This window comes from Sagittula marina, assembly GCF_014196795.1.
In the GTDB taxonomy this organism is placed as follows: domain Bacteria; phylum Pseudomonadota; class Alphaproteobacteria; order Rhodobacterales; family Rhodobacteraceae; genus Sagittula; species Sagittula marina.
Window position 1 is genome coordinate 229,653 of record NZ_JACIEJ010000002.1, and the last position, 354,607, is coordinate 584,259.

Consider the following 354,607-nt stretch of genomic DNA (forward strand, 5'->3'; position numbering starts at 1 on the left):
TCACCACGGATGACGGAGACGAATACATCTTCAGCTACATGGAACCGGATGTAGGCTTGGGCTGAGAGCGATAAAAAAAACCGGACTGCGCGCAGCAGCCCGGCTACGAATGCCACTCTTCGGCAGCGGACTGATGTCAGGCCTTGTCGAGCTCGAAAGCATCGTGAAGCGCCTGCACGGCCAGTTCCATATACTTGCGCTCCACCAGCACCGAGATCTTGATCTCCGACGTGGTGATGACCTTTATATTGATACCCTCATTGGCGAGCACCTTGAACATCTTGGCCGCCACGCCGGTCGCTGACCGCATCCCGATCCCCACCACTGAAATCTTACAGACGCCGGTGTCCGCCTTTACAGCGGCGAAGTTGATGGCTCCAGCGGCCTTCGCCTCCTCCATCGCCTTCTCGGCGCGCGACACCTGGTTCGTCGGACAGGAGAACGTCATATCCGTGCGCCCATCCTCGGAGATGTTCTGCACGATCATGTCAACGGTCACGCCAGCGTCGGCCAATGGTGAAAAGATCGCCGCAGCGATGCCAGGGCGGTCAGCGACGGACACGAGGGTCATCTTCGCCTCGTCACGCGAATGGGCCACACCGGCCACAACCTTGTCTTCCATGATGTCCTCCTCGTCGCAGACCAGCGTGCCCGCCGCGTCGTTCATTTCCTCAAAGCTGCTCAATACACGCAGCTTAACCTTATAGCGCATCGCCAACTCGACCGAGCGTGTCTGAAGCACTTTGGCACCCAGTGACGCCAGCTCCAGCATCTCTTCAAAGGCGATCTTGTCCAGTTTGCGCGCCTTTTCACAGATGCGCGGGTCGGTCGTATAAACACCGTCCACGTCGGTGTAGATGTCGCAACGCTCGGCTTCGAACGCGGCGGCAAAGGCCACGGCAGTCGTGTCGGACCCGCCACGACCCAAAGTCGTTATGCGCCCCTCAGGAGAGATCCCCTGAAAACCAGCAACAACAGCCACGCGCATGCCTTCGCCGAACTTGGCCGCAATATTATCCGTCGGGATCGACTCGATCCGCGCATTGGCGTGGGTTCCAGTGGTCTGCAAAGGCACTTGCCAGCCCTGCCAGCTGCGCGCGGGCACATCCATTTCCTGCAACGTCAGCGCCATCAAACCGGCGGTCACGTTCTCGCCCGAGGACACGACAGCGTCATATTCCCGCGCGTCGAACAACGGCGAGGTTTCCTCGACGTATTTCACCAGCTTGTTGGTTTCGCCGGACATGGCCGAGACGATGACGATGACGTCATATCCCTTGGCCACCTCTACGCCGACGCGCTTTGCGGCGCGCCGGATGCGGTCCAGCGTGGCGACGGACGTCCCGCCAAATTTCATCACGAGAACGGGCATGGTTTCCCTTTCCTTGGGTCGGGAGCGGCTTTACGCCGCTGTATGCCCTTGCGCAAGTGTCAACCGTTTGTCCACGACGGAATAAACGCCGCTGCGAACCTGCGTTCAATAAGGATGTGGCCGCCCGTCCCAAGTCTCAAAACAGCCGGTGGTCTCCACCGACAAAGCCTTGATTCGCTCAAGCAACCCCTCGCCCGCCTGCACCGGCGTGATTTCCGCCGTACTGCCCCCCATATCTGTCTGCACCCAACCGGGATGGTAGATGCCCACGGCCACACCGATCCCCTTCAGGTCCGCCGCGAGGTTCCGACCAAGGTTCAGCGCCGCCGCTTTCGAGGCGCGGTAGATGTAGCTGCCACCGGGCGCGCGCTCATGCGAAGCCATTTGCGAACTGATAATGGCAATTTTCGGGGCCTCGGACAGTTGCAAGTTGGGAAGCAGGCTTTGCACGGTCAGAAAAACGCCTGTCACGTTCACCGCAAAGGAGTCGGCCCACATTTCGGGCGGATAGCCATCGGCCAACCCTTCCTCCTTGTCCAGGAAAACCCCTGCATTACAGACCACAGCGTCGATGGCCTGCCCCTCCAACTGCCGGGCCAAATCACGCTGCGACGCGAGGTCGGTAACGTCCAAAGGCAAAAAGCCGGGATCATTACGCGCCGTGCCGAGCACTTCATGCCCCTCATTGCGAAAGGCGCGATCCATGGCGGCGCCGATTCCACGATTTGCCCCGGTGATCAGGATTCGCATCTGTGTCTCCTCACTTAGTGCGAGTGAGCATAAGCGATCCGGCGTCTTGGAAAAGGGTCAGTTACTCTTGCGGGTCGGGGTGAAGGGAAGCGGCGCTATCTTGATGCCCTCTTCCACCAGCGCGCGCGCTTCTTCAGGCTTGGCCTCGCCCCAGATTGCGCGCTCGGGCGCCTCACCTTCGTGAATTTTACGTGCCTCTTTGGCAAAAGACGGACCAACATAATCAGACGTCTTCTCAACATGGGCTTTGAGAGCGGCCAACGCCTGCTCCGCCGGAGAGGCCGGCGTTTCGGTCAAAGGCTTCTTTGGTACAGCGGTGTCGCCATGACTGACGCGTGGAGCCATCAAAGCTTTCTCCACGTCGGCACAGCCGCACACTGCACAGGTCACATGCCCTGCGGAACGCAGTTTTTCGTAGGCGGCCGCAGACTGGAACCAACTGTCAAAGCTGTGGCCTTCGGTGCATTTCAAGGCGTATTGGATCATTCCGAACCCTCAGAACATCACTATAAGGTAACTGTATTAACAAAGACTTCAAGGATCCGGAAGCGCGTCCAGCACCATGGCGCAAAGCGCCTCCGGCCCGACCTGTGGACGCAACAGAGCTTTTGCGCGACGCCCGGCACGCGCCTGAGTGGTGGTATCCCCCAGCTTTTCCAGAGCCTGCGCAAGGCTGGCCGCATCCGTTATCTTATGCGCGGCTCCCGCCTTGTCCAATCTCGCATAGGCAGTTGCAAAGTTCCGGACGTCCGGCCCATGGATCAATGACGCTTCGTAAGCGGCTGGCTCATAAGGCGTATGGCCGCCGCGATCCGTCAGCGTTCCGCCGACAAAGACCCGACCGCAGACCGCATACCAAAGCGCCATCTCGCCCATCGTATCCGCGAGATAGACCTCGCCAGTGGCAGGCGTATCCCCCCCGCTGCGTTGCCCGACAGTGAAACCTTCTGCTTCGATCATGGCTCTGATTTCACTGGCGCGACGAGGGTGGCGGGGCGCAAGGATCAGCCTCAATTCCGGCTCAAGAATCCGAGCCATCTTGTGCGCAGCCAGAACGACCGCTTCTTCTCCCGGGTGCGTCGAGGCCGCCAGCCACGTTCGCCCACGCTCAACGCCCACCAAAGGCGCCACCTCGGGTGCGGAGTAAAACGCTTTCAAATCCACAACCGGGCCCTCTGCCTCTGCGGGCAAGCCCAAGCCCTTCAGACGCTTGGCAGACCCGGAATCCTGCGCCGACGCAAAGGTCACGCCACCGAAAACCCGTTTCGCCAAATTGCCCAAACGCGCCCAACCGCGAGCCGTGCCGGGGGTCATCCGAGCGCCAAGGATTAAAACCGGACCGCCACAGGACAAGATCCGGTGCGGCCACACCTCTGATTCAAGTGTCAAATGAGCCGTGACAGTCCAGTCGCGCAGAACCCGTCGTGTCAGCCACCCCAGGTCGAGAGGCGCCAACCTCGCATGCACGCGGCGTAAACCCCAGCCAGCAACCATCTTCCGCCCGGTTTCTGTGTTCGCCGTGACGAGCCATTGGGTTTCGGGACGTTCCTCAACCAAGCGCTCCAACACCGGGCGCACCGAATTCAGTTCTCCATTCGACGCGCCGTGCAACCAGATATGCGCGCCCGGACGCCCCTTGGGCACGCTCAAGCGCGACATCCCATGGCGAAGCAAAACGACAATGGCAAACAGGCTGATGAGGCAGCGATACCGCAGCATGATCCCTCTCATGGAATTGATAGGTGACGAGTAGGCGGCTCCACGGCGACGCGCAAGACGCAGGCTGGGCCTGCGCACTGATGGTAAATTCAGCGAAGGCGGCGATTGAGACCCTCTTGACGAACAGAGTGTGGATAAACGGAAAGGCTCCAATCTTTCAGGCACCTCGCGGCCGTCCTCGATCACAGGTCGCCACACCCCCCCTGACTCCGGGTTCTCAGGATGCCACAAATACGATAAAAATATCAAATTTCGGGCCATAATTCCAAATTTCTTATACTTTCCAGATCTACCCCCATATTCACCCACATCTTTTCTCGAAAATCTCGAAAAAGCATCCATCCCAACTGTGGGTAAGTCGCAAAGCGTCGCAATTTCAAAAACTTGTGCGACGACTGTAATTCCTGCGTCAAAAGTATTCAATGCGCACGCAAATCGCCCCGATTTTCCCGCATAGCGGGAAAATTCCTACATGCATCCGGAAAAGCCATTTCCCAAACCGCTCGTGATGTTCTATCTCTTCACACCGCAGCTCAGGGGAGTTCGGCAAAACATGGCGCCCAATTCAGAATCGGAAAGCCGCAAGCTTCTAGGCCGGCTCAGGGATACGATGGCAGAGGATGCCGCCGGTCAGGCACGCCTCGATAAAATCACTTACCTGACAGCAGACAGCATGAAAACAGAGGTCTGCTCGATCTATTTGTTCCGCGATCCCGAGACATTGGAATTGTGCGCAACCCAAGGTCTGAAGGAAGAAGCCGTTCACCACACGCGCATGAAGATGGGCGAAGGTCTGGTTGGACGTGTGGCGCGCAGTGGCAAAATGATCAACACAGCCGACGCCCCGTCAGAGCGCGGCTTCCGCTACATGCCAGAAACGGGCGAAGAAATTTACTCCAGCTTCCTCGGTGTGCCGATCCAGCGACTGGGCGAGAAACTCGGCGTTCTGGTGGTGCAGTCCAAAACCCGCCGATTGTTTTCCGAGGATGAGGTCTACGCACTCGAAGTGGTCGCCATGGTCCTTGCCGAGATGGCAGAGCTGGGAGCGTTTGTCGGCGAAGGGGCCGCGCTGAAACAGCGGCACACGCAAGCGGTGCTGTTCCGGTGCGGCACCGGTCAGGAAGGCACCGCCATGGGTCAGGCTTGGCTGCACGAGCCGCGCGTCGTCGTGACCAACCTCGTTGGCGACGATCCCGACACCGAACGTACCCGCCTGCAGGAGTCCGTCGGCAAGCTGCGTATCTCCGTTGACGAAATGGTCTCGCGCGCTGTGGGAGATCAGGATCAGGTCGAGGTGCTGGAAGCCTACCGAATGTTCGCAAATTCCAAAGGCTGGCTAAAGCGGATGGAGGAGGACATCGATCGCGGCCTCTCTGCCGAGGCGGCCGTGGAAAAGGAGCAGTCCCAGGCACGTGCGCGCATGGCGCAGGTCACCGACGGGTATCTGCGTGAACGGCTGCACGACCTTGATGACCTGTCCAACCGGTTGCTTCGCATTCTGACCGGACAGGGCAACGAGACCGGGGCAAAACTGCCCGACAATCCTATCCTGATCGCGCGCAACATCGGTCCGGGCGAGCTGCTCGAATACGGGCGGAGTCTCAAGGGTGTCGTCCTCGAAGAGGGGTCCGTCGGCTCTCACGCGGCCATTGTCGCCCGCGCATTGGCGATCCCGCTGGTCATTAACGCAGAACGCATCACCAACGAGGCTTTGAACGGCGACCTCGTGTTGGTGGACGGCGATCAGGGCGTGGTCCACCTCCGTCCCGATGACACGGTGGTCAGCGCTTTCCGAGACAAGATGGCGATGCAAGCCAAAGCCCAGGAACGCTATTCCGTCCTTCGCGACAAGAAATGCGTGACTGCCGATGGCAGACATGTGCAGCTGTTGATGAACGCTGGCTTGATGGCGGATTTGCCTTCGCTGGAAAGTTCGGGCGCGGAGGGCGTCGGCCTGTTCCGTACCGAGTTGCAGTTCCTCGTGCGAAACAAGATGCCCCGCCGCATGGAGCTTGCCGCGCTTTATGCCCGCGTGCTGGACGCATCAAAGGACAAACGCGTCATCTTTCGCACGCTGGACATCGGGTCGGACAAGGTTCTGCCCTACATGAAGCCGCAGGAAGAGCCGAACCCCGCTCTGGGCTGGCGCGCGATCCGAGTGGCGTTGGACAGGCCCGGGGTGATGCGGATGCAACTTCAGGCGCTTCTGCGCGCCGCCGACGGTCGCCCCCTGACGATCATGTTCCCCTTCATCGCGCAGTACGAAGAATACGCGCGTGCGCGCGCCGAGGTGGATACCGTGCTCGTGCGCGAAAAGCGACTTGGCCATTCGGTTCCCGAAAAGCTGGAAATTGGCTGTATGCTGGAAACCCCCAGCCTCGCCTTCGCCTCTGAACGGTTTTTCCGCGAGGTGGAGTTCCTGTCAATCGGTGGCAACGATCTGAAGCAGTTCTTTTTTGCCGCCGACCGCGAAAACGAACGTGTGCGCCGCCGGTATGACTCTCTGAACGTCTCTTTCCTGACTTTTCTCGAAAGCATCGTGAAGCGGTGCGAAGCGACGCAAACCCCGCTCTCCTTTTGTGGCGAGGACGCCGGCCGCCCGATCGAGGCGCTCTGCCTCGCCGCCATCGGCATTCGCACACTGTCCATGCGTCCAGCCTCCATCGGACCGGTCAAATCGCTGCTTATGCGATATTCGCTGACAGAGATCCGTGATGTGATCGAAGAAGCAAAGCTGCGCGGCGAGCAATCGGTGCGCCAGGCCGTGATGGAATATCTCCGCGATTATTCCTGAGGTATTGGCCCCGCGCAACGAAAAAGCGCTCCGATCCGGGCGTTTTGCACCAGATCGGAGCGCAAAAGGTTCCGACGTCTTTCAATTGCCCTCTACCTTCTGGCCGAGAGCTCCGTGCACGCTTCTGCGCGACAGAAGCCCGTCTCCCCGCAGGTCCCGCGTTCATTCTCAGCGGCCTGTCATATTGCCTCTAGGGCCGGGCATTTATGCGAAGCGTTCTGCGCCCCGTATGCCTGATGTTCTACACTTGGACTGCTAAGAACAAGTTACCGAAAATACGATTTTCAATTAAAGCGACCTCGATTGTTTCCTCGATCAGCTTCTGTTGATCTGCGGTTGACCAAGTTCGGCGCGCAGCCCATCCAGCAGTTCCAGCCGCGTCTTTCCACTGTCTTCTGCAAGCCGCAGCAGACCGAAATGCACATGCGCCATTTCCTGATAGTAGGACGTGTAGGCGTAGTTCACGGCCGCTCCGGCTGCGGCGCCCAAGACCGGCACCGTCTGCGCGGCCAGCTTCTGACCAAGAACAGTTGCAACCTTCGGCGCGACTTTGGCAATCAGCGCATTCACGCTCGCGCCACTGATGGACACCCGCGCCGCAAGAAAGCCGATGTCGGCCCCGTCTTCCTCTGACAAAGGCCCTGCCGCAGCGAACACCGCAAGGCATTCCTTCATCACGTCCGGGCTATCCGGATCGAAACCGTGCTCGGCCGCGATGGCCAGCATCGCACGCATCAAAACTGTCACCGTGACGGGCATCTCTGCCATGGCCGAGGGCAGGCCACCGATGCCCCCCGCCGCGCCCATGGCGGTCGCCATTGCCGTGCTCAGCCACCCCTTTTGATCCGGCACAATGGTGCGCGACCGATTGGCCGTCGTCAGTGCCGAGGCCAGCGCACGCTCAGCCACGACCTCCAGCCGGTCCTTTACGCTGTCTGGCAGCTTTTCCAGCAGGTTCTCTGCCTGGCCACCGACTATATTGAGCAGCTGCATCCCTACGGAATTTGCGGACTTATAACGTTTCGCAAGAGTACGAATCTCGGTTTCGACGGGAACAACTTGCACGATTTCGGTCATCAGAGATCCTCCTGCGGTTAAAGATGGCCTTGATCTCGGACGGTTCAAGCCGCGCGCGTTACCTCGCCTGCGACGTTGTCCCATGCGCCCGGCACCAGCGCCAGACCCAGAACCCGTTCCGGGTTTGTCGGCGGCGGCATTTCGACGGCCTCCAGTCGCGTAAAACCGAAGCGCTGGTAGTAGGGAGGGTCGCCAACCAGCAACACCCGCTCGAACCCCATCTCTGCCGCTGCGTGCAACGTTTCCCGCATCAGCAGCCCGCCGAGTCCCGCACCTTGGGTCACAGGGTGCACCGCGATCGGTCCCAGCAGCAGAACGCGCTGGCCATTCACGCGCACCGGCCAATACCGGATCGCCGCCACCACCGCGCCAGAGCTGTCGCGCGCCACCCGGCACAGCGGCGCGACCGGGTCGACATCCTCGCGCAGTCGGTACGACGACAACGCCGACCGCCCTGGCGCAAAGGCGCTGTCATAGAGCGCCTCGACCTCCCACCAATCCTCGGGTCGTTCCACCGCAGTTGTGTACAAGGTCCCTGCCCCTCGTGCTGTCCCAGTGCTGTGCAGGTTCGGCGCATGTCTTTGCGTCCTTGCAAAGACAGGACGCGTGCACTTGCCCTGCAAACCGCCTATCACTCGGGAAAATCACCTGCAAACAGGAGGCTTCCTTGTTTTACCGCCCCGAAGACGGCCATGATCTGCCCCACAACCCGTTCAACGCCATTGTTTCGCCCCGACCGATCGGTTGGATTTCCACGCGCGGCAGCGACGGGGCGGACAACCTCGCCCCCTATTCCTTCTTCAACGCCGTGGCCTATGTCCCGCCTCAGGTTATGTTTTCCTCCACATCGGCCAAGCCCGACCGTGGCGACACCAAGGACAGCCTCGCCCAGATTCGCGACACCGGCGTATTCTGCGTCAACATCGTCGAATACGCCGCCCGCGATGCCATGAATGCCACGTCCGCCCCCTTCCCCGCCGGCACCGATGAATTCATCGAAGCGGGCATCGAAAAGATGCAATGCGAGACAATCGACTGCGCCCGCGTCGCGTCCGCTCCGGCAAACCTGGAATGCAAGCTGACGAAAATCGTTGAACTGCCCGGCGCCGCGAACTTTGCGGTTTTTGGCGAAGTCACCGGCGTGCACATTCGCGACAATTGTCTTGTGGACGGGATCTTTGACGTGCTGACGTTCAATCCGCTCTCGCGCATGGGCTACCGCGACTACACCGTGGTGCGCGAGAAATTCGCTTTGAACCGCCCCGGCGAATGATCCGCATAGGCGCCATGCAGCACTATATGGAAGATTGCATGGCGCCTCCTTTGAAGATTTGCTAAGCTTTTCGGGCATAATGGAGGCACCGATGGACCAGCACCTTTGACACCCTGACCAAATATCAGAACGCAAAGGAGGTCCTATGCCGGCCCAAATCCCCCCTGCGCATGTGGCGCATCCCATCACCTTGCCTGACGGCACGCCCCATGCGGGCACCGTCTACCTGAAGACTGTCATCGATCATCCCCGAATGGACATCGGCGATTTCACCTATGCCTCGGACTTTGATCCGCCTGAAGATTGGGCCGCGCGGCTCGCCCCCTATCTCTTCCCCTTCAGCCAGGAAAAACTGACCATCGGGAAGTTCTGCCAAATCGCACATGGTGTGCGCTTCATCGGCTCATCCGCCAATCACGCCACAGATGGGCTGACCACCTTTCCGTTTACCGTGTTCGATCCGGACACAATGATCGGCTATCAGCCCGACACCCGGGACACGGTTATCGGCAACGACGTCTGGCTGGGGTATGGTGCCACCGTCCTGCCCGGGGCGCGCATCGGCAATGGCGTCATTGTTGGCGCCGGTGCCGTGGTGCGCGGCACAGTGCCCGACTACGCCATCGTGACGGGCAACCCCGCGCAGGTGCACCGCATGCGCTTTTCGGACGAGGATATCGCAAGCCTCAACGCGCTTGCATGGTGGGATTGGCAGCCACAGGCCATCGCCGCGGCCCGCCCCCTGCTAGAGGCCGGGGATGTGTCTGCCCTCAGCCGTCATGCACAGAAACACGCCGCGACTGTGTCGAGCTCCCCGAGCTGACGCCCGCCGAAGCGCAGTTATGAGAAGGGCGGCCCATTGGACCGCCCTTTTTGCATTCATGTCCAACGCGCCTCAATGATCTCCAAGGATCCCTGTGCGCACATTGTAATCCACCGCCAACGCATAGTTCGGGTCATCCTCGGAATCCACCATCAGGTGGCCCGCCTTGGACAGCAACTTATGGCAATCACGCGACAGGTGGCGCAGCTGGATTTGCTTGCCGACGGCCTCATACTTGGCTGCGACCGCCTCGATTGCCTGTAAAGCGGACTGGTCCACCACGCGGCTGTCAGCGAAGTCCACGACCACCAGCGACGGATCACCGGGCACGTCAAACATTTCCGCAAACCCTTCGGAGGAGCCAAAGAACAGCGGCCCCTGCACCTGATACACCTTGGCACCTTCGGGCGTGATATAGGTCTTGGAGTGAATGCGCCGGGCGTTGTTCCACGCATAGGCCAGCGCGGACACGATCACACCGACCACAACCGCCACGGCGAGGTCTTCGTACACTGTCACCACGGTCACGAGGATAATGACGAACGCGTCCGTCAACGGCACCTTGAACAGGATCCGCAGGGAGTTCCACGCGAATGTCCCGATCACCACCATGAACATGACACCGACCAGCGCGGCAAGCGGGATCAGCTCAATCAAGGGCGATGCGATCAGAATGAAGCTCAACAAAAACAACGCCGCGGCAATGCCTGCGATCCGCGTACGGCCGCCGGATTTCACGTTGATCATCGACTGACCGATCATGGCGCAGCCGCCCATGCCGCCAAAGAACCCGGTAAGAACGTTCGCCGCGCCCTGCGCCATGCACTCCTGCGAGGCACCTCCACGCTGGCCGGTCATCTCGCCCACAAGGTTTAGCGTCAGCAGCGATTCAATCAGGCCAATCGCCGCCAGGATGACCGCATATGGCAGGATGATCTGCAACGTCTCCAGGGTGAGCGGCACCGAAGGAATGTGGAACGGAGGAAACCCGCCCTCGATGGACGACAGATCACCCACGCGCGGCGTATCAAGGCCAAAGAGGATCACCACACCGGCCGTGATCGCGATACCGGCCAACGGCGCAGGCACGATTTTCGTCAGGCGCGGCAGCAACCAGACGACAGCCATCGTCAAGGCAACCAGCCCCAGCATGACCACCATCGGCAGCCCGGACAGCCATTCGCCCCCCGACGCGCCGTGGCCAGAAACCTCCGCCGTGCCGGGCACCTTGAACTGCGACATTTGCGCAAGAAAGATCACGATGGCCAGGCCGTTGACAAAGCCCAGCATGACCGGGTGCGGCACCAGCCGGATGAACTTCCCCCAGTGCAACGCGCCGGCGATCAATTGCAAAACGCCCATCAGCACAACAGTGGCAAACAGATACTCGACCCCATGTTCCGCCACCAGCGCCACCATGACCACCGCCAACGCGCCCGTTGCGCCAGAAATCATGCCCGGGCGCCCGCCAAAGATCGCTGTCACGAGCCCGACCATAAACGCGGCGTAGAGCCCGACCAGAGGGTGCACGCCGGCAACAAAGGCAAAAGCGACCGCTTCAGGGACAAGCGCCAATGCAACGGTCAGTCCGGAGAGAACGTCAGTTTTGACTTGCCCCGGTGTCAGCGCAGTGGTGGGAGAGACCCTCAGATCGGGCATCGTAATGCTGTCGGCGTATCGCGCCAATAGGGCCTTGGCCATGTGGTATCCTGTTCATCATATCGCGGAGGTTTGGCCTGCCTCTACTGCACTGCAGCGCAAAATGCCACCCGTTAGCGCGAAACCGCCCGTTCCAAGACCTTATGAGGCCCATGGATGTGACAGCGCCCGCCTTGCACCCCTGAAAGGCCCATGGCTTAGTGGGCTCAACACTCTGCGAGGGAAACAGGTATGACCGACACCATGATCGCCGTCATTGGCGGCTCCGGCATTTATGACATCGACGGGCTGGAGGGCGCGACCTGGCAAGCGGTTGAAACCCCTTGGGGAACCCCCTCGGACGAGGTCCTGACCGGCCGCCTCGACGGGGTCAAGATGGCCTTCCTCCCGCGTCATGGGCGCGGTCATTACCATTCGCCGACGACTGTCCCCTATCGCGCCAACATCGACGCCCTGAAACGGCTGGGCGTGACCGATGTGATTTCGGTTTCCGCCTGCGGGTCATTCCGCGAAGAGATGGCTCCCGGTCACTTCGTGGTGGTGGACGACTTCATCGACCGCACCTTTGCCCGCGAAAAGTCGTTCTTCGGCGAGGGGTTGGTGGCGCATGTCTCCGTTGCACACCCGACCTGCCCGCGGTTGGGCGACGCCTGTTTCACAGCCGCCAAAGACGCTGGAATCACGGTCCACAAAGGCGGCACCTACCTCGCGATGGAGGGGCCACAGTTCTCCTCCACTGCGGAATCCAGGATGTACCGCAGCTGGGGCTGTGATGTGATCGGCATGACCAACATGCCGGAGGCCAAGCTCGCCCGCGAGGCGGAGCTCTGTTATGCGTCCATTGCTATGGTCACGGACTACGACAGCTGGCATCCGGATCACGGCGCCGTCGACATCAACGAGATCATCAAGGTGCTCACCGGCAATGCCGACAAGGGCCGCGAGATGATCCGCCGCCTGCCGGCGCTGCTCGGGTCTGATCGCGCGCCCTGCCCGCATCACTGCGACCGGGCGCTGGAATACGCGCTGATGACCGCGCCCGACAAACGCGACCCCGCCCTGCTGGCCAAGCTTGACGCCGTGGCCGGCCGCGTCCTCTGACGCGCCCGCAAAACGCGTCCTCTGACGGAGACACCATGCCAAACCGCCGCGCAGCGTTCCTGCTTGCCACACTTGCCAGCCTTCCGCTTAGCGCGGCGAGCGGCGCGCAGGACTTTGTGGAAAGCAGCGGCATACTGTCTGATGATGACTTTTATCGGCTGGTTGCCTGCGCTGCCCCGCCCGGTGCGCCTTGCGCTCGCCCTTTGCTGCATTGGCCAACCGTACAGCCCGTGACGGTGCGCATCCTCTCCATGGACCGCGCCTTCCTGGGCGGAAAACGCAAACGTGCGCAGGCTGCCCTCGTGAGGGCCATTCAGTATATCAACAACGCCAAAGCTGGGATTCGTGTCACGCAAACCACCAGTGCGCAAGCGGATGTAAACATCCATTTCATCGACACTGATGGCAATTCTCCCCTGAAAAACAGCGGGATAGACGGGGCAGATGGCCTGACCGTCACAGGTGCGCGTGTTATCGTCTGGTCGCGAACCGACACCCACAAGATTCAGCGTGCCACGATCCTTTTCGGCACGCGCCTGCACATCCGCCACTATGAATCCGCCATGCTCGAAGAACTGACCCAGGCGCTGGGACTGCTGACCGATATCCGTAATCCGGTGTACGAAGGGGTGTCCATCTTCAGCCAGGACAGCAACGACACAAAACAATTCTCGGACCAGGACCGCATGGCCCTGCGCCGCCACTATCCCACGGAGTGACCTCATGGACCTGACCACTTGGCTGACCTTTGTTGCCGCCTCTGGTGCGTTGCTGCTGATCCCCGGCCCCACGGTTTTGCTGGTGCTGTCCTATGCGCTTTCTCAAGGGCGGTCTGTTGCGCTGGCCTCCGCCCTCGGTGTGGCGACGGGCGACTTGTTGGCCATGAGCCTGTCGCTCGCCGGACTGGGGGCACTGGTGGCAACATCCGCCGCATTGTTCACCCTGCTGAAATGGATCGGCGCGATCTATCTGATCTGGCTGGGAATAAAGCTCATCCGCACCGCGCCGGCGGCTGGGCTACACCTGCCAGACAGCGTCCGCGTGTCCGCAAACGGGGTCTATTGGCATAACGCCGCCGTGACCGCGCTCAACCCCAAAAGCATCGCCTTCTTTATCGCCTTCGTGCCTCAGTTTGTTGACCCTCAGGCGGCGCTTCTGCCTCAGTTTGCGATCCTCGTGGGCACCTTCGTCAGCCTCGCCGCACTGAACGCCCTCGCCTATGCGCTCGCGGCGGACCGTCTGCGTCGCTGGATCTCCCGTCCTTCGGCGCTGACATGGATCACACGGGCTGGTGGTGCAACGCTCATCGGCATGGGCGTCTTGACCGCCAGTCTGCGCCGCGCGACATAGGCACCTGAGCTTTATTCTCCTTCAGGAAATGACGGTTGAACCGCCACACCTCCCGCGACGCTGAGGTGTCCCTATCCTTGCCCGGCGCTTCCGTTGCGCCCATCCGCTATTACAAACGATATCGTAACCAGCGCGAAGATGGCCTAGGGATATGCCCCCCCCTAATGACCCGGAAAACGCAAACGGCGCGCCCATTCAGAGCGCGCCGCCATCGTTTCACGTATCGGACTTATTCAGCGGGGCGATGTGCAGCTTGCGCCAGCATGGCCTCTTCCGCCGGCTCGATATGCAGATCGTCGTTCGCCACCACGCCGGCATTGGGATCATTAAAGACGTTCATATCCACCTGCCCTTCCGACTTCGCCACAATGGTTGAAACAACCGCGTCGCCAGTGATGTTCACCACTGTGCGGATCATGTCCATCAAACGATCGACGCCAAGGATCAGCGCGATGCCTTCGATCGGCAGACCAACCTGTCCCAGCACCATGGTCAGCATGACCAGTCCGACGCCCGGCACACCGGCCGTTCCGATGGAGGCCAGCACCGCCATCGCGATAACCGTCAGGTATCCGGTTATGCCCAGATCAATGCCATAGACGTTCGCCAGGAAAACAGTCGCCACGCCTTGCATGATCGCCGTGCCATCCATGTTGATCGTCGCACCAAACGGCACGGTGAAGGACGCCACCGAGTTCTTTACCCCGATCCGTTCTGTCACGCAGCGCAATGTAACCGGGATCGTTGCGTTCGACGATGCGGTGGAGAAGGCGAAAATCTGTGCCGGGCGAAGCTTTTTCATGAAAGTGAAGGGGTTGAGACCCGATAACACTTTCAGGAAAAGCATAAGCGTCCCGAACATGTGCAGCAGCAACGCCCCCACCAGCACAAGAACATAGGTCAGAACCGGCAGGAACAGCCCAAGCCCCTGCTCGGTAAAGGTCTTTGCGATCAAGCAGAAGACGCCATAGGGCGCGAACGCCATCACGATCTGCACGATCTTCATCATGACTTCGTTCATGTATTCGCAGGCTTCCACAAACGGGGTGGATCGCGCCCCCAGCATCAACACCGCGACGCCCAGAATAATGGTGTAAAATATGATCTGAAGCATCTCGCCGGAGGCGTAAGCCGCGACAGGGTTGCGTGGGACAATGCTTGCGAAGGTGTCCCAGACGGAGGGCGCCTCCTTTGCCGCGACGCCCGCCAGATCCGCGCCTTCGATCTGAAAGCCCTCTCCCGGCCCGACCACCAGCGCGATCAGGATCGCGACAGCGATGGCCGTCGCCGTGGTGGCGAGGTACAACGCAAAGCTCTTGCCCCCGACCCGCCCGAGAATACGAATATCGCCGATGCCTGCGACCCCACAAATCAGCGAGAAAAACACCAGCGGCACCACCAGCATCTGCAATGCGTTCACGAACATGCGCCCGATCATGTAGAACAGACCGCCTACGATGTGCGTGTTGATGAACTCATTTCCGATGGTGTTGAACAAAACACCCACCACGAGGCCCGCGCCCATGGCAATCATGATTTTTGTCGTTAACGACATCTTGCCGTCGCTCTGTGTCTGAGTGGCGCCCATGACGGTGTCTCCTTCTGTCAGGCCCCTATGTTGCGTTGCACCGGTAATGTCCCGCCATTGGCAACATCAGCAGGGCCGCCCGAAAAACGCGAATACAACGAAGTCTGCACAATCAAGAGGCGGAAACCAAAGCTTTTCGTAAACCTCCGCAGAGCTGCTCACGAAAAAAGCGCCGAGGTTTCCCTCGACGCCTGTCTCAATCGATGCGGCGGGACAGCGCCCGCCGTGTGTTCATGCGTTCATCGGGACCACATTGCCATCATCCGCCTGTGCGTCGCTCGCGTTGGCGTCAATGAATTCCAGAACCAACGGACGGATGTTGTTCCGCCAGCTCTTGCCCGCGAAGATCCCGTAGTGACCCGCGCCCGGTTCGACGTGGCTGGCCTTCTTCGACGCCGGCAGGCCGGTGCACAGGTCCAGAGCCGCGATACACTGGCCTGGGGCCGTGATGTCGTCTTTTGCGCCTTCGACTGTCTTGACCGCGACCTTGGTGATGGCGCCCATATCGACCTTGTGGCCCTTCACGACGAATTCGTTCTTGGCGATTTCGCAGTTTTTGAAGATCCGCTCAACGGTCGACAGGTAGAACTCTGCCGGCATGTCCATGACGGCGAGATACTCGTCGTAAAAGCGGTTGTGCGCGTCATGGTCCGATGCTTCGCCCCGCGACACGCGCAGGATCTGATCCTGGAACGCTTTGCCGTGGCGCTCCGCGTTCATCGACATGAATGACGCAAGCTGCAGCAGCCCCGGATAGACCATGCGGCCGACGCCTTTGCAGCTGAAGCCCACGCGTTGGATCATCGTCTCTTCGAGTTGTCCCATCGTGACGCGGGCGCCAAAGTCGGTGACGTCCGTCGGCACGGCATCGGGATTGATCGGACCACCGATCAGGGTCAGCGTGCGCGGCTGCGCGTCCGGTTCCAGCTCGGCCAGATAGGCCGTTGCTGCCAGCGTCAGCGGCGCGGGCTGACAGACTGCGATGACGTGGCTGTCAGGGCCGAGATGTTTCATGAAATCCATCAGGTAGAGGGTATAATCCTCCACGTCGAACGACCCGGCGGAGACGGGAATGTCACGCGCGTTGTGCCAATCGGTGATGTAGACCTCTGCGTCGGGGATCAGCGACAGAACCGTGGACCGCAACAGCGTCGCGTAGTGCCCGGACATCGGCGCGACAAGCAGGATCTTGCGCGGCATTTCCTCACGGCCCGTTACATCGAAGTGGATCAGGTTGCCGAAATCCTTTTCGACAACTGTATTTATGTCGATGAGATGATCCTGGCCGTCGGCGCAGGTGAACGTGCGGATGCCCCAATCAGGCTTGACCACCATGCGTTCGAACGTGCGCTCCGTGACGGTCCCCCATGCCGCAGCCCACTGCAGCGCCGGGTTCGGCACCAGCGCCAGGGCCGGGTAGGATGCCATGGTGCGTGCGGTCGCCCCGAGCCATTGGTTGGTATTCCGCATCGTTTCCATAAGATCGTACGTCGCCATGTAGCGCATAACAGCCACTCCTATTATCATGGGGTCGTTGCACCGTGATCGGCACCTCGGACCAAAGCCAATTCGTCGCTTTGCCTCCCGAACCCGGCGACGGTAATTCTGCAACTGCAAAGCATAAGGGGGGAATAGTTAAATGACAACAAATACGGTTGTCGCAGGTGAAAACCGCGAAAAGCTCGAAGCAAACCTGAAGAAGGTCGAGGAACTGTCCCAACGGCTTATCGGCGCTCTGACAAAGCGTCACTCGACGCCAACGGCGCTAAATGGCCCTGATACCTCGCTTTATGCCAAGGCGGCCCACGCCTACATGCAGGAATGGGTGACCAATCCCGCAAAGCTCATTGAACAGCAGGTTGGCTTTTGGGGCAAAACCGTCACGCATTTCGTTGAGGCACAGCAAGCGCTCGCCTCCGGAAAACTGGCTGCGCCAGAGCAGGAAAATGCTGCGCCGCGGCAGGACAAGCGGTTCAAGAATCCCCTTTGGGACACCCATCCATATTTCAACTACGTTAAGGAACAGTATCTCATCAATGCGGATGCCATGCGCGCCGCAGTTGAGGCGATCGACGAGCTGGACCCGATTGAAAAGCGGCGGCTGAGGTATTTCAGCCAGCAGATCATCGACATGTTCGCCCCCACCAACTTTCTCGCCACAAACCCCGACGCACTGATGCGCGCGGTGGAAACCGAAGGCGAAAGCCTCGTGCGGGGCCTTGAAAACCTCGTTGCCGATCTGGAGGCCAACAATGGCGAGATGATCGTGCGTCTGGTGGACGAAGGCGCCTTCGAAGTCGGCGGTAACATCGCCACCGCCGAGGGCGAGGTCATTTTTCGCAACCGCATGATGGAGATCATCCAGTACAGCCCCACCACGGAAAAGGTGCATGAGACCCCCATCGTGCTGTTCCCGCCGTGGATCAACAAATTCTACATTCTGGACCTGAAGCCCCAGAACTCGCTGATCCGCTGGATTGTCGAGCAGGGCTACACGCTGTTCGTCGTCAGTTGGGTGAACCCGGATCACGGCTACGCCGACACCGGGATGGAAGACTATATCGAAGACGGTTTTCTCAAGGCCATCGACGTGGTCAAGGATGTCTGCGATGTCCCGAAGGTCAACGCGGTGGGCTACTGCATCGCGGGCACCACGCTCGCCATCACCCTGGCCCTGATGAAGAAGCGCGGCGACAAGTCTATCAAATCCGCCACATTCTTCACCGCCCTCACCGATTTCAGCGATCAGGGCGAATTCACCCCCTTCCTGCAAGAGGACTTCGCCGCCGGCATCGAACAGGAGATCGACCAGGAAGGCATCCTGCCTCACTTTATAATGGCGCGGACGTTTTCCTTCCTTCGCTCGAACGACCTGATCTACGGGCCAGCGATCAAATCCTACATGATGGGGGAAACTCCGCCGGCCTTCGATCTGCTCTATTGGAACGGCGACGGCGCGAACCTGCCGGGCAAGATGTTCCGCGAATACCTGCGCGGTCTCTGCCAGCGCAACGAATTCGCTGAGGGTCGTTACGAGATACTGGGGGAAACCTTGTCGGTGAAGGACGTCGATGTCCCGCTCATGTCCATCGCGACGGAGACAGATCACATCGCCGCCGCCCGTGACGTCTATCGGGGTGTGCAGCTGATGGGCTCCCGGTCCAAGACGTTCGTTCTGGGCCAGTCCGGTCACATCGCGGGTATCGTGAACCCACCGGGCAAGGACAAGTACGGGCACTACCTGAATGACAACCTTGGGGAAGCGTTCGACGACTGGAAAGCCCAGGCCGAGCATCACAAGGGGTCGTGGTGGCCGGAATGGGAAGCCTGGCTTAAAAAGCGCTCGGGGAAGATGATACCGGCTCGCGCTCCGGGCGATTCGGGGATCAAACCGCTTGCCCCGGCCCCAGGGTCTTACGTTAAGCTAAAGGCCGCCAAACAATTCCAATGACTTATGCGACGCTCGCTGCGATGCAGAAATTTCCCTTGAAATGCTGCATCGCAGCATGCATATTGTTTGCAGCTGCAGTGAAACGGGGTGGGCCCGCTTAGCAGCGGAAAAATAGATTAAGAGGAATTTGGAAATGGCACAGACTCAAGACTTCACCGCGATGATGAAAGACATGATGGGTTCCTTCCCGGTCGACAACAAAGCGATGGAAGATGCTTTCAAAACCACCGCAAGCATGAACGAGAAGCTCTCGTCCGTCGCTCTGGAAGCAGCCGAGAAGTCGACCGAACTGTCCGCAGCTTGGACCAAGGACACACTGAGCAAGCTCTCAGCGATGACCTCCATGAAGTCCGAGCCCGCTGACTACGCCAAAGCGATGACCGATTTCGCATCTTCGCAAGCTGAAACAGCGGCCGAAAACATGGCTGCCTTCGCCGAAATCGCGAAAAAGGTTCAGATGGACACCGTCGAGCTGATGATGTCCGCAGGCAAGGACATCTCCGAGGACATGACCGCCGCCGCCAAGAAAGCGTCGGAAGACATGACATCTTCGGTCAAAAAAGCGTCCGACGCCGCGAAGTAAGTCGCTTTGACAGGTTTCCCGACGCCCACATGGCGTCTGGGTAAGGGTTTGCGCCCTCTCCTCCCATTTGGCGCAAAATCCTGGGGCGGGTACTTCGGTACTCGCCCCTTCCTTTTTGGGGGATGCGTGTTGCAGCCGTGCAACAAACAACCGTTGCGTAAACTCCCGACAGCACGAGCCTGCTCGCAGCCAAAGGCAAACGCGACAGGCTGCCGTCTCGCTCCACGATATATCGAAATGAGAAACCTGCGTGGCGGCCTGTTAAACGGTCAGCAAAATCCACGCGTTCCCTCACTTCGAGGGCAAGAACCTGCCACACAATCCAAGCCACCGCGCCTAAGGCGCGGTGGCTTGTTTCGTGTCAGCGGCCAGTATCGCCCGGAGGTTCGTCATCAGGCGAGGCGTCGACGCTGAGCTGATCGTCTGCCTGCTCCGCGGGTTTGGCTGTCGCTTCGACCATATTCTGCGGAGCCTTCTCGATCCGGATCGGCGCGGCGGGCGCGTTGCCCTCCTTGTCCTCACCAAAGTAGATCGTCTGGTGCGGGAACGGGATCTCGATGCCGCGCTCGTCAAAGATCCGCTTGAGGATCTCGTTGTACGCACGCCCGACGCCCCATTGCTGTCCCGGCACGGTCTTGATCCGCGCCCTGACAACCACATCGCTGGAGCCAAAGCTGTTCAGACCAAACCATTGCAGATCGTCGAGGATCAGCTTGCCGTAGTCTTCATTGGCCCGCAGTTCGTCGAAGCCGTCCATCATGGCCTGCTTCGCATCCTGTACATTCTCGCGGTAGGCAATGCCCATATCCGCGACATAGAAAGCGAATTCGCGCATGTAGTTGGACACCATGTCCACCGACGAGAACGGAATGATGTGGAAGGCACCGTGCAAGTCGCGCAGCGACACGGACCGAATGGTCAGACGCTCTACCGTGCCCGTGGTCCCGCCAACCGTTACCACATCCCCCACGTTCATTGCGTTCTCAAGCTGGATGAAGACACCCGTGATGATGTCCTGAACCATTTTCTGCGCGCCGAAACCGATGGCCAGACCCAGAACCCCGGCAGAGGCGATCAGCGGCGCAATGTCGATGCCCACTTCGGACAGCACGAACATCAGCGTGATCACCACCAAAACGATGGTCACCGCATTCCGCAGCAGCGACAGCAGAGTGCTTTCCCGCGATGTGGGAGCGGACCCAAAGTCCGGGTTCAGACGGAAATCCACCCACGAATTCACGGCCAGCCAGACAAGGAACGCGCCGACCAGAATGAAGAAGATCGAAATGATCCTCCCCGTCATGGTCATGCCGACCTGGCTTTCGAGCCAGCCCTGCATGTCCAATATGCCTATCACGCTTAGGGTAAAGAAGATCACGGCGGCAAGGATTGCGAGCCGCAGGAACTTCAGCACCTTGGGGATAAAGGCGTTCAGGCGACGCTCCAGCAACGGAAGACGCTGGGAAATCGTGGCAGGCACCTTGATGCCCTTCTTGACGACGCTGCCAACCAGGTTCGACAGGATGAAGGCGACGATGATTGCCGCCAGCACCTTGGCCGAGGCGCCCAGCATCGGGAACAGCACGCCGCCGGGACGCGCCAGAACCACTGCCAGCAGCGCCACCAGGTAGATCAGCGCGACAACGTACCAGTTGCGCGCCAGAAAGCGCAGCGCGTTGCCCGCATCCGCCAGGCGCGCGCCCAGCAGCCAATCGGACACAGCCCGACGAAAGCGCACCACCTGCACCATGACTATGACGATCGCGATGAAGGAGATCAGCGTCGACACGCCCCGACCGGTCAGGAAGTTCACGTTCTGATTGATGATCGGCACCACCAGAAGCTGGCCATAGCCCAGAATGCTGACGATGATCGCGGTCCACCTGTTGACGTATTTCGCGCCACGATCCGGGATCGGCATCAGCCGCAGATCCGGCGTCGTCGGCGACAGCAGCGCCCGCACGACCATCTTTGCCATCTCGATCATCAGGAAGGCGTTCAGATACAGAGTTTGCTGAATCCCCATCTGGCCGACAGACCCGAAGGCCATCAAAGCCAGTAGGTAGCCAGCCCCCCACGCCAGAACGACGACCACCGCATCGATCAAGACCGACGCCAGAATGATGAACCCGCTTTGCACCGGACCGCGAACATGCGCCGCAGACCCAAGCTTTCGGAACAGCCGTTTCGCGACCAGCCGCAGCACATTGTAGATCAGGACCGTCGCAACGATCACCAGCGCCAGTTCGCGCAGGGTATCCCAGATCACCGCCGGATCGATGGCCACGGCACTGCTCAGCACCTCTGGGGCGTTTGACAAATGGCCCCAGAACACCTTGGCCGTCGTGCCTACACGCTCTGCGGTGTCCTGTGTCGTCCGCGCAACGCGTCGGCTCAGAGAGACTTCCTCCGTTGCGGCCACTTCTGCCGCTTCCTCGGGGAGGTCCTTGGCCGTGCCTTCACTGACGCGGTTCAGCGCCTCCAACAGCGCTTCACGGGTGGCGTCGTCGCTCAGCAGGTCTGCCAGGGCGCCCGCCTGAGCCGCGCTGAGAGTGGCGGCCCCGCTGGTGTCGGAGGCGGTCGCGCCCGCCGGGCTTTGCGCCATTGCGCCGGTCCATCCGACCAAAAACAGCGTCAGTGCGAAAAAACAGGCCGTTGCGGCCTGTCGAAAAGAAAGGGTCATGAGAATGTCAGTCCGTCGTCTGTAACTTCAAATGCAGCAGCTAGCGCATCTGACGCAAGTTCAAGCACCCAGATGTATAGCCGCACATGACAAACGGCGACCCAAGGAAGGGCCGCCGTTCAAATTCTTCCGGTCCGGCACAGGATCAGACGATCGTGGCCTCGGTCGCCGCGCGCAGCTCTTCCTCGGTCACGCCTTCGGCGCATTCGACGATCTTCAGCCCGCCTTCGACCACGTCCAGAACGCCGAGGTTCGTGATGATGCGATCCACCACACCGGTGCCGGTCAGCGGCAGCGTGCAGCTTTTCAACAGCTTCGATTCACCGGCCTTGTTCTGGTGATCCATGACCACCACAACCTTTTCAACACCGGCAACGAGGTCCATCGCGCCGCCCATGCCCTTGACCAGCTTGCCTGGGATCATCCAGTTCGCCAGATCGCCGTTTTCGGCCACTTCCATCGCGCCAAGGATTGCCGCTGCAATCTTGCCGCCGCGGATCATGCCAAAGGACATGGCGCTGTCGAAATACGCGGTCTTGGGCAGCTCGGTGATGGTCTGCTTGCCCGCATTGATCAGGTCCGGGTCCTCTTCACCCTCGTAGGGGAACGGGCCCATGCCCAGCATGCCGTTCTCGGACTGCAGGGTGATGTCCTTGTCGCCGACATAGTTGGCCACCAGCGTCGGAATGCCGATGCCAAGGTTGACGTACATGCCGTCTTCGAGTTCCTGCGCGGCCCGCGCCGCCATCTGATTGCGATCCCAAGGCATTATGCGTTCTCCCGGCTGCGCGTGGTGACTTTCTCGATGCGCTTCTCGTGCTCGCCCTTGATGATGCGATGCACGTAGATGCCCGGCAGGTGGATGTTGTCCGGGTCCAGCTCGCCGGGTTCGACGATCTCCTCGACCTCCATCACGCAGATCTTGCCACACATGGCGGCCGGTGGATTGAAGTTGCGCGCGGTCTTGCGGAAAATGCAGTTGCCCGACGTGTCGGCCTTCCAGGCTTTGACGATGGCCAGATCGGCAAAGATACCCTCTTCGAGGATGTAATCCTGACCGCCGAACTGCTTCACTTCCTTGCCTTCGGCAATGACAGTGCCAACGCCGGTCTTGGTGTAAAAGCCCGGAATACCGGCCCCGGCGGCGCGCATACGCTCTGCCAGAGTGCCCTGAGGATTGAATTCCAGCTCAAGCTCACCGGACAGGTACTGGCGCATGAATTCCGCGTTTTCACCGACATAGGACGACATCATCTTTTTCACCTGACGCGTCGCCAACAGCTTGCCGAGGCCGAAATCATCGACGCCTGCATTGTTGGATGCAACGGTGAGATCCTTCACACCGCTTTCGACAATCGCGTCAATCAGCAGTTCCGGAATACCGCAGAGGCCGAAGCCACCCGCCGCGATCAGCATGCCGTCGTTCAGCAGGCCGTCGAGCGCCTCCTGCGCGGAGCCGTAGACTTTCTTCATGGGACACTCCCTTGGACTTTGGTCCCGAGAGTTCTCGCCCCTTCGCCGGACGAAGTCAACGCGACGCCGGCAGAAGCGACCGGTAACAGACCATACCCGTCATGGACCACGTAAAAAGGGCCACCCTGAAACAGGGTGGCCCGGTTCATCAGCCGCCAATCATGCCACAGGCGACGCGACCGCCTGCGCCACCGATGGGCTGGCTCACATGATCGTCGCCAGCCTCGTGGATGATAAAGGCGGAGCCGTCCTCATCCATCAGCCCCTCGACTGTTATCATCGTGGTATAAGCCTCCATCTCGCCCTCGCCATCTGAAGCCACGAACAGGTTCGGCAAGTCGCCGTCTTCCGGGCCGTCCATGTTCAGCAAACCGTGGCCGCCTTCGACCTTGCCAACGTGCCCACCGGAGGTGGTGAAACCTTCGCCCGGCTCGCAGGTCGCCATCTGGTGCAGGTGCAACCCGTGCTTGCCTGGCTCCAGCCCTTCGACGCGCACGTGGATCAACACGCCATCCGGCCCTTGGGTCAGCGTCGCCTCACCGATGGCCTCGCCTTCGAGACCGATGATTTCTGACGTGGCAGTCGGTTCAGGCGCCTCCATCGAATGGCTTTCCGCCAAGGCTGTTGTTGCGCAAAGCGCCGCTGTGGCGGACAGAATGAAACGGTTCATGAAAATCTCCCTGATATGTCTCGAGCACGCCCGCACTCGGGCGCGCCTCGCATATCAGGTTAACGCAGCCAACCCGCACACGTTGCAGGGCTGACCTCACGATCCCGTCAGATCAGGCGAACCTGCGTGCCGATCGGCGTGATTTCAAACAACTCGGCAATCTTTTCGTTGTAGGTGCCGATGCAGCCGTCCGACGACCGCCGCCCGATCTTGCGCGTGTCATGGGTGCCGTGGATCAGGTAGGCGGGCCAATCGAGGTACATGGCGTGGCTGCCAAGCGGATTGTCCGGCGCACCGCCCTTGACCGGTTTCCAGTCGGGGAACCGCTCCATCTGGCTGGAGGTCGGCGTCCAGGACGGTCCAACCTTCTTGCGCACGATCTCGGAATACCCGCGCCGCGTCAGCTCATCGGTCTTCGGCACGGATGTCGGATAAATCCTGTAGTCAGAACCATCGCCCGACCAGAAATGCATGGCGCGGCTTTCGGTGTCGCACACGATGCAACCTTTGCCCAACTGGCTGAAATGGTCGCGCCAATCCTGCGCCAGGAAGCTCGATGTATTGCGCCTCGGGTCTGCTGCGCGCGCCATTGCGGGCATGATCAACGACGCTGCGCCAGCGGCGATAAGAGCGCGACGGGACATGTGGTGCGATGCCATGTGGGGTCCTTCCTTTGATGTGTCTTGCGCCTTAAAATGCGGTCGACATGCTTCAAAGGAAAATCACACATTCTTGAGCGTGCATATGATGGCATATACGCAACACGAAAAACACATGAAAAGGGCACCGGGATGATCTCCCGATGCCCTGATCCTGTCAGTCTTCAGACTCTTCTGCCTTCTTGGCCGGGGCCTTTTTCTTGGCGGGCGCTTTTTTGGCCGTCGTCTTCTTGGCAGCTGTCTTTTTCGCGGTGGGCTTCTTGGCGGCGGCTTTCTTGCCGCCCTTCTGACCCGTCTTTTCCTCGATCAGCTTCAGCGCCTGCTCCATGGTCAGCGCGTCGGCCTCCACATCCTTGGGCAGGGTCGCGTTGACCTTCTCCCATTTGACGTAAGGGCCGTATTTGCCGTCATAGACCGCGATCTTGCCACCATCGGGGTGATCGCCCACTTCCTTGAGAACCTTGGCCGCACCGCGTCGGCCCCGTCCGGGATTGGCGCGTTTCTCGGCCAGCATTTCCACCGACAGGTTCATGCCAGTTTCGAAAACCTCCTGCAATTCCTTGAGGTTGACATAGACCGGCTTCTCCTCGTCAGGCAGCTGGTGCATGATGTATGGCCCCCACGGGCCCAGCGCCGCCTTGATGACGCCACCCTCGGGGTGCATCCCGATCTCGCGCGGTAAGGTCAGCAGCGTCACCGCCTTTTCCAGCGTCATCTCGTCGGGTGACCAACCGGGAAGCGGCTTTTTCGACCGATCCATCGGCAGGTTTGAACGCCGCGGCTTTTCTTTCGAGCCGGGAACCTGCTCCCCACGCTGAAGATACGGACCATACTGGCCGAACTTCAGCCAGATCTGATCGCCGTCGTCCTCGCCCAGCAGCAGATCATCGGCACCATCGCCGGTGATGGGACGTGTGTACGTACATTCGGGGTAATTGCCGCAGCCCACGAAACCGCCGCTGCGCGAGGTCTTCAGGTGCAACTGCCCTGCCCCGCAGCGCGGACAGACCCTTGGGTCCGTGCCGTCATCACGCGCCGGATAAAGCTGTGGGGCCAGCGCCTCGTCCAGCACATCCAGCACCTCGGTGATCCGCAAATCCGACGTCTCGCTGATCGCCGCCGAGAAATCCCGCCAGAACTGGTTCAGGACTTCCTTGTAGTCCATATCGCCCGCGCTCACATCGTCGAGCTGGTTCTCCAACGCCGCCGTGAAATCGTATTCCACATACCGCTTGAAGAAATTCTGCAGGAAGATCGTGACGATCCGGCCCTTGTCCTCAGGGATCAGACGGTTCTGGTCCTTGCGGACATAATCGCGGTCCTGAATCGTGCTGATGACGCTGGCGTAGGTCGACGGGCGACCAATGCCCAGTTCTTCCATGCGCTTGACCAGCGTCGCTTCGGTGTAGCGCGGCGGCGGCTGGGTAAAGCTCTGCTGCCCCACAACCGAACCGTCGGCGCCCTTGACCACCTTGGCATCGCCCTTGGGCAGGCTTGCGGCCCCGCTCAGCTTGGCCGGTTCGCCCTGCATGACCTGCGGCAGACGGCGATCATCTTCCGATCCCGCCTCGACGTCGTCCCGGCCTTCTTCGTAGACTTTCAGGAACCCGTCAAAGGTGATGACCTGCCCTGTGGCGCGCAGACCAACCTGCGCATCCTCAGATCCGATCTCCACCGTGGTGCGCTCCATCCGCGCGGATTCCATCTGGCAGGCCAAAGTCCGCTTCCAGATCAGATCATACAGCTTGCGCTGATCCGCATCGCGCAGTTGCAGCTTCTCTACGTCCGCCGTCATTTCGGTCGGGCGGATGCACTCGTGCGCTTCTTGGGCGTTCTTCGCCTTGTTCTTGTAAATGCGCGCCTTTTCAGGGACGTAGGCCTTGCCATACCGCGCCTCGATGGCGGCACGGGCGGCGGTCACCGCCTCTGGCGCCATGTCGATGCCGTCGGTCCGCATGTAGGTGATGTGCCCGGCCTCATAAAGCCGCTGCGCCGTGCTCATGCATTGCTTGGCGCCCATCCCGAACTTGCGGCTGGCCTCCTGCTGCATCGTCGACGTCATGAAAGGGGCCGACGGATTGCGCGTGGCGGGCTTTGCCTCGACACTGGTCACCGTCAGCGGGCGCGACGTCACGGCCTGCACCGCAAGCTCTGCAGCTTCCTGGGTTGGGATGTCGTAGCGATCCAGCTTCTTGCCGCCCAGAACCGTCAGCCGGGCCTCGTATTCCTGACCGCGCGGCGTCACCAATTGCGCCCGCACCTGCCAGTACTCACGGGCATCAAATGCCTCGATCTCCATCTCGCGTTCGACCACCAGACGCAGGCACACCGATTGCACCCGCCCCGCGGACCGCGCGCCGGGCAACTTGCGCCACAGCACCGGCGACAGGTTGAACCCGACGAGGTAATCCAGCGCGCGGCGGGCCAGGTAAGCCTCCACCAGCGGCGCGTCGATTTCGCGCGGGTTCTTCATCGCCTCGGTCACGGCGGCCTTGGTGATCGCGTTGAAGGTCACACGGCTGACGTGGGTGGTCTTCTTGATCGACCGGCGTTTGGTCAGCGCCTCCTTGAGGTGCCACGAAATCGCCTCCCCTTCGCGATCCGGGTCAGTCGCGAGGATCAGTTCGTCGTCGGTTTTCAGCGCCTCGGCGATGGCCGCAACGTGTTTCCGCGAATCGTTGGGAACCTCCCACAGCATGTCAAAGTCATGCTCGGGGTCGACGGAACCATCCTTGCGCGGCAGATCGCGAACATGCCCGTATGAGGCGAGAACGGTGTAGTCGGACCCCAGATACTTGTTGATTGTCTTGGCCTTGGCCGGAGATTCGACGACAACGACTGGCATCTGGTTATGCTACCTCTCTTGTACCTCTTGGCGGTTCGACTTGCGAAACCACCGCGGCGCTTGATGTGGGCTATTGGGGGTGTTTGTCAATGTTGAGCCTTTTCTACGGTTGACCCAGACACCCGGCCTGCACAAGGTTGACCCGACACACCACAGGACGTTTCATGCGCCGCATCACCAGCCTGGCCTTCGTTTTGACCTGTTTCGCTGCACCTCTGGCCGCATGGGAGACCCCCGCACGCGGCACCGAGACGCGCAGCGCCCTGATGGACGCCATGCGACCGCACGCGGAATGGCTGTTCAACGCGCCGTTGGTATTTCGCGTCAACGAGCTGCGCCAACAAGGCGACGTGGCATTCGCCATGCTGGAGCCGATCCGCCCGGACGGTCGGCCCATGGCGCCTTCCGATCTGGTGATCCGTGGCGCCGACACCGACGATATTTTCGATTACGACGGTGCGGCGATGCAGGCGCTCTACCAGCGGTCCGGTGACACATGGGTCGCGGTCCACTGGACCGTCGGGGCAACAGACGCGTGGTGGTATTGGACGGAATACTGCGCGACGTGGTCGAGTGTCCTTCCGGAGGTCTGCGACTAGGATCAGGATCGCGGCACCAGAGACAAAAATCCACCCGGCTGCCGTCGGATATGACCTTCCAGTTCCAATTCCGTCAGCGCAGGAGACAACTGATCCGCCCCGGCGCCGATATCGCGCACAAGCTGATCCTCGGCCGTGGGCGACGGCCCGAGCCGGTCAAGGATCTGACGGTGCAGCGTCGCAACCTGTTGCAAGCTGACGTTCGGGGCAGCTGCGCTCGGTTCCCGCATGCCACGCGGCTCGGGCGCGGGCAAATCCATTTCCTGCTGCGCAGACGGCTCCAAAGGCGGCAACACCTCAAGGATATCCTCCGTACTGCGCACCAGACGCGCGCCGTCGCGGATCAAGATATTGCAACCGGACGCCCGCGCGTCCAGCGGGTGGCCCGGTACGGCCAGCACGTCGCGTCCCTGGTCCAAAGCGCCCCGTGCGGTGATCAAAGAGCCGGACTTGGTCGCCGCCTCGACCACCACCACGGCCAGCGCCAGACCAGAAACGATGCGGTTGCGTGTGGGAAAATGTCGCGCCATGGGCTGCATTCCCATCGGCTGTTCGCTGAGGCGCGCCCCGCCCTTTTCCGCGATCTGCATGGCCAGCTCTGCATTCTCCGCAGGATAAAGCACGTCGACACCGCCCGCCAAAACAGCAACGGTGCCCCTATCCAGCGTCGCCTCATGCGCCGCAGCGTCGATCCCGCGCGCCAGGCCAGACACCACGCAATAGCCCGCCTCTGACAGCCCCGCCGCCAGATGTCGCGCCATCCGCAGCCCCAAGGAGGACGCATTGCGCGCGCCCACCAGCGCCACCATCGGACGGCGCAGGACATTGCTGTCGCCCACCAGCCACAAGACCGGCGGCGCATCTGCAATCTGCGCCAGAGCGCCGGGATATTCAGGCGCACCGCGACAAATCAGCCGCGCGCCACAGGTGCGCGCTGCTTTCATCTCCTTGAGCACCAAATGTTCAGGACAGACCTCGTACCGCGCAACCCCGGCAGCTCGGGCAACCTCTGGCAAAGCCTCCAGCGCGTTGCGCGCCGTGCCGTGTTCCGCCATCAATTTCCAGAAGGTCGTCGGCCCCACCCGACGAGAGCGCAAGAGACGGAGCCAGTCCACACGAGAATCTTCCGTGGTGGGTGGGAGTGGGGGGTGAGTGGAAGAGTAACTGTCGTTGCGCATCCTGGCCCCGCCGTCTTGCAAGAACATCTATAGCGAGTGGCCGGTTAATCAGAAGTAAACCCGAAAGCGAAAAGCTGCGCCTATCTCTTTAACCTTCTGAATTCGTGGAAAATTTGGTTCAAGAAAGCCGCTCATCTTGTCAATGCGCTTCCGCAACGCGCCAGATTTTCCGACCTGGACACAAGCCAGCGCAGAATAGCGCATTGAAAAAACACCATAAGCGGCCCGACGCGCTCTCCCACCCCGAGGTTTGGCCGCCTTGTGATCGTCAACCGCACATGTGGCCAACCCCACCAAAGCACCCGGCAGCGCGCTGGAGTTTTGCACCGCCCACCTGAACCTCGTCACGGCCAGCAGCGCCGCACCCAACCTCGCAGCGGCATCAAGCCATGGTAAAAGCAGGCACCGCCGACCAAGCTATTGCCACCGCCATCCTTCACCTGCTGGTCAGCCCCTGTTGTAAAACCGCTGGCGACGGTCTGCACCCAAAGCGCAGGATGCCAAACATCCATCATCAAGATACACCAAGGGCCGCGCGACGGATCACGCAGCCCTCATTCACGCGCTCTTTGACATCAGTTGCCAGCGCCACCCACGGTCAGGCCGCCGATCATCACCGTCGGCTGGCCCACCCCCACGGGCACCCACTGCCCCTGCTTGCCGCAGTTGCCCATGCCCGGATCAAGCGCCATATCGTTGCCGATTGCACGGATGCCATTCAACGCGGTCGCCCCGTCGCCGATCAGCGTCGCGCCCTTGACCGGCGCGCCGACCTTGCCATCCTTGACGCGATAGGCCTCAGTGCAGGAGAACACGAACTTGCCATTCGTTGTGTCCACCTGCCCGCCGCCAAAGCCCACGGCCCAGATGCCATCCTTCAGATCCGCAACGATATCGCCCGGATCGGTCTCTCCGCCCAGCATGTAGGTGTTGGTCATGCGCGGCATCGGAATATGCGCATAGCTCTCGCGCCGACCGTTGCCGGTGGGATTGACCCCCATCAATCGCGCATTCTGACGGTCCTGCATGAAGCCCACCAGCTTGCCGTCGTCGATCAGAACGTTCTTGCCCGAGGGCGTGCCCTCGTCGTCGATGGTGATTGACCCACGCCGGTCGGGGATCGTGCCGTCGTCCAACACGGTGACACCTTTCGCTGCGATCTGCTGCCCCATGAGACCCGCAAACACCGACGACCCCTTGCGGTTGGCATCGCCCTCCAGCCCGTGACCGATGGCTTCGTGCAACAGGATACCGGGCCAGCCGGGGCCAAGCACGATGTCCATCACCCCCGCCGGGGCTGGCTCCGCCTCCAGGTTCACCAGCGCAATTCGCAGCGCCTCGCGCGCCTTGGACTGCCAGTCGACGGGATCGAGCAGACCGTCCAGCGACACGCGCCCACCGCCGCCAGCGGTGCCCGCCTCGCGCCGTCCCTGATCCTCGACGATCACCGACACGTTCACCCGGGTCATGGGGCGCACATCCGTCACCAGGCCACCTTCGGGCCGCAGGATCGCCACTTCCTGCAAGGACGCGGCGATGGTCGCCGTGACCTGAACCACCCTCGGATCCAGCGCCCGTGCAAAGGCGTCGATCTCCCTGAGCGTGTCGACCTTCACCGGAAAGCTCGCGCCAGCGATGGGATCGGCGTCAGTATAGAGGTGGCGATTCGTGCCCAAAGGGGGAGGCGCCATGACGCCACCGCCCTCTCCGATCGCCAAACGGGCCGTTTCCGACATTCTTTTCAACGATTGTTCGGAAATTTCCGTGGCATGGGCGTAGCCTGCCACCTCGCCCCGAACGGCGCGCAAACCGAATCCCTCGGAGGCGTCGTAACTGGCCGTCTTGACCCTCCCATCGTCGAGAACCAGTGATTCAGAGCGTCGTCGCTCCAGGAAAAGCTCCCCATCCTCGGCGCCGGCCAGGGTGTTTCGAACCTGCGCAAGTGTGCGGTCAAGGTCCAAATGTGTTTCAAAAGGGCGAAATTCTGCGTCTGACATCTGGACCTCGGAGTTGATCTGGATCAAAAAAGCGGCGCTTTGCCGCGGACACCATGCTTCCACGGGTGGACAGAATATGGTTTCTAGTCCGGCAGAACGCAACGGTATGCCGTAGGGAGGGAGCAGGACCACAAGACCATGCTCCATCTTCGCGTTACCACTCAGAATTTTCGGGTCGGCGGGCCCGCGTGCAACTAGAATCGATCAGGGTAGATACATGACCTTCAAGACGATGATGACGGGCCTGATGGGTGCCCTTGTCGCCGCGCCGGCTTTGGCGCAGGACCTGCCAATCATTGGCAAGCCACATCAAGGCGGGATTGGCTTCCAGCCCGCGGCCACCGAACTGGCGACGGATCTGCATTGGCTTGATGGCATGATCCTGATCATCATCACCGCGATCTGTCTGCTTGTGACCGCGCTGCTGGCCTTCGTCGCGATCCGTTTCAATCGGCGGACGAACAAGACACCGGCGGGCTTCACCCACAACTCGCCGCTGGAAATCGCATGGACCCTCGGCCCCATCGTGATCCTGATCTTCATCGGTGCCTTCTCTCTGCCGGTTCTGTTCAAGCAGCAGGAAATCCCCGAGGCAGACCTGACCATCAAGGTCACCGGCTACCAGTGGTACTGGGGCTACGAATATGTCGGCACCGACCTGGCCTATGACAGCTACATGATCGGCTCGCCCGGCGCCGACCTCAGCTACCTCAGCGGCGATGCGCCGGAAGCTGATGCCGAATACCGCAAGAACGACAGCGTGATCGCGCAGCTCGAAGCCGTCGGCCTGTCCGAAGACGAATTCCTGCTTGCCTCCGACACCGCCGTGGTCGTGCCCGTTGGCAAAACCGTTGTGATGCAGGTGACCGGCGCGGACGTGATCCACTCCTGGACCATCCCTGCCTTCGGCGTGAAACAGGACGCCGTTCCGGGTCGCCTTGCGGAACTGTGGTTCGAGGCTGACCGCGAAGGTGTCTACTTCGGCCAGTGTTCCGAACTCTGCGGCATCTACCACGCCTACATGCCGATCACCGTCAAAGTGGTCAGCCAGGAAGCCTATGACGCATGGCTTGCCGCCTCCACCGAGGCAGGCTGGTACACCGACGTCCGCGAAGTTCTGACCAACTGATCTCGCAAGATCTCGTAGGTCGGGGACACCCCCGGCCTACCCTCCTTACCGAACCGTCAGCGAAAGCCCCCTTCATGAGCGACGCCAGCTTCGATCCCACTTTGACCGACACGCAAGAAGCCCAGTTCGGCGACTACTTCGCCCTGCTCAAGCCGCGCGTGATGACGCTTGTGGTGTTCACGGCCTTCGTCGGCCTGCTTGCTGCGCCTGTGTCGGTGCATCCCTTCCTCGGCTTCTGTGCCGTGCTCTTCATCGCCCTTGGCGGCGGCGCATCCGGCGCCCTGAACATGTGGTACGACAGCGATATCGACGCCGTCATGAAGCGCACCGCAAAGCGGCCCATTCCCGCAGGCAAAGTCACCCGCGAGGAAGCTCTGGCCTTCGGCCTGACACTGTCCGTATTTGCCGTGGTGTTCCTCGGCCTTGCCACCAATTGGCTGGCCGCTGGCCTGCTGGCCTTCACGATCTTCTTTTACGTCGTTGTCTATACCATGTGGCTGAAACGTCTGACGCCACAGAACATCGTCATCGGCGGTGCCGCAGGGGCTTTCCCTCCGATGATCGGCTGGGCGGCCGCTACCGGTGAAATCTCCACCGCCTCCGTGCTGATGTTCTGCCTGACCTTCCTGTGGACACCGCCGCACTTCTGGGCGCTCGCCCTGTTCGTCCGCATGGACTACGACAACGCCACCGTGCCGATGCTGACCGTGACACACGGACGCCGCGCGACCCGCAACCACATCCTGGTATACACCGTGCTTCTGGCGATCTTTGCCATTGGCCTCGGGTTCACCCAGGTCGGCGGCCCGGTCTACCTTGCCACGGCCGTGGTGCTGAACGCGCTCTTCCTCAAAGGCGCAGTCGACATCTGGCGCCGTGACGAGGCCGCATCGGAGGCAGACAACTTCAAGGTCGAGAAGAGCTTCTTCAAACTGTCCCTGCTCTACCTCTTCGCGCATTTCGGCGCGATCCTGGTGGACGCTGGTCTCACGCGCTTCGGGGTGCTCTGATATGGCTATCACCAAAGAACACGAACTGCACAAGCGCCGCCGCTCCCGCAATGTGGGGCTGGGCCTGACACTTGGCGCGTTCATCGCGATCGTTTTCGGCATGACCATGGTCAAGGTCAGCAGCGGTGATTTTGCCATGCGACCGACCGAGAATTCCACCGTGATCGACTCCGGAGGCTCCCCAGATGGCGATTGATCCCAAAACCAAAACCCTGGTCCAGACCCTTGGCGTGGTCGTCACGATGGGCGCGCTCGCCTGGGCATCCGTGCCGTTTTACAACTGGTTCTGCCGTGTGACCGGCTTTGGCGGCACCACGCAGGTCGCACTGGCCGATCAGGGGCGCGAGATCCTCGACCGCACCATCAAGGTCAAATTCGACGCCTCCAAGGAACGTAACATGCCATGGGAATTCAAACCCATGCAGACTGAGATGGAAGTGCGCCTCGGCGAAGAAGGCCTCGCCTTCTTCGAGGCGTACAATCCCACCGACCACCCCGTCGCCGGTCAGGCCGCCTACAACGTCGCGCCCTATCAGGCGGGTGGCTACTTCAACAAGATCGAGTGCTTCTGCTTTACCGAACAGGTTCTGCAGCCCGGTGAGCGTGTTCAGATGCCTGTCAGCTTCTTCGTCGATCCCGAGATCCTCGAAGACGGCGACGCAAAGTTTTATAAGCACATCACGCTTTCCTACACTTTCTACGAGATCGACCTGCCCGAAGACGTGCAGGCCGCGCTCGATATAGACAGCGGTGCCTCCGGTCTTCCGGGCGGTGCCGAAAACGAAAACGGTGCTCCGGCATCCGTGAACTAACGCCTAACGAGGGAACGCCATGGCGCATGCAAAAAATCACGACTACCACATCCTGAACCCCAGCATCTGGCCCCTCCTGGCCTCCGTGTTTGCGTTCATCATGCTGTTCGGGGCAGTCGGCTGGATGTCCGGCGGCATGACCGTCCTGTTCGGCGCGATTCAGATTTCCGGACCGTGGCTGTTTCTGATCGGCTTCGTCGGCACACTCTACGTGATGTTCGGCTGGTGGGCAGAAACCGTTGCAGAGAACAAGGTCGGCGACCACACACCTGTTGTGCTGATCGGCCTGCGGTACGGCTTCATCCTGTTCATCATGTCCGAAGTGATGTTCTTCTTCGCCTGGTTCTGGTCGTTCTTCAAACACGCCCTGTATCCGATGGGTCCGAACTCCCCCGCAGTGGATGGCCAGTGGCCGCCAGCGGGCATCGAGACATTTGACCCGTGGCACCTGCCCTTGATCAACACGCTGATCCTGCTGTGCTCCGGCGCGGCGGCCACCTGGGCACACCACGCCCTGGTGCACGGCAACAAGCGTGACGAGATCAAGCAAGGCCTCGCCATCGCGGTGATCCTCGGCCTGATCTTCACCGTGTTTCAGGCGTATGAGTATTCCCACGCGGCCTTCGGCTTCTCGGGCAATATCTACGGCGCGAACTTCTTCATGGCGACCGGCTTCCACGGCTTCCACGTGATCATCGGCACCATCTTCCTGTTCATCTGCCTGCTGCGCACGATGAAGGGTCACTTCACTCCCGAAAATCACCTCGGGTTCGAAGCGGCTGCCTGGTACTGGCACTTCGTTGACGTGGTTTGGCTGTTCCTGTTCGCGTCCATCTACATCTGGGGCGGTTGATCGCAGGTTGGGGCTGTCCCTGACAGCTGGACCAGATCACAGGGCCTTGCGTCCAGTGGCTCACAAGGTAAACCAAGGCGCGGCTGTCACGGCCGCGCCTTTTCCGTTCCGGGAGACGTCATGAAACGCTACCTCGCCCCCATCCTGATCGGCTTGATCGGCGTGGCCATTCTCCTGCGCCTCGGTTTTTGGCAGGTGGACCGGCTGGGCCAGAAGGAAGCGGAACTGGCCCTCATCGAAGCCACCATCTACGGCGAACCGCAGCCCCTTCCCAGGCTGATGGACCCGGAGACTCAGCGCTACCTGCCAACCGCGCTCGACGGCACGCTGGAAGACGGCGCGCTCTATGTTCTTGTCTCCGCCAAGATGCGCGGCGCTGGCTGGCGCGTGATCTCTCCGTTCCAGACGGAGGAGGGCCGCCGCGTGTTGGTCGACCGCGGGTTCCTCCCCGTCGACCAGAAGGACGCGCCGCTCTACACCGGGCCGGCACACATCTCGGCCAACTTGCACTGGCCTGACGACCGCAACTCCTCGACGCCGGACAACGACGAAGCCAAGAACATATGGTATGCGCGAGACCTGGGCCCCATGTCCGAGGCGCTGCAAACCGAACCCCTTCTGGTCGTGGCGCGCCAGATTGATCCGGCTCCGACCAGCGTGCAGCCCATGCCGGTTGACACCTCCGCCATCCCGAACGATCACCTGCAATACGCCATCACCTGGTTCTCCCTGGCCGCGGTATGGCTGATCATGACCGGCGTCTGGATACGCCGTATCGCGAAAGGCACTGACTGATGCGCTATATTTCCACACGGGGACAGGCCCCTGCCCTGACTTTCGAAGAGGCGATGCTCTCCGGCCTTGCCCGCGACGGTGGACTCTATGTCCCGGAGACCATCCCACAATTGTCAGCTGACAATATCCGTGCGCTCCAAGGGCTGACCTACGAAGAAACCGCCTTTCGCATCATGCGCCCCTTCGTGGGTGACGGCTTCACCGACGAGGTCTTTGCCGACCTGATCGCCAAGGCTTACGCTGGTTTCGGTCACAACGCCCGCGCGCCGCTGGTGCAGCTGGCCCCGAACCATTTCCTGCTGGAGCTGTTCCACGGTCCGACGCTGGCGTTCAAAGACTTCGCCATGCAGATCATCGGTCAGCTGTTCCAGGAGGCGCTGGAACGGCGCGGCGAGCGTGTGACCATTGTGGGTGCGACCTCCGGCGACACAGGGTCTGCGGCCATCGAAGCGTTCAAGGGCCTCGACAATGTCGACGTCTTTATCCTCTTTCCCCACGGCCGCGTCTCCGAGGTGCAGCGCCGTCAGATGACCACTCCGCCCGAGGCCAATGTGCATGCGCTGGCGCTCGACGGTCACTTCGACGACTGTCAGGCCCGCCTGAAGGACATGTTCAACCACTTCGAGTTCCGCGACAATGTCCGCCTCGCCGGGGTGAACTCCATCAACTGGGCGCGCGTTCTGGCGCAGGTGGTTTACTACTTCTCCTCCGCCGTGTCGCTCGGCGCGCCGGACCGCAAGGTCAGCTTCACCGTGCCCACCGGCAACTTCGGCGACATCTTTGCGGGCTATATCGCCAAGCGCATGGGCCTGCCCATCGACCGGCTGGTGGTCGCCACCAACCAGAACGACATCCTGCACCGCTGCCTGACCGGCGGCGCCTATCAGACCTCGCAGGTGCATCCGTCGATCTCGCCGTCGATGGACATTCAGGTCTCCAGCAACTTCGAGCGTGCCTTGTTCGACGCCTATGACCGCGACGGCGCGGCGGTGGCACAGCTGATGGACGAGCTGAAGGAGGGCGGCTTCAACGTGTCGCAAGGCGCGCTGCAAGCCCTGCGCGAACATTTCGACTCGGGCCGCGTGTCCGAGGAGGAAACCCTCGCCACCATCCAGTCGGCCCAGACAACCATGGGCGAATTGCTCTGCCCGCACAGCGCCATCGGCGTGCGCGTCGCGGAAACCCTGCGCGCCTCCGACACCCCGATGATCACGCTGGCCACAGCCCATCCGGCCAAATTCCCCGACGCGGTGGAGAAAGCCTCCGGCATGCGCCCGCCCCTTCCAAACCGGATGGCGGACCTGTATGAGCGTCCCGAACGTGTGACGCGGGTCGCCAATGACCTCGCCGCCCTCGAGTCTCTTATTCAGGAGCGCATCAACAAGTGACCGTCCAACTCACCACGCTTTCCAACGGCCTTCGGGTCGTCACCGAACATATGCCATCCATGGAATCCGCCGCTCTCGGGCTGTGGATCACTGCTGGAGGGCGCCACGAGCGTGAAGAGCAGAACGGCATCGCGCATTTTCTCGAACACATGGCGTTCAAGGGCACGGCCAAACGGTCTGCCCTGCAAATCGCCGAACAGATCGAGGATGTGGGTGGCTACATCAACGCCTATACCTCCCGCGAAGTGACTGCCTATTACGCCCGCGTGCTGAAGGCAGACACCGAACTGGCGGTGGACGTGTTGGCGGACATCCTGCTCAACCCGGTCTTTGATCAGAAGGAGATCGAGACCGAGCGTCATGTGATCCTTCAGGAAATCGGTCAGGCCGCCGACACGCCGGACGACGTGATCTTTGACTGGTTGCAGGAAAAAGCCTACCCGAACCAGCCCATCGGCCGCACCATTCTGGGCGAAGCCGAACGGGTGAACAGCTTTGGCCGCGCCGACCTGGAAACCTTTGTCGACGAACATTACGGTCCCAGCCAGATGATCCTGTCGGCCGCCGGTGCCGTGGACCACGACGCATTGGTCAAACAGGCAGAGCGCCTCTTTGGCGACCGCGCGCCCCGCGACGGGCTGATCGCCGACACGGCCACCTTCCACGGGGGCGAAACCCGCAAGGACAAGACACTGGAGCAGGCGCATATGGCGCTGGCCTTCGAGGCCCCCGGCTACCGCGATCCGATGTTCTACAACGCGCAGATCTACGCCACGGCGCTTGGCGGCGGCATGTCCTCCCGCCTGTTCCAGGAGATCCGCGAAAAGCGCGGCCTGTGCTACACCATCTTCGCGCAAAGCGGCGCTTATGCCGACACCGGCATGACGACGATCTACGCCGGCACATCGGGCGACGAGCTGTCCGACCTGATGACCCTGACCGTCGACGAGATGAAGCGCGCCGCCGAGGACATGTCCGATGCCGAAATCGAGCGTGCCCGCGCCCAGATGAAGGCCGGTCTGCTGATGGGGCTCGAAAGCCCGTCAAGCCGCGCCGAACGCATGGCCCGGATGATCCAGATCTGGGGCAAGGTCCCCCCGATCGAGGAAACCGTGGCCCGCATCGACGCCGTCACGCGCGAAGGTGTTCTGGCATTTGCCGAACAACAGGCGGCGCAGGCGGCGCTGTCGCTGGCTCTGTACGGGCCGGTCTCCGGCGCGCCCACGCTGGAGGCATTGCAGGCGCGGCGGGCAGCGTGATGCTGTCCTTCCGGCGCAAGTTCCGGATCGAAACGGAGCGGCTGACCCTGCGGCCGCCCTTGCACTCCGATTTCAACGCATGGTGCGCGGTGCGTCAGGAAAGCCGCGACTACCTGACCCCCTGGGAGCCCAGCTGGTCCGAGGATCACCTGTCGCGCAAGGCGTTCACCAATCGCGTCTACTGGGCACAACGCTCCGTCACCGGCGAAACGGCGATCCCGTTGTTCCTGATCCGGCGGGCAGACAATGCGCTGATCGGGGCGATCACGCTGGACAACATCCGGCGCGGTCCGGCGCAGGCGGGCACCTTGGGCTACTGGACCGGGCAACGCTATGCGCGGCAAGGGTACATGGCCGAAGCCATCACCGCTGTCACCCACCACGCCTTTGAAAGGCTGGGCCTTTCACGGATGGAAGCGGCCTGCCTGCCGGAGAACACCGCCTCACGGGGGTTGCTGGAACGCTCCGGCTTCAAATACGAGGGCGTGGCGCAAAGCTACCTCCAGATCAATGGCCGGTGGCGGACGCATGTTCTGTATTCCTGCCTTCGACTGGACCGACGCGGTCGCACCGACGCGGGCTAGGCGCCGGTCGGCAGGCCCCATTGGCCCTGCCGCGCATCTCATCGCTCACCCCAACGTGAACTGCGCCTGCGTCGGCATTGCTTTGGCAATCGACACGCCCTTGCTAGGCTTCCTCAACCATAAGGAGCCTGCCCATGTCCCGCCTCGCTCTCGTCTTCGCCCTTCTCGCCACGCAAATAGCGCCTGCGCAGGCGCAGACAGAGGCGCGCCGACCGTCGCATTGCATCGCCATCGCCGATGCTGCGCCGGGTCTGGAGTATCTGCAAAAGGCGTCCTGGCAGGACCCGATCCCCGAGTACACCGTGCGTCTGAGCTACATCGGCCATGCCAGCTTTCTGCTGCAAACGCCGGGAGGCCTGAACGCGGTCACCGACTTCACCGGGTTTATCGGCAATGTCGACATGATCCCTGACGTCGTGACCATGAACCACGCCCATGACACGCATTGGACCGCCTTCCCGGATCCCGCCATACCGCATGTCCTGCCCGGCTGGGGCGAACCCTTCGGCAGCGGCATTGACCATCACCTCGATCTTGGCGAAGTGCTGATCCGCAATGTGTCCACCAACATTCGCTCGCGGTTCGGCGGCACAGAGGAAAAGGGCAATTCCATCTTCGTCTTCGAGGTCGAAGGGCTGTGCATCGGGCACCTTGGCCACCTTCATCACATTCCGACGGATGAACAATTCGCAGCCCTCGGGCGGCTGGATGTTGTCATGGTTGCGGTGGATGGCGGCATGACCCTGCCGCTCAACAAGGTCGTGCCCATGCTGGAACGGCTACGCTCCTCCGTCGTGATCCCCATGCACTGGTTTTCCGGCTACGCGCTGGAACAGTTCCTGACCGAGATCGGCGAAAGCTTTGCCATCGACCGCCGCGATGCCTCGTCGATGGAGGTCAGCCTGCGCAGCTTGCCCTCCCGTCCGACCGTCGTGGTCCTGCGCCCTGCCTACCTGCGCTGACCCCTTGCATCCCGGTCCCACTGGCCTATCCCTTGGGGGAGTATAAAGGACCGACCATGACGCTGACCCCCGCTACCGATGCCTTTGCCGACACGCTGTCCCAGCAGTTGCCCGCCGACACCCTGCGCCGCGTCGAACCTCGGTTTCTCGAAGAACCGCGGGGCCGCTGGCAAGGATCGTCAGGCTGGGTCGCCCTGCCGCGCAGCACCCAAGACGTCGCCACCATCGTGCGCCATTGCGCGCAGTCCGGCACCGGGCTGGTGCCTTACGGTGGCGGCACCGGGCTGGTGGGTGGGCAGATCGCCCCTGACGGCGCGCCGCTGCTTCTGTCGCTGGAGCGCATGACCGCCGTCCGCGCCGTCTTTCCAGAGGAAAATGCCCTGACAGTCGAGGCAGGTGCCATTCTCGCCGACGTGCATGATGCCGCCGAGGCCGTGAACCGCCTCTTCCCGCTGTCGCTTGCCTCTCAGGGGTCTGCGCGCATCGGTGGCCTGCTGTCCACCAACGCCGGCGGCATCAACACCCTGCGCTACGGCAACGCCCGTGATCTGGTTCTGGGGCTGGAGGCCGTGCTGCCCGACGGTGAGATCTGGAACGGTCTGAAACGTCTGCGCAAGGACAACACCGGCTACGATTTGCGCCATCTCCTGATCGGGGCCGAAGGGACGCTGGGCGTCATCACCGCCGCCAGCCTGAAACTGTTCCCCCGTCCCAGCGCCACAGGCACCGCCTTGCTGGCAACCCCTTCCCCGGCCACGGCGCTGTCTTTGCTCGCCCGCGCCCGTGACCTTCTGGGGGACACCATCTCCGCCTTCGAGTTGATCCACCGTCAGGGCATCGACTTTCTGGCAGAGACACTGCCCGACATCCGCCGCCCCTGGCCCGCGCCACCGGAATGGTGCGTGCTGATCGAAATCGGCACCGGCCCTGCAACCGATCCGACCGAAGCCCTGGAGACCCTCTTTGCCAGCGCGCTGGAGGACGGGCTGTCCGAGGACGGCCTCATTGCGCAATCCAAACAGCAATCGCAGGACTTCTGGACGATCCGGGAACAGATCCCCGAGGCCAACCGCCGCATCGGCTCCATCTCCAGCCACGACATTGCGCTGCCGCTCTCTGTCATACCGGAATTCATCCCCGAAGCACACGCGCGCCTTGCCGAGATTGACAGCTACCGCATCAACTGCTTCGGCCACTTGGGGGATGGCAACCTGCACTTCAACGTCTTTCCCATGCCGGGCCGGACCCGCGCCGACCACGCCCACCAACGCGACGCGATCAAGACCTGCGTGCATGACCTGACCCACGCCATGGGCGGCTCCGTCAGCGCAGAGCACGGCATCGGGCGTCTGAAAACCGATGACATGCTGCGCTACGGCGACCCGACCAAGCTGGCCGCCATGCGGGCGATCAAATCAGCGCTCGACCCGGCGGGCATCATGAACCCCGGTGCGGTGCTGCCCGACTAGCGCGGCCCGGCACGTTTCTTTGCTTTCCAGATCCTCCGAGGATGCCGGGCTGTCCCCCGCGTCCTCATCGCTACTGCGAAACGCGGAACACGCAGCCATCGGACAACAGCTCCGGTGGCGTGAGGCACAGACCACGGGCGACCTCGAAAGCGGCGAGGACTTTCGGCACATAGTCCCGCGTTTCTGCAAAATCCGGCACGCCGCCGTGGGTGCCGATGGAATTTTCGCCCGCATTATAGCCCGCAAGCACCAGGATTGGGTCGCCATCGAATTTCTCGATAAGAAAGTCGAGGAACCGCACCCCACCGCGAATGTTCTGCACGGCGTCCAAGGAATCCTCGACGCCAAATCGGCTCGCGGTGGCGGGCATGAGCTGCATCAACCCCTGCGCGCCTGCGCTGCTGACGGCCGCCGGTCGCCCGCCGGATTCCACATAGATCACGGCCAGCGCCAGCGCAGGTGACACGCGGGTCCCGACGGTTTCCATCAACAGATCCCTGCCGTGCACCGCCGCGATATCCTGGATGTCCTGCAATCTCGGCGCGGCAACCCGTGCCCCACCCGGCCCTTTGCTCAAGGAGGCCAGGGCAGGCGCAAGACGGCCCGGCGCAGTTGCCTCGATCGTCGGGGACACCACGTCCCAGAACCAACTGTAGTGACCGGTCGCCGCACGCGGCGCGCTGGCCGCGGCACTGGCACGCTGAACAGGGGCGGGATCGGTTATGGTTGGCAACGGCGGCACCGCAGGATTGGCGCGTGGCGCGATCTGCACCGTGATACGCTTTTCTCCCGGCTTGGGCGGTTTCACCCGACGGGCAGAGAAGTCACCGGTGATCTGCTGCGCCTCAAGCGCAAGCGGCACAGACAGCAGAACGGTCAAAGCCGCAGCTTTTGCGATAGTGAGTCCCATGGGCTGCTCGATCCCTTGTCGGGTTTTCTTTGACCTAACTTCGCACAATTCGCCCCAAAACACCAATAGTGTTGCCATTCCAGGAACCGCCTTGCCTCACCACCCTGCCCGAAAGGATACAAATCCCCACCGAGGCGACGGCGATCAGCCTGTTTTACACAATGAAACCATAGCGTTGCATATTTTAATTACGAAATTAGCCTCGGCTTAAAAATCACTACAATCAGGTCAAAAAAACGCCCCAAAGCAGGTTCAAAACTAGGTCATACCAACGAGGGACAGGGAATGAGAGAGCCCGCTACGATCCCAAAGCTGGTCCACGTGAGCACAACATACCTACGGAGAGAGACCATGATGAACTTTATCAAAAACTTCCGCAAAGACGAAGCCGGCGCCGTGACAGTTGATTGGGTCGTCCTGACCGCAGCCGTCGTGGGCCTGGCCGTGGCCGCCTACACCCAGATCGAAACATCGACCACGACCCTGATCAACGCAGCCGCTGACCGCGTCGACACAGAAAACACTCTGGCAGCTGACTGATCGGCGCTCCGCAGTCCACGTGGACCGCGTGACCATCGCCTGATCGGCTGAGACTTGCGCGGGTTTCGCCCCTCGCGCGCCCCCACATTCCATAGCTCAGAAGGCCCGCGATGGGTCAGAGCTTCAGATCGAGAGACAAAACCATGTTCGCATTCATCAAGAACTTCCGCAAAGACGAAGCCGGCGCCGTGACAGTTGACTGGGTCGTTCTGACCGCAGCCGTCGTGGGCCTGGCCGTGGCCGCCTACACCCAGATCGAAACTTCGACCACGACCCTGATCAACGCAGCCGCTGACCGCGTCGACACAGAAAACACTCTGGCAGCTGACTAATAGCCACCGCGCCGCTCTTGTACGCGGCGTGACCACCTCTTGAGGGAGGCGTCCGCAAAACGCGCGCGCCTCCTTTTTCCATCTGGCTGGCCAGTCACTGGGTCCGCCCGTTTTTATATCAGTAGGAAACAGGCGCATGTTCCAGATTATCAAGCGTTTTACCCGCAATGAGTCCGGTGCTGTCACCGTGGATTGGGTCGTTTTGACCGCCGCCGTGGTCGGGCTCGCCGTTGCTGCATATTTGCAGATTGAAACAAGCACCCACACTCTGGCGAATGCTGCCGGCGCGCGCATCGGGGCAGAACCCCTTCCGACCGAAGAGTAAGGACACCGGCGGCCCTGCCCGCTGAGACGCCCGTCTTCCTCGAAAGGTCTGCTCAGGCGTGCCACGTGTGGCACGCTTCATTGCTCTGAGGCCCAAGCGCCTTGGAAAGGCCGCAAAGGCTCCACGCTCTCGCAACAATGCAGTGAGACTTTAGAAAACCGCCGTAGGACGCCATCCGTGCCCTGCGACTGACGCGTACCATGAGGTGATTTATGCGACTTGTATTCGGACTGGTTCTTCTCGTCGGAATCGGCCTCGCCGGTTTCGCCGTTTACATGGCTCAGAACTATATCGGAGCGTATGAGACCGCGCTGGACCAAGCTCAGCAAAACCAGGTGGCCTCCGTCCCGACAAAGATGGTGTATGTCTCGGTCAACGCCATTCCCTATGGCCACGAAGTCACCGAGGACGACGTGAAGCTGGCGCCCTGGCCCGTGGAAATCATGCCCGAGGGTGTCTTTACCGAGGACTCCCCGTTTCTGGGCCCCGGCATCGAGCGCCGCGTCGCTCTGCGCGCCATCGACCCGTTTGAGGCCCTTCTGCCCAGCAAGGTGTCCGAACCCGGCGGCTCCGCCGGGCTGACGTCCCATCTGCGGGCGGGAGAAAGTGCGTTTGCCCTGAAGGTGGACGTGGCCTCCGGCGTGTCCGGCTTCTTGCGCCCCGGCGACAGGGTGGACATTTACTGGACAGGTCGCGTGGAAACGCCGTCGCTTAACGGCGACGGGCGTGGTCAGACGAACGAAGTCACCCGGCTGATCCAAAGCGGCGTGCGCCTGATTGCCATTGACCAGAACGCCGAGGCGGACACATCCGCGACAAGCATCGCGCAAACCGTCACCGTTGCCGGCACCCGCGACGTGGTCAGTGTGCTGACCCACGCGCAGTCGACCGGCAAGCTGACCTTGTCGCTGATCGGCGTGACCGACACCACCCCCGTCACGGGTCCGATCGAAGTGGACCAAATGTCGATGCTCGGCATCGAGCGCGCGGCGCCGACGCCGCAGGCTGCTCCGAAGGCGAAGACCTGCTCTACCCGTGTACGGCGCGGGTCAGAGGTGATGGAGATCCCAATTCCCTGCACCAACTGACCCAGCCAACTGACCCGGCAGTCATCATGTCACGCAACACTCAGAGCGCGCGCATCCGCGCTCTGATTCCATTTACGGGCCTGGCCTCTGCTATACGAAAAACCGGATCTGTGACCGGTTATCCACATAAAGCGTGCAGCCGAATGCCTTGATTCTTGCATTAAAAGCAGTTGTGCCGCACAGTACCGGCAAATGTGGGCAGCAAGACCCGCGAACGAGGCGTGATCGAAAGGCAGGTCACATGCAAATTGACGGATTTATAAAGGCGGCCCTGCTTGGGCTGACCTTGGGCGCTGCGACACTGTCCGTGCCGGCCCATGCGGAATCCATCCGCGTGGTGCGCACAGGCACGGAGTCGGTTCTGAACGTGCCGATGAACCGCGCTGTGGTCGTCGAAAGTGATATCCCCTTCGCCGAACTCTCCATCGCCAACCCCGCCATCGCTGACATTTCCTCCCTTTCGGATCGCACCATCTACGTTCTGGGAAAATCGCCCGGCACGACGACGTTGACCATCCTCGACGCGGCGGGTCAGCTTGTGACGAACGTGGATGTGCGCGTGGCCGCGGACGTGACCGAGTTCAAGGAACGGCTGCGCCAGATCCTGCCAGAGGAAACAATTGAGGTGCGGACCGCAAACGATGGCATCGTGTTGTCTGGCACCGTCACGTCTATTGCGCGCATGGAACGCGCGCTGGATCTGGCCCAACGCTATGCACCGGAGCGGGTCTCCAACCTGATGGTGGTCGGCGGCATTCAGCAGGTGATGCTGAAGGTCCGCTTTGCAGAAATGCGCAGGTCGGTATCCAAGGCGCTGCGCGCGTCGATCGCAACCGGCGGTTCGGTGTTGAATGGCGATCTGGGCGTCGAGCTTGGCACCGGGAACGCCGCCGTTGCCGCGGATGTGGACGCTGTTGCCAACAAGCTTGGCCCCCGCCGCATTGGCACGGATGGCGCGGTGATATTCGGGTTCAACGCGGGCGGCCTCGAAGTGGGCATCCTCCTCGAAGCGCTTGAAAACAAGGGGATGGTCCGCACCTTGGCGGAGCCGAACCTGACCGCCTTGTCGGGCCAGGAGGCCACGTTTCTCGCTGGCGGCGAATATCCCGTTCCGGTGGCGCAGGGGGATGATTCCGTCACCATCGAATTCAAACCCTTCGGTGTGGAGCTGGCCTTCGTGCCGCGTGTCATTGATGGCGACCTCATCAACCTCGAAATCGAGGCTGCGGTGTCCTCTATCGACACCAGCAACGGCATCACCTTTTCGGACGTCACGGTCGCTGGCTTTGCGCGCCGCGAAACGTCGACCACGGTCGAGCTCCGTGACGGTGAAAGCTTCGCCGTCGCAGGCCTGCTGCAGGAAGATTTCTACAACCTGAACAGCCAGGTGCCCTGGCTCGGGGACGTGCCGATCCTTGGGGCGCTGTTTCGGTCCGCTGAATACGAACGGGAACAGTCGGAGCTTGTGATCATCGTGACACCGCATCTGGTGACGCCGGTGCGGGGCGAGGCGCTTGCGCTGCCAACCGACCGCGTGACCCTGCCCACCGAGCGCGAGTTGTTTCTGGGCGGCAAGGTCACCGGCGGCCGCACGCCCACAACAGGTGCCGCAGGCGAAATCGCCAAGCAGGATTTCAACGGCTCTTACGGCTACGTGATGGATTGATGACCATGGCAGACACCTCCCTTCCCCGGCCGACCTTCAGGCTTGCCCTGTCCGGGATGGCGATGGGGCTGCTCGTTTCGGGCTGTTCCTCCTCGACCCAAAGCTCCATGGTCGAAGGCTTTCGCAGCGATGTGGGCGCCTCCGTCGACACCGGTGCCTTTGGCAATGCGACGATGAACAACCATCAGTACATGACCGGCGAAAAGACCTACGTCTATGAACTGTCGCAGCGCTTTGCCTCCGAGGTGATGACAACGGTGAACTTTGCGTTCAACTCTTCGGTGCTGGACCAGGGCGGCGTAGACACCCTGCGGGAACAGGCGCGGTGGATACGCCAGTTCCCCGAGGCGACGTTCCGCGTTTATGGCCACACCGACAAGGTTGGCGGCAACGGGTACAACAAGGCGCTTGGCCTTGCCCGTGCAAATACAGTCGTGAACTTCCTCGTCAGCCAGGGCATCTCCCGCTCCCGTCTGGAGGCCGTCGTGTCCTTTGGCGAAACACAGCCCCTGATTGTGACCGAGGGACGCGAACGGCGTAACAGGCGTACCGTGACCGAAGTGTCTGGCTTTGTCGGGCGGCATCCCACCGTGCTCGAAGGCAAGTATGCCGAGATTATCTATCGCGAATACATCAACAGTGCGGAACCGTCCTCCTCGCTGAACGCACAAACCGGCAACGAACTGTCCATTGGTCAGTAACCCGGCCTGATCGGAAGAGTGTCTGAAATTTCATCGGGCTGCCAATGACTTGGCGGCCCGTTTTGCTGTCGGACACATGTGTTTGAACTGGTGCCGGTATCGGCAAAGAGCGCCTTGGTTTCCGGGCAGCGTACAGAAACACCGCACAATTATGAGGTTTTGGCCAAAATGTCGCCTCGTTTGCAGGAGAAGTTGTGCAGGAACCAGATTTGCGCCGAACCGAATCGGCGCCCGTGTCTGAGGGGGGCCGGCAGAATGCCGCGACCGTAGCCCGAAGCGCGAGGAATGAAGGACGAGAGGCATGACAGGTACACCCGCAGATCCCGCCCCCATCGTGGCCTGCACCATCAGCCGGGACGTACAGAACTTCGACCTGCTGATTGAGGACATGGAAACCCTCCTTGGTGAAGCCTGGGGAGATCTTGGCTTTGACGAGGCGTTGCCCTTCCTGCACCAGCCAGAGGCCGCAGAGATGGAATTCGTCGCGATTGCGATCGACGCCATCGACGAGGGCGAGCTGTCGTATATCACCGAAATCATCGCCGGCGCGAAGGCGCTGGGGATCAAGGTGATCCTGATTGCCGAGGATGTCACACCGGCTTCGCTGCACCAATTGCTGCGCGGTGGCGCAGATGAGTTCGTGCCCTACCCCCTGCCCGAAGGGGAATTGTCGGCAGCCGTCGAAAGGCTGCGCACACAGGACCCGGTGCCCGTGGCTCAGGCCCCCGAGGGGTCCAAGGTCAAACTGGCGGGCGACGGCGACGGTGTCCTTATCGGTGTCCAGGGGCTGTCCGGCGGCTGCGGCGCGACCACGCTGGCGGTCAACCTCGCCTATGAGCTGGCCACTGTGTCGGCAGGGAACAAGCCGCCAAAAGTCTGCCTGATCGACCTGGGCCTGCAGTTCGGCTCCGTCGCCACGTACCTCGACCTGCCCCGGCGCGAGGCGGTGTTCGAGACGCTCTCTGACATCGAATCGATGGACGGTGACAGCTTTGGTCAGGCGCTTGTGTCTTTCGAGGACAAGCTGCAGGTCTTTACCTCCCCTGCCGATATCCTGCCACTGGATCTGGTCGGTCCCGCCGAGATCGGCAAGCTGCTGGATGTGGCGCGGGAGCACTTCGACTATGTGGTGGTCGACATGCCCGGCAGCCTTGTCCAATGGACGGAGACCGTCCTGACAGAGGCGCAGATCTTTTTTGCCGTCATGGAGCTGGACATGCGTTCCGCCCAAAACACCCTGCGGCTGAAGCGCATGCTGCAATCCGAAGAACTGCCGTTCGACAAGATCCGCTTTGCGCTGAACCGTGCGCCGAAATTCACCGATCTTCAGGGCAAGAGCCGGGTGAAGCGCATGGCAGACAGCCTTGGGATTTCGCTGGAACTGCAACTGCCTGACGGCGGTCGCGCCGTGATGCAGGCCTGCGACCATGGCCAGCCGCTTGCAACGCACGCGACGAAAAACCCGTTGCGCAAGGAAATCGTGAAACTGGCTGAAATGCTCAATGCCATCGGCGCCGACAGCGCCGAGGCGGCATGATACGAGGGGTCTGCTGAATGTTCCAGCGCTACAAGAAAACCGGCACGTCAAAGCCTGCAGGAAAGCCTGTCCCGGCAGCGGGCTTGAAGCTGGATCCCGCGGGCGCCGCTCCCGTGGCGGAGAAGCCGTCGATCACCTCGTCGCGGGCACCATCAGCGGCGCGCAAGGTGGTGCCAAAATCAGCGATCTCCGCCCCTGCGGACAAGGAAAAGAAGCGCAAGGAACGTCTTGGCGAGGTCAAGCTGGAGCTGCACCGCGCCTTGTTGGAAAACCTCAACCTCGCGGCGCTGGATCAGGCCACCGAGGCGGAGCTGCGCGAAGAAATATCTGAAATCGCAACCGAATCCCTGCAGGAAAAGGGCCTGGTGCTGAACCGCGAAGAGCGGCGCACCATGATGACCGACCTCTACGACGAGGTGAAGGGACTTGGTCCGCTGGAAGCGCTGCTCAAGGATGAGACCGTCTCGGATATCCTGGTGAACGGTCCGCACCAGATCTTTGTGGAACGCGAAGGCAAGCTGCAGGTCAGTGACATCACCTTCAAGGATGAGAAGCACCTGATGCGGATCATCGACAAGATCGTCTCTGCCGTGGGACGTCGCGTCGATGAATCGAACCCTTACGTCGATGCGCGTTTGCAGGACGGCTCGCGTTTCAACGCCATGGTGCCGCCGATTGCCATCGACGGATCGCTGGTCTCGATTCGTAAGTTCAAGAAAGACAAGCTGGGCATCGACGACCTGGTGAACTTTGGCGCCTTCACCGAGGAGATGGCCGTCTACCTTCAGGCCGCCGTGGCCACCCGCCTGAACATCATCGTCTCCGGCGGTACCGGCTCCGGTAAAACCACCACGCTCAACGCCCTGTCGTCCTTTATCGACGACAGTGAACGCATCCTGACCATCGAGGATACGGCCGAACTTCAGCTGCAACAGTCCCACGTGGGCCGCATGGAATCCCGCCCCCCGAATGTGGAGGGCAAAGGCGCCGTCACGCCCCGAGATTGCCTCAAGAACGCCCTTCGGATGCGCCCTGACAGGATCATCGTGGGCGAAACGCGCGGCGAGGAGGTCATCGACATGTTGCAGGCCATGAACACGGGTCACGATGGATCGATGACCACGATCCACGCGAACTCCGCCCGCGACGGCGTGGCGCGTCTGGAAAACATGATCGCCATGGCGGGCATCGACATGCCGCTCAAGGCCATGCGCAGCCAGATTTCATCGGCCGTGAACCTGATCGTGCAGGCGTCGCGTCTGCAGGACGGGTCGCGCCGCATGACCTCCATCACGGAGATCACCGGCATGGAAGGGGATGTTATCTCCATGCAGGAGCTGTTCCGCTACCAGCGGGTCGGCCTGACCCCGGACAACAAGATCATCGGCCATTTCACCGCGACCGGCGTTCGGTCTGCCTTTTCCGAACGGTTCCGCATGTGGGGCTACGATGTCCCGGCCTCGATCTACGAACCGTTCCGACCCGATTGACCAGTTTTCCCGTTACCCTCAGTCTTCAAAGCGAGTAATCGATTATGCTCACTGCAGCACCCATCATTTACGGCATGATCTTCCTGGGAGTCGTCGCTTTGGTGAACGGCGTCTATCTGGTCGCCTTCGGCAAATCGATCTCCTTCTCGAACAAGGTCAACCGCCGCCTGGAAATGCTTGAAAAAGGCGAACGGCGCGAAGACGTGCTGGCAAAACTCCGCAAGGAGATGGACCAGCATATGGAAAGCCGCTCGCTGCCGATCTACTCGATGCTGGCGGACAAGGCCAACAAGGCCGCCATCGCGTTCACGCCACAGCAGCTGCTGATGATCATGGCAGGCGCCTCGGTTTTTGCCTTCGTCGGTCTGACCATTGGCACAGAGACCGGGCCGGCCGTACGCGCCGTTGTGGCCGTGGTCATGGGCGTGGGCGGCGTGTTCATGTGGGTCAGCCACAAGGCCAAGAAGCGCCTAGCGATGATCGAGGAACAGCTTCCCGACGCGGTGGAGCTGATGGTGCGCTCCTTGCGAGTCGGGCATCCGTTCAGCTCTGCGATCACCATCGTTTCCAAGGAGATCAAGGACCCGCTGGCCACGGAATTTGGCATCATCGCGGACGAATCCGCTTACGGACGCGATATAGGTGAGGCCCTGAAACACATGGCGGAACGCCTGGACATGCAGGACATGCGCTTCCTCGCAGTCGCCGTGGCGATCCAGCAGCAGGCGGGCGGCAACCTCGCGGAGATCCTCGAAGGTCTGGCCAAGGTGATCCGGGCACGGTTTCGCCTGTTCCGCCGCGTGAAGGCGATCACCGCCGAGGCGCAGTGGTCCGGCAAATTCCTGTCGAGCTTCCCGCTTCTGGCGCTGCTGTTCATTCAGGTGACGAAGCCGGACTACTACGACGGGGTCAAGGACCACGAATACTTCATCCCGGGCTGTCTTGTGGTGGCCGTCATGCTGGCGCTGAACATGCTTGTCATGCGCTGGCTCGTGGACATCAAGGTCTAAGGAACGCACACCATGTTCGATAAAATCAACACCATGATCCACGAGACACTGGGCCCTGCCGGTCCATTGATCCTGGTCGCCGGTCTTGCGGTTTTGCTGATCCTCTCGACCATCCCCATGATGCTCAGCCAAAAGCCTGATCCGCTGGACAAGCTGAACGAGGGCGCGCAGAAAAAGATGGATGCGCAGCAGCGCGCCGTCCTGCGCGACAAGAAGCGCAACGAGAAGCTGAACAAATACGCACAGTTCCTCGAACCACAGGACGCCAAGGAGCTGTCCGAGATCAAGATGAAGCTGCTTCAGGCGGGCTATCGGTCCAAGGACGCCGTGCAGATCTACTACTTCATGCAGTTTGTGCTGGGCATCGGTCTGCTCGCCGCCGGCACGTTGTACTATGTGCTCTTTATCGACCCGGAAACGGCGACCATGCAGACCAAGCTCTATTACATCCTGGGCCCCGGGATCGTCGGCTACATGGCACCGAAATACTGGGTCAACAAACGGGTGGAGAAGCGCAAGGATGAGATCCAGTCCGGTTTTCCGGACGCGCTCGACATGATGCTGGTCTGTGTCGAAGCCGGGCAATCCATGGAACAGTCCATTTTGCGTGTCGCGAAGGAACTGCGCGCATCCTACCCCGCCCTGGCGGATGAATACGAGATCATCAGCCACGAAATGAAAGCGGGCAAGGATCGCGGGCAGGTCTTGAACGACATGTCGGAACGCTGCGGCCTGCAGGATGTGACGAGCTTCGTGACCGTGTTGAACCAGGCCCAGACCTTCGGCACCTCGATTTCGGATGCGCTGCGGGTTTATGCGGCCGAAATGCGCGACAAACGCGTGATGCGCGCCGAAGAGGCCGCCAACAAGCTGCCCACGAAGATGACACTGACCACAATGATGCTGACCGTGCCGCCATTGCTGATCATCCTAGTGTCGCCCTCGATCGTCGGGATCGCAAACATGGGGAACATGTCGCCGTAGCCACAGATCACCTGCGTCACACCGGATGGCCCGTACAGTCAGACTGTGCGGGCCGTTCCATCCGGAGCGCCGACCAGCGTCGCGCAATCCCGGGCCACATTGCATTTCTCGCAAATTTGCGGCAGCCTTCGACACAGGTCGGCGCAGAACGACAGATCAGAACAAAAAGGCGGTTTCTTCCTATGCCTTTCAGAGGTCCTTTGATCCGCGCGGCCTGCGCGGTGTCTTGCGTTCTGGCCCTGACGGCCTGTGCGGAAAAGGACACGCGCCCGCCTGATAGCCCTTTCGCGCCGACGCTCGACCCCGATGGGGAGGCCGTCGACGGGCTGATCGTCGGGCACCGCCTGATGGAAGCCGGCGAATACAATATGGCGTTGGAATCCTTCATCCGCGCCGCCGCGAGCCACGGCTTGACCGCAGAAGTACTCGTGGCCCTGGGATCGGCCAATCTTTCGCTCGGGCGCCTGAACCAATCGGAAAAGCTGTTGCGCCGCGCGATCGAGCTGGAACCGGACTGGCCCGAAGCATGGAACAACCTTGGGGTTGTCGTGATGGAGCGGAATAAACCGTCCGAGGCCGTACAGATTTTTCGCCGCGCCTATGCGCTCGACAATGGCGAAAGTGACTCAATTCGCGACAATCTTCGCTTGGCGCTCGCAAAACTTGACAATAGAGTTTACGATAACGGTCAACAAGAAGATTTCAAACTCGTGCGCCGGGGCAGCGGAAGCTATCTGATCCGACGCAATACAGAGTGAACGAGGCCCCAGGCGGCCCCAGACAGATCCCGAGACTCGCCGCCAGATGCGGGCCGGACCAAAACAACCGTCACAAAGGCGGGACCGAGGCAGAGCAGTAAGAGGACGCAGGCAACATGCGCCATTCCATCGTTGTACTATTGGGCGCGGTCGCCGTGACCGCCTTGTCGGCCTGTGAAAGGAACATCGACAAGGCCGAGATGGATCGCAAGTTCCAGGGCGTGAATGTCATCGACGAAAGCAACCTCAACGAGGTGATGCTATCCGTGCGCGACCCGAACGAAGCGGTCGATTATTTCCAGCGCAGCTCCGCGGCGGCTCCCGACCGCATCGACCTGATGCGCGGCCTTGCCTCCTCTTTGATCCGCGCCAAACGCATCCCCGAAGGCCGTGCGGCCTGGGCCCAGGTGGTCGCGCACAAAGACGCCACGCACGAGGATTCCGTGCAGCTTGCCGACGCTCTGATCCGCGCCAACGACTGGGGACAGGCGGAAATCGTGCTGAACAGCGTGCCGCCCACCTACGAGACCTACAAACGCTATCGGCTGGAGGCGATGATCGCCGACGGCAACAAGAACTGGGCGAAGGCCGACAGCTTCTACGAGGTGGCCATGGGTCTCACCACGGAACCTGCGTCGGTCATGAACAACTGGGGTTATTCCAAGCTCAGCCGGGGCCAGTTCGCAGAGGCAGAGCGGCTGTTCACAGAGGCCATCCGCGCCGACGAAACCATGTTCACCGCCAAGAACAACATGGTCATGGCGCGTGGCGCCCAGGGAAATTACACCCTGCCCGTCATGCCCATGAGCCAGACGGAGCGTGCCGAACTGCTGTACACGCTGGGTCTGGCGGCGGTAAAGCGCGGCGATGTGCAAATCGGCAAGGGCCTGTTGCGGGATGCCGTGGAAACCCATCCGCAGCACTTTGACGCCGCAGCACGCGCCCTGACCGCGCTGGAAGAAGGTTCCTGACGCCGTGATGTCGATCACTGCCGCCTCCGCCACGTGGTTCCTGCCTTTCACGCTGCCCATCTGCCTCTATATCATGTTCACCGACATGAAGCAGATGCGCATTCCGAACCATGCCGTCGGCACGCTGTTCGTGGTCTTCGTGGTGATCGGTCTGATCGCCCTGCCCTTCTCTGAATATCTCTGGCGCTACGTCTATTTTCTTGTGGCGCTCGTGGCGGGCATGGCCCTGACCGCCGCGCGCGCCATGGGCGCGGGCGATGCCAAGTGGATTGCCGCCATGGCGCCGTTCATCCATCTGGGGGACCTGAGCTTTCTGATGATCCTTTTCGGCGTCACGTTGCTGGCGGCCTTCATCGGGCATCGCTTTGCCAAACTGACACCGATCCACAATCTGGCGCCCGCATGGGTCAGCTGGCAGGCGGGCAAGAAATTCCCCATGGGACTGGCGCTTGGCCCCACGCTGGCGATCTATCTGGCGCTTGGCGTCTTTTACGGCCAGCCCGCCCCCTGATCCGCCACTCGGGCGAGTGTGGACAAAGCCCTTCAACCTCCCAGATCCTGCCGCGACCACGCCACAATCCTGGATAATTTTGGCAACAATACTTCCGGGCAGGACATCCAAAATGAACATGCAGACCGGCACCGTAATGGCGCCCCCGACACCGCGCCAGATCGAAGACATCGGGCTGTCGAACGTCATGATGCGCGACATCATCCTGAAGACACTGTTCCGCAAGAACACCAACAAGGTCACGGACCTCGCCCGCACTGTCAGCCTGCCCGTTCCGATCTGTCAGGAACTCATCGACATGGCCCGCAGCCAGAACCTTGTCGAGGCGATGGGCACGCTCGGGGCTGCAGGCCAGGTGGCCAATGAAATGCCCTATCAGCTGACCGACAGTGGCAAGGCCCGTGCCCTCGACGCGCTGGCCCAGTCCGAATACTTTGGCCCCATGCCCGTGCCGCTCAAGGATTACCGCGCACAGGTTGAACGCCAATCCATCCGCAACATCCAGATTACGCGCGAACAGTTGACCGGGGCCATGGGCCACCTGGTCCTGCCACAAGATCTGATTTCCAACCTCGGCCCTGCGGTCAGCTCCGGCCGATCAATCCTGATGTACGGCCCGCCGGGCAACGGCAAATCCTCGATCTCCAACGGCATCCGCGACGCCATGGGCGATCACATCTACATCCCCCGCGCGCTGGAATATTCCGGCCAGATCATCTCCATGTTCGATCCCATCGTGCACACCATTGCCGACGGTGATTCCCAGGACACCTCCACCCTGCGACAACGCTCCCGCTTCGACCGCCGCTACGTGCTGTGTCAGCGCCCCACTGTCATCACCGGGGGCGAACTGTCGCTGAGCATGCTTGACCTCGTCTACAATCCCACGGCCCGCACCTATCAGGCCCCGCTTCAGCTGAAGTCCACCGGCGGGATTTTCATCGTCGACGACCTAGGCCGTCAGGCAGAGCCGCCGCAAAAGCTGGTGAACCGCTGGATTGTTCCGCTGGAGGAATCCAAGGACATCCTCGCCCTGCAATCGGGTGAAAAATTCGAGGTGCCTTTCGACACGCTGGTGATTTTCTCGACCAACTTCCACCCCAACGAGATCTTTGACCAGGCCGCGTTGCGCCGGATCTTTTTCAAGATCAAGATCGACGGACCCACTCAGGAGAACTTTCTGAAAATCTTCGCCCTCGTGGCGCGCAAGAAGAAGATGCAATTGGACGAGGCCAGCCTCGTGCACCTTCTGAAGCACAAGTACCCGACAATCCAAAACATATTCGCGAACTACCAGCCGGTTTTCCTGATCGACCAGATGATCGCGGTCTGCGATTTCGAGGGTATTCCCTACAAAATGACCCCGGAGCTGATCGACAGGGCGTGGAGCAACATGTTCGTAAAAGACGAGAAAATCGTCAAATAGGCCGGTTTTCTAGAAACCTCAGACCAAGCCGTAGCGGCGGGGCCGTACCTCTGGCTGAGCCATCCAGACCATGCCACACACACCGCAACTTCAGCACACCAGGGCGGCTGCGGGTGTCACGCCTCTCGCCTCTGCCAGTGCCCTCACAACGCGTGCCAAGCGCCTCTCTCGATACATGGGGGAGACCGAAATGCCCCCGGAGAAGCGGTTTTTCATCTGTCGCGGTTTTTCTTGGATTTCCCGCTTGACGCCAAGCGCGCCCCACCTTAGACCCCGCCCACGGTCCGGCGCGGTAGCTCAGTTGGTTAGAGCGAACGACTCATAATCGTTAGGTCGGGGGTTCGAGTCCCCCCCACGCCACCACCGTTCTCCTCCAGTATGAACAAGATTGCTTTGAAGCCTGTCCGGGCTCTCCAAGCGTACCATATCCTTTGCACCACGTTCTCGCCCCTCTTCGCTCGGACCGCGGCCTTGACCCGTCGCAGTGCGATCGGAGCGCCGCAACCTGCGGTCAGATCATGGCTGAGAGTTACGCCCCACCCATGAAAGGCCTGGCAAGGATCACAAGGCCACCGGCCCTCCGGCGCGGCCACAGCAAGCAGGCAGCCGTTCGATGACCGTGTAACGGCCGCATCCCACGCACCACACGACAGAGGGGCCCAAACCTGAGTTCGCGCCGGTCGGCACAGCGTGTCGCGGCGGCGCATTTCACTCTGATATGTAAGGGAGATAAGTGGCAGCCCGTAGGGGAATCGAACCCCTCTTTCCAGGTTGAAAACCTGGCGTCCTAACCGATAGACGAACGGGCCACTGATGTCGCTGTCTTCGCCTATTTGGCGCGGCACAACAACCGCTTTCCGCACTCTTTTCCGAAGAAAAGTGGCAGCCCGTAGGGGAATCGAACCCCTCTTTCCAGGTTGAAAACCTGGCGTCCTAACCGATAGACGAACGGGCCACTCTGTCGGTGTCGCGTCTAATATGAAAAGCCTCCCCTCCGTGCAAGGGCAAAAACACCAAAGTCCCCGACATTTTTTCACGCAGCTTTGCTGTGTATTTTGCGCAACGGGACCAAGGCGACTCCAAGTCGCGCAATCCCTGACGGTTTCAGCGAAATAAGGTCAGTCGTGGCACGGGCTGGCATCATCCAGACGCAATTGCACCGAATGGCGTCCCTGCCATGTGTTGATGTCCAGCTTGCCCGCCAGGTGAAACCGCTTGCCGCCGTGATTCATCAGCGCCGGACCCAACGGCCCGTCCATTGCGCCAAAGGCGATTCCCTCCAGGCGACCGCCCAGGCCATCGTCGGCACGGAACTTCAGATGGCCGCTGCCCACCACTTTGACAAAGCCGATGCGCACGTCCGGCACCACGTAGCGCGGTCCCGGCGCCCCCTGCCCGAACGGCCCTGCGCGCTCCAGATCCTGCACCAGCTCCACCTGTGCCGCACCGGGCATCAGCAGGCCGTCCACACGCAGGTCCGCCGCGCCGCCTTCTCCGGCCCCCTGCTTGGCCAAAAGCGCCCCGAGCCGCTCCATCGCGGCCTCCAGCTTGCCTTCGGCCACGGTCAGCCCGGCGGCCATGCGGTGCCCCCCGCCCTTGATCAGCAGCCCTTCGCTGGCCAGTCGCTGCACGCAGGCGCCGAGGTCGACCCCCGCGACCGACCGGCCCGATCCCTTGCCCTCGCCACCGTCCAGACCGATCACGATCGCGGGGCGGTTGGTCTGCTCTTTCAGGCGGGACGCGACGATGCCCACAACACCGGGATGCCAGCCCTCGCCCGCCGCCCAGACCAGCGGTCCGTCCAGCCCGCGCTCTTCGGCCTGCGCCAAAGCAGCCGCACGCACCGCAGCCTCGACCTCCCGCCGCTCTGCGTTCAGCTCCTCGAGCCGCGCCGCCAGGGCCTGCGCCTCCGCCGGGTCATCGGTGGACAGCAGACGCGCGCCCAGATCCGCCGCACCGATGCGGCCACCAGCGTTCACGCGCGGCCCCAGAACAAAGCCGAGGTGATAGGCCTCCGGCGCGCGTTCCAGCCGCGCGGCATCCGACAGCGCCACCAGACCGGGCCGCGCCCGCCCGGCCATGACCTTCAGCCCTTGTTGCACCAAAGCCCGGTTCACCCCCTTCAGGGGCGCCACATCCGCCACCGTCGCAAGCGCCACCAGATCCAGCATCGCCATCAGATCCGGACCACGCTCACCGGCCAGCCGCAATTGCCGCCCGGCCTCCACCAGCATCAAAAACACCACGGCAGCCGCACACAGATGCCCCAGCGCGCCATCCTCGTCCTGCCGGTTCGGGTTCACCACCGCGACGCAATCGGGCAAGGTCTCCCCCCCGAGGTGGTGGTCCAGCACCACCACATCCGCGCCCACGGCCGCTGCAATCGGATCATGCGACAAGGTCCCGCAATCGACGCAGACGATCAGATCATGGTCCTTGGCCAAAGCGGCCATCGCCGCATCGTTCGGCCCGTAGCCCTCGTCGATGCGATCCGGCACATAAAGCGTCGCGGGCCGCCCCATCTGCCGCAGCCAGTCGATCAGCAGCGCCGCAGAGGATCCGCCATCCACATCGTAATCGGCAAAGACAGCAATCCGCTCGCCGCGTTTCACCGCCGCCAGAAACCGCTCTGCCGCACGTTCCATATCCTTCAAGGATCGAGGGTCCGGCAGCAAATCCCGCAGCTTCGGCGAAAGATAGGAATCGCACTCCGCAAAGGGCACGCCCAGCCGCGCCAGCAACGCACACAAAGGCCGCGCCAACCCGCTTTGCTGCGCGATCAGTTCCGCCTGCCGCTCCACGTCCGCACCGGGGCCAACCCAGCGACGCCCCAAAAGGCTCTCTTCCACGTCCAGATAGGCCACGCGCATTCCCCTTCTGATCTCTCCGCAGGGCATATCCAAACCCCATCCAAAGCAAAAGGCCCCCGCGCTGCGCGGAGGCCTTTGTATCGGTGGACGGTCCCATCTGCCGGTCAGCACACGGGGCCAAAGCGGTCGTCAGATCTTGTGCTCGAACGGGTTGCGATACTGCATCCGCCGCACGGATCCGGTCTTGGAGCGCATCAGGATGGTTTCCGTCTCGATCCAGCCGGGGCTGCGCTTGATGCCTTCGACGACTGACCCGTTGGTCACGCCGGTCGCGGCAAAGATCACGTGGTCCGTCACCAGCTCGTCACGCGCGTAGATCTTGTTCAGGTCGGTGATCCCGGCCTTCGCCGCGCGGCCCCGTTCGTCATCGTTGCGGAACAGCAGACGGCCCCACATCTGGCCACCCATGCACTTGAGCGCCGCCGCCGCCAGAACGCCCTCAGGCGCGCCGCCAGAGCCCATGTACATGTCGATGCCGGTCTTCTCGGTCTCGGCGCAATGCATGACACCGGCCACGTCGCCGTCGGTGATCAGCCGGATGCCAGCGCCGGTCTTGCGCACTTCGGCGATCATCGACTCGTGGCGCGGACGGTCCAGAATGCAGCAGGTGATGTCCCGCGTGGTGCAGCCCTTGGCCGCGGCCAGCGCCTCGACCCGTTCGGCAGGCGACATGTCGAGCGATACCACATCCACCGCATAGCCCGGCCCGATGGCCAGCTTGTCCATGTAGACGTCCGGCGCGTGCAGCATCGAGCCGCGCGGGCCCATGGCGATCACGGTCAGCGCGTTGGGCATGTCCAGCGCCGTCAGCGTGGTGCCTTCGAGCGGGTCCAGCGCGATGTCCACGCCGGGGCCGCCGCGACCCACTTCCTCACCGATGTACAGCATTGGCGCTTCGTCGCGCTCACCCTCGCCGATCACCACCACGCCGGAAATGTCGAGCTTGTTGAGCTCTTCGCGCATGGCGTTGACCGCAGCCTGGTCAGCGGCCTTTTCATCCCCACGCCCGATCAGGTCGGCGCTGGCGATGGCCGCTTGCTCTGCCACGCGGGCAAGGCCCAGAGACAGCATGCGATCATTGAAATCCTTGGGCTCGGGCATTTGGTCGTCCTTTGCAATAACTTTGACGAAGGCTTAACCCAGCCCCGTGACAGGGGGAAGACTGCCAGCGCTAACAGTTCTCCCCTTGATGCAAGCCAGATCGAAAGATGCGTCTGTCCGGACGAAACGGCGCGTCGCCCAGGCGCAACTGGCCGCGCGCCCGCGCGACATACGCCCCCTAGAGCGCAGCCAGCGGGAAGGCGAGGTTGCTCCATGCGTTTAACGGCTCGCTCCACAGTCCGGTGCCGGCCCGCTCGCAATACAGATCAATGGGCGCGGACCAATCCATCGGGCCTCCTCAAGCGCACAACAGACTGCGCGACCAGACCATGAAAAAGGGCGGGGAAATCCCCGCCCTGCAAGCCCTCAGACCTGTTCGATCCGCAACGCCACAGGCGTATCGGATATGACACCGGTGGTCGACATCCGCGCCAATGCGTCGTCCAGCGCCGCCCGCGTCGTCTTGTGCGTGACGATCAGCACCGGGGCGCTCTCGTTGACGTGGTCGTACTGGCGCATCCGGTTGATCGAGATCCCGGCCTCGCCCAGCGCGGTGGCGACTTTGGCCAGTGCGCCGGGTTTGTCCACCAGACCCATGCGCAGGTAATAGGGCGCGGCCACCGCCGCCTGCGCGGCCACCGACTTTTCCAAGGTCGCGGCAGGCTGGCCAAAGGTGGTCATCCGCAGACCGCGCGCAATGTCCATCACGTCGCCCATCACCGCGCTGGCAGTGGGGCCTTCGCCCGCACCGGCGCCTCGCAGCACGACCTGGCCCACCTGATCGCCTTCGATCACCACCATGTTGGTGCCGCCCTCCAGCTGCCCGAGGGCCGAGTTCGCGGGCACAAGGCAGGGCGCCATGGATTGTTCCAGCCCCCGGCCGGTCATGCGCGCCACGCCCAGCAACTTGATCCGGTAGCCCATGTCGGCCGCCTGACGAATATCGTCGATGCTGACCCGCTGGATGCCTTCCAGCTCCACCGCGTCGAAATCCACCTGCGTGCCAAAGGCGATGGAGGACAGCAGCGCCAGCTTGTGCCCCGCGTCGATCCCGCCCACGTCCAGATTCGGATCTGCTTCGAGGAACCCCAGCTTGTCCGCCTCGTCAAACAACGCGTTGTAGCCCTGCCCCGTGGCCTCCATCCGCGTCAGGATATAGTTGCAGGTGCCGTTCATCACGCCCATCACACGGGTGATGTCATTGCCGGCCAGACCTTCGGTCAGCGCCTTGATGCACGGGATGCCGCCCGCGACGGCGGCCTCGAACCGCAGCACCGCGCCGTTGGCCTCTGCCAGTTCCGCCAGCGCCTGACCGTGATGCGCCAAAAGCGCCTTGTTCGCGGTCACCACGTCCTTGCCCGCCTTCAAAGCGGCCTCGACCGATGCCTTCGCCGGGCCGTCGCTGCCGCCCATCAGTTCGATATAGATGTCCACGTCATCGCGGGTTGCCAGCGTCACGGGATCGTCTTCCCATGCGTATTGCGTCAGCGACACGCCGCGATCCTTGTCCCGGTTGCGGGCAGAGACAGCGACCACTTCGATCCGGCGGCCAGAGCGCGTCTCCAGCATGGCCGCTTTCTGGCGAACGATTTTCACAACACCGGCACCGACGGTCCCCAGACCGGCAATTCCAAGGCGCAAGGGGTCTGACATGGGGCGTTCCTCCGGGACAATTGGCCTGATGCGCCCCCGTTACCGCCAAGTGCTGCGCCCTGCAACAGGGGGAAGCGCCAAGCCCCGCGCCCACGACGTCGCAGCCACGCTCAAAGCTGCTGTTGGCGCAACTCTTCAGCGCGTTCGCGCAGCAAACGCAGCCTGCGCGCGACCGCATCTTCCTGCGCCACATCCCGGCGCGACAACCGGTCTGCGCGGGACTGCAACCCGCCGACCCGGCCCTCGACCTGCTCAATGACCTCCACCGTGGCATTGGGCGCAGTCGGCTGTCCCACCACCCCCTCCAGCGGAATCAAATCCGGATAGGGGGCCTGTGCCACGCCCTCTGACTGCACCGTGTCCAGTTCCGGAAACTGTGTGCAGGCGGTCAAAGCCACCACGGGCAAGGCCCAAACGAGATCACGTATACGCATCATTCCCCCGTCATGCCGCATCCCGTGCGCTCGCACAATCCTATGATGAAGGCCACCTGCGACGGCGGGCGCGCCTTCCGCTTGATCTGAACACTCGTTCATATAATCTGCCTGCATGGCGCGCACCCAAGGTTCCCACGCAGAAATCACCGGCCCTCGCATTCAGGCTGCGGCGCAACGGCTGTTTGCCGATCACGGCTATGCCGCCGTGTCCATGCGCCAAATCGCCGGGGAAGTCGGGCTACAGGTGGGGGCGCTGTACAACTACACGCCCGACAAGCAGGCGCTGCTGGTCTCCCTGCTGGAGGGCCACATGCACGATCTGCTCGACACATGGGCCGCGCTGCCGCAGACCGTTGAGCCCATGCAGAACCTGGAATCCTTCGTCCGCTTTCACATCGCGTTTCATATGGCGCGCCCACAAGCCGTCTTCATCGCCTATATGGAGCTGCGCAATCTGACGCCGGACAATTTCACCCGGATCGAAAGCCTTCGCCGCCGCTACGAGGACGCGCTGACCACCATCCTCGACCGGGGCCGCGCCAGCGGGGACTTCCATATCGACGATGCCAAGCTCACGACCTTCGGCATCATCGCCATGCTGACCGGCGTCACCACGTGGTATCGTGACGGCGGGCGCCTGACGCCCACCGAAGTTCAGGACCACTACTGGAACATGGTCCGCCGCGCCGTCACAGCCTGACCCACAGGCCCTTCCGGCCCTGTCGCCTGCCAGTAAACGGCGCAGGGCGTGCTCCTTGGTGGCGGCGCGCCCCGCCCGCGCCACCCTCATCCCGCTCAGCGCTTTTGCTGAACCGTTTCAAGGTATTCGACCAAGGCCACCAGCTTGCGCGGCGTCGGTGTCTGAATGCCATCGCCGCTGTCGAACGGCACCAGATCGCCCTCAAGCAAGGCACCGAACTCCGGCATCCCCGGCCCCGTCATGTCAGAGCGCGCGTAACCGTCCACGATCGACATGATCTTTGCCCGGGGAAAGGTGTCCTTGTGGCGCAGCTCGATCAGGGTCAGATCCTTTGGCGCCTTCTCCAGACGGCGGGCCAACGGGCCGTTGCCCTTGGCATCCTCGCCGTGACAGACCGCGCAATTTTCCATGAACAGCGCCTGCCCGTCCTGCGGTCCGGGCATCTCGCCCGCGCCGTCTTCCATACATCCGCTCAGCGCCACTGCGCCCAATGCTGCCAGAATAAATGCCCGCATGCCTCGTCTCCTTCTTTTGCCACCTGTGATGCCTTCACGCGGCACGCGAAGCAAGGCCTTAGCCCTGCAACGCCTGAAGGTAGCTCAGCAAGTCCGCCATGCGCGATGTCGTCAGATGCCCCGCCGCGCCCGGTTCGGCCCACTCCACCAATGGCCCATCCATCGCCACGGCAAAGCTCGGCGCAATGCCGCGATGGTAGGGGCCGGGCGTCATGTTCATCCGTGTGCTCACATACCGGGCCGGAAACACCCCGCCGTTGCCGTGCGCCAGCCTCGTCAGATCTGCGGGCCGCTCCGCCGTCATCACCGCCAGAGGACCGTCGCCGCGCCCCTGTGCGCCGTGGCAATCAGAGCACCAATGCGCATAATTGCGCCCCCCGGCAAAATTCAGCCCTGTGGGCTCGATCGGATCGGGCACGACCGTCCTTTGCGGTGCGACCATCGTCAGCGCGGCCGGGGCTGGCCCCGTCCCGCTCAGCGTCACCGGTGCCTCAGGCTGGGCGCGAAACAGCCCACACCCCGCCAGCATCGCAACGCCCGCCAACAGCGCCCCGCGCTTCATCCAAATCGTCATCTGTCGCCCCTCCCTGCCCGGCCTTTGTTGGGCCGTCTGCCACAAGGCGCGTGACGCAGGCCGCCTGTACCGCCGCCCTGTCAGACACGGACGCCGAGGACACTCTTGCCTGATCCTGCCAAAACTCACACCCTGTTAGAAAGGAATTTCGCCCTCTGGCTGTTCGCTTTGCAACCCAGAGTGACAGAAATCACGCCATCCAAGCCCGTTCACGCCCCCCCTCGCGCACGGCATCGCCCGAGGCCCTGCACGGGCACCCCAGCCTGCAACCCCCCACCCATCTCCTGCGACACACGCAATCAACCGATGACGTGCGCCGGGCACATCCGGTGCCCCGCACGTCACCGCAGGCTTACGCACGCCTTGCTGTTTGTCCGGGCCAGCCTTACCACCTTCCCCGACGACACAGCGGTGGCGCAGCCCTCCACCACCTTTCACACATCCTGACCAGCAGGAGCATCCATGACCTCTGAAATGGCCCCCTACGCCCTGACCATGCTGCTTGCCGGGATCGGCATCCCTACGCTCGCCGCGCTGAACGCCGCCCTCGGGCAGCATCTTGGCAACCCGATTGCCGCCGCCGTGGTGCTGTTTTGCGTCGCGCTGGTGCTGTCGCTGATCGTCTGGGCCGTGACAGGCGCGGGCAGCATGGGCGCCGTGCTCAGCGCGCCGCGCCACCTGCTGGGCGGCGGCGCCTTTGTCGCGTTCTACGTGCTGACCGTGACCTTCATCGCACCGCGCTTCGGCGTCGGCAACGCGGTGTTTTTCGTGCTGATCGGACAGTTGATTTCCGCCGCCGCCATCGACCACTTCGGCCTCTTCGGCGCGCGGCTGTCACCGCTGACCTTCACCCGCGCCACGGGCATCACCGTCATGGCCGTGGGTGTCTGGATTACGCAGAGGGCCTGAGGCCCCGGTCCCGACAACGCCCCCGTCCCGAAAAGGCCTCAGCCCTGCGTCAGATAGCCGTTGCCCATCCGCACCTGCCGGTCCATGCGCGCCGCCAGTTCAAGGTTGTGCGTCGCGATCAGCGCCGACAGGCCCGTCTCGTGCACCAGGGTCATGAGCGCGCCGAACACCCGGTCAGAGGTCTCGGGATCGAGGTTCCCGGTCGGCTCATCCGCCAGCAGCAGCTTTGGCTCATTCGCCATGGCCCGACAAAAAGCGACGCGCTGTTGCTCGCCGCCGGACATGGCCGCCGGGCGGTGCGAAGCGCGATGCGCGATGCCTACGCTGTCCAAAAGCGCAAGCCCACGCGCCTCCGCCGCCTGCTTTGACACGCCGTTCGCCAGCTGCGGCAGGGCGATGTTTTCCAGCGCCGAGAACTCCGGCAGCAAGTGATGGAACTGGTAGACAAAGCCCACCTCCGCCCGCCGCACCTGTGTTCGCCGCCGGTCGGATTTGTCCTCCAACTGCTCGCCCGCGATCTCCACCGTGCCGCGATCGGGCGTGTCCAACAGCCCCGCGATGTGCAGCAATGTCGATTTGCCCGCCCCGGACGGCGCGACCAGGGCCACCACCTCGCCCCGCTGCACGGTCAGGTCACAGCCGCGCAGCACGTTGACCTCATTGGGTTTTCCATGGTTGTAGGCTTTTTCGATGCCGGTCAGGCGCAGAACGGTGTCACTCATAGCGCAGGGCCTCCACCGGGTTCAGCCGCGCCGCACGGCGGGCCGGAAAGATCGTCACCACAAAAGACAGGCCCAGCGACAGGATCACCGCCGACATGACATCGGCCAGTTGCAGCTTGGCAGGCAGGAAGTAGATCCCGCGGATCGACGCATCCCACGCCCCGCCGCCCGAAAGCCAGTTCACCAGCCCAAAGATCGGATCGATATAAAGCGCGAACAGACATCCCAGGATCACGCCCATCAGCGTGCCGATGATCCCGGTGAACGATCCGCAGATAAAGAAGACGCGCATCACCGCCCCTTCGGTCAGCCCCATAGTCCGCAGGATACCGATGTCGCGCCCCTTGTTCTTTACCAGCATGATAAGCCCGGACACGATGTTCATCGTGGCAATCAGCACCAGCACCGACAGGATGACGAACATCACGTTGTCCTCCATGTCCAGCGCCTTGAGAAACCCGCCCGAGGCATCCTGCCACGTCCACAGCAACGCGCCCGTGCCCGCCGCCTGCGCAATGTCAGAGACATAGGTTTCCACCTGTTCGGGATTTTCGACGATGACCTCCAGCTCATCGGCCACGCCCTCGCGGTCGAAATACAGCTGCGCCTCGTCGAAAGGCATGTAAACCCGTGTGCGATCAATGTCATAGCGCCCGGCGGTAAAGATATAGCGCACCTCGTAGCTCTTGACCCGAGGCGACACGCCAAACGCCGTCTTGACCCCGTTGGGGGAGATCAGCTTGACCATATCGCCAAGCCCCACCCCCAGCTCCATCGCCACGCCGGACCCGATGGCCAGGCCCTCGCCGAAACTCTCGATATCGCCGCGCCCGGTTTCCGGGTCGGCGATGCGCGGGATGGCCTTCAGGTCGTCCAGACCGATGCCGAATACCTCGACCCCGGCGTTGTTGCCCTCGGCGGAGGCCATGACCTGCCCCTTCACCAGCGGCGCCACGCGGGTGACGCCCTCGACCTGACGCACGGCCTCGGCCATGCCTTCGTAATCGGGCAAGGTGCGCGTGTCCTGCCCCGCCTCATCGGCGCGGGTCACATGGTACACCGTGACATGCGCATTTGCGCCCACGATGGTGTCGACGAATTCCGCCCGAAACCCGGAGCGCACGGCCAGCGTCGCAATCAAGGCAAAGACCGCCAGCGTGATGCCGATCAGGCTGATCCAGGTCATGACCGAAACCCCACCCTCGGCGCGTTTGGCGCGCAGGTAGCGCCAGGCGATCATCCATTCAAACGGCGCGAAGGGCGGCGGATTGCGCATGGGGGCGTGACTTTCTTTATGGCTGCTCGGCCGAGTTCTTTGGCCGGAAACTGGCCTTTTGCCCCCGGAGGGTCAAGTTGATCAAAAGCATATGGCGATAACCTGCAAGGAGATACCATGAAGCTCTTGGTCATTGGCGCCACCCGCGGCATCGGCGCCGCCGTGGTCGAGGACGCCCTCAAACGCGGCCACCAGGTCCGCGCGTTTGCCCGCAGCGCCGACAAAATCGACCCCGCCGAGGGGCTGGAGGCCGTCTCCGGCGACGCCACCGACCCGGAGGCGCTGAAACCCGCGCTCGACGGTGTGGACGCGGTGGTGCTGGCACTGGGGATCAAGGAAAGCCTCAGCATGTTGTGGCAGCGCGTCACGCTGTTTTCCACGGCAACTCAGGCACTTGTGCCCCTCATGCAGCGGCTTGGGCCAGACCGGCTGATCGCCGTGACCGGCATTGGCGCGGGCGACAGTGCCTCCGCGCTCTCCGCTCCCGAAAAGCTGGGGCATCAGTTTTTTCTGTCCGAGCCGTACAAGGACAAATCCCGTCAGGAAGAGATCATCAAGGCCTCGACCCTGCGCTGGACCATCGTGCGTCCGACCATCCTGACCCACAACAAGGCCTCGCAACACTATCGCGTGATGGAGGAGCCGGGCACCTGGCGGATGGGCATGATCAGTCGCGCGGATGTGGCGGATTACATCCTGAACGCGCTCGAGGACGACGGCACAATCGGCAAGGCCCCAGTCCTCGCCCGCTGACCCGTATGCACGAAATGCCACACCGCCACGTGGCAAACCGCTTGCGCTGCCCGGTGTGGCCCGCATAAATCGGGCCATGACCGGACCTCGTTACACAAAGCTCGCCGCAGCCCTGCCCGCCACCGTTCCCTTCGTCGGACCGGAAGAATTGCAACGCAAACGCGGCGCGCCCTTTCGCGCCCGCCTTGGCGCGAATGAAAGCGTCTTTGGCCCCTCGCCCTTTGCCGTGGCGGCCATGCAGGACGAGGCCGGCGAGATCTGGAAATACGCTGACGCCAGCCACGAAGAGCTGAAGGCCGCGCTGGCCCAACAGCTTGGCATGACGCCCGCCAACATCCTGATCGGTGAAGGCATCGACGGGCTGCTGGGCTACGCCGTGCGCCTGCTGGTCGAACCCGGCGATGCGGTCGTGACCTCCGAGGGGGCCTATCCCACCTTCAACTACCACGTGGCGGGCTTTGGCGGCACGTTGCACAAGGTGCCCTACGCCGATGATCGCGAGGACCTGCGCGCCTTGCTGGCCAAGGCGCATGAGACGGACGCAAAGATCGTCTACCTCGCCAATCCCGACAACCCGATGGGCACTTTCGTCAAAGGGTCAGATATCGCGCAGGCGCTGGACGATCTGCCCGAAGGCTGCACGCTGATGCTCGACGAGGCCTATGTTGAATTCGCGCCCGCCGAGGCGGTGCCGCAGATCGCCGCAGACGATGACCGCGTCATCCGTTTCCGCACGTTTTCAAAAGGCTACGGGATGGCAGGCGCGCGTGTCGGCTATGCCATGAGCCACCCGGATGTCATCAAATCCTTCGACAAGATCCGCAACCATTTCGGCATGAACCGCGCCGCGGTGGCCGGGGCGCTGGCCGCCCAACAGGATCAGGAATGGCTGCACGAGGTGATTGCCCTCGTCAAACACTCGAAGGCCGAGATCACCCGCATCGCCGCCGACAACGGGCTGACCTGCGTTCCCTCTGCCACCAATTTTGTCGCGGTGGATTGCGGCGCGGATGGTGACTTCGCGCGAAAGGTCCTGGCGGAATTGGCGGAGGACGGCGTTTTTGTCCGTATGCCATTCGTGGCGCCGCAGGATCGCTGCATCCGCATCAGCGCAGGCGCGGCAGACGATATGGCGGTGCTGGCAGAGGCGCTCCCCAAGGCGCTTGCCCGCGCCCGCGCAAAGGCGTGAGACCCCTGCAAGGCCGGGCGCACGCTGTCCGGCCAACGCCTGCGGACCGTCTGTTCCAGCAGCGCAGCACCTCGGTTAACCCACTGTTTATTATTTTTTGGCTATCGTGATCTGACAACGGCCGCTTTCGCTATACTGTTCTGGAGACACATCAGACCCAGGCATCAACACGCGGGAGCACGGCCATGCCACATCACCCCCAACCGGTCGAGGATTACATGACCGCAAATATGTTCCTGCTCGCCATCAACCTCACGTGGATCTTTATCGCCGTCTGGTCGGTGTGGGGTCTTGCCCCGATCCTGATCATTTCAGCTTTGCTGAACCATATGATCACGCGGCTCGACCATCACCGCCGCCAGCGGGACGCGACCCTGGGCACGCCCGCCGACACGATGTAAAACCAGTTGCGCGCAGCCTAGCGCCGCGCCAGTGCCTGTGCCGCCGCCGTGGCACCGCCCGCTTTGTGCGGAATGTCCAGCGCGGTCAGCCCGGCCTCGATCACCCCCAGAAGGCCAAGGATCATGTGCGCGTTCACGTGCCCCATATGCCCAATGCGGAAATAGCCCGAGGCGGTGGGATCATCGGGATCTTCGACCCCCAGACCGATCCCCAGGGTCACGCCCGCCACATCCCGGCACCATGCCCGCAGCCGATCGCCCTGCCCCTTGCCAAGGCTCAGCGCCGTCACCGCGTGGGACCGCAGCTCTGGGTCGGCGATATTCAACCGCATGGGACCGTCCTGCCCCCAATGTTCCACCGCGGTCCAGATAGCCCCGGCGAGCGTCGCGTGACGCGCCCAGATGGCATCCAGCCCCTCGGCCCGGATCATGTCCAACGCCGCCCGCAGGCCATAGATGTGATGCGTCGGCGCCGTGCCTCCGAAATACTGGTAGAACATCTCGGGATTGGCGCGCGGCTGCCAGTTCCAGTAATTCGACACGGCGGGCATGGCGCGCTGCACCTCGGCGGCGCGCTCGTTGAAGAACACAAGCCCCAGCCCCGGTGGCGTCATCAACCCCTTCTGGCAGGCACTGACGGTCACATCCGCCCCCCAGGCATCCATCCGGTAGACATCACAGCCCAGGGACGCCACGCAATCCGCCATCAGCAACGCCGGATGCCCGGTCTCCTCCAGAACGGTCCGGACCGCCATGATATCCGACCGGACCGAGGACGAGGTGTCCACATGCACCGCAAGGATCGCCTTGATCTTTTGACCCTTGTCCGCCAGCAGCGCGGCGCGCACCCGTTCGGCGTCGATGGGCGTCTGGCGGCCGTGTTCCAGAAGCTCCACGTTGATCCCCAGCCCCCGCGCCACCTCGGCCCAGCCGTGACCAAAGCGTCCGCAGGCAGGCACCAGCACGGTTTCCCCCGGCGCGACCGTGTTCGCCAACGAGGCCTCCCACGCGCCATGTCCGTTGCTGATGTAGATCGCCACGTCCTGATCGGTCTGCGCCACGTACTTCAGATCCGGCACGATGCCCTGCACCATGGCCAGCAACTCGGCGTCATAGATATCCGGCGCCGGGCGATGCATGGCCTGCAGCACCGCATCGGGAATGACCGAAGGTCCGGGAATGGCGATATGGGACCGACCGCTGGCAAGCGTCATCATGCGACCTTTCTTTTGTCGTTTTGGTCGGACGGAACACCCGCAGCACCGCCGCGTCAATCCCCCCAGCGATGTCGCGTTGCTGGACAGCGCCCCCCGACCCCGGTAGACGCGGCCCCATAGCACAGGATACCATGCATGCTGGCCAAACTCCTCGACAGACTCGACCACGCCGAACGCAGGGTGCGTCACTCTTTCGGCAAGGACATCACCGATCCGAAACAGCGGATGTTGTCGCGGCTGCATTATCATGTCTTCGACCATGCGTTTCTGCGCGTGCTCTGGACGAATTTCTTCCAGATCGCACCGGGTGTCTACCGCTCGAACCAGCCGACGCACGCGCGCTTTGCCCGCTATGCCGCCATGGGGATCAAGACGGTGGTCAACCTGCGCGGCGAGGACAAGCGCGCACATTATCTCTTCGAAAAGGAAAGCGTCGAGGCGCTCGGCATGACGCTTGTGGATGCCAAGCTCTGGGCCCGCACCGCTGCCCCCCGCCGCCGCCTGCTGGCGGTGATCGACGCGCTGCGCGAGGCAGAGCGCCCGATGATGTTCCACTGCAAATCCGGCGCCGACCGCGCGGGCATCGTCGCGGCCATCTACCTGATGGTGTTCGAAAACGTGCCCGTGTCAGAGGCCAAGAAACAGCTCGGCCTGAAATACATCCACCTCGACTTCACCAAGACCGGCGTTCAGGATTACATCCTGCGCCTGTTCGAAGCGCGTCAGGACATTGGCGAAATCGGCTTCGAGGACTGGTTGAAAACGGAATATGTTGCCGGCCCGATCCAGGAGGGCTGGGACGCGCGCACGCCAGAGGCCGAGATGGCCAGACGTCTTCATGAGGCGCGCGAGCAGTGACATCCTCCGACACAAACGCAAAATACTTGTTCATGTGGCTGTGGCGACGTTACCTGCGGCGCTACACCGGCCTGTTGCTGATTGCCCTGGCTTTCATGGCGCTGGAAAGCGGGATGACCGCCGGCTTCTCGGTGATGATGGAGCCGCTGTTCGACAAGGCCTTCACCTCTTCGAATCGCAGCATTCTGGTCACCGTGGGCGTGGTGGTTCTGGTGCTCTTTGTGGCCCGGGGACTGGCCAGCGCGGTGCACAAGGTGATCCTGACGCGCGCCGCCCAGCTGTCCATGGCCGATATCCGGCAGGACATGCTCAACCACCTGATGACGCTGGAAATCGGCTATCACGCGGACAAGGGGCCCGGCCAGCTGATCCAGCGGGTCGAGGGTGACGTCGGCGCCATCGCCAAGGTCTGGAGCACGCTTGTCACCGGCGCCGGTCGGGATGCGCTCACCTTCGTGGCGCTTCTGGGCGTGGCCTTCTGGACCGACTGGAAGTGGACGCTTGTGGCGCTGATCGGCCTGCCGCTGATGATCGCGCCGACCGCGATGCTGCAACGCTACGTGCGACAAAATGCGCGCAAGGTCCGCGACATCGCCGCCGACCAGTCCACGCGGCTGAACGAGGTCTTTCACGGCATCACCGCGATCAAGCTCAACCAGCTGGAACGCCACCAGTCCCGCAGGTATCGCGTCCTTGCACGCGACCGCGTGCGCGGCGAAACCCGCTCCGCCGCAGGCTCCGCGCTCCTGCCCTCGCTGGTGGACATCATGTCCGGCCTCGGGTTTTTCGGCATCCTCTATTTCGCCGGAACGGAAATTCAGGACGGCAGCAAGACGCTCGGCGAATTCATGACCTTCTTCACCGCCATCGGCATGATGTTCGAACCGCTCCGGCGGCTCGGCGCGGTCAGTGGCGCGTGGCAGGTGGCCGCCGCCAGCATCGAGCGCATCATCGAAATCATGCACACCGAACCGGTGCTGGTCAGCCCGTCCAACCCACAGCCGCGCCCGGACGGCGTGCCAAGCGTGGTGTTGGACAACGTGTGCCTGACCTACGGCGACACCCCCGTGCTGCGCGGCCTGAGCTTCACGGCAGAAGCGGGCAAGACGACGGCGCTGGTCGGGGCCTCCGGCGCGGGCAAGTCAACGGTGTTCCACCTGCTGTCACGTCTTGTGGACCCGCAGACCGGCTCCGTCACCATCGGCGGGACCGAGGTCTCCGCCATGGGCCTGAAGGACCTGCGCGGCATGATCTCCATCGTCAGCCAGGAGGCCCTGCTGTTCGACGAGCCGCTGCGCGACAACATCGTTTTGGACCGCACCGTCGATGAGCCCGCCTTGACCCGCGCGCTTGAAGCCGCCCATGTGCAGGACTTCGTGCCCCGGCTGGAACGTGGCCTCGACACACGCGTCGGCCCGCGAGGGTCGAACCTCTCCGGGGGCCAGCGTCAGCGCGTGGCCATCGCCCGCGCCGTGCTGCGCGACACGCCGGTCCTGTTGCTGGACGAGGCGACAAGCGCGCTCGACACCCAATCCGAAGCCGTCGTGCAAAAGGCGTTGGAGCAGTTGGCAGAGGGGCGCACCACGCTGGTCATCGCCCACCGCCTGTCCACCGTGCGCAACGCCGACAAGATCGTCGTGATGGACGCGGGCCAGGTGGTCGAACAAGGCACACATGATACGCTGTTGGCCAAGGGCGGCACCTATGCGGCGCTTTACAACATGCAGTTCGGCGCCGAAGCCGACTAACGCCGGTAGCTGCGCGCCAGCGCCTCGGGGTCGGCCCCGCTCAGGTAGCGCACCAACGTCATCAGGTTCCGCCCGCCACGCCGCAGCCAGCCCTGCCGGCGGTACTTCTCGGCGGAGGTCTCTGCCACGCCCTCGACCGGGTCGAGCCGCCCTTTCAAAGCACGCGCCAGGGCCACGTCCTCCATCAGCGGAATGTCCGGATAGCCGCCGACGGCGTCATACAGCGCGCGAGAGATCAGCAGCCCCTGATCGCCATAGGGCAAGCCAAAGACCCGCGACCGCAGGTTGGCCCAAGCCGCCACCAGCCGCGCGGGCGCCCCGCCACCCTCAAAGCTTAACAAAAAGTAACCCGCTGAGTCCGCTTGCAGATTCGCGTTGTCAGCTGACAATTTCCGCACCACCGCCTCGCTCCAGCCGGCCAACAGCACCGTGTCCGCATGGAGCACCAGCAGCCAGTCGCCCTGCGCCGCATCGCAGCCCCGCCTCAACTGTCCCCCACGGGAGGCCGGCCCGCTGACCACCTCGGCACCGGCCGCCTCGGCCACCCGCACCGTGGCGTCCGTCGATCCCCCGTCAGAGACCACCAGCTCCCGGATCAGCCCGGCGTTCAGCCCCTCTCCCAGGGCCATCAGGCAGCGCGGCAAACACGCCTGAGCATTCAGCGTCGGGATCACGACAGAGATAGGTGCGCGCATTCTGCCCTTCCTGTGCCACAGCGGGCATCACGGTCCCTGTCATCCAAGGGAGGTAAGGCCTATATGTCACCCGAAGGACAAAGGGGAAAGACATGGCAGATAGCGCGCGCAAGGTATTGAGGGTCAGCGGACCGGAGGCCCGTCCGTTCCTGCAAGGTCTGGTGACCAACGATGTGGACCGGCTGGACACCGGTGCGGTCTATGCGGCGATGCTGACGCCGCAGGGCAAACTGCGCTGCGACTTCTTCCTGCTGCCCGATGGCGACGACGTTCTGATCGACGTGGCGGCAGAGGCCGCGCCCGCCCTGCTCCAGATCCTGACCATGTACAAGCTGCGCTCCGACGTGACCGTCGCAGAGACGGACCTGACCGTCACCCGTGGCCTTGGTGAGCCTCCGGAGGGCGCCTTTGCCGATCCGCGCGACCCGTCGATGGGCTGGCGCGGCTATCACGGCCAACCCGGCGAAGACGTCGATTGGGACGCGCTGCGTGTCGCCGCGCTGGTCCCGGAGCAGGGCGTGGAACTGACACCGGACACCTTCATCCTCGAAGCCGGGTTCGAGCGTCTCAACGGCGTCGACTTCAAGAAGGGCTGCTATGTCGGTCAGGAGATCTGCGCCCGCATGAAGCACAAGACCGAGCTGCGCAAAGGCCTCGCCCGCGTGACGGTCGATGGCGCAGCCCCGGTCGGGACAGAGATCGTCGCAGGCGGCAAGGTCGTCGGCACCCTGTTCACCCAAGCTGGTGGCGAGGGCATTGCCTATCTGCGCTTTGACCGCGCCTCGGACGATATGCAGGCCGGGGAGGCCCGCGTCAGCTATCCTGCATGAAGGCCCGCATCGCCAGCGCGTTGGGCGCGGAGGTCACCGACCTCCGCCCGCTGCACGGTGGTGACCTGTCCGAGGTCGTGCAGGCCACGCTGTCGGATGGACGCCGCGTGGTTGCCAAGCTCGGCACACATGTTGCGGTCGAGGCGCGGATGCTACGGGCCATCGCCCGGACCGGGGCCAACACGCCGAAGGTCCTGCACAACTCCGACGATCTTCTGCTTCTCGAACACCTGCCAGAGGCGCGGCCCTCCCCCGCAGGATGGCAGGTCTTGGGCACCACCCTGCGACAGTTGCACAGCGCGCCTGCGCAGACCCCCGGCTGGATGGAGGACTATGCCTTTGGCGCGCTCACCATCGACAACCAGCCGCGCCGGGATTGGCCGACCTTCTGGGATCAGGCGCGGCTGAGACCGTTCCTCCCCAGCCTGCCAAAGCACACAGCCAACCGCCTGAGCGCGCTGCTGCCCACCCTGCCCGACCGCCTGAACAACGCCCCACTGGCGCTGCTGCATGGCGACCTCTGGACCGGCAACGCGCTGTTCACCGCAGACAGCGCCTACCTGATCGACCCAGCCAGCTATCACGGCGACCCCGAGGTCGACCTTGCCATGCTGCATGTCTTTGGCACGCCGCCTGACGCCTTCTGGCAGGGCTATGGGACCCCGCGTGAGGGATGGCGTGCGAGGCGCTCCATCTATCAGCTTTACCCCGCCCTCGTACATCACAGGCTGTTTGGCGCGGGCTACCTTGGGTTGGTGGAGCAACTGCTGGACGAGGCCTTCGCATAGGCCAGCACCGTGGCTTCTGCCCCGTGGCGCTGCATCAGCGCGCGGGAGGCCGTGTTGAAGGCATGGACCCTGACCGTCCAGCCATCGAAGTGGCCTGCGATTTCCGCCTCGAATCGGGCGATCAATCGCGATGCCAGCCCACGACGTCGCCAGATCGGCTCCACATAAATGTGGTCAAGCAGCGCCTGCCGCCGGGGATGCTCCATCACGGGGGCCCCCGCCGGGACAGGCTGCCATTTGAGGTAGCCCCGGGCCACGCCTTCGGTCCGGTAGATCAGGAAGCGCGCGCCGTCCGCCTGCGCGCTTTGCAAAAGCGCCAGCAGGTCCGCGTCACACGCCCTGTCGTGAAAGCGATCAGGTGCATGATCCGCGTGATACGCGTTCAGCGCGCGCATCAGCGACACAAGATCCGGCAGGTCCGAAGTCTCGGCAGTGGTGATCATGAAAAAGGCCTCCTGGCTGAGGTGCCGGAGGCCTTTTTGCTTCATGTATCGCCCCCGGCGGTTGCACGGGGAACGAAGTTGGCCGTACGCGTTATGCGCGCTCGGAATACTCCATGGTTTCGGTGTTCACGACGATCTTCTCGCCCTGTCCGACGAAGGGCGGCACAGTGACGCGCACACCGTTATCAAGTGTCGCAGGCTTGAAGCTGTTCGCGGCTGTCTGACCTTTGACGACCGGCTCGGTCTCGGCGATCTCGCAGATCACTTTTTGCGGCAGCGTGGCATTCAGCGCCTCTTCGTCGTGGAATTCCACGACGATGGTCATACCGTCCTGCAGGAACGGACGCCGATCCCCGAGGATCTCCGCGTCCAGTTCGACCTGGTTGTAGGTTTCGGTGTCCATGAAGGTCAGGCGACCGTCGGCTTCGAAAAGGAACTGCATGTCCTTTTGTTCAAGGCGCACACGCTCGACTTTGTCCGCTGAGCGAAACCGTTCGTTAAGCTTTGAGCCGTTACGAAGGTTTTTCATCTCGACCTGAGCAAAGGCGCCGCCCTTGCCGGGCTTCACGTGATCGACCTTGACCGCGGCCCAAAGATGGCCGTCGTGCTCCAGAACGTTTCCGGGACGGATCTCGTTTCCGTTGATCTTGGGCATTATGACGTTTCCGTGGCAAAAGGTTGATGGAACTTAGACCGGTCCTATATCTCGCGCATGTCCTACTGGCAAGACAACGATATCTCGTGTGCAGCTGTATGGAGGTATGCGCCAAACACAAGGGTGCTATGCTTTCGTGGGGTATCCGAATCGAATGAGAGGTGCCATAACGCGCTCTACGCCGGAAAAGACAAGAGCAATAATTAAAGGTCGCAACATGAAAGATTTCGTTGACGGTACCGCATTCAACGCTGAGCAAGGCAACCGCGCGCGCAAGCTTTTTGCCGCCGTGGTTTTGGCTGCTCTCGATGATGCGATCGCCGATGACAAGAAGTATGGGAACGGCCCTGAGCAGATCGCCCGCTGGGCGCGCTCTCGTGATGGCCGTGAAGTTCTGTCCTGTGCAGGCATTGACCCGAACGAACGTGTCGTTTCGGGCCTGATGGAGTTCGTCTCCAAGGGTGTCCGCACCTCCGTCGCGCTGTCGCGCGAAGAAAGCGAACGTCGCAACGCTGCGGCACAACAGGCGGAAGCCGCCTGATCCTACCGGCATACGGACCCAACTTGAGAAGACCCGCTCGTCAAGAGCGGGTTTTTCTTTGTCCGGCGATTGGCAAGGCAAGCGCTGGCCAGCAAAAAGCCCGCTCGAGAGCGGGCTTTTGCGATCTGTCAGCGGTGCATAGGTCAGTCGAAATCCTGCGTCATCATCACGCGGTGGATTTCGCGGCGCACCAGCTTGCGCACATTGCGTGTGATACGCTCCCCCAGAACGCCCTGAAGCTCTTGGCGTACAATGTCTGACACCATCTCTCGCAACATGGCCTCGTCCAGAATGGGGGCGTTCCGGTCCTGTTCATCCGACAGGTCCCGGCTGTAAGCCTGCTGGGTGGAGATATCAGCCTCAGGCTCCGACTGCGGCAATGCGCCTGTGGGACCGGCGGTGTGATCTTCCCATTCGATGACACGCGGCTCAGCGGTCGCACGACGTCGAAAGACAGGGCGTACTGTGTCACTGTCCTCTGGTTTGGACGCCTCCGCGGCAGGCTCTTGAGAGGCGGTCAACCGCTTTGCCAGATCGTTTTGCGGTTCGGGAGCAGTGGCGATTTCGTCGGCCAGACTTGGCGCGGAGGCGGTCAACGCGTCGTCCTCTTCGGGCATCTCAGACGCAGAATCGTGCGAGTTGTCGTCCATCAGGTCCGTTTCATGACCCTCTGCGGTGTCGGCGATGACCTCAGGCGTCTCAGAGGCTAGGCTATCGCTGCCCTGTGCGACAGGCTCTTCTGCATCGCCCCGACCGGTGTCGTCCATGATTTGGGCGAGCTGTTTGTCCCTGCCCCGGACCAGCGCCTCGAGCGCGGAAATCTTACGCTCCAGCTCAGTATCGGGTTCTGCGGTCTCTGGCCCGGCTGCGTCATCATCGAAGGCCGCGAGCGCGGCGGTCAGGTCAAGTTCGTCATCGGCAGAGGATTCGTCATCGAAGACGCCATCAGGCGCGCTCTCTTCTGACAACTCGGCGGAATGCTCATCGGTCTCCGCCTTGAGCTGCGAGAGCACTGACTGCAAATCGGTGACCTCGGCGCCATGCTCGGGAGGGTTTGCGTCGTGCCGCTTTGACGACACAGGGCTGGAGAGGTGCAGGATATCGTCGCCTGCTGGCGCATCATCCGCGCCGTCAGACCGGTCTTCCGCCTCATCATCCGTGGCCAGTGCACGCGTCACTTCCTCCTCCACAAGCTGCGTAAGCAGGGAGGGTTTCGGAGACGTCTCGGACGCCACGGATGGCTTCGGAGGGGCGGGATTCGTCAGCAGCACCGGCCCGGTTTTGGCGGCGGGTCGTGCCTCCGGGTCCGGGTCCTTCACTCGCAACGCGGGCGTCAGAACCAAGCGGTCAACCCGCTTGGCCTCTCGCCGTGCCACAGGCGCATTCGGGCGGGGCGGAGAATCTTCGGACACAAGCCTCCGGATCGAAGACAGAATATCCTCTATTTCCACATTCGTGACGGAGTTTGACATTGTTTTTCCACTCTGGCCTCGCCTCGAAGTTTACCCCCTCGATGAGAGTCGCACAACAGACACGAAAAAAGTTAGTCTTTTCCGAGAGCCCGGAGGACGCGGTCCAATTCCTTGCCCTGCTTGCTTTGCGAAACGGGTGCATTGCGCACCATGTTGTAATATTGCGACGGGTCGAACTGCGGGACCGCCAGTTGCAGCGCCTCCGGCGTCATCAGACCAATCGCCGACAAGACAGAGTATGCGGCCTGAAACTCAGAGATCTCCGCAGAGATCAAGCTGGCACGGGCATCGAGCAATTCCTGCTCGGCGTCCAGCACGTCCAGCGTCGTCCGAGCGCCAAGCGCGGCCTCTTCCCGAACCCCTTGGAACGCGACACGCGCGGCGCGCACCTGTTCCTGAAATGAGGTCTTGTTGGCTTGCGCCACACGCAGATCGGAATAGGCCTGACCGACGTTCTGTTCAATCGTCAGGTAGACGACATGCAGCTGCGCGCGTGACGCATCGCGATTGGCCATCGCCTGACGCACCAGGGAGCTCAGCTCACCGCCCTGGTAGATCGGACCGGAGGCGCCCAAGGACACGGACCCTCCCTGATTGAAGCTGCGGTTGTTGAAGGATTCGGTCAGCCCGTAGCTGCCGGTCACGGAGACCGTCGGCTTCATTGCGCCCTTTGCAATCAGGATGCGCAGCTCGGAGGCGGCAACTTGATGCTGTGCGGAAATGATTTCCGGGTGACGGCGCACGGCCTGGGACTTTGCCTCCGCGACGGAACCGGGGATCTTCGGCAGGCGTGTCGGCTGGACCAGCTGGCCCGGATCGCGTCCCACGAAACGGTGGAATTGTTCGCCCGCGGTGATCAGTGCCCCCTCTGCAGCGGCGAGCGCGGCGACGGCGGCCGCCAGGCGCGCCTCTGCCAGGGCCACGTCGGTGCGGGTCACTTCGCCGACCTCGAAACGGTCCCGGGCGGCGCGTACTTCCTGACGGATGACGCGCACGTTGTTCTGACGCAGGTTGAGCGACTCAGTCGCTTCGCGGATCGCGAGGAAGGAAAACGTCGCGTTCAACAGCAATGTCTGTTCGGCAGACAAAAGCGTGGCACGTGTGGCCAGAACGGATTCTTTCGCCAGATCCACGCCAAGCCGCAACTGACCGCCGGCGTAGAGCACCAGCTGAACAGACAATTCGATGGAAGATGTCAGAGTGCTCGTGCGCTCGATGGCGACATCCGGCACGCCGCTCACACCGTAATTGCGATTGATGCCGCCGGACCATTTCAGCGCCGGGCGCATCGCGGCCAGAGCTTGTGCCACACCTTCGTCTGCCGCCCGCAACAAGGCGCGGTTCTGCTCGATCGCGCCGCTGTTCACATATGCGTCGCTCAAGGTTTCGGCCAGCGTCTCACCCAACGCGGTGGTCGCCATGCTCATTGCGAGAACGGCGGCTGCAACCCGCCTGACGCCTCCCGTGCGAAGTCTACCCAGCATCACTGCCCCCTTGGTCCGGTCTGTGCCGGCCTTGCTATCAGAACGCGAATTCTTCGGCTTTTTCAAAGCCTGCCAGTAGCGGCGCCGTTCCGTTGAATGCGAAGCGCCAATTCATGTCGCCATCTATCTTGTGGCCCACGCGCACGGTGCCGAGCATCCCATCCATAAAGATGACGACCATGCGACCGCCCTCTTTGAGCTGGGAAATCAATGCGGTCGGCAATTGCTCCACAGCGCCTTCGATGATGATTGCATCGTAGGGGCCATGTTCCGCGGCGCCGTCTGTCAATGCGCCGTGGTGCAAGGCGACATTGTCGGCATGATGCTCAGACAGCAGCGACTGCGCCTCGTCTATACGTGTCTCGTCATCGTCGACGGCGACCACCGCTTCCGCAATGCGCGCGATCACAGCCGACGAGTAGCCAAACCCCGTGCCCAGATCGAGCACCAGATCGGAGTTGGAAAGATTCAACGCGTCCAGCATCTTGGCGAACAGACGCGGGTCCAGCAGGACACGGCCGTGGCCCAGGTCTACGTGTTCGCTGACATAGGCCGCCTCAATCTTGTCGCGGGGCACAAATGCCTCGCGCGGGACCGTCAGCATCGCATCGATGATCGGGAATTCGGTGACATCAGACGGACGCACTTGCGTGTCGACCATCATGCGGCGTCGTGTGGCAAAGTCGCTCATGCACTAAACTCTTTCGTTCAGAGACGTTGAATGCGTTCTGCCACAATCAAACGGATGCGGCAATGTCCCAGCCCATCAAACTTGCGACGAAGGTGACGAAGTCACGGAAATGTGGCGTGGCCTGTTGCGAAAAGGCCGCTGAACATTTGCGGTGCAAATCGTTAAGTCCACCGGCAGACCACGCCGGACCGCCCTGCTGGACGTGGTTCACATGCCCACTGCCGCCTGAGCAGCGTGGTGACGCGGCGCGCCGCACATCGGGAATACAACGCCGCTAAATCAATCATTTAGACTGCGACGCCCCCCCTGGGGGCTTTGATGCGCAAAGGCTAGACTGCGGGAGGCATCTCGTGGCTCCAACGTAGGCGTCGTTCTGCATGAGCAGGCCCATCGCGCCGGGATAGAACACCGAGACTTGGCCGGCCTGCAACGAAGCACTGAAGCAGCGTGGCCCCCTGACGATCCCCAGACCTACAGGGCATTTCGGCACGAAATGTGCCGAGAGGATGGTTGGCTCCGGACATGGTCTGGGTGCCGCCGCCAAACAACGAGAGCATTTGCGATGAATGTTACGCGTCTGCAAACCGCAGGACGGGGACACTGAAAGGGATGACGCAAGGGCTTGAAAATATTGGAGGCGAGTACCGGAATCGAACCGGTGTACACGGATTTGCAATCCGCTGCGTCACCACTCCGCCAACTCGCCTTTCAAAGCACTTAGTTTGCTGCCATGAGGTGGTGTCAAACGGCAGTGCGCACTCTCTATTTCTGTTCTGCTCTGTTCGCAAGTGTGATTTCGCGCAATTTTTGGGCCTGTCCCGCCCGCGCATTCTGCCGGACCTCCTCGGAGGAGCGCTGAACCATTGCGGCGCTTGGACCAATGGCGCAGCATTGGTCAACTGTCGGCAGCGTAATGCGCGTTTTGTAGCTCAAAGGTACCCGTTTGCTCATGCAAGCCGGAGACCACACCGGTTGTATGGCAAGAGGCCCGGTTGCAGCGGTACAGCGGGTCATCATGCAGGCGTTTCCGGGCGCATCTGTTCAGAGGCTAACTCCCAACCCTTTAAGCAGATGAAACCTGAGACCGCGTTACAGCCATGCGCACTGCATCCGCCGCAACCTGTCTGAAGATCTCGATGCGCGTCTTTGGCTCATTCATCGCAACCATTGCCCGAAAGAGACCGGGCTGAAATCAGGGTATGACCAAGGCCCCCCGATTGCCCGTTTCGGGGCCGCCCCATCGCGGACCTGCCTCTGGGAGGACCGGGACCGGGTGAGCCGTTGCGACAGTGGCCGCCGGGCTGTGTTCCGGCGCGGTCGGGTTGTCTTGTCCCGGGTCTCTCTTAGATCGCGGGCTCCCCCCTCAGATTTGGCGAACGATCGCTTTAAGCCGCGCCGCACCGACCCTGACCAAAGGGGCCCGCCGTGCACTGCGTCATGACCTGCTTGCCCCTCCATGAAACCTTGATGGTCAAGATCTGGCCAGCGGGCAGGCCCGGTGCCAGATTCCGGGTAAGACGTAGGCGCGCGCGGGATGCATCTGGAGGCTGTAGCAGCTCGGCAGCGTCGAAGCCGAACCGCCGACCGACCGTCGGGAACAGGGCCTTGTAAAGCGCCTCTTTGGCGGAAAAGGCGGTTGTCACCGCGGCGTCGCTTAATTGCATTGCGCGCTCTGCTTCGGTCAGGGCGACCTGCCTGATTGCATCGCCGCGCGCCCCGGTGGCCAGATGTTCAATATCCAGACCCAGATCGCAGGGCCTGCGCGTCACCCAAACACCGACGCTGCCTTGCGAATGGGTAATCGACCCTCGAAGCCCCTTGGCAAATACCGGCTCTCCCAACGCGCCGCGGGTGGGCGGCGCGCCAGAGGACCCAAGCAGCGTCATGGCGCGCTTCGCCAGAACGCGACCGGCCAGAAACTCTGCCTGACGCTTGGCAACCGCCTGCCCAAACTCTGGTGGAAGGACGACACCATGGCGGTCAAGATCGAAAGGGTCGTAACGGGCCACATCATATTTTGCCGTCAGCAAAACCTCGTCCGTTGTCCGGACAAGACACGTCTCGCCGGTCAGCCAGCTTGCTGTCGCAGTGTCTGTCAAAAGGACAGGTCCGCGCCCAATCCAGACCATGGCGTCACGTGCAACGCCTGCAACTCAGCCTTTACCGTAGTCCCTGCCTCGGCATCCCCGATCTTTTGATAGCCTTTTAAAAGATTGAACAGCACATAGCCGCGCTCCACCGGGGGCAAGGCAAAGCGATCCGACAACAAGGCGCTGAAATCCTCGACGAACACGCCGTCGCGGCCCAGAAAGGACGGCGCATAGAGTGCACTCAACCCGCGTTGCATCAGCACGCCGCCGTTGTCGGGATGTTCTTCGACCAGCTCGTCCAGCGCGGAAATGCCCTTTTTCGCCAGCAAGAGCGCATCCATGTTGCTGCGGGCCTCGCGCGCCTGAATACCGTAGAATGTGGCGCGGATGGCTTCTACCTCCGGATCCCCTCCGGACGCGTCGGCCAGCGCCTGCAGCTTGTTGGCATAGCGTTTGACGTCTTTCTTCGACAGCTCTGGGGCGTTTGCCGCCTCGATGAACGTCAATACGGCCAATTCGCGCAATTCCTCCGCGTTCGGGGCGGTTTTTTCCGACAGGCTTGCGAAAAGTGTGGGCACATCCTGGGCGTGGATCACGGTCGGGATGCTTTCGGCGTGGGCCGATATCGAGATGCTGACAAGCAACATGGCACCGGCAACAGCACGTTTGAATGGGATCTTCATGGGATTGCTCCGTCTCTCAAATGGGTCAGGCTGTCAGAACGGTTTCGTCTTTTTCGTCTTTCGCACGCGGTTCGGTGGCCGTCGCCTTGTCGAAATTGGCTTCGTATTCGGGATCGAGCGTGCCCATCAAACGATCCCAGAACAGGAAGTAGAGACCGAAGTTGCAGCCGGGTTTGGTGTGATGGGCTTCGTGCGCGGTGGCGGTGCCGATCCAGCGGCCCACCCGGTGACGCGCAAAGCCGCGTGGAAAGGTCTCATAGCCAAGGTGGGTGACGACCGCGACCGCCGCATCGGTCCAGACGAAGATCAGATAGGCGGTCGGATGTTTCGGCACCAAAAACAAGATCAGCGTGTATGGAATGACCGAGGCAACCAGGGCCTCCAGCGGGTGAATGGACAGGCCGCTGAGCGGCGTCACCTTGAACGACAGATGATGAACGTGATGCAGATGGGGATAGAGCTTTGGCGTATGCATCATCCGATGTTCCCAATAGAACATCGTGTCGCGCAAGAACATCATCAGCAGGATGCTGAAAATGAAGTAGACCCACCCGTAATCGCCGATCTCGCCGTAAAAGTTCAGGTTTGCCCCTAGTCCAAGAACGATGATCGCGGGGGCGATACAACCGCAGATCACGATGGTCGCCAGCGAGTAGGCGATCTCTCGTCGGATCTGCCGCGACTTGGGCAGCTTGGGCAGCGGACGCTTGCCCGCGATCCAACGCCGCCCCATCCACAACACGCCGAAGCCGACCAACGCACAGGCGAAATAGCGTATTCCCAGGTCCACGCTGTAGAACGCAAGGTTTTCCAACAAAAAGCTATAGTATTCCATGCGCGCTCTACGTCCTTGCCATTTTCCGGTTGGCTCAAACTATCCACTGCGGTCCAAGCGGGGAAAATCACACAATTGAGGGGGCGCTGGCGGGCGGTGCGGCCTCTATTTCGGATGCGTATGATGGCGGCGAACACATCCGGGCGATCCGCGCCTCGCAGCGCGGGGCACATCGCCTCCTGAACCGATCTTGTTTAACAAGGAACGTGACATGACACTGAACCGGAGCCTGAAGCGCGTGTTGATAGCCCTCTTGTCGACGATCGTGATCTTTTTCGTGCTTGCGTGCGGGCTGGTGCTGTCGCAGCCGGTGAAGGCATTGCCGACGGCCGAAACGCTGTCTTTCGAGAGCACCGGCACTGACGACGGCGCCTCTGCGCCGCTTTTGCCGTATGAGGCGCGGGATGGCACGATGCTTGCCACGCGCCACTATGCGGGCGCGACTCCGGCCTCGCCCCTGGTGGTTGTCGTGCACGGATCGGGATGGCACGGCGGTGCGTATACGAGCTTGGGCAAAGGTCTCGCGGAACGCCACGGGTTCGAGGTGCTCGTTCCCGATCTGCGCGGCCACGGTCCCACGCCAGACCGGCGCGGCGACGTGGATTACATAGGCCAGTTCGAGGATGATCTGGCCGATTTGATCGCCCTTTACCGAAAACCGGGACAACCTCTTTATATGGTTGGCCATTCCAGCGGCGGAGGCCTGACCATCCGATTTGCTGGCGGCGCCTATGGTGACATGCTGGACAAGGCGGTTCTGATCGCGCCATTCCTCAAATACGACGCGCCCACCGCGCGGTCCGATGCAGGCGGTTGGTCGCATGTTCTGACACGGCGTGTGATCGGGTTGAGCATGCTCAATTCCGTCGGGATCACCGCGCTGAACCGCTTGCACATGATCCAGTTCAACTTTCCGCCCGAGGTCCTGCAGGGACCACAAGGCCAGACGGCGACGCAAAGCTACAGCTACCGGCTCAACACATCGTTCGCGCCGCGCAGCGACTATCTTGACGACGTCGCCCGCCTGCCTGATTTCCTTTTGATCGCAGGGACCGAAGACGAAGCGTTTCGCGCCGAGGCCTATGAACCCACGATGTCGGCGGCCACGTCGAAGGGGACATACCGGCTGATTGATGGGGCCGACCACTTGGGCATCCTTGTGGAGCCAGAGGCGCTGGACACCATTGGTCGCTTCCTGCAGCGCTGAATGCGCCTGCGGCATCGTGCCTTTGAGCTCTTGAAAAACAACGCAAAAACGAGCGACCCTCGGATCGGGGCGCACAATTGAGGGCACTCAAAACGTAGCCTCCAACCGTGGGATACCGGAGTGCGGAGCCATCCTTAGTGTTTCCTTAACCAAGGAGACAAAACATGTTCACACTTCTTCAGAATTCGGATTTTGCAGCACATGCCCATCTTCTCGATGCAGCCTTCCGCCTGCGCAAAAAGGTGTTTGCCGACCAACTCGGGTGGGACGTTCCCGTGACAGGCGACCGCGAATTTGACCGCTATGATGACGACGCCGCGCAATACCTCGTCTGGTGCAGCGCCGACCGTCAAAGACTCTATGGCCTCGTGCGGTTGATCCCGACCAGCGCGCCGACGCTGCTTTTCGATGTGTTTGGTGCCACGCATGGCAACGATCCGGCGCTGGTGTCCGACACCACGTTCGAAGGCACGCGCATGTGTCTTGACGACGACCGGATCGCCGAAGATTTCCCAAATCTCGGCGCCGGTGCCGGGTTCGGGCTGTTGCTGCTGGCCCTGTGCGAAGCAGGTCTGGCGCTGGGGATCGACCGCCTGGTGTCGAACTTTGAACCGGCCATGGCCCGCATCTACAAAAGGGCTGGTCTGGGCTATCATCTGCATGGAAAAGCCGATGGATACGGCGCGCGCCCCGTGTGTTGCGCGTCGTTCGACGTCACCCGTTCGGTTTTGTCCGACATGCGCGCCAAGCTCGGCATTGACCTGCCGGTCTTCAAATCCATGCCCGGTTTCACCCCCCTGCCCCAGGCGCCTCGGACAATCGAAGCTGCGCTGTAGCGCCCCCCTTGAACCAGCGGGCGCAGCTTGGCGCGTCTGCCATATTCACGATCGGGACCTCCCTCGTTTGCCTCACACAGCCAATCCCTTTGATCTGTTCTGGTTCGCCAATCGCGGCAATTTTCATGAACAGGGCCGCGCCTTGGGTCTTTTGGAAAAAGACCTGTCGAAGAACGCCGACGACTTGATGACACAGGTTTGCAAAGCCTGCCTGCTGATCCAGACCTCTCAGGATTGGGAAGCCGTCGACCACCGTCAACGCGCGATTTCTGTTGCATTGGACATGATCCGCGAGACCCGGCCCGCTGTGTCACGCCAGACCCGGCGGCGGATCGAATTTGCGGTTGGGATTTCCCTGGCGCAATTGCCACCCACGGTCAGGCTCGACGACGTCAGTTCCGGCATACTGCGTCACCTTCTAAGTTCCGGCAACCTGGAGGCGGATTTCACTCCGTCGCAACGGCTTGAAACCCATGTCGCGTTCAGCGCCGTGTGCCTGGCGGAGGGCGAGGCCGAGGATGCAAGCGCTGCGTTCGTGGCGGCGAAAGAGCTGGGCCTGGAGCAAGCTGTCGCAGCTTTCGAAGACTACCAATTCCTGCGGTCCGCGCGTGACAGGCAAGAGGATTGACCGGGCACCGGTCGGACCAGAAACGGTTCGACAGGTGCCCGGCCTCTGGTTGGGCGGGTTTCAGTCAGCCAATGCAAGGTCGGGCATCGGGTCGAACCCCAGCGCCGCCAGGTCCTGTCCACATGCGGCGAACCGCGTCGCCGCGGCGTCCGCATTGTGCAAGGTCAGCACCAATTCGTTTTGCCCGGTTTCCATCGGGTGACGCACCAGCCCTTCCTGCATGACCAGAACGCGCGCCCCCCGTGACACTTGCCGCGCCGTTTCCATCGCCAGATCTGCCACCAGAAACAATCGGTCGTCATAGTAGCGTTTGGGAAAGCGCATCGCCCCGGGCACCCGCAAGGTCGTCAAGAGCACGTCGTAGTCGTCGTCAAGATGCGCTTCGATGGCCGCAAGCACGCGGTCCAGGATCTGGTACTTTTGCGAGAACGATACAAGGATCGGCGCCCATCTGGATTGCGCCATGGCCCGGTAGGCGGCGAAGTCGTCGGCGGTTTCCAATTGCAGCGAATTGAAGTCGCCCGAAATCACCTGATCCGGATAAGGACGGTGGCGCAGTTGAGAGTGGTAAGCCAAGGTCATGCCGCCTCCTCCACCGTTGGAACGGCCATATCGTGCAGCAGCGCAAACCGACCCTTTGGATTGAGTCGCAGCTTGGCATAGGTCCAATAGCCGTTCAGGGCGACAGACGTGGCGAAATAGGTCGTGTCCTGCCAGTTGCGCCCGCGCACCACCTCTTCGATAAGTCCGACCCAGGGGTCCGCACCAAAACAATGGCCCCAGTCATCTACCAGATTTTCAGTGCGTTGCGCCTCTGGCACGATCTTTGTGTACATCGCCGCAATGTCGCGCGGGAAATAGGGCGGCACCAGAATGACGTCCGGCTGCTGCTGGGACACTCTGCGCAGGTCGAGACAAAATTCGCCAAAGGCATTCACCGACTTGGCCATGTGGCATTCGACCTGGTTTTCGCGGCCCACAGTCAAGACGATGGTCGCCAGCCCAAACCCCGAGTTGCCCCAGTTCGGATTGCTTTGCCAGTAGCTGATGTTCATCACGTTGATATCGAGGACCGAAAGGGCGATCTGGTCCCCCGGTTCAAGCTCCTTCAACGCGTAACGCAGACAATAGCCCCAACTGGCGCATTCGTAGCCGGTGATCAGATTGTCGAAGGCCGGCAGCTCCGGCCCGTATCTGCGTGTCGCGGCAGCGATATCGGCCCAGTTGAGCCACCCGCTGGTGAACGGAAGATCCAGCATCGTCGACACGACGAAATTGCGTTTGATCCGCGATGTGTCCATCCCGGCGACAGCGCCGGCGAGCTGTTCCGCCAGCACCCGGCCGAGCAGATCTGCCGTGGCCGCGCCCCCCTGTCGCGCAACCGGCGCCCAATGGCCTGTCTTGCGGTAGAGCGCCGCTGTCAGTTCAAGCATCTGCCGCCTCCTCATCAAAAAACAGCAAGGCGGGCAGCTGCTTGCCTTCCAGTGCCACGACCGGATCAAAGCCACGGAAATAGGCGCCCAACCCGTCAAAGGCGATCTCGTCACCCACCTGCACCTCGCTCAGCGTGGTGCCCAGCGTCGCGCCGTCGCGGGCCGTGGTGCCCGTCAGCGTCGTGACCTGCTGCCCCAAGGTATCGCGCGAAAGGTTTCGTGGCCCGTCCAACGCCGGATTGGCGCGAAAATCGCCACGCACGACAGCGTCACAGGTGGCGCGCGGGCCATCGGTGCCCGGCTGCACGTCCACGACCCTTGTGACCAGCACCCCTGCCCGCTCGAAAATCGAGAGGCCGCCGACATGGGTCAGGATTTCATCGTGCGGGCCTGCCTCGACCACCGCGCGGTAGGGCGCGGTGTCCTGCGCGGTGTGCAAAATGTCGGTCCATTCGCCCATGATCAGCCGATGCGCCGCCCGGCCTGTCTGGCGTTCGACGTCTGTTGCCAGCGCGCGCATTCCATCCAGGGCTGCAATCGCTCGGTCGGAGTCGAAGGCCCCTTTGTGCGCCAGCGCCAAACCGTCAATGACAAGCCCGTACTCCACTGCGCGTGCCACTGCCTGCATCAGCGTTTCGCGCAACATGCCCAGATGCCCACCCGCCCCGGGCATGACCAAGGAGGGATGAACCGAAAGCATCAGAGGCATCACCTTGCGCTGTCCGCGCACCTTGACCAGCCCCTCGATCTGCGCCGGGCTTTCCACGATCAGCCTGTGGCCGACCCCCAACACCGCACGCGTCAGTTGAGGCGTAAGGCCCGCCAGGTACACGTAGGCATGGTCCGTGTCCCACCCGGCCACCATGTTCAGCTCTCCCCGCGAGGACGTGATGGCGCCGAACCGTTCCGGCTCTGGCAGGCGCGACAGCATTTCCTGCAACGGACAGGCGGCGACCTCCTGGAGAACGTTTCCTCCCAGAAGCGCGCGCACCCGCGCGATGTCGTCAACGATGGCTTGCAAATTGAAATAATAGGCCGGGGTGGCCAGCTCGCGCCTGGCCAGTGAATGCCCCACCCAGTCGCGCGCGTTCATTGCCTTGTTCATGACACGTCCTTTGCTAGTGCGGTCAGGGTTTTCTGGCAGACCTTGCCATTCGGTGTCGCCGGCCAGACGTCGACGATCGACACCACGCGCGGCATGAGAGAGGCCGGCAAATGTGCCTTGAGCCGCGCCTTGAGCGCGCGCGCATCCAGCCCCGCCCCTTCCGGGGACAGTTCGACGAACATCACGGCAGATTCGTCGCCGTTGTCTTCGGTCCGGCCAACGACAGTGGCCGCACAGACGACGTTCAATGCCTCGGCCATCTGTTCCAGATCGCGCGGCAGGAGGCAGTATCCCGCCTGCTTTATCAGTGTCTTGCTGCGGCCCCGAAAGAAATGCAGCCCGTCCGCATTGCGCGACATCAGATCACCCGTCGCCAACCAGACATCGTTGCGATACGCCCCCGTGATGAGACGCGCGCTGGCCGACGATGTGTCGCCACGGTAGCCCTGCATCACGTTGCTGCCACGCACGTAAAGTTCCCCCGTCTCGCCGGTTTTCGCGGCACGCAGCGTGCCTGCATCCTCCACCAGCACCGCGGCAAGAAGGCCGGGCATCGCCACCCCGCAGCTTTCGGCGGCATCGACGTACTGCGACCGGTCGCAGTACATTGCGCGTTTGCATTCCGTCAGCCCGTACATCGGCATTGCGGTGCTTGACGGAAATACCTGCCGCAGCACCGCGATGGAGGCCTCGGGCATATGTCCGCCCGTGTTGGTGATCAGGCGCACGCTTTCGACCTGCCGACCGGTGATGTCCAGCACGCGCGCGATGCCCGTGGCCAGGGCCGGCACCACCGGCAGAACGGTGGGTTCTTCGCGCACGATCATCGGGGCCAGTTTCGACACCGCCTTGACCGCACCCGACAGGATCAACTCGCAGCCCGTGAAGAGGCTCAAAAACAGCTGATACAATCCGTAGTCGAAAAAGAAGGGCGGGATCGCCATGATCCGGTCATCCGGCCCCAACCGCTGGTAGCTCGCAATGGCGCGCAGGGCGGACATCACGTTGGTGTGGCTCAACTCGACCCCTTTGGGCGTGCCGGAGCTGCCCGAGGTGAAGATCATCATCGCCACGTCCGACCCGGTCACGCGCAGAGGGCGGCGCATCCGGATCAGGGGCGCCGCAGGGGCGCATTCATACCGCGTGACCTTGCCCGCGACATCGACAAACGCCTGCGCCTCGGACACGCGTGCAATCATCGCGCGGGTGTCTTCAGGCAGTGCCGGATCAACCGGCACCACCACGACGCCGTGCAACCAGAGCGCCAGAAGCCGCGCGGTGGTGGCCAGCGTATTCTCGGCCGCCACGATGATAGTGTCACCCGGCGCCACGCCGCCCTCGGCCAGTTGCGTCCAGGCCAAGTCGATATCATCGCCGCTTAGTGTCGCCCCCCCGGCCTGTCGGATGGCCCCGAGGCCGCCCGATTGATACGCCGCCGCGACGACATCGGTCAGCGTTTGCGCCCAGATCCGGCCATCGCCACGCGGCAACCGACCCAGCACATCCACCGAGGCATGGACAAAGTGTCGCCCGGCCGCATCGTCCTGAAAATCCAGCATGATCGTTCCCCGGTTCAAAAGTTGATGGCATTGCGCAGCGCGGATTTGCGGAACATCGCCTGCGGCAGATTGCGCTGACGATAGTTGTCGAAGTGCATGACGGTGACGTTCGACTTCACGATCGGGTCGATCAGCGCGATCTTGGTCACGCGTTCATGACCAGCGAAATTCCGGAAGGCCGCGTATTGCGCGATTTTCAGCAGCTTGCCCGAGCGGCTGAAATGGTAGCTCCGAAACGGCTTGTTGCTGCCCTCGGCCAACAGGAAATCGACCCGCGAATACATTGCGGAGCCGCGGCTCAGCTTGGCCACGATGCGTTTGTAGGTTTTGCCATTCACGGTTTCCGTGCCGTTGTACGCATAGCTGTACTTTTCCACGGGGATATTCAGAATGTCGCCGTTCGAGGCCTGCCCCATCAGCCGATCATCCGCCGAGACTCGAATTGTCCGCGACGATGTGGGAAGCACCATCCACATGCTGTTGCCTTCGGTCAGGATACGCCGTCCGGCAAACGTGGCGGGCGACTTGAACGCCACCAGCGTCGCGTCGGCGCTGCGATAATAGACCGTCGCCACCTGTGAACTGCCTTTGGGCGTGTTGTTCACATAGGCCGTGATCTGGGTGTCAAAGGTGAACGCCGCCTGATCGAACCCGCGATACAAGCCCATCTCCAGGATGTCGTCCTTTGCTCCGGCGAATGACATTGCAGGCAAAAGGGCAAACGCGGCGGCGGTCAGGATACGGCGAAAAGTCTGTTTGTTAAACATGGCGCAGGGCCTCCGTGATGGGGGTGTTCGCGGCCTTCGCCGCTGGGGAAAGGCTCGCGAAAAAGGCCACGAGCATTGCAAGACAGCCGACAATCGCCAGATTGGCAGGCGTCAGGATGAACCGCAGCGGATAGTCGACGGACGATCCGGGCGGGGTGGGCATGTTCAAGCCCGAATTGTTCAGAACGCTGGCCAGAACCATGACCAGGGCGATGCCAAGCACGGTGCCGACGAGCCCGAGGATCAGGCCTTCGAGGGTGAAGCGTCGGGTGATTTCCAGCTTTTGATCGCCGATTGCGCGGATCATGCCGATCTCATGGGTGCGTTCGACAACGCAGATCGCGATGGTGTTGCCGATGGCCAAAGCCACGAAGATCAGGATTGCGATCTTGATGCCGAGGAAGATGGTCGAGAAAAGATCCACCACCTCGCCATAGTATGGCTCCAGCGTGCGCCAATCCTGAATGGTCACGCCCGCTGGCAACGATGGTTTCAGATCTGCCACCGCGGCGTTCACCGCGTCGACGCTGCGGAACATTGCAACCACGCGGGTGATCGTTTCGGTGAACAGATAGGCCTGACCGGTCTCCAGCGTGACATACATCATGCGCGCATCTGCGGCGCGGTTGCCGGTGCTGAAGATACCGATGATCTCCAGGTCCAGGGCGTTGAGGTTGCCGTCGATGGTATTGCCAAGAATGGTCAACTCATCACCGACCCCCAGACCCAGAGCGTCTGACATGCCTTCGCCAATCAGGATGTGGCGGGAGTCGTCGGCAAAAAGCTCGCGGCCTTCGATGACGCGCAGCCCGGAACTGATGACCGCCTCCTGATCGGGTTCGATCCCGATGACCGTGCCGACCTGGCTGACCTCGCCATTGGTGGCCATTGCCGAGGCTTCGATGCGGCGCGCGGCGGCCGCGAAATCGGGATGCTCTTGCAGTGCGGCAAGGATGGCATCGGTCTGTTCGGTATCCAGCGTGATGTTCACCGATTGCAGGTTGCCGCGTTCCTCCAGATCGGTGGCAAAGATCTGGGCATGGCCCAAACCCGACTGGATCAACCCGTCGCGCATGCCCTGGAACATCGACGTGGCATAGCCGTCGATCAGCGCCACGACCACAACGCCGAAGATGATGTTGGCGATGACGAAAAGCGCGCGTCGCGGGCTTTCGAGCAGGCCGCGCCAGACGATGATCAGGTCCTGTCTCATGCAGCGTCCTCCAAGGCGGTCAGGGCCTCGGCAATTCGGGGTCCGGCGTGAAAGAGACAGGTCAGATGGGCGTGCGGCACCGTATCGAAGCGGATCAGCGCGTTGCCAGACTCCAGCACCAGCCGACGCAGCCCTTCGACCGGGAACAGCTCGTCGCCCTTGGCCGCAAGGACCACTGTCGGCAAGGGCAGCGCGGCCAGCTGACGGTCTATGTCGCGCGGGCTGAGGGCGGCGGACATCTCGGCGGTGTAGCCCGGCACCAGATTGCACCACCGCGCAGCCTCTGGCGGAAAGTTGAAATTCACGACGCGCGGCTCCGGACAGTCGTCCGACCGTTCCACCACCCCACGCCGCACGGAAAATTGCGGCAGGTTGAATTCGTCCAGATCGCGCCCGCTTTGCGCCCGCAACCGCGCGGTGGAGGCAAAATAAGGCGCAAGCGCAATGAAGCGTTGCACCGATTTCGCCAGTGGCGCGCCATGCTCCGTCACCCGGTTGAGGATCTGCGCCGCCCCGGCCGAATGGCCAAGCAGGGTAATGTCCGCATCGGGCCACAGGGCGCCCGCACGGGCGATCCACAGATCCAGATCGTCCCAGACACAGGCGCGATCCGGCGCATAGCCGCGCGGCCCCTGGGACATGCCGTGTCCGCGCACATCCGGCACCAGGACAACCGCGCCGCTATGGGTATGGATGTCTCTGGCCAGATCCAGATAGCCCACATTCATGTTGGCCCCGGCCCCGTGCAAAAGGATCACCACCCGGTCCGCCGCCGCCCGCGCCTGCGTCTCGAACACGCCGGCGAAGAGCGTCAGGCCATCTTGTGCCTCCAGTCGAATTCGGCGCTCCGGCAGGCACCGGCCCCGGCGCATCGCCTCCTGGACGTAAGAGTCAAACATGGTGCAATCCTTGGATAAATCGCGGAAAGAAAGGGGGGATCAGGCGGGGACGGACAGGCTGTGCATCTGTTCATCGAGCTCGCGCAGGGTCGTAAGCTCGTTGATGTCGATGTCTTCGTAGTTCGTCACGCCGGTGTAGATCTGCTGACAGATGATCACCATTTCGACGATGTTCATGCTGTCCACGCCAAGCATCGAGAGCGGCGCGTCGACGTCCAGGTCGGTCTTGCCCAGCAGCTTTTCCATCTGGGCGGTGAAGTCCTGCAATGTGGTCATGGTCTTGTCCTTTTCAGGGATGAGGAGAGTAAGCGATTACGCGTGCCACTTTGCCCGCCGCCCGGCCCACAGCGTCAGAGCGACGCCCGACACCAGCATCACGACCATGGCGGGGAATGCGTCGGTCAGATGTGTTTGCCCGGCAAACAGCGACCGCACCTGATTGACGAACAGGTAAAACGGCCCGTGCGAGATGATGGTGAACAGCGGTACGGGAAAGAGGATCGCCGGCAGGAACAGGTCCGACAGGAAGATCGCCGGTATATTGATGATATTGGCCAGGGCCTGCGCCGTTGCCGTCTTGGTAATGAATGTGGTCAGCACCAGGCTGACCCCGATCAGGGCCATCGCGCCGCACATCAGGTATGCCAGAACCAGCACCATTCGCGCCGCTCCGATCGTTGTCGCATCGGGCGCCAGCGCGCCGAACCCGGTCATGAAGGCCGTCAGGAACACCGCCAGGATCAGCATCCGCGACCCAACGAAGCCGATGTAGAACCCGAATTTGCCGAAGGGCATAAAACCCAGGATGCGCAGGTTCTGCTGGGCTCGCATGTCCACAAGCACCGCCGCAAAGCCAAACAGCGCGGTGGACAGAATGGTCATCACCGCAAGCCCGGTGATCAGATAGTCGGTATAGGTCAGGCCCATCCCCGACGGGCTCTCACCGCCGCCAAAAATCGTGTTGAGGATGAAAAACAGCGCGATTGGATAGACGAATGTCCAGAAAACCGCTGCTGGCGCGCTGAGATAGCTCAGCGTTTCCATCTTCAGAAATCGCAAGGGGACAGCGCCCGGGCGCAGGGTGGCGTCAGCCATTGTTCAGATCCTCCAGAATATCGGCGGCGCAGGTTTTCCAGCTTGAAAACCGCGTCAGGGGGTGGGTTTGCGCCAGGCTCAGCGCGGCATCGGTCAGTGCGGCCTCGCCAAAGGCGCGCAGGCGTCCGGGTCCGCGCTGCAGGACACATCCCTGCGGCAAGCTTGCGGCAATGGACGACAAAACCTCGGGCGCGGCTTCAAACAGCGCGGCGCGGCTTCCGAAGGTCTGCCGCACCACATCTTGCAAGGCCGCATGGGTCTCCACCCGCCCGCGCGCCAGGATCAGAACCTGGTCACAGGTTTCGACCACCTTGGCGGCGTGGCTGATGTAGAGCGCGGTAAATCCCGACACCTCCTGCGACAGTCTGTTCAGCAGCTCGACAAACGCCGCCTCGTATGCCGGATCGAGGTTCGAGGTCGGTTCGTCGAAAACCGCGAATTCGGGATGATGCGCCAAGGCCAGTGCCAGCTGCACGCGCTGCTTTTGCCCCGAAGACAACGCGCCGAAACGCCGCCTGGAGATTTCGGGAATGCCCATGAGTTCGAGTATGACGGGATCGACGAAAGGCCGGCAGGCCGCATTGACCGCAAAGATATCGCGCACCCGGTAGACCGGATTGAACCCGGTGTCCTGCAATTGCACGCCCAGCGCCTGCCGCCCGGCGACATCGAACAGCCCCCGCGCAGCGCCTTGCAGGGCAATGGTTCCGCTGTCGGCAGTCAGGTCGCCCAGCAACAGCTTCAACAAGGTGGTCTTCCCCGAGCCGTTCCCGCCGACGAGGGCCGTCTTGCCCCCTGCCAGGAGCGCCAGATGCGGGATCACGAGATCGAAACCGTCGCCCGCGCGGTAACTCACGTCCTCGCAGGTGATCCAGCTTTGGTCACGAGACGCCCTGCCGGTATCGACCTCGGCGGCTTCGATGTCGGGTTGCGCAATCGCTATGTTCATTGGTCTGCTCCCTTGCTGGAGAAATAGAGGATCGCCTCGCGCACAAGGGTGCTGTGCGACTGGCGTGGTACGGATTTCAAAAGCTCGGTGTTTCGTCGGATCGTGGCATCGGAAAACGGCAACTGGCCGGTGCTGCCGAACCGCAGGGCACCGTTGAGGTCACGCAGCGGAAAGATGTCGCCGCGCGCCGCCTCGTTGGCCGGAAACGGAATGTCGAGCCGCCCGGCATGAAACGCCGCGATGGCCGCCTGCGCGATATCGGGTGCGCCGACGATGGGATCGAGAAGCTCATGGGTCTCCCGCAGGATCGCCGCACGTTCCTCGTCGATGGGGGCGCGATCAATCGGCAACGACACAGCGCGCCCCGACACGGCCGCGCGCGACAATGCCAGGCTGTCCAGAATGGCAGCCGTATCGGGAATACCCCTGGCCTCCTGATGGGTCTTGCAGACGATCTTTTGCGCGCCCCCCAAATGCCCGGTCAGCGCACCGGCAAAGATCAGGGCATCGGCGCGGGGGCGATCCTCGGGGAAGACGCCCATGAACTGATGCAAAACGGCATAGACCGAACAATCGGCGGGCAGATAGCGCCGCGCCAGATAGGGGATCGCCTCCAAGGCCGCGATATCCTGCACCATGTTGCCGCCTTGCGGGATGGCGATGGAGATCGCTTTCACCCCCTTTTGCGCGGCACAGATCGCTTCGACAAAGGTACAGGCCAGCGCAATCGAAGGCTGCACGGCAACCGCCGTCAAGGAGCCAAAGAACTCCCGTTCGACCACATGGCCCTGGTGGGTCAGAATGCCTGCAAGCTCGTCGACCTCGGCCCAGCTGGCAAAGCTGTCTTCGAGGCTCACATCAGCGCAATAGGGAAGATTGTAGCCGATGGGGCCGCCCTCGAAACTGGTGATCCCGCCAGCCACGGACTCTGCCATCAACCGCCGCCCATCGGGGGATCCATGACGGATCTGCAAGGGGTGCTTGCAAAGATCGTTCAACTGTCGCAGCGCCTGATAGCCGTGGCTGATAACGGGAAAACCGTTCAATCGCCCGGGGAAGTGCTCCAGGCATTTGCCAGCCACATCGAAGCGTCCCAGCCGGGTATGACTGTCGACGGTGATCGGCAGGATATCGGCTTCGCCGACGGCCTCGATATCCGTCAAGAGACCGAGCATCGCATCGAAGGCGCCGACGCCGCCACGCGGCTGCAACAACACCCTGCCCTCGCGTTTGGCGGCCGCCATCATCTCGGCCACGCTCGGCTTGGCCGAACTTGACAGGGTGGCGATCAGCTCTCCGAACGAGGGCAGCGTGTCAGCCAATCTCAGGCATGGGTATGGCAAGGCGTGTCCCTCTCGATGCCATCCAACACGCGCATCAGCGCGTCGAAGTCGGTGCAGATATGGGTGATGCCGTGTCCGTGAAGCGTGTCTTCCAATGCCTTGGAGAAATGCACCCAGGCCCGTCCGCCCAGGATCACCGGCACCCGCGCCTGTCCTTGCGCGAGCGCGTCGCTCAACCCTTCGAGATCTTCGCAGGCGGCGCCGTTGTTGTTGGAAATCACGATGGCGCGGATGTCGGCCTGCGCACCAGCCGCCGCGACGAAGGCCTCTGGCGTGTTCGAACACCGCAGGTTCACCACGCGATAGCCGTTCTCCTCCAGCAACAGTTTGACAAGGAACAGCGGCACGACATGCGGGTCACTGCTGGTGGACCCCAGTACGATTGTTCCCTTGGTGTTCGGTGCAGGCTGCATGTGCATCGTCAGAATCCCCAAACCAGTTTCATTTCGACCTCGGCAGATCGGCGCACGAACTCGCTGTCCCGCGATCCGCTGCCACCGCTCATCGACACCGAAAAGCGACCCGCCGTGCCAATGGGTCGGCTGGCCTCGGCAAACCCGAAGGCGCTGCCGTCATCCAGTCCGCCCACCGCGCCCGCTGTCGCCGACCATTGGCCGATCTCTTCCAGAGAGCTGAGCGCAAAGGTCACGTAGTTTCGGCGCAGGTATTGGTCGGCATGGGCCTCCTGCGCGTCGCCCAGAAAATCCGCGTACCGGAAATTGCCGACCCGCAGGCCGGCCAGAACCGCATCTTCGGCCGACCTGAAGTCGCGCCATTCCGCGTCGGAATAGCCGTGCCCGTTGTACAAATATGCCGCCTCGGCCTGCCATTTCGACGACACCGGAACCCGTGCGGCCAGCACCGTCTGATACGTCGGTGTGTCAGCCCCGGTGGCACGCAGCTCGCCGCCGCCGGGGCGCAGATCGGTCATCGGCAAGCGCCGCCGGTCGGAGACGGTCCCTTCGAAAGACAAAATCGCCACCCCGACCGGCGCGTTGATGCCGAAACCGAATTCCGTGTCCGCATCATCGCGATGGATCACTTGTGCCGAGAGGTTGGCTTCGCCCCGTTGGGTTTCGTAGCGCAGGGCATAGAGCCAGGGATCATCTTCCGCGTGGGTCAGATCGTGCCCCTGTGACATGGCGATCAGGCTCAGGTGATGTGCTCCGACGTCAAAGCCCAACCGGGCAAAGGGATAGGCGTAATCCTCCCGCGTGTCGTCGGTGTCGATCCGCGCGGCCTCTCGTGGTGACAGGTCCAGTACATGCGCCAATTCGGTAAAGCTGTGGGCAAAGTACTCCTTGCCCAGAGAGGCCCGCAGGCGGCTGCCCTGCGGCGCAAAGGACAGGACGGCACGTTGCAGGAGAAGATCGGTCTCGCCCTCTTCGAAATGTGCGACGCCCCGACCGAGGAAATCGAACCCGGCGCCCATCTGCGTGTCGATATCCACGGCGAGGCTGGCAAAGCTCAACGCGCCTGCATCGTCGACCAGGCTGTCGAGAGGCCCGCCCATGGTTTCGCGGCGCAGGCCAAGGCCAAATTCAAACCGGACCGGGCGTGTGTCGGTGACGTCGCTCCAATTCGTGTCGTCGCCGGTGCCTTCGGGAATGGCCTGCAAGTCCAGCGGGATGTCCACGTTGTCCTGCGCCAGGGTCGGGCTGGCACAGCCCAGCAGGACCGCACCCTGCAAGACCGTGCCAAGCAAGCGCTTATGCAGCCGGGCGCGCATCACGCGGCCTGCGTCTTGGCCAGTTGCGTGGCCACGACGTCTTGCATTTCGCCCGCGATGGCGCGCAGCGAGGCGGCAGACTGGGGCAGACGGCGCCGCAGGAAATGGCGCGCGATGTCGACCTTGTCGGCATAAAAAGCCGCGTCGGCGTCGCCGGATGCCAGGGCTTTCAGGGCAATCTCGGCCGCCTCCAGCAGATGCCAGGCAATCACGATGTCCCCCAGCGCCGCCTGCAATTCGACCGCGAATTGCGGCACGTCATTCATGCGTTGATACCGCACGCAGTCGCGGGCCGCGGCGGTGGCATCGCCCAGCGCGGCAAGCGCGTCGCGCAGGTTGTGCACGTCCTTGTCCAAAGCACCGGTCGCCTCTGCCCTGGCAAGAGTGTCTTCGATCGCGGCGCGCAGCGTGTTCAGCCGTTTTGGCTGCACGCACATGCCCAGCTTGTCACGGAACAAAAACAGCGCCTGAATGTGGTTGGTGCCTTCCCAGATCGACAGCACCTTGCAATCCCGCGCATTCTGTTGCGCCGGGTAATCGCGCGTGAAGCCGACGCCGCCGTGGGTCTGGATCGCCGTCTCGCAAACCACCCAGGCCTTGTCCGAGGTGTAGGCCTTGACGATGGGCAGGAGAACTTCGGAGATGTCATCGGCCGCGCGTCGCAGATCCTCGGGCTGGCTGGGGTCATCTTCGAAGGATTGATACAGCCCCAGTCGCGCAATCATCGCCCGGCAGCCAGAGGTGTAGGCAGCCATGTCCAGCCGCATCCGACGCACATCGGGATGTTCGGCAATGGGCAGGCTGGGCGCGCGGGCACTCATCGCCCGATCGAACCGCTTGCCCTGCACCCGTTGCTGCGAATAGGCGACCGAGGTTTCATGCGCCGAACTGGCCAGCCCCAGGGCAAAGATGCCGGTCGAAATCCGGGCCGGTTTCATCATCATCATCAACTGCTGAAGCCCGGTCCCCTCCATGCGACCCAGCAGGAACGCCTGGGTTTCGACGCCGTCTTCGCCAAACAGCAGATGCGTGTTTGCACAGCCCTTGAAGCCCATCTTGGTCACGACTTCGTTCACGCGGATGCCATTGTCGATGCGGTGCGCGCCGGCCTCGTCGATGCGGTAGCGCGGAACGAGGAAGCACGACAGACCGGCCATGCCCGTCTGCTTCGGGTCGGTGCGCGCCAGAACGAAATAATAGATATTGTCCGTCATTTCGTGGCTGCCTGCCGAAATCAGCCATTTGTGACCGGTCAGCAGATAGCGCCCGTCGTCCTGTTTGGTGGCAAGGGCCGAAAGCTTGCTCAGGTCCGAGCCAGCCCCTTTTTCGGTAATGCACAGGCAGGCGGTTGCGCGCATGTCCTGCAAGGCCGGCCCGTAGGTGGCGTTCAGGTCATCGGACCCATGTGCGCGCAGCAGTGATTTGGCCGGTTGGGAAAAGCCGACATAGGTCATGAAGGATGCATTGCCCGCCATGAACATCTCGATGATGAGGTTCTGAACGATGGGCGGCATGGCGGTGCCTTGCGCCGCGCCGTCCTGCCACTGGGTCCACATCTCGGAAAACCCCTGGTAGAGGCCGGGATAGCTGTCGGGCAGCACAACTTTGCCATCCGCCAGATAGGCTTCCTGTTCGTCCGTTTCCTTGTAGCTTTGCGCCAGCGGTCCCTCGGCCCATGCCCGGGCATTCGCCATGTTGGTCTGGATGATGTCGCGCTGCTCGGCGCTGTCGAGGCCCAGCGTTTCGTGGATGCGGAACTGTTCCCACAACAGAAAGTCCATGTCCCTCGCCGGGGCGGCATACGTCAATTTGTGCATAGGAAAGTCTCTCCGTTGATGCGCCACTCGAAATAGAAATTCTCGCGGCCGAAAAAGCTGCGGTTCATGTACCAAAGCTCGGCCGGGAGATCGGGACCGGCCCCTTCGGCAATCACCATGGCCTCCAGCGCAGGGCGCGCTTCGCTGATCGGTTCGGGCTGCGGCGCATGGACAGGCGACACCGCGAAAATCCCGATGCGTCCCCCCGCCCCAAGGCAGGTCACGATAAGCGGGCGGCCCGTGTCTTCGGCCATCTGGTGCTGCAAATCCAGCAACGGACGCACGGTCATGAAATGCCGTTCATCGCATTCGACCGTTTGCAGAAATTCTCGGCGTGCGGTGGGCCCAAGCTCGGCCAGCACCGCCTGCATCAGCCTGCGCGCATAGCCCGACACGTTCTCGAAGGTGACGACACGGGCATCGGGGCACATCGCCTCCAATGCGTCCAGCCGCGCCACAAAGCTGCGCGCCAATTTGGATGTTCCGGAAAAACAGCTGGGCCGGGACAGGATCTCGCAATGATCGACCCGTGCCAGCGCACCCTCTGGTGTCTTTTGCAGGTCCAGAACATGCGCCGCATCCTGCGCGACAAACCCGTCGCCACCGGCCCCAAGCCTGGCCGAGTCCAGCGTGTGCTGGACGTAATCGCTGGGCGTTTCCAGGGCCAGGATCCGCGCCGAGTGCGCCGGGCTGTCAGCAAAGCGCATGACCGCCGCGAACAGCCCCGCGCAGCCGATCGACACAAGCGGAATGTCACCGCCATAGCCAATCGGTGCGCAATCGCGGATCACCTGCCGGGCGCGCTCTGTCTGCACGATGCCGATCTCGGCCGAGGAGGTGACGATATAGTCCTCGATCCCCGGGACGGGCGCCATCGGGCCGGAATACGGCGTGATCGCAGTGATATAGCAGCCAGAGCGCATCATGCCGCCGCCTTTGCCGCGGGGGCAATTCCCAGACCGCGCAGCCGGGTGGCCAGCCGCTGCATCGCCTCCGTGCCGTCCTCGGGCGCGTTCCACCACAGCAGCGACAGTCCGTTGTCGGCCGCCTCGACGGTGTGGCGGACAAAGCGCTCCCGGATCACCAGAACCTGAACGCCGGTTTTGGCAAGGCGGACCGCCTCGTCCTCCGGATCGTTGAGAAACAGCACATTGGTGCCAAAGAAGTCCGCAGGGAGCCGCACGACCGACGGCATCCGGGAATTTATCAGGATCTCGTCAATCTCGGGGCCACATCCGGCGCGCACTTCGCCCAGAATGGCCGCCAACAAGGCATAGTGATCGGGGTAGGTCACAAAGGCCCGCGCTGTTCGCGCGCGGCCCATCAGTCTGTAACTGTCGAAATCGAGGGCGTCGTAGAAAGGCGGGACATAGCTTTGGGCACGGGTCGGTTTGCCCGCATTCCACGCCCGGCACAGCTGACCTTCAAATGTCACAGGCGACCGCGTCATGCTGCGTCCTCCCGCTCGGCGGCATCTAACGGCGCACGAAACCCGGACAGGATCGCCTGATCCAGCACGACATCCGACAGCGCCCAATACCCGCGCAATGATGCCGACGTGGCGCAATGGACAGAGCCCGGCACGATGTCACCCCGGTCGATCTCGTCGATGAAGCTGATCCAGGTGTCGGAGCCAAAACAATGGCCCCACGCGCCATGCAGGTCGCGCATCATCCGGTCTTTCGGCAGGAAATGGCTGTAAATTCCCGCCATCTCGGGCGGCAGGAACGGCACGTTTGCCCGCCCGCCCTCCGAGGTGCTCAACCATTTGCGCAGATCGGCGCAATACTCGCCCATGCCCTGCACGGATTTGGCCACATTGACCGACAGGGCCACCTGGTCTGCGGGTGGCAGGGTCAACAGCACTGTCGAAACCCCGAAGCCGGACGGTCCCCAGTTGTCGTTCTTGCGCCAGAAACTGATGTCCAGCACGTTGAGATCCGCGACCACGATCAGAACACGCCCCCCCTGCGGCAAGCGGCGTCGGGCATAATCCAGCGCAAAACCCCAGCCCGCGCACTCATACGACGCCGTAAACCCGCGCGGCACCAAGGGCGTGTGCCGGGCGATGGCCGCAGCAATCAGTGGCCAGCTCAGGTAGCCGGACACAAAGGGCATATCCATGATCGTGCTGACCGCCATGACGAAATCCACTTGCGGGCTGTCATGCGCGGTCATGGTCTGCGCGATCTCGGCACCGATCAGGTCGCCCACGATGCGACTCGCATTCTCGCCGCTGTCGCGTTCGGCCACCGGCAAATGCGGCACCGGGCGATAGTGGATGCCCTCAAGCCGCAACATCACGGAACCTCTTGTTGCGCTGGTAGATTTCAAAGAAACAGCGGTAGGAGCTGCCCTCCATCTTGGACAGCGAGATCAGGTCGCGCGCGTCGTTCTGGCCGGGCACCAGACCGTTCACCACCAGATGCAGCCAGGTTTCGTTGGCGATCCATTTCAGGGCCATCGCCTGATCTTCGGAATGCTTGTCGAAATGCGGTTTGGCGGATTGGTTGCGCGCTGCCTCGGACAGGTACGCGACCGCCGCCGATGCAACCGCGTCCAGTCGCAGACGACCGCGATCCTCAAGCCAGCGCACATGCGCGACCAGCGCCTGTATCAGGAACGGCCGCGCCAGTGACAAAAACACCTTGGAAGAAATCGGACCGCCGCTGCGCAGCACCCAGTCGGGGTCAGCCTGGTCCACCGCCATTTTTACATCGCCGAGCGGCAAATGCCCGTCAAAGAACGCAGGACCCGACAGGCAGGTTTCAGCGGTGGCATAGACCCCGGGTGGAACCAGAACCGGCGCCATCACCATGGATTTGCCCTGGCGCACGATAATGATGCCAAAGTCCGATCGGTTGGCATTCATCGACCAGACCTTGTCGACCGTCAGGCGCGGTGGCGTGTCGGTGCTGATCTCTGACAGCCACTGGGTGGCCAGCGGGCCGCCCCGGTCGGTCATCGCGAAACAGGCGGTCAACCCCGCATCGACCCATTCTTGCACCCTCGCTTTCTGCGTCTCGGTTCCCGACAGGTCGATCATCACCGACCCCAAAAGGCCAAAGAAGCGCGCGCTGTGCGGCCCGAAACCGGTCTCGCGCACCTCGTCGATCAGCGCCCGGATGGCGTGCAGCACATCGGGTTGCGGCAGTGGGGTTTTCACGCGGCTTTCGCCGACATCGCGGAAGGGGTGGAAATCCTCTTCGACCACCATTGCGCTATCGGTCAGTCGCGCCGCAGAGGCCGCCAGCAATTGGCGCACCGCGTCAGGGGCCTCGGTGTGGCGGCCGAGGGCCGCCAGCGCGGGTCCGGCCAGGCAGTCGCCAATCGGGTTCGTGACATCAAACGACATAGGTGTCGGCCCCTCCAAGCTGCAGAAAATTGTTCATCGAATAGGTGCGCGTGTAGGCCCCGCAATTGTCGAAGATCAGGACATCCCCTGCCTCGACAGCGCCTGCGACCTTGCCGATCACGTCGTCGCGGCTGCATGTGGATCCGCAGATGATGGTGCTGGCACCGTCCGGCAGCGGTGCGACATCGCGGTTCAGCACGCGCGGTACACGATACCTGCGCATCATGTTTTCCGTCTGCGCCAGCAAAAACGCCTGTGCCATGCCGCCGTCGCAAATGGCGTAGGGTTGACCCATGACGGTCTTGACCTGTTGCACCCGCACGGCGAAGACACCGCAATCGGCAAAGATCGCGCGCCCGAATTCGTGGATCAGGCGGCAGCGCCCCGGCAGCTCGGTCAGCAACGCGCGGTAGCTGTCGAAATCATGCCCCAGTTCGGGCCAGTTTTCCTCCAGACCGCCACCGAGATTCAGCACCTCAAGGTCATGGCCAAGGGCGTCCTCGATCTCGCGCACGGCATGCGTCATGGCAGCAACGACAAAGCGCGCGGCCTTGCGGAAGGTGTGCGGCCCCGCGTAAAGATGCAGGCCGTTGATTTTCAGGCCCAAACCCCGCGCCTTTTCGATGGCGGCGCGTGCCTGATCCAGATCCATGCCGAACTGATCGTCGCGCAGCGTTGGCGCATCCGGACAGATCTTGGCGATGATCTTGTTCGACAGGCGCAGGGTGACCGGATTGATCTCCCGCTTACCCTTTAGCCGCGCAATCATGTCCAGATGTTCGGGCGTATCGACAATGAACGTCGCGCCTGCGCTGATCCCGGCGCGAACCAGCGGATCATTCAAGGCGGGCGTATTGATAAAGACATTCGGCCCGGTCTTGCCGGCAATCATATGCAGTTCGCCGCGCGACGCGATCTCGATCCCGTCGTAATTGTCGGGCTCCAGCCGAAGCAGCAGATCCAACTGATTGGAGGCCTTGAACGAGATGATAACATCCGTTCCAAGCGCCGCCTTCAGGGCGGTGATCCGCGCGTTCACCGCATCGGCGTTGTAGACAAAGGCAGGGGTCTGGATGTCGGCGGGCGTCAACGCCGCCGCCCAATCCGTAGCGGCCTGTCTGGTTTGATCCAACATCAGTTCAAGTCCTTTGCGATGGTGTGAAGCGCGTTGAGGTCGATCTTGCCCACCGGGCTGGGCGGCCATTCGGGCAGGAAATGCACGAACCTGGGCTGCAACGTCACGGGCAACGCGTGGAGCACCGCAGCACGGACCCCGTCGGGATCGGCCGCCGTCTCGGGCACGATGAAAAGCACGGCGGATTCATCGCCATCGGGCTCGGTCCGGCCAATCATCACCGCGGAGCGAACCTGAGGATGCGCCTCGGCCACGGCTTCGATGTCGCGGGGATACAGGCAATAGCCGCGCTGTTTGACCAGCGCCTTGGAGCGGCCGCGGAAATACAGGCACCCGTCTGCGTCGCGCACGAAGAGATCGCCCGTCGCCAGCCAAACATCGTCGCGGTAACGCCCCTCGACGATCCGGGCCCCTGCCCCGGCATCCGCCGCGTGATAGCCTTGCATCACCGACGATCCGCGCAGGTACAATTCGCCTTCCTGGCCGTCTTCGGCCTCAAGCAGCGCGCCGTCTGCTGCGGTCACGACCACCCGCGCATCCAGCCCGGGCATCGGCCCGCCGACCGATCCTTCGTGGCTGTCGACCAGTTCTGCGGGCAAAAACAGCGCGCGCTTGGTTTCGGTCAGCCCGTACATCGGAACGACCGCGACGCCCGGAAAGGCCCGCCGCAGGCTCTGCACCGTTGCGGGGGCCAGATGCCCGCCAGTGTTGCACACCAGCCTGACGCCGCTCAATTGCTGCGAAAAGGTGTTGAGGATCCGCGTCAGACCGGAGGCCAGAGCAGGCACCACGGGGATGATCGTCGGCTGATAGGTCTTGATCAGTTCAAGAATGGTGATCGGGTTGCGGATCCCGGTGCCCAGCACCAGTCCCGACCGCGAAAAGAGCGTGAACAAGACCTGGTAAACTCCGTAGTCCAGAAACATCGGCGGAATGCACAGCACCCGGTCACGGGCCGACATATCAAGATAGGCCGCAATCGACCGCAAAGCCGTCATGATGTTGGTATTCGACAACATCACGCCCTTGGGCCGCCCGGAACTGCCCGAGGTAAAGATGACCATTCCCAGGTCGTCGCCTGTGGCGTAGCCATGGCGCTGCCATTCGGTGCCGTGTCGCGCGCTGGTGTCCAATGGCATGATGCGGCCGTCGGTCTCGATCAGCGCGCGTGCATGAATTTCGCGGCCAATCAAAGTTACGACCTCGGCGCTGGCGGCCGGGTCCACCGGGCAGACCGTTGCTCCGCGCAGCCAGACCGCCAGAATCGCGGCGACGCCCTGCAGCGTGTTCTCTGCCTTGACCAGAACCACATCGCCGGGCCCGATGTCATCCGTGCTCAGCGCCTTACACAGATCGCGGACCGCTTGGGGGGCCAGGGCGGCACCCTTTGCATCCACGATCAGGCCAGTCGCCGCATCACTCAAGAATGCCTCAACCAAGTGTTGCGGTGTATGGGCCCAGAGGCGCGGGTCCGTGCCGGGGGCGACCGCTCCGTTCAGATTGCCATCCTTCATGTGCCGCACGTCATGCTGATCAAACATTGCGCCAACCTTTCGCATTCAAAGAGGAAAGAAGATGAATTTGCGGCACGCTCAGCGCGATCCGCTGCATCGCCAGTGAGGGCGCAGCCGACCGCCTGACCTGCAAGCCGAAATGCCCCGGCGACAACCGCACCAATGGCTTGAAAAGAGAGGCTTTTGCGCCGTGAAACCCCAGCCGCATGGCCAGTGCAAAGACGTTGTCGGAGACCGGGTCATCGCCGCGCAGGGTCAATGGGGCGATCGCCTTGGGGCATTGCGTGTCGGGCACCTGAGCCGCGATCCGCACCTGTTTTTTGGGTCCCAGCGCCGCGCCGAGCGCGGCTTCGGCCACGGGTGCGAAGAACGCTGAATAAATGGCGTTGTCGATCTGTCCGGGATCCAGCCGCGCGGACAAACCCAGCAGCTGGCGGCGATGCTCCCGCAGCATCAGCGCACGGCTTGCCACCGCAGCGGCGCCACGGCGCGTCAAGTGTCTGCGCCCTCGGCCAGCCGTGTCAGGCAGCGGCAAGTGCAGCACGTGTGATCCGGTGGCGGCGCGCAAGGCCACCATCGCCCCCAGCAGACGCGCATCCGCAACCGGAGTGGTCAGCGACACCGCCACCTCCCGCAAGCGGGGCGATACCTGGTGGAATCCGGGACCGTCGGTGTTGGTCGCGACGCACCACCACGTTGCATCGGGCAGCGGGTCACGCGCCGCGCCGGGGGTGCTCAGACCGACCAGGCCATAGGTCAAGAGATCTGCCAGTGCCGATGGCAGATCGACACCAAGTGGTTCTGTGGCTTTGGAAAAGGTGGGCTGGGCGCTCATGCCACCTGCTCCCCCGCCCGGTCGGGGCATAGCCCCTGCACCCAGTCCAGAAACAGCGGAACCGCCATCAGAGTTGCCGTGAAATGATCGCCGCGCGGCAGGCTTTCGTGCCGCAGTGGCACATCCGCAGGCAGCGTCCATGGCAGCAACGTGGCAATCGCCTCGCCGTTGACGTAGGCATCCTGCTCGGATGTGGCCACAAACACTGGGCACCGCAGACGGGCGAGCTTGGCCTCCAGGTTGCGGGCAATGATATTGGTGGCGGCGCGCGCGGTGTACCGATAAGGGGCTTGCCCGGGTTTGGTTGCGCCAAAGCTCAGAACCCGCATCCAGCGATCCAGCCTGGCGGCGCGGGCAAACACAAATCGCGCAAAGTCGAACCTGTAGGCGAATTTGGTTTGCGCATCCGGGATTTGCCGTTCGGGCCGGAACCGCAGAAAACTACGCGACACCGCGCTATAGTCGGTTTGCGGTCGCGCCGTGCGGGTCAAACCGCTGTCCCCGGCCAGCGTCGGCGCCACCATGGCCAGTCCGGCCACATGCGGTGCATTCGGTGCTGACAACAGGTCGATCGCCGCAACCGCCGAGCCGGAATGCGCAAAGACAAACAGCGGCACGTCGTCAGGCACCGCCGCGATCACCTCGCCCAGATCGTCGCTGTAGACGCCCGGCCCCGCAGCATCGCCCACGGGTCCACCGCTTTGACCATGGCCGCGAAAATCCATCAGCAGAACCTCGATCCCGCGTCCGGCCAGAAGCCCCCCCAGCGTCAGGTAATACTCTGCATTCAGCCCCGATCCATGCAAGACCAGCACCCGCGCGCGGGCAACGCCCCGCGCCGCATAGCTGCGAAAGGCCAAGGGCGTGCCGTCGCGCAGGACCAACTGCGCTGGAAGCGGCCCCTTGGCCTGTGCAGGCCCGTATGTGATCGTGGCAGTCGGCATCCTACAGGCCCGCCAGAATGGACCTGGCCGCGTCAGACCACTGCGGAACGTCAGCTTCGGCCACGCTGGCAAGCAGCGGCTGCGCATCTTGCGTGCGTTCCGCCTTTATCAAAGATTGCGCCAGCAGGAGCTGGACCTGAGCGTTCAACTCGTCGGTCAGGTGGAATTCTCCGGTCGAGAGCGTCTCGAAATCGTCAATGGCGATCTGGATACGCCCTGCGATCTTTGGCGCATGCAACGCGTTCAGACCGCGCTGCATCAGGACGCCGCCGTTGTCAGGATTGTCCCGGACCAGTTTGTCCAACGCCCGGGACGACGCCTTGGCCAGCGTCAGAACGCGGATCAGATCCTGCTCTATGCCGGCCTCGATCCCGACAAGATTGGCGTGAACAGCCATGATCTCCGGATCGTTTCCGGTCTGCTTGGCCAAGTCCATGACCAGGGACTGATCCGCTTCTATCTGTTCCAATGTGCCGTCCGGACGGCGACTGGCATCGTCGACGATGACCAGCGCGATCTTGCGCGCATCCTCAACCGACACAGCCGTCGCCGCAACGGCCTGCGCCTGTTGCCGCAAAGCGGGGACGTTTTCCGGCGCAAAAATTGTGGGGGCTGTTCCCGCACTGCCCGCATTCGGCAGCGCGACCAAGGCCAGCGCCCCGACGGTGTTCAATATCCAGTTAGGCATGGGTTAGCCTTCCCTCTCGTAGCTCAAGGACCTGATCGGCGTATGCGGTGACTGACGGGTCGTGGCTGATGATGAAAACCGTGGTGCCGTCGTTGACGGCCATGTGGCGCAACGTGCGCATCACATGGACGGTGTTGTCGCTGTCCAGCGCGCCGGTGGGCTCATCTCCCAACAGGACCTTGGGTTTCAGCGCGAGGGCCCGCGCCACTGCGACCCGCTGTTGCTCCCCCCCGGACAGCAGGCCCGGGCGCAGGTCGGCGCGATGCTCCACTTCGAGATGTTTCAGAGCCGCCAAGGCCCGGGCGCCGGCATCTTTGACGCCTGCCCGACGCAACGGGTAGATGACGTTTTCGAACGCCGACAACGACGGCAGCAGGTTGTAAGCCTGAAAGATCAGCGCCAGATCCCCGCGCCGCATCGCCGTCTTTTCGCGTTCCGACATGCGGCTCAATTTCCGGCCACACATCTGCACATCGCCCAGATCCGGCAACGCGATCCCGGCAAGAACCGAGAACAGGGAGGATTTCCCGCTTCCGCTGGGACCGCGCAGGATCGTCAGGGTGCCAGGTTCGCAGGTCAGACTGACGTCTTTCACTGCGGGCACCGGGCCCCGACGGGTACGATGCGATACCGAAATGTGGTCCGCTGCCAACATCGCGTCAGGCCGGCACGTTCGACAGGGCCAGCATCTGATCGTCGACTTCACGCAGCGTGGTGTTTTCGTCGATGTCGATCTCGTCGAAATCTGTCACGTTCACATAGATCTGCTGGCAGATCAGGATCAGTTCGACCACGTTCAGGCTGTCGATGCCGATCTGCGCCAGCGATACGTCCACATCAACACTGTCCAGCGCCAGCATGTCCTGGATGCCCGACTGCAATTGCGCCAGTGTTTCGGTCGTGTTTTCGGATGCGTCTGTCATGCGATGGTCTTCCTTGGATTGAGGTGTTCCTTGGAAGCAGCGTCGCATCGCCAGTCGCCCCGGGGTATTCCCCAACCCGACAGACCCATCCCCGCCCCCGCAATTGAGGGGGCCGTGCGCGACCCCGGACATGCAAACGGCGGCCACAGGGACCGCCGCTGATGTGCCGGATTGTCAGAAAAGTCCGCTCAGAGGATACCGCTGCGCACGGCCTTGCCAACTGCCTGTGCCAAGGTGGTGCAGCCCAGTTTGGCGCGGGCCATCTTCAGATAACTGCGCGCGGTGTGTTCCGACAGGTTCAGCTCGGAGGCAATTGCCGAATAGGATTTACCTTCCGAAGACAGGCTCAGGCATTCATGTTCCCGCGAAGTCAGCGAAGGCACACCTTCGCGTTCGGCCAATGCCTCTGTCACGCCTTTGGTATGGATCAATGGCAGAATTGTTTCGAACTCATCGATAAGCGGGGTCATATAGGCCTGCCACGCGCGCATCGGTTTGGTTGAATTGACGCTAAGGACTGATCGCCGCCCCCTCAGGTCACTGTAGACAAAGCTGTGACCACTCGAGCCAAGACCGAATTCCAAAGACACTTTCAGCATCTTCTTATGGTGCGGCTTGATCCTGAGTTCGGACCAGCAAAACGATTCGCTTTCTTCGATGACCTGTTCGATAACGGGGTCCAGGCTAATGTAATTGTTCAATAAATACTGACGCACCCATGCGTCGGGATAGGTCGTTCGAACGAAGGGATTGGAAAATTCCTGCCCGTCATTTTTCAAAAGATGAAATGTCGTAAAATCTATGTCGTAGGCTTGTTGAACCAGACATATCGTGCTTTCGACTGAATTGGAGCGCAATATTGCGTCCTTCAGCCCCTCTAAATTTTTCGTCAAATGCCTTACCTTCCAAGTATTTTGCAAGATCGCGCCACGCACAACCTTTAGTATCGCTACTTCATTTTTTCAACGGTTTTAGTTGTATCCATAGGGAATGCGCCAGTGGTCGAGGAGTGCATCCCACGTCAATGCAGCGCCGCGAGCCGTTCAGTACCGGTCTTTGTTAAATCGAATTGACGATGTTTGTGCCCCGATTGGCGTCCCGTCTCTTTCGAGCAATGTTTGCGAAGAAGGACACGAGGAATGGCAACGAAAAAGACAGACGCGTTTCTGCATGATGTTGCGGGCACCGCCTTGAACACTGGCTGTCCGCGGGCGCAGGTTTCATCTGATTTAGCTGTTGGGATTTCGGCCCTGAACAAGCGGGGTCAGACACCAGCATGATGATGGGGAATGGGAGAACGAACGCCGTGGCAAGGGACCTCGTTTGTTTCGCAAGAAGAGGAAAGTATCGAAAACGCGGCAATCCACGTCTGCTTAACCTTTAAACGAAAAGGACGCCCGGCATTTACTGGATAAATCTTAAACTTAAACGGGCGAAGCCCCCGGCGGGTCGGTTTGATCGGCATCGAAGCGCCATAGGAGGGAGGACGGTGCCGGCGGTTTGTTGAAACCCTGCTACGACCCGTCGGGGTGTGCTAGATTTCAACGCTTAAATCCGTAGCGTGATAGCATGGGTCCGCTGAACCTCTTGACCCATCTAGAGACATCATTGCGTGATGATCTGCCGGACTGTGGATGTACTGTTAAAATTATTCAGCCAAACGCTCCCTTTCGTATGTGGGGTGCAATTCAAACGAGCAAAGCGCATGGCGCGGGACTTCGACCGAAAAGTCGCGGACATCCAAGTTCGTGTCGCCGCGCTCAACCGCCACACGTTCCTCCTAGACCTGTCCCATAGACCGCGGCACGATACTGTCTGGCAAACCATAACCAAGCTGAAACCCCGATGTGTGGAGGATGAATAGCCGCCCATTGTGCTAGTGGTTTCTTCGGAGTTGGTTTTGGCGCGTCATTGATTCAGACGTGTATCCGGCCCCTTATGCAGTGAAATATATGCCGCGTGTTCGATGGCAACGGGTTGCGCCAAACGTCTTCTTGCGCAATTATGCTTCGGCCTGCTCGCGACTTATAGCGGATTTATGCACCGGACGCCGGAGACTGGTGGACGCATGTCGGGCTATCCCTTGCCCTGCAGGCACATACAGCGCATCCCTCCCAGCGCTATCGGGCCTCAGCATGGGTCTGCCGCTGGAGCATGACTTTGTCGGCGCACATGATCAGCAAGCGCTGTAGGCACCGTTTGCCCTCCCTCTGCGCCTCAGCGGATTGCGTCACGCAATGCTTCGAAATCGCCGTGGCTCCGAGCTGCTGTCTGCCGCCAGTGGCATGTTGTCGTTGCGTGAACCCGAGTTTCACGCCAAGGGCGTGCTTTCAGAACGCCGCCACCGACCGAGCCTTGCAGAAAGCCTCTGGCGTCGGTGCAAAGATCACTATGACCGTCGCGATCAGCGATCCGACACCGGGCACTGACATTAGACGTAACGCCAGTTTGTTCTCTTTGGAGCTACAGACGATCTCGGTATTGAGCTTACCGGCTCTGCCTTCAACTGCATCAGTACCGGGACCCTAAACCGAGGGATTGCGTTTGCAGGCGGATCGCATTTTGGAACCGGATAATTGCAATCAGCGTCATCGCGTCGGATGCCCCTTGTGAAACAACGGTTCCGAAGTCGCTGAAATGCACTCGAAGTGAATTGACGGCTCGGGTCGGCTAGCGGATCAGAAGCTCGCGCACGCGAGACACCGCCGCCGCGCCCTGCGTCTCTTCGCACTTCACAGGTACGAACCGCATCTTAGAGCGCAGGTTCTTGGTCTTAAACGGATACCCGTGAACTTTTCATCGCTACGCAAGAGGCTTGATATCTCGCAAATCGCCGGTGCATCGGCCGCTTGGTTTTCAGGCGCTTCGCAAAGGGATTCACCTAGACAGGCGGGATGAGCCTCACCTCATGTCAACGCTTGTTGATTTTGCCCAAGAACTAGGTGCCACCACAGGCTTTCATCGTAAAGACGCAGAACCGTAGCCCTGCGCAAAACTCAAGCACCTGATCCCTTTGCGGATTTGTGCGAAGCATAGCTCTCCCGGAGTCATCTGCCCCGTGGGCTTTGCACACATTCTTGGCCAAGTCGAAGCCGGCCGTGAACGCCCCGCCATGACCGCCCCCTTTGTGGATCATCACAATCCCAGCTTGGCACATTGATGTCGTCGGTGGGCACACCATCTCAGCCCTCTGAACCAACTAAATCAAGGTACGCAACATAGCAGTGTTGCTTTGAATGACTGAATTTAGTTCCACAACACGCGCAAGCCGCTGTTCCAATTCGTCCTGACAGTCGTCAAGTTGTTCAACAATCCCTGACAAAGCCGTTCCGGAGTTGTTCAGCGCCGCGCTTTCAATTTTACACATCATCCGCGTGCTCGACAGGCCAGTGACATATCGTTTCATGTCAAGAACGCTGCGTGCAAAACGGCGCGCTTCGGTTTCGACCTCTCCCAAGACCGAGGCGGTCTCGCCAAGAAACTTTTGACGGACTTGGTCGCAGAAATCCGCTTCATTCGCCAAATCCACCCCATCGTAAGAGGCCTCTGCAGATTTGCCATCTTCTTGTTTAAACAAATCGCTCATCTCTTTTTCGAACTCTGTCGCGAAGCCGAGGAACTGTCCTTTCATGATCGCATCGCGGATCCGGGCAAAGACGCAAGTGTCGCCCTCAACAAAGGTATCGACCCAAGCCGACATATCCTCAAGCATCTGGCTATAATTCACGGAGATTGCGCTGATCGGGCCGCCAGCGCTTTCGAGCCGCGAAGCGATGATCCGCATGTTCATAGGCACTGTTCGGATGGCTTTGAAAGCTTCCGTCATCTCCGTAGTTTCCACGTGCACTTGCGTGATCGCTCGCGACATATCCAGAAACCGCCGCTGGAACGGATCCAGGTTTCGACCCAGTTGCGTGGTGCGTGCCTCAGCTTCCATCGCCAAGGCATGGCTCTGGAAAGCGTCATAACTAGCGTAGCCTGCTGCTCGGATCTCGGCAAGCAAGGCAGCAGCGCTCGCGGCCGGTTTGAGACCTTCCTCGTTCTCGCGCTTTAGCAGCCTTTTATAAATCTGCTCCACATTTTCACGCAGCGGCGAACTTGGCTTCAGACGGGTTGAAACGTATCCGCCGTCGACCGGGCACAGCAGCGCAAAAACCCAGTAATAGCGCCCGTTTTTACAACGGTTTTTCACGTAGCCGCCAGTGGGTATACCCTCCTTCAGACGTCCCCAGATCAGTTCATAGACGCCTTTTGGCATGTCCGGATGACGCACAAGTTTATGCGGCGCCTCCAACATTTCATCGCGCTCATAGCCCGACACACGTTGAAAGACGCTGTTGACTGCCTTGATAACTCCGCGATCATCGGTGCGAGAGTAAATCAATTCGGACAGGTGAAACTGCGCTTCAGAACCCGAGTACGAGCTGTCCGCAGCGAATAGGGGTGTATGTTCCGTCATAGTTTGTCCTCGGGCAGCATCGTTCTGTCCAGTCTGGCTCAGATCGTTTGAGAAATGATGAATCAGGTGCGTGGCTCAGGACATCGAGCGCAGCATAGCGCTGTGGCCCTGTATATTGGAGTTGAGCTCCACCACTCGGGCCAGACGACGCTCAATCTCGTTTTGTCGTTCGTCCAGCTGCTCAACGATGCCGTTGAGCGCTGTATCAGAACCGCCCAACGACGCGCTCTCGATCTTGCACATCATTCGCGTGCTCGAAAGACCGGTTACATAGCGCTTCATGTCCAGAACACTGCGGCTGAGGCGGCGTACTTCGGTTTCGATCCGCTTCAGGGATTCTTGTGCCTCGTTGTGAAAGACCTCAGCCTCCCGCTCCAACATTTGTTTGTCTTCAAGCAGAGTGGATTTGTCTTCTGCAACCTTGATATCCTCTGCAAAAAGCGTCGACATCCGGCTTTGCATATCGGCGGCACAGACAAGGAACTGTCCCTGCAAGATTGCCCCTTTTATTCGGGCAAAAGTACAGTTGGGGCCTTCGGAGAATTCCTTTATCCAAGTCGTCATTTCCTCGAGCATTTGACTGTAGTTTACGGAAATCGCACTGATTGGTCCGCCTACATTCTCTAGTCGAGAGGCAAGGATCCGCATGTTCATCGGCACTGTGCGGATCGCGCGAATGACCTCGACCAGTCCTTCAACCTCGGCGCCGAGATCGCGGATGGTGTCAGACATGGCAAAGTAGCGTTGTAGAACGGCGGTTGGCGCAGTCCCTGTTGCCCTGGCATTCTCCAACATCTCCAGCCGCAGGACGTGCCCCATGAAGGCGTCATAGTCATGAAAGCCCATGCCACGCACTGCATCCAGCAGGCGCTCGCTGCTTTGAGCCGCAGTCACGCCATCGTTTTGTTCCGCCGCGAGGAGAGATTTGTAGAGAACTTCCATCTTGTCACGCATGTCGGACAGCGGTTTTGCACGCACCGACAGGTAGCCCTCTTCGGTCGGCCAAGTGATCGCGATGACCCAATAGAAACGCCCGTCTTTGGAGCGGTTTTTCACATAGGCGACCATCTTCTTGTCTTGGCCCAAACGCTCCCACTTGAGATGGAATACTCCTTTGGGCATGTCGGGATGGCGCACCAACTTATGCGGTGCGCCTTTCAGCTCAGATAGTTCGTAGCCGGAAACGCGCTGGAACACCTGATTTCCCGAAATGATCACTCCGCGCTTGTCGGTGCGCGTGAAAAAGAGTTCGCCCGGTTCAAACGGCACTTCGCCCGCGTGGGTGGAACGGGGTGTGTATGTCAAAGTGCGGTCGTGCTGGCTCATGCCGGGATCCTTGAGTGAGTTTGGCAGAGTATCCACGGGATATCTTTTCAAGGTATGAAGAAGGCGGGAACGTTTCCGCTCCCGCCTGCATTTCTGGCTGTAAATTTAACGACTTTCTGATCGGTTGGTTAACCGGTCATCCCGGGCTCATGCCCCGCAGTCGTTCGGACCGACGGCGCAGCATCTCCACAGTGGTCAGCAACCCTATGGAAATGACCACAAGAATGGTGGCCGCCGCGAGGATCGTCGGGCTGATCTGTTCGCGCAGACCCGTGAACATCTGCCACGGCAAGGTCTGCAGCTCTGCCGAGCCAATGAACAGAACAACCACCACCTCGTCAAATGACGTGATAAAGGCGAACAAGGCGCCCGAAATCACACCAGGCAGGATCAGCGGCATCTGAACCTTGAAGAATGTGCGCACCGGGTCTGCGCCCATATTCGCCGCGGCGCGCGTGAGCGAATTGTCGAACCCCACCAGCGTCGCCGTCACCGTGATGATCACGAAGGGAATGCCCAGCACCGCGTGGGCCAGAACAACGCCCCAGTAGGTGCCCACAAGACCGATCTTCGAGTAGAAGAAATACATGCCGGTGGCCGAGATAATCAGCGGCACGATCATCGGCGAGATCAGCACAACCATGATGGCACGCTTGCCCGGCACGTGGCTTTGCGACAGGCCGATGGCCGCCAACGTGCCAAGCGTCACCGAGATGAACGTCGCCACCGGTGCAATTCGGACCGAGTTCCAAACCGCGCTTGTCCATTCCGAGTTGGTCAGGAAGTCGCGGTAGTGCTTCAGCGAATACCCTGCCGGATCAAGGCGCAGCATCTCCGGCGTGAAGGTAAAGAAGTTCTCGGCATTGAAGCTCAACGGCATGACCACGAGGATCGGTGTGATCAGGAAGACGAGGATCGCCCCGCACAGCGTGCGGAAGGAGTAATGCCACATCACCTGCCCTGCCGTCAGATAAGGCGGCAAGGGCACACGGTAGCGCCCCATGCCAACCCAGTAGATCAGCACCCCGAAAATATAGCCAAAGATCGCTCCGACCAGGGCGCCGGGAAGGCCGCTCAAGACAAAGCCGAAAATCGCCATGAGGACCACGAGGCCCCACTTCACGGGTTGCTCCAGCTTGGGGTCCAACAGCTCCATCGCAGCGAAGGCGATCGCTGCCAGCAGGACAAAGCCGATGACGACGCCCAGCGGCACCGATCCGTTCGCCGCGCCGACAAAGACCCCGGCAAAGGCCCCGAATGCCCCCATCACCAAAGCGGTAAAGAGTACGGGCTTTTTCACTGCTTGTGTTTCAACAGCCATGGATCAGCCCCCCAGCTTCACGTTGTCGATGCCGACGATCTTGTCGTAGGCCCAGTAAAGGATCAGCACCACCGCCAGCAGGATCGTCCCAAGCGCAGCCGCAAGGCCCCAGTTGAGCGACGAGGAGATGTGGTAGGCAATCCGGTTCGAGATGAAGGTACCCGTTGTGCCGCCGACGATTTCCGGCGTGATGTAGTAACCGATCGCCAGGATGAAGACGAGGATCGACCCCGCGCCGATGCCCGGCACCGATTGCGGGAAGTAGACCCGCCAGAAGGCCGTCCAGTTTGTCGCGCCCAGCGATTTCGCCGCACGGACGTAATAGGGCGGGATCGTGGACATCACCGAATACATCGGCAGGATCATGAACGGCAGAAGAATATGCGTCATGGCGATGATCGTACCAAGCTGGTTGTTGATCATGACCAATCGGTTGTCATCCGCGATCAGACCGATCCAGACCAGCACGTCGTTGATGACACCCTGCTGTTGCAGCATCACCTTCCAGGCAGAAGTACGCACCAGAAGCGATGTCCAGAACGGTAGCAAGACGAGGATCATCAACAGGTTGGCCGTGCGCGCCGGCAAGTTCGACAGCAGGAAGGCCACCGGATAGGACAGCGCGATGCAGCTGAACGTGATGACCAGCGACATGAACATCGTGCGTTTGAACAAAATACCGTAGATCCGCTCATCTTCATCCCGCAGGGCAGGACCGTCCGGCGTTTTCTGCATGTCGACGGAGTTCAGGAAGTACCCACTGGTGTAATCAGGCGAATACATCTTGATGGTTTGCCAGACGACCGGGTCCATCCAGTCCTTGTCGATATCCTCGAAAACGGCCTTGAGGTCCGCCGTCTCAAACTCCGGCGAGTCCACAAGAGCATCGGCGGCAATCAGCATATCGGCGCGCGGCCCAGTGTAGCCTGACACGTCGCCTGCTGCGAGGTCCTCGTAGAGCATGGTATGAACCAGCGTCCACGGCTCCTCGTTGAAGACGTTGTCTTCTTCCTCGACACGGGTGAACGCCGCGAATTGGCTGTAGGCGTCTGCGGTCCGTGGCAACACCTCGGCGATGCCTTCGCGCAATTCGAATTTCGGCAGCGGCTGGCCATCTTCCCAAGCGCGTGCCTCTGCCAACCAGGCGTCGGAGCCCATCAGCTCGGCCCAGGGTTCAGCTTCGTCCCAGTTCTCGTCGAGGTCTTCGAACTGGTCCTTGTACACCTCGCCTATGTCATCCAGCCCACGTCCGGATTTACGGAACAGAGAGGAGACACCGGTCAGTTCATAGTTCAGACGCGTGCCGAGACGCGTGTGCATCTTGTTCTCGGCGGCGTAGAAAATATCGATGTAGGCGGCCTCGAACACATCGTCGCCGGGCACTTGCCCGGAGGTGTCGTCCCAGTCCTTCAGCGCTTGGGTCGTGCGCGGCAGAGTGTCGGACACGATCTGGTTTTCGACCGAGCGAAAGAGCATGTCAAAGATCGGCGCGATGAAGGTCAGAACAACAAAGATCAGCAACGGCGCGATCATCGCCAGCGCCCGAAGTTTTTGCGCCCGCAGTGCGCGGCCCAGCGATTTCTTCAGCGGCGTGCCGTCGGCGGCCAACACCGGGCCATCCTTCTTGTCGCTCGCATCGGCGGCGCGCAAGGCGTTGTCCGGTGTGGGCCCGGTGATCTTGTCGGGATCGGTGGCTGTGTTCATTCTACGCCCTCCACGACGAGGATCACGCTGTCGGCCGTATTATGGCGAATCCGCGCAACCTCTTGATATTCTGGATCATTGTAGGCGGCGAGCGCCTCCGCATAGGTGGGGAACTCGATGACGACATGGCGGTCGTGAGCGGTGCCCTCGACCACTTGCGACTGGCCGCCGCGAACAACGAAACGGCCCCCAAGCTTGTCTAGGATCGGCGTGTCCCGTTCCACATACTCGCGGTACGCGTCCGGGTCCTTCACGGTGATATGGCCGATGATATAGCCCTTGGGCATCTGTCCCACCCTGTTTTTTTGTCGTTGCCCCGAGGCGGAAACGTGGCCCGCCTCGGGTGATGTCAGTGCGCAGGTCGAAGGTTATCCGACCCGCAGAAAGCGCCTTACTGCGCCAGCCACGCCTGGAATTTCGCGTCGATATCGTCGCGGTAGTCAGCCCAGAACTCGTAGTTGTACAGGAAGGTGTTGCCAGCGTTCGCCGGATCGGTCGGCATGTGCATCTTCATGTCTTCCGGCACCTTCGGTGCGGAGGACGAACGGGCCGGACCGTAAGAGATGTACTTTGCCTGATCGGCCAGACGCTGGGTGTCGGTTGCGAATTTCACAAAATCCATCACACGCGCCAGACGCTCCTCGGGCAGGTCCGCCGGGATGATCCAACCGTCAAGGTCGAACACCTGCGCGTCCCACATCATGCCGATGGGCTGGTCTTGTTCCACGATCGCGGAATACAGGCGACCGTTGTAGGTGGAGCCCATGAAGACTTCGCCATCTGCCAACAGCTGGGGCGTGTCCGCGCCCGCCGACCACCAGATCACATCGTCCTTGATGGTGTCGAGTTTGGCCAGCGCCTGGTCCTGACCTTCTTCGGTCTCCAGCACGTCGTAGACGTCGTCCTTGGCCACGCCATCACACAGCAGCGCCCATTCCATGTTGTTGATCGGACGCTTTTCCAGCGCGCGCTTGCCCGGATAGGTTTCCAGATCGAAGACCGAGCAGATGTCGGAGGGCGCTTCTGCGCCTTCGGGCACCAGATCGGTGCGGTAGCCGAAGGTGGTCGAATACACGATCTGCGGGATATAGCAGTCGGACACGATCAGGTCGCCAAAGTCGTCAGACGCGTCAGAGCCGTCGTCGCCCTGTGCCAGCACCTCGTCGTGGTCGATTTCCATCGCCAGACCTTCGTCGCACAGGCGGATTGCGTCAGATGCAACGACGTCCACGAGATCCCAGGTCACGTTGCCCGCTTCGTTCATGGCGCGCAGCTTTGCCACCGCCTCGTTGGAGGACTCATCCCAGGAGACCGAAACTTCCGGGTGCATCTCCAGGTAGGGGACGACGTAGGCTTCTTGCTGCGAATTCTGATAGGCACCGCCCCAGCTGACGAGTGTCATGCTGTCAGCCATGTCCTGCGCCATCGCGCCAGTGGCTGCGACTGTCAGAGCCGTGGAGGCCATGAGTGTTTTGGTGATTTTCATCTTCATTCTCCCATTGCGCAATCCGATCCGCGGGGGACCGTCTTGCTGTTCACGCGGCGCAGGCGTTGTCGCCGGTCCGCGTTTGGGGTGTCCGGGCCTATTGCCCGACCCCCATTTAACGGCGGGGCAGCGGTGGACCGCCCCGCCAGATCGCATCACAACGCCTGGCCCGACAGTGTGCCGTTCCGGGGTGTGTGCCGCGCGGTCCGTAGAACCGTGCGGTGTATGAAGTGGGCCGATCGGTGCGGCAGGTATGGCGCTAAACGCGTCATCAGCACCTTAGGGGGCGTCCAGCGCCCGGCAATCGCTCGGCAGCCAGCCGATCTCAATCATGCTGCCCGGTGTCATCCGGATCTGATCCGGGGCGTTGCGGGTCTTGATCACAAAGTCATCGCGTCCCGCGACGCGCAGCCGGGTGCGGAAGATGTCGCCCATGTAGACGAACTCCAGCACTTCGGCCTTCAAGGTGTGAGCCCCCTCTTGCAGGCGCTCCTTGTTCACTTCGACCCGCTCGGGCCGGATGGAGACCTGCGTGCGCTCTCCCACCTTGGTCACGTTGACAGGTGTCGCATCAATCGTCTCGCCGCCGTCCAGCTTGACCACGCAGTGATCGCCCCGGATCTCGGCAATGGTGCCTTCGAGCGTGTTGTTCTCGCCGATAAACTGCGCGACAAAACTGTTCTGCGGCTGTTCGTACAGCTCATCGGGCGGCGCAAGTTGCTGGATGCGGCCATCGTTGAACACGGCCACACGGTCGGACATGGTCAGCGCTTCGGTCTGGTCGTGCGTCACGTAAACGGTCGTGATCCCAAGGCTGTGCGCCAGATTGGTGATCTCGAACTGCATGTGTTCCCGCAGCTGTTTGTCCAGCGCGCCCAGCGGCTCGTCCATCAAGACCAGCTCAGGCTCGAACACCAGGGCGCGGGCCAGGGCGATCCGCTGTTGCTGACCGCCAGACATCTGCGCCGGACGACGGCCACCGAATGCGCCCATCTGGACCATGTCCAGCGCGCGCTTCACTTTGGCCTCGCGGTCGGACTTGCCCATCTTGCGGACTTCGAGCGGGAAGGAGAGGTTTTCCGCGACGGTCATGTGAGGGAAAAGCGCATAGTTCTGAAAAACCATGCCTATGCCGCGTTTATGCGGCGGAATGTTGTTGATGCTGACGCCGTCCAGCTTTATCTCGCCGTGGGTGGCTGTCTCGAACCCGGCCAGCATCATCAGACAGGTGGTTTTGCCGGACCCGGACGGGCCGAGCATGGTCAGGAACTCACCTTTCGGCAAAGAGAGATTGAGGTCCTTTACGACAAGCGTTTCGCCATCGTAACTTTTCTGAACGCGCTCAAAAGCGACGAACGCATCGCCGTTCGATCCATCAGCCAAAGGGTGGCTCCCTGTGTTGTGTCCCGCGGATTTTCCCGCTGTGCTTTGTCTCAGACTAAACCGCACCGAGACGCTAACTGCAAGCATCTCCGCGAAACTCGCCTAATCATACAGCATTTGCGGCGCATTCGGGCAGGAAAGCGGCGCGACACAAGACTTTTGACAGGTCAAATGGAGCTTTGCAGGACAATGTACTGCAACGGCCGTTTCGGGATGGCCGGCGACAGAGGACCATTCAAGGCCGATTTTCAGCGCAGCCGGCCGATTTCAGGGCGATCCGGCCTTCCCGAATTCAAAAGACGCCTGAAATACGGGCAGCTGGAAAGCCGCGGCGCCGAAAGTCATATCACTTGGATCAATGCCGCATTTCTTTCGGAAATCAGCCAAAATAGCTGCCGATTCGGGCCTCCGGTCAGCGTGTTGCCAGCGCGTCGGGCACAACCAGACGAGTCGCCAGCGTGACGTTCCTGGCAATCGTCAACAGGTGGTCCGGCCGAAACGCCACACAGCCCTCTGTCGGGTATCCCGGCCTGCGCCACCGATGAATGAAGATCGCGGAGCCCCTGCCCCTCTGTGCGAATGGCCAGTTCCAATCCGTCAGCAGCACCAGATCATAAAGCGGATCGGCGCGCCGCAGCCTTTCGTGGCTGTGCGGATACGGCGCGCGAACCATAAGATTGTAGTTTTTGTCCCGCAGGTCATCGGACCACAGATCACCAGGCCGGATTGGCACCGCCCAATCGGTGGGCGGGGCCATTCGGTCAGGGCGATAAAGCAGTCCGGTGATGCGGTGCACGCCAACGGGGGTCGCTCCGTCGCCCTCGCGCTTGTCGGCGCGGACACCGCCTTTGCCATATGTGCAGGGCCAGTGCTGGCCCATGAAGCGCAATCCACGCCGGGTCAGCACCATATCCTGCGTCTTGAGGCTCATGCCGCCTGCGCCAGATTGATACGCTGCATGGCCTCTGCCCCGATCTCAAAGGACCGCAAGCGGGCCGCATGGTCATAGATGTGGCCGGTGAGGATCACCTCGTCGGGGCGGTGCGTCGCGATCAAAGCGCGCAACTGCTGCTCCACCTGCGCCGCATCGCCGACGGCAGTCACACGCAAGGCTTCGTTCACCTGCGGAATCGCCCCCTCGGGCACGACCGAAGACAGATCATCCACAGGCGGGGGCAGCTTGCCCGGCGTCCCCGTGCGCAACCGGTAAAAGGACTGCTGCATGGAGGTTCGCAGCTTGCGCGCTTCCCCTTCCGTATCTGCGGCGAACAGGTTCACCGCCAGCATGGCGTGCGGCTTGGCCAGCGTCTCGGACGGCTTGAAGTAGCGCCGATAGACCTCGAAGGCCTGCTCCAGCGCCGCCGGGGCAAAGTGCGAGGCAAAGGCATAGGGCAGCCCAAGGGCGGCAGCCACCTGCGCCCCGTAAAGCGACGACCCAAGCACCCACAGCGGCACCTCGGTTCCCGCACCTGGGTGCGCCTGAACGGCGCGGTTCGGGTTTTCTGCGCCAAAGAGTTCTCGCAATTCAGCCACTTCATTGGGAAAATTCTCGGCACGGCCATGATGCACACCAAGCGCTTTCATCACCGCATGATCACCGCCCGGAGCACGCCCCAGCCCTAGGTCGATCCGTCCCGGATAGAGCGTTGCCAGGGTGCCGAACGCCTCGGCCACGGCGAGCGGAGCATGGTTGGGCAGCATGATGCCGCCCGCACCGACGCGCATTGTCTTGGTCAGCCCGGCCACGTGACCGATCAGCACCGCCGTCGCGGCCGACGCGATCCCGGCCATGTTGTGGTGCTCTGCCAGCCAATAGCGATGATAGCCCAAGCCTTCGGCGTGCTGCGCCAAGGCGCCGGTGTTGCGCAATGCGTCGGCAGTGGTGGACCCTTCGGGAACAGGCGCGAGGTCGAGCAAAGAATAATGCATATCAGACTCCTTTGAACCAAGAATGGGGATCTGAACCGCTCGGTTCAAGTCTGAATATATGTTTGTGGCATGTATCCTGCGCGCAAGACCGGAATAACGGGCGCCGGCGTCAGCACTTTCACGTGCTTTGGCAGAGCGTTGGCAGGGGCATACCCGTCAAACGACCAGCGCCAGATACCCTGCCGGATCAGGTAGGCGTCCGCGCCCACGGCGACCATGGTGCCATCTGGCAAATCCGCCGCCTGTGCCTCGAACGTTACTTTCCGGCGCCGTTGGATGCGCGCCCGGTGCAGTATCCGGTCGATGCTTTGCGGCAGAGATCTCCCCGCCTCTGGCCCTCCGTGAACGTCGCGCCAAATCCGCGTGAAGGCAGCGTATCGGTCACGCTGGCACTCGCCACAGGGGCGATGCCCCGCCGCCAGGGCCGTCGCCTCATCCAGAAAGAACAGCTCTGCATAGGTGCCCGGCGACATGACCTTTCGGTGCCGCCCCTTGAAGCTCAAGACACAGCACACCCAGTTCTGATGCACATGTGTACGGATCACGCTGTGCCCGTCGTGCACAATACCGCGGTTTCCCATGCGGGTGCCGCGGGCCTTTGTGACAGTGAACCGCCCGAAGGGATCGACACGATTTTGCAAGGGCATGGCGGCCTCTCCGCAGGCTCTCAGAGCAGATGGCCTGACTTCTCAGCCTTCACCGCGAGATACCGCTCGTTGTGTGCCGACAGCCCGACCTTCAGCGGCACGCGCTCTGTCACATCAATGCCGCTGGCCGTCATCATGGCAATCTTGGCAGGGTTGTTGGTCATCAAGCGGACCGCCGAAAAGCCAAGCTTTTCCAGGATCTGCGCGCCAAGCCGGAAGTCGCGTTCGTCATCCTCAAACCCCAGCCGATGGTTTGCCTCCACCGTGTCAAAGCCCTGATCCTGCAAGGCATATGCCCGCATCTTGTTGGCCAGACCGATCCCGCGCCCCTCCTGTTGGAGATAGAGCAAGACCCCCTCGCCCTGCTCACCCATCTGCGCCAGCGCCGCGTTCAGCTGCGGCCCGCAATCGCATTTCAAAGAGCCCAGAAGGTCGCCGGTAAAACACGCGGAATGCAGCCGCGCGAGCACAGGTTTGGAACGGTCCGGGCGGCCGATCTCGATGGCGTAATGCTCGTCCGACCCATCGTCGGGGCGGAATATATGCAGCCTCGCGTTCTCTGCCGCGCGCAGCGGCACGCGGGCGGACACCACATGACCCAAGGCGTGCAGCGATGCCATCAACGGCCCTGCGGCCACGGCATCGAGTTCAGTCAGCAGCTGCCCCGTGGCATAATCGGCCCGAACCGGCACCACCAGGGCGGCTGGCAAAAGGCGCGCCGCCTTGCACAGGGCGATGGCCACCCGGTGCATCACCGCCTCACCGTCGCGGCGGCTGGCCAAGGGGCCCTTCATCGGTTGCGCCAGATCCTCGGAGGGGTCGGCGATGCCCTGAACCCACTCCAGCCCCGCACGACCGGGCACGATCACCCGCGCCAGATCGCCGTCGTACGCCCGCGCCTTGAGCGTCTCCGCCCGCCGTCCGGTGATCGCCAGATCCACGGCACCAAGCGCCAGCACCTCGGCCAGGCGGACCTCGGAGACGGTTTCGGCAGCAGCCACCAGCACCGCGCCGTCCTTGCCATGCAGCACAACCGGAACGCCCATGCGCAGATCACCCCGCGCCCGCGCCAGTAATTCTGTCAGATCCGGTCCCATGGGCAGCCTCGCGTTACAAAACCCGGTTTTTCCTGTAACAATCCGTCCTCACAGACACGAGAGCGTGAGAAGACTGCCACAATTCTTGTCAGCACCCCTGCTTGCCGCCATCTGCCATGAAAGGCAACAGCCGGTCACAATTGCTGGAGGTAACCCATGGCACAACTGAGAAACATCCTATTGGTCGATGACGACGAGGACCTGCGCGAAGCGCTGGCTGAACAGCTGGTCATGACAGAGGACTTCGAGGTGTTCGAGGCCGACAGCGCCGCCACCGCCATGGCCCGTGCCAAGGAACAGATCTACGACCTGATCATCCTTGATGTGGGGCTGCCCGACACCGATGGGCGTGAGTTGTGCCGCCTGATGCGCAAGCAAGGCGTGAAATCACCGATCCTGATGTTGACCGGTCACGACAGCGATGCGGACACGATCCTTGGCCTTGATGCCGGGGCCAATGACTACGTGACCAAGCCATTCAAGTTTCCGGTCCTGCTCGCCCGCATCCGTGCGCAGCTGCGCCAGCATGAACAGTCCGAGGACGCCGTCTTCACCGTCGGGCCCTACACCTTCAAACCGGCGATGAAGACGCTGGAGACAGAGGACAGCCGCAAGATCCGCCTGACGGAGAAAGAGACGAACATCCTCAAGTTCCTCTACCGCTCCGCCGATGGTGTGGTCCCCCGCGACACGCTTTTGCACGAGGTCTGGGGCTACAACGCAGGCGTGACGACCCACACGCTGGAAACCCACATTTATCGCCTGCGTCAGAAAATCGAGCCCGACCCCTCGAACGCGCAGCTTTTGGTGACGGAGTCCGGCGGCTATCGACTGGTATCGTGACCCGGCGCGACCATACCTAGGTCGAACTTCTCGGGCTTGGGTTTGGGCAATACAGTATTGAGAGACGGCAAGCGGCGCGAGCCGCCTGACACAAGTTCCCGTCGCATATGCGGGTCATCATATGCACCTCCCTGTTGGACTTGGCCCGGGCATTGCCCGGGTCTTTTTTTTTGTCGCAACGCCGGTCTTCGCCGCCTCGGGAGGCGGATTTACCGCGCCTGTCCAAAGTCACGTGGGGCTAGGAATCCAAAGACCGAAGCGCATGGCCTTATCGCGCGTCAAGATATTGGCGCACAGCCTCCTGGACATGGCGAAAGCGATCCCCACCCAGATGCTTCCCACCGTACCAGCGCGTGACGACCACGATTTCGTTGCGCAGATCTTCGCGTTCCAGCATCCGCAGGATCACCATGCCTGCACCGCTTTCCCCATCGTCGTTCTTCAGCGGCGCGTCCTCGGTGAGGCAAGCCCATGTGTTATGCGTCGCCTTGGCGAATTTCTTGCGCCGCTTGAGCTCCTTGAGGAAGGCGGCGGCCTCATCCGAGCCAGAACAGGGACCGCCCGCTACGGCATAGCGCGATCCACGATCAGATATGATATTTTCCAGAACCAGCATGGCGCACAGTCTTAGCAGCGCTCCCACCCGCGCAAAACCGCAAACTGCCGCTTGATTGAGACAGGCTTCGGCGGTTTCGCCGAGACCCATTTTTCGCTCGTGACGTTTTGGATGGGTCAGCGTCTTTGATCCGCGTTTTGACAGGAGCGCCCTCAAAGACAGTCGGTATTTATCCGGGTTTATTCCCCGCAATATTCACCACATCATGCGGCATGTGGCACCGCAGATTGTAGCGGCGCGGCACAATCGCTAAGCTTGGAGAATGTCGGATTTGAAACCACCGCCCCGCCACCTGGAATACCCCGATCTCGCTGTGCCTGTTCGGGACTGGTGGGCGCGCGATTACGACCATGTTTTCGTGGTCTTCAATCCGTTCTTCACCGTTCCGGGGCACCATCCTGCAACCTCCGTCTTTGGACCGATCGAAATGGACGCCGCCAGCGCGCGGGACGCCATGGTGCAGGCGCAGGTTCTGCAGGCGCACCCGGATATGGCACCGCCGGATTTCCCCGACACCATCAAGACCACCGGGCAGCCCGTCCGCTGGGAGGCCGTGCGTCAGGCCATCGGCGCACCGGATCAGGAAACCTTCGAGCGCACTGTCTGGCTTTGGACGCTGGACGTGGACCGCGATGACCGCGATCCTCAGATCAGCGCCGCGCTTGACCGCCATTGCGAGAGCATGGGGCTGTATTCGCCGGAGGAAGACCTGCTGCCCGCCGTTATGGAGCCGCAACTGGGCCGCTACCTGCAAGCACTGGATCTGGACAAGGTCACGCTGTGGAGCGAATGGCGCGAGCGGGCCCGGTCGATCCCGACCGAAACCCTGTTGCCGCCACACCCCGCGCAGGACATTCCGGGGGAAAAGGTCTCGGCCGTGGCGGCGTCGGGCCTGATCCTGACCTGGGCGTTTGACGATGTGGTGGGCCTGCTTGCGGTGACCGACGCGCTGTATCAGCAGGCGCAGCCGCAGGACTTCCTCGAGTGTCGGCCGCTTCACCCTGACAGCTATGCGGATCTGTTCAATCCGCGCGATGCCTTTGACCGGACGCCAAAAGCCCGCTCGCAGTAACCCTCCCGGAAAAGCAAACGGGCGGTCCCGAAGGACCGCCCGCTGAATATGAGCAACGTGGACGCAGGTCGGGGTTGGACCCCGACCCAAGACCCAAAAGGTCTTATTCGGCCTGCTCGTCTTCTTTTGCCAGCTCGGTGCCGGTTTCCTGATCGACCATCTTCATGGCGAGGCGCACCTTGCCGCGGTCGTCAAAGCCCAGCAGCTTCACGTAGACTTCCTGGCCTTCCTTCAGCACATCCGACGGATGGTTCAGGCGACGGTTTTCGATCTGGCTGACGTGCACGAGACCGTCGCGCTTGCCAAAGAAGTTCACGAAGGCGCCGAAATCGACGATCTTCACGACCTTGCCTTTGTACACCTGACCTTCTTCCGGCTCTGCCACGATCGAATAGATCATGTCATAGGCCTTCTGGATGGCTTCACCGTTCGGCGAGGCGATCTTGATCACACCGTCGTCGTTGATGTCGACCTTCGCACCAGAGGTTTCCACGATTTCGCGGATGACCTTACCGCCCGAACCGATCACTTCACGGATCTTGTCGGTGGGGATGTTCATGGTCTCGATGCGCGGCGCGTGTTCGGAGAAGGTGCCCGCCTCGGTGATCGCCTTGGACATCTCTTCCAGGATGTGCAGGCGGCCTGCCTTGGCCTGACCCAGCGCGGTCTTCATGATCTCGGGCGTGATGCCAGCGACCTTGATGTCCATCTGCAGCGACGTGATGCCGTTTTCGGTGCCAGCGACTTTGAAGTCCATGTCGCCGAGGTGATCTTCGTCACCCAGGATGTCCGACAGGATGCCGTAGTTGCCGTCTTCTTCCAGCACCAGACCCATGGCCACACCGGCCACGGCAGCCTTCAGCGGCACACCGGCGTCCATCATGGACAGGGAGCCACCGCACACGGACGCCATGGAGGACGAGCCGTTGGATTCGGTGATCTCGGAGACCAGGCGGATGGTGTAGGGGAAGTCGGTCGCTGCTGGCAGAACCGCCTGCAACGCGCGCCATGCGAGCTTGCCGTGACCGATTTCACGACGGCCCGGACCGCTCACACGACCCACTTCGCCAACCGAATAGGGAGGGAAGTTGTAGTGCAGCAGGAAGTTGGATTTGAAGTTGCCGTGCAGCGCGTCGATGAACTGCTCATCGTCGCCGGTGCCCAGCGTGGTCACGACCAGCGCCTGAGTCTCACCACGGGTGAACAGGGCAGAACCGTGGGTCCGCGGCAGAATGCCGGTTTCGGACACGATGGAGCGCACCTGATCCAGAGCACGACCGTCGATGCGGCGCTTGTTCACCACAACGTCGGAGCGCAGAACCTGAGATTCCAGCTTTTTCAGCGCGGCGCCAAGGTTGGCATCGGCCAGCTGCTCTTCGTTCAGATCGGATTTGATCTCGTCCTTGACGGCGGCAACAGCGGCGGTGCGCTCCTGCTTGTCAGAGATCGCATAAGCGGCCTTCATCTTGTCTTCGCCAGCGGCTTTGACCACGGCGAACAGCTCGGAATAATCCGGAGGCGTGAAGTTGAACGGCTCTTTCGCGCATTCTTCGGCCAGCTCGATGATGAGGTCGTTGACCGGCTGGATCTGCTCGTGTGCGAACATCACCGCGCCAAGCATTTCCTCTTCGGTCAGCTCGTAGGCTTCGGATTCCACCATCATGACGGCATCTTTGGTGCCTGCCACAACCAGATCGAGGCGCTGCTCGGGGTTGTTGCGCAGATCGTGCATGTCGTCGACGGTCGGGTTCAGAACGTAGGAGCCGTCCTCGAAGCCGACGCGGCACCCTGCGATCGGACCCATGAAGGGCGCGCCGGAGATGGTCAGCGCCGCGGAGGCCGCGATCATCGCCACGATGTCAGGATCGTTGACGAGGTCGTGGGACAACACGGTGCACATCACCAGAACTTCGTTTTTGAAGCCGGGAACGAACAGCGGGCGGATCGGGCGGTCGATCAGGCGGGCGGTCAGCGTTTCCTTTTCGGTCGGCCGCGCCTCGCGCTTGAAGAAGCCGCCCGGGATCTTGCCGGCGGCGTAGTATTTCTCTTGGTAGTGAACCGTCAGCGGGAAGAAGTCCTGGCCTTCCTTCTGCTGCTTGGCAAAGGTCACGTTGGCCATGACGGAGGTCTCGCCCAGAGTGGCGATGACGGTGCCGTCGGCCTGGCGTGCAACCTTGCCGGTTTCCAGCGTGAGCGTTTCTTCGCCCCACTGGAGTGTCTTTTTCACTTCGTTAAACATCTAGCGTATCCTGTCTGGAGGCACTCCCGAGCCCTCTCGGGTCCCCCGTTTGCATAGCGGCCCCATTGCCGCCGATCCCTCGTATCGTGTCATGCGCCGGGATCAATGCGTCACGTCTCAGATTGTCGCGCCATACATGAAAATAAGGTCTTTGGGAAGCCGCTTCCGCATGACGGCGAGTCAAAAGCCGGGTCCGATTGACAGCGCGGTGATCCCGCCGGACCATGCAGCGGACCAAGGAGACGCCAATGTTTGCCAAATCCGACCTCCGCTATACGGCGCAGCCCCTGCCCTTGCGGCCTGCGCTAACCGATGCTCAGGTGCTGACCGCCGCGCGCACCTTCGAGGACGCCATGTCCACGCGCTGCACCACACGCGATTTCGACACCCGCCCGGTGGAGCGCGCCGTGATCGAAAGCGCCATCCGCACCGCAGGTGGTGCGCCGTCTGGCGCCAACCACCAGCCCTGGCATTTCGTGGCGATTGGCAATCCCGCGCTGAAGGCACAGGTGCGCGCCGCCGCCGAAGAAGAAGAGGCCAGGTTTTACGAGGGCGCCGCCGGCGACGAGTGGCTTTCGGCCCTCGAACCCATCGGCACCGGCCCATCCAAGCCGCACCTCGAAGACGCCCCCTGGCTGATCGTGATCTTTGCCCAACGCTACGGGGAATTCGACGATGGCACACGGTACAAGAATTACTACGTCAACGAATCCGTCGGCATCGCCACCGGCTTTCTGATCGCGGCGCTGCACCAGGCGGGCCTGTCGTCGCTGACACATACTCCCAATCCGATGAAATTTCTCAATGACCTGTGTCAGCGCCCCGCGTCCGAAAAGCCGGTCATGATCCTCGCGGTGGGACACGCCGCAGCAGACGCCACCACCCCCGCCGCCGCACGGATCAAAAAACCGCTGGACCAGATCATGACCACTCTGGATTGATTTGAAATGCCATGGGGCGCGCGTTTTTGGTCCCGCCTCGCGGAAAGCGTGATAGACGCGGCGAAAACCCGTATTTTCTCGCCAATGGAGTCATGTGACATACCATGAGCCTGCTTCAGATCACCTCGTTTCTTATTGTTCTCGCCGCTGCTTTCGGGGTGGTGAATTACTTTGTTTTCAAACTGCCTTCCGCCATCGGCATCCTTGTGGTCGCGCTGCTGACCTCCATGGCGGCACTTGCAGTAGACGCCCTGGTGCCGAGCATCACGCTGGGCGACGATCTGCGAATTCTTGTGACCGGTATCGACTTTTCCGATACCCTGCTCGAAGGGATGTTGGGGTTTCTGCTTTTTGCCGGTGCCCTTCATGTGAAGCTTTCGGATCTCAAGGCCGTCTGGCCCACGGTGCTGCTGATGGCGACCATCGGCGTCGCCCTGTCCACCGCGGTGATCGGCATTGGCTTTCACTGGCTCACAGGTGCGCCGCTGCTGGTGGCGCTGATATTCGGCGCTGTGGTCTCCCCAACTGACCCGGTCGCCGTCATGGGTGTTCTGAAAGAAGCCAATCTGGCCAAATCATTGGAAACACAGGTGGCGGGCGAAAGCCTGTTCAACGACGGCGTCGGGTATGTCGTTTTCCTGGTCCTCGTCGGCCTCGCCTATCCGGCCGCCTCTCACGGCGGGGACCACGACGCCGTCACCGGCGCGCTGCTGCTGTTTGTCCAGGAGGCCCTCGGCGGGGCGGCTCTTGGCTTGGTGCTCGGCTGGCTCACCTTCCGCGTCATGCGCCACATCGACGACTATTCGCTGGAAGTGCTGATGACCCTCGGACTGGCCTTTGGCGGTTACGAGCTGGCGATCACGCTGCATGTCTCGGCCCCCATCGCCGCGGTCTGCTCGGGCCTTCTGATCGGCGACATCGGTGCCGCGAAAGGCATGTCCGAACTGACCCGCGAATATGTCGAGAAATTCTGGGTTCTGGTGGACGAAATCCTGAACGCCGTGCTTTTCATGCTGATCGGCGTGGAAATCTTTGCCGTGCAACTGGAAATGGACATGCTGGTGACCGGCGTCATTTGCATCGCCTTGTCATTGATCGGGCGGCTCGTCGCGGTGGCGGTACCGCTGGCGCTGCTGAAGCCGTTCCAGACCTTCGCACCCGGCGTTTTGCCGATCATGACATGGGGCGGGCTGAAGGGCGGCATCTCCGTCGCGCTGGCCTTGTCGCTGCCTGACAGCGAATGGAAGCCGCTGATCCTGACCGTGACCTACGTGATCGTCGTCTTTTCGATCATCGTGCAAGGGCTGACGGTGGGAAAGCTCGCCAACAAGGTCGGGCGCGAACCGGATCTTGTCTGACCCGTGTCGGTGCTGCCAGAAATTGACAGCACCCACCGCTAGTCTGAGGGCATCACAAACAAAGGATGTTCTCCATGATGACCCTCTATCATTCGCCGATGTCACGCTCCTCGCGCCTCGTAACCCTGATCGATGACCTCGGCGCACAGGACCACGTTGACATCCATATGACCTCAATCAAGCGCAGCGATGGAAGCGGCGCGGCGGACCCGGCCAATCCGCACCCCGACAAGAAGGTTCCCGCGTTGGATCACGATGGCACAGTGATCGTCGAGAGCATCGCCATAGCGCAGCACCTGTGCGATGTTTTTCCGGACGCGGGCCTGATGCCCGCTATCGGCACGCCGGACCGCGCGAAATGTCTGGAATGGCTGGCGTGGAACGCCGGTGTCGTAGAGCCTGTCACTCTCGCCAAGATGGCCGGTATCGATAACCCTCTGTTCCAAAGCACGTTTCGCGGTTGGGACGATCTGGTCGAACGGCTGACCACGACGCTCGGGGGGCAGCCGTGGCTCTTGGGCGAGACTTATAGTGTCGCCGATCTGATGGTGCATTCGCTGTTCAACTGGATGCCAGACCTTTTGCCGGACCACGACGGTGTGCGTGACTGGCATGAACGGATGCAGGCACGCCCTTCGGCGCAGCGTACATGGCAGCGTGATCAGGCCGCGATGGCCGCCTGACCCTCGCAGCGGGGCATCCCCGCACGACCACGCACGACCACGCCAAAGAAAAACGCCCGCGCCGAAAATCGGAGCGGGCGTTTCCCTGTCCCTCGAACGCGTAACGTGCGTTCGGATAAATACGCTTAGCGGCGGATGCCGAGGCGCTGGATGAGGTCACGGTAGCGCGCCTCTTCCTTGCCCTTGAGGTAATCGAGCAGCTTACGGCGCTGCGCGACGAGCTTCAGAAGACCACGACGGGAGTGGTTGTCCTTCTTGTGGGTCTTGAAGTGCTCAGTCAGGGTGGTGATGCGCGACGTCAGGATTGCGACTTGTACTTCCGGGGAACCGGTGTCGCCTTCCTTGGTTGCGAATTCCTTCATCAGGCGGTTTTTTTCTTCGACCGTAATCGACATCGGGGTCTCCTTTAATCAAAGGGGTAATGGCGCGAGCCGGGATGTCGTCCAGCAAGGCCCGTGGAGATGCGGAACCGTAAGGCCCCGCGCGGATGGCTGCGCTTACGCGATTCCAACCACATTGGGAAGGGGTAATCGCGCCGCACCGCGGTGTCAGGCCAAGGCCACCTGCGCCGCCAGACTTTCGCCCACCAGAAAAAGCTGGTCGAGCGCCGGCGCATCCGCCGTCGGAAGCATGGTCAGAACCTGACCATTCAAGAGGATTTCCGTCACATCGGAATTTGTCTTGGAAACGCGCATCTCAACCTCGGGTGCGGTGTCTAATTCCGAATCGTCATAGACGATAACGATCTGATCCTCTGCCGCGTCGTAGTCCAGCATCATCGCGGCCTCGCCGGTGAGCCAATGGCCCGGCATCATCGCGTCCGCCCCCCCGCCCCCCTCAGGGCCAAGTGAAACGGTATCAACCGCACCGGAATATGGCGCGTTGCTGCCCTCCGCATTCAACCCGGTCTCGTCCGAGGCCACGCTGCTCTGAATGTCGTCCTCCGAGCCACCACTCGACGCATCGTTGCTGAAGTCGCCGGACAGCGTATCCGCCTCGGTGCTTGCGATATCATCGGCCTCAGGACCGCCAGCTGGCATGCCTGCCGTGCCGATCCCCGATCCATCATCAAGACCCGCCATGTTGATCAGACCCAGGCGTGCAAAGAGCGACCCGGTGGCCGCCTCTTCGTTGCTCATCGGGGACATCGGCGCTTTCAACGCAGACGCAGCGTTGGGCAGACTGGGCGGCGCACCCGAAACGCCGTCCGGTTCGGCTGCGTCGCCATCTTCGTCTTCGCCGCCGCTGTCGACGGCCGCTTCGGGTGAAATCAGAACAAGCGTTTCCCCTGTATCGACCACCCCCGCTCCGCCGGGCATATTGTCGATGACGCCGCTGTCGAACACGCCCTCGCCTGCCGCCATCCGGTCGGTGACACCGTTTTCGGCGACACCCGCATCCGCATCGTCGCCCCCCGTGCCGTCGTTCGTATCACTGTCGGGTGGATCACCCACGTCGTCGCCCCTCATGGAACCGGGGTCATCATCCAAAATCAGATCGTCGGTCAGTTGTGTTCCAGTATCGGGGACATCCCGTTCCGGCAGCTCATCATCGTCTTGCAGGCCGCCGGTGCTGGCGATCACCACGGACCCCAGCGCCATCATGCCAAGCACACCTGCGAGAAAAAACATACCTTTCGACCCTTCGAAGAAACCAGTCGGAGCATCACAAACAACCCGAGTCTCTCCAAAGAGTTTCCCGTAAAACGGTTAAGGAAACGCCTCCCGTCCCTCATATCGTCGTGCCACCGGCCAGGGCTGCGGCAAGACGTCATAGGAAACATAAAGTGGGTGGCGCGGGTGACCGTCCTTTGTCAGCCCGAGATGCCGCACGTCGCCCTGCAACAGACCGGCCACGTATTCGCATTGCCCGTTCAGGACGCCATGCACGCCCCAAGCCGCAAGCGTCACTTCGGCCTGCCCCGACCAGTCACGCAAAAGCCCTGCATTCTCAGGCCCTTCTGGATCGCGGGCCCGTTTCAAATCGCGCGGATGCGTGGCGCGAAAGGCAAAGAGATTGGCGATCCGCATGCCGCCGAAGCCCAATTTCACCGCGCGCCGCTGACACCGTTCAATCGTTGGATCGTTCGCCAGCTCTGTCGCCGTGGACGGGTTCAGCATGACGTACAGCAGTTCATTCCCCGGCCCCCAGACCCGGCGAAGGCCATAGCGATAGACCTCGCAGGGCGAATAATACCCCCAACTTTCGACATTTCCTTCGGTCGCACGCCGCTCGATCATACGCGCAGATTGCTTGGGTTTCGCCGTCCCTGCAACCTATTGACATAGCGCGTCCGGGTGCGTCCTGTGCGCGCGAAGCATCGCATTCCGGAGCCCGCCATGAATATCGAGATGATCACTGCCGCTGCCGCACGGCTGGACGGGATCGCCCGCCGCACGCCCCTCCTGCATGCACCCGCGCTGGATGCCTTGGCCGGGCGTCGGGTTCTGGTCAAACCGGAGTGCCTGCAGCACACCGGCAGCTTCAAGTTTCGCGGGGCCTACAGCGCCTTGTCCGCAATGACCCCGGAGATGCGCGGGCGCGGTGTTATCGCTTTCAGCTCTGGCAACCACGCCCAGGGCATCGCACGCGCAGCCCAGATTTTCGGCGCGCCGGCGGTGATCGTGATGCCCTCCGACGCGCCTGCGCTCAAGATCGAAGGCACGCGCAGCTACGGGGCTGAGGTCGTCCTCTACGATCGTGGGCGCGAAAAGCGCGAGGAGATCGGTGCGCGTCTGGCACAGGAACGCGGGCTGACGCTGGTCAAGCCTTACGACGAACCGCAGGTCATCGCCGGGCAAGGCACATGCGGCCTGGAAATCGCCGCGCAAGCCTTTGAGCTGGGGGTGTCGGAGGGCGACGTTCTGGTATGTTGCGGCGGCGGCGGCCTGACCGCAGGCATTGCGCTGGCGCTGGAGGCCGAGGCCCCGGGCCTGCGTCCCCGCCCAGTCGAACCGCAAGACTTTGATGACACGGCACGATCCCTGAAATCCGGCATCCGCGAGGTCAATCCGGTCGAGGCGGGCGGGCTGTGCGACGCCATCCTGACACCGCAACCGGGGGAGCTGACCTTTCCGATCACGCAAAAGCTGTGCGGTCCCGGCTTGGTGGTGAGCGACGAGGAGGTGCTGCGGGCCATGGCACTGGCGTTTCGGCATCTGAAAGTGGTGGCAGAACCCGGTGGCGCCGTCGCCTTGGCCGCCGCCCTGTTCAGCGCGGATATCACAGCCGATACGGTGATATGCACCATCTCTGGCGGCAACACGGATCCGGCAACTTTCGCCCGCGCGCTGACATACATTTGACGCTTATGGGGCAGGACACTTGATGACTTGGCCTGCCCCTTGATCTTCGTCAGGGGGCGAGGCGGCGCGCCTCGTCCACCAGCATCACCGGAATGCCATCCCGGATCGGAAAGGCCAGCCCGGCTTTTTCGCTGATCAATTCCTGGCGGTCGATGTCGTAGTCCAGGCGCGCTTGGCTTACGGGGCAGATCAGCGCTTCCAGCATACGCCGGTCAAATTCTGTAGCGGTCATTGCATCACATCCCCTTCGCCGCCCCGCAGGGCATATTCAATCAGCGTTATCAGCGTTTCACGACGTGTCTGCAACGAGGGCGCTTCCAACAGGGCCTGTTTATCTTCAGGGCCAAAGTCCAGCAACATGGCAAGCGAGTTTATCAAAAGCTCGTCATCCGCCTCGCGCAAGGTTTCCCAGTCTGCGGACAGATCCCGGGCTTCAAAGAACCGGTTGAGCAGAGCCATCATCCGGTCGCGGTCAAAGCCATCGTCATGCTCCGCCCCGCCTTGGTCCCGATCAAAGCCTGTCCAATCCACACGGAAGCGGCGGTACGGCTGAAAGCCTTCGACTTCCTCGACCGTGCGAAAGCGCGAGATGCCCGCGAGGGTCACCATGTAGCGTCCGTCTTCCGTTTCCGAAAACTGTGTCACGCGACCGGCGCAGCCGATGCGGTGCACCGCCGTGGACGCCCCTTTTGGCCCCGCGGATGGCTGGATCATACCGATCAGCCGCGTGTCTGTTTTCAGACAATCATCCAGCATTTGCAGATAGCGCGGCTCAAAGAGGTGCAGCGGCAGTCTTGACCGGGGCAGCAAAAGAGCCCCGGGCAAAGGGAAGACGGCGATGGTGTCTGGGAGGTCGGTGAGACGTATCATATTTGCCAACCTAGGCCGCTCCTTGGGTCAAGCAATCGTCCTCAAAGAAATATCATTGAGCTAAGCTTGCGGCGACCATTCAGAACAACCGGATCGTTGGGTTTGAGCGCATCGAAAACTGTGAAAAGCTGCGTCTTTGCCGCACCGTCGTTCCACTCGCGATCGCGCCGGAAAAGCTCCAGCAACTGCGCAACGGCACCCTCTGCATCGCCATTGGCGTGCAACGCCTGCGCCAGATCAAACCGCGCCTGATGGTCGTCGGGATTGGCCTCGACCTGCGCCTGCAGCTCACCGACCGGCCCGGCGCCTGCCGCCTGCTTGGCCAGTTCCAGTTGTGCGTGCGCGGCCTCAAGCTCGGGGGCCTTGGAAATTTCCACGGGTGCACCGTTCAGAATGGCCTCCGCCTGCTCCAGATCGCCAAGCGAAATCTGGCACCGGACCATCCCGGCAAAGGCGCGTGCGCTGGTCGCGTCCTCTTCCAGAACCGCAGCGTAGATCTCCAGCGCATCCGCGGCGGCGCCTTGCTCCAGCATCTCGTCCGCAGTGTCCAGCGCCTCGCTCAGGCCATCCTCCGGAGCTTCGCCGCCCCCGGCCTCGACGACGCGCGCGACGAAGGCCTTCAGCTCAGATTCCGGCAACGCGCCTTGGAAGCCATCCACAGGCTGCCCTTTGTAAAAGGCATAGACCGTCGGGATCGACTGGATCTGGAGCTGGCTGGCAATCATCTGCGCCTGGTCAACGTTGACCTTGACCATCTTCACCGCGCCTTTGGCTTCGGTGACGACTTTTTCCAAAGCCGGGCCAAGCTGCTTGCACGGGCCGCACCACGGCGCCCAGAAATCGACGATGATCGGCGTCTCTTGCGAGGCTTCGACCACCTCTGCCATGAAGTCGGCTTCGGTGATGTCCTTCACCAGATCGCCCGGCTGACCGCCCTGCGGCTGTAGATTGAGGTCCATGATCTTTCCCCTCTGGGCTGAATGCGCGTTTGATGGCTTAGATGGCGCACTGATGGCAGTGATGCAAGGGCAGCCTCCAAAGACGCTGTGCCTTGATCACCGCCCAGCAGCGTTTCCGTCAGGTCGGTTCAGTCCGATCTGCCAAAGGCGCTAAGGCTTCACACCCGGTCCAAAACCCACGTGCCTCACAGCACCTTGCGTTCAGACATCAAAGGTCGCGAACACCGGTGCATGGTCCGAGGGCTTTTCCCACCCGCGCGCATCGCGCAGTATGCGGGACCCATATGCCGACGACGAGATATCGGGCGTGGCCCATATATGGTCCAGACGGCGGCCCTTGTCCGCAGCCGACCAATCCTTTGCGCGATAGGACCACCACGAATAGAGCTTGCCCTCGGTGATGTCCTGACGCGTCACGTCGACCCAGGCCCCGGCCTCCATAACCGCGTTCAGCGCTTCAACCTCGACAGGCGTGTGCGACACGATCTTGAGCAGCTTCTTGTGATCCCAGACGTCGTCCTCGCGCGGTGCAATGTTCAGGTCGCCAACGAGGATTGCCTTTTCCGGGCGGCCCTCGTGGAACCAGTCGCGCATCTCCGAGAGATAATCCAGCTTCTGACCGAATTTCTCGTTCTTTTCGCGGTTCGGCTCGTCACCGCCCGCCGGAACGTAAAAGTTGTGCACGACAACACCGTTTTCCAGGCGCGCCGCCACATGGCGCGAATGTCCCAACCCGGCGAAATCGCGGTCGCCCACGTCCTCCAGCGGCAGTTTGGACAGGATCGCCACACCGTTATACCCCTTCTGGCCGCGCGCAACCATGTGTCCGTAGCCCAAGGCGGCAAACCGCTCCAGCGGGATCTGATCCACCGGCGATTTGCACTCCTGCAGGCACAGGACGTCCGGGGCCTCCTGGGTCAGGAGCGTTTCCACCAGCCCGGCCCGCAGCCGCACTGAGTTGATGTTCCAGGTCGCCAGCGTGAACGCCATCGGCTCTCCTTTCGGGGCGCTTGCCCCTTGATATGTCAGATGATTTCGTCTTCGTCGAAAAGGGGCTGGCCGTCGTGGTGGGCGTCAAAGCCCTCCTCTGCCGCCGCTTCGGCATGTTTCTTCAACGCCGGTTCCGCGATGTGGAACAGCGCGTCGCCCTCGTTCACCACCGGCAGGTTGGTCCGCCCGACGACAATGCCATCGAACTCGGCCAGCAGCTCCGATTCATTCTCGCCGAACGGGTCCGACACCAGGCCCAGAACGTTGCCTGCCTCTACCCAATCGCCACAGGCCTTGAGCGTGCGCAATAGGCCACCGGTGGGCGCGCGCACCCAGCCTGAATTGTCGCAGAACACCGACAGCCCGCGCGCTTTGGGCACGCCGCGCTGGCCGATCATCTCCAGCTTTTCCATCACCCGCAGGATGCCCGCCACCCCGGCGCGCGCAGCGAATTCGTCAAACCGCAGCCCTTCGCCGGCCTCGTACAGCAGAACATCCACCCCGGCCTCCCCCGCCGACAACCGCAGCGACCCTTCGCGCACCTTGGAAATCATGGTGACCGGCGCACCAAAGGCATCGCCCAGCTCTCGCAGCCGCTTTGATCCCGGTGTCAGACGGATCTGAGGCAGGTTGTCCCGCCCAACCGCAGCCGAATGCAGGTCAATACCCACATCGCAGCGTGCCACAACTTCGGACATGAAAAGCTGCGCCAGCCGCGCGGCGAGCGATCCGCGTTCGTGGCCGGGAAAGCAGCGGTTCAGGTCGCGCCGGTCCGGCAGGTATCGCGACTGGTTGAGAAACCCGAAGGAGTTCACGATCGGCACTGCAATCAGCGTGCCTGACAAACGGTTGATCGGCGCGGCGCGCAGCAGGCGGCGCACGATTTCCACCCCGATGACCTCGTCCCCGTGAATGGCCGCCGAAACGAACATCACCGGTCCGGGCTTGCGCCCGTGCACCACATGCGCCGACAGGTTGACCGGCGTGTGATCGGACAGAACAGACACGGGCAGATCCACCGTGCGGCGGGAGCCCGGCGCGATGGTCTCACCGCCCAGAGTGAAAGGGGCTAGCGTAGTTCGAGGGCTCAAGGGTTCAACATCTCCTGTACCGCCGCGGACAGAGGGTCATAACCCCCGGTGCCCGACCGGCATCTGAATTTCCGCGAGGTCCAGATCCGAGTCGATCAGCCCCTGTCGGGCGCCCTTGTAGATGGCCTTGGCCACATTCGCCATATCTACGCTCTTTTTACGATAATAGCCGGAGCTTTAAAGGCACAGCCGCACTGCTTCGAAAGGCGGAATGCCCCCCTGAGATGCCGTCGCGCTGAAGACCGCAACCGCCCCAATCATGTTCGCGCCGGCCTGCGCCAGCACTTTGGCAAAGGCCCCGTTCACGCCGCCAAGACCGACCTGCAAAGACGGCGTGTTGCCCGCATTCACCGACGCCAGCACAAGGTCGCCCTTTGAAGCCGCGCCTTGGTAGAGTGGCGCGTGGTCCTGCACGGTGTCGCCGTGCTCTTGATGAAAGCCGAGCGGATTAATGTCACGCGGGTGCGTGTTCCGGCAATGAGCGTCACGGGACCTCCTGAATGAAAACAGGGTAAACCTACGACCTCACCGCGCGCTGTGCCAAAAGGAAAATGGCAAACGCCCCGGCCTTTCGACCGGGGCGCGTCAAATTGCGTAAAGCCAGCGCTTACGCCGGGTTCTTGGCGAACCGCAGATAGGGAAGCTTGATGTCCAGCTCGCCGTATTTCTCGGTGGCGGCATCATTGTCCAGCGACAGGGCGACGATCACGTCCTGGCCGGTTTCCCAGTTGGCGGGCGTCGCCAGCGGCTGGCCCCAGGTGCGCTGCAACCCGTCCAGTGCGCGCAGGATTTCGGCAAAGTTGCGGCCCACGGACATCGGGTAGGTCATGGTCAGCTGGACCTTCTTGTCCGGCGACACGATGAAGACCGAGCGCACTGTTGCGCTGTCTGCCGGCGTGCGGCCATCGGGCAGGTAGGCTTCGGCGGGCAGCATGTCGAGCGCCTTGGCCACCTTCAGATCGTTGTCGGCGATGATCGGAAAGCCGGCCTCGGCCCCGCCAAAGGACTCGATGTCGCCCTTCCAGTTCTTGTGCTCCTCGGCGCCATCGACGGAGATGCCCATGACCTTGGTGCCGCGCTTGGCCCATTCCTCCGACAGCTGCGCCACGGCGCCGAATTCGGTGGTGCACACCGGGGTGAAATCCTTGGGATGCGAGAACAGGATCGCCCAGCTGTCGCCGATCCAGTCATGCAGGTCATACTCTCCCAGATCGGTGGTGACATGCAGGTTCGGAATCTCGTCGTTGATGCGCAGTGACATAGTGGTGTCCTCTCTCTGTGTGCCCGCTTTGGGCAATTGTCTATCTTAGATACGTTCGGCCTGACGCATGTAAACCCCTCCCTTGCACGCCTCAGCGCGCAGTGACAGAGTGCCGCCATAACCCGACCGTCCGGTCGGGAGAAAACACGCGCCCGTGTCCAGCCAGACGGCAGATGGGGTGCAGCGATCGGGAGAAACAGCAATGCTCGACAAGCGTCAGTTTTACATCAACGGTGTCTGGGTAGACCCGGCACACTCCAACGACCACGAGGTCATCGACCCCGCAACAGAGGACGCCTGCGCGGTGATCTCGCTGGGGGCACAGGCAGATACCGACGCCGCCGTGGCCGCCGCAAAAGCCGCCCTGCCCGGCTGGATGGCGACGTCGCCCGAGGACCGCATCGCCGCACTGGAACGCGTCTATGCGGCCTACAAGACACGCACCGAAGATCTGGCAAAGGCGATCTCCACCGAAATGGGCGCGCCCATTGCGCTGGCCAGCACCTCGCAGGTCGGGGCCGGCCTGTCGCATCTGAAGAACTTCATTGCCGCCGCCAAGGCCTTCGAGTGGGAAAAACCGCTCAATGACGACACGCCGGACACCCTCATCCGTCACGAGGCCGTGGGGGTCTGTGCGCTGATCACGCCGTGGAACTGGCCGATGAACCAGGTCACGCTGAAGGTCGGCGCGGCGCTGGTCGCGGGCAACACGATGGTGCTGAAACCGTCGGAAGAAAGCCCGCTCGATGCGATGATCTTTGCGGAGATCATGGACGCAGCCGACCTGCCGCCGGGGGTCTTCAACCTTGTGAACGGTGACGGCGCGGGCGTCGGCTCGCAACTGTCGTCGCACCCCGATGTGGACATGGTGAGCTTTACCGGCTCCACCCGCGCAGGCATCGCGATTTCCAAAGCCGCGGCCGAAAGCCTGAAGCGCGTGCACCTTGAGCTTGGCGGCAAAGGCGCGAACCTCGTGTTTGCCGACGCCGACGAAAAGGCCGTGAAGCGCGGCGTTCTTCACATGATGAACAACTCCGGCCAGTCCTGCAACGCACCGTCGCGCATGATGGTCGAAGCCTCGCGCTACGACGCCGCCGTCGAAGAAGCCGCCGCCACCGCCAACAAGGTGCAGGTGGGGCCGCCGTCCGAGGACGGACGCCACATCGGTCCGGTGGTCAACGCCACGCAATGGTCGAAGATTCAGGATCTGATCCAGAAGGGCATCGACGAGGGCGCGCGCCTTGTGGCGGGCGGCACGGGCCGTCCCGACGGTCTGAACAAGGGCTTTTACGTGCGGCCCACGGTGTTTGCCGATGTCACCAACGACATGACCATCGCCCGCGAAGAGATCTTTGGCCCGGTGCTGTCGATCATGAAGTTCGAGACCGAGGAAGAAGCCGTCGCGGTTGCCAACGACACGCCCTACGGTCTGACCAACTATGTGCAGTCCACCGACGTTGATCGTCGTCACCGCCTGGCGCGTCAGCTGCGGTCCGGCATGGTCGAGATGAACGGCCAGTCACGCGGCGCGGGCGCGCCCTTTGGCGGCATGAAGGCGTCCGGGAACGGGCGCGAAGGCGGCTCCTGGGGCATCCATGACTTCGTCGAGGTCAAGGCTGTTTCGGGCTGGGCCTCCGAATAAGCGAACGAGGGGGGGGAGGCGCTGCCGCCCCCTTACCCCTGCCAGGTGTTTGCGAAGCACACAGGCAGGCGCGTTCAAAGACCTGTGGGCGTTGCCTCAGTCTTGAGATGTGGCAAAGCGAGGCCGGGTTCGATTGGCATAAGCCACAAGCGACAGCATCACCGGGACTTCGACCAGCACCCCGACAACCGTTGCCAGCGCGGCACCGGAGTTCAGGCCGAAGAGCGAGATTGCCACCGCCACCGCCAGCTCAAAGAAGTTCGACGTGCCGATCAGGGCGCAGGGAGCGGCGATCCGGTGCGGCACCTTCAGTGCATAGGCCGCGCCATAGGCCAGCGCGAAAATGCCGTAGCTCTGAATCACAATGGGCACTGCGATCAGCAAGATCACCGTAGGTTTGGACAGAATCTGGTCAGCCTGCAGGCCGAACAGAATCGCGACGGTGACGATCAGGCCCAGGATCGACAGCGGTTTAACGCGGGCCGTGAACGCGTCGATCCGCGCCTGAGTGCCCAGCGCCCGCCGTGTTGCCAGGCCTGCCACCAGCGGCAACAGCACATATAGCAGCGTCGCAAGCACCAGCGTTTCCCAAGGCACAGCAATGTCCGTGACGCCAAGCAAGAAGCCCACGATGGGCGCGAAGGCAAAGACCATGATGACGTCGTTCACAGACACCTGCGCCAGTGTGTAGGTTGCGTCGCCACGGGTCAGTTGCGACCAGACGAAGACCATCGCGGTGCAGGGCGCGGCCCCAAGCAGGATCAACCCGGCGATGTATTGCGCTGCATCCTCGGGTGCGATCCAGCGGGCAAAGATCACCTCGAAGAAGAGCACCGCCAGCGCGGCCATGGTGAACGGTTTGATCAGCCAGTTCACCACCAATGTCACCAGCAGCCCGCGCGGTTGCCGGGCCACGCCTTTGAGAGCACCGAAATCCACGCCCACCATCATCGGAAAGACCATCGCCCAGATCAGCACCGCGACCACAAGATTGATTGACGCAACCTCTGCCGCCGCGATGGCCTGTACAAGGCCCGGCGCCAGCAAACCCATGGCGATGCCAGCCCCCATGGCCAGTGCCACCCAGACGGTCAGCAGCCTTTCAAACCTGCCCATCGGGGCCGTGTCAGGGACGGTTTTGGTCATGTCTTCCTTTTCAAGCTGGCCATCGGAAAACCGTGCCTAGCGACAACGTATGACAGCGCCATGACGCCCCTCAGAACGGTGCGTTGGCCCGAAATGTCATACCTTTGCCGTTTTCGGGATGGTTCACACGCAATTCCTCGGCGTGCAGCATCATGCGCGGGTACTGACTTGCCGTCTCCGGGTTGTACAGCTCATCGCCAAGGATCGGATGCCCCAAGGACAGCATATGCACGCGCAGCTGATGTGTCCGCCCGGAGTGCGGGAACAGGCGCACGCGGCTTTCTTCGTCCGACGCCTTCAACACGCGGTACCCGGTGAGGGCGGCCTTGCCCGTCTCGTGGCAGACCATCTGCCGCGGGCGATTTGGCCAATCCACGATCAGCGGCAGATCCACCTCCCCGGTCTTGGGCTCCAACCGTCCTGTGACCCGTGCGACATAGGTTTTCTTGGTCTTCCGCTGCTCGAACTGCAGGTTGAGGTGTTTTTGCGCATGGGCCGTCAGGGCAAACACCATCACGCCAGAGGTGTCACGGTCCAGCCGATGGATCAGACGCGCCGTGGGAAAGGCCGACTCCAGCCTTGTCAGCAGACAATCGGCCAGCTCCGGACCCTTGCCCGGCACGGACAAAAGACCCGCCGGTTTGTCGACGATCAGCAGATCGCTGTCTTCGTGCAACACGGGGATCTCACCAGAGGGGGGCATGTATTCACTCATGCCCCTTCCCTACTGATCGCCAGCCAGGGTGCAAGGGGCGCTGCGACGCAATTGCGTCTGTGGCCCGGTGGTGTCCGGATAAAAACGGACGCGCCGATGACGCCGCCCCCAATGATGACCACACGGGCCTGAGCGGGCAGCGTCATGGCGGCGTCTCATTTGATCGGTCAGACGATCTCGTGTCCGGCGGCTGTCAGACGTCTGGCGATCTCGGCGATATGCGCCGGTCCCGTCTCGCAGCAACCGCCAAGAATGGTGGCCCCATGATCGAGCCAGGACAAGGCATGATCCGCGTAGTCCATCGGACCCATATCGGACCGCGCGCTCAGTGCCTCAACCGTAGACGCATCGCGGCGAAAATCCTCGGTGATGTGCGTAAAGGCATTGGCGTAGGCCCCGCACGGCAGACCGCTGCGCGATACGATATCCAGCGCGGCAGGCATCACCTCCGGTACGGAGCAGTTGACCAAAACCGCCGCCGCGCCATCGCGCAGAACCGGCAGCACATCCGCCAATGGCTCGCCTGACCGCAGCCGGGTGCCATCGGCGTCGTCCACCGTCACCGCCAGCCAAAGCGGCCTGCCCGCGCTCAGCACCCCCTCCGACATGGCCTGCGCCATCTGCACGGAGGCCGCCGTCTCCGCGATCATCAAATCGGCAAACGGGGCCATCAAGCGGGCCTGTTCGGCATAAAGCGGCACAGCCTCGGCAGTCGCCGGATGATTGTCAGGGCGATAGCTGCCGCCGAGCGGCCCGGTGCAGCCCGCAATGCGCCCCGATCCATGCGCCGTGCGCGCGGCAACGGCCTCTCGCATCGCGGCGTCGATCAGTTCCTCGTAGCGGCCCTCGATGCCGGCGACCTTAAGACGGTCCCGCAAAAGCGCATAGGTGTTCGCGGTCGCAATCGTTGCCCCGGCGGCGAAATAGTCCGCATGGACCTGTTGCACCAGACCGGGGTGATCCATCATCACCTGCGTCGACCACAGCGGTGTGGGCGGGTCGCCCGCGCGATGGATCAGCTCCTGCCCCATCCCGCCGTCCAGAAGTGTCACTTGCATACGCGCGCCTTTCTCATGGCATGTCTCACAACAGCGTCGGAATCGCCGATGCTCCCAACGCCAGCCCGTAGAAGATAAAGCACCCCGCCAGCAAGCGTCGGATTGCGACGTTGGCAAGTGCCGACAGCGCCCGCCGTCCCAGCCACGCGCCAAGCCCGGTGTAGGTCGCGTAGCTGAGAAAGGTGATGGTCAGCGCCGTGGGCACGATGACGATCATCTGCTGCGCGATCGGCACGTCCTCCATGACGAATTGCGAGAATGCGGCGAGGTAGCCGGCCACGGACTTGGGATTGATCGTTGCCACAAGGAAGGCACGCAGCCAGATCGCCCTTGCGGCTTCGCCCTGCGCCACGTCGGCCTCCCCCAAGGGCCGCGCCGCTCGTCGCCAATTGCGCAAACCCAGCCAGACCAACAGCGCTGCGCCCGCAAGCTTACCCACAAGGAACGCCGTTGGAGAGGCCGCGATCAGCGCCGTCACCCCGGCCGCGGACAGCCCCAGAAACAGCGCCGCCTGTGACAGGATGCCCAACACCCCCCACAAAGCGCGACGAAAGCCATGTGTCATCCCGGTCAGAATGCAATTCGCAGCATTCGGCCCCGGTGAGGTGACAAACAGCACCCAGAACCCCGCGAAGACCAACCAAGCCTGCAGTGTCATTTAGCGCCTTCTTGCGGGAGACAGGGGCATCCGGCGCGGGTCAGGGCACCGCATCCGCGATACTCGTTCGTCCTCACACCGCGTTCCCGAATGCATCATCGAGGATCGCCTGAAGCGCGTCGGCATCGCCCTGGGTGAAGGCATTCGGGAAATCGCTGTCGAGGTCAAAGACCCCAAGCAGCCGTCCCGCGCCATCGCGCACTGGCAGGACCAATTCCGATCGGGTGGAGCTGGCGCAGGCGATATGGCCGGGAAACGCGTCCACATCCGCCACGATCTGCGCTTCGCCCGTGCGCGCGCAGGCTCCGCAGACGCCTCGCGCAAAGGGAATCACAAGGCACCCATGGCCGCCCTGGTACGGGCCGATCTTCAACAGCTCCGGCGCGGTGACGCGGTAAAAGCCCGTCCAGTGAAAGCGGTCATCGGCGTGATGCACCTCGCAGGCAACAGTGGCCATGAGGGCGACGGCATCCGTCTCGCCCTCGGTCAGGGCGGCGATGGATTTTCTGAGGTCTGAATAGTCAACGGTCATGGCGGTGTTTGTGGCACGCAGCGCGCCGGGGGGCCAGCCCTCGACCCCCGGAGTATCTTGGCGCAAAGAAACAGCGCGCTGCAACGCACCTGTCTTATGCTACATGCGTTCGATGGCGATGGCCGTGCCTTCGCCGCCGCCGATGCAGATGGCGGCCACCCCACGCTTCAGCCCGCGCTTTTCCAACGCGTTCAGCAAGGTGACGATGATCCGCGCGCCGGAGGCACCGATGGGATGGCCCAGCGCGCAGGCCCCGCCGTTCACGTTCACGATGTCGCGGGGCAGGCCCAGTTCACGCATGAACGCCATGGGCACCACGGCGAAGGCTTCGTTCACCTCCCACAGGTCGACGTCGGATACCTTCCACCCGATGCGGTCCAGCAGCTTGCGCGCCGCCGGGACAGGCGCCGTGGGGAAGTCCTTGGGCGCCTGCGCGTGGCTGGAATGGCCCAGAATCCGGGCGCGCGGCGTGGTGCCTTCGGCCTCTGCCGCCTCCAGCGTGGTAAACACCAGCGCCGCCGCCCCGTCGGAGATCGACGAGCTGTTGGCCGCCGTCACGGTGCCGTTTTTGCGGAACGCGGGTTTGAGCATCGGGATCTTCTCGGGGCGGGCCTTGCCGGGTTGTTCGTCGCGCGTGATGATCTCTTCGCCGTGGCGAAGGTGCAGCGTGACCGGCGTGATCTCCCGGTCAAATGCGTCGGTGCGCTCCGCCTCCAGCGCGTTGGACAGGGAGGCCAAGGCGTATTGGTCCTGCGCCTCGCGGGTGAATTGAAACGCCTCCGCACAGTCCTCGGCAAAGGTGCCCATGAGACGGCCCTTGTCGTAGGCATCCTCCAGCCCGTCGAGGAACATGTGATCGACGACCTGGCTGTGGCCGATGCGCGCGCCACCCCGCATCTTTGGCAAGATGTAGGGGGCTTCGGTCATGCTCTCCATGCCGCCGGCGACGATGGTCTGCGCATCGCCAAGCGCCAGCCGGTCCCAGGCCATCATCGCGGCTTTCATGCCGGAGCCGCACATCTTGTTCAGCGTGGTGGCGGGGACCTCGTCGCCCAGGCCAGCGGCAAAGCCTGCCTGCCGCGCCGGAGCCTGCCCCTGCCCGGCAGGCAAGACACAGCCCATCAGCAATTCATCCACCTGCGGCGCCCCGGCCTGGACCAAAGCGGCGCGAATCGCCGCGCCTCCCAATGTGGCGGCGGGCACCCCATCGAAAACGCCCTGAAATCCGCCCATCGGCGTGCGCGAGGCTCCGGTAATCACCACGTCTTTCATCGTCTCTCTCCCCTTCGTTCTCCAATGCATACCCAATGGTAAGGATTGGCGTCTAGGCTCTCTCCACGGCGCAACCACGAGGCAGCCCATGCAGCTTACCAGACAAACCCGATCCGGCCTTGAGATGATCACCGTCGATGCCGACCGCATCGATGCTGCGGTCGCGATCCAGTTCAAGGACCGTATGCGTGAACTGCTGGCCGACGCCAGCGGACGTTTCGTCCTGAACCTCGAACGGGTGGATTTCATCGATTCAAGCGGGCTGGGTGCCATTGTCGCGGCAATGAAGCTTATGCCGCCAGGGGCGAAGCTGGAACTCGCGGGTCTCTCTCCTGCCGTGGACAAGGTGTTCCGCATGACCCGGATGGATTCGATCTTTACCATTTATCCATCTGCCGACACGGCCCTGAGTGCGTGAACCTGAGTCTCCGTGGGAGGATCGCCATGAAAGCCCAGTGTTTGGACGGGGACAGGCTTTCCATTCGCACGAGTCTGCGCAGCACCCCCGATGCCGTCAGCGAAACACTGCGGGAGGTACGTGTCCGGCTGAATGACATGCCCCCCCTGGACTGTCTCGACAGCACTTGGGAAGTGATTGTCGCCGAAGTGCTCAACAACATTGTCGAACATGCCTACGACGATAGCCACACGGGCGAAATCGATCTGACACTTTTATTCGGCCCGACCACAATGAACGCTGAATTCATCGACTACGGCCGCGCCATGCCAAATGGCACTTTGCCGTGCCCGCGCGATGCGGATCTGGACGTGCCGCGTGCCGATCTGCCGGAAGGCGGATTTGGCTGGATGCTGATCCACACTTTGGCGAGCCACGTGGAATATCGCCACGATGGCGGAAGCAACCGTCTTGCCTTGGAACTAAGGCTAGATACCAAATCCTAAGCGCCCGCAAATGAACGCGTGGCCGTCCCATTCGCGCCCCAATCAAACGGCATTCTCAGGATTGTAGCTGCATAGGCTTCATCTCGGTGTCGGGTGTTATCAGCCCCCACCCAGTGCCCGGCACCGAGATCCTACACCGAACACGCCCAGCAGGCGTGTTTTTTTGTGCCCGTTGCACAGAACGGCGTTCGCCCAAAAATCACCATCTCAGCATCATGTTCCTGCCCTCATCGGAAACGATAAACGGTCTCGTAGCTGCATAGGCTTCAACCTCGGTTCCGGGTGTTATCAGCCCCCACCCAGTACCCGGTTCCGAGGTTTCAATATTACGGACGCCGGCAGTCGATCGCACGCCAAACCTGCCGAGAGTGGCGTGGCACCATTGCCAAAAATGCCTCGCGGACCTTGCGAATGGCACCGTGCAACATCATCGGCCTACGGAACTCCGCCCCAAGATCAAACGGCATTGTTGCTCATCGTCTTGCTCACCTGCGCGAGCGCAACTTGCTCCTGTCGAACTCATGCTTCGAACGGCGCTGCCAGGCCGTGGATCGGCTCGTATTGCAGGTCTGACGGCGGATAGACCTACTTCTGGTTTGCGATGCCCCCCTTGCCGCCTGACAATCATCGGCGCTTCCGTGACGACATTGCTCAATGATACGTCCTGCCAAGCCTGAGAAAGGACCGCCCAATCCCACTCAGGGCCAGACGTCAAAAGAGAAAGACTGCCCGCAAAAGGTCTCGAAGCCTCCCCAATGCAGCCTCAATCAGAAACCATACATGGTCTTGTAGCTGCATAGGCTTCCCCTCGACACCGGGTGTTATCAGCCCCCACCCAGTGCCCGGTGTCGAGGGACTTTGCCACATATGTTGACGCCCACGCGCTACACCGACATGTTGCCCTGCGACACGGGAGAACAGCATGCGCGATTTTCACACACCAGGCCGATCCGGCGTTTTGGCCGACAGCGGCATGTGCGCCACGTCCCACCCCCTCGCGGCCTCTGCCGCCATCGACATTCTCCGCCAAGGCGGTAACGCCATGGACGCAGCAATTGCTGGCGCGCTGATCCTCGGCTGTGCCGAGCCGGCGATGACAGGTATCGGCGGCGATTGCTTTGCCTTGGTGGCGAAACCAGGGGTAGATGTCATCGCCGTAAACGGTTCCGGTCGCGCGCCCGCAGCCCTGACCGCCGATCAGATGCGAGCTGCCGGTCACAGCATCATGCCGCTGAATGACGCCAACGCGGTTTCCATTCCCGGTGCGATCGACGGGTTTTGCGCCATGTCGGAGCGGTTCGGCTCGCTTGGGCTGGCGGACAGCTTCGCCCCCGCCATTCGCTACATGGAGGACGGCATCCCCATCGCTGCCCGCGCCGCCTTTGACTACGGACAGTCCAGCCACGTTCTGCAAGCAGGCGCGCGCGCCCATTTCCTGCCTTGGGGTCGCCTGCCGCACGTGGGCGACCGCCTCGCCCTGCCCGGCCAGGCAGACGTGCTGCGCCGCATTGCCCGCGACGGGCGGGACGCGTTCTACACCGGCGACGTGGCCGAAGACATGGTCACCAGCCTGCGCGCCCTCGGCGGCACGCACACGCTCGACGACTTTGCCGCGCAAAAAACCACCTTTCACGCGCCGCTCTCTGGCCTCTACAAAACGCGGGAGCTGTTGGAGCATCCACCAAACGGCCAAGGTGTCACGGCGCATCTTTTGCTCAACATCCTGTCCCGCTTCGACATTTCGGCCATGGATCCGTTCGGGGCCGACCGGGTCCATATCGAAGCAGAGGCCGCGCGCCTTGCCTATGACGCCCGCAATCGCTTTATCGCCGACGCGGACCACATGGACCGGCTCGACCACCTGCTCAGCCCGGACACCGCCGACCGTCTGGCGGCGCTGATCGACCCGAAACGCGCCAATGCCGCCCTGCTGCAAAGCGCCGACGCGGTGCATCGCGATACGATTTACATCACCGTGGTCGACCGAGACCGCATGGCCGTGTCGCTGATTTATTCAATCTTTCATGGGTTTGGTTCGGGTCTGGCCTCCGAGAAGCTTGGCATCCTTTTCCAAAATCGCGGCGCGGGTTTTTCGCTCGCCCCGGGACATCCCAACGAACTGGCGGGCGGCAAGCGTCCCATGCACACCATCATTCCCGGAATGGTCCGAGACGACGGGCGCATCACCATGCCCTTTGGCGTCATGGGCGGGCAGTATCAGCCCATGGGCCACGCGCGCCTTCTGAGCAACCTCACCGATTTTGGCATGGACCCGCAGACCGCCATTGACGCTCCGCGCAGCTTTGCTGACGGGCCGGTGCTAAAGCTGGAGCGCGGCTACAGCGCCGACGTCGCGGCGGAGCTGGCCGCGCGCGGCCACAAGATCGACATTCCCGAAGTGCCCATCGGCGGCGCCCAGGCCATCGTGATTCACCCGTCCGGCGTGCTCGAAGGGGCATCAGACCCGCGCAAGGATGGGTGTGCCATCGGGTATTGACGTCCAATCCGTCCGGAACCAACGCCTTGAACATCCTTAACGCGCCGCAACGGGGCCGCATTGCTGCCACGACACACAGAAAGGGTGATCCCGACACTCCCGGAGATTGCCATGGTCCCGCCCCACACCGCCTTTGCTCGTTTCTTTACCCGCGCGCTCGACTTTTCGGGGCGCAGTTCGCGTGCCGAATTCTGGTGGGCGCAAACGCTGTTTTTACTGATTTTGGTCAGTCTCGTGGCGGCCAACCTGGTTTCGGTGATGCATACGGGTGTGATGCTACCGGGCTTCCTCGCCGCGATGCCCATCATCAGCCCGCTGCTTATGATACCGCAATTGTCCTCACAGGCGCGCCGCCTGCATGACACCGGGCGCTCCGCGCTCTGGCTGCTGGTTGGCCTTGTCCCCTTGATTGGCGGAGCGATCCTGTTGGTGATGTTCGCGCTGCCCTCTGACCGGGACAACCGCTTCGGCCCCGCACCTGATGAAGATGCGGCGCGCACAATGCCAACCGGCCTATCAGACACAGCAGAGCCTGCCGCGAAACGGTCAAGGAAGCGGAACCGCAGGCCCACGGCTTGGGATGGATATGCCATGCTGACACAGCTGGATTTACCGCCCTCACCGCAGATGCAGGCAGCCCGCAAGGCGGAGGTCAGCGACTACTACCGCCGCAACATTCTCAAGAAATCGGAAATCCCTGCCGGGTGAGACCTGCGAAGGTCGGGGCTTGGCCCCGACACGCATTCAGTAGGAATAGGCCGCGTAGATCTTGCTCAGATCGCCGTTCCAGTCGCCATGGTAATGTTCCAGCAGTTCGTCTGCAGGCACCTGCCCGCTTTCGACGCTTTCCTTGAGCGCATTCAGGAAGTGCGTTTCATCCGGCACCAGGCCGCCTGACCCCGGCCGCGCCCGCGCCACCAGACCCGCTTCGGCAATGTTGAGCACTTCGCGCGCCAGATCGTGCATCTTCACGCCGCCCGCTTCTGCTTGCAGACCGTCGCGGGTTGCGGCACGGCGCAGACCTTCGCGCGTTTCCGCGTCCCAATCCTTGCACAGATCCCACGCCGCATCCAAAGCGCCCTGATCGTACATCAGGCCGACCCACAGCGCCGGCAAGGCACACAGCCGCCGCCACGGGCCACCATCAGCCCCGCGCATTTCGATGTATTTCTTCACGCGCGCGTCCGGGAAGGCCGTCGTCAGGTGATCCGCCCAATCTGACAGCGTCGGCTTTTCGCCCGGCAATGCGGGCAGTTCGCCCTTCAGGAAATCACGGAAGGACATGCCCAGCGCATCCACGTATTCGCCATCGCGGTAGACGAAATACATCGGCACATCCAAGGCGTATTCCACCCACGCGTCAAAGCCAAAGCCATCCTCGAACACAAACGGCAGCATACCGGTGCGCGAATCGTCCAGCGTTTCCCAGATCTGCATCCGCTTGGATTTCACGGCCAGCGGCTTGCCCTCGAAAAACGGCGAATTGGCAAACAGCGCCGTCGCCACGGGGGACAACGCCAGAGCCACGCGCATCTTCTGCACCATGTCCGCCTCGGACCCGAAGTCGAGGTTCACCTGCACGGTACAGGTGCGGCGCATCATCTCGCGTCCGGTGGTGCCCACCGTGGGCATATAGGCATCCATCAATTTGTAACGCCCCTTGGGCATCAGCGGCACGTCGTCGTGCATCCACTCGGGCGCAGCCCCCAGGCCGATAAAGCCGACGCCGATCTCATCGGCCACGCCCTTGACCTCGCGCAGGTGTTCGTTCACCTCGTCGCAGGTCTGGTGAATGGTCTCCAGCGGCGCGCCCGACAGTTCCAGTGCGCCGCCCGGCTCCAGCGACACATTGGCCCCGTCCTTGGACAACCCGATCAGCACACCCTTTTCGGTGACCTCGGCCCAGCCATGGCGGTCCCGCAACCCTTCAAGCACGGCGCGAATCGATCGCTCGCCCTCATAGGGCAGCGGTTTGTGGGTATCCTTACAGTAGCCGAATTTCTCGTGCTCGGTGCCAATCCGCCAGTCTTCTTTCGGCTTGATGCCGTCTTCCAGATACTCTGCGAGCTGGGCGTGGCTCTCGATGGGCCCGCCACCGGACTGAGGAATGGACATGTGGAGGCTCCTGAAAAATTCGTATCGGCTGCAAATAACCTCCTGTCGCCAATATTCCAGAGTGTCAATGCAACCGAATGGGTGCGTCCTGCGCAGCCGGTGTGCGCCAGATCACCACTGGCCCCACCGGGTCGCCGTGCATCTGCCGAAGCATGTGTTCCGTCTGGATACCGGGCAGGCTGGCAAAGGCGTCGAACAATTGGTCCGCGCCCTTTGCGGTCAATGGAATGTGCAACGGCTCCTGCCCCGGCACACGCATCACCCAGTGTGGTGGCTTTTCCGTCGGGTCGAGCAGCAGAGAGGTCATCGCCTCCAGATCAACAAGGCCGCCGTTCAGGGGGCCGAAATAGCTGACCCGCCGTTCGATCACCTGCACAACGCCCGGCCCGTCCGACCCTTGCCGAAACCGCGCGCGTTGCACGCCCGCGACACCCAGCCCGCAGCCCACGGCGCAGACCAGCCAGCCGATCCAATGCAACACGCCGCCGCCGGTGAACAACGCCCAGTACAGGCCCAGTGCCGCGACGGCCGCGCCCACCAGCACCTCTTGCCAGCGGCGCAGCCCCTGTTTCACCTCAGGTCGGATCATGCCGCCTCCCCCATCGTCAGCGGCGCCTTCAAAAAGGCCAGCCGATACGCGCCGCACCGCTCAAAGCCGATCCGTTCGTAGACCCTGGCCGCACTGGGCGATGCCGCGAACAGGATCGCCAGATCCGCCCCTGCCACCGCGGCCTGCGCAAGCAAAGCCGCTGTCACGCGCCCGCCACGCCCCATGCCGCGCAACTCGTCGGCAACGAATACACCGCCAACCTGCACCGCCCGCCCGGCCCGCGCATTTATCGCCGCCATGGCCGTCGGTTGACCGTCTTCAATCAGCAACCGGATATGCGCGGAGCCGACGGCGGCCTCGGCCCGTGCGCTGGCGTGCGACATGAGATCCCCAGCCGGACAGGTTTGGGTCTCCCTGAGATAGCTGGCAAACCAATCGGTCAGCATCGCGACGTCGCCCGCCTCTGCAGGCCGCGTATGATCGGCAGAGATCAGTCCCGCCAAGGCACGATGATACAGCGGTTGCACCTGATTGAGCTGCCACCCGTCCTGCGCCACCGGCAAGGCGTCGAGCATCACGGCCACCTGTCCCGCCTCCCCTGTCATGCCGACCAGGTCACGCCCTTTCAGAAGATGGACGCAGGCTTGCGCCTCGGCTTCGGTCAGACCGGGCAGCTGACACATCAGGTATCCGCTGTTAGTCGCGCCAAAGACGCCGGTGAGTTCCTCACCGGTCTCCCGCAGGAAAAACGCTGTGCCATTGGGGGCGTCATGATTGCCGATGCCATGCGCCTCGAGATTGCCGAGCAAGAACATGGAGGTTTCCACATGCCCCTCAAGGAAAGCCACGATGGCGCCGGCGTCCCTGATGTCTGCCTTCCGCATCATGCGCAGTCCTCGCGTTGGTCTACGATCACACCGACGCCTCCTGCCAGTCACCCGCCGCCATTTGCCACAGCGTCAGCGCGGCAACCGTCGCCGTCTCTGCCCGCAGGATCCGTGGGCCAAGGCTGATCGACGTTGCGCAGTCCATGCCGCGCAGCTTCGTGCGCTCAGCTTCAGAAAAGCCGCCTTCCGGCCCGATCAGGATGGCCCAGGGACCGGGGTCCAGCCCCTCTAGCGTCACCGCCGTCCCGACGCTGCTTTCATCGCAGAACAAAATGCGCCGCGTCGGGTCCCAGTCGGCCAGAACGCGGTCCAACCGTTGCAGCGCGCAGACCTCCGGTACAAAGGTGCCACCGCATTGCTCTGCGGCCTCCACCGCGTGCGCCTGCTGTTTGTCCACCCGCAGCCGTTCAGAGTTGGTAAACTGCGTCTGCACCGGCAAGATGCGCCGCGCCCCCATCTCCGTCGCCTTTTCCACGATGAAATCCGTGCGCGCCTTTTTGACCGGGGCAAACATCAGCCACAGGTCCGGCGGGTCCATCTGCGGCGCATCCAGCGCGCGACACACCAGGACGCCACCACGTTTCCCGGCCTCCACCACCTCGGCGGCCCAGGCGCCATCGCGCCCGTTGAACAGCGCGACGAACGCGCCGACCTCCTGTCGCATTACGCCAAACAGATAGTGCGCTTGCTCCTTCGTGAGGGGCACGGCCTGTTCCTCGGCCAGCGGGTGGTCTACAAACAGGCGAATTTTGGGCTTCTCTATATCCATGGGGCAAAACATATGACCGGTACGCAGCAGACGCCAGAGGCAGCGGGACAAGTCTCCGACGCGGTAAAGGGCAATTGGGTCGACCGCATCGCGCCCCCTGCCACGCGACCCTACCTGCGCCTCAGTCGCGCGGACCGTCCCATCGGCACATGGCTTCTGCTTCTGCCGTGCTGGTGGGGCCTGACGCTGGCCATGGTGGCGGACGGGCGCGCAAGCTGGTTCGACCTGTGGATCTTTGTCGGCTGCGGCATCGGCGCGGTGTTGATGCGCGGCGCGGGCTGCACGTGGAACGACATCACCGACCGGGACATCGACGGCTCCGTGGCGCGCACGGCCTCCCGCCCCATCCCGTCCGGCCAGGTCACCACGAAGCAAGCCCTCGCCTGGGCCATCGCACAATGCCTGATCGCCTTTGCAATCCTCGTGACCTTTCCGCCGATGGCCATTGCGCTCGGCATCCTCGCGCTGGGGCCGGTTGCGATCTACCCCTTTGCCAAGCGGTTCACATGGTGGCCGCAGATCTTCCTCGGCATCGCCTTCAACTGGGGCGCGCTACTGGCCTGGACGGCGCACAGCGGCAGCCTCGGGTGGCCCGCCGTTGCACTATATGTCGCGGGCATGGCGTGGACGCTGTTCTATGACACGATTTACGCTCACCAGGACAAAGAGGACGACGCGCTCATCGGCGTGAAATCCACCGCGCGCCTGTTCGGCGAGGCGACCCCGCGCTGGCTGGCCTGGTTCCTCGCGGCCACCGTTGCGCTCATGGGGCTGGCCATCGCGCTGGCCGCTCCCTCGGGCGAGCCGCTCAAGCTGATTGCCCTCATCATCGGCCCATGGGCCATGGGCTGGCACATGCTCTGGCAGATGCGCCGGTTGAAACTGGATGACAACGACCGGCTGCTACAGCTCTTCAGATCCAACCGCGACGCCGGATTGTTGCCCGTGCTGTTTTTCGCCGCCGCGATCATCGCTTGATTGCGCAGGCCCCCCGGCTTGCGTATCAGTCTCACACCCGGAATTTGGACCTCACGCTCACATGCGGCTTTCATCGCTTTTCACCGTAGTTGGAACCTTTGCCGTCGCCGGCAGTGCCAGCCTTCTCGCCGCGTACTTCTCCGCCCAGATGGTCGAAGCAGGATCGCAAGCCGAGGTGCTGAACCGCCTGGATGCCGAAGGGCTCACTTGGGCGGAGGTCGATACCAACGGTTTGCAGGTCTTTCTCATCGGCACCGCGCCGGACGAAGCAGCGCGCTTTCACGCCCTTTCTGCTGCGGGCCGCGTGGTCGATGCCTCCCGCGTCATCGACCAGATGCTGGTCGAAGAGGCTGCCGACATCGCCGCGCCGCGCTTCTCGATCGAGATTCTGCGCAATGATTCCGGCATTTCCGTCATTGGCCTCGTGCCGGCCTCCACCGACCGCGAAGACCTGATGGACCGCTTCCGCAGTATCGCAGACGGGGCCGAGGTGTCCGACCTGTTGGAATCGGCAGACTTTCCGGCTCCCGATGGTTGGGACGACGCCCTGCGGTTCGCCACGTCCTCCCTGCGCGACCTTCCCCGGTCCAAGATTTCCGTCGATTCCACGCTGGTCGAAATCAAGGCCATGACCGAAAGCGCCGAGGCCCGCACCCGGCTCGAAACAACCCTCGCCCGCCGCAAGCCCGACGACATTCGCCTGGCCCTGGACCTGTCCGCACCGCGCCCGGTGATCAGCCCCTTCACCCTGCGTTTCCTGATCGACGAGAACGGCACGCGCTTTGACGCCTGCTCCGCCGACACCGAGGAAGCCCGTGGCCGCATCCTGAGCGCCGCCGCTGCGGCCGGGTTGGAGGGCAAGGCAAGCTGCACACTCGGCCTTGGCGTTCCCTCCCGTCGCTGGGCCGACGCCACCGAACTGGGCATCACCAAGCTCAAGGAACTTGGCGGCGGCAGCATCACCTTTGCCAATGCGGATGTGACCCTCGTCGCACTTGAAGGGACCAATCAGGCGCTCTTCGACCGCGTCGTCGGAGAGCTGGAATCGGTACTGCCGGACGTCTTCGCCCTGCACGCCGTTCTGCCAAAGCCGCCTGAAGCCAGCGAAGAAGGCCCGGCCGAATTCACCGCCACCCTCTCCCCCGAGGGTCAGGTGCAGTTGCGCGGTCGCCTCAATTCCGAAGTGGCTCGCCAGACGGTCGACAGCTTCGCGCGCGCAGCCTTTGGCTCCGACTCGGTCTACACGGCGGCGCGCGTCGTCGAAGGGCTGCCCAACACATGGTCCGTGCGCACCCTCGCTGGGCTGGAGGCGCTGTCCATGCTGGCCAACGGCGCCGTCACCGTGACCGCGGATGACATGATCATCACCGGCAACACCGGCAACACCGAGGCCAGCGCCCAGATTGCGACCCTGCTGGCCAGCAAGCTTGGCGACCAGTCCACGTTCGACATCGACGTGACCTATGTGGAGCGCCTTGACGCCTCGCTTGGCATTCCGTCCCCTGAACAGTGTGAGGCGATGATCCTCACAACCGTCGGCAGCCGGAAATTGTCCTTTGAACCGGGGTCTGCCACGCTGGACGTGTCGGCCCGCGACATTCTCGATGATCTGGCAGACCTGCTGAAAACCTGCGGCGACATCCCCTTGGAAATCGGCGGCCACACCGACAGCCAGGGCCGCGAAACCATGAACCAGCAACTCAGCCAGAAGCGCGCGCAGGCCGTGCTCGACGCGCTGCGTCAACGGTTGGTTCCCGTCGCCAGCTACAAGGTGCGCGGCTATGGCGAAGCGCAGCCCATCGAAACAAATGAAACCGAGGCAGGCCGCGAAGCAAACCGCCGGATTGAATTCAACCTGCTTGGCGAAGACGGCGAAATTGCCGAAGTGGACACAGTCGCCGTCGCCGCAGAAATCGCGGCCATGGCCGCAGCCGCAGAGGCTGAGTCCGAAAGCGACACAGGTGACGATGCAGAGGCCGCCGAGACCGCAAACGGCGATGATGCAGACAGCTCCGGCGGCGAGGAAGAAGCAACCACCGATGGCGCTGAGGCCGAGACCCCGCTACAAGACCCTAAAGCGACGGAAGCCGCCGCTGGGATCGGTGCAGACAAGGCCGTGCCCGAAGGGGCCGTGCGCGATGCGGATTTTGAGCCGGAGACAACCGGCGACGATGGCTAATAGGCCTGAGGGACAGTAAGGACTTATGGACAGAACGCAGTTCATCATCACCACGGCGATCATTCTCTTCGTCGCCTTTTGCCTTGGCTGGTTTGCCCATTGGCTGATTCACCGCTTCAAACGTGTCAGCCAGGCCGACATGGATCAGCTGGAACGCATGAGCCAGGAGCTGCACGAGGCAGAGGAAACCCGCGATCAGGCGATCACCTACCTGCAACAGCGCGAAGCCGAGCTGACCAACCAGCTGGCCCAGACCGAGGCAGAGTTGCGCGCCGCCATGGATGGCCTGCGCGAAGCCCGTCAGGAAGCCGAAGAGATGCGCGTCTACGCCGAACGTCATTAAGGCTGAGGCTTGATCCTTAATATTCTGCACCGCAGCGCAACACCTGCAGTTTCAAAACATGAACAACCGACCGGTTTGCCCGCTCTATCCGGTCGGTTCGTGCGCTAAGATTTGGTAAATTCGCGCCGCCGGGTCGTTAAGCTCTGGCTGCTGCGGGCTCGTCACCACAACATGATGCGGCGCACGCGCGCTTAACCACAGCGCAGGCCTGCGGTTCGGCACAGCTTGCGGGTGCATTTACCTCAACTTCACACCCCTGTCCCTCGATCCTGTTTAGCGCTATCTACTTGGCCAGACATCCCTGATCCGAGGTATCCATGACCCAGCTCATCTCCGCCCTGTCCGAAGTTTCGGACCGTTACGACGCGCTCTTCGTCGACCTCTGGGGCTGCGTGCACAACGGCGTTCAGGCAATTCCTTCAGCCGTCGAAGCGTTGCAGCAATATCGCGCCAAGGGCGGCGCCGTAATCTTGGTGACGAATGCCCCGCGCGCCCACCGCGAAGTCGCCAAGCAGTTGAAAAGTTTCAACGTTCCGGATGACGCTTATGACGCCATTGCGACCTCTGGCGACTCTGCGCGCGCCGCCATGTTCACCGGCGCTGTAGGCTCGAAGGTGTGGTTCATGGGACAGTCCTTCGACCAGAGTTTCTTTGAGCCGATGAAGCTGATCGACAATCCCACAACCATCACAACCGTCGACCTCGAAGAGGCCGAAGGCATCGTCTGTTGCGGCCCCTTCGATCCGCACGCCGATCCCGACGTCAATCGCCCGCAGTTCCTGTATGCTAAGGAAAAAGGCCTGAAACTGCTCTGTGCCAACCCAGATATTGTGGTGGACCGTGGTGAAACGCGCGAGTTTTGTGCCGGTGCGCTGGCCCAGTTGTATACTGAAATGGGCGGCGACAGCCTCTATTTCGGCAAGCCACACCCGCCGATCTATGATCTTGCCCGCCGCCGTCTGAGCCAGATCCGCGCCGACATCCCCGACAGCGCAATTCTCGCTATTGGCGACGGTCCACATACCGACATCGACGGCGCCATGGGCGAAGCCATCGACTCCCTTTTCATCACCGGCGGGCTGGCGCGGGAGGATACCAAAACAACGCACCAACCAGATTTGGACGCTCTAACGAGCTATGTCGAAAAGGAAAAAATCAACCCGACATACAGCATAGGTCAGCTCAGGTGATAAAAATTCCGCTTGCTTTCGCTGCATTTGCAAAGTAATAAAATTACCAATACCGGCGCAAGTTCGGGCTTTTATTGCCGAGCGATAGACTGAGGCGCATCTGCCACGCTACGGTCACGCAGAGACGAAGGAGGGCAAGATGTTGGACAACATGCCGCGCGGAACGATCTGCATCGAGGACATCGAAATGGGTATGACCCGTCACCTGCGCAAGGTGGTGACGGATCAAGACATTGAAATGTTTGCCGAAGTCTCGACCGACCGGAATCCCGTGCACCTCGACGATGCCTACGCGCAGGACACCATCTTCGAGGGTCGCATCGCACACGGAATGTTAACCGCAGGTTTGATATCTGCTGTCATAGGCGAACAGCTTCCGGGGCACGGGACGGTGTACCTCGGCCAGTCGCTGAAGTTTCTCGCCCCCGTGCGCCCCGGCGACATGGTCTATGCAGAGGTCAAGGTCACCGACATCGACCCTGCCAAGCGTCGTGTGACCTTGGAAACCCATTGCTCCGTCGATGGCAAGAAAGTCGTCATCGGAGAAGCAAAGGTCCTGGCCCCCTCACGCAAGTTCGACTGACTGAGCCAAATCCAAATTGCAGCCAGGCGCCCACGCGGCGCCTTTTTTCTGCTGGGATCGCCCGGGTGGGCGGGCCGACTTTGCCTGAGGCAAAGAGGTCCGCGCCCCGGTCTCACATGATCCGAAACCCCTCCGGGATCCCCTCCCAAGCCCCCTCCAGCACCAGATCGGACATGACCTCCGCCACCTTCGGGGCCATGCCGAACCCGATCTTGAAGCCGCCATTTGCCACGAAATGGCCAGCCCGATCCGGCCAGACGCCCAACACAGGCGCCCGCGTCCGGGCTCTTGGGCGCACCCCAGCCCAACGAGCCACAACCGCAGCGCCTTCCAAGTCCGGCAAGGCTGCGCGGGCCCGGGAAATCAACGCGTCGCATTGGCTATCGCACGAGGAAGGCTCGGAAAACTCACGTTCCGAGGTGGATCCTACCGCCACAGTCCCGTCCGCATGTGGCACGATGTGCAACCCTTCGACGAACAGTTGCGGTGCCTCGCGGGCCTCATAGCGAAAGGCTGCGGACTGGCCTTTTACCCCATCGCCGATGTTGCGACCAAGCGCTTCGGACAGATCCATCAGACCACGCCATCCCGTCGTCCAAACCACCGCGCCCCGGTCTTCGGCATCGCGCTCGACTGACACCCCTTTCGCCGCCAAAGCTGCGACCAAGGCCTCACATGCCCGTCGAGGGTGCATTCGCGCCGTCAAAGTGTCGCGGATCAGCCAGCCGGTCGGCGAGGCCGGGGAAAACCCTTCTGTCGCCGGAACCACCTCCCATTCGGCACGCCCCTGCCAAAGCGTGGCTGCCCCTTCGGCACGCGCCCGCGCCAGCGCAAGCCCGTTGTCGTCCATGATCGGCTGCAGGCGCCCCGTCCGCCCATAGCCGGCAGAGACGCCGCCCGCAGCCTCCACCTGCTGCCAAAACCCTTCTGCCATCAGCAGGCTGTCCAGTTGAAACGCCTTCTTTTCGTTCCAGTTTTCCGGCACATGCGGGGCAAGCGCACCGACGATGCCGCCCGACGATCCAGCCCCTGCGCCAAACGGATCGACGATCTGCACCCGCGCGCCCCGCTGCACGAGGGCCCAGGCGATGGACAGGCCGAAAATGCCTGCGCCGCGCACCGTTACATCCACGCTTGTCATCGCCATCTCCTCGCGTCATCTCTGGGCCGTCTCTAAGGAAGTTCCCCATGCCAGACCAGAGCCCGATGCTCCAATGGCGCGACGAGATCCCGGTCTCGACCCGCTTTGACGATCCATATTACTCGCTGGACAACGGTCTTGCGGAAACGCGCCATACGTTTCTTGCGGGCAACCATCTGCCCGAACGCCTGAAAGATGGCTTTCATATCGCCGAGCTTGGCTTTGGAACGGGGCTGAACCTGCTCGCCGCTTTGCATCTATGGCGGGCCTCTGGCACGTCCGGTCAGCTGCGTTTCACAACCTTCGAGGCCTATCCGCTAGAGGGGTCCGAGATGGTGCGCGCCCAGGCCGCCTTTCCGGAACTGGCTGAGATCGCGGCAGAGTTTGCGCCCTTCTGGCATGACGACGCGCGCCAGATCGCGTTGCCCGATCTTCACTTTACACTGATCGAAGGCGATGCCCGAAACACCCTTCCCGCATGGGATCAGCAGGCAGATGCCTGGTTTCTAGACGGGTTTGCGCCAGCAAAGAACCCGCAGCTTTGGGCGCCGGAACTGATGGCCGAAGTCGCCCGCCACACGGGGCCGCAGGGCACGGCGGCCACTTACACCGCCGCAGGCCATGTGCGCCGGGCCTTGGCGGAGGCCGGATTTGCAGTGACCCGTCAGCCGGGATATGGCCGGAAGCGTCACATGACCACTGCCGTGAAAGATAGCCATGACTGAACAGAACACGCGCCTTGGCATCATGCTGATGGTCGCCACCACCTTTGTCTTTGCGATGCAGGACGGTCTCTCGCGGCATTTGGCGACCGAGTACAACACCATGATGGTCATCATGGTGCGCTACTGGTTCTTTGCCGCCTTCGTGATTGCCATCGCCGCCCGCGCCCCCGGCGGACTGAAGCGCGCCACGCGCAGCGGGCATCCGTTCGTGCAGATCTTTCGCGGCGCTCTTCTGGTGGTAGAAATCAACGTCATGGTGCTGGCGTTTGTCTACCTCGGTTTGGTGGAAAGCCACGCGGTGTTTGCCTGCTATCCGCTTCTGGTGGCCGCCCTGTCCGGCCCCGTTCTGGGCGAGCAGGTGGGCTGGCGTCGCTGGGCTGCCATCGGGGTTGGATTTGTCGGTGTCATGATCATCTTGCAACCGTCGGGTGGTGTCTTTTCGCCTTATGCGGCCATCCCCCTGGGTGCGGCGCTCATGTTCGCGCTCTACGCCCTGTTGACGCGTTTCGTTGCCCGTACTGACACGGCGGCGACCTCTTTTTTCTACACGGGAACCGCCGGATCAGTCGTCGCAACACTCATCGGAATGTGGTTCTGGGAAAGCATGACGCCGCCCGATTGGGCGTGGATGGGGCTGCTATGCCTCTCCGGCGCTTTCGGGCACTACCTGATGATACGCGCCTACGAGGTGGCTGAGGCCAGCGCCGTGCAGCCGTTTGCCTACCTCCAGTTGGTGTTTGCCAGCACGCTGGGTCTGGTGGTCTTCGACGAAACGCTGCGCACCAATGTCATCATTGGCGCGGGGCTCATCGTGACGGCCGGATTGTTCACGCTCTGGCGACAACACCAGAACGCAAAGGCCTGAGTTACTGGCTGGCCACCCGCAACGTGGTGCCAACCAATTCCTGCGAGAAGGGAACCGGGTGCGGATCTTTGCCCAGCCGCGCGCGATAAACAGGCAGGCTTTCGGTGACGCGCATCACGTAGTTGCGCGTCTCATCGAACGGAATCAGCTCGATCCAGTCGATCACATCCACCTCGCCTTTGCGCGGGTCGCCGAAAACCTCCATCCAGCGATCGGGGCGCGACGGTCCCGCGTTGTAGCCTGCGGCCATCATCACCGCATTGCCGTCATAGCGTTTCGCCAGCTTTGCCAGATAGTTCGACCCCAGCGTCGCATTGTATGACGGATCAGACAGCAAACGGCCCGCATCATAATCCAACGACAACTCCTGAGCCACCTCACGCGCGGTTCCGGGCATCAGCTGCATAAAGCCGCGCGCCCCCGCGCCGGAAATCACCCCCGGATCGAACTCGGACTCGCGCCGTGCGATGGCCAGCACCAATTCCTTCGGCACCGGGTAGTCGGTGGCGACCACATCCGGGTGCAGCGCATAATAGGGTCCCGGCAGCTCGATCCCGAACTGCGCCGCCCGTTTGCCCAGCATTACCTGAATATGCGGGCGCTTCATCTCGTCCAGCATGACACCCATCTGCCCCATGCCGGGCCGGTCGAGGCTTTCGGCCAAATGCGTCATAAACCGTTCGCCAAGGTCCACTTCCCCTGCCGCCAGCAACAGGATAGCCGCCTGAAAGACGCTCGACTTGGTGAATTCCGCCTGCCGCCAGTCGCCGAACTCTTCCGTCCCGGCAAGTGTCGGGCTCACCGGCAAACCGCCGCGTTCCGCAGCAAGCAGCCCGTAAAACGACGTCTGATATTCCGCGCCCTTCTGGTAGGCTTCCTTGGCGCCGATGGTATCACCCGTCGCCTCCAAAGCACGGCCCAGCCAGTAGCCGCCACGCCCGGCGGAAATCGGCGTCCAGACCGCGCCCGAGAAATTCTCGAAATGCGCCACGGCAAGGTCTGGCTTGTCGAGGAACCGCAGCGCGAGAAAGCCTGACAGCCACTCCAGCGCCGCGAAATCCGACCCGTCCACTAGGTAGTGCTTCGACGCGATCTCGTAGGCCTCGGCATAGGCCCCCGCCTGCATTTGACGCCGCGCCAGATCATGCCGCTCGCGGGCCCAGGCCCACGGCTCCCCCAGCGACGCGAGGCTGATGGAGCGCTCCTTCAGCAGTTCAATCGCCTCGTCACGACGCCCCTTTCGGACACGCCAAAGGAACCGCTCAAAAGCCAGACCGGGATCGTCTTGCAGCTCTTCGGGCACACGGCCAATCAACCCGTCGACATTGCCAACGCTTTTGCGCAATCCAAGCCGCGCCTGCGCCAAAGCCTGCCAGCCCTCGTCCACGTAGGGCAACATGGCTGTGGCGTTCTGGCTCCAGTTGTTCCAAAGCGCCATGTCCAGCCGCGCCACGTGGTGCGGCTTCAGGATCTCACCCCATTGGTCCATAAAGGCGCGGCGCTCGTCACCCGACAGCGACAGGGTCCGCCAGCCCAGCACGATATCCGCCTGCGCCAGCCCCTCCTGCCCCTCGGAGGCATGCACGCGCGCAAGGGCAAGCGACCCCGCCCCGCTTTGCGGCAACTCTTCGCTGAAGAACGTCTTGATCTGTTCCGGCGACGCCTCGTCTGCCACGATGGGTTCGGATTTCTCGCGCAGATAGGCCATACCCGGCCAATCGGGCCGCCTTTCGATGAAATCGAGCACTTCGCGCGCATCGCCGCGCCCGGAGCGCAACGCGTGCCACAGAATCACATCGACGGCGATCTGACCGTCTCCGCGCGCTTCGATCTGGGCAGCCGCCCAGTTTTGCTCGCGCATGTAGCCCATGGCCTTGGCAAGTGACTGGCCCGCCTCCCCCACCTGCGCATGAAGTTGCGAGGCCAGAGACGTGCCCAGAAGCAGTAAAACGGCAAGTAGGCGCGACATCGGCTTGCAATTCCCGTGTGAAAAGTGAAAAGACCCTCTCCGGAGGATATCGCCCGCACCCTTGGCTTCAACACACAATCCCGTCGGGTCGGCGGAATTCCTCCCAGAAGCACAATGACCTGATATTACAGCTAAGGAGCGTGAAGATGTTCAAGGGATCAATGCCTGCCCTGGTCACGCCGTTCAAGGACGGCGCGGTGGATTTCGCCACGCTCAAACAGCTGGTGGATTGGCATGTGGACCAAGGGTCACATGGCTTGGTGCCCGTCGGCACCACCGGCGAAAGCCCGACACTGACCCACAAAGAGCACGAAGCCGTGATCGAAGCGACGGTCGAGGCTGCTGCTGGCCGCATCCCCGTGATTGCCGGTGCAGGGTCCAACAACACCGACGAAGCCATCCGATTTGCGATGCATGCCAAGAATGTCGGCGCGGACGGCGTTCTGCTGGTAACGCCATATTACAACAAGCCCACCCAGGCGGGCATGATTGCGCATTTCAAGGCTGTGCATGACGCGGCGCAACTGCCGATCATCATCTACAACATCCCCGGCCGTTCCGCCGTCGACATGTTGCCTGCAACGATGGGTGAACTGGCCAAGCTGGAATATATCGTCGGTGTGAAGGATGCCACCGGCGACCTCGCCCGCGTCTGCCAGCAGCGCATCACCTGCGGCAAGGACTTCATCCAGGTGTCTGGTGAGGACGCCACAGCGCACGGTTTCAACGCCCAGGGCGGTCGCGGCATGATCTCGGTCACCGCCAACGTCGCCCCTGCCCTGTGTTCCCAGATGCAAGAAGCCTGCCTGAATGGCGATTACGCCACCGCGCTGGACATCCAGGACCGCTTGATGCCGTTGCATCAGGCAATCTTCCTTGAACCGGGGCTGTGCGGCGTCAAATACGCCATGGGCCGTCTGGACCTGTGTGAAGAGAGCGTCCGGCTACCACTGATGCCCGTGACCGAACCGGTGCGAGAGCGCATCGACGCCGGTCTGCGACACGCGGGCCTGATGAACTGAACAAAGACAGGGCCGGTCACGTGACCGGCCCTTTTTTTTGCTTCAGCGGTAGGCCTTCATCGGATTGACGAAAGCCCCCAGTTTCACATCGCGCTTATACGCGGCGTGGTCGCGGTTCAGTCGATGAACCGCTTCTCTCGCGAAACACAGCATGTCGTCGATGAACAGCTCCAGCGGGTCCATCGCCTCAAGGATGCGCGGCTCGATTCGGTAATCGAGCTGCCCGGCATCGTCAGAGCGCGCATGCGCCTGCGCCAAGGCCTGCCCACAGGCATGCGCGTAGCGTTTCCACGACTTCTTGGACAGATCATCCAGATCGATATCGTCCCGAAACGGCGCGCGCTCGCGGGACATGAACGACACGCCGTCAATTTCCGCTTCGCCATAGAACACGTCGCCATTGGCCAGATGCACCGCCTGACCGTGCGCGATCCGGTCGCCCTGATCCCCGGCGTTGAACGCATTCTCCGGCACCAACCCTTCGAGCGCAGAGGCACGGGCGCGTTTGAATTCAATGATAAGGTCGTCACAAGCGTTCTGGCTCGGCCCCTCAATCAAGACATAATAGCGTGCGAGGCCCAAGGACGCCGTGCCCTGCCCGTGGCGCATGCACACGTCTTTGACCTTCAGCATCCCGACGCGCCCCTCGCATTTGATGCCTGCGGCCTTGGCGATCTGGTCAATATACTTCTGGAATTCCACCCGACGAGAAGACACAGGCGTCAGCTCATGATTCGCGCGAAACCCCAATCCGTTTTCGGTCAGGTAGCGGCCCCACAGCCAGTCCTTGCGGCTTTTGGCGGCCTTGTCGAACAGCTTGCGGATCACCTTTGGCGAATTGTCCTGACGGATCTGCTGGCTGCTTTCGGTGTCATGTCGCGCGTAATACTCAATGCCCTCGTGATAGCCCTCGATGAACTTGCGGGCGACCTTGATGCGCTGCTTCTTGGACAGGTCGCTTTCCTCTTCGGCAGCAAGCAGAAATCCCGTGGTCCCGCGCTTCAGATCCCATGTGAAAGGCGCGTAAATCACATCGTCAAAGTCGTTTACCCCAAAGATCGGCGCATTGTCCGCGTTGGGCATGACGCCAAAATTTTCCGGGTGTACATCGCCCAACGCCAGAACTGTCGGCATCCGCGCGTCCTCGCCCACCATATCGCGGTGAAACAATAGCGACGTGCCGCGAAAGAAGGAGAACCGGGATTTCGCCAGCGTGGAGAATTTCTCTTTGGCGCCGTCGGACTGTTGGGAAATGCGCAAAGCATGGTCTTCGAGAATGGTCTCGCGCACATGCCTGCGGCGATCTTCGCCGGTCAGGTCACCGGGACGCATGATGCAGGGATATTCGACGTATTTCTGCGCAAGCTTGCGGTAGTCCTCGACCCGGCTTTTCAGGTCAGAAACGGGACTTTCGTTCGCGTTGTTCTGCGCTTCGGGTCCCGTGGCCTTGCTGTTGGACGAGGCAGCTGATTTGCTTTTCGAGGTCTCGTTCTTCGACGTCTTGCGTGGCGCGGCCATCTTTTATCCCCTTGTTGGTTATAAAGGGGTCAACGCCACCGCGCGCGGTTCGTTCCGCAATGGGCGGCAGGACGCCACAGCGCCCTGCGCCAAAGTGGTCTACTGTCCGACAGTGTCCGACAGGCCTTCGGGCTGACCAACCACAACGAACGCCAGTTCGTCAGGCTTCATCAGCTCCGCGGCCACCCGCTTGATATCGTCAAGCGTCACGGCCTCGATATTGGCATTCCGATCGGTCACGTAGTCCGGCGACAAACCGTCCATCTGCATGCCCACAAGTATCTTGGCAATCGGGCCGTTGCCCTCGAACCGCAGGGGATAGGCGCCGGTAAGATAAGTCTTCGCCTGCTCCAGCTCCGCTTCGGTCACACCGGTCTCCGCCAGCTTGGCCCATTCGTCGCGAATCACGTCAATGGCCTCTCCGATGCGGTCGTTCGACGAGGCAACACGCCCGACGACCAGTTCCGCGTGATCCTTTGGCACGAGGTAGGAATAGATGCCGTAGGTCAGGCCGCGCTTCTCCCGGACTTCGTTCATCAAACGAGATTCGAACCCGCCCTCACCAAAGATCGTGTTCATCACATAGGCGGCAAAGAAATCGGGGTCGTCCCGCTCCATCCCGCCGTGCCCGAACATCGCAACCGCCTGCGGTGTCTCAAAGGGCACGACCGTGACGCCTGCCTCCGTCACCACGTCGATATCTTCCGGCTCCGGTGCGCCCTGCTCTGGCAAATCGGTGAGCACGCGATCCATCAAAGCGCCAAGCTCTTCGGCCGTGATATCCCCGGCGGCAGAGACGTAGACGCGGTCCTGCGCAATGGCGTTGTGCCATGCGGTCACGATGTCATCGCGGGTCAGCGTCGCAACGCTCTCAATCGTGCCGTTATAATCTGTGGCATAGGGGTGTTCCCCGAACACCATGGCGTCGAACGTCCGGCTCAGGATCTTGTCGGGATCGGTGGCATCCGATTGCAGGCTGGACAGAACCTGTTGGCGAACGCGCTCGATGCTCTCCTCGTCAAAGGTCGGCTCCACCAAAGAGGCACGCAGCAGACTAACGGCATCATCCTGCGTTTCCGTCAGAAACTGGGTCGAGATCCGCACCACGTCGTCGGTCATGCCATAGCTGATCTCGGCGGCGATGGCCTCCTTCGCCTCGGCAAAGCCGCGCGAATCCATATCTGCTGCGCCTTCTTCCAGCAGCCCGACCATCAGGTTGGTCGCGCCGCGCTTGCCCTCCAGATCCAGTGACCCGCCGCCGCGAAAGCGTAGCTCCAGCGCAACAAAGGGTATGGTGTGATCCTCGACCAGCCAAGCATCAAAGCCACCCGAACTTTCGACCTCTTGAATGTCGATTTCGGCATGGGCGACGGTGGCCCCCAGAATCAGGCCAAAGGCCAGGACAAAACGCTTCATTGTGTCACCTCCTCGGCGGGCATCAGGTAGCCCGTCACCGACTTGTCGCGGTCAAAGATCATCTCGGCGGCGGCCATCACGTCCTCTGCGGTGACCGCTTGCAAGATCTCCGGCCACGCTTGCACGTCTTCAATGGTCAGACCGGATGTCAGCGCATCGCCATACCGGCGCGCCAGCCCGCTGACATTGTCCTGCGCGTAAATTTGCGAGGCTTTCATCTGGAATTTGATCCGCTCAAGCTGGGCGGGATCGACACCCTCCACCATGAACTTGGCCACGACCTCGTCCATCGCGGCTTCCGCGTCTTCCAGCGTCACACCGGGCGCGGGCACCACGAACAGGCCAAAGCTGCCGTCATCGAGCGAGCTGCCATTGTAATACGCCGAGGTATAAACGGCCTTCTTCTGGTCGAATTGCAGCGCCTGATTCAGAACCGAGGTCTGCCCGCCGCCAAGGATTTCCGCCAGAATCGTCAGCGCCGCGCCCTGTTCCTGCGCGCCGGGATCACGCTCCGGTGCGAGGTACATGCGGTTGACATAGGGGGTGGAGACGCGCGCATCGCGAAAGATCAACCGCCGTTCCGCCATCTGGCGCGGCTCCGACGGGCGGGCGCGCGGCTTCAGATCGGGGTTCGGCGGGATCGGGGCGTAGTATTTGTCCGCCAGACGACGCACCTCGTCCGGGGTCACGTCGCCCGCCACGATGAGGATCGCGTTGTTGGGGGCGTAATACTGGCGGTAGAAGTCCAGCGCAGCATCCAGATCGAGCGCCTCCATCTCGTGCCGCCAGCCGATGATCGGCGTGCCATAAGGGTGATTGAGGTACAACGCCGCCTGAAGCTGTTCCCGGAACAGGCCACGCGGATCGTTTTCCACCCGCATGTTGCGTTCTTCGATGATGACATCCCGCTCCGTCAGGATATCCGCCTCGCCAAGCTGAAGATTGACCATGCGGTCGCTTTCCATCTCCATCATCAGGTCGAGGCGGTCCGCCGCAACGCGCTGGTGATAGGCGGTCTGGTCAAAGCTGGTAAACGCGTTGTCGGAGCCGCCGTTGGCTGCCACGACCTTGGAAAATTCGCCCGGATCGAGCTTTTGAGTTCCCTTGAAGAGCAGGTGTTCCAGAAAATGCGCAACACCGGAGACGCCCGGCTGCTCGTCCGCCGATCCTGCCCGATACCAGACCATATGTTCAACGACGGGGGCGCGGTGATCTTCGATCACAACGACTTGCATCCCGTTCTCAAGCTCGAAACTGGTGACCGGGGCCTCTGCCCGTGCGGTCACCGCAGTCAGAGGTGTCAGGGCCAGTGCAAAGGCCAGAGGTAAGTGGCGCATGGTGTGTCATCTCTTTCGGAAAACCGGAATGACACATTACCTACGCGCGGGGGCGTCAACTTCAAGTTAACTCTGCCGGGCTCACGGTCTTCTGACCGAGAGGTGAACGATCACTCGACCGGCGGAGCCGCCGGAGTGCGCGCGCCGGCCTGACGATACCTGTTCAGCCATGCATACGGGTCGAGCGCCTCGCGGCTGTAGGCGTTGCCGTAATTGTCGCGCGGCACGATGGACCAGCTCAAGCGGCCCTTGCGTTGACGCAGCTCCGCATCTTCGCTCGCCAGCTTTTGACGGATCGCCGGATCATTGCCGAAACGGGTCGCCTGCTGCACCAAAGCGGCATCGCCCGCCGCCACGCCGTCACCAGCCTGAAGGCGTGCAGGATTGCCGCCAAGTGCCGCCACGGCGTCCGCCTGCGGCGTCTGATCCGTGCGATTTCCGCCGCCCGGTGTCGGTGTCGGCAGCGCCGCCATCGTCTCCGGGATCGTCAGGGGCTTGTTGGGCACAATGGCGAATTCATTGGGTTCACCGCTGTTGGACCGCAAATCATGCAAAGGCCGGACACCGTCCCGCGATTGCGAACAGCCTGCCAGCGCAACCGCGCCAAGGATCATACCGAATGTCAGATGCGCAATCCGCATCGTGCCCTCCACTTCCCGTGTCGCGATGCTTCTAACCCATTGTCCCGGCGGCGTCACGGGGGGTTTTGCCCCCACATGCACCACACGGGGCTTTCTGCCGATCCAGATCAGGTGCCTTGCTTGGCCGACGGGAAAAGCACCAGACCAAAAGCACCGACAAAGATCGCGATATCCGCAACGTTGAAGGCAAACGGATTGATGAACCCGCAGCAGGACATATTCAGGAAATCCGCCACCGCACCATAGAGAACCCTGTCCACCACATTCCCAAGCGCACCGCCGATCAGCAGACCGGCGCTGACCAAACCCGGCTTGCCCGGTGGCTCCCGGCGCATCCACACCACGACAAACAGAACGATGCCCAGCGCGACCGAGATCAGGATCCAGCGCGTCAGCGGCGCCTCTCCGGCCAGCAGACCAAAGTTGATGCCGTAGTTCCAGGCCATGTGAAAGTTCAGCCAAGGCGGCAAGACCTCGATCCGCAGCATGGATTTGAGGTCCAGCAGATGCACGACCCAGATCTTTGTCACCTGGTCGAGAAGAAAGATGCCCAGCGCAACCCACCAGACCAGCTTGAGCGGCCGCGCTTGCGAAGTGTTCTGCCTGCCTGTCACCGCTGCCCCATTCATTGAAGTCTCGCCGTCCTATCCATTTGCGCCCCGCCCCGAAAGAGGAGAGCCATGTCACACTCGCCGGATCGGAAAAACTGCGCCTGTCTCGGCGGTCGCCCGCCTGCGCAGCCTGCCCGGCATGTCGCAAAAGAATATGCGCCCCCGAAGGGACGCACAACCGCTGGCACCGCAAGGTCACCCGCGCATAGGTATAGACAGATCTAACCGTCGCGCGATCAGTGGCGGAAATGCCGCATCCCGGTAAAGACCATCGCGAGGCCCGCATCATCCGCGGCCTTGATCACCTCGTCGTCGCGCATGGAGCCGCCCGGCTGGATCACGCAGGTCGCGCCTGCCGCAGCTGCTTCGAGCAAACCATCCGCGAAGGGAAAGAACGCATCCGACGCCACCGCAGAGCCGATGGTCAGCGGCTCCGGCAATTCCAGCGCCTGCGCCATGCGCTCGGCTTTCTTGGCGGCGATCAGGGCGCTGTCCACACGGCTCATCTGGCCTGCGCCCACACCCACGGTGGCTTTGTCCTTCACATAAACAATGGCGTTGGATTTCACGTGCTTGGCGACTTTCCATGCGAACAGGAGGTCTTCCATCTGCGCATCGGTCGGCGCGATCTTGGTCACCACTTTCAGATCGTCCAGCGTCAATGCACCGTTGTCACGGTCCTGCACAAGAATGCCGCCCGACACCTGTTTGTAGGCCCGACCGGCCTCGGAGGTGTTGGCCAGACCCGGCGCCAGGATCAGGCGCAGGTTCTTTTTCTTGGCAAAGATCTTCTTGGCGTCGTTGTGGATCGCCGGGGCGATGACCACCTCGGTAAAGATTTCGGAAATCGCTTCTGCCGTGTCGCCGTCCAATTGGCCGTTCAGCGCCACGATTCCGCCAAAGGCAGAGGTGCGGTCGCAATCAAACGCCTTCTGATAGGCTTCTTTCAGGGTTGCGCCCTTGGCCACACCACAGGGGTTTGCGTGCTTGATGATCGCGCAGGCCGGGCCATCCGCAGGCAGGAATTCCGACACCAGTTCAAAGGCGGCGTCGGTGTCGTTGAAGTTGTTGTAGGACAGCTCCTTACCCTGAAGCTGCTCGGCCACGGCCACACCGGGACGATTGCTGCCATCGGTGTAGAACGCGGCACGCTGGTGACTGTTCTCGCCATAACGCAGCGTCTGCTTCAGCTCGCCTGCGATGACACGGCGGCGCGGCGTCGGCTCTCCCACGGCGTCGGCCATCCAGGTGCTGACGGCAGCATCGTAGGCGCCGGTGCGGGCGTAGGCGATCTGCGCTTGACGCTGGCGGAAGCCGTAGGAGGTCTGCGCCTCCTCCCCGCCGTGTGCCTTGATCTCTTCGAGAAGCGAATCGTAATCCTGAACATCCACGATCGTGCAGACATGCGCATGGTTCTTGGCCGCTGCGCGGATCATGGCCGGACCGCCGATGTCGATGTTCTCGATCATCTCGTCATACCCGGCACCACGCGCCAGCGCGTCTTCGAACGGGTACAGGTTCACCACCAGCAGGTCGATCGGCACGATGCCATGCTCTGCCATGGACGCCACATGCATCCCGTTGTCGCGCAACGCCAGAAGGCCGCCGTGGACCTTGGGGTGCAACGTCTTTACCCGGCCATCCATCATCTCGGGAAAGTCTGTCAGGTCCGACACGTCGCGCACCTCGATGCCGGCGTCGCGCATCGCCTTGGCAGAACCGCCGGTAGACAGGATCTCGATCTTCAGGTCTGCCAGCGCACGGGCCAGGTCAATCAGGCCGGTCTTGTCGGAAACGGAAATCAGCGCGCGGCGCACAGGGGCGAGGTCGGTCATAGGGGGCACTCCCAAGGGGCGTTATACGGTCAGGTCCGTCTCATCCTTCGCCAGATCGCGCACGGCAATTGCCGTATCCTGCGCTTTGGCCAGGGACCAGCGGACGCGCGTCGCATACTGCATTGCCTTGCCAGATAGAACCACCTGCTTTGCCGCACGGGGCCGCAGACGCCCCTTTTCGAGATAAACCGACGGCTCAAGCCGCATTTCCGCTTTGCCCTCAAAGCGAAACACCCAGATTTCGCCCGATTTCAGCGCCATCGAGGCCGCCGCCCCGCCCATATCCACCGCCACATCGACGTCTGGATGCAGGTGAAAGCGAATCTCGAACGGCAATCCGGACAGCTTTACCGCGTCCATCGCCTTGTCGAAGCGTTTCTTTGCCGGCGGCTCCAGCGCCACGAGGTAATCTTCCCCCCGCAGGCTACGTCCATCCAGCGAGATCTCCAAGGACCGCGCATGTGTCAGCCCATGCTGCGCAACGTACCCATCATGCCCGCCCTCGAACCGGACGCTTTCGGACAGGTGAGATATGTAGGTAGGCACCTCTTTGGGCGCTTGTTCCAGCAACTCTCGCCGCGCCTGCCCGACCCATCGCGTCGGTGCAAGCCGCGCCGAGGAATAGCCCTGCAGGCACAGCGTCGAATGCGACAGGGTGGCGCGCCCCGCCCGCCGCCAGTCCTCGCCAAAGACCTCGCCAGACCCGCAGGAGACGATCAACGGCCTGCGCCCGGAGGTCAGCTCGAACGCCAGGGTCGAGGCATGGGCGTTGGAGGAGGCGACACCGCTCGGCGGCGGGCTTGCGTCAATGACAACGCTGGTCCGTCCGGCGGACAGACGGGCAAAGCCCATGGCCAGCCCCTCGATCCGCCGTTTCTTGGACCCTGAGGCCGCCAGCGCCTGATCCAGTCGACCATCAAGGCCGCGCCCCCCGCCATGGAACCGCGCCAGCCCACCATCCGCATGACGCAAGGCGCGCAACGTAGGTGCGATGCGCACGATGGCGTCCGTATGGCCGGGATGCAGCCCCATGTCCGCCTCTTCCAGCGCCGATTGCGCCCATGTCAGAAGGGTAAAAACTTCAAGCAATTCCTCGGGGTTGCGCGTTGGAATGCCGCCCTGCTCATCCACCTGACGCTGACATTCCGCGCCCAACGCCATCCGCGCCGGTTCCACGTGGCTTTGCATCCCCTCCAGCGACAACCCGGCATAAAGCAACCCTGTCATCGCCTCGAAGCGTGGCAGGCCCGGCGACGACGATGCCCCGCGCCGCGCCAGGAACTGCGCCTGCGCCCCCAAAGCCTTGTAAAACGCCTCCGACCGTTCAGCTGGCTGTCCGCGCAAAACGAACAAGGCGTGGTGAATCCAACGGATCATCCGCCGCCCGACCAGCTCCGGCGTCCAGCCCGGCCCGCTGCCCCGGCCATAGCGCTCGATCCAGTCCCACAGCCACTCCTGCGCCAACCTGCGGGCCTTCAGATCGCCGACGGCGGCCAGATCATCGAGCCAACCAAAGCCATGGGTTTCTTCGGCAAAGGCCACGTCCGGCGGCGTTATCCCCCACAAAGACGCCCCCGGCGCCTCCACCAGATGACCAGCGAACATGAGGTTTCCGGCAATCATTTGTCGGCCACGGGCGAAAAAGCCAACGGTTCGGGGTTCAGGTTGCGATACGAAACCGTCCGCCGGACGGGCGTGCGCCGCCAGCCGCGCATGTACACGGTTCATGACTCGCACGGGCGCGGTGCGCCAGTTCGATTGCGTTGTCATCTCTGCCTTGCCTCGTTGCCCGCAGCTGCTCCCGCAGGGGTCTGGCCCTTTGCGGGCGCGTTGCCCGGACCTTACAGCGTAATCGTGCCCAAGTCATCTTCGGAGTTGCCCAAGCCGCGGCAGGGTTTACCCTTTTGTCAGCAAAGCCATGTAAAAGCCGTCCAGTCCGCCGCGCTCCGCCCAGAAATCAGGCCGCAGACGCAAACCGCCAGCGTCGGAGCGCCAGTGATCCTCGATCCAATCCTGCTCCAGCGGCAGCAGACGCAGATCGGGATGCCGTTCCAGCGCCTCTTCGATCTGGCATTCGCCCTCGTCGGGGATCAGCGAACAGGTGGCAAACACCAGCTTGCCGCCGGGTTTCAAAAGGCTCAGCGCATGATCCAGCATCCACGCCTGCAGCCCCATCAGCTCGAAGATCTTCTCGCCCTCATGGGCATGTGGCAGATCCGGATGGCGCCGAATCGTTCCCGTGGCCGAACACGGCGCGTCGAGCAGGATGGCATCGTATTGCCCCTGGTGCTCCAGCGCGTCGCCGGCGACCAACTCCGCCTCCAGCCCGCAACGCTCAAGGTTCTCGCGCACGCGCTCAAGCCGCGCTTCGGAAATATCCAGCGCCGTAACCCGCGCACCATTGGCCGCAAGTTGCAGGGTTTTCCCCCCCGGCGCGGCGCACATGTCCAGAACCGACAGGCCTTCGACGTCGCCCAACAGCTTGACCGGCAGGGCAGCGGCAGCATCCTGCACCCACCAGGCGCCCTCGGCAAAGCCGGGCAGCGCACTGACCTGCCCCTGCTCCGCCAGACGAAACGACCCCGTGGGCAGCGTCTCGCCCACCAGTCCCTCAGGCAGATCGCCCTTCATCGTCAGATCAACCGGCGCGCCCTGCAGGTGCGCCAGCTCCATGCCGGCAACAGCCTCCGCCCCCCAGGCTTCGACCAGGGGTTTGCGCAGCCATTTCGGCAAACGCGGCACGCGCAGCTTGGCCCATTCGGTCGGACCGTCGGCCGCGACCTTGCGCAAGACGGCGTTGACCAACCCCTTGGCCCCTTGGGTTTTCTTGCCCCGCGCCACGATCTCGACGCAGTCTGACACAACCCCGTGGGCGGCCCCCCCGGCACACAGTTCGACACAGCCCAGGCGCAGCACGTTCATGACGCGCAGGTCCGGCGACTTGCGCAAATGCCGCTTCAGGATCTTGTCGGCACGCTCAAGATTGCGCAGCACCTGCGCCGCCAATCGCCCGGCGGCGGCACGTTCTGCCGGCACCAACCGCTCCAGACGCTCGCCCTCGGACAGCGGCAATCCGCGTTCCAACACCTGGTCCAACAGGTCGACGGCGGCCAGTCTGGCGGGGCTCGGTGCGCTCATGATCTCTCCGGAAATGCGGCCCCGGCCTTGTCCGGAACCCTCCTGCGGGCCTATATCAACCTGACCAGACAGAGGAAAGCCTCATGACCGACGCCCAAAAGGACCTCCCCCCCGCCGCACAACGCGCGCTGCAAGAGGCCGCCGAACGCCGCGCCAAAGCCGACGCAGAGGCCAAGGCCGCCCCCAAGGAATACGGCGGCCGCGATGGTCCGGAACCGGTCCGCTACGGCGATTGGGAGAAAAAGGGCCTCGCCATCGACTTCTGAGCCCCTTCGCCCGGCCTTTGGCTCGGAGCCACCATCGCTTGAGACCAGACAGACGGCGCGATGGCGCGGAGGCAAGGCAAATCGCCGAGGCTCCGCCGCAGGTGGATACGGCTATTTTCCTTGTCGCCGGGACAGCGCGCTGTCAGGCGCAGATCAAGCGACGGTGGCCCCGCGCCTTTGGCTTGGTGAACCGGAGCGGAATTTTTTAAGGGTCGGCGGGCGGGCGAATTGCCACAGGCAAGAGTCCCGCTCCGTCGACCCGTCCCTCAGTTCAAACCAAGCACGTCCAGCATGTCATAGTGGCCCGGATCCTGGTCCTGCCCCCACAAGGCCGCTTTCAGCGCACCACGCGCAAACAGCGCGCGATCCGACGCCATGTGTTTCAGCACGATCCGCTCCCCCGGCGTGGCGAACAACACTTCATGTTCCCCCACGATGTCACCGCCACGAATGGCGTGAAACCCGATATCGCCCCGCTTGCGCGCGCCCGTGATGCCATCACGGCCACGGTCGGACACGTCGTCGAGCGCCACACCCCGACCTTCGGCCGCGGCTTCACCCAGCATCAGGGCCGTGCCGGACGGCGCGTCGACCTTATGGTGATGGTGGCCTTCGATAATCTCGATATCCCAATCCGCGTCCAGGGCGGCAGAGACCTGTTTCACCAGTTTCGTCAGCAGGTTCACGCCCAGCGACATGTTTCCCGCCCGCACCACGACAGCGTGCCGCGCCGCCCGGTCGATGGCCGCGATATCGTCCTCGCTCAGGCCGGTGGTTCCGATCACATGCACGGCCCGCGCCTGCGCCGCCAGCTCAGCAAAGACAACCGTCGCCGCCGGGGCGGTAAAGTCGATCACCGCCTGCGCCCGGGCAAAGGCCTCCAGCGGGTCATCCTCGACCACCACGCCCAGCTCCGTGCCGCCCATGGCCGCGCCCACATCCCGGCCCACCCAATCGTGGCCGGGGCGTTCCAGCGCACCCACCAGCTTCAGTTTGTCTGAGGCTGTGATCTCGCGCACCAGCATTTGCCCCATGCGCCCTGACACGCCTGTCACCACCACGCCCGGCTGTTCCGTCATCACGTCTGCTCCCATCGCAATTCACGTTCCCCTTACATCGCTGCGGCACGCTTGGCAAAGCAGCAGCTTCGTTCTAGGTGTGGCCCATGGCTAAGAACAGAATCCAAGACGGCGCAGGTCCGTCGCAACGACAGCTCCGCGTGAGCGAGGTCATCCGGCGGCAACTTTCCGACGTGCTTTCGCGCGGCGATGTGCATGACCCGGAACTCAACCGCATGGTCATCACCGTGGGCGAAGTGCGCGTCTCCCCCGATCTCAAGGTCGCGACGGCTTATGTCGTGCCCCTGGGCGGCAACAAGGTGGAGGAGATGTTCGAACTTCTCGAACGCAATCAAAGCGAACTCCGTCGTGCCGTGGCCAAGGGTCTTACGATGAAATATTCGCCAGAGCTGCGCTTTCGCCTGGACGAAACCTTCGATCAGCTCGACGAAACACGCCGCCTGTTCTCGGACGAGACCGTGCGCCGCGACACGGAATGAGCCGCCCGATGCTGCGACGCGGTCTCATCACATTGGCCCTGGCCCTTGCGGCCACGGCCATCGCGCCGCGGGCCCGCGCGGTGACTTGCGAAAACGTCACGCACGACGACAACCGCTATACCGTCTGCGAAGTTGATGCCTCCGCGGAGCATCTCGGCCTCTATCTGACGGACGACACAGGACGCCCGTTCGGGCATTTCACCTTCCTTCAGCAAGCGCTGGAAGAGCAGGACAAGACGCTGGTCTTTGCCATGAACGCAGGGATGTATCACAGCGACCGCTCGCCCGTTGGCCACTACGTGCAGGACGGCACAGAAGAAATGCGTGTGATCTCATCAGCCGGGCCGGGCAACTTCGGGCTGCTGCCAAATGGTGTCTTCTGCATCAGTGACAAAGGTGCCCGCGTTTACGAGACACGCGATTTTCTGGCGCAAAAGCCCGCATGTCGCGATGCAACGCAATCCGGACCGATGCTGGTGATCGACGGGCAATTGCACCCTCGCTTTCTGCCCGACAGCACATCCCGCTACGTGCGCAACGGCGTCGGCACATCAAAAGACGGCAAGCGTGCGGTTTTTGTCATCTCGCAAAACACCGTCACCTTCTACGACTTTGCCCTGTTTTTCCGCGACGCGCTCAAGCTGCCGGATGCCCTGTTTCTGGATGGCAATATCTCACGCCTTTACGCGCCCAGCCTCGGGCGCAACGATCTGGGCCGCCGCATGGGGCCAATCGTAGCCGTGACGGAGCCGCTCCAGTAATCGTTGCACCGTACCAGATGTCGTGGCAGGCTGAGACAAAGGTTTGCCATGATGCGTTTTCTGGTCTCGTTTCTTCGTCTGTTTGTGTTGCTCGTGCTTCTGGCGCTGCCTGCGACACTGGCCCCGCGCCATGCCGATGCGCAGGACAACATCCACCTCTTTCGCGATTTCTCCGCCCGGTCCCTAAGCTGGCAGGACAAGCGTTTCCTTCAGGCCGCCCTCGCCTTCGAAGGTCACTACAACGGGCTGCTCGATGGCGATTGGGGCCGGATCAGCCAGCGCGCCATGCGCGCCTACAGCGCTCAGGAATTCGGCACCGGTTCGCAGGACTGGCATATGGCGATGCTGGCCATGTCCCTCGTCCTGGCCATCGACGAAAACGGCTGGGAGCTGGAGTATTCAGAGCCCCTCGGCCTGTCGTTCTTCGTGCCGCAAAAGCGGGTGAAGGCCGCCGAGACAACAGAGCTTTTCGTCAACTTTCATCACGTCGGGACGTCGCTGGCCTACTCCATCGGCCGGTTGGGCTGGGACGATCTGAATGCGGTGCACAGCTACACGTGGGGGCGGCACCAGATGGCCACGGAGCCCTATCAACTGCGTCAACCGGGCCGATCCGTGACCTCGATCCAGCGCGCCGACGGGTCCGTGCTCTATGCACGTTCCGATCTGATCGACGGCTTCTGGTCCACGATCCTGATTTCAGCCGACCGACCGGATGCCGCTCTTCTCGCGGCGGTGACGGCCTCCATCACGCCGGGACGCACGGACCCGCTGGCGGTCACACAAGGGGGTGCTCTGGATCGCGCCATCATGGGCGCGCTCGCCATCCTCAACGACCCGGAGTCGGAGCCAGCATCGCCGCCCGCCCCCGCCCTTACCGCCAGGACCACACCGACACCGCGCAGTGGCGGAGCCAGCGGTTCAGGCTTTTATGTCTCCGACAAGGGCCACGTCCTGACCAACGCCCACGTGGTCGACACCTGCGACAGCATAACCGTGAACGGCGAGCGCGCCTTTCTGGTTGCCGCTGACGCGCAGCGCGATCTGGCGCTCTTGCTCTCCGCCAGCGCGCGGGCCAAGGCGGTGGCCATCTTCTCCGATGCGCCCGCGCGGCTGAACGCGGATGTCACCGTCCTGGGCTACCCCTTTGCCGATGTGCTCGGCGGGTTGAACGTCACGCGCGGTGCGGTCAGCAGCGTCACAGGGATCGGCGGAGACCCCGACTGGTTGCAGATCAGCGCGCCGGTGCAGCCCGGCAATTCCGGCGGCCCGCTTGTCGCGGCGGATGGATCGGTGGTCGGCGTCGTGACCGCTCGGCTGAAGGATCGCCCCGGCGCAACCGCGCAAAACATCAACTTCGCCGTGCGCGGTGAGGTCGCGCGCCGCTTTCTGGCCGAACAGGGCGTCAGCCCGCAGGCCAACACCGACCGGACCCCGCTCGCACCGGAAATGCTGGCAGAGCAGTCAGCCGCCTTCACCACATATATCGAGTGCCTGACACGCTGAACGCCCGCTTTGCAGCCGGAACTGCCGCCACCCCCCGGCCTGCCGTTCTCCAACCAAAGCTTGCACCCCGGCCCTGCCCAGCCTACCTCAGAGCAAACAGCAATGAGGCCCCACGATGTCCCAGTCCCCCGCAGACCTGACCCGCGCCCTGCTCGACGCCGCCCGCAAGGCCGGGGCCGATGCCGCCGACGCCGTGGCGCTGGACGGGACCTCTGTGTCCATCGACGTGCGCGCGGGCCAGCTGGAGCAGGCAGAGCGCGCAGAAGGCCGTGACCTTGGCCTGCGGGTGCTGGTGGGACAGCGGGTGGCCTCCGTGTCCACCTCCGACACGCGGCCGGAAACACTGGCCACGCTGGCCGAACGCGCCGTCGCAATGGCCCGCGAAGCACCCGAAGACCCCTATGTCGGCCTCGCCGATCCGGACCAGCTGGCGCGCGATTGGGACATCGCCGCGTTGGAACTGGCCGACCCGACCGCAGAACCCTCCGCCTCGGAACTCGAGGATGACGCCCGCACCGCCGAGGCCGCCGCCCTTGCCGTCGAAGGTGTCGTTCAGGTGCAGTCGGCCTCCGCCTCCTATTCCGCCCAAAACGTGGCCATCGCCGCCACCAATGGCTTCGAGGGCGCTTACAGCCGTACCTCGCGGTCCCGCTCCTGCGTTGCCTCCGCCGGCGAAGGCCTGAAGATGGAGCGCGACTATGACGGCGACGGGCGCACCTTTCAATCGGACCTGCGCGACGCCGCCGAAATCGGGCGCATCGCTGGCGAACGCGCGGTGGACCGGCTGAACCCGAGGCGGCCCAAAACCGGCGCCTATCCCGTCCTGTACGACGAGCGCATCGCCGCCTCCCTGATCGGCCATCTCAGTGCCGCCACCAACGGGTCCTCCATCGCCCGCGGCTCCTCCTGGCTGCTCAACGCCATGGGCGAGGACGTGCTGCCCAAAGGCATGTCCCTGCGCGAAGATCCGCATCGCCCCCGCGCCGCCTCGTCGCGCCCCTTCGACGGCGAAGGCCTGCCGACGCGCAAACGTGTGCTGGTCCAGGATGGCGTTTTGCAGGGCTGGACGCTGGACCTCGCCAATGCGCGCAAGCTGGGTCTGGAAAGCACCGGCAACGCTGCACGCGGCACCTCCGGCGGGATCGGCCCGGCCTGCTGGAACCTTGAACTGACGCAAGGCACACAAAGCCGCGCCGACCTGATGGCCCAGATGGGCACCGGCCTGCTGGTCACCTCGATGATCGGCTCGACCATCAACCCCAACACCGGCGATTATTCCCGTGGCGCTGCGGGCTGGTGGATCGAAAATGGCGCGCCGGTCTACCCCGTGTCCGGCGTGACCATCGCGGGCAACCTGCGCGAAATGCTGAAAACGCTGATCCCTGCCAACGACGCGCGCCCATGGCTCTCGCGGGTGGTGCCGTCCCTGCTGGTCGAGGGGCTCACGCTTGCCGGAGACTGACCTCGAACTGCTGATCCGCGCCGCCCACGAAGCAGGCACCGTCGCGCGGAGCTTTCTCGGGCAGGACCTTGGCATCGAGCAGAAGGACGACGGTCAGGGCCCGGTGACCAAGGCCGACCTCGCCGTGAACGCCCAGCTGGAGCGCATCCTGCGCGCCGCCCGCCCCGGGTACGGCTGGCTGTCAGAGGAAAGCCTGGACGATCCGCAGCGCCTCGCGACATCGCGCGCCTTCATCGTGGACCCGATAGATGGCACGCGATCTTACATCGAGGGCGCGAAAACCTGGGCCCATTCCTTGGCCGTGGTCGAAAACGGCACGGCAACCGCCGCCGTGGTCTACCTGCCCATGCTCGACCGCCTGTACACCGCCGCTCAGGGCGCAGGCGCCCATATCAACGGCACACCGCTGAGCGTGACACAACGCGCAGAGGCCAACGGCGCAGAGGTGCTCGCCACCCGCCCCGCCATGGAATCGCGCTACTGGATCAAGGGGGCGCCAGAGGTCACGCGCCATCATCGGCCCTCGCTCGCGTATCGCCAGAGCCTCGTGGCCGAGGGACGGTTCGACGCGATGTTCACCTTCCGCCCGACGTGGGAATGGGACATTGCCGCCGGGTCGCTGCTGCTGTCAGAGGCCGGCGCACAGGTCAGCGACCGCCATGGGGCGCCGCTGGTGTTCAACGCGGCCCACCCGCAGGTCGATGGCATGGTCGCCGCCAACCCGACGCTGCACGCGGCGCTCTTGCATCGGCTGCGCTGACTCCTATTTTTCGTGCGCGGGCAAGGCTTTCTTGACCATTGCCATGGCAGCCTGCGCCCCGCCACGCTTGACCCCCGGTTGCGTTTGCTTAGGCTCCGGTGCATTGCGAAACGGCCACTTCCTTCCCCTGCCAACAGGAGCATGGACATGCAACGCCTTCACCTCGTCTTTGGCGGCGAACTCGTCGATCCGACAAAGACCGTCTTTCGCGATGTAGACGACCTCCATATCGTCGGCATCTTTCCAAACTACGAAACAGCCTACAACGCCTGGAAAGCAGAGGCGCAGCGCACCGTGGACAATGCCCACATGCGCTATTTCATCGCCCACCTCCACCGTCTGCGCCAGGAAGAGACCGAGGCTTCTTCGACCGAAGAGCTGGGCTAACCCCCATGTCCAGCCGCGCGCTGTCCCTGCAGGCCTATCTGGCCACAACGCGCGGCACCGGCGCGTCCGACCTGCCGCCCCTGCCCCCGCGCCCACCGGGCCAGCTCGTCTGGGCCTGGGCCTCCGGTGCGGAACGCGGGCGCGCGCTGTCCAGGCTCTGCGCCCGCCTGATGGCGCAGAACCCGGATATCTCCGTGATCCTGTCGGGCGACACCTCCGCTCATAGCGAGATGCCGCACGTTCCGGCTCCGACGGAACGGTTGAGCGATTGCGCCGCCTACGCCAAACACTTCAAGCCCGATCTTGTGCTCTGGGCCGGAGGGGCTTTGCGGCCCGCGCTGCTGTCCTCCTTCAGGCAAGAGAACGCACATCTGATGGCGCTGGACCTAGGTCCCGAAGGTCCGCTGGCCCCTGCCGCAGCGCGATGGTTGCCCGATCCGGCTCCCGCCACGCTGGCGCTGTTTCACAGCCTCTACACCACCGGAGAACCCGCCGCGCGCCGCATCCGACGCATGGGCGTTGATGCGGCCCGTGTGCACGCGACCGCCCCGCTGATGGACAGCGACATGCCTTTGCCCTGCCCTGCCGGCCTGCACGAGGACGTCTCGGGCCAGCTTTCCGGGCGTCCGGTCTGGCTGGCCGCCCGTCTTAGGGGGCTGGAGGCGCGGGACGTCCTCGCCGCCCACCGTCAGGCCGTGCGCCTGAACCACCGCCTCTTGCTGGTCATCGTACCGTCATCAGAGGACGAAGCGCAGCGCATCATCCGCGCCGCCGCCGCGTCGCAGATGCGGGTGTGTCACTGGGACATGGGCGAATCACTGGATGAAAACACCCAGGTGCTGCTGACAGAAGGACCAGAGGAGCTGGGCCTGTGGTATCGCGTCGCCCCGGTTGCCTTTCTCGGCGGCTCGCTGCTGACCGGCACAGGCGGCGAAGACCCCTACGAGGCCGCGACCCTTGGCACCGCGATCCTGTACGGACCGAACGTGGGCAAGCATCTCGACAGCTATACGCGGCTGGTGGACGCTGGCGCGGCCCGAATCGTGCGTGACGCCGATTCGCTGGCCGCCGCCGTGCTGCATATCGTGGCCCCCGATCAGGCGGCGCAAATGGCCCATGCCGGCTGGGATCTGATTTCATCCGGCGCGGAATTGGTGGATAGGGTCATCGCCGAAGTCCTCGACACGCTGGATACGAAAGACACCGCCTGATGCACGCCCCTCGCTTCTGGGCCACGCCGCCCGACGCCCCGGCCCTGCGCGCCCGCCTTCTGGCCCCGCTGGCCGCCGTGACCGCGCGCGCCACCGCCCGCCGTGTGGCGCAACCGCCCGCCCATCGCGCCGGCATCCCGGTGATCTGCGTCGGCAACATCAACGCCGGGGGCACCGGGAAAACGCCCACGGCCATCGCGGTGGTCCAGCTGTTGCAAGCGCGCGGGCTGACGCCGCATGTGGTGTCACGCGGCTATGGCGGCACGCTGGACGGCCCGGTGCAGGTCGACCCACGCACCCACGCGGCAGTCCAAACCGGAGACGAGCCGCTTTTGCTGGCCGCCTTCACCCCCACCTGGGTCGCCAAGGACCGCGCCGCTGGCGCGCAGGCGGCAGAGGCCGCGGGGGCCGAGGTGATCGTGCTCGACGATGGCCTGCAAAGCCCCGCGCTGGCCAAGGATCTGACCATCGTGACGGTCGACGCACATGTGGGATTCGGCAATGGCCGCTGCCTGCCCGCCGGCCCTCTGCGAGAACCCATTGCCGCAGGTCAAAGCCGCGCGGATCTGCTGTTGTCCATCGGCCCCCCGGCAGCCCAGACCCGGTTTGCCCGGACCTGGGGGGCGCAGATCACCCTCCCCCACCTCACCGGCGCGTTGAAACCCTTACCCACGGGCATGGACTGGGAGGGACTGCCGGCGCTGGCCTTCGCGGGGATAGGCCATCCAGAGAAGTTCTTTGCCTCGCTCAAGGCCGAAGGCGCGGACCTGCGGGGCACGGTCGCCCTGGGCGATCATCAGCCTTTCACCACCGCGATCCTGCAACGTCTGGCGCAGGATGCCGCCAAACTGGGCGCGCAATTGGTCACAACCGAAAAAGACGCCGTGCGCCTGCCGCCAGAGATGCGCCGCGAGGTTCTGACCTTGCCCGTGCGTCTTGAAATCGACGATCCCGCGCCGCTGGCGGCCGCTCTGGATCGCGTTCTGGGCTGAGGCTACTCCGCGGCCAGCGGCTTTTCCTGGATCCTGCCCGAACCGATCGCCGCCAACTCGGCCACCACGCCACGCAGGGTGCGGCGGATGGTCTCGAACTCCGCCGTCGGCTCGATTGTGCGTTCATTCATATACAGCGCGCGATCAATCTCCACCTGGATGGCATGCTGGCTGCGCGAGGGGCGACCGTAGGCCTGCGTCGTGTACGCCCCGGCAAAGGGCGTATTGCGCGCCACGACGAATCCCGCCGCGCGAAACGCAGATTCGACCTGCATGACGATGTCCGGCGCAGCAGAGGCCCCAAAGCGGTCGCCGATCACGATCTCTGGCCGTTTTACATGATCGCGCATGGCACCATCCAGCGCCTCATGCGGCATGGAATGGCAGTCGATCAGAATCGCCTCGCCAAAGCGGGCCCGCGCATCGCTGAGCAATACCGCCAATTTGTCGTGATAGGGTCGCCAGATTCCCTTGATGCGCTGCTCCGCCTCAAGCCGGGAAATCTTACCCCGATAGATCGAGCGGCCCCCGGCAACGACTCGGGGGACAACGCCCAGACCACTGGACACACGTGGGTTGTGACCTTTCCGATTGACCCCTTCGATCAGGGCCGGGTCCAGTTCATCCGCCGCGCGGTTGAGGTCGATATATGCTCTTGGCGCCCCGCCACACAAAAGCGGCGCACCGAATTCCGGAGCACAATCAAACAGTTGATCCACGAATGCGTCCTCTGATGAGCGAATCATCATCGGATCGAGCACCGTCTGGTTCAGAAAAGACTGCGGGTAAACGCGCCCGGAATGCGGCGATGCAAAGACCACACAAGACCGCAATGCGTCAGGCAAATGTAAATGGTAAGCTGTACAGGGCATCGTCAATCCTTTGCACGATACAATGACCGAATTCTTTCTGTGCCAAAAGCCCTTGATCCCATCTGATAACCTATTTATAGACCCGCTCACCGGCGCAGAAAGCCCGCTACCCGAAACCGTTCAGGTGGCACTCAGGGAAAGATGCGAAGGCCATATGGGTGATTAGCTCAGCGGTAGAGCACTTCGTTGACATCGAAGGGGTCACTGGTTCAATCCCAGTATCGCCCACCATTATTCCACCTCTCGGTGCACGGGCGCGTCCGTTACGGATGGCGCCCGATACGTTCCGGGAACAGGCACAACCTTGGCGCTCGCGCGCCGCGAAAGACGAAGGAGAGACCAATGAAGGTCGCAAACTCGCTCCGCTCGCTCAAGAAGCGCCACCGCGACTGCCGCGTTGTGCGCCGTAAGGGCCGCGTATACGTGATCAACAAGACCCAGCGCCGGTTCAAGGCACGCCAAGGCTAATTCGCCCTCAGGTCTTCGCGATAGCGATTCGAAAACCTCCGCCGACATCTTGTCGCGGAGGTTTTTCTTTGCCTGTTCGTTGCCTGACAGGTGCGGTTGTTTCCTGTGAGGCAAAACACAAACGCCGCCCCCAAAGGGACGGCGCATAAGTCCTGCGGTGGCAGTCGATCAGCCGCCGCGCATCCGTTCGATGACTTGCAGCATCTGACGCGCCCGCGATGCACGCGCCCCATTGGGATAGGCATTCAGATAGCGGCGCACAGCTTGCTCTGACCCCAGACGCTCCACCTCGGCCCACATGGCGGCGTCAGAAGGCCCGCGCGAGGGAGCCGGAGAATCACTCCTTGCCGCGTCCTTCTGCTTGGCCTGCGCAGCTGCCTTGCGACGCGCTTCTGCGCGGGCTTTCTCAGCGGCAGCGGCTTTTTCACGCGCGCGCCGGGCCTCTGCGGCGGCGGCCTGATTTCGGCGTGCCTCCTGCTGTTTCGCCTTGGCTTCCTCGGCTTCGGCCCCTTCCTGCAGTTTGGCGATCTGGTTCAGGTCGAGATAGCCGGTCGCCTCCAGGCCTTGAGCTGTCTGCCAGGACCGCACAGCGTCCCGCGTGCCTTCGCCAAAGATTCCGTCCACCGCCCAGTGATAATGTCCCAGGTCATCCAAATTGCGTTGAATGTCGCGACGCGCGTCACGGTCGAGACCAAGGAAGTCCTCCGCCCGGCGCAGATCATAAAACGGATCGGCCTTGATGGCCTTGATTCGCTGGGTCGCTGCGCTGACGTAGCTCCCCTCGGGCTGCGCGATCAGGTAGGACTGATAACTCGCCTCGGAGTTCTGGATGCGCGCAGCGCGCCAAGCGCCCTCGTCAGCAGCAATTTCCACCTCGGAGCGTGTGTCTCCCTCGGCCTCGGTGTCCGAAGAGTCAGCGGCAGCCGTCTTCGTGTCGTCCTCCCCCTCATCAGCGGTATCCGCAGGTTCTGACTGCTCGGCCGCTTCAGGTGCGGTATCTGCCGCCTCTGCCTCTTGAGTCGCTTCCGGCGCGGCATCGGCCTCCTGCGCCAACTCGGCGGTCTCTGGCTCTTCCGCCGCCTCTGGCGCAGCGTCTGCGGCGTCGGCCTCTTCCGCAGCGTCGGCGGCGTCGGCCTCTTGCGTCGCCTCCGGCGCAGCGTCGGCCTCTGTCGGCTCTGGCGCGGCGTCCGCGGTCTCTGCCTCTTGCATAACCTCAGGTGCCGCGTCCGCTTCCGCAGCCTGCTCCGCCTCCTCAGTCGCCTCCGCTTCGTCGATCATGCTCTCGGCGGTCTCAACCGCCTCAACAGCGTTCTCTTCGGAGGTTTCCGGCGAATCAGCGGTCGCGGATTCCGGGTCGGGCGTGGCCTCGGCCACGACGTCCGGGGCCTCGTCAGCCTCCGGCGGCGTGGCGGGGGTGGCGGTTTCCGCAGGTACTGGCGCTGCGGGCGCTTCGTCTGCGGACCGTGTCGGGACATCCGTCGCACGCACCACCACAAGGTCGCCCGGCGCAAAGCCGTCGACCGTCACCCCGGCGGCCTGTGCTGCTGCCACGACCGGCTGGCCGACCTTCGCCAGTTCACCGGCGGCAAACCGCGACACGGCTGATTCCGGGCCGGACAACACGGTCACGCCCGATGGCACCTCCAGATCGCCAATCCCTGCGTCGAGGAAGTCACCAAAGTCAGCGGTCACCGCGCTTTCGCTCAGCACCAGAAACGCGCGACCAGGATATTTCGCCAGAACGCTCATCGCCGCATCCAACGGGAACGCCTGCAACATCACCGCCGTGTCAGACAGTGCCGCGCCATCGCTTGCGGGCAGCAAATACGCCCCGTTCGCGCCATGCAGAAACGCACCGGCGAGCATCATGATGACCGGACCATCGTCCCCTTCAAGGGCCGCGACAAATTCGCTGAACCCTTCGGACATGGCGGGCCCACCCGCATCGCGTGCCTCGGTAACGTCAAATCCCTGTTCGCGCAGGGCTTCTGCTGCCTCGGCCACCTGGGTCGCTGCAAACAGCGTCTGAACCCCGTTGTAACTGCTGTTACCAATGACCAATGCATCGCCTGCTGCTTGCGCCGCTGTGCCCGAAATCAGCCCGGCGAAGGCAAGTGTCAGAATCCGCATAACAATTCCTCCTTTTTTTCAAGCCTACCGTGCTCGCGCATCATAACAAGACACGATTGCACCGGTCATGAAACCTTCGCGTGTGACGACAGCGCGCCGATGACCTGCGACGGTTCTAAAAACGCCCGAAAATCAGAAGGATGCCCCGGAATCAGTCGTATTTGCGCTGGTCTTCGATCACGAGCCCGTCACGCGGCAATTCACCAATCCCCACCAGATCCACGTCGGCCTTGAGCTTGAGCACCTCGACGATACTGGCCTCCAGGCCGTCGATGGCGCGCGCCTCGGTTTCGATTCGCACTGTCATGGCGTCCATTTCACCGTTGCGGCTGGCCACGACGCGAGCGCGCGAGATCTCGGGGTGTTTGGCCACCAGCTGCGCCACCTGTTCAGGACGCACGAACATGCCCTTGATCTTGGTGGTCTGATCGGCGCGGCCCATCCACCCCTTGATCCGCGTGTTGGTGCGCCCACAGGGCGAGGCGCCGGGCAGCACAGCCGACAGATCGCCGGTGGCAAACCGGATCAGCGGATAATCGGGATTGAGCGTGGTGACGACGATTTCGCCCACCTCCCCCTCTGGCACCGGATCACCCGTGCCTGGGGTCACGATCTCGACGATGACATGTTCGTCCAGGATCATCCCCTCCATCGCGTTGCTTTCATAGGCGACGTTGCCCAGATCGGCGGTGGCGTAGCATTGCAGGCAGGAGATCCCGCGATCCGCATAATACTGTCGCAACGAGGGGAACAGCGCGCCGCCGCCCACAGCCGCGCGGTCGATCGTCAGCTCCAGCCCCATCTCGTCGGCTTTCTCGAGGATCACCTTCAGGTAATCCGGCGTGCCGGCATAAGCGGTGATGCCAATGTCGCGCGCCGCCCGCGCCTGCAGTTCGGTCTGCCCCGTGCCAGCGGGCAGCACAGCCGCGCCCACCGCCCGTGCGCCGCTTTCAAAGATCATCCCCGCCGGAGTGAGGTGATAGCCAAAGCAGTTCTGCACGATATCCCCCTGCCCGATGCCGCAGGCGTGCAGGAACCGCCCCATGCGCCACCAGTCAGGGCTGACACCGCCGGGTTCGTAGATCGGACCGGGCGATTGGAACACGTGGGCAAGGTTAGACACCGGCAAACCGCCAAAGGGGGGGGCCTCTGCCTGCTTCGCCGCAAGCTCCGACTTGCGCAGAACCGGCAGGGCCGCCAGCCCCGACAGATCTTCGAGCGCATCATATCCATGCTTCGCCAACTGGGTGTTCAAAGCCTGCAACTGCGCGCTCTCTCGCGCGTCCTGGCTGCGTGTTTCCAAAGCATCGAAGTAGCTTGTCATCCCTGTCCCCTCCCGTGAGGTTTTGTCATCCTTGGGTGTCGAGTGGCGCGGGCAGCACCGTCTCCGGCACCGCGTCAAAATCCGCCACCACGGCACATGGTACGCCTGCGGCCTCAATGTCCGTCACCGCCGCCCGGGCCGCCTCCGGCAGCGTTCCGGTGGCCTCGCGCAGGACCACACCGCCGATCCGTCCCGGATTGCGCGCGACCGCATCGCGGTAGACGATCGCATCCTTTTGGCCCGTGTCGCCCAGCAGCCAGATCTGCAATTCAGGATTGGCCGCCAGAATCCGATCAATCGCCGCACCCTTGTGATCGCCGTGGCTCGCCCCGATCAGCCCCTTGTCGGACACGCCAAGGTCACGCAGGAACATCGGCCCCTGCACCAGCCCTGCCCGATCAAAGATCCCCTCGAGGAACGCAAACAGGTTCCACGGCGAGGAGCTGACGTAATACACCGGGTTCCGCCCGCCTTCGCTCAGCCGCGCCATCAGTTTGACCGCATCCGGGTAGACTTCGCGGGTCAGCGCATTGCCGGTAAAGGTGTTCCACAGGTTGCGCGGCAGCGAAAATGCCCCGGTGTGCAGCATCGTGTCGTCGATGTCGGACACCACGCCATAGCGCGCCTCCGCCTGCGGCACGAGGACGGGCATCGGTTTCGGCGCGTCGTCGCTACCGGCGATCTCGGCCTCGATATGCACCCATCCCGCGTGATCCGGCGCGCGTGGCACCTTCATCTGGATGTACCCTTCCGCGTCAGAGCGCCCCTCGACCCCCGCCGCGACCACCGGCACGCCGCGCACCTCGGAGGTCAGGAACAGCGACACCATCTGCTTGAAGTTCACCCATTTCGATTGGTCCGCCTCCGGTGCTGCGCGGCGCACGGCACTGACCACGCGCCCTTGGATCACCAGACCACCAGGCACCGCATAGCCGCGATAAGCCTTTAACATCGGGGGCGCATCTGAACGGATTGCCCGCTCGATCAGCCCTTCGACGGCCCGCGCCGCCCGATTGAGACCCGCGCTGAATGTGCCGGTGGAGTTCGCCATGTCGTGCCCTTTCGCAATTGCTTCAGGCAAGCCAACGCTTACGACGGCGATAAGATCGGACGTCACGGAAACTCTTTCGCCCGGTGTCCGACATGCCGAGGTAGAATTCCTTCACATCCGGGTTCTCGCGCAGCTCCTGCGCCGGGCCTTCCATCACCACACGCCCGTTTTCGAGGATGTAGCCGGAATGCGCATATCGCAGCGCCACGTTGGTGTTCTGCTCCGCCAGAAGAAAGCTCACGCCCTCGCCCTCGTTCACCGCTTTGACGATCTCAAAGATCTGTTCCACCAGCTGCGGTGCAAGCCCCATGGACGGCTCATCCAGCAGGATCGTCTCGGGCCGTGACATCAGCGCGCGCCCGATGGCGGTCATCTGCTGCTCCCCGCCAGAGGTGTAGCCCGCCTGCGATTTCCGCCGCTCGCGCAGACGTGGAAAGTAATTGTACACCATCTCCAGATCTGCATCGATGGCGCCTTTGCCGTCGCGCCGGGTATAGGCACCGGTCAGCAGGTTTTCCTCCACCGTCAGGTGTTCAAAGCAATGCCGCCCCTCCATCACCTGGATGACCCCACGTTTGACCAGCGCCGCCGGGTCCAGATCCTGCACCCGCTCGCCCTTGTAGACGATCGACCCTTTGGTCACTTCGCCCCGTTCCGAATGCAGCAGGTTTGAAATCGCCTTCAGCGTGGTTGTCTTGCCCGCGCCGTTGCCGCCAAGCAGCGCCGTAATGCCGCCCTTTCGCACGTTGAGGGACACGCCTTTCAGAACGAGGATCACGTGATTGTAGATCACCTCGATATTGTTGACCTCCAACAAGGCCTCGTCAGTCATCGATCCATCCGGCATAACACCTCCCCGCACGCAGGTCGCCCGATGGCGCGCGCCCCATGCTTTTGCTTGGTCGAACTTCTCAAGATCCGGCGGCGGCCCACGCCACCGCCGGACGGACAGGCTTCAGCTTTCGCAGTCTTCGTTCACGGCCCAGGGTTGGTTGGCTTCGGCGTATTCATCCGCCTTGGCCGACACGATATCGGCATAGCCCTCGACATTGGCTGTCATCAACTCGGACGCCTTCACGAACTTCTCGCCGTCCCACTCCAGCATCCAGCCGCCGGAGTTGCCGGTGTGGTCGGAACACGATGTCTGGAACGGCGGCACCATACCGTCGAGGCCCAGCTCCGCGATCCGCTCTTCGGTCATGTTGATGTTCTCCAGACCCCAGCGCAGTTGCGACGGGCTGATTTCCGCGGTGTCGAACTCTTCCTGCGCGACGCGGATGCCCTCGCCCAGAATGGCGGAGATGATGATGCCGCGGCTGTAGAAGACACCCGCCATTTCTTCGGGGTTGGACTGGGTCAGGCCCGGCTCGACAACATGTGTCTGGATGTCCTGCATGACCGGTGCATCCGGGTTCGGGAACGACCAGCTGATCGACTTGTAGCCCTTGCCGTCCTCGCCCACGATCTTGAGGTCGGCATCATGTCCGGCCCACCAGACGCCAAGGAAATTTTCCATCGGGAACTTGGTCTTAACCGCTTCGGTGATGGCCCCGGCGTTCATCGCGCCCCAGCCCCACATCACGACATAATCGGGACGCTCGCGGCGGATCTGCAACCACTGCGCCGACTGGTTCTGCATCTCTTTGAGGCCAACAGGGATCGGCACCAGCTCAAAGCCCTTGTTTTCCGCGTGCATTTCCAGCACCGGCAGAGGCTCCTTGCCAAACGGGTGGTCGAGGTGCAGGAAGGCGATCTTCTTGCCCTCCAGATCCCCCTGCTCTTCGAGGTACTGGATGATCATGTCGGCGGCATCCCAATACCCTGCCGGGATGTTGAACGCCCACTGGAAGGTCTCACCGTCCATCATCGGGCTGAACCCGTAGCCCGGCGCAAGGATCGGGATCTCGTCCACGTTCGTCTTCGGCAGAACCTGCAACGTGATGCCGGTGGACCACGGCTGCGTCACGATGGAGCGGTCCTTGGTCTTCTCGTAGCACTCCACGCCCTTTTCGGTGGAATAGCCGGTTTCGCATTCTTCGGCGTTCACCGGAACGCCGCCGATCCCGCCGTCACGTGCGTTGAGCATGGTGAAATAGTCGGCCTGCCCGTTCATCAAGGGGATGCCCGTCGCGGCAAACGGACCGGTCCGATAGGCAAGGTTCGGGGTGTACAGCTCCTGCGCCAGCGCGCTGGTCGCGGCAATCCCCGCCACAACGGCAGCCACCGCCATCTTGGTGAATCGTGTCATAGTGTCTCCTCCCTGAGATAATGTCACTTTGTTCAGTCTTTCGGTGTCGGTCGGGGTTCGCCCCGGCTCTGTTTTGAAATCGTCAGTGCGGGAACGGCCAGAGGATCAGTTTCTCCCGGATCAGCCGCCACAGCTGCGCAAGGCCATGCGGCTCCACGATCAGGAAAAAGATGATCAGGCTGCCCACGATCATGATGTTGAGATGCTCCACCGTGGCACTGTCGATCGGAATGCCCAGCGCATTGGGCAACAGGTTCAGCACAACCGGCAGACCCACGATCAGGATCGCCCCTAGGTAGTTGCCCATGATCGACCCCAGCCCGCCGATGATGGCGATGAACAGGATGCGGAACGACAGCGGAATATCGAACAGGTTCGGCTCCGCCGCCCCCCGCCACATAAAGACGAACAGCGCACCGGACACGCCCACGATGTAGGACGAGATGGCAAAGGCCGTCAGCTTCGACTTCATCAGGTTGATCCCGATCAGCTCGGCGGCGATGTCCATGTCGCGCGTCGCCTTCCACGTCCGGCCCAGCGTGCCGCGTGTCAGGTTGATGCACATCCACGTCAGCAGGCAGACGATGAACAGCACGACATAATACTGAATGGTCGAGGACGCCTGAGGCCCCGCGATATACACGCCAAACATCTCGAGGTTGGGCACCTGGATCGCACCAGAGGCGTTGTCATTGTACAGCCACGACCACTTCTCGAACAGCCAGACCAGAAAGAACTGCGCCGCAAGCGTGGCAATCGCCAGGTAGAACCCCTTGATGCGCAACGACGGGATGCCAAAGGCAACCCCCACCCCGGCCGAGAACACGCCCGACAAAAGGATCGCGATGATTGGGTTCATCCAGGGCATCAGCGTGATCAGCTTGTAACAGGCGTAGGCCCCCACCCCCATGAAGGCCGCGGTGCCCAGCGACAGCTGCCCGGCATAGCCCGTCAGGATGTTCAGCCCCAGCGCCGCAAGCGAATAGATCAGCACGGGGATCAGAAGCGTCTGAAAGGCGAACTCCGTCGCCACCAGCGGGAACACGACCCAGGCCAGCACCAGAATGACCCCCAAAAGGAACGCATCCTGGCGCACCGGGAACAGGGCCTGATCGGCCCGATAACTCGTCTTGAACTGTCCTGCGGTGCGATACAGCATCCGCGCTCCTCCCCTGTTGTCCGGTGCGCCTCTGCGGGCGCGGAACCGGGTGAATCCGGGCCCGTCCGGGGCGCGCTGCCTCCCCGCAGCGCGCGCCCGTCATCTCCCGTGTGCCGTCAGTCGTCCTTGCGCCGCTTGGGCAAAGCCGCCGTCCAGAAATCCGCCACGGCCTTCCACGACGTGGCCGTCGCATTGACCGAGGCGCTCATCATCGTGTTGACCGCGTCCATCTGCGCTTTCATCACGCCCTGGACCGCCTCCTGTTGTGCCTCGTAGATCTCGCTCATCCCATCTGCGCTGCGCGCAAGGTTGACCGTTTCTTCCGTTGCTTTCGTCCGCGCCCGCGGCGAGCGATCCCGCTGCGGTGTCGTTGTCTTCCGTGTCGCCATCAGACATCCAGTCCTTCGTCTGCATCAAAGCGGGTTCGGGAATTCGAACCCCGTGCATACCCCGTAGCCTCGGAATGCCGGACGATCCAGAACCAAGCCCAGATACCCAGTGCCGCACCCAGCGCGGCGATCACCACAGCCCCCACCATGCGCGACCCGTCAGAGGGCGGCGTCGTGACCGCAAGATAGCCAAATGACCAGAACCCGGCCCAGGCCACCACGTTCAGAACTGCGATCAGTTTGGTCATCCCGACCCTCTCCCCGTCCAAGGCTTCTTCGCTTTCCGGAATACTCCCGCCGGAGGCACCCACGCCCCCGACGAGAGCCGACCTAAACTCTTTCGATGATCCGCTCGCCAAACAGGCCCTGCGGCCGGAACAGCAGCACGATCAGCGCCAGCACAAAGGCAAACCACGTTTCGGTATTGCCCCCGAGCAAGGGCTGCCCCCAGTAGATCTCGAACAGCTTCTCCATCAGACCGATCATCAGACCCCCGATGATAGCCCCGGCGATGCTTTCCAGCCCGCCCAGCATCAGAACCGGCAGCGCCTTGTAGGCGATGACCTCCAACGCAAAGCTCACACCGGCCCGCGCCCCCCAGGCAATGCCCGTGACCAGCGCGATGATCCCCGCGATGAACCAGACCAGCACCCAGACGGTCTGCAACGAGATCCCGACGGACAGTGCCGCCTGGTGGTCGTCGCCCAGCGCCCGGATCGCACGCCCCATCTGCGTGTAGTTGAGGAAGGCCAGCAGCGCCGCGACCAGCGCACAGGCCACCACAACCACCGTGATATCGAGGTGTTGCAGGATCAGCAGGCCACCCCACGGCTCCAACACCGTGTCGCCGGTGGGAATGCCGAGTTCCTCGGTGATCATCTGCTTGTTTTCACCGCCAAAGATGATTTCGCCGCCGCCGATCAGGAACAGCGTGATCCCGATGGTCGCCATGAACAGGATGATGTCCGGCTGCCCCACCAGCGGACGCAACACCACCCGCTCGATGCCGACAGCCAAAACGAACATGACCCCCAACGTCAGCAGCACCGAAATCCACGCGGGCACACCAAAGGAATGCAGCCCCACCAGCGTCAGCGCGGCAAAGACCACCATGATGCCCTGAGCAAAGTTGAAGATCCGGCTCGACCGGAAGATCAGAACAAAGCCCAGCGCGATCAGGGCATACAGCACCCCGGACACAAGCCCTTCCCACAAGACCTGAAGCAGGAAATCCGGCGCCTCGACCATATCCACAAATGGATTGATGAAGATGTCTTTTAGCATAAGTCCCCCTCGGCCTCAGCCCGGTCCTGCGTGAACCCGACCCGCTGAATGTCCATCCCCGAAGCGGTGCCCGCCGCGTTGAATTCTGTCACCTGCACGTTGAAATCTCCGGTCCGGTGCGCCCCGTCGCCTGCGGCCCTAGTCATGCGCCACCCCCAGATAAGCATCGATCACGTCCTGATTGTTGCGCACCTCGTCCGGTGTGCCATCGCCGATCTTCTTGCCGTAATCCATCACGACAACCCGGTCGGAAATATCCATCACCACGCCCATATCGTGCTCGATCAGGGCGATGGTCGTGCCAAATTCGTCATTCACATCAAGGATAAAGCGGCTCATGTCCTCCTTTTCCTCGACGTTCATCCCCGCCATCGGCTCATCAAGCAGCAGGATCGACGGCTCCGCGGCCAGCGCCCGCGCCAACTCCACCCGCTTCTTCAAACCATACGGCAGGCGCCCCACCGGCGTCTTGCGGATGTTCTGGATCTCGAGGAAGTCGATGACCTTTTCGCAGATTTCGCGGTTCTCGATCTCTTCGCGCTGCGCCTTTCCCCACCAGAGAGCCTGCGCCCCGATCCCCGCTTTCATATGCGTCAGCCGGCCAGTCATCACGTTGTCCAGAACGGTCATCCCCTCGAACAGGGCAATGTTCTGGAACGTCCGCGCCACGCCCATCCGCGCAACCTCGTAGGGCTTCATCGGCGGACGCTTCGCCCCCTTGTACCAGACCTCGCCAATGGTCGGCGTGTAGAACCCGGAAATGATGTTGAGCATGGACGACTTGCCCGCCCCGTTCGGCCCGATGATCGCGCGGATCTCGCCCTCGCGAATATCGAAGGAAATATCCTGTATCGCCACCAGCCCGCCGAACTTCAGCGTGATGTTCTTCATCTCCATCAAGGTGCCGCCAATCTGGCGCCCGTCGGCGGTGATGTACCCTTCGGTCTGGTCCAGCATCACGCCCCCTCCATCGCAAATCTCAAAGTCTCAACCGCCGGACCGCCCGTGGCGGGCCTTGCGGGATGGTGGGCGGGGCGATCCGCGCAGCGGGAGCGTCGTACCATCATTCCGCCGCCACCGCCTTGGGTGTGACCGGCACGACCGCCGCATCCACCAGCTTCAGCGTCGCCTTGATCTTGCCCTTGCGCCCGTCTTCGTAGGTGACTTCCGTCTCGGTGTAGATCGTGTCCGACCCATCGTAGAGAGCGGCGACCAGATCGCCGAATTTCTCACCGATCACCTTGCGCTTGACCTTGCGCGTGCGGGTCATCTCGCCATCGTCTGCGTCCAGCTCCTTGTGCAATATCAAGAACCTGTGGATCTGGCAGCCCGACAGCATGTCGTCCTCCGCCACAGAGGCATTCACCTCCTCCACATGGGCGCGCACCGTCTCGATCACCTGCGGATGCTGTGCCAGCTCCTGATAGGAGGCATAGGCGATGTTGTTGCGCTCCGCCCAGTTGCCCACCGCCGTCAGGTCGATGTTGATGAAGGCGCAGCAACGGTCCTGCCCCGCGCCAAAGACCACGGCCTCCAGGATGTCAGGATAGAACTTCAGCTTGTTCTCGACGTATTTCGGCGCGAACAGCGCGCCGGAGGCCATCTGCCCCACGTCTTTCGCCCGGTCGATGATGCGCAGATGACCGGTGTCCTCCTCGAAGAACCCCGCATCGCCCGTGGCAACCCACCCTTCGGCGTCCTTGGTGGAGGCCGTGCTTTCAGGGTTCTTGTAATATTCCACAAACGTGCCCGGCGAGCGGTAGAAGACCTCGCCATTCTCGGCAATCTTGATCTCCACCCCCGGCGCAGGCACCCCAACCGTGTCAGAGCGGACCTCGCCGTCAGGCTGCACCGTGATAAAGACCGACGCCTCCGTCTGCCCGTACAGCTGCTTCAGGTTGATCCCGAGCGAGCGATAGAAATCAAAGATCTCCGGCCCGATGGCCTCGCCCGCCGTATAGCCCACCCGCACCTTGGAAAAGCCCATGGCGTTTTTCAGCGGGCCATAAACCAGCATTTCGCCCAGCGCGTATTTCGCCCGGTCCATCGCGCCCACCGGCTTGCCGTCAAGGATGCTCGGCCCCACCTTGCGCGCGTGCGCCATGAAGTGATCGAACATGCGCTTCTTGGTTTTGCCCGCGTCCTCCATGCGGATCATGATCTGCGTCAGAAGCGTCTCAAAGATCCGCGGCGGCGCAAAATAATAGGACGGTGCGATCTCGCGCAGGTCGGTCTGCAGGGTCTCGACGCTTTCGGGGCAGTTGACGCAGAAGCCTTTCCAATAGGCCTGCCCGATGGAAAAGATGAAATCCCCAACCCAGGCCATCGGCAGATAGGCCAGCACCTCGTCATCGCGTTTAAGATGGTCGAACTCCGCCGAGGACCGCGCCGCCTCGATGATGTTGCGGTTGGACAGGACCACGCCCTTGGGCTTTCCCGTCGTCCCCGAGGTGTACAGCATCACGCAGGTGTCGTCGTAGCCCAGAACAGAGCGTCGCGCGTTCAGCTCCTCGATGAATTCATCGCGCGCCGCGCGCCCCTGCGCCTGAACATGGCTGAATTCATGCAGATGGCTGTGGTCGTACTTCCGCAGGCCGCGCGGGTCGACGTAGATCATGTGCTCGAACTGGTGCAGGCCTTCCTGCACCTCGATCACCTTGTCCACCTGCTCCTGATCGGCCACCACGACGAACCGCGCGCCGCAATGGTCCAGCACATAGGCCATCTCTTCGGCGCTGGCGTCCTGATACAGGGGCACGGGGATCGCGCCGCACATCTGCGCCGCCACCATCGACCAGTAGAGCGTCGGACGGTTGCGCCCGATCACGGCCACATAATCGCCGCGCCCCACGCCGATGTTCAACAGACCAAGGGCAAAGGCCTCGATCTCTTCCTCAGCCTCGGCCCAAGTCCAGCTTTGCCAGATTCCGTATTCTTTTTCGCGGTAAGCCGGCGCATCCCCCATCTCTGTCGCATTCCGATGCAACAAAGCAGGGATCGAGCGCAGGCCTTCAACGCCCTCGACGCGTGAAGCCAAATTAAATTCCTCCCATGCCGAGACCGGCATCTCCTTGTGCCCTCCCCTCCTCAAGGGGGGCGTGATCGCTTGTGCGATTCTGATGCCGATTAGGCGTGTTCTGAGCCTCGTGGTCAACTTTTTCCTGAGGTTTTCCAGAATGTAACGAATTCTTACAGGCCGGGTGAAAGCCGATCGGACACGCATGGTCACTCTGGCCCCCGGACAAAACCACCGCTACCGTCACGCCCATGCAAACGCGCACCGACACCACCGCCTATACGCTGGCGGGCCTCAACCTGATCCAGCAGGCGCTGTCGATCTTTGATCGCAACCTGGGGTTGGTGCACATCAATCGCCCCATGCAGGTGATGTTCGACCTGCCCGACGCGCTGTGTGTGCCCGGCACCTCCTTTGAAAAGGTCATTCGCCATCTCGCGGTCAGTGGCGAGTACGGCCCGGTGGACGACATGGAATCCTTCATCAGGACCCGTGTCGATCGTGCCCGCGCGTTCGAGCCGCATTACATGGAACGCACCCGCGCCAATGGCCGCACAATCTCGGTCGAGGGCGCGCCCCTGCCTCAGGGCGGCTGGGTCACGGTCTACACCGACATCACGGCAATCAAGCAGCAGGAGGCTTTGCTGCGCAGCCGCTCAGAAACCCTCAGCGAAGAGGTGCTCGCCCGCTCGGAGGAGCTCAGCGCCACCAACCGCCAGCTCGCCGCCACCATCAGCGCCCTCGAAGAAACCCGCCGTCAGTTGACCGAGATCGAAGCCCGCACCCGCACCACAGCCGAAATGATGCCCGCCCACATCGCCCGTGTGGACGACACCGGGCATTACACCTTTTCCAACAACCGGTTGTCAGATGTCATGCCCGGGCGACCCGGTGCAATCGTCGGTCTGCACGCGCGCGAGGCGCTTGGCCCTGCCTACGCACGGGTCGCACCGCATCTGAACGGCGCGCTGAACGGGGAGCCGTCGACCTTCGAGTTCACCGATGAACCCTCCGGTCGCCGCATTCGCGCGGCCTTTACCCCTGATCCGCTGGAACCCGGCGTCTACATCATGTCCCAAGACGTCACACACGAAACGCAGGCGCGCGTGGCCCTGCAACAGACACGACGCCGCGAGATGGCGGCGCAGCTCACCTCCGGGCTGGCGCATGACTTTTCCAACCTGCTGACCATCATGCTGGGCCAACAAGCCAAACTCTCGCGGCTGGATCTGACACCCGAGGCGCAGGCCTGCGTAACCTCGACCTTGCAAGCCGCGCGGCGCGGCGCAGCCCTGCTCAACCGGATCTCCGACATCACCAGCCCGCGCCAATGGCAGGCGGAGCCGTTGCGCCTTGGTCCCTTTCTGGAAGACCTGCACACGCTCGCCAAACCGACCCTGCCCGAAAAATTGCGGCTGACAATTTTGGACAACACCTCTGCCCCATTGCTGGCAGATCCCGGCCTGTTGAACGATGCGCTGCTGAATTTGATCCTGAACGCCGCTGCTGCCTGCCCAGAGGATGGCACCATCACGCTCACCGCCCGCGAACTGCGCGACACATGGCTTGAGATCACTGTAACAGACACCGGCACCGGCTTTTCACCAGAGGCGTTGGAGCGCGGCCTGACCCCGTTCTTCACCACCAAGGGCGGCGAAGGCTCCGGCCTCGGGTTGGCGATGGTCTACGACATGACCAAACTCGCGGGCGGCTCGGTGCGCTTGTCGAACACGGACAGCGGTGCCTGTGTCACCCTCCGCCTGCCGCTGCGGCCCGCCCCCGACCTGCCGCAAAGCGGTCTGGTCCTGCTGGTCGAAGACAGTCCCGACCTGCGCGCGCCCATCCGTGACACGCTCACGGCACAGGGCTTTTCGGTCATCGAAGCGGCCAGCGTGGACGAAGCCTCCGCCCTGATCGACGCGCTGGACGTGGCGCTGGTGCTGTCCGACATCACGCTCGAAGGCGACGCCCCCGGATACGTTCTGGCCGACCGCCATCCGCAGGTGCCACTGCGGCTGATGACCTCGCTTCCCGTGACGCACCCCGATCACGGCGCGGCCCGCGCCCGAGCGCCCGTGCTGGCCAAACCCTTTACCCCCGAGGCGCTCGCGCGCTTCCTCGCCTGTCCGGAGGACCCGCGCCCATGACCGATCCGCTGCCCCCCCTTGTCACCATCCTCGACGACGAGGCCGCCATCCGCGAGATCCTCACAGACGCGCTGCAAGAGGCCGGGTTTCGCACCCGCGCCTTTTCCCGCGCGACGGAATTCGAGGCCGCATTGCGCACCACCACACCCGATGTGGCGCTGGTGGACCTGTCCCTGCCGGACCGTGACGGGCTGACGCTGGTGCATCGGCTGGCACTGGAACAAGGCGCGAAGGTCATCATCATTTCGGGTCGCGCGCAGGTGCAGGACCGGATCACCGGGCTGGAACTGGGCGCCGACGATTACGTCACCAAACCGTTCGAGACCGCTGAGGTCATCGCCCGCATCCGCGCCCGCCTGCGCAAAGCGCCGGAAAAGGCGCAGGCCAGCACCGCCCGTTTCGGCGAGTGGATCGCGCATTTCGACCGCTTCGCACTGGAACGCGACGGGGCCGAGACGCCCTTTTCCCAAGCGGAGTCGGAGGTGCTGCGGCTGTTCCTCGAAAGCCCCAAGCGCCTGATCACCCGCGCCCACATGCAGGAGGCGCTGGGCGGCACGGCCGGTGACAGCTTTGACCGGGCGATGGATGTGCGGATCTCTCGGCTGCGCACGAAACTTGGCGAAGATCCGAAAAACCCACGCCTGATCAAGACGATCTACGGCGCGGGCTATATCTTTCTCGGCGATGTGAGCTGGACCTGAGACCTACATAGGGTCGCCGCGACCAAAGACGTTCTCCCGATGCCACCGCAAGTTATCCCGATGCGGATGCAGGCGCGTGTCCTTGGGCAAATACAGCCGGCGATCCGGCGCAATCAACCGTGACACCACATCGCCGGGCACCTTGTTATGAGAGATCATCACATGGGAGGTCTCGTCCATAGAGATCGACCAACGCCCAGCGCGATGACCAAAACAATTGCACCGGTCAGCAAGCCTGCGAATGAGCGCCCGCGGAAACGCAAGGTACCATCTCTGCCACCACTCTGACTGCCTCTGGACGGTCTTGCGTGGCCGCGCCCCAATCACATCGCGGAATACTGCACAGCGTGTCTCCACGCGGCCAAAGCAGGTGATCGGAGACGCGCCTATTTATCGGACGGCGCGCGCTCCTTGGGGGGTGAGAGATGTTTACTCCGCGGCCACAGGCTCCGTCAGCGGGTTTTCCACGCGCACAGCAGAGTATTTGAACTCGGGGATCTTGCCATAGGGGTCCAGCGCCGGGTTGGTCAGGATGTTTGCAGCGGCTTCGACATAGGCGAAGGGCAAAAAGACCATATCCGGGGCCACCATGCGATCGGACCGCGCCATGACATCCACCGAGCCGCGCCGCGTGGTCAGACGGACCATGCCGCCCGGTTCGACGCCCAGTTTGCGCAGGGTCGAGGGATGCAGCGAACAGTTGGCCTCTGGCTCCACCGCGTCGAGCACGGTTGCGCGGCGTGTCATCGACCCGGTGTGCCAATGCTCCAACTGGCGACCCGTGGTCAGGATCATCGGGAAGCTTTCGTCCGGAACCTCCGCCGGGGGCGTGACACGGGCAGGTGTGAACTTGGCCCGACCAGCGCGGCGCGGGAAGCCGTCGGCAAAGACCACCGACTGGCCGGGATCGTCCGGGCCGAAGGTGGGATAGGTCACGGCGTTGTCCTGTTCCAGGCGCTTCCACGTGATGTGATGCAGCGACCGCATGGACATCTTCATCTCGGCGAAGACCTGGCTTGGGTGGTCGTAGTCCCAATCCAGACCGATGCGCCGCGCCAGATCGACGATGATTTCCCAGTCTTCGCGGGCGTCGCCGGGGCTGTCCACCGCCTTGCGCATCATCTGCACCTGACGGTTGGTGTTGGTCACGGTGCCGTTCTTTTCCGGCATCGCGGCGGCGGGCAGGATCACGTCAGCGTAGTTCGCCGTCTCCGTCAGGAAGATATCCTGCACCACCAGATGGTTGAGCTTGGCCAGGGCCTTGCGCGCATGTTCCACATCCGGGTCGGACATGGCCGGGTTTTCGCCCAGAATATACATGCCTTTGATGTCGCCACGGTACACGCGATCAATGATCTCGACGACGGTGAGGCCCGGCTCTTCGAGGAGTTCGGTGCCTTCCCAGATGTGCTTGAACAGGGAGCGGACTTCGGGATCGGTCACCGACTGATAGTCCGGCATGAACTGCGGGATCATCCCGGCGTCAGAGGCGCCTTGCACGTTGTTCTGGCCCCGCAGCGGATGCAGACCCGTGCCGGGACGGCCCACATGACCGCACAGCAGCGCCAGCGAGATCAGGCAGCGCGCGTTGTCGGTGCCGTGGATGTGCTGCGACACGCCCATGCCCCAGAAGATCATCGCCCGCTGCGCGCTGGCAAAGCTGCGGGCCACGGTGCGGATGGTGTCCGCGCCGATGCCGCAGAGCTCTGACATGCGCTCCGGCGTGAAGGCGCGGATGTGATCGCGGAACTCAAAGAAGCCCTCGGTGAAGCCTTCGATATACTGACGGTCGTAGAGCTTTTCTTCGACGATCACGTTCATGATCGCGTTCAGCAGCGCCACGTCGGTGCCGGGGCGGAATTGCAGCATGTGCCTCGCGTGGCGGGCCATGGCCGTGCCGCGCGGGTCCATGATGATCAGCTCGCCGCCGCGCTTGGTGAACTGCTTGAAGAAGGTCGCCGCGACGGGGTGGTTTTCCGTCGGGTTGGAGCCGATGACGATGGCGAGATCGGCATTCTCGATCTCGTTGAAGGTGGCAGTCACCGCGCCGGAGCCGACGTTTTCCATCAGGGCGGCCACGGAGGAGGCGTGGCACAGGCGTGTGCAATGGTCGACGTTGTTGTGCTTGAAGCCCTGACGGATGAACTTCTGGAACAGATAGGCCTCTTCGTTGGTGCATTTGGCCGAGCCGAAGCCCGCAACCGACGCCCCGCCGTAGTAGCTGCGCAGATCGGCCAGACCATGCGCCGCCTTGTCCAGCGCTTCTTCCCACGTGGCCTCGCGGAAATGGGTCCACGGGTTGGCGGGGTCGACGTTCAGCCCCTTCTCCGGGGCATCGTCGCGGCGGATCAGCGGCTTTGTCAGACGGTGGGGGTGGTGGATGTAGTCCATGCCAAAGCGGCCCTTGACGCAGAGCCGCCCCTCGTTCGCCGGGCCGTTGATGCCCTCGACGTATTTGACCTTGCCGTCCTTGGATTTGATCGAGACCTGACAGCCCACGCCACAGAAGGGGCAGACGCTTTTGGTTTCGGTGTCGAAATCCTTGCTGTCACCGATCTGATTCGCGTCCATGACCGAGGACGGCATCAGCGCGCCGGTCGGGCAGGCCTGCACACATTCGCCGCAGGCCACGCAGGAGGACTCCCCCATCTCGTCGTCGAAGTCGAACACCGGGTAGGCATCGTGGCCGCGGCCCGCCATGCCGATCACGTCGTTGACCTGCACCTCGCGGCAGGCGCGCACGCACAGGCCGCACTGGATGCAGGCGTCCAGGTTCACGCTCATCGCCACGTGGGAATCGTCGAGCAGGGGAATGCGCTCTGCCTCCAGCGTCGGGAAGCGCGATTCGGTGACGCCCTGTTCGGCGGCCATGTCCCACAGATGCGAGGATTGGTCGTGGGCGGCGTTGCGCTCCGGCTGGTCGGCCAGCAGCATTTCCATCACCATCTTGCGCGCGGTGGTCGCGCGGGCGGAGGCCGAGCTGACCACCATGCCGTCCTGCGGCTCACGGATGCAGGAAGCGACGAGGTTTCGCTCGCCTTCTACCTCGACCATGCAGGCGCGGCAGTTGCCGTCGGGGCGGTAACCATCCTGCGGTTTGTGGCACAGGTGCGGGATCTTCAAGCCGCGCCCATTGGCCACCTCCCAGATGGTCATGCCCTTTTCTGCTTCGACCTGCTCACCGTCGAGGGTGAATCGGATAATGTCGGACATGCGTTCCTCCAAGAAGTCTGGCCTGCGCCCCGGGTCGGCCCGTCGCATGACGACAGGACCGGCATTCCGGATATACCTAAACCATGCCCACGTCCGAGGGCGTGGAACAATGCCGACCTTCGGCTGCGTTTTTGCGGCTTTGCGTTTCCGATGCGCGCCGCTGCGTTCGCGCGCCGACCATCCGCCTTCATCAAAGCATATTATCCGATTGTGTCAAAAACATTCGATGAACGCCCTTGACCTGGAGCGCGCTCCAACTCCTACCTTGAGGTGCGTCGACACGGGAAAGGGTTTTGCATGAAGATATCCGACCTTGCGCGGCGCAGCGGCTTTAGCACCGATACGCTGCGGTATTATGAGAAAATCGGCCTTGTTCCCCGAGCGGCGCGAGATGCCGGCGGGCGGCGGGTTTACGATGCCTCCACGCTGACGTGGCTGGCGTTTCTCGATCGGTTGCGCGCAACGGGGATGCCCATGCGCGACCGGCTGACCTACGCCCGGTTGCGCGCCAAAGGGGACCACACCGGGCCGGAGCGCCGTCAGCTGCTGGAGGCGCATCGCGACGAGGTGCGTGCCCGCGTGGCGCAATTGCAGGACTGTCTGACTGTGCTCGACACCAAAATCGACAGCTATCCCAAAGGAAAAGCCAATGACCCTGCACCAACAGACCGCCCCACAGACACGCCGTGACCGCGGCCTTGATGCCCTGAAACGTATCGACGGCCAAGGCGGAGAGGCCGTGGTGAATGCCCTCGCCGACATCGCTCCGGATTTTGCCGACATGCTGCTGGAGTTCCCATTTGGCGACATCTACACCCGCGAGGGGCTTGATCTGCGGTCCCGCGAAGTGGCCACAATCGCTGCGCTGGCGGCGATGGGCACCGCCACGCCACAGTTGAAGGTCCACATGCAAGCCGGGCTGAACGTCGGCCTGAGCCGCGAAGAAATCGTGGAAATCTGTATGCAAATGGCCGTCTATGCAGGGTTTCCGGCAGCGCTGAACGCCTTGTTCGCCGCAAAGGAGGTGTTTGCCGAAGCCGCCTGATTGCCACCGCGCTGGCCGGATTGCGACAACGCGTATCGCAATTCGGCCAGTGCGGTCGTCAATCGGTGGACCTCCCCCGTTGCGCCGCCTAGGGTTCGGAAAATTCAAGATGGCGGCAGGAGGCACGCATGGCGACGGGAAAGAACATCCGGACATGGCATAATGGGCAGTGGCATGAGGGCGATGCGCTGATCATGCGTGCCGCAGATCACGGCGCCTGGCTGGGCAGTTCGGTGTTTGACGGTGCACGTCTGGTAAAGGGTGTCACCCCCGATCTGGAGGCCCACTGCGCACGGGTGAACCGCTCTGCCGTGGCGATGATGCTGAAGCCGACCGTCCAGACCGATGACATGATCGAGATGGTCCGCGAGGGCCTCAAAGCCTACGCTCCCGACGCGGCGGTCTACATCCGTCCGATGTACTGGGGCATCAACGGCGACGCCACGGCCATCGTTCCGCAGCCCGACGAAACCGGATTCGCCCTGTGCCTGGAAGAGATTCCCATGGCGCCGGACACCGCGTCTGTCACGCTGGGCTACACCCGTTTTCGCCGCCCCGTGATCGACACCGCCGTGGTCAATGCCAAGGCAGGTGCGCTTTATCCCAACAACGCGCGGATGCTGGCGGAGGTCAAAGCGCGCGGCTTTAACAATGCGCTGGTGGCCGACGCCATGGGCAACGTGGCCGAGACGGCAACAGCGAACGTCTTCATGGTGCGCGACGGCGTGGTGTTGACGCCGGTGCCCAACGGCACGTTCCTGTCCGGGATCACCCGCGCGCGTCACATCGCCAACCTGCGGGCCGATGGCATGGAGGTCGTGGAAACGGTTCTGACCTTTGATGATTTCGCCGTGGCCGATGAGGTCTTTCTCACCGGCAACATGAGCAAGATCACCCCTGTCACGCGCATCGAGGACAGATCCTACGAGGTTGGCCCGGTGACCCGCCGGGCGCGCGAGCTGTATTGGGACTGGGCGCTTTCCGAGGCTTGAGGCGTGGAAAAGCTGATCGTCATTGGCATTTTAATGGTCTTTTTCGGGGCAGTCTTTGCCCTGATCCATTTCAACTATCGCCGTGAGATGCGGGACCGGGCGCAGCGTCCGCCCACGCTGGACGATCAGATCGACGTGCTGACGCGCGCCGGGCTGACGATCTCGCCGGGGCTGGGGCGGGACGACTTTCTGGCCTGGGGGCCGGAGCACAGCTATGCGCACGACCCCTGGCGGCTGATCCTGCTGACGCTGGCCTGTCGCACCGAGCAACCGGAGGGCCGGCCCTTCAGCCCGCGTGCCGCATTGCTGGACACCACCGCCCCGGTGGACACGAAGGAGCTTGCGCGGGTCACCGGGCACACGACACAGGCAACAACGCTCGACGCGGCGCTGGGGGATTGTGCCGCGCATGTGTCGGAGGGCTCCGGCCTGTATACGCTTGAAAACGGGACCGATCTGGCAGTATTCGTGCTGCCTGACCAAGGGGCCGCGCAGATCGACGCGCGGTATCCCGGCCTGTTGGAGCGCGTCTAATCACGCGGTGGACAGCCGCCCCGTGCTCTGCCAATGTCGGTCGACACAGGAGGAGCCTCATGCGCAAGTTTCTAGTGGTTCTGGATGACAGTCGGGAATGTCTCAACGCGATGCGGTTCGCCGCCATGCGCGCGTCGAAATCCGGTGGCGGCGTGGCCATTCTGTCGATCATCGCACCCGAAGAGTTCAATCACTGGATCGGCATTGGCGATATCATGCGCGAGGAAGCCCGCGAGCGCATCCACGCCCATTTCGAGGTCTTTGCCAAATGGATGCGCGACAAGCAGGGTGTCGATCCCGAGCTGGTGATCCGGGAAGGCGATTCCGTGCAGGAGATCCTCGCCCAGGTGAATGACGACCCCGAAATCGGCCTGCTGGTGCTGGGCGCTGCCGCCGACGGGAAGGGCCCAGGCCCGCTCGTGACACAGATGACGCGCAGCGCGGGGAGCCTGCCGGTGCCGGTGACTGTCGTGCCCGGTGACCTGTCGAAAGAGCGGCTCGAAGCGATCACCTGACCGCCCAAGCCGCCCCTCGGGTCAAATGGCGCCAAAGGCACTGATGGCCTGGGCGACCTTGCGATAGCCGGCGATGTTTGCCCCCTGGCGATAATCGGGCCGCCCGTCGCGCAGCTCTGCCTCGGAGACCACGTTGTCGTGGATGTTGCCCATGATCTGCTTGAGACGGCGGCGGACCTCCTCGGCGGACAGGTATTGCCCGTGCGCGTTCTGGCTCATCTCCAGCCCGGAAATCGCCACGCCACCGGCATTGGATGCCTTGCCCGGCGCGTGTGCCAGCCCCTTTTGCTGCGCCAGACGCACAGCCCCGGCGGTCAGAGGCATGTTGGCCCCTTCGGCGATCATCTTGGCACCTGAGTCGATGGCCTTGGACAGGGCGTCCTCATCCATCTCGTTCTGCGTCGCGCAGGGCAGGAGCACCTGCGCCTCGACCGCGCCCCAAGGCTGCGCGCCGCGCGTGTAGCGCAGCCCCTTCGGCGCATCGTCCAGGCCACGTCCTGCGCCTTTGGCCTCCCGCACCCAGGCGATGTGATCCGCGGTCAGACCATCTTCGGCCAACAGCGCGCCGCTGCTGTCGGACAGGCTGACCACCGTTGCGCCCTCGGCAATGGCTTCTTCGGCGGCATGTGTCGCAACGTTCCCGGCCCCTGACACGGCGATCCGCGCACCGTTCAGATCACGCCCGGCCTGCGCCATCATGTGACACAGGAAATAGATCAGACCGTAGCCGGTAGCCTCGACCCGCATGGCCGATCCGCCAAAGCTTTCGCCCTTGCCTGTCAGCGCGCCGTGGAACTGGCCGCGGTGCTGCTTGTAGGCCCCGAAAAGAAATCCGATCTCGCGCGTGCCGACGTTGATGTCCCCCGCGGGCACATCGTGGTCCGGGCCGATGTACTTGCACAGCTCGGCCATGAAGGCGTGGCAAAAGCGCATGATCTCATTGTCGCTGCGGCCCTTCGGGTCGAAATCCGACCCGCCCTTGGCACCGCCCAGCGGCAGCCCCGTCAGCGCGTTCTTGAAAACCTGCTCGAAGCCGAGGAACTTCAGCACCGACGGGGTCACTGTGGGATGAAACCGCAGCCCGCCCTTATACGGCCCGATCGCGTTCGAGGTCTGAACCCGCCAGCCGCGATTGATTTGAACCGCGCCGTCGTCATCTTCCCACACCACGCGGAAAGAGATGATCCGATCCGGCTCGCTCAGCCGATCAAGAACCCGCGCACCGGCAAAGGCATGGTCATTTTTTTCCACCGTGATGGTGTCATAAACCACCTCTTCCACCGCCTGATGGAATTCTTCTTCGTGCGGCGTGCGGGCGCGCAGGCGCTCCATGAAAGTCTCGGTCAGGGCGGCGCGACGGTCAGTCATATGGGTCTCCTTTCAGGGTCTTGTCGCACACCTAGCCCGGAGCAGGCGTTGCTCAAGCAGTTTAGAACCGTTCCAAACCTTGACGTTTACCATCGGCTTCCGCATATAAGAGGGAGACCAAGGAAGGTGCCCGCGACATGTTCATTCAAACCGAATCCACACCGAACCCGGCAACGCTGAAGTTCATGCCCGGCCAGACCGTTCTGGACATGGGCACCGCCGACTTCCCCTCGCCCGAGGCCGCCGGTGCCTCTCCACTGGCCAAACGGCTGTTTGCGGTCGACGGCGTCACCGGCGTTTTCTTCGGCAACGATTTCGTGACCGTGACAAAGACGGACAGCACGGACTGGGATCACATGAAACCCGCCGTTCTGGGCGCCATCATGGAACATTTCCAATCCGGCCAGCCGGTCATGTCCGACGGTGCGGCGCAGGCCGGGGGCCATGCCGCCCATGAAGGCGAAGACGGCGAGATCGTCGGCCAGATCAAGGAACTGCTCGACAGCCGCGTGCGTCCTGCCGTGGCACAGGACGGGGGCGACATCACGTTCCACGGCTTTGACCGCGGTGTTGTGTACCTGCACATGCAGGGCGCTTGCGCCGGCTGCCCGTCCTCGACGCTGACCCTGAAGATGGGCATCGAGAACCTGCTGCGCCATTACATCCCCGAAGTGACAGAGGTCCGTCCCGTCGCGGTCTGACCTCCCCTTGCTTTGCCAGATATCGCAGGCCGTCCTTCGGGGCGGCCTTTCGCGTTTCTCCCCCTCCTATGCGCAGGAAGCGGGTCGCCCGCAGCCCTGTTTGCATGCTGTTCTGAACGGGTCATAGGAGGTCTGTCATGTCCATTGTCCTGCCACTGTTGGTGTTTTTGTTTCCGCTGGCCTACAGCCCGGGTCCGGGCAACATGACCTTTGCCGCGAATGGCGCGCGGTTCGGTTTTGCCGCGACGCTGCCCGCCAACCTTGGCTACCATATTGCCACCTTGTGTGTGGCGCTGGCCATGGGGTTCGGCGCGCTGAGCCTGTTGAACGCGGTGCCGTGGCTGTTCACAGCGCTCAAGATCGCTGGGGCGCTGTATGTGCTGTGGCTGGCGATTGGGTTCCTGCGCGCAGGGCTGACCGAGGATGCGCGGCGCCCCCGTCCCATCAGCTTTGCGGATGGAGTCGTCCTTTTGGTCCTGAACCCAAAGGCTTACCTGATCATGGCGCTGATGTTCTCGCAATTCCTGAACGGGGAGGACCTCATGACTGTGGCGGTGATCGCCACGGTGTTCACCCTGAACAACCTGCTGGCGTTTTGCGTCTGGACCTTGGCAGGCGATGTGCTGTTGCGTGCCTTTCGCAGTCCCGGTGCCGCGCGGCGGATGAACACGGGCTTTGGCGTGGCGCTGGCGTTGACGGCGGTCTGGATGCTGCTGGCGTGAGGCGGACATCGCTGCGCGGCCCACGTTGCGCCGCTCGGCCCGGCGGGGCATAAGACGGCATGATCCTTGCCTTCGACACCTCCACCGCCCATGTCATCGCCGCCCTGCTGGACGGGGCCAGTTTGCGCGCCGTCAAGGCAGAGCCCATGGCGCGCGGTCAGGCGGAACGGCTGATGCCGCTGCTCGAAGAGGTGCTGACCGAAGGCGGTGCCACATGGCAGGACGTCACCCGCATCGGCGTCGGCATCGGGCCGGGCAACTTCACCGGCATCCGCATCGCCGTATCTGCCGCGCGCGGTCTGGCGCTGGGCCTTGGGGTGCCTGCCGTTGGGGTGTCCACCTTTGACGTGATCCGCTCTGCCGAGGCTGGCACCGCCCGATACGCAGCCATCCCCGCCCCGCGTGACATGGTCTATGTGCAGTCCCAGGACGGCGAAATCACGACCATGGCCGCTGCCGATCTGGAGGATCACGCGCTGCCGCCCGACCCTGCGCTTTGGGCGGAACACATCGCGCGCGTGGCGGCGACCAAGCCGACGGGCACGCGCCCTGCACCGCTGTATATCCGCCCGGCCGACGCCGCGCCGTCGAAAGAAGCCCCGCCGATCATTCTCGATGACGCCTGAAACGCTCGCCGATATCAGTGCCCGCGCCTACCGCCACATGCGGCCATGGAGCGCTGAGAGCTTTGCGGACAGCCTCGCCAATCCCCACGCCCTGCTGAGCCACAGCGACCACGCCTTTGTCCTCGGACTGGTGATTGCCGGAGAGGCGGAGATTCTCGCGCTCGCCGCCGATCCCGACCACCAGCGCACAGGCCAGGCCAGCGTGGCGCTGGCCGCCTTTCACGCCGATGCCCAAAAAGCAGGCGCCGCTCAGGTTTTCCTGGAGGTCGCGCGGAGCAACGCCCCGGCCATCGCGTTCTATGAAGGTCACGGCTATGCGGTGGCCGGTCTGCGCAAGGGCTACTATCCTCAGCCCGACGGTCCGCCCGATGATGCACTGGTCATGTCCCGCACACTCGCCTGACCCGCCGTGGCGTCAACGTTAACAGATGATGAAAACCGCCTTGACCCTCTCCCGGCGCTGCGTCTTGATGACACCATCAAAAAACCAGGGGGCGAAACGCCCCACCACTTGGGAGTTGAACCATGACCTTCATGCAGAAAACGCTCGGCACTGCTGCCGCGCTGGCGCTGACCGCCGGTGCCGCGCTGGCCGATCCGGCGCTGATCTACGATCTCGGCGGCAAGTTCGACAAATCCTTCAACGAGGCGGCCTTCAACGGTGCAGAGCGCTGGGTGAAAGAGACCGGCGGCAGCTATCGCGACATCGAGATGCAGTCCGAGGCGCAGCGTGAGCAGGCTCTGCGTCGCTTTGCGGAAGCGGGTTTCAACCCGGTCATCACGACCGGCTTCTCCTTTGCCGAACCGATCAAGAACGTGGCATCGGATTACCCCGACACCAAATTCGTGAACGTCGATGGTTTCCTGCCGGAGATCCCAGAGAACGTCTCGCTGATTTCCTTCCAGGAACACCAGGGATCTTACCTTGTTGGCGTGCTGGCGGCGATGGCGTCCGAAACCGGCACGGTCGGCTTTGTCGGCGGCATGGACATTCCCCTGATCCGTCACTTTGCCTGCGGCTACGCACAGGGCGCCAAGGCAACCAACCCCGACATCAATGTCATCGCCAACATGACCGGCACGACGCCTGCCGCGTGGAATGACCCGGTGAAGGGCTCGGAGCTGGCCAAGGCACAGATCGGCCAAGGCGCTGACGTGATCTATGCTGCCGCCGGCGGCACCGGTCTGGGCGTTCTGCAAACTGCGGCGGATGAGGGCATCTACTCCATCGGCGTCGACAGCAACCAGAACTACCTGCACCCGGGCTCGGTTCTGACCTCCATGCTCAAGCGCGTCGACAATGCTGTCTTCGAAGCCATGTCTGATGGCGAAAACCTGGAAACCGGCAAGATGACGACCCTCGGCCTGGCCGAAGACGGTGTCGGCTATGCCGTGGACGACAACAACGCCGATCTGATTTCCGACGAGATGACCGCTGCCGCCGAAGAGGCCAAGCAAAAGATCATCGACGGGGAGATCGAGGTGGTCTCCTACTACGAAAACGACAGCTGCCCGGCACTGGATTTCTGATCCGGCGCACTGCCAGCAGACAAAACGATGCGCCTGCCCAAGTGGCGGGCGCATCCCTTTGATTGAACCGGGAACGCCGCCTCATGTCAGACCCCAGCGCTATTGACCCTGCCATCGAACTCAAAGGCATCTCCAAAGCCTTTGGCCCGGTTCAGGCAAACAAGGACATCTCCATCCGGGTGATGCCCGGCACGATCCACGGCATCATCGGGGAGAACGGGGCAGGCAAATCGACGCTCATGTCGATCCTCTACGGCTTTTACAAGGCCGACAGCGGCGAGGTCTGGGTGAACGGCCAGAAAAAGGACATCACCGACAGCCAGGCGGCCATCTCCGCAGGCATCGGCATGGTCTTCCAGCACTTCAAGCTGGTGCAGAACTTCTCCGTTCTGGAAAACGTCATCCTCGGGGCTGAAGACGGTGCCATGCTGAAGCCCAGCCTGAACAAGGCGCGCGGCTCGCTGAAGCATCTGGCCGAGGAATATGAACTGCAAGTCGACCCTGACGCGCTGATTGAAAACCTCTCCGTCGGCCACCAGCAGCGTGTCGAGATCCTCAAGGCGCTTTATCGCGAGGCCGACATTCTGATCCTCGACGAGCCCACCGGCGTGCTGACCCCCGCCGAGGCCGATCACCTGTTCCGCATCCTCGAAGGGCTGAAACGCGAGGGCAAGACGATCATCCTGATCACGCATAAACTGCGCGAAATCATGGAAATCACCGACACCGTTTCCGTCATGAGGCGCGGCGAGATGACAGCCACCGTCAAGACCGCCGAGACCTCGCCAGAGGAATTGGCCGAGCTGATGGTGGGGCGCAAAGTGTTGCTCCGCGTGGACAAGAAACCCGCACAGCCCAAAGCGCCCATCCTCGAAATCGAGAACCTGCGCCACACCGACAGCCACGGCGTCGAACGTCTGAAGGGTATCTCGTTGCAGGTGCGCGCAGGCGAGGTTCTGGGCATCGCGGGCGTCTCTGGCAATGGCCAGTCCGAACTGCTGCACGTGCTCGGCGGCATGACCACCGCCACAGGCACCGTGCGCGTGAACGGCCAGGAGATCGACCTGACCGGCAAACACTCCGACGGGCAAAGCCGCCGCGCCCGTGGCATCGCGCATGTCCCCGAGGATCGCCACCACGAAGGGCTGATCCTCGACTACACGGCTTGGGAAAACACCGTCTTCGGCTACCATCAGGCCCCGGAGATCCAGTCGGGCTTGTTCATGGACAACGCCGCGATCAAGACCGAGGCGCAGGCCAAGATGGACCGCTACGACGTGCGCCCCCCGGACCCGAACCTTGCCGCCAAGAATTTCTCCGGCGGCAACCAGCAAAAGATCGTACTGGCCCGTGAAATCGAGCGTGATCCCGACATTCTTTTGATCGGTCAGCCCACCCGAGGCGTGGATATTGGCGCGATCGAATTCATCCACAAGGAAATCATCCGCCTGCGGGACGCGGGTAAGGCGATCCTGCTGGTGTCTGTGGAGCTCGACGAAATCCTCAGCCTCTCGGACCGCATTGCGGTGATGTTCGACGGCCAGATCATGGGCGAGCGTCTGCCGGACGAGACCAACCAGACGGAACTGGGCCTGCTGATGGCAGGTGTCACCGATACCGGTGGCAAATCCGCCATCGCCGCTGTGGACGCGCAACTGCACGCCAAAGAAGCCCGCGAGGCTGCGCAACATGACTGACAATCCGAACAACGCGCCCCGCCCGCGTTTTCCTGCTGCAAAAACACCTGCGCCGGAGGCTTTCGTCCTCTTCACCCCCACCACGCTTCAAAGGAATGCGCCGCATGGATAAGATGCCTGCCTGGGCGGACGCCGTACTCGTCCCCCTGATCTCCATCCTCATCGCCGCCGTGCTTTCGGCCCTGGTGATCGCCGCGCTTGGGATGAACCCGTTCGAGGCGTTCCGGTTGATGGTCGAGGGTGCGCTGATGAAGTCTTCCGGCTGGGGGTACACGCTTTATTACGCCACCAACTTCATCTTCACCGGCCTCGCGGTCTCTGTTGCGTTTCATGCCAAGATGTTCAACATCGGCGGCGAAGGTCAGGCGCAGATCGGGGGTCTTGGTGTGGCGCTGTGTTGCCTGTTCATCCCGTGGCCGCATTGGTCGCTGGCGCTGATCGGGGCGACGATTTCGGCCGCCGCCTTCGGGGCGCTCTGGGCCTATGTCCCGGCGATCCTGCAGGCCAAACGCGGCTCGCACATCGTCATCACCACCATCATGTTCAACTTCATTGCCGCCGCGCTGATCAACTACATTCTGGTCAACATCCTGCGTCCCTCCGGTGGCATGGAACCGGCCACGGCCACCTTCCCGGAAGCGGTGCATCTGCCGACCTTTCAGGACATGTTCTCCACGGCGGACAACGTGCTTTTCCGTGGCTCGCCCGCCAATATCACGTTCTTCATCGCCATTCTCGCCTGCATCGCTGTCTGGCTGCTGATCTGGCGGACGCGGCTCGGCTACGAGATCCGCGCCTTTGGCCATTCCGAGACGGGCGCGAAATACGCGGGCATCTCCCCGGTCAGGATCACCGTGATCTCGATGCTGATTTCCGGTGCATTGGCGGGGCTGATGGCCATCAACGCCACCATGGGCGAGGCCGAGCGCCTGGTGCTGAACGCCTCCGAGGGGGCCGGTTTCATCGGGATTGCCGTGGCGCTGATGGGCCGGTCTCATCCGCTGGGGGTGTTCCTTGCGGCGCTGCTGTTTGGCTTCTTGTATCAGGGCGGGGCAGAATTGGCCTTTTGGGCGAATATCCCGCGCGAGTTGATCACGGTCATTCAGGCGCTGGTCATCTTGTTCACCGGTGCGCTCGACAACTTCGTGCGCTGGCCGTTGGAACGGCTCTTTCTCGCGACGCGCAAGAAGGGGACAGCATGAACAGCCGGGCCGAAACGCTGATCCTCAACATCAACCACTGCGACGTCTTTGGCTGGTTTCCGGCCCGGGATACAGACGTGCATCTCATGGACACGAACGGTGCCTTGCCCTTCGCCCATGGCGATACGTCTGACCGCAACGACAAGCTCGCCACCGTGGAAGGCATCGTTTGGTTGCGCGGCCCTGCACAGAGGGCTGTCACGCTCGGAGACTGCACCCCGAGGGACACTGCGCAGGAGGCGCCTTCGCGGCACGTGGCCCTGACTGACCGGCTGGCGCGGACGATCCCGCAGGCCCGCCTGTCCAAATTTAACGACGCAAGAGGCTGACTTATGGATTTTGGCACTCTCATTCAGCTTCTGGAATCCACCATTCGCATGTCCACGCCGCTGCTGCTGGCCTGTCTTGCGGGTCTGTTCTCTGAACGTGCGGGCATTTTCGACATCGGCCTGGAGGGTAAAATGCTTATCGCCGCATTTTTCTCTGCGGCGGTTGCCTTTAGCACCGGGAACGTCTGGCTCGGACTTTTGGCGGGCATCGCGGCCTCTGTCGTGCTGTCTGCGATTCACGGGCTGGCCTCCATCACCTTTCGGGGCAACCAGCTGATCTCTGGCGTGGCGCTCAACTTTCTGGCCTCTGGCTTGACTGTGCTGATCGCACAAAGCTGGTATAGCCAGGGCGGCAAAACCCCGACCCTGACCGGCGACGCGAGATTGGGCGAGGTCACATTGCCCTTTGCCGACGCCTTGCGGGACGTGCCTTTCATCGGTCCGATCTATGCCGACGTGATCTCCGGCCATGCCTCGCTGGTCTATGTGGCCTTTCTGGCGGTGCCGCTGACGTGGTGGGTGCTGTTTCGGACCCGCTTTGGCCTGCGCCTGCGCGCCGTCGGCGAATCGCCAGAGGCCGTGGACACCGCCGGGATTTCCGTGGTGCGGCTGCGGTTTACCGCCGTGATTATCTGCGGCGTTCTGTGTGGCATCGCCGGCGCCTACATGGCGACCGGACTGCAGCCATTCTTTGGCAAGGAAATGACTGCGGGACGGGGCTATATCGCGCTCGCCGCGTTGATCTTTGCCAAGTGGCGTCCGTGGTACGCGCTGATGGCCTGCCTGCTGTTCGGCTTCCTTCAGGCCCTGGCGATCCGGTTCCAGAACTTCGACATCGGGCCGTTTACGGTGCCTGTGCAGGTGATGGACGCGCTGCCGTATATCCTGACGGTCATCATCCTTGCGGGCTTTATCGGGAAGGCCATCCCGCCGCGCGCCGGTGGCGAGCCTTACGTCAAGGAGCGCTGACCGCGCGTATCATTCGAGAATATCACAGAGGGGGGAGCTTTGGTTCCCCCCTTCTTCATGCCGGTCACTCGCCACGTTGACCCGGCGGCCAATAAGTTTCTTTGCAAGACACCTTTTGACCGTTTGCTGCGCTTGCAAATACAGCCAAGCTGCGGCTAACAATGACCATGCAGGTGTACCTCCCCATTTCCGAAGTTGCCGTGAACGCCTTTGTCCTTTTGGGGCTGGGCGGGCTGGTCGGTGTGCTGTCGGGCATGTTCGGCGTCGGTGGCGGATTTCTTTTGACGCCGTTGCTGTTCTTTATCGGCATTCCTCCGGCCGTGGCCGTGGCCACAGGCGCGAACCAGATCGTGGCGGCGTCGTTCTCCGGCTTGCTGGCACATCTCAGGCGTAAGACAGTCGATCTGCGGATGGGCACGGTGCTGCTGATCGGTGGCCTTGTGGGGGCGGCCATTGGCGTTTTCATCTTCAACTACCTGAAAACGCTTGGCCAAGTCGATCTGTTGGTGCGCCTGTGCTATGTGGTCTTCCTCGGGATCATCGGTGGCCTGATGTTCATCGAAAGCCTAAATGCCCTGCGCAATGCGCGCCGCGGTGCGCCGCCCAAGCGCAAGAAGCATACCTGGATTCATGCCCTGCCATTCAAGATGCGGTTTCGCACGTCGGGTCTGTATATCTCCGTCATTCCGCCGCTTCTTGTGGGCCTGTCTGTCGGCGTTCTGGCGGCGATCATGGGGGTCGGCGGCGGCTTTATCATGGTGCCGGCCATGATCTACCTGCTGGGGATGCCGACCAAGGTGGTCGTGGGCACCTCGCTGTTTCAGATCATATTTGTCGCCGGTTTCACCACCATCTTGCACGCCACCACCAACTACACTGTCGATGTGGTGCTGGCGGTCTTGCTGATCCTTGGCGGCGTGGTTGGTGCGCAGTTCGGCACGATCATCGGCACCCGACTGAAGGCGGAGCAACTGCGCATCCTGCTGGCGGCCATGGTGCTGCTTGTCTGCGGCAAGATCGCGCTGGAGCTGCTGATCGAACCTTCCGAGCTGTACACTCTGGCCAAGCCGGGGGGCGTGTGATGCTGCGCTTCCTCGTTTTGCTGCTTGCGATGGCCAGCCCGGCGGCCGCGCAACCCGCCGAGGAAGTTGTGCTTGGCCTGTCCCAAGACACGGTCAAAATCTCCACCAACTTCGACGGATCGGAAATCCTGATCTTCGGGGCCATCAAACGCGAAACCGCACTAGAGCGTGATCCGTTGCAAGTGATCGTCACCGTGGCGGGGCCGCTCCGCCCTGTGGTGGTGCGCCGCAAGGAACGTGTGGCAGGCATCTGGGTGAACACAGCTTCGGTGGAGGTTGATTCCGCCCCGACATTCTACGCCGTAGCCACCTCTGCTCCCTGGTCCGAGGTGATCAGCCACACAGAAGACCTGCGCCACTCTGTCTCCATCCCTCGGGCGATCCGATCCGTGGGCGCCCCGATGGATGTGCTGGACAGCCAGGCCTTCAAGGACGCGCTGATCCGCATTCGCGGCGGCCGAAGCAGCTATCAGCTGCTCGAAGGGGCGGTGACACTGCGCCAGCAGACGCTGTTCGACACACGTATCGCCATGCCTGCCAATCTTACCGAAGGCATCTATCCCACGCGGATCCTGCTCACACGGAACGGACGTGTGGTGTCGCGGTTCGAAACAGAGATCAACGTAACCAAGGTCGGCCTGGAACGGTGGCTGTACATGTTGGCCCAGCAAGAACCGTTGCTCTACGGGCTGATGTCCATCGCCATTGCCATCGCCGCAGGATGGGGCGCCTCTGCCGCCTTCCGTTTGGTGCGCTCCTCGTGAGCCGCGCGGCCCCCGGCAGGCGGGCGGAGTATCGCGCCTTTCGCGCCCTGCCCACCCGGTGGAAGGACAACGACGCCTACGGCCATATGAACAATGCCGAATACCTGTCGATCTTTGACACGGCCTTGTCGCTCTGGCAGCTCGACAATGGCATTGCCTTGCTTGGCCCGCAGGCGCTGCGTTTTTTGGTGGTTGAATCCGGGGTACGCTACCATTCGGAAGCAGGCTTTCCGGACGTGATGCACTGCGGCTTACGCCTGCCGCATATGGGCCGGTCCAGCCTGCGGATCGAACTGGGGCTGTTTCGCAACGACCTCGACACGGCCTGCGCCGAGGCGTTCTTTGTTCAGGTCCTTACCGATGAGCACAGCCAGCCGATCCCCCTGCCCGACCCTTTACGCACTATCTTCGCAGAGATTTCTACCTGAAGTAGAAACTGTTGACAGGTATCATGCAGTCTCTACGGTGATTGTAGTGTTGTGATGCCGCTCTTCACACGCAGCAGCAGACAGTAGCAAACGCGCGGCCGGAAGACGCCAGGTCCACAGACCTGTATTTCGGTCCGCTTCGCCAGAAAGCGCAACGTGATCTCACAAGACTTCCAAGATGCTCTCACTTCCGAATTTACCGATGGACCGGAGAATTTAATCTGGAAAAAGCGCAAGGTTCTGAAATTCCTGCGTGAAAGTTTCGACATGGACGTGGCGTTCATATCGCGTTTCACCCAACAGGAGCGCGTGTTCGAAGAGGTCGATAGCCGCCCCGGGCTACCGTCCACAATCAACCGGATGGATAAGTCCCCCTTGGAGCAAGGGTACTGCTCCCGCATCGCCCGCAATCAGTGCCCACAACTGATGACTGATGCGGGCGCAGACCCCTGTGTTGCCGATCTCGAAGAGACAAAGGCGTTTCCTATCGGAGGTCACATCAGCGTCCCGATCGTCATGAGCAGCGGCGACACCTACGGAATGCTCTGCGCCTTCAGCCGCACACCGCGCCCGGATCTGAAAGCGCGCGACCTGGCCGTATTCACACTGTTCGCGGAGCTTCTTGGCCGCGACATTGAGACTCTCGCGTTACAGCATGACGTGGACGACCATCTTTTGCAGGAGATGGTGAACGAGGCAGGTTTCTTCCTGCATCTCCAGCCGATCTGTGCGCTTCTGGATCAGAGGATTATCGGATACGAATTGTTGACCCGCTTCCCGGCGCATGTAGGCCTGACCGAAGACGTCTTTGCCCGCGCGCGTCTTCTGGACCAGAAGGTGACGCTGGAGGAGCGCATTGCGGAGCACACGACCGACGTTTTGGACAGGCTGCCAAAAGGTCTTTTCCTGAACATGAACTTCTCCGTCAGCTCCTTGTCCGATCTCGATTTCGCGCGGCTGTTTCCGCCTCACCATCGCAGGCGTCTGGTGCTGGAATTGACAGAGCATGAGCGGGTCACCGATTACGACAGCATTGGCAACCGCATGGCAGAGCTGCGGGCAATGGGGTTTCGCATCGCCATCGACGATGTCGGGGCCGGGTTTTCCAGCTTTCGCCATGTGCTGAAGCTACGGCCCGACGTGATAAAGCTGGACCGTTCGCTGATCTCGGAGATCCACAAGAGCAGGCCACTGATAAGTTTGTTGACCGGGTTTCAGAACTACGCACGGTTCCACAGCAGCACCATCATCGCGGAAGGCATCGAACATGCGAGCGAGATTGCCGCGCTCTCCGGCTTGGGCATCTTTGCCGGTCAAGGCTACTTGCTGGGCAAACCCCGCCCCTACCGCGAGGTTCTGGGTTAGCCCTTTTCATGGAAATAGGCGTAGATCCGTTCGGCCAGCGCCTCTGACACGCCGTCCACCGCTTTCAGATCGCTCAGATTGGCGCGACTGACCGCCTTGGCAGAGCCGAAGTGCTGCAACAGCGCCCGCTTGCGCGAGGCGCCGACGCCGCTGATCTCGTCGAGCGGATTGGCCATCTGGCTTTTGGCGCGTTTCGCCCGGTGGGTGCCGATGGCAAATCGGTGCGCCTCGTCACGCAGCCGTTGCACGAAATACAGCACGGGGTCGTTGTGGCGCAGCGCAAAGGGGCGCGTGCCGATCCGGTGGAACTCTTCCTTGCCGTGATCGCGGTCGATGCCCTTGGCCACCCCGACGAAGGGCACGTCATCCACGCCCTGTTCGCGCATGATCTCGGCCACGGCCGACACCTGCCCCGCCCCGCCGTCGATCAGCATCAGGTCGGGCCACAGCCCCTTGTCCCGATCCGGGTCGTCCTTCTTCAGTCGCGTCAGGCGACGGTTCAGCACCTCTTTCATCATGCCAAAGTCGTCGCCCGGCGTCAGCTCATCGCCCTTGATATTGAACTTGCGGTACTGGTTTTTCATGAAGCCATCCGGCCCCGCCACGATCATCCCGCCAACGGCGTTGGTGCCCTGAATGTGCGAGTTGTCATAGACCTCGATCCGCGCGGGCGGCTCTTCCAGTCCAAAGGCCTCTGCCAATCCGCTCAACAGCTTTGCCTGCGTGGCGCTTTCCGACATCTTCCGGGCGAGGCTTTCCTTGGCATTGCGCAGCGCACCATCCACCAGCTCGGCCTTCTCCCCGCGCTGAGGCACGTTGATTTCCACCTTGCGGCCCAGCTTCTCGGAAAGCGCTTCGCACATCAGGTCGTCGTTCTCGATGCCGTTGGACAACAGCAACAACCGCGCCGGTTCTTTCTGGTCATAAAACTGACCGATGAACGCCTCCATCACTTCTGGGGCGCCGACATCCTCGCCAACCCTTGGGTAGAAATCCTTGTTCCCCCAGTTCTGGTTCGCGCGGATAAAGAAGACCTGCACACAGGCCTGCCCTCCCTCCATATGCAGGGCGATCACGTCGGCCTCTGCGGTGCTTTGAGGGTTGATGCCCTGCGCGGTCTGCACCTGCGTCAATGCGCGGATGCGGTCACGCAAGGCGGCAGCGCGCTCGAACTCCATCTCTTCGCTGGCCTTGGCCATTTCGGCGCCAAGCTTTTCCTGAATTTCGGTGGATTTCCCCGACAGATACCGCGCCGCATCGCGGACAGAGGCCGCGTAGTCCTCTTCGCTGATACGTCCGACACAGGGGGCAGAGCACCGCTTGATCTGCGCCAGCAAACAAGGCCGCGTGCGCCCCTCGAATTCGGAATCCGTGCAATTGCGCAGCATGAAGCCGCGCTGCAACTGGTTCAGCACGCGGTTCACGGCCCCGGCACTGGCGAAGGGGCCGAAATACTGGCCCTTCTCCTTCTTGGCGCCGCGATGCTTCTTGATCTGCGGAAAGGCGTGGTCGCTTACAAGGATGTTCGGAAAGGACTTGTCGTCGCGCAGCAGCACGTTGAATTTCGGCTTGAGCTGCTTGATGAGGTTCTGTTCCAGCAACAGCGCCTCGGTTTCTGTGCGCGTCGTCAGGAACATCATCGACGCCGTGTCAGAGATCATGCGCGATATGCGCCGCGAGTGCCCGTTGAGCCGCGCATAATTCGACACGCGGTTCTTTAGATTCCGCGCCTTGCCGACATAGAGCACACGGCTTTGGTCATCGAGCATCCGATAAACGCCCGGCGATCCATCCAGCGTGCGCAGGTAAGACTGGATCACCTCGACGCCCTTCGGGGCCTGCGTTTCCTGCGAAGTCTCGTCCATGTCTACCGTCCTGTTAACCAGGGTCCTCTATTTCGATTCTCGGTTTCGGCTGCAATGCAGCACGCCCCGGTTCAAGCCCCATTACATCCACCGTTTCTGTGGATAAGTCTGGTGGCAACTTACCATCAGAGGCAAATTCTCTAAGGTTTGAGGTCACTTCGCCGAAGCGCCCACTTTTTAATCACAAAAATAAGCCTTTGAATTCAATTAATAAAAATATAGCACCCGCCCAAGTCATTGAGAAAAATAGTATTTTCTTAATACTTTCACCAAAGGTTCATGAAACGTGCACAACTTTTCCGGCAGCAGCTATTCCAGCCCCACCACGTCGGGCGTTTGCCATGCCAGATGCTGTCCACCGTCGATACAAAAGAGCTGCCCCGTCACGGCTTTGGCCCGCAAAAGGTAAACAAGCGCACCGGTGATATCCTCGGCATCTGCGCCGCGTTCCAGAACCGTCGATCCGCGCTGTTTGGCGAAATCCTCTTCGCTTTGACGGCCACCCCGCAGCGTCGGACCCGGCCCGATGCCGTTCACCCGAATGCGCGGTGCCAACGCCTGTGCGGCGGTCTGCGTCAGCGTCCACAACCCTGCCTTGGCGATGGTATAGGAGGCAAATTCCGGTGTCAGCTTGCGCACCCGCTGGTCGATCATGTTAACCACCAATCCTTGCGCGACTGGCTCCCCCCGGTCGTCCCGCACCGGATCGGGCACCTGTCCGGCAAAGCGCTGGATCAGCACGAAAGGCGCGCGCAGATTGCTTTCGATGGCGCGGTCCCAACTGTCGCGGGTCGCCGTTTCAAGGTCGTCATGTTCGAAGATTGACGCACTGTTGACCAAGACTGTCAGCGGCCCACCCAAGGCATCTGCCGCGCGGGTGACCAGCGTCTCTGCCTCGGCCTCCTGCAACAAGTCGGCCTGCACAGCCACAGCGTCACGGCCCATGGCGCGGATCTGGGTGGCGACGTCTTCTGCCGCCTCCTGAGAGCCGGCATAGTGCACGGCCACGTCACAGCCTTGCTCTGCCAGCGCGAGCGCCATGGACCGCCCCAGCCGTTTGCCTGCGCCTGTCACCAGCGCCCTCATCTTGGTCATGCTTCTGCCCCGCGTTATACGATCACAGCAACTACATAGCCGATATACAGACAGGACAAGAGCACGCCCCACGCACGGGTCAGATCCTTTTTCAAAAAGACGAAGGGGATCATCAGCAGCGAGGCCGCCAGCATGACACCCAGGTCGAAGGTCAGCTCCGGCAGCTCAAACGGCATCGGCGCAATGATAGAGGCGACACCGATGATGGCGAGCAGGTTGAACATGTTCGAGCCGATCACGTTGCCCAACGCCACATCGGCCTGGCGGCGCAAAGCGGCCATGACCGTGGTCGCGAGTTCCGGCAGCGAGGTGCCCACGGCCACCAGTGTCAGGCCGATCACCTCGTCCGAGACATTGAACATGCGCGCGATTTCCGTCGCGCTGTCCACCAAAAGATCTGCCCCCAGCGGAAGGCCAATCAGACCCAACAGCAGGAAAAGACCAATTTTCCACCAAGGCATGCTGGGGTCGGCGCCTTCGGGCTCCTCGAGCTCTTCGTCCAGTTCCCCCGCACGGCGATGGCGCAGCGCATCACGAATCTGATCGAACAGGATGAAGCCCAGCACCGCCAACAACACGATCCCGGATTTCCAATCGAAGGTCTCGCGCACCGCAAGCGCCAGGAACAGCAGCGTGGCAAACATCATCTGCAGATAGCTTTTGCGGGTATCATGGGTCGAGGTGTGCAGCACCGTCATGATCGCCGGGATGCCGAGCACCATCAACACGTTGGCCGTGTTGGAGCCGATCACATTCCCAAGTGCAATGCCCGGAGCATTCCGCAAGGCCGCTTGGATCGAAATCAACATTTCAGGGGCGGAGGTCCCAAAGGCGACGATGGTCAGTGACACGATCAGCGCGGGAATTCCCACGCGCAAAGACAGGTTCACCGCACCTTTCACCAACGCATCGCCAGCCAAAAGCAAGATAAGTAGCCCTAGGACTGCGTAGACAAAAACCATTTAGTGAGTTCCCTTTTCGCAAGCACAGGGGCCTTTTCCGATGGAATAGCGCCCACACTTTGCACATTTTTCTGCGTCCAGCCGCACCTTGTCGCGCATACCCTTCAGCCGTCGTGCGGTCTTGGTCCGCCAGCCGCCAAACATGCCGAGTACGCCCATGATCAGCAAAAACAGCAGGACCAGCTTGGCGATCAAAGCCCGAACCGCGCGTAATTCACGCGTTCCTCGACCTCGGCCAACACGCCTTGGGCCACGCCTTGCGCCATGTCATGTCCCATGGAGAGACCAAACCGTGGCAGCAGTGGTTTCTTGGCGGAGAAGCGTTTGAACTGAACCTTGTCGCCGTAGAGCTCTTTCATCTTTGGCACCAGATGGCCGATGCCGTCGGCAAGTCCTTGATCGACAGCGCCCTGCCCGACCCAGATTTCCCCGGTGAAGAGATCAGGGTTGGCGGCGAGCGTGTCGCCGCGCCGCGTCTTGATTTGTGTGATGAACGTGTCGTGCAATTGTCCAAGCAGGCGTTCCAGCCGCTCCACGTCTTCTTCGGTTTCCGGGCGGAACGGGTCGAGCATGGATTTTGATTTGCCCGCTGTATGTACACGCCGTTCGATACCTTGCTTTTGCATGAACACATGCGCACCGAAGCCTGAGGAGATCACCCCGATCGAACCGAGGATGGACGACGGATCGGCCCAGATCTTATCCGCAGCCGACGCAATCCAGTAGCCGCCAGAAGCGGCCACATCTTCGACAAAGGCGTGAACGGGGATGTTCTTTTCGTCTGCAAGCCTCCGGATGCGGGCACCGATGAGCGAGCTTTGCACAGGTGAACCACCCGGCGAATTGATTTCCAATGCGATGGCGTCGGGCTTCGTCTTGAAGGCCTTGTCCAGCAGAGGCGCTATGGAGCGATCACTGAGATTGCCACGGGCGGGCACGGAAATTGCACCTTGCAGGCGCACAACAGCGACCCGGGGCGAGCTTTTGACGAATGGGATCCAGCGTTTCATGTCTTTGCATGTAGAGACGCCTGGCACTGCCGACAAGCACCGCAGACAAAGAAGCTGTCCCATATTTCGGAATGCAGGGAAACGACTTCGCTGCGTTCAGGCGACAGGCGCGTCGGTGGGGCGCTGCACCCGGCCCGCCAGCGGCGGCCTCCGCCGGTGTCATTGTGAAAGCCGTGAGGCCGGGGGCGCGTCGCACAGAGGTCAGAAGAACGATTGCGGGTCGATGTCGATTGCGATGCGGGTTTCGCCTTTGAGTTTGACCGGGCGGGTCCAGTCGGTGAGGGCATTTTGCAGCATCACCTCCTTGGGGCCACGCACCAGCATACGCACGCGGTGGCGGCCGCGCACACGCGCGATGGGGGCCGGCGCCGGACCGTAGACCTGCGCGTCCACCCGGCGCAGCGGGCCATCGTTGCGCGCAAGCCAGTTGCCGATGTCGAACAGCTCCTGCGGCTCGGTGCCGGACAGGATGATCGCGGCGAGGCGGCCGAAGGGGGGCATGCCGCCAATGCGGCGTTCATCCGCCTCGGCGCGCCAGAATGCCTCCTCGTCGCCGGCCAGAATGCCCCGGATCACGGGGTGTTCCGGCTGATAGGTTTGCAGCAGGGCTTGCCCCGGTTTTTCGGCGCGACCGGCACGGCCCGCGACCTGTCGCATCAGCTGGAAGGTCCGTTCAGCCGCGCGCAGGTCGGAGCCTTGGAGGCCAAGGTCGCTGTCGATCACCCCCACCAGTGTCAGCAGTGGGAAGTTGTGGCCCTTGGCCACAAGCTGCGTGCCGATGATGATGTCCGCGCCGCCCATGGCGATGCTTTCGATATGGGCCTTGAGCTCTCGCGCGGTGCCATAGAGGTCAGAGGACAGAACTGCGATGCGCGCGTCGGGGAACAACTCCTGCGCCTCTTCGGCAAGGCGTTCGACCCCCGGACCCACGGCGGCCAGCTTCCCTTCGACCTCGCAGCTGGGGCAGACCTCCGGCATGGGTTTGGATTCGCCGCATTGGTGGCAGACGAGACGTTTCAGAAAGCGGTGTTCCACCATCCGCGCGTCGCAGTGGTCGCAGCCGATCTGCATCCCGCAGGCCCGGCAGAGCGTCACAGGCGCATAGCCGCGCCGGTTGATGAACAGCAGGGCCTGTTCCTTGCGCTCCATCCGCTGTTTGACCGCCGTGGCGAGGCGCGGAGAGATCCAGCGGTTCGACGCCAGCTCTTGCGAGCGCATGTCGATGGGCTTCATCTCCGGCATCACCGCGGGGCCGAAGCGTGAGGTCAGCACGAGCCGTTTGTACTTGCCCAGATCCGCATTCACCCAGGATTCCAGCGACGGTGTCGCAGAGGCCAGCACCACCTGCGCGCCAAGGATGGAGGCCCGCAGCACCGCCATATCGCGCGCATTGTACAAAACGCCTTCTTCTTGTTTGTAAGAGGTGTCGTGTTCCTCATCCACAACGATCAACCCAAGGTTCTGGAACGGCAAAAAGAGCGCGGAGCGGGCGCCGACCACCACCTGGGCACGCCCTTCTCCGATCATCCGCCAGACCCGTCGCCGCTCTGTCATGGTGACGCCGGAGTGCCATTCTGCGGGCCGCGCGCCGAACCGCGCCTCCAGCCGCTGGAGAAATTCCCCGGACAGGGCGATCTCGGGGAGGAGCACAAGCGCCTGTCGCCCGGCGCGCAGACATTCGGCCACGGCCTCCAGGTAGACCTCGGTCTTGCCCGACCCTGTGACGCCCTTGAGCAGGGTCGTACCGTAGCGGCCAGAGCGCACGCCCTCTGACAGCACCGCCGCCGCGCCCGCCTGATCGTCGGTCAGGTCCTTCCCGCCGTACTCGGGATCAAGCCGCGGAAAGGGGGTATCGCGGGGGCTTTCTTCCTCCCGGATTGCGCCGGATTTCACCAGCCCCTTCACCACCGAGGAGGTTACGCCAGCGGCCTCTGCCAGTTCTTTCAACGTCAGTGAGAGACCGCCCATTTCAGCGGCGGCCTCCAGCACGCGGCGACGGGCGTCGGTCATGCGCGGCGCCTCGCCCTCACCCAGACGATAGACCTTTCGCATGGAGGGTGGATCGCCAAGGCCCGGCGCGCGGGTCGCCAAGCGCAGCATCGCGGCCATGGGGGTCAGCGTGTAAGCGCCGGCCTTCTCAAGGAAAACGCGCATTTCCTCTCGCATCGGCGGCGCATCCAGAACCCGCAATACTGCCCGCAATTTGGAAGCGTCGAAATCGCCGGCCCCCGGGCCCCAGACCACCCCCAGCACCTTGCGCGGTCCCAGAGGCACCTCGACAAAGGCCCCCAGAAAGCAGCCGCCCTCGGGCGCACGGTAATCCAGCACCCTGTCCAACGGTTGGGTCGTGAGAACGCCAATGCGTTCGCCTGCGTCAAAGAATTCCTGCATCTCTTTCAGATGGCCCAACCGCCGCTTGCGCGCAACGCCCCTGCGGCATGTTCATCAAAATATCCCTGTCGAAGGCTATGGCCCTGCTTGCTTCACCGCATATGAGCCAGCATTCAACCGTAAGGCGATTAGGGGGGCGCTAATTGCGGGTGATGACACTTTTTGCCATGACGAAAGGCGGCGCCCTTGCCCCTTGCGCATCCTCGTCCTCGTGGAATGGACCCGTGGCTTGGACCCAGCGCACCAGTTGCCTGCATCAAAATTTACCTGGACGCGAATCACGTCAATGCAATGGGTTACGAAGATATTTCCAAGGTCATCCCAACTTGAAAATCGACACGGGTTAATGAAAAATTTTCACAACTTTTTCATCGCCCGTGAGAATTTTTGCGACCGGCTGCAACCCCCTGCACAGTCTGAAAATTTCGCCCGCGGGTTGCGCTCGGCATTTAGCGCCAACTCCCTTCTGCCACCCCTCCCCCTCAATTCCGGTGGGAACGAACCGAGCTTTCGTCGGGTTGGGGGCTCAGAAACCAACGGGACGACAACAATTCCGGGTTTGATCACAAGAGTTCATCAGGGAGCAACTCATGACCAATATCTCCATTCGCCATCTTCTTGGCACCTCCGCACTTGTTCTTGCTGGCACCGCCGGCATGGCGTCAGCGCAAGCGACTGACACAAACGACGGCGATGCTTGCCAGGACTTGGCGCAGTTGATTGAGACGTCCGGCGACAACGGCGTATCCATGGAGCGTTTGAACAACGTGATCGACCAAGATGCCGAGCAGCGTTGCCTCGTTGTTCTGCAAGATGTTGAAGAAGCCGGTGGCCTTCAGGCCTTCATGAGCGACGAAGACCGCAGTTCCGAGACCTTCGCAGCGGCTGAAAAGCTGGACGCCGAAGTTGATGCGACGCGTCAGGTGTCCGAGCAGGAAACAGTGACCGAAACTGTCGAGATCGAGCGCACTGCCATCGTCGAAGGCGAAGTCGCCGTCGCCGTGCCGCAGCCCGATGTGAACATCGAACAAGGCAACGCGGATGTTACTGTGACGTCGCAGGCGCCGTCGGTCGATGTGGAACAGCAGCAGCCCACCATCACCGTTCGCCAGCCGCAGCAGATCATCACGATGGATATGCCCGCGCCGACCATCACGATCGAACAGGCTGCGCCTGAGATCATCATCACCATGCCCGATCCCACGGTGAACGTTGGCAGCATGCAGCCGCAGGTGGACGTCGTCATGGCCGATCCGACGGTACGTGTGGAGCAGGCCGACCCGCAAGTCGCTCTTGATCTGAACGCCCGTATTGTAGAGCCCGACGAAGCCGAGCGGCTCGCAGCGGACAATGATGGCGCAGCGCCCGTCACCACCACCATGTCCCAAGACGAAGGTGAGCCGAACGTGACCACACAGGTTGCCGAGGCCATGGTGAAGCACAATGAAGCCGGCGAAGCGCAGGTCAACATCTCCCGCGTCGATCCGATCGTGAACTACGAAGGGTCCGAACCGGAAATCCGCTACTCGATGGCAGAGCAGCCCACCGTGAAGGTCAACCAGACCGGTGAGCCGAAGGTGACGTTCCAGCAAGCCAATGCTGAGGGCGCCACTGGCAACGACACCGAGATGCAGCAGGACGCCAATGGCGCGCCGATGTTGCAGGAAGACATGGACGCAGAGCAGCAGCAGGCCGAAGCCGACCCGATGCTGTCCGAAGACGAGCAAGCTGCTGACGCAACTGCGCAGGCTGATCCGGCCCTGACAACTGACGAGCAGGTCGAGCAGGCGCAAGGCGATGCCATGACCGACGAGACCATGGATGACAGCCAGCGCGCCTACATGTCTGACGAAGAAAACGCAGAGGCCTCCAACGCAGGTGACGCGATGTCGCTGACCGTGGCCGAGCTTGAAGGCATGACCGTCTATGACGAGAACGGCGACTCCATCGGTGATATCGGTCGGGTTCTGACCAACTCCGAAGGTGCCGCGGAACGTGCCGTGATCGACATCAGCGGTTTCCTGGGTATCGGCGCACGCTCCGTGGCCGTTCCGCTCACCGATCTGTCGGTTGAAGGCGAAGGGAACGACATGCGTATCTCCGCACAGTACACCGAAGATCAACTGCGTGAGATGCCGCGCTACCAGGACTGATTAGAGTTTTGCTAAATATCAGGGCCGCCCCATTGGGCGGCCCTTTTCGTTGTCAGTGCTCACCGATCAAACGTTGGGTTCGCCTTGCAACCCAAGCACCTTGCGAAAGCCTGTCCAATAGCCGGGCAACTTCGGTGCATACTGCAAACCAGGCAGCGCTTCGTCCGCCCAGGGGGCCATGTCCCGCTTCACGAAATCACGGCCCCAGGCAAGATAGGCCTGCGCATCGTCGGGCCGCAGACGACAGGCCGATCCCACAAGCCCCACGAGCGTTTCGGCAGGTGAATACCATTCGTCCTGAATGCCGGTCACCTTGCGCTGCAAAAGAGGGCCCACCAGTCGCATCAAACGCTTTTCAGAAAACGTCAGCAGCATTTTCCCCATTTCGTCACGCGAATAGTGGATAAGCGGCGGAAATGTATCAAAGAACACCGCCTGACCGTCAACGATGGCGAAGTTGCGGATCGACGGGTGAAATCCGATGCGCCCGTCATAGCCTTCCGCCCAATGCCAAAAGCGCGCAATCACCTGACCGGCGGCTTCCATCATCTCGACCGTCTTGTCAACCGGCTCTGATTGCATCAGCGGGCGCATCAGGTCTGCCGTGTTCAAGGCGTGTTGCACGACGACCGGGACCACGGTGCCCGCCATGTCCACCAGATGGAATTCCGTCTCGGGCAGTGGCACCCCTGCCCCGCGCAGCGCGGTGACATAATCGGCGTGACAGGCGGCAAGCTTGTCCATCTGAGCCCGCGTGCCGGAGCCACGATAGACCTTCACCACCCGATCCGCCAGCGGTCCGGACGATGGGCGGAAGGGCGCGGTGAAATACCCCAACTTGGAAATTGGCTGGCCGGAGCTGCGCTCATGCGCCTCAACAGCGGCGATGATATCGGCGTGCTCGGTCGTGTGCGGGCTGGCGTCGGTCATGGGCATCTCCTTTGTGCGCGGCTTACCCCGCATTCAGGCGCTCCGCCACCTCTGCCACAAGCGCCGCGATCTCTTCGCGCGCAGGTCCGCGCATTTCAAGCGCGCCGCGCCCGTGGCCCATGGCTTCGGCATAGCCCACCCGTTGTGCGATCATCGCCTCGGCCACCGGCGCGCCAAGCTGTTTGGCCGCCTCGTTCACCTCTGCGCCAAGACGCGTTCCCGCACGCGTGCGGTTCATCACCAGCAAAATCGGCCTGTTCTCGCGCGCGGCGAGGTCCATCACCCCTTCGGTCGCCCATAGATCCATGTGACCTGCGGACACCGGCACCACAACCAGATGCGCCACGCGCAACGCCGGGCGCAGGTCGCTGTCCACCTTGGGAGGCGTGTCGACGATGACGATGTCGCAGGCGTTGGCCATCTTGCGCACCTCCATCGAGATCCCCCATGCGGAAGATGTGGAAAACTCCAACCCTTCGCAGGACGCCTCGTCGTTTTCGAACCGGGTCACATACCAGCGTCCAAGCGACCCCTGCGGATCGAGGTCGATCAGCGCGACAGTCTTGCCTTCGGCGCGGAACCCCAACGCCAGATGCGCCGCCAGCGTCGTCTTGCCGGAGCCACCCTTCTGCTGCGCCACGGTGATTACCTTGCCTGCCATCTGTGCTGCTCCCCCGTCAGATACGATGCGATACTGCACCCACGCTGGGCGGGTTTCCAGCCCTGCCACATGAGTTAAGCCCCTTTAACCCGCCATTAACTGAGTTTCTGGCAAGCTTAACGCTTATTGCCGCCACGTCGGGAGGCCCCGATGCGCTTGCTGCCTGCCGCTCTGTTGTCTGTCCTTCTCATACCCTGCCTGGTCGAAGCAGGCGCATGGCCCCGAGACGCGGGCAAAGGTTTCCTCTCCGGGGCAGTGCGTTTGTCGTGGCCACAGGATTTGGCAGACTGGACGTCGGTAAGGCCGACGCAGGACTATCAGACGCTGTACCTGGAATACGGGCTGACCGAGCGCATCACCTTGGGGTTCGACATCGGCCGGTCCGTGTCTGGCGGCAGCAAAACCGTTGCATTTGCACAGGTGCCCCTACGCGACAAGGACACCGGTCCGAAACTGTCTGCTCAACTGGGGTTCGGGCAAATCTCTGGCGATATGGTTCTGCGGCCCGGTCTCTCCATCGGGTGGGGGGTGTCCCATGGGTGGCTGACCTTCGACGCACAGGCCGAAGTGCATCTCAACGACGGGGCGACGGACTACAAGCTGGATGCCACCTGGGGCCGAAACTTTGCGGAAGATTGGAAAGCGATCCTGCAATTGCAGACCGGCGTGCAACATTCCGATCCACCTTTTGTCCGCCTCGCCCCGTCGCTGGTCACGCCCGTGGGCAGAGGGTTCAAGACGGAGATGGGCGTCACCTACGGGATAACCGGGGACAGTTCCATGGGGCTCAAGATCGGCTTCTGGCGCGACTTTTAGGGATCGCGTCCGGGTGGGCGGGGCGCTTTTGCCGTCAGGCAAACAGCACCGCGCGCCCGGCCGCCTTCAAACCGCCACGTCAGGCGCGGGGATCACCATGACGCCGCCGATCTTCCACTCGCCCAGGACACGCTCCATGCGATAGGCCAGGCCAAAGCGCTTTCCCGCTTCATCGGTGATCAACACCTCCTGCCAGATCTGTCCGTCCACTTCCCGCAACGCGCCAAAGCGCACATCACCGGGCCGCCAGACCATCGGGTAACCGTTGCGCACCATGGCCCCGAACCGATCCGGCGTGCCGAATTGCGTCTGAATGTTGGGGCTGGCGAACTGAAACGCACCAAAGAAATCATCCTTCCGGAACGCGTCAATCTGATCAGAGATCACATCCGAAATACCGGACTCGGGCGGCAAAACCTCCTGAGCCCGCACCGCAGGCATAAATGCCAACGCCCCCCACGCTGCCACACATATTGCCTTCAACAGTCGCATCTCATGTCCTCCCGCTGCACATCAGACGTAAGCCACGCAGAAGGTCTGTCAAAAGTTTCGCCCGCAGTTGGTGAACCGCGGGCGAAAAACGTACCATAAAAGAGGGATCAGATCAGGACAACTGGCCCGCCAGCCCCTTGTCGATCAACGTGGCGGTTTCATTCACACCGTAGAGCGCGATAAACCCGCCAAAGCGCGGCCCCTGCGACTGGCCGAGCAGGACCTCGTAGAGCGCCTTGAACCACTCTCGCAGGTTTTCGAACTCGTGCTCCTTGCCTACGGCAAAGACCAGCGACTGCAGGGTCTCGTCGTCCGCCGTGCCATCGAAAGCCTTGAGGCGGGCAGCCAGATCCTCCATCGCGGCGCGCTCTTTCTCGTCGGGCGCCCGGAAGACCTTTGTTGGCTTCACGAAATCTTCGTAATAGCGCACGGCATATCCCGCCGCCGCATCCACATCCGGGTGCGAATCCGGCGAAGCCGTCGGCGCGTACCGCTTGATGAAGGCCCACATGGCGGCCTTGTCCTCGGCCCCTGCCGCCGACGCGAGGTTCAACAGCATGGAGAACGGAACCACCATCGTGCTTTGCGGCACGTCGCCACCATGGATGTGCCACACCGGATTGTTCACCTGCTGCGCGACATCCTGCGTGTGATAGGCGCGCAACTGCTGGTGGTATTCATCCATTGCCTTGGGAATCACGTCAAAGTAAAGACGCTTGGCGGTCTTCGGCTTTTGAAACATGAAGTAGGACAAGGACTCGGTCGAGGCGTATTTCAGCCAATCGTCGATCGAGATCCCGTTGCCTGACGACTTGGAGATCTTCTGGCCGCTGTCATCCAGAAACAGTTCATATGTGAAATGCTCCGGCGCGCGCTCGCCCAGGGCCCGGCAAATGCCGTCATAGATCGGCGTGTTGGTCGAGTGGTCCTTGCCGTACATCTCGAAATCCACGCCAAGCGCCGCCCAGCGTGCGCCAAAGTCCGGCTTCCACTGCAGTTTCACATTGCCGCCGGTGACCGGCAGCGTCCACTCCTTGCCGTCCTCGTCGTCGAAGGTGATTTCGCCCTTCTCCGCATCGACGTTCTTCATCGGCACATACATGACGCGCCCGGTTTCCGGATGGATCGGAAGGAAGATCGAATAGGTCGCCGCCCGCTCTTCGCGCAACGATTTCAGCATGATCGCCATCAGGTCATCGTAGCGTTCGGCACAGCGCAGCAGGATCTCGTCGAACTGGCCCGACTTGTAGAACTCGGTCGCCGAATAGAACTCGTAGTCGAACCCGAACGTGTCCAAGAACCGGCGCAGCATGGCGTTGTTGTGATCGCCAAAGCTGTCATGCGTCTCGAACGGGTCGTAGACAGAGGTCAGCGGACGCTGCAAATCCTCGGCCAGACGCTCGCGGTTGGGCACATTGCCCGGCACCTTCCGCATCCCGTCCATATCGTCGGAAAAGCAGATCAGACGGGTCGGAATATCCGAGAGCACTTCGAAAGCGCGGCGGATCATCGTGGTGCGTGCCACTTCCCCGAACGTGCCGATGTGCGGCAGGCCAGACGGACCATAGCCGGTCTCGAACAGGACATAGCCCTTCTCGGGCGCTTTTTTCTCATAGCGTTTGAGGATACGGCGCGCTTCTTCAAACGGCCAGGCCTTGGCTTTCATGGCGGCTTCGCGAAGATCGGACATTTTCCACAGACTCCTAAGAGGAATAACGCAGGGCTTCCTATTGCCCCGCGCGCCAAGCGTCAATAAATTGCGCTGCAATGCCGCATTTATGGACGGAAAAACAGCATGACCGAAGAAACACACCCCCTGAGCCCGCAGGATTGCCTCGTCGCGCTGATGATCGCCGTCTCCATGTCGGACGAGAACGTCCGCACCTCCGAGTTGGTCAAGATCGATTCGGCCGTGAACATGCTTCCGATTTTCGCCGATTTCGACACAGATCACGTGCGCAGCCTCGCCTCGCTTGTTGCGGACCTCTTTGAGCAGGAAGATGGCCTGGACGCGTTGTTCGGTCTGATCCGCGACAACCTGCCTGAACGTTTCTTTGAAACGGCTTACGCGCTCGCCTGTGACGTGGCGGCTGCGGACGGTACGCTCCGCGAAGCTGAGTTGCGTCTGCTTGAAGAGATTCGCTACGAGCTGGACATTGACCGCCTGCACGCTGCAGCCATCGAACGCGGAGCGCGAGCGAGGCATATTTCTTTGTAAAATTCACTGATTTTCGAACGCGCGACGTGTCGAACCCGTCAAAAACAAGGCCCAAAGCCGCATTTACCGGTATGGGCAAGCAGAACGACAACACTTTCGCGATAAATTTGCCTTGGGTGTGGGAATCCCGACTGCCCTAGAGTTAATCGCTTAGTATTATACCTTCAGGCATGATTTCGCCGATGCGCTGCCACGCACACCTGGAGGGTTGTAAATGAACCGATTTCTATCCGCCGCCTTTGCGGCGGTCTTAATTTTGTGTATGCCGCTTGCCGCGCTTTCCGCGCCTCTCGTGGCCAAGGTCGATATTTCGACGCAGACCATGACCGTGATCTACAACGGACAGATCACCTACCAGTGGCCGGTATCGACGGCACGCACCGGCAAATATACACCGCGCGGCGCCTGGTCGGCCAAGTGGTTGTCTCGCAATCACAAGTCGAGCCTTTACAACAATGCGCCCATGCCCTTTTCGATCTTTTTCAATGGCAATTATGCGATCCACGGTACGAACCAGATCTCGCGACTGGGCCGCCCGGCCTCAGCCGGCTGCGTACGCCTGCACCCGGAACATGCAGCCGTTCTGTTCGACTTGACCCAGCAAGTCGGCAAACAGAACATGCGGGTGGTGATCGAAAACTGAAAGCGTCACGGCGGGCAAAAGCCCATGACCGACTGGCGCTCCAACTCTCACGAATGTCGGGCTGGTCCCGACATCCCCTTCACGCCGCGTAGACAACCCCCCAGCGCTCAATCAGTTTCTGCTGCAGGGTCTTGGCGCGACGGTTCCAGGATGCCCCGCCCTCGGGCCGTTCCCGTTGCGCAACGGACAGCGTGGCGCGCCGATCCAGATTGGCCACGAAGATGGCGAAGACCAATTCAGTACCATCCGGCAAATCCGCGAACCCCGCCAACCCGCTGACAAAATTCAGCGTCCCGGTCTTGGCGTGCACCTTGATCGGATGGTTATCAATGGGCCGCCCACGGGCATCGCGCATGCCAAATGTCTTCAACAACGGCTTCAGAGCATCTTGTTTGTTCAAGGCGATCAAAGCGGACATCATATCCTTCGACTTCACCCGGCTGCGCTCTCCCAGCCCGGAATGATCGGTGAGCGCCAAGGTCGTGACACCCAAGCTATCGGCCGCCCAAGTGTTCAACACCTGCGCCGACTCTTCGAGGTTTTTGGGAACACGGCCAGTGCGCTGCGCCGTCGCGGTCATGCCAACGACCTCTGCGGTCAGGTTCGTCGACCACTTGAGCATATCGTACAAAATATCGCGCAAAGGAGCGCTGTCCAAAGACGCAAGCTGGTTCACGACCTCCGGCAAAGCCTGAATGACCTGTGGCTCATCCACCGCAATCCCTTGCGCACGCACCAGGCTTTGGAACACTTCGCCGGCATAGAGTTCCGGCTTGCGCACCGGCAGCCAGCGCGCCCCGGAATCGCCCAGAGCATTGCGCGCCACGGTCCAGCTGTCTTGCCCGCTTACATCAGAGTAGGTGTAAATCGGCGTACTGCGCGGCTCGACCACCATACTGGCCATGCGCACGCTCGGGCGGTGCTTGGCAGAGCGTGCATCCATCGACACGCTGTAATTGCTTCCCGCGCGGTGCCATTCAAAATGCACGCGGTTGTAGTTCAGGTTCAACCCCGAAACACTGGGGTTATATCCGACATGGTCGGGCTGCAGCGGATCAATACCACGGACGTAGGGCAGCGCACCGCCCCAGATCTTCAGCGCGCCTGTCACCCCGGTCACCCCAGCAGCGGCCAAGCCCTGAGCAAGTGTGGCGAGACCATCGGTATCAAGCGTCGGATCGCCACTACCGGCGAGAATCAAATCGCCCTGCACCACTCCGTCGATCAGCTCTCCGGTGGCGAGCACCCGCGTCGTAAATCGGTACTCCGCCCCCAGGTGGGCCAAGGCATACCCGGCGGTCAGCGCCTTTGCCACGCTCGCGGGCGGCAAGCCCAGATCCGCATCGTGCGCTTCCAGGACCTCGCCGGTATCGGCCCGCGCCACGACGAAGGAAACATCCCCGTTCAGGCGCGCGTCTGCAATCAGCTCTTCGGCGGAGGCCTGCAGCTCCAGAAGCAGATCATCGTCGCGCGACACCGGACGCAGTGATCGTGCTGGCGCATTGGCCCGTGCGGAAATCGGCAGCGTCATGGCCGCCGCGGAGGCCGCGCTCAAAAACAGTCGTCTCGAATATAACTTGGTCATAGGCCCGATCTAAGCGAATCCACTCTCGCCCCGCAACAGGCCAATGCGGCCATGACGTTCACGTTTTTGCCGCATGAGAAGCACCCCAAGCGCCCTTGGCACGCAACTCGGTGCTGCTTTCCTTGCGCATCGGAATGTTCACGAAACACCAGGCCGGCGCGGAAGCCGCCGCCAAACGGTGCGACTGCGCAGCAGGCACCCGCGAGGCCCGCATGATCCGCGCCGCCACAGAGCTGAGCGCCACGGTCCGAACTTCCGGTCGCGCCAAAACACCGATTGGCACCCGCGCCGCGATGCCTCGCCAGTCCTCCCAGCGATGGAATTGAGCAAGATTGTCGGCCCCCATCAACCAGCAGAACCGCACTGCAGAGAAGTGAGACGTCAAAGCGGTCAACGTTTCAGCCGTATACCGTGTGCCTATGTCCGCCTCGATCCCGCTGACGTGGATTCGGGGGTGGTCGGTCATGGCCTCCGCCGCGGCAATCCGCGCCTTTAGCGACGCCGGGGCCTTTGGTTTGAGCGGGTTGCCCGGACTGACAAGCCATACAATCGAATCCAGACCGAAGCGTTTCAACGCCTCACGAGAGAGATGCACATGCCCCGCATGCGGCGGATCGAAAGACCCGCCAAGCAACCCCACTTTCGCGCCGGGGCGAAAAGCGACGCCCGCCTTCGACCTGTCCACTCTATTCCCTCGCCTTGCAAGCCTTTCACGACCCTAGAGTTTTCGCAAAACCAAGACAAGGCAGGTGCAGCCGCCAAGACGGCGATGACAGACATCCTCACACTGGTTGCCTCCGACAACTGCGGCCCTCGCCAGTGGCGTGGACGGCTCCGCATGGACCGGAACCGCGTTGTCGCGTTCCAACGCCAGATCTGATGTATCGGCGTGCATTTTGACATTGGTCCCAATGTCTGCGCCGAACCTGAGTATTCCGCCGCCAAAAGCCCGAAGCGGGCCGGCTCCCGACACGCCCCCTGCAAAGACGCGATATATCGGACAGATCAGTCCGATGCGTCTGGGTCGTCGGATGCTGTGGATCGCAGCTCTGCTTCGAGAGAGTATCAAGCTGATGACAGGCTCGACCATCGCCTGCATCCACGTTCTGGCAGCCTGATACAAAACCGGCGGCGCTGCTGCGCATTGCACCGACACGTCAGACAATATACGTCCCCACCCAACCAGCTTGACCCAGAGGAGCGATGGACATGGCCTCTTACCAGTATGTTTACCACATGGATGGCGTCTCCAAGACCTATCCCGGCGGCAAGAAGACCTTTGAAAACATCCGCCTGTCTTTCCTGCCGGGCGTGAAGATCGGTGTCGTCGGCGTCAACGGCGCGGGTAAATCCACTTTGATGAAAATCATGGCGGGTATCGACAAGGACTTCACCGGCGAGGCATGGGCCGCAGAGGGCGCCAAGGTTGGCTACCTCCCGCAGGAACCTCACCTCGACGAAAACCTGACCGTGCGGGAAAACGTCATGCTCGGCGTGGCCGAGAAGAAGGCCATCCTCGACAAGTACAACGAATTGGCGATGAACTACTCCGATGAAACCGCCGAGGAGATGGCCGAGCTTCAGGACAAGATCGACGCCGAGAACCTCTGGGATCTCGACAGCCAGATCGACGTGTCGATGGAGGCCCTGCGCTGCCCCCCGGATGATGCGAATGTGGGAAGCCTGTCTGGCGGTGAACGCCGCCGCGTTGCGCTGTGCAAATTGCTGCTCGAAGCGCCCGACATGCTGCTGCTCGACGAACCGACCAACCACCTTGACGCGGAAACGATCGCCTGGTTGCAACAGCACCTGATCGATTACAAGGGTACGATCCTGATCGTCACCCACGACCGCTATTTCCTCGACTCGATCACGGGCTGGATTCTCGAACTCGACCGGGGCCGTGGTGTCCCCTACGAGGGCAACTATTCCAGTTGGCTGGAACAGAAGGCAAAGCGGCTTCAACAAGAAGCCCGCGAGGACAAGGCCAAGCAAAAGACGCTGGAACGCGAACTCGACTGGATGCGTCAGGGCGCCAAGGCCCGCCAATCCAAATCCAAGGCCCGTATCTCGGCCTACAACGACCTTGCCAACCAGTCAGAGCGCGAAAAGCTCGCCCGCGCCCAGATCATCATTCCGAATGGTCAGCGTCTCGGCTCCAAGGTTATCGAAGTGGATGGCCTGTCCAAGGCTATGGGCGACAAGCTCTTGATCGAAAACCTGTCTTTCGACCTCCCCCCAGGCGGCATCGTCGGTGTGATCGGCCCCAACGGCGCGGGTAAATCAACGCTGTTCAAGATGATTACCGGCAACGAGACCCCCGACACCGGCACCATCGATCTGGGCGACACGGTGGAGCTGTCCTACGTCGACCAGTCGCGCGATGACCTGAACGCCGACGACAACGTGTGGGAAGCGATCACCGGCGGCGCGGAAGTCATTAAGCTGGGCGATGCGGAGATGAACTCTCGCGCCTATTGCTCTGCCTTCAACTTCAAAGGCGGAGACCAGCAAAAGAAGGTTGGCCTGCTCTCGGGCGGTGAACGCAACCGCGTCCACATGGCGCGCCTGCTGAAGGAAGGTGGCAACGTCATCCTGCTCGACGAACCGACCAACGACCTCGACGTGGAAACCCTGCGGGCCTTGGAAGACGCGCTTGTCGACTTCGCCGGCTGCGCGGTGGTCATTTCGCACGACCGCTTCTTCCTCGACCGGATTTGCACACACATCCTGGCCTTTGAAGGCGACGCCCATGTGGAATGGTTCGAAGGCGGCTTCACAGACTACGAAGAGGACAAGAAACGTCGGCTCGGGGCGGATGCCTTGGAGCCGAAGCGGCTGAAGCACAAGAAATTCACCCGTTGAAGTCGCAGAAAAAGCTGCTCGCGTAGGGACAGCAGTCAGCTGCGACCTTACGCTTTGCGCGTCGTGCCGACCCATTTGGGGTCGGCAAGATCCTTATCTACCTGATCAGAAGATCAGCATTGCGAAATCCCGAAATACACGAGCTTTCGACAAGGCTCGCATTCTTTCTGTCCTGCGGTTCAACCTCTTCGTGCCGGTTCGGCAATTACCGTCAGGTGCCGCCAGAGTGGTGCCCCTTTTCGTTATTTCCCAGAGTACGCCCCGTTTGGTGTTAACACATCCACTCTTGCTTCGACTCACCAATCCTGTCATACGTGTACTCGCTACCGTTACCAGATTCGCCTACCTGTCTCCCTTACGCGGCGACAGAGCACCGAACTTGCTCTGACCTACGCCGACCCGCAGCAATTCAGCGTGCGGACACTTAAGGAGATACACGATGGCTACTGGCACCGTGAAATGGTTCAACACCACCAAAGGCTACGGCTTCATTCAACCCGACGCAGGCGGCAAAGACGTGTTTGTGCACATCTCTGCAGTTGAGCGCTCCGGCCTGACCGGCTTGGCCGACAACCAGAAGGTTGAGTACGAACTGCAGACTGGCCGTGACGGCAAAGAGTCCGCAGGCAACATCGAGCTCGTTTGAGCCGATGCGGGCTTCGCGCCCGTGCTGAAAATCGGGTGGTCCGCCATAGGTCCATCCCTCCCTCACCAACGGCTAAATTTACCTAAGAGTGGTAAATTTTCGTGCTGGTATTGGCGACAGACGCAAATGAGACTTTGCTGATCTTGCACAGTCAAATATCTGGCCCCCTCCCCCACACCCAAAAATTTCCCGTTTAGATTAGCCACTCTGGCGCATATGGTAGAATATGTTTGTCCATATTCGCTCGGTTGGGTGCTCTTGAAATCAATTTCAAACTATCGACCAAATGATTTCGTTCGAAATTGGCAAATGCTGCGATGGCACGATGAGCAAACGTATTTGAGACCCGCGTGGGGCAGACCAGATACATAAAAGTCGCAACACTTCCCCCATGACTGGTGCGCTGCTGACTGCTGGCCGCCGCCTCTATCCCCTTACAGTTGGCAAGTTGACGAAGAATGCTGCCTAAAAGCCGCTTGCCATGTGATTATTGGTATCAGCGGCTCATTAGGTCTTGCCCACAACCGCTTTCTCGCACTCAAATTCCGCCATGCTCAAAAACATCCCACCGATCCTATCACCGGAAATTCTTTACAGCTTGCGGGCCATGGGCCACGGCGACGTCATCGCCATAGTTGATGCGAATTTCCCTGCTCATTCAATTGGCTGCGAGCGTGTTCACCGCCTTGACGGCATCGCAGCCACAGACGTTTTGCAAGCGGTGCTCACACTGCTTCCCTTGGACACCTTCGTCCCGAACCCCGTATGCACAATGCAGGTCGTGGGTGACGCTAAAGCCGTGCCACCCATCATTGATGAGTTTCAAAGCCTCATAGACCGTATGAATGAAGCGGAAATTAAAATGTCCGCTGTCGAGCGATTTGGCTTTTATGACCTGGCTAAAAATAGTTTTGCCGTGATCCAGACCGGCGAAACAAGGCTTTATGGCAATATCCTGCTGACAAAAGGCGTCATTCCGCCAGCTTAACCACGTTCTTTGAACGTCTCTCTGGCGGAACGCTTTCAGAGCGCTTTAGTTGAGCGTGTTAAAGGAGGTGCCAAAATGGCTCGCAAAGCAAAGAAACCACGCCCTGAAGACAACATTCTGAGGAAACCGGAAAGCTGGGTCTTTACCGACTGGGCATTGCTCTAAATACCCGTGAGCTCTTGGATTTGCGAGATAACCTGATCCGCACCGAGGCCATCACGCAGAGACGTGAAAACAAAGGGACGCCCGTCACGGACACGGGAGGCGTCCCTTTCCATGACGTCCAGAGAGGCGCCCACATGCGGTGCGAGGTCTGTCTTGTTGATCACCAGCAGATCCGAGCGGCGAATAGCTGGTCCACCTTTACGCGGAATTTCCTCACCTGCGGCAACATCAATGACATAGACGGTAAAGTCAGCCAGTTCCGGGCTGAAGGTCGCACTTAGATTGTCGCCCCCCGACTCGATCAAAACCACTTCGACGTCCGGGTGCCTGTCCTGCATTTCGGCAACGGCGGCGAGGTTGATGGAGGCATCTTCACGGATCGCCGTATGTGGGCATCCCCCCGTCTCCACTCCGATAATTCTATCTGCGGGCAGGATTTGCATCCGCATTAACGCCTCTGCGTCTTCTTGGGTGTAAATGTCGTTTGTAATGACACCGATCGAATAGCGCTCTTTAAGTCGCTCCGCCAAGCGTGCCGTCAATGTCGTTTTACCCGCACCCACGGGCCCGCCGATTCCGATCCGCAGCGGTCCATTCATTTTGCTCACGTTTGAAAAACCCTCGTTTTCATAGTTTCATGTCGCATTGCTGCAATGTCTGAGCCAAACCCGTTGGAAAACACATCGCCTTCGTCAGCGTGCAATGCACGCTTGGCCACGTCGGCGCACAGTGGCGACAGATGCGCCAAAATAGCCTGAGCATCAGTTTGGCCCAGAGGCATCAATCGTTGTGCTGCACCAACCAGATTAGTGACGAAGCTTTGGAGATACAGCGCAATCAATGCCTCTGCCTCCAGCTTCAACAGAAAAGCGGCCTCGCCTAAAACAACCGGCAAGAACCTTGCCTTCAGGTCCAAGTTCCAGACGCGCGCCGTCGTGAGTGCAAAGGCGCGCCCCTGCCGCTCTGCTTCGCGTCGGCGTTCTCTAGATGCGGCGTAGGCCCCGGACAGCGCATCCAACTCGCTCACTGCACGCGCTCCGCGCGCCGCCATGGACATCAAGACCGCATCTGTCCACCCCGACCCCTCCTTTAGGAGCACAGACAGCCAACGCTCCAACCCCGGGGCGTCCGTGACCAGACTGTCTGCACAGGCAGCCTCCAACCCATGTGAAAAGGCAAAACTGCCGATGGGATAGGCGGGCGAAAGCCATTGGGTCAGAGTGAGTAGACGCGCATCAATCGGCATGCGCCGTGTGCCCGTGTTCGTGGCTGTGCGTGCGCCCGTGGCCATAGGCGCCCCCCTCCGGCGTGAAGGGGCGCACCGTTTCTGTGACGTCCGCGCCCAAATGCTCCAACATATGCCGGATCACCGGATCGCGCTGGATGACCAGATGGTCTGCGCAAATTTGACAAGGGGTGTGCCGGTTCCCGATGTGCCACGCAAGGCGCGGCAGCGATCCCCGCACTTCAAGTACCTCTTCGGGTGCGGCGCGCACCGCTATCCGTACTCCGTCGCTCAATCCCAGCGCATCCCCATCGTCCAGCGAGGTCGTCTTTTCCAGATCCACGACAAAGGACAAACCCGCCTGGCTGCGCAGTTTACGTCGCCGCAAGAAGCGGGCTTCGTAATCCAGCACCACCACATCCATATCATCAGCGGCACCGGTGCGTAGAACCTCTTGTGCCAACGGCAAATTATTCATTTTTCACGCCTCGTGGTTTTGTTTGCGCCCCGTCTGGGAGGGCAGATTTGCGCGCTTATTCGGCTTGTCAGACCTGCACGCGTTTTTGGGTTCGTTTTGAAAACCATTCGTTTACCGCTTACGAATAACATTTATTTATGAGCACAAGAGACAAGACATCCCGCATCACCGCCTCTCTGGCGTCGCTTCGCGCCCAAATGGATGCGATCAAAGCGCAACACTCAGAGATAGCAGGCAGCTATGGCCTTCTTTCTGGCCGCGCCATGCCGCACAGCGCATCCATGATCGACCAGAGAACACCATCAGAAATGGATGACAGTCCGCCATCTGACAACGATCAATCCTCCTCGAGGGCCTGACCCGCCCCCCCCTGCGCGCCCGACCTGAGGCGCGCCGTCCGTTGCGTTCATGGTGGCGGTCAGAACATGAAGTACCGCTGTGCCATCGGAAGTTCCGTCGCTGGCTCGCAGGTCAGCAGTTCGCCGTCAGCCCTGACCTCGTAGGTTTCCGGGTTCACCTCGATGTGCGGCATGGCGTCGTTCAGCTTCAAATCAGCTTTACCAATTCCTCGCGTGTTGCGCACCGCCAGCGTGTCTTTCGCCAGGCCAAGCGACTCGCGCAGACCTTCTGAATGCGCGGCCTCTGACACAAAGGTCACGGCGGACCGTTCCACACTGCGGCCATAAGCGCCGAACATGGGGCGGGAGTAAACCGGCTGCGGCGTCGGGATCGACGCGTTCGGATCCCCCATCTGCGCCATGGCAATCGTCCCGCCAAGCAACACCATCTCCGGCTTGACGCCAAAGAAAGCGGGGTTCCACAACACGAGGTCCGCACGCTTGCCCACCTCTATCGACCCGATCTCGTGGCTCAGACCATGTGCCACTGCGGGATTGATGGTGTATTTTGCGATGTAGCGGCGGACACGAAAATTGTCGTTATCGCCAGTCTCATCTGGCAGACGCCCACGCTGTTTCTTCATCTTGTCAGCGGTTTGCCATGTGCGGATCAGCACTTCGCCCACACGCCCCATGGCCTGCGAATCCGATGCGATGATCGAAAAGGCTCCCATGTCGTGCAGGATGTCTTCGGCTGCAATGGTCTCCCGTCGGATCCGCGACTCGGCAAAGGCCACGTCCTCGGGAATGGATTTGTCGAGGTGGTGGCACACCATGAGCATATCGAGGTGCTCATCAATGGTGTTGGTGGTGAAGGGTCGCGTCGGGTTCGTCGAGGAGGGCAGGACATGTGCCTCGCCGCAGATCTTGATGATGTCCGGCGCATGTCCACCGCCGGCACCTTCGGTGTGGAAGGCGTGAATGGTGCGCCCCTTCATGGCCTTCACGGTGTTTTCCACGAACCCGCTTTCATTGAGCGTGTCGGTGTGGATCATCACCTGAACATCCCAATCGTCCGCAACACTCAGGCAGCAATCAATCGCACCGGGCGTGGTGCCCCAATCCTCGTGAAGCTTCAACGCGCAGGCCCCGCCCCGGATCTGCTCCTCCAACGCGGCCGGCAGAGAGGCGTTGCCCTTGCCCGCAAAGGCAAGGTTCATCGGGAAGGCATCCGCCGCTTGCAACATACGCCCCATGTGCCAGGGCCCCGGCGTGCAGGTCGTGGCCAAGGTGCCGTGCGCCGGCCCTGTGCCCCCGCCAAGCATCGTCGTCAGGCCCGAATGCAAAGCATCTTCAATCTGTTGCGGGCAAATGAAGTGGATGTGGCTGTCAAAGCCCCCGGCGGTCAGGATACGTCCCTCGCCTGCGATGACCTCCGTGCCTGGCCCGACAATGATGCTCACACCCGGCTGGGTATCCGGGTTGCCCGCCTTGCCGATGGCCGCAATACGCCCATCTTTCAGCCCGACATCCGCCTTGTAGACGCCGGTCCAGTCGACGATCAGCGCGTTGGTGATCACAGTGTCCACAGCACCGGCGGCACGGGTGGTCTGGGCTTGTCCCATGCCGTCGCGGATGACCTTACCGCCGCCGAACTTGACCTCTTCCCCATAGCCGCCCGCTGCTTCTACGGTCAGGTCGCGTTCGACCTCGACGATCAGATCAGTATCGGCCAGGCGAAGGCGATCGCCCGTGGTTGGGCCGAACATGGCGGCATAGTCGGAGCGTTTGATCCTTGCAGGCATCGGCGGGATCCTCTTTCAGCGTGTTCAGTTGTGCGGCAAGACATGACCCGGCTCGGCGGGTGTGCGGATGTCTGCACCGATATAGAAAATCGAATTGGCAGCAGTCGTGATCTGTGCGGGCGTCTGCCTCCACAGGATCGGCGATTTCACAGATCTCCCATGACCTGCTGGTTGAACCCGTAAATCCTGCGCGCCCCGGAAAACGGGATCAGCGACACTTCACGACGCTGCCCCGGCTCAAACCGCACGGCAGTGCCCGCAGCGATGTCCAGGCGGAGACCGCGGGCCTTGTCGCGATCAAAATCCAACGCCGGGTTGGTCTCGGCGAAATGATAATGCGACCCCACCTGCACGGGCCGGTCGCCGGTATTGGCGACCATCAAAGTGGTCACCTCCCGGCCCGGGTTCAGTTCAAGATCACCCTCGGCAGGGATCATCTCCCCCGGGATCATTTCAGCCTCCAGACAACCATCGCTGCAAGGACCAGCACTGCGGCCAGTGCCAGCGACAACCACCCCTCGGAGCCGTGCGGGTGCATATGCGCGCCAGCCTCATGGGCCCATGCCTGCGCTGCGATCATCATGCCCGGCAGGGCCAGTCCAAACGTTTTCATCTTAGAAACCTTCCTGCTTCTTTGCTTTCCAAATACTCACTGCGACCAGTGCCGCCCTGCGTCACCGAATAGGGTTGTGCACCGTCACCAGCTTCGTTCCATCGGGGAACGTCGCCTCCACCTGCACCTCGTGGACCATCTCCGGGATACCATCCATGCACTGCTCACGCGTGATGACTTCGGCCCCGGCCATCATCATATCCGCGACGGACCGTCCGTCTCGTGCACCCTCGACCACGGTGTCGGTGATCAGCGCGATCGCCTCGGGGTGGTTCAGTTTCACGCCGCGCGCCAATCGCTTGCGCGCCACTTCGGCCGCCATGGCCACCAGCAGCTTGTCTTTTTCGCGGGGGGTCAGGTTCATGTCTTTACAGTCTCCATGATATTGGAAGCCCTTCGCCGGATAGCCGATCCAACGCGGGCAAAAGCGTCTGGCGCAGGGCGAAACCGTCTTCGGCAAGCACGCGCGCCACGAGGACATCATTTTGCAAAAGGGTGGCTCCTGCCGTCACCGGCAGAACGGCGCGCAACGGGCTGAGGAAGGCCTCGGCTTCCGGACCGACGAAGACGAGGCTCGCCATGGCCCCTGCCCCGCGGCCCACGGCGGGCTGCGCCATCCGGGCGGCCAAATCACCTTCCAGCCGCAGCGCATCGCAATACAAAGGCACCCCATCGCGCCAGATCTCGATACGGTCGCGCAGGGCAGCGTCATGCAGCACCTCGCCCATGGCCATCCGGCCAAAGATCACGGGTTCGACCAGCAGCAGGCGGGCATCGGCCTCCATCTCCACCCGCAAGGACCGCTTCAACCGCGCACCTTCGAACAAGATCAACTCTTGCGGCAACCAATCAAGCCGGCTGCCCGCGCCCACATGCAGCTTCGTGTCCATCTGCGCCCAGCCAGAGGCAGAGCGATAGGCCCGTTCCGCCGCCTGCGTGGTCAAAACAAGACGAGACCCAGCCCCGGCGCCACAGTCCAACGCCAGCCGGTCGCCGCCGGTCAACCCACCGGATGTATTGATAACAATGGCTTCGAGCCCATCTGCGCGACGTGGAAAGAGGGCCTTCATGCAGCCTTGGGTCCGAAAAGCATCGATCGCTGAAACAGAGCCGCGCGCCTTCGTCGTGAGGCGCAGATTGCCAACGGCCCGAGGCTGGGCCGGTGCCACCGGCAGCGTGGCCAAAATCGTTTCGCGCTGCTGAAGTGTCACACCTGTCCCCGACTTTTCTGCTCATTTCGTAGACGCCCTGGAAACCGGGAGACAACGATTCCCGCAAAAACCTGACAAAAACATGCAATGCTGCACAATATTTAGACATTTAGTCAAATTACAGCCCGCAAATTGAGCATGTTTCACCAACGGGCCCCGAACCTTTGCCGCCCGATTGACCCAGCGGCAGACCACAGCGCGATATGTCGCTGCCCGCTGGAAAACGTCGATAACTGGCATTCGCGGGTGTGTGACGACCTGTGCCCGTTCGGCCTCGGGTCAGATGTGCGCACGGGATGAAACAACAGCTGCGGAGGGGTTCATGCTGTCACGCGAGTACACGCAAATCCATCTCTGCGAGGAGACACGAATGACTCATTTCACCAAACTGCTGACCGGTGCTGCCACCGCAGCTCTGATCGCGGGTTCCGCATCTGCACAGGATTGCGCCGACCCGATCAAAGTCGGCGTTCTGCACTCGCTGTCCGGCACCATGGCCATCTCCGAGACCACCCTGAAGGACACCATGGAAATGCTGGTGGCCGCGCAGAACGAGAAAGGCGGCGTATTGGGCTGCGAACTGGAAGCAGTCGTCGTCGACCCGGCGTCCGACTGGCCGCTCTTCGCTGAAAAGGCACGTGAGCTGCTGACCGTGCACGACGTCGATGTGATCTTTGGCAACTGGACCTCTGTTTCGCGCAAATCCGTGCTGCCGGTGATCGAAGAGCTCAACGGCCTGCTGTTCTACCCGGTTCAGTACGAGGGCGAGGAATCCTCCAAGAACGTTTTCTACACCGGCGCCGCGCCGAACCAGCAGGCGATCCCGGCAGTTGACTACTTCCTCGAAGAACTGGGCGTCGAGAAATTCGCCCTGCTCGGCACAGACTACGTTTACCCGCGAACCACGAACAACATTCTGGAATCCTATCTTCAGGACAACGGCATAGCGGAAGAAGACATCTTCGTGAACTACACGCCCTTTGGCCAATCCGACTGGGCGACCATTGTCGCGGACGTCGTGGCACTGGGTGAAGACGGCAAGCAGGTCGGCGTGATCTCCACCATCAACGGCGACGCGAACATCGGTTTCTACAAAGAACTGGCGGCTGCCGGTATTTCTGCCGATGACATCCCCGTGGTTGCGTTCTCGGTCGGCGAAGAAGAGCTGTCCGGCCTCGACACGGCCAACCTCGTCGGTCACCTCGCCGCGTGGAACTACTTCATGTCCGCCGACACCGAGGCCAACGCCGCATTCATCGACCAGTGGCACGCCTTCATCGGAGACGACAAGCGCGTGACCAACGACCCGATGGAAGCGCACTACATCGGCTTCAACATGTGGGTGAACGCCGTCGAAGAGGCCGGCACCACCGATGTGGACGCCGTCCGCGAAGCGATGTGGGGCCAGGAATATCCCAATCTGACCGGCGGCACCGCCGTGATGGGCACCAACCATCACCTGTCCAAGCCGGTGCTGATCGGTGAGATCCGCGACGATGGTCAATTCGACATCATCTCCTCCACCGATCCGGTGCCGGGCGATGCATGGACCGACTACCTGCCGGAATCCGCAGTGCTGAAATCCGATTGGAAAGAGCTCGACTGCGGCATGTACAACACCGAGACCTCCACCTGCGTACAGGTCAAGTCGAACTATTGATCGCCTGACGGCGCACGGCGGGCACATCCCCGCCGTAGACATACGCCGCAAAGATCAAGCAGGGCGGGGTCAATTCCTCGCCCTGCCCACAAAGACCCTCATTTACAGGCGGCCTCATGCTCAGAGCTTTCCTTGCGCTTCTTCTCCTGACCGGCCTGACCGCACAGCCGGGCCACGCACAGGAGGCCAACCTTCAGGACCTCCTGCAGGAGCATCAGGCGCAGATCATCAAACCCTCCCGGACCAAGGTTGGCCCCGCGATTGAGGCGCTGGCCTCCTCTGGTCTGCCGTCCGTGCCTCTGTTCCTGGAGAAATGGCGCGACAAGAACGTGTATGTGGCGGAAGACGGTCTGTTTTATGTGGTCGCCGGAGGCACTGCCACAGATGTGAGCACGGGTGAGCCGGTGAGCGGCGTTGATGCGGATACGCTGGACCCGATCCGACCCAACGGCGGTGTGCGCCGTGTCATCAACGAGGCGCTGGTCGAATTCCAGCTGTCCGATCCTGACATCACCCGCCGGACAGAGGCGGTGGACGCGATTTCGCGCAACCTTGATCCTTCACAGGTCGAACCGCTGTCAAAAGCCATCGAAAACGAAACCAACGCCGCGCTGAAACTGCGCAAGCAACGGCTGCTGAACTACCTCGCCGCGCGTTACGGCGAAACGACCGAGGCCCGCATCGACGCCATCAAGGCGCTCAAGGACGATCTGTCCGTCGACGGGCGTGCCGTGTTGAGCCAGATCCTCGCCACGTCGACCGAGGCCGCGCCGAACCTGCCTGAGGATGAAAATATCGCTCGCGTTCTGGAGCCAGGGACCGATATCTCACGCGCAGACGCTTATGCGATGATCGAGGATAAAGCCGACCTGCCCCCCGTGTTGAGCGCCTCTGAGATCCGCACCGCGCTGGAGGCCAACGTCGAGGGGGCCAAGGTCGCTGGTGTTTCCGTCGGCACGCTGACCACGCAAGACGCCCGCGCTGCCGCCTATGACCGGCTCGCTGCCACCGGCGCCGTTGCGCCGCGCGCCACCGAAGACACGATTGGCGAAACCCTCGCCGCATGGACGATCTATGACGTCTATGACGAGGACGACACCGCCGTCACCGAGGCCGCGCGCGACACCCAGAACGCCGTGAACACCCGCGTGGGCGTCTCGCAGACCGCCGACCTCGCGCTGGATGCCATTTCTCTGGCCTCGATCTACTTCCTCGCGGCCATCGGCCTGGCCATCACCTTTGGCGTCATGGGGGTCATCAACATGGCGCATGGCGAATTCATCATGATGGGCGCCTACACCGGTTACGTGGTGCAGCAGATCATCCCCAACTATACCCTGTCGTTGGTGGTGGCGCTGCCGCTGGCATTTATTGTGACATTCGCCGCGGGCGTGGCGATGGAGCGGCTGGTGATCCGCCACCTGTACACCCGGCCGCTGGAAACCTTGCTGGCGACCTTTGGCATTTCCATCGCGTTGCAACAGCTGGCCAAGAACATCTTCGGCACGCAGGCGCGTCCGCTGACGTCCCCCTCGTGGCTCGACGGCAACTGGGCGATCAACGATGTGATCTCCATCAGCTATATCCGTGTGGCGATCTTTGTCCTTGCGCTGATCTTCCTCGGGCTGCTGCTGTTCATCCTGAAAAAGACGCGGCTGGGGCTGGAAGTCCGCGCCGTAACGCAGAACCCGCGCATGGCGGCGTCGATGGGCATCAACCCTGACAAGATCAAGATGATGACCTTTGGTCTGGGATCCGGCATCGCGGGCATCGCAGGCGTGGCCATCGGCCTCTATGCCAAAGTCACCTCCGAGATGGGTGCAGATTACATCGTGCAATCCTTCATGACGGTCGTTGTCGGCGGCGTCGGCAACGTCTGGGGCACGCTCGCGGGCGCAACCATGATCGGCACGCTGCAAAAGGGCATCGAGTGGTTCAACCCCTCCAACACGCTGGCGGCGCAGACCTACATGATCCTGTTTATCATCCTGTTCATCCAGTTCAGGCCCAAGGGCATCGTCGCCCTCAAGGGCCGCGCGGCGGGGGACTGATCCATGCATATTGACGTAATCCCCTCCCCCACCCCCGCGTTCAAGGCGCTGGTCGACACCCATGTCACCTTCTGTGATGGCACCGCCCCGGCAGAAAGCTGTCACCGCCTGCCGATATCTGCGCTGTTCGCGCCGGACATCACCGTCTGGGGCGCGTTTGACGGCGATGAACTGGTCGGCATGGGTGCGCTCAAACAGCTCTCCCCCACTGCCGGAGAGATCAAATCCATGCACACCCTTGCTGTCGCCCGTGGCAAAGGCACCGCCCGCGCCATTCTCAACACCATCCTCGACGCAGGGGCCAGACGCGGCATGACCACCTTCTGGCTCGAGACCGGCGTTCACCCGGATTTCGCCGCGGCCCGCGCGCTGTATTCGGCGCAAGGCTTCAGCGAATGCGGCCCCTTTGGCACCTACGTCAGCGACCCGCATTCGACCTTCATGACAAAAACCTTGGAGGCCACGACATGAACCGTTCCTTCCTCGCCCAGAACCCATCGGTTCTGTGGTTCCTCGTCTTGCTCGGACTGTTCACCCTTGTGGTAACGGTCCTGTCAGAGGCGTTCGGTGTGGGCTTCCTCTCCACCTCCTTCGTCAAGACATTGGGCAAGACGCTGTGCCTGTGTCTCATCGCCATCGCCATGGACGTGGTCTGGGGCTATTGCGGCATTCTCAGCCTCGGGCATTTCGCCTTCTTCGGGATCGGCGGCTATGCCATCGGCATGTGGCTGATGTACGCGCGGACCGAAGGCATCGTGGCCGAGAGCTTGTCCAACCAGATCATCCCTCCCACCAGCCAAGAGCTGCAGGACGCCATCGCCAGCCAGATCTTCGGCGTGGTGGGCGCATCGGAATTTCCCACGCTGTGGACCTTCGCCCATTCGCTGCCGCTGCAATTGCTGATGATCTTGCTGGTGCCCGGCCTGCTGGCGCTGGTCTTCGGCTGGCTGGCCTTCCGCTCCCGCGTTACAGGCGTCTACCTGTCGATCCTGACACAGGCCATGACACTGGCCCTGTCGCTCTACCTGTTCCAGAACGACTCGGGACTGCGCGGCAACAACGGCCTCTCCGGTCTGCAAAACATCCCCGGCGCAGAGGGCGTGCCACAAAGCGTCATATCGATCTGGTTCCTCTGGGGGTCTGCTCTGGCACTGGGTCTGGGATACGTTCTGTTTGCCTGGGTGGTGTCGGGCAAAATGGGCAGCGTGATCCGTGCCATCCGCGATGACGAAACCCGCGTGCGCTTTCTCGGCTACCACGTGGAAACCTACAAGCTCTTCGTCTTCACCCTCACCGCCGTGGTCGCAGGCATCGCCGGTGCGCTCTATTACCCGCAGGCGGGCATTATCAACCCGGCCGAAATCGCGCCCATAGCATCGATCTATCTGGCTGTCTGGGTCGCCATCGGCGGACGCGGCCGCCTGTACGGTGCGGTCATGGGCACCGTGGTCGTCACGCTCGCCTCCAGTTGGTTCACCGGCGGCGGCGCACCTGATGTGAACCTTGGCGTGTATACCATCCAATGGACCGACTGGTGGCTGGTATTGCTCGGGTTCTCCTTTGTCGCTGTCACCCTCTTCTTCCCACAAGGCCTCGGCGGACTGGTGGACAAGCTCAAAGGAGCCAAGGCATGAGCACTCTTCTGGAAATGTCCGGCGTCTCCGTGTCCTTCGACGGATTCAAGGCGATCAACAACCTGTCCTTCCAGATCGGTGAGCCGGAGCTGCGCGCCATCATCGGCCCCAACGGCGCGGGCAAGACGACCTTTATGGACATCATCACCGGCAAGACCAAACCGGACGAAGGGCGCATTTCCTGGGGGGACAAGAACATCTCGCTCCTCGGCATGTCGGAATCCCAAATTGCCCGCGAAGGCATAGGCCGCAAGTTTCAGAAACCCACCGTGTTCGAAGCGCAGACCGTGCGCGAAAACCTCGCCATGGCGCTCAAGAACCCGCGCGGTCCCTTCGACGTATTGCTTTATAAAAAGACCAGACAGGGGGCCGAACGCATCGAAGCCATTGCCGAACAAACCGGCCTCGCCGATGTGCTGACCCGCGTGGCGGGCGAGCTGTCACACGGTCAAAAGCAATGGCTGGAAATCGGTATGTTGCTGGCGCAGGAACCGCGCCTGCTGCTGGTGGACGAACCCGCCGCCGGAATGACTCCGGCGGAACGCGAAAAAACGACGGAAATGTTGGTCAACGCTGCGAAAACCCGTGCCGTCGTCGTGGTCGAACATGACATGGAATTCATTCGCCGCCTGAAGTGCCGCGTCACCTGCCTGTGCGAAGGCTCCGTCTTGGCCGAAGGCTCCATTGATCATGTGACCTCCAACCCGAATGTCATCGACGTCTATCTCGGGCGCTGACACGCAGGTGGACGCCTGCGCCTCTGCTTTTCCATTTCCCCATACTTCCGCCTGCCCCGCAGCGCACCGCCGAACAGGATCCCTCATGCTGACGCTCAAAGACCTCACGCTCCACTACGGCCACAGCCAGATCCTGTACGATATCTCGATGGAGGCCAAACCCGGTGCCGTCACCTGCCTGATGGGCACCAATGGGGTGGGAAAAACCTCCCTGCTCAAGGCGATTTCCGGCACGCACCCCCGCTCCGGTGGATCTATGGTCCTCAATGGCCAGGACATTTCAGCAAGGACCTCTCCCCATGCGCGGGCACAGGCCGGGATTGGCTACGTCCCGCAGGGGCGCGACATCTTCCCTTTGATGACGGTCCGCGAAAATCTGCAAACCGGCTACGCGTGCATTCCGAAAAGCGACTGGACCATCCCTGATGAGGTGTTCGAGCTTTTCCCGATCCTCAAGGATTTCCTGAACAGGCGCGGTGGCGACCTTTCCGGTGGCCAACAGCAACAGCTTGCGATCGCCCGTGCGATGATCGCGCAGCCCAAGCTTCTCCTTTTGGACGAACCCACCGAAGGCATCCAGCCCAACATCATCAAACAGATTGGCGAGGTCATCAAATACCTCCGTTCCAAAGGCGACATGGCGATCATTCTGGTCGAGCAATTCTTTGATTTCGCCTATGAACTCGGCGATCACTTCGTCGCGCTGGAGCGTGGTCGCGTGATCCACAATGCACCCCGCGCCGAAACACTACGCGAGGATCTGCTGGCCAAAGTCTCCGTATGATCCCGCGAAAGCCACGCATTTGAACCTAAAATGCGTGGCTTTCCGCTAGGGAAATCTGAGGACGGTCCAGAGTAAATTAACCTGAGAATGAGATGGTCGCCATGACATGCTGAGACTGGCAGAAATGGAACGTACCTATGCCCCACTCTTTCGAAGAAAAGCTGAAGCACTATCATCTCGACGGTGAGAACCGCGAGCGACTGAAAGAAGTGGGCGAGGTGCTTTTGCCTGAGCTCGATAAAGTGCTGGAGAATTTTTACGTCCGAGCCAAGGCAAATCCCGAGGCCGCCGCCTTCTTTTCCGATCAAGAGCAGATGGACACAGCCCGAAGCGCCCAGAAAAAGCACTGGGAACGCATTTTGAGGGCTGACTATAGTCAAGAATATTTCGATTCCATTGAACGCATTGGCCGCGTTCACGCGCAGATCAAACTGCCGATAGAAGTCTACATGTCGGCCTATACAATGGCAACGTCCGACCTGATCACCATCTTCCTTACAAAGTCACGTCAGGGATTCCGCCGCAAGAAACTGAGTCTCATTCGCGATCAGATCTGTGTGCTGACCCGGGCTTTCGCGCTCGATATCGAACGCGTGGTCGAAACCACGTTCCGCGTACAGGCTGAAGAGCAAAATATCGCATTTGAGCATTTGAGCACAGTCATCGACCACATGGCTGACGGCAACCTGTCGGAATTTGTGCCAGATCCGCACGAAAGCGACTTCCCGGCCAGCTACAACCCTATACGGCAGAAACTCAACTCGGCCATCGACAAGTTGGGGCAAACGCTCGGCACTGTTTCCAGAACCATGGACAAGCTTTTGATGATGATCGATGGCGTGGGCGACTCAGCATCTGACCTGTCCAACCGCACCGCCAGCCAAGCCGCCTCGCTGGAAGAAACCGCCGCCGCCATCCACGAACTGACGGAAAACGTGCGCCAATCCTCGGACAATACGAACAAGGCCAAGTCCGTCGCCGGCGACGCCGCTCGCAAGGCCGAAGATGGTGCCGACAGCGTTTCCGAGGCCTCGGAGGCCATGGGGCGCATCCAGACCTCATCGGACCGCATTACCCAGATTATCGGTATGATCGACGACATCGCATTCCAGACCAATCTGCTTGCATTGAACGCTGGCGTAGAAGCTGCACGTGCCGGTACGGCGGGGCGCGGATTTGCAGTGGTCGCCGAAGAGGTTCGCGTTCTGGCCGGTAACGCCTCCGACGCGGCAAAGCAGATCAAGGACTTGGTCACGGCCTCATCCGGCGAGGTGGCTTCTGGCGTGGAGCTGATCCAGAAGTCAGCGGAAACCCTGGAAACAATTGTCAAGAATTTCGAGCAAGTGACCGCACTATCAAATGAAATCGCCTCCGCCTCTGCGGAGCAGTCGACAGCGTTGTCGGAAGTCAACTCCGCGATTTCGCAGATGGATATCGTCACCCAGCAAAACGCCGCAATGGTTGACGATACCACAAGCGCTACCAAGGATATGCGGATCGAAGCGATGCAATTGCGAAAAATCCTCGAAACCCTGACCATCCCGGCGCAAAACGGCAACCACTCAGCCACGCCAATCAACGTCGATGACGAGGACAGCCAAACGGTTCGTGTCGCCTGAGCCGCGCCCCAAAATCGGCCACCCAAAGGCTTGGCGACTTCAAATCATTTTCGGCGCGACCTACGCAAACTCATATGCTCGAATTCAAGCAATATTCCCGTCCATTTCCGTCGATGCATACAACGGTCTGTTTACCACCGCTGTCGTAAGGCTTTGATGTCAAGAAGGGAAATGCAGCATGAAACTCGCACTGGTCACTGACAGTCTGGCGCATCTTACCTTTGAAGACATGCTGGATGCGGCAAGCCGCTTGGGTTTGTCGGCGATAGAACTCAACACCGGTGGCACCTCCAACAGGCCGCATGTGGACGTGCCAAGGCTTCTGGAGGATGCAGATGCACGCAAACGTTTGCTTGGGAGTGTCCGGGACAAGGGGCTGAAGCTGCATGCCTTCAATGCCTTCGGGAATCCCCTTCACCCAAATGATCGCACGCAGGCGGACACTTTGGTCGACAGCATCAGACTGGCTGGCCTGTTCGAAGTGGACACGGTTGTCACGGCCTCCGGGTTACCCGCAGCCAATCCAAACGACACCATGCCGAATTGGGTTACCAATTCGTGGACGAAAGAGAACCAGAGCGCGCTCCGCTACCAATGGGAGGAAGTCCTCTTCCCGTTCTGGACGGGCATTGTCGCGCTCGCGCGCGAAAACGGAGTCAACCGCATCGCGCTGACACTCGGCGTGAACCAATGCGTGCACAACGTCCCCACACTTTTGGAACTGCGCGAAACCGTAGGTCCGCGCATCGGCGCCAGCCTCTCGCCCGCGTCACAATTCCTAATAGGCGCGGACCCCATCCAAGCCGTCGAAATTCTAGAACACGCGCTCTACAATGTGCACGCAACGGACATTATGCTCAATCCGGCTGTGCAAGCCACCACGTCGCTTATCGATACTGGTAACCTTCTGGACATGGCCCACCGGCCTTGGTGCTTTACAACGCCTGGTTATGGCCATGATGCCGACTGGTGGTCGCGTTTTTGCTACCGCCTCGCCATGATCCAATTTGACGGCTGCATTTCAGCCACGCATCAGGATCTTGTGCTACGCCCGATGGATGCATTGCATAAATCCACTCGGATGTTGCGGGACGTGATGCCACTCGCAAAACGCAACAACTGATCCTCTCGCATAAGCCTTTCACGGAAACGCCTTGAAGGACACTCGGGGCCGTGCGACATTTGGTATACCAGATGTCACCGCGGCAAGGTAAAAGTGGTCCGCCGAGGCGAACACATCCGGCGCCCACCACAACCCCGAGACGCCTCGAAGAGGGTGTGTCCGCAACAACCACCCGGAGTTTCCATGACAAAAACGAGAATTGCCGTTATCGGCGCGGGATGGATTAGCCAAGAAGCTTTTCTCCCCGCCGTACATCAGACCGACAATGCCGAAGTGATCGCGTTGATTTCGGGCAGCGCCGAACAGTCGCGCAAGCTCGCCGATTTTCATGATATTCCGGATGTTGTCAGCTACGAAGCTATGGATTCATATCTTGCCTCCGGCAAGGTGGACGCCGTCTACATTGCGACGCCAAATTCACTCCACGCTGATCAGGCCATCCGCGCCGCTCAGGCAGGCTGCCATGTTCTGGTCGAAAAACCTCTCGCCACGACGGAGGCCGAATGCCAGGCGATGATCGAGGCCTGCGAGACGGCTGGCGTCCATCTGATGACGGCTTATCGCCGCCATAATGAGCCCGGCACCATCGACATGCTCACCCGCATCCGCGACGGCGAAATTGGACGGCCGAACCTGATCATGTCGGCGTTCACCGCCCAAATGGCCGCCGACAATCACCGCCTTTCGGCAAGCCATTGGGGCGGTCCCCTGCAAGATCTCGGCGTCTATTGTGTCAACGCAATTCGCCATATTTTTGCGTCCGAACCCACCGAAGTCATCGCGATGCAAAGCTTCGGAGACAATGATCCGCGCTTTGAGGAAGTGCATCAAAGCATGTCTGCGACGATGCGTTTCCCCGGCGGACGACTGGCCCAGTTTACCGTCAGCTTCGGGGCCGAACCTCGGGACACGCTTCATGTCATCGGCAGCGAAGGAGCGCTGTCCCTGGATCCCGCCTTCAAGTTTGAATATGACGTGACGCGCACCCTCCATCGTGGCGAAACCGTAGTTGACCGGGAAACCCAGCCGTCCAATGACGACTTCGGCTCGATGATTACGTACTTCGCCGATTGTATTCAAAACGGCACAACGCCTGAAAATGACGGGCGAGACGGCCTGGCAGATGTCGTCATCCTGCGCGCAATCGAGCGCGCCGCCGAAACGGGTCAGCCGCAATCCATCGACCTACCGCCCCGCCCCTCTCATCCCGGTCCAGACACGCTGCGTCGGGTGCCCCGGTCCTCTCGACGTCTTGTGTTCTGACGCCAATTTCACATCGCTGCTTTGCAATAAGTTCGGCGCGGACGCAGGAGAATGGCGCGGCAAAGGCTCCGCGCCCTTTCTAGCTGCGGAAATTGACAAGGTGACACAACCCGCGGAAGCTTCCTGCGAACCATATGGGAGTCCCGCCATGAAATTGCTCTATGTCACCGCAGCCAGCCTTGCCCTGTCCGCGCCTGCCTTTGCCCAGAACGACTGCGCCGCGGGACAGACGCTATCTGAGGGCACCCTGACAATCGCCACCGGGAACCCGGCCTTCTACCCTTGGGTACTGGACGACGCGCCCGCCTCCGGCGAAGGGTTCGAGGCTGCCGTCGCCTATGCCGTTGCCGCCAATATGGGCTTTGAACCAGATGCAGTGGAATGGACGCGGTCCAGCTTCGATCAGGCAATTCAGCCCGGTGCGAAGGATTTCGACATCAATATTCAGCAGTTCTCCATCACGCCGGAACGAGAGGAGGTCGTTGATTTCTCGATCCCTTATTACACCTCCGCCATGGCCGTTCTGACCACGCAATCCGTTGTGGACACCGGGGCCGAGGCCACGCTCGACAGCCTCAAGACGCTGACTTGGGGTGCCGACGCAAACACCACTGCTGTCGCCATGCTCGCCGACCTTATCGCACCGCAAACTGGACCGATGCTTTATAATGACAACGTCGATGTCACGGCTGCCATGCAGGCGGGCCAGATTGACGCTGCGCTGTTTGACCTGCCGACCGCGCTTTATCTCTCAGCCGTGGTGGTGCCGGATGGCACGCTTTTGGGCCAGTTCCCAGCTGACCGCACCGAAAGCCCCGATCAATTCGGGATGCTCATGGCCAATGACAGCCCATTGAAACCCTGCGTCGACGCCGCGCTGCAAGAATTGATCGACGACGGCACGCTGGCCGCGATCGAAACACAGTGGCTCGAAGAAACCACAGGCGTACCTGTCATCAAGTGATGTTTCGGGGCGGTCATTGCACGCGAAGCAGCCGCCCCAACCGTTCCATGCCCTCGGCAATCTGAGCCTCTGACGCGCAGGAAAATGACAGACGCAACGTATTCCGGCCTGAGCCATCGGCGTGGAATGCGCCGCCAGGGACGAAAGCCACCCGTTCGCTGGACAGCGACTGCGCCAGCACCTCAGCAGCATCCATTCTCTCGGGCAGAGTGACCCAGACGAACATGCCACCCTCGGGCCGGGTCCATGTCACGCCTTCCGGCATGTGCCGGTCAAGCGCGTCCAACATGGCGTCTCGTCGGGCACTGTAAACTTGGCGCAGCTTGGCCACATGCGTGTCGAACAGCTCCCGCGCCACGCGGTCTGTGGCGATTTGGTTCAGCGTCGGAGAGTGCAGATCAGCCGCTTGCTTCAGCAGAACCAAGCGCTCAATCACAGGGCTCGCGGCGCAGACCCAGCCCACCCGCAGACCCGGTGCCAAGACCTTGGAAAAAGAGCCGCAGTAGATCACACGCGACGCCTCGATCCCGCCCACTTCGGCCACATCCATCGCCTGCAAGCTGGGGATCGCCTCTCCGTTGTAGCGCAGCGCCTGATAGGCCCCGTCCTCGATCACCGCGATGTCCAAGGCGCGCGCCTGGTCCAGCAACCGCGCCCGGCCTGACGCGTCCAGGGTCTCGCCGGTCGGATTGGCGAAATCGGGTGACAGATACGCCATTTTCACCTTGCCGCCTGCGGCCTCGGCTTCGGCCTGCATCTCGTTCGGCGCGACGTTGCGCCAAGGATCAAGCGGAGCATATCGCGGCTCACACGCGTTGAACGCCCCCAGCGCCCCCAGATACGTCGGCCAGCCCACCAGCGCCGTATCCCTAGGCGTCAGCAGCAGTTTTCCAAGGTAATCCAAGGCTTGTTGCGACCCAGAAGTGATGATGATGTTTTCGGGACCGCATGGCACGCCGAGACTGATCATGTGATCCGCCACCCACGCCCGCAAAGGGCCGTAACCTTCGGATACGGAATATTGCAGCGCTGCAGGGTTCTGAAGTGCCTCGCCCATCGCGCGCTCATAGGCCGCGGTCGGGAACAACGTCGCATCGGGGATGCCCCCGGCAAAGCTCAGGATGTCCGGCTGGTCAAGCAGCTTCAACAGCTCACGAATTTCAGAGGCTTTCATCCGCCCCATGCGCCGCGCCAGAACGCCCGTCCAGTCCATCACATCTTCTCCCACATACATGCTAATGGCATATAAATTGCCGCGTAGGTACGCAATACTGACCTAAAGCATGTAACAAGTCGTGAAGCGTTTGACAGCCATCCCCTGTGGCGCAACAGTCGGTGCGACCAACGGATCACTTATGCCCACACGCCGAGAGATATTCGAACGCCGCCAGCGCCGCCGCGCCAACCTGATCGCTGCGCTGTCCACTGGCGCCGTTTTGCTTGCCGTATGCGTTCTGGTGCCCCTGTCACCGGGATGGGAGTCGGTGCAGCGGGCCTTTTTCAACGGCGCGATCTTTGCGCGCACCTTCCCGGGTTTGCTGGAAGCCTTTCTGCTCGACGTCGCCATATTCGCATGGTGTGCGCCGCTGATTGCCATTCTGGCGCTGGCGCTCGCCATTGCGCGCGACCTGCGCGCCCCGGCATTGACACCTGTCCGGCTGGCGGCGACCGCCTTTATCGACATCTTTCGCGGCTTGCCGGTGATCCTCGTGATCTATCTCGTGGGCTTTGGCATTCCCGGCCTTGGCCTGCCGCGCCCTTGGAATTCGCCGTACCTGTGGGGGTCACTGTCGCTGATCCTCGTTTATGCGGCCTACACCGCCGAGGTCATCCGCTCAGGCATTTCCTCGATCCACGACAGCCAACGCGCCGCCGCGCTATCGCTGGGCCTGACCGAGACCGACACCATGCGTTATGTGGTCTTGCCGCAGGCCATCCGTCGCGTGATCCCTGCCAATATGAACCTCTTCATCGCATTGCAAAAAGACGTGGCGCTTTTGTCATTCATCGGCCCGGTGGAGATCTTTCGCCAAGCTGGCGTCTACAAATCCTTGCTGGCCAATTTCACGCCTTACGTCGGTGCGGCGTTGATCTTTCTCGCCGTTACTATCCCCGCCACGCGCTACGCGGATCACCTGATGAACAAGCAGCGGAGGCAGCAGCAATGAGCTTGCTGGAAACCCGCGGCTTGGTGAAATCCTACGGCGGAACGCGTGTTCTGGATGGGATCGACCTCACCATCCAGGCTGGAGAAATGGTCTGCCTGATCGGCGCATCCGGGTCTGGAAAATCCACGTTTCTCAAGTGCCTCAACCTGCTGGAGCCGGTGGACGACGGGCAGATCCTGCTTGACGGCGTGGACATCGCGGAACCGGACCTGGACCCGCGCCCGGTGCGCCAGCGCATCGGCATCGTATTTCAATCCTTCAACCTCTTCCCGCATATGACCGCGCTGGAGAACGTGCTGCTCGCCCCTTGCAGGGTGCATGGACGCCGACGCCAGGACGTGTCGCCGGAGGTAGAACGGCTTTTCACGCGGTTTGGATTAGAGGACCGAATGGGACACTACCCGGACCAATTGTCCGGCGGACAGCAGCAACGCGTGGCCATTGTGCGGGCGCTCGCGATGAAGCCCGACGTCATGCTATTTGACGAGATCACGTCGGCCCTTGATCCCGAATTGGTGGGCGATGTCCTGGACGTGCTGCGCACCCTGCGCGCGGAGGGCATGACCATGGTGCTCGCCACGCATGAAATGGGATTTGCCCGCGAATTGGCGGACACCGTCTGCTTTCTTGACAACGGGCGGATGCTTGAAACAGCCCCGCCCGCAGAAATCTTTACCAATCCACAAAACGACCGCACCCGCGCCTTTCTGGCCCGGGTGCTGTGAATCACGACTCCATCGCCTCGATCACGCGATCTGGCAGCGCTGGAATGGTCCGGACACGTTTGCCCGTCGCATGCGCGATGGCGTTGAGGATTGCCGCACCCGCACCAGAAATCCCGAGTTCGCCGATGCCCTTGGACTGGATCGGATTGGCCTCGTCATCCCGCTCCTCAAGAAAGACCACCTTCATGTCGCGCGGCACATCAAGGTGCGAGGCGACGTGATAGTTCGCAAGATCGCGCGTGACCACGTGGCCATCTCGGGTGTCGTTCATCATCTCCTCGTGCAAAGCAGACCCAAGGCCCCAGACCATGCCGCCCAGCGCCTGACTGCGCGCGGTCTTTTCGTTCAGGATCCGGCCCATGGCCATGACACCCAGCATCCGACGCACGCGGACCTCGCCGGTCCATTCGTTCACCGCGACCTCGGCGAAATGGGCGCCAAAGCCAGCAGAGAAAGACTCCTTCGCCGTTTTGCCTCCTTCGATGGTCGCCTCAGCCACCATTTCCGAGTCCACAAGATCCGCGAGCGATTTTTCCACGTTGCCGCCGCGCGCAATGCCGCCGGAAAGGGTCAGATCATCCGCCTCGCAGCCCAGACGCTTTGCCAGCTCTTCACGCAAGGTCTTGGCTGCCATGAAGACCGCCGACCCGGCAGAGCTTGCGCCAAAGGAACCGCCCGACCCCGATGCGCCCGGCAGGTCACTGTCGCCGAGGCGCACCTCAACCTGCTCCACGCTCAGCCCCAGCATTTCTGCCGCGATCTGGCCGAGGATGGCATAGGTCCCGGTGCCTATATCGGTCATGTCGGTCTCGACGATTGCACCGGTGCCCGTCAGACGCACCCGCGCGGCGCTCTCTATCAGCATGTTGGTACGCGCGGCAGAGGCCATGCCCATTCCGATCAGCCAATCGCCCTCGCGGCGCATCTTGCGATCTGCCCAGCCAAAGCGTTCGGCCCCATCGTTCAGGCAATCCGCCAGACGGCGCGCGCTGTAGGGGCGACCGTCCATCGGATGCGTGTCCGGAATGTTCTTCAGCCGCAGCTCAAGCGGGTCCATGCCCAGCTTCTCAGCCAACTCGTCAACGGCGGCCTCAAAGGCAATCATGCCAACAGCCTCACCGGGAGCCCGGACGGAGCCGGACGGCGTCATGGCAGGTCGCGCAACGGTCTGCTGAAAGCTGAGGCCATCGGCACCGTAGAGGAACTGCGATGCCTGCGACACCGGCTCGGCAAAGCCTTCGCCCTGGATATTCGACACGCGGTCATCGTGCGACAGGGCCACGATGCGCCCGTCCTTGGTCGCGCCCAGACGGACCCGCTGCGCGGTCTCGGACCGGCGCAGGACGGAGTCGAACACCGTCTGGCGGGACATCACGACACGCACCGGGCGACCCAGCTTTTGCGCGGCTATGCACGCGGCAATCGCCTCTGGCCCGATGCCCAGCTTGGAGCCGAAACCACCCCCGACATAGGGCGCCAGTATGCGCACGGCGTCCGGAGAAATGCCCAGAGAATCCGCTACTTCGAGCTTGTTGAAGCGCACCATCTGGAGCGCGGACCGCAGCACCAATTGGTTGCCGGTCCATTCGGCAACAGCGGCGTGCGGTTCCATCGGGGCGGCCACGTGCGACGGGCTGAAGTAGTCCAGATCGACCTTCACGGCAGCCCCGTCATAGGCCGCGTTGAAATCACCCGCCGTGTCGGGGTCGCCGACCTCCTGCTCCGCTGTGTCAGGGGTGACGGCCACGCCGTCTTCGGCCTCGTACGTGACCTTCAACCGATGCGCGGCGTCACGCGCGGTTTCAAAGCTTTCGGCCACAACCAGCGCGATGGGCTGGCCGTGATAATGCACCTCATCACCCGTCTGCACCGGGGCCTCGCCGGCCATACCCTGCGCCGGATTTCGGATCATTCGCGGATCCGTGATTACATCCACGACACCCTCGACTCCCGCGAGCGAACCCTTGTCGACGGCCGTGACCTTGCCGCGAGAGATCGTCGCCCGCACAAGCACCCCATGCAGGCAGCCGGTCGGCAGCACATCCGCTGCATAAGGCGCCGTGCCGGACACCTTCAGCGGGCCGTCGGGCCGGTCCAGCGGCGCGCCGACGATGCCTTGGCCGGTGTTGTCCAACAGACGCGGCTGAGCCTTGTCCATCTTGAAATGTGTGGTTTCGGAGAAATCGTCTCTCATGACTTAAACCTTCGCAATATCAACGCCATGCGCGTCGCTCAGCCCGCAGGCCTGCCGCAGCGTGGCAATCAGGGTTCGGCGCAGCAAAGGCCGCTTGTATTCCACGTCGGGGTGCGGCGCCTCGGCGCGGGTCAACGCATCCGCCGCCTTTGCAAACAACGCGTCCGAGGGCGCTTGTCCCACCAGCATGTCCTTCACGTCGGCGTTCTGAAACGGGTGGGGCGCAATCGAGCCGAACGCCATGTCGGCGCGGACGATTTTGCCATCTTCGACCTTCACCGCCGCCGCCACCGTCACCAGCGCAAAGGCATAGGACGCGCGGTCCCGGACTTTCCGGTAAACCTGGTGCGTGCCCTCAAGCGGAGCGGGCAAGATCACGGCGGTCACGAGGTCATCCTCAGCCAGCACGTTTTCGATGTGCGGCGTGTCCCCCGGCCCCTGGTAAAAGGCTTGGATCGGCACCTGCCGGGTCTCGCCGTCAGCGGACCGGATTTCGACCACAGCATCCAGCGCGGTCATCGCGGTCGCCATGTCGGAGGGATGTGCTGCAAGGCAATGCTCGGACGTGCCAAACAGCGCCAGCATCCGGCCCGATCCTCCCTGCGCCGCACAGCCGGTGCCCGGTGCGCGTTTGTTACATGCCTGCGAGGTGTCGTAGAAATAAGGGCATCGCGTGCGTTGCAACAGGTTGCCGCCGGTGGTCGCCTTGTTGCGGATCTGGGCCGAGGCCCCGGCCAGAATTGCGCGGCTCAGCAGCGGCCAGCCCTTGCGGACGTTCGCGTCATTGGCGAGCGCGGTGTTGGTGACCAACGCCCCGATGCGCAGCTTGTCGCCATCTTTCGTGATTTCGGACAGGCCGTCGATGCGCGTAATATCCACCAGTTTTTCCGGCGTCATCACCTGGATTTTCATCAGGTCGAGCAAATTGGTGCCACCTGCGATCACCTCGGCTTTGGCGTCCAGCGCCTTGCCTGCATCCTCCAGCGCGTCGGCGCGTGTGTAGTCAAACGGGATCATGCCTGCGCTCCTTCGTTTTCCTGATCCGCGACCATGGCGATGGCCTCTCGGATCAGCGGATAGGCCGAGCAGCGGCAGAGGTTACCGCTCATGCGCTCTGCCATTTCATCATCGGTGAGCTTGGGCACTTCGAGATCGTCAGAGACGTAGGACGCCTGACCTTTCTGCATCTCCTGAAGCAACGCGGTCGCGGACATGATCTGGCCCGGCGTACAGTAGCCGCACTGATAGCCGTCCTTTTCCACAAACGCCTTTTGCAGGGCAGAGAGTTTGTCGGGGGAGCCAATACCCTCGATCGTGGTGACCTCCTGACCGTCGTGCATCGCCGTCAGGCAGAGGCAAGAGTTCACCCGCTCGCCATCCAGAAGCACCGTGCAGGCACCACATTGACCATGGTCGCAGCCTTTCTTGGTCCCGCTGAGGCCAAGGCCGTCACGAAGGGTGTCGAGGAGCGTAGCGCGTGGATCGTGCTCGACCGTCTGCGCCTCGCCGTTTACGGTGAGTTTCGTCTGCATAGGGGAACCTCTGGCTTGGGATATCCTGGCTGGCGCATAGCTACGCCGTTCTGAGGACTAACCACCGTACCGCGCCGAGGTTCCTTTCTCGTTGAAATCAACGTCTCAGAGCCGCAGCTTCACCGCCGCCGCAAGGTCGATCATGCCGCCACGCAGGCGGCGCATCCGTATGGGCGCAGGGGCGCTCAAGGACAGCGGAAGAGCCTGCGGATCGCCACCCGCCAGAAGTTCCGCAAGCGCGCGGCCAAAGACAGTGCCTGTCGTGATGCCCCGTCCGTTGTAGCCAATCGGGCAATACAGCCCCTGATCCAGTTTCAGGATACGCGGCAGATGATCCGGCGTCATGGCGATTTGCCCGTCCCATGCGGCTTCGAACGTCACGTCGCCCAGTTCGGGAAACCAGCGGCGCAAGGTGCGCGCGGCCCATTGTCGACTGGCCCCTAGAGCGGCATCGCCGTCCAACCGCCCCATCGTGCCGACGATCAACCGCCCCGCCGCATCCTTGCGCAGTGAACGCATGACCAGCCCAGTGTCCCAAAGCCCCTGCCCGCCCGGCAATATATGTGCCGCCTGCGCCCCCAAAGGCGGGGTCGCCAGTTGCTGAAAGCGGATGGTCGAAAAGCACTGCGCCACCTCAGGCCGCAGCGCCGCGCTATAGGCGTTGGTGGCAAGCACAACAGTCTTGGCAAGGACCGCCCCCTGCGCCGTGTCCACGCGCCAACCATCGCCATCCCGAGACAGGCCGGAGACCGGCGTCTCCTCGGCCACTCTGGCCCCTGCCGACCGCGCCGCGCGCGCCAACCCGCGCGCATACCCCATTGGATTCACAGTGCCTGCGCGCCGATCCAGAAGGCCCCCGGCAAAAGCACGCGTTCCCACGGCCTCCGCCATCGCATCGGAATTCAACAAGGAGACGGGCGCGCCGCGCGCGGCCCATGCGTCATGGCGTGCCGCCAGGCCTTTCATCCCGGATACCGCGTGGGCCGCGTGCAGGGTGCCGTCCCGCCTTGCTTCGCATCTGATCTGGTGGCGCTCGATCAGATCGAACACCACGCCGGGCGCATCGGCAAACAGCGATAGAAACGCAGGCCCCAACGCCTGCTCCAGCTCTGCGGGAGGCAGCCACAGACCGGCGTTCACAAGACCGACGTTGCGCCCGGATCCGCCGGCACCGACGCGCCCGGCCTCCAGCACCTGCACTGACAGACCCGCCTGAGCCGCAAACAGCGCCACCGACAGTCCCGTAAATCCGCCGCCCACAACCGCCACATCACAGCGTGTGCGCATGTCATCTCTTGATCCCACGCTTTCTGCCGTGCGGTCCCATAGAACCCCGTCGAGTGCCCCCATTCCGCTGCGCCCCTTCCCGGTGGTTTTGTCTGGCGCAAAGCCTGTTGCACCGCAGGCGATTGCGCAAGCACGTTCGCAATAGTTCAGCCTTGACATGCAACCTAAGGTTTGCGCGTAAGTCCTTAGACAATATACGCATGACGAGTGCATATAAATTTCGAGGTAGAAACCGCGCATGTCCATTGATCAGAAGGATGATGCCAAACGCGCCATGCCGCGCCATTTCCTGACCTTCCGGCTGGCCCGTGTGCAGGCCAAGCTGAATGCACAGTCGAGCCGCATCCTCAAAGAACACTGCGGCCTGACCCTGACCCAATGGCGTCTCATGTCGCTGATCGGCGTAGCGGGACGGACCACAGCCGCGCATCTGTCGCGCGAGGTCGCCATGGACAAAGGGCTTATCAGCCGAAATATCAAGACGATGGTGGCCGATGGACACGTCCGGATCACCGTCGATCCGAGCGACCATCGTGCGCAACATCTGGAACTGACCGAGGCTGGCCAAAGTGTGTTTCAAAGCACGGCTCCCCGGATGCGTGCCCGGCAGGACGCCCTGCGCGCACTGCTGAATGCAGAGGAAGAAGCCGCGCTGAACCGTTCTCTGGAAAAGCTTGAACGCGCGGCAGAAGACCCGGATCACGAATAGTTTTGCGTGTCCTCATCGCACCCCTACGGCGTGACGCGCCCCCGGACTGGATTTGAAACGCCGTACCCCGTAAAGGTCACTGATGACAAATTTGATGAATGTTCAGACCCCATGGTTCATCCCGCTTTGGCGCCGCATTGTCCTTGTGTGCGTGTGCCTTGGTTGGGGTTTGGCCGAATTCCTGATGGGCAATCCCGGCTGGTCCCTGCTGTTCGCGGCCTTGGGGCTTTATTGCGCGTACCAGTTCTTTGTCGTTTTCGACCCGAAAGATCCCGTTCCAGAGGACAAGGACGACACTTAGGCCGGGTTTAGCCCCGGCCTGAGTGCGACAGTGTTCCAGCTTAACCACCGCAGAGGTGGGTGTCGGCCGGGGGTGCCTGCAAGCGCGCATCAAAGGTCTTCCCCACCGCGAAGGAACCACCCCCCTCAGACGGATGGGACGGTTTTGTCCGGGTTGAGAATCCCATGAGGATCAAGCGCCTGTTTGATCGCGCGCATCATATCCAGGGCAACGCCATTCTTGCGGCGGGACATGCTGGGAAGTTTCGACACGCCGATGCCGTGCTCGGCAGAGAAACTGCCGCCCAAAGACAGAACGACGTCTTCGACCGCCTCCATGACCGGGTCTTTGTGCGCAGCGTCCGAGATCCAGACAACGTAATGGATGTTCCCGTCGCCGAGGTGCGCCACCGTCATGTCGCGGGCCTGCGCATCGACAACCGCAATGGCCTCTGCTGCCATCCTGAGGAAGGTGCCGACCTTGTCCAGCGGCACGGCCACATCGTTCAACACAAGCGGAGTTTGCGACAGGGAGACCTCGGCCGCCGCTTCGCGCATGGACCAAAAAGCCTGACGTTGCGCTTCTGATCCTGCGACAACGGCGTCGGTGACAAGCCCATCCTCGAACAGCCCACCGAGCACCTCCTCAAGATATGAGGACAGCGGAACGGCGCCATCCGGCCCGGGTGTCGTGTCCCGTGGCGCGGTCGCCCCCAGTTCCACGAGGATGTTCACATCATGACCCGTGTCGAACGGCTCACGCGCTTCGGGATGCATTTTGGTGTAAGTTTCAATATAGGCGCGCGGCATGTATTCAAAGGCTTCGACCGCGCCGCCTGTCATCTCTTGCAGCCGGTTAAGCAGGATCAGCGCATCGTCCAGCGTCGGTGTCGCCACCATCGCCGTGGCAAAAGCGCCCGGTGTTGCCACCAGCTTCACCACCGCACGGGTGATGATGCCCAGCGTCCCTTCGGAGCCGATCAGCAGGTGTCGCAGGTCGTAACCGGTGTTGTTCTTGTGCAGCTCGCTCATCAGATCGACCACGCGTCCATCGGCCAGAACCGCTTCGAGCCCCAGCACCAGATCGCGCGTGTTGCCATAGCGCAGGACGTTCGACCCGCCTGCGTTCGTAGCCAGCATGCCGCCCAGCCGGGCCGAGCCTTTTGCGCCGAACGTCATGGGGAACGTCAGGCCGTGCTCCGCCACCGCGTCATGCAGGTTGGACAGGATGACACCAGCGCCGACGCGGGCAAGACGCGCATCGGGACGGATCTCTTCGATCTGGTCGAGCCGGTCCAGCGACAGCATCAGCGCGCCTTCGGCCTTCGTGCCGCCAGACAGCCCGGTATGGCCGGTGACAGGCACCACCGGCATCCGCGCCGCATGGGCCAGGCGCATGACCTCGGACACTTCGGCGGTCGAGGCAGGACGCGCCACGGCCAGCGGGGTCCAGCTGTACTGGCCGACCCAATCCCGTGACCAGGGGGCCATATCCGGCCCGGTCAGCACATAGTGCGCACCCAGAGCTGCGCGCAGATCATCCAGCAACACCGCGCTCATTGCGGCACCGCAAATGTCAAAGAGGCCCAGCGGCTTTCCCAGGCAGGTCCGTCGTTTTCCACCGGAATCTCCAGCATCTCTACCGCGTCCACAAGATAGGCATGGCCAGGATGGACCTCGACCACGGCGCGACCCGTGTCATCGGTGCGGTAATACCGGACGTCCACAGTGCCGTCAGGCGCCTTTTCGAACAGCTCAACCTGCGTGTTCTTGCGCGGCTCCCCGTTGTGCAGAACGCGCACCGGAAAACCGTCAGACACATCGTCGGTGTAGGGGTTGGCCTCTGCCACGATCTCGGTCACGAGACCGACCTCCAGGTCGCTCCCCGCGCCATCGCCCAGCGCCATCAGGCTCTTGGCATAGCGGGTGTAGCGTTCGCGGATCACATCGGGATCAAGCCCCCGCGTGTCATGGGAAACGCAGGCCCATTTGATATCCTTGTGGTCGCAGAACCGCTCGAACGTCGCGCGGTCCTTGTAGGTCAGCGCGTAGTCGCGGGTCACATGCACCACCGTGGCCAGCCCTTCGCGGTCCAGCACCATGTTCAGCGCGGGCTTGTCGCCGGCGCGGCCATCGACCTCGATCACCTCGCCGTCAACGATCACGTCGAAGCGGCGAAAGTTCGGCGGCACATAGCTGAAAGACGATCCCTCCAACTTGTCCCCCACCTTGAGCTGCGCCACCAGCGGCGCGTCGGGCGCGACCTGGTAGGCCTCCGGTTCAATCCAAAATTCATGAGCGCTGGCCGAAGCCGAGCACAGCACCGACATCACAGCGGCACAGCCCCAAATCATCTGGCGCATGAAAACTCCTCCCCAGCCCGGTCAGGGCCTCTTTTGACCTGTCAAACCCCGGTCTGAAGCCTGCGCTCCAGATCCTTGGCCAGGCTCTTCATTCGTTCGCGGAACTTGCTTTCCACTCCGCCCTTGGCCAGCTTCAGCGACTGCACCAAAAGGCGGGCAGACAGGGTCGTTGGTGCCAGGTCCACTGTGACGCCTATCCTTGTGCACGTCCGGGACAAGGCGACCACGTCCAGCACCATCTGCACGTTCAGACCGCCACTGGCGGAATCGAACACCATCCGTTCCGGCGGTTGATACTCAGACAGCACGATATCGGCCTGACGCTTTTTCCCACGAAAGCTAAAGCCCGCGCGCCATGACATGCCCTCGGCCGGCCCGGCTGCGGGACCGGAGGTGCGCTGCACATCCGCACCCCGGCGCAAGGCCTGACGTTCGACTGTTTCAAAGTCCGACAGGGCCGCGAAGACCTTATCCATGGGGGCGTCGATGTCTTCTTTGGCAGTCAGTTGCATGGCTCGGCCTCAATGGGTGCGCAAAACGCGTCAAATTGTTTAAATACCATCACGTTAAGGACCATACCGCGCCCGATCCGTCAATCCAAACGATCCGCCAGCCAGTTGCGAAGCAGGAAATGCGCGATGGCCCCCTTGCGGGCAGGCAAAATGTCATCGCGCAGACCGGCCGTGGCATCTGCGACCTCCTCACGGGTCAGCCAGAGGGCGTCTTCGATCTCTGCCGGGTCAAGCGTGATCTCTTCGCTGATAGCCTCCCCGTGGCAGCCGAACATCAGCGACGAGGGAAACGGCCAGGGCTGGCTGGCAAGGTAGCGCACAGGACCGACGCGAATGCCTGCCTCCTCGTAGACTTCGCGGCGCACGGCGGCCTCGATGGTTTCCCCCGGCTCGACAAAGCCCGCAAGGCAGGAATACATCCCCTCCGGCCATCCCGGGGAGCGCCCCAGCAAGCAGCGATTGCCGTGCGTGATCAACATGATGACCACCGGATCGGTGCGCGGAAAATGCGAGGCCCCGCAGGCGGCGCAGCTGCGTTGCCACCCGGCCTGAGACACGTCCGAGGCCGTTCCGCAGCGGGCACAGAACCCGTGGCTTGCGTGCCAGCCATGGATGGCGCGGGCCGTGGCCGCCAGCTCTGCCTCGCGCGGGGAAAGCCGCGTCATGATACGGCGAAGCTCGGCAAACCGCCCCTCCGGGCAAGCGGGGTGCACCTGCTCGGTCGGATCCGTGAAGGCCCCCAGCGCGGCTGCGTCGACCTCTTCCGGCTCCCACGTCGACACGTCCGCCGCCCAGACCAGCCGGTCTTCGCGGCCTAACAAAACTGGGGGACGCACAGCATCGTCAAGCATCGGGTGATCCATCGGCAGACGCACAAGCCGCGCGTCTTCGCCTGCGACCAACGGCTTGCCTCGCCACAGCACGACCGCTTCTCCGGGGGCGGACAAAGCCTGCGCATCGCCGCGGATCTCTGCCGCCCGATCCAGCGCACCGCCGCCGAATGTCACCGTTTCCGCATGTCGCATGGTCACCCCCCGTTTACCTCGCCCGTTGTGCCCACCGCCTTACAAAAATGCAATCTCCACGCGGACTTCCGCGTTTCCGCAAGGGCATGCCCGGATTTGTCACAAATACGTGTGGAAATCATGCAATCTGTCCGGACCAAATATGACAGGGGCGATTCCATGACCGACCGACACCTCACTCTCAGCCGCCGCCAGTTCCTTGCCGGAACCACTGCGGGCGCGGCCCTCATCACTTTGCACCCCTATTCCGCGCGAGCTGCCACCAATCAGGCGCACCTTCGGATCATGGAAACCACGGACATCCACGTCCACGTCTGGCCTTACGACTATTATGCCGACAAGGAAGTAGACACCGTCGGCCTGTCCCGCACGGCGTCCATCATCGACGGCATCCGCGCGGAGGCCACCAACACCTTGCTGGTGGACAACGGCGATTTCCTTCAGGGCAACCCGATGGGCGATTACATGGCCTACGAACGGGGTATGAAAGACGGCGACCTGCACCCGATCATCAAAGCGATGAATACCGTGGGCTATGACGCCGCCACCATTGGCAACCATGAATTCAACTATGGCATTCCGTTTCTGGAAAAGACCATTGCCGGCGCGGACTTCCCCATCGTTCTGGCCAACATCGCCAAGAGCGAGGGCAGCGACCCCACCAAGGACGAGACCCTGTTCAAACCCTACGTGATCCTCGATCGCCAGTTGACGGATGGCGCGGGCAACACCCATCCGATCAAGGTCGGTCTGATCGGCTTCACCCCGCCGCAGGTCATGCAGTGGGACGCCAAGCACCTGACCGGCAACGTCACCGCCCGCGACATCGTCCAGACCGCCGAGGCCTACGTCCCGCAGATGCGCGAGGAAGGGGCAGAGATCATCATCGCGCTGTCCCACTCCGGCATCGGGTCGGCGAATGCCGAGGAGGGAATGGAAAACGCCTCCGTGCCGCTGGCCGCCGTCGACGGGATCGACGCGCTTGTGACGGGGCATTCGCACCTTGTCTTCCCCTCCCCCACCTATGCGGACTTCGCCGCCGTCGATGCCGAAAGCGGACTGATCCACGGCAAACCCGCCGTGATGGGCGGTTTCTGGGGCTCTCACCTGGGGCTGATTGATCTGCTGCTGGAACGCGACGGCAATGCCTGGCGCGTGGTGTCCTCCACGACCGAGGCGCGGCCGATCTCACAGCGCGGAGAGGACCGCTCCGTCACGGCGCTGGTCGAGGACGACCAAGCCGTGCTCGACGCCACCCGCGCCGACCACGAAGCGACGCTCGAGTATATTCGCCGGGCAGTGGGCAAGACCGATGCGCCGCTCTACAGCTATTTTGCCCTGGTGGCCGATGATCCGTCTGTACAGATCGTGAGCAATGCACAGACCTGGTACATTTCGCAGATGCTGGCGGGCACGGAGTACGCCGCGCTGCCGATCCTGTCGGCGGCGGCCCCGTTCAAGGCAGGCGGGCGTGGCGGGCCGGAGTATTACACCGACGTGGGCAAGGGCGATATCGCAATCAAGAACGTGTCGGACCTGTACCTGTACCCCAACACCGTACGCGCGGTGAAGGTCACCGGCGCCGAGGTAAAGGACTGGCTGGAACGCTCTGCCGGCATGTTCAATCAGGTGGAAGCAGGCGCGACCGATGCGCCGCTGCTGAACCCGGACTTTCCGTCCTACAACTTCGATGTGATGGATGGCGTGACCTACCAGATCGACCTGTCGCAACCATCGAAATTTGACCGCGACGGCGAAGTGATACACCCGGACGCCGCGCGGATCGTGAACCTGCAGTACAACGGCGCGCCGATCGACCCGGCACAGGAATTCATCGTGGCGACCAACAACTACCGCGCCTCCGGCGGCGGCAGCTTTCCCGGGGCCAAGGGCGACAGCATTGTGTTCGAAGGGCCGGACACCAACCGCGATGTCATCGTGCGCTACATCGTGGAACAAGGCACGGTGAGCCCTGCGGCAGATGCCAATTGGTCCTTTGCGCCAATGGACGGCACCACCGTCGTCTTTGAAACCGGCCCGAAAGCGCGGGACTACCTGCAAGATCTGAAGGCCGCAGATATCGAGGACGCGGGCGACGGCGCGGATGGTTTTGCACTTTTCCGCATCAACCTCTGATCTATGTCGCCAGGTCCGTGGCCCGGCGACCCGTGCGGGGGCCAGCCCCCGCACACCCGAAGTCTTTTTCGTAGCAAAGAGCCACAAGGGCTCGCATCCCGACCCCAGGTGGCTGGTTGTTCGGTGTGAAACGGCTTAGGTCTTCGCATGCTACACATGTGAGGACCTACAATGCCCTATGACGCCGTGATCTTTGATCTGGATGGCACGCTGCTGGACACCGAGGCGCTGGCCATGCGTGCGGGGGAAATCGCGGCGCAGCGGTTGGATCTGCCATGGACCGCCGCGTTTTTTCATTCGCTGATCGGGGGCGACAGCCTTGGCACCGAAGCCAAGCTTGCGGCGCAATTCGGGGCACAGAACATGCCTGGCTTCCACCTCGCATGGCGGGACGCCCATGACGATCTGGTTTCGGACGGTGTACCAGTCAAACCGACTGCTTTGGACCTGCTGGATCGGCTGGAGGCGCGCGGGATGCCGTTTGCAGTGGCGACCTCTTCGCACCACGAAAGCGCGATGCATAAGCTGGGGGCCTCGGGTCTGGCCCCGCGTATTGCGACGCTGATCTCTCGCGATTGCGTCACACATGCGAAACCGCACCCCGAACCCTACCTCACCGCCGCCGCCCGATTGGGGGTCGCGGCCACGCGCTGTCTGGCGTTCGAAGACAGCACGCCGGGCGCGCGGGCCGCGCGGGCGGCTGGCATGACGGTGGTCGTGGTGCCGGATATGGCCGAGGTGGAAACCGGCCACGCGCATCACACCGCCGCAACCTTGATCGAAGGCGCGCGGGCGGCAGGATTGCACTAAGCGTTAAAGCTGTGCCTGGTATAGTTTGACGGTGAGGCCGCCAAAGGCCACAGGCGGGCCAGCGCTCAGTTTCAGCCCCGTGGCCTTTGCCAGCCCGCCATCGGAGGTGACCATGCCCAGCCGCCAGCCATGGAACCTCTCCTGGAGCACCGCACCAAACGCGCCATAGAGGCCGAAGAGCAGCTTGCGGTTGCCAATCCGTGCGCCATAGGGCGGGTTGACCATGACAAGGCCGGGTCGGCCCTCAGGCCGTGGCAGATCACTGACCGCCGCACGGGTGAACTGGCACAGGTCAGCGACATGGCCGCGCGCGGCATTTGCCTCCGCCCCTCTGATCGCGCCATCGTCGCGGTCAGAGCCGTAGAACCGCAGGTCGGTGTCGCGACGGGTGGCTGCCTCGGCTTTCATGGCAGCAAAGGCGTCTGCGTCAAAGCTGGGCAGCGCCTCGAAGCCGAAACTGCGCTCAGCCCCCGGCGCCATGCCAGCCGCCCAGCGCGCCGCTTCGATCACAAACGTGCCGGAGCCGCACATGGGATCGACAACCGGCACATCCCCGGCATATCCCGCCTGTCGCAGGAACAACGCGGCCAGCGTTTCCCGCAACGGCGCTTTACCTGTCGCTTCCTTGTAGCCACGCCGATGCAGAAGCTCACCGGAGGTGTCCATGGAAAACGTCACGAGGTCATCTTCGATCCGCACCATGATGCGCAGGCTGCCTTCGGGGGAGACCTTGCCGCCGAAGGATTCGATGGCGCCAGCCACGCGCGCGCGCGCGGCCCGGTCATGGTAGATCTTGGAGTTGCGGCAGGTCACGTCGACACGACACTCGGCACCGGCGGGCAGCACCGCGCCCCAGTCGAGCTTCGTGGCACGTTTGTCCAACTGCGCGAGGTGAAACGCGCGGAATTGGGCGAAGCGCACCAACACGCGGGAGGCTCCGCGCAGCGTGAGGTTAGCGCGCCAGATGTCTGGCCAGTCCCCTTGAATCGTCACGCCACCCTGGGCGACTTCGGGGGCAGCGAATCCAGCCTCTGTCACCTCTTGCAGCAACAGCGGTTCCAACCCCGGTGGGGCGCTCAGAAAGATCTCGAATGGGGTATCCATCCCCTGCTCATAGCCGATCCCACGGTCGCGTCCAGCCCGCCCCTTGCAATCGGTCGCCACAGGCCCTAAATACCGCGTCGAGAGGTTGTGCGGGCAGGCGCTTCGCCAACTCGGTCAGGTCCGGAAGGAAGCAGCCGTAACGATTCCCGCTTGGGTCGTTGCAATCTCTCACCCAGAAAGCCCCGGTCTTCGTGCCGGGGCTTTTGCGTTTTCAAGGCGAATGCAGTGCCGGCCCCGATCAGGCTCGACCTCCGTGACGCACGAAGGGCACCGCACCCCGATCTGCCTGAAGGGCCCAGTCCAATTGCCGCGAATCAGCAAGTGCTTGGGGAAAAAACGAGCGCAAACGGTCTTGCGCCTCATCCGGGGCGCCGCCCGCTTCGATCATCAGCCGCAAAAGCACCATACCGCACAGGCCGGTGCCCTCTGGCGCATGCAGCATGACCCGGCCCCCACCCAGCAGCGCCCGGCGCGCCTGCGCGGACACCTGCGGCCAAGCCGTGCGCAGGGTCATGGCGGGATCGTCGTCGTTCGACACATTCAGATGCACCCAGCGGCTGCCCTTGTCCTGTACATCCTGAGACAGGCCGTGTGACCCGGCCGCGACCAACTCTGCCGGCGTCGCAATGCAGATCACCAAGGCGGGCCGCCAACTGGCAAGGTGATCAAGGTCGCTCTGGTAGTCGCCCCCGGTGCCCGGCAGGGACGAAAACACGACGATCCCGCCGCTTACAGGCAACGCGTGCATGACGACAGCCTCACCATTCTCACGCGCGATCTGACTGCTGTTCGATGTCATGCGCCCTCCGATCCGCTGGAAACGATTTGCGAGGACAGCCTACACGCACCGCCGGACTTGCACAGCGATTCGCACCGCCCGCATCATAGGCTCTCCGCGCCGAAGGTGTCGCAGGCTGCCGGATCGCCGGATTGGTAGCCATTGGAAAACCACGTTTGCCGCTGCTCTGACGTCCCATGGGTGTAGCTGTGGGGGTTTGGCACCCGCCCGGCGCGGCGCGCGAGGTAATCGTCGCCAATGCGTTGCGCGGCATTCAGCGCTTCGTCGATATCACCCGGCTCCAGCAGGCCACTGACAGATTGCGCCCAGACACCTGACAGACAATCCGCCTGCAGTTCCAGCCGCACGGTCAGCGCATTGGCCTCACGCTCGGAGGAACGTTGGCGCGCGGCATTCACCTGAGGCAAAATGCCCAATTCGTTTTGCACGTGGTGCGCCACCTCATGGGCGATCACATAGGCCTGCGCAAAGTCACCCCCTGCGCCCAGTTCAGATCGCATGAAGGCAAAGAATTCGGTGTCCAGATAAGCTTTCTCGTCGACCGGGCAGTAGAACGGGCCTGTCGCGCCGGACGCCCCGCCGCAGGGCGACTGCGTCACGCCGGAAAACAGCACCAGAACGGGCGGCTCGTAAGGCTCACCAAAGGCGTCGGGGAAGATCTCGGTCCAGACCTGTTCGGTCGTGGCCAGAACCTGCCCGCTGAATTCGCCGGCCTGCACCTCGGATTGCGTCAACTCGCGCGTCTGCTGTTGCTGTGGCGCGCCGCCCCCACCCAGCAGAGGCGTCACGTCGATCCCGGTGAAGTAGCCGATGGCCAACACGATCAGCACACCGCCGATCCCAAGCCCGCCAACCGCAGCGCCGCCGCCGCCGCGTCCCCGCCGATCCTCTACATTCCGGCTCGACCGGACGCCTCTCAACCGCATGATGCATTCTCCCTGTTTGATCCCCAACCCCGTGACGCGCGCCCGGTTCCCTGCGGCTCTTGCGATCCTGCGCGCCGGATCATAGCTTGGCGCCGACCCAGAAGGAATCCGCATGTCCGATCAGCCCGCCTATCAGGTGCTCGCCCGCAAGTACCGTCCCGAGACCTTTGCCGACCTCGTCGGGCAGGACGCCATGGTGCGCACGCTGAAAAATGCCTTTGCGGCAGATCGTATCGCGCAGGCCTTTATCATGACGGGCATCCGCGGCACGGGTAAGACGACAACCGCGCGGATCATCGCCAAGGGCATGAACTGCATCGGCCCGGACGGCAACGGCACCCCGACCACAGAGCCTTGCGGCCAGTGCGAACATTGCGTTGCCATCATGGAAGGCCGCCACGTCGACGTGATGGAGATGGACGCCGCCTCGCGCACCGGCGTTGGTGACATCCGCGAGATCATCGATTCGGTGCACTATCGGGCGGCCTCGGCCCGCTACAAGATCTACATCATCGACGAAGTTCACATGCTGTCGAAAAGCGCCTTCAACGCCTTGTTGAAAACGCTCGAAGAGCCGCCCGCGCATGTGAAATTCATCTTTGCCACGACGGAAATCCGGCAGGTGCCGGTCACGGTTCTGTCGCGCTGCCAACGCTTTGATCTGCGCCGCATCGAGCCGGAGATCATGCTGACCCTGCTGCAAAAAATCGCCAAGGCCGAGCAGGCGGAGATCACCGACGAGGCTCTGGCCCTCGTCACCCGCGCCGCCGAAGGGTCCGCGCGGGATGCGACCTCGTTGCTGGATCAGGCGATTTCCCACGGCGCAGGCGAAACCACTGCCGATCAGGTGCGCGCCATGCTGGGCCTTGCGGACCGGGGCCGGACCATGGACCTGTTCGAGCGCATCATGCGGGGCGATGCCGCAGGCGCGCTGAACGAACTGGCGGCGCAGTATTCCGACGGGGCCGACCCGCTCGCCGTATTGCGCGATCTCGCAGAGCTGGCGCATTGGATTTCCGTGGTCAAGATCACGCCCGAGGCCGCTGAGGATCCGACGATATCGCCCGACGAACGCGCGCGCGGGCAGGCCTTTGCCGATGGGCTTGGCCAGCGGTCGCTGGGCCGGGCATGGCAGATGCTGCTGAAGGCGATCGAGGAGGTGTCCAATGCGCCCTCCGCCATCATGGCCGCTGAAATGGCGATCATCCGTCTGACACATGTGTCCGACCTGCCCACGCCCGAAGAGCTGATCAAGAAGCTGCAAGACACGCCGCAGCCGCCCATGCCCTCAGGCCCCGGCGGGGGGGGCGGCGGACAGCATCATCAAGGCAGCACGCAGGCCTACGGCGGCCCTGCCCCGACGCATCCCGGCCCGTCTGGTCCGTCTGCCTCTGGTGCGCAGACCGCCGTGGCCGTGGCGCGCGAGCAGGCCTTGGCGCAGTATCCGACCTTTGATCACGTGCTCGACCTGATCCGCACCCACCGCGACGTGAAACTGCTCGTGGAGGTCGAGGGCTGCGTGCGCCTTGCCGCCTATCAACCCGGCCGTATCGAATTCACGCCGACCAATAACGCCGACCCGGCACTGGCCTCCAAGCTGGGAACAGCCCTGCAACGCTGGACCGGCAGCCGCTGGGCGGTCACGGTGGTGAATGATTGCGATACCCAAACCGTGGTAGAGGTCCGAGAGGCCGCAGACCGCGCGCTGAAACACGAGGCAAGCCAGCACCCGCTGGTGCAGGCCGCTCTGGCCGCCTTTCCCAAGGCCAAGATCACCAGCATCCGAACCCAGGCGGAGGCGGAAGCCGAAGCTCAAGAGGACGCCCTGGCCGAGGTCGAAGACGAATGGGACCCCTTCGACGACGATTGACCCCGTGGTCATTCAGGCCCGCTAAACAGGCAAATGCAGCATGAATCGGCGGTTTCATGCGCCCCGAAGCTGTACTGAATGACAACTGCCCTGTTGCTGCGTACACTCTTCAAATAACAAAGCTCTGACAGGAGCCGGATCGAGAACAGGAGCGGACAGGGTCATGCCATTGGAGCAGGTGCACCGCGCGTTTTCAAACAATGTCACCCCCGGTGCACAGCCGTCGGAATCCCTCAGCCCTCTGGATGACTGCACTCCTGAAAATGGCCCGGGCCTGATGTTTTTTTCCGGTGGCAGCGCATTGCGCGACATCTCGCAGCACCTGCCGAGTATCACCAGAAACTCCGTGCACATGGTAACGCCCTTTGACGGCGGAGGCAGCTCCCAACTCCTGCGCGATGCCCTGGACATCCCCGCCGTTGGCGACCTGCGCAGCCGCCTGGTGACCTTGGCCGAACCCGGCCCGGCGGCAGATTTCATGGCGCATCGCCTGCCGAAAACCGATGCCTCCGGCGCAGAGATTGCCCAGCTGCGTCGCCTGTCTCATCCTTTGCTGCGCGCCATTCCCGGCCCCACGCGCCAGATCCTTGCAACCGATCTGGACACGGCCCTGCGACACCTGCCGCCGGCGTTCGACTTCTCCAATGCCAGCATTGGCAATCTCGTGATCGCGGGAGGCTGGCTGGCGCAAGGCGGTCCCTTGACCACGGTTCTGGCCCGCCTCAGCCGCGTGCTACAGGTGCGCGGCACTCTGCGCGCGGTCAGCGATGCCAATCTTCATATTGGTGCCGAACTGCGCGACGGGCGTGTGCTGCATTCCCAACGGCTGCTGACCGGCAAGGAGGTCGCGCCGCTCGACAGCCCCATCACCCGCCTGTTCCTGTCGGACGGCACATCGGAACTGCCTGCCAGCGCGGCCCCGCTCGGTGCCGTGAACCAGAACCTGATCGCCAAAGCAGAGCTGATCTGCTTTGCACCCGGCAGCCTGTACACCTCTCTGGTGGCGAGCTTGCTGCCATCAGGCACAGGCCGCGCCATCGCCGCCAGCGCAGTGCCAAAGGTCTACCTGCCCGCGCTCGGCCACGACCCGGAGGCCCTTGGTCACACTCTGGCCGATCGTGTGGACGCCCTTCTGTCCCCCTTGAGACAGGACGCGGGCCCACTGCCTGCCACTGCTTTCCTGAGCCATGTGATCTGCGACCAACGGCAACCGCTTGACGATTGCGACGAGGTCTCTCGCCGCCACCAGATCCCCTGCCTGCGCCTGCAGTTGGCGGATCCGACATCAACCCGCTACGACCCCGCGCGGATCACCGCCCTGCTGAGCCGCATGGCCGCGCCTTCCTCTTGCCCCACAGCGCCGCACCTGCGATAAACTGCGCCCAACAGGGCCACCCCGGCCCGGCACAGGAGAGACACGGATGTTCAAGGGCCTCGGAAACCTCGGCGACATGGCCAAGATGATGCAGTCTGCCAAGGAAATGCAGGGCAAGGTCACCCAGCTTCAGGACGACCTGAAGGCGATGACAGTGACCGGCGAAAGCGGCGCGGGTCTGGTCAAGGCGACGGCCACTGCAAAGGGCGAGCTGACCGGGTTGGATATCGACCCCTCGATCTTTGTCCCCTCGGAAAAGGAAGTGGCCGAAGACCTGATCCTTGCCGCGGTCAAGGACGCGCAGGCCAAGGCACAGGTCAAAGCCGAAGAGGAAATGCGCAAGCTCTCCGAGGAAATGGGCCTGCCCGCAGACATGAAGCTGCCGTTCTGATCCGGCAGGAGGCGCGAGCGGGATCGTCTTGCGCCTCTCTCCACCGCGTCATGCGCTCCTTTGTGGCAGGTGCGACAGACTGGCGTGCCGCCATGGCAAAACACGCCAATCGCGATACATCGCGGACAAGATTTTCCCCACGACTGAAGACGCGTTGCGGTGGCCATACGGTCGCTCCATGAGCGTCCAAGTGAACCGAGGCTGTGCCGCGTGAAAGACCCCAACCCTATCGACAAGCTGATCGACCTGATGGCGCGACTGCCCGGCCTTGGCCCGCGCTCCGCCCGGCGCGCGGTGCTGTACCTGATCCGCAAGCGCGGCCAGCTTTTGCATCCACTGGCCGAGGCCATGGCAGAGGTCGCCGCAACCGCACGCGAATGCCTGAACTGCGGCAATGTGGCCAGCGCCGACATCTGCCCGATCTGCACCAATGACAGCCGGCAGAACGGCATTCTTTGCGTGGTCGAAGACGTGGCCGACCTTTGGGCGATGGAGCGCAGCGGCGTGTTTCGCGGCCGCTATCACGTGTTGGGCGGAACGCTGTCCGCGCTGGACGGTATCGGCCCGGAGGAGCTGCGCATCCCACGGCTCAAGGACCGCCTGTCCACCGAACGCGTGACCGAAGTGATCCTTGCGCTCAACGCCACAATCGACGGCCAGACCACGGCGCATTACATCGCCGACCAGCTTGAGGGCCGCGTGGAATTGACGTCTCTCGCACAAGGTGTGCCGATTGGGGGCGAGCTGGACTACCTCGACGACGGCACCATCACCGCCGCCCTGAACGCGCGTAAGCGATTGTAAGTCCACAACATGCAAAAAGGGCGACCCCCAGGATCGCCCTTGAAATTGTCAGCCGCAATTCAAATTGTCAGCCGCAATCGCCTTATGGCTGCTCGTCTTCGTCCTTGTCGTCACCCGGCAAGTTGAAGAAGCTGTCCGCGTCCGAATAGTCGGCGTTGTCCTTCTTGTCCTCGTCGTCGTCATCGCGCGGATCGGAGAGAGAGAAGCTTTCCAGACCTTCCATGTTCGACGGCAGGCGCTGTTCGGAGCTGTCCATCTCAAGGCTCTGCTCGGTGGATACCAGCTTGCGGCGCTCGTCATCGGTCATGACCTTGCCGAGGTCTTTAGACGCTTTGGCAACGGCGGCGTCCAGCTCGGACTGCTTGCACAAGCCCAGCGCAACGGGGTCGATCGGTTGCATGTTCTGGATGTTCCAGTGCGTGCGCTCGCGGATCGTCTGAATGGTCGGCTTTGTGGTGCCCACCAGCTTGGCGATCTGGCTGTCGGCCAGCTCAGGGTGGAACTTCACCAGCCAAAGGATCGAGTTCGGACGGTCCTGACGCTTTGACAAAGGCGTGTAGCGCGGGCCGCGACGCTTGTCTTCGTCGACGGCGGCCGCGTTGAATTTGACCTTCATCTTGTAGAAGGAATCCTTTTCCGCCTTGTCGATCTCTTCCTGCACCAGCTGGTTGTTGGCGACCGGGTCAAACCCCTTCACGCCAACGGCCACGTCGCCATCGGCGATGCCCTGGATCTCCAGCTCGTGAAAGCCGCTGAAATCGGCGATCTGCTTGAAGGTCAGCGTGGTGTTGTCCACCAACCAAACGGCGGTTGCCTTCGGATGCAGCAGCTTGGACATATCAATTCTCCTATGCACGGACAAACGGCCAAATCTACTCCGCCCCCCAAAACCGCCTTTCGGGGCCTCGGGATGCCTCGGATCAACTCCGGGGCGGGTTACCGTTGTCGGGAAACTCGCGGTGTATATAGTGCCGACAAAGTCAAAAGGAAACGGAAAAATGCGCCGTCTGTGCCTCGCTGCCCTTCTCTGCTTGCCTCTGCCTGCCTTGGCTGACGGCGAAAAGGCCGGAAAATTCGATTATTTTGTCATGGCTCTGTCGTGGTCGCCCAACTGGTGCGCGCTGGAGGGAGATGCGCGCAATTCACCGCAATGTGACGAGGATCACGGTTGGGTCTTGCATGGGTTGTGGCCGCAGTATCATCGTGGCTGGCCGAGCTACTGCCCGACGGTCGAACGCGCACCGTCGCGGGCGCAGACCTCGGAGATGGCCGACATCATGGGCACGGGTGGTCTGGCCTGGCACCAGTGGAAAAAGCATGGCGTTTGCACGGGGCTTTCTGCCAGTCAGTATTACGACCTCTCCCGCGATGCCTATGGCAGCGTCACCCGGCCGGAGATCTTTCGCAAGCTTGACGACGCCGTGACCCTGCCCGCATCCGTGGTCGAAGATGCGTTCATGGAAGCCAATCCAAGCCTTGAGGCAGATATGGTCACGGTCACCTGTCGCGACCGCTACATCCAGGAGGTGCGTGTCTGCCTGTCCAAAGATCTGGAGCCGGTGCCCTGCGGACGCGACGCGATCAAGGACTGCACCATGAAGGACGCCATGTTCATGCCAATCCGCTGACTGCGATATCAGTCTTGAATGTCGCAAACACGCGCGTCCTGGAACGCGCGCGTCGTCTCAAAACCTGTATCCGAAGCGGGCCACATCCTGAGCGCAGATATGGGCCACAACGTCCTGTGTCTGCGCGTCATAATAGTCCTGATAGCGGGGGCCCCGATCCGAGGCATTCAGATGTGCGACGTCTGGGCGGAAGCCGATATGCTGCGCCAACTTGTCCAGATCCTCGTCCAGATGCTCCAGACGCAAAAACAGACCGCAGCGCTGGCCTGACACATCTTCGGTGTAGCTTTCGTACGGATTGCGCAACAGGACTCGTGCGGTGTCGGGATGGGTCACGAAGCCCGTAAATGTTTCGGACTGGGCCAGTCGCACCTGCGGGTGCGCAAAACTCTGGGCCCGCAGCCAATGGTAATAGCTTACCATGCGGTCCCACGGGTTGCGCACGACACAGAAAACGAACAGCCCGTTAAGGTCTGCCTCCGGGAGAACCCCAGAAATATCGCGCAAGGTCGCGTGTTTCCAAAGCCGCCCCGCCGCGCGGTCTTGCAGCTTCCTGACGCGCCCGCGACGCTTAACGGCCTTTTCGGTGTCGCCAATCAGAATGTCATCCGCCATGGCCCGCGCCTCCAATGCCGCTGCAAGGGACGTGCCCCCGGTCTTTGGAATGTGGACGAAGATGTAGCCCCGGCCCGGCGAGATGATCATTGGTGCCTCCCCTGGGGCGAAGTCATTGCGCCCAGCGCAACCTGATGTCACAGCGCGCGATCGGCCCTTTCAACTGCCGCCCAAGTGACGCAATAATCTTACGTGACAAAGTGGGAGGCAAACATGGGCTGGATGAAAGACGAAACCGGACTGGAACGCAACGCGGCGAATTTCGTACCGCTGACGCCGCTGTCCTTCCTGCAACGCGCGGTGCAGATCTGGCCGGATCACACCGCAGTGGTCTACGGCCCCATCCGGCGCAGCTATGTCGACTACACGACCCGCGTGACGCGGCTGGCCTCGGCGCTGCACAAGGCGGGCGTGGCCCCCGGCGACGTGGTGGCGACCATCCTGCCGAACATCCCCGCACAGGCAGAGGCGCATTTCGGCGTGCCGGCCTGTGGCGCGGTGCTCAACACCATCAACACGCGGCTCGACGCGGATACCATCGCCTACATCCTCGACCACGGAGAGGCGAAGGTCGTTTTGTGCGATCCGCAGTTCGTGCCAACCCTCGCCACCGCGCTGGAGATCATGGAAAGCGATGCCCCCATGATCATCGAAGTCGCTGACGACCACGCCGGAGTGCATTCAGGTGGGCATTACACCGAGTACGAGGCGTTTCTGGCCACGGGCGATCTGGATTTCAACTGGATCATGCCGGAAGACGAATGGGAGAGCATCGCGCTCAATTACACCTCCGGCACCACGGGGCGGCCCAAGGGCGTCGTGTACCACCACCGAGGCGCACATCTGAACGCCATGGGGCAGGTGCTGTCGTGGCGGATCACGCTGCACCCGATCTATCTGACCATCGTTCCCCTGTTCCACTGCAACGGCTGGTGCCACACTTGGATGATGCCTGCCGTTGGCGGGACGGTCGTGTGCTGCCGCGATATTCGCGCCGACGCGATTTTCAATGCCATTGCAGACGAGGGCGTGACCCATTTCGGCGGTGCGCCCATCGTGCTGAACACGCTTATCAATGCCCCCGCCGACCAAAAGCGCAGCTTTGAGCATACGGTCGAGGTCTTTACCGCGGGCGCGCCCCCTGCCCCGGCGACCCTTGCCGCGATCGAGCCGCTTGGGTTCAACATCACCCATGTTTACGGGCTGACGGAAACCTACGGCCCTGCCACCGAATGCACATGGCAATCGCAGTGGGATCACACCGTGGGCGAAGAACGCGCTGCGCTGAAATCCCGCCAGGGCGTTGCCATGCCCTTTATCGAGCCGATGGAAATCTTGGATGACGACGGCAAACCGATCCTGCGCGATGGCGAGGCGCGCGGTGAGATCGTGTTCAAAGGCAATGGCGTCATGAAGGGCTACCTGAAGAACCCGCGCGCCACGCGCGAGGCATTCGAAGGCGGCGTCTTTCACTCTGGCGACATCGCGGTGATGTACCCGGACAACTACCTGAAGATCGCTGACCGCGCGAAGGACATCATCATCTCTGGTGGAGAAAACATTTCGTCCGTCGAGGTGGAAAGCACGCTGATGAGCCATGACGCCGTGCTGCTATGCGCCGTGGTGGCAAAGCCGGACGAGACATGGGGCGAAGTTCCCTGTGCCTTTGTCGAGTTGAAAGACAACCACACCGCCACGGCGGAGGAGTTGATTGCCCACACACGGCACCGCCTGGCGGGCTTCAAATGTCCCAAAACGGTGATTTTTCAGGAATTGCCCAAGACCTCGACCGGGAAGATCCAGAAATTCGAGCTGCGCACTATCGCACGTGACATGTGACAAGCACCCTTCAGAAAACGCTTTGGACAGGCGTGCATCCACCCGCTAAAGTTTAGGAACAGATCTTGCTTCAACCCGGAGTTATTCGCATGAGACGCCTTTTCACAACCGCCCTTGGCGCCGCCGCCATACTTTCGCTGTCGACCACCCTCGCCCTAGCCGAAGACATGATGGATGCCGAGACGATCACCGCTTTCGTCACCGGCAAGACCTATGAGGGCATCAACCCCGAAAGCGGCGAAAAGGTCGCCTCTGTTGTCTACCATGCCGATGGCACCTCCACCTTGTGGATGGCCGTCGAAGGGTCGGCTGACGAGCCAGGCAGCTACCGGATCGAGGGTAACACCTACTGTACCCGCTACCTGAACTTCCGCGAGAATTCGGAAAACTGCTTTACCCTCTCGCCGATGGACGACGGCCGCGCGCAGGCATGGTACACTGATGGCCGCAAGGCGCTGATCCTCGCTCCAATCGAGATGCCGGAACGGTTCCAGTGATCCGATCGACCTTCGGGGGGGCGTTTCTGATCTCGCGCTCTCCCTGACGGCATCAGATTGCGCCCCGTCGCGCCCACGTGCTATCGTCCAGCCTGATCCAGAGGCAGAGCAGCACGCCCGCATGACCGCACTGACACAGTTTACACGGCTGGAGGCCACAGGCCTCTGGCGCCCCGATGCGGACTCGCAGCGGCGCGAAGTGATCGTGTCCCTCGGGGATGCCACGCTGACCATGACCTCGATCCGCGGCGACGTGTTGGCGCATTGGTCGCTGGGCGCCGTGATGCGCGCCAATGGAAGTCAAATTCCCGCCATATATCATCCAGATACCGCCCCTGAAGAGACGCTTGAACTCGGCGCCGGCGAGCAGGAGATGATCGGCGGCCTCGACCGCCTGCTCAAGGTCATTGACCGCCGCCGCCCGCGGCCGGGCAAGCTGCGCTTCTTGTTGTCCGGGTCTATGATTGCCATCGTGGGCGCGCTGAGCGTCTTTTGGCTGCCCGATGCCCTGGCGCGTTACGCGACAAATGTCGTGCCAACGGTCAAGCGGGCCGAAATCGGCACGCGGCTGCTGGAACACATCACGCATCTTACCGGCCAGGCTTGCTCGACACCGGATGCACGGGAGCCGTTGCGGCGGCTTTCCGAACGGGTGCAGCCGTCTGGCAGTGTCGTGATCCTGCCCAGCGGCAGCTTCACAAGCGTGCACCTGCCGGGACGGATCATTGTGCTCAACAGCAGGGTTCTTGAGGATTACGAAGACCCCGACGTCGCAGCCGGGTTTGCACTGGTGGAGGCCGTACAGGCCGATGCCTCCGATCCCTTGGGCGACCTGCTGTATGACGCAGGCCTGATCGCCTCCTTGCGGCTGCTGACCACCGGCGCGCTGCCGGACAGTGCCCTTGCCGATTATGCCGAAGACATCATGACCGAAACGCCGAGCTACCCGGCACCGGAGACGCTGTTGCCAGCATTCGCCAAGGCGGAGTTGCGGTCGACACCCTTTGCCTACGCGGTGGATGTCACAGGGGAACGTACCTTGCCGCTGATCGAGGCTGACCCGCGCCGCGCCGAAGGCTCCCGCACGGTGCTGTCAGATGCCGATTGGGTGCGGTTGCAGGGCATTTGCGGCGGCTGATCGAGAGAGCTTCGTATATGCAAAAAGCCCCGCACCGGATGATGCGAGGCTTTGTCATGTAAATGTCAGCCGGTTAGCGGATGTAGGCCTGCGCGTAGCCCGTGCTGTGCACCGCAGACAACCCGGCCTGCGCCGACGCCGCATCTGCAAACGGCCCGACCCGCAGACGCTGCATCGTTTGGCCATTGTGCGACACTCTCGCCGCGCGCACGGCCAGACCAGCAGAGGCAAGCCGGCTCACCGCGGCCTGCGCCTTTTCCGCACTCGAAAACACACCGATTTCCACGTAGCTTTTGGCGCTATCGCTGCCTTTTGTAGACAGGACCGCAGTGCGATGCTCTGCTTGGTTGGCGTAGCTGACGCGGACATCGGTCGGCGGATAGGGATCGGTGCCGCGGTAGGCAATTGCAGGATCTTTGACAGTGTGACGATACTTCGCGGTCCAGAGGTTCTTTGGGAACGGCTGGGTCGGATTGGCGCGGGTGATCAAGCGACGCGGCACCTGGTTCGTCCATGCTTTTTGTGTGTCGCGGTAGCCCTGCACGGTTTGCACAGCGCGATAGGGATTCAACCGGTCGTCCTCCCACGCGGGTTTGTAGCCGACAGGCACGTGCGCCGTCTGAGCGATCTGGCGTTCTTCATACAGATGGCGCGGTACGATGCGGGTTTCGGGGGACAGGGACGAACCCTGCCAGGATGAGCGATTGTGGTACACGTTTTTGCCCGCGGCGGGTGCTTCGCCTCGGCGCACAACGGGGACTGCGGGTGTCGCCTGCGGACCGCACCGGATCGCTATGCGCTTACCATTCACCACGCGAGAGGTATGACCGGCGGCGCAGGCCTGTTGCATTGGAACACGCACGTGTTTCGCAGAAACGGGCGCGGAGGTCACGGGAACCCGGCGCACAACGCGCGGCGGCTCCGCCGCGATGGGTTTGGAGGCCGGTGCCTTGACCACCTGCGGGGCAGGACGCGGCGCTGTCACCACGCGGGGCGCGCTGGTGGCGGACGTACGGACCACGGGCGACGGGGCCGGAGCTGGCGGCGTGTCGAGTGTGATCTGCTTCGGCGCGGCTCGCGGTGCGGGCGCGGCAGGTGCAGCAACGGTGACCGTTGTGCGGCCGCCAAAGGTCGGTGTCTGGTTGCAGACCTGGCTGCGAGCACGTGTCACACGCGGCACCCAGGTGACGTTGCCGTCATAGCCCGCGCGCACAAAGGCGCAGCCCGAGTTATCCACAAACTGCCGCCCTTCGTAGCTGGCCGGCGGAAAGTTCACAGGCATGCCCGACTGCGCATTGGCAGGAAGTGCGAAGCCGGCGAAATAGGACAAAATTGTGGCGCATAGCGCCGTTTTCGTAATCGTCATGTCTGCCCCCACAGATGTGACCTGCACCATGCAGTATCAGCTTTAACCTGTAAAGCTTTGTAAATACAGGCCTTGCCAAGAATCCACTGGACTCCTGTGGTGAATCAAGCGGTGGTATCCGCGCGCCCCAGAATCGCCTTATTTTGAGCGCGAGGTAAAGGTGGTTAATGGAAACGGTGTATTTCCAAGCCGCAAGAATTGGCGCGAAACGCTCCACAAAGCGCGTGCCGAAGGCGAGACAGCCTTCCGTTTTCGGTCAGACTCGGGCTCGAAAACGAATCCCTCGTGGAACGGGCCAGATCGGTTCCGACGCCACCTCGAACGGAAAAGGCCGGCGGAACTCCCGCCGGCCTCTATATGGGCTGTCTGGCAATTCGCGTTTAAGCGGTGCCGAACATACGGTCTCCCGCGTCGCCCAGACCGGGCACGATGTAGCCCTTCTCGTTGAGCTTTTCGTCCAAGGCAGCCGTGACGACCGGCACATCCGGATGCGCCTCTTTCATGCGCGCGACGCCCTCGGGCGCAGCCAGCAAACACAGGAAGCGAATGTCCTTTGCGCCAGCCGCTTTCACCATGTCGATAGCCGCCGCAGAGGAATTGCCAGTGGCCAGCATGGGATCGACGACGATGGTGACGCGGTCCTCCATGCGCTGCGGCAACTTGTTGTAATATTCCACTGGCTGCAGCGTTTCCTCGTCTCGATAGAGGCCGATAAAGCCCACCCGCGCCGCCGGGATGAGTTCCAGAATGCCATCCAGCAAACCGTTGCCCGCCCGCAGGATCGACACCAGCGCCAGCTTCTTCCCCTCGATCATGGGCGCGTCCATGTCGCACATGGGCGTCTCGATCCGCACGTTCGTCATCGGCAGTTCGCGCGTGACCTCGTAGGCCAGAAGGTGGCTTATTTCGCGCAGCAACTGGCGGAAAGAGGCGGTCGAGGTGGTCTTGTCCCGCATGATGGACAGCTTGTGTTGGACCAGCGGGTGATCGACGACGGTGAGGTGCTCTGTCATTTGCGCTCCAGTTGCTTGGTGATCGCTTCGCGCGTGGCCTTATCGCAAAAGGCCGCGCCGATGGCGGTCGCGTTCAATTCTCGGAACACCTCTTCGCCCCAGCCGAAGGTCTTCGCAAGGGCCGCGTACTCCTGACGCATGGTCGTGTGGAAAAATGGTGGATCATCGGTCGAAATGGTGACGTTCACACCGCGATCGCGCAGTTTCTGGATCGGATGATCCTTCAGCGCGGGGAACACCCCGAGGAAGACGTTGGAGCCGGGGCAGACCTCCAGCGTAATGTCCTGCTCTGCCAGCATCTCCAGCAATGCGATGTCGGTGTAGGCGTTCACGCCGTGGCCTATCCGGGACACGCCGAGGTCCTCGACCGCGTCGCGCACCTCCTGTGGGCCGTTCCATTCGCCAGCGTGGGTGGTCAGCTGCAAGCCCGCTTCGCGCGCGCAATCGAAGGCCCAGGCGAAATCACGTTGCTTGCCCTGCTTTTCGTCCCCGCCCATGCCAAAACCGGTAATAAACCCACCGGCGGTCTCGGCGGCGCAGCGCGCGGCGGCCCTGGCTTGATCCGGGCCGTTGTGACGGATGCAAGTGACGATGCCACGCAAGGTGATGCCGAAATCCCGCTCTGCCGCCGTGGCAGCATCCTCGATTGCGTGAAGATATTCCTTCCACGCGCCCACGTCGCCGCCGCCACAGAAATCCGGGCTGATGAAGGTCTCCTGATAGACAACGTCGTTTTCGGCGCTTTTCTCCAGCACGGCAGTGCAGAGGCGGGCAAAATCCTCCGGTTTTTTCAGAACCGAGGTTGCGGCTTCGTAGACTTCGAGGAAGTGCCAGAAATCACGGTAATCATATGAGCCGTCGGGGCGGAAAATCTTGGAGATATCGACCTTCTTTTCCTTGGCCAGGCCCCGGATGAAGGCAGGCGGCGCCATACCTTCGAAATGGGTGTGCAGCTCGACCTTGGGGAGATGCACGATGTGATGCAGCTCTTCCTCGGTCATGGGTTCATTGGGATCACGGTCAGTCACAAAAAGCTCCTCCCCGGCCCTTGCGCCGGTATGTTCAAATGCGCCGCGATGGAGGCGGCGACGTCCGCAAAGCCCACCTGCCCGATCTGGCCCGCGCCGCACCCGGCCACAAGCACAGGCACGCGTTCGCGCGTGTGATCGGTGCCTGTCCAGGTGGGGTCGTTGCCATGATCTGCGGTGATGAGCAACAGGTCGCCCGCGCGCATCAGCGGCAGCAGGCGTCCGATCTGCGCGTCGAACCATTCGAGATGGCGAGCGTAGCCGGACACGTTGCGGCGATGACCATAGAGCGAATCAAATTCAACGAAGTTGGCAAAGGTCAGCGAGCCGTCCGCCATGGTATCGACAGCCGCGAAAAGCTGTTCCATCAGAACGTCGTCCGGACCTTTGGCGACCGTATCGATGCCTTCCATGGTGAAGATATCACCGATCTTGCCGATGGCATGGACGGCGCGGCCTGCGTCCTGCGCCCAGTTGGTTAAAATCGGTTCCGGTAGAGTGATCGCGTAGTCGTGACGGTTGGCGGTGCGTTGGTAGCTGCCCTCCTCGCCCACGAAGGGACGGGCGATGACGCGCCCCACCTTCATCGCGTGCAGTGTTGGCGCAATGCGTTCGCACAGGTCGAGCAGCCGGTCCAGTCCGAAGTGTTCCTCATGCGCGGCGATCTGAAAGACGCTGTCGGCAGAGGTGTAGCAGATCGGCTGACCGGTGCGCACATGCTCTGCACCGAAACGGTCGAGCATGACGGTGCCGGAGCCATGACAATTGGCCAGCGTGCCATCGACGCCGGCGATGTCGCAGACCTTGGCGATCAGATCGGCTGGGAAAGCGGGCTGTGTGTCGGGGAAATAGTGCCAGTCCCACGGCACCGGCAGCCCGGCAAGTTCCCAATGACCCGAGGGGGTGTCCTTGCCCTTCGATTGCTCGGTGGCAGCGCCCCAGCGGGCATTGACCGGCTCCGCGATCATGGCAGACCGATGCGCGCCGCTGGCCAGATCGGCCGCGTGGAACAGGCCGAGCTTTGCCAGGTTGGGCAGGTGAAGCGGCCCGCTGCGCCCGTCTTCGGCCTGCCCTGCCGCGCAGGCATCGACGATATGGCCCAGCGTGTCGGCCCCGGTGTCGGGACGTGTGTCATTGAAATAGCTGTCTGCGTCCGGCGCGCCGCCGATGCCCACAGAATCCATCACCACGAGGAACGCGCGGCTCATGCCACACGCTCCAGCACAAGTGGGCGCGGCGAAGGCGTATCGCCGTAGGTTATGGCTGCGCGCACGGCGGCGGCGGCGCGGTCCGCCTGCCCCTCGCGGGCGGCATGGACACGGGCCAGGGGCTGGCCTTTTTCAACTTTCGCGCCGACCCTCACAATCTCGGTCACGCCGACGGCCGGGTCGACCGTGTCGGTCTCTACCCGCCGTCCACCGCCAAGATCGACCACCACCAGCCCAAGCGCCTCCCCGTCGATGGCGCTGACCGTGCCACTTTCGACCGCTGCGACCTCTTGGATCACTGGGGCCTCGGGCAGGAATCGCTGCCAATCCTCGACAAAACCCAACGGGCCGCCAAGCTCGTACACCATCTTGCCGAACCGTTCCGCCGCGGCGCCGCTGTCCAGCGCCTGTTCCAGCTTGGCCATACCATCCTCGATGCCTGCGGTGGCCAGCAGCTCTGCGCCAAGCGAGAGGCTGAGGTCGCGCAGGGGGCCGGACCGCGCACCGGTCAGCACCTCCATGCACAGGTCGACTTCCAACGCGTTGCCGAGCGAGGGCACAAGCGGCTGGTCCATATCCGTGATCAGCGCCGTGGTCGGGCAACCTGCTGCATTTGCGGTCCCCACCAAAGCCTGTGCCAGCGCGCGTGCATCTTCCGCGGTCTTCATGAATGCGCCGGAGCCGCATTTCACGTCCAGAACCAGAGATTGCAGCCCGGCGGCGAGCTTCTTGGACAGAATGGAGGCGGTGATAAGGTCGAGGCTTTCGACCGTCGCAGACACGTCGCGCACGGCGTAGAGCCGCTTGTCAGCGGGGGCGATATCGCCAGACGCGCTGACAATGGCGCAGCCCACATCGCTCACGATGCGGCGCAGGCGGGCCTCATCCGGCGCGACCGAATAGCCGGGAATGGCCTCAAGCTTGTCAAGCGTTCCACCGGTATGCCCGAGCCCCCGACCAGAGATCATGGGCACGTAGACGCCGCAGGCCGCCAGCATCGGCGCAAGCACAAGCGATACACAGTCGCCGACCCCGCCGGTTGAGTGCTTGTCCACCACAGGCCCGTCGAGATCCCACTCCAGCACGTGGCCTGAATCGCGCATGGCCAGCGTCAGGGCTACACGGCCAGCCTCGCTTAGCCCCTGAAGGCAGACGCCCATGGCGAAAGCTCCGGCCTGCGCATCGCTGACACGCCCGTCCGCCAAACCGGCAGCAAACCATGCCAGATCACGCGGCGACGGGGCTTCGCCACGACGCAATTGGCCGATCACCGAGCGGGCATCCATCACGCACGATCCATATGATCGTTGGTGAAGGCCCCCGGCAGCAGATCGCCCACCGTGGTCACCTGTTCGGTCCCATCCACCGTCGCCAGAGTGATCTTGGTTCCGGCGTTGGCGAATTCCATCAGTTTTTGGCGGCACCCGCCGCAGGGCGGCACCGGATTTGGGCTGTCGGCGATGACGTAGGCTTCTGCGATCTCTGTCTCGCCAGCGGCGACCATTGCGGCGATGGCCCCGGCCTCGGCGCAGGTGCCCTCCGGGTAGGCGACGTTTTCCACGTTGCAGCCGACATAGGTTGTGCCGGACGGGGTCAGTAGTGCCGCCCCGACCTTGAAATGAGAATAGGGCACATAGGCATTTTCGCGCACGGCACGCGCGGCTTCGGCCAGGGACATAAAAGACTCCGTCAATTCAGATGCGGGCAGGATGCGAAGCCGGTCAGGCATTTGCAACCCCGTCCTCGGGGCAGCGCGGGCGGAAAGAAGCTTGTCCATGAGACGCCGGCGCACCACGGTATGTCTGGACGAGTTTCGTAGCATTGGTATCAATCCGTTTTATACTGTTAGCGCAATAAACAACAGACAGCCTTGGCAACGCAGCCCCCCACCTGCTATCGCCGCTGAAAAGAGTTTTGCATAATGGTTTAGTGCTAAACCATCTCGCCAAGGACATCGCTGGAGGACCCCGAATGAGCGACCAGACCCCTGACACCGCCAAGGACACTCTCCGCGAAGCGGCGCTGTTCTATCACGAGCATCCCAAGCCCGGAAAACTGGAGATCCGCGCCACCAAGCCGATGGCCAATGGACGTGACCTGAGCCGTGCCTACTCCCCGGGAGTGGCGGAAGCCTGCCTGGAAATTCAGGCAGACCCGACAGCCGCGCGGCGCTACACGACCCGCGGCAATCTGGTTGCAGTGGTCTCGAACGGCACAGCCGTTTTGGGTCTTGGCAACATCGGGGCGCTGGCATCGAAACCGGTGATGGAAGGCAAGGCGGTGCTGTTCAAGAAGTTCGCCGGCATCGACTGTTTCGATATCGAGGTGGATCAACCGGACCCGGAAAAGCTGGCAGAGATCGTCTGCGCGCTGGAACCGACGTTTGGCGCGATCAACCTCGAAGACATCAAGGCGCCTGACTGCTTTATCGTTGAACAAATCTGCCGCGAGCGGATGAATATCCCAGTGTTTCACGACGACCAGCACGGCACGGCCATCGTTGTCGGCGCGGCGGCCACCAATGCGTTGCATGTGGCAGGCAAGAAGTTCGAGGACATCAAGGTCGTCTCCACCGGCGGTGGGGCTGCGGGCATCGCCTGTTTGAACATGCTCCTGAAGCTGGGTGTGAAGCGCGAGAACATCTGGCTTTGCGATATTCACGGGCTGGTTTACCAGGGCCGCGAAGAGGACATGAACCCGCAAAAGGCGGCCTTTGCGCAAGCGTCTGACAAGCGGGCGCTGGCCGATGTGATTGAGGGTGCCGACCTTTTCCTTGGCCTGTCCGGCCCGAATGTCCTGAAGCCCGAAAATGTGCAGACGATGGCGAAGCGTCCGATCATCTTTGCGCTCGCCAACCCCAATCCAGAAATCATGCCCGATGTCGCCCGCGCCGCAGTACCTGACGCGATCATCGCCACAGGCCGCAGCGATTTCCCGAACCAGGTCAACAATGTGCTGTGCTTTCCCTTCATCTTCCGAGGGGCACTGGATGTTGGCGCGACCACCATCAACGACGAGATGGAGGTCGCCTGCGTCGAGGGCATCGCGGCCCTTGCTCGTGCCACCACAAGCGCAGAAGCCGCTGCGGCCTACCGTGGCGAGCAGCTGACATTCGGCGCCGATTACCTGATTCCAAAGCCTTTCGATCCGCGCCTGTCGGGCGTCGTGTCCACGGCTGTCGCGAAGGCCGCGATGGAAACCGGTGTGGCCGAACGGCCGCTGGATGACCTGAAGGCGTACAAGCAAAAGCTCGACGCCTCGGTCTTCAAATCCTCGCTGCTGATGCGCCCGGTGTTCGAGGCTGCCGCCACCGCCTCGCGCCGTATCGTGTTTGCCGAGGGTGAGGATGAGCGCGTGCTGCGCGCGGCGCAGGCCATCCTTGAGGAAACCACCGAACAGCCGATCCTGATCGGTCGCCCCGAGGTGATGGAGGCCCGCTGCGAACGCTTTGGCCTGAAGGTCCGCCCCGGAATCGATTTCCACATCGTTAACCCGGAAAACGATCCGCGCTATCGCGATTATTGGGAAACCTATCATCACATCATGTCGCGTCGCGGTGTGACCCCCGATCTTGCCCGTGCGATCATGCGCACCAATACCACCGCCATCGGCGCGGTGATGGTGCAACGTGACGAAGCGGATTCGATGATCTGCGGCACCTTCGGCGAGTATCGTTGGCATCTGAATTACATTCGGCAGGTGTTGGGCACCAAGACACTGACACCCCAGGGCGCGCTGTCGTTGATGATCCTGGAAGATGGCCCGCTGTTCATTGCGGACACTCACGTCAACAGCCGCCCCACCCCGGATGAACTGGCGCGCGCCGCAATCGGCGCGGCGCGTCACGTGCGGCGGTTCGGCCTGACGCCCAACGTCGCACTGTGTTCACAGTCGTCGTTTGGCAACCACACCGAAGGCTCCGGCCAGAGGCTGCGTGAAGCGCTGGAAATCCTCGACGCGCAAGACTGCGACTTCTGCTACGAAGGCGAAATGAATGTGGATGCGGCGCTGGACGCCGATCTGCGCGCACGTCTGTTGCCAGGCAATCGTATGGAGGGCGCGGCGAATGTGCTGCTCTTTGGCCATGCGGACACGGCTTCGGCCACGCGCAACATCCTGAAAACGAAAGCCGGCGGGCTGGAAGTGGGGCCGATCCTGATGGGCATGGGCAACCGCGCGCATATTGTGACGCCGTCGATCACCGCGCGCGGCTTGCTGAACATGGCGGCCATCGCGGGCACGCCGGTGCAGCACTACGGCTGACAAGCCATCAAGAGTTACGGGGCGGGGATCAATTCCCCGTCCTGCAACGACCAGACCTGCTGACATTCTGGCGCTCCCACACGGCCGCAAAGCGACCCTTTGAGCGTCAGCCGCACCGACCCCGGCGCATTGGCGGCCACGTCCCGCACTGCGTTCAGGAAAACACGGGTGAAGCCGTCATCGTTCGCTTGCCATATGGACGTCAGACAACCAGCAGGACCACAAACGAGATCCTGTGCGGTAGAACAGCTTAGCGCGCCATGGCGCAGCACAAGATCCTCGCCCGCCGCTCCATCAAGGTCAATCGCCTGGGCATAGTCGTTGCCGACGGAGACCTCACCGCCTAGAGCGCCGCAGGCCGCGCGCATGTCGCGAAGCACCGCCGCGGCCGGATCGGCCATCGTGCGGGCCGCCAGTTCCTGCGCGGCAAAGTCCGGCTGAGGACACACTGCCTCGACCGCGGAAATCGCATCGCTGGAGCCGGACAGCGACATCTGCCAGACCGTCGGCGGCACATCGACGGTTTCCCAATAGCGCAATTCCAGACGTGTCCCGGCCTTTAGCCCCTCGATCCCCGGCAGGTGGCTTTTGGTCATCGGGGCCTCAAAGGTGCCAAGGCCCGTGGTCTGAAAGGCCAGCGGCGGCATAACGCGGACGCCGGCAAAGGCCTGCACATCCAGTTCGGACCGCGCCAAGAGGTCGGGATTGCCTTCAGCACGCAGACCGAACCGCAGAGGTTTTCCGGCATCACAGGACAATCCGAAACACAGCCGCTCTGTCGCAGGATCGCCAGAACCATCGGCGCAGACATAGGCCGCATAGCGTCCCGCTTCTGGCCCTTCTTGGTAGCTCCACTGCGCCTGCGCCGCCGTTGAAATCCCCACAGATATGACCGCTGCCGTTGCAAATGCCCGCATGAAAGTGCTCCCGCCTGTTGCGATCAAAACGCCATGGCAAGGCATCTACGTCAAGCATCCCCCTGAGTCGGAGATTTGCAATACTTCCGCAAGGCACTTTGCAAACCTGGCATAAATTCGCAGAACAAAGACGGTAATTCAGGGTATTTGCAAATATTTGCAGACCTATAAACGCGGATTTCGCAAAGCCCTGCGATATTCTGTCATGTCATGCGCCAACAGACTTGCGACAGCGCCCCGCCACCCCCTAAGCCTGATGGCGAAGGTATTACAGGAGGAGGGCCCCATGGGGTATTCAGAGGTTTACAATGCTTGGGCATCCGATCCGGAGGCGTTTTGGATGGAGGCCGCGCAAGCCATCGACTGGGATCAAGCGCCGACAAAGGCGCTGACCAATGTCGGTGAACATATGTACGAATGGTTCGCCGATGGCATGGTGAACACCTGCTGGAACGCCGTGGACCGCCACGTTGCACAGGGCCGGGGCGAACAGACCGCGATTATCTACGACAGCCCGATCACCCAAACCAAGCGAGAAATATCTTACGTCGAACTGCGCAACCGCGTTGCCATGCTGGCCGGCGCGCTGCGGGAAAAAGGCATCGAAAAGGGCGATCGCGTCATCATCTACATGCCGATGATACCCGAAGCGCTGGAAGCCATGCTGGCCTGCGCGCGCCTGGGCGCTGTGCACTCGGTCGTCTTTGGCGGGTTTGCCGCGCATGAACTGGCCGTGCGGATCGACGATGCCACGCCGAAAGCGATTATCGCGGCGTCTTGCGGGGTCGAACCCGGACGCGTCGTGCATTACAAGCCACTGCTGGACGATGCCATTGAGCAAGCCGCCCACAAGCCCGACTTCTGCGTCATTTTCCAGCGGGAGCAAGAGGTTGCGAAACTGGTCGAAGGGCGCGACTTCAATTGGCACGGCTTTCAATACGGCGTGAAGCCCGCCGACTGCGTGCCGGTCGAAGGCAACCACCCGGCCTATATCCTCTACACCTCCGGCACGACGGGTCAGCCCAAGGGCGTTGTGCGACACACCGCCGGTCATCTTGTGGCGCTGAACTGGTCAATGAAGAACATATACAATGTCGATCCCGGCGACGTGTTCTGGGCGGCCTCCGATGTGGGGTGGGTCGTCGGCCACAGCTACATCTGTTATGGTCCGCTGATCCACGGCAACACGACAATCGTCTTCGAAGGCAAACCCGTGGGCACCCCAGACGCAGGCACATTCTGGCGTGTCATCTCTGAACATAAGGTGAAATCGTTCTTTACCGCGCCCACCGCATTCAGAGCCGTAAAACGCGAAGATCCCAAAGGCGAATATGTCGGAAAATATGACCTGTCCGGCCTGAAGACCGTCTACCTCGCGGGCGAGCGCGCCGATCCGACCACTATAGAATGGGCACAAGACCAGCTGAAAGTGCCTGTCATCGACCATTGGTGGCAAACCGAAACCGGCTGGGCCATCGCCGCGAACCCTGTCGGAATCGAAGAATTGCCGGTTAAGCTTGGCTCCCCCACCGTGCCGATGCCGGGCTACGATGTGGTGATCCTGGACGAGGCGGGGCATCCGGTGCCGACGGGCAATCTCGGGGCAATCGCCATCAAGCTGCCCTTGCCGCCCGGCACATTGCCGACGCTGTGGAATGCCGAAGACCGTTTCCGCAAGGCCTATCTCAATCACTTCCCCGGCTACTACGAAACCGGCGATGCGGGGATGATTGACGAGGACGGCTATGTCTCGATCATGGCGCGCACGGATGATGTCATCAATGTCGCCGGCCACCGCTTGTCCACCGGCGCAATGGAGGAGGTGCTGGCCTCGCACGCCGATGTGGCTGAATGCGCCGTGATCGGTGTGGAGGACGACCTGAAAGGGCAGCTTCCCATGGGATTCCTGTGCCTGTCCTCCGGCGTGAACCGCCCCCATGAGGACATCGTGAAAGAATGCGTGACGCTGGTGCGCCAACAGATCGGACCTGTGGCGGCGTTCAAGCTGGCCTGCGTTGTGGATCGGCTGCCCAAAACCCGTTCCGGCAAAATCCTGCGTGCCACCATGGCCAAGATAGCCGATGGCGAGACGGTCAAGGTGCCCGCGACCATCGATGACCCAGCCATTCTGGACGAAATCAAAGAGGCGCTTAAGGGTCTTGGGTACGCAAAGTAGGCTGTTTCCCCCGCCAAGATGATTGGCGGGGCTTTCCGGCCACGCACCAGCGCTTGGATTGCGGTGTCACACCTTCGGGGCATCTGGCGCGCTTGGTCGAGCAGGCGATGTGGTGACTGAGCCACATCGTCCTGACTCAGCCGCTGGCTTGCTGGACATCAGTATCATCCGATCCGCTTTTTGGCACGACCAAAGGAATGCGACTGCGGATCGACCGTTCCACCAGTTTTTCAGCCTTGCGCACGGACAGCGTCGGGCGCACCCGTTGATGATCGTGCCAACGGGCTTCGGCCCAACCGAGGGTTTCAGCCAGATCGACGCGCTGCGCGGAGGCCATCTCCTGCAAGGACAGCGGCTCGGGCAGGATGCTTTCGACGCCTGCTCCTTCTACCAGCAGCAAGGTGTGCCTGGCACAGGCGATGTGGACATAGTCCAGACCGGGCAGCGACGGCATGGCCCGAACTCCCGGCAGCCCGGTCAACGCCAATGCCGGCACCAGAGCCTCCTCCTCGCCGACGATCCGCTTCACCTGCCGGGACCGCACAAGCACCCGATGCTGTGGTGAAAGCATCACCGCGCGTTCGGGCACCCCCGGCCCCAGAGCATCGCGTCCGATCCGAACCGGGCGTTTGCGCGTGTTGGACATCTGTTCCGCCCAGCTGATCCGAGAGGTTCCGACCCAGAGAACAGGCTCCGCCCTGCCCTCCGTGGTCAGAACGAGATCGCCCGAAGCGAGCGTTTCAACCGGGCGTCCGCCGCCGGGTGTGGCTATGATACAGCCGGTCACGAAACACATATGAGCCCCCTTCGTGTGTTGCGACAACCCGAACGGCAGCAATGCGTTTTCAATCCGCGTGGCCCGTCGAGATGATGAACGCCACTATCCGCGAGACCGGTAAACTCGAAGTTCACGACGAACCGCTTTCCACAAATGGCGCCTGTCAGATCCGCTTTTATGGCGTGAAGACGACCGAGACTGTCGGATCACCCGGCAGGCCGACATAGGTCACGCTGGCCCCACCCTGCGCCTTGGCCGGTGGCAAAAGCGGACCGATCGAGCCGACGGAGATCAAATCGCCAGCCTTCAGGACATACCCCTTCGACATCAGCCAAAGCACGGAGTTCACAGGATTTCCCAGAACGGATGCGCCGGATGCCTCTGCCATCACGGCCCCCTTTGCATCGCGCACGGTCACCTGCATCCCGGCCAGCGCGTCGAGCATTGCGGCCGGGTCTTCGACAGGGATTTCTGCCCCCATGACACCCAGCCGAGGGGCAACGCCCATGGCGGTCAAGGTCACACCATTGATCGGCTGGTCTTCGGCCACAGTGAGATCAGGCAGCTCTATGAAAGGCCGAACCGCGGAGACATGAGCCATCACCTCCTCCGGCGTCTGCGCTTCGTTCACCTGCGAATCGTTTATGACCAGCAAAAGGTCGGCCTCGAACAAGGGACGTGCGCCAAAAGCCATTGGCACTTCGGCGCCATCTTCGAGCAGCATCTTCTCATATAGAACGCCGCCCACCGGTTCTGTTGCGCCGAAACGCGCCTGCACAGGGGCTGACGTCAGCCCCGCCTTGTACCCGACAATCGGCCCCAGCTTGGACTGCATCGCTTCCGACAGTTTGGCCTGCGTGCAACGCGCGTCTTCCATTGTACCGTCCGGCACGAGCGCTTGCGTCGGCACCTTAGCTTCGAAATCAGCGACGAAAGCTGCGATAGCCGCGTCGCTTGCGCACTCTGCCCCGGCTGACGCGGCGCACAGGATGGATATGCCAAGGCTGGCAAGAAAACGGTTCATGAAACTTCCTCCCTCTGGAGGGATGCGACTCCCCCATACGAAAGACTATAGCTGACACTCCACCTATGGGTGAATTATGTCGCCTGTCGGAGGAGGTTTTTGCATAGCTGGCAGAGCTGACCGGGCAAGGCCTCAGGTTTAAACGAATTGCTCGCTGATCAGGCGTTCTTCGAGACCATGACCCGGGTCGAACAACACACGGTGGCGCACATCAGGCTCTGATCGGATGTGGACCTGCACCACGTTGCGCACGGCGACACTGTCTGCCTCCGCCATGACCGGGCGTTTGTCGGCTTCCAAGACTTCGAAGCCGACCTCCGCCGATTTTGGCAGCAGCGCGCCCCGCCAGCGCCGTGGGCGAAACGCCGCAACAGCGGTCAGCGCCAGCACATCCGAGCCAATGGGCAAGATCGGGCCATGCGCACTGTAATTGTAAGCCGTCGATCCCGCAGGCGTCGCCACAAGCGCACCGTCGCACACCAATTCGGACAAGCGCACCTTGCCATCCACACTGATCCGCAACTTGGCGGCCTGCGGCCCAGCGCGCAGCAAGGAAACCTCGTTGATCGCCAGTCCGCGATGCTCGGTCCCATCGGCACAAAGGGCGCGCATTCCGAGCGGATTGATAACCCCTTCTTCGGCAGATTGCAGCCGTTCCACCAGCCCGTGCTCCGAATACTCGTTCATCAAAAAGCCAACGGTGCCCCGGTTCATCCCGTAGACCGGCGCCGGGTTGTCCTGCGTGCGGTGCAGGGTATGCAGCATGAATCCGTCACCCCCAAGGGCCACGATAACGTCGGCGCCCTGTTCGTTGTGGTCGCCGTAACGTCGGGACAAGGACGTCCGCGCCGCTTGGGCGATCGGCGCGCGTGAGGCGCAAAAGGCGATCCGTAACGACATATGTCCTCCAGCGGGGGCTTCGCGCGGTTTCCTGTCCGCGCCTTGCGGAGCGGATCGAACCACATTCGCTTAGAATGGGCCAGACGTGCCGCTAGAATATTCCACTAAGTCGTTTTGCCGTATTTGACCCCGCCGCGCTTTCCGGTACGAGAACGTCAAACCTACCCTGACAGGAGATCAGACACATGGCTGCCAATGGTTTCTTCACCGAAGACCTCGCCGACCGCGATCCCGAACTCTTTGCCTCCATCACCGGCGAACTGGGCCGCCAGCGCGACGAGATCGAGCTGATCGCTTCGGAAAACATCGTCTCTCGTGCCGTCATGCAGGCGCAAGGGTCGGTCATGACCAACAAATACGCCGAAGGCTACCCCGGCAAGCGCTACTACGGCGGCTGTGACTGGGTCGACGTGGCAGAGAACCTCGCCATCGACCGCGCCAAGCAGCTCTTCAACTGCGAATTCGCCAACGTACAGCCGAATTCTGGCTCTCAGGCCAACCAAGGTGTATTCACCGCGCTGCTGCAGCCCGGCGACACCATCCTCGGCATGTCGCTGGACGCAGGCGGCCACCTGACTCACGGCGCCAAGCCGAACCAATCCGGCAAGTGGTTCAACGCCATCCAGTACGGCGTGCGCAAACAGGACAACCTGCTTGATTACGACGAAGTTCAGGCCCTCGCGACCGAGCACAAACCGAAGCTGATCATCGCCGGTGGCTCTGCCATCCCGCGCCAGATCGACTTTGCCAAGATGCGCGAAATTGCGGATTCCGTGGGCGCATATCTGCACGTGGACATGGCGCACTTTGCCGGCCTCGTTGCGGCGGGTGAGCACCCCTCTCCCTTCCCCCACGCACATGTGGCGACCACAACCACGCACAAGACCCTGCGCGGTCCGCGCGGCGGGATGATCCTGACCAACGACGAAGCGCTGGCAAAGAAGTTCAACTCTGCCATCTTCCCGGGTATCCAGGGCGGTCCGTTGATGCATGTCATCGCAGGCAAGGCCGTGGCCTTTGGCGAGGCGCTGCGCCCAGAGTTCAAGGACTACATCAAGGATGTGGTCAACAATGCGCAGGCCCTGTCCGATCAGCTGATCAAAGGCGGCCTCGACACCGTGACCCACGGCACAGACACCCACGTGGTGCTGGTCGATCTGCGCCCCAAGGGCGTGAAGGGCAATGCCACAGAGAAGGCTCTGGGTCGTGCGCACATCACGTGCAACAAGAACGGCGTGCCGTTTGACCCCGAGAAGCCGATGGTCACCTCCGGCATCCGTCTTGGCTCCCCGGCGGGCACCACCCGTGGCTTTGGCGAGGCCGAGTTCCGCCAGATCGCGGACTGGATCATCGAAGTGGTCGACGGTCTTGCTGCCAATGGCGAAGACGGCAACGGCGAAGTCGAGGCCAAGGTGAAAGCTGAGGTCGAAGCCCTCTGCGCCAAATTCCCGATCTATCCGACGCTCTGATTTCCCTCGAGCAAGGACACACGAAGGGCCGCCCCAAATCGGGCGGCCCTTTTCAGTTTTGCGCCCGCCGGATCAGCTTTCGCACAGCGCGGCTTCGAACGTTTTCCCGGCGCGGGGATTGGCTCCGGCCCTCAGGGGTTTGGGGGCTGAACATGGCAGCTGCCGCGGTGAAGTGCGTTCAAAGTATGGGAATGAGATGTTTGGGGGAGGCATTCAGATACCATTATGACAGGCGACAATCTGCGCGCATCGCCGCCTCAAAGAGTGCCAGACAGAGATAAGTCTCTTCGGCGAAACAATGCAAATAGACGTGGCTTATGGAGACCAGTCACTAAACCGCTGTCGTGGGATGCAGCGCAACCGTCGCCCCGATCTCTAGGCAACCAGAACCAGAATGACCACCGATACGGTCAGAACGGCAATGCCTGCGACCTCGCGCGCTGTCACCTTCTCTTTGAACCACAGAACCGAGGCCGCCAGAGACAAGACCAACTCGACCTGCCCCACGGCATAGACGTAAGCGGCAGTCTGCAATGTGAACGCCGTGAACCAGCTCATCGTGCCAAAGGCCGAGGTCAATCCCAGCCAGACCGCTGTGCGCCGCGCCTGCCAGACGCGCGTGATCTCTCCCGGCGCGCGCCACCGCAGCCACGCGGCCATCCCCAGTGCTTGACCTATGGTCACAAAGACCAATCCAATCAATGCACGCAGCACCGGATCATCGCTGCCGACCTGCAATGTTGCCGCGCGGTAGCCCACTCCGGCGACCGCAAAGAAGAAACCAGACCCGACGCCGAGCAGCACAACGCGGCTGCGCAGTTGGGTCCATAGTGCTCCGTCGATACCCGGCGTTCGAGACAGCAACAGCACACCGATCAGGCCAATACCGATGCCGATCCATCCCGGCAGGGAAATCACTTCTCCGAGTAGGATCAGCCCCAAAAGCGCGGTCTGAATGACCTCGGTCTTTTTCAGCGTTATGCCGACCGCGAAATTACGTTCTCGGAATGCCAGGACAACAAGAACTGTCGCAAGTATCTGACCAAGACCGCCGAAGATCGCCCACACCCAGAAGTCTGGCGTGATAGACGGCAGCGCCGCTTGGGTGATCCAGACATACCCCAGAAGCAGCACCGCCGCTGCGGGCGCAGCGTAGGCGAAGCGGGCAAATGTACTGCCGGTGGCACTTAACCGTCCGCCCGCCAAGACTTTTTGCAGCATGAAGCGCACAGTCTGAAAGACTGCTGCGCTGAGTGTGGCGATGATCCAGAGTTCCATGCCCTGCTCTTGCGCGCGGCGTGGCGCAAGGTCCAGCCCCTAAGCGACCGTAAGGCTCAGATCTGGCGTCCCCACCGGATACCAGCCCAGACACGCTCATAAATCAGGTAGCACAGAAAGCCGACGATTGCGTTCACCAACGCCATGCCGCCACCCACCGCAATCGAGCCGGTGAACAGCAAGCCGACCACGCCCATGCTGAACAGGCCAATCAAGGTCCAAACCACTGATTTCAAAATCGTTCTTTGCCGGGTTTCCATATTGCCTCCGTTGTGTCGATTGCAGCCTTCCTATCGTCTGCCAAAGGGAGGGACTATTCTGCGTATGCTTCACAAAACCCAAGCAGCGTGATAAAAATCACCACATGGTGAAAATTCCCGACAAGCGCATTCGCGCGGCATTGCTGCGCGATCGACTGACCGAAGCAATGGCCACGGCCCGCAGCAACCAAACCGCGCTGGCGCGCGATATTGGCGTCGACCGCTCTACGATTTCGCAGTTGCTGAAGGACGAGGGCGCACGCCTGCCCAACGCGCATCTGGTTGCCGCTTGTGCACAGGTGCTGGGCGTGTCGACCGACTGGCTTTTGGGCCTGTCAGAGCGCCCCGAAAACGCAGCCGACCTGCTCGCCAATGCTCTGACGCTGACGGAGGCGCCACGGGCCTTGGTCGATGAGCAGATCTTCAACTGGCATCGCGAAGCCGAGGGGTACAAGATCCGCTATGTGCCCCCCGCCCTGCCCGATGTGTTGAAGACCCGCGACATGCTGGAGTGGGAATACGGCCCGCATCTGGGCAAGACGACAGAGCAGGCGATCAATGCATCGGAGGATCGACTGAACTGGATGCGCGCGTCACAGTCGGATTACGAAATCGCCTTGCCATTGTTCGAGCTGGCCGCCTTTGCCGAAGGGTCGGGCTACTATGCCGGCCTGTCCGCTGACATTCGGCACACTCAGCTGGAGGTGATGGCCGAGTTGGCAGAGACGCTTTACCCCCGTTTGCGGGTCACACTGTATGATGCGCGGCGGCTGTATTCTGCGCCGCTGACAATCTTTGGTCCGCTGCTGGCCGTGCTCTACATCGGGCGAAACTACATCGCATTCAGGGATAAGGACCGGTTGGCGGTGCTGACTTCGCATTTCGACCACCTCGTGCGCGAAGCCACCGTGACTGCGCGTGACCTGCCAGCGCATCTGCGTGGACTGGCACGAACCATCTGAATGCAAAAAGGCGCAGCATGCGCCGCGCCTTTCCGTTTCAGACCATTGGTTGTTCAGACGGTCAGTCCTTCCGGCTCCGGCAGGCCATTGGCGCGGCTGCAGGCCGTGACCGTATTGGCCAGCAGGCAAGCGATTGTCATGGGTCCGACGCCACCGGGCACCGGGGTGATCGCCCCGGCTTTTTCAGCGCAGCTGTCGTAATGGCAATCGCCCACGAGACGCGTTTTGCCCTCGCCTTTTTCCGGCGCATCTATGCGGTTGATGCCCACGTCGATGACGGTGGCCCCCTCTTTGATCCAGTCGCCCGGCACCATCTCGGGGCGTCCGACGGCAGCGACAACGATGTCCGCGCGGCGCACCACGTCGGCCAGATCCTTTGTCCGCGAATGTGCAATCGTGACAGTGCAGCTTTCGCCCAGCAGCAGCTGCGCCATCGGCTTACCAACAATGTTCGAGCGCCCGATCACCACCGCGTCCATGCCGGACAGCGAACCGTGATGGTCACGCAACATCATCAGGCACCCCAGAGGCGTACAGGGGACCATTGATTTCTGCCCCGTGCCCAGCAGCCCCACGTTGGAGATATGGAAACCATCAACGTCCTTTGCCGGGTCGATGGCGTTGATCACCAGATCTTCGTTCATGTGCTTTGGCAGCGGCAGTTGAACAAGGATACCGTGCACCGCCGGGTCGTTGTTCAGCGTGTCAATCAATGCCAGCAGATCGGCCTCTGCCGTATCAACGTCCAGCTTGTGCTCGTAGGAACTCATGCCGACCTCGACGGTCATCTTTCCCTTGGAGCGGACGTAGACCTGGCTTGCGGGATCTTCGCCCACCAGAACAACCGCCAATCCCGGCGTGATGCCGTGCTCTTGCTTCAGGCGCGCCACGTGGCCGCCGACCTTTTCACGCACCCTGGCCGCAAAGGCCTTTCCGTCGATCACAGTTGCCGTCATCCGTCGATCCCTTCCTTGCCGATCGCCCTTTCCTCGCGGGCAATCACCGTCTCAATCATGATCCGCCACATGGCGGAGACCATCTCTCCATCTACGCCGCGTGCCTCGGCCCCCTCCCGAACGTGGTCGAGAACCGCCTGAACACGGCCCGTAGCCCGCGCCGCAATACCTTCGACCGCCTTCAGGCGCGGTGCCTGTTCCGTATGACGCCACCGTTCCGCCAGCAAATCCATCAGGGCCGCATCAATCTCGTCAATTCCGCGACGCAGCTCCGCCATGGTGTCGATCTGGTCTGGGTCTCTGCGTGGCATTCCGACTTCCTTGGTATGAACTATCGCCCGGTTCCTATCCGTCACGTCCGACATTTGCCACGCCGGGCGCGACGGATAACACGGCGGGTACGACGGTTTGGTACGCTCCATCGCTTCGCCGTTTCCGATCATCTACGGCTTGGCTCAGAAAAGCCCCTCGATCAGGCCGTCTTCGTTGAGGTGGATCGATTCAGCCGCCGGTTTGCGCGGCAGGCCCGGCATGGTCATGATCTCGCCGCAGACCACCACGACAAAACCCGCACCAGCGGACAGCCGAACCTCTCGCACCGGGATGTCAAACCCGGTCGGCGCGCCGCGCTGGTCCGGATCGGTGGAGAATGAATACTGCGTTTTTGCCATACAGACCGGCAAATGACCGTAGCCTTGCTCTTCCCAATCCTTGAGTTGGCTCAAAACCTTATTGTCCATCACCACGCCATCGGCGCGGTAAATCTCGCGGCAAACGGTTTCGATTTTCGCAGCCAGCGGGAGGTCATCACCGTAGAGAGGCGCATAATTGGCAGAGCCACCGTCACAAAGCGCCACCACCTTTTGCGCCGTTTCTTCGATACCAGCACCACCTTCGGCCCAGTGTTTGTTCAAGACAGCTTCGACGCCCAGCGAGGCGCAATAGTCGATCACCGCTTGCACCTCTGCGTCGGTGTCCGTGACGAAGTGGTTGATACCCACCAAAGCAGGGACGCCGAACTTCTTCATATTTTCAATGTGACGGCCAAGGTTCAGGCAGCCGTCCTTCACCGCTTGGACGTTTTCGGTGCCAAGATCATCCTTCGCCACACCGCCGTTCATCTTCATGGCCCGTACGGTGGCGACGATCACAACCGCGTCCGGCTTCAGCCCAGCCTTGCGACATTTGATGTCCATGAACTTTTCGGCGCCAAGGTCGGCGCCAAATCCTGCTTCGGTCACTACATAGTCCGCGAGCTTCAGCGCCGTGGTCGTGGCGATCACCGAGTTGCACCCATGGGCGATATTGGCGAAGGGACCGCCATGCACAAAGGCCGGATTGTTTTCCAACGTCTGCACCAGGTTCGGCTGCATGGCGTCCTTCAGCAGGACCGTCATGGCCCCCTCGGCCTTGATATCGCGGCAGAAGACCGGCGTCTTATCTGTCCGATAGGCCACGATCATGTCGCCAAGCCGCTTTTCCAGATCCTTGAGATCCTTCGCCAGACACAGAATGGCCATGACCTCCGACGCGACGGTGATGTCAAAGCCGTCTTCGCGCGGGTAGCCATTTGCCGCGCCGCCCAGGGAAGACGTGATCTGCCGCAAGGACCGGTCATTCATATCGACGACGCGGCGCCACGTGACCCGACGCGTGTCGATTTTCGACAAATTGCCCCAATAAATATGGTTGTCGATCATCGCCGACAGCAAACTATGCGCCGAGGTGATCGCGTGGAAATCGCCGGTGAAATGGAGGTTCATCTCCTCCATCGGCACGACCTGTGCGTAACCGCCGCCCGCAGCGCCGCCCTTCATGCCAAAGTTCGGCCCAAGGGAGGCTTCGCGGATGCAGATCATTGCCTTTTTGCCGATGCGGTTCAAGCCATCGCCCAGGCCAACGGTGGTTGTGGTCTTGCCCTCGCCCGCAGGGGTCGGGTTGATCGCAGTGACAAGGATCAGCTTTCCGTCGGGGCGGTCCTGCACATCGTTGATGAAGGTCTGGCCAATTTTCGCTTTGTCATGACCGTAGGGCAGCAGATGTTCAGACGGTATGCCCAAGCGATCGCCAATTTCCTGAATTGGTTTCTTTTGCGCGTCGCGGGCAATCTCGATGTCGCTCTTGTAGGTCATGTTTCCTCCCCGTTGGCGGTAACGCTTTTTGGCACTGATACCCGGCCACAGAGGGGGTTGTCACCGCAATACAGACATTCTGCGACATACCTCCAATACCGTCAGAGCATACTCGGCTGCCACGGCGGCTGGTCGGGAACATGCAAGGTCAGGGTGTCGCCGATGGAAATGCGCCCCTCTGCTGCGACCCAAGCGGTCACGCCACGGCGCCCGTTTGCCGCGGATTTGAACTGTTTCGCGTCGTCGCCCACCACCTTTGCCAAAGAGAGGGCGGGAAACTGGCAGGGCCGGTTTTCCATGTCCACCGTCAATGTCGCACCGGAAGGCGCCTGCAGCCGCGAAGAGGGCGGCACATGGCTGAAATCCGGCAAGCCCCTCACGACCATCGACGCCCCCATGCGCGCCGGGTCGATCCGCTCAACGCCCATTTTGGCTGCTATCGCCGCAAGTTCCTCTGCACTGACAATGCTCAGCTGGCGTTCATTCCGGATCTCGGTGCCCTTGGCATACTGAGACTTCACACGGGAACAGGAAGGCCGCGTCAGACCACCATGAAAGGACCCGGCAAGCCCCTCAAAGCTTAGCATCGCGTCGGTCAGCACCTCTGAGAGCAATTCCTTGCGATCGCCGTTTGTGACAACCCCCAGCCAAATCACCTCGCAAGTATAATCTGTTGGCTTCAAAGCAGGCATTACCCAATCCCCTACGATCCGTGTGCTGCTGACAAACTGTCGCGGGGCGTAGGCAGGTGCAAGGGCTCGTCTTCCACTGGTGCCAGTTTGTGGCCTTTGATGTCACAAGACTGCGGGCGCAGCGCGCAAGAAAATGTGGCGGCTGGAAAGGCGTCGCGGATCATTGCCTCAATGATTGCACCGAACCAAAGTTCAACGATGCCCGGTTGCCCCAAACATAAGACCGCGGGAGCGACGCAAAAGAAAACCCCGGGATCGTTGATAGATCCCGGGGTGTCATGTCTAAAAGACGATGCGAAAAGCAGTGCGTTCAGGCGCTCGGCTCGGGCTCAAGATCGCCTGCTGGCTTTGCCTTTGGCTTGGTCTTGGGGATGGCGGTCAGACTTGGCTTTTCATCCACCACACCTGATCCGCTGTCATCATCACCCGATTGCGGAGGATCGCCACGCATCACACGCTTGATCTCTTCGCCGGTGAGCGTCTCATATTCCAGCAGGCCATTCGCCAGTCGCTCCCAATCGTCCTTACGATCGGTCAGAATCTGGAAGGCACGGTCGTAGGCATCCGCGATCAGGCGCTTCACCTCTTCCTCGATCAACCGCTTTGTTTCAGCAGAGACGGACAGACCGGCCGTATTCCCGGAATATCCTTCCGCCGCCTCGCGGTAATCGATGTTGCCAACCTTGTCGGACATGCCCCACTGAAGGACCATGGCACGTGCCAAGGCGGAGGCCTGTTGGATATCACCCGCCGGACCGTTGGAGACATTCTCCTCGCCGTACTTGATGATCTCTGCCGCCTTACCTGCCATTGTCATGGCCATCTTCTCTTCGCACTCGGATTTGTGCCAGTTCAGACGGTCGATTTCCGGCAAACTTACCACCATGCCAAGCGCCCCGCCACGCGGGATGATCGTCGCTTTGTAAACAGGATCACACTGCGGCAGGGCGAGGCCGACAACCGCGTGACCTGCTTCGTGGAAAGCGGTCTTTTCCTTCTGATCGTCGGTCAAGACCATGGAGCGGCGCTCCGCCCCCATCATGACCTTGTCTTTCGCGTTTTCGAAGTCTTCCATCGTCACGAAGCGACGCCCATAGCGCGCAGCCATCAGGGCTGCCTCGTTCACAAGGTTCGCAAGATCCGCGCCGGAGAAGCCCGGTGTTCCGCGCGCAATCAGGCGAAGATCAACGTCCGGGCCCAGGGGGGTCTTCTTTGCATGCACGCCGAGGATTTTCTCACGCCCCTTGATGTCCGGGTTGCCCACGGTCACCTGGCGGTCGAAACGGCCCGGACGCAGCAGCGCGGGGTCGAGAACGTCGCGCCGGTTGGTGGCAGCGATGATGATGACGCCTTCGTTCGCTTCAAAACCGTCCATTTCGACCAGAAGCTGGTTGAGCGTCTGCTCACGTTCGTCATTGCCCCCGCCGTAGCCCTGGCCACGCGCGCGACCAACGGCGTCGATTTCGTCGATGAAGACGATGCAGGGTGCGTTCTTCTTCGCCTGTTCGAACATGTCACGCACACGCGACGCGCCGACACCAACGAACATTTCAACGAAGTCAGACCCCGATATCGTGAAGAACGGCACACCGGCCTCACCCGCGACGGAGCGTGCCAGAAGCGTTTTACCGGTGCCGGGAGGGCCCACCAGCAGCGCACCTTTGGGGATCTTGCCGCCAAGGCGGGAATATTTCTGCGGATTGCGCAGGAATTCAACGATTTCCTCAAGCTCTTCCTTGGCCTCGTCGATACCAGCAACGTCATCGAACGTCACCCGACCGTGCTTTTCGGTCAGCAACTTGGCCTTTGACTTACCAAAGCCCATCGCGCCGCCTTTGCCACCGCCCTGCATCCGGTTCATGAAATAAATCCAGACGCCGATGAGCAGCAGGAAGGGCAGAAGGTTCAGCAAGAAAACCTGAAAGCCGGAGCTTTCCTGGCTTTTGGCCGTGACCGGCACATCGCGCTCAATCAACATATTGGTGACTTCGGCGTCTTCCGGTTTGATCGTGACCATGTCCTGCTGGTCGGTGGTCCGGTAGCGAACCTGTTCACCATCGATCGTGACGCTGGCAACATTGCCCGCATTCACGTCATCGACGAATTCAGTGTAACTCGTCTCACGGCTTTGCAGCGTGGACGGTCCCCCCGAAAACAGGTTGAAAAGTGCCAGGATCAGCAAAAATAGGACGACCCAAAAGGCGATATTACGAGCGTTGCCCAAGACGGCACTCCTTTGACAGGGAAGCGTTCGGCCCGAAGGCGCGGTTTCAGCATAACATAGACATATGTGCAGCCGGTTCAATGCGTGACGAGAAACTGCCTGAAGGTCAGCGACCGTGTGCCCATGGGCAAAAACTCCAGTTGGCCGATACAGCCCGCGCGAAGTCCAAGCGCCGGGCAGGCCACCAATTCGTCTCCGACCCAGACGGAGGGCAAGGATCTGGCGGCGCGATGCGGGTGGTGGACTCGCGCGTCCGGCGGAAGCAAACGCCAACCGTCCTCCCCCAAATGCCGCAAACCGCGCGCGTCACAAGACCAGCGCCCGTCCCAAAGGACCTGCCCCTCAGGCAAACCCTGCAAGGCCGATAATTCGCGGAAGATCCTGATCTGACTGCGTTCTGTCACCGCATCGCAGCCATGCAACGTCCCGCCGCCGCCAGACAGCAGCCGATCCAGCACGTCCTCCAGCGGCGCTATGCGCGGACGCAGTCCCTGCCCCGACACCCACATCAAAGCCGCCGCCAGAAGCCGCAGTTGGGTATCGCGCTCCAGCGCCTCAAACGCGCCGCGGTAGAACAAGATTTCCCCGGTCGGCTGGCCACAGCTTTCGCCTTCCACCCCGGCAAGATCCCAAGCTTGCGCCGCGCGCGCGGTCAAAGCCTTGCGGGCGCGACCCATCCGCGCAGCCGCGCCGGCCAGCACCTCCGCGCCCAGCCCTTCGTCTTCGAGCACGGTCAACAGGCGCCGCATACGGGCGCGGTCGAAAGCCATGTCGTCGTTCGAAGGATCGTCCACCCAACGCCCCTGAAGGACTTTCAGGTAATGCCGCAGCTCGCTGCGCCCCATGTCCAGACAGGGCCGCACCACATCAAACCCGTGCACCCGACGTCGCGCCGCCATCGAAGACAGTCCATCCACCCCGGCCCCGCGCGCAAGACGCATCAAAAACCCTTCGGCAACATCATCGCGCGTATGTGCGAACAAGACATGGCGCAGCGCACCGCGCCAACCCTCGATCAACGACAACCGCGCCTCCCGCGCCGCTTCCATCTTGTTGCCCTTGCCGTCCCATTTCCAGCTTAGCGTGTCGTGTGGCCAGCCGAGCACGGCACACTCCTCCGCGACCATCTTTGCCTCTTCGGCTGCCTCCGGTCGCAAACCGTGATCCACAGTCAACACGCGCAGATCCACGCCCCAGACGCGGGTCCAGTTATGCGCGAGGGTGAGCATGGCCATGGAATCGCCGCCGCCCGACACGGCCAAACCAATCTGCGACGGAAAAGAGGGGCCCAAAAGGGCCCCCATGTTTTCGGCGAATCGCTGATCGAGCGTCATGCAGCCCCGCTTTTTCTGGCGCATAGGGTCCGGGGTACGCCGCGTGGCCCAAAAGGACGCACGCCCCCACCCCCGCTTAGCGATTCAAAGTTACTGACAGGAAAACGTATCACGGCTCTCCGCCGCGCGATCCACATAGTCGGAATCACCATAACGTTGAGGCACTTCGGCCAGCGTCACGCAAGCCTCTTGAACCGAACCCAGCTCGCCAAGCTTTGTCCCCAGGCGCCACAACGCTTCGGGCGCGCTCTGGCTGTCAGGGAAGCCACTGTAGGCATCGAGATAGCGCCGCGCAGCTTCACGCGTGTCGCCCATGCCCTCCAATGCACGGCCTTCCCCAACCAACGCGGCAGGTTCCAACGGCCCCATCGGATAGCTTTCGCGGAAGTTGGCGAACAGATCCGCAGCGCGCTGGAAATCACCCTCGTCCAAAGCGTCCTTGGCCGACCGAAAATCCTCTTCTTCGCTCACAGCCAGCTCACCTTCGAATGGCAGCGAATCGGTTCCGGATCCAGCCACAGGCGCAGAAGGCGCGGCAGGCACACCCGACTCGCCACCCAGGGTCGTTGTCTGCCCGATGGTCGCCAGATCACAGCCGGGCTCCATTTCACAGACGCGGAATTGCAGGTCGCCCAGACGGTTGGCGCCGTCCTCGGCCACTGTGACGACGCGATGCTCCAGCTCTTCGGTTTTGGCTGTCACGCGTGCAAGTTCTGATTCGATCAGGTTCACGCGTTGCAGCACATCGCCGGAAACTGTGACATCGCTGGCCCCGGTCGTGGAAAGCTCACGCTTCAGCTTTTGCAACTCGACGGACAGCACGGCGAGATCCTGCTGCACATCCGCCAGGGTATCCTGAGCCTGAGCCGTCAAAGGCGCGGTCAGAAAAACCGCGCCCACCAACATGTTTCTCAGAACCGATTGCATGGCATCACCCCATCAACGAACCGGCGGCGATCACAGTGACCGCGCGACGGTTCTTGGAATAACAAGCCTCGGTGGAGCAGACTTCAAGCGGGCGTTCCTTGCCGTAGGACACGAACTTCAACCGGCTTTGAGAGATGCCGCGGCTCACGAGGTATTCCATCACGGCGTTGGCACGGCGTGCCCCAAGCGCAAGGTTGTATTCCCGCGTGCCCTGTTCGTCCGCGTGACCTTCGATCACGGCCATGTAGTCGGAGTTGGTCGTCAACCACTGCGCCTGCCCGTCCAGAATTGCGCGCCCCTCGGCGCTCAGGCTCGACTGGTCCACCGCGAACAACACGCGGTCGCCAACGCGCTGGTTGAAATAGGCTGTAGAGGTCGGGTCATCGACGCTGCCGGGCAGCACGCCGCTGGTCACGCCATTGTTGGCGCCCATGCCTGCGCCACCGGCGCCATCGGCTCCGGCACCGAAACGGTTGGGGTTGGTACAGCCGGCCACGGCCAGCGCCGCCACCAGCATGAGGGCTTTAGGGAGATGTTGCATCACTGTCGTCCTGCTCTGTCGCGCCCGTTTGGCGCAAGTGTTGTTGCGGGTCTTCTACCACATCCAACGCAATAAGGGAATCGGGGCTGCGCCCCGACACGTGAAGGTTACTGAAGCGGTCCCCAGCTTGGATCGGATGCCCCGGCGGGGGTTCGAACCCGGCGCAGGTTACGCCCGGAAATGTCCACGGAATAGAGGGCGGAGGCCCCCTGTGCGCCTTGGGTTTCCCGCGTGAACATGATGACACGCCCGTTCGGCGCCCAAGTCGGCCCCTCGTCGAGGAAGGAGGCCGTCAGCAAACGCTCCTCAGAGCCGTTTGTGTTCATGACGCCGATGTGGAACCGCCCCTGGTTCTGCTTGGTGAACGCGATGCGGTCCCCTCTGGGGGACCAGACCGGCGTACCGTAGCGGCCTTCCCCAAAGGAAATACGCTGCGCGTCACCGCCCATTGCGGGCATGACATACAACTGTTGAGATCCACTGCGGTCCGATTCAAACACGATCTGCGAGCCATCTGGCGAAAACGAAGGCGCAGTTTCGATCGCGGGGGTGGAGGTCAGCCGCCGCGTCGCACCACTGGCCACGTCCATTGCCCAAATGTCTGTGTTCGAGCCTTGGGTCATGGAGTAGACCACCCGACTGCCATCCGGCGAAAAGCGGGGCGCAAAGCTCATCGTGCCCTCATTGGCCTGCAAGATGCGACTTTGCACCGCGCCGACGTCAAGAATGTGAATACGCGGGAAGCCCGTCTGGTAAGACGTGTAAAGCACTTGATTGCCGTTGGGAGAGAAGCGCGGCGCCAGAACGATGGAGGCGCTGTCCGTGAGATACTGCACGTTCGCACCGTCGTAATCCATGATGGCGAGACGCTTCTGGCGGTCATCCTTGGGGCCGACTTCGGAAACGAAAACCACGCGGCTGTCGAAGTACGGGCTTTCGCCGGTCAGGCGGCGGTAGACCTGATCGGCCACCTTATGCGCCAGACGACGCCAGCCCTCGGAGGTCGCAGCGAATTGCATACCCTCTCCCAGCTCACGCTCTGCAAAGACATCCCAGGCACGGAACTTTACAACCACGCGACCAGCGCCATCGGTGCTGACCGCGCCAGTGACCAGCGCCTGAGCGTTGATCGCTTTCCAGTCAGCAAACTGCACCGGCGAGGCAAAGGCAGACACCCGGCTGATGTGCGCATCGCGGGGAATTTCGCGGAAAAGGCCAGTGCCGACCAAATCCTCTGCCACCACGCGGGAGATATCCTCCGCGAATTGTTCCGCCCCCGGCGTCTCTGCGACGAAGGCCGGGACCGCGACCGGCATTGGTTCGACGATCCCGCGGTCGATTTCGAGGCGCAAAGGCTCCTGTGCCGACAGGGACGACACTTGCATCCCCCCGGCAAAAACCAGCGCAAGCGCCAACATCAGCCACGTCATGGCTCGTTTTGTCATGGAACCGCTCCTCGGGATCTGCCCACCAACTGCCCAACGGGTCTGTTGCCCGCATCAATTCTTACTACATTGCATTTGATGCGCACAAAACACCCTTCAAGCGGTGTTTGCGCGGGGAATTGCCGAAAGTAGGGCACATTCCAATGTCACATCGCAATTTCTATCGCTCGGCACGCTGAATGGCCCATTCCAAAGCGGGTTGATTTTACCTGAGTGTTTAAGTAGGGATTGGCAAGCCCAGCGGGATCAGCCAGGCAACGCGGTATCCACCGCCTTTGTTGACCGTCGCAGGAGCCCATAATGACGCCAATCCAACGCCCTGAACGCCATTGCTCTACGGACCCGCGTGGCACACCCATCGACGTACTGTCGCTGCGTCCGGCAGAGCTGATCATGATCACCATTGCCCGGCACTATTTCGGCAGCTTCGCGGCCCCGGATCAGCAGGGCTGGCTTGGCGGCGTCAGCGCGGCGCTGCGATTTTATGGACATGACATCGGCCCCCATGCCGCCGTCGCGGTTCTGTCCGCCGTTCAGGCCATGCGCCGCAGCCGCATCTCGGCCTTCCGTTTCAATTCTGCCGACTGCGCCCATTGCGCCGCACATCTCAGCGAGAACGAACGCCAGTTCCTCAACACCTGCCGTGCCATGGCAACCAACCGCCGCGAAGCGGCCAAAGGCCACGCAATGATTCTGTGCGAGGGCAATGACACCCAGCCGTTCCTTGAAGCGATGGCCGTCATGGCCCAAGTTTGCAAGATCTCCCGCGTGACACCCCGGTCCGGCCCCGACGCCCCTGCAAAGCTACGCCGCCGGCCTCAGGTGAACCTAGTCGATGTTCCACCGCAGACGGGACTTTGACACCCTCCCCTGTCGACGGGAAGACAACGCCCTTGCCCGTCTGAAATCCGATCAACCGGGGCAGTAATTTCCTGAAGTGGCGCAAGTCGGGGCATGGACCCCGACTTTTCCACGTTCAACGCAGGCGCATGTCACGCGGATTGAAGGTCATCTCGATCCGCTTCCAGCTGTCATATTTTTCAGCCGGCAGATCATAGGCCCCGCCCTGCTCAATCTGACAGCGCAGTACGGCACGGCGTGCCCATTGGAACGCTGTATCCGCAGCGGCGCCGCTGCCACCAGTCGCATCCAGCATTCGGATGGAGCTGGAAATCACTGTACCATCCGGCTGCATGTCAAAGGCCAGTGTCACGGTCACATCCGCCGCCTGGTTGCCCACATCCACGACCCAGCACGCCTGAACAGCAATTTGCATGGCGTCTTTTTCACCGCGCGTCATGGGCGGACCCTCTGGCGCATCAGCCCCGGCACCGCTGCTTGTCAGCGTGTCTGCCAAAGCTGCGGTCAATGCATCCTGCGCCGGATCGCTGACCGGCTCGGACGGCGTCGGCGTCGGGGTTGGCTCAGATGCCGGTTCGGCAGGTTCGGCCTCCGCTGTCCGTTCAGGACGCGTGCGCGGGCGTACAGAAGCCGCCGGGGCACGGGGTGCGTCCTCGGACCCCGAAGGCTCCTCGGCCTCGGTCACGATTTCAGTCGTGGTTTCCTCTGGCGCGGTCGCCTCTTGGGCCTCCTCCACCTCATCTGCACTGGTGGCGTCGGGATCAGCGGCTTGCTGCGTTTCCGGGCCCGTCACGGCCTCCGGATCAGGGGGCGCGACGGGCTCATCGGCCACGCGCGGCGCAGGCCGCGGCTGCGGACGTCGAGAATTGTCCGGCGCAAGCACCTGTGGCGCGGGCGGAATTGGTGCCGGGTCCGGCACTGGCAGAGGCTCGGGTTCAGGCGCAGGAATAGTCGGCACCGGTTCCGGAGTGGGCGTTGGTTCCGGCGCCGGTTCAGGGATCGGCTCAGGCTCTGGTGCTGGCACAGGGGCCGGCTCCGGGACTGGTTCGGGCTCTGGAATTGGATCAGGCACGGGTTCAGGTGCGGGTTCCGGCTCAGGCTCAGGCTCCGGGGTCGGCTCCAAAGCCGGTTCAAGCAGGTCGGTATCCGAGCGTTCCGGCGCACTCAAAGCCGCGAATTCCGCCTCTGAGATCACCGACACGTCCGCCACAGACATCTCTGGCGGCGCCGCATCAAAGATGTTGCCCAGCAAAAGCCAGGCAAAGGCCGCGGCATGCACCCCGGCGGAGATTTGCAAATAGCGTGACACGCCGCAGGGCCTCAGTTCTGATCGTCCAGCGACGGGCCGCCAACATCCGTCACCAGTCCGATCGAGGAAAAGCCACCGGCGTTCAACGCGCCCATGACCTGAGCCACCTGCTCGTAGGGCACAACACCATCGGCGCGCAGATACACACGGTCATCCGCCCGCTCCGCCGCGATGGCACGCAGCCGGTTGACCAGCTCGTCACGCGAGACTTCGGTCTCCATGATCCGTACGGTCCCATCCGATTGCAACGTGACAGAAAGCGGCTCTTCGGTGTCTTGCGGCAAGGCCTGCGCCGCCGTCTTGGGCAGTTCCACCGGAACACCGACCGTCAACATGGGCGCGGCCACCATGAAGATGATGAGCAGCACCAGCATCACGTCCACGAACGGCGTGACGTTGATTTCGGACATGACCGCTGACGAGCGGCGCGATCTGCGCTGCCGCTTGCCGCCTCCGCCGCCTTTGATGACACCTGCACCCATGGCTCAGGAATCCAACTGGCGGGACAGGATGGTGGAGAATTCGTCAGCGAATGCTTCGTAGTTGCCGACGATGCGGTCCGCATCCGCGCTGAACTTGTTGTAAAAGATCACCGCCGGGATGGCTGCCATCAGGCCCAGGCCCGTGGCCAGCAACGCTTCCGCGATACCGGGGGCCACGACCACCAAGGAGGTGTTCTGCGATTCCGCGATCTGAATGAAGGCGTGCATGATGCCGAAGACCGTGCCGAACAAGCCGATGAAGGGCGATGTCGACCCCACGGTCGCCAGCACGGGCAGACCTTTTTGCAGGGCGTCGGCCTCTTTGGTGATGGCAACATCCATGGAGCGGTCGATGCGTGATTGCGCGTTGGCGATCAGCCCGCCATCTTCGCGGTGCGAGCGTCGCCATTCGATCATACCGGCCGCAAAGACACGCTCCGACCGGCCCTTCGGCTCTGGCCCGAGTTGGTCGAACAGTTCATCCAATGGCTCACCTGACCAGAACAAACGGTCAAAAGCCTGCGCCTCGCGGCGCGCCTTGCGATATGTCACGAATTTTTCGATTATGATCGCCCACGACCAAATCGAGGCCGCGATCAGCATCAGCATGACGATCTTGACCGTCAGTGTCGCGCGCGCGAACAACCCCCAAAACGAGAAATCGATCCCCTGCGCAAGGGTGGCAACGTCTGCTTCCATGAACCTGCTCTTTCCAGTGCTCGGCCTTCTATCGAGGCCGTATTAATGCTTCTGTTAGCTGATGTGCAGCGCAAAGGCCAATGTTTCAGCGCCCAAGTGTCGTTTCGCGCCAAGATGCGCGGATCATTGCCGCCTTGGGGTCTGGTGGGGCAAATCAGAGCCCCATAAGCGGGCACCCTGCACTTCGAGCGCGGCGCCTACATCAAGGAAACTGTTCGCCAAATTTTCTTGGTGCGGCCTCCCAGGGAAAGCCTCAACAGTCTTCCTCGCCGTCTATTGCGATACTCTTGTGCGGTTCACGACGCCAAATGGCGGCTTGTCGCTTCGAGCCCTGCTGCGGCCTTCGTTGCAAATGGCCGAACCGCCGCAGTTGGCACGCGGCGGCCGACCTTGCAACGGATCATCCCCGTGTCGCGACCCGAGACCCAAGATCGGCTGCCCGTTCAGTGGACCTGACGCCGCAGCCGCGCCGGAAGCCGGACGGGATGCCCGTCCAACGTTGCACATACGGCTGTAACCTCGGCACGAAAGAGCACTTCCTCGCCGCGCAGCACTTCTTGAGACATGATCAGCCGCACACCTGTCATGGATTTGGTGACGGTACGAACCTCCAGCACATCGTCGTATTTCGCCGGGGCCAGATAATCTGCCTCGATTCGCCGCACGACAAAAACGATGCCCTCTTCGCGCATGGCGTTCTGGTCGAGCCCCTGATCTTTGACCCAGTCAGAGCGCGCCCGCTCGATGAACTTCAGATAATTGGCGTGGTAAACGATGCCCGCCATGTCGGTGTCCTCGTAGTAGACCCGAACATTGAAGATATGCATGACCTGACCCTTTTTTAGTGATGCACCCTCTGTCTGGCGATCAGCGCGGTCGGGGTCCAGCCCCATCCCTGGCGACGGTTGTCTGAAGCGCGGCTATGGCATGTCGGTACCGTTTCGTTTCCAATGGAAAACAGTCGATCGGATCACGGGGCGAGCGTAACAGGACAATGTGACGGCGCTTTCAGCCCTTCAGATCAGGCGCAGGCAACGCGGATAGTTTGGATCGACATTTTCGTGCGACATCACAGGCCTGTTCTTGTGTCGGGAGGCCTGTTTGGGCAAACCTCAACCGATCATCAATCGAGAAACGCCACATGACCTTTGACCTCTCCGCCCTCAAGCAAACCTTGGCAAGCGAGCCGCCGCAAGGGGTGGAAGCGGCCATTGGGAACGCCAACACGGCGCATGAATGCGCGCCTCGCCTGATCCGGATCGCTCTCGATACAAACGACATTTACAATCCTTATATTGAACTGCATCAGGTGCCGACGTGAGCGCTCTTGTCATAGGAGCCGGACCTGCGGGGTTGATGGCGGCCGACGCGCTGCTGCGAGCTGGCGTGCCAACAACACTGGTGGATGCAAAGCCATCCTTTGCGCGCAAATTCCTGATGGCAGGCAAATCCGGGCTGAACCTGACGAAGATGGAGCCGCTCGCAAAATTCGTGCAAGCCTACCCGACCGGCGCGTCGCAACTGCGCCCCATGCTGGAAGCCTTTGGGCCGGAAGATGTGCGCGCCTGGGCCGAAGGGCTGGACCAAACCTGTTTCACCGGTTCTACGGGCCGCCTTTTTCCGACGGCTATGAAGGCCTCGCCGCTCTTGCGCGCCTGGCTGTCGCGGCTCGACGGCATGGGCCTGGAACGTCACACCCGTTGGCGCTGGCTGGGCTGGGATGCAGGCGCATTCCGTTTTGACACGCCGGATGGCACGCGCCACATGACTCCAGATGTGACCGTTTTCGCAATGGGCGGCGCAAGCTGGGCGCGGCTTGGGTCAGATGGCAAGTGGGCAGATCAGTTCGCTGCACGCGGTCTGCGAACCACGCCGTTTCAGCCCTCGAATGCCGGGCTTTTAGTGGATTGGTCCGAGCATATGCGCACCCATTTTGGGGCGCCGCTGAAGAATGTGACCTTCCACGCGGGGAACCTCACGAACCGAGGCGAAGCCGTGATTTCGGTTCGGGGGCTGGAAGGCGGCGGGATCTACCCGCTTGGCCCTGCGTTGCGCGAAGGGGCCGCCTTGACCGTGGACCTTCTTCCGGATGTCACCCGGAATGCGCTGCGTGACCGGCTTGCAAAGCCGCGCGGCAAACAGAGCCAGTCGAACGCCTTGCGCAAGTCACTGAAACTACCGCCCGCGGCGCAGGCCCTGCTGATGGAAATGGGGCGACCGCTTCCCTCCGATGTCGATGCTCTGGCCGGCTTGGTAAAGGCTCTGCCCGTCCGTCATGCGGGACTGCGCCCAATGGATGAAGCCATTTCAACCGCAGGTGGCGTGCCGTTCGAGGCGTTGGATGACGGGCTGATGATGCGCGAAAGTCCCGGCCTGTTCTGCGCAGGTGAGATGCTGGATTGGGACGCACCAACGGGCGGCTATCTGCTGACTGCGTGCCTGGCAACCGGCCTCTGGGCCGGACAGAACGCGGCGCGGTATCACGCCTCACTGCCCCCGGTAACCCAAAAGAAAAGGTGAGCGGTACGCCAAGCCGCGCCGCCCACCCTGATATATTTTAAACGGCGACCTTGCGGCTTTCCTCAAGGTAGATTTCGCGCAGACGGGCGGCACGTGGGCCAGGTACGCCTCCGCCCAAGCTGACGCCGTCGATTTCTACGACCGGCATTACAAAGGTCGATGCCGATGTGATGAAGGCTTCGTCCGCCTGCTGCGCCTCTTCAATGGTGAAGTTGCGCTCTTCGACCTCCATCTGTGACTCTTTGGCAAAGCGCAGAACGGCGGCGCGGGTGATGCCGTGCAGGATGTCGTTGGACAGCGCGCGGGTCACAATCTTGTTGCCCTTGATGAAATAGGCGTTGTTCGATGTGCCCTCGGTAACAAAGCCATCCTCGACCATCCACGCGTCGTCGGCACCGGCTTTCTTTGCCATCATCTTGCCCATTGAAGGGTAGAGAAGCTGCACGGTTTTGATGTCGCGGCGGCCCCAGCGGACGTCTTCTATGGAGATGACCTTGATCCCCTTCTTTGCGACCGGGTTGTCCGCCAGGCCGGGCTTGTTCTGAGTGAACAGCACCAGCGTCGGCTTCACCAGCTCCGGGTCCGGAAAGACAAAATCACGATCATCAGGCGCGCCGCGCGTGACTTGCAAATAGACCATGCCTTCATCGATCTCGTTGATCTTCACCAGTTCGCGGTGAATCTCCAACAGCTCATCCATCGTACACGGGGACGGCATGTCCAGCTCATCGAGCGACCGCTGCAAACGTTTGGCGTGGCCTTCAAAATCAATCAGCTTACCACCCAATACGCTGGTCACCTCGTATACGCCGTCCGCCATCAGGAACGCGCGGTCAAAGATCGACACCTTGGCTTCGGTTTCGGGCAGGTAGTCTCCGTTAACATAGACGGTGCGGGTCATGATCTTTCCTCCGGCATCAAGGTGAGAGCGTTGCCACAGGCAACGGGCTGTCTTGTCTGACGGGATGCGACCATCCGGGCGCATGGTCAAGACCTCCGTCAAGCGCAGGTCCAGAATTTTGCGCCCTTGCCAAACCTTCGGGCGCTCAGCTGCTGGGCACAGGACCGCCAGAGCGTGCCGTGTCCGCTTGAACGCCTGTCCGCTGGATTCTACTAAGGCGCGAATTTGCCCCCATCGAAAGCGGTCCCATGTCCGATGTTTTGTCCACACACATCCGCGACGCCCTGAATGCAGGGCAATCGGCAGGCACCATTCGTCAGAACTTGCAGGCGGCGGGTTGGACCGCGTCAGAGATAGAAACAGCACTGGCTGCATGGATGGCGTCAGAGAACGGCGCGGTCCCGCGCCCCGTCCGCCCCCGGACCGCGCGGGACGCTTTCTTTTACGCCCTGATGTTTGTGGTGTTTGGCATGGTGGCAGGCAACGTGCTGAGCCTGCTTTACGGCCAGATCAACCTATGGCTGCCGGAAATCGGAGAAGGTGTGACCTCTGGCGGCCTGTCCGGCCTGCGCTGGTCCATGGCCGCCCTGATCGTTTTCACCCCGGCCTTCTTTTTTCTGGATCAGTCGGACCGTCGTGACATCCACCAAAATGACGCGCGACGACACAGCGACGTGCGGCGCTGGCTGTCCGCCCTGGCACTTTTGATTGCTGTGTGCATCCTGTTGGGGGACGCCCTGTTTTTGATCTTCACTTGGCTCAACGGTCAGATGACCCTGCGGTTCCTGGTGAAATCGCTTGTGGTCGCTGGCCTGTCCCTCGTGGTGCTGGCGTATTTCGATGAAGGGCGCGACCTTCCGGTCAAGGCTCTTCGCCTCCCTGCCGCGCCGATCCTTATTGCCCTTGCGCTTTTGTCGTTGGGGCTAAGCCTCTGGACTGTCGGCGGCCCGAAACAGGGGCAAATGGAGGCGCGGGACACACTGCGCCTGCGCGACCTCAATCGGCTTGAGACGGATCTGCTCCGCTGCGATGCATTGCGCGCCCCGCTACCAGCGACATTCTATCCGCTGGACTGCGCAAGCGCCCCGGATGATCTCACCGCCTTCGCCGCTCAGATCACTTATGATCGTCAGACGGACACCACCTACAAGATCTGCATCGCCGTCGAAGCACCGGATCGGATGCGGCCCGGAGTCGGACTGGACGGCGACCGCGTTTGCCGCACGCGAAATGTGTCCGACTGAACAGATGCGCGCGACAGACCGCCGGACTAAAGGGGTCGATCTGACACCACCGATGGCGGTAGCGTCAGCCCCATAAGCCCGGTTGCGGCGGATGCACGCCGTGTTCGTCATAGACCAGCGGAACGTCGCGGTCGTCGGCCAGCAAAAGCGGCCCGTCGAGGTCCACCACCTCCGCACCCTGCGCAACCAGCGTCGCGGGCGCCATCGCCAGGGACGACCCCACCATACAGCCAACCATGACATCGTATCCCGCGGCGCGTGCCGCCTCCCGTAAGGCCAAGGCTTCGGTCAGGCCTCCGGTCTTGTCCAGCTTGATGTTAACCACATCGTACTTGCCCTTGAGCGCAGACAAGGACGCGCGATCGTGGCAGGATTCATCTGCACAAAGCGGCACTGGCCGATCCATCCCGATCAACGCCTCATCCGCACCGGCGGGCAAGGGCTGTTCCACCAAAGCCACGCCAAGGCGCAGCAGATGTGGGCAGAGGTCAGCATAGACCTGCGCGGTCCACCCCTCGTTCGCATCAACAATGATCCGCGCGTCAGGCGCGCCGCGACGCACTGCTTCGAGCCGCGGCATGTCGTCAGGCGTGCCCAGCTTGATCTTCAGCAATGGGCGATGCGCGTGTTTGCGAGCCGATGTTTCCATTTTCTCCGGCGTGTCGAGCGAAAGCGTGTAAGCGGTCACTTCCGGCCCCGGAACCTCCAGCCCGGCCAGATCCCATGCCGGGCGAGCCGCTGTCTTGGCCTCCAGATCCCATAGCGCACAGTCCACCGCATTGCGCGCTGCACCGGCGGGCAATGCGTCTTGCAGCTCGGCCCGAGTGATCCCTTCGGGCAGGCCGTCGATTTCAGCCGTGACACTGTCCAGCGTCTCGTCATAGCGGGCGTAGGGCACACATTCACCGCGCCCTGTCACACCGTCGCGCGTGATGGCGACAGTCAGGACATGCGCCTCTGTCCGGGAACCGCGTGAAATGGTAAAGGCTTCTGCCAGCCGGAACACGTCGCGTGTCACCGTGATCATGTGCGGACCTCCTGTGTTGTCTCGGGTCTAAATCCAATCTCATGCGCGTCATACAGGAAACCGCTGTGGCAAGCACACACAGATGGGACGGTGGGCGGGGCGCCTTCGCGTCAGCGAACAGCGCCGCACCCGTCCATCAAAAGGCTTCCAGCGCCTCGGCCAGCCGGTCCGCGCCGTGGCGGAACGGATCAACGCAGGGCAAGCCAAAGCGTGCTTCGATCTCGGCGCAATAGCTCTTGGCTTCCTCATCCCCCATATGCTGCGTATTGATCGATACGCCCGCAATGCGGCACTCGGAGTTTGCCACCCTTGCAAGCGCCAGTCCAAGATCGCGCACCTCTTCGAGCGAGGGCAGTTTGTAGCCCGGAAGGCCCCGCATGTGGGTGCGCGTCGGCTCGTGACACAGGATCAGCGCATCAGGCTGACCACCGTGGATCAGCGCCAGCGTCACACCGGAATAGGAGACGTGGAACAGGCTGCCCTGCCCTTCGATCACGTCCCAATGGTCATCATCATTCGGCGGCGTCAGAAATTCGATCGACCCTGCCATAAAGTCGGCAACCACCGCGTCCAGTGGCACGCCGTCGCCGGTGATCAGAATGCCGGTCTGGCCCGTGGGACGGAAGGTGCTCTTCATCCCGCGCGCCTGCATTGCCTTGTCCAGCGCCAGCGCGGTGTACATTTTTCCAACCGAACAATCGGTGCCGATCGCCAGAACGCGCTTGCCCGACCGCTTTGTCCCGTCCGCGATGGGGTAGTCCACTGCCGGCACACGCACGTCATGCAAGGTACGTCCGCAGGCTTCGGCCACGGCAACCAGATCAGGCTCGTCGCCCAACAGGTTGTGCAGACCGGAGGCAAGGTCAAACCCTTCCTCCAACGCTTGGATCAACACTTTTTTCCAAGCTTTCGAAATCACCCCGCCGCGATTGGCCACGCCGATCACAAGCGTCTTGGCGCCAGCGGCCTTTGCCTCCGCCAGCGTCATGTCGGGCAGTTTCATGTCGGCCTTGCAGCCGTCCATCCGGAACTGACCCACGGAATTTTCCGGCCGCCAGTCGCGTATTCCCTGCGCGACCTTCGCGGCAAGAGGATCGGGCGCGTCGCCCAAGAAGAGGAGATAGGGGGTCTGAATCATGGCGGCCTCCAAAGCGTGTTTTGGCGACATACTGACCTGTTCGTGCCGGGATTTGATCCGCATTCCGCGTAATTTCACTCTGCTTGAGCAAGATTCTGCAACAATGCCGGGATTTTGGCGAAGATTTATGCACATCCCCTGCGGTTTTCGCGGGTCAGGCAGGTTGCTGCATACATCGGCACACGTATTTCGCTTGCGCAGCATTCCGCAATTTAATAACTCAGAAGGCAGACCATACGCAACTTCATTGCCGATAGGATTCATCCATGTCGTTCCGCCTCCAGCCGCCCTCCCCCGCTGTACCAAACCGTTGCCAGCTGTTTGGCCCCGCGTCCCGCACGTCCCTTTTCGAGAAAATGGCCGGATCGGCTGCAGATGTGATCAACATCGACCTCGAAGATTCGGTGGCACCCTCAGACAAGGACAGCGCCCGGGTCAACGCCATCCAGGCGATCAACGATGTGGACTGGGGCAAGAAATGCCTGTCCGTGCGGATCAACGGGTTGGACACCCCTTGGTGGTATCGCGACGTGATCGACATTCTGGAGCAGGCCGGTGATCGCATCGACCGCATCATGATCCCAAAGGTTGGCTGCGCGGCAGATATCTATGCCGTCGACGCTGTGGTCACGGCGGTCGAGCGCGCCAAGGGGCGCACAAAGCCGATCCGCTTTGAAGTCATCATAGAATCCGCCGCCGGTATCGCTCATGTGGAAGAGATCGCCGCCGCCTCTCCGCGTATGGAAGCGATGAGCCTCGGCGCGGCCGACTTTGCCGCATCCATGGGGATGGCCACCACAGGTATCGGGGGTACGCAGGAAAACTACTACATGCTGCGCGATGGCGCCAAGCACTGGTCCGATCCCTGGCACTGGGCGCAAGCCGCAATCGTGGCTGCCTGCCGCACACATGGCGTGTTGCCTGTGGACGGGCCGTTTGGCGATTTCTCAGACGATGAGGGCTTCCGCGCGCAGGCGCTGCGCTCTGCCACGCTCGGCATGGTCGGCAAATGGGCCATCCACCCCAAGCAGATCGCACTGGCCAACGAGGTCTTCACACCCACGGATGAGGCCGTCGCAGACGCGCGCGCAATCCTCGACGCGATGGAAGCCGCCAAGGCACGCGGCGAAGGCGCAACCACTTACAAGGGAAAGCTGATCGACATCGCGTCGATGAAGCAGGCCGAGGTGATCGTGAAACAGGCCGATCTGATCGCGGGCAATTGAGCCAAGCGCAGATCTGCGTGACCAAAGGATGAATTCTGCGAAGGGGGCGTCAATCGGCGCCCCGTTTACCTTTTGGAAAGGTGAGTCCCGACCGGTTCGGGTGGAAAAACCGGTCGGTTATTAACCTGCGTAAATGCGGCTCATCCGCGCATGTCCTTGGGGCTGCCCATCACCACATATGTGGTCAGCCGGTCCACCTGCGGTAGCGCGCCCAGGATCTCCGTATGGAAATGCTTGTAGGCGGAGAGGTCGGCGACCTCGACACGTAGCAGGTATTCCACGGAACCGGTGGTGTTGTGACATTCAACCACCTGCGTTGCGGCCTTCATCGCTTGTTCAAAGGCCAACTGAGCGGTCTTGGTATGCTGGTTCAGACCCACCGAAAGATAGGCGATAAAACCTGTGCCCAGTTTGTCGCTGGACAGCACGGCGCGATAGCCTTGGATCACGCCAGCCCCTTCCAGCCCCTGGACACGCCGCAGGCAAGCAGAGGGCGACAAGCCCACCCGTTCTGCCAGAGCCAGGTTGGACAGACGCCCGTCCTGCTGAAGGGCGCGCAATATTTTGCGGTCTATCTCGTCAAGACTGATCATAAATTGCATATTTACATCGGCCGCGCGGCATAACACAATTTCAAACCAGTAAGGACGCGCGATAAAGGCGGACCATTACCTTGATGGAGCCCGTCATGCCTCTTGACCTGATCACCGCCCTCATGGGGTTTGCTGCGGCGACGCTGTTTACGCCGGGGCCGAACAATCTGATGCTGGTGGCGTCCGGCGCGAATTTCGGGTTGCGGCGCAGCATGCCGCATCTGTCAGGGGTCGCTCTGGGCTTTCCGGTGATGATCGTGCCGGTTGGCCTTGGCGTCATGCGCGCGTTCGAGGCGTGGCCACCGCTTTACACGGTGCTGAAAGCCGCGGCTTTGGTGTACATGATCTACCTCGCGTGGAAGATCGCAACAGCGGGTGAGATCCGCGCCCGCGATGCAGAAGCCAAGCCGCTGACCTTTGCACAGGCGGCAGCATTCCAATGGGTGAACCCAAAGGGCTGGTCGATGGCATTGGGCGCGATCACACTTTACGCCCCGAGCCGCGATCTGTCCGGTGTACTAATGATCTCCGCTGTATTCCTGACCGTTGGCACAGTGTCAGCGCTGACATGGACCAGCTTCGGGACCGGCATCCGACGTTGGCTGGCGAACCCGGTGCGGCTGAAATGGTTCAACTGGACGATGGCCGCCCTGCTGCTTGCGGCGATGGCCCCGGTCTTGTTGGGTCTGTGACACCGGCGGAGGTTGGCACAGCGAAGATCTTGCTTTGTTGCAACTGGCCGCGCTGCACGCCATATAGCTGCGCAACACTTGCACCCTAGACGCGCGGAGACATTCGATGACCCATTACCTCGATTTCGAGAAGCCACTGGCGGAGATCGAAGGCAAAGCCGAGGAACTCCGGGCCATGGCCCGGCAGAACACCGGTATGGATATCGAAGCCGAAGCCAAGGCGCTGGACCGCAAGGCCGACACCCTGTTGACCGATTTGTATGCCAAGCTGACGCCCTGGCGGAAATGTCAGGTCGCGCGCCACCCCGAACGGCCCCATTGCCGCGATTACATCGACACGCTGTTCACGGAGTACATGCCGCTGGCAGGCGACCGCAACTTTGCCGATGACCATGCGATCATGGGTGGCACGGCGCGGTTCAACGACATGCCGGTGATGGTGATCGGGCATGAGAAGGGTTTCGACACCACCTCGCGGATCGAGCACAACTTCGGCATGGCGCGGCCAGAGGGCTATCGCAAGGCCGTGCGCCTGCTGGATATGGCCGACCGGTTCGGCCTGCCGGTGGTGACACTGATCGACACGCCCGGCGCCTACCCCGGCAAAGGTGCGGAAGAGCGCGGCCAGTCCGAGGCGATTGCCCGTTCGACCGAGAAATGTCTGCAAATCGGCGTGCCGCTGGTGTCCGTCGTGATTGGCGAAGGCGGATCGGGCGGGGCTGTGGCCTTTGCCACCGCGAACCGCGTCGCGATGCTGGAACATTCTGTGTATTCGGTGATCTCCCCCGAAGGCTGTGCGTCGATCCTGTGGAAAGACGGGGCGCGGATGCGCGACGCGGCAGAGGCGCTGCGCCTGACGGCGCAGGATCTGCACACGCTGGGTGTTTGTGACCGGATCATCAAGGAGCCACGCGGCGGGGCGCATCGTAATGCACAAACCGCGATGGACAGCGTCGGTCAGGCGATCAGCGCAATGCTCGCTGAACTCGATGGCCTGAGCGCCCGTGAGATCGTTGAGGCACGTCGATCGAAATACCTGGATATGGGGTCGCGCGGGCTGGCGGCCTGAGACGTTCGCGACCGCCTACTCTATTTTGAAAGCGCTGGCATCAGGTCCTGTCTGCGATCATGCGCAGTCCCTGTGTCACGTCCGTGCGCACCGCAAGGCGCAGCCCGGGCTCATCCCCGGCCTTGAGCGCGGCGATGATCAGGCGATGGTATTGCGGCGGCTCTGAGCGGCGCAGGCGCCCGTACAGCGCGCGCATGGTCGGCCCCAGTTGCAGCCAGACCGTTTCACACATGGCCAGCATGGCAGGTGCCTGAGCGCGCAGGTACAGCGTACGGTGGAATTCAAGATTGGTGCGAATGTAGCCCACAGCATCCCGGTTGGAGACCACGTCGGCGATATTGCTGTTGATTGTCTGAAGGCGCTCAATCAGGGCCATGTGCGCCCGCGGCAATGCGCGGGAGGCCAGCTCGACCTCGATCAGTGAGCGCAGCGCGGCCAATTCCTCAATCCGTTCGTTGGACAGCTCCGGCGTGGCGACGCGACCAGAGGCGGACATGGACAGCGCGCCCTCTGCCACCAGACGGTGCACCGCCTCGCGCGCCGGGGTCATGGAGCATTCGAATTCCTTGCCAATGCCGCGCAGAGTAAAAGAATGTCCCGGCGGGATCTGGCCGTGCATGATACGCGTGCGCAGGCCGCGATAAACGCGGTCATGGGCGGAGGTGGTCGGTTCTGGGCGCGAGATCACTTGCATCCCGTCAAGTGATCACAAACGGCGGCAGGGTCAATACGCGAATGGATCCGGCCGCCACTGGGCTGCGGGAAAAAATAATTTTCAAAAAGTTTACACCCGCCGAAACTCCACCCGCATTGCGGTCGTGGGTTACGGCATAGCTCATCCAAACCGGACGAGCCGCCAACAGGAGTTCACTTATGATCCGTACCGTTTACACCTCTGTCGCCGCCCTTGCTCTTACCGCTGGTGCATCCTTTGCTGCGGGCCACGCTGGCACAATGGGTTACGCCCTGACCGATGGCGGCAGCACACTGGTCGTCATGGCCGACATCGCTGCGCCGGGCGAAGCAGAGACCTATGCGCTTGAGTCGAACCTCGACGCCATCGCATTCCGCCCGGTGACCGGCGATCTGCTGGGTCTGGCCGACGGCATGATCTACACCATCAACCCGATGTCCGGCGAGATGACCGATCTGGGCGCAACCTTCATGGATGACGCGACGATTGGCGCCGATGCCATGGTCGCATTCGATTTCAACAACGCCATCGATGCTGTGCGCGCCGTTTCCTCGACCGGTGACAACCTTGTCTACTTCCCCGACGGCTTTGGCGATGGTGACGAAAAAGCGGGCTCCGTGCGTCGCATGACCGATCTGGCCTATGCAGAAGGCGACGCCAATGCCGATGCGACACCGATGGTCTTTGCCAACGCCTACACCAACGCCATTGCGGGCAAGACCGCGGAAAGCACGTTCCAATACGGGCTCGACGCGGGCACCGACTCGCTCGTGAGCGTGGCCAACAACGCCGGCACTCTGGAAACCATCGGCAAGGTGATGGTGGACGGTGCAGAGGTCGATCTGTCCGGCATGGGCGGTTTTGACATCCTGTCCCCCGAAGAAGGCAGCGACATGGCCTATGCAGTGCTGCAGATGGAAGGCGCTGACAGCGCAGGTCTTTACAGCATCAACCTCGAAAGCGCCGAAGCGACCCTCCTGTCCGATCTGGGGATGGGTGGCATCAACGGCTTTGCTGTCTCAGGCGGCATGTAATCTCTTGTAGCACCCAAAGGCACAGCGCCGTCAGAGCGCTTTGCCACACCAGGGCGAGGGGGGTCTTCGGGCTCCCCTCTCTTTATGCGTCGAACCGGTAGCGGTGCAGCTCATTGCCGTGATCTTTCAGCCATTTGCGCGCAGACCGCCAATCGCCATAGAGATGCTCGACCTCCGCCCAGAACTGCGCGGAATGATTCATATGGCGCAGATGCGCCACCTCATGCGCGGCAACGTAGTCCAATACGTCCGCATGACCGAGGATCAGCCGCCAAGAGTACATCAGCCCACCATCCGAGGTACACGATCCCCAACGCGACCGTGTATCCCGCAGCGTCAGTCGCGAGTAAGGGCGACCCAAACGGGCACTGTAACGGTCTGACGCCTCAGCCAATCGGTCACGGGCCAAGGTCTTCAACCAGCCTTGAACCCGCGCTGCAACGCGGTCCGGATCGCCTGGAACATGCAGAACACCGTCAACTCGGCGGATGGACCGCCCCTGCCCCGCGACGATCTGGTGCAGCGCGCCTTCGATTGGAATACGGCTCCCAAGCGCCACGCTCACCGGCGCCCCTTGCCGGGAAAGATGTCCGCGCAGCCAGTTTTCCTTCGATTCAAGAAAGGCCCGCCCTTCTCGCTCCGGCACGGATTTTGGCAACGTCAAAGTCACGCGCCCGTCAAGTTGGGAGATGCGCAGCGATAATCGCCGCGCGCGGGCGGACCGGCGCAGGGTGACGCATATATCGGGGTTGCCAGCCAGCCGGATCTGTCCCATATCAGCCATTCTCCCCCAAAGCCTTTGACTCTATACCGGTCTTATGGCAGGGGGCTTTGATTGTCGACGGGGCCGCGCATGGTCCCATTACTCCAAAAGGGGATATCCATGCCGAAGGAAGAATGGGGCACGAAGCGCGTTTGCCCGACCACCGGCAAGCGCTTTTATGACCTGAACCGGACTCCGGTCATCAGCCCGTACACGGGCGAGACCGTGACCGTAGAAACCGGCAAGCGGTCCTTGATCGCGGCCGATGCCGAAGACCAAGCCAACAAGTCGAAGGAGAAGGAGACCAAAGACTCCGATCTGCTCGACGATGATGATGTGGATGTGGATCTGGATGACGACGACGATGTGCTCGAAGATGAGGATGACGACAACGTCTCCCTCGACGAGATCGCCGACGTCGCCAGCGAGGACGACGACTCCTGATCCCGCGTGACCCGGTGTTATCTGGAGGGGCCTTTCGGGGCCCCTTTTGCCGTTCATGGCTTAGCGTTCGGTGTGAACCTGAAACTTCCCGGAGGGCGCAGAAAAAACTGTAGCAAGCGGCGCATTTTCCTCTTGATCCCCAAGGCGCCAACCCTTACTCACCCCGCACGGTGACACTGTCATCGCCCACGGCACACGCCTTAGAGCCCATACGGGTTTGACGGCAAGACGCCAAGAGATGGGGCCTTAGCTCAGCTGGGAGAGCGCTTGCATGGCATGCAAGAGGTCAGGGGTTCGATCCCCCTAGGCTCCACCATTTTCCTATTGAAAAGCACCAGATAGTTCTGCCTTTCTCGTCAGAGGATTTGCCTCTGTCGCGCAGGACGGTGCTGTTTTCCCTACGAAAATCCATGCTGCCTTGATCCGCGCCTTTCAGCGCGTCGATCACGTTGCAGCCCTTCCCCCCTTCACAACCGAGGATGGCCCATGAGCGACCATTTCGTCGTCGTGACGGGCGGCCCGGGTGCGGGCAAGACCAGCCTGATCACCGAGCTTGCCCGCCGCGGCTTTCATACGATCCCCGAATCCGGCCGCGCGATCATCCGCGAGGAGGTGCAGAGCTGCGGAGACGCCCTCCCCTGGGCGGACCGCATTGCCTATGCGGAACGGATGCTGGAGCGCGACCTACGCGCCCGTAGCACCGCACAGCCCCTCTCAGGCCCCGTGATCTTCGACCGAGGCATTCCCGACATCATGGGCTACCTGACCCTCTGCGGCCTCCCCGTGCCGCCCCATGTGGCCACTGCGGCCAAGGCAGCCCGCTACAATTGTCGCGTCTTCCTGGCGCCCTTCTGGGGCGAGATCTTCACACAGGACACCGAACGCAAGCAGACCTGCGCCGAGGCCAAAGCGACCTGCGCCGTCATGCGGGAGACCTACACCGCGCTCGGATACCAAATCACGGAGTTGCCGCGCGCCGACATTGCAACACGCGCCGACTTTGTTTGTGCGCAGCGGGTCAACTGACCGTAATCGCGAGATGCCCTGGCAAAACTGCTGAAGCGGACAAACCGCATGGTCCCTCCGGCCTCCCGCTGCCTGACACTCACGGCCCATTCCGGACCTTTACACCACATTCAAGCTTCTGCGGTCGCAGCCTCCATTGCTGCTATTCATCACGCATGCGAAAGACAGAGAACACTGGCCTTGAAGGCAGGCCAAAAAGTAAGCTTTGTGTAGCCGGAGCATGGTGCAATCGACCCGATTGATTACACTGTGTCCAATCGTCACTGTGGGGCGAAATAGATTGGAAAAATCGAAACGAGTTGAGCTTTAGAAAAGAGAACTTGTTAATTTCTCCTTAAGAATGCACGGCCTGACAAGGCCAGTATCTTATCAACTGAAGCTACGTCGTTAGCGGATAAAGTGAAGCAAGACCGGCAAACTTTTACGCCAAAGATTTCGAACAGCTTATGAGGAGCGAGGTAATGGCGTCCTACACATCTACAGGGCCTGCTGGAGCAAATACCGAAATTTCGTTTGCCGCCGTGATGGCGGCACATTTGATTGCAGAGCAGACGCACCCTTTGATGCCAAATGGTGCCGTTCCCCAAAAACTATCTCTTCAGAGGCGTGACGGACCGGATGGCTTCGATGATATAGTTGTTGAATGGCGAAAGGGCGACACGGTTGGTACCGTCTTCATCCAATCGAAGCGGCCGATTGCAATCAGCGACAATGAGACCTTTCGCGGACTGGCCCGAGCTTTGGCTGTCTGTGAACATGAAGGTGAATGGTCTGCGGCTATTGTGGCTACTTCTATCACGCCTCATTTAGAAGATATTCAGGTCCTTTTAGAGTCCGCGCGGTTGTCCACTGACCACAAGGAATTCGATCGAAAGTGGGAGAAACCGGGTGTCCTGAACGATGCAAAACGCACGGTCTTGAAGGGATTTTCGTCGGCCGTAAATGGCTTGGACCATGACGCTGCGTGGAGCGCCATGCGTCGTTTGCGAGTTGTTGAACATGACCTTGCATTGCCCAGCTCTCGCGACCGCCAGGCGGCTATTGAAATTCTTTCAAAGGCCGTTGCGGAAGGTGCAGATGCAGAAGCAAACTTTGAAGCAATTCGATCCAAATTTCTTGAGACCGCTGCTTTGTCTCCGACCTTTGATCGGACGTCGTTGGTTCTTAATATTCCTAGCCTAGCCATCCGACCGCAAGAACGTTACCGAACGACGATTGACAAAATTCGCGCGGAATCTAGAAGGGCAGTTTCTTCAATCAAAGATCAGATAAACGGGCCAAGCTGCTCACTAACGCTATTGCGCCCTGAATGCTGGAGCAAGCTGAAGGAGGATTTTGAAGCTCACAGGAACGTACAACTTCGAGGCGAAGCGGGTTCCGGAAAGTCAGCACTTCTCAAGCGCTATGCCGCAACTTACGATGGCAACGTGTTGGTTCTGAACGAACGCCGGATTTCGGGCAACATCTGGGCCGAAGTGACAGCTAATTGGGGTAGTCCGATTGCTGCCAAGGAGACGATAGATACGCTGGCATTGTCTGGCAATTGCTTGCTCGCAATAGATGGAGCTGACCGGTTGCTGCTTGACCATCGTCGTAGCGTTGTGATGGATCTTTTGCACGCCATCGCTGCCTCACCGTTACGAGACCGATGGTCGATCATCACAAGCGGCCGTGACTTTGGACCACAAGACGTCGTACTCAGTGCTTTCGCAGAAGCAGAGCTTGAACTAGGCCAATCAACGATAGTTGGTGCTCTGGATGATCAAGATTTGATTATAATCGGGAACGCGTTTCCCAATGTGCGCTCGCTAATTGGTCGTTCTGATTTAGCGAACTGGAACAAAAACCCCTTTATGTTGGGGCAGCTCTTAGCATCGAGCGAATTCCCCTCGGTCTTAACTGAAATAGAATTGGCTGATGCTTGGGCAACCCGTGGAGCGGCCGCCACGCCACCGAATTATCGTCGAGATTCAGCAGTTGCACAAATTGGAGCTTCAAGGATCGCCTCACCAGCCGTCATTCCAGGCAGCGCGGACATCGACGCAGAAGGAGTCGCAACGCTCATTACTGAAGGATCAGCGCAAAGGCAAAGTCTTGGCAATGGAATTGTGCTTACTCACGACGTCCTTGAAGATTGGGCCTTAGCCCGTGAAATGGAACGCAATTGGCAAACCTTGCCCGAACTTTTGAAAGCTGCAGGAGAACCACTGTGGTGGCAGCGCGCAGTTCGCCTGGTAGGGCAAATCAAACTCGAACGAGGACAATTGACCGAATGGCAAACCCTATTTACAGCACTTGAGGCTGATGAAGATCTGGATCCCGCTTGGGCAAAGTTGGTTCTTGCAGCGCCGCTACACTCAGAAAAATCTGCCGAACTGCTCGAGCAGCTTACGGCCAGGTTGTTGGATGAAGAAGGTAAAATGCTTGGAGCTCTCATAGAAGCTGTGAGGACCTTTGAAACCCGCATTAACCAAAACATCCTCACCTCTCCGAGGCTCGCGGACCTAACTCAGGCAGAGAGGTTTTACACTGCTAGTTTTTTCAAGGTACCTGTTTTGATCTCATGGCTTGCTTTCTTGCGGTGGTCATTACCTCATTGGTCATCTTGGCCCGACAGGCACATACCAGCGCTGGTGCAGCTGGCCGAGATATGGACGAACCACTACGAGCGCATGTCGAACTGGGTATCAAAACGTATCGCAGGACATATTAATAATTGGCTGATTTCTGTCGAGGACTACGAGCACTCAGAAAACGAGAGAGGTTACCGCTCCGAGCGCGCCCCACCGTTTGCGTTGGACTTTCGTTATGATCGTTGGAGGGAGCTGGAGCGTGACCTCCAGAAAGTTCTTTCGATGTGCACACCTTCTGCACCCGAAATCGTCGAAGCGTATCTGGCCCGTATAACGACGGAGAAGCGCCTTCGCGGAGCTCGAGCGCGATTGCTGGAGTACCCACGCCAGATCCCCAGCCAGTTACCCGTGGCGTGGACAGAAATGATGGCGGCTGCGCTACTCCCAAGAGAGCGGCAAAGAAGAGAGGGCCTCCTAGGCCCATCAAGCTGTTTTGATTCAATCACTTCATTTCACGATGCTGGAATTCGAGATGAATTCAGGTTTACTGATAGCTCACCCCATCAACTCGGCTGGGATCAACTCTTTGCCAAAGACGCCAATGTCGCACTAACCATGATGCACCGGTTGGAAATGCGAGCAGCCGTTTTTTGGCGGAACCGCGAGGTGCGGCATGAAGGTCGGCGGCCTCGAGCGTTGGTACTTGTCTTGGGTGATCAAGAACTCAAACTGTGGGGTGACGAGACAGTGTATCGTTGGTCGCGGGCAATACTTGGTCCACACTCGCTCGGATCAGCGTATCTTGCCTTGGATAACTGGCTCCAAGAGCAACTCGAAGACAAAGCCAGCCTGGCGGAACTACTTCCTCGAATTCTTCAAAACAACGGTCTTGTGGCTACGACGTCCCCGATCATTAATGCTGTCGCTCATCGTCAAAATGATCGCCCGTCGATTTCTGCAATCGCCCCACTTCTGGCAGCACCACGTCTTTGGGGCTACGACATTCGCCGCCACATGGACGACCGTTCTCCGACCCACCGCATTCGTGGAATTGGATCAGGGCAACATCACCTAGAGGCAACTGAAGAAATTTGGGAGCGATACAACAATCGCGGCCCTTTCCACCATCAACTCCTTTTGCCTTTCCATCTTATGGCAGATCAGGAGGCACAGGCGTTCTTACAGGAACGGCGCATTCGCTGGACCCTTGATGACCTTGCTGACTTTGACCACGAACTCATGAACGAGGCGTGGCGGGACGAAACCCAAACAAGACTAGAGCGATATCTCAGTGACTCTGATCCACAATCAGTCAAATTTGAAGAAAGTGATGATAAAAACCAGATACTAGTCAGACTGGAACCGCCCAAAGAGAACGCTGCCGAACTTGAAGCGCAAAGTATAGAACAAGCTCGGACCAATTCATTGAGTGAGCTTGCGACTTGGGCTGAGCGCTCATTGGAGGCTGGAGAAGTTGAAGGTAGGTTTGAGCTCTCAGATGCTATCAAACTATTGAACGAGCAAGCGACCGACAAAGACATGGTTGCGACAGATTTCTCCGGGCGAATGATACAAGCCGCATCTGCTGGCGTTGCTGCGGTGTTGGCGAAATTTGGCCCATCAGAGTTGGTCGAGACTCATGTAAGTTGGGCTCAAGAGCGCTTGCTCGTTGCGGTTTCCCGGGACCGCACACCAGACGAATTGCAATTTTTGGTCCCGCAATCTGTGATGTCTTTTGATCCACAAACGATAGCGGCAGGTGGAGTTGCTGCCTTGGTAACTCGTGGTTTTAGTAATGACCTTGACGAGGCCGTTGCGGAGCTCGCAACCCATCAACTGCATGCAGTCGGATCAGCAACACTGCGAGGCTTCGAATGGGCACAAAGACCTGAACTTGCATGGAGGTGTTTGGTCGCCGCCTTTGACACGTGCGTTTTTGACTCAGGCTTTGACTGGGAGGCGGATCGCAAGAAAAGGCGCGCAGAAAGGATGAATCTCAAGCGTCATAGGAATGCAGTAAAATTTGCAACCGGACGCGGCCCAATTCGTGGGCCCATTCTACCTCCCAAGCCCTTCCGTACACGTTGGGTCAGGTCGAAGAAACTTTATCCTCCTGTCGTACGTGTAAAGCTACGGGCGAGTCGTCATTTTGACTGGGGAAAAATGAAAACACTGATAGAGGCAGTTCCATATACTGCTCTGACTGCGGAGAAACAACGATATCTCTTCGAGTATTTTGAGGGCCTAACTGAATGGGCACGTTCTATTCGAAATGAAGACGAACGGCCCGGTGGCTATGGGAATGCCTTTCCCTACGAACTAGTAAGTACACTCGCAAAGGAAACTGGAAGGCTTGCAGCAATTTCTGGTGACGGTCAAGCTTGGAGAACGTTGACCGATCTCGAACAACGGCAATATAAGGGTGACTTGATTGGGTCTTACCTTGATGCCGTTACTCATGAGCTGATTGTCAGCAACCGATCGCCAGACGATCGATTTTGGAAAGCTTGGCAACCGGCGGCAGATTGGGTCATGAGCAATCTGGTTCCCAGAGTTCAAAATGACCAGTGGCAAAATATAGACAACGCATTGCGGGCGGCAGGGTTTGTCGGCCCGTATATGACGCCCGTGCCGCCGGATTGGCCCTACTTGGAAATGCTCTTGCCTAGGATCGATAGTTGGGTGGACGCCACAAAACAGCATGCCTCTGCTGCCCATGCAGTTCTTGCTATTTGCGAACGCATGTCGGCCGATCAGCTTGAAGAATGGTTCGTTCCCTGGCTCAAAGCGTATGCAAAAGAGCATAAGACCAATGCCAGTTTCTGGATGTATGCAGGTTTCTCTGACAAAGCGGCCGGACTATTGGCAACGTTGGAAGATCGGTCACACGCAATTCGAGCGCAAATTCGAAAAACTTTGTCCATTATGGCAGATGCTGGCTCCCTATCCGCTCGGGAGGTTCTGCCCCTTTTCACGTCAAATAGGCCAAGCTAACTGACCGAAAGTCGTCCTGATAGAGTTTTAGATAGATGCAATGGGAGCGTCCGCTTTCTGGTTGCGATCTTGAACACGCGAGGTTGCAGAGAATGCCCGGAATCCGCCCATCCTGCCCACGGTAGACTTCGTGCCGTCGCTGGAAGGGTTGGCTGTAAAGGGCTGGAAGGGACCGTCGGCCATTAACGTTTCGGCCCCTGCCGCGCCAGCGTGCGATAGACGGTTGGCCGCGACACAGTGAAGAGCTCGGCCAAGTCCGACACCGAATACTCCCCAGTTGCGTGCATCCGTGTCAACTCCGCCGCCTGCCGGTCGGAAAGCTTTGGCTTCTTGCCCCTCAACTTCCCTTTGGCGCGGGCCACCGCCATGCCCTCGCGGGTGCGAAGCCGGATTAGGTCGGCTTCGAACTCGGCGAAGGTCGCCAGCACGTTGAAGAACATCCGCCCCATCGGATCGGCTGGGTCGTAGACCGTGCTTCCAAGCGCGAGCCGTACCCCGCGCTCAGCTAGCCCGTCGGCGATGTCGCGCGCGTCCGGCACCGAGCGGGCCAGCCGGTCAATCTTGGGGACCACAAGTGTGTCGCCCGCGCGCACGGCGGCCAGCGCCTGGGCAAGCCCGGGCCGGTCGCGGTTGCGGCCGGTCAGCCCATAGTCTGTGTAGATTCGCTCGGAGGCGACGCCAAGCGTTTCCAGCGCCGCGCGCTGCACGGCGAGATCCTGAGCGTCGGTGGAGCAGCGGGCATAGCCAATACGTAAGTTTGTCATGGGTCAAGCGTAACGCAAGCGGCCCCTTCAGCGATAAACAAATCGTACCACCCTATCGAGACATAGTTTTCTCAACAGCAGAAGGAGCTCGAGGCGAAATCAAAAACGTTCGTTGAACGATCCCTCACCGGACACAACCCAACGTAGAATTTCGTCAGTTGCCGAACCCCGAAAGTTGCCACCTCAACTGAGCAGGCTGTGCGTCAATTGCGCCGGACATAGCTGTGATCGTCACGCCTGAGGTAGAAACCCTCCCTGGGCATCAGCTATCTGACTAGGTTTAGCATCGGAGGCGGCTGTTCCGAAGACGGTGAAGGTCGACGCGATCTACCGAAGGCGCACCGCACGGAGCCCAGCCTGCGGTCGAAAGAGGAGAACCCGATGACCAATATAGCCGACCGATCGTTCGAACGAAGATCGGCCTGAACACCAAACTGCATGCCAACGCCGAATCGTTCCAAGAAGCGGAGGGATACGGGCGTGCATCCCGGGCGAGAGTCTCGCACCAAGCCCGTCCGCTACGACAAGCTTCGCTACAAACGCCGCAACCGGATCGAGGTCATGTTCGGCAGACTGAGGTATCGGCGGCGTGATGCAACCCGCTACGACAGATCGTCCAAGGTCTTCCTCTCAGCACTCGCCGCAACCGTCCGCCTCTGGCTATGAGACCCGAGCCTAGTTTGTGATATAGTGCGACAATGGCGGAGCCGCCTTCCAATTAAGAAAAGCGGCTCCTGTAGCGGGTGTTCAGGAGGACACCCGACCTCTACCTTCAAATGAACCCTATAAGCCGCATCGCGTCAAGAGCGGCACTCGGCCTGCTCCTTAACATCAGAGGCATATTTCTTGAGCGTGAAGTAGAGCAAACCTCCAAGCGCCACTAAGCTGCCAGCGGAGAGGAGGCGAATTTCGAATAGAGAAGCCCCAATAACCATGATGATACATAACGGAAGCCCCAGAAAACTTATATACTTCCACCTCCCGAGCTCAACCTCCAGATACTCCGCACGCATGTTCTGTGGGTTAAATCTTCCAGTCATCACCGCCCGGTATATTTCAGTCATGATTGCTTCATCTTGAAAATATCCAGAATGCGCCGCTAATGGCGCAGGGATACCAGAAGGCACACTCTCGCTATTGAACACCATCTTATTGCGCCTGTTTTCAGGCGTTCGAAGAGACAAGATCCTAGCGCTTATCGGATCAAACCTTGACCATATATTCACCATTGCAAAGCTTGGGTAGAAATGATCCCGCTTGAAGCTTGCAGATTTTTGTTCCTGTATCCTACTGTACCTTCTGGACGGAACGTAACTTTCCTGAAACAGAGAGAAAATATTGTCGATTGGGCTCCCAGCTACAAACATAAACCTTATTTTTTGAAACTGGCGCCTTCGACACTCCCTTTCCTCATCAGATATATCAAGTGCATCGATCTTATCGGAGATTCTAAAGAATGCTTCCGTGGCAATCGCAGAACCTAGGCTATGCGCAACTATCACACAGTCATTACACCGGTCATTCTTTATGACCTTTTGGATGAGCCTCTCAGCTTGATCGATCCTCCTTTCCCGGATTGAAAACCCGTTGGACCTCTCATCATAGGATGTCCAAAAGTATACATCTGATATTCTCTGTTTAACGGGACTCCAAGCCAGCCAAAGAAATAATGCATATATACTGACGGCAGCCGGAATATGGAGCGCCACGGGAACGGAGTAAGCTTCAGCGGCAACCCCTAGAGTCGACCAAATCAAAAATCCAACTACAAGCAGCATGAAGAATGCAAAGACTAACACACTAGTAGCTGTGAAAAGGAAACTTCGCAGGACATTCTTCTCTCGCTCAAACCAAGATTTAGCTATTGCACTGAAATCTCCATACGTTCCCTTCACTTCATCACTCTCGAGATATGCGATAAAGTCCTGTCTCGTACCCGCTTTCCATCTATCCACTTTTTTTGCGGATCCGAATTTTCGGTAGATCGCCTCCAACTTCTCCCTAGTCAAACGGCCAGAAAACATATCATCAACCAGATGTAGAGAACGGATACGGTAGAGCGGGTATCGCCTCCATGGTGACCTCAATATTCGAAACGAATTTACTACAATTTTCAAAATCCAAAGAATAAAGGTGAGCATAGAGATCGGCCGGGTCAAATCATCACCCCAGTAACCTTCGTACGCGCGCACGATCTTGACCTGGACATCGATCTTCTTGAATTTCTTAATTCTCCGAAACTGGACTACCGCGCTGGACGATCCATCTTCGCCCTCTTCTATTTTGTGACGAAAGTTTCTCGGCACGCCAAGCTTTTGAGGGTCCTGTGAGCTTCCCACCCTGTCAAACTCATCTAGAAAAGTCGTTAGCGTACCTAGCTTCCTTGGATTCCCAATCCCATGGAAGAACACAAGTGCTGTATGCCCAATATTGCCCGTCTTCTCTTCGGCTTCGTCATTCATTAGAATATCTCTTCAGACTGCTGGCGCATTAGATTATCTACTCGATTCTGAAAGTTCATTCAGCTGGGACCGGAGCCCGAGTAGGGTTTAAGCTAGGTACAGGCGGATGAACAATGACCGCCACCCTACGTGCAACTAAAATTTTGCTAGAAAGTGCCCCCCATGTTGCCGATCCACGATTGCCTTGTGGCATCGACCGCGGGCTTTTCACTCAAGCGACAAAGGAAAACTTGGCTGTATGGATAATATCGAGCGACTGCATTAGCGGTAGACTGCAAAGCGGATGGCAGCCCAGTTGACTGAAATCATCCGGCGCAAGACCACTAAATCGAAAAGAGTTGGTCGTTCTAGCTGGCGCCGTCGTGGATTTTCCCAGTAGCAGCGGGTTCGGGATGAGCGATGTTCGCCACCCGTGGAGCTTACTGTCCGTCAGCTTGGAAGCGATTAGCCGCGACTTACGCGCTCGGCCGCTCGTAGACGGTGCTGCAAGGCCAACAGTATGACCTCTTCGATGTCACGAACGCGCATCCCATGATCGTAAGCAAGCCGCTCCACGATGTTTGCGATTTCCGGGTTCTTCGGGCCGTACATCGGCCAATCGTGCAACTCATGCTGATCCGGATGTGTCGGCTTGACCATGCTGCCCTCGTTGATGGTAGGTTTCTTTGGCGTTTGGTACGAAGCGGTTACTTCTCCCACACTCCCCGCTTCCGCAGGATGTTCCGCGCTTTTTCCCATGAAACACCTGCCGCCAGGGCGCATCGGTTTGCGGATCGTGTCTTTAAGTACGTCTCGACGACCAGCGCTTCGTCGCATTGACGGTTGGCGTTTCGCGGTTGGACTTCGCGGCCCGTGCTCTTGATCCACCTCGAAATCGTATCACATCCTGGACCATGCCGCTTGTGCAGCTCACGCAGGGAACTGCCCGAGTCCCACTGTTTCGCAATATCTTCTTTGATGTCGATCCCTGCGGCAGCCAAAGCTTTGGCTGCCGCACGGCGGTCTCGTCCCAAAGCCTGCGCCACTTGGTCCAGTGACGGCATTTCCTCATATATCCGCTTGACCTCAGACGGCTCCGGCAACCGAGGCTTTTCTCCGACCCGCAGCACCTTGCGCACAGGGTCCTGTGGCTCTGTCCCGAGATCGCTGACATCTACCGCCTGGGCTTGTGCACCCGCCGCTTCTGACTGTGTAGCTTTTTGGCGCGCGAGCTTTCTGCGGGATATGCGCAGCCGAATGCGTGGGCCTTCCAGTTCAGAAATGACACTCTTGGCAGCCTCGAGTTGTTCCCGAGCCTCCCGAAGTCGTCGCTTTTCTTCATCTCGTTGCGTTGTCACTGGAGCCGCTCCTTCAGTGACAACCTTGGCGCGGTAACCCGGCAGTGCAAAGTCATCAGGTCGGAAGCTTGCCGGTATTCTCGGTTTGATCGGCAAAGCAACCCGACAAAATCTGAGAAAACGCCCACACAGCCGAAGAGAACTTGCGCGACGAATCAATCTCCGAATCACTGTTGGTGTGGGTAAGAACGGAGTCTAAGGACTTGCATCAGGCCATGAAGGTAGATTTGCACAATCACGAGCAGCTGAAGTGCAGGCTTCGGCAAGCCGGGTCGAGCATGGCGGAAATCGCCCGGACGCTCGGCATCAAGCAGAGCAGCGTGACGGTAGTTAGCCAAGGCTATCGCCGTTCGCATCGTGTGCAATCCGCCATCGCCTGCCAGCTTGGTACAACTCCCCAGGAGCTCTTCCCCGATCGTTACGCAGCAGAGGAGGACAGCGCGGCAAACAAAACCTGACATCGGGAAATAAAAAGACCCTCCTGCGCTAACAGGAAGGCCTTTTGAATAAGCGTCGTTTGAAGCCGACCCCTTATTCATCCCCTGAGTCTCACGAAAAGTCAACCTGCCGAGGCGTCTCTCGGCAGGGCGGTCAAACTCATCTCAAACATAGGGGGATGTCGCCCCGCGCCTGCTCCGATCCACATGGGTCGGCGCCCAGGTGAGGTGCGCTCCAAACATCATGTACAACACCTTGTTCTACCGCGGGCCGGAGCCGAGCCACGCGACCCGAGTGCCTGCGCGCCGTTCTAAAGGGAGCCTTCGCGGCTCGATGGTCGCACCGCTGCCCGGCTTCGAGCGCCCGCGCATCATCCACTTCGAGAGTGCGCTCGAATACGCCTTCCTCTGCCTGATGTTGGTACGCGACGACGTGCACCACATCCGCGAACAACCCCCGGCGATATCCTATGTCGGCACTGACGGCCGCCCCGCGCGACATGTCTTCGATTTCTTGGTCACGAAAACGGACGGGGAGCGCGTCGCCGTCGCCATCAAACCCATGCAGCGTGTGCTGAAGCTGAACTTTGCATCCGAGCTCGAAGCGGTCTCGGCGGCGGTAACCAAATCATTCGCGGATCGCGTGTTGCTCGTCACTGACCAGCACATTGACCGAGAGGCTGCCGCTGAAGCGGCCCGGACGCTCGCCTGGTCGCGCTCCTCTCTGACGGAGGTGGCGGCATGACCTTGCGTTTTCGCTTCTCAAGCTCCGACATGATCACCACGGCAGGCGTCGCTATGCGCCCACTAGAAATCGACGACAAAGGCGGCACCTTCGAGCGCGTCGGTCAGCCAGGGATCACCGAGGCATTTTCCCACCATGAGCTCGCCGAGATGATGCGTCGGCCGGACACGACCTACTTTGCCGGGTATTTTGACCGTGCTACCCAAGACGCGCATCGCGACAAACCTGTGCAGGTCATCAGCGAGCTGTCGGAAAAGACCGCACGGCTGGTGATCTGGCGGAAGGCCGTCTGTGACGCCTTCCTAGCTCTCGAAGCTGCGGGCCTCGTCAAACGCACGCAGCGGGCATATGAGCAGGCCAAAGCGCAGCTCGCATCAGTGACGGCCAGGCTCGTTGGCGAAGGCGCAGCGGCCTTTGCCAAGATACGACCGGGCAAGGAAATAAAAGTTCGTAAGCTGCCGGGAAGCCGAACGGTCTTGCAGTGGGTCCGCTCCTATCAGGCTGCAGGCTACTCTGCACTTTCTCTCATTCCGGCCACTCACCTATCCGGCAATCGGAGCCGGCGCTGGTGTCCGAAGGCGGAAGCCCTGATGAACCAGGTCATCGAGATTTACGCCGACACGCAGCAACCAACCAAGGTCCAGTCTATTCAGGAGACTCGGGCACTGTTCGCCGAAGAGAACGCGCGCAGAGCCAGCGCGGGGGCAACGCCGCTCACGATCCCCTCTGCCTCCAGCGTTAAACGCCGATTGGACTCGGCAGACCCATTCTACGTCTGCGCAAAACGATTTGGCGTGTCTGCAGCCGCCAGGAAATTCGCAATGAGCAGCAACGGTCCCGATGTTGTGCGCCCCATGGAGCGGGTCGAGATGGATGAAAACAAGCTCGACGTCGTGTCGTTACTGACGCTGACAGGCATCTGGGAGCACCTGCCGCCGGATCGGCAGAAGAAATTCGAGACCGGGCGGCGCTGGAGGTATCTAGCGATCGACTGCGCCACGAAATGTGTCGTGTCGATGCGACTGGCCGACAATCCGAACTCGGATGATGCGATCCGCGCGCTGCGGCAGATTTTCGAGGACAAGACCCCGCTGGCCCAGGCGGCCGAATGCGAAAACACATGGCATCATCATGGCGGGATCGGAACACTTGTGACCGACATGGGGCCTGCATTCGTCTCGGACGCCTTTCAGGCAACGGTAGCGTCACTTGGGATCACGTCGCACTTGCCGCCCGCTGGCATCCCATGGATGCGGGGGCACATTGAGTCCTTCTTCCGCACACTCGGACATCAGCTCATGCCGCTCTTGGCAGGTCGAACCTTTTTCGACACCATCGATCGCGGCGACTATCCTTCAGAAATGCTCGCCTGTCTGTGTGACGACGACCTGATCAAGGTCCTGCTGACCTATATTGTTGATATCTACCACAACCAACCGCATGGCTCTCTGAACGGGGAAACCCCGAATGCAGGCTGGAAGCGGCTGGTGGCTGAACACGGGACGCCTCCGGTTCCGGATGGTTTGACCCTCAGGAAGGCATTCGGCAGGCCGATGCCCCGGAAGCTCAACGACGAGGGCGTACTGTTCTCGGGGCTTAGCTATAGCTGCGAGGCGCTGCGGGAAGCCTATCTGCACTCCCCCATACGGGAGGTGGAAATCAGGGTCGATCTACAGGACATCGGCTGGATCGCCGTCAAGGTCGGAGCCACTTGGTATCCGGCGCTCGCCAATCAACCCGGCTTTGAGGGCGTGAGCTTCGATGAGCTGCGCGAGGGCATCCGGGCCGTTCGTCACGCACATGCGCGTGCTGCGAAGTTGGACGCGCCCAAGGTCCAGCGGGCTATCGCGCGGATATCGGACGCGAACCGCCGCGCATTCGCGCTGCGCGCCCTGACCCCTTTCCATGTGACCGACGTGGACGTCGCCCGCGCAGATGCGGCACTGCACTATCCGCTCCGCTCTGATGAACAGCGGTTAGGATACATGCCGCCGAGCAACGACCTGCTCAATGGCGCAATCTCCATTACTCCGCCAACGGACACATCTCGGAAGCCGGACAGCGACGATGACGGGCCGATCTCCGAGCGTCGAACGAGACGCAAGAACCGCAGACGCTGGGGGTTCAATGATGGGAAATGATCTGATCACCCAAGCGGCACAACGGGTCGCTGAACTGAAGGCGTATTTCGTCGATCACGAGCGCTTCGTTCCTCTGGCAGAAGGGTTCTCCATCCTCGCTGAGAAAAGGCTCGTAGATATCCAGACCGGCCGCATCAGCGAGGCACAAGGGCTTGCCCTGTCCGGACACTCCGGGGCCGGAAAAAGCGCGGCAATCACTCATCTTCTTGCCCAAGAAAGGCAGCGGCTGGCCGATCAGGGATACGGAGATTCAACCATCATCAGCTTGCGGGTGCCATCACCCGCAACGCTGAAATTCGTCGGACAGATGCTCCTTCGGGCGCTCGGCTATCCCATCGGTGCCGATCGCCATGCCTGGTACATCTGGGACCTGGTCCAACATCACCTCAAGGAGCGGCGTGTCCTGTTCGTGCATCTCGACGAGGCGCAGGACTTGGCCTCGCGGGGCACCAAGCACGAGCTGGATTCAGTGACATCCATGCTGAAGACTCTGATGACAGACCCGGAGTGGCCAGTCGGGATCATTCTGTCGGGCACAAACGAGCTGGAAGACATCCTCAACCACGACCACCAGCTCGCTCGACGCATGAGGACCGTTCGTTTCGAGAGCCTATCCCCCGCCGCATATGGTGATGATATCCTCGACCTGCTCGAGAACTATTGTGAATTGGCGCAGCTCGAACCAGAGGATGACGTTCTGGAATTATCCCACGGCGAACGCGTAGTCCATGCTGCGGCAAACCAGTTCGGCATCGCCATCGTCCTGATCCTTGACGCCATCGAGGATGCCTATCTGCATGGCCAGAAGACACTAAACCGGCATAATTTCATCAGGGCCTACCATCGGCGGACCTCCTGCGATGCCGAGTTCAACCCGTTTGTCGTGCCGGACTTCATGCGCATTCACGCCCGCCAGGTGTTTTCTCGGGAGAACCGCACATGATGTTGTCACCCCTCAAGCCGCTTCCACTCAACGTCACCCCGGTACCCGGTGAAAGCGCGACGTCGCTAGCGTCCCGCATTGCGCGGAAGAACGGGACTGCCAGCCTTCAGTCTTTCTGCGCCGACATGAGCATTTCCTATCGCGCCCTGAAGGTCGGCGACCCGGTGGAGATCGAGCGGGTTGCCGCACTCGCCGGGTGCGCTCCCACCACACTCCGCACTTGGACACCCCACGCCCCGTCGAAGACGAATTATCAGTTGGGGGCAGAAGCGCCGAGGTTCACGGCCTACAGCCGAAGCACGATCAGAGGATGCCCGAAATGTGCCGCTGAAGCTCTTTCAGAGCAGGGTGTCCATGGCCCATTTCATCTTGGGGCATGGCAACTCACTTCAATCCGGACCTGCGCCCAACATTCTTGCATGTTGATCGAGGTCCCGCCTCCCTCGCATCACAAGCACAGCTATGATTTCGCGCGGATGGTCGACAACATGGACATAGACGACATTCAGATCGTTGCCGAAGAAGCGCGATCTCTGGAGCGCTACCTCCTTGGCCGATTGGATGGCGCGTCTGCGGGCCGTTGGCTCGACACGCTGGAGTTCCATGTCGCGGCACAGCTTTGCGAAAATTTCGGCCTTTTGCTGACGCGAGGCCCCAAAGCCGGTCGAGCTGAAACGACCGAACGACAATGGCTTGAGGCCGGTGCAGCCGGATACGACGTCCTATGCAACGGACCTGATCAGATGGTCGCAGTGCTTGAAGAGCTTCGCTTAAAGGCAGGCCCTGGCTGTCACACCTACGGCGCGATTGCAGGTTCTTTCCTGACCTGGCTATCCCAGCGTGAGGATGATGCTGCCTTCGATGACATCCGTCAGATGGTCTTCGACTACATCCTGCGGACCTATCCCGCGCTCGTCGGCAGCACGGTCCTGCGGATACGTTGCGACAGGCAACAGGTGTATTCCCTTCGAAAAGGCGCGAAGGCCTACGGCATCGACGAACGGATGCTGCGCCATAAGCTTCTGGAGCGTGGCGACATCTCGAAATCGGGAAAATCCGGTGCCATCACCTATCATCGCTACCCGTCACGGGAGACGCTGCAAAAGCTCGCCAATGAAACCAACGGCGTGCTACGCGGGTTCGATGCGGCAGACTATCTCGGGCTGGACATCCACCTGCTGCGCACGTTCGTCGTGGAAGGGCTCATCAAGAAGGCAGGAGAGATGGCCCGAAACGCGCCGTATTTCCGAAGGGAAGATCTCGACGCCTTTATCGGTCGCTTATACCGCCAAACACGCCCTGATTTGGAACCGGCCAATGATGAGGTTTCCCTTATTGCGGCCACGCCCGCGTGCCAATGCTCGACCCTCGAACTCCTGAACCTGATTTTCGAACACGACATTCCGCTACGCTGTGCTACGGGCGCAGACCCAAGGTTCAACGATTTCCTGATATCTGTCGAGCGGGCAAAAACGGCCATAGACCAGAACTCAGCTGGTGCGATCAGCATGTCGGAGGCTGCCGGCAAGCTAGGGGTCGATACCGCTACAATCCGCAATCTGGTGAACGCAGGCTACTTGAGTGCTGCTCCAAAGAGCAAAAATTCCTCAGAACGCTGGCGGGTGGTCGATGAGGCCTCCGTCACAATCTTCGCCGAGCACTACATCTCTGCTACCGATCTTGCCCGCGAGTTACGACGCGATCCCGCCAATCTCTGCCGCGAGCTTTACAAGAACGGCGTCGAACCACTCATCTTCAACGGCGAAAACCGGATCATCTTCCGCCGCCGCGATGTGAACGATAGATGAGGTCAGGAATGATGGTGGGATTTGCTGCCTGATGGGGCCGAAGCCTGTGCATTCCATCCCCAGGACCTTCTGACACGATAACCCTTGAGAAAGCCGACCACTGCGTCGGCTTTTTTCGTGTCGTCCCAGAGGCAACCTTATTTGACGAAAAAGGCAGCTTCAGTTCAGCATCGAGATTTCGGGGCACTGAATTTAAAAGGAAATTCTGGCGCCGAGAGGCAAAACTATGTGCCCCTTCCCACCTATTGAAAAGGAGCAGATAGTTCTGCCTTTCTCGTCAGAGGATTTGCCTTTGTCGCGAAGACCGGTAATATTTTCCCTCCGAAAATCCATGCTGCTCCGATCCATGCCTATGGCGTGTTGATCGCTGCGCAGCCCTTCCCCCCTATCAAACCCGAGGATGGCCCACGAGCGACCATTTCTTCGTCGTGACGGGCGGCCCCGGTGCGGGCAAGACAAGCCTGATCACCGAGCTCGCCCGTCGCGGCTTCCACACGGCGTTGTTGCGCAAATAAGGTTCGGGGATGAGTTTTCCCTTTCCCACCTGAGTTCAAGTTACGGCTTCGATCTCGGCCCTGCCGAGGGCCGAGAAGGTATTCATGATTGCGATGCGGATGTGAATTTCGGCGGTTTGGCGGTCAGGGTCTCGTGACATGATCCGTTCTCCGAAGCGCTTGAGGCAGTTCATCCTGGCCTCGACCCGGCTGCGGACATGGTATCGCGCCCATGTCTTCCAGAGCGCCCGGCCCAGATGCCGGGTTGCGTGGAAGATCTCGTTTCGCGCAATGGCCGCGGGGCTGTCAGCCTTCCAGGCACGACCGTTACGGCGGATCGGTATGATGCCGTTCGCGCCTCGTTCGATGATCGCCTCATGGCAACGTCGCGTATCATAGGCGCCGTCCATTGCCCGGCAGGCGATTGCAAAGCAATCTGCCGAGAGGAGGCGGTGACGGTATCGATCGGTTCGTCGGGCCGGATCTGGGACAACAGCTCTGGCAGCAGCGGACTGTCGCCCTGACGGCTCGAGGTGAACTCGACCGCGCGAACGTCGCCGGTGCCTGCGTCCACGGCGATGTGGACCTTCCTCCACTGCCTCCGGCGCGAGGCTCCATGCTTGCGGGTCAGCCACTCTCCATCGCCGCGAAATTGAATACCTGTACTGTCGACCAACAGGTTCAGCGGCTGTCCGGAGGCGCGATACGGGATCTGCACCGCGATCCGCGCC

339 protein-coding genes, 6 tRNA genes, 1 other RNA gene and 2 pseudogenes (1 of these 348 running past the window's edge) are annotated in these 354,607 nt (G+C 61.8%); 153 read left to right on the top strand and 195 right to left on the bottom strand.

Annotated features, from left to right (window positions below; genetic code table 11):
- Positions 1 to 65 carry the final stretch of a M10 family metallopeptidase gene (locus GGQ68_RS04485; protein ID WP_183963326.1) on the top strand. The gene continues 2,527 nt to the left of window position 1, outside the view, so 65 of the gene's 2,592 nt are visible here — the last part of the coding sequence; its start codon lies off the left edge, out of view; its stop codon occupies positions 63 to 65.
- Positions 66 to 136: 71 nt separating this feature from the next.
- Here GGQ68_RS04485 and GGQ68_RS04490 read toward each other — a convergent pair whose 3' ends face one another.
- From GGQ68_RS04490 to GGQ68_RS04505, 4 genes are all read right to left on the bottom strand, one after another.
- Complete coding sequence (locus GGQ68_RS04490) at positions 137 to 1,372, bottom strand: aspartate kinase (protein ID WP_183963328.1); 1,236 nt, start codon at positions 1,370 to 1,372, stop codon at positions 137 to 139.
- A gap of 105 nt (positions 1,373 to 1,477) precedes the next feature.
- On the bottom strand, positions 1,478 to 2,122 hold the full coding sequence (locus tag GGQ68_RS04495) for an SDR family NAD(P)-dependent oxidoreductase (RefSeq protein WP_183963330.1): 645 nt from the start codon (positions 2,120 to 2,122) through the stop codon (positions 1,478 to 1,480).
- Positions 2,123 to 2,179: 57 nt separating this feature from the next.
- Positions 2,180 to 2,608: a DUF1178 family protein gene (locus tag GGQ68_RS04500; protein ID WP_183963332.1), complete on the bottom strand. Its 429-nt coding sequence runs from the start codon at positions 2,606 to 2,608 to the stop codon at positions 2,180 to 2,182.
- A 48-nt stretch (positions 2,609 to 2,656) separates the two neighbouring features.
- A complete protein-coding gene (locus GGQ68_RS04505; RefSeq protein WP_183963334.1) occupies positions 2,657 to 3,841 on the bottom strand; it encodes a 3-deoxy-D-manno-octulosonic acid transferase in 1,185 nt (394 codons plus the stop codon).
- 553 nt (positions 3,842 to 4,394) lie between these two features.
- Between GGQ68_RS04505 and ptsP the strand changes: the two genes are divergently transcribed.
- Positions 4,395 to 6,635 carry a phosphoenolpyruvate--protein phosphotransferase gene (gene ptsP, locus GGQ68_RS04510; protein WP_183963336.1) on the top strand — a complete coding sequence of 747 codons (2,241 nt, stop codon included), beginning with the start codon at positions 4,395 to 4,397 and terminating at the stop codon, positions 6,633 to 6,635.
- 315 nt (positions 6,636 to 6,950) lie between these two features.
- Here the strand turns inward: ptsP and GGQ68_RS04515 are convergent, their stop codons facing one another.
- Complete coding sequence (locus tag GGQ68_RS04515; protein WP_183963338.1) at positions 6,951 to 7,712, bottom strand: EcsC family protein; 762 nt, start codon at positions 7,710 to 7,712, stop codon at positions 6,951 to 6,953.
- A 44-nt stretch (positions 7,713 to 7,756) separates the two neighbouring features.
- Positions 7,757 to 8,242, bottom strand: coding sequence for a GNAT family N-acetyltransferase (locus GGQ68_RS04520; RefSeq protein WP_183963340.1), 486 nt, complete (start codon positions 8,240 to 8,242; stop codon positions 7,757 to 7,759).
- Positions 8,243 to 8,379: 137 nt separating this feature from the next.
- Here GGQ68_RS04520 and GGQ68_RS04525 point away from each other — a divergent pair, with 137 nt between their 5' ends.
- Together GGQ68_RS04525 and GGQ68_RS04530 are read left to right on the top strand one after the other, a co-directional pair.
- Complete coding sequence (locus GGQ68_RS04525) at positions 8,380 to 8,985, top strand: flavin reductase family protein (RefSeq protein ID WP_183963348.1); 606 nt, start codon at positions 8,380 to 8,382, stop codon at positions 8,983 to 8,985.
- Positions 8,986 to 9,130: 145 nt separating this feature from the next.
- Positions 9,131 to 9,808, top strand: coding sequence for a CatB-related O-acetyltransferase (locus tag GGQ68_RS04530; protein WP_183963350.1), 678 nt, complete (start codon positions 9,131 to 9,133; stop codon positions 9,806 to 9,808).
- A gap of 72 nt (positions 9,809 to 9,880) precedes the next feature.
- On the opposite strand, the gene GGQ68_RS04535 is transcribed toward GGQ68_RS04530, so the two are convergent.
- The gene (locus GGQ68_RS04535) at positions 9,881 to 11,509 is read right to left on the bottom strand and encodes a SulP family inorganic anion transporter (protein ID WP_183963352.1); all 1,629 of its coding nucleotides are present in this window, start codon (positions 11,507 to 11,509) and stop codon (positions 9,881 to 9,883) included.
- Between the two features lie 189 nt (positions 11,510 to 11,698).
- Here GGQ68_RS04535 and GGQ68_RS04540 point away from each other — a divergent pair, with 189 nt between their 5' ends.
- Genes GGQ68_RS04540 through GGQ68_RS04550 form a run of 3 tightly spaced genes read left to right on the top strand, consistent with a single transcriptional unit; the run spans position 11,699 to position 13,918 of the window.
- Positions 11,699 to 12,568, top strand: coding sequence for an S-methyl-5'-thioadenosine phosphorylase (locus tag GGQ68_RS04540; protein WP_183963354.1), 870 nt, complete (start codon positions 11,699 to 11,701; stop codon positions 12,566 to 12,568).
- Between the two features lie 35 nt (positions 12,569 to 12,603).
- On the top strand, positions 12,604 to 13,287 hold the full coding sequence (locus tag GGQ68_RS04545) for a DUF2927 domain-containing protein (protein WP_183963356.1): 684 nt from the start codon (positions 12,604 to 12,606) through the stop codon (positions 13,285 to 13,287).
- Between the two features lie 4 nt (positions 13,288 to 13,291).
- Positions 13,292 to 13,918 carry a LysE family translocator gene (locus tag GGQ68_RS04550; protein ID WP_183963358.1) on the top strand — a complete coding sequence of 209 codons (627 nt, stop codon included), beginning with the start codon at positions 13,292 to 13,294 and terminating at the stop codon, positions 13,916 to 13,918.
- A 229-nt stretch (positions 13,919 to 14,147) separates the two neighbouring features.
- Here the strand turns inward: GGQ68_RS04550 and GGQ68_RS04555 are convergent, their stop codons facing one another.
- The gene (locus GGQ68_RS04555; protein WP_183963359.1) at positions 14,148 to 15,506 is read right to left on the bottom strand and encodes a dicarboxylate/amino acid:cation symporter; all 1,359 of its coding nucleotides are present in this window, start codon (positions 15,504 to 15,506) and stop codon (positions 14,148 to 14,150) included.
- Positions 15,507 to 15,737: 231 nt separating this feature from the next.
- A complete protein-coding gene (gene phaZ, locus GGQ68_RS04560; protein WP_183963361.1) occupies positions 15,738 to 17,012 on the bottom strand; it encodes a polyhydroxyalkanoate depolymerase in 1,275 nt (424 codons plus the stop codon).
- A gap of 133 nt (positions 17,013 to 17,145) precedes the next feature.
- Between phaZ and GGQ68_RS04565 the strand changes: the two genes are divergently transcribed.
- Together GGQ68_RS04565 and GGQ68_RS04570 are read left to right on the top strand one after the other, a co-directional pair.
- Complete coding sequence (locus tag GGQ68_RS04565) at positions 17,146 to 18,957, top strand: PHA/PHB synthase family protein (RefSeq protein ID WP_183963363.1); 1,812 nt, start codon at positions 17,146 to 17,148, stop codon at positions 18,955 to 18,957.
- Between the two features lie 133 nt (positions 18,958 to 19,090).
- A complete protein-coding gene (locus GGQ68_RS04570) occupies positions 19,091 to 19,540 on the top strand; it encodes a phasin family protein (protein WP_183963365.1) in 450 nt (149 codons plus the stop codon).
- Positions 19,541 to 19,901: 361 nt separating this feature from the next.
- Here the strand turns inward: GGQ68_RS04570 and GGQ68_RS04575 are convergent, their stop codons facing one another.
- The 6 genes from GGQ68_RS04575 to topA form a co-directional block, all read right to left on the bottom strand.
- Positions 19,902 to 22,223: a mechanosensitive ion channel domain-containing protein gene (locus GGQ68_RS04575; protein WP_183963367.1), complete on the bottom strand. Its 2,322-nt coding sequence runs from the start codon at positions 22,221 to 22,223 to the stop codon at positions 19,902 to 19,904.
- A gap of 145 nt (positions 22,224 to 22,368) precedes the next feature.
- Positions 22,369 to 22,992 (bottom strand): 3-oxoacid CoA-transferase subunit B, encoded by a 624-nt coding sequence (locus GGQ68_RS04580; protein ID WP_183963369.1) that lies wholly within the window; start codon positions 22,990 to 22,992, stop codon positions 22,369 to 22,371.
- On the bottom strand, positions 22,992 to 23,696 hold the full coding sequence (locus GGQ68_RS04585) for a CoA transferase subunit A (RefSeq protein ID WP_183963371.1): 705 nt from the start codon (positions 23,694 to 23,696) through the stop codon (positions 22,992 to 22,994). Before GGQ68_RS04585 ends, GGQ68_RS04580 begins: the two co-directional genes overlap by 1 nt.
- A 148-nt stretch (positions 23,697 to 23,844) precedes the next feature.
- Positions 23,845 to 24,366, bottom strand: a complete 522-nt coding sequence (locus GGQ68_RS04590; RefSeq protein WP_183963373.1) for a superoxide dismutase family protein — start codon at positions 24,364 to 24,366, stop codon at positions 23,845 to 23,847.
- A gap of 107 nt (positions 24,367 to 24,473) precedes the next feature.
- Positions 24,474 to 25,025, bottom strand: a complete 552-nt coding sequence (locus GGQ68_RS04595; RefSeq protein WP_183963375.1) for a L,D-transpeptidase — start codon at positions 25,023 to 25,025, stop codon at positions 24,474 to 24,476.
- Positions 25,026 to 25,182: 157 nt separating this feature from the next.
- On the bottom strand, positions 25,183 to 27,870 hold the full coding sequence (gene topA / locus GGQ68_RS04600; protein WP_183963377.1) for a type I DNA topoisomerase: 2,688 nt from the start codon (positions 27,868 to 27,870) through the stop codon (positions 25,183 to 25,185).
- A 164-nt stretch (positions 27,871 to 28,034) separates the two neighbouring features.
- Between topA and GGQ68_RS04605 the strand changes: the two genes are divergently transcribed.
- The gene (locus tag GGQ68_RS04605; RefSeq protein WP_183963379.1) at positions 28,035 to 28,469 is read left to right on the top strand and encodes a hypothetical protein; all 435 of its coding nucleotides are present in this window, start codon (positions 28,035 to 28,037) and stop codon (positions 28,467 to 28,469) included.
- Between the two features lie 2 nt (positions 28,470 to 28,471).
- Here the strand turns inward: GGQ68_RS04605 and dprA are convergent, their stop codons facing one another.
- Positions 28,472 to 29,647 (bottom strand): DNA-processing protein DprA, encoded by a 1,176-nt coding sequence (gene dprA / locus GGQ68_RS04610; RefSeq protein WP_183963386.1) that lies wholly within the window; start codon positions 29,645 to 29,647, stop codon positions 28,472 to 28,474.
- A gap of 575 nt (positions 29,648 to 30,222) precedes the next feature.
- Positions 30,223 to 31,644 (bottom strand): metalloprotease TldD, encoded by a 1,422-nt coding sequence (gene tldD, locus GGQ68_RS04615; RefSeq protein WP_183963388.1) that lies wholly within the window; start codon positions 31,642 to 31,644, stop codon positions 30,223 to 30,225.
- Between the two features lie 217 nt (positions 31,645 to 31,861).
- Between tldD and coxB the strand changes: the two genes are divergently transcribed.
- The 11 genes from coxB to GGQ68_RS04670 all read left to right on the top strand — a co-directional run bounded on the left by coxB (position 31,862) and on the right by GGQ68_RS04670 (position 41,905).
- Complete coding sequence (gene coxB, locus GGQ68_RS04620) at positions 31,862 to 32,773, top strand: cytochrome c oxidase subunit II (protein ID WP_183963390.1); 912 nt, start codon at positions 31,862 to 31,864, stop codon at positions 32,771 to 32,773.
- Between the two features lie 74 nt (positions 32,774 to 32,847).
- Complete coding sequence (gene cyoE / locus GGQ68_RS04625; protein ID WP_183963392.1) at positions 32,848 to 33,783, top strand: heme o synthase; 936 nt, start codon at positions 32,848 to 32,850, stop codon at positions 33,781 to 33,783.
- A gap of 1 nt (position 33,784) precedes the next feature.
- Positions 33,785 to 33,979 carry a hypothetical protein gene (locus tag GGQ68_RS04630; RefSeq protein ID WP_183963394.1) on the top strand — a complete coding sequence of 65 codons (195 nt, stop codon included), beginning with the start codon at positions 33,785 to 33,787 and terminating at the stop codon, positions 33,977 to 33,979.
- Positions 33,969 to 34,595, top strand: coding sequence for a cytochrome c oxidase assembly protein (locus GGQ68_RS04635; protein WP_183963396.1), 627 nt, complete (start codon positions 33,969 to 33,971; stop codon positions 34,593 to 34,595). Before GGQ68_RS04630 ends, GGQ68_RS04635 begins: the two co-directional genes overlap by 11 nt.
- A gap of 19 nt (positions 34,596 to 34,614) precedes the next feature.
- Positions 34,615 to 35,448, top strand: a complete 834-nt coding sequence (locus GGQ68_RS04640) for a cytochrome c oxidase subunit 3 (protein ID WP_183963398.1) — start codon at positions 34,615 to 34,617, stop codon at positions 35,446 to 35,448.
- Positions 35,449 to 35,568: 120 nt separating this feature from the next.
- Positions 35,569 to 36,243, top strand: coding sequence for an SURF1 family protein (locus tag GGQ68_RS04645; protein ID WP_183963400.1), 675 nt, complete (start codon positions 35,569 to 35,571; stop codon positions 36,241 to 36,243).
- Complete coding sequence (gene thrC / locus GGQ68_RS04650; protein ID WP_183963402.1) at positions 36,243 to 37,631, top strand: threonine synthase; 1,389 nt, start codon at positions 36,243 to 36,245, stop codon at positions 37,629 to 37,631. Before GGQ68_RS04645 ends, thrC begins: the two co-directional genes overlap by 1 nt.
- Complete coding sequence (locus GGQ68_RS04655; protein ID WP_183963404.1) at positions 37,628 to 38,890, top strand: insulinase family protein; 1,263 nt, start codon at positions 37,628 to 37,630, stop codon at positions 38,888 to 38,890. The genes thrC and GGQ68_RS04655 overlap by 4 nt, the downstream gene beginning before the upstream one ends.
- Positions 38,890 to 39,474 carry a GNAT family N-acetyltransferase gene (locus GGQ68_RS04660; protein WP_183964071.1) on the top strand — a complete coding sequence of 195 codons (585 nt, stop codon included), beginning with the start codon at positions 38,890 to 38,892 and terminating at the stop codon, positions 39,472 to 39,474. Before GGQ68_RS04655 ends, GGQ68_RS04660 begins: the two co-directional genes overlap by 1 nt.
- 134 nt (positions 39,475 to 39,608) lie before the next feature.
- Positions 39,609 to 40,436, top strand: coding sequence for an MBL fold metallo-hydrolase (locus GGQ68_RS04665; protein ID WP_183963406.1), 828 nt, complete (start codon positions 39,609 to 39,611; stop codon positions 40,434 to 40,436).
- Between the two features lie 56 nt (positions 40,437 to 40,492).
- The gene (locus GGQ68_RS04670; protein WP_183963408.1) at positions 40,493 to 41,905 is read left to right on the top strand and encodes an FAD-binding oxidoreductase; all 1,413 of its coding nucleotides are present in this window, start codon (positions 40,493 to 40,495) and stop codon (positions 41,903 to 41,905) included.
- A 70-nt stretch (positions 41,906 to 41,975) separates the two neighbouring features.
- On the opposite strand, the gene GGQ68_RS04675 is transcribed toward GGQ68_RS04670, so the two are convergent.
- Positions 41,976 to 42,815, bottom strand: coding sequence for a lytic transglycosylase domain-containing protein (locus tag GGQ68_RS04675; RefSeq protein WP_183963410.1), 840 nt, complete (start codon positions 42,813 to 42,815; stop codon positions 41,976 to 41,978).
- A 351-nt stretch (positions 42,816 to 43,166) separates the two neighbouring features.
- Between GGQ68_RS04675 and GGQ68_RS04680 the strand changes: the two genes are divergently transcribed.
- The 15 genes from GGQ68_RS04680 (at position 43,167) to GGQ68_RS04750 (ending at position 56,517) form a co-directional block, all read left to right on the top strand.
- Positions 43,167 to 43,355 (top strand): Flp family type IVb pilin, encoded by a 189-nt coding sequence (locus GGQ68_RS04680; protein ID WP_183963412.1) that lies wholly within the window; start codon positions 43,167 to 43,169, stop codon positions 43,353 to 43,355.
- A 143-nt stretch (positions 43,356 to 43,498) separates the two neighbouring features.
- A complete protein-coding gene (locus GGQ68_RS04685; protein ID WP_183963414.1) occupies positions 43,499 to 43,687 on the top strand; it encodes a hypothetical protein in 189 nt (62 codons plus the stop codon).
- A 136-nt stretch (positions 43,688 to 43,823) separates the two neighbouring features.
- A complete protein-coding gene (locus tag GGQ68_RS04690) occupies positions 43,824 to 44,012 on the top strand; it encodes a hypothetical protein (protein WP_183963416.1) in 189 nt (62 codons plus the stop codon).
- 212 nt (positions 44,013 to 44,224) lie between these two features.
- Complete coding sequence (gene cpaB, locus GGQ68_RS04695; RefSeq protein WP_183963418.1) at positions 44,225 to 45,100, top strand: Flp pilus assembly protein CpaB; 876 nt, start codon at positions 44,225 to 44,227, stop codon at positions 45,098 to 45,100.
- Positions 45,101 to 45,341: 241 nt separating this feature from the next.
- Positions 45,342 to 46,766, top strand: a complete 1,425-nt coding sequence (locus GGQ68_RS04700) for a type II and III secretion system protein family protein (protein WP_183963420.1) — start codon at positions 45,342 to 45,344, stop codon at positions 46,764 to 46,766.
- A gap of 5 nt (positions 46,767 to 46,771) precedes the next feature.
- Positions 46,772 to 47,467 (top strand): OmpA family protein, encoded by a 696-nt coding sequence (locus tag GGQ68_RS04705; protein WP_183963422.1) that lies wholly within the window; start codon positions 46,772 to 46,774, stop codon positions 47,465 to 47,467.
- Positions 47,468 to 47,768: 301 nt separating this feature from the next.
- Positions 47,769 to 49,004, top strand: a complete 1,236-nt coding sequence (locus tag GGQ68_RS04710) for a CpaE/TadZ family protein (RefSeq protein WP_183963424.1) — start codon at positions 47,769 to 47,771, stop codon at positions 49,002 to 49,004.
- A gap of 17 nt (positions 49,005 to 49,021) precedes the next feature.
- On the top strand, positions 49,022 to 50,494 hold the full coding sequence (locus GGQ68_RS04715) for a TadA family conjugal transfer-associated ATPase (protein WP_183963426.1): 1,473 nt from the start codon (positions 49,022 to 49,024) through the stop codon (positions 50,492 to 50,494).
- 44 nt (positions 50,495 to 50,538) lie between these two features.
- Entirely contained in the window at positions 50,539 to 51,504 is a 966-nt protein-coding gene (locus GGQ68_RS04720; RefSeq protein WP_183963433.1) for a type II secretion system F family protein, read from the top strand.
- Positions 51,505 to 51,516: 12 nt separating this feature from the next.
- On the top strand, positions 51,517 to 52,488 hold the full coding sequence (locus GGQ68_RS04725; RefSeq protein ID WP_183963435.1) for a type II secretion system F family protein: 972 nt from the start codon (positions 51,517 to 51,519) through the stop codon (positions 52,486 to 52,488).
- Between the two features lie 182 nt (positions 52,489 to 52,670).
- Positions 52,671 to 53,246: a tetratricopeptide repeat protein gene (locus tag GGQ68_RS04730; protein WP_183963437.1), complete on the top strand. Its 576-nt coding sequence runs from the start codon at positions 52,671 to 52,673 to the stop codon at positions 53,244 to 53,246.
- A 116-nt stretch (positions 53,247 to 53,362) separates the two neighbouring features.
- On the top strand, positions 53,363 to 54,217 hold the full coding sequence (locus tag GGQ68_RS04735) for a tetratricopeptide repeat protein (RefSeq protein ID WP_183963439.1): 855 nt from the start codon (positions 53,363 to 53,365) through the stop codon (positions 54,215 to 54,217).
- Positions 54,218 to 54,224: 7 nt separating this feature from the next.
- Positions 54,225 to 54,728 (top strand): prepilin peptidase, encoded by a 504-nt coding sequence (locus tag GGQ68_RS04740; protein ID WP_183963441.1) that lies wholly within the window; start codon positions 54,225 to 54,227, stop codon positions 54,726 to 54,728.
- Positions 54,729 to 54,840: 112 nt separating this feature from the next.
- Positions 54,841 to 56,154 carry an ATPase gene (locus GGQ68_RS04745; protein ID WP_183963443.1) on the top strand — a complete coding sequence of 438 codons (1,314 nt, stop codon included), beginning with the start codon at positions 54,841 to 54,843 and terminating at the stop codon, positions 56,152 to 56,154.
- A 286-nt stretch (positions 56,155 to 56,440) separates the two neighbouring features.
- A tRNA-Met gene (locus tag GGQ68_RS04750) sits at positions 56,441 to 56,517 on the top strand.
- A gap of 371 nt (positions 56,518 to 56,888) precedes the next feature.
- On the opposite strand, the gene GGQ68_RS04755 is transcribed toward GGQ68_RS04750, so the two are convergent.
- The 6 genes from GGQ68_RS04755 to GGQ68_RS04780 all read right to left on the bottom strand — a co-directional run bounded on the left by GGQ68_RS04755 (position 56,889) and on the right by GGQ68_RS04780 (position 62,215).
- Positions 56,889 to 56,963 (bottom strand) — tRNA-Glu (locus GGQ68_RS04755).
- 71 nt (positions 56,964 to 57,034) lie between these two features.
- Positions 57,035 to 57,109 (bottom strand) — tRNA-Glu (locus tag GGQ68_RS04760).
- Between the two features lie 163 nt (positions 57,110 to 57,272).
- Positions 57,273 to 59,024: a single-stranded-DNA-specific exonuclease RecJ gene (recJ, locus tag GGQ68_RS04765; protein WP_221235520.1), complete on the bottom strand. Its 1,752-nt coding sequence runs from the start codon at positions 59,022 to 59,024 to the stop codon at positions 57,273 to 57,275.
- A 129-nt stretch (positions 59,025 to 59,153) separates the two neighbouring features.
- On the bottom strand, positions 59,154 to 60,125 hold the full coding sequence (gene glpX, locus GGQ68_RS04770; protein ID WP_183963447.1) for a class II fructose-bisphosphatase: 972 nt from the start codon (positions 60,123 to 60,125) through the stop codon (positions 59,154 to 59,156).
- Between the two features lie 366 nt (positions 60,126 to 60,491).
- A complete protein-coding gene (locus GGQ68_RS04775; RefSeq protein ID WP_183963449.1) occupies positions 60,492 to 61,778 on the bottom strand; it encodes a homoserine dehydrogenase in 1,287 nt (428 codons plus the stop codon).
- 110 nt (positions 61,779 to 61,888) lie between these two features.
- Positions 61,889 to 62,215 carry a hypothetical protein gene (locus GGQ68_RS04780; protein WP_183963452.1) on the bottom strand — a complete coding sequence of 109 codons (327 nt, stop codon included), beginning with the start codon at positions 62,213 to 62,215 and terminating at the stop codon, positions 61,889 to 61,891.
- Between the two features lie 112 nt (positions 62,216 to 62,327).
- Here GGQ68_RS04780 and GGQ68_RS04785 point away from each other — a divergent pair, with 112 nt between their 5' ends.
- Positions 62,328 to 62,915, top strand: a complete 588-nt coding sequence (locus tag GGQ68_RS04785; protein WP_183963454.1) for a TetR/AcrR family transcriptional regulator — start codon at positions 62,328 to 62,330, stop codon at positions 62,913 to 62,915.
- Between the two features lie 95 nt (positions 62,916 to 63,010).
- Here GGQ68_RS04785 and GGQ68_RS04790 read toward each other — a convergent pair whose 3' ends face one another.
- Positions 63,011 to 63,430 (bottom strand): c-type cytochrome, encoded by a 420-nt coding sequence (locus tag GGQ68_RS04790; protein WP_183963456.1) that lies wholly within the window; start codon positions 63,428 to 63,430, stop codon positions 63,011 to 63,013.
- A gap of 58 nt (positions 63,431 to 63,488) precedes the next feature.
- Positions 63,489 to 64,004, bottom strand: coding sequence for a c-type cytochrome (locus tag GGQ68_RS04795; RefSeq protein ID WP_183963458.1), 516 nt, complete (start codon positions 64,002 to 64,004; stop codon positions 63,489 to 63,491).
- Between the two features lie 474 nt (positions 64,005 to 64,478).
- Here GGQ68_RS04795 and GGQ68_RS04800 point away from each other — a divergent pair, with 474 nt between their 5' ends.
- Positions 64,479 to 64,913 (top strand): DMT family transporter, encoded by a 435-nt coding sequence (locus GGQ68_RS04800; RefSeq protein WP_183964073.1) that lies wholly within the window; start codon positions 64,479 to 64,481, stop codon positions 64,911 to 64,913.
- Positions 64,914 to 64,951: 38 nt separating this feature from the next.
- On the opposite strand, the gene GGQ68_RS04805 is transcribed toward GGQ68_RS04800, so the two are convergent.
- Together GGQ68_RS04805 and GGQ68_RS04810 are read right to left on the bottom strand one after the other, a co-directional pair.
- Positions 64,952 to 65,635 carry an ABC transporter ATP-binding protein gene (locus tag GGQ68_RS04805; RefSeq protein WP_183963460.1) on the bottom strand — a complete coding sequence of 228 codons (684 nt, stop codon included), beginning with the start codon at positions 65,633 to 65,635 and terminating at the stop codon, positions 64,952 to 64,954.
- Positions 65,628 to 66,911 carry a lipoprotein-releasing ABC transporter permease subunit gene (locus tag GGQ68_RS04810; protein WP_183963462.1) on the bottom strand — a complete coding sequence of 428 codons (1,284 nt, stop codon included), beginning with the start codon at positions 66,909 to 66,911 and terminating at the stop codon, positions 65,628 to 65,630. The genes GGQ68_RS04805 and GGQ68_RS04810 overlap by 8 nt, the downstream gene beginning before the upstream one ends.
- A 117-nt stretch (positions 66,912 to 67,028) precedes the next feature.
- On the opposite strand from GGQ68_RS04810, the gene GGQ68_RS04815 reads away from it, so the two are divergent.
- The 3 genes from GGQ68_RS04815 to GGQ68_RS04825 all read left to right on the top strand — a co-directional run bounded on the left by GGQ68_RS04815 (position 67,029) and on the right by GGQ68_RS04825 (position 69,254).
- Positions 67,029 to 67,664, top strand: coding sequence for an NAD(P)-dependent oxidoreductase (locus GGQ68_RS04815; protein WP_183963465.1), 636 nt, complete (start codon positions 67,029 to 67,031; stop codon positions 67,662 to 67,664).
- Between the two features lie 76 nt (positions 67,665 to 67,740).
- Entirely contained in the window at positions 67,741 to 68,853 is a 1,113-nt protein-coding gene (locus GGQ68_RS04820; RefSeq protein WP_183963467.1) for a pyridoxal phosphate-dependent aminotransferase, read from the top strand.
- A gap of 185 nt (positions 68,854 to 69,038) precedes the next feature.
- Entirely contained in the window at positions 69,039 to 69,254 is a 216-nt protein-coding gene (locus GGQ68_RS04825; RefSeq protein WP_183963469.1) for a histidinol phosphate aminotransferase, read from the top strand.
- 17 nt (positions 69,255 to 69,271) lie between these two features.
- Here the strand turns inward: GGQ68_RS04825 and GGQ68_RS04830 are convergent, their stop codons facing one another.
- A complete protein-coding gene (locus GGQ68_RS04830) occupies positions 69,272 to 70,468 on the bottom strand; it encodes a pyridoxal-phosphate-dependent aminotransferase family protein (protein WP_183964075.1) in 1,197 nt (398 codons plus the stop codon).
- Between the two features lie 138 nt (positions 70,469 to 70,606).
- Here GGQ68_RS04830 and GGQ68_RS04835 point away from each other — a divergent pair, with 138 nt between their 5' ends.
- Entirely contained in the window at positions 70,607 to 71,329 is a 723-nt protein-coding gene (locus GGQ68_RS04835; RefSeq protein WP_183963471.1) for a phosphatase domain-containing protein, read from the top strand.
- Entirely contained in the window at positions 71,326 to 73,077 is a 1,752-nt protein-coding gene (locus GGQ68_RS04840) for an ABC transporter ATP-binding protein (protein ID WP_425502952.1), read from the top strand. Before GGQ68_RS04835 ends, GGQ68_RS04840 begins: the two co-directional genes overlap by 4 nt.
- Here the strand turns inward: GGQ68_RS04840 and GGQ68_RS04845 are convergent.
- The gene (locus tag GGQ68_RS04845) at positions 73,074 to 73,772 is read right to left on the bottom strand and encodes a TIGR04283 family arsenosugar biosynthesis glycosyltransferase (RefSeq protein WP_183963473.1); all 699 of its coding nucleotides are present in this window, start codon (positions 73,770 to 73,772) and stop codon (positions 73,074 to 73,076) included. The two genes, GGQ68_RS04840 and GGQ68_RS04845, sit on opposite strands and share 4 nt — an antisense overlap.
- Positions 73,773 to 73,864: 92 nt before the next feature.
- On the opposite strand from GGQ68_RS04845, the gene ygfZ reads away from it, so the two are divergent.
- Both ygfZ and GGQ68_RS04855 read left to right on the top strand, forming a co-directional pair.
- Positions 73,865 to 74,602, top strand: coding sequence for a CAF17-like 4Fe-4S cluster assembly/insertion protein YgfZ (gene ygfZ, locus GGQ68_RS04850; RefSeq protein ID WP_183963475.1), 738 nt, complete (start codon positions 73,865 to 73,867; stop codon positions 74,600 to 74,602).
- The gene (locus GGQ68_RS04855) at positions 74,599 to 75,390 is read left to right on the top strand and encodes a fructosamine kinase family protein (protein ID WP_183963477.1); all 792 of its coding nucleotides are present in this window, start codon (positions 74,599 to 74,601) and stop codon (positions 75,388 to 75,390) included. Before ygfZ ends, GGQ68_RS04855 begins: the two co-directional genes overlap by 4 nt.
- Here GGQ68_RS04855 and GGQ68_RS04860 read toward each other — a convergent pair.
- Both GGQ68_RS04860 and efp read right to left on the bottom strand, forming a co-directional pair.
- The gene (locus tag GGQ68_RS04860; protein WP_246429261.1) at positions 75,345 to 75,833 is read right to left on the bottom strand and encodes a GNAT family N-acetyltransferase; all 489 of its coding nucleotides are present in this window, start codon (positions 75,831 to 75,833) and stop codon (positions 75,345 to 75,347) included. The genes GGQ68_RS04855 and GGQ68_RS04860 overlap by 46 nt on opposite strands.
- A gap of 91 nt (positions 75,834 to 75,924) precedes the next feature.
- Positions 75,925 to 76,488, bottom strand: coding sequence for an elongation factor P (gene efp / locus GGQ68_RS04865; protein WP_183963481.1), 564 nt, complete (start codon positions 76,486 to 76,488; stop codon positions 75,925 to 75,927).
- 217 nt (positions 76,489 to 76,705) lie between these two features.
- On the opposite strand from efp, the gene GGQ68_RS04870 reads away from it, so the two are divergent.
- On the top strand, positions 76,706 to 77,029 hold the full coding sequence (locus tag GGQ68_RS04870) for a DUF6280 family protein (RefSeq protein ID WP_183963483.1): 324 nt from the start codon (positions 76,706 to 76,708) through the stop codon (positions 77,027 to 77,029).
- Positions 77,030 to 77,172: 143 nt separating this feature from the next.
- Here GGQ68_RS04870 and GGQ68_RS04875 read toward each other — a convergent pair whose 3' ends face one another.
- The 7 genes from GGQ68_RS04875 to GGQ68_RS04905 form a co-directional block, all read right to left on the bottom strand.
- Positions 77,173 to 78,501 carry a hypothetical protein gene (locus GGQ68_RS04875; RefSeq protein ID WP_183963485.1) on the bottom strand — a complete coding sequence of 443 codons (1,329 nt, stop codon included), beginning with the start codon at positions 78,499 to 78,501 and terminating at the stop codon, positions 77,173 to 77,175.
- A 71-nt stretch (positions 78,502 to 78,572) separates the two neighbouring features.
- On the bottom strand, positions 78,573 to 79,985 hold the full coding sequence (locus GGQ68_RS04880) for a TolC family outer membrane protein (protein WP_183963487.1): 1,413 nt from the start codon (positions 79,983 to 79,985) through the stop codon (positions 78,573 to 78,575).
- A gap of 37 nt (positions 79,986 to 80,022) precedes the next feature.
- Positions 80,023 to 80,676: a protein-L-isoaspartate O-methyltransferase family protein gene (locus tag GGQ68_RS04885; RefSeq protein ID WP_183963489.1), complete on the bottom strand. Its 654-nt coding sequence runs from the start codon at positions 80,674 to 80,676 to the stop codon at positions 80,023 to 80,025.
- A 632-nt stretch (positions 80,677 to 81,308) separates the two neighbouring features.
- Positions 81,309 to 81,382, bottom strand: a tRNA-Cys gene (locus tag GGQ68_RS04890).
- A gap of 679 nt (positions 81,383 to 82,061) precedes the next feature.
- On the bottom strand, positions 82,062 to 82,775 hold the full coding sequence (locus tag GGQ68_RS04895) for a 4'-phosphopantetheinyl transferase family protein (RefSeq protein ID WP_183963491.1): 714 nt from the start codon (positions 82,773 to 82,775) through the stop codon (positions 82,062 to 82,064).
- Entirely contained in the window at positions 82,772 to 83,449 is a 678-nt protein-coding gene (locus GGQ68_RS04900; RefSeq protein ID WP_183963493.1) for a hypothetical protein, read from the bottom strand. The genes GGQ68_RS04895 and GGQ68_RS04900 overlap by 4 nt, the downstream gene beginning before the upstream one ends.
- Positions 83,450 to 83,474: 25 nt before the next feature.
- Entirely contained in the window at positions 83,475 to 84,284 is an 810-nt protein-coding gene (locus tag GGQ68_RS04905) for a sterol desaturase family protein (RefSeq protein WP_183963495.1), read from the bottom strand.
- Between the two features lie 211 nt (positions 84,285 to 84,495).
- Here GGQ68_RS04905 and GGQ68_RS04910 point away from each other — a divergent pair, with 211 nt between their 5' ends.
- The 3 genes from GGQ68_RS04910 (at position 84,496) to GGQ68_RS04920 (ending at position 86,955) form a co-directional block, all read left to right on the top strand.
- A complete protein-coding gene (locus tag GGQ68_RS04910; RefSeq protein WP_183963497.1) occupies positions 84,496 to 85,491 on the top strand; it encodes an alpha/beta hydrolase in 996 nt (331 codons plus the stop codon).
- Positions 85,492 to 85,655: 164 nt separating this feature from the next.
- Complete coding sequence (locus GGQ68_RS04915) at positions 85,656 to 86,327, top strand: acyl-homoserine-lactone synthase (protein WP_183963499.1); 672 nt, start codon at positions 85,656 to 85,658, stop codon at positions 86,325 to 86,327.
- Between the two features lie 67 nt (positions 86,328 to 86,394).
- Positions 86,395 to 86,955, top strand: a complete 561-nt coding sequence (locus GGQ68_RS04920; RefSeq protein ID WP_183963501.1) for a hypothetical protein — start codon at positions 86,395 to 86,397, stop codon at positions 86,953 to 86,955.
- 60 nt (positions 86,956 to 87,015) lie between these two features.
- Here the strand turns inward: GGQ68_RS04920 and GGQ68_RS04925 are convergent, their stop codons facing one another.
- The 37 genes from GGQ68_RS04925 to ribA all read right to left on the bottom strand — a co-directional run bounded on the left by GGQ68_RS04925 (position 87,016) and on the right by ribA (position 125,616).
- Entirely contained in the window at positions 87,016 to 87,537 is a 522-nt protein-coding gene (locus tag GGQ68_RS04925) for a hypothetical protein (RefSeq protein WP_183963503.1), read from the bottom strand.
- Positions 87,534 to 88,388: a hypothetical protein gene (locus tag GGQ68_RS04930; protein WP_183963505.1), complete on the bottom strand. Its 855-nt coding sequence runs from the start codon at positions 88,386 to 88,388 to the stop codon at positions 87,534 to 87,536. Before GGQ68_RS04930 ends, GGQ68_RS04925 begins: the two co-directional genes overlap by 4 nt.
- The gene (locus GGQ68_RS04935; RefSeq protein WP_183963507.1) at positions 88,381 to 89,493 is read right to left on the bottom strand and encodes a type III PLP-dependent enzyme domain-containing protein; all 1,113 of its coding nucleotides are present in this window, start codon (positions 89,491 to 89,493) and stop codon (positions 88,381 to 88,383) included. Before GGQ68_RS04935 ends, GGQ68_RS04930 begins: the two co-directional genes overlap by 8 nt.
- Positions 89,490 to 91,052: a class I adenylate-forming enzyme family protein gene (locus GGQ68_RS04940; RefSeq protein ID WP_183963509.1), complete on the bottom strand. Its 1,563-nt coding sequence runs from the start codon at positions 91,050 to 91,052 to the stop codon at positions 89,490 to 89,492. The genes GGQ68_RS04935 and GGQ68_RS04940 overlap by 4 nt, the downstream gene beginning before the upstream one ends.
- A gap of 14 nt (positions 91,053 to 91,066) precedes the next feature.
- Positions 91,067 to 91,819 carry an outer membrane lipoprotein-sorting protein gene (locus GGQ68_RS04945; RefSeq protein WP_183963511.1) on the bottom strand — a complete coding sequence of 251 codons (753 nt, stop codon included), beginning with the start codon at positions 91,817 to 91,819 and terminating at the stop codon, positions 91,067 to 91,069.
- Complete coding sequence (locus GGQ68_RS04950) at positions 91,812 to 93,032, bottom strand: ABC transporter permease (RefSeq protein ID WP_183963513.1); 1,221 nt, start codon at positions 93,030 to 93,032, stop codon at positions 91,812 to 91,814. Before GGQ68_RS04950 ends, GGQ68_RS04945 begins: the two co-directional genes overlap by 8 nt.
- Positions 93,029 to 93,931, bottom strand: coding sequence for an alpha/beta fold hydrolase (locus GGQ68_RS04955; protein WP_183963515.1), 903 nt, complete (start codon positions 93,929 to 93,931; stop codon positions 93,029 to 93,031). Before GGQ68_RS04955 ends, GGQ68_RS04950 begins: the two co-directional genes overlap by 4 nt.
- Positions 93,932 to 93,970: 39 nt before the next feature.
- A complete protein-coding gene (locus tag GGQ68_RS04960; protein WP_183963518.1) occupies positions 93,971 to 94,207 on the bottom strand; it encodes a phosphopantetheine-binding protein in 237 nt (78 codons plus the stop codon).
- Positions 94,208 to 94,243: 36 nt separating this feature from the next.
- Positions 94,244 to 95,026, bottom strand: a complete 783-nt coding sequence (locus tag GGQ68_RS04965; RefSeq protein ID WP_183963519.1) for an ABC transporter permease — start codon at positions 95,024 to 95,026, stop codon at positions 94,244 to 94,246.
- Positions 95,019 to 95,975 carry an ATP-binding cassette domain-containing protein gene (locus GGQ68_RS04970; RefSeq protein WP_183963528.1) on the bottom strand — a complete coding sequence of 319 codons (957 nt, stop codon included), beginning with the start codon at positions 95,973 to 95,975 and terminating at the stop codon, positions 95,019 to 95,021. The genes GGQ68_RS04965 and GGQ68_RS04970 overlap by 8 nt, the downstream gene beginning before the upstream one ends.
- Positions 95,972 to 97,318, bottom strand: coding sequence for a methylaspartate mutase (locus GGQ68_RS04975; RefSeq protein WP_183963530.1), 1,347 nt, complete (start codon positions 97,316 to 97,318; stop codon positions 95,972 to 95,974). Before GGQ68_RS04975 ends, GGQ68_RS04970 begins: the two co-directional genes overlap by 4 nt.
- Positions 97,300 to 97,731, bottom strand: a complete 432-nt coding sequence (locus GGQ68_RS04980; protein ID WP_183963532.1) for a cobalamin-dependent protein — start codon at positions 97,729 to 97,731, stop codon at positions 97,300 to 97,302. Before GGQ68_RS04980 ends, GGQ68_RS04975 begins: the two co-directional genes overlap by 19 nt.
- Positions 97,732 to 97,739: 8 nt before the next feature.
- Positions 97,740 to 99,047: a hypothetical protein gene (locus GGQ68_RS04985; RefSeq protein WP_183963534.1), complete on the bottom strand. Its 1,308-nt coding sequence runs from the start codon at positions 99,045 to 99,047 to the stop codon at positions 97,740 to 97,742.
- Positions 99,047 to 100,864 (bottom strand): acyl-CoA dehydrogenase, encoded by a 1,818-nt coding sequence (locus tag GGQ68_RS04990; protein ID WP_183963536.1) that lies wholly within the window; start codon positions 100,862 to 100,864, stop codon positions 99,047 to 99,049. The genes GGQ68_RS04985 and GGQ68_RS04990 overlap by 1 nt, the downstream gene beginning before the upstream one ends.
- Positions 100,852 to 101,790, bottom strand: coding sequence for a hypothetical protein (locus GGQ68_RS04995; RefSeq protein ID WP_183963538.1), 939 nt, complete (start codon positions 101,788 to 101,790; stop codon positions 100,852 to 100,854). The genes GGQ68_RS04990 and GGQ68_RS04995 overlap by 13 nt, the downstream gene beginning before the upstream one ends.
- Entirely contained in the window at positions 101,787 to 102,314 is a 528-nt protein-coding gene (locus GGQ68_RS05000; RefSeq protein WP_183963540.1) for a hypothetical protein, read from the bottom strand. The genes GGQ68_RS04995 and GGQ68_RS05000 overlap by 4 nt, the downstream gene beginning before the upstream one ends.
- Positions 102,311 to 103,165, bottom strand: a complete 855-nt coding sequence (locus GGQ68_RS05005) for a hypothetical protein (protein WP_183963542.1) — start codon at positions 103,163 to 103,165, stop codon at positions 102,311 to 102,313. Before GGQ68_RS05005 ends, GGQ68_RS05000 begins: the two co-directional genes overlap by 4 nt.
- Complete coding sequence (locus tag GGQ68_RS05010; RefSeq protein WP_183963544.1) at positions 103,152 to 104,219, bottom strand: hypothetical protein; 1,068 nt, start codon at positions 104,217 to 104,219, stop codon at positions 103,152 to 103,154. Before GGQ68_RS05010 ends, GGQ68_RS05005 begins: the two co-directional genes overlap by 14 nt.
- Positions 104,209 to 105,354: a type III PLP-dependent enzyme domain-containing protein gene (locus GGQ68_RS05015; protein WP_183963546.1), complete on the bottom strand. Its 1,146-nt coding sequence runs from the start codon at positions 105,352 to 105,354 to the stop codon at positions 104,209 to 104,211. The genes GGQ68_RS05010 and GGQ68_RS05015 overlap by 11 nt, the downstream gene beginning before the upstream one ends.
- Positions 105,354 to 106,895, bottom strand: a complete 1,542-nt coding sequence (locus GGQ68_RS05020) for a class I adenylate-forming enzyme family protein (protein WP_183963548.1) — start codon at positions 106,893 to 106,895, stop codon at positions 105,354 to 105,356. The genes GGQ68_RS05015 and GGQ68_RS05020 overlap by 1 nt, the downstream gene beginning before the upstream one ends.
- Positions 106,888 to 107,703 (bottom strand): hypothetical protein, encoded by an 816-nt coding sequence (locus GGQ68_RS05025; RefSeq protein ID WP_183963550.1) that lies wholly within the window; start codon positions 107,701 to 107,703, stop codon positions 106,888 to 106,890. The genes GGQ68_RS05020 and GGQ68_RS05025 overlap by 8 nt, the downstream gene beginning before the upstream one ends.
- A complete protein-coding gene (locus tag GGQ68_RS05030; RefSeq protein ID WP_183963552.1) occupies positions 107,700 to 108,647 on the bottom strand; it encodes an alpha/beta hydrolase in 948 nt (315 codons plus the stop codon). The genes GGQ68_RS05025 and GGQ68_RS05030 overlap by 4 nt, the downstream gene beginning before the upstream one ends.
- A 1-nt stretch (position 108,648) precedes the next feature.
- A complete protein-coding gene (locus GGQ68_RS05035; protein WP_183963554.1) occupies positions 108,649 to 109,335 on the bottom strand; it encodes a hypothetical protein in 687 nt (228 codons plus the stop codon).
- Positions 109,328 to 109,930 carry an ATP-binding cassette domain-containing protein gene (locus GGQ68_RS05040; protein WP_183963556.1) on the bottom strand — a complete coding sequence of 201 codons (603 nt, stop codon included), beginning with the start codon at positions 109,928 to 109,930 and terminating at the stop codon, positions 109,328 to 109,330. The genes GGQ68_RS05035 and GGQ68_RS05040 overlap by 8 nt, the downstream gene beginning before the upstream one ends.
- Before the next feature lie 64 nt (positions 109,931 to 109,994).
- The gene (locus GGQ68_RS05045; protein ID WP_183963558.1) at positions 109,995 to 110,258 is read right to left on the bottom strand and encodes a phosphopantetheine-binding protein; all 264 of its coding nucleotides are present in this window, start codon (positions 110,256 to 110,258) and stop codon (positions 109,995 to 109,997) included.
- Positions 110,259 to 110,446: 188 nt separating this feature from the next.
- A complete protein-coding gene (locus GGQ68_RS05050; protein ID WP_183963560.1) occupies positions 110,447 to 111,178 on the bottom strand; it encodes a helix-turn-helix transcriptional regulator in 732 nt (243 codons plus the stop codon).
- A gap of 2,279 nt (positions 111,179 to 113,457) precedes the next feature.
- A complete protein-coding gene (locus GGQ68_RS05055) occupies positions 113,458 to 114,717 on the bottom strand; it encodes a PAS domain-containing protein (RefSeq protein WP_183963562.1) in 1,260 nt (419 codons plus the stop codon).
- Positions 114,718 to 114,792: 75 nt separating this feature from the next.
- Complete coding sequence (locus GGQ68_RS05060) at positions 114,793 to 116,043, bottom strand: PAS domain-containing protein (RefSeq protein ID WP_183963564.1); 1,251 nt, start codon at positions 116,041 to 116,043, stop codon at positions 114,793 to 114,795.
- A gap of 136 nt (positions 116,044 to 116,179) precedes the next feature.
- Positions 116,180 to 117,364 carry an ABC transporter permease gene (locus GGQ68_RS05065; RefSeq protein ID WP_183963566.1) on the bottom strand — a complete coding sequence of 395 codons (1,185 nt, stop codon included), beginning with the start codon at positions 117,362 to 117,364 and terminating at the stop codon, positions 116,180 to 116,182.
- Positions 117,365 to 117,367: 3 nt separating this feature from the next.
- Entirely contained in the window at positions 117,368 to 119,068 is a 1,701-nt protein-coding gene (locus GGQ68_RS05070; RefSeq protein WP_183963568.1) for an ABC transporter permease, read from the bottom strand.
- Positions 119,065 to 119,355 (bottom strand): DUF1330 domain-containing protein, encoded by a 291-nt coding sequence (locus GGQ68_RS05075; protein ID WP_183963570.1) that lies wholly within the window; start codon positions 119,353 to 119,355, stop codon positions 119,065 to 119,067. The genes GGQ68_RS05070 and GGQ68_RS05075 overlap by 4 nt, the downstream gene beginning before the upstream one ends.
- Before the next feature lie 104 nt (positions 119,356 to 119,459).
- Positions 119,460 to 120,554, bottom strand: coding sequence for an extracellular solute-binding protein (locus GGQ68_RS05080; RefSeq protein WP_183963572.1), 1,095 nt, complete (start codon positions 120,552 to 120,554; stop codon positions 119,460 to 119,462).
- A gap of 279 nt (positions 120,555 to 120,833) precedes the next feature.
- On the bottom strand, positions 120,834 to 121,937 hold the full coding sequence (locus GGQ68_RS05085) for an ABC transporter ATP-binding protein (protein ID WP_183963573.1): 1,104 nt from the start codon (positions 121,935 to 121,937) through the stop codon (positions 120,834 to 120,836).
- Between the two features lie 412 nt (positions 121,938 to 122,349).
- Positions 122,350 to 122,868 carry a L,D-transpeptidase family protein gene (locus tag GGQ68_RS05090; RefSeq protein WP_246429263.1) on the bottom strand — a complete coding sequence of 173 codons (519 nt, stop codon included), beginning with the start codon at positions 122,866 to 122,868 and terminating at the stop codon, positions 122,350 to 122,352.
- Positions 122,865 to 123,866, bottom strand: coding sequence for an LLM class flavin-dependent oxidoreductase (locus tag GGQ68_RS05095; protein ID WP_183963575.1), 1,002 nt, complete (start codon positions 123,864 to 123,866; stop codon positions 122,865 to 122,867). The genes GGQ68_RS05090 and GGQ68_RS05095 overlap by 4 nt, the downstream gene beginning before the upstream one ends.
- A gap of 44 nt (positions 123,867 to 123,910) precedes the next feature.
- Positions 123,911 to 124,513: a hypothetical protein gene (locus GGQ68_RS05100; protein ID WP_183963577.1), complete on the bottom strand. Its 603-nt coding sequence runs from the start codon at positions 124,511 to 124,513 to the stop codon at positions 123,911 to 123,913.
- A gap of 20 nt (positions 124,514 to 124,533) precedes the next feature.
- Positions 124,534 to 125,616 (bottom strand): GTP cyclohydrolase II, encoded by a 1,083-nt coding sequence (gene ribA, locus GGQ68_RS05105; protein WP_246429279.1) that lies wholly within the window; start codon positions 125,614 to 125,616, stop codon positions 124,534 to 124,536.
- A 150-nt stretch (positions 125,617 to 125,766) separates the two neighbouring features.
- On the opposite strand from ribA, the gene GGQ68_RS05110 reads away from it, so the two are divergent.
- Positions 125,767 to 126,453, top strand: coding sequence for a response regulator transcription factor (locus tag GGQ68_RS05110; RefSeq protein ID WP_183963581.1), 687 nt, complete (start codon positions 125,767 to 125,769; stop codon positions 126,451 to 126,453).
- Positions 126,454 to 126,721: 268 nt separating this feature from the next.
- Here the strand turns inward: GGQ68_RS05110 and GGQ68_RS05115 are convergent, their stop codons facing one another.
- Positions 126,722 to 127,069 (bottom strand): YigZ family protein, encoded by a 348-nt coding sequence (locus tag GGQ68_RS05115; RefSeq protein ID WP_183963583.1) that lies wholly within the window; start codon positions 127,067 to 127,069, stop codon positions 126,722 to 126,724.
- A gap of 271 nt (positions 127,070 to 127,340) precedes the next feature.
- On the opposite strand from GGQ68_RS05115, the gene GGQ68_RS05120 reads away from it, so the two are divergent.
- Positions 127,341 to 128,141, top strand: coding sequence for a hypothetical protein (locus tag GGQ68_RS05120; RefSeq protein ID WP_221235521.1), 801 nt, complete (start codon positions 127,341 to 127,343; stop codon positions 128,139 to 128,141).
- 103 nt (positions 128,142 to 128,244) lie between these two features.
- Here the strand turns inward: GGQ68_RS05120 and pnp are convergent, their stop codons facing one another.
- Positions 128,245 to 130,380, bottom strand: a complete 2,136-nt coding sequence (gene pnp, locus GGQ68_RS05125; protein WP_183963587.1) for a polyribonucleotide nucleotidyltransferase — start codon at positions 130,378 to 130,380, stop codon at positions 128,245 to 128,247.
- 248 nt (positions 130,381 to 130,628) lie between these two features.
- Here pnp and GGQ68_RS05130 point away from each other — a divergent pair, with 248 nt between their 5' ends.
- The 3 genes from GGQ68_RS05130 to GGQ68_RS05140 all read left to right on the top strand — a co-directional run bounded on the left by GGQ68_RS05130 (position 130,629) and on the right by GGQ68_RS05140 (position 133,362).
- Positions 130,629 to 131,321 carry a nitroreductase family protein gene (locus GGQ68_RS05130; protein WP_183963589.1) on the top strand — a complete coding sequence of 231 codons (693 nt, stop codon included), beginning with the start codon at positions 130,629 to 130,631 and terminating at the stop codon, positions 131,319 to 131,321.
- Positions 131,322 to 131,425: 104 nt separating this feature from the next.
- On the top strand, positions 131,426 to 132,679 hold the full coding sequence (locus GGQ68_RS05135) for a cation:proton antiporter (RefSeq protein WP_183963592.1): 1,254 nt from the start codon (positions 131,426 to 131,428) through the stop codon (positions 132,677 to 132,679).
- A gap of 74 nt (positions 132,680 to 132,753) precedes the next feature.
- Positions 132,754 to 133,362 carry a glutathione S-transferase family protein gene (locus GGQ68_RS05140; protein ID WP_183963594.1) on the top strand — a complete coding sequence of 203 codons (609 nt, stop codon included), beginning with the start codon at positions 132,754 to 132,756 and terminating at the stop codon, positions 133,360 to 133,362.
- A gap of 125 nt (positions 133,363 to 133,487) precedes the next feature.
- Here GGQ68_RS05140 and rpsO read toward each other — a convergent pair whose 3' ends face one another.
- From rpsO to GGQ68_RS05155, 3 genes are all read right to left on the bottom strand, one after another.
- Positions 133,488 to 133,757, bottom strand: coding sequence for a 30S ribosomal protein S15 (gene rpsO, locus GGQ68_RS05145; RefSeq protein WP_183963601.1), 270 nt, complete (start codon positions 133,755 to 133,757; stop codon positions 133,488 to 133,490).
- 153 nt (positions 133,758 to 133,910) lie between these two features.
- On the bottom strand, positions 133,911 to 134,993 hold the full coding sequence (locus GGQ68_RS05150) for a hypothetical protein (protein ID WP_183963603.1): 1,083 nt from the start codon (positions 134,991 to 134,993) through the stop codon (positions 133,911 to 133,913).
- A gap of 78 nt (positions 134,994 to 135,071) precedes the next feature.
- The gene (locus tag GGQ68_RS05155) at positions 135,072 to 135,602 is read right to left on the bottom strand and encodes a DUF1643 domain-containing protein (protein WP_183963605.1); all 531 of its coding nucleotides are present in this window, start codon (positions 135,600 to 135,602) and stop codon (positions 135,072 to 135,074) included.
- A 99-nt stretch (positions 135,603 to 135,701) separates the two neighbouring features.
- Between GGQ68_RS05155 and GGQ68_RS05160 the strand changes: the two genes are divergently transcribed.
- On the top strand, positions 135,702 to 136,667 hold the full coding sequence (locus GGQ68_RS05160) for a threonine ammonia-lyase (RefSeq protein WP_183963606.1): 966 nt from the start codon (positions 135,702 to 135,704) through the stop codon (positions 136,665 to 136,667).
- 49 nt (positions 136,668 to 136,716) lie between these two features.
- On the opposite strand, the gene GGQ68_RS05165 is transcribed toward GGQ68_RS05160, so the two are convergent.
- From GGQ68_RS05165 to GGQ68_RS05195, 7 genes are all read right to left on the bottom strand, one after another.
- A complete protein-coding gene (locus GGQ68_RS05165) occupies positions 136,717 to 136,899 on the bottom strand; it encodes a Trm112 family protein (protein ID WP_183963608.1) in 183 nt (60 codons plus the stop codon).
- A complete protein-coding gene (locus tag GGQ68_RS05170) occupies positions 136,896 to 137,537 on the bottom strand; it encodes an LON peptidase substrate-binding domain-containing protein (RefSeq protein WP_183963616.1) in 642 nt (213 codons plus the stop codon). Before GGQ68_RS05170 ends, GGQ68_RS05165 begins: the two co-directional genes overlap by 4 nt.
- A 41-nt stretch (positions 137,538 to 137,578) precedes the next feature.
- Positions 137,579 to 138,496, bottom strand: a complete 918-nt coding sequence (gene trxA / locus GGQ68_RS05175) for a thioredoxin (protein ID WP_183963618.1) — start codon at positions 138,494 to 138,496, stop codon at positions 137,579 to 137,581.
- A 201-nt stretch (positions 138,497 to 138,697) separates the two neighbouring features.
- Positions 138,698 to 139,486 (bottom strand): exodeoxyribonuclease III, encoded by a 789-nt coding sequence (locus tag GGQ68_RS05180; protein WP_183963620.1) that lies wholly within the window; start codon positions 139,484 to 139,486, stop codon positions 138,698 to 138,700.
- 35 nt (positions 139,487 to 139,521) lie between these two features.
- Entirely contained in the window at positions 139,522 to 140,577 is a 1,056-nt protein-coding gene (locus GGQ68_RS05185; protein WP_183963622.1) for a succinylglutamate desuccinylase/aspartoacylase family protein, read from the bottom strand.
- A 177-nt stretch (positions 140,578 to 140,754) separates the two neighbouring features.
- Entirely contained in the window at positions 140,755 to 140,991 is a 237-nt protein-coding gene (locus GGQ68_RS05190) for a hypothetical protein (protein WP_183963624.1), read from the bottom strand.
- Positions 140,992 to 141,184: 193 nt separating this feature from the next.
- Positions 141,185 to 141,838 carry a peroxiredoxin gene (locus GGQ68_RS05195; RefSeq protein ID WP_183963625.1) on the bottom strand — a complete coding sequence of 218 codons (654 nt, stop codon included), beginning with the start codon at positions 141,836 to 141,838 and terminating at the stop codon, positions 141,185 to 141,187.
- 202 nt (positions 141,839 to 142,040) lie between these two features.
- Between GGQ68_RS05195 and GGQ68_RS05200 the strand changes: the two genes are divergently transcribed.
- Entirely contained in the window at positions 142,041 to 143,480 is a 1,440-nt protein-coding gene (locus tag GGQ68_RS05200) for an aldehyde dehydrogenase family protein (RefSeq protein ID WP_183963627.1), read from the top strand.
- 96 nt (positions 143,481 to 143,576) lie between these two features.
- On the opposite strand, the gene arsB is transcribed toward GGQ68_RS05200, so the two are convergent.
- The 6 genes from arsB to GGQ68_RS05230 all read right to left on the bottom strand — a co-directional run bounded on the left by arsB (position 143,577) and on the right by GGQ68_RS05230 (position 148,861).
- Entirely contained in the window at positions 143,577 to 144,596 is a 1,020-nt protein-coding gene (arsB, locus tag GGQ68_RS05205) for an ACR3 family arsenite efflux transporter (RefSeq protein ID WP_425502958.1), read from the bottom strand.
- Positions 144,597 to 144,696: 100 nt separating this feature from the next.
- Positions 144,697 to 145,341, bottom strand: coding sequence for an RluA family pseudouridine synthase (locus tag GGQ68_RS05210; protein WP_183963631.1), 645 nt, complete (start codon positions 145,339 to 145,341; stop codon positions 144,697 to 144,699).
- A gap of 167 nt (positions 145,342 to 145,508) precedes the next feature.
- A complete protein-coding gene (locus tag GGQ68_RS05215; protein ID WP_183963633.1) occupies positions 145,509 to 146,399 on the bottom strand; it encodes a homocysteine S-methyltransferase family protein in 891 nt (296 codons plus the stop codon).
- Between the two features lie 25 nt (positions 146,400 to 146,424).
- Entirely contained in the window at positions 146,425 to 147,057 is a 633-nt protein-coding gene (locus GGQ68_RS05220) for a LysE family translocator (RefSeq protein WP_183963635.1), read from the bottom strand.
- 73 nt (positions 147,058 to 147,130) lie between these two features.
- Entirely contained in the window at positions 147,131 to 147,589 is a 459-nt protein-coding gene (locus GGQ68_RS05225) for a GAF domain-containing protein (RefSeq protein ID WP_183963637.1), read from the bottom strand.
- A 99-nt stretch (positions 147,590 to 147,688) separates the two neighbouring features.
- Positions 147,689 to 148,861, bottom strand: coding sequence for an acetyl-CoA C-acyltransferase (locus GGQ68_RS05230; protein ID WP_183963639.1), 1,173 nt, complete (start codon positions 148,859 to 148,861; stop codon positions 147,689 to 147,691).
- 88 nt (positions 148,862 to 148,949) lie between these two features.
- On the opposite strand from GGQ68_RS05230, the gene GGQ68_RS05235 reads away from it, so the two are divergent.
- From GGQ68_RS05235 to GGQ68_RS05250, 4 genes are all read left to right on the top strand, one after another.
- Complete coding sequence (locus GGQ68_RS05235) at positions 148,950 to 149,279, top strand: STAS domain-containing protein (RefSeq protein WP_183963641.1); 330 nt, start codon at positions 148,950 to 148,952, stop codon at positions 149,277 to 149,279.
- A gap of 26 nt (positions 149,280 to 149,305) precedes the next feature.
- Complete coding sequence (locus GGQ68_RS05240) at positions 149,306 to 149,764, top strand: ATP-binding protein (protein WP_183963643.1); 459 nt, start codon at positions 149,306 to 149,308, stop codon at positions 149,762 to 149,764.
- A gap of 922 nt (positions 149,765 to 150,686) precedes the next feature.
- Positions 150,687 to 152,261, top strand: a complete 1,575-nt coding sequence (locus GGQ68_RS05245; RefSeq protein ID WP_183963645.1) for a gamma-glutamyltransferase family protein — start codon at positions 150,687 to 150,689, stop codon at positions 152,259 to 152,261.
- A gap of 111 nt (positions 152,262 to 152,372) precedes the next feature.
- A complete protein-coding gene (locus GGQ68_RS05250; RefSeq protein ID WP_183963647.1) occupies positions 152,373 to 152,969 on the top strand; it encodes a DUF805 domain-containing protein in 597 nt (198 codons plus the stop codon).
- Between the two features lie 36 nt (positions 152,970 to 153,005).
- On the opposite strand, the gene GGQ68_RS05255 is transcribed toward GGQ68_RS05250, so the two are convergent.
- The 4 genes from GGQ68_RS05255 to GGQ68_RS05270 form a co-directional block, all read right to left on the bottom strand.
- Positions 153,006 to 154,376, bottom strand: a complete 1,371-nt coding sequence (locus GGQ68_RS05255; RefSeq protein ID WP_183963649.1) for a glutamate--cysteine ligase — start codon at positions 154,374 to 154,376, stop codon at positions 153,006 to 153,008.
- 64 nt (positions 154,377 to 154,440) lie between these two features.
- Positions 154,441 to 154,965, bottom strand: a complete 525-nt coding sequence (locus GGQ68_RS05260; RefSeq protein WP_183963651.1) for a hypothetical protein — start codon at positions 154,963 to 154,965, stop codon at positions 154,441 to 154,443.
- Positions 154,962 to 155,813, bottom strand: a complete 852-nt coding sequence (locus tag GGQ68_RS05265; protein WP_183963653.1) for a GNAT family N-acetyltransferase — start codon at positions 155,811 to 155,813, stop codon at positions 154,962 to 154,964. Before GGQ68_RS05265 ends, GGQ68_RS05260 begins: the two co-directional genes overlap by 4 nt.
- Before the next feature lie 25 nt (positions 155,814 to 155,838).
- The gene (locus GGQ68_RS05270) at positions 155,839 to 156,582 is read right to left on the bottom strand and encodes a 16S rRNA (uracil(1498)-N(3))-methyltransferase (protein WP_183963655.1); all 744 of its coding nucleotides are present in this window, start codon (positions 156,580 to 156,582) and stop codon (positions 155,839 to 155,841) included.
- A 12-nt stretch (positions 156,583 to 156,594) separates the two neighbouring features.
- Here GGQ68_RS05270 and ubiA point away from each other — a divergent pair, with 12 nt between their 5' ends.
- The 5 genes from ubiA to GGQ68_RS05295 all read left to right on the top strand — a co-directional run bounded on the left by ubiA (position 156,595) and on the right by GGQ68_RS05295 (position 161,855).
- A complete protein-coding gene (gene ubiA / locus GGQ68_RS05275; protein ID WP_183963657.1) occupies positions 156,595 to 157,560 on the top strand; it encodes a 4-hydroxybenzoate octaprenyltransferase in 966 nt (321 codons plus the stop codon).
- Positions 157,561 to 157,621: 61 nt separating this feature from the next.
- Positions 157,622 to 159,739 (top strand): OmpA family protein, encoded by a 2,118-nt coding sequence (locus GGQ68_RS05280; RefSeq protein ID WP_183963659.1) that lies wholly within the window; start codon positions 157,622 to 157,624, stop codon positions 159,737 to 159,739.
- A 25-nt stretch (positions 159,740 to 159,764) separates the two neighbouring features.
- Positions 159,765 to 160,082, top strand: coding sequence for a prefoldin domain-containing protein (locus GGQ68_RS05285; RefSeq protein ID WP_183963661.1), 318 nt, complete (start codon positions 159,765 to 159,767; stop codon positions 160,080 to 160,082).
- A gap of 317 nt (positions 160,083 to 160,399) precedes the next feature.
- Positions 160,400 to 161,272 (top strand): TIGR01459 family HAD-type hydrolase, encoded by an 873-nt coding sequence (locus GGQ68_RS05290; protein WP_183963663.1) that lies wholly within the window; start codon positions 160,400 to 160,402, stop codon positions 161,270 to 161,272.
- 139 nt (positions 161,273 to 161,411) lie between these two features.
- The gene (locus GGQ68_RS05295) at positions 161,412 to 161,855 is read left to right on the top strand and encodes a MaoC family dehydratase (RefSeq protein WP_183963665.1); all 444 of its coding nucleotides are present in this window, start codon (positions 161,412 to 161,414) and stop codon (positions 161,853 to 161,855) included.
- Between the two features lie 112 nt (positions 161,856 to 161,967).
- On the opposite strand, the gene GGQ68_RS05300 is transcribed toward GGQ68_RS05295, so the two are convergent.
- Entirely contained in the window at positions 161,968 to 162,996 is a 1,029-nt protein-coding gene (locus tag GGQ68_RS05300; RefSeq protein ID WP_183963667.1) for an NAD(P)/FAD-dependent oxidoreductase, read from the bottom strand.
- 47 nt (positions 162,997 to 163,043) lie between these two features.
- Here GGQ68_RS05300 and mnmC2 point away from each other — a divergent pair, with 47 nt between their 5' ends.
- Together mnmC2 and GGQ68_RS05310 are read left to right on the top strand one after the other, a co-directional pair.
- Positions 163,044 to 163,721, top strand: coding sequence for a tRNA (5-methylaminomethyl-2-thiouridine)(34)-methyltransferase MnmC2 (gene mnmC2 / locus GGQ68_RS05305; protein WP_183963669.1), 678 nt, complete (start codon positions 163,044 to 163,046; stop codon positions 163,719 to 163,721).
- Positions 163,714 to 164,586 carry a DMT family transporter gene (locus GGQ68_RS05310; RefSeq protein WP_183963671.1) on the top strand — a complete coding sequence of 291 codons (873 nt, stop codon included), beginning with the start codon at positions 163,714 to 163,716 and terminating at the stop codon, positions 164,584 to 164,586. Before mnmC2 ends, GGQ68_RS05310 begins: the two co-directional genes overlap by 8 nt.
- Position 164,587: 1 nt before the next feature.
- On the opposite strand, the gene GGQ68_RS05315 is transcribed toward GGQ68_RS05310, so the two are convergent.
- Positions 164,588 to 166,555 carry a lytic transglycosylase domain-containing protein gene (locus GGQ68_RS05315; protein WP_183963673.1) on the bottom strand — a complete coding sequence of 656 codons (1,968 nt, stop codon included), beginning with the start codon at positions 166,553 to 166,555 and terminating at the stop codon, positions 164,588 to 164,590.
- Between the two features lie 146 nt (positions 166,556 to 166,701).
- On the opposite strand from GGQ68_RS05315, the gene dapA reads away from it, so the two are divergent.
- Positions 166,702 to 167,577, top strand: a complete 876-nt coding sequence (dapA, locus tag GGQ68_RS05320; protein WP_183963675.1) for a 4-hydroxy-tetrahydrodipicolinate synthase — start codon at positions 166,702 to 166,704, stop codon at positions 167,575 to 167,577.
- A gap of 42 nt (positions 167,578 to 167,619) precedes the next feature.
- Here the strand turns inward: dapA and GGQ68_RS05325 are convergent, their stop codons facing one another.
- The 8 genes from GGQ68_RS05325 to GGQ68_RS05360 form a co-directional block, all read right to left on the bottom strand.
- Positions 167,620 to 169,095, bottom strand: a complete 1,476-nt coding sequence (locus tag GGQ68_RS05325; protein WP_183963677.1) for a DUF2252 domain-containing protein — start codon at positions 169,093 to 169,095, stop codon at positions 167,620 to 167,622.
- Positions 169,096 to 169,194: 99 nt separating this feature from the next.
- The gene (locus GGQ68_RS05330; protein ID WP_183963679.1) at positions 169,195 to 170,511 is read right to left on the bottom strand and encodes a M16 family metallopeptidase; all 1,317 of its coding nucleotides are present in this window, start codon (positions 170,509 to 170,511) and stop codon (positions 169,195 to 169,197) included.
- Positions 170,508 to 171,848, bottom strand: a complete 1,341-nt coding sequence (locus GGQ68_RS05335) for a M16 family metallopeptidase (RefSeq protein WP_183963681.1) — start codon at positions 171,846 to 171,848, stop codon at positions 170,508 to 170,510. The genes GGQ68_RS05330 and GGQ68_RS05335 overlap by 4 nt, the downstream gene beginning before the upstream one ends.
- Before the next feature lie 110 nt (positions 171,849 to 171,958).
- Positions 171,959 to 172,489 carry a DUF3035 domain-containing protein gene (locus GGQ68_RS05340; protein ID WP_183963683.1) on the bottom strand — a complete coding sequence of 177 codons (531 nt, stop codon included), beginning with the start codon at positions 172,487 to 172,489 and terminating at the stop codon, positions 171,959 to 171,961.
- Positions 172,490 to 172,596: 107 nt separating this feature from the next.
- Complete coding sequence (gene lspA / locus GGQ68_RS05345) at positions 172,597 to 173,118, bottom strand: signal peptidase II (protein ID WP_183963685.1); 522 nt, start codon at positions 173,116 to 173,118, stop codon at positions 172,597 to 172,599.
- Positions 173,119 to 173,336: 218 nt separating this feature from the next.
- Positions 173,337 to 174,935: a bifunctional phosphoribosylaminoimidazolecarboxamide formyltransferase/IMP cyclohydrolase gene (purH, locus tag GGQ68_RS05350; RefSeq protein WP_183963687.1), complete on the bottom strand. Its 1,599-nt coding sequence runs from the start codon at positions 174,933 to 174,935 to the stop codon at positions 173,337 to 173,339.
- A 21-nt stretch (positions 174,936 to 174,956) separates the two neighbouring features.
- Positions 174,957 to 176,705: a heparinase II/III family protein gene (locus GGQ68_RS05355; RefSeq protein ID WP_183963689.1), complete on the bottom strand. Its 1,749-nt coding sequence runs from the start codon at positions 176,703 to 176,705 to the stop codon at positions 174,957 to 174,959.
- 126 nt (positions 176,706 to 176,831) lie between these two features.
- Positions 176,832 to 178,073 (bottom strand): RsmB/NOP family class I SAM-dependent RNA methyltransferase, encoded by a 1,242-nt coding sequence (locus tag GGQ68_RS05360; protein ID WP_183963691.1) that lies wholly within the window; start codon positions 178,071 to 178,073, stop codon positions 176,832 to 176,834.
- 83 nt (positions 178,074 to 178,156) lie between these two features.
- Between GGQ68_RS05360 and GGQ68_RS05365 the strand changes: the two genes are divergently transcribed.
- Positions 178,157 to 178,339, top strand: coding sequence for a DUF1674 domain-containing protein (locus GGQ68_RS05365; RefSeq protein WP_183963693.1), 183 nt, complete (start codon positions 178,157 to 178,159; stop codon positions 178,337 to 178,339).
- Between the two features lie 266 nt (positions 178,340 to 178,605).
- Here GGQ68_RS05365 and dapB read toward each other — a convergent pair whose 3' ends face one another.
- Positions 178,606 to 179,418: a 4-hydroxy-tetrahydrodipicolinate reductase gene (dapB, locus tag GGQ68_RS05370; protein ID WP_183963695.1), complete on the bottom strand. Its 813-nt coding sequence runs from the start codon at positions 179,416 to 179,418 to the stop codon at positions 178,606 to 178,608.
- 86 nt (positions 179,419 to 179,504) lie between these two features.
- Here dapB and rbfA point away from each other — a divergent pair, with 86 nt between their 5' ends.
- The 8 genes from rbfA to lpxK all read left to right on the top strand — a co-directional run bounded on the left by rbfA (position 179,505) and on the right by lpxK (position 186,976).
- Positions 179,505 to 179,897, top strand: coding sequence for a 30S ribosome-binding factor RbfA (rbfA, locus tag GGQ68_RS05375; protein ID WP_183963697.1), 393 nt, complete (start codon positions 179,505 to 179,507; stop codon positions 179,895 to 179,897).
- Between the two features lie 8 nt (positions 179,898 to 179,905).
- The gene (locus GGQ68_RS05380) at positions 179,906 to 180,658 is read left to right on the top strand and encodes a phosphodiester glycosidase family protein (protein ID WP_183963699.1); all 753 of its coding nucleotides are present in this window, start codon (positions 179,906 to 179,908) and stop codon (positions 180,656 to 180,658) included.
- Between the two features lie 48 nt (positions 180,659 to 180,706).
- On the top strand, positions 180,707 to 182,164 hold the full coding sequence (locus GGQ68_RS05385; RefSeq protein ID WP_183963701.1) for a S1C family serine protease: 1,458 nt from the start codon (positions 180,707 to 180,709) through the stop codon (positions 182,162 to 182,164).
- A gap of 115 nt (positions 182,165 to 182,279) precedes the next feature.
- Positions 182,280 to 183,626, top strand: coding sequence for a TldD/PmbA family protein (locus tag GGQ68_RS05390; RefSeq protein ID WP_183963703.1), 1,347 nt, complete (start codon positions 182,280 to 182,282; stop codon positions 183,624 to 183,626).
- Positions 183,613 to 184,386, top strand: a complete 774-nt coding sequence (locus GGQ68_RS05395) for a 3'(2'),5'-bisphosphate nucleotidase CysQ (protein WP_183963705.1) — start codon at positions 183,613 to 183,615, stop codon at positions 184,384 to 184,386. Before GGQ68_RS05390 ends, GGQ68_RS05395 begins: the two co-directional genes overlap by 14 nt.
- Positions 184,387 to 184,533: 147 nt before the next feature.
- Positions 184,534 to 184,773: a DUF4170 domain-containing protein gene (locus GGQ68_RS05400; protein WP_425502954.1), complete on the top strand. Its 240-nt coding sequence runs from the start codon at positions 184,534 to 184,536 to the stop codon at positions 184,771 to 184,773.
- 5 nt (positions 184,774 to 184,778) lie between these two features.
- The gene (locus tag GGQ68_RS05405) at positions 184,779 to 185,984 is read left to right on the top strand and encodes a 3-deoxy-D-manno-octulosonic acid transferase (protein ID WP_246429264.1); all 1,206 of its coding nucleotides are present in this window, start codon (positions 184,779 to 184,781) and stop codon (positions 185,982 to 185,984) included.
- Positions 185,984 to 186,976, top strand: a complete 993-nt coding sequence (lpxK, locus tag GGQ68_RS05410) for a tetraacyldisaccharide 4'-kinase (protein WP_183963709.1) — start codon at positions 185,984 to 185,986, stop codon at positions 186,974 to 186,976. Before GGQ68_RS05405 ends, lpxK begins: the two co-directional genes overlap by 1 nt.
- A gap of 2 nt (positions 186,977 to 186,978) precedes the next feature.
- Here lpxK and GGQ68_RS05415 read toward each other — a convergent pair whose 3' ends face one another.
- The gene (locus GGQ68_RS05415) at positions 186,979 to 187,848 is read right to left on the bottom strand and encodes an N-formylglutamate amidohydrolase (RefSeq protein ID WP_183963711.1); all 870 of its coding nucleotides are present in this window, start codon (positions 187,846 to 187,848) and stop codon (positions 186,979 to 186,981) included.
- A 156-nt stretch (positions 187,849 to 188,004) separates the two neighbouring features.
- On the opposite strand from GGQ68_RS05415, the gene GGQ68_RS05420 reads away from it, so the two are divergent.
- Positions 188,005 to 188,079: transfer RNA gene (locus GGQ68_RS05420), tRNA-Val, on the top strand.
- 111 nt (positions 188,080 to 188,190) lie between these two features.
- Positions 188,191 to 188,316: a type B 50S ribosomal protein L36 gene (gene ykgO / locus GGQ68_RS05425; RefSeq protein ID WP_007792261.1), complete on the top strand. Its 126-nt coding sequence runs from the start codon at positions 188,191 to 188,193 to the stop codon at positions 188,314 to 188,316.
- 168 nt (positions 188,317 to 188,484) lie between these two features.
- Here the strand turns inward: ykgO and GGQ68_RS05430 are convergent, their stop codons facing one another.
- From GGQ68_RS05430 to GGQ68_RS05485, 12 genes are all read right to left on the bottom strand, one after another.
- Positions 188,485 to 190,446: a peptidoglycan-binding protein gene (locus GGQ68_RS05430; protein ID WP_183963713.1), complete on the bottom strand. Its 1,962-nt coding sequence runs from the start codon at positions 190,444 to 190,446 to the stop codon at positions 188,485 to 188,487.
- A 151-nt stretch (positions 190,447 to 190,597) separates the two neighbouring features.
- On the bottom strand, positions 190,598 to 191,770 hold the full coding sequence (locus GGQ68_RS05435; RefSeq protein ID WP_183963715.1) for a phenylacetate--CoA ligase family protein: 1,173 nt from the start codon (positions 191,768 to 191,770) through the stop codon (positions 190,598 to 190,600).
- Positions 191,771 to 191,795: 25 nt separating this feature from the next.
- Positions 191,796 to 192,821: a phosphatase domain-containing protein gene (locus tag GGQ68_RS05440; RefSeq protein ID WP_183963717.1), complete on the bottom strand. Its 1,026-nt coding sequence runs from the start codon at positions 192,819 to 192,821 to the stop codon at positions 191,796 to 191,798.
- 22 nt (positions 192,822 to 192,843) lie between these two features.
- Positions 192,844 to 193,653, bottom strand: a complete 810-nt coding sequence (locus tag GGQ68_RS05445; protein ID WP_425502955.1) for an ABC transporter ATP-binding protein — start codon at positions 193,651 to 193,653, stop codon at positions 192,844 to 192,846.
- A gap of 123 nt (positions 193,654 to 193,776) precedes the next feature.
- Positions 193,777 to 195,069 carry an ABC transporter substrate-binding protein gene (locus tag GGQ68_RS05450; RefSeq protein ID WP_183963721.1) on the bottom strand — a complete coding sequence of 431 codons (1,293 nt, stop codon included), beginning with the start codon at positions 195,067 to 195,069 and terminating at the stop codon, positions 193,777 to 193,779.
- Between the two features lie 82 nt (positions 195,070 to 195,151).
- Positions 195,152 to 196,228 carry a branched-chain amino acid ABC transporter permease gene (locus GGQ68_RS05455; protein ID WP_183963723.1) on the bottom strand — a complete coding sequence of 359 codons (1,077 nt, stop codon included), beginning with the start codon at positions 196,226 to 196,228 and terminating at the stop codon, positions 195,152 to 195,154.
- Positions 196,229 to 196,344: 116 nt separating this feature from the next.
- The gene (locus GGQ68_RS05460; RefSeq protein ID WP_183963725.1) at positions 196,345 to 196,617 is read right to left on the bottom strand and encodes a hypothetical protein; all 273 of its coding nucleotides are present in this window, start codon (positions 196,615 to 196,617) and stop codon (positions 196,345 to 196,347) included.
- A complete protein-coding gene (locus GGQ68_RS05465) occupies positions 196,617 to 196,865 on the bottom strand; it encodes a hypothetical protein (RefSeq protein WP_183963727.1) in 249 nt (82 codons plus the stop codon). Before GGQ68_RS05465 ends, GGQ68_RS05460 begins: the two co-directional genes overlap by 1 nt.
- An 82-nt stretch (positions 196,866 to 196,947) precedes the next feature.
- Positions 196,948 to 197,901 carry a branched-chain amino acid ABC transporter permease gene (locus GGQ68_RS05470; protein ID WP_183963729.1) on the bottom strand — a complete coding sequence of 318 codons (954 nt, stop codon included), beginning with the start codon at positions 197,899 to 197,901 and terminating at the stop codon, positions 196,948 to 196,950.
- A complete protein-coding gene (locus GGQ68_RS05475; protein WP_183963731.1) occupies positions 197,895 to 198,047 on the bottom strand; it encodes a hypothetical protein in 153 nt (50 codons plus the stop codon). Before GGQ68_RS05475 ends, GGQ68_RS05470 begins: the two co-directional genes overlap by 7 nt.
- Positions 198,040 to 198,858: an ABC transporter ATP-binding protein gene (locus GGQ68_RS05480; RefSeq protein WP_183963733.1), complete on the bottom strand. Its 819-nt coding sequence runs from the start codon at positions 198,856 to 198,858 to the stop codon at positions 198,040 to 198,042. The genes GGQ68_RS05475 and GGQ68_RS05480 overlap by 8 nt, the downstream gene beginning before the upstream one ends.
- Before the next feature lie 106 nt (positions 198,859 to 198,964).
- Positions 198,965 to 200,938 (bottom strand): AMP-binding protein, encoded by a 1,974-nt coding sequence (locus GGQ68_RS05485; protein ID WP_281374658.1) that lies wholly within the window; start codon positions 200,936 to 200,938, stop codon positions 198,965 to 198,967.
- Between the two features lie 230 nt (positions 200,939 to 201,168).
- On the opposite strand from GGQ68_RS05485, the gene GGQ68_RS05490 reads away from it, so the two are divergent.
- Entirely contained in the window at positions 201,169 to 203,064 is a 1,896-nt protein-coding gene (locus GGQ68_RS05490) for a PAS-domain containing protein (RefSeq protein WP_183963744.1), read from the top strand.
- Positions 203,061 to 203,765, top strand: coding sequence for a response regulator transcription factor (locus tag GGQ68_RS05495; protein ID WP_183963746.1), 705 nt, complete (start codon positions 203,061 to 203,063; stop codon positions 203,763 to 203,765). The genes GGQ68_RS05490 and GGQ68_RS05495 overlap by 4 nt, the downstream gene beginning before the upstream one ends.
- A 3-nt stretch (positions 203,766 to 203,768) precedes the next feature.
- On the opposite strand, the gene GGQ68_RS05500 is transcribed toward GGQ68_RS05495, so the two are convergent.
- Together GGQ68_RS05500 and fdhF are read right to left on the bottom strand one after the other, a co-directional pair.
- Complete coding sequence (locus tag GGQ68_RS05500; RefSeq protein ID WP_183963748.1) at positions 203,769 to 203,945, bottom strand: hypothetical protein; 177 nt, start codon at positions 203,943 to 203,945, stop codon at positions 203,769 to 203,771.
- Between the two features lie 249 nt (positions 203,946 to 204,194).
- On the bottom strand, positions 204,195 to 206,978 hold the full coding sequence (gene fdhF, locus GGQ68_RS05505; RefSeq protein WP_183963750.1) for a formate dehydrogenase subunit alpha: 2,784 nt from the start codon (positions 206,976 to 206,978) through the stop codon (positions 204,195 to 204,197).
- 297 nt (positions 206,979 to 207,275) lie between these two features.
- Here fdhF and GGQ68_RS05510 point away from each other — a divergent pair, with 297 nt between their 5' ends.
- The 5 genes from GGQ68_RS05510 to GGQ68_RS05530 all read left to right on the top strand — a co-directional run bounded on the left by GGQ68_RS05510 (position 207,276) and on the right by GGQ68_RS05530 (position 210,064).
- Complete coding sequence (locus GGQ68_RS05510) at positions 207,276 to 207,668, top strand: MerR family transcriptional regulator (protein ID WP_183963753.1); 393 nt, start codon at positions 207,276 to 207,278, stop codon at positions 207,666 to 207,668.
- Positions 207,628 to 208,023, top strand: coding sequence for a carboxymuconolactone decarboxylase family protein (locus tag GGQ68_RS05515; RefSeq protein WP_183963755.1), 396 nt, complete (start codon positions 207,628 to 207,630; stop codon positions 208,021 to 208,023). Before GGQ68_RS05510 ends, GGQ68_RS05515 begins: the two co-directional genes overlap by 41 nt.
- 128 nt (positions 208,024 to 208,151) lie before the next feature.
- A complete protein-coding gene (locus tag GGQ68_RS05520) occupies positions 208,152 to 209,015 on the top strand; it encodes a branched-chain amino acid aminotransferase (protein WP_183963757.1) in 864 nt (287 codons plus the stop codon).
- 3 nt (positions 209,016 to 209,018) lie between these two features.
- Positions 209,019 to 209,549, top strand: coding sequence for a hypothetical protein (locus GGQ68_RS05525; RefSeq protein ID WP_183963759.1), 531 nt, complete (start codon positions 209,019 to 209,021; stop codon positions 209,547 to 209,549).
- Between the two features lie 59 nt (positions 209,550 to 209,608).
- The gene (locus tag GGQ68_RS05530) at positions 209,609 to 210,064 is read left to right on the top strand and encodes a universal stress protein (protein ID WP_183963761.1); all 456 of its coding nucleotides are present in this window, start codon (positions 209,609 to 209,611) and stop codon (positions 210,062 to 210,064) included.
- A gap of 21 nt (positions 210,065 to 210,085) precedes the next feature.
- Here GGQ68_RS05530 and gdhA read toward each other — a convergent pair whose 3' ends face one another.
- Positions 210,086 to 211,432 (bottom strand): NADP-specific glutamate dehydrogenase, encoded by a 1,347-nt coding sequence (gene gdhA / locus GGQ68_RS05535; RefSeq protein WP_183963763.1) that lies wholly within the window; start codon positions 211,430 to 211,432, stop codon positions 210,086 to 210,088.
- Between the two features lie 137 nt (positions 211,433 to 211,569).
- Here gdhA and GGQ68_RS05540 point away from each other — a divergent pair, with 137 nt between their 5' ends.
- The 13 genes from GGQ68_RS05540 to GGQ68_RS05600 all read left to right on the top strand — a co-directional run bounded on the left by GGQ68_RS05540 (position 211,570) and on the right by GGQ68_RS05600 (position 222,847).
- Complete coding sequence (locus GGQ68_RS05540; protein WP_183963765.1) at positions 211,570 to 212,133, top strand: NifU family protein; 564 nt, start codon at positions 211,570 to 211,572, stop codon at positions 212,131 to 212,133.
- Between the two features lie 137 nt (positions 212,134 to 212,270).
- Positions 212,271 to 212,855, top strand: a complete 585-nt coding sequence (locus tag GGQ68_RS05545) for a LysE family translocator (RefSeq protein ID WP_183963767.1) — start codon at positions 212,271 to 212,273, stop codon at positions 212,853 to 212,855.
- A gap of 59 nt (positions 212,856 to 212,914) precedes the next feature.
- The gene (gene tsaB, locus GGQ68_RS05550) at positions 212,915 to 213,481 is read left to right on the top strand and encodes a tRNA (adenosine(37)-N6)-threonylcarbamoyltransferase complex dimerization subunit type 1 TsaB (protein ID WP_183963769.1); all 567 of its coding nucleotides are present in this window, start codon (positions 212,915 to 212,917) and stop codon (positions 213,479 to 213,481) included.
- Positions 213,471 to 213,884 carry a GNAT family N-acetyltransferase gene (locus tag GGQ68_RS05555; RefSeq protein ID WP_183963771.1) on the top strand — a complete coding sequence of 138 codons (414 nt, stop codon included), beginning with the start codon at positions 213,471 to 213,473 and terminating at the stop codon, positions 213,882 to 213,884. The genes tsaB and GGQ68_RS05555 overlap by 11 nt, the downstream gene beginning before the upstream one ends.
- Before the next feature lie 122 nt (positions 213,885 to 214,006).
- The gene (locus GGQ68_RS05560) at positions 214,007 to 215,011 is read left to right on the top strand and encodes a BMP family lipoprotein (RefSeq protein ID WP_183963773.1); all 1,005 of its coding nucleotides are present in this window, start codon (positions 214,007 to 214,009) and stop codon (positions 215,009 to 215,011) included.
- Between the two features lie 83 nt (positions 215,012 to 215,094).
- A complete protein-coding gene (locus GGQ68_RS05565; RefSeq protein WP_183963775.1) occupies positions 215,095 to 216,708 on the top strand; it encodes an ABC transporter ATP-binding protein in 1,614 nt (537 codons plus the stop codon).
- Between the two features lie 104 nt (positions 216,709 to 216,812).
- Positions 216,813 to 217,910 carry an ABC transporter permease gene (locus GGQ68_RS05570; RefSeq protein ID WP_183963777.1) on the top strand — a complete coding sequence of 366 codons (1,098 nt, stop codon included), beginning with the start codon at positions 216,813 to 216,815 and terminating at the stop codon, positions 217,908 to 217,910.
- Positions 217,907 to 218,239, top strand: coding sequence for a hypothetical protein (locus tag GGQ68_RS05575; protein WP_183963779.1), 333 nt, complete (start codon positions 217,907 to 217,909; stop codon positions 218,237 to 218,239). The genes GGQ68_RS05570 and GGQ68_RS05575 overlap by 4 nt, the downstream gene beginning before the upstream one ends.
- Before the next feature lie 3 nt (positions 218,240 to 218,242).
- Positions 218,243 to 219,208, top strand: a complete 966-nt coding sequence (locus GGQ68_RS05580; RefSeq protein WP_183963781.1) for an ABC transporter permease — start codon at positions 218,243 to 218,245, stop codon at positions 219,206 to 219,208.
- A gap of 167 nt (positions 219,209 to 219,375) precedes the next feature.
- Positions 219,376 to 220,290: a sulfite exporter TauE/SafE family protein gene (locus GGQ68_RS05585; protein ID WP_183964083.1), complete on the top strand. Its 915-nt coding sequence runs from the start codon at positions 219,376 to 219,378 to the stop codon at positions 220,288 to 220,290.
- Positions 220,290 to 221,054 (top strand): TIGR02186 family protein, encoded by a 765-nt coding sequence (locus GGQ68_RS05590; protein WP_183963783.1) that lies wholly within the window; start codon positions 220,290 to 220,292, stop codon positions 221,052 to 221,054. Before GGQ68_RS05585 ends, GGQ68_RS05590 begins: the two co-directional genes overlap by 1 nt.
- Complete coding sequence (locus GGQ68_RS05595) at positions 221,051 to 221,482, top strand: acyl-CoA thioesterase (RefSeq protein ID WP_343055859.1); 432 nt, start codon at positions 221,051 to 221,053, stop codon at positions 221,480 to 221,482. The genes GGQ68_RS05590 and GGQ68_RS05595 overlap by 4 nt, the downstream gene beginning before the upstream one ends.
- Positions 221,483 to 221,638: 156 nt before the next feature.
- A complete protein-coding gene (locus tag GGQ68_RS05600) occupies positions 221,639 to 222,847 on the top strand; it encodes an EAL domain-containing protein (RefSeq protein ID WP_183963787.1) in 1,209 nt (402 codons plus the stop codon).
- On the opposite strand, the gene uvrC is transcribed toward GGQ68_RS05600, so the two are convergent.
- The 6 genes from uvrC to GGQ68_RS05630 form a co-directional block, all read right to left on the bottom strand.
- Positions 222,844 to 224,712, bottom strand: a complete 1,869-nt coding sequence (uvrC, locus tag GGQ68_RS05605) for an excinuclease ABC subunit UvrC (RefSeq protein WP_183963789.1) — start codon at positions 224,710 to 224,712, stop codon at positions 222,844 to 222,846. The two genes, GGQ68_RS05600 and uvrC, sit on opposite strands and share 4 nt — an antisense overlap.
- A gap of 309 nt (positions 224,713 to 225,021) precedes the next feature.
- Positions 225,022 to 225,807, bottom strand: a complete 786-nt coding sequence (locus GGQ68_RS05610; protein ID WP_246429265.1) for an SDR family oxidoreductase — start codon at positions 225,805 to 225,807, stop codon at positions 225,022 to 225,024.
- Positions 225,808 to 225,821: 14 nt separating this feature from the next.
- Positions 225,822 to 226,769: a calcium/sodium antiporter gene (locus GGQ68_RS05615; RefSeq protein WP_183963798.1), complete on the bottom strand. Its 948-nt coding sequence runs from the start codon at positions 226,767 to 226,769 to the stop codon at positions 225,822 to 225,824.
- Positions 226,770 to 226,964, bottom strand: coding sequence for a hypothetical protein (locus GGQ68_RS05620; protein ID WP_183963800.1), 195 nt, complete (start codon positions 226,962 to 226,964; stop codon positions 226,770 to 226,772).
- Complete coding sequence (locus tag GGQ68_RS05625; RefSeq protein ID WP_183963802.1) at positions 226,961 to 227,779, bottom strand: S49 family peptidase; 819 nt, start codon at positions 227,777 to 227,779, stop codon at positions 226,961 to 226,963. Before GGQ68_RS05625 ends, GGQ68_RS05620 begins: the two co-directional genes overlap by 4 nt.
- A 201-nt stretch (positions 227,780 to 227,980) precedes the next feature.
- Positions 227,981 to 230,170, bottom strand: coding sequence for a primosomal protein N' (locus tag GGQ68_RS05630; RefSeq protein ID WP_183964087.1), 2,190 nt, complete (start codon positions 230,168 to 230,170; stop codon positions 227,981 to 227,983).
- 590 nt (positions 230,171 to 230,760) lie between these two features.
- Between GGQ68_RS05630 and GGQ68_RS05635 the strand changes: the two genes are divergently transcribed.
- Entirely contained in the window at positions 230,761 to 232,323 is a 1,563-nt protein-coding gene (locus GGQ68_RS05635; RefSeq protein WP_183963804.1) for a PRC-barrel domain-containing protein, read from the top strand.
- A 66-nt stretch (positions 232,324 to 232,389) separates the two neighbouring features.
- Here the strand turns inward: GGQ68_RS05635 and GGQ68_RS05640 are convergent, their stop codons facing one another.
- Together GGQ68_RS05640 and parA are read right to left on the bottom strand one after the other, a co-directional pair.
- Positions 232,390 to 233,253, bottom strand: coding sequence for a DUF6206 family protein (locus GGQ68_RS05640; RefSeq protein ID WP_183963806.1), 864 nt, complete (start codon positions 233,251 to 233,253; stop codon positions 232,390 to 232,392).
- Between the two features lie 22 nt (positions 233,254 to 233,275).
- Complete coding sequence (gene parA / locus GGQ68_RS05645) at positions 233,276 to 233,914, bottom strand: ParA family partition ATPase (protein ID WP_183963808.1); 639 nt, start codon at positions 233,912 to 233,914, stop codon at positions 233,276 to 233,278.
- A 150-nt stretch (positions 233,915 to 234,064) separates the two neighbouring features.
- On the opposite strand from parA, the gene GGQ68_RS05650 reads away from it, so the two are divergent.
- Positions 234,065 to 234,730 (top strand): hypothetical protein, encoded by a 666-nt coding sequence (locus tag GGQ68_RS05650; RefSeq protein WP_183963810.1) that lies wholly within the window; start codon positions 234,065 to 234,067, stop codon positions 234,728 to 234,730.
- Positions 234,731 to 234,796: 66 nt separating this feature from the next.
- On the opposite strand, the gene GGQ68_RS05655 is transcribed toward GGQ68_RS05650, so the two are convergent.
- Both GGQ68_RS05655 and GGQ68_RS05660 read right to left on the bottom strand, forming a co-directional pair.
- Complete coding sequence (locus tag GGQ68_RS05655) at positions 234,797 to 235,222, bottom strand: DUF4864 domain-containing protein (RefSeq protein ID WP_246429266.1); 426 nt, start codon at positions 235,220 to 235,222, stop codon at positions 234,797 to 234,799.
- 112 nt (positions 235,223 to 235,334) lie between these two features.
- A complete protein-coding gene (locus tag GGQ68_RS05660; protein ID WP_183963812.1) occupies positions 235,335 to 236,912 on the bottom strand; it encodes a lysine--tRNA ligase in 1,578 nt (525 codons plus the stop codon).
- 105 nt (positions 236,913 to 237,017) lie between these two features.
- Here GGQ68_RS05660 and GGQ68_RS05665 point away from each other — a divergent pair, with 105 nt between their 5' ends.
- Together GGQ68_RS05665 and GGQ68_RS05670 are read left to right on the top strand one after the other, a co-directional pair.
- Complete coding sequence (locus tag GGQ68_RS05665; RefSeq protein WP_183963814.1) at positions 237,018 to 237,440, top strand: tellurite resistance TerB family protein; 423 nt, start codon at positions 237,018 to 237,020, stop codon at positions 237,438 to 237,440.
- Between the two features lie 214 nt (positions 237,441 to 237,654).
- Positions 237,655 to 238,083: a L,D-transpeptidase gene (locus GGQ68_RS05670; protein WP_183963816.1), complete on the top strand. Its 429-nt coding sequence runs from the start codon at positions 237,655 to 237,657 to the stop codon at positions 238,081 to 238,083.
- 79 nt (positions 238,084 to 238,162) lie between these two features.
- On the opposite strand, the gene dacB is transcribed toward GGQ68_RS05670, so the two are convergent.
- Together dacB and GGQ68_RS05680 are read right to left on the bottom strand one after the other, a co-directional pair.
- Entirely contained in the window at positions 238,163 to 239,668 is a 1,506-nt protein-coding gene (gene dacB / locus GGQ68_RS05675; protein WP_183963818.1) for a D-alanyl-D-alanine carboxypeptidase/D-alanyl-D-alanine endopeptidase, read from the bottom strand.
- A 58-nt stretch (positions 239,669 to 239,726) separates the two neighbouring features.
- The gene (locus GGQ68_RS05680) at positions 239,727 to 240,353 is read right to left on the bottom strand and encodes a nicotinate-nucleotide adenylyltransferase (protein WP_183963820.1); all 627 of its coding nucleotides are present in this window, start codon (positions 240,351 to 240,353) and stop codon (positions 239,727 to 239,729) included.
- A 524-nt stretch (positions 240,354 to 240,877) separates the two neighbouring features.
- Between GGQ68_RS05680 and ettA the strand changes: the two genes are divergently transcribed.
- The 3 genes from ettA to GGQ68_RS05695 all read left to right on the top strand — a co-directional run bounded on the left by ettA (position 240,878) and on the right by GGQ68_RS05695 (position 244,167).
- Entirely contained in the window at positions 240,878 to 242,533 is a 1,656-nt protein-coding gene (gene ettA, locus GGQ68_RS05685; RefSeq protein WP_183963822.1) for an energy-dependent translational throttle protein EttA, read from the top strand.
- A gap of 439 nt (positions 242,534 to 242,972) precedes the next feature.
- A complete protein-coding gene (locus tag GGQ68_RS05690; protein ID WP_183963824.1) occupies positions 242,973 to 243,179 on the top strand; it encodes a cold-shock protein in 207 nt (68 codons plus the stop codon).
- A gap of 550 nt (positions 243,180 to 243,729) precedes the next feature.
- A complete protein-coding gene (locus GGQ68_RS05695; RefSeq protein ID WP_183963826.1) occupies positions 243,730 to 244,167 on the top strand; it encodes an RbsD/FucU family protein in 438 nt (145 codons plus the stop codon).
- A 161-nt stretch (positions 244,168 to 244,328) separates the two neighbouring features.
- Here the strand turns inward: GGQ68_RS05695 and ureG are convergent, their stop codons facing one another.
- From ureG to GGQ68_RS05735, 8 genes are all read right to left on the bottom strand, one after another.
- Positions 244,329 to 244,931: an urease accessory protein UreG gene (gene ureG / locus GGQ68_RS05700; protein ID WP_183963828.1), complete on the bottom strand. Its 603-nt coding sequence runs from the start codon at positions 244,929 to 244,931 to the stop codon at positions 244,329 to 244,331.
- Positions 244,932 to 244,936: 5 nt separating this feature from the next.
- Positions 244,937 to 245,623 (bottom strand): urease accessory protein UreF, encoded by a 687-nt coding sequence (locus GGQ68_RS05705; protein WP_343055860.1) that lies wholly within the window; start codon positions 245,621 to 245,623, stop codon positions 244,937 to 244,939.
- The gene (locus GGQ68_RS05710; RefSeq protein ID WP_183963830.1) at positions 245,568 to 246,035 is read right to left on the bottom strand and encodes an urease accessory protein UreE; all 468 of its coding nucleotides are present in this window, start codon (positions 246,033 to 246,035) and stop codon (positions 245,568 to 245,570) included. Before GGQ68_RS05710 ends, GGQ68_RS05705 begins: the two co-directional genes overlap by 56 nt.
- Before the next feature lie 418 nt (positions 246,036 to 246,453).
- A complete protein-coding gene (gene ureC, locus GGQ68_RS05715; protein WP_183963832.1) occupies positions 246,454 to 248,178 on the bottom strand; it encodes an urease subunit alpha in 1,725 nt (574 codons plus the stop codon).
- A gap of 146 nt (positions 248,179 to 248,324) precedes the next feature.
- The gene (locus GGQ68_RS05720) at positions 248,325 to 248,630 is read right to left on the bottom strand and encodes an urease subunit beta (RefSeq protein WP_183963839.1); all 306 of its coding nucleotides are present in this window, start codon (positions 248,628 to 248,630) and stop codon (positions 248,325 to 248,327) included.
- A complete protein-coding gene (locus tag GGQ68_RS05725) occupies positions 248,627 to 248,791 on the bottom strand; it encodes a peptidase M23 (RefSeq protein ID WP_246429267.1) in 165 nt (54 codons plus the stop codon). The genes GGQ68_RS05720 and GGQ68_RS05725 overlap by 4 nt, the downstream gene beginning before the upstream one ends.
- Before the next feature lie 61 nt (positions 248,792 to 248,852).
- Complete coding sequence (locus GGQ68_RS05730) at positions 248,853 to 249,155, bottom strand: urease subunit gamma (RefSeq protein WP_183963841.1); 303 nt, start codon at positions 249,153 to 249,155, stop codon at positions 248,853 to 248,855.
- Positions 249,156 to 249,159: 4 nt separating this feature from the next.
- Positions 249,160 to 250,002, bottom strand: coding sequence for an urease accessory protein UreD (locus GGQ68_RS05735; RefSeq protein ID WP_343055861.1), 843 nt, complete (start codon positions 250,000 to 250,002; stop codon positions 249,160 to 249,162).
- Positions 250,003 to 250,372: 370 nt separating this feature from the next.
- Here GGQ68_RS05735 and urtA point away from each other — a divergent pair, with 370 nt between their 5' ends.
- The 10 genes from urtA (at position 250,373) to GGQ68_RS05785 (ending at position 261,837) form a co-directional block, all read left to right on the top strand.
- A complete protein-coding gene (gene urtA, locus GGQ68_RS05740) occupies positions 250,373 to 251,662 on the top strand; it encodes an urea ABC transporter substrate-binding protein (RefSeq protein ID WP_183963843.1) in 1,290 nt (429 codons plus the stop codon).
- 116 nt (positions 251,663 to 251,778) lie between these two features.
- Positions 251,779 to 253,713 (top strand): urea ABC transporter permease subunit UrtB, encoded by a 1,935-nt coding sequence (gene urtB / locus GGQ68_RS05745; RefSeq protein WP_183963845.1) that lies wholly within the window; start codon positions 251,779 to 251,781, stop codon positions 253,711 to 253,713.
- 3 nt (positions 253,714 to 253,716) lie between these two features.
- Positions 253,717 to 254,184: a GNAT family N-acetyltransferase gene (locus tag GGQ68_RS05750; protein ID WP_183963847.1), complete on the top strand. Its 468-nt coding sequence runs from the start codon at positions 253,717 to 253,719 to the stop codon at positions 254,182 to 254,184.
- Positions 254,181 to 255,347 (top strand): urea ABC transporter permease subunit UrtC, encoded by a 1,167-nt coding sequence (urtC, locus tag GGQ68_RS05755; protein ID WP_183963849.1) that lies wholly within the window; start codon positions 254,181 to 254,183, stop codon positions 255,345 to 255,347. The genes GGQ68_RS05750 and urtC overlap by 4 nt, the downstream gene beginning before the upstream one ends.
- Positions 255,344 to 256,084 carry an urea ABC transporter ATP-binding protein UrtD gene (urtD, locus tag GGQ68_RS05760; RefSeq protein ID WP_183963851.1) on the top strand — a complete coding sequence of 247 codons (741 nt, stop codon included), beginning with the start codon at positions 255,344 to 255,346 and terminating at the stop codon, positions 256,082 to 256,084. Before urtC ends, urtD begins: the two co-directional genes overlap by 4 nt.
- A gap of 85 nt (positions 256,085 to 256,169) precedes the next feature.
- The gene (gene urtE / locus GGQ68_RS05765; RefSeq protein WP_183963853.1) at positions 256,170 to 256,868 is read left to right on the top strand and encodes an urea ABC transporter ATP-binding subunit UrtE; all 699 of its coding nucleotides are present in this window, start codon (positions 256,170 to 256,172) and stop codon (positions 256,866 to 256,868) included.
- A gap of 137 nt (positions 256,869 to 257,005) precedes the next feature.
- A complete protein-coding gene (locus tag GGQ68_RS05770; protein WP_183963855.1) occupies positions 257,006 to 258,487 on the top strand; it encodes a globin-coupled sensor protein in 1,482 nt (493 codons plus the stop codon).
- Positions 258,488 to 258,665: 178 nt separating this feature from the next.
- Positions 258,666 to 259,610 carry a sugar phosphate isomerase/epimerase family protein gene (locus tag GGQ68_RS05775; RefSeq protein ID WP_183963857.1) on the top strand — a complete coding sequence of 315 codons (945 nt, stop codon included), beginning with the start codon at positions 258,666 to 258,668 and terminating at the stop codon, positions 259,608 to 259,610.
- A gap of 93 nt (positions 259,611 to 259,703) precedes the next feature.
- Complete coding sequence (locus tag GGQ68_RS05780) at positions 259,704 to 260,873, top strand: Gfo/Idh/MocA family protein (protein WP_343055862.1); 1,170 nt, start codon at positions 259,704 to 259,706, stop codon at positions 260,871 to 260,873.
- 148 nt (positions 260,874 to 261,021) lie between these two features.
- Complete coding sequence (locus tag GGQ68_RS05785; RefSeq protein ID WP_183963859.1) at positions 261,022 to 261,837, top strand: ABC transporter substrate-binding protein; 816 nt, start codon at positions 261,022 to 261,024, stop codon at positions 261,835 to 261,837.
- Between the two features lie 13 nt (positions 261,838 to 261,850).
- Here GGQ68_RS05785 and GGQ68_RS05790 read toward each other — a convergent pair whose 3' ends face one another.
- The gene (locus tag GGQ68_RS05790) at positions 261,851 to 263,050 is read right to left on the bottom strand and encodes an aminotransferase-like domain-containing protein (RefSeq protein WP_183963861.1); all 1,200 of its coding nucleotides are present in this window, start codon (positions 263,048 to 263,050) and stop codon (positions 261,851 to 261,853) included.
- A 142-nt stretch (positions 263,051 to 263,192) separates the two neighbouring features.
- Here GGQ68_RS05790 and GGQ68_RS05795 point away from each other — a divergent pair, with 142 nt between their 5' ends.
- Together GGQ68_RS05795 and GGQ68_RS05800 are read left to right on the top strand one after the other, a co-directional pair.
- Positions 263,193 to 264,005 (top strand): amino acid ABC transporter permease, encoded by an 813-nt coding sequence (locus tag GGQ68_RS05795; RefSeq protein ID WP_183963863.1) that lies wholly within the window; start codon positions 263,193 to 263,195, stop codon positions 264,003 to 264,005.
- Positions 264,002 to 264,730 carry an amino acid ABC transporter ATP-binding protein gene (locus GGQ68_RS05800; protein ID WP_221235522.1) on the top strand — a complete coding sequence of 243 codons (729 nt, stop codon included), beginning with the start codon at positions 264,002 to 264,004 and terminating at the stop codon, positions 264,728 to 264,730. The genes GGQ68_RS05795 and GGQ68_RS05800 overlap by 4 nt, the downstream gene beginning before the upstream one ends.
- A 1-nt stretch (position 264,731) precedes the next feature.
- On the opposite strand, the gene GGQ68_RS05805 is transcribed toward GGQ68_RS05800, so the two are convergent.
- From GGQ68_RS05805 to GGQ68_RS05820, 4 genes are all read right to left on the bottom strand, one after another.
- Complete coding sequence (locus GGQ68_RS05805; RefSeq protein ID WP_221235523.1) at positions 264,732 to 266,924, bottom strand: xanthine dehydrogenase family protein molybdopterin-binding subunit; 2,193 nt, start codon at positions 266,922 to 266,924, stop codon at positions 264,732 to 264,734.
- 3 nt (positions 266,925 to 266,927) lie between these two features.
- Positions 266,928 to 267,941: an FAD binding domain-containing protein gene (locus tag GGQ68_RS05810; RefSeq protein ID WP_183963865.1), complete on the bottom strand. Its 1,014-nt coding sequence runs from the start codon at positions 267,939 to 267,941 to the stop codon at positions 266,928 to 266,930.
- Positions 267,938 to 268,456, bottom strand: a complete 519-nt coding sequence (locus GGQ68_RS05815; protein WP_183963867.1) for a (2Fe-2S)-binding protein — start codon at positions 268,454 to 268,456, stop codon at positions 267,938 to 267,940. Before GGQ68_RS05815 ends, GGQ68_RS05810 begins: the two co-directional genes overlap by 4 nt.
- 105 nt (positions 268,457 to 268,561) lie before the next feature.
- The gene (locus GGQ68_RS05820) at positions 268,562 to 269,743 is read right to left on the bottom strand and encodes an NAD(P)/FAD-dependent oxidoreductase (protein WP_246429268.1); all 1,182 of its coding nucleotides are present in this window, start codon (positions 269,741 to 269,743) and stop codon (positions 268,562 to 268,564) included.
- Between the two features lie 238 nt (positions 269,744 to 269,981).
- On the opposite strand from GGQ68_RS05820, the gene GGQ68_RS05825 reads away from it, so the two are divergent.
- Together GGQ68_RS05825 and GGQ68_RS05830 are read left to right on the top strand one after the other, a co-directional pair.
- The gene (locus tag GGQ68_RS05825) at positions 269,982 to 270,452 is read left to right on the top strand and encodes a MarR family winged helix-turn-helix transcriptional regulator (protein ID WP_183963871.1); all 471 of its coding nucleotides are present in this window, start codon (positions 269,982 to 269,984) and stop codon (positions 270,450 to 270,452) included.
- 94 nt (positions 270,453 to 270,546) lie between these two features.
- Positions 270,547 to 270,753, top strand: a complete 207-nt coding sequence (locus tag GGQ68_RS05830) for a hypothetical protein (RefSeq protein WP_246429269.1) — start codon at positions 270,547 to 270,549, stop codon at positions 270,751 to 270,753.
- A 125-nt stretch (positions 270,754 to 270,878) separates the two neighbouring features.
- On the opposite strand, the gene GGQ68_RS05835 is transcribed toward GGQ68_RS05830, so the two are convergent.
- The 4 genes from GGQ68_RS05835 to nudC form a co-directional block, all read right to left on the bottom strand.
- On the bottom strand, positions 270,879 to 272,291 hold the full coding sequence (locus tag GGQ68_RS05835) for an FAD-binding oxidoreductase (RefSeq protein ID WP_183963875.1): 1,413 nt from the start codon (positions 272,289 to 272,291) through the stop codon (positions 270,879 to 270,881).
- Positions 272,288 to 273,094, bottom strand: coding sequence for a DUF4198 domain-containing protein (locus GGQ68_RS05840; protein ID WP_246429270.1), 807 nt, complete (start codon positions 273,092 to 273,094; stop codon positions 272,288 to 272,290). Before GGQ68_RS05840 ends, GGQ68_RS05835 begins: the two co-directional genes overlap by 4 nt.
- A 41-nt stretch (positions 273,095 to 273,135) precedes the next feature.
- Positions 273,136 to 273,606, bottom strand: a complete 471-nt coding sequence (locus GGQ68_RS05845; RefSeq protein ID WP_183963877.1) for an SRPBCC family protein — start codon at positions 273,604 to 273,606, stop codon at positions 273,136 to 273,138.
- Positions 273,607 to 273,686: 80 nt separating this feature from the next.
- Positions 273,687 to 274,631: an NAD(+) diphosphatase gene (gene nudC, locus GGQ68_RS05850; protein ID WP_183963879.1), complete on the bottom strand. Its 945-nt coding sequence runs from the start codon at positions 274,629 to 274,631 to the stop codon at positions 273,687 to 273,689.
- A gap of 159 nt (positions 274,632 to 274,790) precedes the next feature.
- Between nudC and GGQ68_RS05855 the strand changes: the two genes are divergently transcribed.
- Both GGQ68_RS05855 and GGQ68_RS05860 read left to right on the top strand, forming a co-directional pair.
- Complete coding sequence (locus tag GGQ68_RS05855) at positions 274,791 to 276,767, top strand: bifunctional 2',3'-cyclic-nucleotide 2'-phosphodiesterase/3'-nucleotidase (protein WP_183963881.1); 1,977 nt, start codon at positions 274,791 to 274,793, stop codon at positions 276,765 to 276,767.
- Between the two features lie 171 nt (positions 276,768 to 276,938).
- Positions 276,939 to 277,577 (top strand): HAD family hydrolase, encoded by a 639-nt coding sequence (locus GGQ68_RS05860; protein WP_183963883.1) that lies wholly within the window; start codon positions 276,939 to 276,941, stop codon positions 277,575 to 277,577.
- 3 nt (positions 277,578 to 277,580) lie between these two features.
- Here the strand turns inward: GGQ68_RS05860 and GGQ68_RS05865 are convergent, their stop codons facing one another.
- Positions 277,581 to 278,681 (bottom strand): THUMP domain-containing class I SAM-dependent RNA methyltransferase, encoded by a 1,101-nt coding sequence (locus GGQ68_RS05865; protein WP_183963885.1) that lies wholly within the window; start codon positions 278,679 to 278,681, stop codon positions 277,581 to 277,583.
- A gap of 76 nt (positions 278,682 to 278,757) precedes the next feature.
- On the opposite strand from GGQ68_RS05865, the gene ffs reads away from it, so the two are divergent.
- An RNA gene (ffs, locus tag GGQ68_RS05870) (signal recognition particle sRNA small type) lies at positions 278,758 to 278,857 on the top strand.
- Positions 278,858 to 278,919: 62 nt separating this feature from the next.
- Here ffs and GGQ68_RS05875 read toward each other — a convergent pair.
- Positions 278,920 to 279,480: a protein-tyrosine phosphatase family protein gene (locus GGQ68_RS05875; protein ID WP_183963887.1), complete on the bottom strand. Its 561-nt coding sequence runs from the start codon at positions 279,478 to 279,480 to the stop codon at positions 278,920 to 278,922.
- An 83-nt stretch (positions 279,481 to 279,563) separates the two neighbouring features.
- Positions 279,564 to 280,406 (bottom strand): KPN_02809 family neutral zinc metallopeptidase, encoded by an 843-nt coding sequence (gene ypfJ, locus GGQ68_RS05880; protein ID WP_183963889.1) that lies wholly within the window; start codon positions 280,404 to 280,406, stop codon positions 279,564 to 279,566.
- Positions 280,407 to 280,518: 112 nt separating this feature from the next.
- On the opposite strand from ypfJ, the gene GGQ68_RS05885 reads away from it, so the two are divergent.
- The 4 genes from GGQ68_RS05885 (at position 280,519) to recR (ending at position 284,846) form a co-directional block, all read left to right on the top strand.
- Positions 280,519 to 282,276 (top strand): DNA polymerase III subunit gamma/tau, encoded by a 1,758-nt coding sequence (locus tag GGQ68_RS05885; RefSeq protein ID WP_183963891.1) that lies wholly within the window; start codon positions 280,519 to 280,521, stop codon positions 282,274 to 282,276.
- Between the two features lie 163 nt (positions 282,277 to 282,439).
- Positions 282,440 to 283,651, top strand: coding sequence for a GAK system CofD-like protein (locus GGQ68_RS05890; protein ID WP_183963892.1), 1,212 nt, complete (start codon positions 282,440 to 282,442; stop codon positions 283,649 to 283,651).
- A gap of 46 nt (positions 283,652 to 283,697) precedes the next feature.
- On the top strand, positions 283,698 to 284,042 hold the full coding sequence (locus tag GGQ68_RS05895; RefSeq protein WP_183963894.1) for a YbaB/EbfC family nucleoid-associated protein: 345 nt from the start codon (positions 283,698 to 283,700) through the stop codon (positions 284,040 to 284,042).
- Positions 284,043 to 284,252: 210 nt separating this feature from the next.
- Positions 284,253 to 284,846, top strand: coding sequence for a recombination mediator RecR (gene recR / locus GGQ68_RS05900; protein ID WP_183963896.1), 594 nt, complete (start codon positions 284,253 to 284,255; stop codon positions 284,844 to 284,846).
- 82 nt (positions 284,847 to 284,928) lie between these two features.
- Here the strand turns inward: recR and GGQ68_RS05905 are convergent, their stop codons facing one another.
- A complete protein-coding gene (locus GGQ68_RS05905; protein ID WP_183963898.1) occupies positions 284,929 to 285,684 on the bottom strand; it encodes a DUF1013 domain-containing protein in 756 nt (251 codons plus the stop codon).
- A gap of 160 nt (positions 285,685 to 285,844) precedes the next feature.
- Here GGQ68_RS05905 and GGQ68_RS05910 point away from each other — a divergent pair, with 160 nt between their 5' ends.
- Complete coding sequence (locus GGQ68_RS05910; RefSeq protein WP_183963900.1) at positions 285,845 to 286,474, top strand: ribonuclease T2 family protein; 630 nt, start codon at positions 285,845 to 285,847, stop codon at positions 286,472 to 286,474.
- Positions 286,475 to 286,531: 57 nt separating this feature from the next.
- Here GGQ68_RS05910 and GGQ68_RS05915 read toward each other — a convergent pair whose 3' ends face one another.
- Positions 286,532 to 287,179, bottom strand: coding sequence for a sulfotransferase family 2 domain-containing protein (locus tag GGQ68_RS05915; RefSeq protein ID WP_183963902.1), 648 nt, complete (start codon positions 287,177 to 287,179; stop codon positions 286,532 to 286,534).
- A gap of 123 nt (positions 287,180 to 287,302) precedes the next feature.
- Here GGQ68_RS05915 and GGQ68_RS05920 point away from each other — a divergent pair, with 123 nt between their 5' ends.
- The 3 genes from GGQ68_RS05920 to GGQ68_RS05930 all read left to right on the top strand — a co-directional run bounded on the left by GGQ68_RS05920 (position 287,303) and on the right by GGQ68_RS05930 (position 290,563).
- A complete protein-coding gene (locus GGQ68_RS05920; RefSeq protein ID WP_183963904.1) occupies positions 287,303 to 288,928 on the top strand; it encodes an AMP-binding protein in 1,626 nt (541 codons plus the stop codon).
- A gap of 89 nt (positions 288,929 to 289,017) precedes the next feature.
- Positions 289,018 to 289,425 carry a hypothetical protein gene (locus GGQ68_RS05925; RefSeq protein ID WP_183963906.1) on the top strand — a complete coding sequence of 136 codons (408 nt, stop codon included), beginning with the start codon at positions 289,018 to 289,020 and terminating at the stop codon, positions 289,423 to 289,425.
- 121 nt (positions 289,426 to 289,546) lie between these two features.
- Complete coding sequence (locus tag GGQ68_RS05930; protein WP_183963908.1) at positions 289,547 to 290,563, top strand: hypothetical protein; 1,017 nt, start codon at positions 289,547 to 289,549, stop codon at positions 290,561 to 290,563.
- Positions 290,564 to 290,636: 73 nt separating this feature from the next.
- On the opposite strand, the gene GGQ68_RS05935 is transcribed toward GGQ68_RS05930, so the two are convergent.
- The 6 genes from GGQ68_RS05935 to GGQ68_RS05960 all read right to left on the bottom strand — a co-directional run bounded on the left by GGQ68_RS05935 (position 290,637) and on the right by GGQ68_RS05960 (position 296,856).
- A complete protein-coding gene (locus GGQ68_RS05935; protein ID WP_183963910.1) occupies positions 290,637 to 291,929 on the bottom strand; it encodes an SPOR domain-containing protein in 1,293 nt (430 codons plus the stop codon).
- Positions 291,930 to 292,309: 380 nt separating this feature from the next.
- Positions 292,310 to 292,942: a uracil phosphoribosyltransferase gene (upp, locus tag GGQ68_RS05940; protein WP_183963912.1), complete on the bottom strand. Its 633-nt coding sequence runs from the start codon at positions 292,940 to 292,942 to the stop codon at positions 292,310 to 292,312.
- Positions 292,939 to 293,943, bottom strand: a complete 1,005-nt coding sequence (locus tag GGQ68_RS05945) for an adenosine deaminase (RefSeq protein ID WP_183964104.1) — start codon at positions 293,941 to 293,943, stop codon at positions 292,939 to 292,941. Before GGQ68_RS05945 ends, upp begins: the two co-directional genes overlap by 4 nt.
- Before the next feature lie 23 nt (positions 293,944 to 293,966).
- Positions 293,967 to 295,178 (bottom strand): phosphopentomutase, encoded by a 1,212-nt coding sequence (locus tag GGQ68_RS05950; protein ID WP_183963914.1) that lies wholly within the window; start codon positions 295,176 to 295,178, stop codon positions 293,967 to 293,969.
- Positions 295,175 to 296,464, bottom strand: a complete 1,290-nt coding sequence (locus tag GGQ68_RS05955; protein ID WP_183963917.1) for a thymidine phosphorylase — start codon at positions 296,462 to 296,464, stop codon at positions 295,175 to 295,177. The genes GGQ68_RS05950 and GGQ68_RS05955 overlap by 4 nt, the downstream gene beginning before the upstream one ends.
- Positions 296,464 to 296,856 (bottom strand): cytidine deaminase, encoded by a 393-nt coding sequence (locus GGQ68_RS05960; RefSeq protein WP_183963919.1) that lies wholly within the window; start codon positions 296,854 to 296,856, stop codon positions 296,464 to 296,466. The genes GGQ68_RS05955 and GGQ68_RS05960 overlap by 1 nt, the downstream gene beginning before the upstream one ends.
- Positions 296,857 to 297,149: 293 nt before the next feature.
- Here GGQ68_RS05960 and GGQ68_RS05965 point away from each other — a divergent pair, with 293 nt between their 5' ends.
- Positions 297,150 to 299,441 carry an NADP-dependent malic enzyme gene (locus GGQ68_RS05965; RefSeq protein ID WP_183963921.1) on the top strand — a complete coding sequence of 764 codons (2,292 nt, stop codon included), beginning with the start codon at positions 297,150 to 297,152 and terminating at the stop codon, positions 299,439 to 299,441.
- A 14-nt stretch (positions 299,442 to 299,455) separates the two neighbouring features.
- Here the strand turns inward: GGQ68_RS05965 and GGQ68_RS05970 are convergent, their stop codons facing one another.
- On the bottom strand, positions 299,456 to 300,358 hold the full coding sequence (locus GGQ68_RS05970; RefSeq protein ID WP_183963923.1) for a hypothetical protein: 903 nt from the start codon (positions 300,356 to 300,358) through the stop codon (positions 299,456 to 299,458).
- Between the two features lie 286 nt (positions 300,359 to 300,644).
- On the opposite strand from GGQ68_RS05970, the gene prpE reads away from it, so the two are divergent.
- A complete protein-coding gene (gene prpE / locus GGQ68_RS05975; protein WP_183963925.1) occupies positions 300,645 to 302,534 on the top strand; it encodes a propionate-CoA ligase PrpE in 1,890 nt (629 codons plus the stop codon).
- Between the two features lie 136 nt (positions 302,535 to 302,670).
- On the opposite strand, the gene GGQ68_RS05980 is transcribed toward prpE, so the two are convergent.
- From GGQ68_RS05980 to GGQ68_RS05990, 3 genes are all read right to left on the bottom strand, one after another.
- Complete coding sequence (locus GGQ68_RS05980) at positions 302,671 to 303,330, bottom strand: Hint domain-containing protein (protein WP_183963927.1); 660 nt, start codon at positions 303,328 to 303,330, stop codon at positions 302,671 to 302,673.
- Between the two features lie 157 nt (positions 303,331 to 303,487).
- Positions 303,488 to 304,336: a 2-keto-4-pentenoate hydratase gene (locus GGQ68_RS05985; protein WP_183963935.1), complete on the bottom strand. Its 849-nt coding sequence runs from the start codon at positions 304,334 to 304,336 to the stop codon at positions 303,488 to 303,490.
- 138 nt (positions 304,337 to 304,474) lie between these two features.
- Entirely contained in the window at positions 304,475 to 305,236 is a 762-nt protein-coding gene (locus GGQ68_RS05990; RefSeq protein WP_183963937.1) for an NAD kinase, read from the bottom strand.
- Positions 305,237 to 305,421: 185 nt separating this feature from the next.
- Between GGQ68_RS05990 and glyA the strand changes: the two genes are divergently transcribed.
- Complete coding sequence (gene glyA / locus GGQ68_RS05995) at positions 305,422 to 306,705, top strand: serine hydroxymethyltransferase (protein WP_183963939.1); 1,284 nt, start codon at positions 305,422 to 305,424, stop codon at positions 306,703 to 306,705.
- Between the two features lie 375 nt (positions 306,706 to 307,080).
- Here glyA and GGQ68_RS06000 read toward each other — a convergent pair whose 3' ends face one another.
- A complete protein-coding gene (locus tag GGQ68_RS06000) occupies positions 307,081 to 307,983 on the bottom strand; it encodes a DMT family transporter (RefSeq protein ID WP_183963941.1) in 903 nt (300 codons plus the stop codon).
- Positions 307,984 to 308,039: 56 nt separating this feature from the next.
- A complete protein-coding gene (locus GGQ68_RS06005) occupies positions 308,040 to 308,210 on the bottom strand; it encodes a DUF2061 domain-containing protein (RefSeq protein WP_425502959.1) in 171 nt (56 codons plus the stop codon).
- 137 nt (positions 308,211 to 308,347) lie between these two features.
- Between GGQ68_RS06005 and GGQ68_RS06010 the strand changes: the two genes are divergently transcribed.
- Complete coding sequence (locus tag GGQ68_RS06010) at positions 308,348 to 309,205, top strand: helix-turn-helix domain-containing protein (RefSeq protein WP_183963945.1); 858 nt, start codon at positions 308,348 to 308,350, stop codon at positions 309,203 to 309,205.
- A 53-nt stretch (positions 309,206 to 309,258) separates the two neighbouring features.
- Here GGQ68_RS06010 and folD read toward each other — a convergent pair whose 3' ends face one another.
- The 9 genes from folD to tolB all read right to left on the bottom strand — a co-directional run bounded on the left by folD (position 309,259) and on the right by tolB (position 319,396).
- The gene (gene folD / locus GGQ68_RS06015) at positions 309,259 to 310,161 is read right to left on the bottom strand and encodes a bifunctional methylenetetrahydrofolate dehydrogenase/methenyltetrahydrofolate cyclohydrolase FolD (protein WP_183963947.1); all 903 of its coding nucleotides are present in this window, start codon (positions 310,159 to 310,161) and stop codon (positions 309,259 to 309,261) included.
- Complete coding sequence (locus GGQ68_RS06020; protein ID WP_183963949.1) at positions 310,158 to 310,472, bottom strand: chorismate mutase; 315 nt, start codon at positions 310,470 to 310,472, stop codon at positions 310,158 to 310,160. Before GGQ68_RS06020 ends, folD begins: the two co-directional genes overlap by 4 nt.
- A gap of 144 nt (positions 310,473 to 310,616) precedes the next feature.
- Positions 310,617 to 312,293 carry a formate--tetrahydrofolate ligase gene (locus tag GGQ68_RS06025; RefSeq protein WP_183963951.1) on the bottom strand — a complete coding sequence of 559 codons (1,677 nt, stop codon included), beginning with the start codon at positions 312,291 to 312,293 and terminating at the stop codon, positions 310,617 to 310,619.
- Between the two features lie 101 nt (positions 312,294 to 312,394).
- Positions 312,395 to 312,985 (bottom strand): MOSC domain-containing protein, encoded by a 591-nt coding sequence (locus GGQ68_RS06030; protein ID WP_183963953.1) that lies wholly within the window; start codon positions 312,983 to 312,985, stop codon positions 312,395 to 312,397.
- 310 nt (positions 312,986 to 313,295) lie between these two features.
- Positions 313,296 to 315,209, bottom strand: coding sequence for an ATP-dependent zinc metalloprotease FtsH (gene ftsH / locus GGQ68_RS06035; protein ID WP_183963955.1), 1,914 nt, complete (start codon positions 315,207 to 315,209; stop codon positions 313,296 to 313,298).
- Positions 315,210 to 315,286: 77 nt separating this feature from the next.
- A complete protein-coding gene (tilS, locus tag GGQ68_RS06040; RefSeq protein ID WP_183963961.1) occupies positions 315,287 to 316,543 on the bottom strand; it encodes a tRNA lysidine(34) synthetase TilS in 1,257 nt (418 codons plus the stop codon).
- Between the two features lie 90 nt (positions 316,544 to 316,633).
- Positions 316,634 to 317,470 carry a tol-pal system YbgF family protein gene (locus GGQ68_RS06045; RefSeq protein ID WP_183963963.1) on the bottom strand — a complete coding sequence of 279 codons (837 nt, stop codon included), beginning with the start codon at positions 317,468 to 317,470 and terminating at the stop codon, positions 316,634 to 316,636.
- Between the two features lie 4 nt (positions 317,471 to 317,474).
- Complete coding sequence (gene pal, locus GGQ68_RS06050; RefSeq protein WP_183963966.1) at positions 317,475 to 318,011, bottom strand: peptidoglycan-associated lipoprotein Pal; 537 nt, start codon at positions 318,009 to 318,011, stop codon at positions 317,475 to 317,477.
- Positions 318,012 to 318,118: 107 nt separating this feature from the next.
- Positions 318,119 to 319,396 carry a Tol-Pal system beta propeller repeat protein TolB gene (gene tolB, locus GGQ68_RS06055; RefSeq protein WP_246429283.1) on the bottom strand — a complete coding sequence of 426 codons (1,278 nt, stop codon included), beginning with the start codon at positions 319,394 to 319,396 and terminating at the stop codon, positions 318,119 to 318,121.
- A 360-nt stretch (positions 319,397 to 319,756) separates the two neighbouring features.
- Between tolB and GGQ68_RS06060 the strand changes: the two genes are divergently transcribed.
- Complete coding sequence (locus tag GGQ68_RS06060) at positions 319,757 to 320,317, top strand: hypothetical protein (RefSeq protein WP_183963968.1); 561 nt, start codon at positions 319,757 to 319,759, stop codon at positions 320,315 to 320,317.
- Between the two features lie 115 nt (positions 320,318 to 320,432).
- Here the strand turns inward: GGQ68_RS06060 and GGQ68_RS06065 are convergent, their stop codons facing one another.
- From GGQ68_RS06065 to ybgC, 4 genes are all read right to left on the bottom strand, one after another.
- Entirely contained in the window at positions 320,433 to 321,626 is a 1,194-nt protein-coding gene (locus GGQ68_RS06065; protein WP_183963970.1) for a cell envelope biogenesis protein TolA, read from the bottom strand.
- Between the two features lie 11 nt (positions 321,627 to 321,637).
- The gene (gene tolR / locus GGQ68_RS06070; RefSeq protein ID WP_183963972.1) at positions 321,638 to 322,108 is read right to left on the bottom strand and encodes a protein TolR; all 471 of its coding nucleotides are present in this window, start codon (positions 322,106 to 322,108) and stop codon (positions 321,638 to 321,640) included.
- Between the two features lie 3 nt (positions 322,109 to 322,111).
- Positions 322,112 to 322,807, bottom strand: a complete 696-nt coding sequence (gene tolQ, locus GGQ68_RS06075; RefSeq protein ID WP_183963974.1) for a protein TolQ — start codon at positions 322,805 to 322,807, stop codon at positions 322,112 to 322,114.
- 443 nt (positions 322,808 to 323,250) lie between these two features.
- Positions 323,251 to 323,634 carry a tol-pal system-associated acyl-CoA thioesterase gene (gene ybgC / locus GGQ68_RS06080; RefSeq protein WP_183963976.1) on the bottom strand — a complete coding sequence of 128 codons (384 nt, stop codon included), beginning with the start codon at positions 323,632 to 323,634 and terminating at the stop codon, positions 323,251 to 323,253.
- Between the two features lie 314 nt (positions 323,635 to 323,948).
- Between ybgC and GGQ68_RS06085 the strand changes: the two genes are divergently transcribed.
- Both GGQ68_RS06085 and GGQ68_RS06090 read left to right on the top strand, forming a co-directional pair.
- Entirely contained in the window at positions 323,949 to 324,128 is a 180-nt protein-coding gene (locus GGQ68_RS06085; RefSeq protein WP_183963978.1) for a hypothetical protein, read from the top strand.
- Complete coding sequence (locus GGQ68_RS06090) at positions 324,125 to 325,327, top strand: TIGR03862 family flavoprotein (protein WP_343055865.1); 1,203 nt, start codon at positions 324,125 to 324,127, stop codon at positions 325,325 to 325,327. The genes GGQ68_RS06085 and GGQ68_RS06090 overlap by 4 nt, the downstream gene beginning before the upstream one ends.
- A 37-nt stretch (positions 325,328 to 325,364) precedes the next feature.
- Here GGQ68_RS06090 and GGQ68_RS06095 read toward each other — a convergent pair whose 3' ends face one another.
- The gene (locus tag GGQ68_RS06095) at positions 325,365 to 326,228 is read right to left on the bottom strand and encodes a D-amino-acid transaminase (RefSeq protein ID WP_183963980.1); all 864 of its coding nucleotides are present in this window, start codon (positions 326,226 to 326,228) and stop codon (positions 325,365 to 325,367) included.
- A 248-nt stretch (positions 326,229 to 326,476) separates the two neighbouring features.
- Between GGQ68_RS06095 and GGQ68_RS06100 the strand changes: the two genes are divergently transcribed.
- Positions 326,477 to 327,472: a DUF5671 domain-containing protein gene (locus GGQ68_RS06100; protein WP_183963982.1), complete on the top strand. Its 996-nt coding sequence runs from the start codon at positions 326,477 to 326,479 to the stop codon at positions 327,470 to 327,472.
- 64 nt (positions 327,473 to 327,536) lie between these two features.
- Here GGQ68_RS06100 and dgcA read toward each other — a convergent pair whose 3' ends face one another.
- Together dgcA and dgcN are read right to left on the bottom strand one after the other, a co-directional pair.
- Positions 327,537 to 328,499 carry an N-acetyl-D-Glu racemase DgcA gene (gene dgcA, locus GGQ68_RS06105; RefSeq protein WP_183963984.1) on the bottom strand — a complete coding sequence of 321 codons (963 nt, stop codon included), beginning with the start codon at positions 328,497 to 328,499 and terminating at the stop codon, positions 327,537 to 327,539.
- A 136-nt stretch (positions 328,500 to 328,635) separates the two neighbouring features.
- A complete protein-coding gene (gene dgcN, locus GGQ68_RS06110) occupies positions 328,636 to 329,637 on the bottom strand; it encodes an N-acetyltransferase DgcN (RefSeq protein WP_183963986.1) in 1,002 nt (333 codons plus the stop codon).
- Positions 329,638 to 329,903: 266 nt separating this feature from the next.
- On the opposite strand from dgcN, the gene GGQ68_RS06115 reads away from it, so the two are divergent.
- A complete protein-coding gene (locus GGQ68_RS06115; protein ID WP_183963988.1) occupies positions 329,904 to 330,863 on the top strand; it encodes an L-malyl-CoA/beta-methylmalyl-CoA lyase in 960 nt (319 codons plus the stop codon).
- Positions 330,864 to 331,003: 140 nt separating this feature from the next.
- On the opposite strand, the gene GGQ68_RS06120 is transcribed toward GGQ68_RS06115, so the two are convergent.
- Positions 331,004 to 331,456: an Lrp/AsnC family transcriptional regulator gene (locus GGQ68_RS06120; RefSeq protein WP_183964109.1), complete on the bottom strand. Its 453-nt coding sequence runs from the start codon at positions 331,454 to 331,456 to the stop codon at positions 331,004 to 331,006.
- 95 nt (positions 331,457 to 331,551) lie between these two features.
- On the opposite strand from GGQ68_RS06120, the gene GGQ68_RS06125 reads away from it, so the two are divergent.
- Both GGQ68_RS06125 and GGQ68_RS06130 read left to right on the top strand, forming a co-directional pair.
- A complete protein-coding gene (locus tag GGQ68_RS06125; RefSeq protein ID WP_183963990.1) occupies positions 331,552 to 332,148 on the top strand; it encodes a LysE family translocator in 597 nt (198 codons plus the stop codon).
- Between the two features lie 106 nt (positions 332,149 to 332,254).
- The gene (locus GGQ68_RS06130) at positions 332,255 to 333,217 is read left to right on the top strand and encodes an acetyl-CoA carboxylase carboxyltransferase subunit alpha (RefSeq protein ID WP_183963992.1); all 963 of its coding nucleotides are present in this window, start codon (positions 332,255 to 332,257) and stop codon (positions 333,215 to 333,217) included.
- A gap of 40 nt (positions 333,218 to 333,257) precedes the next feature.
- Here GGQ68_RS06130 and GGQ68_RS06135 read toward each other — a convergent pair whose 3' ends face one another.
- Positions 333,258 to 333,905: a GntR family transcriptional regulator gene (locus tag GGQ68_RS06135; protein WP_425502957.1), complete on the bottom strand. Its 648-nt coding sequence runs from the start codon at positions 333,903 to 333,905 to the stop codon at positions 333,258 to 333,260.
- Between the two features lie 185 nt (positions 333,906 to 334,090).
- On the opposite strand from GGQ68_RS06135, the gene GGQ68_RS06140 reads away from it, so the two are divergent.
- On the top strand, positions 334,091 to 334,945 hold the full coding sequence (locus GGQ68_RS06140) for a DUF4394 domain-containing protein (protein ID WP_183963996.1): 855 nt from the start codon (positions 334,091 to 334,093) through the stop codon (positions 334,943 to 334,945).
- A gap of 82 nt (positions 334,946 to 335,027) precedes the next feature.
- Here the strand turns inward: GGQ68_RS06140 and GGQ68_RS06145 are convergent, their stop codons facing one another.
- The gene (locus tag GGQ68_RS06145; protein WP_183964111.1) at positions 335,028 to 335,720 is read right to left on the bottom strand and encodes a M48 family metallopeptidase; all 693 of its coding nucleotides are present in this window, start codon (positions 335,718 to 335,720) and stop codon (positions 335,028 to 335,030) included.
- A gap of 108 nt (positions 335,721 to 335,828) precedes the next feature.
- On the opposite strand from GGQ68_RS06145, the gene GGQ68_RS06150 reads away from it, so the two are divergent.
- The 4 genes from GGQ68_RS06150 (at position 335,829) to GGQ68_RS06165 (ending at position 342,745) form a co-directional block, all read left to right on the top strand.
- Positions 335,829 to 336,152 (top strand): TIGR02300 family protein, encoded by a 324-nt coding sequence (locus GGQ68_RS06150; protein ID WP_183963999.1) that lies wholly within the window; start codon positions 335,829 to 335,831, stop codon positions 336,150 to 336,152.
- 240 nt (positions 336,153 to 336,392) lie between these two features.
- Positions 336,393 to 336,468 (top strand) — tRNA-Ala (locus GGQ68_RS06155).
- Positions 336,469 to 336,638: 170 nt separating this feature from the next.
- Positions 336,639 to 337,178 carry an AAA family ATPase gene (locus GGQ68_RS06160; protein ID WP_183964001.1) on the top strand — a complete coding sequence of 180 codons (540 nt, stop codon included), beginning with the start codon at positions 336,639 to 336,641 and terminating at the stop codon, positions 337,176 to 337,178.
- A gap of 461 nt (positions 337,179 to 337,639) precedes the next feature.
- On the top strand, positions 337,640 to 342,745 hold the full coding sequence (locus tag GGQ68_RS06165; RefSeq protein WP_183964003.1) for an NACHT domain-containing protein: 5,106 nt from the start codon (positions 337,640 to 337,642) through the stop codon (positions 342,743 to 342,745).
- 182 nt (positions 342,746 to 342,927) lie between these two features.
- Here GGQ68_RS06165 and GGQ68_RS06170 read toward each other — a convergent pair whose 3' ends face one another.
- On the bottom strand, positions 342,928 to 343,509 hold the full coding sequence (locus tag GGQ68_RS06170) for a recombinase family protein (RefSeq protein WP_183964005.1): 582 nt from the start codon (positions 343,507 to 343,509) through the stop codon (positions 342,928 to 342,930).
- 274 nt (positions 343,510 to 343,783) lie between these two features.
- On the opposite strand from GGQ68_RS06170, the pseudogene GGQ68_RS24825 reads away from it, so the two are divergent.
- A pseudogene (locus GGQ68_RS24825) lies at positions 343,784 to 344,175 on the top strand (IS5/IS1182 family transposase); the annotation flags it as partial.
- A 134-nt stretch (positions 344,176 to 344,309) separates the two neighbouring features.
- Here GGQ68_RS24825 and GGQ68_RS06180 read toward each other — a convergent pair.
- The 3 genes from GGQ68_RS06180 to GGQ68_RS06190 all read right to left on the bottom strand — a co-directional run bounded on the left by GGQ68_RS06180 (position 344,310) and on the right by GGQ68_RS06190 (position 347,308).
- A complete protein-coding gene (locus GGQ68_RS06180; RefSeq protein WP_183964007.1) occupies positions 344,310 to 345,971 on the bottom strand; it encodes a hypothetical protein in 1,662 nt (553 codons plus the stop codon).
- A gap of 444 nt (positions 345,972 to 346,415) precedes the next feature.
- Positions 346,416 to 346,610: a hypothetical protein gene (locus tag GGQ68_RS06185; RefSeq protein WP_183964009.1), complete on the bottom strand. Its 195-nt coding sequence runs from the start codon at positions 346,608 to 346,610 to the stop codon at positions 346,416 to 346,418.
- A gap of 47 nt (positions 346,611 to 346,657) precedes the next feature.
- Positions 346,658 to 347,308, bottom strand: a complete 651-nt coding sequence (locus GGQ68_RS06190; RefSeq protein ID WP_183964012.1) for a hypothetical protein — start codon at positions 347,306 to 347,308, stop codon at positions 346,658 to 346,660.
- 143 nt (positions 347,309 to 347,451) lie between these two features.
- On the opposite strand from GGQ68_RS06190, the gene GGQ68_RS06195 reads away from it, so the two are divergent.
- The 5 genes from GGQ68_RS06195 (at position 347,452) to GGQ68_RS06215 (ending at position 353,382) form a co-directional block, all read left to right on the top strand.
- A complete protein-coding gene (locus tag GGQ68_RS06195; RefSeq protein ID WP_246429271.1) occupies positions 347,452 to 347,766 on the top strand; it encodes a helix-turn-helix domain-containing protein in 315 nt (104 codons plus the stop codon).
- A gap of 223 nt (positions 347,767 to 347,989) precedes the next feature.
- On the top strand, positions 347,990 to 348,490 hold the full coding sequence (locus GGQ68_RS06200) for a TnsA endonuclease N-terminal domain-containing protein (protein WP_246429272.1): 501 nt from the start codon (positions 347,990 to 347,992) through the stop codon (positions 348,488 to 348,490).
- Positions 348,491 to 348,519: 29 nt separating this feature from the next.
- The gene (locus GGQ68_RS06205) at positions 348,520 to 350,631 is read left to right on the top strand and encodes a DDE-type integrase/transposase/recombinase (protein WP_183964014.1); all 2,112 of its coding nucleotides are present in this window, start codon (positions 348,520 to 348,522) and stop codon (positions 350,629 to 350,631) included.
- On the top strand, positions 350,618 to 351,574 hold the full coding sequence (locus GGQ68_RS06210) for an ATP-binding protein (protein WP_183964016.1): 957 nt from the start codon (positions 350,618 to 350,620) through the stop codon (positions 351,572 to 351,574). The genes GGQ68_RS06205 and GGQ68_RS06210 overlap by 14 nt, the downstream gene beginning before the upstream one ends.
- Positions 351,571 to 353,382 (top strand): TniQ family protein, encoded by a 1,812-nt coding sequence (locus tag GGQ68_RS06215; RefSeq protein ID WP_183964018.1) that lies wholly within the window; start codon positions 351,571 to 351,573, stop codon positions 353,380 to 353,382. Before GGQ68_RS06210 ends, GGQ68_RS06215 begins: the two co-directional genes overlap by 4 nt.
- Positions 353,383 to 353,932: 550 nt before the next feature.
- Here the strand turns inward: GGQ68_RS06215 and GGQ68_RS06220 are convergent.
- Positions 353,933 to 354,607 (bottom strand): annotated as a pseudogene (locus GGQ68_RS06220) (IS5 family transposase); the annotation flags it as partial.

Excerpts from the sequence above, each read along its gene's own strand:
- GGQ68_RS04730 (WP_183963437.1), top strand. The coding sequence starts at position 52,671 with ATGCCTTTCAGAGGTCCTTTGATCCGCGCGGCCTGCGCGGTGTCTTGC.
- GGQ68_RS05825 (WP_183963871.1), top strand. The coding sequence starts at position 269,982 with ATGTCCATTGATCAGAAGGATGATGCCAAACGCGCCATGCCGCGCCAT.
- pal (WP_183963966.1), bottom strand. The coding sequence starts at position 318,011 with ATGCAACATCTCCCTAAAGCCCTCATGCTGGTGGCGGCGCTGGCCGTG.
- GGQ68_RS04870 (WP_183963483.1), top strand. The coding sequence starts at position 76,706 with ATGAAAGATTTCGTTGACGGTACCGCATTCAACGCTGAGCAAGGCAAC.
- urtB (WP_183963845.1), top strand. The coding sequence starts at position 251,779 with ATGCTCAGAGCTTTCCTTGCGCTTCTTCTCCTGACCGGCCTGACCGCA.
- GGQ68_RS05075 (WP_183963570.1), bottom strand. The coding sequence starts at position 119,355 with ATGCCCAAGGGCTATATCATCGGCCATATCACCGTGAAGGACCCGGAC.
- GGQ68_RS04875 (WP_183963485.1), bottom strand. The coding sequence starts at position 78,501 with ATGTCAAACTCCGTCACGAATGTGGAAATAGAGGATATTCTGTCTTCG.
- GGQ68_RS05150 (WP_183963603.1), bottom strand. The coding sequence starts at position 134,993 with ATGTTTTTTCTCGCAGGTGTGCTTGGCATGATGGCGCTGGGGTCCGTG.
- GGQ68_RS04745 (WP_183963443.1), top strand. The coding sequence starts at position 54,841 with ATGAACATGCAGACCGGCACCGTAATGGCGCCCCCGACACCGCGCCAG.
- GGQ68_RS05240 (WP_183963643.1), top strand. The coding sequence starts at position 149,306 with ATGAAAGCCCAGTGTTTGGACGGGGACAGGCTTTCCATTCGCACGAGT.
- dapB (WP_183963695.1), bottom strand. The coding sequence starts at position 179,418 with ATGACGGAACAGCCGGGCGTGGTGGTGACAGGCGTGTCAGGGCGCATG.
- GGQ68_RS04965 (WP_183963519.1), bottom strand. The coding sequence starts at position 95,026 with ATGGCTGACGCCACCCTGCGCCCGGGCGCTGTCCCCTTGCGATTTCTG.
- GGQ68_RS04645 (WP_183963400.1), top strand. The coding sequence starts at position 35,569 with ATGAAACGCTACCTCGCCCCCATCCTGATCGGCTTGATCGGCGTGGCC.
- GGQ68_RS05055 (WP_183963562.1), bottom strand. The coding sequence starts at position 114,717 with ATGACGGAACATACACCCCTATTCGCTGCGGACAGCTCGTACTCGGGT.
- GGQ68_RS04665 (WP_183963406.1), top strand. The coding sequence starts at position 39,609 with ATGTCCCGCCTCGCTCTCGTCTTCGCCCTTCTCGCCACGCAAATAGCG.
- GGQ68_RS04705 (WP_183963422.1), top strand. The coding sequence starts at position 46,772 with ATGGCAGACACCTCCCTTCCCCGGCCGACCTTCAGGCTTGCCCTGTCC.
- GGQ68_RS05790 (WP_183963861.1), bottom strand. The coding sequence starts at position 263,050 with ATGGACTGGACGGGCGTTCTGGCGCGGCGCATGGGGCGGATGAAAGCC.
- rbfA (WP_183963697.1), top strand. The coding sequence starts at position 179,505 with ATGGCTAAGAACAGAATCCAAGACGGCGCAGGTCCGTCGCAACGACAG.
- GGQ68_RS05610 (WP_246429265.1), bottom strand. The coding sequence starts at position 225,807 with ATGACCAAGATGAGGGCGCTGGTGACAGGCGCAGGCAAACGGCTGGGG.
- GGQ68_RS05115 (WP_183963583.1), bottom strand. The coding sequence starts at position 127,069 with ATGCTGGTTCTGGAAAATATCATATCTGATCGTGGATCGCGCTATGCC.
- efp (WP_183963481.1), bottom strand. The coding sequence starts at position 76,488 with ATGCCCAAGATCAACGGAAACGAGATCCGTCCCGGAAACGTTCTGGAG.
- parA (WP_183963808.1), bottom strand. The coding sequence starts at position 233,914 with ATGGCAGGCAAGGTAATCACCGTGGCGCAGCAGAAGGGTGGCTCCGGC.
- ureC (WP_183963832.1), bottom strand. The coding sequence starts at position 248,178 with ATGCCTGCAAGGATCAAACGCTCCGACTATGCCGCCATGTTCGGCCCA.
- GGQ68_RS05665 (WP_183963814.1), top strand. The coding sequence starts at position 237,018 with ATGACCGAAGAAACACACCCCCTGAGCCCGCAGGATTGCCTCGTCGCG.
- ptsP (WP_183963336.1), top strand. The coding sequence starts at position 4,395 with ATGGCGCCCAATTCAGAATCGGAAAGCCGCAAGCTTCTAGGCCGGCTC.
- GGQ68_RS05445 (WP_425502955.1), bottom strand. The coding sequence starts at position 193,653 with ATGACTGACGAGGCCTTGTTGGAGGTCAACAATATCGAGGTGATCTAC.
- purH (WP_183963687.1), bottom strand. The coding sequence starts at position 174,935 with ATGACCGACCTCGCCCCTGTGCGCCGCGCGCTGATTTCCGTTTCCGAC.
- GGQ68_RS05390 (WP_183963703.1), top strand. The coding sequence starts at position 182,280 with ATGTCCCAGTCCCCCGCAGACCTGACCCGCGCCCTGCTCGACGCCGCC.
- GGQ68_RS05830 (WP_246429269.1), top strand. The coding sequence starts at position 270,547 with ATGAATGTTCAGACCCCATGGTTCATCCCGCTTTGGCGCCGCATTGTC.
- GGQ68_RS04825 (WP_183963469.1), top strand. The coding sequence starts at position 69,039 with ATGCCACATCACCCCCAACCGGTCGAGGATTACATGACCGCAAATATG.
- GGQ68_RS05000 (WP_183963540.1), bottom strand. The coding sequence starts at position 102,314 with ATGACGCGGTCGCCTGTGACATTTGAAGGTCAGCTGTGCCGGGCGTGG.
- GGQ68_RS05295 (WP_183963665.1), top strand. The coding sequence starts at position 161,412 with ATGTTGGACAACATGCCGCGCGGAACGATCTGCATCGAGGACATCGAA.
- GGQ68_RS04500 (WP_183963332.1), bottom strand. The coding sequence starts at position 2,608 with ATGATCCAATACGCCTTGAAATGCACCGAAGGCCACAGCTTTGACAGT.
- GGQ68_RS05310 (WP_183963671.1), top strand. The coding sequence starts at position 163,714 with ATGACTGAACAGAACACGCGCCTTGGCATCATGCTGATGGTCGCCACC.
- GGQ68_RS05630 (WP_183964087.1), bottom strand. The coding sequence starts at position 230,170 with ATGCAGGAATTCTTTGACGCAGGCGAACGCATTGGCGTTCTCACGACC.
- thrC (WP_183963402.1), top strand. The coding sequence starts at position 36,243 with ATGCGCTATATTTCCACACGGGGACAGGCCCCTGCCCTGACTTTCGAA.
- GGQ68_RS06115 (WP_183963988.1), top strand. The coding sequence starts at position 329,904 with ATGTCGTTCCGCCTCCAGCCGCCCTCCCCCGCTGTACCAAACCGTTGC.
- GGQ68_RS06170 (WP_183964005.1), bottom strand. The coding sequence starts at position 343,509 with ATGACAAACTTACGTATTGGCTATGCCCGCTGCTCCACCGACGCTCAG.
- GGQ68_RS04550 (WP_183963358.1), top strand. The coding sequence starts at position 13,292 with ATGGACCTGACCACTTGGCTGACCTTTGTTGCCGCCTCTGGTGCGTTG.
- GGQ68_RS05730 (WP_183963841.1), bottom strand. The coding sequence starts at position 249,155 with ATGAACCTGACCCCCCGCGAAAAAGACAAGCTGCTGGTGGCCATGGCG.
- GGQ68_RS05495 (WP_183963746.1), top strand. The coding sequence starts at position 203,061 with ATGACCGATCCGCTGCCCCCCCTTGTCACCATCCTCGACGACGAGGCC.
- GGQ68_RS05285 (WP_183963661.1), top strand. The coding sequence starts at position 159,765 with ATGGACAGAACGCAGTTCATCATCACCACGGCGATCATTCTCTTCGTC.
- GGQ68_RS06095 (WP_183963980.1), bottom strand. The coding sequence starts at position 326,228 with ATGACCCGCACCGTCTATGTTAACGGAGACTACCTGCCCGAAACCGAA.
- GGQ68_RS05985 (WP_183963935.1), bottom strand. The coding sequence starts at position 304,336 with ATGAACCGTTTTCTTGCCAGCCTTGGCATATCCATCCTGTGCGCCGCG.
- GGQ68_RS04570 (WP_183963365.1), top strand. The coding sequence starts at position 19,091 with ATGGCACAGACTCAAGACTTCACCGCGATGATGAAAGACATGATGGGT.
- GGQ68_RS05500 (WP_183963748.1), bottom strand. The coding sequence starts at position 203,945 with ATGGACGAGACCTCCCATGTGATGATCTCTCATAACAAGGTGCCCGGC.
- GGQ68_RS05840 (WP_246429270.1), bottom strand. The coding sequence starts at position 273,094 with ATGCGCCAGATGATTTGGGGCTGTGCCGCTGTGATGTCGGTGCTGTGC.
- GGQ68_RS05615 (WP_183963798.1), bottom strand. The coding sequence starts at position 226,769 with ATGGTTTTTGTCTACGCAGTCCTAGGGCTACTTATCTTGCTTTTGGCT.
- GGQ68_RS04945 (WP_183963511.1), bottom strand. The coding sequence starts at position 91,819 with ATGTTTAACAAACAGACTTTTCGCCGTATCCTGACCGCCGCCGCGTTT.
- GGQ68_RS04605 (WP_183963379.1), top strand. The coding sequence starts at position 28,035 with ATGCGCCGCATCACCAGCCTGGCCTTCGTTTTGACCTGTTTCGCTGCA.
- GGQ68_RS05805 (WP_221235523.1), bottom strand. The coding sequence starts at position 266,924 with ATGAGAGACGATTTCTCCGAAACCACACATTTCAAGATGGACAAGGCT.
- GGQ68_RS05820 (WP_246429268.1), bottom strand. The coding sequence starts at position 269,743 with ATGCGCACACGCTGTGATGTGGCGGTTGTGGGCGGCGGATTTACGGGA.
- GGQ68_RS05455 (WP_183963723.1), bottom strand. The coding sequence starts at position 196,228 with ATGCTGTATCGCACCGCAGGACAGTTCAAGACGAGTTATCGGGCCGAT.
- GGQ68_RS05490 (WP_183963744.1), top strand. The coding sequence starts at position 201,169 with ATGCAAACGCGCACCGACACCACCGCCTATACGCTGGCGGGCCTCAAC.
- pnp (WP_183963587.1), bottom strand. The coding sequence starts at position 130,380 with ATGTTTAACGAAGTGAAAAAGACACTCCAGTGGGGCGAAGAAACGCTC.
- tolB (WP_246429283.1), bottom strand. The coding sequence starts at position 319,396 with ATGCAAGTGTCGTCCCTGTCGGCACAGGAGCCTTTGCGCCTCGAAATC.
- GGQ68_RS06025 (WP_183963951.1), bottom strand. The coding sequence starts at position 312,293 with ATGACCTACAAGAGCGACATCGAGATTGCCCGCGACGCGCAAAAGAAA.
- urtD (WP_183963851.1), top strand. The coding sequence starts at position 255,344 with ATGAGCACTCTTCTGGAAATGTCCGGCGTCTCCGTGTCCTTCGACGGA.
- GGQ68_RS05920 (WP_183963904.1), top strand. The coding sequence starts at position 287,303 with ATGGGCTGGATGAAAGACGAAACCGGACTGGAACGCAACGCGGCGAAT.
- rpsO (WP_183963601.1), bottom strand. The coding sequence starts at position 133,757 with ATGTCGATTACGGTCGAAGAAAAAAACCGCCTGATGAAGGAATTCGCA.
- GGQ68_RS05365 (WP_183963693.1), top strand. The coding sequence starts at position 178,157 with ATGACCGACGCCCAAAAGGACCTCCCCCCCGCCGCACAACGCGCGCTG.
- GGQ68_RS05910 (WP_183963900.1), top strand. The coding sequence starts at position 285,845 with ATGCGCCGTCTGTGCCTCGCTGCCCTTCTCTGCTTGCCTCTGCCTGCC.
- GGQ68_RS06150 (WP_183963999.1), top strand. The coding sequence starts at position 335,829 with ATGCCGAAGGAAGAATGGGGCACGAAGCGCGTTTGCCCGACCACCGGC.
- GGQ68_RS06210 (WP_183964016.1), top strand. The coding sequence starts at position 350,618 with ATGATGGGAAATGATCTGATCACCCAAGCGGCACAACGGGTCGCTGAA.
- GGQ68_RS05660 (WP_183963812.1), bottom strand. The coding sequence starts at position 236,912 with ATGTCCGATCTTCGCGAAGCCGCCATGAAAGCCAAGGCCTGGCCGTTT.
- GGQ68_RS06180 (WP_183964007.1), bottom strand. The coding sequence starts at position 345,971 with ATGAATGACGAAGCCGAAGAGAAGACGGGCAATATTGGGCATACAGCA.
- GGQ68_RS04725 (WP_183963435.1), top strand. The coding sequence starts at position 51,517 with ATGTTCGATAAAATCAACACCATGATCCACGAGACACTGGGCCCTGCC.
- GGQ68_RS04910 (WP_183963497.1), top strand. The coding sequence starts at position 84,496 with ATGACACTGAACCGGAGCCTGAAGCGCGTGTTGATAGCCCTCTTGTCG.
- glyA (WP_183963939.1), top strand. The coding sequence starts at position 305,422 with ATGGCTGCCAATGGTTTCTTCACCGAAGACCTCGCCGACCGCGATCCC.
- GGQ68_RS04595 (WP_183963375.1), bottom strand. The coding sequence starts at position 25,025 with ATGGCATCGCACCACATGTCCCGTCGCGCTCTTATCGCCGCTGGCGCA.
- GGQ68_RS05845 (WP_183963877.1), bottom strand. The coding sequence starts at position 273,606 with ATGCAACTGACTGCCAAAGAAGACATCGACGCCCCCATGGATAAGGTC.
- prpE (WP_183963925.1), top strand. The coding sequence starts at position 300,645 with ATGGGGTATTCAGAGGTTTACAATGCTTGGGCATCCGATCCGGAGGCG.
- GGQ68_RS05640 (WP_183963806.1), bottom strand. The coding sequence starts at position 233,253 with ATGACCGACGCCAGCCCGCACACGACCGAGCACGCCGATATCATCGCC.
- GGQ68_RS04640 (WP_183963398.1), top strand. The coding sequence starts at position 34,615 with ATGGCGCATGCAAAAAATCACGACTACCACATCCTGAACCCCAGCATC.
- GGQ68_RS04780 (WP_183963452.1), bottom strand. The coding sequence starts at position 62,215 with ATGATGCGTATACGTGATCTCGTTTGGGCCTTGCCCGTGGTGGCTTTG.
- GGQ68_RS04565 (WP_183963363.1), top strand. The coding sequence starts at position 17,146 with ATGACAACAAATACGGTTGTCGCAGGTGAAAACCGCGAAAAGCTCGAA.
- GGQ68_RS04580 (WP_183963369.1), bottom strand. The coding sequence starts at position 22,992 with ATGCCTTGGGATCGCAATCAGATGGCGGCGCGGGCCGCGCAGGAACTC.
- GGQ68_RS05170 (WP_183963616.1), bottom strand. The coding sequence starts at position 137,537 with ATGATACGTCTCACCGACCTCCCAGACACCATCGCCGTCTTCCCTTTG.
- tolQ (WP_183963974.1), bottom strand. The coding sequence starts at position 322,807 with ATGGAAGCAGACGTTGCCACCCTTGCGCAGGGGATCGATTTCTCGTTT.
- GGQ68_RS06060 (WP_183963968.1), top strand. The coding sequence starts at position 319,757 with ATGACGCCAATCCAACGCCCTGAACGCCATTGCTCTACGGACCCGCGT.
- GGQ68_RS05655 (WP_246429266.1), bottom strand. The coding sequence starts at position 235,222 with ATGCGACTGTTGAAGGCAATATGTGTGGCAGCGTGGGGGGCGTTGGCA.
- GGQ68_RS05480 (WP_183963733.1), bottom strand. The coding sequence starts at position 198,858 with ATGCTGGACCAGACCGAAGGGTACATCACCGCCGACGGGCGCCAGATT.
- GGQ68_RS04535 (WP_183963352.1), bottom strand. The coding sequence starts at position 11,509 with ATGGCCAAGGCCCTATTGGCGCGATACGCCGACAGCATTACGATGCCC.
- gdhA (WP_183963763.1), bottom strand. The coding sequence starts at position 211,432 with ATGACTGACCGTCGCGCCGCCCTGACCGAGACTTTCATGGAGCGCCTG.
- GGQ68_RS05090 (WP_246429263.1), bottom strand. The coding sequence starts at position 122,868 with ATGAGCCTCAAGACGCAGGATATGGTGCTGACCCGGCGTGGATTGCGC.
- GGQ68_RS05280 (WP_183963659.1), top strand. The coding sequence starts at position 157,622 with ATGCGGCTTTCATCGCTTTTCACCGTAGTTGGAACCTTTGCCGTCGCC.
- lpxK (WP_183963709.1), top strand. The coding sequence starts at position 185,984 with ATGCACGCCCCTCGCTTCTGGGCCACGCCGCCCGACGCCCCGGCCCTG.
- mnmC2 (WP_183963669.1), top strand. The coding sequence starts at position 163,044 with ATGCCAGACCAGAGCCCGATGCTCCAATGGCGCGACGAGATCCCGGTC.
- GGQ68_RS06010 (WP_183963945.1), top strand. The coding sequence starts at position 308,348 with ATGGTGAAAATTCCCGACAAGCGCATTCGCGCGGCATTGCTGCGCGAT.
- GGQ68_RS04490 (WP_183963328.1), bottom strand. The coding sequence starts at position 1,372 with ATGCCCGTTCTCGTGATGAAATTTGGCGGGACGTCCGTCGCCACGCTG.
- GGQ68_RS05950 (WP_183963914.1), bottom strand. The coding sequence starts at position 295,178 with ATGAGCCGCGCGTTCCTCGTGGTGATGGATTCTGTGGGCATCGGCGGC.
- GGQ68_RS05520 (WP_183963757.1), top strand. The coding sequence starts at position 208,152 with ATGGCGACGGGAAAGAACATCCGGACATGGCATAATGGGCAGTGGCAT.
- GGQ68_RS06030 (WP_183963953.1), bottom strand. The coding sequence starts at position 312,985 with ATGCCTGCTTTGAAGCCAACAGATTATACTTGCGAGGTGATTTGGCTG.
- dacB (WP_183963818.1), bottom strand. The coding sequence starts at position 239,668 with ATGACCAAGTTATATTCGAGACGACTGTTTTTGAGCGCGGCCTCCGCG.
- GGQ68_RS05225 (WP_183963637.1), bottom strand. The coding sequence starts at position 147,589 with ATGACCGTTGACTATTCAGACCTCAGAAAATCCATCGCCGCCCTGACC.
- GGQ68_RS05930 (WP_183963908.1), top strand. The coding sequence starts at position 289,547 with ATGACCGCACTGACACAGTTTACACGGCTGGAGGCCACAGGCCTCTGG.
- GGQ68_RS04995 (WP_183963538.1), bottom strand. The coding sequence starts at position 101,790 with ATGATGCGCTCTGGCTGCTATATCACTGCGATCACGCCGTATTCCGGC.
- GGQ68_RS05435 (WP_183963715.1), bottom strand. The coding sequence starts at position 191,770 with ATGACAAGCTACTTCGATGCTTTGGAAACACGCAGCCAGGACGCGCGA.
- GGQ68_RS04575 (WP_183963367.1), bottom strand. The coding sequence starts at position 22,223 with ATGACCCTTTCTTTTCGACAGGCCGCAACGGCCTGTTTTTTCGCACTG.
- GGQ68_RS05590 (WP_183963783.1), top strand. The coding sequence starts at position 220,290 with ATGCTGCGCTTCCTCGTTTTGCTGCTTGCGATGGCCAGCCCGGCGGCC.
- GGQ68_RS05810 (WP_183963865.1), bottom strand. The coding sequence starts at position 267,941 with ATGATCCCGTTTGACTACACACGCGCCGACGCGCTGGAGGATGCAGGC.
- GGQ68_RS05015 (WP_183963546.1), bottom strand. The coding sequence starts at position 105,354 with ATGTTGGATCAAACCAGACAGGCCGCTACGGATTGGGCGGCGGCGTTG.
- GGQ68_RS05515 (WP_183963755.1), top strand. The coding sequence starts at position 207,628 with ATGACCCTGCACCAACAGACCGCCCCACAGACACGCCGTGACCGCGGC.
- GGQ68_RS05670 (WP_183963816.1), top strand. The coding sequence starts at position 237,655 with ATGAACCGATTTCTATCCGCCGCCTTTGCGGCGGTCTTAATTTTGTGT.
- GGQ68_RS05135 (WP_183963592.1), top strand. The coding sequence starts at position 131,426 with ATGAGCCTGCTTCAGATCACCTCGTTTCTTATTGTTCTCGCCGCTGCT.
- GGQ68_RS04720 (WP_183963433.1), top strand. The coding sequence starts at position 50,539 with ATGCTCACTGCAGCACCCATCATTTACGGCATGATCTTCCTGGGAGTC.
- GGQ68_RS06130 (WP_183963992.1), top strand. The coding sequence starts at position 332,255 with ATGACCCATTACCTCGATTTCGAGAAGCCACTGGCGGAGATCGAAGGC.
- tsaB (WP_183963769.1), top strand. The coding sequence starts at position 212,915 with ATGATCCTTGCCTTCGACACCTCCACCGCCCATGTCATCGCCGCCCTG.
- GGQ68_RS04880 (WP_183963487.1), bottom strand. The coding sequence starts at position 79,985 with ATGCTGGGTAGACTTCGCACGGGAGGCGTCAGGCGGGTTGCAGCCGCC.
- GGQ68_RS04515 (WP_183963338.1), bottom strand. The coding sequence starts at position 7,712 with ATGACCGAAATCGTGCAAGTTGTTCCCGTCGAAACCGAGATTCGTACT.
- GGQ68_RS05440 (WP_183963717.1), bottom strand. The coding sequence starts at position 192,821 with ATGGCGAACTCCACCGGCACATTCAGCGCGGGTCTCAATCGGGCGGCG.
- GGQ68_RS05070 (WP_183963568.1), bottom strand. The coding sequence starts at position 119,068 with ATGAACACAGCCACCGATCCCGACAAGATCACCGGGCCCACACCGGAC.
- GGQ68_RS05695 (WP_183963826.1), top strand. The coding sequence starts at position 243,730 with ATGCTCAAAAACATCCCACCGATCCTATCACCGGAAATTCTTTACAGC.
- GGQ68_RS06200 (WP_246429272.1), top strand. The coding sequence starts at position 347,990 with ATGTACAACACCTTGTTCTACCGCGGGCCGGAGCCGAGCCACGCGACC.
- GGQ68_RS04670 (WP_183963408.1), top strand. The coding sequence starts at position 40,493 with ATGACGCTGACCCCCGCTACCGATGCCTTTGCCGACACGCTGTCCCAG.
- GGQ68_RS04940 (WP_183963509.1), bottom strand. The coding sequence starts at position 91,052 with ATGCTGGATTTTCAGGACGATGCGGCCGGGCGACACTTTGTCCATGCC.
- GGQ68_RS05510 (WP_183963753.1), top strand. The coding sequence starts at position 207,276 with ATGAAGATATCCGACCTTGCGCGGCGCAGCGGCTTTAGCACCGATACG.
- ykgO (WP_007792261.1), top strand. The coding sequence starts at position 188,191 with ATGAAGGTCGCAAACTCGCTCCGCTCGCTCAAGAAGCGCCACCGCGAC.
- GGQ68_RS04790 (WP_183963456.1), bottom strand. The coding sequence starts at position 63,430 with ATGCGGGCATTTATTCTGGCAGCATTGGGCGCAGTGGCGCTGAGCGGA.
- GGQ68_RS06085 (WP_183963978.1), top strand. The coding sequence starts at position 323,949 with ATGACCTTTGACCTCTCCGCCCTCAAGCAAACCTTGGCAAGCGAGCCG.
- GGQ68_RS04590 (WP_183963373.1), bottom strand. The coding sequence starts at position 24,366 with ATGAACCGTTTCATTCTGTCCGCCACAGCGGCGCTTTGCGCAACAACA.
- GGQ68_RS04980 (WP_183963532.1), bottom strand. The coding sequence starts at position 97,731 with ATGCAGCCTGCACCGAACACCAAGGGAACAATCGTACTGGGGTCCACC.
- GGQ68_RS05290 (WP_183963663.1), top strand. The coding sequence starts at position 160,400 with ATGACCCAGCTCATCTCCGCCCTGTCCGAAGTTTCGGACCGTTACGAC.
- lspA (WP_183963685.1), bottom strand. The coding sequence starts at position 173,118 with ATGAATGGGGCAGCGGTGACAGGCAGGCAGAACACTTCGCAAGCGCGG.
- GGQ68_RS04930 (WP_183963505.1), bottom strand. The coding sequence starts at position 88,388 with ATGCTTGAACTGACAGCGGCGCTCTACCGCAAGACAGGCCATTGGGCG.
- tldD (WP_183963388.1), bottom strand. The coding sequence starts at position 31,644 with ATGTCAGACGCAGAATTTCGCCCTTTTGAAACACATTTGGACCTTGAC.
- GGQ68_RS05355 (WP_183963689.1), bottom strand. The coding sequence starts at position 176,705 with ATGACAACGCAATCGAACTGGCGCACCGCGCCCGTGCGAGTCATGAAC.
- nudC (WP_183963879.1), bottom strand. The coding sequence starts at position 274,631 with ATGCGACATGCGGAAACGGTGACATTCGGCGGCGGTGCGCTGGATCGG.
- GGQ68_RS05555 (WP_183963771.1), top strand. The coding sequence starts at position 213,471 with ATGACGCCTGAAACGCTCGCCGATATCAGTGCCCGCGCCTACCGCCAC.
- GGQ68_RS04735 (WP_183963439.1), top strand. The coding sequence starts at position 53,363 with ATGCGCCATTCCATCGTTGTACTATTGGGCGCGGTCGCCGTGACCGCC.
- GGQ68_RS05725 (WP_246429267.1), bottom strand. The coding sequence starts at position 248,791 with ATGAAAACGTTTGGACTGGCCCTGCCGGGCATGATGATCGCAGCGCAG.
- GGQ68_RS06125 (WP_183963990.1), top strand. The coding sequence starts at position 331,552 with ATGCCTCTTGACCTGATCACCGCCCTCATGGGGTTTGCTGCGGCGACG.
- GGQ68_RS04855 (WP_183963477.1), top strand. The coding sequence starts at position 74,599 with ATGAAGGCCCGCATCGCCAGCGCGTTGGGCGCGGAGGTCACCGACCTC.
- GGQ68_RS05195 (WP_183963625.1), bottom strand. The coding sequence starts at position 141,838 with ATGTCACTGCGCATCAACGACGAGATTCCGAACCTGCATGTCACCACC.
- GGQ68_RS05210 (WP_183963631.1), bottom strand. The coding sequence starts at position 145,341 with ATGAGTGAATACATGCCCCCCTCTGGTGAGATCCCCGTGTTGCACGAA.
- GGQ68_RS05065 (WP_183963566.1), bottom strand. The coding sequence starts at position 117,364 with ATGGCTGTTGAAACACAAGCAGTGAAAAAGCCCGTACTCTTTACCGCT.
- GGQ68_RS05955 (WP_183963917.1), bottom strand. The coding sequence starts at position 296,464 with ATGGATGCCCGCTCGGTGATCGGCCAATTGCGTCGTGGCGAAGCCCCG.
- GGQ68_RS04835 (WP_183963471.1), top strand. The coding sequence starts at position 70,607 with ATGCTGGCCAAACTCCTCGACAGACTCGACCACGCCGAACGCAGGGTG.
- GGQ68_RS04740 (WP_183963441.1), top strand. The coding sequence starts at position 54,225 with ATGTCGATCACTGCCGCCTCCGCCACGTGGTTCCTGCCTTTCACGCTG.
- GGQ68_RS05865 (WP_183963885.1), bottom strand. The coding sequence starts at position 278,681 with ATGGATACCCCATTCGAGATCTTTCTGAGCGCCCCACCGGGGTTGGAA.
- ybgC (WP_183963976.1), bottom strand. The coding sequence starts at position 323,634 with ATGCATATCTTCAATGTTCGGGTCTACTACGAGGACACCGACATGGCG.
- GGQ68_RS05005 (WP_183963542.1), bottom strand. The coding sequence starts at position 103,165 with ATGTTGCGGCTTGAGGGCATCCACTATCGCCCGGTGCCGCATTTGCCG.
- GGQ68_RS05625 (WP_183963802.1), bottom strand. The coding sequence starts at position 227,779 with ATGAAACGCTGGATCCCATTCGTCAAAAGCTCGCCCCGGGTCGCTGTT.
- GGQ68_RS04660 (WP_183964071.1), top strand. The coding sequence starts at position 38,890 with ATGCTGTCCTTCCGGCGCAAGTTCCGGATCGAAACGGAGCGGCTGACC.
- ettA (WP_183963822.1), top strand. The coding sequence starts at position 240,878 with ATGGCCTCTTACCAGTATGTTTACCACATGGATGGCGTCTCCAAGACC.
- phaZ (WP_183963361.1), bottom strand. The coding sequence starts at position 17,012 with ATGCGCTACATGGCGACGTACGATCTTATGGAAACGATGCGGAATACC.
- GGQ68_RS04635 (WP_183963396.1), top strand. The coding sequence starts at position 33,969 with ATGGCGATTGATCCCAAAACCAAAACCCTGGTCCAGACCCTTGGCGTG.
- GGQ68_RS05220 (WP_183963635.1), bottom strand. The coding sequence starts at position 147,057 with ATGACACTGCAGGCTTGGTTGGTCTTCGCGGGGTTCTGGGTGCTGTTT.
- folD (WP_183963947.1), bottom strand. The coding sequence starts at position 310,161 with ATGACGGCAACTGTGATCGACGGAAAGGCCTTTGCGGCCAGGGTGCGT.
- GGQ68_RS06120 (WP_183964109.1), bottom strand. The coding sequence starts at position 331,456 with ATGATCAGTCTTGACGAGATAGACCGCAAAATATTGCGCGCCCTTCAG.
- GGQ68_RS05540 (WP_183963765.1), top strand. The coding sequence starts at position 211,570 with ATGTTCATTCAAACCGAATCCACACCGAACCCGGCAACGCTGAAGTTC.
- GGQ68_RS05165 (WP_183963608.1), bottom strand. The coding sequence starts at position 136,899 with ATGACCGCTACAGAATTTGACCGGCGTATGCTGGAAGCGCTGATCTGC.
- GGQ68_RS04690 (WP_183963416.1), top strand. The coding sequence starts at position 43,824 with ATGTTCCAGATTATCAAGCGTTTTACCCGCAATGAGTCCGGTGCTGTC.
- GGQ68_RS05580 (WP_183963781.1), top strand. The coding sequence starts at position 218,243 with ATGGATTTTGGCACTCTCATTCAGCTTCTGGAATCCACCATTCGCATG.
- urtC (WP_183963849.1), top strand. The coding sequence starts at position 254,181 with ATGAACCGTTCCTTCCTCGCCCAGAACCCATCGGTTCTGTGGTTCCTC.
- GGQ68_RS05235 (WP_183963641.1), top strand. The coding sequence starts at position 148,950 with ATGCAGCTTACCAGACAAACCCGATCCGGCCTTGAGATGATCACCGTC.
- GGQ68_RS05110 (WP_183963581.1), top strand. The coding sequence starts at position 125,767 with ATGGCACAACTGAGAAACATCCTATTGGTCGATGACGACGAGGACCTG.
- GGQ68_RS05215 (WP_183963633.1), bottom strand. The coding sequence starts at position 146,399 with ATGCAAGTGACACTTCTGGACGGCGGGATGGGGCAGGAGCTGATCCAT.
- GGQ68_RS04915 (WP_183963499.1), top strand. The coding sequence starts at position 85,656 with ATGTTCACACTTCTTCAGAATTCGGATTTTGCAGCACATGCCCATCTT.
- tilS (WP_183963961.1), bottom strand. The coding sequence starts at position 316,543 with ATGACGCTCGATCAGCGATTCGCCGAAAACATGGGGGCCCTTTTGGGC.
- GGQ68_RS06215 (WP_183964018.1), top strand. The coding sequence starts at position 351,571 with ATGATGTTGTCACCCCTCAAGCCGCTTCCACTCAACGTCACCCCGGTA.
- fdhF (WP_183963750.1), bottom strand. The coding sequence starts at position 206,978 with ATGTCCGACATTATCCGATTCACCCTCGACGGTGAGCAGGTCGAAGCA.
- GGQ68_RS05325 (WP_183963677.1), bottom strand. The coding sequence starts at position 169,095 with ATGGCCGCGCCACGCAAGACGTCGAAGAACGAGACCTCGAAAAGCAAA.
- GGQ68_RS04585 (WP_183963371.1), bottom strand. The coding sequence starts at position 23,696 with ATGAAGAAAGTCTACGGCTCCGCGCAGGAGGCGCTCGACGGCCTGCTG.
- GGQ68_RS05895 (WP_183963894.1), top strand. The coding sequence starts at position 283,698 with ATGTTCAAGGGCCTCGGAAACCTCGGCGACATGGCCAAGATGATGCAG.
- GGQ68_RS04685 (WP_183963414.1), top strand. The coding sequence starts at position 43,499 with ATGTTCGCATTCATCAAGAACTTCCGCAAAGACGAAGCCGGCGCCGTG.
- GGQ68_RS05965 (WP_183963921.1), top strand. The coding sequence starts at position 297,150 with ATGAGCGACCAGACCCCTGACACCGCCAAGGACACTCTCCGCGAAGCG.
- GGQ68_RS05260 (WP_183963651.1), bottom strand. The coding sequence starts at position 154,965 with ATGATCCGACCTGAGGTGAAACAGGGGCTGCGCCGCTGGCAAGAGGTG.
- GGQ68_RS05750 (WP_183963847.1), top strand. The coding sequence starts at position 253,717 with ATGCATATTGACGTAATCCCCTCCCCCACCCCCGCGTTCAAGGCGCTG.
- GGQ68_RS04555 (WP_183963359.1), bottom strand. The coding sequence starts at position 15,506 with ATGGGCGCCACTCAGACACAGAGCGACGGCAAGATGTCGTTAACGACA.
- topA (WP_183963377.1), bottom strand. The coding sequence starts at position 27,870 with ATGCCAGTCGTTGTCGTCGAATCTCCGGCCAAGGCCAAGACAATCAAC.
- GGQ68_RS05650 (WP_183963810.1), top strand. The coding sequence starts at position 234,065 with ATGCGCTTGCTGCCTGCCGCTCTGTTGTCTGTCCTTCTCATACCCTGC.
- GGQ68_RS05960 (WP_183963919.1), bottom strand. The coding sequence starts at position 296,856 with ATGTCCCTGGCCGAAGCCGCGCGTGCCGTGCGCGAAAATGCCTATGTG.
- GGQ68_RS05545 (WP_183963767.1), top strand. The coding sequence starts at position 212,271 with ATGTCCATTGTCCTGCCACTGTTGGTGTTTTTGTTTCCGCTGGCCTAC.
- GGQ68_RS04990 (WP_183963536.1), bottom strand. The coding sequence starts at position 100,864 with ATGCACAAATTGACGTATGCCGCCCCGGCGAGGGACATGGACTTTCTG.
- GGQ68_RS05980 (WP_183963927.1), bottom strand. The coding sequence starts at position 303,330 with ATGTGTTTCGTGACCGGCTGTATCATAGCCACACCCGGCGGCGGACGC.
- GGQ68_RS04820 (WP_183963467.1), top strand. The coding sequence starts at position 67,741 with ATGACCGGACCTCGTTACACAAAGCTCGCCGCAGCCCTGCCCGCCACC.
- GGQ68_RS05915 (WP_183963902.1), bottom strand. The coding sequence starts at position 287,179 with ATGATCATCTCGCCGGGCCGGGGCTACATCTTCGTCCACATTCCAAAG.
- dapA (WP_183963675.1), top strand. The coding sequence starts at position 166,702 with ATGTTCAAGGGATCAATGCCTGCCCTGGTCACGCCGTTCAAGGACGGC.
- GGQ68_RS05080 (WP_183963572.1), bottom strand. The coding sequence starts at position 120,554 with ATGAAAATCACCAAAACACTCATGGCCTCCACGGCTCTGACAGTCGCA.
- GGQ68_RS04545 (WP_183963356.1), top strand. The coding sequence starts at position 12,604 with ATGCCAAACCGCCGCGCAGCGTTCCTGCTTGCCACACTTGCCAGCCTT.
- GGQ68_RS05035 (WP_183963554.1), bottom strand. The coding sequence starts at position 109,335 with ATGCCTAACTGGATATTGAACACCGTCGGGGCGCTGGCCTTGGTCGCG.
- GGQ68_RS04925 (WP_183963503.1), bottom strand. The coding sequence starts at position 87,537 with ATGACCTTGGCTTACCACTCTCAACTGCGCCACCGTCCTTATCCGGAT.
- GGQ68_RS05020 (WP_183963548.1), bottom strand. The coding sequence starts at position 106,895 with ATGTTTGATCAGCATGACGTGCGGCACATGAAGGATGGCAATCTGAAC.
- upp (WP_183963912.1), bottom strand. The coding sequence starts at position 292,942 with ATGACAGAGCACCTCACCGTCGTCGATCACCCGCTGGTCCAACACAAG.
- GGQ68_RS06140 (WP_183963996.1), top strand. The coding sequence starts at position 334,091 with ATGATCCGTACCGTTTACACCTCTGTCGCCGCCCTTGCTCTTACCGCT.
- GGQ68_RS05785 (WP_183963859.1), top strand. The coding sequence starts at position 261,022 with ATGAAATTGCTCTATGTCACCGCAGCCAGCCTTGCCCTGTCCGCGCCT.
- GGQ68_RS05935 (WP_183963910.1), bottom strand. The coding sequence starts at position 291,929 with ATGACGATTACGAAAACGGCGCTATGCGCCACAATTTTGTCCTATTTC.
- GGQ68_RS05335 (WP_183963681.1), bottom strand. The coding sequence starts at position 171,848 with ATGCGCCACTTACCTCTGGCCTTTGCACTGGCCCTGACACCTCTGACT.
- GGQ68_RS06100 (WP_183963982.1), top strand. The coding sequence starts at position 326,477 with ATGTCCGATGTTTTGTCCACACACATCCGCGACGCCCTGAATGCAGGG.
- GGQ68_RS05315 (WP_183963673.1), bottom strand. The coding sequence starts at position 166,555 with ATGTCGCGCCTACTTGCCGTTTTACTGCTTCTGGGCACGTCTCTGGCC.
- GGQ68_RS04935 (WP_183963507.1), bottom strand. The coding sequence starts at position 89,493 with ATGAACAAGGCAATGAACGCGCGCGACTGGGTGGGGCATTCACTGGCC.
- GGQ68_RS05400 (WP_425502954.1), top strand. The coding sequence starts at position 184,534 with ATGCAACGCCTTCACCTCGTCTTTGGCGGCGAACTCGTCGATCCGACA.
- GGQ68_RS04710 (WP_183963424.1), top strand. The coding sequence starts at position 47,769 with ATGACAGGTACACCCGCAGATCCCGCCCCCATCGTGGCCTGCACCATC.
- GGQ68_RS05330 (WP_183963679.1), bottom strand. The coding sequence starts at position 170,511 with ATGAAGCGTTTTGTCCTGGCCTTTGGCCTGATTCTGGGGGCCACCGTC.
- GGQ68_RS04700 (WP_183963420.1), top strand. The coding sequence starts at position 45,342 with ATGCAAATTGACGGATTTATAAAGGCGGCCCTGCTTGGGCTGACCTTG.
- GGQ68_RS05415 (WP_183963711.1), bottom strand. The coding sequence starts at position 187,848 with ATGCCCTGTACAGCTTACCATTTACATTTGCCTGACGCATTGCGGTCT.
- GGQ68_RS05250 (WP_183963647.1), top strand. The coding sequence starts at position 152,373 with ATGGTCCCGCCCCACACCGCCTTTGCTCGTTTCTTTACCCGCGCGCTC.
- GGQ68_RS05860 (WP_183963883.1), top strand. The coding sequence starts at position 276,939 with ATGCCCTATGACGCCGTGATCTTTGATCTGGATGGCACGCTGCTGGAC.
- GGQ68_RS05360 (WP_183963691.1), bottom strand. The coding sequence starts at position 178,073 with ATGAGCGCACCGAGCCCCGCCAGACTGGCCGCCGTCGACCTGTTGGAC.
- GGQ68_RS05635 (WP_183963804.1), top strand. The coding sequence starts at position 230,761 with ATGACCAATATCTCCATTCGCCATCTTCTTGGCACCTCCGCACTTGTT.
- GGQ68_RS05095 (WP_183963575.1), bottom strand. The coding sequence starts at position 123,866 with ATGCATTATTCTTTGCTCGACCTCGCGCCTGTTCCCGAAGGGTCCACC.
- ypfJ (WP_183963889.1), bottom strand. The coding sequence starts at position 280,406 with ATGCGGTTGAGAGGCGTCCGGTCGAGCCGGAATGTAGAGGATCGGCGG.
- GGQ68_RS04810 (WP_183963462.1), bottom strand. The coding sequence starts at position 66,911 with ATGCGCAATCCGCCGCCCTTCGCGCCGTTTGAATGGATGATCGCCTGG.
- GGQ68_RS04830 (WP_183964075.1), bottom strand. The coding sequence starts at position 70,468 with ATGACGCTTGCCAGCGGTCGGTCCCATATCGCCATTCCCGGACCTTCG.
- GGQ68_RS05230 (WP_183963639.1), bottom strand. The coding sequence starts at position 148,861 with ATGAAAGACGTGGTGATTACCGGAGCCTCGCGCACGCCGATGGGCGGA.
- GGQ68_RS05530 (WP_183963761.1), top strand. The coding sequence starts at position 209,609 with ATGCGCAAGTTTCTAGTGGTTCTGGATGACAGTCGGGAATGTCTCAAC.
- GGQ68_RS04900 (WP_183963493.1), bottom strand. The coding sequence starts at position 83,449 with ATGAAGATCCCATTCAAACGTGCTGTTGCCGGTGCCATGTTGCTTGTC.
- GGQ68_RS05380 (WP_183963699.1), top strand. The coding sequence starts at position 179,906 with ATGCTGCGACGCGGTCTCATCACATTGGCCCTGGCCCTTGCGGCCACG.
- GGQ68_RS05855 (WP_183963881.1), top strand. The coding sequence starts at position 274,791 with ATGACCGACCGACACCTCACTCTCAGCCGCCGCCAGTTCCTTGCCGGA.
- GGQ68_RS04860 (WP_246429261.1), bottom strand. The coding sequence starts at position 75,833 with ATGATCACCACTGCCGAGACTTCGGACCTGCCGGATCTTGTGTCGCTG.
- GGQ68_RS04955 (WP_183963515.1), bottom strand. The coding sequence starts at position 93,931 with ATGTTTGACTCTTACGTCCAGGAGGCGATGCGCCGGGGCCGGTGCCTG.
- GGQ68_RS05045 (WP_183963558.1), bottom strand. The coding sequence starts at position 110,258 with ATGACAGACGCATCCGAAAACACGACCGAAACACTGGCGCAATTGCAG.
- GGQ68_RS05130 (WP_183963589.1), top strand. The coding sequence starts at position 130,629 with ATGTTTGCCAAATCCGACCTCCGCTATACGGCGCAGCCCCTGCCCTTG.
- GGQ68_RS04800 (WP_183964073.1), top strand. The coding sequence starts at position 64,479 with ATGGCCCCCTACGCCCTGACCATGCTGCTTGCCGGGATCGGCATCCCT.
- GGQ68_RS05945 (WP_183964104.1), bottom strand. The coding sequence starts at position 293,943 with ATGACCGAGGAAGAGCTGCATCACATCGTGCATCTCCCCAAGGTCGAG.
- trxA (WP_183963618.1), bottom strand. The coding sequence starts at position 138,496 with ATGGACCTCAATCTACAGCCGCAGGGCGGTCAGCCGGGCGATCTGGTG.
- GGQ68_RS05885 (WP_183963891.1), top strand. The coding sequence starts at position 280,519 with ATGTCCGATCAGCCCGCCTATCAGGTGCTCGCCCGCAAGTACCGTCCC.
- GGQ68_RS05925 (WP_183963906.1), top strand. The coding sequence starts at position 289,018 with ATGAGACGCCTTTTCACAACCGCCCTTGGCGCCGCCGCCATACTTTCG.
- GGQ68_RS05905 (WP_183963898.1), bottom strand. The coding sequence starts at position 285,684 with ATGTCCAAGCTGCTGCATCCGAAGGCAACCGCCGTTTGGTTGGTGGAC.
- GGQ68_RS06205 (WP_183964014.1), top strand. The coding sequence starts at position 348,520 with ATGATCACCACGGCAGGCGTCGCTATGCGCCCACTAGAAATCGACGAC.
- GGQ68_RS05800 (WP_221235522.1), top strand. The coding sequence starts at position 264,002 with ATGAGCTTGCTGGAAACCCGCGGCTTGGTGAAATCCTACGGCGGAACG.
- GGQ68_RS06020 (WP_183963949.1), bottom strand. The coding sequence starts at position 310,472 with ATGCCACGCAGAGACCCAGACCAGATCGACACCATGGCGGAGCTGCGT.
- GGQ68_RS04505 (WP_183963334.1), bottom strand. The coding sequence starts at position 3,841 with ATGCTGCGGTATCGCTGCCTCATCAGCCTGTTTGCCATTGTCGTTTTG.
- GGQ68_RS05160 (WP_183963606.1), top strand. The coding sequence starts at position 135,702 with ATGAATATCGAGATGATCACTGCCGCTGCCGCACGGCTGGACGGGATC.
- GGQ68_RS05430 (WP_183963713.1), bottom strand. The coding sequence starts at position 190,446 with ATGCGGATTCTGACACTTGCCTTCGCCGGGCTGATTTCGGGCACAGCG.
- GGQ68_RS04885 (WP_183963489.1), bottom strand. The coding sequence starts at position 80,676 with ATGAGCGACTTTGCCACACGACGCCGCATGATGGTCGACACGCAAGTG.
- coxB (WP_183963390.1), top strand. The coding sequence starts at position 31,862 with ATGACCTTCAAGACGATGATGACGGGCCTGATGGGTGCCCTTGTCGCC.
- GGQ68_RS05560 (WP_183963773.1), top strand. The coding sequence starts at position 214,007 with ATGACCTTCATGCAGAAAACGCTCGGCACTGCTGCCGCGCTGGCGCTG.
- ubiA (WP_183963657.1), top strand. The coding sequence starts at position 156,595 with ATGACCGGTACGCAGCAGACGCCAGAGGCAGCGGGACAAGTCTCCGAC.
- urtA (WP_183963843.1), top strand. The coding sequence starts at position 250,373 with ATGACTCATTTCACCAAACTGCTGACCGGTGCTGCCACCGCAGCTCTG.
- GGQ68_RS05140 (WP_183963594.1), top strand. The coding sequence starts at position 132,754 with ATGATGACCCTCTATCATTCGCCGATGTCACGCTCCTCGCGCCTCGTA.
- GGQ68_RS04785 (WP_183963454.1), top strand. The coding sequence starts at position 62,328 with ATGGCGCGCACCCAAGGTTCCCACGCAGAAATCACCGGCCCTCGCATT.
- GGQ68_RS05815 (WP_183963867.1), bottom strand. The coding sequence starts at position 268,456 with ATGCAGACGAAACTCACCGTAAACGGCGAGGCGCAGACGGTCGAGCAC.
- GGQ68_RS04630 (WP_183963394.1), top strand. The coding sequence starts at position 33,785 with ATGGCTATCACCAAAGAACACGAACTGCACAAGCGCCGCCGCTCCCGC.
- GGQ68_RS05835 (WP_183963875.1), bottom strand. The coding sequence starts at position 272,291 with ATGAGCGCGGTGTTGCTGGATGATCTGCGCGCAGCTCTGGGTGCGCAC.
- ureG (WP_183963828.1), bottom strand. The coding sequence starts at position 244,931 with ATGAATGGACCGCTGCGGATCGGAATCGGCGGGCCCGTGGGTGCGGGT.
- GGQ68_RS05405 (WP_246429264.1), top strand. The coding sequence starts at position 184,779 with ATGTCCAGCCGCGCGCTGTCCCTGCAGGCCTATCTGGCCACAACGCGC.
- GGQ68_RS05795 (WP_183963863.1), top strand. The coding sequence starts at position 263,193 with ATGCCCACACGCCGAGAGATATTCGAACGCCGCCAGCGCCGCCGCGCC.
- GGQ68_RS05475 (WP_183963731.1), bottom strand. The coding sequence starts at position 198,047 with ATGACTAGGGCCGCAGGCGACGGGGCGCACCGGACCGGAGATTTCAAC.
- GGQ68_RS05340 (WP_183963683.1), bottom strand. The coding sequence starts at position 172,489 with ATGCGGATTGCGCATCTGACATTCGGTATGATCCTTGGCGCGGTTGCG.
- GGQ68_RS04795 (WP_183963458.1), bottom strand. The coding sequence starts at position 64,004 with ATGACGATTTGGATGAAGCGCGGGGCGCTGTTGGCGGGCGTTGCGATG.
- GGQ68_RS04950 (WP_183963513.1), bottom strand. The coding sequence starts at position 93,032 with ATGAGACAGGACCTGATCATCGTCTGGCGCGGCCTGCTCGAAAGCCCG.
- GGQ68_RS05775 (WP_183963857.1), top strand. The coding sequence starts at position 258,666 with ATGAAACTCGCACTGGTCACTGACAGTCTGGCGCATCTTACCTTTGAA.
- GGQ68_RS05060 (WP_183963564.1), bottom strand. The coding sequence starts at position 116,043 with ATGAGCCAGCACGACCGCACTTTGACATACACACCCCGTTCCACCCAC.
- GGQ68_RS05470 (WP_183963729.1), bottom strand. The coding sequence starts at position 197,901 with ATGCTAAAAGACATCTTCATCAATCCATTTGTGGATATGGTCGAGGCG.
- arsB (WP_425502958.1), bottom strand. The coding sequence starts at position 144,596 with ATGGGCAGGTTTGAAAGGCTGCTGACCGTCTGGGTGGCACTGGCCATG.
- GGQ68_RS04960 (WP_183963518.1), bottom strand. The coding sequence starts at position 94,207 with ATGACCACATTGCAGGACTTCACCGCCCAGATGGAAAAGCTGCTGGGC.
- GGQ68_RS05025 (WP_183963550.1), bottom strand. The coding sequence starts at position 107,703 with ATGAGCGCCCAGCCCACCTTTTCCAAAGCCACAGAACCACTTGGTGTC.
- GGQ68_RS05585 (WP_183964083.1), top strand. The coding sequence starts at position 219,376 with ATGCAGGTGTACCTCCCCATTTCCGAAGTTGCCGTGAACGCCTTTGTC.
- GGQ68_RS04680 (WP_183963412.1), top strand. The coding sequence starts at position 43,167 with ATGATGAACTTTATCAAAAACTTCCGCAAAGACGAAGCCGGCGCCGTG.
- GGQ68_RS06000 (WP_183963941.1), bottom strand. The coding sequence starts at position 307,983 with ATGGAACTCTGGATCATCGCCACACTCAGCGCAGCAGTCTTTCAGACT.
- recJ (WP_221235520.1), bottom strand. The coding sequence starts at position 59,024 with ATGCGCGTGGCCTATCTGGACGTGGAAGAGAGCCTTTTGGGGCGTCGC.
- GGQ68_RS05710 (WP_183963830.1), bottom strand. The coding sequence starts at position 246,035 with ATGAATAATTTGCCGTTGGCACAAGAGGTTCTACGCACCGGTGCCGCT.
- GGQ68_RS05155 (WP_183963605.1), bottom strand. The coding sequence starts at position 135,602 with ATGATCGAGCGGCGTGCGACCGAAGGAAATGTCGAAAGTTGGGGGTAT.
- GGQ68_RS05450 (WP_183963721.1), bottom strand. The coding sequence starts at position 195,069 with ATGACACGATTCACCAAGATGGCGGTGGCTGCCGTTGTGGCGGGGATT.
- GGQ68_RS04775 (WP_183963449.1), bottom strand. The coding sequence starts at position 61,778 with ATGTCAGACCCCTTGCGCCTTGGAATTGCCGGTCTGGGGACCGTCGGT.
- GGQ68_RS04715 (WP_183963426.1), top strand. The coding sequence starts at position 49,022 with ATGTTCCAGCGCTACAAGAAAACCGGCACGTCAAAGCCTGCAGGAAAG.
- GGQ68_RS05705 (WP_343055860.1), bottom strand. The coding sequence starts at position 245,623 with ATGGCCACGGGCGCACGCACAGCCACGAACACGGGCACACGGCGCATG.
- GGQ68_RS04495 (WP_183963330.1), bottom strand. The coding sequence starts at position 2,122 with ATGCGAATCCTGATCACCGGGGCAAATCGTGGAATCGGCGCCGCCATG.
- GGQ68_RS06165 (WP_183964003.1), top strand. The coding sequence starts at position 337,640 with ATGGCGTCCTACACATCTACAGGGCCTGCTGGAGCAAATACCGAAATT.
- GGQ68_RS06045 (WP_183963963.1), bottom strand. The coding sequence starts at position 317,470 with ATGCAATCGGTTCTGAGAAACATGTTGGTGGGCGCGGTTTTTCTGACC.
- GGQ68_RS05770 (WP_183963855.1), top strand. The coding sequence starts at position 257,006 with ATGCCCCACTCTTTCGAAGAAAAGCTGAAGCACTATCATCTCGACGGT.
- cpaB (WP_183963418.1), top strand. The coding sequence starts at position 44,225 with ATGCGACTTGTATTCGGACTGGTTCTTCTCGTCGGAATCGGCCTCGCC.
- GGQ68_RS04970 (WP_183963528.1), bottom strand. The coding sequence starts at position 95,975 with ATGAACATAGCGATTGCGCAACCCGACATCGAAGCCGCCGAGGTCGAT.
- GGQ68_RS05990 (WP_183963937.1), bottom strand. The coding sequence starts at position 305,236 with ATGTCGTTACGGATCGCCTTTTGCGCCTCACGCGCGCCGATCGCCCAA.
- GGQ68_RS05030 (WP_183963552.1), bottom strand. The coding sequence starts at position 108,647 with ATGCCGACTGCCACGATCACATACGGGCCTGCACAGGCCAAGGGGCCG.
- GGQ68_RS05875 (WP_183963887.1), bottom strand. The coding sequence starts at position 279,480 with ATGACATCGAACAGCAGTCAGATCGCGCGTGAGAATGGTGAGGCTGTC.
- GGQ68_RS04985 (WP_183963534.1), bottom strand. The coding sequence starts at position 99,047 with ATGCGCGCCCGGCTGCATAAGCGCTTGCTTGGCACGGTCTTGCAGGGT.
- GGQ68_RS05690 (WP_183963824.1), top strand. The coding sequence starts at position 242,973 with ATGGCTACTGGCACCGTGAAATGGTTCAACACCACCAAAGGCTACGGC.
- dprA (WP_183963386.1), bottom strand. The coding sequence starts at position 29,647 with ATGCGCAACGACAGTTACTCTTCCACTCACCCCCCACTCCCACCCACC.
- GGQ68_RS05245 (WP_183963645.1), top strand. The coding sequence starts at position 150,687 with ATGCGCGATTTTCACACACCAGGCCGATCCGGCGTTTTGGCCGACAGC.
- GGQ68_RS06185 (WP_183964009.1), bottom strand. The coding sequence starts at position 346,610 with ATGGTCAAGCCGACACATCCGGATCAGCATGAGTTGCACGATTGGCCG.
- GGQ68_RS05890 (WP_183963892.1), top strand. The coding sequence starts at position 282,440 with ATGCCATTGGAGCAGGTGCACCGCGCGTTTTCAAACAATGTCACCCCC.
- GGQ68_RS05465 (WP_183963727.1), bottom strand. The coding sequence starts at position 196,865 with ATGACCAAACTGATCGCAGTTCTGAACGTGGTGGCCTGGGCCGGGTTC.
- GGQ68_RS05300 (WP_183963667.1), bottom strand. The coding sequence starts at position 162,996 with ATGACAAGCGTGGATGTAACGGTGCGCGGCGCAGGCATTTTCGGCCTG.
- GGQ68_RS05255 (WP_183963649.1), bottom strand. The coding sequence starts at position 154,376 with ATGTCCATTCCTCAGTCCGGTGGCGGGCCCATCGAGAGCCACGCCCAG.
- GGQ68_RS04805 (WP_183963460.1), bottom strand. The coding sequence starts at position 65,635 with ATGAGTGACACCGTTCTGCGCCTGACCGGCATCGAAAAAGCCTACAAC.
- GGQ68_RS05460 (WP_183963725.1), bottom strand. The coding sequence starts at position 196,617 with ATGGCGACACGGAAGACAACGACACCGCAGCGGGATCGCTCGCCGCGG.
- GGQ68_RS05265 (WP_183963653.1), bottom strand. The coding sequence starts at position 155,813 with ATGATGCGGAAGGCAGACATCAGGGACGCCGGCGCCATCGTGGCTTTC.
- GGQ68_RS04540 (WP_183963354.1), top strand. The coding sequence starts at position 11,699 with ATGACCGACACCATGATCGCCGTCATTGGCGGCTCCGGCATTTATGAC.
- uvrC (WP_183963789.1), bottom strand. The coding sequence starts at position 224,712 with ATGGACGAGACTTCGCAGGAAACGCAGGCCCCGAAGGGCGTCGAGGTG.
- GGQ68_RS05570 (WP_183963777.1), top strand. The coding sequence starts at position 216,813 with ATGGATAAGATGCCTGCCTGGGCGGACGCCGTACTCGTCCCCCTGATC.
- GGQ68_RS05180 (WP_183963620.1), bottom strand. The coding sequence starts at position 139,486 with ATGGCGTTCACGCTGGCGACCTGGAACATCAACTCAGTGCGGCTGCGG.
- dgcA (WP_183963984.1), bottom strand. The coding sequence starts at position 328,499 with ATGATCACGGTGACACGCGACGTGTTCCGGCTGGCAGAAGCCTTTACC.
- ygfZ (WP_183963475.1), top strand. The coding sequence starts at position 73,865 with ATGGCAGATAGCGCGCGCAAGGTATTGAGGGTCAGCGGACCGGAGGCC.
- GGQ68_RS04845 (WP_183963473.1), bottom strand. The coding sequence starts at position 73,772 with ATGCGCGCACCTATCTCTGTCGTGATCCCGACGCTGAATGCTCAGGCG.
- GGQ68_RS05200 (WP_183963627.1), top strand. The coding sequence starts at position 142,041 with ATGCTCGACAAGCGTCAGTTTTACATCAACGGTGTCTGGGTAGACCCG.
- GGQ68_RS05010 (WP_183963544.1), bottom strand. The coding sequence starts at position 104,219 with ATGTCGTTTGATGTCACGAACCCGATTGGCGACTGCCTGGCCGGACCC.
- GGQ68_RS04815 (WP_183963465.1), top strand. The coding sequence starts at position 67,029 with ATGAAGCTCTTGGTCATTGGCGCCACCCGCGGCATCGGCGCCGCCGTG.
- GGQ68_RS05970 (WP_183963923.1), bottom strand. The coding sequence starts at position 300,358 with ATGCGGGCATTTGCAACGGCAGCGGTCATATCTGTGGGGATTTCAACG.
- dgcN (WP_183963986.1), bottom strand. The coding sequence starts at position 329,637 with ATGATTCAGACCCCCTATCTCCTCTTCTTGGGCGACGCGCCCGATCCT.
- GGQ68_RS04905 (WP_183963495.1), bottom strand. The coding sequence starts at position 84,284 with ATGGAATACTATAGCTTTTTGTTGGAAAACCTTGCGTTCTACAGCGTG.
- cyoE (WP_183963392.1), top strand. The coding sequence starts at position 32,848 with ATGAGCGACGCCAGCTTCGATCCCACTTTGACCGACACGCAAGAAGCC.
- GGQ68_RS04675 (WP_183963410.1), bottom strand. The coding sequence starts at position 42,815 with ATGGGACTCACTATCGCAAAAGCTGCGGCTTTGACCGTTCTGCTGTCT.
- tolR (WP_183963972.1), bottom strand. The coding sequence starts at position 322,108 with ATGGGTGCAGGTGTCATCAAAGGCGGCGGAGGCGGCAAGCGGCAGCGC.
- urtE (WP_183963853.1), top strand. The coding sequence starts at position 256,170 with ATGCTGACGCTCAAAGACCTCACGCTCCACTACGGCCACAGCCAGATC.
- GGQ68_RS04530 (WP_183963350.1), top strand. The coding sequence starts at position 9,131 with ATGCCGGCCCAAATCCCCCCTGCGCATGTGGCGCATCCCATCACCTTG.
- GGQ68_RS06160 (WP_183964001.1), top strand. The coding sequence starts at position 336,639 with ATGAGCGACCATTTCGTCGTCGTGACGGGCGGCCCGGGTGCGGGCAAG.
- GGQ68_RS05270 (WP_183963655.1), bottom strand. The coding sequence starts at position 156,582 with ATGGATATAGAGAAGCCCAAAATTCGCCTGTTTGTAGACCACCCGCTG.
- glpX (WP_183963447.1), bottom strand. The coding sequence starts at position 60,125 with ATGCCCGAGCCCAAGGATTTCAATGATCGCATGCTGTCTCTGGGCCTT.
- GGQ68_RS05100 (WP_183963577.1), bottom strand. The coding sequence starts at position 124,513 with ATGCCCTTGCAAAATCGTGTCGATCCCTTCGGGCGGTTCACTGTCACA.
- GGQ68_RS06145 (WP_183964111.1), bottom strand. The coding sequence starts at position 335,720 with ATGGGACAGATCCGGCTGGCTGGCAACCCCGATATATGCGTCACCCTG.
- GGQ68_RS05565 (WP_183963775.1), top strand. The coding sequence starts at position 215,095 with ATGTCAGACCCCAGCGCTATTGACCCTGCCATCGAACTCAAAGGCATC.
- GGQ68_RS05385 (WP_183963701.1), top strand. The coding sequence starts at position 180,707 with ATGATGCGTTTTCTGGTCTCGTTTCTTCGTCTGTTTGTGTTGCTCGTG.
- GGQ68_RS05720 (WP_183963839.1), bottom strand. The coding sequence starts at position 248,630 with ATGATCCCGGGGGAGATGATCCCTGCCGAGGGTGATCTTGAACTGAAC.
- GGQ68_RS05575 (WP_183963779.1), top strand. The coding sequence starts at position 217,907 with ATGAACAGCCGGGCCGAAACGCTGATCCTCAACATCAACCACTGCGAC.